At 38.0% G+C, this 461,373-nt stretch carries 461 protein-coding genes, 30 tRNA genes, 3 rRNA genes, 1 other RNA gene, 2 pseudogenes, 2 riboswitches and 3 other annotated features (2 of these 502 cut by a window edge); of the genes and pseudogenes, 83 read left to right on the top strand and 414 right to left on the bottom strand.

The features are described from left to right. From thmT to dnaG, 6 genes are all read right to left on the bottom strand, one after another. On the bottom strand, positions 1–80 hold the beginning of the coding sequence (thmT, locus tag AC3B6Y_RS08550; protein ID WP_489757638.1) for a 2-hydroxymuconate tautomerase. It extends 109 nt beyond the left edge of the window; 80 of the gene's 189 nt are visible here — the first part of the coding sequence; its start codon is at positions 78–80; its stop codon lies beyond the left edge, outside the window. 2 nt (positions 81–82) lie between these two features. Next, on the bottom strand, positions 83–1,321 hold the full coding sequence (gene pepT, locus AC3B6Y_RS08545; protein ID WP_489757637.1) for a peptidase T: 1,239 nt from the start codon (positions 1,319–1,321) through the stop codon (positions 83–85). 14 nt (positions 1,322–1,335) lie between these two features. Next, positions 1,336–2,133 (bottom strand): Nif3-like dinuclear metal center hexameric protein, encoded by a 798-nt coding sequence (locus tag AC3B6Y_RS08540; protein WP_489757636.1) that lies wholly within the window; start codon positions 2,131–2,133, stop codon positions 1,336–1,338. Beyond that, positions 2,130–2,816: a tRNA (adenine(22)-N(1))-methyltransferase gene (locus tag AC3B6Y_RS08535; RefSeq protein ID WP_489757635.1), complete on the bottom strand. Its 687-nt coding sequence runs from the start codon at positions 2,814–2,816 to the stop codon at positions 2,130–2,132. Before AC3B6Y_RS08535 ends, AC3B6Y_RS08540 begins: the two co-directional genes overlap by 4 nt. 165 nt (positions 2,817–2,981) lie before the next feature. Beyond that, a complete protein-coding gene (rpoD, locus tag AC3B6Y_RS08530) occupies positions 2,982–4,109 on the bottom strand; it encodes an RNA polymerase sigma factor RpoD (RefSeq protein WP_489757634.1) in 1,128 nt (375 codons plus the stop codon). Positions 4,110–4,132: 23 nt separating this feature from the next. Further along, the gene (dnaG, locus tag AC3B6Y_RS08525) at positions 4,133–5,977 is read right to left on the bottom strand and encodes a DNA primase (RefSeq protein WP_489790992.1); all 1,845 of its coding nucleotides are present in this window, start codon (positions 5,975–5,977) and stop codon (positions 4,133–4,135) included. Positions 5,978–6,179: 202 nt separating this feature from the next. Between dnaG and AC3B6Y_RS08520 the strand changes: the two genes are divergently transcribed. Together AC3B6Y_RS08520 and AC3B6Y_RS08515 are read left to right on the top strand one after the other, a co-directional pair. After that, entirely contained in the window at positions 6,180–6,743 is a 564-nt protein-coding gene (locus AC3B6Y_RS08520; RefSeq protein ID WP_489774978.1) for a cadmium resistance transporter, read from the top strand. 5 nt (positions 6,744–6,748) lie between these two features. Beyond that, the gene (locus AC3B6Y_RS08515; protein WP_489790991.1) at positions 6,749–7,084 is read left to right on the top strand and encodes an ArsR/SmtB family transcription factor; all 336 of its coding nucleotides are present in this window, start codon (positions 6,749–6,751) and stop codon (positions 7,082–7,084) included. A 28-nt stretch (positions 7,085–7,112) separates the two neighbouring features. Here AC3B6Y_RS08515 and AC3B6Y_RS08510 read toward each other — a convergent pair whose 3' ends face one another. The 11 genes from AC3B6Y_RS08510 to rpsU form a co-directional block, all read right to left on the bottom strand. Then, positions 7,113–8,498 (bottom strand): hypothetical protein, encoded by a 1,386-nt coding sequence (locus AC3B6Y_RS08510; RefSeq protein WP_489790990.1) that lies wholly within the window; start codon positions 8,496–8,498, stop codon positions 7,113–7,115. A 269-nt stretch (positions 8,499–8,767) separates the two neighbouring features. Then, positions 8,768–10,840 carry a glycine--tRNA ligase subunit beta gene (gene glyS, locus AC3B6Y_RS08505; RefSeq protein ID WP_489790989.1) on the bottom strand — a complete coding sequence of 691 codons (2,073 nt, stop codon included), beginning with the start codon at positions 10,838–10,840 and terminating at the stop codon, positions 8,768–8,770. Continuing rightward, complete coding sequence (gene glyQ, locus AC3B6Y_RS08500; RefSeq protein WP_489791520.1) at positions 10,833–11,726, bottom strand: glycine--tRNA ligase subunit alpha; 894 nt, start codon at positions 11,724–11,726, stop codon at positions 10,833–10,835. The genes glyS and glyQ overlap by 8 nt, the downstream gene beginning before the upstream one ends. 252 nt (positions 11,727–11,978) lie before the next feature. After that, positions 11,979–12,713 carry an NADPH-dependent oxidoreductase gene (locus AC3B6Y_RS08495; RefSeq protein WP_489790988.1) on the bottom strand — a complete coding sequence of 245 codons (735 nt, stop codon included), beginning with the start codon at positions 12,711–12,713 and terminating at the stop codon, positions 11,979–11,981. A 34-nt stretch (positions 12,714–12,747) separates the two neighbouring features. Continuing rightward, on the bottom strand, positions 12,748–13,509 hold the full coding sequence (recO, locus tag AC3B6Y_RS08490; protein WP_489790987.1) for a DNA repair protein RecO: 762 nt from the start codon (positions 13,507–13,509) through the stop codon (positions 12,748–12,750). Further along, entirely contained in the window at positions 13,509–14,414 is a 906-nt protein-coding gene (gene era, locus AC3B6Y_RS08485; RefSeq protein WP_489790986.1) for a GTPase Era, read from the bottom strand. Before era ends, recO begins: the two co-directional genes overlap by 1 nt. Continuing rightward, entirely contained in the window at positions 14,404–14,808 is a 405-nt protein-coding gene (locus tag AC3B6Y_RS08480) for a cytidine deaminase (protein WP_489757625.1), read from the bottom strand. Before AC3B6Y_RS08480 ends, era begins: the two co-directional genes overlap by 11 nt. 28 nt (positions 14,809–14,836) lie before the next feature. After that, positions 14,837–15,313, bottom strand: a complete 477-nt coding sequence (gene ybeY, locus AC3B6Y_RS08475) for an rRNA maturation RNase YbeY (protein ID WP_489757624.1) — start codon at positions 15,311–15,313, stop codon at positions 14,837–14,839. Further along, entirely contained in the window at positions 15,310–16,275 is a 966-nt protein-coding gene (locus AC3B6Y_RS08470; protein ID WP_489757623.1) for a PhoH family protein, read from the bottom strand. Before AC3B6Y_RS08470 ends, ybeY begins: the two co-directional genes overlap by 4 nt. Positions 16,276–16,529: 254 nt before the next feature. Beyond that, positions 16,530–16,973: a GatB/YqeY domain-containing protein gene (locus AC3B6Y_RS08465; RefSeq protein WP_489757622.1), complete on the bottom strand. Its 444-nt coding sequence runs from the start codon at positions 16,971–16,973 to the stop codon at positions 16,530–16,532. A gap of 21 nt (positions 16,974–16,994) precedes the next feature. Continuing rightward, the gene (rpsU, locus tag AC3B6Y_RS08460) at positions 16,995–17,183 is read right to left on the bottom strand and encodes a 30S ribosomal protein S21 (protein ID WP_249512765.1); all 189 of its coding nucleotides are present in this window, start codon (positions 17,181–17,183) and stop codon (positions 16,995–16,997) included. Between the two features lie 157 nt (positions 17,184–17,340). Here rpsU and AC3B6Y_RS08455 point away from each other — a divergent pair, with 157 nt between their 5' ends. Next, entirely contained in the window at positions 17,341–18,159 is an 819-nt protein-coding gene (locus tag AC3B6Y_RS08455) for a pyruvate, water dikinase regulatory protein (protein WP_489757621.1), read from the top strand. Between the two features lie 76 nt (positions 18,160–18,235). Here the strand turns inward: AC3B6Y_RS08455 and AC3B6Y_RS08450 are convergent, their stop codons facing one another. The 4 genes from AC3B6Y_RS08450 to hisS form a co-directional block, all read right to left on the bottom strand. After that, positions 18,236–19,114, bottom strand: coding sequence for a YitT family protein (locus AC3B6Y_RS08450; protein WP_489757620.1), 879 nt, complete (start codon positions 19,112–19,114; stop codon positions 18,236–18,238). A gap of 69 nt (positions 19,115–19,183) precedes the next feature. Continuing rightward, on the bottom strand, positions 19,184–19,615 hold the full coding sequence (msrB, locus tag AC3B6Y_RS08445; RefSeq protein WP_489757619.1) for a peptide-methionine (R)-S-oxide reductase MsrB: 432 nt from the start codon (positions 19,613–19,615) through the stop codon (positions 19,184–19,186). A gap of 60 nt (positions 19,616–19,675) precedes the next feature. Further along, positions 19,676–21,433 (bottom strand): aspartate--tRNA ligase, encoded by a 1,758-nt coding sequence (gene aspS, locus AC3B6Y_RS08440; RefSeq protein WP_489790985.1) that lies wholly within the window; start codon positions 21,431–21,433, stop codon positions 19,676–19,678. A 4-nt stretch (positions 21,434–21,437) separates the two neighbouring features. Next, complete coding sequence (gene hisS / locus AC3B6Y_RS08435) at positions 21,438–22,718, bottom strand: histidine--tRNA ligase (RefSeq protein WP_489790984.1); 1,281 nt, start codon at positions 22,716–22,718, stop codon at positions 21,438–21,440. A 590-nt stretch (positions 22,719–23,308) separates the two neighbouring features. Here hisS and AC3B6Y_RS08430 point away from each other — a divergent pair. After that, entirely contained in the window at positions 23,309–24,640 is a 1,332-nt protein-coding gene (locus AC3B6Y_RS08430; protein WP_489774973.1) for an N-acetylmuramoyl-L-alanine amidase family protein, read from the top strand. 39 nt (positions 24,641–24,679) lie between these two features. On the opposite strand, the gene AC3B6Y_RS08425 is transcribed toward AC3B6Y_RS08430, so the two are convergent. The 7 genes from AC3B6Y_RS08425 to AC3B6Y_RS08395 all read right to left on the bottom strand — a co-directional run bounded on the left by AC3B6Y_RS08425 (position 24,680) and on the right by AC3B6Y_RS08395 (position 30,246). Then, positions 24,680–25,312 (bottom strand): HAD-IA family hydrolase, encoded by a 633-nt coding sequence (locus tag AC3B6Y_RS08425; protein WP_489774972.1) that lies wholly within the window; start codon positions 25,310–25,312, stop codon positions 24,680–24,682. Between the two features lie 7 nt (positions 25,313–25,319). Continuing rightward, entirely contained in the window at positions 25,320–25,757 is a 438-nt protein-coding gene (dtd, locus tag AC3B6Y_RS08420; protein ID WP_489790983.1) for a D-aminoacyl-tRNA deacylase, read from the bottom strand. A 12-nt stretch (positions 25,758–25,769) separates the two neighbouring features. Beyond that, positions 25,770–27,989, bottom strand: a complete 2,220-nt coding sequence (locus AC3B6Y_RS08415; RefSeq protein ID WP_489790982.1) for a RelA/SpoT family protein — start codon at positions 27,987–27,989, stop codon at positions 25,770–25,772. Positions 27,990–28,116: 127 nt separating this feature from the next. Then, positions 28,117–28,458 (bottom strand): hypothetical protein, encoded by a 342-nt coding sequence (locus AC3B6Y_RS08410; RefSeq protein WP_489757612.1) that lies wholly within the window; start codon positions 28,456–28,458, stop codon positions 28,117–28,119. Position 28,459: 1 nt separating this feature from the next. Continuing rightward, on the bottom strand, positions 28,460–29,215 hold the full coding sequence (locus tag AC3B6Y_RS08405; protein ID WP_489757611.1) for an RsmE family RNA methyltransferase: 756 nt from the start codon (positions 29,213–29,215) through the stop codon (positions 28,460–28,462). After that, the gene (gene prmA / locus AC3B6Y_RS08400) at positions 29,215–30,078 is read right to left on the bottom strand and encodes a 50S ribosomal protein L11 methyltransferase (RefSeq protein WP_489757610.1); all 864 of its coding nucleotides are present in this window, start codon (positions 30,076–30,078) and stop codon (positions 29,215–29,217) included. Before prmA ends, AC3B6Y_RS08405 begins: the two co-directional genes overlap by 1 nt. Next, positions 30,079–30,246 carry a hypothetical protein gene (locus AC3B6Y_RS08395; RefSeq protein WP_489757609.1) on the bottom strand — a complete coding sequence of 56 codons (168 nt, stop codon included), beginning with the start codon at positions 30,244–30,246 and terminating at the stop codon, positions 30,079–30,081. Between the two features lie 78 nt (positions 30,247–30,324). Between AC3B6Y_RS08395 and AC3B6Y_RS08390 the strand changes: the two genes are divergently transcribed. Then, positions 30,325–30,828, top strand: coding sequence for a YbaK/EbsC family protein (locus tag AC3B6Y_RS08390; protein ID WP_489757608.1), 504 nt, complete (start codon positions 30,325–30,327; stop codon positions 30,826–30,828). Positions 30,829–30,833: 5 nt separating this feature from the next. Here the strand turns inward: AC3B6Y_RS08390 and AC3B6Y_RS08385 are convergent, their stop codons facing one another. Beyond that, entirely contained in the window at positions 30,834–32,324 is a 1,491-nt protein-coding gene (locus AC3B6Y_RS08385) for a glycosyltransferase family 39 protein (protein WP_489757607.1), read from the bottom strand. A 296-nt stretch (positions 32,325–32,620) separates the two neighbouring features. Between AC3B6Y_RS08385 and AC3B6Y_RS08380 the strand changes: the two genes are divergently transcribed. After that, positions 32,621–32,797, top strand: coding sequence for a PspC domain-containing protein (locus tag AC3B6Y_RS08380; protein WP_489757606.1), 177 nt, complete (start codon positions 32,621–32,623; stop codon positions 32,795–32,797). Positions 32,798–33,046: 249 nt separating this feature from the next. Here the strand turns inward: AC3B6Y_RS08380 and AC3B6Y_RS08375 are convergent, their stop codons facing one another. Beyond that, positions 33,047–33,301 carry a helix-turn-helix transcriptional regulator gene (locus AC3B6Y_RS08375; protein WP_489757605.1) on the bottom strand — a complete coding sequence of 85 codons (255 nt, stop codon included), beginning with the start codon at positions 33,299–33,301 and terminating at the stop codon, positions 33,047–33,049. Positions 33,302–33,425: 124 nt separating this feature from the next. Here AC3B6Y_RS08375 and AC3B6Y_RS08370 point away from each other — a divergent pair, with 124 nt between their 5' ends. Next, complete coding sequence (locus tag AC3B6Y_RS08370) at positions 33,426–34,085, top strand: LexA family protein (protein ID WP_489789906.1); 660 nt, start codon at positions 33,426–33,428, stop codon at positions 34,083–34,085. 51 nt (positions 34,086–34,136) lie between these two features. Here AC3B6Y_RS08370 and AC3B6Y_RS08365 read toward each other — a convergent pair whose 3' ends face one another. Further along, on the bottom strand, positions 34,137–34,610 hold the full coding sequence (locus tag AC3B6Y_RS08365; protein WP_489757603.1) for an S-ribosylhomocysteine lyase: 474 nt from the start codon (positions 34,608–34,610) through the stop codon (positions 34,137–34,139). Positions 34,611–35,064: 454 nt separating this feature from the next. On the opposite strand from AC3B6Y_RS08365, the gene AC3B6Y_RS08360 reads away from it, so the two are divergent. After that, positions 35,065–35,568 (top strand): hypothetical protein, encoded by a 504-nt coding sequence (locus AC3B6Y_RS08360; RefSeq protein WP_489774966.1) that lies wholly within the window; start codon positions 35,065–35,067, stop codon positions 35,566–35,568. 22 nt (positions 35,569–35,590) lie between these two features. On the opposite strand, the gene rbsK is transcribed toward AC3B6Y_RS08360, so the two are convergent. The 4 genes from rbsK to AC3B6Y_RS08340 form a co-directional block, all read right to left on the bottom strand. Continuing rightward, positions 35,591–36,532, bottom strand: coding sequence for a ribokinase (gene rbsK / locus AC3B6Y_RS08355; protein WP_489790981.1), 942 nt, complete (start codon positions 36,530–36,532; stop codon positions 35,591–35,593). 979 nt (positions 36,533–37,511) lie between these two features. Then, positions 37,512–37,892 (bottom strand): type II toxin-antitoxin system HicB family antitoxin, encoded by a 381-nt coding sequence (locus AC3B6Y_RS08350; RefSeq protein ID WP_489789909.1) that lies wholly within the window; start codon positions 37,890–37,892, stop codon positions 37,512–37,514. Positions 37,893–38,087: 195 nt separating this feature from the next. Then, positions 38,088–38,519, bottom strand: coding sequence for a hypothetical protein (locus AC3B6Y_RS08345; RefSeq protein WP_489789910.1), 432 nt, complete (start codon positions 38,517–38,519; stop codon positions 38,088–38,090). Next, entirely contained in the window at positions 38,510–39,064 is a 555-nt protein-coding gene (locus AC3B6Y_RS08340; RefSeq protein WP_489790980.1) for a Panacea domain-containing protein, read from the bottom strand. Before AC3B6Y_RS08340 ends, AC3B6Y_RS08345 begins: the two co-directional genes overlap by 10 nt. Before the next feature lie 572 nt (positions 39,065–39,636). Here AC3B6Y_RS08340 and AC3B6Y_RS08335 point away from each other — a divergent pair. The 4 genes from AC3B6Y_RS08335 to AC3B6Y_RS08320 all read left to right on the top strand — a co-directional run bounded on the left by AC3B6Y_RS08335 (position 39,637) and on the right by AC3B6Y_RS08320 (position 42,123). Beyond that, positions 39,637–40,125, top strand: coding sequence for a hypothetical protein (locus AC3B6Y_RS08335; protein WP_489790979.1), 489 nt, complete (start codon positions 39,637–39,639; stop codon positions 40,123–40,125). A 523-nt stretch (positions 40,126–40,648) separates the two neighbouring features. Further along, on the top strand, positions 40,649–41,290 hold the full coding sequence (locus AC3B6Y_RS08330; protein ID WP_489790978.1) for a hypothetical protein: 642 nt from the start codon (positions 40,649–40,651) through the stop codon (positions 41,288–41,290). A 245-nt stretch (positions 41,291–41,535) separates the two neighbouring features. Then, entirely contained in the window at positions 41,536–41,688 is a 153-nt protein-coding gene (locus AC3B6Y_RS08325) for a hypothetical protein (RefSeq protein ID WP_489790977.1), read from the top strand. Between the two features lie 264 nt (positions 41,689–41,952). Beyond that, on the top strand, positions 41,953–42,123 hold the full coding sequence (locus AC3B6Y_RS08320) for a hypothetical protein (RefSeq protein ID WP_489790976.1): 171 nt from the start codon (positions 41,953–41,955) through the stop codon (positions 42,121–42,123). Positions 42,124–42,809: 686 nt separating this feature from the next. Here AC3B6Y_RS08320 and AC3B6Y_RS08315 read toward each other — a convergent pair. The 5 genes from AC3B6Y_RS08315 to AC3B6Y_RS08295 all read right to left on the bottom strand — a co-directional run bounded on the left by AC3B6Y_RS08315 (position 42,810) and on the right by AC3B6Y_RS08295 (position 46,613). After that, entirely contained in the window at positions 42,810–43,847 is a 1,038-nt protein-coding gene (locus AC3B6Y_RS08315) for a PBSX family phage terminase large subunit (RefSeq protein ID WP_489790975.1), read from the bottom strand. After that, positions 43,840–44,322: a phBC6A51 family helix-turn-helix protein gene (locus tag AC3B6Y_RS08310; RefSeq protein WP_489790974.1), complete on the bottom strand. Its 483-nt coding sequence runs from the start codon at positions 44,320–44,322 to the stop codon at positions 43,840–43,842. Before AC3B6Y_RS08310 ends, AC3B6Y_RS08315 begins: the two co-directional genes overlap by 8 nt. A gap of 65 nt (positions 44,323–44,387) precedes the next feature. After that, positions 44,388–45,380 carry a hypothetical protein gene (locus AC3B6Y_RS08305; RefSeq protein ID WP_489790973.1) on the bottom strand — a complete coding sequence of 331 codons (993 nt, stop codon included), beginning with the start codon at positions 45,378–45,380 and terminating at the stop codon, positions 44,388–44,390. Positions 45,381–45,402: 22 nt separating this feature from the next. After that, on the bottom strand, positions 45,403–46,080 hold the full coding sequence (locus tag AC3B6Y_RS08300; protein WP_489790972.1) for a hypothetical protein: 678 nt from the start codon (positions 46,078–46,080) through the stop codon (positions 45,403–45,405). Beyond that, a complete protein-coding gene (locus tag AC3B6Y_RS08295) occupies positions 46,077–46,613 on the bottom strand; it encodes a hypothetical protein (protein WP_489790971.1) in 537 nt (178 codons plus the stop codon). The genes AC3B6Y_RS08300 and AC3B6Y_RS08295 overlap by 4 nt, the downstream gene beginning before the upstream one ends. A gap of 266 nt (positions 46,614–46,879) precedes the next feature. Between AC3B6Y_RS08295 and AC3B6Y_RS08290 the strand changes: the two genes are divergently transcribed. Next, complete coding sequence (locus tag AC3B6Y_RS08290) at positions 46,880–46,984, top strand: type I toxin-antitoxin system Fst family toxin (protein ID WP_489755844.1); 105 nt, start codon at positions 46,880–46,882, stop codon at positions 46,982–46,984. Between the two features lie 110 nt (positions 46,985–47,094). On the opposite strand, the gene AC3B6Y_RS08285 is transcribed toward AC3B6Y_RS08290, so the two are convergent. Then, entirely contained in the window at positions 47,095–47,457 is a 363-nt protein-coding gene (locus AC3B6Y_RS08285; RefSeq protein WP_489790970.1) for a hypothetical protein, read from the bottom strand. Positions 47,458–48,198: 741 nt separating this feature from the next. Between AC3B6Y_RS08285 and AC3B6Y_RS08280 the strand changes: the two genes are divergently transcribed. The 7 genes from AC3B6Y_RS08280 (at position 48,199) to AC3B6Y_RS08250 (ending at position 53,379) form a co-directional block, all read left to right on the top strand. Beyond that, the gene (locus tag AC3B6Y_RS08280) at positions 48,199–48,828 is read left to right on the top strand and encodes an Ltp family lipoprotein (protein WP_489790969.1); all 630 of its coding nucleotides are present in this window, start codon (positions 48,199–48,201) and stop codon (positions 48,826–48,828) included. Positions 48,829–49,725: 897 nt separating this feature from the next. Beyond that, entirely contained in the window at positions 49,726–50,124 is a 399-nt protein-coding gene (locus AC3B6Y_RS08275) for a helix-turn-helix domain-containing protein (protein ID WP_489790968.1), read from the top strand. Positions 50,125–50,177: 53 nt separating this feature from the next. Continuing rightward, the gene (locus AC3B6Y_RS08270; RefSeq protein WP_489790967.1) at positions 50,178–50,612 is read left to right on the top strand and encodes an ImmA/IrrE family metallo-endopeptidase; all 435 of its coding nucleotides are present in this window, start codon (positions 50,178–50,180) and stop codon (positions 50,610–50,612) included. A gap of 128 nt (positions 50,613–50,740) precedes the next feature. Beyond that, positions 50,741–51,547 (top strand): type I restriction endonuclease, encoded by an 807-nt coding sequence (locus AC3B6Y_RS08265; protein ID WP_489790966.1) that lies wholly within the window; start codon positions 50,741–50,743, stop codon positions 51,545–51,547. 266 nt (positions 51,548–51,813) lie between these two features. Continuing rightward, positions 51,814–52,599, top strand: a complete 786-nt coding sequence (locus AC3B6Y_RS08260) for a hypothetical protein (protein ID WP_489790965.1) — start codon at positions 51,814–51,816, stop codon at positions 52,597–52,599. Positions 52,600–52,709: 110 nt separating this feature from the next. After that, positions 52,710–53,126: a tyrosine-type recombinase/integrase gene (locus AC3B6Y_RS08255; protein ID WP_489790964.1), complete on the top strand. Its 417-nt coding sequence runs from the start codon at positions 52,710–52,712 to the stop codon at positions 53,124–53,126. Next, the gene (locus tag AC3B6Y_RS08250) at positions 53,044–53,379 is read left to right on the top strand and encodes a tyrosine-type recombinase/integrase (protein ID WP_489790963.1); all 336 of its coding nucleotides are present in this window, start codon (positions 53,044–53,046) and stop codon (positions 53,377–53,379) included. The genes AC3B6Y_RS08255 and AC3B6Y_RS08250 overlap by 83 nt, the downstream gene beginning before the upstream one ends. A 302-nt stretch (positions 53,380–53,681) precedes the next feature. Here AC3B6Y_RS08250 and AC3B6Y_RS08245 read toward each other — a convergent pair whose 3' ends face one another. Beyond that, the gene (locus AC3B6Y_RS08245; RefSeq protein ID WP_489790962.1) at positions 53,682–54,245 is read right to left on the bottom strand and encodes a PBECR4 domain-containing protein; all 564 of its coding nucleotides are present in this window, start codon (positions 54,243–54,245) and stop codon (positions 53,682–53,684) included. A 331-nt stretch (positions 54,246–54,576) separates the two neighbouring features. On the opposite strand from AC3B6Y_RS08245, the gene AC3B6Y_RS08240 reads away from it, so the two are divergent. Continuing rightward, entirely contained in the window at positions 54,577–55,125 is a 549-nt protein-coding gene (locus AC3B6Y_RS08240; RefSeq protein ID WP_489790961.1) for a hypothetical protein, read from the top strand. Positions 55,126–55,234: 109 nt separating this feature from the next. Here the strand turns inward: AC3B6Y_RS08240 and AC3B6Y_RS08235 are convergent, their stop codons facing one another. From AC3B6Y_RS08235 to AC3B6Y_RS08005, 47 genes are all read right to left on the bottom strand, one after another. Next, positions 55,235–56,344 (bottom strand): GH25 family lysozyme, encoded by a 1,110-nt coding sequence (locus tag AC3B6Y_RS08235; protein WP_489790960.1) that lies wholly within the window; start codon positions 56,342–56,344, stop codon positions 55,235–55,237. A gap of 1 nt (position 56,345) precedes the next feature. Then, positions 56,346–56,564 carry a phage holin gene (locus AC3B6Y_RS08230; protein WP_489790959.1) on the bottom strand — a complete coding sequence of 73 codons (219 nt, stop codon included), beginning with the start codon at positions 56,562–56,564 and terminating at the stop codon, positions 56,346–56,348. After that, a complete protein-coding gene (locus tag AC3B6Y_RS08225) occupies positions 56,564–56,902 on the bottom strand; it encodes a hypothetical protein (RefSeq protein WP_489789926.1) in 339 nt (112 codons plus the stop codon). Before AC3B6Y_RS08225 ends, AC3B6Y_RS08230 begins: the two co-directional genes overlap by 1 nt. A gap of 58 nt (positions 56,903–56,960) precedes the next feature. Further along, on the bottom strand, positions 56,961–57,215 hold the full coding sequence (locus AC3B6Y_RS08220; RefSeq protein WP_489790958.1) for a hypothetical protein: 255 nt from the start codon (positions 57,213–57,215) through the stop codon (positions 56,961–56,963). After that, entirely contained in the window at positions 57,216–57,575 is a 360-nt protein-coding gene (locus tag AC3B6Y_RS08215) for a hypothetical protein (RefSeq protein ID WP_489790957.1), read from the bottom strand. Between the two features lie 15 nt (positions 57,576–57,590). Continuing rightward, positions 57,591–59,588 (bottom strand): hypothetical protein, encoded by a 1,998-nt coding sequence (locus tag AC3B6Y_RS08210; protein WP_489790956.1) that lies wholly within the window; start codon positions 59,586–59,588, stop codon positions 57,591–57,593. Then, complete coding sequence (locus AC3B6Y_RS08205; protein ID WP_489790955.1) at positions 59,585–60,202, bottom strand: putative phage tail protein; 618 nt, start codon at positions 60,200–60,202, stop codon at positions 59,585–59,587. Before AC3B6Y_RS08205 ends, AC3B6Y_RS08210 begins: the two co-directional genes overlap by 4 nt. Beyond that, entirely contained in the window at positions 60,199–61,374 is a 1,176-nt protein-coding gene (locus tag AC3B6Y_RS08200) for a baseplate J/gp47 family protein (protein ID WP_489790954.1), read from the bottom strand. The genes AC3B6Y_RS08205 and AC3B6Y_RS08200 overlap by 4 nt, the downstream gene beginning before the upstream one ends. Next, complete coding sequence (locus AC3B6Y_RS08195; protein ID WP_489790953.1) at positions 61,361–61,717, bottom strand: DUF2634 domain-containing protein; 357 nt, start codon at positions 61,715–61,717, stop codon at positions 61,361–61,363. Before AC3B6Y_RS08195 ends, AC3B6Y_RS08200 begins: the two co-directional genes overlap by 14 nt. After that, positions 61,717–62,034, bottom strand: a complete 318-nt coding sequence (locus AC3B6Y_RS08190; RefSeq protein WP_489790952.1) for a DUF2577 domain-containing protein — start codon at positions 62,032–62,034, stop codon at positions 61,717–61,719. The genes AC3B6Y_RS08195 and AC3B6Y_RS08190 overlap by 1 nt, the downstream gene beginning before the upstream one ends. Next, positions 62,007–63,071, bottom strand: coding sequence for an XkdQ/YqbQ family protein (locus AC3B6Y_RS08185; RefSeq protein ID WP_489790951.1), 1,065 nt, complete (start codon positions 63,069–63,071; stop codon positions 62,007–62,009). Before AC3B6Y_RS08185 ends, AC3B6Y_RS08190 begins: the two co-directional genes overlap by 28 nt. Further along, a complete protein-coding gene (locus AC3B6Y_RS08180; RefSeq protein ID WP_489790950.1) occupies positions 63,068–63,754 on the bottom strand; it encodes a hypothetical protein in 687 nt (228 codons plus the stop codon). The genes AC3B6Y_RS08185 and AC3B6Y_RS08180 overlap by 4 nt, the downstream gene beginning before the upstream one ends. Position 63,755: 1 nt before the next feature. Next, the gene (locus AC3B6Y_RS08175; protein ID WP_489790949.1) at positions 63,756–66,812 is read right to left on the bottom strand and encodes a tape measure protein; all 3,057 of its coding nucleotides are present in this window, start codon (positions 66,810–66,812) and stop codon (positions 63,756–63,758) included. Between the two features lie 14 nt (positions 66,813–66,826). Further along, positions 66,827–66,979: a hypothetical protein gene (locus AC3B6Y_RS08170; protein WP_489789937.1), complete on the bottom strand. Its 153-nt coding sequence runs from the start codon at positions 66,977–66,979 to the stop codon at positions 66,827–66,829. A gap of 38 nt (positions 66,980–67,017) precedes the next feature. After that, the gene (locus AC3B6Y_RS08165; RefSeq protein WP_489789938.1) at positions 67,018–67,434 is read right to left on the bottom strand and encodes a phage tail assembly chaperone; all 417 of its coding nucleotides are present in this window, start codon (positions 67,432–67,434) and stop codon (positions 67,018–67,020) included. Positions 67,435–67,446: 12 nt separating this feature from the next. Continuing rightward, on the bottom strand, positions 67,447–67,935 hold the full coding sequence (locus AC3B6Y_RS08160) for a phage tail tube protein (RefSeq protein WP_489789939.1): 489 nt from the start codon (positions 67,933–67,935) through the stop codon (positions 67,447–67,449). Between the two features lie 10 nt (positions 67,936–67,945). Further along, positions 67,946–69,346 carry a phage tail sheath family protein gene (locus AC3B6Y_RS08155; protein WP_489789940.1) on the bottom strand — a complete coding sequence of 467 codons (1,401 nt, stop codon included), beginning with the start codon at positions 69,344–69,346 and terminating at the stop codon, positions 67,946–67,948. Then, the gene (locus AC3B6Y_RS08150; protein ID WP_489789941.1) at positions 69,343–69,747 is read right to left on the bottom strand and encodes a phage tail terminator family protein; all 405 of its coding nucleotides are present in this window, start codon (positions 69,745–69,747) and stop codon (positions 69,343–69,345) included. The genes AC3B6Y_RS08155 and AC3B6Y_RS08150 overlap by 4 nt, the downstream gene beginning before the upstream one ends. Next, entirely contained in the window at positions 69,744–70,205 is a 462-nt protein-coding gene (locus AC3B6Y_RS08145) for an HK97 gp10 family phage protein (RefSeq protein WP_489790948.1), read from the bottom strand. Before AC3B6Y_RS08145 ends, AC3B6Y_RS08150 begins: the two co-directional genes overlap by 4 nt. After that, positions 70,177–70,557, bottom strand: coding sequence for a hypothetical protein (locus AC3B6Y_RS08140; protein ID WP_489790412.1), 381 nt, complete (start codon positions 70,555–70,557; stop codon positions 70,177–70,179). Before AC3B6Y_RS08140 ends, AC3B6Y_RS08145 begins: the two co-directional genes overlap by 29 nt. A gap of 2 nt (positions 70,558–70,559) precedes the next feature. After that, a complete protein-coding gene (locus tag AC3B6Y_RS08135; RefSeq protein WP_489790947.1) occupies positions 70,560–70,928 on the bottom strand; it encodes a head-tail connector protein in 369 nt (122 codons plus the stop codon). Then, entirely contained in the window at positions 70,928–71,878 is a 951-nt protein-coding gene (locus AC3B6Y_RS08130; protein ID WP_489790946.1) for a capsid protein, read from the bottom strand. Before AC3B6Y_RS08130 ends, AC3B6Y_RS08135 begins: the two co-directional genes overlap by 1 nt. After that, the gene (locus AC3B6Y_RS08125; RefSeq protein WP_489789945.1) at positions 71,878–72,429 is read right to left on the bottom strand and encodes a phage scaffolding protein; all 552 of its coding nucleotides are present in this window, start codon (positions 72,427–72,429) and stop codon (positions 71,878–71,880) included. Before AC3B6Y_RS08125 ends, AC3B6Y_RS08130 begins: the two co-directional genes overlap by 1 nt. A 139-nt stretch (positions 72,430–72,568) precedes the next feature. Beyond that, positions 72,569–72,802 (bottom strand): hypothetical protein, encoded by a 234-nt coding sequence (locus AC3B6Y_RS08120; protein ID WP_489789946.1) that lies wholly within the window; start codon positions 72,800–72,802, stop codon positions 72,569–72,571. Further along, a complete protein-coding gene (locus AC3B6Y_RS08115; RefSeq protein ID WP_489790945.1) occupies positions 72,795–74,276 on the bottom strand; it encodes a minor capsid protein in 1,482 nt (493 codons plus the stop codon). Before AC3B6Y_RS08115 ends, AC3B6Y_RS08120 begins: the two co-directional genes overlap by 8 nt. Then, entirely contained in the window at positions 74,266–75,693 is a 1,428-nt protein-coding gene (locus tag AC3B6Y_RS08110) for a phage portal protein (protein ID WP_489790944.1), read from the bottom strand. The genes AC3B6Y_RS08115 and AC3B6Y_RS08110 overlap by 11 nt, the downstream gene beginning before the upstream one ends. Further along, positions 75,684–76,937: a PBSX family phage terminase large subunit gene (locus tag AC3B6Y_RS08105; protein ID WP_489790943.1), complete on the bottom strand. Its 1,254-nt coding sequence runs from the start codon at positions 76,935–76,937 to the stop codon at positions 75,684–75,686. Before AC3B6Y_RS08105 ends, AC3B6Y_RS08110 begins: the two co-directional genes overlap by 10 nt. Continuing rightward, complete coding sequence (locus AC3B6Y_RS08100) at positions 76,930–77,430, bottom strand: terminase small subunit (RefSeq protein ID WP_489790942.1); 501 nt, start codon at positions 77,428–77,430, stop codon at positions 76,930–76,932. The genes AC3B6Y_RS08105 and AC3B6Y_RS08100 overlap by 8 nt, the downstream gene beginning before the upstream one ends. A 69-nt stretch (positions 77,431–77,499) precedes the next feature. Beyond that, complete coding sequence (locus tag AC3B6Y_RS08095; protein WP_489790941.1) at positions 77,500–78,291, bottom strand: hypothetical protein; 792 nt, start codon at positions 78,289–78,291, stop codon at positions 77,500–77,502. A gap of 555 nt (positions 78,292–78,846) precedes the next feature. Beyond that, complete coding sequence (locus AC3B6Y_RS08090) at positions 78,847–79,986, bottom strand: helix-turn-helix domain-containing protein (protein ID WP_489790940.1); 1,140 nt, start codon at positions 79,984–79,986, stop codon at positions 78,847–78,849. A gap of 29 nt (positions 79,987–80,015) precedes the next feature. After that, positions 80,016–80,750, bottom strand: a complete 735-nt coding sequence (locus tag AC3B6Y_RS08085; RefSeq protein WP_489790939.1) for a DUF5986 family protein — start codon at positions 80,748–80,750, stop codon at positions 80,016–80,018. Between the two features lie 107 nt (positions 80,751–80,857). Beyond that, complete coding sequence (locus AC3B6Y_RS08080; RefSeq protein WP_489791519.1) at positions 80,858–81,277, bottom strand: ArpU family phage packaging/lysis transcriptional regulator; 420 nt, start codon at positions 81,275–81,277, stop codon at positions 80,858–80,860. 90 nt (positions 81,278–81,367) lie between these two features. After that, a complete protein-coding gene (locus AC3B6Y_RS08075; protein ID WP_489790938.1) occupies positions 81,368–81,556 on the bottom strand; it encodes a hypothetical protein in 189 nt (62 codons plus the stop codon). A 4-nt stretch (positions 81,557–81,560) separates the two neighbouring features. Beyond that, on the bottom strand, positions 81,561–81,770 hold the full coding sequence (locus tag AC3B6Y_RS08070) for a hypothetical protein (protein ID WP_489790937.1): 210 nt from the start codon (positions 81,768–81,770) through the stop codon (positions 81,561–81,563). Position 81,771: 1 nt separating this feature from the next. Next, positions 81,772–82,344, bottom strand: coding sequence for a DUF1642 domain-containing protein (locus AC3B6Y_RS08065; protein WP_489790936.1), 573 nt, complete (start codon positions 82,342–82,344; stop codon positions 81,772–81,774). Positions 82,345–82,364: 20 nt separating this feature from the next. Beyond that, a complete protein-coding gene (locus AC3B6Y_RS08060) occupies positions 82,365–82,694 on the bottom strand; it encodes a hypothetical protein (RefSeq protein WP_489757585.1) in 330 nt (109 codons plus the stop codon). Positions 82,695–82,706: 12 nt separating this feature from the next. After that, the gene (locus AC3B6Y_RS08055) at positions 82,707–82,907 is read right to left on the bottom strand and encodes a hypothetical protein (protein ID WP_489790935.1); all 201 of its coding nucleotides are present in this window, start codon (positions 82,905–82,907) and stop codon (positions 82,707–82,709) included. Between the two features lie 183 nt (positions 82,908–83,090). Beyond that, on the bottom strand, positions 83,091–83,585 hold the full coding sequence (locus AC3B6Y_RS08050; protein WP_489757583.1) for a hypothetical protein: 495 nt from the start codon (positions 83,583–83,585) through the stop codon (positions 83,091–83,093). Further along, positions 83,536–83,808 carry a hypothetical protein gene (locus AC3B6Y_RS08045; protein ID WP_489789955.1) on the bottom strand — a complete coding sequence of 91 codons (273 nt, stop codon included), beginning with the start codon at positions 83,806–83,808 and terminating at the stop codon, positions 83,536–83,538. The genes AC3B6Y_RS08050 and AC3B6Y_RS08045 overlap by 50 nt, the downstream gene beginning before the upstream one ends. Continuing rightward, positions 83,809–84,201, bottom strand: a complete 393-nt coding sequence (locus tag AC3B6Y_RS08040) for a RusA family crossover junction endodeoxyribonuclease (protein ID WP_489789956.1) — start codon at positions 84,199–84,201, stop codon at positions 83,809–83,811. A gap of 238 nt (positions 84,202–84,439) precedes the next feature. Then, positions 84,440–86,728, bottom strand: coding sequence for an AAA family ATPase (locus tag AC3B6Y_RS08035; RefSeq protein WP_489790934.1), 2,289 nt, complete (start codon positions 86,726–86,728; stop codon positions 84,440–84,442). 3 nt (positions 86,729–86,731) lie between these two features. After that, complete coding sequence (locus tag AC3B6Y_RS08030; RefSeq protein WP_489790933.1) at positions 86,732–88,321, bottom strand: DEAD/DEAH box helicase; 1,590 nt, start codon at positions 88,319–88,321, stop codon at positions 86,732–86,734. A gap of 13 nt (positions 88,322–88,334) precedes the next feature. Then, a complete protein-coding gene (locus AC3B6Y_RS08025; RefSeq protein WP_489790932.1) occupies positions 88,335–88,841 on the bottom strand; it encodes a hypothetical protein in 507 nt (168 codons plus the stop codon). Positions 88,842–88,851: 10 nt separating this feature from the next. Next, complete coding sequence (locus AC3B6Y_RS08020; protein WP_489790931.1) at positions 88,852–89,892, bottom strand: ATP-binding protein; 1,041 nt, start codon at positions 89,890–89,892, stop codon at positions 88,852–88,854. After that, on the bottom strand, positions 89,892–91,172 hold the full coding sequence (locus tag AC3B6Y_RS08015) for an AAA family ATPase (RefSeq protein ID WP_489790930.1): 1,281 nt from the start codon (positions 91,170–91,172) through the stop codon (positions 89,892–89,894). The genes AC3B6Y_RS08020 and AC3B6Y_RS08015 overlap by 1 nt, the downstream gene beginning before the upstream one ends. A gap of 206 nt (positions 91,173–91,378) precedes the next feature. After that, positions 91,379–91,699, bottom strand: a complete 321-nt coding sequence (locus AC3B6Y_RS08010; protein ID WP_489768986.1) for a DUF771 domain-containing protein — start codon at positions 91,697–91,699, stop codon at positions 91,379–91,381. 5 nt (positions 91,700–91,704) lie between these two features. After that, positions 91,705–91,908, bottom strand: a complete 204-nt coding sequence (locus AC3B6Y_RS08005) for an XRE family transcriptional regulator (RefSeq protein ID WP_489755862.1) — start codon at positions 91,906–91,908, stop codon at positions 91,705–91,707. Between the two features lie 54 nt (positions 91,909–91,962). Between AC3B6Y_RS08005 and AC3B6Y_RS08000 the strand changes: the two genes are divergently transcribed. From AC3B6Y_RS08000 to AC3B6Y_RS07970, 7 genes are all read left to right on the top strand, one after another. Next, positions 91,963–92,280 (top strand): hypothetical protein, encoded by a 318-nt coding sequence (locus AC3B6Y_RS08000; protein WP_489790929.1) that lies wholly within the window; start codon positions 91,963–91,965, stop codon positions 92,278–92,280. 575 nt (positions 92,281–92,855) lie between these two features. Further along, positions 92,856–93,254 (top strand): helix-turn-helix domain-containing protein, encoded by a 399-nt coding sequence (locus tag AC3B6Y_RS07995; protein WP_489790928.1) that lies wholly within the window; start codon positions 92,856–92,858, stop codon positions 93,252–93,254. Positions 93,255–93,274: 20 nt separating this feature from the next. After that, positions 93,275–93,709: an ImmA/IrrE family metallo-endopeptidase gene (locus tag AC3B6Y_RS07990; protein WP_489790927.1), complete on the top strand. Its 435-nt coding sequence runs from the start codon at positions 93,275–93,277 to the stop codon at positions 93,707–93,709. A 126-nt stretch (positions 93,710–93,835) separates the two neighbouring features. Continuing rightward, on the top strand, positions 93,836–94,453 hold the full coding sequence (locus AC3B6Y_RS07985; protein ID WP_489790926.1) for a DUF3862 domain-containing protein: 618 nt from the start codon (positions 93,836–93,838) through the stop codon (positions 94,451–94,453). A 91-nt stretch (positions 94,454–94,544) separates the two neighbouring features. Continuing rightward, the gene (locus AC3B6Y_RS07980) at positions 94,545–94,982 is read left to right on the top strand and encodes a hypothetical protein (protein WP_489768993.1); all 438 of its coding nucleotides are present in this window, start codon (positions 94,545–94,547) and stop codon (positions 94,980–94,982) included. 118 nt (positions 94,983–95,100) lie between these two features. Next, positions 95,101–96,072, top strand: a complete 972-nt coding sequence (locus AC3B6Y_RS07975) for an Abi family protein (protein ID WP_489768994.1) — start codon at positions 95,101–95,103, stop codon at positions 96,070–96,072. 111 nt (positions 96,073–96,183) lie between these two features. Further along, complete coding sequence (locus tag AC3B6Y_RS07970) at positions 96,184–97,314, top strand: site-specific integrase (protein ID WP_489768995.1); 1,131 nt, start codon at positions 96,184–96,186, stop codon at positions 97,312–97,314. A 141-nt stretch (positions 97,315–97,455) separates the two neighbouring features. Here the strand turns inward: AC3B6Y_RS07970 and AC3B6Y_RS07965 are convergent. From AC3B6Y_RS07965 to AC3B6Y_RS07825, 29 genes and pseudogenes are all read right to left on the bottom strand, one after another. Then, positions 97,456–97,544, bottom strand: a tRNA-Ser gene (locus tag AC3B6Y_RS07965). Between the two features lie 21 nt (positions 97,545–97,565). Beyond that, positions 97,566–98,078: an adenine phosphoribosyltransferase gene (locus tag AC3B6Y_RS07960; RefSeq protein WP_489757563.1), complete on the bottom strand. Its 513-nt coding sequence runs from the start codon at positions 98,076–98,078 to the stop codon at positions 97,566–97,568. Between the two features lie 20 nt (positions 98,079–98,098). Next, positions 98,099–100,411 carry a single-stranded-DNA-specific exonuclease RecJ gene (gene recJ / locus AC3B6Y_RS07955; protein WP_489790925.1) on the bottom strand — a complete coding sequence of 771 codons (2,313 nt, stop codon included), beginning with the start codon at positions 100,409–100,411 and terminating at the stop codon, positions 98,099–98,101. A gap of 12 nt (positions 100,412–100,423) precedes the next feature. Further along, positions 100,424–101,083, bottom strand: coding sequence for a class A sortase (locus tag AC3B6Y_RS07950; RefSeq protein ID WP_489757561.1), 660 nt, complete (start codon positions 101,081–101,083; stop codon positions 100,424–100,426). Between the two features lie 57 nt (positions 101,084–101,140). Continuing rightward, positions 101,141–102,976 carry a translation elongation factor 4 gene (lepA, locus tag AC3B6Y_RS07945; protein ID WP_489757560.1) on the bottom strand — a complete coding sequence of 612 codons (1,836 nt, stop codon included), beginning with the start codon at positions 102,974–102,976 and terminating at the stop codon, positions 101,141–101,143. 394 nt (positions 102,977–103,370) lie between these two features. After that, complete coding sequence (dnaJ, locus tag AC3B6Y_RS07940) at positions 103,371–104,507, bottom strand: molecular chaperone DnaJ (protein WP_489789960.1); 1,137 nt, start codon at positions 104,505–104,507, stop codon at positions 103,371–103,373. 207 nt (positions 104,508–104,714) lie between these two features. Continuing rightward, complete coding sequence (gene dnaK, locus AC3B6Y_RS07935) at positions 104,715–106,562, bottom strand: molecular chaperone DnaK (RefSeq protein WP_489757558.1); 1,848 nt, start codon at positions 106,560–106,562, stop codon at positions 104,715–104,717. Between the two features lie 27 nt (positions 106,563–106,589). After that, positions 106,590–107,198 carry a nucleotide exchange factor GrpE gene (gene grpE / locus AC3B6Y_RS07930; RefSeq protein WP_489790924.1) on the bottom strand — a complete coding sequence of 203 codons (609 nt, stop codon included), beginning with the start codon at positions 107,196–107,198 and terminating at the stop codon, positions 106,590–106,592. An 11-nt stretch (positions 107,199–107,209) separates the two neighbouring features. Then, complete coding sequence (hrcA, locus tag AC3B6Y_RS07925) at positions 107,210–108,286, bottom strand: heat-inducible transcriptional repressor HrcA (RefSeq protein WP_489768999.1); 1,077 nt, start codon at positions 108,284–108,286, stop codon at positions 107,210–107,212. A gap of 92 nt (positions 108,287–108,378) precedes the next feature. Further along, positions 108,379–109,323 (bottom strand): riboflavin biosynthesis protein RibF, encoded by a 945-nt coding sequence (gene ribF, locus AC3B6Y_RS07920; RefSeq protein ID WP_489757555.1) that lies wholly within the window; start codon positions 109,321–109,323, stop codon positions 108,379–108,381. Between the two features lie 7 nt (positions 109,324–109,330). Beyond that, positions 109,331–110,230: a tRNA pseudouridine(55) synthase TruB gene (gene truB, locus AC3B6Y_RS07915; protein WP_489790923.1), complete on the bottom strand. Its 900-nt coding sequence runs from the start codon at positions 110,228–110,230 to the stop codon at positions 109,331–109,333. 107 nt (positions 110,231–110,337) lie between these two features. Then, positions 110,338–110,688, bottom strand: coding sequence for a 30S ribosome-binding factor RbfA (gene rbfA / locus AC3B6Y_RS07910; RefSeq protein ID WP_489757553.1), 351 nt, complete (start codon positions 110,686–110,688; stop codon positions 110,338–110,340). A gap of 11 nt (positions 110,689–110,699) precedes the next feature. Next, on the bottom strand, positions 110,700–113,414 hold the full coding sequence (infB, locus tag AC3B6Y_RS07905) for a translation initiation factor IF-2 (protein ID WP_489790922.1): 2,715 nt from the start codon (positions 113,412–113,414) through the stop codon (positions 110,700–110,702). A gap of 13 nt (positions 113,415–113,427) precedes the next feature. Beyond that, a complete protein-coding gene (locus AC3B6Y_RS07900) occupies positions 113,428–113,733 on the bottom strand; it encodes a L7Ae/L30e/S12e/Gadd45 family ribosomal protein (protein WP_489790921.1) in 306 nt (101 codons plus the stop codon). Then, the gene (rnpM, locus tag AC3B6Y_RS07895; RefSeq protein ID WP_489757550.1) at positions 113,730–114,038 is read right to left on the bottom strand and encodes an RNase P modulator RnpM; all 309 of its coding nucleotides are present in this window, start codon (positions 114,036–114,038) and stop codon (positions 113,730–113,732) included. The genes AC3B6Y_RS07900 and rnpM overlap by 4 nt, the downstream gene beginning before the upstream one ends. A gap of 24 nt (positions 114,039–114,062) precedes the next feature. Further along, positions 114,063–115,145 (bottom strand): annotated as a pseudogene (gene nusA, locus AC3B6Y_RS07890) (transcription termination factor NusA); the annotation flags it as partial. Positions 115,146–115,163: 18 nt separating this feature from the next. Next, on the bottom strand, positions 115,164–115,637 hold the full coding sequence (rimP, locus tag AC3B6Y_RS07885) for a ribosome maturation factor RimP (RefSeq protein ID WP_489790920.1): 474 nt from the start codon (positions 115,635–115,637) through the stop codon (positions 115,164–115,166). A gap of 150 nt (positions 115,638–115,787) precedes the next feature. Further along, a complete protein-coding gene (locus AC3B6Y_RS07880) occupies positions 115,788–120,083 on the bottom strand; it encodes a PolC-type DNA polymerase III (protein WP_489790919.1) in 4,296 nt (1,431 codons plus the stop codon). 18 nt (positions 120,084–120,101) lie between these two features. Beyond that, positions 120,102–121,808 (bottom strand): proline--tRNA ligase, encoded by a 1,707-nt coding sequence (locus tag AC3B6Y_RS07875; protein ID WP_489790918.1) that lies wholly within the window; start codon positions 121,806–121,808, stop codon positions 120,102–120,104. Positions 121,809–121,836: 28 nt separating this feature from the next. Beyond that, positions 121,837–123,108, bottom strand: a complete 1,272-nt coding sequence (gene rseP / locus AC3B6Y_RS07870; protein ID WP_489790917.1) for an RIP metalloprotease RseP — start codon at positions 123,106–123,108, stop codon at positions 121,837–121,839. Positions 123,109–123,123: 15 nt separating this feature from the next. After that, positions 123,124–123,939 (bottom strand): phosphatidate cytidylyltransferase, encoded by an 816-nt coding sequence (locus tag AC3B6Y_RS07865; RefSeq protein WP_489757545.1) that lies wholly within the window; start codon positions 123,937–123,939, stop codon positions 123,124–123,126. 14 nt (positions 123,940–123,953) lie between these two features. Further along, positions 123,954–124,676 (bottom strand): undecaprenyl pyrophosphate synthase, encoded by a 723-nt coding sequence (gene uppS / locus AC3B6Y_RS07860; RefSeq protein ID WP_489790916.1) that lies wholly within the window; start codon positions 124,674–124,676, stop codon positions 123,954–123,956. A 338-nt stretch (positions 124,677–125,014) separates the two neighbouring features. After that, complete coding sequence (gene frr / locus AC3B6Y_RS07855; RefSeq protein ID WP_489757543.1) at positions 125,015–125,572, bottom strand: ribosome recycling factor; 558 nt, start codon at positions 125,570–125,572, stop codon at positions 125,015–125,017. Then, a complete protein-coding gene (gene pyrH, locus AC3B6Y_RS07850) occupies positions 125,572–126,297 on the bottom strand; it encodes a UMP kinase (RefSeq protein WP_489757542.1) in 726 nt (241 codons plus the stop codon). Before pyrH ends, frr begins: the two co-directional genes overlap by 1 nt. A 102-nt stretch (positions 126,298–126,399) precedes the next feature. Then, positions 126,400–127,278 (bottom strand): translation elongation factor Ts, encoded by an 879-nt coding sequence (tsf, locus tag AC3B6Y_RS07845; RefSeq protein ID WP_489790915.1) that lies wholly within the window; start codon positions 127,276–127,278, stop codon positions 126,400–126,402. Between the two features lie 156 nt (positions 127,279–127,434). After that, the gene (gene rpsB, locus AC3B6Y_RS07840; RefSeq protein WP_489757540.1) at positions 127,435–128,223 is read right to left on the bottom strand and encodes a 30S ribosomal protein S2; all 789 of its coding nucleotides are present in this window, start codon (positions 128,221–128,223) and stop codon (positions 127,435–127,437) included. Between the two features lie 169 nt (positions 128,224–128,392). Further along, the gene (locus AC3B6Y_RS07835) at positions 128,393–132,157 is read right to left on the bottom strand and encodes a BspA family leucine-rich repeat surface protein (RefSeq protein WP_489790914.1); all 3,765 of its coding nucleotides are present in this window, start codon (positions 132,155–132,157) and stop codon (positions 128,393–128,395) included. A gap of 360 nt (positions 132,158–132,517) precedes the next feature. Next, positions 132,518–132,790, bottom strand: coding sequence for a GIY-YIG nuclease family protein (locus AC3B6Y_RS07830; protein ID WP_489769007.1), 273 nt, complete (start codon positions 132,788–132,790; stop codon positions 132,518–132,520). After that, complete coding sequence (locus AC3B6Y_RS07825; protein WP_489790913.1) at positions 132,783–133,508, bottom strand: tRNA1(Val) (adenine(37)-N6)-methyltransferase; 726 nt, start codon at positions 133,506–133,508, stop codon at positions 132,783–132,785. The genes AC3B6Y_RS07830 and AC3B6Y_RS07825 overlap by 8 nt, the downstream gene beginning before the upstream one ends. Before the next feature lie 54 nt (positions 133,509–133,562). Here AC3B6Y_RS07825 and AC3B6Y_RS07820 point away from each other — a divergent pair, with 54 nt between their 5' ends. After that, positions 133,563–134,192: a lysophospholipid acyltransferase family protein gene (locus AC3B6Y_RS07820; RefSeq protein WP_489757536.1), complete on the top strand. Its 630-nt coding sequence runs from the start codon at positions 133,563–133,565 to the stop codon at positions 134,190–134,192. A gap of 50 nt (positions 134,193–134,242) precedes the next feature. Here the strand turns inward: AC3B6Y_RS07820 and AC3B6Y_RS07815 are convergent, their stop codons facing one another. The 4 genes from AC3B6Y_RS07815 to AC3B6Y_RS07800 form a co-directional block, all read right to left on the bottom strand. Continuing rightward, on the bottom strand, positions 134,243–136,024 hold the full coding sequence (locus AC3B6Y_RS07815) for an ABC transporter ATP-binding protein (protein ID WP_489790912.1): 1,782 nt from the start codon (positions 136,022–136,024) through the stop codon (positions 134,243–134,245). Positions 136,025–136,036: 12 nt separating this feature from the next. Beyond that, positions 136,037–137,770 (bottom strand): ABC transporter ATP-binding protein, encoded by a 1,734-nt coding sequence (locus AC3B6Y_RS07810; RefSeq protein ID WP_489790911.1) that lies wholly within the window; start codon positions 137,768–137,770, stop codon positions 136,037–136,039. Positions 137,771–137,947: 177 nt separating this feature from the next. Beyond that, a complete protein-coding gene (locus tag AC3B6Y_RS07805; protein ID WP_489757533.1) occupies positions 137,948–138,166 on the bottom strand; it encodes a YneF family protein in 219 nt (72 codons plus the stop codon). A gap of 216 nt (positions 138,167–138,382) precedes the next feature. After that, on the bottom strand, positions 138,383–138,643 hold the full coding sequence (locus AC3B6Y_RS07800) for a DUF896 domain-containing protein (RefSeq protein WP_489757532.1): 261 nt from the start codon (positions 138,641–138,643) through the stop codon (positions 138,383–138,385). A gap of 83 nt (positions 138,644–138,726) precedes the next feature. Between AC3B6Y_RS07800 and lexA the strand changes: the two genes are divergently transcribed. Further along, positions 138,727–139,353 (top strand): transcriptional repressor LexA, encoded by a 627-nt coding sequence (lexA, locus tag AC3B6Y_RS07795; RefSeq protein ID WP_489774929.1) that lies wholly within the window; start codon positions 138,727–138,729, stop codon positions 139,351–139,353. A 114-nt stretch (positions 139,354–139,467) separates the two neighbouring features. Here the strand turns inward: lexA and rplS are convergent, their stop codons facing one another. The 15 genes from rplS to AC3B6Y_RS07720 form a co-directional block, all read right to left on the bottom strand. Then, on the bottom strand, positions 139,468–139,818 hold the full coding sequence (gene rplS / locus AC3B6Y_RS07790; RefSeq protein WP_489757714.1) for a 50S ribosomal protein L19: 351 nt from the start codon (positions 139,816–139,818) through the stop codon (positions 139,468–139,470). Positions 139,819–139,937: 119 nt separating this feature from the next. Next, on the bottom strand, positions 139,938–140,669 hold the full coding sequence (gene trmD / locus AC3B6Y_RS07785; protein WP_489790910.1) for a tRNA (guanosine(37)-N1)-methyltransferase TrmD: 732 nt from the start codon (positions 140,667–140,669) through the stop codon (positions 139,938–139,940). Further along, on the bottom strand, positions 140,659–141,186 hold the full coding sequence (rimM, locus tag AC3B6Y_RS07780) for a ribosome maturation factor RimM (protein ID WP_489757529.1): 528 nt from the start codon (positions 141,184–141,186) through the stop codon (positions 140,659–140,661). The genes trmD and rimM overlap by 11 nt, the downstream gene beginning before the upstream one ends. A gap of 99 nt (positions 141,187–141,285) precedes the next feature. Next, complete coding sequence (locus AC3B6Y_RS07775; RefSeq protein WP_489757528.1) at positions 141,286–141,540, bottom strand: KH domain-containing protein; 255 nt, start codon at positions 141,538–141,540, stop codon at positions 141,286–141,288. A gap of 11 nt (positions 141,541–141,551) precedes the next feature. Then, positions 141,552–141,833, bottom strand: a complete 282-nt coding sequence (gene rpsP / locus AC3B6Y_RS07770; protein WP_489757527.1) for a 30S ribosomal protein S16 — start codon at positions 141,831–141,833, stop codon at positions 141,552–141,554. Between the two features lie 101 nt (positions 141,834–141,934). Beyond that, positions 141,935–143,371, bottom strand: coding sequence for a signal recognition particle protein (gene ffh / locus AC3B6Y_RS07765; RefSeq protein WP_489790909.1), 1,437 nt, complete (start codon positions 143,369–143,371; stop codon positions 141,935–141,937). A 33-nt stretch (positions 143,372–143,404) separates the two neighbouring features. Beyond that, positions 143,405–143,749, bottom strand: coding sequence for a putative DNA-binding protein (locus AC3B6Y_RS07760; protein WP_489790908.1), 345 nt, complete (start codon positions 143,747–143,749; stop codon positions 143,405–143,407). Then, positions 143,742–145,127 (bottom strand): signal recognition particle-docking protein FtsY, encoded by a 1,386-nt coding sequence (gene ftsY / locus AC3B6Y_RS07755; protein WP_489790907.1) that lies wholly within the window; start codon positions 145,125–145,127, stop codon positions 143,742–143,744. The genes AC3B6Y_RS07760 and ftsY overlap by 8 nt, the downstream gene beginning before the upstream one ends. Next, positions 145,114–148,674 carry a chromosome segregation protein SMC gene (gene smc, locus AC3B6Y_RS07750; RefSeq protein ID WP_489790906.1) on the bottom strand — a complete coding sequence of 1,187 codons (3,561 nt, stop codon included), beginning with the start codon at positions 148,672–148,674 and terminating at the stop codon, positions 145,114–145,116. The genes ftsY and smc overlap by 14 nt, the downstream gene beginning before the upstream one ends. Positions 148,675–148,686: 12 nt before the next feature. Next, on the bottom strand, positions 148,687–149,385 hold the full coding sequence (gene rnc, locus AC3B6Y_RS07745) for a ribonuclease III (RefSeq protein WP_489757713.1): 699 nt from the start codon (positions 149,383–149,385) through the stop codon (positions 148,687–148,689). Positions 149,386–149,424: 39 nt separating this feature from the next. Further along, positions 149,425–149,664, bottom strand: a complete 240-nt coding sequence (gene acpP, locus AC3B6Y_RS07740; RefSeq protein ID WP_489757522.1) for an acyl carrier protein — start codon at positions 149,662–149,664, stop codon at positions 149,425–149,427. Positions 149,665–149,678: 14 nt separating this feature from the next. Continuing rightward, positions 149,679–150,686, bottom strand: coding sequence for a phosphate acyltransferase PlsX (plsX, locus tag AC3B6Y_RS07735; RefSeq protein ID WP_489769016.1), 1,008 nt, complete (start codon positions 150,684–150,686; stop codon positions 149,679–149,681). Between the two features lie 13 nt (positions 150,687–150,699). Then, the gene (recG, locus tag AC3B6Y_RS07730) at positions 150,700–152,724 is read right to left on the bottom strand and encodes an ATP-dependent DNA helicase RecG (protein WP_489790905.1); all 2,025 of its coding nucleotides are present in this window, start codon (positions 152,722–152,724) and stop codon (positions 150,700–150,702) included. A gap of 45 nt (positions 152,725–152,769) precedes the next feature. After that, on the bottom strand, positions 152,770–154,443 hold the full coding sequence (locus AC3B6Y_RS07725) for a DAK2 domain-containing protein (protein WP_489790904.1): 1,674 nt from the start codon (positions 154,441–154,443) through the stop codon (positions 152,770–152,772). Positions 154,444–154,459: 16 nt separating this feature from the next. Next, positions 154,460–154,825, bottom strand: coding sequence for an Asp23/Gls24 family envelope stress response protein (locus AC3B6Y_RS07720; RefSeq protein WP_489769018.1), 366 nt, complete (start codon positions 154,823–154,825; stop codon positions 154,460–154,462). A gap of 189 nt (positions 154,826–155,014) precedes the next feature. Between AC3B6Y_RS07720 and rpmB the strand changes: the two genes are divergently transcribed. Continuing rightward, on the top strand, positions 155,015–155,200 hold the full coding sequence (rpmB, locus tag AC3B6Y_RS07715; protein WP_489757517.1) for a 50S ribosomal protein L28: 186 nt from the start codon (positions 155,015–155,017) through the stop codon (positions 155,198–155,200). A gap of 101 nt (positions 155,201–155,301) precedes the next feature. Here rpmB and AC3B6Y_RS07710 read toward each other — a convergent pair whose 3' ends face one another. From AC3B6Y_RS07710 to AC3B6Y_RS07570, 29 genes are all read right to left on the bottom strand, one after another. Continuing rightward, positions 155,302–155,937 carry a thiamine diphosphokinase gene (locus AC3B6Y_RS07710; RefSeq protein ID WP_489790903.1) on the bottom strand — a complete coding sequence of 212 codons (636 nt, stop codon included), beginning with the start codon at positions 155,935–155,937 and terminating at the stop codon, positions 155,302–155,304. Continuing rightward, a complete protein-coding gene (gene rpe / locus AC3B6Y_RS07705) occupies positions 155,934–156,596 on the bottom strand; it encodes a ribulose-phosphate 3-epimerase (RefSeq protein ID WP_489790902.1) in 663 nt (220 codons plus the stop codon). Before rpe ends, AC3B6Y_RS07710 begins: the two co-directional genes overlap by 4 nt. Positions 156,597–156,600: 4 nt before the next feature. Then, on the bottom strand, positions 156,601–157,479 hold the full coding sequence (rsgA, locus tag AC3B6Y_RS07700) for a ribosome small subunit-dependent GTPase A (protein ID WP_489757514.1): 879 nt from the start codon (positions 157,477–157,479) through the stop codon (positions 156,601–156,603). A 1-nt stretch (position 157,480) separates the two neighbouring features. Next, entirely contained in the window at positions 157,481–159,454 is a 1,974-nt protein-coding gene (pknB, locus tag AC3B6Y_RS07695; RefSeq protein WP_489790901.1) for a Stk1 family PASTA domain-containing Ser/Thr kinase, read from the bottom strand. Then, positions 159,447–160,205, bottom strand: coding sequence for a Stp1/IreP family PP2C-type Ser/Thr phosphatase (locus AC3B6Y_RS07690; RefSeq protein WP_489769023.1), 759 nt, complete (start codon positions 160,203–160,205; stop codon positions 159,447–159,449). The genes pknB and AC3B6Y_RS07690 overlap by 8 nt, the downstream gene beginning before the upstream one ends. A gap of 3 nt (positions 160,206–160,208) precedes the next feature. Beyond that, positions 160,209–161,543, bottom strand: coding sequence for a 16S rRNA (cytosine(967)-C(5))-methyltransferase RsmB (gene rsmB, locus AC3B6Y_RS07685; RefSeq protein ID WP_489790900.1), 1,335 nt, complete (start codon positions 161,541–161,543; stop codon positions 160,209–160,211). Continuing rightward, entirely contained in the window at positions 161,527–162,468 is a 942-nt protein-coding gene (gene fmt, locus AC3B6Y_RS07680; RefSeq protein ID WP_489757510.1) for a methionyl-tRNA formyltransferase, read from the bottom strand. The genes rsmB and fmt overlap by 17 nt, the downstream gene beginning before the upstream one ends. A gap of 3 nt (positions 162,469–162,471) precedes the next feature. Continuing rightward, positions 162,472–164,856, bottom strand: coding sequence for a primosomal protein N' (gene priA / locus AC3B6Y_RS07675; RefSeq protein WP_489790899.1), 2,385 nt, complete (start codon positions 164,854–164,856; stop codon positions 162,472–162,474). 56 nt (positions 164,857–164,912) lie between these two features. After that, the gene (rpoZ, locus tag AC3B6Y_RS07670) at positions 164,913–165,197 is read right to left on the bottom strand and encodes a DNA-directed RNA polymerase subunit omega (protein WP_489757508.1); all 285 of its coding nucleotides are present in this window, start codon (positions 165,195–165,197) and stop codon (positions 164,913–164,915) included. A 1-nt stretch (position 165,198) separates the two neighbouring features. Further along, on the bottom strand, positions 165,199–165,816 hold the full coding sequence (gene gmk / locus AC3B6Y_RS07665; protein ID WP_489757507.1) for a guanylate kinase: 618 nt from the start codon (positions 165,814–165,816) through the stop codon (positions 165,199–165,201). Between the two features lie 59 nt (positions 165,817–165,875). Beyond that, positions 165,876–167,588, bottom strand: a complete 1,713-nt coding sequence (gene recN, locus AC3B6Y_RS07660) for a DNA repair protein RecN (RefSeq protein ID WP_489757506.1) — start codon at positions 167,586–167,588, stop codon at positions 165,876–165,878. A 12-nt stretch (positions 167,589–167,600) separates the two neighbouring features. After that, positions 167,601–168,428: a TlyA family RNA methyltransferase gene (locus tag AC3B6Y_RS07655; RefSeq protein ID WP_489774913.1), complete on the bottom strand. Its 828-nt coding sequence runs from the start codon at positions 168,426–168,428 to the stop codon at positions 167,601–167,603. Beyond that, entirely contained in the window at positions 168,428–169,318 is an 891-nt protein-coding gene (locus AC3B6Y_RS07650; RefSeq protein WP_489757504.1) for a polyprenyl synthetase family protein, read from the bottom strand. Before AC3B6Y_RS07650 ends, AC3B6Y_RS07655 begins: the two co-directional genes overlap by 1 nt. Beyond that, positions 169,311–169,565: an exodeoxyribonuclease VII small subunit gene (locus AC3B6Y_RS07645; RefSeq protein ID WP_489757503.1), complete on the bottom strand. Its 255-nt coding sequence runs from the start codon at positions 169,563–169,565 to the stop codon at positions 169,311–169,313. Before AC3B6Y_RS07645 ends, AC3B6Y_RS07650 begins: the two co-directional genes overlap by 8 nt. After that, complete coding sequence (gene xseA / locus AC3B6Y_RS07640) at positions 169,540–170,898, bottom strand: exodeoxyribonuclease VII large subunit (RefSeq protein ID WP_489790898.1); 1,359 nt, start codon at positions 170,896–170,898, stop codon at positions 169,540–169,542. The genes AC3B6Y_RS07645 and xseA overlap by 26 nt, the downstream gene beginning before the upstream one ends. Further along, positions 170,895–171,746, bottom strand: a complete 852-nt coding sequence (locus AC3B6Y_RS07635) for a bifunctional 5,10-methylenetetrahydrofolate dehydrogenase/5,10-methenyltetrahydrofolate cyclohydrolase (RefSeq protein WP_489790897.1) — start codon at positions 171,744–171,746, stop codon at positions 170,895–170,897. Before AC3B6Y_RS07635 ends, xseA begins: the two co-directional genes overlap by 4 nt. 115 nt (positions 171,747–171,861) lie before the next feature. Further along, complete coding sequence (gene nusB / locus AC3B6Y_RS07630) at positions 171,862–172,284, bottom strand: transcription antitermination factor NusB (RefSeq protein ID WP_489790896.1); 423 nt, start codon at positions 172,282–172,284, stop codon at positions 171,862–171,864. A 19-nt stretch (positions 172,285–172,303) separates the two neighbouring features. Beyond that, complete coding sequence (locus AC3B6Y_RS07625; RefSeq protein ID WP_489757499.1) at positions 172,304–172,717, bottom strand: Asp23/Gls24 family envelope stress response protein; 414 nt, start codon at positions 172,715–172,717, stop codon at positions 172,304–172,306. 28 nt (positions 172,718–172,745) lie between these two features. Beyond that, on the bottom strand, positions 172,746–173,309 hold the full coding sequence (gene efp / locus AC3B6Y_RS07620) for an elongation factor P (protein ID WP_489757498.1): 564 nt from the start codon (positions 173,307–173,309) through the stop codon (positions 172,746–172,748). Positions 173,310–173,468: 159 nt separating this feature from the next. Next, entirely contained in the window at positions 173,469–173,750 is a 282-nt protein-coding gene (gene rpmA / locus AC3B6Y_RS07615) for a 50S ribosomal protein L27 (RefSeq protein ID WP_489755942.1), read from the bottom strand. Positions 173,751–173,755: 5 nt separating this feature from the next. Continuing rightward, on the bottom strand, positions 173,756–174,115 hold the full coding sequence (locus AC3B6Y_RS07610; RefSeq protein WP_489757497.1) for a ribosomal-processing cysteine protease Prp: 360 nt from the start codon (positions 174,113–174,115) through the stop codon (positions 173,756–173,758). Positions 174,116–174,117: 2 nt separating this feature from the next. Then, on the bottom strand, positions 174,118–174,426 hold the full coding sequence (gene rplU, locus AC3B6Y_RS07605) for a 50S ribosomal protein L21 (protein ID WP_489757496.1): 309 nt from the start codon (positions 174,424–174,426) through the stop codon (positions 174,118–174,120). A gap of 8 nt (positions 174,427–174,434) precedes the next feature. Next, positions 174,435–174,504 (bottom strand) — a sequence feature (ribosomal protein L21 leader region). Positions 174,505–174,564: 60 nt separating this feature from the next. Next, the gene (locus AC3B6Y_RS07600) at positions 174,565–174,804 is read right to left on the bottom strand and encodes a hypothetical protein (protein WP_489757495.1); all 240 of its coding nucleotides are present in this window, start codon (positions 174,802–174,804) and stop codon (positions 174,565–174,567) included. A 142-nt stretch (positions 174,805–174,946) separates the two neighbouring features. Next, positions 174,947–175,126 carry a hypothetical protein gene (locus AC3B6Y_RS07595; protein ID WP_489757494.1) on the bottom strand — a complete coding sequence of 60 codons (180 nt, stop codon included), beginning with the start codon at positions 175,124–175,126 and terminating at the stop codon, positions 174,947–174,949. Continuing rightward, positions 175,119–175,799, bottom strand: a complete 681-nt coding sequence (locus AC3B6Y_RS07590; protein ID WP_489757493.1) for an NAD(P)H-dependent oxidoreductase — start codon at positions 175,797–175,799, stop codon at positions 175,119–175,121. The genes AC3B6Y_RS07595 and AC3B6Y_RS07590 overlap by 8 nt, the downstream gene beginning before the upstream one ends. 92 nt (positions 175,800–175,891) lie before the next feature. Beyond that, complete coding sequence (locus AC3B6Y_RS07585; protein ID WP_489757492.1) at positions 175,892–176,089, bottom strand: CsbD family protein; 198 nt, start codon at positions 176,087–176,089, stop codon at positions 175,892–175,894. An 81-nt stretch (positions 176,090–176,170) separates the two neighbouring features. Then, a complete protein-coding gene (locus AC3B6Y_RS07580; protein ID WP_489769031.1) occupies positions 176,171–176,761 on the bottom strand; it encodes an NAD(P)H-dependent oxidoreductase in 591 nt (196 codons plus the stop codon). After that, on the bottom strand, positions 176,761–177,318 hold the full coding sequence (locus AC3B6Y_RS07575) for a TetR/AcrR family transcriptional regulator (protein ID WP_489790895.1): 558 nt from the start codon (positions 177,316–177,318) through the stop codon (positions 176,761–176,763). The genes AC3B6Y_RS07580 and AC3B6Y_RS07575 overlap by 1 nt, the downstream gene beginning before the upstream one ends. Before the next feature lie 60 nt (positions 177,319–177,378). After that, positions 177,379–178,344 carry a quinone oxidoreductase family protein gene (locus AC3B6Y_RS07570; protein ID WP_489790894.1) on the bottom strand — a complete coding sequence of 322 codons (966 nt, stop codon included), beginning with the start codon at positions 178,342–178,344 and terminating at the stop codon, positions 177,379–177,381. Positions 178,345–178,435: 91 nt separating this feature from the next. Between AC3B6Y_RS07570 and AC3B6Y_RS07565 the strand changes: the two genes are divergently transcribed. Continuing rightward, positions 178,436–178,897 carry a MarR family winged helix-turn-helix transcriptional regulator gene (locus tag AC3B6Y_RS07565; RefSeq protein WP_489790893.1) on the top strand — a complete coding sequence of 154 codons (462 nt, stop codon included), beginning with the start codon at positions 178,436–178,438 and terminating at the stop codon, positions 178,895–178,897. Positions 178,898–178,991: 94 nt separating this feature from the next. Here AC3B6Y_RS07565 and AC3B6Y_RS07560 read toward each other — a convergent pair whose 3' ends face one another. The 10 genes from AC3B6Y_RS07560 to AC3B6Y_RS07515 all read right to left on the bottom strand — a co-directional run bounded on the left by AC3B6Y_RS07560 (position 178,992) and on the right by AC3B6Y_RS07515 (position 186,109). Then, complete coding sequence (locus AC3B6Y_RS07560; protein WP_489789979.1) at positions 178,992–179,753, bottom strand: ChbG/HpnK family deacetylase; 762 nt, start codon at positions 179,751–179,753, stop codon at positions 178,992–178,994. 3 nt (positions 179,754–179,756) lie between these two features. Continuing rightward, entirely contained in the window at positions 179,757–181,217 is a 1,461-nt protein-coding gene (locus tag AC3B6Y_RS07555; protein ID WP_489790892.1) for a PTS transporter subunit EIIC, read from the bottom strand. A 4-nt stretch (positions 181,218–181,221) separates the two neighbouring features. Further along, complete coding sequence (locus AC3B6Y_RS07550) at positions 181,222–182,058, bottom strand: PRD domain-containing protein (RefSeq protein WP_489769037.1); 837 nt, start codon at positions 182,056–182,058, stop codon at positions 181,222–181,224. Between the two features lie 15 nt (positions 182,059–182,073). Further along, positions 182,074–182,565 carry a PTS sugar transporter subunit IIA gene (locus AC3B6Y_RS07545; RefSeq protein WP_489757484.1) on the bottom strand — a complete coding sequence of 164 codons (492 nt, stop codon included), beginning with the start codon at positions 182,563–182,565 and terminating at the stop codon, positions 182,074–182,076. 195 nt (positions 182,566–182,760) lie between these two features. Next, positions 182,761–183,603 (bottom strand): SDR family oxidoreductase, encoded by an 843-nt coding sequence (locus AC3B6Y_RS07540; RefSeq protein ID WP_489769039.1) that lies wholly within the window; start codon positions 183,601–183,603, stop codon positions 182,761–182,763. A gap of 109 nt (positions 183,604–183,712) precedes the next feature. Then, a complete protein-coding gene (locus AC3B6Y_RS07535; RefSeq protein WP_489769040.1) occupies positions 183,713–184,129 on the bottom strand; it encodes a MerR family transcriptional regulator in 417 nt (138 codons plus the stop codon). 153 nt (positions 184,130–184,282) lie between these two features. After that, positions 184,283–184,693, bottom strand: coding sequence for a MerR family transcriptional regulator (locus tag AC3B6Y_RS07530; RefSeq protein WP_489757481.1), 411 nt, complete (start codon positions 184,691–184,693; stop codon positions 184,283–184,285). 11 nt (positions 184,694–184,704) lie between these two features. Then, positions 184,705–185,355 (bottom strand): NAD(P)H-binding protein, encoded by a 651-nt coding sequence (locus AC3B6Y_RS07525; protein ID WP_489790891.1) that lies wholly within the window; start codon positions 185,353–185,355, stop codon positions 184,705–184,707. Then, positions 185,355–185,780 carry a cupin domain-containing protein gene (locus AC3B6Y_RS07520; protein WP_489757479.1) on the bottom strand — a complete coding sequence of 142 codons (426 nt, stop codon included), beginning with the start codon at positions 185,778–185,780 and terminating at the stop codon, positions 185,355–185,357. The genes AC3B6Y_RS07525 and AC3B6Y_RS07520 overlap by 1 nt, the downstream gene beginning before the upstream one ends. Positions 185,781–185,782: 2 nt before the next feature. Then, on the bottom strand, positions 185,783–186,109 hold the full coding sequence (locus AC3B6Y_RS07515; protein ID WP_489757478.1) for a carboxymuconolactone decarboxylase family protein: 327 nt from the start codon (positions 186,107–186,109) through the stop codon (positions 185,783–185,785). Positions 186,110–186,376: 267 nt separating this feature from the next. On the opposite strand from AC3B6Y_RS07515, the gene AC3B6Y_RS07510 reads away from it, so the two are divergent. Continuing rightward, a complete protein-coding gene (locus AC3B6Y_RS07510; RefSeq protein WP_489757477.1) occupies positions 186,377–186,481 on the top strand; it encodes a type I toxin-antitoxin system Fst family toxin in 105 nt (34 codons plus the stop codon). Positions 186,482–187,428: 947 nt separating this feature from the next. On the opposite strand, the gene AC3B6Y_RS07505 is transcribed toward AC3B6Y_RS07510, so the two are convergent. From AC3B6Y_RS07505 to AC3B6Y_RS07470, 8 genes are all read right to left on the bottom strand, one after another. Continuing rightward, positions 187,429–187,502: transfer RNA gene (locus AC3B6Y_RS07505), tRNA-Arg, on the bottom strand. Between the two features lie 530 nt (positions 187,503–188,032). Next, positions 188,033–188,170, bottom strand: coding sequence for a hypothetical protein (locus tag AC3B6Y_RS07500; protein ID WP_489790890.1), 138 nt, complete (start codon positions 188,168–188,170; stop codon positions 188,033–188,035). Positions 188,171–188,288: 118 nt separating this feature from the next. Beyond that, the gene (locus tag AC3B6Y_RS07495) at positions 188,289–188,684 is read right to left on the bottom strand and encodes a type II toxin-antitoxin system death-on-curing family toxin (RefSeq protein ID WP_489790889.1); all 396 of its coding nucleotides are present in this window, start codon (positions 188,682–188,684) and stop codon (positions 188,289–188,291) included. Between the two features lies 1 nt (position 188,685). Beyond that, positions 188,686–188,925: an AbrB family transcriptional regulator gene (locus AC3B6Y_RS07490; RefSeq protein WP_489790888.1), complete on the bottom strand. Its 240-nt coding sequence runs from the start codon at positions 188,923–188,925 to the stop codon at positions 188,686–188,688. Between the two features lie 761 nt (positions 188,926–189,686). Continuing rightward, the gene (gene tnpA / locus AC3B6Y_RS07485; RefSeq protein ID WP_489790540.1) at positions 189,687–190,142 is read right to left on the bottom strand and encodes an IS200/IS605 family transposase; all 456 of its coding nucleotides are present in this window, start codon (positions 190,140–190,142) and stop codon (positions 189,687–189,689) included. Positions 190,143–190,929: 787 nt separating this feature from the next. Continuing rightward, the gene (locus AC3B6Y_RS07480) at positions 190,930–192,738 is read right to left on the bottom strand and encodes an SEC10/PgrA surface exclusion domain-containing protein (protein ID WP_489790887.1); all 1,809 of its coding nucleotides are present in this window, start codon (positions 192,736–192,738) and stop codon (positions 190,930–190,932) included. Positions 192,739–192,850: 112 nt separating this feature from the next. Then, positions 192,851–193,819, bottom strand: coding sequence for a hypothetical protein (locus tag AC3B6Y_RS07475; RefSeq protein WP_489790886.1), 969 nt, complete (start codon positions 193,817–193,819; stop codon positions 192,851–192,853). Between the two features lie 143 nt (positions 193,820–193,962). After that, entirely contained in the window at positions 193,963–194,193 is a 231-nt protein-coding gene (locus AC3B6Y_RS07470; RefSeq protein WP_489769045.1) for a helix-turn-helix transcriptional regulator, read from the bottom strand. 146 nt (positions 194,194–194,339) lie between these two features. On the opposite strand from AC3B6Y_RS07470, the gene AC3B6Y_RS07465 reads away from it, so the two are divergent. The 3 genes from AC3B6Y_RS07465 (at position 194,340) to AC3B6Y_RS07455 (ending at position 195,612) form a co-directional block, all read left to right on the top strand. Beyond that, complete coding sequence (locus AC3B6Y_RS07465) at positions 194,340–194,672, top strand: helix-turn-helix domain-containing protein (protein ID WP_489790884.1); 333 nt, start codon at positions 194,340–194,342, stop codon at positions 194,670–194,672. Positions 194,673–194,829: 157 nt separating this feature from the next. Further along, positions 194,830–195,162: a helix-turn-helix domain-containing protein gene (locus tag AC3B6Y_RS07460; RefSeq protein ID WP_489790882.1), complete on the top strand. Its 333-nt coding sequence runs from the start codon at positions 194,830–194,832 to the stop codon at positions 195,160–195,162. A 72-nt stretch (positions 195,163–195,234) separates the two neighbouring features. Next, positions 195,235–195,612 (top strand): ImmA/IrrE family metallo-endopeptidase, encoded by a 378-nt coding sequence (locus tag AC3B6Y_RS07455; RefSeq protein ID WP_489790880.1) that lies wholly within the window; start codon positions 195,235–195,237, stop codon positions 195,610–195,612. A 44-nt stretch (positions 195,613–195,656) separates the two neighbouring features. Here AC3B6Y_RS07455 and AC3B6Y_RS07450 read toward each other — a convergent pair whose 3' ends face one another. Next, positions 195,657–197,654, bottom strand: coding sequence for a glucose PTS transporter subunit IIA (locus AC3B6Y_RS07450; RefSeq protein WP_489790878.1), 1,998 nt, complete (start codon positions 197,652–197,654; stop codon positions 195,657–195,659). Between the two features lie 19 nt (positions 197,655–197,673). After that, the gene (locus AC3B6Y_RS07445) at positions 197,674–198,726 is read right to left on the bottom strand and encodes a MupG family TIM beta-alpha barrel fold protein (RefSeq protein WP_489790876.1); all 1,053 of its coding nucleotides are present in this window, start codon (positions 198,724–198,726) and stop codon (positions 197,674–197,676) included. 209 nt (positions 198,727–198,935) lie between these two features. Between AC3B6Y_RS07445 and murQ the strand changes: the two genes are divergently transcribed. Then, a complete protein-coding gene (gene murQ / locus AC3B6Y_RS07440; RefSeq protein ID WP_489769049.1) occupies positions 198,936–199,832 on the top strand; it encodes an N-acetylmuramic acid 6-phosphate etherase in 897 nt (298 codons plus the stop codon). 10 nt (positions 199,833–199,842) lie between these two features. After that, positions 199,843–200,721, top strand: coding sequence for a MurR/RpiR family transcriptional regulator (locus AC3B6Y_RS07435; protein ID WP_489757463.1), 879 nt, complete (start codon positions 199,843–199,845; stop codon positions 200,719–200,721). A 73-nt stretch (positions 200,722–200,794) separates the two neighbouring features. Here AC3B6Y_RS07435 and AC3B6Y_RS07430 read toward each other — a convergent pair whose 3' ends face one another. From AC3B6Y_RS07430 to miaA, 5 genes are all read right to left on the bottom strand, one after another. Then, complete coding sequence (locus AC3B6Y_RS07430; RefSeq protein ID WP_489757462.1) at positions 200,795–201,835, bottom strand: zinc-dependent alcohol dehydrogenase family protein; 1,041 nt, start codon at positions 201,833–201,835, stop codon at positions 200,795–200,797. A gap of 148 nt (positions 201,836–201,983) precedes the next feature. Continuing rightward, positions 201,984–203,324 (bottom strand): glutamine synthetase family protein, encoded by a 1,341-nt coding sequence (locus AC3B6Y_RS07425; RefSeq protein WP_489757461.1) that lies wholly within the window; start codon positions 203,322–203,324, stop codon positions 201,984–201,986. A gap of 20 nt (positions 203,325–203,344) precedes the next feature. Continuing rightward, complete coding sequence (locus AC3B6Y_RS07420; protein ID WP_489790874.1) at positions 203,345–203,713, bottom strand: MerR family transcriptional regulator; 369 nt, start codon at positions 203,711–203,713, stop codon at positions 203,345–203,347. A 91-nt stretch (positions 203,714–203,804) separates the two neighbouring features. Further along, on the bottom strand, positions 203,805–205,055 hold the full coding sequence (locus AC3B6Y_RS07415; protein ID WP_489774898.1) for a methionine gamma-lyase family protein: 1,251 nt from the start codon (positions 205,053–205,055) through the stop codon (positions 203,805–203,807). 2 nt (positions 205,056–205,057) lie between these two features. Further along, positions 205,058–205,984, bottom strand: coding sequence for a tRNA (adenosine(37)-N6)-dimethylallyltransferase MiaA (miaA, locus tag AC3B6Y_RS07410; protein WP_489790872.1), 927 nt, complete (start codon positions 205,982–205,984; stop codon positions 205,058–205,060). A 96-nt stretch (positions 205,985–206,080) separates the two neighbouring features. Here miaA and AC3B6Y_RS07405 point away from each other — a divergent pair, with 96 nt between their 5' ends. Next, positions 206,081–206,263, top strand: coding sequence for a DUF3042 family protein (locus AC3B6Y_RS07405; protein WP_489757457.1), 183 nt, complete (start codon positions 206,081–206,083; stop codon positions 206,261–206,263). A gap of 124 nt (positions 206,264–206,387) precedes the next feature. Here the strand turns inward: AC3B6Y_RS07405 and AC3B6Y_RS07400 are convergent, their stop codons facing one another. From AC3B6Y_RS07400 to AC3B6Y_RS07335, 14 genes are all read right to left on the bottom strand, one after another. Beyond that, complete coding sequence (locus AC3B6Y_RS07400; protein WP_489757456.1) at positions 206,388–206,789, bottom strand: rhodanese-like domain-containing protein; 402 nt, start codon at positions 206,787–206,789, stop codon at positions 206,388–206,390. A gap of 67 nt (positions 206,790–206,856) precedes the next feature. Further along, the gene (locus tag AC3B6Y_RS07395; RefSeq protein ID WP_489791517.1) at positions 206,857–207,819 is read right to left on the bottom strand and encodes an ROK family glucokinase; all 963 of its coding nucleotides are present in this window, start codon (positions 207,817–207,819) and stop codon (positions 206,857–206,859) included. A gap of 4 nt (positions 207,820–207,823) precedes the next feature. Continuing rightward, entirely contained in the window at positions 207,824–208,024 is a 201-nt protein-coding gene (locus tag AC3B6Y_RS07390; protein ID WP_489769839.1) for a YqgQ family protein, read from the bottom strand. An 11-nt stretch (positions 208,025–208,035) separates the two neighbouring features. Beyond that, positions 208,036–208,710 carry a rhomboid family intramembrane serine protease gene (locus tag AC3B6Y_RS07385; RefSeq protein ID WP_489769055.1) on the bottom strand — a complete coding sequence of 225 codons (675 nt, stop codon included), beginning with the start codon at positions 208,708–208,710 and terminating at the stop codon, positions 208,036–208,038. Positions 208,711–208,844: 134 nt separating this feature from the next. Continuing rightward, positions 208,845–208,994, bottom strand: coding sequence for a 50S ribosomal protein L33 (gene rpmG / locus AC3B6Y_RS07380; RefSeq protein WP_249514839.1), 150 nt, complete (start codon positions 208,992–208,994; stop codon positions 208,845–208,847). A 78-nt stretch (positions 208,995–209,072) separates the two neighbouring features. Then, entirely contained in the window at positions 209,073–211,175 is a 2,103-nt protein-coding gene (locus AC3B6Y_RS07375; RefSeq protein WP_489774895.1) for a peptidoglycan D,D-transpeptidase FtsI family protein, read from the bottom strand. Positions 211,176–211,263: 88 nt separating this feature from the next. Beyond that, entirely contained in the window at positions 211,264–211,566 is a 303-nt protein-coding gene (locus tag AC3B6Y_RS07370; protein WP_489790870.1) for a HesB/YadR/YfhF family protein, read from the bottom strand. A 43-nt stretch (positions 211,567–211,609) separates the two neighbouring features. After that, on the bottom strand, positions 211,610–212,083 hold the full coding sequence (gene greA, locus AC3B6Y_RS07365; RefSeq protein ID WP_489774893.1) for a transcription elongation factor GreA: 474 nt from the start codon (positions 212,081–212,083) through the stop codon (positions 211,610–211,612). A 38-nt stretch (positions 212,084–212,121) separates the two neighbouring features. After that, complete coding sequence (gene udk / locus AC3B6Y_RS07360; protein WP_489757451.1) at positions 212,122–212,763, bottom strand: uridine kinase; 642 nt, start codon at positions 212,761–212,763, stop codon at positions 212,122–212,124. A 47-nt stretch (positions 212,764–212,810) separates the two neighbouring features. Then, positions 212,811–213,968 carry an endolytic transglycosylase MltG gene (mltG, locus tag AC3B6Y_RS07355; RefSeq protein WP_489790868.1) on the bottom strand — a complete coding sequence of 386 codons (1,158 nt, stop codon included), beginning with the start codon at positions 213,966–213,968 and terminating at the stop codon, positions 212,811–212,813. A gap of 68 nt (positions 213,969–214,036) precedes the next feature. After that, a complete protein-coding gene (gene pheT, locus AC3B6Y_RS07350) occupies positions 214,037–216,457 on the bottom strand; it encodes a phenylalanine--tRNA ligase subunit beta (RefSeq protein ID WP_489790866.1) in 2,421 nt (806 codons plus the stop codon). A gap of 4 nt (positions 216,458–216,461) precedes the next feature. Then, entirely contained in the window at positions 216,462–217,505 is a 1,044-nt protein-coding gene (gene pheS / locus AC3B6Y_RS07345) for a phenylalanine--tRNA ligase subunit alpha (protein WP_489769059.1), read from the bottom strand. A 54-nt stretch (positions 217,506–217,559) separates the two neighbouring features. Further along, positions 217,560–217,770 (bottom strand) — a binding site (T-box leader). Between the two features lie 40 nt (positions 217,771–217,810). After that, positions 217,811–218,308, bottom strand: a complete 498-nt coding sequence (locus AC3B6Y_RS07340) for an HD domain-containing protein (RefSeq protein WP_489757447.1) — start codon at positions 218,306–218,308, stop codon at positions 217,811–217,813. Between the two features lie 12 nt (positions 218,309–218,320). Next, entirely contained in the window at positions 218,321–219,088 is a 768-nt protein-coding gene (locus AC3B6Y_RS07335; RefSeq protein WP_489757446.1) for a TrmH family RNA methyltransferase, read from the bottom strand. Between the two features lie 151 nt (positions 219,089–219,239). On the opposite strand from AC3B6Y_RS07335, the gene AC3B6Y_RS07330 reads away from it, so the two are divergent. Beyond that, the gene (locus AC3B6Y_RS07330) at positions 219,240–219,515 is read left to right on the top strand and encodes an acylphosphatase (protein ID WP_489769060.1); all 276 of its coding nucleotides are present in this window, start codon (positions 219,240–219,242) and stop codon (positions 219,513–219,515) included. 16 nt (positions 219,516–219,531) lie between these two features. After that, positions 219,532–220,500 (top strand): membrane protein insertase YidC, encoded by a 969-nt coding sequence (gene yidC / locus AC3B6Y_RS07325; protein ID WP_489769061.1) that lies wholly within the window; start codon positions 219,532–219,534, stop codon positions 220,498–220,500. A gap of 137 nt (positions 220,501–220,637) precedes the next feature. Here yidC and AC3B6Y_RS07320 read toward each other — a convergent pair whose 3' ends face one another. The 19 genes from AC3B6Y_RS07320 to AC3B6Y_RS07230 all read right to left on the bottom strand — a co-directional run bounded on the left by AC3B6Y_RS07320 (position 220,638) and on the right by AC3B6Y_RS07230 (position 239,030). Next, a complete protein-coding gene (locus tag AC3B6Y_RS07320) occupies positions 220,638–224,081 on the bottom strand; it encodes a BspA family leucine-rich repeat surface protein (RefSeq protein ID WP_489790864.1) in 3,444 nt (1,147 codons plus the stop codon). Positions 224,082–224,460: 379 nt separating this feature from the next. After that, entirely contained in the window at positions 224,461–225,960 is a 1,500-nt protein-coding gene (locus AC3B6Y_RS07315) for a HAMP domain-containing sensor histidine kinase (protein WP_489757442.1), read from the bottom strand. After that, positions 225,957–226,646, bottom strand: coding sequence for a response regulator transcription factor (locus AC3B6Y_RS07310; RefSeq protein ID WP_489757441.1), 690 nt, complete (start codon positions 226,644–226,646; stop codon positions 225,957–225,959). Before AC3B6Y_RS07310 ends, AC3B6Y_RS07315 begins: the two co-directional genes overlap by 4 nt. Positions 226,647–227,021: 375 nt before the next feature. Then, positions 227,022–228,437, bottom strand: coding sequence for an NADP-dependent phosphogluconate dehydrogenase (gene gndA / locus AC3B6Y_RS07305; protein ID WP_489769064.1), 1,416 nt, complete (start codon positions 228,435–228,437; stop codon positions 227,022–227,024). A 76-nt stretch (positions 228,438–228,513) separates the two neighbouring features. Beyond that, complete coding sequence (locus AC3B6Y_RS07300) at positions 228,514–229,071, bottom strand: DUF177 domain-containing protein (protein ID WP_489757439.1); 558 nt, start codon at positions 229,069–229,071, stop codon at positions 228,514–228,516. A gap of 9 nt (positions 229,072–229,080) precedes the next feature. Then, positions 229,081–230,220 (bottom strand): nucleotidyltransferase, encoded by a 1,140-nt coding sequence (locus AC3B6Y_RS07295; protein WP_489790862.1) that lies wholly within the window; start codon positions 230,218–230,220, stop codon positions 229,081–229,083. Continuing rightward, positions 230,220–230,576, bottom strand: coding sequence for a ribosome silencing factor (gene rsfS, locus AC3B6Y_RS07290; RefSeq protein ID WP_489757437.1), 357 nt, complete (start codon positions 230,574–230,576; stop codon positions 230,220–230,222). The genes AC3B6Y_RS07295 and rsfS overlap by 1 nt, the downstream gene beginning before the upstream one ends. 9 nt (positions 230,577–230,585) lie before the next feature. Further along, entirely contained in the window at positions 230,586–231,170 is a 585-nt protein-coding gene (yqeK, locus tag AC3B6Y_RS07285) for a bis(5'-nucleosyl)-tetraphosphatase (symmetrical) YqeK (protein WP_489757436.1), read from the bottom strand. After that, positions 231,154–231,804: a nicotinate-nucleotide adenylyltransferase gene (locus tag AC3B6Y_RS07280; RefSeq protein ID WP_489790860.1), complete on the bottom strand. Its 651-nt coding sequence runs from the start codon at positions 231,802–231,804 to the stop codon at positions 231,154–231,156. Before AC3B6Y_RS07280 ends, yqeK begins: the two co-directional genes overlap by 17 nt. A 9-nt stretch (positions 231,805–231,813) precedes the next feature. Beyond that, complete coding sequence (locus AC3B6Y_RS07275) at positions 231,814–232,131, bottom strand: YhbY family RNA-binding protein (RefSeq protein WP_489774888.1); 318 nt, start codon at positions 232,129–232,131, stop codon at positions 231,814–231,816. Positions 232,132–232,143: 12 nt separating this feature from the next. Further along, positions 232,144–233,262 (bottom strand): ribosome biogenesis GTPase YqeH, encoded by a 1,119-nt coding sequence (gene yqeH, locus AC3B6Y_RS07270; protein WP_489757433.1) that lies wholly within the window; start codon positions 233,260–233,262, stop codon positions 232,144–232,146. Continuing rightward, on the bottom strand, positions 233,255–233,794 hold the full coding sequence (locus AC3B6Y_RS07265) for a YqeG family HAD IIIA-type phosphatase (RefSeq protein ID WP_489757432.1): 540 nt from the start codon (positions 233,792–233,794) through the stop codon (positions 233,255–233,257). The genes yqeH and AC3B6Y_RS07265 overlap by 8 nt, the downstream gene beginning before the upstream one ends. 151 nt (positions 233,795–233,945) lie before the next feature. After that, complete coding sequence (gene rplT / locus AC3B6Y_RS07260) at positions 233,946–234,302, bottom strand: 50S ribosomal protein L20 (RefSeq protein WP_489757431.1); 357 nt, start codon at positions 234,300–234,302, stop codon at positions 233,946–233,948. A gap of 36 nt (positions 234,303–234,338) precedes the next feature. Then, complete coding sequence (rpmI, locus tag AC3B6Y_RS07255; protein WP_489757430.1) at positions 234,339–234,539, bottom strand: 50S ribosomal protein L35; 201 nt, start codon at positions 234,537–234,539, stop codon at positions 234,339–234,341. Positions 234,540–234,559: 20 nt separating this feature from the next. Then, positions 234,560–235,072: a translation initiation factor IF-3 gene (infC, locus tag AC3B6Y_RS07250; protein ID WP_489757429.1), complete on the bottom strand. Its 513-nt coding sequence runs from the start codon at positions 235,070–235,072 to the stop codon at positions 234,560–234,562. 48 nt (positions 235,073–235,120) lie between these two features. Continuing rightward, positions 235,121–235,230 (bottom strand) — a sequence feature (ribosomal protein L20 leader region). Positions 235,231–235,272: 42 nt separating this feature from the next. Next, on the bottom strand, positions 235,273–235,917 hold the full coding sequence (locus AC3B6Y_RS07245) for a TetR/AcrR family transcriptional regulator (protein ID WP_489790858.1): 645 nt from the start codon (positions 235,915–235,917) through the stop codon (positions 235,273–235,275). Between the two features lie 6 nt (positions 235,918–235,923). Then, complete coding sequence (locus tag AC3B6Y_RS07240; RefSeq protein ID WP_489790856.1) at positions 235,924–237,033, bottom strand: ABC transporter permease; 1,110 nt, start codon at positions 237,031–237,033, stop codon at positions 235,924–235,926. After that, positions 237,030–237,755: an ABC transporter ATP-binding protein gene (locus AC3B6Y_RS07235; RefSeq protein WP_489774885.1), complete on the bottom strand. Its 726-nt coding sequence runs from the start codon at positions 237,753–237,755 to the stop codon at positions 237,030–237,032. The genes AC3B6Y_RS07240 and AC3B6Y_RS07235 overlap by 4 nt, the downstream gene beginning before the upstream one ends. 153 nt (positions 237,756–237,908) lie before the next feature. Beyond that, positions 237,909–239,030: a uroporphyrinogen decarboxylase/cobalamine-independent methonine synthase family protein gene (locus AC3B6Y_RS07230; protein ID WP_489790854.1), complete on the bottom strand. Its 1,122-nt coding sequence runs from the start codon at positions 239,028–239,030 to the stop codon at positions 237,909–237,911. Positions 239,031–239,168: 138 nt separating this feature from the next. Between AC3B6Y_RS07230 and AC3B6Y_RS07225 the strand changes: the two genes are divergently transcribed. Beyond that, on the top strand, positions 239,169–239,915 hold the full coding sequence (locus AC3B6Y_RS07225; RefSeq protein WP_489790852.1) for a tyrosine-protein phosphatase: 747 nt from the start codon (positions 239,169–239,171) through the stop codon (positions 239,913–239,915). 87 nt (positions 239,916–240,002) lie between these two features. Here AC3B6Y_RS07225 and AC3B6Y_RS07220 read toward each other — a convergent pair whose 3' ends face one another. Both AC3B6Y_RS07220 and AC3B6Y_RS07215 read right to left on the bottom strand, forming a co-directional pair. Continuing rightward, complete coding sequence (locus tag AC3B6Y_RS07220) at positions 240,003–240,809, bottom strand: Cof-type HAD-IIB family hydrolase (protein WP_489757423.1); 807 nt, start codon at positions 240,807–240,809, stop codon at positions 240,003–240,005. Beyond that, positions 240,802–241,458, bottom strand: coding sequence for a sugar O-acetyltransferase (locus AC3B6Y_RS07215; protein ID WP_489769073.1), 657 nt, complete (start codon positions 241,456–241,458; stop codon positions 240,802–240,804). Before AC3B6Y_RS07215 ends, AC3B6Y_RS07220 begins: the two co-directional genes overlap by 8 nt. Before the next feature lie 160 nt (positions 241,459–241,618). Between AC3B6Y_RS07215 and glyA the strand changes: the two genes are divergently transcribed. Further along, complete coding sequence (gene glyA / locus AC3B6Y_RS07210) at positions 241,619–242,854, top strand: serine hydroxymethyltransferase (protein ID WP_489774882.1); 1,236 nt, start codon at positions 241,619–241,621, stop codon at positions 242,852–242,854. Between the two features lie 112 nt (positions 242,855–242,966). Here glyA and AC3B6Y_RS07205 read toward each other — a convergent pair whose 3' ends face one another. The 7 genes from AC3B6Y_RS07205 to AC3B6Y_RS07175 form a co-directional block, all read right to left on the bottom strand. Next, on the bottom strand, positions 242,967–243,692 hold the full coding sequence (locus AC3B6Y_RS07205) for a GntR family transcriptional regulator (RefSeq protein ID WP_489790850.1): 726 nt from the start codon (positions 243,690–243,692) through the stop codon (positions 242,967–242,969). A 90-nt stretch (positions 243,693–243,782) separates the two neighbouring features. Continuing rightward, complete coding sequence (locus tag AC3B6Y_RS07200; protein WP_489757419.1) at positions 243,783–244,622, bottom strand: PTS system mannose/fructose/sorbose family transporter subunit IID; 840 nt, start codon at positions 244,620–244,622, stop codon at positions 243,783–243,785. Beyond that, positions 244,615–245,364 carry a PTS mannose/fructose/sorbose/N-acetylgalactosamine transporter subunit IIC gene (locus tag AC3B6Y_RS07195; RefSeq protein ID WP_489757418.1) on the bottom strand — a complete coding sequence of 250 codons (750 nt, stop codon included), beginning with the start codon at positions 245,362–245,364 and terminating at the stop codon, positions 244,615–244,617. Before AC3B6Y_RS07195 ends, AC3B6Y_RS07200 begins: the two co-directional genes overlap by 8 nt. Before the next feature lie 12 nt (positions 245,365–245,376). Continuing rightward, complete coding sequence (locus AC3B6Y_RS07190; RefSeq protein ID WP_489757417.1) at positions 245,377–245,841, bottom strand: PTS sugar transporter subunit IIB; 465 nt, start codon at positions 245,839–245,841, stop codon at positions 245,377–245,379. Positions 245,842–245,861: 20 nt separating this feature from the next. Continuing rightward, complete coding sequence (locus tag AC3B6Y_RS07185) at positions 245,862–246,278, bottom strand: PTS sugar transporter subunit IIA (RefSeq protein WP_489757416.1); 417 nt, start codon at positions 246,276–246,278, stop codon at positions 245,862–245,864. Positions 246,279–246,294: 16 nt separating this feature from the next. Then, the gene (locus tag AC3B6Y_RS07180; protein WP_489757415.1) at positions 246,295–247,269 is read right to left on the bottom strand and encodes an SIS domain-containing protein; all 975 of its coding nucleotides are present in this window, start codon (positions 247,267–247,269) and stop codon (positions 246,295–246,297) included. A 244-nt stretch (positions 247,270–247,513) separates the two neighbouring features. Then, positions 247,514–248,932 (bottom strand): C69 family dipeptidase, encoded by a 1,419-nt coding sequence (locus tag AC3B6Y_RS07175; RefSeq protein WP_489790848.1) that lies wholly within the window; start codon positions 248,930–248,932, stop codon positions 247,514–247,516. Between the two features lie 154 nt (positions 248,933–249,086). On the opposite strand from AC3B6Y_RS07175, the gene AC3B6Y_RS07170 reads away from it, so the two are divergent. Beyond that, positions 249,087–249,159: transfer RNA gene (locus tag AC3B6Y_RS07170), tRNA-Gln, on the top strand. Positions 249,160–249,859: 700 nt separating this feature from the next. Here AC3B6Y_RS07170 and AC3B6Y_RS07165 read toward each other — a convergent pair. Then, a complete protein-coding gene (locus AC3B6Y_RS07165) occupies positions 249,860–251,242 on the bottom strand; it encodes an NAD(P)/FAD-dependent oxidoreductase (RefSeq protein WP_489769078.1) in 1,383 nt (460 codons plus the stop codon). A 283-nt stretch (positions 251,243–251,525) separates the two neighbouring features. On the opposite strand from AC3B6Y_RS07165, the gene AC3B6Y_RS07160 reads away from it, so the two are divergent. Both AC3B6Y_RS07160 and AC3B6Y_RS07155 read left to right on the top strand, forming a co-directional pair. After that, a complete protein-coding gene (locus tag AC3B6Y_RS07160) occupies positions 251,526–253,937 on the top strand; it encodes a Xaa-Pro dipeptidyl-peptidase (RefSeq protein ID WP_489769079.1) in 2,412 nt (803 codons plus the stop codon). A 34-nt stretch (positions 253,938–253,971) separates the two neighbouring features. Next, positions 253,972–255,027 (top strand): YdcF family protein, encoded by a 1,056-nt coding sequence (locus AC3B6Y_RS07155; RefSeq protein WP_489757411.1) that lies wholly within the window; start codon positions 253,972–253,974, stop codon positions 255,025–255,027. A 113-nt stretch (positions 255,028–255,140) separates the two neighbouring features. Here the strand turns inward: AC3B6Y_RS07155 and AC3B6Y_RS07150 are convergent, their stop codons facing one another. Genes AC3B6Y_RS07150 through lysA form a run of 7 tightly spaced genes read right to left on the bottom strand, consistent with a single transcriptional unit; the run spans position 255,141 to position 262,272 of the window. After that, a complete protein-coding gene (locus AC3B6Y_RS07150) occupies positions 255,141–256,190 on the bottom strand; it encodes an aspartate-semialdehyde dehydrogenase (RefSeq protein ID WP_489790846.1) in 1,050 nt (349 codons plus the stop codon). A gap of 23 nt (positions 256,191–256,213) precedes the next feature. Next, a complete protein-coding gene (locus AC3B6Y_RS07145) occupies positions 256,214–257,395 on the bottom strand; it encodes an aminotransferase class I/II-fold pyridoxal phosphate-dependent enzyme (RefSeq protein WP_489790844.1) in 1,182 nt (393 codons plus the stop codon). 14 nt (positions 257,396–257,409) lie between these two features. Then, positions 257,410–258,168 carry a 4-hydroxy-tetrahydrodipicolinate reductase gene (gene dapB / locus AC3B6Y_RS07140; RefSeq protein ID WP_489790842.1) on the bottom strand — a complete coding sequence of 253 codons (759 nt, stop codon included), beginning with the start codon at positions 258,166–258,168 and terminating at the stop codon, positions 257,410–257,412. Beyond that, entirely contained in the window at positions 258,168–259,082 is a 915-nt protein-coding gene (gene dapA, locus AC3B6Y_RS07135) for a 4-hydroxy-tetrahydrodipicolinate synthase (RefSeq protein ID WP_489790840.1), read from the bottom strand. Before dapA ends, dapB begins: the two co-directional genes overlap by 1 nt. A gap of 11 nt (positions 259,083–259,093) precedes the next feature. Next, positions 259,094–260,239, bottom strand: coding sequence for an N-acetyldiaminopimelate deacetylase (locus tag AC3B6Y_RS07130; RefSeq protein WP_489791516.1), 1,146 nt, complete (start codon positions 260,237–260,239; stop codon positions 259,094–259,096). Positions 260,240–260,244: 5 nt separating this feature from the next. Further along, positions 260,245–260,946 carry a 2,3,4,5-tetrahydropyridine-2,6-dicarboxylate N-acetyltransferase gene (gene dapD / locus AC3B6Y_RS07125; protein ID WP_489790838.1) on the bottom strand — a complete coding sequence of 234 codons (702 nt, stop codon included), beginning with the start codon at positions 260,944–260,946 and terminating at the stop codon, positions 260,245–260,247. 6 nt (positions 260,947–260,952) lie between these two features. Further along, the gene (gene lysA / locus AC3B6Y_RS07120; RefSeq protein WP_489790836.1) at positions 260,953–262,272 is read right to left on the bottom strand and encodes a diaminopimelate decarboxylase; all 1,320 of its coding nucleotides are present in this window, start codon (positions 262,270–262,272) and stop codon (positions 260,953–260,955) included. Positions 262,273–262,374: 102 nt separating this feature from the next. After that, positions 262,375–262,554, bottom strand: a riboswitch (Lysine riboswitch). A gap of 171 nt (positions 262,555–262,725) precedes the next feature. Here lysA and AC3B6Y_RS07115 point away from each other — a divergent pair. Together AC3B6Y_RS07115 and dapF are read left to right on the top strand one after the other, a co-directional pair. Continuing rightward, complete coding sequence (locus AC3B6Y_RS07115) at positions 262,726–264,078, top strand: aspartate kinase (RefSeq protein WP_489790834.1); 1,353 nt, start codon at positions 262,726–262,728, stop codon at positions 264,076–264,078. A gap of 11 nt (positions 264,079–264,089) precedes the next feature. Next, on the top strand, positions 264,090–265,058 hold the full coding sequence (gene dapF / locus AC3B6Y_RS07110) for a diaminopimelate epimerase (protein ID WP_489757402.1): 969 nt from the start codon (positions 264,090–264,092) through the stop codon (positions 265,056–265,058). Between the two features lie 87 nt (positions 265,059–265,145). Here the strand turns inward: dapF and AC3B6Y_RS07105 are convergent, their stop codons facing one another. The 3 genes from AC3B6Y_RS07105 to AC3B6Y_RS07095 form a co-directional block, all read right to left on the bottom strand. Beyond that, complete coding sequence (locus tag AC3B6Y_RS07105; RefSeq protein ID WP_489757401.1) at positions 265,146–266,585, bottom strand: APC family permease; 1,440 nt, start codon at positions 266,583–266,585, stop codon at positions 265,146–265,148. A gap of 206 nt (positions 266,586–266,791) precedes the next feature. Further along, a complete protein-coding gene (locus AC3B6Y_RS07100; protein WP_489790832.1) occupies positions 266,792–268,240 on the bottom strand; it encodes a multicopper oxidase family protein in 1,449 nt (482 codons plus the stop codon). A gap of 54 nt (positions 268,241–268,294) precedes the next feature. Continuing rightward, entirely contained in the window at positions 268,295–268,774 is a 480-nt protein-coding gene (locus AC3B6Y_RS07095) for a GNAT family N-acetyltransferase (RefSeq protein WP_489769088.1), read from the bottom strand. Between the two features lie 93 nt (positions 268,775–268,867). Here AC3B6Y_RS07095 and AC3B6Y_RS07090 point away from each other — a divergent pair, with 93 nt between their 5' ends. Beyond that, on the top strand, positions 268,868–269,800 hold the full coding sequence (locus AC3B6Y_RS07090; protein ID WP_489757398.1) for a glycosyltransferase family 2 protein: 933 nt from the start codon (positions 268,868–268,870) through the stop codon (positions 269,798–269,800). Positions 269,801–269,886: 86 nt separating this feature from the next. Here the strand turns inward: AC3B6Y_RS07090 and AC3B6Y_RS07085 are convergent, their stop codons facing one another. Next, positions 269,887–271,227 carry a glucose-6-phosphate isomerase gene (locus tag AC3B6Y_RS07085; RefSeq protein WP_489757397.1) on the bottom strand — a complete coding sequence of 447 codons (1,341 nt, stop codon included), beginning with the start codon at positions 271,225–271,227 and terminating at the stop codon, positions 269,887–269,889. Between the two features lie 88 nt (positions 271,228–271,315). After that, a complete protein-coding gene (locus AC3B6Y_RS07080; protein ID WP_489757396.1) occupies positions 271,316–271,921 on the bottom strand; it encodes a VanZ family protein in 606 nt (201 codons plus the stop codon). Positions 271,922–271,992: 71 nt separating this feature from the next. Here AC3B6Y_RS07080 and AC3B6Y_RS07075 point away from each other — a divergent pair, with 71 nt between their 5' ends. Further along, a complete protein-coding gene (locus tag AC3B6Y_RS07075; RefSeq protein ID WP_489790830.1) occupies positions 271,993–274,113 on the top strand; it encodes an LTA synthase family protein in 2,121 nt (706 codons plus the stop codon). A gap of 91 nt (positions 274,114–274,204) precedes the next feature. On the opposite strand, the gene AC3B6Y_RS07070 is transcribed toward AC3B6Y_RS07075, so the two are convergent. The 5 genes from AC3B6Y_RS07070 to AC3B6Y_RS07050 all read right to left on the bottom strand — a co-directional run bounded on the left by AC3B6Y_RS07070 (position 274,205) and on the right by AC3B6Y_RS07050 (position 281,553). Continuing rightward, positions 274,205–275,491: an NCS2 family permease gene (locus tag AC3B6Y_RS07070; protein ID WP_489757394.1), complete on the bottom strand. Its 1,287-nt coding sequence runs from the start codon at positions 275,489–275,491 to the stop codon at positions 274,205–274,207. A 150-nt stretch (positions 275,492–275,641) separates the two neighbouring features. Continuing rightward, positions 275,642–278,185, bottom strand: a complete 2,544-nt coding sequence (locus tag AC3B6Y_RS07065) for a M1 family metallopeptidase (protein WP_489790829.1) — start codon at positions 278,183–278,185, stop codon at positions 275,642–275,644. 106 nt (positions 278,186–278,291) lie between these two features. Further along, positions 278,292–279,776, bottom strand: coding sequence for an ATP-binding protein (locus tag AC3B6Y_RS07060; RefSeq protein WP_489790828.1), 1,485 nt, complete (start codon positions 279,774–279,776; stop codon positions 278,292–278,294). Continuing rightward, positions 279,773–280,489, bottom strand: a complete 717-nt coding sequence (locus AC3B6Y_RS07055) for a winged helix-turn-helix domain-containing protein (protein ID WP_489757391.1) — start codon at positions 280,487–280,489, stop codon at positions 279,773–279,775. Before AC3B6Y_RS07055 ends, AC3B6Y_RS07060 begins: the two co-directional genes overlap by 4 nt. Before the next feature lie 47 nt (positions 280,490–280,536). After that, complete coding sequence (locus AC3B6Y_RS07050) at positions 280,537–281,553, bottom strand: zinc-binding alcohol dehydrogenase family protein (RefSeq protein ID WP_489790826.1); 1,017 nt, start codon at positions 281,551–281,553, stop codon at positions 280,537–280,539. A gap of 160 nt (positions 281,554–281,713) precedes the next feature. Between AC3B6Y_RS07050 and AC3B6Y_RS07045 the strand changes: the two genes are divergently transcribed. After that, positions 281,714–282,187: a nucleoside 2-deoxyribosyltransferase gene (locus AC3B6Y_RS07045; protein WP_489757389.1), complete on the top strand. Its 474-nt coding sequence runs from the start codon at positions 281,714–281,716 to the stop codon at positions 282,185–282,187. Between the two features lie 88 nt (positions 282,188–282,275). Here AC3B6Y_RS07045 and AC3B6Y_RS07040 read toward each other — a convergent pair whose 3' ends face one another. From AC3B6Y_RS07040 to AC3B6Y_RS07030, 3 genes and pseudogenes are all read right to left on the bottom strand, one after another. Beyond that, positions 282,276–282,464 (bottom strand): hypothetical protein, encoded by a 189-nt coding sequence (locus AC3B6Y_RS07040; RefSeq protein ID WP_489757388.1) that lies wholly within the window; start codon positions 282,462–282,464, stop codon positions 282,276–282,278. Positions 282,465–282,471: 7 nt separating this feature from the next. Beyond that, positions 282,472–282,801: pseudogene (locus AC3B6Y_RS07035) on the bottom strand (C40 family peptidase); the annotation flags it as partial. Between the two features lie 479 nt (positions 282,802–283,280). Continuing rightward, positions 283,281–284,228, bottom strand: coding sequence for a nucleoside hydrolase (locus AC3B6Y_RS07030; protein WP_489790824.1), 948 nt, complete (start codon positions 284,226–284,228; stop codon positions 283,281–283,283). 335 nt (positions 284,229–284,563) lie between these two features. Here AC3B6Y_RS07030 and AC3B6Y_RS07025 point away from each other — a divergent pair, with 335 nt between their 5' ends. From AC3B6Y_RS07025 to AC3B6Y_RS07010, 4 genes are all read left to right on the top strand, one after another. Beyond that, a complete protein-coding gene (locus tag AC3B6Y_RS07025; protein ID WP_489790822.1) occupies positions 284,564–284,860 on the top strand; it encodes a hypothetical protein in 297 nt (98 codons plus the stop codon). Continuing rightward, positions 284,826–285,503, top strand: a complete 678-nt coding sequence (locus AC3B6Y_RS07020) for a DUF5067 domain-containing protein (protein WP_489790820.1) — start codon at positions 284,826–284,828, stop codon at positions 285,501–285,503. Before AC3B6Y_RS07025 ends, AC3B6Y_RS07020 begins: the two co-directional genes overlap by 35 nt. A gap of 48 nt (positions 285,504–285,551) precedes the next feature. After that, entirely contained in the window at positions 285,552–286,124 is a 573-nt protein-coding gene (locus AC3B6Y_RS07015; protein WP_489790001.1) for a hypothetical protein, read from the top strand. Positions 286,125–286,230: 106 nt separating this feature from the next. Then, a complete protein-coding gene (locus AC3B6Y_RS07010) occupies positions 286,231–287,148 on the top strand; it encodes a hypothetical protein (protein ID WP_489790818.1) in 918 nt (305 codons plus the stop codon). Positions 287,149–287,723: 575 nt separating this feature from the next. Here the strand turns inward: AC3B6Y_RS07010 and ssrA are convergent. The 12 genes from ssrA to glmS form a co-directional block, all read right to left on the bottom strand. Further along, positions 287,724–288,092, bottom strand: a transfer-messenger RNA (tmRNA) gene (gene ssrA, locus AC3B6Y_RS07005). A gap of 116 nt (positions 288,093–288,208) precedes the next feature. Next, complete coding sequence (locus AC3B6Y_RS07000) at positions 288,209–289,396, bottom strand: acetate/propionate family kinase (RefSeq protein ID WP_489757377.1); 1,188 nt, start codon at positions 289,394–289,396, stop codon at positions 288,209–288,211. Between the two features lie 4 nt (positions 289,397–289,400). Further along, on the bottom strand, positions 289,401–290,429 hold the full coding sequence (locus AC3B6Y_RS06995; RefSeq protein WP_489790816.1) for a class I SAM-dependent methyltransferase: 1,029 nt from the start codon (positions 290,427–290,429) through the stop codon (positions 289,401–289,403). 220 nt (positions 290,430–290,649) lie between these two features. Beyond that, positions 290,650–291,087: a hypothetical protein gene (locus AC3B6Y_RS06990; RefSeq protein WP_489790814.1), complete on the bottom strand. Its 438-nt coding sequence runs from the start codon at positions 291,085–291,087 to the stop codon at positions 290,650–290,652. Further along, positions 291,047–291,358 carry a hypothetical protein gene (locus AC3B6Y_RS06985; protein WP_489769095.1) on the bottom strand — a complete coding sequence of 104 codons (312 nt, stop codon included), beginning with the start codon at positions 291,356–291,358 and terminating at the stop codon, positions 291,047–291,049. The genes AC3B6Y_RS06990 and AC3B6Y_RS06985 overlap by 41 nt, the downstream gene beginning before the upstream one ends. Next, positions 291,348–291,809, bottom strand: a complete 462-nt coding sequence (locus AC3B6Y_RS06980) for a hypothetical protein (RefSeq protein WP_489790812.1) — start codon at positions 291,807–291,809, stop codon at positions 291,348–291,350. Before AC3B6Y_RS06980 ends, AC3B6Y_RS06985 begins: the two co-directional genes overlap by 11 nt. Next, positions 291,781–292,092: a competence type IV pilus major pilin ComGC gene (gene comGC, locus AC3B6Y_RS06975; protein ID WP_489757372.1), complete on the bottom strand. Its 312-nt coding sequence runs from the start codon at positions 292,090–292,092 to the stop codon at positions 291,781–291,783. The genes AC3B6Y_RS06980 and comGC overlap by 29 nt, the downstream gene beginning before the upstream one ends. A 3-nt stretch (positions 292,093–292,095) precedes the next feature. Further along, positions 292,096–293,094, bottom strand: a complete 999-nt coding sequence (locus tag AC3B6Y_RS06970) for a type II secretion system F family protein (protein ID WP_489790810.1) — start codon at positions 293,092–293,094, stop codon at positions 292,096–292,098. Beyond that, positions 293,063–294,034, bottom strand: coding sequence for a competence type IV pilus ATPase ComGA (gene comGA, locus AC3B6Y_RS06965; RefSeq protein WP_489757370.1), 972 nt, complete (start codon positions 294,032–294,034; stop codon positions 293,063–293,065). Before comGA ends, AC3B6Y_RS06970 begins: the two co-directional genes overlap by 32 nt. A 107-nt stretch (positions 294,035–294,141) precedes the next feature. Beyond that, complete coding sequence (locus AC3B6Y_RS06960; protein WP_489757369.1) at positions 294,142–294,870, bottom strand: YebC/PmpR family DNA-binding transcriptional regulator; 729 nt, start codon at positions 294,868–294,870, stop codon at positions 294,142–294,144. Positions 294,871–294,943: 73 nt separating this feature from the next. Next, complete coding sequence (locus AC3B6Y_RS06955; protein ID WP_489790808.1) at positions 294,944–295,453, bottom strand: VanZ family protein; 510 nt, start codon at positions 295,451–295,453, stop codon at positions 294,944–294,946. Positions 295,454–295,504: 51 nt separating this feature from the next. Beyond that, positions 295,505–297,316, bottom strand: a complete 1,812-nt coding sequence (gene glmS / locus AC3B6Y_RS06950; RefSeq protein ID WP_489774851.1) for a glutamine--fructose-6-phosphate transaminase (isomerizing) — start codon at positions 297,314–297,316, stop codon at positions 295,505–295,507. Positions 297,317–297,540: 224 nt separating this feature from the next. Here glmS and AC3B6Y_RS06945 point away from each other — a divergent pair, with 224 nt between their 5' ends. Further along, entirely contained in the window at positions 297,541–298,383 is an 843-nt protein-coding gene (locus AC3B6Y_RS06945) for an SPFH domain-containing protein (protein WP_489774850.1), read from the top strand. 86 nt (positions 298,384–298,469) lie between these two features. Here AC3B6Y_RS06945 and AC3B6Y_RS06940 read toward each other — a convergent pair whose 3' ends face one another. From AC3B6Y_RS06940 to AC3B6Y_RS06910, 7 genes are all read right to left on the bottom strand, one after another. Next, a complete protein-coding gene (locus AC3B6Y_RS06940; protein ID WP_489790806.1) occupies positions 298,470–300,149 on the bottom strand; it encodes a sensor histidine kinase in 1,680 nt (559 codons plus the stop codon). Positions 300,150–300,265: 116 nt separating this feature from the next. Then, entirely contained in the window at positions 300,266–300,934 is a 669-nt protein-coding gene (locus tag AC3B6Y_RS06935) for a response regulator transcription factor (protein WP_489774849.1), read from the bottom strand. A 7-nt stretch (positions 300,935–300,941) separates the two neighbouring features. Continuing rightward, positions 300,942–302,070 (bottom strand): peptide chain release factor 2 gene (prfB, locus tag AC3B6Y_RS06930; protein WP_489769098.1). Its coding sequence is split into 2 segments (ribosomal slippage): positions 300,942–301,997 and positions 301,999–302,070, totalling 1,128 coding nucleotides; the frame shifts between segments, so codons are not numbered across the junction. 50 nt (positions 302,071–302,120) lie between these two features. Further along, entirely contained in the window at positions 302,121–304,481 is a 2,361-nt protein-coding gene (gene secA / locus AC3B6Y_RS06925; RefSeq protein ID WP_489757362.1) for a preprotein translocase subunit SecA, read from the bottom strand. Between the two features lie 154 nt (positions 304,482–304,635). Beyond that, entirely contained in the window at positions 304,636–305,184 is a 549-nt protein-coding gene (gene hpf / locus AC3B6Y_RS06920) for a ribosome hibernation-promoting factor, HPF/YfiA family (RefSeq protein WP_489757361.1), read from the bottom strand. Positions 305,185–305,264: 80 nt separating this feature from the next. Then, positions 305,265–305,948 carry a ComF family protein gene (locus tag AC3B6Y_RS06915; RefSeq protein WP_489769099.1) on the bottom strand — a complete coding sequence of 228 codons (684 nt, stop codon included), beginning with the start codon at positions 305,946–305,948 and terminating at the stop codon, positions 305,265–305,267. Then, on the bottom strand, positions 305,941–307,221 hold the full coding sequence (locus AC3B6Y_RS06910) for a DEAD/DEAH box helicase family protein (protein ID WP_489790804.1): 1,281 nt from the start codon (positions 307,219–307,221) through the stop codon (positions 305,941–305,943). Before AC3B6Y_RS06910 ends, AC3B6Y_RS06915 begins: the two co-directional genes overlap by 8 nt. A gap of 44 nt (positions 307,222–307,265) precedes the next feature. Here AC3B6Y_RS06910 and AC3B6Y_RS06905 point away from each other — a divergent pair, with 44 nt between their 5' ends. After that, positions 307,266–307,892: a YigZ family protein gene (locus tag AC3B6Y_RS06905; protein WP_489790802.1), complete on the top strand. Its 627-nt coding sequence runs from the start codon at positions 307,266–307,268 to the stop codon at positions 307,890–307,892. On the opposite strand, the gene AC3B6Y_RS06900 is transcribed toward AC3B6Y_RS06905, so the two are convergent. The 24 genes from AC3B6Y_RS06900 to AC3B6Y_RS06785 all read right to left on the bottom strand — a co-directional run bounded on the left by AC3B6Y_RS06900 (position 307,861) and on the right by AC3B6Y_RS06785 (position 335,533). Then, a complete protein-coding gene (locus AC3B6Y_RS06900; protein WP_489790800.1) occupies positions 307,861–308,979 on the bottom strand; it encodes a glycosyltransferase family 4 protein in 1,119 nt (372 codons plus the stop codon). The two genes, AC3B6Y_RS06905 and AC3B6Y_RS06900, sit on opposite strands and share 32 nt — an antisense overlap. 98 nt (positions 308,980–309,077) lie before the next feature. Next, the gene (rny, locus tag AC3B6Y_RS06895) at positions 309,078–310,640 is read right to left on the bottom strand and encodes a ribonuclease Y (RefSeq protein WP_489757356.1); all 1,563 of its coding nucleotides are present in this window, start codon (positions 310,638–310,640) and stop codon (positions 309,078–309,080) included. A gap of 331 nt (positions 310,641–310,971) precedes the next feature. Continuing rightward, positions 310,972–312,075, bottom strand: a complete 1,104-nt coding sequence (recA, locus tag AC3B6Y_RS06890) for a recombinase RecA (protein ID WP_489774844.1) — start codon at positions 312,073–312,075, stop codon at positions 310,972–310,974. A 41-nt stretch (positions 312,076–312,116) separates the two neighbouring features. After that, complete coding sequence (locus AC3B6Y_RS06885) at positions 312,117–312,647, bottom strand: CinA family protein (RefSeq protein WP_489790798.1); 531 nt, start codon at positions 312,645–312,647, stop codon at positions 312,117–312,119. A gap of 88 nt (positions 312,648–312,735) precedes the next feature. Further along, complete coding sequence (pgsA, locus tag AC3B6Y_RS06880; protein ID WP_489790796.1) at positions 312,736–313,317, bottom strand: CDP-diacylglycerol--glycerol-3-phosphate 3-phosphatidyltransferase; 582 nt, start codon at positions 313,315–313,317, stop codon at positions 312,736–312,738. A 5-nt stretch (positions 313,318–313,322) separates the two neighbouring features. Continuing rightward, on the bottom strand, positions 313,323–314,156 hold the full coding sequence (locus AC3B6Y_RS06875; protein WP_489790794.1) for a helix-turn-helix domain-containing protein: 834 nt from the start codon (positions 314,154–314,156) through the stop codon (positions 313,323–313,325). Positions 314,157–314,193: 37 nt separating this feature from the next. Beyond that, complete coding sequence (gene ymfI, locus AC3B6Y_RS06870; RefSeq protein ID WP_489790792.1) at positions 314,194–314,919, bottom strand: elongation factor P 5-aminopentanone reductase; 726 nt, start codon at positions 314,917–314,919, stop codon at positions 314,194–314,196. Next, complete coding sequence (yfmH, locus tag AC3B6Y_RS06865) at positions 314,920–316,185, bottom strand: EF-P 5-aminopentanol modification-associated protein YfmH (protein WP_489790790.1); 1,266 nt, start codon at positions 316,183–316,185, stop codon at positions 314,920–314,922. Continuing rightward, a complete protein-coding gene (locus tag AC3B6Y_RS06860) occupies positions 316,182–317,444 on the bottom strand; it encodes a M16 family metallopeptidase (protein ID WP_489790789.1) in 1,263 nt (420 codons plus the stop codon). Before AC3B6Y_RS06860 ends, yfmH begins: the two co-directional genes overlap by 4 nt. Further along, the gene (locus AC3B6Y_RS06855; protein WP_489790787.1) at positions 317,437–319,710 is read right to left on the bottom strand and encodes a DNA translocase FtsK; all 2,274 of its coding nucleotides are present in this window, start codon (positions 319,708–319,710) and stop codon (positions 317,437–317,439) included. Before AC3B6Y_RS06855 ends, AC3B6Y_RS06860 begins: the two co-directional genes overlap by 8 nt. Before the next feature lie 210 nt (positions 319,711–319,920). Continuing rightward, positions 319,921–321,336, bottom strand: coding sequence for an oligosaccharide flippase family protein (locus AC3B6Y_RS06850; RefSeq protein ID WP_489790785.1), 1,416 nt, complete (start codon positions 321,334–321,336; stop codon positions 319,921–319,923). Between the two features lie 20 nt (positions 321,337–321,356). Continuing rightward, positions 321,357–322,355: a Stealth CR1 domain-containing protein gene (locus AC3B6Y_RS06845; protein WP_489769105.1), complete on the bottom strand. Its 999-nt coding sequence runs from the start codon at positions 322,353–322,355 to the stop codon at positions 321,357–321,359. Next, positions 322,355–323,428 (bottom strand): hypothetical protein, encoded by a 1,074-nt coding sequence (locus AC3B6Y_RS06840; protein ID WP_489790783.1) that lies wholly within the window; start codon positions 323,426–323,428, stop codon positions 322,355–322,357. The genes AC3B6Y_RS06845 and AC3B6Y_RS06840 overlap by 1 nt, the downstream gene beginning before the upstream one ends. 111 nt (positions 323,429–323,539) lie before the next feature. After that, positions 323,540–324,583 carry a glycosyltransferase gene (locus tag AC3B6Y_RS06835; RefSeq protein WP_489790781.1) on the bottom strand — a complete coding sequence of 348 codons (1,044 nt, stop codon included), beginning with the start codon at positions 324,581–324,583 and terminating at the stop codon, positions 323,540–323,542. Positions 324,584–324,593: 10 nt separating this feature from the next. Then, the gene (locus AC3B6Y_RS06830; protein WP_489790779.1) at positions 324,594–325,646 is read right to left on the bottom strand and encodes a glycosyltransferase; all 1,053 of its coding nucleotides are present in this window, start codon (positions 325,644–325,646) and stop codon (positions 324,594–324,596) included. Between the two features lies 1 nt (position 325,647). Next, positions 325,648–326,256: a sugar transferase gene (locus AC3B6Y_RS06825; protein ID WP_489791514.1), complete on the bottom strand. Its 609-nt coding sequence runs from the start codon at positions 326,254–326,256 to the stop codon at positions 325,648–325,650. A 121-nt stretch (positions 326,257–326,377) separates the two neighbouring features. Continuing rightward, positions 326,378–327,223, bottom strand: a complete 846-nt coding sequence (locus AC3B6Y_RS06820; protein ID WP_489757341.1) for an LCP family glycopolymer transferase — start codon at positions 327,221–327,223, stop codon at positions 326,378–326,380. Positions 327,224–327,270: 47 nt separating this feature from the next. Further along, a complete protein-coding gene (locus tag AC3B6Y_RS06815; protein WP_489769110.1) occupies positions 327,271–327,975 on the bottom strand; it encodes a CpsD/CapB family tyrosine-protein kinase in 705 nt (234 codons plus the stop codon). A gap of 27 nt (positions 327,976–328,002) precedes the next feature. After that, positions 328,003–328,725 (bottom strand): YveK family protein, encoded by a 723-nt coding sequence (locus tag AC3B6Y_RS06810; RefSeq protein WP_489790008.1) that lies wholly within the window; start codon positions 328,723–328,725, stop codon positions 328,003–328,005. Positions 328,726–329,141: 416 nt separating this feature from the next. Then, a complete protein-coding gene (locus AC3B6Y_RS06805) occupies positions 329,142–329,543 on the bottom strand; it encodes a DUF1149 family protein (RefSeq protein ID WP_489790777.1) in 402 nt (133 codons plus the stop codon). An 11-nt stretch (positions 329,544–329,554) separates the two neighbouring features. After that, complete coding sequence (trmL, locus tag AC3B6Y_RS06800; RefSeq protein WP_489757337.1) at positions 329,555–330,064, bottom strand: tRNA (uridine(34)/cytosine(34)/5-carboxymethylaminomethyluridine(34)-2'-O)-methyltransferase TrmL; 510 nt, start codon at positions 330,062–330,064, stop codon at positions 329,555–329,557. Between the two features lie 302 nt (positions 330,065–330,366). Beyond that, the gene (locus tag AC3B6Y_RS06795) at positions 330,367–333,645 is read right to left on the bottom strand and encodes a pectate lyase-like adhesive domain-containing protein (protein WP_489790775.1); all 3,279 of its coding nucleotides are present in this window, start codon (positions 333,643–333,645) and stop codon (positions 330,367–330,369) included. Between the two features lie 354 nt (positions 333,646–333,999). Beyond that, positions 334,000–335,163, bottom strand: a complete 1,164-nt coding sequence (locus AC3B6Y_RS06790; RefSeq protein ID WP_489757335.1) for an AI-2E family transporter — start codon at positions 335,161–335,163, stop codon at positions 334,000–334,002. A 10-nt stretch (positions 335,164–335,173) separates the two neighbouring features. Further along, positions 335,174–335,533: a PTS glucitol/sorbitol transporter subunit IIA gene (locus tag AC3B6Y_RS06785; protein WP_489757334.1), complete on the bottom strand. Its 360-nt coding sequence runs from the start codon at positions 335,531–335,533 to the stop codon at positions 335,174–335,176. A 93-nt stretch (positions 335,534–335,626) separates the two neighbouring features. Between AC3B6Y_RS06785 and AC3B6Y_RS06780 the strand changes: the two genes are divergently transcribed. After that, a complete protein-coding gene (locus tag AC3B6Y_RS06780) occupies positions 335,627–336,646 on the top strand; it encodes a lactonase family protein (protein ID WP_489790773.1) in 1,020 nt (339 codons plus the stop codon). Positions 336,647–336,671: 25 nt separating this feature from the next. Further along, the gene (locus AC3B6Y_RS06775) at positions 336,672–337,499 is read left to right on the top strand and encodes an undecaprenyl-diphosphate phosphatase (RefSeq protein WP_489769113.1); all 828 of its coding nucleotides are present in this window, start codon (positions 336,672–336,674) and stop codon (positions 337,497–337,499) included. A 61-nt stretch (positions 337,500–337,560) separates the two neighbouring features. On the opposite strand, the gene AC3B6Y_RS06770 is transcribed toward AC3B6Y_RS06775, so the two are convergent. The 3 genes from AC3B6Y_RS06770 to yjbM are packed head-to-tail and all read right to left on the bottom strand — an operon-like array spanning position 337,561 to position 339,897. Continuing rightward, positions 337,561–338,445 carry an RluA family pseudouridine synthase gene (locus tag AC3B6Y_RS06770; protein WP_489790771.1) on the bottom strand — a complete coding sequence of 295 codons (885 nt, stop codon included), beginning with the start codon at positions 338,443–338,445 and terminating at the stop codon, positions 337,561–337,563. Next, complete coding sequence (locus tag AC3B6Y_RS06765; protein WP_489757330.1) at positions 338,445–339,242, bottom strand: NAD kinase; 798 nt, start codon at positions 339,240–339,242, stop codon at positions 338,445–338,447. The genes AC3B6Y_RS06770 and AC3B6Y_RS06765 overlap by 1 nt, the downstream gene beginning before the upstream one ends. After that, positions 339,220–339,897, bottom strand: coding sequence for a GTP diphosphokinase (yjbM, locus tag AC3B6Y_RS06760; protein WP_489791513.1), 678 nt, complete (start codon positions 339,895–339,897; stop codon positions 339,220–339,222). The genes AC3B6Y_RS06765 and yjbM overlap by 23 nt, the downstream gene beginning before the upstream one ends. 297 nt (positions 339,898–340,194) lie before the next feature. Between yjbM and AC3B6Y_RS06755 the strand changes: the two genes are divergently transcribed. Further along, complete coding sequence (locus tag AC3B6Y_RS06755; RefSeq protein ID WP_489757328.1) at positions 340,195–340,821, top strand: DsbA family protein; 627 nt, start codon at positions 340,195–340,197, stop codon at positions 340,819–340,821. Here the strand turns inward: AC3B6Y_RS06755 and AC3B6Y_RS06750 are convergent. The 4 genes from AC3B6Y_RS06750 to AC3B6Y_RS06735 all read right to left on the bottom strand — a co-directional run bounded on the left by AC3B6Y_RS06750 (position 340,772) and on the right by AC3B6Y_RS06735 (position 343,765). After that, positions 340,772–341,680 (bottom strand): competence protein CoiA, encoded by a 909-nt coding sequence (locus AC3B6Y_RS06750; RefSeq protein ID WP_489757327.1) that lies wholly within the window; start codon positions 341,678–341,680, stop codon positions 340,772–340,774. The genes AC3B6Y_RS06755 and AC3B6Y_RS06750 overlap by 50 nt on opposite strands. An 88-nt stretch (positions 341,681–341,768) precedes the next feature. Continuing rightward, positions 341,769–342,410, bottom strand: a complete 642-nt coding sequence (locus tag AC3B6Y_RS06745; RefSeq protein ID WP_489769118.1) for an adaptor protein MecA — start codon at positions 342,408–342,410, stop codon at positions 341,769–341,771. A 74-nt stretch (positions 342,411–342,484) separates the two neighbouring features. After that, positions 342,485–342,886: a transcriptional regulator SpxA gene (spxA, locus tag AC3B6Y_RS06740; RefSeq protein ID WP_489757325.1), complete on the bottom strand. Its 402-nt coding sequence runs from the start codon at positions 342,884–342,886 to the stop codon at positions 342,485–342,487. Between the two features lie 141 nt (positions 342,887–343,027). Next, positions 343,028–343,765, bottom strand: a complete 738-nt coding sequence (locus AC3B6Y_RS06735) for an MBL fold metallo-hydrolase (protein WP_489774833.1) — start codon at positions 343,763–343,765, stop codon at positions 343,028–343,030. 27 nt (positions 343,766–343,792) lie between these two features. On the opposite strand from AC3B6Y_RS06735, the gene AC3B6Y_RS06730 reads away from it, so the two are divergent. Continuing rightward, positions 343,793–344,206 carry a hypothetical protein gene (locus AC3B6Y_RS06730; RefSeq protein WP_489757323.1) on the top strand — a complete coding sequence of 138 codons (414 nt, stop codon included), beginning with the start codon at positions 343,793–343,795 and terminating at the stop codon, positions 344,204–344,206. Positions 344,207–344,274: 68 nt separating this feature from the next. Here AC3B6Y_RS06730 and AC3B6Y_RS06725 read toward each other — a convergent pair whose 3' ends face one another. Then, positions 344,275–344,688: a CopY/TcrY family copper transport repressor gene (locus AC3B6Y_RS06725; RefSeq protein ID WP_489790769.1), complete on the bottom strand. Its 414-nt coding sequence runs from the start codon at positions 344,686–344,688 to the stop codon at positions 344,275–344,277. Between the two features lie 119 nt (positions 344,689–344,807). Here AC3B6Y_RS06725 and AC3B6Y_RS06720 point away from each other — a divergent pair, with 119 nt between their 5' ends. Beyond that, positions 344,808–345,338 carry a DapH/DapD/GlmU-related protein gene (locus AC3B6Y_RS06720; protein WP_489790767.1) on the top strand — a complete coding sequence of 177 codons (531 nt, stop codon included), beginning with the start codon at positions 344,808–344,810 and terminating at the stop codon, positions 345,336–345,338. A 126-nt stretch (positions 345,339–345,464) separates the two neighbouring features. On the opposite strand, the gene ptsP is transcribed toward AC3B6Y_RS06720, so the two are convergent. The 3 genes from ptsP to AC3B6Y_RS06705 form a co-directional block, all read right to left on the bottom strand. Continuing rightward, a complete protein-coding gene (gene ptsP / locus AC3B6Y_RS06715) occupies positions 345,465–347,198 on the bottom strand; it encodes a phosphoenolpyruvate--protein phosphotransferase (RefSeq protein ID WP_489757320.1) in 1,734 nt (577 codons plus the stop codon). Then, positions 347,198–347,464, bottom strand: coding sequence for a phosphocarrier protein HPr (locus AC3B6Y_RS06710; RefSeq protein ID WP_489757319.1), 267 nt, complete (start codon positions 347,462–347,464; stop codon positions 347,198–347,200). Before AC3B6Y_RS06710 ends, ptsP begins: the two co-directional genes overlap by 1 nt. Positions 347,465–347,600: 136 nt before the next feature. After that, positions 347,601–347,786 (bottom strand): hypothetical protein, encoded by a 186-nt coding sequence (locus tag AC3B6Y_RS06705; RefSeq protein ID WP_489757318.1) that lies wholly within the window; start codon positions 347,784–347,786, stop codon positions 347,601–347,603. 483 nt (positions 347,787–348,269) lie between these two features. Between AC3B6Y_RS06705 and AC3B6Y_RS06700 the strand changes: the two genes are divergently transcribed. After that, on the top strand, positions 348,270–350,510 hold the full coding sequence (locus tag AC3B6Y_RS06700) for an ATP-dependent Clp protease ATP-binding subunit (protein WP_489757317.1): 2,241 nt from the start codon (positions 348,270–348,272) through the stop codon (positions 350,508–350,510). An 80-nt stretch (positions 350,511–350,590) separates the two neighbouring features. Here AC3B6Y_RS06700 and AC3B6Y_RS06695 read toward each other — a convergent pair whose 3' ends face one another. The 8 genes from AC3B6Y_RS06695 to AC3B6Y_RS06660 form a co-directional block, all read right to left on the bottom strand. Then, positions 350,591–351,454: an aldo/keto reductase gene (locus AC3B6Y_RS06695; RefSeq protein ID WP_489774829.1), complete on the bottom strand. Its 864-nt coding sequence runs from the start codon at positions 351,452–351,454 to the stop codon at positions 350,591–350,593. A gap of 29 nt (positions 351,455–351,483) precedes the next feature. Beyond that, the gene (locus tag AC3B6Y_RS06690; RefSeq protein ID WP_489790765.1) at positions 351,484–352,488 is read right to left on the bottom strand and encodes an aldo/keto reductase; all 1,005 of its coding nucleotides are present in this window, start codon (positions 352,486–352,488) and stop codon (positions 351,484–351,486) included. A gap of 23 nt (positions 352,489–352,511) precedes the next feature. Further along, positions 352,512–353,042 carry an NAD(P)H-dependent oxidoreductase gene (locus AC3B6Y_RS06685; protein WP_489757314.1) on the bottom strand — a complete coding sequence of 177 codons (531 nt, stop codon included), beginning with the start codon at positions 353,040–353,042 and terminating at the stop codon, positions 352,512–352,514. After that, a complete protein-coding gene (locus AC3B6Y_RS06680) occupies positions 353,039–353,434 on the bottom strand; it encodes a MerR family transcriptional regulator (RefSeq protein WP_489757313.1) in 396 nt (131 codons plus the stop codon). The genes AC3B6Y_RS06685 and AC3B6Y_RS06680 overlap by 4 nt, the downstream gene beginning before the upstream one ends. A gap of 102 nt (positions 353,435–353,536) precedes the next feature. Next, positions 353,537–354,418, bottom strand: coding sequence for a DUF4097 family beta strand repeat-containing protein (locus AC3B6Y_RS06675; RefSeq protein WP_489757312.1), 882 nt, complete (start codon positions 354,416–354,418; stop codon positions 353,537–353,539). Next, complete coding sequence (locus tag AC3B6Y_RS06670) at positions 354,415–355,086, bottom strand: DUF1700 domain-containing protein (protein WP_489790763.1); 672 nt, start codon at positions 355,084–355,086, stop codon at positions 354,415–354,417. Before AC3B6Y_RS06670 ends, AC3B6Y_RS06675 begins: the two co-directional genes overlap by 4 nt. After that, on the bottom strand, positions 355,058–355,393 hold the full coding sequence (locus AC3B6Y_RS06665; RefSeq protein ID WP_489769125.1) for a PadR family transcriptional regulator: 336 nt from the start codon (positions 355,391–355,393) through the stop codon (positions 355,058–355,060). Before AC3B6Y_RS06665 ends, AC3B6Y_RS06670 begins: the two co-directional genes overlap by 29 nt. A gap of 109 nt (positions 355,394–355,502) precedes the next feature. Further along, positions 355,503–357,080 carry a peptide chain release factor 3 gene (locus AC3B6Y_RS06660; RefSeq protein ID WP_489790761.1) on the bottom strand — a complete coding sequence of 526 codons (1,578 nt, stop codon included), beginning with the start codon at positions 357,078–357,080 and terminating at the stop codon, positions 355,503–355,505. Positions 357,081–357,496: 416 nt separating this feature from the next. Here AC3B6Y_RS06660 and AC3B6Y_RS06655 point away from each other — a divergent pair, with 416 nt between their 5' ends. Beyond that, a complete protein-coding gene (locus AC3B6Y_RS06655) occupies positions 357,497–357,958 on the top strand; it encodes a hypothetical protein (protein WP_489757308.1) in 462 nt (153 codons plus the stop codon). Positions 357,959–358,009: 51 nt separating this feature from the next. Here the strand turns inward: AC3B6Y_RS06655 and AC3B6Y_RS06650 are convergent, their stop codons facing one another. Both AC3B6Y_RS06650 and recX read right to left on the bottom strand, forming a co-directional pair. Further along, the gene (locus tag AC3B6Y_RS06650) at positions 358,010–358,546 is read right to left on the bottom strand and encodes a DUF402 domain-containing protein (protein ID WP_489757307.1); all 537 of its coding nucleotides are present in this window, start codon (positions 358,544–358,546) and stop codon (positions 358,010–358,012) included. A 66-nt stretch (positions 358,547–358,612) separates the two neighbouring features. Beyond that, on the bottom strand, positions 358,613–359,392 hold the full coding sequence (gene recX, locus AC3B6Y_RS06645) for a recombination regulator RecX (RefSeq protein ID WP_489790759.1): 780 nt from the start codon (positions 359,390–359,392) through the stop codon (positions 358,613–358,615). An 83-nt stretch (positions 359,393–359,475) separates the two neighbouring features. On the opposite strand from recX, the gene rlmD reads away from it, so the two are divergent. Genes rlmD through AC3B6Y_RS06630 form a run of 3 tightly spaced genes read left to right on the top strand, consistent with a single transcriptional unit; the run spans position 359,476 to position 361,495 of the window. Continuing rightward, on the top strand, positions 359,476–360,852 hold the full coding sequence (gene rlmD, locus AC3B6Y_RS06640; protein ID WP_489774822.1) for a 23S rRNA (uracil(1939)-C(5))-methyltransferase RlmD: 1,377 nt from the start codon (positions 359,476–359,478) through the stop codon (positions 360,850–360,852). Between the two features lie 23 nt (positions 360,853–360,875). After that, positions 360,876–361,223, top strand: coding sequence for a hypothetical protein (locus AC3B6Y_RS06635; RefSeq protein ID WP_489774821.1), 348 nt, complete (start codon positions 360,876–360,878; stop codon positions 361,221–361,223). Beyond that, on the top strand, positions 361,220–361,495 hold the full coding sequence (locus AC3B6Y_RS06630) for a hypothetical protein (protein ID WP_489774819.1): 276 nt from the start codon (positions 361,220–361,222) through the stop codon (positions 361,493–361,495). Before AC3B6Y_RS06635 ends, AC3B6Y_RS06630 begins: the two co-directional genes overlap by 4 nt. A gap of 8 nt (positions 361,496–361,503) precedes the next feature. Here AC3B6Y_RS06630 and AC3B6Y_RS06625 read toward each other — a convergent pair whose 3' ends face one another. The 4 genes from AC3B6Y_RS06625 to AC3B6Y_RS06610 form a co-directional block, all read right to left on the bottom strand. Beyond that, a complete protein-coding gene (locus tag AC3B6Y_RS06625; RefSeq protein WP_489769130.1) occupies positions 361,504–361,926 on the bottom strand; it encodes an OsmC family protein in 423 nt (140 codons plus the stop codon). Positions 361,927–362,309: 383 nt separating this feature from the next. Further along, on the bottom strand, positions 362,310–363,470 hold the full coding sequence (locus AC3B6Y_RS06620; protein WP_489790757.1) for a hydroxymethylglutaryl-CoA synthase: 1,161 nt from the start codon (positions 363,468–363,470) through the stop codon (positions 362,310–362,312). Beyond that, positions 363,454–364,719 carry a hydroxymethylglutaryl-CoA reductase, degradative gene (locus AC3B6Y_RS06615; protein WP_489790755.1) on the bottom strand — a complete coding sequence of 422 codons (1,266 nt, stop codon included), beginning with the start codon at positions 364,717–364,719 and terminating at the stop codon, positions 363,454–363,456. Before AC3B6Y_RS06615 ends, AC3B6Y_RS06620 begins: the two co-directional genes overlap by 17 nt. Beyond that, positions 364,698–365,876, bottom strand: a complete 1,179-nt coding sequence (locus AC3B6Y_RS06610) for a thiolase family protein (RefSeq protein ID WP_489757296.1) — start codon at positions 365,874–365,876, stop codon at positions 364,698–364,700. Before AC3B6Y_RS06610 ends, AC3B6Y_RS06615 begins: the two co-directional genes overlap by 22 nt. 47 nt (positions 365,877–365,923) lie before the next feature. On the opposite strand from AC3B6Y_RS06610, the gene AC3B6Y_RS06605 reads away from it, so the two are divergent. Continuing rightward, positions 365,924–366,220 (top strand): hypothetical protein, encoded by a 297-nt coding sequence (locus AC3B6Y_RS06605; RefSeq protein ID WP_489769134.1) that lies wholly within the window; start codon positions 365,924–365,926, stop codon positions 366,218–366,220. Positions 366,221–366,351: 131 nt separating this feature from the next. On the opposite strand, the gene galU is transcribed toward AC3B6Y_RS06605, so the two are convergent. From galU to map, 3 genes are read right to left on the bottom strand one after another with little or no spacing between them, the layout of a single operon-like run. After that, positions 366,352–367,245, bottom strand: coding sequence for a UTP--glucose-1-phosphate uridylyltransferase GalU (gene galU / locus AC3B6Y_RS06600; protein WP_489757294.1), 894 nt, complete (start codon positions 367,243–367,245; stop codon positions 366,352–366,354). A gap of 52 nt (positions 367,246–367,297) precedes the next feature. Further along, positions 367,298–368,251, bottom strand: coding sequence for a YihY/virulence factor BrkB family protein (locus tag AC3B6Y_RS06595; protein ID WP_489757293.1), 954 nt, complete (start codon positions 368,249–368,251; stop codon positions 367,298–367,300). Positions 368,252–368,263: 12 nt separating this feature from the next. Further along, complete coding sequence (gene map, locus AC3B6Y_RS06590; RefSeq protein WP_489790753.1) at positions 368,264–369,052, bottom strand: type I methionyl aminopeptidase; 789 nt, start codon at positions 369,050–369,052, stop codon at positions 368,264–368,266. Positions 369,053–369,251: 199 nt separating this feature from the next. Here map and AC3B6Y_RS06585 point away from each other — a divergent pair, with 199 nt between their 5' ends. Next, a complete protein-coding gene (locus tag AC3B6Y_RS06585; protein ID WP_489790751.1) occupies positions 369,252–369,701 on the top strand; it encodes a flavodoxin in 450 nt (149 codons plus the stop codon). A 22-nt stretch (positions 369,702–369,723) separates the two neighbouring features. Further along, entirely contained in the window at positions 369,724–370,170 is a 447-nt protein-coding gene (locus tag AC3B6Y_RS06580) for a GtrA family protein (protein ID WP_489757290.1), read from the top strand. A 57-nt stretch (positions 370,171–370,227) separates the two neighbouring features. Here the strand turns inward: AC3B6Y_RS06580 and AC3B6Y_RS06575 are convergent, their stop codons facing one another. Next, positions 370,228–371,583, bottom strand: coding sequence for a serine hydrolase domain-containing protein (locus tag AC3B6Y_RS06575; RefSeq protein WP_489790750.1), 1,356 nt, complete (start codon positions 371,581–371,583; stop codon positions 370,228–370,230). A 120-nt stretch (positions 371,584–371,703) separates the two neighbouring features. On the opposite strand from AC3B6Y_RS06575, the gene AC3B6Y_RS06570 reads away from it, so the two are divergent. After that, positions 371,704–372,624, top strand: coding sequence for an aldo/keto reductase (locus AC3B6Y_RS06570; protein WP_489790748.1), 921 nt, complete (start codon positions 371,704–371,706; stop codon positions 372,622–372,624). A gap of 99 nt (positions 372,625–372,723) precedes the next feature. Here AC3B6Y_RS06570 and wecB read toward each other — a convergent pair whose 3' ends face one another. From wecB to AC3B6Y_RS06545, 5 genes are all read right to left on the bottom strand, one after another. Further along, positions 372,724–373,875 carry a non-hydrolyzing UDP-N-acetylglucosamine 2-epimerase gene (gene wecB / locus AC3B6Y_RS06565; RefSeq protein WP_489790746.1) on the bottom strand — a complete coding sequence of 384 codons (1,152 nt, stop codon included), beginning with the start codon at positions 373,873–373,875 and terminating at the stop codon, positions 372,724–372,726. A gap of 255 nt (positions 373,876–374,130) precedes the next feature. Next, positions 374,131–374,204: transfer RNA gene (locus tag AC3B6Y_RS06560), tRNA-Arg, on the bottom strand. A 39-nt stretch (positions 374,205–374,243) separates the two neighbouring features. Beyond that, positions 374,244–375,440, bottom strand: coding sequence for a DEAD/DEAH box helicase (locus AC3B6Y_RS06555; protein ID WP_489790744.1), 1,197 nt, complete (start codon positions 375,438–375,440; stop codon positions 374,244–374,246). Positions 375,441–375,447: 7 nt separating this feature from the next. Continuing rightward, entirely contained in the window at positions 375,448–376,431 is a 984-nt protein-coding gene (locus AC3B6Y_RS06550) for a Gfo/Idh/MocA family protein (protein WP_489790742.1), read from the bottom strand. 1 nt (position 376,432) lies between these two features. Further along, entirely contained in the window at positions 376,433–377,182 is a 750-nt protein-coding gene (locus AC3B6Y_RS06545) for a GH25 family lysozyme (protein ID WP_489790740.1), read from the bottom strand. Positions 377,183–377,256: 74 nt separating this feature from the next. Here AC3B6Y_RS06545 and AC3B6Y_RS06540 point away from each other — a divergent pair, with 74 nt between their 5' ends. Further along, positions 377,257–378,564, top strand: coding sequence for an APC family permease (locus AC3B6Y_RS06540; RefSeq protein WP_489757283.1), 1,308 nt, complete (start codon positions 377,257–377,259; stop codon positions 378,562–378,564). A gap of 98 nt (positions 378,565–378,662) precedes the next feature. On the opposite strand, the gene adhP is transcribed toward AC3B6Y_RS06540, so the two are convergent. The 3 genes from adhP to AC3B6Y_RS06525 form a co-directional block, all read right to left on the bottom strand. Continuing rightward, complete coding sequence (gene adhP, locus AC3B6Y_RS06535) at positions 378,663–379,682, bottom strand: alcohol dehydrogenase AdhP (RefSeq protein WP_489790738.1); 1,020 nt, start codon at positions 379,680–379,682, stop codon at positions 378,663–378,665. Between the two features lie 179 nt (positions 379,683–379,861). Further along, positions 379,862–380,893, bottom strand: coding sequence for a branched-chain amino acid aminotransferase (locus AC3B6Y_RS06530; RefSeq protein ID WP_489757281.1), 1,032 nt, complete (start codon positions 380,891–380,893; stop codon positions 379,862–379,864). Positions 380,894–381,058: 165 nt separating this feature from the next. Beyond that, positions 381,059–381,790, bottom strand: coding sequence for a GntR family transcriptional regulator (locus tag AC3B6Y_RS06525; protein ID WP_489757280.1), 732 nt, complete (start codon positions 381,788–381,790; stop codon positions 381,059–381,061). A 153-nt stretch (positions 381,791–381,943) separates the two neighbouring features. On the opposite strand from AC3B6Y_RS06525, the gene AC3B6Y_RS06520 reads away from it, so the two are divergent. Both AC3B6Y_RS06520 and AC3B6Y_RS06515 read left to right on the top strand, forming a co-directional pair. After that, positions 381,944–383,317, top strand: coding sequence for a glycoside hydrolase family 1 protein (locus AC3B6Y_RS06520; RefSeq protein ID WP_489790736.1), 1,374 nt, complete (start codon positions 381,944–381,946; stop codon positions 383,315–383,317). Positions 383,318–383,389: 72 nt separating this feature from the next. Then, positions 383,390–384,712, top strand: a complete 1,323-nt coding sequence (locus AC3B6Y_RS06515) for a PTS sugar transporter subunit IIC (RefSeq protein WP_489790734.1) — start codon at positions 383,390–383,392, stop codon at positions 384,710–384,712. A gap of 186 nt (positions 384,713–384,898) precedes the next feature. Here AC3B6Y_RS06515 and AC3B6Y_RS06510 read toward each other — a convergent pair. The 30 genes from AC3B6Y_RS06510 to AC3B6Y_RS06365 all read right to left on the bottom strand — a co-directional run bounded on the left by AC3B6Y_RS06510 (position 384,899) and on the right by AC3B6Y_RS06365 (position 392,691). Then, a tRNA-Leu gene (locus AC3B6Y_RS06510) sits at positions 384,899–384,983 on the bottom strand. Between the two features lie 33 nt (positions 384,984–385,016). Next, positions 385,017–385,087: transfer RNA gene (locus tag AC3B6Y_RS06505), tRNA-Cys, on the bottom strand. Positions 385,088–385,096: 9 nt separating this feature from the next. Beyond that, positions 385,097–385,168: transfer RNA gene (locus AC3B6Y_RS06500), tRNA-Gln, on the bottom strand. Positions 385,169–385,179: 11 nt separating this feature from the next. After that, positions 385,180–385,253, bottom strand: a tRNA-His gene (locus tag AC3B6Y_RS06495). Positions 385,254–385,263: 10 nt separating this feature from the next. Next, positions 385,264–385,334: transfer RNA gene (locus AC3B6Y_RS06490), tRNA-Trp, on the bottom strand. A gap of 7 nt (positions 385,335–385,341) precedes the next feature. Next, positions 385,342–385,424, bottom strand: a tRNA-Tyr gene (locus AC3B6Y_RS06485). 5 nt (positions 385,425–385,429) lie between these two features. Beyond that, positions 385,430–385,502, bottom strand: a tRNA-Phe gene (locus AC3B6Y_RS06480). A gap of 6 nt (positions 385,503–385,508) precedes the next feature. Further along, positions 385,509–385,582 (bottom strand) — tRNA-Asp (locus AC3B6Y_RS06475). 3 nt (positions 385,583–385,585) lie between these two features. After that, a tRNA-Met gene (locus AC3B6Y_RS06470) sits at positions 385,586–385,659 on the bottom strand. 10 nt (positions 385,660–385,669) lie between these two features. After that, a tRNA-Ser gene (locus AC3B6Y_RS06465) sits at positions 385,670–385,757 on the bottom strand. A gap of 30 nt (positions 385,758–385,787) precedes the next feature. After that, positions 385,788–385,875: transfer RNA gene (locus AC3B6Y_RS06460), tRNA-Ser, on the bottom strand. Between the two features lie 2 nt (positions 385,876–385,877). Further along, positions 385,878–385,951 (bottom strand) — tRNA-Ile (locus AC3B6Y_RS06455). 3 nt (positions 385,952–385,954) lie between these two features. Beyond that, positions 385,955–386,025 (bottom strand) — tRNA-Gly (locus tag AC3B6Y_RS06450). 15 nt (positions 386,026–386,040) lie between these two features. After that, positions 386,041–386,113 (bottom strand) — tRNA-Phe (locus AC3B6Y_RS06445). A gap of 6 nt (positions 386,114–386,119) precedes the next feature. Further along, positions 386,120–386,193 (bottom strand) — tRNA-Asp (locus AC3B6Y_RS06440). A 3-nt stretch (positions 386,194–386,196) separates the two neighbouring features. Next, positions 386,197–386,270: transfer RNA gene (locus AC3B6Y_RS06435), tRNA-Met, on the bottom strand. Between the two features lie 37 nt (positions 386,271–386,307). Continuing rightward, a tRNA-Ile gene (locus AC3B6Y_RS06430) sits at positions 386,308–386,381 on the bottom strand. Positions 386,382–386,387: 6 nt separating this feature from the next. Next, positions 386,388–386,461: transfer RNA gene (locus tag AC3B6Y_RS06425), tRNA-Met, on the bottom strand. Between the two features lie 19 nt (positions 386,462–386,480). Then, positions 386,481–386,554 (bottom strand) — tRNA-Pro (locus AC3B6Y_RS06420). Between the two features lie 9 nt (positions 386,555–386,563). After that, positions 386,564–386,637: transfer RNA gene (locus AC3B6Y_RS06415), tRNA-Arg, on the bottom strand. A 9-nt stretch (positions 386,638–386,646) separates the two neighbouring features. Further along, positions 386,647–386,732, bottom strand: a tRNA-Leu gene (locus tag AC3B6Y_RS06410). A 14-nt stretch (positions 386,733–386,746) separates the two neighbouring features. Continuing rightward, a tRNA-Gly gene (locus tag AC3B6Y_RS06405) sits at positions 386,747–386,818 on the bottom strand. A gap of 4 nt (positions 386,819–386,822) precedes the next feature. After that, positions 386,823–386,895, bottom strand: a tRNA-Thr gene (locus AC3B6Y_RS06400). A 43-nt stretch (positions 386,896–386,938) separates the two neighbouring features. Further along, positions 386,939–387,021: transfer RNA gene (locus tag AC3B6Y_RS06395), tRNA-Leu, on the bottom strand. A gap of 4 nt (positions 387,022–387,025) precedes the next feature. Then, positions 387,026–387,098 (bottom strand) — tRNA-Lys (locus AC3B6Y_RS06390). Positions 387,099–387,100: 2 nt separating this feature from the next. Continuing rightward, positions 387,101–387,173, bottom strand: a tRNA-Val gene (locus AC3B6Y_RS06385). Between the two features lie 15 nt (positions 387,174–387,188). Further along, a 5S ribosomal RNA gene (gene rrf, locus AC3B6Y_RS06380) occupies positions 387,189–387,305 on the bottom strand. Positions 387,306–387,378: 73 nt separating this feature from the next. Beyond that, a 23S ribosomal RNA gene (locus AC3B6Y_RS06375) occupies positions 387,379–390,294 on the bottom strand. A 149-nt stretch (positions 390,295–390,443) separates the two neighbouring features. Further along, positions 390,444–392,010: ribosomal RNA gene (locus AC3B6Y_RS06370) — 16S ribosomal RNA — on the bottom strand. Together the 16S, 23S and 5S rRNA genes with 26 tRNA genes alongside form the textbook arrangement of a ribosomal RNA operon. A gap of 273 nt (positions 392,011–392,283) precedes the next feature. Further along, positions 392,284–392,691: a CvfD/Ygs/GSP13 family RNA-binding post-transcriptional regulator gene (locus tag AC3B6Y_RS06365; RefSeq protein WP_489757277.1), complete on the bottom strand. Its 408-nt coding sequence runs from the start codon at positions 392,689–392,691 to the stop codon at positions 392,284–392,286. A 70-nt stretch (positions 392,692–392,761) separates the two neighbouring features. Between AC3B6Y_RS06365 and AC3B6Y_RS06360 the strand changes: the two genes are divergently transcribed. Both AC3B6Y_RS06360 and AC3B6Y_RS06355 read left to right on the top strand, forming a co-directional pair. Beyond that, entirely contained in the window at positions 392,762–393,745 is a 984-nt protein-coding gene (locus AC3B6Y_RS06360; protein ID WP_489769144.1) for an NAD(P)/FAD-dependent oxidoreductase, read from the top strand. 67 nt (positions 393,746–393,812) lie between these two features. Beyond that, complete coding sequence (locus AC3B6Y_RS06355; protein WP_489757275.1) at positions 393,813–394,448, top strand: VTT domain-containing protein; 636 nt, start codon at positions 393,813–393,815, stop codon at positions 394,446–394,448. A 53-nt stretch (positions 394,449–394,501) separates the two neighbouring features. Here AC3B6Y_RS06355 and AC3B6Y_RS06350 read toward each other — a convergent pair whose 3' ends face one another. The 5 genes from AC3B6Y_RS06350 to AC3B6Y_RS06330 form a co-directional block, all read right to left on the bottom strand. Then, a complete protein-coding gene (locus AC3B6Y_RS06350; protein WP_489757709.1) occupies positions 394,502–395,137 on the bottom strand; it encodes a TIGR01906 family membrane protein in 636 nt (211 codons plus the stop codon). Continuing rightward, on the bottom strand, positions 395,137–395,910 hold the full coding sequence (locus AC3B6Y_RS06345) for a TIGR01457 family HAD-type hydrolase (RefSeq protein WP_489790732.1): 774 nt from the start codon (positions 395,908–395,910) through the stop codon (positions 395,137–395,139). The genes AC3B6Y_RS06350 and AC3B6Y_RS06345 overlap by 1 nt, the downstream gene beginning before the upstream one ends. A 7-nt stretch (positions 395,911–395,917) precedes the next feature. Then, the gene (locus AC3B6Y_RS06340; RefSeq protein WP_489757273.1) at positions 395,918–396,529 is read right to left on the bottom strand and encodes a YutD family protein; all 612 of its coding nucleotides are present in this window, start codon (positions 396,527–396,529) and stop codon (positions 395,918–395,920) included. Between the two features lies 1 nt (position 396,530). Beyond that, complete coding sequence (locus AC3B6Y_RS06335; protein ID WP_489790730.1) at positions 396,531–397,922, bottom strand: bifunctional metallophosphatase/5'-nucleotidase; 1,392 nt, start codon at positions 397,920–397,922, stop codon at positions 396,531–396,533. A gap of 63 nt (positions 397,923–397,985) precedes the next feature. After that, entirely contained in the window at positions 397,986–398,297 is a 312-nt protein-coding gene (locus AC3B6Y_RS06330) for a hypothetical protein (protein ID WP_489757271.1), read from the bottom strand. A 30-nt stretch (positions 398,298–398,327) separates the two neighbouring features. On the opposite strand from AC3B6Y_RS06330, the gene AC3B6Y_RS06325 reads away from it, so the two are divergent. After that, a complete protein-coding gene (locus AC3B6Y_RS06325) occupies positions 398,328–399,746 on the top strand; it encodes a glycerophosphodiester phosphodiesterase (protein WP_489790728.1) in 1,419 nt (472 codons plus the stop codon). Positions 399,747–399,805: 59 nt separating this feature from the next. Continuing rightward, positions 399,806–401,203, top strand: coding sequence for a dipeptidase PepV (gene pepV, locus AC3B6Y_RS06320; protein ID WP_489790726.1), 1,398 nt, complete (start codon positions 399,806–399,808; stop codon positions 401,201–401,203). Between the two features lie 137 nt (positions 401,204–401,340). Here the strand turns inward: pepV and AC3B6Y_RS06315 are convergent, their stop codons facing one another. Continuing rightward, positions 401,341–402,507, bottom strand: coding sequence for an MFS transporter (locus AC3B6Y_RS06315; protein ID WP_489790724.1), 1,167 nt, complete (start codon positions 402,505–402,507; stop codon positions 401,341–401,343). Between the two features lie 246 nt (positions 402,508–402,753). Between AC3B6Y_RS06315 and AC3B6Y_RS06310 the strand changes: the two genes are divergently transcribed. Then, positions 402,754–405,582, top strand: coding sequence for a transglycosylase domain-containing protein (locus tag AC3B6Y_RS06310; protein WP_489774805.1), 2,829 nt, complete (start codon positions 402,754–402,756; stop codon positions 405,580–405,582). A 96-nt stretch (positions 405,583–405,678) separates the two neighbouring features. Here AC3B6Y_RS06310 and ccpA read toward each other — a convergent pair whose 3' ends face one another. Continuing rightward, on the bottom strand, positions 405,679–406,686 hold the full coding sequence (gene ccpA, locus AC3B6Y_RS06305; RefSeq protein ID WP_489757266.1) for a catabolite control protein A: 1,008 nt from the start codon (positions 406,684–406,686) through the stop codon (positions 405,679–405,681). A gap of 149 nt (positions 406,687–406,835) precedes the next feature. Between ccpA and AC3B6Y_RS06300 the strand changes: the two genes are divergently transcribed. After that, positions 406,836–407,939 (top strand): M24 family metallopeptidase, encoded by a 1,104-nt coding sequence (locus AC3B6Y_RS06300; RefSeq protein WP_489757265.1) that lies wholly within the window; start codon positions 406,836–406,838, stop codon positions 407,937–407,939. Between the two features lie 82 nt (positions 407,940–408,021). Here the strand turns inward: AC3B6Y_RS06300 and AC3B6Y_RS06295 are convergent, their stop codons facing one another. Together AC3B6Y_RS06295 and AC3B6Y_RS06290 are read right to left on the bottom strand one after the other, a co-directional pair. After that, the gene (locus AC3B6Y_RS06295) at positions 408,022–408,300 is read right to left on the bottom strand and encodes a hypothetical protein (RefSeq protein ID WP_489757264.1); all 279 of its coding nucleotides are present in this window, start codon (positions 408,298–408,300) and stop codon (positions 408,022–408,024) included. A 14-nt stretch (positions 408,301–408,314) separates the two neighbouring features. Next, positions 408,315–408,716, bottom strand: a complete 402-nt coding sequence (locus AC3B6Y_RS06290) for a DUF948 domain-containing protein (RefSeq protein WP_489790722.1) — start codon at positions 408,714–408,716, stop codon at positions 408,315–408,317. 110 nt (positions 408,717–408,826) lie between these two features. Here AC3B6Y_RS06290 and AC3B6Y_RS06285 point away from each other — a divergent pair, with 110 nt between their 5' ends. Then, the gene (locus AC3B6Y_RS06285) at positions 408,827–409,735 is read left to right on the top strand and encodes a mechanosensitive ion channel family protein (RefSeq protein WP_489757262.1); all 909 of its coding nucleotides are present in this window, start codon (positions 408,827–408,829) and stop codon (positions 409,733–409,735) included. Positions 409,736–409,869: 134 nt separating this feature from the next. On the opposite strand, the gene AC3B6Y_RS06280 is transcribed toward AC3B6Y_RS06285, so the two are convergent. The 36 genes from AC3B6Y_RS06280 to AC3B6Y_RS06105 all read right to left on the bottom strand — a co-directional run bounded on the left by AC3B6Y_RS06280 (position 409,870) and on the right by AC3B6Y_RS06105 (position 451,923). Next, positions 409,870–410,463 (bottom strand): XTP/dITP diphosphatase, encoded by a 594-nt coding sequence (locus tag AC3B6Y_RS06280; RefSeq protein WP_489790027.1) that lies wholly within the window; start codon positions 410,461–410,463, stop codon positions 409,870–409,872. 3 nt (positions 410,464–410,466) lie between these two features. After that, positions 410,467–411,261, bottom strand: coding sequence for a glutamate racemase (gene murI / locus AC3B6Y_RS06275; RefSeq protein WP_489790028.1), 795 nt, complete (start codon positions 411,259–411,261; stop codon positions 410,467–410,469). 140 nt (positions 411,262–411,401) lie between these two features. Then, a complete protein-coding gene (gene dltD / locus AC3B6Y_RS06270; RefSeq protein ID WP_489790721.1) occupies positions 411,402–412,682 on the bottom strand; it encodes a D-alanyl-lipoteichoic acid biosynthesis protein DltD in 1,281 nt (426 codons plus the stop codon). Next, on the bottom strand, positions 412,675–412,917 hold the full coding sequence (dltC, locus tag AC3B6Y_RS06265; RefSeq protein WP_489757258.1) for a D-alanine--poly(phosphoribitol) ligase subunit DltC: 243 nt from the start codon (positions 412,915–412,917) through the stop codon (positions 412,675–412,677). Before dltC ends, dltD begins: the two co-directional genes overlap by 8 nt. Positions 412,918–413,000: 83 nt before the next feature. Further along, positions 413,001–414,221 (bottom strand): D-alanyl-lipoteichoic acid biosynthesis protein DltB, encoded by a 1,221-nt coding sequence (dltB, locus tag AC3B6Y_RS06260; RefSeq protein ID WP_489790719.1) that lies wholly within the window; start codon positions 414,219–414,221, stop codon positions 413,001–413,003. After that, positions 414,214–415,725 (bottom strand): D-alanine--poly(phosphoribitol) ligase subunit DltA, encoded by a 1,512-nt coding sequence (gene dltA / locus AC3B6Y_RS06255; RefSeq protein ID WP_489790718.1) that lies wholly within the window; start codon positions 415,723–415,725, stop codon positions 414,214–414,216. The genes dltB and dltA overlap by 8 nt, the downstream gene beginning before the upstream one ends. 11 nt (positions 415,726–415,736) lie before the next feature. Continuing rightward, positions 415,737–415,877 carry a teichoic acid D-Ala incorporation-associated protein DltX gene (locus AC3B6Y_RS06250; RefSeq protein WP_489757255.1) on the bottom strand — a complete coding sequence of 47 codons (141 nt, stop codon included), beginning with the start codon at positions 415,875–415,877 and terminating at the stop codon, positions 415,737–415,739. A gap of 172 nt (positions 415,878–416,049) precedes the next feature. Next, positions 416,050–416,358 (bottom strand): thioredoxin, encoded by a 309-nt coding sequence (trxA, locus tag AC3B6Y_RS06245; protein WP_489757254.1) that lies wholly within the window; start codon positions 416,356–416,358, stop codon positions 416,050–416,052. A 77-nt stretch (positions 416,359–416,435) separates the two neighbouring features. Beyond that, positions 416,436–418,790 (bottom strand): endonuclease MutS2, encoded by a 2,355-nt coding sequence (locus AC3B6Y_RS06240; RefSeq protein ID WP_489790716.1) that lies wholly within the window; start codon positions 418,788–418,790, stop codon positions 416,436–416,438. Positions 418,791–419,041: 251 nt separating this feature from the next. Continuing rightward, entirely contained in the window at positions 419,042–419,584 is a 543-nt protein-coding gene (locus AC3B6Y_RS06235) for a CvpA family protein (RefSeq protein ID WP_489757252.1), read from the bottom strand. Positions 419,585–419,608: 24 nt separating this feature from the next. After that, a complete protein-coding gene (locus AC3B6Y_RS06230; protein ID WP_489757251.1) occupies positions 419,609–419,914 on the bottom strand; it encodes a DUF1292 domain-containing protein in 306 nt (101 codons plus the stop codon). A gap of 12 nt (positions 419,915–419,926) precedes the next feature. Further along, complete coding sequence (gene ruvX, locus AC3B6Y_RS06225) at positions 419,927–420,367, bottom strand: Holliday junction resolvase RuvX (RefSeq protein ID WP_489757250.1); 441 nt, start codon at positions 420,365–420,367, stop codon at positions 419,927–419,929. Further along, positions 420,364–420,627: an IreB family regulatory phosphoprotein gene (locus AC3B6Y_RS06220; protein ID WP_489757249.1), complete on the bottom strand. Its 264-nt coding sequence runs from the start codon at positions 420,625–420,627 to the stop codon at positions 420,364–420,366. The genes ruvX and AC3B6Y_RS06220 overlap by 4 nt, the downstream gene beginning before the upstream one ends. 111 nt (positions 420,628–420,738) lie before the next feature. Continuing rightward, on the bottom strand, positions 420,739–423,381 hold the full coding sequence (alaS, locus tag AC3B6Y_RS06215; RefSeq protein ID WP_489790714.1) for an alanine--tRNA ligase: 2,643 nt from the start codon (positions 423,379–423,381) through the stop codon (positions 420,739–420,741). 327 nt (positions 423,382–423,708) lie between these two features. Beyond that, on the bottom strand, positions 423,709–425,052 hold the full coding sequence (locus tag AC3B6Y_RS06210) for a DEAD/DEAH box helicase (RefSeq protein ID WP_489757247.1): 1,344 nt from the start codon (positions 425,050–425,052) through the stop codon (positions 423,709–423,711). A 32-nt stretch (positions 425,053–425,084) separates the two neighbouring features. Continuing rightward, the gene (locus tag AC3B6Y_RS06205; RefSeq protein WP_489757246.1) at positions 425,085–426,026 is read right to left on the bottom strand and encodes a DHH family phosphoesterase; all 942 of its coding nucleotides are present in this window, start codon (positions 426,024–426,026) and stop codon (positions 425,085–425,087) included. A 9-nt stretch (positions 426,027–426,035) separates the two neighbouring features. Beyond that, on the bottom strand, positions 426,036–427,181 hold the full coding sequence (gene dinB / locus AC3B6Y_RS06200) for a DNA polymerase IV (protein ID WP_489757245.1): 1,146 nt from the start codon (positions 427,179–427,181) through the stop codon (positions 426,036–426,038). Then, positions 427,138–428,625, bottom strand: coding sequence for a glucose-6-phosphate dehydrogenase (zwf, locus tag AC3B6Y_RS06195; protein WP_489790712.1), 1,488 nt, complete (start codon positions 428,623–428,625; stop codon positions 427,138–427,140). Before zwf ends, dinB begins: the two co-directional genes overlap by 44 nt. A 273-nt stretch (positions 428,626–428,898) precedes the next feature. Continuing rightward, positions 428,899–429,330: a preprotein translocase subunit YajC gene (gene yajC / locus AC3B6Y_RS06190; RefSeq protein ID WP_489769159.1), complete on the bottom strand. Its 432-nt coding sequence runs from the start codon at positions 429,328–429,330 to the stop codon at positions 428,899–428,901. Positions 429,331–429,396: 66 nt separating this feature from the next. Further along, positions 429,397–430,539 carry a tRNA guanosine(34) transglycosylase Tgt gene (gene tgt, locus AC3B6Y_RS06185; RefSeq protein ID WP_489757242.1) on the bottom strand — a complete coding sequence of 381 codons (1,143 nt, stop codon included), beginning with the start codon at positions 430,537–430,539 and terminating at the stop codon, positions 429,397–429,399. Positions 430,540–430,726: 187 nt separating this feature from the next. Beyond that, complete coding sequence (queA, locus tag AC3B6Y_RS06180) at positions 430,727–431,758, bottom strand: tRNA preQ1(34) S-adenosylmethionine ribosyltransferase-isomerase QueA (protein WP_489790710.1); 1,032 nt, start codon at positions 431,756–431,758, stop codon at positions 430,727–430,729. A gap of 1 nt (position 431,759) precedes the next feature. Continuing rightward, positions 431,760–432,776 (bottom strand): Holliday junction branch migration DNA helicase RuvB, encoded by a 1,017-nt coding sequence (gene ruvB / locus AC3B6Y_RS06175; protein WP_489774797.1) that lies wholly within the window; start codon positions 432,774–432,776, stop codon positions 431,760–431,762. 16 nt (positions 432,777–432,792) lie between these two features. Next, the gene (gene ruvA / locus AC3B6Y_RS06170) at positions 432,793–433,389 is read right to left on the bottom strand and encodes a Holliday junction branch migration protein RuvA (protein ID WP_489790709.1); all 597 of its coding nucleotides are present in this window, start codon (positions 433,387–433,389) and stop codon (positions 432,793–432,795) included. A gap of 9 nt (positions 433,390–433,398) precedes the next feature. Continuing rightward, positions 433,399–435,309, bottom strand: a complete 1,911-nt coding sequence (gene mutL / locus AC3B6Y_RS06165) for a DNA mismatch repair endonuclease MutL (RefSeq protein WP_489790708.1) — start codon at positions 435,307–435,309, stop codon at positions 433,399–433,401. 119 nt (positions 435,310–435,428) lie between these two features. Next, positions 435,429–438,020 carry a DNA mismatch repair protein MutS gene (mutS, locus tag AC3B6Y_RS06160; protein ID WP_489769163.1) on the bottom strand — a complete coding sequence of 864 codons (2,592 nt, stop codon included), beginning with the start codon at positions 438,018–438,020 and terminating at the stop codon, positions 435,429–435,431. A gap of 58 nt (positions 438,021–438,078) precedes the next feature. Further along, complete coding sequence (locus tag AC3B6Y_RS06155) at positions 438,079–438,861, bottom strand: TIGR00282 family metallophosphoesterase (protein ID WP_489769164.1); 783 nt, start codon at positions 438,859–438,861, stop codon at positions 438,079–438,081. A 177-nt stretch (positions 438,862–439,038) separates the two neighbouring features. Further along, positions 439,039–440,670 carry a chaperonin GroEL gene (gene groL / locus AC3B6Y_RS06150; RefSeq protein ID WP_489757235.1) on the bottom strand — a complete coding sequence of 544 codons (1,632 nt, stop codon included), beginning with the start codon at positions 440,668–440,670 and terminating at the stop codon, positions 439,039–439,041. A gap of 63 nt (positions 440,671–440,733) precedes the next feature. Continuing rightward, on the bottom strand, positions 440,734–441,018 hold the full coding sequence (gene groES, locus AC3B6Y_RS06145) for a co-chaperone GroES (protein WP_489757708.1): 285 nt from the start codon (positions 441,016–441,018) through the stop codon (positions 440,734–440,736). A 349-nt stretch (positions 441,019–441,367) separates the two neighbouring features. Further along, on the bottom strand, positions 441,368–443,299 hold the full coding sequence (locus AC3B6Y_RS06140) for an LTA synthase family protein (RefSeq protein ID WP_489790707.1): 1,932 nt from the start codon (positions 443,297–443,299) through the stop codon (positions 441,368–441,370). Positions 443,300–443,622: 323 nt separating this feature from the next. After that, entirely contained in the window at positions 443,623–444,600 is a 978-nt protein-coding gene (gene manA, locus AC3B6Y_RS06135; RefSeq protein WP_489769166.1) for a mannose-6-phosphate isomerase, class I, read from the bottom strand. A 108-nt stretch (positions 444,601–444,708) separates the two neighbouring features. Then, positions 444,709–445,338, bottom strand: a complete 630-nt coding sequence (locus AC3B6Y_RS06130) for a redox-sensing transcriptional repressor Rex (protein ID WP_489757232.1) — start codon at positions 445,336–445,338, stop codon at positions 444,709–444,711. A gap of 103 nt (positions 445,339–445,441) precedes the next feature. Next, on the bottom strand, positions 445,442–448,066 hold the full coding sequence (locus AC3B6Y_RS06125; RefSeq protein WP_489790706.1) for a glycoside hydrolase family 38 N-terminal domain-containing protein: 2,625 nt from the start codon (positions 448,064–448,066) through the stop codon (positions 445,442–445,444). A gap of 21 nt (positions 448,067–448,087) precedes the next feature. Then, positions 448,088–449,185, bottom strand: coding sequence for a PTS fructose transporter subunit IIC (locus tag AC3B6Y_RS06120; protein WP_489790705.1), 1,098 nt, complete (start codon positions 449,183–449,185; stop codon positions 448,088–448,090). A gap of 22 nt (positions 449,186–449,207) precedes the next feature. Continuing rightward, complete coding sequence (locus tag AC3B6Y_RS06115; protein WP_489757229.1) at positions 449,208–449,528, bottom strand: PTS fructose transporter subunit IIB; 321 nt, start codon at positions 449,526–449,528, stop codon at positions 449,208–449,210. Between the two features lie 20 nt (positions 449,529–449,548). Beyond that, positions 449,549–449,995 (bottom strand): PTS sugar transporter subunit IIA, encoded by a 447-nt coding sequence (locus AC3B6Y_RS06110; RefSeq protein ID WP_489790703.1) that lies wholly within the window; start codon positions 449,993–449,995, stop codon positions 449,549–449,551. A gap of 2 nt (positions 449,996–449,997) precedes the next feature. Beyond that, positions 449,998–451,923 (bottom strand): BglG family transcription antiterminator, encoded by a 1,926-nt coding sequence (locus tag AC3B6Y_RS06105; protein ID WP_489790701.1) that lies wholly within the window; start codon positions 451,921–451,923, stop codon positions 449,998–450,000. 362 nt (positions 451,924–452,285) lie between these two features. Here AC3B6Y_RS06105 and AC3B6Y_RS06100 point away from each other — a divergent pair, with 362 nt between their 5' ends. After that, positions 452,286–454,208 carry an ABC-F family ATP-binding cassette domain-containing protein gene (locus AC3B6Y_RS06100; protein WP_489757226.1) on the top strand — a complete coding sequence of 641 codons (1,923 nt, stop codon included), beginning with the start codon at positions 452,286–452,288 and terminating at the stop codon, positions 454,206–454,208. A 159-nt stretch (positions 454,209–454,367) separates the two neighbouring features. Here AC3B6Y_RS06100 and AC3B6Y_RS06095 read toward each other — a convergent pair whose 3' ends face one another. The 4 genes from AC3B6Y_RS06095 to AC3B6Y_RS06080 all read right to left on the bottom strand — a co-directional run bounded on the left by AC3B6Y_RS06095 (position 454,368) and on the right by AC3B6Y_RS06080 (position 458,542). Continuing rightward, on the bottom strand, positions 454,368–455,708 hold the full coding sequence (locus tag AC3B6Y_RS06095) for an aspartate aminotransferase family protein (protein ID WP_489769171.1): 1,341 nt from the start codon (positions 455,706–455,708) through the stop codon (positions 454,368–454,370). Between the two features lie 177 nt (positions 455,709–455,885). After that, entirely contained in the window at positions 455,886–456,905 is a 1,020-nt protein-coding gene (gene tsaD / locus AC3B6Y_RS06090; RefSeq protein WP_489790699.1) for a tRNA (adenosine(37)-N6)-threonylcarbamoyltransferase complex transferase subunit TsaD, read from the bottom strand. Between the two features lie 341 nt (positions 456,906–457,246). Then, positions 457,247–457,969: a tRNA (adenosine(37)-N6)-threonylcarbamoyltransferase complex dimerization subunit type 1 TsaB gene (gene tsaB / locus AC3B6Y_RS06085; RefSeq protein ID WP_489774787.1), complete on the bottom strand. Its 723-nt coding sequence runs from the start codon at positions 457,967–457,969 to the stop codon at positions 457,247–457,249. 54 nt (positions 457,970–458,023) lie between these two features. Then, positions 458,024–458,542, bottom strand: a complete 519-nt coding sequence (locus AC3B6Y_RS06080) for a folate family ECF transporter S component (RefSeq protein ID WP_489790036.1) — start codon at positions 458,540–458,542, stop codon at positions 458,024–458,026. 34 nt (positions 458,543–458,576) lie between these two features. Then, positions 458,577–458,673: riboswitch (THF riboswitch) on the bottom strand. 81 nt (positions 458,674–458,754) lie between these two features. Between AC3B6Y_RS06080 and AC3B6Y_RS06075 the strand changes: the two genes are divergently transcribed. Continuing rightward, entirely contained in the window at positions 458,755–459,723 is a 969-nt protein-coding gene (locus AC3B6Y_RS06075) for an asparaginase (protein ID WP_489757221.1), read from the top strand. Between the two features lie 237 nt (positions 459,724–459,960). Here AC3B6Y_RS06075 and AC3B6Y_RS06070 read toward each other — a convergent pair whose 3' ends face one another. Then, positions 459,961–461,373 carry the 3' portion of a PTS sugar transporter subunit IIABC gene (locus AC3B6Y_RS06070; RefSeq protein ID WP_489790698.1) on the bottom strand. The gene runs 534 nt beyond the window's last position, so 1,413 of the gene's 1,947 nt are visible here — the last part of the coding sequence; its start codon lies off the right edge, out of view; it ends in the stop codon at positions 459,961–459,963.

Raw genomic sequence — 461,373 nt, 5'->3', positions numbered from 1 at the left:
GCGGCAGTAACATCTTGACATAATTGTTTTAATTGTTCTGGTGTACGACCAGCGACTAACTCAATATGAACTAATGGCATAACTATTCTCCTTGACTATTTAAACGAATAATTTCTAAAATGACGTCTACTGCTTGGCTCATCACTTGTTGTGACACATACTCAAAGCGACCATGCATGTTTTCCGGACCCGCAAAGATATTGGGGGTCGGTAATCCCATAAATGAAATAATAGAGCCATCAGTTCCCCCACGAACGGCGGTTTCATCCGGTTCAATCTGTAAATTATGCATCGCCTGCTCGGCCAAATGTACCACTTCCAGATGGTCTTGCATAACTTCAATCATATTATAATACTGATCATAGATTTTTGCTTCCACCGTCTGCGCACCGTACTGGTCATTTAACTGATCCACAATTGTTTGCAGTAATTGCTTCCGTTGTTCTAATTGGGTGCGATCAAAATCTCGAATAATATAAGATAATTGTGCTTGATCAATCGTTCCTTGAATATCCGTTAATAAAAAGAACCCTGCGCGTCCGGAAGTTTTTTCTGGTACTTGTTCACTAGGTAAAGCAGCCTGCAGTTGTAAGGCAATCAGATTAGCATTAACCATAACATCTTTAGCAACACTTGGATGTACATTTTTACCATGAATCGTAATTTGTGCAGCGGCAGCATTGAAAGTTTCGTATTCCAATTGACCTAACGATCCGCCATCAATTGTATACGCAAAATCAGCGGCAAAGTCTTGAAAATCAAAGTGGTGCGCACCCTTACCAGTTTCTTCATCGGGACTAAAACCTAACCGAATCTTCCCATGAGCGATCTCAGGATGCTCCAGCAAATATTCCATTGCCGTCACAATTTCACTGACACCAGCTTTATCATCAGCTCCTAATAAAGTCGTTCCATCTGTCGTAATTAAATCATGCCCTGCATACTGCTTCAAATTAGGAAAAACCTTTGGATCTAATTGATATTGTCCTTGCGCATCCAAGTTCACTACACTGTGTCCATCATAATTAGCCACGACTTGAGGGTTAACGTGCTCTGAATTAAAGTCAGCCGTATCAACATGTGCTAGTAAACCCATCGTGGGTACTTCATAGTCCAAATTACTGGGTAACGTGGCCGTTAAATACGAATTGTCTACGTGATAAACAACTTCACTTAAACCTAAATCTTGTAACTCTTGTTTTAATTTTAACAAAAAATCAACTTGCCGCTTAGTTGTGGGGATCGTATCGGCCGATTCATCTGAGCGTGTATTTTGTTTGACATATCGTAAAAATCGGGGTATCAAGCTAGTATATTGCATCTTTTAGACCTCTCTTATAAAAATTGAAATGGTTCCGTATTAGTCGTCGAAGCTAAAATTTCTAATTGCCAGCAAGAATACTGTTGATTCCAATGCTGTAACAACTTCTGGGCCATCTGACTAAAAATAACTTCAATATGGTGCCCCGGATCTAAAACGGGTAAATGCGCCGCCAATAAATCGTGTCCGGTATGATAACTAACATCACCAGTAATCAATAAATCCACCGGTACAGTTAACGCTGCTTGATAAAACGAACTACCACTGCCGCCAATAATGCCAATTGTTTGCACGCTTTGCTGTAAGTCACTAGCAATCGCCCGTAAACCAGTTAACTGCCATTTTTCTTTTAACAATTGCCCTAATTCGGCAATAGATAGTGGTTGTTTTAATTTGCCATAGCGCCCTAAAGCAATATGTTGTTCATCATAATTAAATGGCTGGATGTCCGTTAAACCTAAAGATTCCGCTAACCAATCATTCATTCCACGAGGCGCCCGATCCAAATTAGTATGTGCCGCATAAACTGTAATTTGATTGCTTAACAAATCAGCATACATCCGGTTTTGTGGTAAAGAAGTATCCAAATTAGTCGCTGGATGAAACATTACGGGATGATGCGCAAAGATAAAATCAACTTGTTTTTCTAGCGCTTCTTGAACCACTGCTGGTCGAACGTCTAATGTTGTTAAAACGCGATGCACTGGCTGCTGTAAACTACCAATCTGCAAACCAGTCGGATCATTACCCATCTTTAACGCTAATGGTGCAAATTCTTCAATTTTTTGTACTAATTGCTCTCCTGTAATCATCTCAAGATTTCCTCAATTCGTTGAATTCTTTGCTGTGCCCATACCAATTTCTGTTCTTGGGGCTGTTTTGCATTTTTGAGATTACAATACATCATTTTACTCCGCTTTAATTGCTGTTGCCATTTATTTTTAAAAGTGCCACTTTTTTCCTGTAGTAAAATGGGGCCAAACATCAGTTGCTCTGGCGTTAACTGCGGTTGACTGCCACTAAATTGAGCTTTCATAATCTCATAAGTATGGCGCCCTTCTTGCACGATTGTTTCGGCAGTAATGGCAAATTGATGCTGATCTAACCATTGACGTACTTGAAATTCATAATTATTAGGTTCTAACACAAGATACTTAATCGTTGCCAACTGCGATTGACCTTGCTCTAAAATCTGCCGAATTAATTGCCCCCCCATGCCGGCAATCACTGCAGTTTGGACTAAATCAGTATCTTTAAGTGCCTGCAAACCATTACCAAAACGCGGCTTAATTTTGGTAGTTAGTGCAGCTTGTTGAATATCTTTTTTGGAAATTGCTAATGGCCCAGGTGCTACTTCAGTAGCAAACGCAGTTTGGACAATTTGTTGCTGTACCAAATAAATCGGTAAATAAGCATGATCAGAACCAATATCGGCCATTGCTGCAGTCACGGGCACCAAATCAGCAATGGCTTGTAAACGACGTGATAACTTCAAAGATGACTCCTCCTACTTTCCTACATTAAAATTAAACTCTCAAATTACTGAGCAGCTAAACATCAGCACCACTTCCACCCAGAAGATTTTAATAATTGCTTTTTTTATCTCAACTTCTTAAAAGAAAAAGGCCGCTTAAGCGGTCTTTTTTTAATCTTTAATAATCTAGTCCAAAAAATCTTTTAACTGATTTGATCTTGAGGGATGTCTCAGTTTGCGCAAGGCTTTCGCTTCAATTTGTCGAATCCGCTCACGAGTTACGCCAAACACTTTACCCACTTCTTCCAAAGTTCTCGTGCGGCCATCATCTAACCCAAAGCGTAAACGCAAAACATTTTCCTCGCGATCGGTCAACGTATCTAACACATTTTCCAATTGTTCTTTGAGTAATTCATAAGAAGCATGATCTTCAGGACTCGTTGCTTCGTCATCTTCAATAAAATCACCCAAATGCGAATCATCTTCTTCACCAATGGGCGTTTCTAAGGACACCGGTTCTTGGGCAATTTTGAGAATATCACGCACCTTTTGCGTAGGAATATCCATTTCTGCACCAATTTCCTCCGGTGTTGGTTCCCGTCCTAGATCCTGTAGTAATTGTCGTTGAATCCGAATGAGTTTGTTAATAGTTTCCACCATATGAACCGGAATCCGAATCGTCCGCGCTTGATCTGCAATGGCACGGGTAATTGCCTGGCGAATCCACCAAGTAGCATAAGTCGAAAACTTAAAGCCTTTACGGTAATCGAATTTTTCCACGGCCTTCATTAACCCCATATTACCTTCTTGGATTAAATCTAAGAAGTGCATGCCTCGGCCCACATAACGTTTAGCAATCGAAACAACCAAACGTAAATTAGCTTCTGCCAACTGTTGTTTAGCTTCATTATCACCTTTTTCGATACGTTGAGCTAATTCGACTTCTTCCTGTGCATTTAATAGCGGAACCCGCCCAATTTCTTTGAGGTACATCCGCACTGGATCGTTCATTTTGACCCCTGTTGGCGCCGACATATCACTTAATTCATGATGATTGACTTCTTTTTGACTCTTGAGAGCTAACTGACTAGGATCACCGTGGTCATCCACAATGCTGACCCCTTTATCAGTAAAATGATTAACCAATTCACCGATCGAATCGCCTTTTAAGGCAAAAGGCTTGATTAATTGTTCATTTAATATTTGTTCAGAGATTTTTCCGTCTTTTTTATATTTTTTGATCAAATCATTCGTTGCACGTTCTAATTCTTTGCTTGATTTGATGACACTTTTTTTCTTCTTACTTTCAGCCACGAAAAATCCTCCTCTATTACACTTTACTTCTCAGCCGCTACCTTAAGTTGTTCTAATTCCTGACGCAAAGTAACTAATTGAACCGTTAATTGCAATTCTTGCTGTGCATCGCCAATTTGGGCCGCTTGCTTAATTTGCATTTGATACTCTGATAATTGCTGCTGTTTATGATCATACATAATATTATTAATATAATCATCAACTTCCTCTGTTGAATAATCAGCAGGACGGGGCAGCATTTCAATCGTACTGACCAAATTCCGCAAATTATCTGGAATCTGATCCATAAATTGTGCGATTAACGGTTGAGAAACCGTCAGACAATATCGTACCCAATAATCAAAAATATCTTGATATTGGACGTGAACAAAACTAAAATCCACATGCTTATCCAGTATACCAATTACTTGTGGAAAATGGAAAACAATATTTAATAAATTTCGTTCGGATTTTTCCGTTTTACTTAAGGTACTAGGAGTTACTTCTTTCACCGCCATGGCGGCATCTTGTTGTTGATTTTGCCCGTAATCAGCAGCGGGTTTTAATAAGTCCTGTGCTCGTTGTTTATCCAACAATTCTTGTTGAATAGCTTGTTTTGAAACACCTAACCTTTGCGCCAATTGTTGCACATATAATTCTTGTTCAACTGGTGAATTATCACCGACAACATAATCTAAGGCCGCGTTTAAATAATCTACTTTAGCACTATCGTTGGTCAAATCATATTGCTGACTTAAATATTCCAACATAAAAGCACTCGGTGTTAACGCTTTTTTGCGCACTAGCGTTTGAAAAGCAGTAGCACCTTGACTTTTAATAAATTCATCTGGATCTTGCCGATTAGGAATGACTACTACGCTAATCTCAAAGTTTGAGTCCTTCAATAAACTTAAAGCGCGGTGTGCTGCTTTAATTCCCGGTGCATCGCCATCATAACAAATCACTAATTTGTTAGTAATTCGATGTAACATATATAGCTGTTGTTGCGTTAGACTAGTTCCCATCGAAGCAACACCATTTTCGACACCGGCTTGATAAGCACTAATCACATCCATAAAGCCTTCAAACAAGATGGCAGCTCCAAACTGACGGATGGAACTTTTAGCAGCTGCCAAATTAAATAAAGTTTGACTCTTATTAAAAATCGGTGTTTCAGGACTATTTAAATATTTGGCAGTCGGCTGTTGCTCATTTTTTTCATGCCAAACACGTCCGGAAAAAGCAATCGTAGAACCGCTTTGATCAGTAATAGGAAACATAACCCGATCTCGAAAACGATCATATAACTGACCTTGTTGCGACTGTACAAACAAACCTGAATTTTGTAATTGTTCTGGTTTGTGATCTTGCAAAAGTTCTGTCAAAGTATTATCAGCTGTTGGGGCATAACCAATTTGAAAGTGCTCAATCGTCTCGTCTTGCAATTGCCGTTGGTGGAGATAATTCAGCGCCGGCTCACCTAATTCTGTCTTACATAAAATATAATGATATAGTTCCTGAACTGTCTGATAATCTTTCTTTAAAGTCGTTTGGGGGGAATTAACTTCTTTATTAGCTGTTGAACTATATTGTTCTGGTAAAGTAATACCACTAAACTTTGCCACTTTCACTACAGCTTCTGGAAAAGTCAAACTTTCAATTTCCATCAAAAACTTAAAAACATTGCCACCACGACCACAACTAAAGCAGTGAAAAATCTGCTTCTCTTCTGAAACTGAAAACGAAGGAGTTCGCTCTTCGTGAAACGGACAGAGACCAAATAAATTGCGACCCGATTTCTTTAGTTGAACATAGGGTTCAATAACGTCAACAATATTCGTTTTTTGCCGGACTTCTTCAATAAAAGCTTCCGGAATTTTCGTTACCATCTGCTTTCACTCCATTTTAAAAAATCAGCCTTTTTTAGAAAAATAAGTAGTCATATAAAAATATGACTACTTGACCTAATGTTAATTTTATTGTAATTGTTTAACTGGTAAAATGCAAAGTTTTAGTTTTTCAGTAATTTGTCTATATACCAAAAAAGATATATAATTAATATATCTTTTTTGGTATATAGGAGGTTAATTAATGAATTGGTGGATAATTGGTTTAACTTTTGTCGGCATTAATTTAGATTTCTTTGTTATTTTATTACTGTTGCTGCAACGCTTTCGCTTGCTACCCGTCATTAGTGGTTATTGCTTAGGATTAATTGTTTTATTAGGATTAAGTTTTGGCTTAGGTAAAATTTTACAAACTTTTTTGCCCGAATGGTTACTCGGTATTTTAGGAATTTTTCCCATCTACTTAGCTTTTCACGATGATGATGACGTTAACCAAAATAATACCCAAACTCATCCCATAAAGACCACTTTTTTGACCTATCTTAGTGTTTGTTCCGGTTGTAACCTGTCTTTGTTCTTGCCAATTTTGACTAATTTGAATAGCAAACAATTTATAGAAGCTACCTTATTTATTTTACTGCTTTCTATAATATTTACTGTTATGATTAAAATAATTGGTGATTTCAAAACTATCCAAAAATTCATTCATCAATATAGTGAACCCTTAACCAAGATCATCTACGTGGCAGTTGGTTGTTATGTTTTTTGGGATAGTGGACTAATTACGCATTTAATTCAATTATTTTAAAGGTAGTGTTGATTATTAATCCCCTTGATGAACAAGTTTTAACTGAAGTAGCTAAAATTTATAAAATATTAGGTAACCAAACGCGCTTAAAAATTCTTTATTTTTTAAAACAGCAAACACACCCCGTTACGGTCACCAAGATTGTCCAAAATTTGCAGCTCGAACAACCGATTATTTCCAAACAGCTAGGCATTTTATATCGTTATCAATTAGTTCGTAAACAACGCCAGGGGATCAAGATTTTTTATCAAGTCGATGATCCCCACATTGTCGAATTATTAGACGATATGTTTCAACACGTGCAGCACGAAATCAAAGGTCAACCACATCCTTATCACTAGTAAATTAAAATGCCGGATATTTTTTTAATTAGGGCGTTGCTTTTAAATCGATCTGTAGTCGTTTTAAAAGCTTTTTCTGATCAACCACCTGTTTTAAATTTAAGCCTTGACTTAACTTCTTCCAGACTGGATAAGCTACAGGAATTACTTGACTTTTAGGCTTAACAAAAAACACTTGAAAATTGTGATCTTGACTATTATTATTGGTCCAAATAAAATCCACATCAGCATAATCTAATACATAAGTTTGGGCTGAATTTTGTTTTCTTTGATAAAGGGCTAAATCTCGAGCCGCCACAAACGTCTGGTGATAATTCTCAGCAAAAAAGACTCCCGTTAAGCCGGCAATGAGCAAACCACAACTCAGTAAGCCAATTGTGAAATGCGCGGTGTCATTCAGCCAAGGCACAATATTGATAATTACTGCCAACCAACTGAACAATACCCAACTAAAAGCACATCGTGGACCATAAGGTGAAATAACTAGAAAGGGTAATTGACTAATGATTGCTTCCACAATTAACAAAGCTGTCACCGTCAGCAACTGCTGATTATGTAACTGATGATAATTATCAGCACATAGTAAACCAAAAACTATTATCCCAACTAAATATAGCAACACTCGGTGCGGATGTTGCTCAAACATCAATTTATAATAATTAATTAACGTATTAGACTGTTGATGATTAATACTGCGATAAGAATCCCGTCCTAGTAAAATCCGCAGATATGCACCATTGACAAACATTAAAATTGCACCTAAAAAAGTTCCTCCTGCAATCGGGCGGATATAATTATGCATAAAAGCTGTCGTTAGAACTTTGCGCATTAATAAATAAATTAAAAGAACATTACAACAATTGAGTAATGTTATATGTTCTGCTAAGAATTGGCTCAGCAGTGCTCCGAAAAATAATAAAATTTGATTTTTTTTAGCTAAAGTTAAAGGTAAATGTCGTCGATTTAAAATTAAAGTGAGCTCAAACAAGGGAAAAATCATGGACGGAACGTAATTGGCAAAACCAGCCCGCCACCCCCAAATTTGTTGCCACACCGTTGGCGGTAAGAACAAGAGCGCTAAAGAACATAATAACATTATTAAAGTACTATCCACCGCCGGCCACACAACCTGCGTAATAGTTTTCAATAAAATAACCAAACTAACCGCGCATATTCCGTAAAGTAAGAAGCTGATTATCGGCAGATGACTCATCAAAATAATAAATAAATCGCCCAAATAACGACCATCATACGTTAAAAATGTACCACTAGTAAAGTAATGAGTGCCCCAACTACTCCACCAATTAAGATCATCCCCCACTAAGGGGATTAAATAACCTATTATGCCAAAAACAAGAAAATCAATTACTACAATGGTTGTTTGTAATTTAGTTAAGGATAATTTTTTTTGCATTTCACACACCATTTCAATTTTTTAGATCAGCTGTTTATTATTAAGTCCGAACAGCTTTGGTTTCCAATATTTAACTAGTAAAAAATAATTTAAGTTCATTTAATCTTCATTATTTTATTATATTTTATCAATAAACACCAGCTCTCAAGTTAAAAAAACTTCATATACAGTAATTACTCCCCTTATTCTTTCAAAAATTATAATAAAAAAGATTGGAACTATTAATCAACCATTACTAGTTGCTTTGTTCCAATCTTTTAAAAACTACACTATTTAATTACTAATTGATTCAAGTCACCCAACTGCCAAATTAATTGGGCCAATTGGTGCAGCTGATTTAAACGATTTTGCTGCACAGCTGCATTTTTATCCATAATCAAGTTCTCTTCGAAATATTGACTAATGAGCGGCTGTAATTTTTGTAAAGCTTGATAGCTTGCTTGCGTCGTTAACGATGCAAAGCGCTCCTTCAAGTCATTAACTGCTTGAAATAACTGTTGCTCAGATGGATTTTGGAATAAAGTTGTGTCAATTTCTTGTTCAGCAATTGCTTGCTTAGCCACAATCCGTAATACTCGCGTCAGAGCTTCCATGTTCTCCTTATAATCAGAGTCTGCTTGATGCTGATTTAATACTTGAGCAGTGGCTATCATCTGAGTTGGATCAATTTTTGTCATTGCTGTCACCGCCATGACGACGTCATGTGGCACTTGTGCTTGCGTTAATAATTGCTGAACTCGTTCTACAATAAATTCTTCTAATTCCGCTTGATGCTTCAGATAATCAAACTTAACTGAACCTAACTTTTGGTTATAACACTGAACAATCTGAGGTAATAATTGAGCAAAATCAAGATGCCATTGTTGCTGCTGTAAAATCCGCACAATTCCAATGGCTTGCCGTCTTAAACCATACGGATCATTAGAACCATTAGGAATTAAATCTACCGCAAAAAAGCTGAGTAAACTTTCAATTTTGTCAGCTAAAGATAAGACTTGCCCGACTTTAGATTGCGGCAACTGGCCTTCTGAAGAAGTAGGTTGATAGTGTTCGCGAATCGCCTGCGCAACTGCTGGTCGTTCGCCAAAAATCAGCGCATACTTTTCACCCATCACTCCCTGCAATTCCGAAAATTCACCGACCATTTCCGTTACCAAATCAAATTTATAAATGGCACTCGCCCGTAAAACATCTTGGTGTTCCTGCGGGGACAAATTAAATTTTTGCGCTAATAAATCGGCAATAATCTGTGTACGTTGCATTTTTTCAGACATGGAACCAATTTTATCATGAAACGTAACTTGTTGAAGACGCGAAACGTACTCTGACAAAGTATGCTTTTGATCTTCCGCAAAGAAGAAGGCGGCATCTTCCAGCCGTGCGACCAGCACTTTTTCGTTTCCAGCAATCACGTTACCTAAATGTGTTTGGTTCCCATTACGCACCCCAATAAAGTAAGGTGCTAATTGGCCTTGTTCATCGCGCACATAAAAATAACGTTGATTATCTTTCATTGAAGTAATGAGCACTTCTTCTGGTATTTTTAAATACTTGGCGGCAAATTTGCCAGCAAATGCTGTGGGGTACTCAACTAAGTTAGTAACTTCCTCTAACAAGTCTTCGTCTAAATCAACGACCCAATGATTCTGCTTCGCCAAAGCTTGAATCTGTTCTTGAATTAAAGCTTTACGCTGGGCTGCATCAACAATGACAAAGTCATCAGCCAGAGCTTGTTGGTAATCACTGGCTTTTTCTAAAGTAATCGTCGTTCCTAAAAAGCGATGGCCCTGAGTTTGATTACCAGCATGAATATTTAATAATTGCATGGGAATAACTTCTTGATCCAACAACGCAACTAACCAATGGATCGGCCGAATATATTCAAAATCAAATTTATTCCAGCGCATGCGTGTCGGAAAAGTTAATTCGGATAAAGGCTTAATTAAACCAGCCAAAATTTCCGCGGCCGGTTTGCCGAAAATTTGCTTTTTGACGTAAACATAGGGCGTACCTTTTAATTCTTTAAAATAAATATCGTCGGTGCTTAATTGTTGACCGCGAACAAAACCTTGGGCCGCTTTACTCCAATTACCTTGTTCATCTTGTGCAATCTTTTTAGCAGGACCTTTGACCTCAAGTTCTTGATCGGGTTGCTGTTCGGCCACATCATGAATTAAAAGTGCTAAGCGCCGTGGTGTGGAAAATTGTTCAATTGACCCGTGAGCCAGATTGGCCTCCTGTAAATAAGCGGCCACCTTTTGGGCTAATTGCTGCTCTGTACTAGTTACCACATGGGCAGGCATTTCTTCTAAACCTAATTCTAATAAAAAATCTTTAGTCATTAGTTTGCTCCTTTAATAATTTTTGACGTGTGGCTTCATCTAATAATGGAAAACCTAATTTTTTCCGTTCGGCCACAAAAGCTTTGGCAACTCGGTGGGCCATCGACCGAATACGGTGCATAAAGCCAGCCCGTTCAGTGACAGAAACCGCACCGCGTGCATCTAACAAATTAAACGTATGACTACACTTTAGAATATAGTCGTATGCTGGATGTACTAAGCCCAAATCAATTAAACGTTGCGCTTCTTTTTCATAGTCATTGAAGAATTGTAAGAGCATGGTCTGATCACTTTCTTCAAAGGCATATTTGGAATGTTCATATTCCGGTTCTTTAAAGATATCACCATACCGGACGCCATTGCCCCATTCCAAATCGAACACCGAATCAACATCTTGAATATAAGAAGCCAAGCGCTCAACGCCATAAGTAATTTCACTCGTCACTGGATCAGCGCTTAATCCACCCACTTGCTGGAAATAGGTAAACTGGGAAACTTCCATCCCGTCAAGCCAAACTTCCCAACCAACACCAGCACAACCCATTGATGGGTTCTCCCAGTTATCTTCCACAAAACGGATATCATGTTCTAAGGGATCAATCCCTAAGGCCTTTAAACTGTCTAAATAGTATTCTTGAATATTTAACGGTGATGGTTTCATAACCACTTGAAATTGGTGATGTTGATATAGGCGGTTGGGATTATCGCCATAACGACCATCAGCTGGGCGCCGGGATGGCTCAACATAAGCGGCATTCCACGGCTCAGGACCAATAGCCCGCAAAAAAGTATACGGACTCATAGTCCCCGCGCCTTTTTCTGTATCATAAGCTTGCATCAACATACAGCCTTTTTCACTCCAAAATTGCTGTAAGGTTAAAATCATGTTTTGTACATTCAATTTTTTTTCCAATTTTCTACCTCATTTCACAAAAAAAGCCCTATGCAATCTCAAAAAATTGCATAGGGACGAATAACTTCGCGGTTCCACCCTATTTCAGGCCTCACAGCCTGCTCTTCATTATTAATTAAATCAATTCGCCATTTTAATCTACATGTGCTCTCACTAACCACACTCGCTGTACAAACATCTTAATTTTAGCAGTCTTTAGAAGACTGTCAACTCTTCTTTATCCAATTACAACACAAAGCCTTGCTGGCGCACAAATTTCGCCACTTCCGGCCGCCGGATTTCTTTGAAAAAAGCTCGATTTTTTTGTAGCCAATCACTTTGCTGAGCATTTTGCGCACGCTTTTGATAATAAGCTGCAGTTTGCGCTTGATATGCTGTTAAATCCGCAAACTGTTGGCGCGGATAAGTATCAACGTTCACCTGATTAGCCACTGGTAAGCGCGGTTTGACTTGATTTTTAGTCTGTGGATAACCAATAGTTAGACCAAATAATGGCACGGTCAATGACGGCAAATTTAACCACTCGGCCACTTTGAAAAGATCATTGCGAATCCCACCAATGTAACAAATGCCTAACCCCAACTGTTCAGCAGCGATAACCATACTCTGGGCACTAATAGTTGTATCGACGACACTGACCAACAACGATTCTAAATTAGTTAAACTCGCAATATTTTGCTGATTTTGCTCCAATAAAACTTTTTGCCGATACAAATCCGCAATAAACACATAAAAGACACCACTGTGTACGACGTAAGGTTCACAATTCGCCAATTGTCCCAAATTGCGGCGCAATGTTGCATCATGAATTTCTAAAATAGAAAATGCTTGCACAAAATTAGACGAGGCATTACTTCGTGCCGCCGTAATTAATTTTTGTTTCGTTACTTCATCAAGAGCCCGATCTTTAAAATCGCGCACTGAAGTATGTTGTTGCATAACTTGTAAAAAATCTTCCATTTAACTTGCTCAACCTCTAATTAATTCAAAGTTTTTATAATTGCCAGCGAAACATTTGTTCCAAAAATTTTTTACTTTTGGGATAAACGCCCACATTATCTTGATAAATTAAGTCCAAAGTTTTTCGCAACTGGGCCTTAATCGAATCAGAAACTTGTATCTTACCCACTTTTTGTAAATCTAGCTGCGCCAAAAAACGCAAATAAGCCACTACTTTGGGGGCTAAATGCAAACGATGTTGATCTCTCGTCCAATGGCGACTACATAAAATACCACCGAAACTTAAAGAATAATCAAAAGTTCCTTGGCGTTCGCCACCAACCACACAACTAGTCAAATTAGGAGCTACACCAAACGGCTTGAGCAGTTGTAGTTCCAAAACATTAGTAATAATTTCTGGATCCAATTGCTGATCAATTAATTTTTGGGCTGCTAAAATTTGTCGGTACCAGGCCAAAGAAACTTTTTGACCACTAAAAGCGCGTAAAATCAAATCATTTTGATAAGTGACATAAGCATTCAGCTCAATGTCCTGCGCCACAGTTTGCAACTGGTGCAAATTTAAAGCATCACTTAAATAAGAAAAGCCCGACGTATTAATCGTCCCTTGATACTGACCATACGTAAAAGGCAAAACTAAGCCGCGTTGTTTCGATTGCGCTTTTTTAACCCCCCGGACCAAAAAAGTCACAATGCCAAATTGATCAGTTAATAACCACACCAGTTGATCGTTTTCATGATAATCCTGATTGCGTAAGACCAAACCTTGAAAATTTTGATTACGCTGAACCATCATTACTGAAAATCTTTCAGTGAGTAACCAATTCGTGCTAAAAATAACGGATCTTCGCGCCAATTTTTTTGAACTTTGATCCATAATTTCAAATTGATTTTCTCACCCAGTAAGTCTTCCAATTTTCGACGCGAACGAATCCCAATTTGTTTGAGTAAAGACCCCTTACTACCAATGATAATCTTCTTTTGACTATCGCGTTCCACATAAATAGTAGCATCAATTTGCAATTTATTATTTAAATGTTGATTCATTTGTTCCACCACGACTGCTACTGAATGTGGAACCTCTTGCCGCGTTAATTCTAGAATTTTCTCCCGAATAATTTCTGCAACGATAAAATATTCGGGATGATCGCTAATTTGATCAGCCGGATAATATTGCGGTCCAACAGGCAATTGCTGCCCAATAGCAGTCAATAACTCCGCCACATTATTGCCTTGAGTCGCCGAGACGGGAAACACTTCTTGAAAATGTAATAAGTTACTATATTGTTCAATCAAAGGCAACAAGCTGTCTGGATGAACCAAATCAATTTTATTAATTACCAAAAAAACTGGTACTTGGACTGTCTGTAATTTGGCAATAATATTTTGTAAAGTTTTCGTGACAGATTTTTGAGCGCTAACCATTAATAAAATTAAATCGACTTCAGTTAAAGCTGAAAAAGCTGCTTTATCCATATACTGATCCAGATTATTCTTCGGTGTATGGACGCCAGGGGTATCTACAAAAATGATTTGCTGTTGCTCATCTGTATAAATACCTTGAATTTTATTACGTGTGGTTTGTGCTTTGGGAGAAATAATCGAAATTTCACTCCCCAAAATACGATTCATTAAAGTGGACTTCCCGACATTCGGTTCACCAATAATTGCCACAAAACCCGAACGAAAATTATCTACCATGTTCTAAATCTCCTGTTGTAAAAGCTCCTGGCAACAATTGTTCCACACTGACTTGTTGGATTGCTCCTGTTTGATTTGTCAAAAAAACGGGCATTTGCGGATCACAAAATTCACTAATCACTTGCCGACAAGCACCACATGGGGCAATCGGACCGGGAGTATTGCCAGTAATTAATAAAGCTTGAAATTGCCGTTGACCATGCGCAACTGCCTGAAAAATAGCGGTTCTTTCAGCACAATTAGTCAAACCATAAGAAGCATTTTCAATATTACAACCACCAAATAATTGACCATCCTGGGTTAAAAGTGCAGCACCAACTTGAAAATGCGAATACGGTGTATAAGCTTTATCCAACATTTTTGTTGCTAAATCCATTAACTGCTTAGTTTCCATTATTCTGCCAACCCCTTTTTCAATTGAATTACCGCTTCAAACCAAAATCTGCTAAAATTTCCCGCTGCAAACTGAACATTTGCTCAGCTTCCTTTGGTTTAATATGATCCCAACCAGATAGATGCAACAAGCCATGAACGACAGTATAACCTAGTTCTCGCTCAAAAGAATGTCCATATTCTTGTGCTTGTTTAGTGACCACTTCCGGACAAATAAACAAGTCACCAATGTTGCGGGGAATACCAAATTCTGCTGCTAAAGCTTGCGAACTAATGCCATCGTCATCACCATCCTCTAAAGCAAAACTAATGACATCCGTTGGCCGATCTGTTTGTCGATATTTGAGATTAATTTGATGAATTTGCTCGGAAGTACAAAAAGTAATTGAGGCTTCTGTGTTTTCAGGTAAGGCAATTTTTTTTGCCCCTGCCTCAAATAAGCGCTGGACCAAATCTAAATGTTTGTTATCAAGTAAGTGTTGTTCGTCATAAATTTCTAAGTTCATTCTTTACTCCTATTAACTTTAGCATAAGCTTCGATCACTTCCGCTACCACTGGATGACGAACTACGTCGCCGGACTGGAAATCTACAAAACCAATATGTGCTAAGTTACGTAAAATTTGTTGTGCTTGTAACAACCCACTGGGTGACCGCCGAGGCAAATCAATCTGCGTGGGATCACCATTGACTACCATTTTGGAATCAAATCCTAAGCGCGTCAAAAACATCTTCATTTGTTCATGCGTCGTATTTTGTGCTTCATCTAACAACACAAAGGCTTCATCTAGTGTCCGACCACGCATGTACGCTAAAGGAGCTACTTCAATGATTTCTCGTTCTAAATAACGATTAGTTTGTTCGGTTCCTAAAATTGAATACAACGCATCATAAATGGGACGTAAATATGGATCCACTTTTTCTTTTAAATCTCCTGGCAAAAAGCCTAAATTTTCGCCGGCTTCCACTGCTGGTCGGGTCAAAATCAATTTTTTAACGCGACCTTTTTTTAACGCTGCTACAGCCATCACCACTGCTAAATAAGTTTTACCAGTTCCCGCGGGCCCAATGCCAAAAGTAATATCATTTTTTTGAATAGTTTTAATATAATTACGTTGTCCGAGGTTACGTACACGAATTGGTTTTCCCTTCGCATCCCGCAATAAAATTTCATTATAAAGATCTTCAAAGTATTCTAAGGTGCCGGCTTGTGCCATTTGTACAGCACTAACTACATCTGCTTGACCAATCTGAATACCCGAGTGTTGCAAACGACTGAGAACTTTGAGAATTTGTAAAGCTAGATTAACGGCATCATTTGCTCCACTTAAGTCGACACGATTACCAAAAGGATGAATTTTCAGTAACAATTTTTCTGCCAAAATAGTCAAATTAGCATCATTACTGCCAAATAGCACCGCATCATCATTACTTTGTAAATAAAACGATTTAGTTATTTCAACTGTCAAATAAAATTTCTCCTGTCCTTCGTTCAGAACTTATTTTATAAAATTAAATTAATCCCAATTATGAACCAATTTCTGAGCACAATTTTATTTCTAAAATTAGTAGCTAGACCTAAAAAATTAAATCTTTAAAATCCCATTTAGATTGGAACTTTTATATTTGTGCTCATAGCCTCTAACTTGGATCTATCTCTTATTTTATTACAAATTGAAGCTAAAGAAAAAGGCTAAAGCAAAATCACTTTAACCTTAGTACGTTATTGCAGTACTTCTTTGACAATTTTATTAACCAATGAACCATCTGCCTGTCCCTTAACTTGGGCCATCACAGCTTTCATTAATTTACCAAAATCAGCTTTTGATTCTGCGCCTATGTCAGTGGCAGTTTGTTGAATCAGTTGACGAACTTCAGCTTCTGATAGTTGTTGCGGCATGTAATTTTGTAAAATAGCCATTTGAGACTTAGTTTCTGCAACCAAATCGTCCCGATGACCTTTTTCAAATTCTGCTAAAGAATCTTTTTGTTGCTTCATTTGCGAAACAACTACTTGATTTTCTTCATCCGCAGTCAAATCATGACCGACTTCGATCTTCTTGTTCATCAAAGCTGATTTAAGCATTCTGATAACTGACAAACCGGTCTTGTCATGACTTTTCATGGCAACTTTCATGTCAGTCATTAATTGATCAGTGAGGGACATTCCCTATCACACCCCGAATTCTTAACGTCTTCTTCTCTTCTTATTACGCTTACGTGCAGCTTCAGATTTCAGCTTACGTTTTACACTAGGTTTCTCGTAAAACTCACGTTTACGGTATTCTTGAAGAGTACCACTCTTAGAAACAGAACGTTTAAACCGACGAAGAGCATCATCAAGAGACTCGTTCTCACGAACAACGGTCTTAGCCATATGATATCCCTCCTTCCGCTTCATTACGTAACCGTTTATTACAACAGTTCTTAACTAGTATAACAAACAATTCGATAAGTTGAAACCATAATTTACCGACTTTGACTAGCTTTTTTAAAATAAAAATGCTAATTTGAAAGAAAAACAGTAGGTGATTATGTTGAAACAAATAGTTTATACGATTTCCGATTCTTCTGGTGAAACCACAACTAATTTTTCTCGCTCCATGTTAGCCCAATTTCCTCAAATTCAAATGACGCAAAAAAGATACTCATTTGTTAATGACGTCCCTAAATTAACCGCAATCTTAAAACGTGCTCAAGCAGAACAAGCGATTGTTTTTTACACACTGAGTAGTCCGCAATTAGATCAGATCGTGAAAGATTTTAAACATGATCAAAACATGTTGTGTTTTGATATTTTGAACCCTTACTTGTCAACCATTGAAGCTTTTACCGGCAAAACGGCTTCGCATGAAATCGGTGCCGCCCGAAAACTAAGTTCCCAATATTTTAAGCGCATTGAAGCTATTGACTTTGCCGCGGAAAATGATGATGGAAAAAATCCGCACAGCATGTTAGAAGCTGATGTTGTTTTACTCGGTATTTCTCGAACTTCTAAAACACCATTAACTTTTTATTTGGCTAATCAGCAAATCAAAGCGATGAATTTGCCCTTAGTACCGCAGGTTCAATTACCGCCTGAACTGTGGCAAGTTGATCCTCATAAAATCATTGGTTTAACCAATGATGAGGAAGTACTTCAAAAGATTCGTGAACAGCGAATGCTCTCATACGGTTTACCTGCTCAAAATAATTATTCCAGTAGTGATAAAATCAAACAAGAATTAAACTATGCTACACAACTTTATGAAAAGTTAGGTTGCCTAGTTATTAACGTGGCTAACAAATCTATCGAAGAAGTAGCAGCCATTATTGAAGATAATTTACATTTGAACAGCTTTACTACTAATTAAAAAAAGGCAAATAAAAAAGACCTAACTAATCAGATGGTCACGATGACCAAAATCTTGATGTTAGGTCTTTTATATGTTAATAAATGTGTTCTTGATAAAACCGCCCCATAATCATTTTGGCTTCAGTGATGCTCACAAAAGCATAGGGATCGGATTGATGCATAGCTTGACGAAACAAGGGTAATTCATACTGTGAAATAACCGTAAACAACATCGTCTTTTTAGTATGCCGATAAGCGCCTTCCACATCGTTCACAATCGTAATGCCCCGTCGCATTTCGTCTTGAATTTGGTGAATCACTTGCTGCGCGTGTGATGTCACAATAATGACTTGTAATTTTTGATCACGAGTATATAAAGCATCAATTAAACGACTATTGATAAATATACTCAAAATTGTGTATAACGCATGAACCCAACCAAAAAGAAAACCAGAGCCAATGACAATAATCAAGTTAAAGGACAAATTAATTGTGCCGACACTTTTACCGACTTTTTTGCGTAACACAATCCCGATAATATCTAAGCCACCAGTCGACAACTCATTTTTGAGCGCGAGCCCCGTGCCAAAGCCATTAAACACTCCCCCAAAAATTGCACAAATAATAGGATCAAATTGTACCTTAACTGGTGGTAATAACCGCATGAGAATCGTAGATAAAGCAACCGCGATGACCGTAAAGATCGTAAAATTGTGTCCGATTTTTTTCCAGGATAAAACTAACAAAGGTAAATTGAACAAAGCATATAAAAATGCCACGGGTACTGATATTGCCAACCAACGATTCAGTAAAGTGGCAATCAATTGGGCAAAACCAGTAATACCGGAACCATAGATATGACCTGGCGTCCAAAAGATATTCACCGCAATTGAGACACAGACAGCATAAACCACTGCGACTGATAATTTAGTCAAAGTACGATATCGTTTTAAAACTTGTTCTATTTCCTTCATCAATGTGTAAAGTCCTTTATAGATTTACTTGCATTAAATACTTTAACACATTATTTCTAGAAAAAAAGTTTATTTAGAGGTCGTTTTTACTAGATCAATATATTTACCATAACCAGCAGCTTCCATTTGTGCTAAAGGGATAAACTTCAAAGCCGCCGAATTAATACAGTAACGTAACCCCCCATCTTCCTGTGGTCCGTCGGTAAAGACATGGCCCAAATGGGAATTGGCTTGTTTACTGCGAACTTCCACACGCTCCATATGGTGACTAGAATCTCTTCTTTGCGTCAACGGAGCAATTGGTTGACTGAATGCGGGCCAACCACAACCCGATTGATATTTTTTAGCTGAAGAAAATAGTGGTTCTCCACTCACAATATCCACATAAATCCCCGGTTCAAAAAAGTCATCATATTGATTATCAAATGCGCGCTCTGTACCTTGCTCTTGTGTTACTTGATATTGTAAAGGTGTTAATTGTTGTTTTTGTTTTTCATACATAAAAAATTACCTCCTAAGCCATTATTTTAAAGGATTAGGAGGTAATCTTCATTAGATATGCTACTTTTTAATTTCTAAATCTAAATCTGTTAACTGGGTTGTCGCTACGGGTGCTGGTGCTTGCATCATAGGTTCAGACGCTTTCGAATTCTTTGGAAAGGCAATGACATCGCGAATATTATCCCGGTGCGCTAAGAGCATGGCGAAACGATCCAGGCCAATTGCTAGGCCGCCATGTGGTGGAAAACCATAATCTAAGGCATCTAGCAAAAAGCCAAATTGTTCTTGTGCTCGTTCTTTCGTGAAGTCTAACGCTTTAAACATTTTTTCTTGAATATCACGTGTATGAATCCGAATCGAGCCCCCGCCCAACTCATAACCATTCAAGACAATATCGTAACTTTGTGCGTGAGCTTTATGCGGATCTGTCTCCAATAAAGCCACATCTTCTTCGTTAGGCATCGTGAATGGATGATGTGCCGCCGTCCAGCGCTCAATGCCTTCATCATATTCAAACAACGGCCAATCAACGACCCATAGGAAATTAAATTGATCTTCATCATAGAGTTTTAATTCTTTCGCAAAGTGTTTCCGTAAATAACCTAAGGAATCAGCACAGACTTTGCGACTATCTGCAACAAATAAAACTAAATCATTATTAGCTAAAGCTAAACGTGCTTTTAAAGCTGCAGCTTGATCTTGTACAAATTTTGCGACAGGACCCGTTAATTGGTCATCATTAACTTTGATCCAGGCCAAGCCTTTGGCACCAAAGCGTTTAATATATTCTTGTTGGGCTTCAATTTTTTTACGTGAGTATTGATCAGCAGCATTTTTAACAACAATCGCTTTGACTTGTCCTTGATTAGCTAGTGCACTTTGAAAGACTTTAAAAGTTGAGTCCTTAAATAAGTCACTGAGATCTTGTAACTCCATGCCAAACCGGGTGTCAGGTTTATCTGACCCAAACCGAGCCATGGCTTCATTCCAAGTCAACCGCGGAAATGGTAACTGGACATCAATCCCCTTGACATCATACATGACTTGAGCAATTAAGCCCTCAGTCAAATCTTGGATTTGTTGCGCACTCAAGAAACTAGTTTCCATATCAATTTGCGTAAATTCCGGTTGGCGATCGCCGCGCAAATCTTCATCCCGAAAACAACGTGCCACTTGATAATAGCGATCAAACCCAGCGCCCATCAATAATTGCTTAAACAGTTGCGGTGATTGTGGTAAAGCATAAAAGCTGCCTGGATAAACTCGTGAGGGTACCAAATAATCACGCGCACCTTCAGGCGTCGACTTGGCCAAATCGGGCGTTTCAATGTTGATAAAACCGTGCTGGTCAAAGTATTGGTGCACCGTGGCCATAATTTGGGAACGAATGCGTAATCCCGCTTGCATCTCAGGCCGCCGTAAGTCTAAATACCGATATTTTAATTTAGTTTCTTCACTCGCATCAACATCATCTTCAATATTAAACGGTACCGTCTTGGCACGATTCAAAATTTCTAAGGTGCTGACTTTAACTTCGACTTTACCAGTCTTCATCTCAGCATTAATAGCCTCTTGGGAGCGAGCCACAACTGTCCCTTGAACACTAATTACGTATTCCGAATGCAGTTGATCCGCTTGCTTTAAAATTTCTGAGCCATTTTCTTGATTAAATACTAACTGAACAATCCCCTCACGGTCACGTAAATCCACAAAAATTAAATTACCTAAATTTCTTTTCTTTTGAACCCAACCAGCTAAGGTTACTTCTTGATTCAGATATTTTTCATCAATCAAGCCGCAATAATTTGTTCGTTCCATCGTTTTACCCCTTTTTAATTTTAGCCAATAAATCAGCTTGATCATCTAAGTTAACAGCAATTTCTTGACCATCAGCTAATCGTTTTAACTTAGCTTGGCGCGTCTGCAATTCGCTATCACCAATGGTCAAAGTAAATTTCGCCTGCAGGCGGTCCGCTTGCTTAAACTGGCCTTTAACTTTTTTATCCAAATAATCTCGTTCAGCACTGATGCCGGCTTGGCGTAATTGAGCTAATAACTGTGACACGGCTAAAGAATCCGCACTATCAACGCTCACTAAATAAACATCAGGTCCCACCATTTTCGGTAAATGCTGGTTTTCAGCTTCTAATAATAACATTAAGCGCTCAATACCGAGGCCAAAGCCAACTCCTGACACGTCTGGCCCACCTAATTGCTGCACCAAACCGTTGTAACGTCCTCCAGCAATCACCGTCATTTCTTGGTTATTAAAGGCGGCACTTTGAACCATGATTTCATAAATTGTATGATTATAATAATCCAAACCGCGCACCATATTGGAATCAATCGTATATGGAACTTTCAACGCATCCAATAGCGCCGTTACTTGTTGAAAATGTTCTTGGGCTGCAGGAGTTAAATAATCTAAAATCGACGGTGCACCTGCGACAATCTCTTGATCATGAGCATCTTTACTGTCCAAAATTCGTAATGGATTCTTCTGCAAACGAACTTGCGAGTCAGCACTCAATTGCTCTGCCAACGGCGTCAAATAAGCTAATAATGCTTGATGATAAGCTTGCCGAGTTTCTTGATCACCTAAAGTATTGAGCGCAACCGTATAATTATTAATTCCTAATTCATCTAAGAAACTGACCGCCATGAGAATTGTTTCAACATCTAGTTGTGGACTATCACTGCCTAATGCTTCTACGCCAATTTGGTGAAACTGACGTTGACGACCGGATTGTGGTCGCTCATAACGAAACATCGGACCTTTATACCAAACTTTATAAGGGCGCACATACTCGGGCGCAAATAACTTATTTTCTACATAAGCACGTACCACACCAGCTGTGCCTTCAGGCCGTAAAGCTAAGTGCCGGCCACCTTTATCTTCAAAATCATACATTTCCTTGGAAACAATATCAGAAGTATCACCAGACGAACGCGCAAATACATCATATTGTTCAAACATTGGGGTTCTGATTTCATGATATTGATAATTTTTAAAAATTTGTTGGGCTGTGGCTTCAATAAATTGCCATTTTTCAGATTCTCCAGGTAATATATCAACTGTACCTTTAGGTTTTTGATACCGCATCTTTAATCCTCCTTCATCTTCAGACAAGATCGCAATAATTCATTGAGCATTGTTCCAAACTGTGATACTGCCAGCACCAAGTATAAAATTCAACTATAATTTTCATAACCGCACTGGACAACAATCTTTTCAAGTCGCAGGTCTTAATTTGCCAATGATGTGACCGCTTCACTAAAAAACACCCTTGCTCAAGAACAAGGGTGTAAATTAATTACACGGTACCACCTTAATTATCGCTACAGTTAACGCCTGCCAGACGAATTAATTTATTCTCGTCACTGTTACTTTAAGTGAATACTCTCACCGTCATATTCTCTCTGTTAATTTAAAGTAATACTACATTACTACTCTCTTACTAAATTACCATCATCAAAGAGAAAGTCAAGTCTGAACCAGCCAGTTTTTCAATTTGGTGATTTATTTTCAAGCAACCTTAATTTTCAAGAGGATTGCTCTCAAAAACCATTAGATCATTCAAACTTTAAGTTCGACTAAGTCGTAAAATTTCCAAACTCCAGTTCAAATATAATGGCTATTTGCTTTTTAATATTATAATATAGTATTAATCAATATTACAGGATGTCAAATTCATGTTTAAACGCGTAAAACAAATTTTTTCAAAAAATAATTATCATTTGATGAGCTTCTTTTTAATTATTGGATTATTATGCTTAGCCAGTTATTCAACTTTAACTTTGGCTCAATCTAATCAAATTACGGTACAGGCTAATTTCTTAAACGTCCGGTTGGGACCTAGTCTGTCTTACGACACAATTACTCAAGTTAAACGTGGCGAACATTTAACAATCCTCAGTGAAAAAAATGATTGGTATCAAGTGCGGATTGATAGTGACAAGATTGGCTGGGTTGCCAGTTGGCTAATTGCTAATAATGACGCTAACACTTCCAGTAATACCTTTGGTGTGATCAAAGCCCCTAATACTAATGTGCAAAAATATCCGCAAAAATCATCACCTGTTTTAGGAACTTTAATGCAGTCCGATAAAGTCAATATTGTTTACTCTCAAAATAATTGGAGTCAAATCCTATTCGACAAGACAGTAGGCTGGATTCCTAATTCTGAACTGATCATTACTGATAAAGTTCCGGAAAAAATTCAACAAGGATCCCAAAATTCCGGAACTTCCAAAACTGCTAACATCCAATCAGTAACTACCTTACAAAACAATACCCAAATTTATCAACAACCTAACCTGAATTCAAAAATTGTCGCACATATCACCGATCAAACGACTCTACCTTATCTTGGTCGTAGTGGTAAATTTTATAAAATTCGGCTCAATTCGGGAGAAGAAGGCTATATTGCTAGTGGATTAGTGTCAATTTCGGACACTCGCCATGCACTACCTACTGCAGCCACCAAATTACCTGAAGCGACAATCGTTTTAGATCCGGGACACGGTGGTAGCGATCCAGGAGCCTTATCGGCTAATCAAAAGCACTATGAAAAAACATATACTTTAAAAATTATGCAAATGTTACAAGCCAAATTAGAACAAACAGGAGCGAATGTTATTTTGACGCGACATTCTGATACTAATATTGCTCTCGCCGACCGGGCCCGAACTGCAAACAAACTCAACGCAGACGTTTTTATTAGTCTACACTTCGATGCCAGTGACAATGGTCATGCTAGTGGTATTACTACTTACTACTATTCTGCCAAAAAAGATCGGCGATTAGCACAGCATATTAACCAAAATCTAAAACACACAGCTTTACCAAATCGCGGACTAAAATTTGGCAATTTTGAAGTTTTACGAGAAAACGAACAACCTGCCATCTTAATCGAAGGCGGTTATATCAATAATAAAAAGGATTACCGAAAAATCAGTAATCCTACTTATCAAAAACAATTAGCCGATGCCATTTATCAAGGACTGGTGCAAAATTTCCAGTGAATTAATAATTGATAGCTACTTTTGAAACATATTAACTAATTAATGCACAAACAGTGGCTGCATATCGTTCAACTGTTGGACACTATATTCGGCTGTGGCACGATCATGAAAACCATCGACATCAAAATAAATACTGGCAATCTCAGCATTATGTCCGGCTAACACATCTAACGAACGATCGCCGATCATCACCGTTTGCTCTTTGGATAGTTGATATTTTTTTATCAAGTAATTCAAAGCTTGGGGATTAGGTTTCCGGGCAAAGGTTAAACTAGATGTAATAACTTCTGTAAATAACTGTGCAATTCCTTGCTGCTGCAACAAATCTCTCACTTGATTATCGCGATGCGTCAATAAAAAGTTTTGACCACCAGCTGCTATAACAGTTCGTAAAATTTCTTGTGCTTGTGGATAAAGCTGAACTTTCAGTTGTGCCTGATGATCCAAATTTTGATAATATTTTTGCATAGTCACAAAATCCAGCTGTAGCCTTTGTGCAGCCATTTGTAATTCCTTCGTGACTGAACCCAGCTTGATTTTTCGGTACAACTGCTGATCTGAGATTGCTACATCGTCATTAAAATGTTGCAACGTTTGCTTGAGACTTTTTAAAATTCCCGGATACGTATCTGCTAAAGTACCATCATAATCCCAAATTGCATATTTAAACATTGATCAATTACCTCTCATAAATGATTGTCATTGGACCATCATTAGTTAATTGCACTTTCATGTCGGCGCCAAACCGTCCTGTTTGCACTACCAAATTGCTACTCCGCAATTGCTGATTGAATTGCTCGTATAAATCTTTGGCCAAAGCTGGTGCCAGTGCTTCTGTAAAACTCGGACGGTTACCCTTTTTAGTATTAGCGTACAGAGTAAATTGTGAAATTGATAAAATGGCTCCTTGTACATCCAAAATAGATAAATTGGTTTTACCTGCCTGATCAGCAAAAATCCGACTATGCAAAATTTTAGGTACTAAATAATTGACTTGCTCAATTGTGTCGTCGTGCCCAAATCCGACCAATAACATTAAACCGGGCCCAATTTGACCAACCACTGCTTGATTAATACTAACTTGTGCTTGTAAAACTCGCTGTGCTACTACCTTCATTCAAATCAATCCTTAATTAATCACTCGTTGCACGTCGTAAACATCCTGAACATTATTGATCTTATTCATAATATCTTTTAAGTGTTCCAAATTTCTAACTTTTACTGACAAAGTGATATGCGCCATCCGATCTTGATCAACATGACCATTGACACCAGACAACAAATCACTCCGTTTATTGACAACTTGCAATACATCAGTCAATAAACCATTGCGATTATAACCAAACACCTCTAATTTGACATTATAATGATGGTCATGAACATTCCCCCAACTTGCCTCAATCAAGCGGTTATTAGTGCTCTCTAAATCAATATTGGGACAAGCTGCGCGGTGAATAGTTACGCCTCGACCTTTAGTAATATAACCCACAATTTGATCGCCTGGAATCGGGGTACAACATTTGCCCATGTGAATCAATAAGTTATCTGCACCTTGAATATTTACTTCTCGATCCTGAGTTTCATTGGCCACAATTTTTTCTTCTGGCGGCACTTCCGTTTCGGGCGGGGTGTCCTGTAAAATCTTTTGTTCTAATTCAGCTTGCTTTTGTTGTTCCAACTTTTTACGATCCGCTTCTGTCAAACGGTTAACAACCCCAATAGCAGAAATTTCACCATAACCCACGGCTGCCAATAATTCTTCAATAGTTTCAAAATTATAACGTTGACAGACATTACTTAACATTTTTTTACTCAAGTAAGTTTTAGGAGCAAAATTGCGGTCCAGTAATTCACGTTCTAGCTTATTACGACCTTCTTCGATATTATCTTGCCGATCAACACTTTTAAAGTAGCGTTTAATCTTATTCCGCGCTCTTGAAGTATAGACTAGATTTTCCCAATCGCGACTGGGTGCGGCATTACTTTGGGTTAATAATTCTACAATATCGCCGTTACGCAGCTTATAATTAAGCGGAACCATTTTTCCATTCACTTTGACACCCGTCGTATGATTACCAACTTCAGTGTGCACTTGATAAGCAAAATCTAAGGGAATAGAGCCCTTCGGCAATTCTAAGACTTCGCCTTTAGGGGTAAATACATAAACCCGATCACTAAAAATGTCGCCCTTCACACTTTGCATAAAATCTGCATCATTGGTCGTTTCTTCTTGGATCTCCATAATTTCACGAAAGACATCAATCTGATGGTCGTTTTGATCCAAAGTAATGGCGGACTTTTTGCCTTCTTTATAAGCCCAATGGGCAGCCACCCCAAATTCCGCTACTTCATGCATTTGATAGGTACGAATTTGCACTTCTAAAGGTCGCCCTTGGGGACCAATGACGGTCGTGTGTAAAGATTGATACCCGTTAACTTTCGGCACTGCAATATAATCTTTAAAGCGTCCAGGCATCGGCTTCCACTTCGCATGAATATTACCTAAAACACTATAACAATCTCGCACTGAATTAACCATAATGCGAATTGCTAACAAATCATATAATTCTTCAAAACGTTTGTGTTTTTCTTGCATCTTTTTATAGATAGAGTAAATATGCTTTGCCCGACCACTAATGTCATAATGAATGTTTAATTGATCAATATTTGCCTGAACTTCCTGAACTGCTTGTTTAATATAAGCTTCACGCTGTGTGCGTTTGGAATTCATGAGATGAACAATCCGATAATACTGTTGTGGATTAAGGTAACGCAAGGATAAATCTTCCAATTCCCATTTAATTGTACTGATTCCCAAACGATCCGCCAACGGCGCATAAATTTCTAAAGTTTCATTGGCAATCCGCCGCTGCTTATCCGGCCGCAAATAATTTAACGTCCGCATATTATGCAAACGATCCGCTAATTTCACCATGATAACGCGCATATCCTTAGCCGTTGCAAGTAACATTTTGCGATGATTAGCAGCTAATAATTCTTGATGAGATTTGTACTTATATTTGGAAATTTTAGTTACGCCTTCCACAATATTAGCTACGTCATCACCAAATAATTCTCGAATATCATCAGAAACAATCTTGGTATCTTCCACTACATCGTGTAAAAAACCTGCCGAAACAGTATCCGGATCCATTTTTAAATTAGCTAAGATAGCCGCCACTTGAACGGGATGAACAATATAAAGCTCCCCCGAAGCTCGCCTTTGATCTTGATGCACATAAGCCGCCATCTGATAAGCTTTTTTAATATAACTAACATGACGTTCGTTCATATAAGTAGCACATAACGCAAAAACTTCATCAGCCGTATAAACTTTTTCTTTCGACAAAACCGACTGCACCTACCTTTCAGTATAATCTTTCATTAGAGCTTGCTGGAACCACCAGTTCTCTGGTACAGTTCTACAATGCATTACTTAGACATGAGACTAACTGCAGATTGATCATTAATAGTAATTATTTAGAAGTACTCAACAAAAAGGCTAAATACTCCACTAACAAATATAAAATCACCAACAAATATGCATAGATACTCGTCAAATAATGCAATAAAACTAGAAGCAAAAAGAAACCTGGAAAAATTCCAAACGTCCATTTAGGTTGGCGTGTTCTTTTAATCCACCGACCATACAAAACCGCTAAAATTAAATTTAATACTAAAAAGATCAAACCAACTCGCCAAGATTTACCGAGTTTAAAGGTCCCCGCAATTAAAGGGAGAGTAATCGTTAAAACAATTGTTAATAAACAGATTTGACAATAATTTGATTGCCAACATTTTAAAATAAATTTTTTCACGTTAATATTCCTTGTTCAATTCAATTTGGTAAGACAAAGTACTCAAGAAGTACAGCGGTGCCGTTTCTGCCCGCAAAATACGCGGACCTAGGCCACAACTAATATAGTTATTGTGCAACAATTGGGTAATTTCTTCAATATGAAAACCACCCTCGGGGCCAAATAAACAAATAATTGACTGCTGAGCTTGCAATGTCTGCAAGGTTTGTACCAATTGGGCCGTTTCACCTTGTTTAGCAGCTTCTTCGTAAGCAATCAAGCGATGATCTGCTGGAAAATCTAATAATTCGGTCACATTATTTAAATAGCTAATTTTAGGAATGACCAAACGTTGTGACTGGGCCGCTGCTGCTTGGGCAATTTCTTGTAAGCGGGCCATTTTTTTAATTCTAACCGCCGGTTTCCATTTCATAATTGAATAACGGGCTTCAAAAAAAATCAACTGGTGTACACCTAATTCAGTTGCTTTTTGAGTAATTAATTCCAGCTTGTCTTTTTTCGATAAGGCACAGGCTAAAGTGACTTGCACCGGCAGTTCCGTTATCTGACGTGCTTGGGGTTTGAGAGTCACTTCAAAACTAGTTGCTAAAATATTACTGATTGTTGCCACAAAAGTCGCCTGGCTCTGATCAACCAGCCAAAATTGTTTACCTACTGGATAGTGCAACACCTTAATTAAATGTTGGTAATGTGGATTGCCCAACTCTAAACTTGAGGTGTTGGGGGCAAGCGTTTCTGACCAAAAAACTTGTTGCATTAACTTTGCTCCTTTTGAGCTACCAAACAAGACCAGCCCGAACTAATCAATTCTTGTTGAATAACTAAATGTTGCTGTTGTAATAATTTTTTCATAGTTTCTGCTTGTTCCACCAAAAATCCGGACACAATCACTAAGCCTGAAGTATTAAGACGGTCATTGATTTGTGGCATTAAGGCAGTTAGTGGGTCTAATAGCATATTCGCCACAACCATGTCGGCTGTCTGTTGAACACCCGTTAATAGTGAATTTTGACAGACTTGAAACTGACTAGTGAGCTGATTGAGTGCAAAATTTTCTTGAGCAACAGTCACAGCTTCTGCCGATAAATCATAACCATAGAGCTGATTAACACCAAGCTTGGCCGCAGCAATAGCTAAAATCCCCGTGCCCGTTCCGACATCAATTAACGACTCCTGTCCATGAATAAACAGTTCCAATGCTTGCAAACAAAGCTTAGTCGTGGGATGTTCACCCGTACCAAAAGCTTCCTGTGGTCGCAGCATAATTTCTGTGGTGGCTGGTTGAGCATCTTTTTGCCAAGCGGGAACAATCTTTAAAAAATGACTAACAGTTACTGGTTGATAGTATTTTTGCCAATACTTACCCCAATGCACATCAACATTTTCATGTAGGTGTAATTCATACTGATCTGCAGCAATGCCCCATTGCTTTAACTCTTGTTGTAATTGTTGGCACCACTGTTGATTCAATGTCTTTGCCGGCAAATAAATTGCCAATCCTTGATCATCTGGCAAGGTTTCAATCCCTTGAATTTGTTGTTGAATTAATACTGCACTAATTAAATCTAAATTCTGAGTAGCAGTTGTAATGATTAGTTGATTAAAAACTGGTTGACTCATTTAATTATTTTCCTTTACTTTTTTTGAAGTGACATACTTTTTAGTCAAATGTTCAAACTGCTGTTGAACAGTGACCAAGCGTTCATCATCTTGACGGACTTGCTTCAAGATTTGCTCAAAGTCTTGTTTTTGTAAATTAACTTTGGTAGTTTTACGACGTTTAAACATGAAATTCTCACCTATTAGCTCTAAAAATCTAAATCATGTTAATATTATAAATGAAATTCAAAAAGGAGACACGATTTTATGTCCAAAAAAAAGCGTTTATCGAAAACCTTGGTGGAGAAAATTTTAGACAAGCAAAAAATCACTTACCAACCCGTGGATTTTGCCACCCAGCAAGTTGGTGATGTTCAGCAAATTAAAGATGATCCAACCAACGAATTACACGTTTATAAAACATTAGTACTCAATGGTTCTCAAAGCGGTCCTTTAGTGGGTGTTATTCCATTAAATCAACATTTAAGCTATAAATTATTAGCCAAAGCCTCCCACAATAAAAAAGTAGCCATGGTTCCCTTAAAAATGCTCAAACAAACTTCTGGCTTTGAACACGGCGCTAACAGTCCCGTCGGTATTCGTGAACAGCATAATTATCCTATTTATTTTGACCAACAAGCACTTACTGATCAAAAAATCACTTTTTCAGCTGGTAAAATTGGTCGCTCCGTAACCGTGAATATTCAAGATGTTTTGCCTTTAGTTGACGGACAGATCGCTAACATTGCCGTTGCTAAGCCAGAACAATAATTCTCTTACTTATTGGACAGTAGCTCATGTTGACCCAGGGCGCCAATGAACACATAAAATGGTAGGAACTGAATCAAATAACGACTCATTCCTGATTCAAAAAGCATTAAATAGAGTAAGCCACCGATAATCGTCAAATATAAGCAAACTTGTAAAAAGTGTGGTTGTTGCCGCCGCTGTTGCCATAAAGTAATGACTGCTCCCACTAGAATCGCAATCCACCAAACCTGTGCCAACACATAATAAATTGACACATAATGGCCTAAAGGATAAAACAAACTGCGTAAGAAGCCACCCAAAGTGGTTGTTTGGGGGCGATTTTGAATCAGAAAACCCCGCGGTGTGGAATTTTCACCCCAGCCAAATGATCCGTCGCGCACAGTATAGTAAAATTTTTTCATTAAAAATAGCGGATAGCGCCAGCCCATTTTTAAAACCCGCTGTTGATACGTTTGCCAGCCTAATTGTGTTTTATTTTTTTCACCTTTAGTAGCTACAATGCGATTGAAATCTGTCACGTTCCAAGCACCATGTCCCTTAGAACCTAACATCATATAGTACGTAGCTGGGTGCTTTAACTCAGACTTAATCGGATATAGTTGTTGATGTTGATTAATTGTACTGATTGTCACGAAAGTTAAACCAAAACCAACCAAACTAGTAATTAATAAGAAGCAGCTACTTTTTTTCCAAGGTGTTTTTAAAATTACAAGTACTAATATCAATGCCAGCGCAAAAATGATACTGGAAGCTTTCATATACCAACCTAAGGCAAGCATAATCCCCGCCACAGCACTCCACCCGTAACGCTTCATGGAAGTCTGTGTCATTTTAATATTGACCAAACTATAAATCGCTAATGCGGTGGTTAATAACGATAAGGTATCAGTATAAGTAATAATAACCCACGGACTAAATACTAAAGTAATTGTTAATACTACTAATGCAGTGTGCGCTACCTTTTTAGCAGTAATTTTTTTCAAAGTTAGATAAAACAAGACTACTGCTAAATCAATAGCTACGGCATTAAAACAATTAATGAAGGTCCAAGTTAAACTTAAATGTAACAATTGACTCAGCATTAGTAAACCAGCATAACAATAAAACAGTAACAAATTATTTGAACAATAAGATAAGTAGTTATATAGTACATAATTATTTTTATACATGGTGCGCTGAGTTAACGACATCAATACTTTCTGTGGATCCCAGTCATTACTCGTACTTAAAGCCATAATTAAAATAATTTGCCAAATTAGTCCTGCCGCAAATAAACACCAACTAATTATTTTCTGTTGCTGATTTGTCAGCTGTCGCCAGAGATAAATTCCAAGCGCTAATAAGGCCACAGACCCGATGGTTAAACTTCCTAGCCAGAGGCGATGGTTGCTTAAGCGTTGTGGCCCATAAAAGATTGCTGAAACTAACATCCCTAGCATTAACAACCATGTTAGCCACTGCAATAATTTAGCTAATTTTTGTCGCACAAGTGCCATAATCTTCTCCTTTAAGATATTTGAATGTCTGATTTAGCAGCAAGCAACTGTAAAAAAGGATTCAAAACCCCATTGTGAGTTTTGAATCCTTGAGTAATGCCCCTGCCAAGGAACTATATTATACACCTAATTATTGTCTTCCGGATAGTCGGAGTCATTAACTTGGAAAATTATCCTATCTCATTAATGCTGGGACCTTTATAATAAAGCTAGAACTTGAAAAAAGTTCTCTATAACTACTAATCACAGCAAGAAAAACTTTTATGATTCAGTTTAAGAACAAAGGAGGATTTACCATGCATTTACCAATTTATCGTTCCCGCTCTAATAAAGTTTTGACTGGTGTTTTGGGCGGAATAGCAGAATATTTCGACTGGAATGCTAATGTCCTGAGGATTTGTTGGGTTGTACTGACCGTTACACCTTTTCCCGGAGTGATACTGTATTTATTATTGTGGTTATTAATGAAATAACAATTAACACCCTATTCTTAGGCTCTCTGAATTAGTATTTTATAGCCAATTAGAGTCGTTCATCGCAGTTGGAACAAAAGTTGCTTAAAAGTGAGTACTATAAAAGGCCGATGTTCATTTAAATTACGAATTTTTTGTCCCCCCACCTCAATATTTTAAGATAAGAAGGAAAGCTTTGACTCAATTTGCATAATTTTTAGACATTTTCCTTTTGTGTGATCTACTTCTAATTATATGTAACACCAGAATTTAATCTTCATAAAATAATTGTTCAATGGTCATTTCAAAATACTGAGCAATGATTAACATTTCATAATCATGAAAGGGCGCCTTACCGCGCTCTTTTTGCTCATATTGGCGGCGGTTTTTTAAACCAATTAATTGTGCCATTTGCGTGGTAGTTAATCCCCGATTTTGCCGTGCGGTTCTTAAATGAAATTTAGGTTTTAAATAAGCTGCTTTCAAGACTTTCTTATCCAAAGTTTTTTGATCTAATTTCTTCATGATAATTTTACTCCTCTTTGCTAATATCTCATATTGCAATATTTACGTCAAGCTTTTCAGATTTAAATTCAAAAGTTGCTTAATATTTATTGGCTGTGATATATTTATCGCAAGGAGTGATTTTATGCCCAAAAATATCTTAGGACCTATTATTAAACAATTACGTTTAAAACAACATTTAACTCAAAAGGAACTGAGTCAACTAACCGGCTTCAATCAAAATACTATTTCCAATCATGAAAATCAAAAGCGCTCACTACGCGAAGAAGAGATTCTGATCTATGCTAAAGCATTAAATGTAACACCACAAGAATTATTTGATAATTATCGTCAAGCTACAAAAACTCCAGAACTAGTGCGTAAGTATAATTATTTTCCCGAAGGAATTTCTGCTGGTTTACCCCAAGAAGTTGATCCTTTTACTGATCAGCAAATGCAAACCATTAGTTTACCCAGCCAAATTTTAGGTAAATATTCAGATGTCAGAGATATTATATTTCTCCCAGTTAATGGGGAATCCATGAACCGCGTGCTACCTGATGGCTCCTTAATCGGCTTACAAAAAATCAATCAACTCTCCGAATTACACAATGACGATTTAGTTGTCTTTCAAGTTAATCAGGCAGTAGCCGTTAAACGTTTTTACTATGATGCCCAAAGACAATTTGTACAATTCATTCCAGATTCTAATAATCCTGATTTTCCAACTTTAACCTATCAGATTGATGATTTTAATGAAACTTGTATTATCGGTAAAGTCATCATTTGTATCACTAATTTTTAGACAAAAAAGCTTCGAAAAACCTGCACAAGCGGTTTTCGAAGCTTCTTTAAATTAAATAACGTGTCGTTCAAAAGGTTGATCACTGATACCTTCACTTAAGATTTGCTTACACCATTCTTTAGCAGAAAATAAGGAATGATCGCGATAATTACCACAACTATAAATATCAGTTCCTTGCACGTCATCCCAAGTAATTGTTTCAGCAATTTCCGTTAAGGATGATTTTAAAGCTTGAGCAACTTCCGTCGTGGAATGTTGACCCCAAACAATTAAATGAAAACCCGTCCGACAGCCAAACGGTGAGCAATCAATCACGCCGTCCAAGCGATCACGTAACAGTCCTGCTAGTAAATGCTCAATCGTGTGTAAGCCTGCTGTTGGAATTGCATTTTGGTTAGGTTGCACTAAGCGCAAATCATAATTACTAATTAGATCACCCTTAGGTCCGTGCTCTTCACTAATCAACCGCACATAAGGTGCCTTCACTTTCGTATGATCTAAAGTAAAACTTTCAACTTTTGCCATATTAACGCCTCTTTCATTCAGTTCTAAAGTTATTTTACTACTGAAAGGCTTTTTTGGCGAAACGTAACTTGCTTTTAAAATATAACTTGCATATAATTCTTGCAATTAGATAATTAATTTATAAGGAGAGCCAATAATGTTTACAATCTTATTCTTATTAATCTTATTTTTGATTGGTGGTCTCAGTTGGAAATTACTCAAATTTTCTGTCAAATTATTTTTTCTACCATTACTTTTAATTAGCGCAATTATTATTTTGTTTTTCCACTTAATTTGGCTGATCATTCCAATTTTAATAATCTGGGCCATTTTAAATTTAGTCCAACATTAACTTTTGCCAAAAGATTTCCATAAAAGTAAAAATCAACTCATACGTTGACTTTTACTTTATTTTTTTGTCAAGCTACTATTTTGATATAATAGATCTAGTTTTAATTGAAAGGATCAAATTCAGATGAAAAAGTTAATTATTTTAATCAGCACATTATTTATGACAACCCTTGTTTTTAGTGGCTGTGCTTCTAAGACCACTGCTCCTAAAAGTGTCCCCACTACCCTGAGTAACCAAAAATTAACAACCATTTATAACAGCACCAATAATCAGTACGCTAATGTTATTAATAGCTACGCTGACAGTATTCGGGATAATAAACTTGAAACTAAAGCAACTACTCAAACGGCACAACAAGAGTTTCAGCATAGCCAAAGAACATTGCAAAAAAAAGCTTTCAATCAAGCTGCTAAAGACAATCTTTTGCAAATGATTCAAAGCCTTCAAAAAATGAATACTTGTTATCAACAGAATAATTTCACTAAAATTAAAACCTATCAAGCTCAATATCAAGCAGCCGATCATAAGGTGCGCCAAGCACTAAATATCTCTACTGAAAATACTAAGTTAACCAAAGCTCAACAACACTTACAAACAGTTGCTAAATTGCACCAACAGACCAACTAAGTCCAATTAATATTTTGCTAATTTAATCAGCAAAATCAGTTATGCATTTTGAAGAAGATTGCAAAATTTCAGTTCGATAAGGAATTGAGGGTTGTGCCCCATAACGTTGGACGGTTAAAGCCGATGCCTGGTTACCAAACAAGACTGCGGCTGATAAATTGGAAAAGTCCGGCTTCAAGACACTGCTGAAGGCGCCAATAAAAGTATCACCAGCTGCTGTAGTATCTACTGCATGAACTTTAAATGCCGGAATTAATTTCGCAGATTGGCCATCATCCAAAAAAGCTCCTTGACTACCTAAAGTAATAATGACAATAGGCACACCTAATTGGTGTAGCTTCTTTGCAGCAGCACGCGCTGAAGTTAAGTCAGTTACTGGAATTTGGGTTAAGGTTTGCGCCTCGGTTTCGTTAGGAATGATGACGTCGCACAACTGCAACAATTCCGGAGCTAAGTTATCAATGGCTGGCGCTGGATTTAAAATCGTTTTGATGTGATGATCATGAGCCAATTGAAATGCCGCTTGAGTAGCACTTAAGGGTGTTTCTAATTGTGCAATCACAAAATCACTATTTATAATTAATTGTTGATTAGTCTTTACCTCCGCAGTGTCAAAAGAAAAATTGGCGCCGGAATAAATAGTAATACTATTCTCACCATTATCATCGACAGTGACAAAGGCTTGTCCTGTTGATTCGTTGGCAATCGTCTTCACGCCCGCTATATTAATTCCTTCTGTTTGCAACTGTTTTAATAAGGATTCCCCCATCGAATCAGCGCCCACTGCGCCAATAAAAGAAGTTGCACTGCCGGCGCGTTGGGCGGCTACTGCCTGATTGGCTCCTTTACCACCACCGACACTATAATGCTCTTTGGCATGAATTGTTTCGCCAGGGCGAACCAAATGTGGTACTCGTAAATTAGTGTCCCAATTAATACTACCAACGATCGTTATTTTATTCATTTTCTCATCTCGCCATCACAATTAATTAGATTCTTCTCCCTGTTAAAGTAACACGTACTATTAATCTTTGCAATATAGTAATTAAGTAGCCACTTTCAGTCTTAAACATCAAAGAATATATGATCTTTTTAATATAAATTATTATTTATCAAGAAATGTGATAAAGATATTTTTTAATAATTATGATATAATACTGATATTCTAAAAAAGAAGGTGAAACTTATGTCATGGATGGATATTGTTCAAAGTGCATTACAAATGAGCTCTGGAATTTTGCAAGATGTTAGTGGTTTCTTTGACATTTTTAGATAAAGTTTATCATAACTAGCAATTTTCTTTTTTAACTGTCATTAATTCAGTTAATGGTGACTAAATAATTTAATCAAATTATTTAGTCACCATTTTTTGATTTAAAATATTTAATTATCAGAATACTTCTTAGCTTGAAAATAACTGTCAATTGGTTAATTTTTAGTAGTTAGAGTTTATTATTTTCTCTTCCAAACTTATATTATATGTAAAAGAAAAGAAATTATAATGGAGTGCTAAACTTTATTTACGCGAATACTTAATGCCAGTAGTAGCCTTCCATATCTTCAGTAATAACTACCCGCGCTTTTCCAAACTTTCTAATAGATCCAGGTGAAAACTTCCCCGGATTCTGCTTATACGTTATGCAAACATAAGATTCATTTTTTCCCACAAAAAGAAGCAGTTTTTGCATTCATAATATCATCATTATTCAAGTCAATATTCATCCTTAACATCTCCGTCTTAAAATTAAACTTGAAACAACAACTGAAGTGCAACACCTAAAACCAAAGCAATAACCGCAGAAGCTGTATATCTATGCATTTTTTCTTCATAAGTTCTGTCTTTACGCTTTCTTTTTTTCATCATATGCTAAACCTCCTACTCTAAATTAGATTTTAGGGGTATAGAAACAGGCACTTGGTTGAGTGCAAATCCAATATATTGACTAAACTTCTAGCTTAGCTCGCAATGCTTCAGTTAAAACAGCAGAGAAATTAATATTCTTTTCTTTACCTAATTTAACTAAATACTCAGGTACCGAAACATTCTTACATACTGTTTTAAGATTATTACGACGATACTCATCCATATCCACTGATACAATTGTTTTAATTTCATTATCTTTTGTATCAATGTTTTCAAGTACTGAAGCTTTAGGATAATCAATTACATCTTCTAGAGCCAAGCCAATCAAGTCTTGTGCCATTACTAAAGCATCTTTGAGATCTTCGCCTTGAGTCCAACCACCTTCAATATCAGGAACTTCAACTGTATAGCCAACTTCTTCAGGGTGAAGAATAACCGGATAAACAACAGTGTTTTTCATGTTCTAAACCTCCATAAAATTTTAGGGGTATAGAAACAAGGACTCATTTGAGTCCTGCTTCTTTCAAGATTGCTTGTTCCATACCTCTTTCCTGATTACAAGCGCCATTATGCACAACGATGTGTATAACAGTAAGTGAATTATTATTTTTTATGTACAAAAAAGCACTTGACTGAGTGCTAAATTATTATTGGATTATCCATTATACAATTCATGATTAGAATCAATCCAAAATACATAAAAGGTATTATCTATTCTTTTACCGATAATCCTAGAACTACCAGAAAAACGTATAGAAAACAATTTATTTGTTGCTATATCCTCTCTAAGCTTTCCAAAATTAGGTGGGCACTCCATGTGTGACAGTTTTCCTTTTAACTCATTGGGATCTATAAACTCAACACCGCTTGATTTAGGTAAATTCATAAACGCAACCAAACTATGTTTGCTAACTTCTACTAATTTTGACATTAATTGCTTATGATTTATATTAGAATTGTCTAAGTTATATTTTTTATTTGAAGATATAAAAGATAAGTTCCACGTTACCCTAAGATCAGAACTTTTTCTTAACTTATCAATCCAAGAATCATCAGAACTTTTATTCTTTTTAAATTTTACTGACATTCAACAACATAATCCTTAAAGTATTGTTTTATATCTTCATCATCCATAGTTATCCACATTTGATGTTCATCAAATACTTTTTTCCAAGGTCCTTTATCATCATGAGTTAAATTTCTTAAATAAACAGCAGTATATTTACTATATTCATTCCAAGTTGCATCTAAAACTTCTGCCGCATTTTTATCGGATAATATTTTGTCGTAATTTTCTGACAGTTCAGTTGCTCTTTCATCAGAAATATCATCATTAAGTTCCGGCAAATTTTTTCCTTTATACTTCTCACGAATTTGATTAACAACAGGACCATGTTCAAAAGCATAAAATTTATCATCAAACAAGCGACTATCATATAAAGCGAGGTAAATCCCTTGCGCAAAATACATTAGCTTATGGAGTTTCATATTAGTAATCGGCTCTGCACCATCATCTAAGCACACCTCTGCTCTACTACGAGCAATAAACCAATCTGCGATTTCTTGGCTGCTATACATAACAACACCTCCTAATATAAACTTTTTTAATGTATGCAAAAAAGCAATAGCCACGCTGCCATTTAAAAAGTGTAACACTTCTATTAATTACATCTTACCAAGTAAGTTTAACACCAAATGTATTAAAAATGGCAGATTTTTGTTTAATCCTTTCAAAAAATATCAAAAGTGTCAAAAAGCGTCTCGCATACTGTTTGATACAGCAATTTAAATTCAAAGCACGTCTTAATAACTTTATATTCAACACGACTAAAATGGCTGTGTGAGCCGTTATTGGCTATTTGAAGCATTCAATGAGAATTTGACTTCTCAATTTCTCTCCCTATCGAAATTCCAACAGAAAGTATGGATATTCTGCTGATGCTGAAATTATTATTACAAACATTTTGGTTGTCTTTCATTAAAGGTGCTTATTAATCAATTTATAAATAATAATTGATTCAACAATAATTTCGATTATTGATCCTGCGATTAATACAAATTCAATTTCTAAAAACAAAATCCAATTGGTAATCAATATATTTAATATTTTCAAGCAAAGAACGATAATCGCCAAAAGAAAATATATCATATTTTAATACCCTAAAGTTATAATAATATTATCTAATAGAAAGGAAGCCTTAACTATGAACCTACTTGAAGCAAAACAATTTGAATACGCAATTCAACGTATTAAAGAAGAAGGATCTAGAAACAAAGAATTGCCTAATTACAAAATACTTTGGAAAGTAAACTATCATTTATTGTTTTGCAATACCTATCAAACAGGCAACGGTGACAGAGTCATTCTATCCAGCAAAATAAATTTTGAATTTGGTAAAGAAGATATTAATTTAGCATATCTTTCTGGAAATAAGAAAAATGTTTTTCAAAATGTCAGCAATGACATTATAACTCCAATATCACAACCGTATATAAGCATTGCAGAGCTTTATTTATCTAAAGAACACCTGTTTAATTACGTCATGAGCAATTTAAATCCTACAAAGGAGTTAAATAGTTCATACGAAAAAATGGAACACAATACTATTTACAATGTTGAGTTCCTTAATTTCGATAATAAAATAGATTTTATGAAAGTTGACGATGATTTTAAACTAACACCTATCTCCTAAGTTAAATCCTAATAAACCTAGTTTCCATCCTTAATTTGTTATAAGCATATTGTAGGCTCATGTATGCTTCCTCCATATATGAGCTCTTTTTGTTACTTCAATAAATCAACAATCTTGTCGCCAATTTCTTGACCTTGAATAAAATTAAATGCATCTAAATCATTCCTTTCACCAAAATCTCTTAAATACAGCTGGCGCTGTTCTTCAATTGATCTACTTGGTTGATTTTCATAAGCATTACCTCCAATTTAATTATCATTTAGCAAGGAGTTGAACTCCTAATTTGAAAACCACTCACTATTTTCAAGTTCCGTTGCTGGCTACAGATAAGTTTAACTATTGAATTTTGCCCGTTGGGCAATGGCAGCTGTCGGAGTCGAACCGACATGTGGGAATATTTCATTTAATCACTATTGAGGTTATAAATTTCGAAAAAGGAATTGTAAATCATGACTCAACCGTTCCTGCCATAATATAGCCTTTCGGCTATAATATATAAAACACGTAAAACAAGGAGATCAAAATGATAATTTCATTTTTAAATAAACAACAAATAAAAAATTTATCACAAATAATCTGGAAAAATTATGGAATCAAGCAATTAAGAAACATATTCGTCACAAACTGTATTGCTGATATTATTGTAATAACAATAATATGGTTATGTGCCTTTTCAATGGTAAAAATAATAATTATTGCAGCCATAATTATTAACACACTTCAATTCTTCGCAATCAAATATAAGTGTCAAAAAGACTATATATTAAAGTCTCAAGATAAATATATATTTTACTTTGCTGCTAATGACAAAAAATCACAGCTACAATATATCAAAATGTATTCAAAATCTGACATTTTAAAAAAAGCTTACCAAGAAAATCATATTCTGTCTCCTGAGTCTCCTAATTACCAAATAAATGAAGACCCATTATTCAAAATTTTATATAAGAAATTGAACCTTGAATACACTAGTAAGCAAAAATTTACATTTATAGAAACCAAGAAATATATATTACTTCTATTAGACAACACTAAATCTTCTAAAAAACAAATTCCGGTACAGACAATTTATAAAAGTAAAGACAATTTGAATACGTTGAATAATAATCAATTATCAGTTGATAACTTAAAGAAAAAAGCAAGCAATTATTTATTCGTAAATTAATTGATTAAACAGATATGGATGTAAACAATAACTCAATGAAACTTGCTAACGATTCAAAGCCACCTAAACCTAATACAGCCCAAACTGCTATGCCAACAACGACCAATACCGTCTCAGGATCAATATTAGGGAAATCATTGATTTTAACTTTTTCTTCAAACTAAATGGATAAAGTATTTTCCAAATATCCTAAATCTGTTTTCATAACATCCAAAGCAATTGAAACGGAATAACTCTTGTCGCTATTGACAGAAGACTTAATTGTTAAATTACCCTCTTTAATTTTGGTAAATGCGGATGCTAAACCTGATTTATTAATCAAAACGTCAACTAAACTCTTTGGCAAATCTGTATTAGCACTAATCCAACCACCTAAATCAGCTGAAGAAATACCATAATTGCACCTGATCCGCCAGCAATTTGTGTCCCTGAGGAAGCAGTTGCTGTTAATTCCAAAACAGACGAGTCATAAATTGTCACTGTATGATCTAAGGTTAAATTGAAAATTGTAAGATTATTGATTACACTTAAGTAAATCTGATAATTTAGTTTTTTAAATCAAGGCAGATATGCAAAATGCGAATTAAGTAAAATTTTTATTTCAATTATCTTTTACCGCTTTTTGAATAATAACAAATATATTTATGGAAGTGATTTTTCAAATGAAAGAATCAACATTTTACTTACTTAATAAATACCAAAGTATATTTGGAGAAAGTTTTCTCACATTCAATATTGGAAATAACGAAAATAGAATTATTGAAATAATCAATAATTGCTTGAAAGAAAATAAACCATATAGAGATAATTTACCTGATGATGTATGGATTTGATTTACAAATAATTATTTGTAATGCGCTTTTCTTTGATGCCACGTTATGATAAACGAAATGTTGCTCAATAAATTTAAAATTCATATTTTTTATTCTCGATTTTACATTGCTTTTAAAGTGACTCAATGCTTGCACTCTCCATAGCTTTTAAAGACTTCAATGCTTGGTCATTAAATTATTCATTAATTGCATATCCAGCTATTTGATGTAAATTAAAGTGAACTTTGCTGTTTTATCATTCAGAAACCAAATTATTAAAACATTAATTTCCTTAGTTGTAATTTCTATCATTTTATTTTCTACGCCGCTTTTACGCATAATAAAAGCGCCTTAATTTTTGTTTTAAGACGTTTTTAGCTAATTTAATTAATTCTCGTACCAATTATTAAAATTGAGTATACCCATCAGAAATACATTTTATGAGCAAATTATTTATTATTGTGCTTGGTCATAAACTCTCTAGCCTTTTTAATAAACTCATCAAGTTCGTTTTGCTCTTCTAGAGTTAATTTTTTAGGCTTACCAATCGGATAAATTTCATTTTGGTCATTACACTTCCTCCACAACTAAAACTGGACGACAATTGTCATCAAAATAACGTTTAATAAATCTAAACTTAGTATTACGTTTAAATAATACTTATTTTTCATTATAATTATAACCTTTTAAATCTCTTCCACTAATGGTCACGTGAGCCTTGACCCCTTACGTGCACCGTAAATATTCAATCCTAAATCACGATATTCGGCGATTGTACCAGGAGAAGCCGAATCGGCAGTCACGGGCTCATTTAATAGATTAAGTTGTTTAATCAACTGAACCGCTTCACGATTTTTCAGACCCACTTGATAGACTTCGTTGTAAATAAAAATCCGCCGTCTGGCGGAATCCCAATAAATATTTACATATGCGGTTGGATCGTGTGCAAAACCAAAGTCCAGTCCATGATAAACCTTGTCAAAACTATTGATTTCTTCATCACTGATTTCACGAGTCGTAACGTTGTTAAACACTTCCGCACCAGTACCCGTAACTTCGCCAAGATACTCATGACGGTAAGCTTTCTCATTGTCTTTTTTCAATTGCTCAGCATCGGCCAAGAACTCAATACCTAACCAAGATTTAGGAACTGAGCGATAATCAGATAAGTTAACCAACGTATCATCACGCATCTGTTCGGTGTCGACTGCTTGATTGACCCAATTAGATTGCCTTGCCGGTGGGTTATAAGAATAGAACGTAATAATTCCTGAACCACCACGACCTAATGATTGATTAATCGACCGAATTTCTTTCATTCCCTTAAACTCAGTTACTTCTTCAAAATGCTTAAACTTAGTATAACCTTGTCTGAAAGTCTGTGACTTAATCTTGCGTGGGTCATCAGCACCTTTAAACCTAATCTGTTGACCAGTCGGACGAAAGGTTAACTGCATTGGACTAACCGACGATTGCCAGTAATCATTAACTTGCAGCAGGTCAATCGCCCACAAATATTGCTCAAAAACCGAATCACGCAACGTATTGGCACCTTTCCGAAGCACGATCGCATTAGCGTCTTTATCTTGCATAATTCCGAGCACAATCATGATACTAATAAAGGAGGACTTGGTTGAACCCCGTCCTCCTTTGAGCCAGTAATTTGAATGTTTACGATTGTGAATGTCCCAGAACATGCTGTAAAACGCTGGTGAAACATTATCTTTTAGACTTACTTCAACCATCCGTTCTCTCCTTTGATGGAATATTAAAATTAATATCAATTGCAGCATCATTTGAATCGTCTGATTCTAACTGGTCAGCTTGGTGCTCAGAAATACGTGCTTCAGCAAGTGCTTTGCGAACCTTTGCTTTATCTAAATCAGGAGAACCATTGTCCGAAAACAATCCTGCTCGCTTAAAGACAGTTTGAATTGCTTGTAGTTTAACCATCTCGGATTTACCATGCTTAATTAACTTAATTAACTCTTTAACGGAATCTGGCAAAGCCTCGTCTAATTGCGAAATACTATATTCACGTTGAGCTTCAATGAACAATGGATCGTTCTTCCACTTAGCCAAAGTCCTACGACTACGATTCACTTGTTTAGCAATTTCTTCATCGGTCAAAGTATCTTCAAACAGCAGCTTAACCGCCTTTTTACGCTCACTGTTCAAGCTATGAAAAGCATTATTTTGTGAATTTTTGTGTACTGTCACATCATCTCACCACACCTCCTAATTTTGAATACAAAAAAAGCACTCTCGTGGAGTGCTTAAAAATACTAAGTATCTAAAGGATATAGTTTGGTTAGTTTGTCTATCAAATATTTAGCTAAAGTTTGTTTAAAACCTCCAAACTCTTTTAAGAAAACTTGACTGTCTTTGTTGAATTTATCAAAAATATCAGGAATGATTATTGAACATAAATATACAATTACTTGACAGCTGTGCAATGCTGCTTGACCATTCTTATATTCACAAACTTGACTATCAATATTTGATCTTCTAGCATCAATTATTACATTGCCGTTAGTAGAATAAAAGAAAGTAATATCCAACTCATAATAATTAAGTTCTATTTTAGCAGATGTTAGTTCAGAATTAAAGCACAGAGCTGCTTTAGTTACATCAAGGTTAGAAACCTGCGGAGAACGTCCCGTTAATGTATTATCAGCATCATTTTTTAAAACACTTCCTTCAAAACCAAATATACCTTGCAATTTGATATCTGGATTGCCATCAGTACTTGATAAAACATTCTTATTAGTCATTTTCCTCCAAAATAACCAATCAATAACATTTTCAGTCGTTGTCAAAGGATTTATCGTAAGATCTATATTAGAATTATTAATCAGAAGTTTAATTTTATCAAGACATATATCATTACTTGTAACAATAATACAGTACACAATATTAGACTTACAATAAAATATAACAGGAATAGGTCCGTAAATCCCTGTTCTGTCTGCTTTTGCTAATAAACTTTTTTTATCAGAATCGGAATATATATTATTTTTTCGATGTTCTATATTAGCACTCCAAACTTCAAATTCCACATTTTTATTTAATTTAAATCGTTCCAAGTCCTTATTCCAAGTATATATATTGCGATACTCCTCTTTACTATAATCAATTTTATTTGAAATATCCTGTCTTACTTTTATTGGTTCTGAGTAATCTTCAGGAATTTTATCTAAATTATCTAAACATTTAAACTTTGAAGATAATTTAAGAATAGTAGCCAATTGATTACTCTTAATAGGTTCTTCTAACATTTTCAAAATCCTTTTCATAGTTTCATTTTAATTTAAAAACAAATTCTGAACCAGATACATCAAAAATTTTATTAATATCAATAGAGAAAACTCTATTAATCTTCGGAATATAGAAACCGATATTACAAAATAACTTTATATCTTTGCAATCTCCGTTGGTAATTAAAGTATTAAAACAAAATTCATATTTATGCGATGTATCTGTATTACTTTGAGGACGATAAAAACAATCACAAAAAATATTATTACCAATGACTTTCAGTTTTTTAAACGTATTATTCTGATTAGAAGGCAGCTTACCAAAATTTACAACATCCTCGGGACTAGAATAAACTATTAATTTAGCTCTCAAAAAATGCAATAATCTAAAAAGAAATATTTTTTGAATTTTAATACTAATCTTAACTGATATATTATATTGATTAGAGTTTGTGGGATCAAAACCTTCTACAAGAAGGGATTTTTTTTCACCATTATATAAAAAATTAACATCTATTTCAGCAATTTTACTGCCAAAAGCATAGCTCGCCATCTCTCGCAGCAACGTATCAAATAGAGCAAGCAAGGCAGTAGTTGCCAAAGAAATAGCTCCATTACTAATATTAAATTTACACTTCATAAAATTATAAATACGTTCATAAAAGCATATAATAACAATGATATAAATAAATTTAAAAAACATCTTCCAAAAAATTTTCATGAATCATAGTCCTGAGATTTGAAATAAGCTACTCTTATTTTTTCCAAGTAAAATTTGAAACTATTAGAAGACTTTTTAAGATCAACTCCTATTGTTCCGTTTTTATATACAGTTATTTTTTCATTTTTTAAATTAGAAAATAAAACATCATTCACTACCATCTCGCAGTTGTAAAAAAACTCGTCAAAATCATCTATTTCATCGAAATTGAGGTCATCATATCTCTCTATATTTTTTTTATGACCAAATGAGTCTATAAAGTTAACGTCTTTAACATTAAAACCAATATTTTTAAGTTCTCTAGAAATATATGCAAACTGTAAATTAGAGATCACAAAAAAGGAACCTTTACTACGTTTTAGTTTATTTATTAAACCATTTTCAACACGAGCTTTATAACCTTCAGGTTCATAATCTATGGCTACCATATTTTTAGATACCTCAGATATACAATTATCGTTTTTTTCTTTAGCTAAAAAACGTCTTTTATTAAAATAATTAGTAAATACTATAGGTTTAACCACAGCTTGCATATAAATCTCACCACCTTTCTATTACTAGCAATACCAGTAGACTTAGCTTTAATGTACACTACTTATAATATAACATTGTTAAAAAAAATTGAAAGTAGCAAAATTTACTCATACTTTATCAAGAGTTTCCTAAATTATCTATACTACCATAATACCTCTGAAATCCGCCTTTTTGCCCATAACATTTCCTTTTGATTTCCCCCAGATTGCGAAATTTTTTATGATATAATTTTAGACGGCAACTCGCCCCGAGAGGGGGTGGCTCCATGTTTAGAGATTTCCTAACATTGATCGTTGCACCAATTATTGTTGGCGCAGTGAATCAAATGATTGCTGAATGGTTGCACAGCAAACATAACAAACGAAAATGAGTTGTCACTTGCAACCACACAAAAAAAAGCCATTCCTACCGCAAATAGGAGTGGCTTTTGTGTTTCCATGCTAAGATTTCCTAACATCTCGCAAAGTCATTATAACACGATTATTTAAAAACTAACAACCTACCGTTTTGGTAAACTTCACAAAATCCAATTAACGCACGATCACGCCGATTTTGCATCATCCGCACCGAAATTAGATTGTGATAAATCCGTTCGAAAATGACTAAATCTTTTAGTTTTTCAGGTACTAAATACGTGTAATACAAACTCAAACATTCTTCCCGGTCTAGCTTCAAAATAGCCGTAGTCATCTCATCAATATCCAGCTGTGCTTCACGTTTGCGGTCCAATTTAGTGAGCAGCGGTATCATCTGCCCATCATGGTCGCCACTGGTAGCTTTGGGCATACCATCAATAATTGGCGACTTGAGGGTATCAAGTGATAATCTGCTATTCGTGCCCACATTCTAAATTTACTTAAAACATTCCGCGCGTTTGCTCTACTTTGCTTGTTGTACAGTTTACATAATTTTTAATAAATCAATTAAATATGTTATGGTTAAGACTTTTTTAACAGTTATCAATATTAATTTTATAATCATTTGAATATTTTGCTTAATTGACTAAATTTTGCATAAAATTGAAAATAAACTATTTTTTATATATTTAATTTCAATTTTTAGGATATAATTAAATTGTTAAACAATTGTCAATAAGGTAGTCGAAGAGGATAAAAAATAAGTTAATAATGAGACTGTTGGTTTCAGGGATGTTGCTTTTATATCATTCCCAGTATTTGAATGTGTACTCTCAAACATTAACTCAATTTTAGAAGATGTTTCTAAACAAGGCTCTAGTTCCTTGATAGGATCTTATAGAATAATATCTGAACTTTTTATTGAGCTAGTAAATAGGTAGAAGTAATGGTAGAAATATTATTAATAACATTGATGTTATTAATAGATGGATACAACATTTCAAGTAATTACATTTATGTTACTGATTATTGATTTACTTTTTAAATCAAAAGATATTAAATCATCAAAGAATAGTAATAATTAAGAAAAGTAAAAATTTATTTGATGATGGTGCAATGCTTCAAGAAAAATTTAATCAAAAGAAAAACAAATTTATATTTGTAACTCAATATGTCCAATAAACTGATTGACTCTAAAAGCTGAAAAATTAAGGAGGAGATTTTAACAATGGCTAGAAAGGAAATACAAGATAAGGATGGGAATATTTACGTTCAAAAGAAACCGTTTTACAAAAAATGGTGGTTCTGGATTATTATTGTTGTGGTTGCATTTTTATTAATCGCAATGTTTACTGGCGGAAATGATGATTCATCTGATTCATCTGATTCATCAAATTCAGATAATAATAAAACTGCAGAAAGCATCCATCATAAAGCTAAAAGTAATAAATCATCAAATAAGGCTACAAACACTAATAACAGCGAACAAGCTTCTGACAGTAAAGATGACAATCAAAGTAGTACCTCTCAAAAATCAAATAATAGCGTACCCAGAGAGTATCAAAATGCTCTGAAAACTGCTCAAGATTATCAGGAAACTGAAGGTGACATGAGTTATAAGGGATTATATGAACAACTAACAAGTAGTTCTGGTGAAGGATTCACTCCTGAAGCAGCTAATTATGCTATGCAAAATATCAAAATTGACTATAATCAAAATGCTTTAAAGTGTGCCAAAAATTATGAAGACACCGAACATATGAGTACCGCTGAATTACAAGATCAATTAACCAGTGATGCAGGTGAAGGATTTACTCCTGAACAAGCCCAATACGCTATTAATCATTTAGACAATTAGCACAACTGGACGTCCGTCAACACATCAAGCTTTCTAGTCTTTTAGAAAGCTTTTTTGTAACCTGAATTATACAATACATCTCATTTCATCAAATTGAAAATCGATTTATACAAAACCACTATATCAAATGATACGCCCTGATTGGAGTGATAAAAATCAAATGCTAAAAATAAAATGCGAACAACTTAACTAGTGATTATTCCCAAAATAAAGTTAATAGTTTGATTGATCAACAAAATCATGTGACCATGGATAAAGATAGTAATAATAATCAAAACAACATCAAACAGAAAAATCAAATATAAAAGGTTCAACACTATATCCTAGTCATCCTTATTGTTACAATAATTCTTATTGCTGGAGTAAATAGCTTTGAAGAATATGCAGAACAAAGCCATAACAACAATTTGATAATGAAAGCAAAAATTTTAGATACTATTAAGGAAATTGTTGAATTTTACCTTTAACCATTAAACATTAACATTGGCTAAATTTCATACAGCCATTCTGAAATACTAATCAGGTAGGTTGTATTCAATTCACCTCCTTTCCGTTTTTCTATTACTTAATCTTTAAGGGTACATCTCCCCTTTTCAAGGGGTAGTAAATATTCAGTTTTAAAAGGACGACACGCAGTCCGTTTTGGACTTATGTAGTGCTAATTAGATAGCAACTTTTTCTAAAAATCATTGACAAGTGTATACAAATATTCCACAATCAAAGCATAGTTAAATAAGGCTTGCAAAACTATTATTACGTTGGGGAACGGTAAATAGTTATCCTTTTTTGTATGACTTACTAGCTATCAAATTAGCTTATAAAACACATTTTCTACAAAGCCAACTATTTTTATAGAATATTTGTATAAATATGTTGTACGCTCAAAGGTGGTATATGATGCTTTTTGAAAGAATTAAACAATTAGCTGATCAAAAGAAGTTATCAATTAGACAGTTAGAAGAAAACTTAGGATATGGAAACGGCACAATCAATCGATGGAAAAAAACAAAGCCTGGGATTGACAAGCTAGAAAAAGTAGCGGATTACTTCAACGTCTCAACTGACTACCTTTTAGGTAGAACTGATGACAAATACGCCTTATCTAATGCTGAAAAGATTGATGTGGGTAAAAAAGTTGAAGAACTTTTAAATGGTATGGACACTGATGATTCTATTAATTTCTTTGGAGAACCAATGGATGGCGAAGATAAGCTATCCATCAAAGCAGCTTTAGAAGTGGCAGTAGAGATGAATAAAAAACGTGCTAAGCAGCGTAAAGCTGGAGATATTAAATAATAACTAATGTAGATTGTTAAAATAGAAAAACTAAATATAAAGGTGTGAAGACTTTGAACAAAGTCGATGAACTTATTAAAACATTTAAAACTAATAATCCATTTGAATTGATTACTGATTTAGGCTTTCAAGTAAAAGAACAATTTCTTGGTAAAACAACTTTGGGTATGACGATATCCACTGATGGTGAAAAATCCGTGATCATTAATAATGCTATTATAAATAATCAAAAATTATTTGTAGCAGCACATGAATTAGGTCATGCAGTTAATGATGAAATTTATTCCACTACATTTTTAAGAAAACAAAGATTCGGTTTTCATATTCCTGAGATGGAGGCTAATGCAAACCGCTTTGCTTTTCAGTTACTTACGTACGATATGGAACCAAATGAATGTATTACTACTTACGGTATTTTAGATTATTTCCATTTGCCATATGGAATGGAACGTTTTATTAATCCTAAGAATATTCATTTTATTTCATAGCTTTTTTGTAAACGTTATATGAATAATATCCAATAGTTTAATTCAATTGCAATTTATAGGATACATTTTTAATTAAATAGTCCAAATACTGACGACTTTAAAAGCTGATACTTAGGGGGAGTCCTACCATGGATAGATCCGAATTTTCCAATAAAATAAAAAATTTATCTAATCAGATTGGTCAATTCTCTGACCAGTTAAATAACGAAGAAGCAACTAAAAATGCATTAATTATGCCTTTCTTTTCTTCATTAGGTTATAACGTTTTTGATCCTACTGAATTTGTCCCAGAATTTACTGCGGATTTTGGAAGTAAAAAAGGTGAACGTGTTGATTATGCCATAATAATTAACGACGAAGTTCAAATATTAATCGAAGCTAAAGAATTTTCCAATGACTTATCCAAAGATGATTCTCAACTTTTTAGATACTTTACTGCTACTAATGCAAAATTTGGCATCCTTACCAATGGAAATAAGTTTAAATTTTACACTGATTTAGAAGAACCCAATGTGATGGATAACACGCCGTTTTTAACAATAGAGTTAAATCACATCAAGGACTCACAGATTACTGAACTATTTAAATTTACTAAAGATAATTTTGATGTCAATAGAATTATGAATAGTGCATCAGATTTAAAATATGTTGGATTAGCAAAAGAATATTTACAGCAACAAATTAACGAACCACAGGATGATTTTGTCAAACTAGCTTTAGCACACATTTACGATGGCGTTAGAACGCAATCTGTTATTCAACAGTTTAAAGATGTAATTTCAAAAGGCTTTTCTCAAATCATATCAGAGTCTGTAAATTCAAAATTAAGCAACGCTTTAAATCAAACCGTTACCGATACAGAGCCAATTACTGAAGACTCGTCTGATAAGAAAAATAATACAATGACGGAATCATCACTACTCCTGAAGAAATAGAATGTTATACAGTTTCCAAAGTAATTTTGAAAAATCTTGTTGACCCAAATAGAATATTTTATCGTGACAATAAATCATACTTTAATGTCTTATTAGATAATAATATCAGAAAATGGATTATTAGAATCTACTTTAAAACCAATAGAAATTTCATAGTTTTAAATAACGATGAAAATACGGAATTGAATTTTGAGCATCCTCTGGACTTGATGAATTATTCTAATGAAATTATTCAAGCTGCTAAAAAATGGTCTGAGGAGTAATTTATGAAAATATTAATTGCAACAGCAACATTTATACTATCAGGAATAACTTTATATTTGTGTTATTCACTAAAATGGAGTAAGAAAATACTCTATGCATCGGCAATATTGATTTTCATGTCTCTAATATATTTAATTTATGATGTATTCCAGATCCAAAATAATTGGATATTTACATTGATTTTAATCCTAATTGCAGTGGTATCTTTATTTGGAATATACTATTGGTTTAAAAATAGAACTACTTCAGCTTATAAGAATACAGTTAAACTTTCATCTGTTGCAGCTATAATTTCAATTTGGATTCTTATAATCCCTTTTTTAAACTATAAAGCTCCTAGACAATCAAATAATGGATTAACTGATGAAGAAGTTGAGGAAAATAACAAAGCAGATCGTAAAGAAGCTGCCCAAAAAGCTAAACAGAAAAAAGTAGAAAAAGCAGCCAACACTAATATCAATCAAATATTGGCGGACGATAAAAAAGATTTTGCTGATGGTAATTCAAGGTATCAGTATTCTAATTATATTCAAAAAATAAAATACACAACTGACAGTACAGAGGTTTATGTAAATGTTGATTTCAATAGTTTAGATGATAATTTCAAAAATCAAGTAGCAGAAAAAGTTCAGGGTGCAATTGGTGCAGGTGTTGCAATGTCAGACGCCCATTACAAACCTGCTAATGATCAAAAAGGGTACTCATTGTATTTTTGGTTAGATAAACATGCAATTGGTCATTCTAAAATGACGGATAATCATCAATACAAATGGTACTCTAACAATTAAAAATAGCCATATCCCCCACCTACCGAGTTCAGGATATGACTAACATGAAAAACATACATAGGTATGCGCTTTTCGTGTACCATTTTAACAAATAATTGGAGGTAAATTCAATGGCAAGCTTTCAAAAACGTGGTAATTTTTGGCGATATCGTATCTCTTATTTTGATGATGATCATAACCGTAAATATTGTTTTAAAACCAAGGCTGAAGCCAAAGTAGCAGCAACTGAAGAAGAATACAAAATTCATGTTCGCAGTGGTTCATTATCTAAACGGAACATCACTTTCCATGAATATTATATGAATTGGGTTGATGTTTTTAAAAAGCCTAATGTTGGCAAAAGTTCAATGAACCGTTTTAACAATATTGGTAATGTCATCAACAACTACTTCCCTAACACTAAGCTCAAAGACGTCACTCCAATTGAATATCAAAGCTTCATGAATGACTATTCTAAGACTCGTTCTACTCTCAAGATTTCTAAAACCAATTCTATTATTAGTTCTTGTATCTATCCCTACCAATGAGGGCTGCTCTAAAAGCTTGTTTTACATTCAGGATCAAATAGACATTCTGCGTTCTAAGCAAATCAGAATGCACGGATTACGGCACACGTTTGCCAGTTATCTTCTATCACAAAATTTACAAATCAAATATGTATCTGAAATTCTTGGTCACAAGAATTCCAACATTACTATGAAAGCATACGAACACCTGCTCAAGGAACAAAATGAGCAGGAGAATGAACGGGCTAATGACATCTTAAAAAATTTATCTTAAATCCTTTGGGTCACATGAGCTAGCACCACTTCATGTGACCATTTTTAGCTAAAATAAGCCAATGGTCACACAAATGGTCACCAACTTTTTAAATTTAAAATATTTTAAACACTTTGTTGTTTTTAAAAAATATCTTATAAGCGTTGATTTAACAGCATTCGTACCACTTTTGAACAAAATAAAAAAGGATTAAAAGCCTTTAAAAAACGCGTCTAAAAGGAGAGTACAGGATTAATATATGCTATAAAGTGTTATTAAATCAGCATTTGTAATACATATGGTGCCAAATTAGTGCCAAATAATTATTCCCAAACAATTTTATTTATTTTAGAGCGTCTTCTAAAATGGTATGGATTATTCAATTTTTCTGTGTGTAATGTTGTAGGAATAAAAACTTGCATTCGCTTATTTCTCCTTAACCCAAATACGACTGCTTCCAATTTTAAATCTTGATAAAATACAATGTCCAATCTTAAAGGGTTAGGTTTCATATCAGAAGTCATTACACAAATATCAACTTTTTGTTCAATAAAAATGTCGTGTAAAAAATTATAGTGCAACATTCGTTTTTTGATACTATTGAAGTTATGGTGATTCCTAGTATTCTGTAAAGTAAATGAACCGTCATCAATAGCATTAATAATATCAGTTGCTGATTTTTTACCATTAGAAGCTACTTTTTCCCAGCCCATTAAATGCGGCAGATCTCTTTGATTAAACACAACTTTAAATTCTTTTAGTAAATTGTAATTAGTTTCCACAATGACAGCTTTACCATGGAAAGTACTACGGTAATCTTCTAAAATTTTTGAATAGTCTATATCCGTAAACTGATTAATTTTAAGATAATCATTACTAAAATTCATAATTTGTCCGCTTTCAAGTCAATGAAAAAGCCACTAGCACAACACTAGTGGCTAATATGTAAGTCAGGTCGGACAGATAGACGTCATCTGCCGAGACTAGTGGTCAGATACAAAGCCTCTGCCGGGCAACATGGCGACCCACTACCATATCTCTTACGAAGCAATTATAGTATATATACTGTAATTAGTCCAGCATATTCAAATTGTTTTTTTAAGTTTACAGAAATTATATTCATTAAGTTTGACTACTCTTTTAACTCACTTTTATTCATATTGTATTTCATTAATGAAATATATCTGATAGAATTTTTAATTATAGGAGACGATTGTTATGAACATTTCTGAACTCGTCAGTATATTTTCAACAATATTTAAACAAAAGTTGAAAAAGTCAATAGATAAGTACTATACATCAGTAAATAGTTTATTGATGTTAACATGGATATTTGTATCCTTAGAAAAAGAAAAGCCTATAGAAGTAAATAAGCAAACTTTCATTTTTTTAACTTTTATTTTTAAAGTTCCATCGCTTATATTTATGATTTTTTCTTTAGTACTTCTAACAACTTCAGTAACTTATTCTATAAGAAATAAGTTCAACATATTATTATACAAAGGAGTATGGTTTGATTATAATAATAAATTTGATGAAATAATTTCAATAATAATCAATCTCGTAAAGTATGGAACACTGCTTATAAATGTGCTTTTACTTATAGATGTAAATCTCAAACAAATAATTTTTCAGCTATATAACAAAATGATAAGTTCAAATATTTTTATGCTTGCTATTTCATATGGAATGCTATCATATTATATACTTGTTTTATTATATTCTTTATATTCTTTATTTAAGTTGTTTTTTTCTGGTGATATGTGAAAATTATTTTTGAATACATTCTTAAAATAATTTTTATGTTATATAACCTTTTTTGGTTATCATCTTTTTATATTTTATATGTATTAGCTCCCAAAGTGGGAGCTTTTTGTTACCCTTTAAACCCAGAACCAATCTGGTATTTGATTGAAACATATTCATCCGCTGCTACTTTATAGCACCAGCCAATGCAGTTAATGCTGTACAGCCGGTCATTGGTCTTCCATTGAGTACCACCCTTAAAAGTAGCGTTTGAGCCTTTAATCTGTTGACCTTTAGAATCAACAGCATTTGGCCCGCAGCCATTAGTATAGTTGATTGTTAGCAACTTGTTCAAACTCGTATTCCGCTGTGGCAAATATTCATTATTGCCAACCAAAAACATCGGTCTGCCTTGCTTATCAGATGCAATACCACCAGACGCCCACTCGCTACCATTAACCAGTGGTGAAGTGTCATAGGAATCTCCGCTTAAGTTGAGCATCACTGACGGATTATTGTTAAACGTCTGAACTTTGACCACATTACTAATCGTATTAACCACAGATTGACCGCCAGTGTAATAGTCGTCGTAAAGTTGACTCACGTCGAATGAACCATAACTACCATTAAACTGTTGATCAGAACGGTGTTGCCAGCCGTGAGCGGTGCTGTACCAATTCTTATTAGTTGAATCAAATGGATAACTCGCAATCCACCCTTGGTTAACATCTAACTTAACACCCAGCCAACTTGCCATGGTGTAAACATCCGGACGATAGCCATACTTCTGTACCACGTCGCAGAACGCTTGAACGTTAGCGTTATTTTGTGATTTAGAAAGTATCTGCTGTTGATCGGCTTCGACGTCCGCAACCATAACGGCGCCAACTGGTAGACCCTCTGTTTTAGCGGTCTGGCAAGCAAAATCAGCTTCATCTTTAGCTTGTTGTACCGTCTGAAATCTGCAGAAATGGTAGCCGTTGATATACAAGCCCGCTTGTTGGGCAGTTTGGATGTTGTTAGCTGCTGTCCAGTCTTGGTAGTTAGTCCCCTCACTAATCTTGGTCACTACTGCTTTAACACCATTGTGGTCTCTCATATCAGTGAAGTTAGCCACTGTCATTAATCCATTGTAATTCGAAACGTCAACCATGTCAGTACGTGCCGCTTGGGCATTTGTTGTACAAAAAAAGAGTAGCCCACCAAGGACTACTCCAACAATTGCTTTAAATTTGTTCATGTTAATCACCCTTCTTATTCGGATCATCAACATCTTGAGTCAAAATGCCTAACGCACTTAGCAGTGATACCAGAGCTGTAATTAAGCCCGTGATAGTGCTGCTTAGGTTGGCTGGCACTGTTACACCAAGTGCCGTTAAAACTCCCAAAACACCAGCCAGAATTGAGCCCAGTAAAGTAACCCAAGCCTTGGCCGACTTGTAATTAAAATTAATCTTCATTATTCTTCCTCCTTGTCTACTGGCAACGCAAGAACCTTGTTGTATAGCGCTTCTCCCGTACCATTGCCTCCTACTCCTTTGTAACCGCTAAATAAATGCTCAATGTTATCCAGTTCACTCACGGTCACAGCACCCTTTTTAATACAATACATACATTGCTTATATAAAGAGTCATGTAACACCGCCTGAATTGCGTGCTCAGTGTTTGAAATTCTGGCGTCCATCTTAACCAGCTTAGTATTGTCTCGAAAGAAATTGACTGCTTTATAAGCTGTTAACAAAGTAGCTGGCAAGCCTATTAAAATTACTGCGAAATTAATCCATCCTAAAAAATGCAAATTACCACCTCCTATTTTGGGGCAAACAAATAGCCCAACTAATTAACTAGTTGAGCCTCTAAGCTGTGGTAGTTGCTGTTTGATTGTCAGCTAAATCAGTTGGTGGCTGTTCTTCTATTACGTCGGTAGTTGTCGCCGTTTCTGAATTAGTTGACACATCAGCTGTAGAAGCCGGTTCAATTGCTTCTTGATAGTCTTGACCAGTCACTTGTTTAAATTGGCTAGCCGTCATAATTCCTGCTTGCACATTTTGAATAAAATCTTTGATTAATAATGTTCCCCATGCAAATTCCATTTTCCACAAAAAAATCATTTATTTATCCTCCTTGGTTGAATTATCAGCTGCATTTTGAGCAGCCACTAATTGAGTTAGTTGTGTTATGGCCCCTTGAGTTTGTCCCATTAATTGAGTTAATTGAGTCATTCCCTGCATTGTTTGACCAGCCACTTGGGTCAGATTAGTAATTGCTTCTTGATTTTCTTCAATTGGCGTTAACCCGCTAGTCGTTTTTACTAATTGACCATTTTCGACTGACCACTCTGAATAGTTAGTCAAAGTAAAATATGGATCGGAGGTAACTTCTATCCAACCATCCGACAAATCACCGTAAACGCTTGAAACTCCAGTCACTTGATTATCTTTGTTAACCTGAACTGCAATTATATTATCCACTTTACAATGCCTCCCCTAATAATAAGCATCAACTTCATTTAAAATTGATTTAAAATGCAATTTAACATTTTTACCATTTGAATCGGTATAGGACCAAATTAATTCCAAAGGATAATACATCCAAACACCATTTTGTAAACAAATTCCTCCATTAGAAACTGTTGGTTCAATAGCAGGCCAAGTAGCATCTGTAGCATTATTATGAAAATAAAAATGTTTCTTAGGAAGAGAATAATTTGTTGAGCTTAAATAAATATTCTTTTGACCAGTCTGAATGTACGTTTTTGCTAAAATTATTGGGTTCCGAAATTTTATAAAATCATTATTTAGACCATTATCTGTATTTATCATATAAATTTCAGAAATTGTATTTGCCCAGTTAACCGTCGAATCGGAACATAATGACCAAGTCTGATCAAAATTTAAAGAAAAACCATTAATTATGTTCGACAAATCATCTTTGACATACTTCAAGGGAATAGTGCCACCACTACTATTTCCGGACCATAAAACAGTTCCGTTGGCCAAAAAATCATTATTCGGTTTAGATTCATCATTCGAAGGATTAGATGGAATACTAGTTATAGTGATATTAGAATTAAAATTTCTAACAGCCATAATTTCAGGATTGTACCATTGACCGCTACCTTTATCAGCTAATTGATTGTCAAGATCATAACCACCTCCAGTATCAACATCAAGTGAGCCATCATCTTTCAAAGTTAGCTTCAAAGTTGGTGAACTTTTCTTACCATTGGGATTAAGATTTTCTCCAATACCTTTTAAATCAATAGTTTTTGTAACGCCTACTTTTAAATCTGATTTTTTGATCACAATTGGTAAATCAATGCTTACGGCATAGTAGCCTTGAATGGCAACATCCGATTTAATTACCGGAATATCATCTTTGGGACTCGACATATATCCGCCTTTGACTGCTCGCTTGTGCATCATTGGCATAATTTGAAAAGTATCGGCTAAAGGTATTATTGGCTTAACATTTACAACTGTTTTAGATTCACCATCTGTTAACCCAACCCAAGTAGTTTTAGCACCGTATGCATCTTCGAACCAACTTAACATATCAGTAATTGGTAATTCTAATTTATTTCCTTTTGCGTTTGCAGCATAGTCTTTTAATAAATTGCCTGAACTATCCATTAGATTTAAGTCTGTTGTAGCGTTAATGGCTCCACTTTGAATTCTGGTATTCACCATATTTGTTAATTTTGAAGCCAAATCATTAGCTGCTTGTTGTTGTGCTTCACCTTCAACTGTATTAATAACTGGTGCTAAGTCAATTTGTCTATCAGTACCAATTGTTGCTGTAGAAGTCTTATATTTAGCACCCTTAACCATCGTTTTATTAATAGTAGTATTTAAATCAGTTTTAGCAGTCTTTAATTTTTGATCAACACTAATATTAGTAGCCATGTCTTTAGTAGTATCTGTAATTTTCTGATTAACAGCCGTCATAGTAGCCATATCTTCAACAGCTGCATCCACTACTGTTTCAATTCTTTGGTTAACATATTCTTTGGATGCCAAACTTACAGAATCAACAGAAACTGTTACTTTAGCAGCACTACCAACAACTACATAAATACTCATTTTAAATTGGAAAATAATCCCATCATTAAAATCCGGTAGAGTTTCGGGGTCTTCAGCTCTAACAATACAATACAAAATTTCATCACTAGAATTAGCTTTTTGAGCATATAAACCAATCGCGTTAATGACATACGATTGAGTTAGGCCTTGATTATTAAATGTCACATCAGTACCTAAAATATTATCTGACGTTGTACGATCGTCATCGAAGGTGTTTAGATCCCCATTTTGTACTTCATGTGGCACAGCTGTCAGTGCTTTTAAATCATCTTCAGATAACTTAGATAAATCATCAGCCGTACTAGCAGCTCTAGTAATCGTGAAATTAGTTTTACCATTTGCGGCTTGCGTAGCTAGTTTCATACCTTGATTGGTTAATAATGAATTACTATATTTACTCATTTATGACCTCCTTGTTTATAATTAACTTCTACATATTGATAGCCAACACCGATATATTTATTGATATTAGTTTGCACTTGCAAATTTAATTCTGGCGGAGCACTAGCTCCAACAAATAAACGGTGGGTTACACCGATATATTCTTGTTGGTTAATTGTGCTTTCACTATGAACAGTGACATTAAAAGTTAAATTAGCTGGTAAATAGACATTCAAAAGATACGCCAACCGTTTAATCTGCGGTTTAGAGATCTCCGAACGCTTAGCTTTAACTACCACATTTCTCACAGCATATTCAATATTAACGGTAGCTGGAATATTCAGTGTAGCTAATAAATGGCGAAAGTAGTTAATCGTAATGGGACTAGGCGGTAAAAGATACATTAAGACGTTATATCGACGGGTTTCCAATCTATCATTTTCCCCTGGAATAATTCCTAATTGATTTTCAAAAACAGAAATCCCTGTACTATCTGCAACTTGCACAAATTCATTTAGTAAAGTGCGATTAATTAAGCTATCAAAACTTTCTAATTCACCTTGCTCTGCTTTAATCAATTCTGTCATTTCGTAAACATCTTGATAATAATCGGGTACAAAATCTTTTAAACTCATTGAGCGATCACCCCTGATTTATTGCGGTTAATCAAATTTAATTGACCTAATATCGGTAATTGTGATTCTTGATTATTCTCTATTAGAACTAAATCATCATCTTGACCATTCAAAGTGGGCGTTTGAGAATCGATGACTCCATCCACGTTTAAAATTGCCTTCAAAATCTGTGAACGGTATACAGTCAACGAATAACCACGCCCTGTTTTATGATTAAACTGACTCCAGGCTTGACGCTCACTTACAAAATAATCTTCAATTGCTGCACTAATTTGTGGCTTGAGTGTTTCAATCTCAGTATTACTGTTAACTTGCAAAATAACATCAATATCAATGGTTACAGCTGTCGGTGCAACTACTGTTACATTGTGGTCAATTGGCGCTAAACCATAACCTTGACCTGAGCTATCAGTGGGATCAATTTGTTCCTTAACATCAGCCAACAATTTAGAACTAGCTGGCATTAAACCATTATCCAAAATCACTAATTTTACAGTGCCACCACCATTCCACACCGGATAAACTTGTACCGCTCCGACAGTGTCAATTTTAGAAACCATATCTAAATAATCGGCAATATTACCACCATAACTTAAATAATTATCAGCACTTAACAAACGTTGACGTAAGTGGTCATCCGTTTCTGCATCACGTGCAGGTGTGGTAATTTCAACAATTTCTGCCCAATATAACGTGTCATTTGGCGTAACTGGCAAGATTTGCCCCAAATAAGAATTAGGTTTTGAACCAGTCAACTCAGCTTCCAAAATGGCGGTTAAATCCGTATTTAGCTGCTTAACGGTATAAAAAATCGGCTTGTCTCCAATACTGGCAAACCGATCACCGACATCAACACCGGACATTAATTGATTATCCTTATCTAAAAATTTAGCTGTTACTTGCGCTTTGGTAGCCGGATATCGCTGTGTCCCATGTTCTACCGCTCGATAATCTAAGAACTCATCACTCGCGGTTTTAATATAAGTTTCTTGAATTATGTTAGCCAGTAACGTATTTTGATAAGCCATATAAATAGCAGCTGGCGCCACAGCGTCAAAAATAACTGAACCTTCACGTTTATCAATATCTTCTGGAATCTTGTCTAATAATTTGTTCAAATAAAAATCATAATTTTGACTTTGTAACTGTTCCACTAAATCATTGGGACTCACTGATTCTCACCTCACTTTTAATTGGTACATTGCCATACACCGTAGTACACGAACCACTTAACATTAGCGTTTCAGTATTAATTTTTTCAACTTGATCAAAGCTAACGGATGTTACGCGATCATCAGCTAATAAAGCCTCTTTAACCATGCGCTGTGCTTCAACTTCCGCATATTGAAATGGCTTACCAAACAAATCATCTAAGTCATTCCCATACTGATCTGAATAAATCGGATACACAACTCGTGGTGTTCTTAAAATCTTATCAATTGCTTGAATCATGGCTGCTTGTTGGTCAATTTTGCCACCAATGTGTCCGTTAATCACTTGAAATGTTAAATCCATTAAGTCACCCGCTCCAATACATAAAATCGTTGACCGCCATCACAACGTACCATCGTTACTTTATCGCCAATTCTTAATGAATTATCAATTGTCAAAGTCGCTTGACCTGAGTATTCACTAGTATTTAAGCTCCCACTTAGTTTTATTTTTTCTAGGCTGGGACTAACTTCTAAAAAATTGTTATCTAAGATCATTTGGTTAGAATATTGAATCTTTAACGGATTAATACTAATAACCCGCCCATAAACGATATTTGCATACTCGCTATCTTTGCCACCACGCGAATTAATCATGCTGAAGAGTCGTTCGCCAGCCATGCTGCATTCACCTTCATTTCCAATTCACACGTATAATCAACACCAAAATTATGTGTTGCCTTTAAAATAGCAGCCTTATGTTGCTTATAAAATCCTACTTGATCTAAAGCAGCAATCTGAAAATTAACAGAGTTACCAGCCACTAAATCAATATTTCCAACGGTATCTAATTTTAAAGTTTTATCTTCAAAATTCTTTTCCGATAAAGTATCTAATGCTTGTTGTCGTAATTGAGCAGAATTAGCTTTATCCTTAGCATTAACCACATCTTGCAACCAACCCCAATACGGTGCAGTTTCTTGACTATAAGCATCAATATACGTATAGCTAGTTTTATCAGGATCTTTGCCACCATTTTCTGAAATATCCGTACTAGAAGATACTTGCTGGGAATCTTGCTGATTTTCTTGAACCACACGGACAGCATTAACAGCATCATCAATACTTTGTTTTAGCTCAAAACCTGTTAATAATGATTTATCGCCAATAATCAGTGGCAACTCTTGGAACGGTGCTTTGCGCAATTCCACATAATTGTAATTAGCGAAAATATAATACATTTGGCCAGTAGCTTTTTGCGTTTGATCGATTGAGTCTTTCAACATATCAAAGTACGTCTTACTATCCTCAACTTGTGCTGGCAACTTGTAATCACACCATTCAACAATGGCATGGTCGATTAACGCTCGACCACAGACAGTATTAAAACGATCAGAAATACTGGAAATTGGCCACACTAGTGAATCTTTATTTTTTAGATAGCGCGTTTTATCGTAAGCTTTGACACTAAATTTATGGTCCTGATTATAAGTCACACTAAACACATAACCATAAAAAACTTTATTATCATCCCACCAAAAATCTACAACATTACCATTCACTGGATAAAAATCGTTTACTGGACTTTTTAAAACATCAAATTCCAAAGTACCAGCTGAAAAATTTAAGTCTGTGGTCCATTTGACACTGGTTACCACTTTACTAACATCCCAAACGTTGGTTCCGTTTCGGGAAGATATTTCAAATTTAGTAATCAAGCTAATCTCACATCACTTTCACGGACCCAGCCACGCCAGCCCCCATTTTCTAACGTCACATGGTAAGGATAAGGGCGACCACTGGCTATGATGGAAATTTTTCGGCGGGCATTTTGTTCATAGTCCCCTGGTCCTGAACCATAACTATCACGGTGTAACTGCCCATTAACAATTACGATAGAACCAATGCCAATCTTTTTCGGTGGCGCTGCTCGTTGTTGAGTAGCAGGTTTGGCAAAATTATAATTAGCTTTCTTACTAATCTGTAATGGCTTATATTCTTTTAAATCTAAAGTGTATGAATATTCTTCACAATAACTATTTTTAAAACCATATTCTAAGCTGGAAATCGTCATATCTGCACTAAAATTAGCCAATGAAGGAATAATAACCCTTGTTGGCTTCTTTGATTGATAAATTTTTTGTAAATAATCAATATAAGCTTTGGGATTATCCAAAAAGTAAGGATTATTTAAATAAGTTACATCATTTTCTGGAATCACACTTTCAATACTAATCGTACGTAACTTAAGCTCACCGACCCGATTGTATTCGCCAGCGTCAATAATTGTTTCACTTTTATCATCAGTTTCACCTTTTAATAAAACTTCAGTGGGATTAACAGGTAATGGCAAACAAAAGTTTTGATCATTTGTAATATAAATAACAAATTGATTTTCCATATTAACCTCCTAAATGAGCATTGGCTAGTGATAACATTTTCTGTTCTAATAAATCTAAAATCCGATCAGCATCAATCGTCGCATCACCACTACTATTCAATTGAATCGCACCCTTTTCAATGGTCACGTGAGCACTATTATCATTGTGAGTAGAACCAGATTGACCACCAAAATGTGCACTAGCTAAATTCAAAGGGTCACGACTAGAGTCGGTACTTGTTTGCTCATCAATACCAATATCTGCACTCGAACCATTTAATCCGTCTAATGCCCCGGTAACCTGGTTAATTGCTCCATAAGCACGATTAAATCCATTCGCTAATAAATCGCCAGCTCCTAAATTTGTAGTATTAAAAGAACCCAAGGTTGGTTGTATCCCTGAAGCTGCATTAACCACACCTTGAGCCATATTTGCGGAAGCATTTGCTGCTGCACTCGCATCACGATTTAAACCATTGATTAATCCTTGGTCAACCCAACGTCCATATTGCTTAAAAAGTTTGGATGGTGAACCAATATGCAAAATACTTTTAGCCTTATTGACCACTGCACTGGCTACTTTACCAACTGCGGAAATTGCACCACCAATCATTGAACTAATCCCGTTAATTAAGCCTTGAATTAATTGCTTACCAGTGCTAACTAACGAATGTGAAAAACTTTTAGCCGCATTAACTGCGCTTTGAACGCCATTACGAACCCCATTAACAACACCACGCATTGCATTCACAATTGCATTAACCATCATTGTGCCAGCAGTGATAAAGGCCATTACTAACATAATAACCGCCACTGACACCATCATTAAACCAGCCGATACAAGCATTAAAGCAGCAGCGACAATTAACAACCCAGCACCAAGAATTATTGCAGCAACGCCAAGTAATAAAGCACCAACTGCAGCAATCATCATCATCGGCGCAGCTAACATTAAAGCGACCGCTAATAACATTAATCCAACGGCAGCAATCATAGCAACCGCCGCAATTAAGATTAAGCCAACGCCCATTAATAAAATGCCAACCGATGCTACAATTGCAAAAACTGCAATTAACATAATAGCAACTGCTAATAACATGACGCCAACTGCCGCTACGATCGCACCAATACCAACAATTAATAATGCCGCCCCAAACAAAATAGCGCCAACTGCAGCAATGATTAAACCGGCTGCTAACAATACTAAGCCGATGGCTAACGCCGCTAAACCAACCATAGCAATTAAAGCTGCTACACCAAAGACAGCAATGGCAACTGATAATAACAAAATATTTAATGCAGCCATTGCTCCATATTGAGCAATATTAGGTAATTGAGTTGCTAATAAAGTTAATCCTAAAGAAGCTAGTAACAAACCGGCACCTAAAAGTAAAGCTGCTATTCCTAAAGCTAAAACACCTGCTGCAGCCGTATCCAAGGGACCAGCTAAAGCCGCCACTACCCCTAAGACAACAATAATAGCAATTCCAATGCCCAACAAAATACCTGTAGCGCTAGAGCCACTATCAGCAATTAATTTAATTCCAACGCCTAATAAAGCAAAACCGGCACCAGCCATCATTGCAGCAGCACCAATTTTAACTAAAGCACCACCCATTTGTAATAAGCCACCGTTTGCTTTACCCGTTTCTGGAACTTCCGGTGTCTTGGGAGCTGCCGGTGTTGGAGTTTTTTTACCTAAAGCACCTTTCAGACTGCCAAAAACTTTACCAATTCCTTTTACTGCTTTAAAAGCCATAAATGCCCCTGCTAAAATATTTAATGCAATTGCTAAAGCTTTAATTTGACCAGGATCTAATTTGCCAATTTGTTGTAATCCCCAAACAATGGCCGTTAAAACTAATCCTTTAGTACCAGCTTTTAATGCTATGAATGCAGCGCCTAATAGTTTTATTGTTCCCGGATTCATCTGCGATACTGCCTGAGCTAAATTACCCAAGCCTTTAGCAACATTGCCAATAATGTCACTAGTACCTTTTCCTAAACCTTGGAACGCCTTGCTTAAATTATTACCCGATAAAGATTTCATTAAATTTCCAGCACTAGTTTGTAATGATTGAAACATACTAGATAATCCTGAGCCCGCACTACCTTTGGAAAATCCACTAGTAAAATCTGACCAAGCTTTTTGAACATTTTTGATAGTTCCTAATAAATTATTAGCAAAACCGCTAAAATCCATACTACCTAACTTATCTGATAAACCACTAAGTGCTTGAATACCAACTTGACTCAACTTGGCAAATTGTGGCTGCACTTTATTGGCTAACGTTTCTTTTAAACCGTCCATGGCTTGACCAACAGTCTTATATTGTGTTGCCATTTTAGTAAAGTTAGCATTAGTTCCTGTTTTGGCAATTGCATTTAAGAAATCTTCGGTTTTAATCTTGCCATCTTGAACATTTTGTACTAACTGTTTTGTACTCATACCCATTGTTTTCGCGACAGCAGCCATACCAGCTGGTGTTTGTTCAAGCATTAACTTAAAGTCTTGCCATTGCACCATTGGCTTCGAAGCCATTTGGGTAGCTTGCTCACTCAAAGTTTTCATCGCCTGCTTTGGATCAGTTGCAGCTGCAGCTAAGCCACCAAAACCTTTAACCAACTGACCAGTATTCTTAGTGCCGACCGCTGCTAACTGACTATAAGTCGAAGCCATATCAGAAGCCGAATAAATAGTTTGTTGAGCATATTTTTGCATAGATTTTTTAGCCACGGCAATTTGAGCAGGACTTTTACCCAGTTGGCGCATATTACCTTCAAATGTTGACCAAGCTACTGTAGCTTCGTTTAATTCACCAGCAAATGAGCGAATACCATTAGCTGCTAGACTAGTAGCTGAGCTAATCATCCCACCAAAAGCAGAACCAGCTATCAAACCTTTTAGTCCCAAAGTGGCAGAATGTGCCCCCTGATTCATGGAGTTAAAGCCACCATTATTCAACGCACCTTTTAAGCGACCCATCATTGATACACTGCGTTGCACACCAGAATTAAATTTGCTCAAAGTATTACTAAAAGCGTCATTAATTCGCAAAGTATTGCTAATAGTTGTCATATTAACCTCCTTTCTTAAATGTGTTTAGACCGTGCTTTGCGTTTAGCCTCACGTTCTTGTTTCTGTTCTTCTTTTTGGCGTACTTCAATAGAAGCAACAACTAATGCCTTAGCTTTCATCGACAAATCAGTAAACTGTTTAGGAGTCCAGTGATATTCATTTAACACATAATGGTAAATACCAAAATCACCATCAGACTCTTCAATTAGTTTTTTGCTTGTTCAACATAATTCTTCATATCTTCAACATCAAAGCCAGAAAGTTCTTGAATTTCTTGCCCCAAATCGGTATATTGACCAGCATTTAACATTTTCTTCAAAACTCCTGCTGGGTCTGCAACACAGCCCCAAGATTTTTGTAATTTTTCATTATTTAAATCGGGCTGCACAACTGCACTAGCCATCATTAAATCAACTAATTTCTCTTGATCCGTATCTTGAACACGTTGGTGTGTTTTCTTATTAATATAAGAATGTGTTGCCTGCTTCTGCAATTCATTAAATTCATCAGCAGCTAAAGAACGAATAATAAAAGGGCTCTTAAAGCCCTTAATTTTTACATTTTTTGTTTCTACTTCTTTTTTAACATTTTCTGCCAAAAAATCATCTACATTATAAGCCATCTATTCTTCCTCCTATAAATCAAAGCCAGTAAATGGCGTAACTAAATTAACTTGCTCAAAAGTAAAATCAGATTCCCAATCCATGACGCCATCATCAGCTTCAAAATCAGCAAATGGTACATCATCTAAATTAACTTCGCCAAAGTGTAAGGTTTGAGTTCCCGCACGACTGGTTGGATCATTAATTGTCATGGTGATTTCAAAATAAAGGTCCTTACCGCCTTGAATATAAGGCAATGCGTACTTAGTCCAATTAGAACTAATTAAATAACCACCTAAAGTACCAGTTCCTTCAACTGAAGTAACTTTCTTGTGCTTCCAGCGACTGCCCAAGGTTTGAACATCTTCCTTATTCTTTTCCAACTTGGCACTGAATTTTTTACATTCAATTAATGGAATAACTTGATTATTAATTGTTACATAAACTTTGGCATCCTTGGTCGAAATCGTATCACGACCGTTTAAAAAGTTACCTACTGTACTTACTGTCTCATCAGCCATCTTCTTCCTCCTATCCGACAACCATTGTCATATAAAGTTTTTCCATTGAGTCTAATGGTTTAATCGCTAAATTAACCAAAATCGAATCAATTTCGTTTCCCGGTTCTACTGAAATGTCAGCGGCGTCAAAGCCATCAATTACTTGTGAATCAGCTAATCCTTGTAAATAACTAACTCGATTGGCTTTGAACAAATCACGTCCTTCACCACTGTTAGATACTTTGCCGATGAACATTTGTTCAAAGACTTGTTCAGTATTAGTAACAATAGTGTCCATAGTTCGAACTACTCGATTTTTAGTAAAAGCTTGTGGCTTTTCATCACTAATAGCAGTAAGCGAATTAATATCTTGTTCAATTACTACTGAGTCATTCCGTTTGGTGGTAAAGACGATTTGACCAGTTTCCAGAGCTTGAATAGTTTTATCATTATTTAATTTTGGGTAAGCACTAATCGCATCTGGATATTCTACATAAGTTAACGATTTTGCAGCATCAGCTGAACTAGAAGCTCCAGCAAAATAACCAGCTGCTACAGTTGCCGGTAATTGAGTACCATCACCCAAAACTACGCCATTGGCTACCTGGGAAATACCTTCATAATTGATTTTAGTATTAGTAACCGGAACTACACCACGAACCTTGATGCCGTCATCTTCACGTAAATGCTTAATTTCTTCAACTAACTGTTGATGAATTGCATCATCAACCGCGAAACCGGCAGTAGTTGCCACATCGTACTCTTCAGTTTCTAACGCATCATTTAATAAATCAGTCATTGCGACTGGTGTAGAACTTCCACCAGTTAAATCTGCTGTAACGTCGTGGTCCAAGTTTGCTAATAATCCACCAGTTTTAACTAATGGCTCAGTTTCTGGTTCTTGTGTTAAGTCCTGTACTTCAGGTTGTGGTGTAGTGGTCAGCTGAACTTGTATATAATCATTAGCCACCAATTGTTCTGGTTGGTCTACATTAATTACTTGCTGATCGACAATCTTAGTACCAAAGATTGTTGAAACTGTTACCTGCTTACCATCTGAAGATTTTTCCACTGAAACATGTAAATCATTACCCTTAGTTCCTGGATACTGTGCGGTAAACTTCCATGGCAAGGCTGCATCACTGCTCGTTGCTTTTTGACCATCATTATTGTTTAATAGCAAGACGGTATCAGCACCTTTGAATACTTCATGCAAGACCTGTAATTCTGGTTCATCTAGCTCATGTCCCAGTAATGCTTTAAAATCTGAATCCTGAGTTAACTTAATGACACCTTTTTTGCCCCAATTTAATTGATTACTGATTGGTAAGAAAGTTCGACCTAAATCAGTATTAACGGTCCCATTACCTTTGCCAACAACATTAATATAAGCACCTGGACGGCGTTTATTTTGTGTTTTCCAAACTGTCATTTGAGACTTCCTTTCACTTGTTCGTTATTCATCATGGTTTCTTGATTCTCTGGATAAAATCGACCCCAAACTTCAAACTTATAAATCAAAGTATTATCGGCTTGTTGCGTTAATTCTTTGTTACGTAATGGTGCATAATCCTTTAACTCTAATAAATTACTCAACAAAATATCTTCTACTCGTTCCATATCAGTCTTGGGACTTTCTGAATTAGGAAAATAAATCACCTGATAAATATAGTGGCGCATTTGTCGCTCAAATACTTCTGAAGCTGCTGTGGTCGTAATTTTTTCAATAAAAAAAGATGGTTCCTTAAAACCACCCGTTTGGTTCTCAGTATAAATTGGTGTTTGTGGAAAAATCCGTGCTAGTTCATCAGCAATTCGTTCAATAATTGTCATTCCATCAACTCCTTTAACACGCCATAAAAGACGGGTGTAATTAGTTGCGGAATTTGACCACTTACTTGTTGAGTAGCTTTTTCTAGCATATGTTGTCCTGCTACCCAACTAGCTTTTAGTCGTTTACCAATAGCTGGCACATAACGTCCTGGTGTTTGGCGGTGACCATTTTCCACAAATGACGCATATTCAGTATTATTAACAAGTTCAATAGCAATCATTGTTCCTGTAATTGTTGGTCCTTTCAAATACCAATTACGGCGTAAAGTACCACTTTTTACTGGTGTTAAATTTTTAGCAGCCCGTTGATATTGCACTCCGACTTGCTTGACACTTTGATTTAACTCACGCTTTAATCGCTCACCATTGACAAAACTCTGCACATGTTGGGCAAACTCTTGAAATTGGGCATCATCAACATCGCCAAAATTACTCAACTGATTCACTCGCTTTCTCATCACGCACCATTGCAATTTCTTGATGGCTAATATAACCAGTATAGCCTTTGCTAGCACGTTTATACTTAGTTGTTTGACCATTGACATCTGTGACTGTAATAGTAGCCCCCGCAGGAATTTTAATGCCATTACGAATTAGTAATTCAGCATCGTATTCATCCGTGCCAAAGAACGATTGTTCACTAGTCTTTTGACCTTTCAAGATCACCTTAGCTGTTTCATTTTCAACAATTAAAGCTGGCACATTGTTAGTAATATGGTGTTCATTAGTTACTGACTTGACGCCGTAAATCGTAACTTTATCAGTCCACAACATTGGCGCTATTGTTTTCAAGCGATTAAAACTACTAATCATTATCTTAACCTCCGAAACTGATTTAATTGACCAACAAAATCATCAGTCACTGCGTTCAATTGTTGAATTTTTGCATACAAATCAGCTGGCGACGTAAAACTAACTGATACATCGCCCTCAGAAATCGAATTAACATCACTATTTTGCGGATTGTTTACCCAATTATGGGATTGAATTAACTGAATACACATGGCTATCAGCGTCGGATCTAGTTCAATCGGTAAATCTTCAATTGGAATGTTGCAATAATTAGCTACATCTTGAATAACCTTGGTTAAACTAAATTCTAAAGTGGGATCTTCAGTTGGCGACTGTAATAATTTGTTAATTTGCTCCTTTAAAATATCAAACCTTTTAAATTCACTCATTATTTAGAACTCTTTGCTGTTTTAGACTCTAGCGCCGGAGTAGCTGGTGTTTTATCGGCAACTACAAATTGAATACCAGCAGTTTTCGTATTGAGCAATAACACATCATCGTAAGATTGTTCATAGTACAAATAATTCCCACTCGTGGCAGCGGTTGGTGAATCAAAACCAGCAAACGTGTATTTCTCTGGTGCAACTTGCACGCCGTTGTAAATTAACATCATTTCAATCTGCTGTGCATCATCTAAAGGCTTGGCACCGATAGTAAAGTCGTACTTCGTCTGCATTAAATCAGATGGAATAATCACAATTGTCACGTCATCTAAACTATAAACTGTCCGTTGAATCGTGTTAGCATCTTTCAAAACTAACGCCCGATTCATAGCCTCAGCACGTTTTAAAATCGCATTTACTTTTGGAGTTACATATAAAATTCGATTTTGATTAGGAATCCGTGCTTCATCAAAATCAACCATAATATTATCAAAAGCTTCTAAGATATTCTTTTCATCTAAAGTGTCTGTTGTAATGCCCTGACCACCATCTTTAGTTTGTTTTTCCTGGAACAGTTTGCTAAACATATAACGGTCTTTTTCGGGCATCTTTTCATCTAAGTTAAACTGTTTAGTAATATTAGCCATGGAGACGACTTGGTTAGTTTCATCAACATCTGATGGATCGACCAATGTTGACCAATACCGTTCATTCTTAATTTCGTAAGTGTCCCAATCATTACTATAGTTCGGTGTAATTGGTGTAATCGTCCGCCGAGAACGGTCTTTTCGTCCTTCTAAAATACCTAATTTAGGCAATTTGATATGCTTAGCACCATCAAATTTAATTAAACTATTCGATGGTGACTGCCATAAAGCACTGGAATATAAATGTCCATCATAGAAACTTTCTTGCACCGCCTGTTGGTAGGCTTCTGCATAATTAATTGTTGCCATTATTTACCTTCTCCTTTAAAAATATTTGTCATTTCTGCCACTGGATCAGAGTCACCACCCGGAGCACCGCCTTTCGGGTCGTATGGCTCCTTTGTACCCTGGTCAAATAAATAACCATCAGACTTTTGTAATGAAGCAAGTTGACCGTCTAAGCCTTCAAGCTCACCTTTGTCATTTAACTTAACTTGGTCCATATCTAACAATGCTTTGGCTGCTTTAGTATTACGAACTTTAGCTCCTGTTAATGCAGTGTCAATAGCGCTGTTTAGTTTGGTCTGAGTTAATTCTTTAGTTAAATTATCAGTGTCTTGTTTGTACTTATCTTGTAAGTCCTTGTACCGATTGGATAACTCTTCATTATCGCCAGCTTGCTTTTTTAAAGATTTCAAATCTTTATCGCGCTCTTGAATTTGTGCTTTTAAAGACTCATTAGTTTGCTGCAATTCAGTATTGTCTGCCTTAGATTTCTCTACATCAGCACCATGCAACGCCATAACCTTATCAACTTGTTCATCATTCAAACCTAATTTTTGTAATTCTTCGCGTTTCATTAATACTCATCCTCTCTCGCAATATTTTACGTGGGGCGACCACAATCAAGGGTATAAAAAATAAGCCTTTTTACGCCATGCTCAGGGCAAAATAAAAAGCAGTTGTTAGCTGCTTAAATTCCAAGAATAATCCTTTTTATCAATACCAAGCTATCGTATAATTTTTTGGAAATGATTGTTCTTCAGAAAAATCATTTAATTTAGTAATGAGATGATTCAAATAGCTTTCAGGGTACTTGGTAATTGTATTTTTTTCTAGTCTAAACTGTTGAGATTTAGAATCGTATTGAATTTCGCCCTTTTGCTTTGACTCAATGTTGAATTCGTATGTTACTAAATTTTTATCTTTATTTAATAGATTTAATTCAATCATTTTTATCAACCTCCAAAGCTTTTCTATAATCATAAATTAACTGTGTTCGATCGTGAGCTTCTTTATACGTAGTAGTTCCGTCAGACATTAATATCGACTCATACAACTCGTGTTCTAGCATTAGTATATCATGTTTTTGAATATCATGCTTATTATGAGAAGCCAATCTATTCCAAGATTGGGCCATATCATAATCAGGGTCAAACTTATGAATTTGTCCGTAACTAAATAAATGCTCATTTATAAAGATATGTTCATAAACTTTTTGAATTTGCTTTGGTGAAAAACCAGTATTCTTAGCAACTAATTTTATTTGAAAATCTTTATTACGATTAACAAACTCAGAATACAGTTTCTTAGCAATATTATCTTGTTTAATAATTTCCTGATTATTGTACCAATCATCAAATTTGGCGCCAGATTCTTTAGTTCTTTTGAAGATTTTATCTACAAATAATTTTTTCCATTCACTAAATTTCATATCTTCTATATTAACACTTTTACCTGTTTCAGGGTCACGCATCCAGCGTTGTTCTAAGCCAGGCAAATCTTTCATATACGGCATGGTCGTACACCGACAATAAGGGTGAATTAATGGATAATTGATACCGTCTTTTTCATCCTTAACGTCAAATATCTTACCATCTAAGTGTGCACATTCTTCACACGTATGTGATTCTAGGGTGGCTAAATACTCGTATTGGTCAATACCCGATTCTTGATAGGCCTTAGCAGTGGCCTGTTCTGCTACGTGCCCCATTTCAGTAATTACTAATCGGTGAATCTGATTATCTTCAACATTCTTAAAACGTTGACGAAACATCTTAAAAATTCGTGGTTCCGAATATCCTAAAACCGTCCCACGTAACAGTGCATCAACTAACTGATTAGGCAATAATTCTGTATAGTTTTTCCAAATCCGTTTTGAAAAATTAGACCCTTGCCATGGCTTACTCACTACTTGTTTCAATTGATTTTCGTTAAACCTAGCAAAATTATTACTTAATTTAGCTTGCTGCACTTGTGTGTTAAAAATTGTATGCATGTAGGTATCTTGAAACTGTTTTTTTAAACCAGCTTCAAAATGATTAGCTTCACTTGGCTCAGATTGTTTCAGTAAATTTGTTAATTGGTCATTGATATTTTGTAAACGAGACAACCGACTTTTAAAATACTCAGCATCTAATTCTTTATCATAAAAACCAGTCTTTGCTTTAGCTTCAAATTCATCTAGTGTCATATGCCAATCAGTGGTACCAATCGTATTGAGAATTTTACTAGCATCTTCAACACTAGTATTCTGATTATTTGCATAACGCTGTAACCAATAATTAACTTCCTTTTCCAAATCATGTTCAACTAGCTGCAGTCTTGCTTGCATCACCGCTTCATACTCAGACGAATTGGTTAACTGTCGGTCTTTTTCCTGCAAGTAACGTTTTTGCCAATAATTACTCTGATTCTTAGTCATCATCGTCACCACCAGTGTCGTTCAAAGCACCAGGATTACCGAAGCTATCATTTCGATTTTTTAAATCTTCCTGCTGGTCTTCTAATTCCTGCTGCCAATCTTCAACTAGTGGATTAGCTTTAGCAATAGCTTCCTTACTGGTCCAGTTAGCCAGCTGACTAACAATTTGTGCTCGTTCAACGTCATTTTGAATCGCTGTTCTAGTCCACGTCTGATTGATTGAACGTTTATCAGAGTCTGTAACATGCAGCCAATTCATGATTGCTCTTACTAATTCAGTAATTGCATCCCTAAAATAAGCTTCAGTCTTGGCCGCTTTTAATTCCAGGTGTGAATACAGCATCTTAATTGCCGTACCCGTTGCATTATTAGTTTCAAAATCAGTCGGGTCTATACCCTGTGCATGAACAAAGATATTGGTCTTAGTTGTTTCTAGCATCGAATTACGTGCTTCAGTGGGAATTTCAATCGTCAATTGATCCATTCCTGATTCATCACCAGGTCCTAAAGTATTAAACTTAACGGCTTTGTCTTTGCGTAGCGACTCCATAAACTCATTTAAATCTTGGCCACCATAATTCTTTAAAATAAAAATGACCTGTTGGATATCATCCAGGTCATTTACATAGCCGTTATAAACTTTATCGTAAACATCAATCAAGCCTTTATATTTAAACAAATCTGGTTGCTGCTCTTTATTTTTAGGAAAGGCGATAAATGGTATTCGACCAAGTCCATGTTCAAATACATTCGACTGCCCGGTTTCTTCGCCAGTTGCCACATCGTAAATTGTAAAGCGGTCATTGATTGGCGCTAAATCAAAGTAACTATTACTTGCTGATTTAAACACTGTCAACGTGGTATCAGTCCAATACTCATGAATATAATAGTTCTTAGCAGTATCAGGATCTAGACTTCGATAGGTTCGGCGCAAAGCAATTAACTTACGATTCAAGTCTGTCGAATAAATTGGTGTGATTTGGCCAGGTGGAACAATCGCATATCGAAATTGGCCACTATCATCAATCCAATAATGTAGCCAAGCTACACCAGCATTAGCCGCATCAACCACTAATTCATTTAAACGCAAGGCAAAATTATCACCCAAAGTATCAATGATTTGTTCATTTAATCTGTCGTCATCAACATCAATTGTTGGTGGTTTAGTTGCTAAATAGCCTGCTTCTTGATCCACTAACAATTGATGAAAGTTAGAACTCACACGATTATCTGCACTTCGAAGCGGATTCTTGCTACTGGTTTCTTCATCTTTGTCTTTAGTAATAGATTTACCTTGATTTTTCAAAGTAATATCATTTTTATTCAAATAATAGCGTTTAGAAATATCATACTTATTCAAAAAGTTATTTCGTCGTTGATCGGTGTTGCGTAGAAGTTCCTGCATCTGCTTTACTTCCATGGTTGCCATCCTCCTTTCCGCATTAAGTTTTCTAGCGCATATCTTGTGGCATCCATTGTATGGTCATTACCATCTGGATAGCCTGATTTGTAATTACCATTTAAATCCAAATCAAACTCATAACTGGTAAATTCCCGCCAAGCATTCGGACAACGGACTGGGTCAATCACGATTTCACGTAAGTCTTCCAGCCATTTATAACCGTGGTCACGTGAACCTTGACCCTTGCGCGCACCGTAAATATTCAATCCTAAATCACGATATTCGGCGATTGTCCCTGGAGAAGCCGAATCAGCAGTCACAGGCTCATTTAATGGATTAAGTTGTTTAATCAGCTGAACCGTTTTACGATTCTTGAGACCGACTTGGTAGATTTCGTTGTAAATAAAAATCCGCCGTCTGGCGGAATCCCAATAAATATTTACATAAGACGTTGGATCGTGTGCAAAACCAAAGTCCAGTCCATGATAAACCTTGTCAAAACTATTGATTTCTTCATCAGTAATCTCACGGGTGGTAATGTTATTGAACACTTCCGCCCCCGTCCCCGTCACTTCACCAAGATATTCATGACGGTAAGCTTTCTCATTGTCCTTTTTCAGCTGCTCAGCATCGGCCAAGAATTCAACACCCAGCCATGACTTAGGCACTGAACGATAATCTGACAAATTAACCAACGTATCATCACGCATCTGTTCAGTATCGACCGCTTGATTGACCCAATTAGATTGCCTAGCTGGTGGATTATATGAATAAAAAGTAATAATGCCTGAGCCACCACGACCAAGTGACTGATTAATGGACCGAATTTCTTCCATACCTTTGAACTCGGTAACTTCTTCAAAGTGTTTGAACTTGGTATAGCCTTGCCGAAAAGTCTGCGATTTAATTTTGCGTGGATCATCAGCGCCTTTAAATCTAATCTGTTGGCCCGTGGGACGAAAAGTTAACTGCATTGGGCTAACTGATGATTGCCAGTAATCATTAACTTTCAGGAGGTCAATTGCCCACAAATATTGCTCAAAGACCGAATCACGCAATGTGTTGGCGATCTTCCGTAAGACAATCGCATTCGCATCTTTGTCCTGCATAATGCCAAGCACAATCATGATACTAATAAAGGAGGACTTGGTTGAACCACGACCTCCTTTTAGCCAGTAATTTGAATGCTTACGATTGTGAATATCCCAGAACATGCTGTAAAACGCTGGTGAAACATTATCTTTTAGGCTTACTTCAATCATCAGTTACCTCCTTTGGTGGAATATTAAAGTTAATGTCAATTGCAGCATCATTTGAATCGTTCGATTCCAATTGGTCAGCTTGATGCTCGGAAATACGTGCTTCGGCTTCAATCTTGCGTAATTGTGCTTTAGAGATAGGATCAATTGGATGACGTTTTAAAATTTCTTTAGCAGCCGTAATCCTATCTTTAGCAGAAACTGGTACATTATCAAACACGCCCTTAGCAGTAGTTACAGATTCGGTTTGTTCACCACGGGCAACTGAACTCAAATATTCCAAAACTTCTTTTGCACTCATTATTTTTTGCGATTCAAGTTGTTGTAACTTATCTTCAATGTACTTTTGAAGTTCAGGTTTTTTCAAGTTTTCATTGCCAATAGAATAAGCGGTCCGTTTGCTGTAACCAGCTTTTAATGCAGCATCTGCCGCATTACCTGATTTAATATACTCATCACAAAATTTCTGTTGTTTAACTGTTAATTTATGCTTCACGTCATCTCACCACACCTCCTAATTTTGGGTACGAAAAAAGCAGTCGGCTGAGTGCTTTTTTAATTATTTTTATAATCCAAATGCATTTTTAATATTATTTGGAGTAACATTAAGTAACACTTTATCAATTTTGTTATACAATTCTTTTTCATCTATATTTTTTAAAGTTTCACTATAAACTATATGCATATCATTATCTAAAGATAATATAACACTATAAAAAACATAATTATCATTATTTCTAGCAACTTTTGAGTGTGAAATTAATAAGATTATTTTTGAATTATAGTTATAATAATTATTGCCTGTTGATTTTCCTGCTTCATTTTTAAGTAAATAATCTTTATTCACATCTGTTACTTTACCCATTCCATTAATTATTACAGGATTATATTTAATTCTCAGTTTATCATCACTAAATTTTTTAATACAAAACTGTTTTATTTCATTATAATTAGTGTCTTTAAAAAAACAAGATCCTTTTTCATTCCAAAGATAAAAATAAATTACTTTCATATCAATATCAGGTAAATAAACTATTTCTGTATTATTAGTAAAGTTTTGTATATTAAGCTTCAGATAATTTCGCGATTGTACTAACTTTTTATTTTCCTTTTCCTCTTCCTCTTCCTCTAATTGAAAAAGCAACTGACTCGGCTTCCATTTTTCAATATTCGGCCATAATGCAACTATAACTGCAGCAATCGTACCAATTGCACTAAACCAATCGGCACAGCTACCAAATTCAATATTTCCTAAACGAGTTACCATCACACCAATAAACGTTCCGATGATAATGCATAAAACACCAATAACTATGGATACACTATTGTTTTTACACCAATTAACGAATTTTTTCATAATCTGCACCTCAGCACAATCATATCGCCGAGGTAATAAAAAAGCCAGACTATTAGTCCAGCTCCCTAAATTATTTACACTACCATAATACCTCTGAAATCCAGCTTTTCGCCCATAACATTTCCTCCTAATTTCCCCCAGATTACGAAATTTTTTTATGATATAATTTTAACCGGCAACTCGCCCCGAGAGGGGGTGTTACTGTGTTAAAAATAATCTTCACGACGGTTGTTGCACCTTTTTTAGTTAGTGCATTCAGCCAAATGTTTTCCGATTGGTTGCACAGAAAACATAAAAAATAGTGAGTTGCTAATTGCAACTACACAGTAAAAAAGCCATTCCTATCTCTAGTAGGAATGGCTTTTGTGTTACTGCATTTTAACAATCTTCACGTTTTCCAAAGCAAGTATAACATATCTTTAGTATTTATTCAAAAAAGACCAGCCCACTCTAAATAGGTTGGTCTTTTTGCTAAAAGCTAAACAGCTTATCTCATCTCACAACAGTATAATAGCATAAATTAAATCACATTTCTAACAATAAATCACATAAATACTAGTTAGATTCCTTTATATTTATAATATTATCTTTACTTCTTGTAAATAATTCTTCAACAGGAACTCCTATTAACTCTGAAAGAATATTTGAGGGTAAATTAATGTTATAATCTTGGTCTAACACCCTTGAAATAGAATTATCTTGTATAATTCCAGAATCAAGTAACAAATGAAAAGCTTGTGACATAGCTTGTGGCACAGAAACTGGTGTCAAATCATCGTATGGTTCTTTGACGCGCCATTTTTTATAACTAATTTGCTTTTGTAAATTTACAAAATCTTTAGAAGATAATAGATCTAAATCTTTAGCTCTATATACCATACTTGCAATAGATACGTTCCACCTAGTTTTTAAAGCCATATAATTAATAAGGTTTTTTTGATTTCCTATTATATCATCTGAAAATGCAGCAGAAGGTAGCAAGAAATTTGAAGCAAAAATATCAGCTTCTTTTTCCATTTCACGATACTCTACAGCATCCAATTCCTGTGGATCCAAACATTGTGAATGAAGTGCCCAATGTCCTAATTCATGAGCCAAACTAAACTGCTGCCTATAAAATGAACTATTGTCATGATCTATTAAGATACAATAATAGTTTTTATCATTCACGGTAATCATACTACTAAAAGCATCTACTTTTTCAGAATTAGAACTTATACTAGCTAATATGAATCCATGAGTTTCTAATAAGTTTAACATATCATTAATAGGATGTTCTTTTAATTCCCATTTATCTCTTAACTGAACTGCGGCCTCTCTAGGATCATCAGACAAGTCATAATTTTTAAGAACGGGAAAATTTACATATTCTTCGAAACAATTAACTAATACAGCAAGATATTTTTTTAAAAGTTCACTAGGCTTTTTCTCTGATTGAGTAGATGATAATCTACTTCTATAAAATGTTCCTAAATCACTATAAGAAAAATTATCTTTCTGTTGAAAAAACTTTAATGGAAAACCTAAAAATATCACTATTTTTTGATAATTTTTAGCACTAGGTTGTGCATCATTGCGCTCATACTTAGAAATCATTTGCTTTGATACACCTATACTTTCTGCAAGTTGTGAGATAGAAAGTTGTCTAAATCGTCTAGCTTCCCTCAATCGTTCCCCATTAAAAGGTAAGTTCATTTAAATCACGCACTTTCTAAATTAGATATTCATTTATCTTTTCCAGAATCTTTATTTTTAATTTTTTGTACTGCTTCTTTATTTAATGAAACTAATAGCTCGGAAGAATTATCATGTTTCTTATTATTTGGACTAGGATCTGGATCTGGATTATTGCCAATGGATAATGTAACATCCAATAAATCGGTCACATCTTCAAAATCAATCATTTGAAAATTAGGAGCATATAATTCTAATTTGGCAGAAAAAGCATTGTCTTTAACGTAAGATACATCTATGATAATCACTTTTTCTACTAACTTCAAATCTGAATCAAGCATTTTCTGAGCATCTTTTTCTCTTCTACTTTTTTCATCATCATCTAAGGGAATAAGTTCCAATTGCTCATGATAAGGTAATATTCCTTCATTTTTAAATAAAAAACTAACAGAATAATGACTACTAGTTCCCTTATTCAAATAATTTCTTCTCACCCTTTTTAAATTATTGTAGGTAAACAATAGATATAAAGTGCCAGTTGAAATATCCAGTACGGGATTGATTTGGAATAGGGCACACCTTTGAATATGAAGGACTTTAACATTATCATCATTTTGAAATTCTTTTTCCAGAATATCTGATCTTCTAGCCCATACTGCCATTGAGATACCATTTTCACTTGTTTCAGATATACTTTTTTTATAATCTTCTTTAAGATCCTTTAGGGTAAAAGACATTGCTTTAAGAATTGATTTTACACATTTTCTATCGGTAGCGAAATTCATAATAGAACATCTCCTTATTTATATCAATTACATGATCATCATAACACTATAGTTGACTTTTTCAACCATAATTCCGAAAATAATTGACTAATAAAGATAATTGTTTTTTATTTAAAAACTAACAACCTGCCGTTCTGGTAAACTTCACAAAATCCAATTAACGCCCGATCACGCCGATTTTGCATCATCCGTACCGAAATTAGATTGTGGTAAATTCTCTCTGAAATGACTAAATCTTTTAGTTTTTCAGGTACTAAATACGTGTAATACAAACTCAAACATTCTTCACGGTCCAATTTCAAAATAGCCGTGGTCATCTCATCGATGTCCAGCTGAGCTTCACGTTTGCGGTCCAATTTAGTGAGCAACGGTATCATCTGCCCGTCATGGTCACCACTGGTTGCCTTAGGCATACCGTCAATAATTGGCGACTTGAGGGTGTCGATATGATAATCTGCTATTCGTGCCCACATTCTAAATTTACTTAAAACATTCCGCGCGTTTGCTCTACTTTGCTTGTTGTCCAACTCATCGAATAATCCCAAGCCGCCAGCTCCTTTATGATATAATTTAATTACGATGTTAGAAGCTGCGGTTTAACGACCGGAGTTTTTTTATTACTCATTTTGAGGGATTAATTCTGTCTGTGCCGATTCTAAATTGACACTGATCGTATCCTTGGTAAATTCATTCAAACGGTCCAATGAAATATCGGCGGTATTCGCTTTAAACTGAATTGTCACTTCATCATCCTTAGTCTTAAAACTGTCAATTTGTCCTTTAAATTGCAATACTTTACCATTCATTATCTTAATCCTCCTTTGGATCATACATAGCCAAATTCAAGTTAATTGAATAAATTTGACCATTGATCTCTTGAGCAATTTTATTAGCTGCCTCAATACTTTTAAAAACACAAGCCTCATTAAATGATTTGGCAAACATGATATTTCCTTCTTTAGCAAATACTGGGTCTTTTTGCCCTTGATAAAAATAATTACCAGTTTTTACGACGTACATATTAGTTATCTCCTTCCTCCTTAACTAGTTCAGCAAACGGTTTAAATTGCGGAAAATGTTCCTCTATTTCAGCCATAGTGAATTGATTTTGATACGTATCATCTATTTGTTCATTGGTTCCGAGTTCCCATTCAGCAGCATTACTAAGAGTATCTGGATCAGTCTGCAAATAAGCACATCCCGACTCTTGTTTGAAGTGAATATAGTATTTCGACTTTTTTACTTTCCAACCAATTTGATAAGCATTTAATAATGCTAATGGTCCATTATCTTTGCACCATAAAATGGTGTCTAATTCATCTTCACCATTAGCCACATAAGACGTGGACATTGTTTTTTTAATCAACTCTTCTAACGTCACATTTCCGTTCTCAACTTCATTTAGCGTATTAGCTACATACTGTGGTACATTAACTTCGGGAATATCAAACGATAGCTTTGGATTATAGCCATTCTTAACAGCATAATTAATTTGCCCGTTAATACTATTTATTAAACTAGTTTTGTGTGAAGAATCATTCTTCATATCATTCAATTGTTCTTGAACGTCACTTAAATTAATCTCAATTTTCATTTATATTCCTCCAAAAATAATTATTCTAAATCATCAACAACAACTGTTCCTGAACCAATATAGATATTGTGTTTCTTATTATGTGAATCTACATACTGTAAATCGTGATCATGATATTCAATATCGAATTTACCTTTTTGAGTGAATAAAACTTTGCCGTCAACATTGTAAACCGTAATTTTACGCTTCAGTCCATTATGTGTTTCAGACTTAAAATTTTTCGCCATTCTCACGCCTGAACCTGTATCATGAAAATACCAATTGGTACAGCCAGCTATTCCTAAAATAATAATTACTATACCTACGAGACAACCCATTTTAATTGAATGCTTACTAATTGATTTCTTCACTTCAATACTCTCCTATAACTTAATCTTCAATTTCAAATCAGAACTCGGTCTCTGTAAAATATCTTGATAAAATGACTGAAATATTTTTAAAAATATTTCGTACATAATTGCATCATCACCACTAGATTTATTAATGGTAATCTTCGTGCTATCAATCAAAAATTTTAATGAAGCTAGTAAGTGATTTTTATTTAGCCTAACTGTTCGTTTCATGTTTTCCTCATTGCTTTTTTTCTTTAAAAACCAAATCAACAAAATCAGAAATTTTTAGCATTACATTAATATCTGTTTCCGTTATAGGTCGATTCATGTGCCACAAAGCGTCTGTTCTGAGTCCGCATTTTTTTAAATATTTGTTCAGCTTCAGCTATCGTATAAACTTTCATCTATTGCCTCTCAATGAACTAAGAAATCCAACCGCTCATACAACGGCACATTAACTGACGACACCCGACAGCTTTCAATCTGATAGCCATTTACACGTTCGTGTTCTCGTTTAGCATTAACCAACTGCGTTTTAGAACAATCCAAAAACTTAGTAATATTTTTCAAATTGTCCGTGTAATAAACTCGGTGGTCATTACATATCTTTTCTGAATAAATAATTGGCAACTGCACATGATTATTATTAAATGCTTGATTAAGTCGGCAATAATCAATCTGCAACATTTGCGCAGTTTCAACCATACCGGCGTTATGATTAGCCATATAAATTAAAGCTTTGTTGACTAACTTTTTATCTTCTACGGCTCTTTGTGGATCAATCTTCACGACTTTCATGGTCCGACGAATTTGCTTCAATTCTAAATTGTCATCCGGTACGTGCATCAAGTCGCCATATTCATCTTCCAGCTTTTGAATCTGCGGCATTACCTTTAACATTGGGTTCATGTTCTGCCCCCTTAGCTTGTAAACTCTCATCTTGGTATTCAAAAATAGCCACTAAAAACTTCACTACTAACGGATGATGATTGTACTTCAACTCAATTTGACTCAAGCGGTCACTTAGCCATTCCCAATATTCCACTGAACCAAAATCTAACTGTTGTAATTTTTTGTTTGATTGCCACATCACTCGTAGCAAATCAGTGAAGACATTCTTCCAAAAATCCAATCACACCGCCTCAATTCGAATATAAATACCGGGTACTTCCGCCCAAAATTTTTCAGTTATCAGGCTAACCACAAAACGATCATCTTGCCAAAATCCTAACTTCGTCATGCAATCTTGCAACAGCTTAACCGAATTATCCAAATCAGGCTTGGTATCTTTGAACTCACCATCAACGTGTTTACCCCTAATTGGAAAACACCACTTAATCATCAACTGCACACTGCCGTAAAACTTTTCTTTAGGTACATGTTGAGCTAAGGTATCCAAATATTTTTGCCGCGCAACTTTTAATTCTGCTGGTTCATAAAATATCGGCTTACCTTTAACCACATGTACTTGTTTTTCTTGATGCGTCACAGTTGGAATTTTCATTGGCATAAAAAACTCATACATTTTAATCTTCCTTTAATTTTTTATTTTTAAAAATCTGTCACAGCACCACTTGCTCCTCGTCTTGTTACCCTTCATAGCTATCTCTCCTGAGAGGAGAGCTATGAAGTAACTGACGGACAAGCAATTTGCAGGGTTGTAAGAGCTAGGTAAAAACTATTAATTCCTAGATTAGCAATTACGAATGCTATCTTTTTTAGATATGACTAGATGTTAATAGCCATGAATAGAAAACATTAAATTAATTTTTAATTAATCTTCCGTCCTCAGCGTGAAAATTTTTATGTTTTCTAACCCTGTTGTAAACAGCTTGTCTTTTTATTCCCAAATAAGCAGCTATATCACTAATGTTTGCAATTTTTCCATCTTCACTAATAATATTGAATGCTTCTTCTAACTCCTGCTGAGCTTTTTGACTACGTTCTTGATTGGACCTTTGAGTTCCTTCTAACCATTTATCATTAGCGCTACCTTTAGTAGCCTTGCGCTTATGATTTTCTTTTGGATCTTCTTCCAATTGAATATCAGCTAGTGAATCGTCTAAAACGTGTACTGGATATCTGAACCAAGCATTAATTGGTGCAAATCTCGGAAATTCGCGCAACGTACCTTCTAATCGCCAAGCCGTTTCTTGACGAACAACTGATATTGCTTGGTCTTTGACCGCTTCGACTGTCTTTAAAATCACTTGAGAGTTTGGCAAGCTAGCAACTGCACTCATTAAATGATGACTCATCTGTGATTTGCTTGACTGATCATCCAAACTGACAGCATCGTAACTAGGTGCGTACTTTTTTATGGCTTGTTGATAAACACGACAAATCTCTTCATTTTCCAATTGCGCATAGCGGTCTTCACTAACTGGTAATTCAATTAAATCTAAAATGGCATCTGGGTCACGGGCAAACACTCCTGAACCACTAGAACGGTCCATTGAATTTTTACCACCTTGATTACCTTTTGAATGATGGTGACAATAAATCACAGCACAATTCAATTCCGTGGCAATCTTGTCAAATTGATTAGTAAAGTTGGCCATCTCATGCGCTGAGTTTTCGTCACCAGTCAAAACTTTATAAATCGGATCAATGATCACGGCAATATAATTTTCTTTCATGGCACGGCGAATCAACTTCGGGGCCAATTTATCCATTGGACTCGTCTTACCCCGCAAATTCCATACATCAATATTGCTGACATCAGGGTGTCCTTTACCAATCGTGTTATAGATTTCAACAAAACGTTTTTTAGCAGAACGTTCGTCTAACTCAAGATTGACATATAGCACGCGACCTTGGGTGCATTTGAATCCTAGCCAGTCCCACCCCTCGGCAATGGCAATCGCTAATTCCATTAAGGCAAAGGACTTACCAGCTTTCGACGGTCCCGCAATTAACATCTTGTGTCCTTGCCGCAACATCCCGTGGATTAATTCTGGCGCTAACACAATTTCTTGATCAAACAAGGTATCTAAGCTTTCAATATCAGGCAGATTATCGTTTAAATCTTCAATATATTCTTCCCATTCTTCCCAGCTAGCTTTACCAATGTTCTTATCAATTAAAAATTGTTTTTGATCACCGCGCTGAAAGCCAGGCAAACGTGTTAAACGTGATGGATTTTTATTCTGCTTATCAACTTGCAGACCATTTTTCTCAACAATTTTAAAAAGATAATCGACTCGTTCTTGATACTGCGGGTAATTAATCGCATCAACTTTCACAATGGCATGTAAGCTACGATGACCAGAATAGGAAAGAGCCGCAATTGGTAATTCAAGTTTATGCAAGATTTCATTTTGTTTTTCAATTTCCGTGGTATCAGATTCAATTAAGGCATACCGGTAATCAACTACATTCGTATTTTTAACACCTTGTCCGTCTAACGGATTAAGTCGTACCCAAGCACCAGCTTCAGGATTGGGGTCGCCCATTACCGCTCCAATATCACCATGGCTGCGTTGTAATTCTTCAATTAATTCGCCGGCTGTCCGCGTATAGATACCTTTTGACGGTAACCACTTTTCGACTGCTCCACTCTCATTACTCGTTTTCGGGTAGGCATTATTGACATACCCAACAATATCTCCCGGTCGAAACAAAGCATTAAGATAATCAATAATCTGTTGGGCGGGGTTCCAATTCTTAGGTTCCACAACTTGTTCGCCCATAATCCAATCGGTATTAAATAGCTTATATCCTTTATCAATTCTGGACTCGGTCGCCATAAAGCTATCGTCCCAGCCAAAAGCTGTGTCATCGCCACTACCTGGTTGCCACCCATTATCTTTTGCCATTTGCGTAATCGTCGCCCCAGTGATTGGTGAATCAGCACCATCAAAGCTATCCCACTTACTTTCACACTCGCCTTCATGGTAACGACTACTGTCACTTTGAGACCAATTAGCCCAATCTTGAGCAGTGTAGCCTTCGTGCTTTAACCCCATTCCAACATCGACCCATTCTTGATAGCTCAAAGAAGCGGGGTTGATATATTCTAACAGGGGTAATAAATCAAATTTCTCTTCCATAAACTATCCTTTCTGTGGTTGATATTCTGCTGGCTTAATATTTTTGGGAATACGCCAACCACTGGCAGCAATTCGATTAATCATCTTTTTAGCCGCTTCAAAGTCCCAAGTGCCAACGTGTTTGAAATTGCGTTTTTCTAAAAATCTAATCTGCTTTGGAGTGGCTAGCCCTGCATCACGACGCTTGCTCAAATGATTGAGTAAGACTTCGGCTTTACCAGCATTCTCAATTTCATCAGGAAAAATACCCATTTTTTCTAAAGCACTTTTTTGCTTCTTCGTTGCTGGTCCCATTTGGTAACCAAATTGCGGTACATAATTAGCTAAATCTGCTGATTGAATGGACATTTCAAATTGCAATGGATCGACTAACTTGCGTTTACGTTTGCGCATTACCGCTAATTGATCCGCCAAAGAATCCTCACGTTCCTCAACCACCTCATCGCTAGCTTTTTGCTCCGCTTCTTGTAAATCGACTGCTTCGCCATTAGCTTCTTCAATATTCTCAGTCATCTTTTGAGCAACTTTAGCATCGGTGGCAATAACACTTGCCGGATGACATAGCTCATGGCGCTCGGTATGCCACAAAAAATCAAGCAATAATAAATCTTTCTTATTAGGTGCAATTCTGGTACCACGGCCCACCATCTGGCTATAAAGGGCGCGTACTTTAGTTGGTCTTAGGACAACAACACAATCAACGTCTGGACAGTCCCAACCTTCAGTTAGTAACATGGAATTACATAATACTTGGTATTTACCATTGGCAAAGTCCTGTAATATTTGCTTCCGATTGACTGATTCACCATTTACTTCAGCAGCGGTTAAGCCATGCTGTTGGAGCATATGACAAAACTTTTGAGAAGTTTTAACTAGCGGTAAGAACACAACGGTCTTGCGTTCAGCGCAATACTTTGTCATTTCGACAGCAATTTGTTCCAAATACGGATCCAAAGCCGTGCCTAAATCTTTCGTGGAAAAATCTCCTGATTGTTGATTGACACCAGAAATATCTAGTTTTAATGGGATGGTAATAGCTTTAATCGGTGACAAATAACCATCTTTGATAGCTGCCGGCAAACTATACTCATAGGCTAAACTGTCAAAGTATTCACCAAGATTGCGCATATCACCCCGATCCGCTGTCGCAGTAACGCCCAAAACTTGAGCACTTTTGAAATAATCCATCACTCGTTGATAGCCATTAGATAAAATGTGATGTGCTTCATCGACAATAATTGTGTCGAATTTATCAGGTTGAAATTGCTTTAAGCGCTTGTCTCGTTGCAAAGTTTGCACAGAACCAACTGTAATGCGATAGAAGGAATTAATGCTTGTTTGTTCGCCTTTTTCTACTGCTGCTCTTAACCCAGTTGCTTGATATAATTTATCGGCTGCTTGTTCCAATAATTCGCCCCGATGAGCCATAATTAATACTTGCTGCCCTTGGCGCACTAGCTCTTCAGCTAGTTTAGTAAACACAATGGTCTTGCCGGTTCCGGTCGGAAGTACCAGTAAGGTTCTTTGATGACCCTTTTGCCATTCAGCTTGCACTTTCTCAATTGACATTTGTTGATACGGTCGTAATTCCATAATTTACACCCCATTAAAATGCTCCGGTTCCTGGTTGATAACCGTTTTGAACTGGTGGTGTCTGTGGTTGTGCATTAACAACTGCGGCATTGGCATCCGGTTTCAAAAAAGTTTTAACTCGGTTGTTCGTTCGGTCTTGCCCATCTTTTTGATAATGATTAATCTCTACTTCAGCTTGTCCTTTACTACCCACGACCTGATTCCAATTAGGTTTAAACTGTTGCCCATCAACAACTGGTTGCCCGATTGCCTTAAAGAATTGAGTTAACTTCCAAGAGAATTTCTTCAATAAATAAAGACGTTCTCTAATTAACGTTGACTGACCATCTTGCGACGTAATCTTAACGGTAACTTCAGCAAATGGTGCGCCGTTGGGAATTTTATCGGAATTACCCTCGTAATTTTTCCGTTCCATATCGGTAACTTCAAATGGATATTTTCCTTCTGGTAAAGTTACAAATTGAGTTTCTTCAGCTTCAAACGCACCGTCCCAGCTGATAAATTCATTTTCGTTGTTCATATTATTTTTCCTACTTTCTCACTTTTGTATTTAATAGACCCATAGCCGCATCCCACTTAGAAGCTAAATGTTGCCATAAATCAGTTGGTACATTTTCTAACGGCGTATCAGCCGGCATAAAACCACCGACATAAATAATTTGGCGCATCTCATCCACCGAAACATGATTTAATTGCATTAAATCGACAACAGACTTTGGAATAACAGCCGGGATTGTTTCTGTCGCTGTTTGTTCTTCTCGTGGATCAGCTTGCGGTGCTTCTTGTTCCATTGCTGGTTCAGGAGGTAAAGGTGGCTGTTCAGGCACGGTCGATTGTACAATTGGTGCTGGTTTGGGTGTCACTTTATTAAACGCATCAGCGATTTGGTTATAATCAAAGTCCAATTCATCAGCCAGACCTAACCGATTCTTAGCGTCCCATGTTGGACGGTGGGTTGTGTACATTACCCGTTGCCCGCCTTGGGCTTTTTTAGAATTGGTTTTACTGTCGGTGACCACAATGGTTTTGTAATTCGCAAACAAAACCATATCCGCCCATTCTTTGACCATGGGAGCGGTTTTCTTTTCTAACTTCAACTCATAGCGGTCATAAGCCCCCATCTCATCGGGTTCTTCTTTCTTCCGTAACCACGCATGAGCGGTAACCACAACGTTTATTCCACAATCAATGACTTCACTTAATTTGTTGAGTAAATTACCCATTTCGGTCGCTAATGCAACATAACGTTTCCCGTAATCAGTTGAATCAATCATTTTCCAACCATTTTGTGAACAAAGGTGTTTCTTACACAAATCTTCAGCCCAATCAATTGTGTCTAAAACTAGAGTTTGACAAGGTCGATTTAAGATTGTTTCTTCAACTTCTTGCATTAACATTTCCCAACTCGTGGGCCTGGGATACCGGTTAACATCTAAATAATTAGATGAATCCTCAGTATCAATAAAGACCGGTTTAGGAAAATGACTAGCAAAAGTTGTCTTACCAATTCCCTCAACCCCATACAACACAACTTTTTGTGCCTTAGGGACAATCCCACTTGTGATTTCCATTAAAATGCTCCCTTTCCTTGCCAATTAGTAGTGGCAGTTTTTGTTTCACCATAGCCATCTTCGATAATGATTGAGCATTCATCACCCGTCGAAACACGGGTGGCGATAGCTTGTAAGCCTTCATCTTTGAGCCAGTCACCAAACTCTTTTAGAGTGTCCAAATCCATTTGTTCTAACTTATCTAGTAATACGAAGCCACATTCTGGTTTGAGCTTGCGAACAATGGCGGTAGAAACTTTAAGCTGATCAGAACTCGACATGTTATCCCACTTTTGGCCTTGATAAACCAGCTCACCATCTTCAACTGATAATCCTGGTAATGGTAGTTGTGCTTTCTTTAATAAGTCGGCTTTTTGTTGTCGAACATTATCCAATTGAGCACTTAATTGCACATATTGGTTGGTATAATCCTTAGCATCCTCTTCTGCTTTGTCTTTATCCAAATTAGCTCGCACTTTACGATTGATTTCATCCACATCAGCAATGTTCTGTTCCAACTCTGTGGTAGATTGATCTTGCAGTTGTTCAGTCGTTTGTTTTGCAACCTGAACATCATTGAGCGTTTGTTCATGTTGCTGCTGAAGTCGAGCTAATTGTTCGCGTAACTGATTAATTTGGTCATCTTCACGTTTATATTGATCAGTCAATTGCTGAAGCTGTTGGCGTTTGCGTTCATTCTCACCATTTTGTGCCAGTATCGTTTGTTGCTGTTGAATTAAATCCGAGACAGCTACTAAATCTTTGGGTACACCAGGATAATATTGTTGCTCTTCAGCATACTTTTTCTTTTGATCGGCAATCTGTCCAAGCTCATGACGATGGTTATAAATTTGGGTTTCTTGTTGCTCTAAATTAACTAATTGATCTTGGACGCCGATAATTTGTAACAAGATATTAGCCTTTTCTTTATTACTGGCATTCATAAACTTCGGAAGATTAATGGCTAATTCTTCAACAAAGCTATTGAGCAATTGTTGCCCCGCTTTTTCACCATTGGGGTCAATCACTTTCAAATTTGATTTTGGGCCACTACGTTCAACAATTAAGCCATTGTTCAATACCACATGCAATTTGGGTGGTGTTACTGAACCTTCACGCTGTGCTTGCGACGGTTTGTATTTGTTACCACCTAATGCCCAAGCAATCGCATCTAACACGCTAGTCTTACCTTGGTTATTTTTGCCACCAACAATAGTTAAACCGTTATCTGATGGTACAATTTCGACAGCTTTAACCCGTTTAACATTTTCAATTTCTAACTTGTCAATTTTGACTGGCATGTTCATCTTCCTTTCGTGTTATACTTAAATCTGTAATGAATATTGCATTTGACGCCAACCAGAGTGCCTGCTCTGTGGCGTCTTTTTTGTTTACAGTCCCCATAAATTTTTCCAACCTCCTTTAGCATCAACTAGATCTTTGAGTCCGTAGCCAAACAAAACACCAATAACTACACTAATGACATCAATTGGTACAACCATGCTTTTCACCTCCTCTCATTACATATCTCGCCAAAGTAATCTTGCATAAATTGGCTAAAACCATGTGGTTCAAATTGCCAACCATTCTTACCTGAAGCTTTAGGATATTTGACACACTTACTTAGTTGCCGTTTAAATCGAGAAACGTATAAAACATGCTCACGAAACCACTGTAAGTCGTGTCCATAGCGTTCTTTTAAATCTTTAGAGTTCCACCAGCAGTCATAGTCTGAACGTTCCTGTAACTGTTCAAGCTCTGATTTTTTAACTAGTACATATTCTGATGGAATGGTAATTTCTACCGTGCTCGTTATTTTTTGAACCATGATTATCACTCCTTCTTAGGTCGAATTTTAAAAGTTTCAATAATTCTTAGGATTAACTCATTAGCAGCTGTGGTTGCCCGTTCACCACTTAAAACTTGGCCCATGTAGACTTTGCCGACACCAAATGTTGCAGCCAAACTAGAGATGGTAATGTGGTTCTCTTTTAAATACTGCTTAATTAACTCTCTTCCAGCTAATGTTGCTGGCATGTGAATCACCTCCTTTAATTGCTATAATCATCACCAGAAAGGTGGTGATTAAAAATGACTACAAATAATGAAGAACTATCTGATTTTGCTAAAAAAGTATCAAAGATTAAAAGTAATCCAAATTTATCTGTTGGAGATCATGAAATTGTTGTTGAAAAGTTATATCCTAAAAAATTTATGATTCAGTACACAAACTTCAACACGATAAATAATTTTTTTGATAAGCTTAATATCCACAAAAATTCAGAGCTTGAAGCATTTCCAGAAAAAGAATTAGATAAATTTGTATCTGCAAATACAAAATTTAATTCTTGGAAAGATATGCAAGAAACAGCTACCACTGAGTATCTTGAAAATGAGCTAGATTTTTAGCTTTCAGCTTAAACTTATCAATTTTTTCTAAAGTGTCATTCAATTCATTAGTTAATTGAGTGGCACTTTTTATTAGTTCATGTAATTCTTTTTCATTAACTATTTGAACTTTTGTTGAAATATTAGCCAATTTTTCACCTACTTTCAGTTTTTCTATTGCTAAATCTTTAAGGGTACAAAAATATAAAGTATTGCTGCCCCTTTACAGTGACCGTTTTTCTATTGCCAAATCCTTAAAGATACACCCCCCACTTTGAAGGGGGGTATGTAAATATTCAGTTTTCAAAGGACGACACACAGTCCGTTTTGGACTTATGTAGTAAGCTAATTAGATAGCCGATAGTTTAAAAAACATTGACATTTTTACGCAAATGTTTTAACATCAAGACATAGTTAAATAAAGCCTATTAAGCTACTAAACCGTCGGGAAACGTTCAAAATAGCTGCCTTTTTAATATGGCTTGCTAGCTATCAAATTTGCTTACAAACAGTATATTAAAACATATTGATAAAATAGTCAACAAAAATTATGCAAAAGTTTTAAAAATACTGTTTTCAAAAAGAGGAAACTTTAAATGACAGTGTTTGACAGAATTAAAATTCTAGCAGACGATAGAAAAAAATCTATCAACGATGTAGAAGAAGATATGGGATATTCGAAGAATACTCTGTATCGTTTAAAAAGAACTAATCCGAGTTCTAAAAAGTTGGAAGAGATTGCCGACTACTTCAATGTCTCAACTGATTATCTTTTAGGAAGAACTGATGACAAATACGCCCTGTCTAATGCTGAAAAAATTGATGTGGGTAAACGCGTTGATGATTTAATTAATGGTGTTTCAACTACTGGTAAAGTTAATTTTTATGGCGAGCCAATGACTGATGAAGATAAAATAGCCGTTAAATCAGCGTTGGAAGTAGCCGTAGAATTAGCAAAAAAACGTTCTAAACTTAGAAAAGATGGAAAAATTTAATTACGGAGTTGAAACATTGGATGGACAAAGTTGAAAAGCTATTTAAAACATATAAAACTAACAATCCTTTTACCTTAATTGATCAACTAGGATGTGGATATTGTGAAGCAAATATTGGTTCGAATACTTTAGGAATGTTTATTAACGAATATGAAGAGGATGTTATAGAATTAAATAATAGAATTGATGATCGCCAAAAATTGTTTGTCGCCTCTCATGAGCTAGGCCACCTTGTTGCAGGCACGGAAGAATCAACTCCCTTTTTGCGAACCCACTTATATGGATTAGGAATTTCAGATATTGAAGCTGAGGCAAACCGATTTGCTTTTCAGTTACTTATGTACGACATGGAACCAAATGAATGTATTACTACTTACGGTATTTTAGATTATTTCCATTTGCCATATGGAATGGAACGTTTTATTAATCCTAAGAATATTCATTTTATTTCATAGCTTTTTGTAAACGTTATATGAATAATATCCAATAGTTTAATTCAATTGCAATTTATAGGATACATTTTTAATTAAATAGTCCAAACACTGACGACTTTAAAAGCTGATACTTAGGGGGAATATGTAATGAAAAGTACAACTAAATTATCTATTGTGGGGTTATTAGCAGTGGGACTTTTAGCAGGATGTGGAAGTAACTCTAGTTCTAATAAATCTAATAGTACAGGTAATAAAACTGAAAAGCAGGCAAAAGCCGATCCTAAAAAGAATGGTCCAACACTGAATGATTTTAATGCTATTCAATTAGGTACAGATAATGGTACTTCAGATACTGACATTGTTAATAAATACGGTCAACCTAATACAACTTCAAGTCAAGCCGTGGGACCCATTCAAGCTGATGACAAAATTTGGAATAAAGTTAATGGTGGTGGATTAGGTTCTACTTTTACAGTCGGATTTTCTAATGGTAAAGCTGTCTTAAAAGCTATTACTGGATTAAAAGTTAAACGTGATAAAAAAATCACTCTTGAAGATTTTAATAATATCCAAAACGGACAATCGGTTGATGATATAACTAAGAAGTTCGGTCAACCTAATGGCTATTCAGAAACTAACGCCGCTGGCCAAGAAGCCAAAGATTTAACTTATACTTCTGATATTCAAGGAAATATCGGCGCTAATATGGTAATTACGATAGTTAATAATGCTGTTACAGGTAAGACTCAAACACAGATGAAATAATATTAACTCTTCCCCACTCTGGGGAATTACATAGGTCCAACAAAGCTGATGACGGTAAAAGCTGAAAAATAAATAATAGAAAGACAATTTTATGCAAAAAAAAGAATTCAAAATAGCCAGAATTTTAAGCGAGCAACAAGTAGTGATTAATGGCGGTAAAAACGATGATATTCATATAGGTCAAAAGTTTGAGATATTAGATACAAAAGCCAATATTGTAAAAGATCCTGTTACTCATGAAATTTTGGGTTCTTTAGGTACAGCAGTTAAAGCTACAGTTGTTGCAGTTAAAGTACAGAACAAATTAACTATATGTAAAAGTGATATGACGTCCATGACACAATTGGAAATTGATAGACATGTTCAAGACACTTTTGATAGAGCAATTAGAAATATGAGTGCATTTACCATTGCCACTTCAAAAACAAATGCCAATTTGAACGTTAAAAAAGATCAAATTGATCCAATAAAAAAATCCGAACATTCTAGTAATCCTATTGAAATTGGTGATTTGGTCATGAAAGTTTAAGCTTTACAATTTAATAAATACTTGATATCATGGAATCAATTAAAAGCGTCCGCGTTTACAAAACGGGCATATACCTCATTGATTCTAATAATCAATGAGGTTTTTTGTAGGAGTTAATATGCCGGAATTTAAAACATACAGTTCATTATATAAGGATTTAAAAAGAGACCATCCAGAATTAAATCTACATGATTTTGATGAATTTAAATATAGTATCGAACATTACTCATACTATGACTTGATAAAAAATTTAGGCAGTAAAATAACTGTAGGGATAGAATTTGACGAATTAACAAAATTATTTATTATCCAAAGAAATTTCAAAGATATTCTTTTGAAATATATTTTAAGATTTGAAGTAAACTTCGAAGAAACTCTGGGACATGAATTGGGAATGCATTATGGAAATGATTCACTAGACATTTTTACAATGCAAAATCTGAAATCAAACAACAAATCTTATAAGCAAAAAGAAATAAAATTTTATACGAATAAGATCAATACCCCTAAAAAGGGTAGCCTGATTGAGCATTATTTACAAAATAAGGGTATAGTTCCACCATGGATACTTACTAAAGATTTAACATTAAACCAACTTAACACATTGTTCAGAATAACTTATGTACAAAAAAATGTTGTTTCTAAAATCATATATAACATAGATGATGGTAGCTACCTTAACGATTATTTTATAGATTTTTTCAACTTTTCCATTGAAATTATCTGCCAGTATAGAAACATATTTGCGCATGGTAATGTTATAGTGAATCCTTCAAGAATAAACAATTATGTTATAAATAGAGAAACATTTAGATTATTTTCAAACAATAGAGCAGTAAAAAAGTTATATGATCCCAAAGGGAATTTTCCCATGTTTTTGATCTCTATTTATATAATTTTGCCTTTAACAGAAAGATTAAATTTACACACTGAATTGCAAGGCATTGTAGATAAAGCGCTAAAGGATCACCCAATTAATGGTCAATACCTATTAGATAGTATACAAATAAATAATGAAACGCTTGACACCATAATAGACATAGAAGGTATGGATCGATTAAACAGCCCGTATCACCTACCTTTATATTAAAAATAGCCATATCCCTCACCTTCCAAGTCCAGGATATGACTAACGTGAAAAACATACATATGGTATGCGCTTTTCGTGTACCATTTTAACAAATAACTGGAGGTAAATTCAATGGCAACATTCACTAAAAAAGGCAAAAAATGGATGGCTCGTATTAGCTACAAAGATTCAAATGGTAATTACCAACGTAAAAATAAGGGCGGCTTCGATACAAAGAAAGAAGCTCAATTATATGCTAATGAATTTGAGTTAAGAGCAGCCGATGGCCCAATTTCAACTTCTGGTAAATTAACTTTGCCTGAATACTTTTGGAACTGGTACAAGACGTACAAAAAGCCTAACGTCACTGATCGTACTCAAAAAACATATACTCATTCCTACCATGTTTTACAAAAATATTTTAATGAGTATCCAATTGAAGAAATTACCCGCCAGCAGTACCAAGAATTCCTGTCTGATTTCGGTTCTAATCATTCCAAGTCAACTATCAGTAAAATTAATTCTCTTGTTCATGCGTGCGTAAAATCAGCCTTATACGACGGTGCTGTTAAGAAAGATTTTATTCAAAATGTTACTGTTGTTTACGATAAAAACCGAACACGAAAAATTGAATACTTAAATATGAATGATTTAAAACAATTAGTTGACTATTTAACCAATTCTCTTAACCCACACTTTACATCTAAGTACATGATTTTATTGGCAATCTATACCGGTATGCGTCTGGGAGAAATTCAAGGGTTGAAATGGTCAGATATTAACTTTCAGTTCAAAACTATTACAGTTAAACGGTCATGGCATGAAGGGTTAAAGCAATTCAAGGAAACCAAAAACGAGTCATCTAAACGAGTTATTAGAGTGAACAATACAATCTTGGATATTTTAAAGCAATTAGATCACAGTGATAAAACTAAACAAGTTTTTATTGATCAGTACCAAACGGTGCCAACTTCTGCTGCCGCTAACAAAACATTACATCAATCATTACAAGAAGCTGGTATTAATCGCCAAGGTTTTCATTTTCATTCATTAAGGCATACGCACGTTGCTTTTCTACTATATAAGAAAATTAATTTATACATTATCTCTAAGCGCTTAGGCCATAAAGACATGACCACAACTATCAGAGTGTACTCATATTTGATTGACGAGTACAAAACTCAAGCTGATCAAGAAATCGAAAATGTCCTCAATAGCCTAGAATCAAGCGGAAATAATCAAGAAGTTTTGGTGCCAAATTAGTGCCAAAACTTTTTAAATTTAAAATATTTTAAACACTTTGTTGTTTTTGAATAACATCTTACAAACGTTGATTTAACAACATCCACATCACTTTTGAGCAAAATAAAAAAGGCTTAAAAGCCTTTAAAAAACGTGTCTAAAAGGAGAGTACAGGATTTGAACCTGCGCGCCGATATCGAATCGGTTCGCCGGATTTCGAGTCCGGTGCATTACCACTCTGCCAACTCTCCATAAAAAGCAGTTAACCTGCTTTAATATTGCATTAAAGTAAACATATCATAGTTCTTAATTTTATCACGACCATGAAGCTCTGTCAATTCGATCAAGAATGCAGTTCCAACCACAATTCCCCCTAATTCTTCAACCAATTTAATGGTTGCAGCTAAGGTACCACCAGTGGCCATCAAATCATCAACCACTAAAACTCGTTGTCCTGGTTGTACGGCATCTTTTTGCATATACAACGATGCCTGACCGTATTCCAAATCATAAGAAACAGAAACTGTCTCACGAGGAAGTTTTCCCTTTTTACGTGCTGGCGCAAAACCTACCCCTAATTTATAAGCTACTGGGCAACCCACAATGAATCCCCGCGCTTCCGGACCAACAATCATTTCTGTTTGCTGCTTTTTAGCATATGCGGCAATTTCATCAGTTGCCTGCGCATAAACGGCACCATTATGCATTAATGGCGAAATATCACGGAATAAGATTCCTGGTTCAGGAAAATTAGGAACATCTGCTACATACTTCTTAAAATCCATATAACTCTCCTTCGATAGTTCTAACTTTGTAATTTAATAACATATTGCACTAATTGTTGAAAATCCGAATCAATTAAAGTCTGAACAATATTTAGCTGGGCTTGATTTTGCTGATACAACGGTGATTCGTTCAGTTGTCGTGCCGGTATCGTAGCCGGCCATTTTAACAAGCCACTGTCTATTGTAACAAACTTCAACTCAGAAAACACTTTAATTATTAATTTAATTTGTGAATTATTTAGTTTCAAGTACCGCGCTACTACTGGTAAATCTTGCACTTGTAACTGCTGATGCGTCACTAAATATTTTAAAGCTAAATGCCATTGCTGTGGCGTAATCATCAATGGTTGCAAGCGATTTTTAAAAATAAAAATCAATTTTGATAATTGTGGCAACTTAACAATTAAATTTTCAAAATCCTGAATATGTTGTGGGCAATCCATTAAAACTGCCGTTTTTAATTGTTGTACTTCTGCTGAAGCTAAATAAGTCAAATAACCGGGCATTTGCTGTACAAAATGCTGGCGATTTTTTTCCTGGAAAAAAAGCAGCGGCGTGGCATTAGTTATTTGGCTTAACGAACTCATCCCGCGCGCATCAATAAATTGCTGTTGTTGTACCACCAGCTGCTCCAATTCATTGGCTAGTTTGACATCGACTACTTTTAATTGCACTGTGGGTTGGCGATGCCAATTGTTAATCATGACCGTGCCATATAAAACTTGAATGGAACTCGCAGCTAATTGTTCCTTATACTGACCCCAATTGAACGCTAAACATTCGAGTTGTTGATCTACCAAAAATTTCAAATGCGTTTGCGTTTTTTTACCCAAAAATTCTACTTGAGCATGCTGAAAATTAATAATCTTGAACATGGGCTGGGAATTGCCCTGACCAAAAGGCGCTAACCGCCGCAGTTGTTTGTAAAAATCTAATGACAAATCCGTCGCTGCTACTGTTAAATCATACGTTTGTTGGGGCTTTTGCGTTAAATCTAATTGTAAAGCTTGCGGTAATTGATTTAACCGTTGCTTGAGTTGCTCTAACAAAGCTGCATCTAACGTTAAACCACAAGCCTGCGCATGACCACCAAATTTTTGATATAAATCGGCTTGACTTGCTAGCGCCGTATATAAATCAAACTGCTCATTACTGCGCCCAGAACCAGTTGCCACCTGGTGTTCATCAATGTGAAACACTAAGGTGGGACAACCACTTTGTTGTAAAACTTTACCAGCTACAACTCCTAAAATTCCCTGATGCCAATCTTCAGCAGCCAAAACTAAGACGTGTTGTCCCGCCGCCAATTGCTCCTGCGCTTGTTGCCAGGCGGCTGTAAACACTTCCTGTGTTAAATCTTTACGTTGCTGATTAAACTGATCAATGGTTTTCGCCAAACTTTGCGCTTGCTCTTCATCGAAAGTTAACAATAAGTCGACTCCTTTTTGAGCCTGGTCCAGCCGGCCTAACGCATTTAACCGCGGAGCAATTTGAAAAGCGACATCATCTTCATTTAAAGTAGACCAGTTCAAATGGGCCACTTTCGCTAATGCCGCTAAGCCGCTGCGTTCTTGAGTCTGCATTTGTTGTAACCCAAAAGTAACAATAACGCGATTCTCACCTACTAGTTCCATCACATCAGCTATCGTCCCGATTGCCGCCAAGTCTAATAAATCAACGGGGACTTCGTCTAACAAAGCACTCGCGACTTTAAAAGCTACTCCGGCACCCGACAAGTATGGACAAGGATATGCCGCCTGTTGATTGGTAGCTAAGGCTGGGTGCACAATCGCTAACGCTGCTGGCAATTGTTTCGGCAGTGTATGATGGTCCGTAATAATGACATCAACGCCGTGCGCGTTCGCATATGCCACCTCTTGCACACCAGTAATGCCATTATCGACAGTAATGATTAATTGGACTCCTTGAGCAATAAACTGTTGGTAACGTTCAAGGTTTGGACCATAACCATCTTGAAAGCGATCCGGAATAAAGTAATCCACTTGACCACCCAAATTAGTAATGGCTTCTGTCAAAATGGTCGTACTAGTAATTCCGTCAGCATCATAATCCCCATAAATTAAAATTTGCTCTCCAGCAACAATTGCTTGAGTAATCCTATCTATTGCTGGCTGCATATCATGCAAAAGGTATGGGTCTGCTAACTGTTTCAGATCTGGTTGTAAAAATTGTTGAATTTCTTGACTAGTTTTGATCCCACGTTGATTCAGTAGTTGCACCACAAATAACGGCAACTGCAGTTTTTGAGCCAATTGCTTTAATTGAGCTGTTTGGTTCAAATCGGCTTTTTGCCATTGATATAGTAAACTCAAATTTTTTAACCTCTAATCAAAAATTGCTAAAGTTGCGCGATTAGCCACGCGGGCTTTAACCAAATTGCCTTGAACAATCCACCGATTCGCACCGCCATCGGCACAGGTAATCAAACTAATCATTTTCTGCTTACCTTGGTCATCAATCCGCCAAGTGGCTTTGGGTGAAATAACTTGCTTTAAAGTAATTTTATACGTATAAACACTGGATAAGTCAGTTATATAAATTAAATCCCCAATTTGCGTATTAGAAATTGGCGAAAACAAGGCGCCCTTTTGGGTCATATAATGGCCAGCTAAAGCATAATTACCCTGCCCCATTTTTTCATCAGGTTTCATAGTGCCCGCTCCGGTCGCTAAAGCATTATCGTCAATTCCTTTAACAATCGGCAACTGTAAATTAACGGACGGAATAGCAATTTTGCCAATCATGGGGGCATTTTTTTGTACACTGGCTTTCGCCACTTGTTGCACACTAATAGATTTAACTTTAGAAAAATCAAAGGAAGCTGATTTTAAATTATTCTGATGAACCTGTTTAGCTGTCAAAGATGACAAACTTTGCTGTGATAATTGACGAACCATAAAAGACTTAATTTGTCCATTAAAAATTAATGCTAATGCTACTACCAAAATAATGAATGTTCCGCAATATTTTACAATTTTTTTCATGGCTTACCCCTGGACCTGCCTTTGAAGAATCAAATTAACTTTGCCAAAACAACTGAACTATTTTTGTAAATCATCATCATCCATTTGTAAAACTGCCATAAAGGCTGCTTGGGGAACAGTCACACTCCCCACTTCTTTCATGCGTTTCTTACCCCGCTTTTGTTTATCCAATAGTTTATTTTTCCGGGTTTGATCCCCACCATATAGTGGTCCGGTCACATCTTTACGATAAGCTTTCACAGTAGAACGCGCCACAATCTTATTACCAATCGCCGCTTGAATAGCCACTTCAAATTGCTGCCGGGGAATAATTCCCTTTAACTTTTGGACAATTTGCCGTCCCCGCCGATAAGCAAAATCTTCATGGACGATAAAACTTAACGCATCAACGGGTTGTGAATTCAATAAAATATCCATCTTAACCATTTTCGAAGGTTGATAGCCAATAATTTGATAATCTAAGGAAGCAAAACCACGCGTATTAGACTTTAAAGTATCAAAGAAATCATAGATAATTTCGGCTAATGGTAAACGATAAACTACATTAACGTGGTAATCATCCAAATAATCCATCGTATCAAATTGGCCCCGCTTGCGTTGAGCCAATTCCATCACTGCGCCGACATAATCTTTCGGAACCATAATTTCAGCTTTAACCATCGGCTCTTGAATCTCCTGAATTTCCGAAGGATCCGGCATTTGTGATGGGTTATCAATAATCTTCGTCGTTTGGTCCGTCAAAATTACTTTATAGTTAACGGACGGAGCTGTCATGATCAAGTCCAAGTTAAATTCCCGTTCAAGCCGTTCTTGAATGACATCCATATGCAATAAACCTAAAAAACCGACCCGAAAACCAAACCCTAAGGCTTGGGAAGTTTCAGGTACAAATTCCAGGGAAGCATCATTCAATTGTAATTTCTCTAATGACTCACGTAAATCGCCGTATTTGGCATTATCTACCGGATACATACCAGAATAGACCATTGGGGTAATTTGCCGATAGCCGGCCAAAGCTTGGGCGGTCGGCTGCTCAGCTAGAGTAATCGTATCACCCACTCGCGTATCTTGAACACTTTTAATACTAGCAGTAATATAACCGACATCACCAACACTCAAGAATTCCCGTGGAACAGCTTTGGGAGACATGACACCCACTTCTGTGACTTCAAAAACTTTGCCATTACTCATTAATTTAATGTGATCACCAACTTTGACTTGGCCATCGAAAATTCGCACGCTTAATACCACACCACGATAACTATCGTAAACAGAGTCAAAAATTAAGGCCTTTAACGGAGCCGTCAAATCGCCTGTCGGTGCTGGCACATCTTGCACGATCCGTTCCAATAAATCAGCAATGCCTAAGCCACTTTTGGCACTTGTTAATACAGCATTCTCGGCATCAATGCCAATCATATCTGTAATTTCTAATTTAACACGTTCCGCATCCGCCGATGGTAAATCAATTTTATTAATCACTGGCACAATCTCTAAATCATTATCAACCGCTAAATACGCATTCGCCATTGTTTGTGCTTGCACACCCTGCGCAGCATCCACTACTAATAAGGCACCTTCGCAAGCCGCTAAACTCCGCGATACTTCATAAGAAAAATCGACATGTCCGGGGGTATCGATTAAATGAAACGTGTAAGTATGCCCATCTTTAGCTTGATACTTCAATTCAACTGCGTTTAACTTAATCGTTATCCCCCGTTCACGTTCAATATCCATGTCATCCAAAACTTGATTTTCCATATCTCGTTGTGAGACAGTATCTGTTAATTCTAAGATTCGGTCGGCAATCGTCGATTTACCATGGTCAATATGAGCAACAATGGAAAAATTACGAATATATTTTTGTTTATTTTCTAAATCAGATTGTGGCATATTATTAATCCTCATTCCAAATTCACATTTATAGCTCTCTTGGTTTACTATATCAAAAATTTCCCGCTGACAAAAGACCATTCCCCGGCTAATCTCCAGCTCGTGAACACGATAATTGTAAACTAATTTTTTCTGCAACGCACTGACGTCTTAATTACAAACAAGGACCTAAAACCATCAACAGCTTTAAGTCCTGCAATTAATTTGCAACTGGTTACTTGAGTAATCAATTTAATTTTTGATAAATTGTCATTAAAAATTGAGACGACAGTCGCACAACTCGCTTGAATGAACTAGTCTGCGCCTCAATTAAACAATTTACTTTTTGAAACAAAATAATTAATTTTCTGAGCAAAATCGTTAACCTGATTGACTAATCGTGTAAACAGGTCACTTATTTAAACTTATCTTTCATATTGTCACGCATCCGCTCAAAGAAATTCCTGTCCTGTTCTTTGACCTTAGCACCACCTAATTGTGCAAAAGTCTGTAAGGCTTCTTTTTGTTTTTCATTTAAGTGCTTGGGGGTCACGATTTCTACGCGAACCTGTTGATCACCGACACCACCATGCAAACCGGGTACTCCTTGCCCTTTAAGTTTAAAGACCGTTCCTGACTGTGTACCAGCCGGAATTCGCAATTCCACTTGTCCACGCACCGTTTTGACTTTAATCTCATCACCTAAAGCGGCTTGTGGGAACGAAATTGTTTCATGCGAGTAAATAGTCGTATCATGCCGTTCAAAATGCTTGCTGGCTTCAACTTCAAACGTAACAAACAAATCACCATAAGGACCTTTATTATCACCAGCAGCCCCCTGACCATCTAAGCGCATCCGCTGCAAATTATCAATTCCTGCAGGAATATCAATTTCGACTGCATGACTTTTGGTAATCTTACCCCGTCCATGGCAAGTAGGACACTTTTCTTCAATTTCTTGACCAGTTCCACCACAGACATCACAGACTTGTTGACTCTGCATCATTCCTAATGGAGTACGCTGGTTAACGGTAATATGTCCACTTCCCTGACATTTATGACAAGTTTTGGGGCTTGTCCCAGCCTTGGCCCCCGAGCCTTGACAATCTGGACATTGTTCACTGCGATTATAGCGAATCGTCTTTTTACCACCGAAAATAGCTTCTTCAAAAGTAATTTTCATCCGGTATTCCAAGTCTTGGCCCTTCCGTGGAGCGGTAGGATCAGCTTGGCGCCGACTGCCACCACCAAAAAACGAGTCAAAAATATCGCCAAAATCGCCGAAGCCATTCGTATCAAAACCACCGAAGCCTTGACCGCCGAAACCTTGGCCGCCAGCTTGCTGATCGGTGGAACCGTATTGATCAAACTGGGCTTTTCTTTGCGGATCTTTCAAGATTTCGTAGGCTTCATTAACTTCTTTAAACTTTTGTTCCGCATCAGGTGCTTTATTCAGGTCGGGATGATACTTTTTAGATAATTTACGGTAAGCCCGCTTAATCTCGTCTTCTGAAGCATTGCGGTCCAGACCTAAAGTTTCATAAGGATCCATATCTGACTTAACCTTTCTTTCAATAACTAAAATTTTCCCAAAATCACAAACTAGCACTTTTAAACACTAAAAGAGTCAAATTCTAACGTCCAAACCTGGATTTAGTAATTTGACTTTTTTAGATACAAACTTTGAACTTTTAATCTAGGCCGTTAATTCTAACAAGTAGCTACACCCCAAATAATGGTTCCAAGTTAATTCGCGCTCTTATTTGTTTTTATCAGGGTCAACTTCCTTAAAATCGCCATCTACGGTACTATCGCCATCATTCTTAGCATCAGAATTATTAGCGTTCGCATCACCTTGGGCTTGTTGCGCATCTTGAGCTTGTTGATACAATTTCACTGATAAATCTTGAACAATTTTATTCAAATCGTCCTTCTTGGCTTTCATTTCTTCCAAATTATTGTCAGCTTGGGCTTTCTTCAAAGCTTCTTTTGCATCCGTAGCCTTCTTAATTTCATCTTCAGAAACTTTACCTTCTAAGTCTTTCAAAGTCTTATCAGTTGTAAAGATCAATTGATCAACTTCGTTACGCAAATCGGCTTCCTCTTTGCGCTTCTTATCAGACTCTTCATTTTCTTGAGCTTCTTTTTTCATCCGCTCAATTTCTTCATCGGATAAACCAGATGAACTCTTAATTGTAATCTTCTGTGATTTACCAGTGCCTAAATCTTTTGCAGAAACATTAACAATTCCGTTTTTATCAATATCAAACTTAACTTCAATTTGTGGGACGCCTCGCGGAGCAGCAGGAATATCTGTTAACTGGAACCGACCTAAAGTCTTGTTATCAGCGGCCATCGAACGTTCACCTTGTAAAACATGAATGTCTACTGCTGGTTGGTTGTCCGCAGCTGTTGAGAAGACTTGTGACTTGCTGGTTGGAATCGTCGTATTCCGATCAATTAACTTAGTGGAAACACCACCCATTGTTTCAATTCCTAAAGATAGTGGCGTAACATCTAACAAGACCACATCTTTCACATCGCCAGTAATCACACCGCCTTGAATGGCTGCTCCTAAAGCAACAGCTTCATCAGGGTTAATCGAATGATCGGGTTCTTTACCAGTCCATTGTTTAACTGCTTCTTGTACCGCAGGAATACGCGTTGAACCACCGTTTAAAATAACTTTATCAATATCAGAACTGCTTAAATCGGCATCTTTTAAAGCATTTTGTACCGGAATCTTTGTCCGGTCAACTAAATCAGCTGTTAATTCATTAAATTTAGCGCGCGATAAAGTAGTCTGTAAATGCAACGGGCCAGCAGGGCCAGCAGAAATAAATGGCAAACTGATTTCCGTTTCACTCACACCAGATAAATCTTTTTTCGCTTTTTCAGCAGCATCTTTCAACCGTTGCAAAGCCATCTTATCTTGTGATAAGTCAATTTGATTTTGCGCTTTAAAGTCAGCGACTAACCAATCCATAATAGCATTATCAAAGTCATCGCCACCTAAATGGGTATCACCATTAGTTGACAATACTTGGAAAACGCCATCGCCTAATTCCAAAACGGAAACATCAAAAGTCCCACCACCTAAATCGTAAACTAAGACTTTTTCATCGGCATCACTTTTATCTAAACCATAAGCTAAAGCAGAAGCTGTTGGTTCATTAATAATCCGTTTAACATCTAAACCAGCAATTTTACCAGCATCTTTGGTAGCTTGCCGTTGTGAGTCATTGAAGTAAGCTGGCACGGTAATTACCGCTTCAGTCACTTCTTCACCCAAATATTTTTCTGCAAAGTTTTTAATGTATTGCAAAATCATGGCCGAAATTTCTTGTGGTGTATATTCTTTGCCATCAACATTGACTTTATAGCCAGCTTCACCAATGTGGCGTTTGATAGAAGAAATCGTATTCGGGTTGGTAATTGCTTGCCGCTTAGCCACTTCACCAACTTGTGTTTCACCATCTTTAAAAGCAACTACTGATGGTGTAGTCCGGCCGCCTTCTGGATTAGCAATAATCTTCGGGTCGCCACCTTCTAAAACAGCAACTGCTGAATTAGTTGTTCCTAAATCAATTCCGATAATTTTTGACATTAATTAAACCTTCTCCATTAAATTAATTTATTGTGCCACAACAACCATACTTGGCCGCAAAACGCGATCTTTTAATTGATAACCGGCCTGTAATACTTGCACCACCGTGTCTGCTGGATGCTCATCATCACTTGCTACTGTTTGCACCGCCTGATGAATCGTCGGATCAAATTTTTCATTCAAAGCTTTAATTTCAGTAATATCATTTTCCGCTAATGCTTGCTTCAAATGTTTTAAAACCATCTGCACACCAGTAATTAGGCCGTCATTGGTCTGATCGGCACTACTTGCTTGTAGTGCACGTTCTAAATTGTCAATTGATGGTAAAATAGCTGTCGCTAACTTTTGTCCATCATACTTAATTAAACTAGCCTGTTCTTGTTGATTATGCTTTTTAATATTTTGAATTTCCGCTTGTAAGCGTAACTCCTGATCTTGACTTGCTTTTAAATCTTTTTCTAATTTTTGATTAGCATCTAATAGTTTGTCTACCACTTCATCAGCAGCTGGCTTGGCTGTGGCTGGTTCATCCTGATCTTTGCTGGATGCCACTTTTTTTTGATCATTAGCAGCTGCTTTCTTTGCTGAAGCTTTTTCTGAAGGAAACTCTTCCGGATCTATTTCGGGTTTCGTCATAAACACGCCTCCTAACTTGAATTACCATTTAGTTCTTGAAAATAATCAATTAACCGCTTTGCCAATTCATAACGTAAAGAGGTAATTAAACCAATCACTTGTGAATAAGGCATATTAGTGGGACCTAAGAGGGCAATTAAGCCATCACCGTGAACGCCCACACTATATTTGGCGGTAATCAAACTATAATTATTCAATATTTGCGGCGCTAATTCAGCACCCAAATGGACCTTAATTCCTTGATTATTAGAATCATCATCACTGAGATTCTGATCCATTCCCAAAAGCTTGGCTAAATTATGGTCACTGTCAAACAATGAATACAAACTCTTTAAACTGTCACTATTACGGGTATCAACGTAGTTAAATAAATTAGATTTACCGTCCACAAAGAAATGATCGGCGGCAACTTTATCTAAGATATCATCAAAAATTGACAAAAAACCATCTGGAGTCTGTAAATATTGTGCCACCAGTTTAGGAAAATCAGTCTTTAATCGCTTGGAAACCTCATTCAAAGTCTGACCTACTAATTGATCATTGATAATGCGCACGACCGCTTCCAAACGATCAGCCGCAATATCTGCTTCTAAGCGATACACTTGATTATAAACAGCTCCATCACTAGTTACCATAATAGCCATGACTTGACTGTTACCCAAGTCTACAATTCGAAAACCAGTTAAAACAGTATTATCACTCTCAGGTCCTAAAGCAATGGCCGTATAACTTGTCAAAGTTGAGAGAATTTTAGCGGACTGCGCAACAATCTCATCAATTTTGGTAAAGCGTTGTTTGGCAAAATCAGAATGAATGATTTCTGAAGTTTGCTCCGAAACATCTATCGGCGTTAACAGGTGATCCAAATAGTACCGATAACCACTATCTGAAGGCACCCGTCCTGATGACAAATGAATCTTTTCAATCAGACCCAAACTCTCTAAATTTGCCATGTCATTGCGAATAGTTGCCGAACTCACATGAATTGGTAACCGATCCATTAAAGCCTTCGAGCCAATAGGTTGCCCCGTTTCAATATATTGTTGAACAATTGCCTTTAAAATTGCAGCTTGACGATCAGTTATCAAACCAAATCACCTCGCTTTTAGCACTCTTGATATATTAGTGCTAACAATGTTAAATATAGCAAGCTATTAGCACTATGTCAAGTTAGTTGCTATTATTTTCTGAAATAATTTTCGGTAGCTTGCTGATCTTGTCGTAATTGCTGCACCAATGCCGGGGCGTCAGCAAATTTAATTTCGGGACGTAAATATTTTAACCATTGAATTTGGACTTCTTGACCATAGAGATCTTGATCAAAGTCTAAGAGATTAGCCTCTACTGTGACCGGATTATTGCCCCTTTTAAAAGTCACATTCCGGCCAACGGAAGTCATCGCTGGGAACCAGTCATCACCAACTTTGACTCGTGTGACGTAAACACCCAAGCTAGGAACTAATTGCTCTGCGCTTAAAGCTAAATTAGCTGTGGGAAAACCCAACTGCCGCCCCATTTGATAACCGTGAACCACTGGACCTTGGTTTTGGTAATTATAACCCAATAATAAATTAGCGTGTTGAATCTGATCCGTCTGTAACGCTGTGCGAATATTAGTAGAAGAAATTTTTTCATGATCGAAATTTAAAGAAGGAATCTCTACAATTTCAAAGCGTTGTTGGACTAACTGGCGTAAATACGTCATGGTCGCAATCTCTTTGGGGCCAAAGGTCCAATCAAAGCCGGCCACTAAAGTTGTAATATGCAAGCGCAACAAAAAATCTTCGACAAATTTTTGAGGTGCTAAATGCGCCAAAATGGGATTAAACTCTACTACATAGACAATATCTACTTGTAATTCTTGAAACAATTCTAGTTTGCGTTGAAATGGCGTCAGATACTGGAACGTTCCCGTCACTTTTTGCGGTTGATAAACTTCAATAGGATGGCGGTCAAACGTCAAAACTGCCGCTGGTTGTTGCCGCGTATGCGCCAGCCGTACTGCCGTTTTAATCACATTTTGATGACCGAGGTGCACGCCATCAAAAAAACCCGCCGCCAAAACTTGCCGTGCCGGAATTTTCAACTGCTGCTGAAAGGGATATTTTAAAATTTGAACTTCCACGATTTACTCACCTATCATTTTTTAAAAGCATAATTTGCGGAACATAGTTCTGATTTTGTAAATGATACAATGCTTTGACTTGATGCTGCCAAGTCAGTAAGACCTGTTCCTCAGTTGAAGGCAACTGAATGGCACCGCCGTTTTGCACCACTTGCCATTGCGCAGCAGTCAATTCATACAGTGGCATTTGGTCTGTAAAAGCTACATTCAACGGCAAACAAAAATCCATTTGGCCTTGAGCCAACTGCAGTTTGATTTGTTCTAAAGTCCAAGTCTCCTGTAGTTTAAAACCACCACCATAAGTTCTCGTTAAACGACTCATATGCGCCGGCAAATGAAGATACTGCCCTAATTGCACGGCTAAAGTCCGAATATAGGTGCCTTTACTGCACCGCACTAAAAATTCACAAGTTTGTTGTTGTTGCACTTCATCAAATTGACTGGCCGCTAATAAATCAAATTGTTTAATCGTTACTTGCCGAATTGGACGCTCCACTTCCTGATGAGCTCGGGCATATTCATACAGCCGTTTACCGTTAACTTTCACCGCCGAATACATTGGCGGTTGTTGCTGGATTAAACCCGTTAAACTATGCATTCCTAATTTAATCTTCTCATTGGCAATTGGTGCTCGTAATTTTGTCTGCGCAATAACTTCACCACTGGCATCTTCGGTAGTCGTCGCACTGCCAAAAGTGATTTGACCTTGATAAACTTTATCCGAATTTAAGAGCCAATTAACCAACTTCGTGGCTTGACCAACACAAACGACCAAGACACCATCGACATCCGGATCCAAGGTACCAGTATGGCCAATCTTTTTTTCATGTAATAACTTCCGCAATTGGTACACGCAATCCGCACTAGTCACACCGCGTGGTTTATACAGGGGAATAATACCATTCATTATCATAACCTCATTAATAATTTAATTAACTAATTTAGTATAGCATTGCCTTAACTAGAAAGATTTCCCGCAATACAATTATATGTAACAAAAAAGCCGCTAAGCGACTATTTGTCTGATTCATTTAAATGGCGTAACAATTCATCAATATGCTCACCATACCGAATGGAATCATCTTGTTTAAAGATTAAATCTGGAGTTTTATAAATTGATAAACGGTGTCCTAATTCGCGCCGAATCAAGCCTTTGGCCTTATTCAAACCAGCAGTAGCTTTTTGCGCCGCACTAGCGGTCTCTGCCAAAACACTGAAGTAAATTGTAGCTTGCTGTAAATCGCCAGTTACCTCGACTCCCGTAATAGTTACTTCCTTGACACGCGGATCACGCACCCGTTTTAACAAAATATCATTAACTTCTCGTTGGATTTCTTGTTCAACTCGACCAACACGATATTTCATTACAACACCTCCTACTTGACAGGAACTTCTTGCATGACATAAGTTTCAATCTGATCATCAATCTTAATATCATTATAATTTTCGATCATCAAACCACATTCAAAGCCTTGCTTAACTTCCTTAACATCATCTTTAAAGCGTTTCAAAGAGGCCAGTTTTCCTTCATAAACAACAATTCCGTTACGGATTAAACGAACTCCGCTATCACGTTGAATCAAGCCGGTATCCACAATGCACCCAGCAATCGTTCCTAATTTAGAAACTTTATAAGTTTCCCGTACAGTCAAATTACCAGTTACCTTTTCTTCATAAACAGGCTCTAGCATACCCTTCATAGCTGACTCAATTTCATCAATTGCGTTATAAATAACATTATGCAACCGGATATCAACACTTTCACTATCAGCTTGAATTTTAGCTTGCACGGTTGGCCGTACATTAAAACCGATAATAATGGCATTACTTGCTGAAGCTAAAGTAACATCACTTTCATTAATTGCCCCTACGGCAGCATGGATAATATTGACCCGCACACCTTCGACTTCAATTTTTTCCAAACTATTGCGCAAAGCTTCCACAGAGCCTTGGACATCAGCTTTAATCACGACGTCGACTTTCTTCATATCATTTTGTTTCATGGTATCAAACAAGTTATCCAAGGTGACCGCGTTAGTCCGCTTGCGTTCTTCCATTTGTGCTCGTTCAGCACGTTCTTCACCAGCAGCCCGGGCTGTCTTTTCATCTTCAAAGACCACAAACTTATCGGCTGACTGTGGTACGTCATTTAAGCCAGTAATCATCACTGGTTGTGATGGTAAAGCAGACTCAATTTGCCGACCACGATCATCCGTCATCACCCGAACGCGACCAAAGGTATTCCCCACGACAATTGGATCACCCTTGTGTAAGGTTCCTTGTTGCACTAATAAACTAGCAACTGGACCGCGGCCTTTATCTAAGCGGGCTTCAATTACGGTACCCACGGCTTTTTGTTGTGCGTTAGCTTTTAACTCTAACACGTCAGCTTCTAATAAGACCATTTGTAATAATTCATCAATGCCCGTGCCTTGTTTAGCGGAAATATTAGCAAAGATGGTATCACCACCATAGCTTTCAGGAATCAAACCATAATTCATTAATTCTTCCGTCACATGTTGGGGATTAGCGTCTGGCTTATCAATCTTATTAATGGCGACAATAATTGGGTCATTAGCTGCCTTGGCATGATTAATCGCCTCAATTGTCTGGGGCATTACACCATCATCGGCCGCTACTACTAAAATAACAATATCGGTAATATCAGCACCACGCGCCCGCATGTTAGAGAAGGCTGCGTGTCCTGGGGTATCTAAGAAGGTAATTAGGCGACCATCTAATTGAACTTGATAAGCACCAATATGCTGGGTAATACCGCCCGCTTCACCTGCCGTGACATGACTATGCCGTAAATTATCTAATAAAGTAGTTTTACCATGATCAACGTGACCCATGATCGTAACTACTGGTGGCCGATTAGTCAAATTATCAGTATTATTGACTTCATCTTCAAAGAAGGTATCCAAATCAGTAATATCTTCTTCAACCTTTTCTTGCGCATCAATGCCATAATCGGCGGCCAAAATTTCAATTGTATCTTTATCTAAGGATTGGTTTTGATTAACCATCACACCCAACATAAATAACTTTTTAACAATTTCAGCTGGTTCCCGATGTAAAATTTTACCTAAGTCTTGCGCATTCATGCCGACTGAGTATTCCAAAACTTCTGGTAACGGCCGTTCTTTCCGTTGTGGCATTGGCTTTTTCGGTTGACTAGCTTGTTGCTTGCGTAATTTACGCTTGTTTTTATGCTTGGGCCGATTGCGATAATCAATATGCTCATTTTTGCGACGATTGTTCGTAAACTCATGTTGTCGCTTATTATTATTATCCGAAGTAGTTTTTTCAGCAGTCGGTTGCGTTGTTGGGCGATTAACCGTTGGCTTTTGCGTCGTAGTTGGCTTACGCGTAACTTGTTGATTACTACTATTATTCCGATTACGGTTAGCACTTTGACTGGAATGATTAGTAGTTGGTCTTTGTGAGCGTTGTTGAGTTGCACGCTCATTAGCACGCTTTGCTCTTTGCTCTTTTTGTCGCTGTTCATGATTCCGTGCTTGTTCGATTGATTCCACGGAAGCTTGCGCATTTTGTTTATATTGCGCTAAATGTTTCCGCCCCGCACTAGCCCGATTCATCATGGATGAACGCCGGTCATTATTTAAATTACGATTGCGATTATTAGTGCGCGAATTATTTGGTCGCGCATTCGTGTTATTACGATTTTGATTAGTACGACCTTGATTATTATTAGTCGTCACTGGACCACGACTGTGTTCATTATTTTGATGTGTACGGTGCTCATTACCATTATTATTGTGGTTATTATTAGAATGCTGGTGGTTCTTCTTAGCATCATTAGGTTTAGGCGCATGCCGGATAGCTGTAACTTTAATTTTTGTTTTTCCTTTACTTTTAGCATTAGTCGTATCTTTCGATACTGGTGATTGAGTTTTTGGAGACTGATTAGTTGAACGTACAATCTTAGTTAAATCATTTAATTGTGCATCATCTAAAACTGCCATATGGGACGAGATTTCCATATGATGCTTGCGGGCTATATCCACCAAATCTTTACTTGGAACATGGAGCTCTTTTGCTAATTCATAAACTCGTTTCTTTCCCATAAATTCACGCTCCTTAATTATTTGTTATTAATTCTTGAAATCGTTGAGCAAATCCCCGATCGGTAATGGCAATGGCTTTAGTTGCCTGACCAATTGCCTGACTGAGTTGAATTTGATTAAAGGTCTGATCAAACGGGATTTGCTGTCGCTTGAGGATTGTTTGAAATGATTTTTGAGCCACAGCCCCAGTATCTGTTGCCAAAAAGACAAAATAGACCTGACCATTTTTCATGGCTTTTAAAACTAATTCTTGGCCAGTAACAATTTTACGGGCTCGTTTCGCCAGACCCAAGAAATTCAAAATACGTTGTTGTGTCAATGTTTTTTACCTAGTTCACCAAACAAATCTAACCGCGCTTTTTGATGATCGACATAATTATATAGCTCTTCATAAAACTCAGCTGTCAACTTCGTTTTTAAAATTTCGTCTAACTTATGATCTTTTTGTGCCTGCTTAACTGCCGCTGGATCTAACCCCACATAAGCTCCGCGTCCTGGCTTTTTGCCCGTTTCGTCAACGCTAACTTCACCGTCTTTGTTCCGAACAATCCGGACTAACAAACGTTTGGGGGCCATTTCATTAGTTAAGACATCTTTACGCATCGGTACTTTTCTCGTTTTCAAACAACCACCACCTTAATTCATTTAATCAAGATCCTCTTCATCGACTTCATCGCCTGCTTCATCAACAAATTCCACTTCTGATTCAGGCTTAATATCAATCTTAAAACCAGTTAATTTCGCAGCCAAACGTGCATTTTGACCGCGTTTACCAATGGCTAAAGAAAGATGATAGTCGGGGACAATGACAATACAAGACTTGGGATTCGTCTCATCATCAAATTGAACGGCAATCACTTCCGCAGGGTTTAAAGCATTGGCAATAAAATCAGAGGGATTGGGCTCCCATTTAACAACATCAATATTCTCGCCGTTTAATTCATCAACAATTGCTTGTACTCGCTGACCTCGTGGTCCCACAGTCGTACCGACAGGATCAATATTTTCATCAGTTGACCGTACCGCAATTTTGGTACGATCGCCCGCTTCACGTGCAATCGAAACAATTTCCACGGTTCCATCATAGATTTCCGGAACTTCTTGTTCAAACAAGCGTTTCACTAGGCCGGGGTGCGACCGAGAAACGAAAATTTGTGGTCCCTTAGTAGTATTGTCAACTTTAGAAACATAAACTTTAATCCGATCTTGAGGTTGGTATGATTCATTCGGAATTTGATCTTTTCGTTCCATCACCGCCTCAACGCGGCCAAAGTTAATGTAGACAAAGCGATTATCGCGCCGCTGAATCACACCTTGAATAATTTCATCTTGATACTGACTATATTCATTATAAATGTTATTCCGTTCTGCTTCACGAACGCGTTGCATCACCACTTGTTTGGCCGTTTGGGCGGCAATACGGCCAAAGTTTTTTGGAGTGACTTCTTCATTAAGGTGATCGCCTAATTCATAGCCACGATTCACCTGTTGAGCATCAGTTAAGCTAATTTCCAAACGCTGATCTGCTACTTGCTCCACCACTTCTTTGACTGTGTAAATATGAAAATCGCCTTTTTTATCGTCAAATATTACTTCGACATTTTGGGCTTGACCATAATTTCTTTTATAAGCTGATTTTAAAGCATCTTCCATTGCATCAATAATTAATTCTTTAGAAATGCCTTTTTCTTTTTCTAAAGCATCTAGTGCTCCCACTAATTCTTTACTCATAACGTGATCTCCTTACAGTTAAAACTCAATTGCTAAACGCATTGACGCTATTTGTTGACGTGGGATAGCTATTACTTTGCGTTGCGCTTTAATCTTAACTTCCAACTTTAATTGTTGCTCGTCAAATTCTTTTAAAGTACCTTCAAAAACTTTTTGACCATTGAACTTTTGATATAAACTAACATGAATGTATTGGTCCAGTGCATTTGTTAAATCTTGCTGCGTCTTAATGGGACGTTCAGCACCAGGTGAAGATACTTCCAAAAAGTAAGCATTAGGAATCAGTTCTGGGTCTTGAGCATCTAATTGTTCGCTTAATTCTTGATTAACCACAGCGCATTCTTCAATATCAATGCCCCCGTCTTTATCAATATACAGCCGTAAATACCAGCTACCTGCTTCTTTGACATACTCTAAATCAACTAAATAAAAATCATGATCAGCTAAAATTGGTTGAACTAAACTTTTAACTTGGTCAATAACAGAATTCAAATCAACACCCCTTTCTATCGTGCTTATTCAGCTAGTTTCATGCAGCCTGCAATAAAAAGAGTGAGCATTCCTGCTCACTCGTCATGTGAAATCAACTTAGTTAAAGTATATAACTACCAGCTGGTTTTTTCAAGTTTTAGACTGGAACTCTTAGAACAACGACAACTGATTCTCATCAGGCATACCGTCTAAAACGTGGTTCTGGGTTAAATAATCAATAATTGATTGGGAAACATGGCCCCGTTTCGATAAATCTTCTTTCGATAAAAAGGGCTGTTCTTCACGGGCGGCCACAATTTGTTTAGCCACATTTAAGCCTAAACTGGGGACTGCCACAAACGGGGCTAACAATGTATGATCATCCAAAATTTTAAAATTCATCGCATCCGAATGGTCTAAATCAACCATTTTAATCTGAATACCGCGTTCCAAACATTCATTGACAATTTCTAAAACCGTCAACAAGCTCTTATCTTTAGCGCTCGCATCATTGCCCTGCTCATTAATAGACTTCATCTCCGCCTTCACGGCTTGTTTACCACTGGCCATCGCAACCAAGTCGAAGACATCTGCACGGACAGACAAATAAGCGCAGTAATAAATAAGCGGCATATGCACTTTAAAGTAGGCAATTCGTAACGCCATCATAATATATGCTGTCGCATGCGCCTTCGGGAACATATACTTGATTTTCAAACAAGATTCAATATACCAATCAGGAACATTTTTGTTGGCGCGCATCACTTCTTGCCATTCATCCGGGATTCCTTTACCTTTACGAACATGTTCCATAATTTGAAAAGACATGCCCGGCTCTAAGCCCCAATGAATTAAGTCCATCATAATATTATCACGACAACCAATCACATCTTTTAACGTGACGATGCCTTGCTGAATATATTCTTCCGCGTTACCTAACCACACATCTGTACCGTGGGATAACCCTGAAATCTGTAATAATTCAGAAAAAGTGGTCGGATGCGTTTCTTCCAGCATACCCCGGACAAATTTAGTTCCAAATTCCGGTACCCCTAATGTTCCCATTTTGGAATCAATCTGCTCCGGCGTCACGCCTAATGATTCAGTTCCGGAAAATAACGCCATAACCCCAGGATCATCAGTGGGAATTGTCTGCGGGTCAATGCCTGACAAGTCTTGCAACATCCGAATCATCGTGGGATCATCATGGCCCAAGATATCCAGTTTCAAAATATTATCGTGAATGGAATGAAAATCAAAATGCGTCGTTTTCCAAGCAGCACTTTGATCATCAGCTGGATACTGAATGGGCGTAAAATCATAAATATCCATATAATCTGGCACAACAATAATGCCCGCCGGATGTTGACCGGTAGTTCGCTTAACCCCAGTTGCTCCCGCTGCTAAACGATCCTTTTCCGCACCACGAAATTTTTGATCCGTTAATTCTTCATAGTTGCTCACATAACCATAAGCTGTCCGGTCAGCCACCGTACCAATCGTTCCCGCCCGAAAAACATGGTCTTCACCAAATAAGACCTTTGTATAATTATGAGCGATTGGTTGGTAATCACCTGAAAAGTTCAAATCAATATCCGGAACTTTGTCACCATTAAAACCTAAAAAGGTTTCAAACGGGATATCATGGCCATCTTTCGCCAACTCTTGACCACATTGTGGGCAGACTTTATCGGGCAAATCAAAACCAGAGCCCACTTCACCCTTCGTGAAGAACTCACTATATTGACAATGAGGACACCGATAATGGGGCGGTAATGGATTAACTTCGGTAATTCCGGTCATCGTAGCCACTAAACTAGAGCCGACGGAACCTCTTGAACCAACTAAATAACCATCTTTATTACTCTTATAAACTAAACGCTGTGAAATTAAATAAATGACCGAAAAGCCGTTACCAATAATACTCTTCAACTCCCGGTCCAAGCGTTTTTGCACAATTTCTGGCAACGGATCACCATACAACTCATGCGCTTTATTATAGGTTAAATCTTGAATCTCTTGTTCCGCCCCCGGCATCTTAGGCGTATACAATTTATTTTTTACAGGTGTAATCGCACCATCTACCCAATCAGCAACAATCTGTGGATTATCAATGACCACTTGGTGCGCAGTTTGCTCACCCAAGAATTGAAATTCTTGCAACATTTCCGTGGTTGTTTTAAAGTCCGCTAGCGGTAATTTTTGTCGTGCCAGTGGATTACTCTTTACTGCCTTGACAATAATATCACGATAAATCGCATCTTTCGGATCTAAATAATGCACGTCCCCACTTGCCACGACTGGCTTATCTAACGTTTGACCCAACTTCACAATATTACCCAAGATTTCTTCTAACGCACTTTGATCTTGAATCAAACCAGAATCAAGTAAGGGCTGGTAAATCGCATGGGGCATGACTTCTAGATAATCATAAAACTGCGCTTTTTGATAAGCTTCATCGTAGCCCTTTTGCATCATCGCTGTAAACACTTCACCGGAACTGCAAGCGGAACCGACCACTATTCCGGAACGATACTCATTCAAAATTCGGCGCGGTACCCGTGGTGTGCGGAAATAATATTCCGTCATCGAACTGGAAATAATCTTAAATAGATTTTTAAGTCCGGCCTGGGTGGTGGCTAATAAAATTGCATGATACGGCCGCGCTTGTTTGTATGCTTCGCGTCCACCTAAATGATCATTTAATTGCAAAATGTTCGTCGTCTCAAATTGCTCTAACATTTCTTTAAACAAAGCATACAATAAATAACCCGTGGTAGCGGCATCCGAATTAGCTCGATGGTGGTGCTCCAACTTGATATCATACCGTTTAGCTAAGCTGTCTAACTTATGATTACGATATTCTGAATGTAAAGTCCGCGACATTTCTAGGGTATCAATGATCGGTACCGTGACGGGTTGATAGCCGCAACGCCTGCGCGCTGCATTTAAAAAGCCAATATCAAACGTAACATTATGACCAGCTAAGACGGCATCACCCACAAAATCATTAAACTTATCCATCACTTCTTGTTCAGAATTACTGTTATGCACCATTTCATCAGTAATTGAAGTTAAATTAATTGTCGTTTGTGATAAAGGATGTCCCGGATCAATAAATTCATCAAATTCCGCAACAATTTTGCCAGCTTGCATTTTGACAGCTGCCAATTCAATGATGGAATCATAAACAGCCGACAAACCAGTCGTTTCTACATCAAAGACTACATATTCTGCAGTTGCCAAAGCTTCATCACGTAAGTTGTAGGCAATGGGTTCTCCTTCATCGACTAAATTAATTTCCACTCCATAAATAATTTTGACACCGTATTTTTGACCAGCACTATAAGCATCCGGAAATGATTGGGCTGTCGAGTGATCTGTAATCGCAATTGCTGGTTGCTTCCAGTCCGCTGCCCGTTTTACCAAGTCAGTTGTCGAACTGACCGCATCCATTTGGCTCATATTAGTATGCACATGAAGTTCAATCCGTTTTTCTTCAGCTTGATCCTGCCGCCCAATTTTTTTAATTACATTTAAGTCATAAGCATTAATCGTTAATTCCCGGGAATAGTTATCTTCTTGTACCGAGCCGCGCGCTTTCAGCCAAGTCCCTTTCGTAAAATCAGCGAACACAGCGTCACTATCACCATTTTTGGAAAACTTTTTAATAACAAAGGAAGACGTATAATCAGTGGCTTCTAAAATCAACAATTGCCGTCCTGAACGTAATTGGCGTACTTCGGAACTAAAAATGTAACCTTCCACTACGACTGATTGCTGTTCTTCCACAATATCTTTCATTGCTACCACGGGGGTGTCACTAGCAATTTTTTTGCCAATAATGGAACTGGCTTTCCCCGAACTAGTCGGGTTAGCCTGGGCCTTTTTGACATTTGCCACCAATTGTTGCTGCTGCTGTTGTTGCTGTTGTTTTAATTGTTCAATTCGAGCCTGCGTTTGCGATTGATCAACTGAGACTTTGATCCGCATTTTTGGAAAACCCATCTGTTGCAATGTAGTTTCCATCTCTTGCAAATACTTACTTGTTAAATAATCTTTTAAAACTTCATTATTAACTGTTAGTAACAACTCTTGCTCCAGCAACTGAGGCGGGGCTTGTTGTTGTAATTCTCGATAAATGGCCGCATTTAATTGTTGGCGTTCCACCACTATTGGCCAATAGGCATTGAGCAATTGTTGATCGAACTGTTGATTGCTTGTTTGAATAACTAAGTCCACCAGCTTCACGCCCTCAAAAGCGGTCTGTAAATGTTGGTAAAAAATTTGGTACGTTTTGGCAGGTAAAATTTGTTCAAATTCTAAAACAAAAGTCCATTGCTGAGATTCAGTATGGACTTTAACTTTTTGAATTTGAGCTGATTGAAAAATCGCAGTCTGTCGAATATCTTCCGGTAACTGCATTTGATCCAAGAGATTCTGAAACATTGCTCGTGAATCAGTCATATCATCACCTCAAATTATTTAATTATTGTGTAATAAGATCTTAATGGTCTCTTTAATATCGCCCACGGCAACTTCCACGGATTCTTGTTGCTGCCGCAATTTAACTTCTACGATTTGATCGCTGGCTTTCTTACCAACGGTAATCCGTACGGGCAAACCGATTAAATCAGCTTCCGCAAATTTAACCCCTGGCCGTTCCTTACGATCATCGACTAAAACACTTAAACCACTAGCGGTCAAATCAGTTTCAATCTGCTCAGCGAGTAACATTTGTTCTTCTTTTTTAGCATTCATGACAACTACATGAACCTGATAAGGTGCTAGTTCCCAGGGCCAAATCATCCCCGCATCATCATGATGTTGTTCTACAATGGCAGACAATAAACGACTAATACCAATGCCATAGCAGCCCATAATGATGGGTTGTTGTTTACCATTTTCATCCAAGAAGTTCGCATTTAAACTTTCAGAGTATTTCGTACCCAACTTGAAGATATGGCCAATTTCAATGCCCCGTGTAAAATGTAAAACTCCCTTATTGTCTGGTGAGAGCTCGCCTTCTTTGACAGTCCGAATATCGGCATATTGTTCAACCTGATAATCTCGAGGGGCATTCACGTTTTGATAATGTAATCCTTTTTGATTAGCACCGGTTACAGCATTAGTCAAATCCTGAATGGACAAATCACCAATCACTTGAATTTCCGACGCTAAATTCATGGGACCAATAAAACCGGGCACACTATGAAAAATTTCGGCTACTTGTTGATCTGAAGCGGGAGTTAATTCGTTCACCCCTAATAAGTTCTTTAACTTCGTTTCATTCACCGCAAAATCACCACGGATCAAAGCCAATACCGGCTTCTTATCAGCCAAATAGGCCACACACTTAATAATTTGCGCAGCAGTGACATCAATATCCTGTGCTAAATCGGCCACCGACTTCACTTGCGGATTAACTTTGATTTCTGATAATGGCAACATTTCAGCTTGCGGGTTAGGAGTTAAAACGCTCGTAGCCATTTCTAAGTTGGCAGCATAATCACTCACATCCGAATACACAATCGTATCTTCGCCAATCGGGGCCACAGCGTGAAATTCTTTCGAACCACTACCGCCCATATCACCAGAATCCGCCAAAATTTCCCGAAAATCTAAACCACTACGTTCAAAGATTTTGCGATAAGCTTGTTCAATTTGATCAAAAATTGTATCCAAATCATCTGTATTAGCAGTAAAAGAATAAGCATCCATCATCAAAAATTCACGACCCCGCAATAAACCGTAACGCGGACGATCTTCATCACGAAACTTCGTTTGAATTTGATATAACACTTGCGGCATTTTCTTGTAAGAGTTCAAAACGTTGCTAACTAACGAAGTCATCGTCTCTTCATGCGTAGGCCCTAAAATAAAGTCACGTTGGTGGCGATCCTTAAACTTAAATAAGTTATCACCATAGGTGTCATAACGTCCACTTTGTTGCCATAATTCAGCCGGCAAAACGGCCGGAGCCAACATTTCTACACAGCCAACTTGTTCCAATTCTTCACGAACAATTCGTTCAATGTTCCTTAAAACCCGATAGGCCAAAGGCAAATAAGCATAGACTCCAGCTGATATTTGACGAATAAAACCTGCTCTCAACATCAATTGATGACTAACTGCCTCAGCATCACTAGGGGTTTCCTTTAATGTTGGTATAAATACCCGTGATTGTTTCATAAATTATTTTCTCCCTTACTCCTAAAGATTATTTCACAAAGAAGCGCGTAATATCATTCCAAGTCACTGCGACCATTAAGATCAGTAACAAGCCCACACCAATCAAATTAACCACAACTTCTGTCTTTTGAGAAACGGGCTTACGGCGAATGGCTTCAATAATATTTAACAATAACTTTCCACCGTCTAAAGCCGGAATGGGTAGTAGATTCATAATACCTAAATTAATTGACAGCCAACCAATAAACAGTAACACTTGTTGCCAACCCATGGCTGCTACCTGACTAGTTTCGGAATAGATTGCTACGGGACCACCCAGTTGGTTAATGTTAAAACCACCAGTAACCATTTTCTTGAGCGCATTCACAATTGTTGCCACCGCACCAACGGCTGATTGAACGCCATATTTTAAGGTGGGACCTAGGCGGTGATCACGTGCTTGCATAATCCCGATTTGACCAATGGTTTGCTTACCTTCTTTAACAGCCCGCGGTTTAATAGTCACATGCTTAATGCGCTTTTGCGGCGTTTTAACCGTTAATTGAGTCATTTGCTTAGGCCTTTGACTAATCGCTTGGACTAATTGAGTCCAATTATGAATGGGTTTGCTAGCAACTTTAACTATCTGATCGCCCGTCTGTAATTGTGCTTGCGCAGCTGGCGAATGGGATTGAATTGTCCCCAACTGAGCTGAATTGCTCGGTGCTCCGCCCAAAATAAACGCACATAAAATGTAGACTAACATACCAAAAATAATGTTATTCAACGGACCAGCTAAGTTCGTTAAAAACCGGTGCCACAAACTAGCTGAATTAAATTGCACATCCAGTGGTGCAATCTGCATAGCATTATTACTTTGATCAATTAAAACCGCATCATGATCAACTGAAAACCGTTTTAAATGTTCATCATCACCAGCTTCATAACCCTCAATAAACAACTCCCGTTCCAAATCACTTTGGACAACTTGAAAAGGGATTAAAGTGGAATTATTAGTATTTTGTGAATTATCAATTCCCACAACTTGCTCTTGCTCATTGAGTTTCAGACCGACTAAAGTACCGGGTTTCAGCTGTTCGTCATCATCTTCAGCCCCCGCTAACATCACATACCCGCCCAACGGCAAGAGTCGAATGACGTATAAGGTATGGTTGCGTGTATAAGAAATCAATTTTGGCCCCATCCCAATGGAAAATTGGCGCACCAAAATGCCGGATTTTTTAGCAAAATAATAATGTCCAAATTCGTGAACAAACACAATAAGTCCAAAAACAATGATAAAAGTTAATATTGCAACCAAATAACTTCCTCCTGATTACATGAAGCCCAACGAATGAATTAACGGTAAGACAAATAACATACTGTCAAAGCGGTCTAAAATGCCACCATGACCAGGTAAAATTTTGCCCGAATCCTTAACGCCATAATACCGCTTATAAGCTGATTCGACCAAGTCGCCCACTTGCCCAATAATTGATAGAAAAATCGTAATTAAAATTAATAACCAGATATTATGTGGAACATTGTCCATATAATTCCATTGGTTAAAACCTAACATATAAATCAAAGCAAAAATCACGGCACAGATGACCCCACCGATCGAACCTTCCCAGGTTTTATTAGGACTGATGGCTGGATACAACTTATGTTTACCAATAGCGCGACCAATAAAATAAGCACCACTATCTGTTACCCATACAATAATCATTCCAAATAAGAGCAATGACAAACCACCAGCATCCGAATTACGAATCGCAGCTAGATAGTGAAAACCATTTCCAATATAAAACATGGATAAAATTGTTGTCCCAGCATCTTCAAAATTATAACTATTTTTGGTGAAAACCGTCAAAATTAATAACAAGGCGACAAACACGTATGCCAAATCAAATCGTGAAAAGGCATCGGGTAACCAAGTTAACGCTTTTTCGGGCAAAGATAGTAGTAACACGCCGATGGCCCCAATTAAAAAGTCAGGGGACACAATAATGCGTTTACGCATAATGTAAACTTCAGATAAACCAATCACTGCCAGGACAGAAGCCGCTACATCAATCCAAACTCCACCTGCTACTAAAATTGGAATAAAAATAAGTAAAGCAATTACTGCTGTAATAATTCTTGTTTTCAAAATAAACTCCTAATCTATTGTTTTATGCCGCCATACCGCCGATCTCTTTGCCCAAAACTTAAGACATCACGCCGCAGATTTTGGGCACTATAATCAGGCCAATATTCATCCACGAAAACCAGTTCCGAATATGCTAATTCCCATAAGTAGAAATTAGATAACCGCTGTTCTCCACTGGTGCGAATCAACAGATCAGGTTCTTGCAAATCGGCTAATTGCGCAGTCATCAAATACTGACCAAACATTTTTTCATCTAGTTGATCTAACAACTCAGGATGTTCTTGAGCTTGGCGGCCAAATAATTTAACAGCATTAACAATATCACTTCTAGCGCCATAGTTAAATGCAAAATTCAAAATCATGCCCGTATTATTTTTGGTTTGGTCAATGGCTTTTAAGCAAACTTCGCGCGTTTTGGCAGGTAACTGTTCCACAAAACCTGTGATAAGCACCTTAACATTATTCCTCATCAAATCTGGCATGAATTTTCCAAAAAAATCAATTGGTAAATTCATTAAAAAGCGCACTTCCTTGGAAGGACGTTTCCAATTTTCAGTCGAAAAAGCGTAAACTGTCAAAGCAGAAATGCCCATTTGACTAGCAGCACTCGCTACTACTTGTAAATTATTCATTCCGGCGCGATGTCCCGCAATTCTTGGCAAGCCGCGTTTTTGTGCCCAACGCCCATTGCCATCCATAATAATTGCTACATGACGTGGTAGAACTTGATTAACCATTTTGAAAACTCCTAATAAAGTTTAAAGAGACTGGGGTAAAAGATCATTATACAGCTAATTCAACTAGGTTAAGATAGTTCAATGAAAAACCACTTAACCTATTGTATACTTCAAAGTCAATCCGGTTACTTTACTGACCAACCTTGGTTTCAGCCACCTAAGATCATTAATACCTTAAATAGTTAACAACTCCAACAAGAAGCGAGAACACAATAAGTTTTCGTCATTCAAGACGAAGTTTTACTTATTATAATGCGCCAAAACTCATGCAACTGCTAACCAATTCTTCCAGTCTCTTAATGTTCTAAACGAAGATATCTGATATCTTCCTCTATCGGTTAAAGAACTACTAATTCTTTGGATTTGTCATCAGTAATCTGCTCAATTTTTTTGATATTTTGATCAGTTACCTTTTGCACTTGATTTTCTAAATCATGCATTTCGTCATCAGTAATCTCATGATTTTTTTGTTGCTTTTTCAAAGAATCCATGGCTTCACGGCGAATATTGCGAACAGCCACTTTCGCATTTTCGGAAATTTTGCCAACTTCTTTGACTAATTCCTTGCGCCGTTCACCAGTTAATTGTGGAATTACCAAGCGAATCACATTGCCATCATTGGCTGGATTAATGCCAATATCAGAAGCTAACAAAGACTTTTCAATATCTTTTAACGCAGACTTATCAAACGGCGTAATCAAAATCACCCGAGCCTCCGGAATACTGATGGAAGCCACTTGGTTAATTGGCACTTCAGCGCCATAATATTCCACATTAATACCATTTAAAATACTAGCATTCGCCCGACCTGCGCGAATCTGACCGAGTTCGCGTTGCAAGGCATCGGCACTTTTTTGCATATGAGCTTGTGTTTGTTCAATAATTGTTTGGGTCATTAATTTTTGCCTCCTTGAATAGTCGTTCCAATACTTTCGCCTTGAACAACTCGTAAAATATTATCCGGTTCATTTAAGTTAAAGACCACTAACGGAATATCATTATCCATGGATAATGAGCTAGCCGTCGAATCCATCACACCAAGTTTTTTATTAATTACATCAAGTTGAGTCAATTCATTATATTTAACTGCTGAAGGATCTTTTTGCGGATCAGCGGAATAAACACCATCCACCCCGTTTTTCGCCATTAAAATCACATCGGCACCAATTTCGGCTGCCCGTAAAACTGAAGTCGTATCAGTCGAGAAATAAGGACTACCAGTTCCTGCTGAAAAGATGACCACGCGTTGCTTTTCTAAATGGCGAATGGCTTTGCGCCGGATATACGGCTCAGCAATTTGCCGCATTTCAATGGAAGTTTGAACCCGTGTGGGAACGCCGACTTTTTCTAAGCCATCTTGCAAAGCCAAACCATTCATCACGGTGGCTAACATTCCCATATAATCAGCTTGGGCGCGTTCCATTCCTAATTCAGCACCAGTTTCTCCACGCCAAATATTACCGCCACCACACACAATAGCAATTTGCACTCCGAGTGCATGAACTTTTTTAATTTGTTGAGCAATATTTGCAATTACCGGCGGATTAATGCCAAAACCATTTTGACCTGCTAAAGCTTCACCGCTTAATTTCAATACAATTCGTTGATATTTAACAGTCATCGTTAACTCCTTACAATTTTCTTCTAGGATTCATTTTACCATAACCAGTAATCAATACTGAATTTTACCTAAAATTAGCCAAAAAAAAAGCGCTGCGCGCTTTTATTTAATCTGACCCATAACTTCATCAACAAAATTATTCTCTTGCTTTTCAATTCCTTCGCCAACTTCATAACGAACAAATGAAACTAACTTGCCGCCCTTAGAAGCAACAAACTTAGCAACAGTTTGGTCAGGATCTTTGACAAAATCTTGATCGGCTAAACTAATTTCTGACAAGTACTTGTTCAAGCGACCTTCAACGATCTTTGGCACAATCTTTTCTGGCTTGCCTTCATTGATCGTTTCTTCAGTGTAAACTTGGCGTTCATGGTCAATGACATCAGCTGGTACTTGCGAACGATCCAAATATTCTGGATTAATCGCTGCTACGTGCATAGCAACATCATGTGTTGTTGCTTCATCAGCATCAGCAATCACTGTCAAAGCAGCTACTTGACCACCATTGTGTAAATAGGAGCCAAAACTTTCATTATCCTTTTTGGTAACTACTGTGAAGCGCCGCAGAGTGATTTTTTCACCAATCACGGCTGTTAAATTCGTAATGGCATCAGCAATACTGTTACCATCAGCCAACTTAATTTGGGAAGCGGCTGCTAAATCAGCAGGCTTTTGTTCCGCAATTGCACTCGCAATTTGGGAAACTAGGCCGGTAAATTTGTCATTGGAAGCCACAAAATCAGTTTCGGAATTAACTTCAATAATGGCGGCAGTATTACCTTGAATTTCAATCGCTGCTAAACCTTCGGCAGCAATCCGGTCACTCTTCTTGGCAGCCTTGGCAACACCTTTTTCACGTAATTCGTCAATCGCCTTTTGCATATCGCCATCAGCGGCAACTAAGGCTTTCTTAGCGTCCATCATACCAACACTTGTTCTATCACGTAATTCTTTAACTTGCGCAGCTGTAATTTTAGCCATCGTTATCCTCCTAACATTATACACACCAAAAGAAGCTGAATCGCAAAGCTTCATTATCTAAACACTTTCGCGGTTATCTTACCAAAGTCTCCCCATTTTCAAACGGCTAAACTTCAGTTACAGCTTCTTAAAATTACTTTATTCAATAAAATTTACTTATTTATCAGAATCTTCGACAACTTCTTCAATGGATTGTTCGCCATCATTGTCTTCACTTGCAGCGGCTTGCGCCATTTGTTCTTCTGGTAAATCAACGTTTTCTTCACCTTGACGACCTTCAATAATCGCATCAGCCATCTTGGAAGTAATCAAGCGAACGGCCCGAATAGCATCATCGTTAGATGGAATAATCACATCAATGTCATCTGGATCCGTGTTCGTATCAACCATCGCAACAACTGGAATGTTCAACTTTTGAGCTTCCCGAACGGCAATGATTTCTTTATGAGGATCAACCACAAACATTACATCAGGAATCCGTGGCATATCTTCAATACCGCCCAAGAATTTTTCTAATTTTTGTTCTTGTTTAACTAATAAAGCAGCTTCTTTTTTAGGTAAACGTTCGAATGTGCCGTCTTCAGACATCTTCTTGATTTCTTTCAAACGCTTAATCCGACTTTGGATCGTATCCCAGTTAGTTAAAGTTCCACCTAACCAACGATGGTTCACATAAAATTGACCAGCGCGGGTTGCTTCTTCAGCAATAGAGTCTTGAGCTTGCTTCTTAGTACCAACAAACAAGAAGACGCCATCATCAGCAGCAACATCTTTCATAAAGTTGTAAGCATCATCAATCATATGCACGGTCTTTTGTAGATCAATAATGTAGATACCGTTTCTTTGTGTAAAGATATACGGCTTCATCTTGGGGTTCCAACGCCGTGTTTGGTGTCCAAAATGAACACCGGCTTCTAATAATTGTTTCATTGATAAAACAGACATAATTCCATAACCTCCATGGTTTTTCCGCCGTCAACTTTAACTGATTTGTCACACCTTCGTGCACCAACAAATCAAAAATCAACGTGAGTATTTAATACAATCACTTATTATACTAAAGAACTAATTCACACGCAACTAATAAATTGGACACTAGCAATTACAAAGCAAATCACTGTAAAGAATTCTCTAATGACCACGTAACTGTGGCACTATAATTAGCAGCATGCACAGGATTAGCAGGATTGCGCAAGTCTAATTGAGGACCAGCAATTTGTTGTTGACTATTATTCCACCAATTATCTGAAATATTCGTCACAGCGTTGCCCGAACTATCAACGGGTGTGTTGTAATGAGCATAGCTATCAATCAGTGTTGGCACTTTGGTAATAGCTAAGCTACTATGATCAGGAGCTAAATACTGCAAAATATTCGTCAATGCCGTCGTGGAAGAACCGCCAGAATAATTGAAGTCGTCCTTCATTGCCAATGATAGTTGCCAACTCGGAGCCCCAGTATCATCATTGACCGCCAATTTTTGATCCAAAGCACTAGCTTTCAAAGCATAAACTTGTCGAGAAGTCTGGACAATTTTCTTACCAAAATCTAAATCATTAGGAACCTTCATGGTCATCGTCCCCGAACGATATTGCAAATTCATTTGATACGGCTGGAGTAACGGATTATCAGAGGTTACAATGGAAGGAAAAGTTGTGATCGGTGTCGACTGCAAAGTATAACGGTGATACTTAGTCTTAATTACTGGTGGGACATCAGCCGTAGGAATATCTGAGCCAACGGTTCCAACAACCGTTTGCGCTGGTTTAGAATGCCCTGCTTCATTAGTATCCAGAACGGGCGTCCCCGTACTTTGGTCTAAATAATTGATTTGCACCAAACTATTCTCCGCTACCTTCACGGTTGCTACGGAAGAAACTTGCGGATTTTCTGTCGTAAACTGCGCCCCACTATCAACTGCATAGAACTGGATTTGGTGACCGCCAGCTTTCGGGGTAGCTAACGTTTTTAAATCTGTCGGGTCAGTCAACGCTAGTTGCCAAGCAGCCCCAGAAGCTAAATCATCACCCGTTGCAGTTAGAGCCGAACCCACCGGTTGACAATTATTAGTGACCTCAGCAATGTTGGTAATTGGTGTCGTTGGATCAATTGCATAATATAATTGCACATTGTTACTGTCAGTATCCGCAACGGTTCCAGAAATATCCAATTCAGGTAGCATTGTTGTTTGTCGATAATCATGACAATAGTTCATGCTTAACGAAGTAGTCGCACTAGCACCCAATTTAATTAAAGGTTGTTGGTTAGTTAACTTGCTACGCCAAACTAGAGTCGTCTTAGCAGGACGCGCAGTACCTAAAAAGTCATTTAAATCATCAACGTTATCGTAAATGGCGCCATTAGGATGAAAGTCATCACTGCCAGTACCCACTTCTTGCCAACCATCTAAAGTCTGATAAGTCTTACCTGTTATAGCGTCAGTAAATTTAGAATTATTGCTAGGACAACTTAGATATGTGCTATAAGTGTCATGGCTATTGGTAACAGTTTTCCAAACGGCATCTGGGCCTAAAACTAATTTACGTAGTGAAGGAGTTTCAATAAAAATATCATTAAGCGACAAATAGTCTGTTAAATTTTGAGTTTGAAAATTACCCAAGTCCAAACTTGTTAAATTCAGACAATACTCAAACATATCAGACATATTTTTAACAGCGCCAGTATCAAAATTTGTTAAATTTAGATTCGTTAAGCCACTGCAATTAGCAAACATCGAAGACATATTAGTTACTTGTTTTGTATCAAAGTTGGTAATATCTAAATCTTTTAAGCCACTACAATAAGAAAACATCGAATACATATTTTTAACGGCGCCAGTATCAAAATTTGTTACATCCAAATTCGTTAAGCCACTACAATAAGAAAACATCGAATACATGTCGGTCACTTTAGCTGTCACAAAGTTCGTCACATCTAAATTCTTTAAACCTCTACAACCAGAAAACATCGAAGACATGTCGGTCACTTTAGCTGTCACAAAGTTCGTCACATCTAAATCTTTTAAGCCACTGCAACTAGAAAACATCGAAGACATACGTGTTACTTGTTTTGTATCAAAGTCGGTCACGTCTAAATCCGTTAAGCCACTGCAGCCAGAAAACATCGAAGACATATTAGTTACTTGTTTTGTATCAAAGTCGGTCACGTCTAAATCCTTTAAGCCGCTGCAACCAAAAAACATCGAAAACATATTAATTACTTGTTTTGTATCAAAGTTGGTCACGTCTAAATCCGTTAAGCCACTGCAATTTCTAAACATTGCAGACATATCGGTCACTTTAGCTGTCACAAAATGCGTCACATCTAAATCCGTTAAGCCACTGCAGCCAGAAAACATCGAAGACATATTAGTTACTTGTTTTGTATCAAAGTTGGTCACATCTAAATCCTTTAAGTCTCTACAACCAGCAAACATCCCAGACATACCACATAGCGAATCAGAATGAACATAAACTATATTATTCACTTGACTAGTGTCAAATTTGGTTACATCTAAATTTGTTAAGCTGATACATCTATCAAACATCTCAGACATATTATGAACATTCGCTGTATCAAAGGTGGTCACATTCAAACTTGTTAACCCCTCGCAATCTTCAAACATTTCCGACATATCTAACACATTGGCAGTACTAAAATTAGGATCTTGCGTAAAATCTAGTTTAGTCAAACTACTGCAAAAACTAAACATATTATTCATCGTTGTTACCTTTGTAGTATTCAGCTTAGTTATATTTAAATTTTTTAGTTGGGAACAGTGATAAAACATGGAAGACATATTTTGTACATTAGACGTATCAAAGGCCGTCAGATCAAGGCTAGTTAAATTTGAACAATAATCAAACATTTGACTCATATCAATAACATGACTTGTATCCCAACCAGTTAGGTTTAAATCAGTTAAACTTTCACAAAACAAAAACATAGAACTCATATCAGTTATGGAAGATGTATTAAAGTGACTTACATCTAAAACAGTAACATTTGCCGCGTATTCAAACATTCGACTCATATTAATAACCGAATCAGTATTAAAACTACTTACATCAATAGTCTTAGCACGACACTGGTAAAACATTAGAGACATATCAGTAACCTTATTCGTTACAAAATTTCTCAAATCTAAATCCGTCAACCGACTAGTATCATAAAACATTTTCGACATGTCCTTGACATTAGCAGTATCAAAGCGGGTCAAATTTAAACTTGTTAAATTTCTGCACTCCCGAAACATCGCAGGCATATTAATTACCTGACTCGTATTAAAGCTGGTCAAATCTAAATCTGTTAAAGAATAGTCATTATAAAACAATTCACTCATATCTGTCGCATTACTGGTATCCAAATTATTCAAGCCGGTAATTATCTTACAAGCAGTTAAATTGGCAAACACATAACCACTGTCTGTCGGCAGCTCTACGCCTGGTTCAATATCCACTTTTTGAATGTAAGCATGATAAGGTATCCAGTTCTCACCTGCATACATACTCCAAGAATAATCCACATCAGTGTACTCAGCACGAACTGCTAAGATTCCTGAATTAATCGTTAAAGTCCCATCTGTAGCTAAGGTCCATGAACAAGTACCTGCCATACCTGTCACTGGAGCAGTTAAGGTCATAAAATTACTAATGGACGGCTCGGCTTTTTTGATCGGTGCCGCTGACTTTTCATCTTTTTTCGGCTCTGTTTGCGTTAATGAACTAAAATTTTGCGGGTTAACCAAGAGATCATCACTTTTATGTATGACCGCAATCGGCTTCGTCGTCGATTGAACAGAATGAACTGTGTGTCGAGCGCCTCCGCCCGCAAATAACAAAGCAATTAATAACATTAGCAATTTAAATTGTTTATTCATCATAATCTCCATTGCTTAAACTCTCTACACAGATTTTGCCGTGAGCCTCCAACCACTCTGAACTACTTCCGATAACAGCGAATAATTAATAGCGCTTTCATTGAAGCTAGCAACAAGATCTACTGAACATCTTAATCAGTTAATTTCGAATAAATTATAGCATGCTCATTAAATGATAACTAGAATGATTTTTTTGTCATTAATTTAATGTTTAATTAATTTAAAAGATAGTTTTTCTTTTTTGTCAATTAATTTGGCCCTACTCCGCTTTTTAGCGAACAAAGAACTTTTTCGAGTAAATTACTATTTGCTTTTTAAATTAAAATTTCTCCATCAAAAATAAAAGCCAGCCGCTTGGTTTTATTTACCACTCAACTGACTATTTACACCTATTTTAATTAATTGCCATTTTTGTTGGCGCGTCAACTGTTTAATTTGCCATTCGCGCTTGGAAGCTTGGGAGCGATTGCCCACAACTTCTTGATACTTTAACTGAACAGGTCGGCGCGTTTTGGTATACTTCGCCCCTTTACCCGCATTATGCATTTGAATGCGGTGAGTGACATCATTCGAGATGCCCGTGTATAATGTACCATCAGCACATTGAACAATGTAGACACTATATTCATTCATTAACAAACTCCCGTAATTGTTGGGTGTAACTCCCATCTGAATTATACAAAACTAATCCCGGCCAAACTTTCAAGCCGTTCGTCCGCCGCGTTTTACGACATTTGATTAACACTAAGTTAGCCAAATCCCCTTGGTGCGGATAAACAAACAGTAATTCTTTCACAGGCAAGTGGTATTGCTGTAAGACTTGCTGCAATTCTAATAACCGATCTGGTCGATAAACAATATACAAACTGCCGTTATCTTTTAAAAGTTGACTGGCAACTTGTGCCAATAACTCTTGCGAAAAGAATAATTCGTGCCGCGCAATATTGTGCGAGCGCGATTTACCTAAAGTTGGCGTATCCTTCTTAGCAAAATACGGCGGATTGCAACTAATAACATCACAACTATCATGTTCCACATAATCTAAAGCGGCAGCAATATCTGTGTTAAATAAGTGTACGTTTTCTTGCAACTGATTTTTTTGAATCGACTGTTGCGCCAACTGCGCCAATGCTGTTTGCAATTCTAATAAATAAGTCGTTACTTGGTATTTCTTAGCTAGACACAAGCCAATAATGCCACTGCCACTACATAAATCCGCAACTACAACATGGGCATTGCGTATAGTAATCCAATTAGCTAATAAAACCGAGTCAATGGAACTGCGGTATAATTGGGTGTCTTGGATTAAATCTAAGTCAAATCCGGGAATTCGTTCGAAGGTTTTTGTCATCACATGTTTCCTTTTGCTATAATAAATTTGAAAATTAATATTTGAGGTAAAATTATGTTTTATAAATTTATGGTTCCAATTGTTCGCTTTATTGTCTGGTTGCTGAATGGTCACGTACGCTATGAAGGCCGGGAAAATTTACCGACCAATGAATCTTACATTATGGTGGCCCCACATCGTACCTGGTGGGAACCGCTCCTGTTTGCCTTAGCTGTTAGCCCTACTCCCTGTGCTTTTATGGCCAAAAAAGAATTATTTAAAAACTCGTTTTTAGCCTTTATTCTCAAGCACGCCAATGCGTTTCCGGTTGACCGCAAGCACCCGGGACCATCAACTATTAAAACACCTGTCAAAGATCTGAACAAGCGCAATCTCAGTTTGATTATGTTTCCCTCTGGCACCCGTTACTCCAGCCAATTAAAAGGCGGTGCGGTCTTAATTGCCAAATTGTCTAAGAAGCCACTAGTGCCAGTTGTCTACCAAGGTCCAGTCAAATTCACGGGCTTTTTAAAACGACAACGTTGTGTTATCAAATTTGGGGAACCTATCGCTATCCCACGGACTCTCAAAGTTAACGAAGAAAATACTGAACTCGTTAACCAACAAATGAGTCAAGCGTGGCAACAAATTGATCATTCTATCGATCCTCATTTTCAATACGTGCCCCCAGTTAAAAAGCAATAATTCTTGCAAAAAAATCTGTCAGCCTAATCAACCTGCTGGCAGATTTTTTATTATGACAAACTTTCACTCTCTTGTAATTGATACAACTCATAATAAGAACCGTGTTGTTTTAATAATTGCTCATGATTACCTCGTTCGACAATCCGCCCATGATCCAACACAATAATTTGCGTCGACTCTTTAATCGTTGACAGGCGGTGAGCAATCGCAATACTCGTGCGCCCCGCACGCAAATTCTTTAAGCCAGCTTGAATCTGCTCTTCCGTTTCCGTATCAATATTAGCAGTTGCTTCATCTAAAACTAAAATTGTCGGATCCGTCACTAATGTTCTGGCAAAGGACAATAATTGCCGCTGCCCAGCCGAGAGACTACTGGTCCCCGGCGTCACTTGAGTTTGATACTTTTGGGGCAATTGTTCAATAAATTCATCAGCATGAACTAATTGAGCGGCTTGTTTAATTTGTTGATCCGTAATTGCTTGATCAAATAAGCGAATATTCGAATTAATCGTCCCATAAAATAAATACGAGTCTTGTAAGACTAAGCCTATCTGGCGCCGAATTTGCTTTAGCGGTAAATGCCTCAGATCATAACCATCAATCAAGATTTGTCCCGAACCATATTCATAAAAGCGTAATAAAATATTGATCATCGTACTTTTACCGCTACCTGTTTGGCCTACAATTCCCAAACTCTCACCCGGCTGTAGTTTAAACGATACATCATGCAGAACTTCTGGCCCATTGGGATAAGCAAAACTCACGTGACGAAATTCCACCGCTCCTTGCGTAATAGTGCCACGATGAGGTAATAACTGTTGGGGACCATATTCTTGACTATCTAAGATTTTGAAGGCGCGCTTACCAGCAACTACTCCATCTTGGAAAAAGGATAAATTATCCATAAAATTAGTAATAGGATTGAAAAACTGACTCACATAAGTGGTAAACGCATATACTACACCAGCCTGCAAAATCCCAATATGATCTTTGAAACCTAGAAGCCCTAAAGCTGCAACTAATGCCAGTGTGTAGAGTAAATTGACAATTGGTGACAATAATAAGGAATTAATGCGGATCATGGATTGGCGCGCTTTCAAATATTGACTATTTGTCGTTTCAAATTCTTGTTGCGTCCGCTTTTGTTGGCGAAAATTTTGAATAATTTGAATGCCCTGAATAGTTTCACTGATTCGCGTATTAATTTCACTTAGTTTATTACGCATATACCGATAAGCCGCCAAACTATACTTATTATAAAGTTTAATCGTCAATAACAATAGCGGTACAAACGCTAAGACGACTAATGCGGTTACCCAATCAGTGACCCACATGGCAATAAAGGCCGCAATAATGGAGAAAACTCCGATCATCCCTGATAAAAAGACCTGCATAAAATCCGAAATGGACATTGTATCATTATTAACGCGTGACACAATCGCCCCGGGAACCACCCGATCAAAATAACTCATCCCTAGTTGGTGTAATTTAGCAAACAACGCCCGCCGCAAGTCTTCTAGCATATACTCACTGCCCATATTAAAGGCAAACGTCGTAACTAATTGCCCAATGGAGCGCAGAATTACCCCTAACAGGTAAAGTAAAGCACAACCAATAATGATAGTTTGCGTCAGAGTAGCCCGAGTCAAATAATGATCCATATAATATTGTAAGAATTTGGGCAACAAAATATTCATCGTTGATTGTAATGTCACTGCTAAGGCCGCAATGATAAACGACCAATAATGCTTGCCAGCAAATTTTAATAATCGCCATACAATCTGATGTTGTTCTTTGGCAGATATGACTTGTTTTTGTTTCACTTCAGACATTAATCTTAGCTCCTAATAATTCATTTGCTGCCGTCGCCACATGACTTGATACCAACCCGGTTGGTGTATGAGTTGTTGGTGCGTACCGCGTTGTTGGATTTGCCCCTGTTGTAAAACTAAAATTTCATCAGCGTCCATCACGCTCCGCAGACGCTGGGAAATAATAATTAACGATTGCTGCTGTGTCCGTAACTGTCGTAAATTGTGATTAATTTGCACCTCAGTTTTAGCATCCAGTGCGGAAGTAGCATCATCAAACACCAGAATCCGTGGCTGTCCTATCACCGCCCGAGCAATCGCTAAACGTTGTTGTTGACCACCAGACAGGTTAACACCCTTTTCACCAATTAAAGTTTGATAACCCGCACTTAGTTCTTGGATATCCGCATCAATCGCGCCGGCCAGTGCCGCTTTTTTGACTGCAGTTTGAGGACTGCGATCATTGCCAAAACGAATATTATCTTGCACTGTAGCCGAAAATAAAAAGCTCGTCTGGGGCACATAACCGATATTTTTTAATAAAGTATCTAAACTGTACTGGCGAATATCCACACCGCCCAAAGTAATTTGCCCTCGGTACTGATCAAACCGGCGTAACAAAAGTTTAATCAAAGTACTTTTACCGGAGCCAACCCGCCCCACAATGCCTAACGTCTGTCCAGGTAACAAGTCAAACTTAATTTTTTGTAATGAAGGAACGGCTCCGTCGGGATAAGTAAAACTCTGTAAATCAACTTGCAGTTGACCACCAGTTACTTGAGTCTGGCCTACATTGGAATCAATAATGGCTGATTTTTCGTTTAAGATCGCTTGAATGCGATCAAAACTCGCATTACCGCGTTCCAAAATATTGAACAAGCGCCCAATCGCAAACATCGGCCACACTAACGCATTGATATAACCCACAAAAGTGATTAATTGACCAATTGTAATCACCTGATTAAGGACTAAGTGTGAACCATAAATAATCGTAATCACATACGTCAAGCCCATGATTAAACCTGTTAAGGGATCAAACAAAGCATCAATAAAGTTCACCCGTCGATTAATCTGAATCGTCTGCTCAACCTTTTGGTCAAAATCGGCAATATCTTCGTGTTCTTGACCAAAAGTTTTAATGACTTTAATTCCGGTCATACTTTCCTGTGTTTTATTACTCAATTGTGAAAAAGCTGCTTGCGACTGAGCAAAGTGATAATGTAACTTGCTTCCTAAAACGCGCGCCATCATGGCTAACAACGGTAACGGCAAAACGGCAATTAACGTCAAACGCCAATCAACCAACCAAACCATCGCTACAATCGTTAAACCACCAGTAATGATCGAATCAGCTAAAGTTAAAATCCCTGAACCAGCAACATTTTGTACAGCCGAAATATCATTAGTCGCATGTGCCATCAGATCGCCAATGCGATGCCGCTTAAAAAAAGGGTCATCCATGTTCAAATAATGCCAGAATAAACGACTACGTAATTGGCGCTCTAATTGTGCCGCACCACCCCAAATTTCGCGGCGCCAACCAAACCGAAACAGATATTGCAAAAGCCCCGCACCTGCTACAATGAGTAACAACCAAATGGTTTTGGTCCAAGTCAACTGGTGTTGATTCACCCAATCTGAAAAGCGTCCAATCGCTTGGGGAATAATTAGATTCGTAATGGCTGTTAAAATCAGAAACATAATACCAATTAAATAATGCTTTTTTTGTTCTTTAAAAAACCAATTCAATTTTTTGAATATTGTCACAATAAAACCTCACGTTTGCACTTTATTAATTTATTTTAACTTTAACAAATATTTTTAATATTTCAACACAAAGAAAGCACTCATTCTAACTAGTAATAGTTAAAATCAGCGCTTTAGCTGTAATCATTGCTGTGATTATTTAGCAGAGCATTTGAAGTTTTAAATTAGTTGACTTCATTATGCTTTTTTGGATTGGTTTTTCATCATTTGCATCATTTGGTTTAATTTCTTTTGTGATGGTTTTTGACCCATTTGTGCCATCATTTGCCGCATCATATCTGGTGAAATAGGTGGGTTGTCTTGCAGATACTTCTTCATATAAGCACGTGCTCCGAAAAAGCCACCAACTAATCCGACAATCAACATTACTATTCCCACTAGAACTGTCACTAACATTATTCATCCACCCTTGACTTATCTTTTAAGATTTAACTAGCAATACTACAATAACAATAAATTTTTTAATATTTTGGAGCCGAGATCAAAATAAGTTTTCGTCAATTTAGACGAATATTTTATTCTGATCATGCTCTCTTAACTTCTTTATTAATACTGTAGCCACTTTTTTAATTATAGCATAGTCATTCCCACTAATTGTGGTTAAATTACAATTTAATCTTCACGCCAGCCTTGTTCGCGCTGAATCTGACGCACTTTTTTCGACGTAACTTCTTTACCAGCCTTATCGTATAACTTCGTATGCTCAATCCGATCTCTTAAGCCGGAACGAAAATTAGCCAAATATTCTTGTCTCAAAGCTGCTTGTTCCCGTTTTTCCTCTGGATCTAAACCCTCATTTTTTTGTTTGTGTGCTAAAGTGTTAATCCGTTGAATTAATTCCGTTTGTTTTTTATTCTCATTAATTTCAGCCATCAAATTCTCCTTTCAACCAATGTCAATTTGAAACTACTACAAACTTATGCTAATCTTAGTTTAAACTTACTAGGAGTGGCGTTATGAGTCAACCAATCAGTGCTAAACAACTGGAAATTTTACAATTTATCTATGATCAACAACAAGAACACGGGTATCCGCCCACTGTTCGCGAAATCGGTCAAGCTGTGAACCTATCCTCAACTTCTACCGTTCACGGTCACTTAGAACGCTTAGAGACTCGGGGCTTTTTAGAACGCGACCCCACTAAGCCCCGCGCCTTGATGTTAACGACTGCTGGTTTAGACAAACTAGATATTCCTAACACGCGCATTCCTATTTTAGGAACCGTTACTGCGGGCCAACCAGCGCTGGCAATCCAAGAAGCTGATGCTGAATACTTTCCGTTACCACCTGATCTGGCGAACGAAAATCAACCACTCTTTATGTTAACCATCCACGGCAGTAGCATGCAAGATGCTGGTATTTTAGATGGTGATCAAGTTATTGTTCGTCAACAAAACACCGCGCAAAATGGTGAAATTGTCATTGCCATGAATGATGATAATGAGGCCACTTGCAAGAGATTTTATAAAGAAACCCATCAATTCCGTTTACAACCGGAAAACGAAGATTTTGCTCCTATTTATTTGACTAATGTTACTATTTTAGGCAAGGTAGTCGGTTTATACCGGTCAGATATTTTTTAAGATTAAACTTAAGAAACTAGTACTGAAAAATTATTTTTTCGATACTAGTTTTTTTATGGTTATCAAAAAGCACAATCAAGAGAGATTGTGCTTTGATAGTTAATCTTTAATTTATTAACGACGCTTTTCAGCAATTCTAGCAGCCTTACCACGACGGTTACGTAGGTAATACAACTTAGCACGCCGAACGCGACCTTGGCGAATTACTTCAATTTTAGCAACTCGTGGTGAGTGTAATGGGAATGTCCGTTCAACACCAACACCACTACTCATTTTACGAACAGTATAAGTTGCGCTAATGCCACTACCGCGACGCTTGATTACAACACCTTCAAATAACTGAATCCGTTCCCGAGAACCTTCGACAACTTTAACAGAAACCCGCACAGTATCTCCTGCGCGAAAATCAGGAATATCATCACGTAATTGGGACTTCGTTACAACATCAATTAAGGGACTCTTCATACCCATATAAATCTCTCCTTTATACTAATACTCTTAAACTTAATAACAGTTCAGCGGAATATTGTTGTCGTGTAATCACACAAATTAGATTATAACACAAAATTTTATTTTTGAAACTTTTAATCATCAGCTGCTTTTAATTGTTGCAAAAAAGCCTGATCTTCCGGACTCAATTGTGCTTTGGCTAATAAATCTGGTCGCATTTGATAAGTCTTCTTTAAGGCTTGTTGATGCCGCCAAGTGGCAATCTTTTGATGATTACCACTTAACAAAATGTCAGGAACTTTCATCCCGCGGTACTCTGCTGGCCGTGTATACTGGGGATATTCCAACAATTCATCGGTAAACGAATCACTATATGCCGACTGGCCATTCCCCAAAACTCCTGGTACAAAGCGCGCAGTAGCATCAATCATTAACATGGCTGCCATTTCACCACCAGTAATGACAAAATCACCAATCGAAAATTTATCCGTCGCCAGCTTTTCAATGCGATGGTCAAAGCCTTCATAATGACCGCACAAAAAAACCAAATGCTGTTCTTGGGCCAACTCTTGGGCCGCCGTTTGATCAAACTTGCGCCCCGCGGGATCTAATAAAATGACCCGTTTGGGAGCAGGATCTACTTGATTAATTTCATCCATGGCCCGATAAAAAGGCTGAGGCTGCAGTAACATTCCGGCACCACCACCATAGGGGGTATCATCAACATGATGGTGTTTATCTTCAGAGTATTGCCGAAAGTCGCAAATATTTATGTCAATTAATCCCTTTTCTTGAGCCTTACCTAAAAGTGACTCATCCAGTGCCGCAAACATTTTAGGAAACAACGTTAAAATATCAATCTTCATCAATTAATCCTTCTGGTAAATTGACTTGCACTTGTTGCGCTGACAAATCAACCGTCACCAACACATCTTTGAGAATGGGTAACAAAATTTCGCCGTATTTCGCACCTTGAATAACCCAGATATCATTCGGACCTAAATCCCAAATATCCACTACTGATCCCAGTAACCCCCGCTTTTGATCATAAACTGTAATGCCCATAATATCTTTATAATAATATTGACCATCGGGTAATGGTTGCAATTGTTGCGCATCAATCCACAATTCATGCGTTTGAACTTTTTGTGCACTCTCAATGTCCTTAATTTCCGCAAATTGAATGAGCCAAAAGTTCTTCTGAATCCGCGCACTAGTCACCTGAACCGATTGATAATGATCAGGTGCAGTTTCAATGAATAAAGTTTGACCAGGTTGGAAGCGTTCGTCCGCAAAGTCCGTTAAAGCTTGCACTTTAACTTCGCCTTTTAAACCGTGGGTATTTATGATTTTACCAACACGTAAATAGTCTGTTTGGGTCATTAATAACTCCTTTACTTCATGACAAGTACTAAATTGCCGGCACTTTTAAACCTTAATTTGAAAAATGGCTGCAACTTTTAGCTGCAGCCACCCACCATATTAATCAGTAGTAATTGGTACAATATTTAGTTTAACTCGTTTTGAATTCTGATCATTTTCTAAATAAACAATCGTTCTAATTGCTTGTGCTACGCGACCTTGTTTACCAATGACCCGTCCAGCATCTGCTGTACTTAAAGATAATTCATAAACCAAACAATCTGCTTCATCTTCAACGCGAACTTGAACTTGATCCTTATCATTCGCTAGTGGTAAAACAATTGCTTTAATTAAGGTTACAATGTCAGTTTCCATCTTTGTTAAAACTACTTAGCTTTCTTATTAGCTAATTTCAACTCATGATATTGCTTCATAATGCCTTGTTTTTGTAACAAGTTACGTACTGTATCTGAAGGTTGGGCACCCTTTTGTAACCAATCCAAAATCAAATCAGCATCTAATTTTAAATCTTCTTTGTGTAATGGATTATAATGACCAACTTGTTGAATAAAACGACCATCACGTGGTGCTCTTGAGTCAGCTACCACAATTCGATAGAAAGGACGACGTTTACTTCCCATACGATGCATCCGAATTTTAACTGCCATAATTAAATTCCTCCATAAATTTAGCTTCTTAACTTAACGTTCAATAGTATACTCGTTTTCCATAATAGTGTAAAGCTTTTTTTCTTTACAAGTAGCAACTTTTAAGATTTGAATCGTTTAACTTTTTTTAGACGCTTTTTCTTACGTTTTTTATTATGGCGCACCATGGAACCCATGGCCATTTTGCCCAGCTTACCTTGTAAACCGCCGCCCATTAGTTGATCCATGCCGGCAAAATTACCCTTGGACATTTTTTGCATCATGGTTTGCATCTGTTTAAATTGCTTAATCATGCGGTTAACTTCAACAATTGGTCGCCCAGAGCCTGCTGCTAAGCGGCGGCGGCGTGATGGATTTAATAATTCGGGATCTTGGCGTTCAGCCGGCGTCATAGAATAAACAATTGCTTTTAAATGATCCATATCTTTCGGGTCAAGATTCACATTTTGTAAAGCCGGATTGTTCGCCATGCCAGGAATCATCTTCATCAATTCATCCATTGGACCCATTTTTTGCACTTGATCCATTTGATCAATAAAATCATTAAAGTCAAACGAATTCTCCTGCATTTTGCGTGTTAACTCAACCGCTTGTTTATCATCGTATTCTTGTTGGGCTTTCTCGATTAACGTCATCATATCGCCCATGCCCAAGATACGATCAGCCATTCGATCCGGATGGAAAACCTCTAGTGCATCTAATTTTTCACCAGAACCAATAAATTTAATAGGCTTACCGGTGACTGAACGAATGGACAAAGCTGCCCCACCACGAGTATCACCATCTAACTTAGTCAAAATCACACCGGTAATATCGAGCTGTTCATTAAATCCTTCGGCCACATGCGTTGCCGCCTGTCCAGTCATGGAGTCCACAACTAACAATATTTCATTGGGTTGCGCAATTGCCTTAATCTGACTCAATTCATCCATTAATTGGTCATCAATTTCTAAGCGCCCAGCAGTATCAATTAAGACATAATCATTCTTTTGTTCACGAGCTTGTTGGAGACCGTGTTCCACAATTGACACCGGATTTTGGTCTGTACCTTCATCATAAACCGGAACTGTCAATTGTTGACCGATAGTTTTCAACTGTTCAATCGCAGCAGGGCGATAGACATCAGCGGCAATTAACAAGGGGCGGGCATGATTATTTTCTTGTAGATACTTAACCAATTTACCAGCCGAAGTCGTTTTACCAGCGCCTTGCAGCCCAACCATCATAATTACTGTCGGAATTTTGGCTGCTTTATTTAAAGCAACCGCTTCGGTACCCATAATTTTAGTTAACTCTTCATTAACAATTTTAATGATTTGTTGTGCAGGAGTTAAGCTCTCCAAGACTTCACTACCGATGGCTCGTTGGCGCACCGTTTGAATAAAAGTCTTTGTGACATCAAAATTAACATCGGCTTCTAACAATGCCAAACGCACTTCACGCATCATTTCTTTGACATCATTTTCAGTTATTTTACCTTTGCCGCGTAATTTGGCAAACGTCTTTTGGAGCCGCTCACTTAATCCTTCAAAAGCCATATTTATCTCCTCTACCAGTTCCTTGTTTTTTTATCAAACATCTAACTGCTGCAATTTATGAAAAATTGTTTTTAAAGCTTGATCCTGTGGATAATCAGTTTGAATAATTTGCCCTAATTGTGCTAATAAGGTTTCCCGTTTTTGAAATTCTTGACACAAGTGTAACTTCTGCTCATATTTTTCTAAAATTTTAACTGTTCGTTTTAAATTATCATAAACAGCCTGTCGACTGACATGATAATTCTGAGCAATTTCACCTAACGAAAAATCATCACCATAATATAGCTGCATATACTGATCTTGTTTAGCCGTTAGCAATGGTTGGTAAAAACTATACAAGACATTAACATAATTTTTTTGCGCTAAATTATCATTCATCAGCTTCATCCAATAAGCGGCTAAACAAACCTTGTGCGAATTGCTCTGGGTCAAAGTCCCGCAAATCACTCACTTTTTCACCTAAGCCCACTAATTTAACCGGTATCTGTAACTCATCATTAATTGCCAGAACAATGCCACCTTGCGATGAACCATCTAATTTGGTTAAGACCAAACCGCTTACTTGCGTCACCTTTTGAAACTGCTTGGCCTGGCTCAGCGCATTTTGCCCTGTGGTTGCATCAACGACTAATAAAACTTCATGTGGTGCATCTGGCAATTCACGCGTAATAATCCGTTTGATTTTTTCTAGTTCTTTCATCAAGTTAGCATTATTCTGTAACCGACCGGCGGTATCTACCAGTAGCACATCATAGTTTTCCGTTTGTGCTTTTTGCAAAGCTTCATAAACTACCGCGGCAGGATCACTGCCCGCTTTTTTAGCAACGGTAGTAACCCCTGTCGCTTGGCCCCAGGCTTGTAATTGTTCAATCGCCCCGGCGCGAAAAGTGTCACCGGCAGCTAATAATACCTTGTGTCCTTGCTGTTTCAACCGTGCAGCTAACTTACCAATCGTCGTTGTTTTACCAGCACCATTAACTCCCACAAATAAGATAACATTTAATGGGCGCTGAAAGTCCAAATTCAGTTGATAATCATATTTATGATTATCTGCCCGATATAATTCAACCATTTTTTGAATAATAACGCGCGAAACTTCCGCTTTCGATTTAGCATTCTGTAATTTAACTTCTTCGCGTAAGGCATCAGAAATCTTTAACGACATTTCATAACCAACGTCGGATTGAATTAACAAATCTTCTAAATCATCAAAAAAGTCTTCATCAACTGACCGGAAATTGGCCATAAATGCATTAAATTTATCCCGAAAAGTATGCCGAGTTTTTTGCAGACCTTGACTATATTCTTCTTCCTGAGAATCTGGCTCCTCATCAGTTGCGGGCGCTAACTCTGCATTAGAAGACGCTGCGGTTGTCTCTGAAGTAATGGAATCAGCAGTTTCAGAAACAGCAGAAGTAGCAGCAACTTCGGGCTGCTCGCTATCAGACTCTGCAGTATCGTTTTCAATCTGAGCTTCATTGTCCTCTGGTTCAGCATTTTCCGTTGTTGAATTTTCTACAGTTTGACTTGTTACTTCTGGTGCATCACTAACGTCAGTTACAGCTGATTGCTCTGCAGCAGCTGGTTTTAGATTGTCAGCAGTTGGCGCCACTTCTTTGGCATCATCTAATGGTTGTTCAGCTTCGGCTTTTTCGGCTTTTTCGGCTTTTTCGGCTTTTTCGGCTTTTTCGGCTTTTTCGGCTTTTTCATCATCTACAGTTTTTTTATTTCTCTTAAATAAATCAAACAATCCCATGAATGTTTTCAACTCCATTCTGTTCTAATTTAACGGTTAATATCGTAGAAACTCCGGATTCTTGCATCGTTACTCCGTATAAGCGATCTACCTTGAGCATTGTTCCTTTACGGTGTGTAATCACGATAAACTGTGTTGCTTGATCATATTGCTGTAAAAAATTAGCAAAGCGCAACACGTTAGCATCATCCAAGGATGCTTCCACTTCGTCCAAAACACAAAACGGCACGGGCTTAACCTGCAAAATAGCAAATAGCAAAGTGATGGCAGTTAATGCTCGTTCACCACCAGACAGCAAACTCATTCGTTGCAACTTTTTTCCCGGCGGTTGTGCAATAATTTCAATACCACTAGATAAATAATCATCTGGCTCAGTTAACACTAGTTTGGCATGTCCACCACCAAACATCCGCGGAAAAATTTGTTCAAAAGCCGCCGCAACTTGCTGAAACATGGCTGCAAAGCGTTGACTGACTTCGTGATCCATCTCACCCATTGTGGTTGTTAACTGCTGACGTGCGGCCATTAAGTCTGCACGTTGCTGTGTTAAAAATTCGTACCGGTCTTTAACCTGATCGTATTCGGCAATGGCTGCTAAATTAACTGTCCCTAAATCCGTTAATCCTTGTTGTAAGAGTCGCATTTGATCTTGTGCTTGAGTTAAATCAAAGTTGGCTGGCACTTTTGCCATGGCTGCCTCAAAACTGAGGTTGTAATCTTGCTCCAAATGTTTCAAACGCTGCTGTAATTGTTGTTTTATTTCAGCTTGTTGCACCGACAACTGACTTTGCTCATCCATTGCCTGCTGTTGCAAGCCAACTAAGCGCTGATTCAAGGGATTTAACTCTTGAGAAGTTTGTTGAAGCTGTTCGCGTTGCTGCTGGCATTGCGTAATTTGTTGTTGTAATTGCTGCACTTTTTGCGTTAACTGCGTAACTTGCTGATGTAAATCTTGCTTGGTCTGAGCAAAATCATCCTGTGTAACTTGTAGTTGCTGCTGTTCTTGTTGCAGTTGCTGAAGTTTTGTTTGTAAGTCTGCTTGCAACTGCTGTTTTTGCTGCAATTCTTTCTGCTGATTCTGCAAATCATTTTTTGTGACAATGATTTGTGTTTTCGTCGTTTGCAATGTTTGCGCTAAAGAACTCTTTTGTTGGTCCAAATTTTGAATTAAAGCTTGCTGGTGTTGACTGTTTTGCTCAATTTGTTGCAACATTTGCGCTAAGTCCTGTAATTGTTGACGACTAGCAGCTACTTGTTGTTGAAACTGCTGAATTTGCTGTGCTAAAGCTTGTTGTTGTTGCTTAAAGTCCGCTAATTGGCCTTGGTGTTGTTGGAATTGCTGCTGGTGTAATCGGTAATCACTTTCTAATCGTTGTTGTTTAGGCAACAACTGCTGTAACTGTTGTTCTTGTGTCTTTTTTTGATCACTGACCAATTGCACTTCTTGCTGCAAAGTTTGCACTTGCTGTTGTCTTTTATCTAATTGTTTTTGTGAACTTTGAACAGATTGTGCGAGATGTTTGATTTGCTCTTTTTGCCCCAAAATAGCTAAATTGGCGCGGACTTGCCCGCCAGTCATTGATCCGCCTGGATTAATCAAATCACCTTTTAACGTCACTACCCGGTAACGATGTTGCAATAGGTTACTAACTTTCGTTGCTGTATTAAGCTGATCTACAATAATTAAATTACCAAAAAGGTAATCCACGATATTTTGTAAATCAGGATTAATCTGTACCACATCACTCGCTAGCTGCCAATTAGTTAACGCTTGTAAAGCTGACAACTGTTCAGGCCAGATCTTCCGACTTTTCATCACCGTCTGCGGTAAAAAAGTAGCCCGTCCTTGCCGATGTTGCCGTAAATAGTCAATCGCAGCCCTCGCACTAGCTTGATTGGTCGTAACAATCGACTGCAAAGCTGAACTAGCAGCACTTTGAATGGCCACTTGATAAGTTTCTGGAACATTGATTAACTCTGCTACAACTCCAATGACACCACTTAATTGGGCTGCCAAAATTGCCCGTACACCTTGATAAAAACCTTGGTGTTGTTGTTGAATTTTTTGTAGCGATTTTAACTCAGCTTGAACTTGTTGCACCGTTCGTAATTGTTGATAATACTGATTTTGAGCTGCTTGTAATTGCTGCTGCGTTTGCTGGTACTTTAACGTCACTTGCTGAACACTTTGCTGTTGTGTTTTTAACTGTTGGTGCTGTTGTTGAACTTGCGCATTTAATTGCGTTAAGTGTTGTTGTTGGGTTTGACCAGCAGCTTGTTGTTCAGCTACTGTTTTAGTGACAACCTGGAGCTGTTGTTGACTTTTCTGCAATTGTTCTGTTTGAAACTGCAACTGCTTAGTCAATGCTGCTTGCTGTTGCAAGTTCGTAACACGTTGCTGTTGTAAGTCGGTCACAGTTTGTTGAATTTGTTGGGGATCCGTTTTTAAATCGGACTGTTTTTGTTGCAAAGTAGCTTGCAAAGCAGCCAATTTAGTTTGCAGGTTTTGCTCAGCAGTGGTTAAATTGGCGATTTGGGTTTGCGTAAGCTGTTGTTGTTGCTGTAAATCTTCTTGTTGCTGCTGCAGTGTTTGATACTGAGCATCACTATTATTCCAGCGCTCAGCGTGGAGGGTAGCTTGGCCTTTAGTTTCCGTCAGTTTTTGACTTAATTGCGTCAATTGCACCTGTTTTTGGTCCAATTTCAAAGCTAATTGTTCTTGAGCTTGATTATTTTCACTAACTTGTTGATTAGTGGTCGTCAAGCGTTGACCAATTTCCGTTAAGCGTTGTTTGATAGATCGTCTTTTTTGTAATAATGTGGTTTGCTTTTGATTCAAATCGGCAATCTCAATTGCTAAGACCTGTTGTTCCAGGTGACTAAACTTGGCTTGCTGCTCTTGATAATCACGAGCCAGACTGGCTTGTTCTTTGAGTGGTTCCACCTGTCTTGCTAACTCAGTAACAATGTCATTAACTCGCTGTAAATTGTCATCAGTCTGCTCTAATTGTTGCTGCGCCTGCTTTTTCTTTAGTTTAAAACTAGCGACACCAGCTGCTTCTTCAATAATAAACCGACGATCTTGTGGCTTATTATTAAAAATAGCTTCGACATTACCTTGCGACATGATAGCCATAGAGTGTTTACCCAAGCCGGAACTTAAGAATAAATTCGTAATTTCTTTGAGTCGAACTTTACGGTTATTGATCAAAAAATCACTCTCACCATTGCGAAATAGTCGCCGAGTAACTTGTACTTCATCATGGTCAAATTGCAATTGCCGATCACGATTATCAAACTTGAGCACCACTTCTGCCCGATTTAACGGCGCTCGTGTGGCGCTGCCCGCAAAAATAACATCTTGCATATTATCGCCACGTAAACTTTTGGATGATTGTTCACCCATTACCCAACGAATAGCTTCGGTGAGATTGCTCTTACCACTACCATTGGGACCGATAATTCCCGTAATGCCTTCATCAAAATGAAGCGTTGTTTTGTCTGCAAAAGACTTAAAACCCATCATTTGTAGTGCCTTTAAGACCAAACAAAACTCCTCCTATTTTTGATGCAATTTCTGTAATTGCCGGTGAGCTGCCTGTTGTTCTGCATCTTTTTTACTGTGACCCACGCCCATTGTTAAGGGTTGTTGATTAACTACCAACTGAACTGTAAAGACCGTCTGATCATCAGAGCCTTCCGTCTTCAAAACTTGATAATCAATTTGCACATCACCGTTTTGTTGCAATTCTTCTTGTAACTCTGTTTTAAAGTCATTATCATCACTAAATTCGCCCGCATCAATATGCCGATAAACCACTGCTTGCAAAAAAGTGACCACTTTGTCATTGCCTTGGTCTAAATACAAAGCTCCCACAAAAGCTTCAAAGACGTCTTCTAGTAACGTATCACGGTTACGTGAGCCAGCTTTTTCTTCACCATTACCCAAGCGAATAAACTGTGGCAAGCCTACTTCGCGACAAAAGCGCGAAAAACTGGCTGTACAAACAATATCTGCTCGTAATTTGGTTAGTTGTCCTTCAGGTAATTGTGGAAATTTTTTAAAAATATATTCTGACACATTTAACTCTAAAACCGCATCACCTAAAAATTCTAAGCGTTCATAATCTTTAACCGCTAACTCGCGGTGTTCATTTGCAAACGAAGAATGTGTCAAAGCTGAATGCAATAAATCCATATTGTGAAATTTAATTTGATAATGATCAGCTAATAGCTGTACTAATTGGTGATCATCCATTGTTTTATTTTTAGTCAAAGGTCAAATAACCTCCATTTATTATTGTTGTGAAACAATATAATCAACTGCCGCCCCAACAGTTTGGATTTTAGCAGCTTCCTCATCAGGAATTTCGGCACCAAAATCATCTTCTAGTTCCAACTCAAATTCCACCATATCAATGGAATCAGCTTTTAAATCTTCTTGGAAATTAGTTGCATCCGTAATTTTATCGACTGCAACACCAAAGCGTTCGCTTAACATTTGAGCAATTTTTTGAAAAATATCTTCTCTATTCATAATTAACTGATCTCCTAATTATTAGTTTTTTGTTCTTGATTAAAGTAAGCCATTACTTTATCAAGCATTCCCTTATTATACATCATTCTCAATTGCGCTAAGGCATAATAGACCGTACGTGCATCTGAAGACCCGTGTGATTTAACAATTGGGGCTTTAGCACCCATCAAAACTGCACCACCGTATGTGGAAACGTCAAATAAAGATTTAATCGACTTGAGCGCTGGTTTAGCTAACAGTGCTCCCGTTTTCGCCCGCAAACCATTATTGAGTAATGCCGCTTTTAATTCTTTAATGACTAATGAAGCGGTCCCTTCAATCGCTTTTAAGACCGCGTTACCAGTAAAACCATCAGTCACTACTACATCGGCAGCACCAACTAATAAATTATCAGCTTCCACATTACCAACAAAATTAATTCCTGGTAACTCTTTTAATGCTTGATAAGCTTGCTGGTGTAACTTATCACCCTTATCATATTCACTACCATTGTTCAATAAACCAACTCGTGGCTGAGCAGTATTTAAAACTTCACTGGCATAAAACGAGCCCATCACCGCCCATTGTGTCAAATAAGGAACTTTAACCTCAGCATTGGCCCCCGCATCCAAAAAGACAAAAGCATTGTTTTGACCAATCATGGGCATCGTGGGCATTAAGGCCGGGCGAGAAATATTTTTCAAACGTCCCACAATAAAAATTCCCGCAGCTAACAATGCACCGGAATTTCCTAACGAAATCATTGCATCGGCTTGACCAGCTTTCACTGCTTGCGCAGCTAGGACCATTGATGAATCCTTTTTTTGCCGAATAGCTTTCATGGGCTCATCCGTGCCTAAGATTTGGGTCGTAGTATGCACAATTTCAATTCTCTTAGAATCTTGTAAATATTGTTTAATTGCCGTTTGATCGCCAAATAGACTAAATTCTAAATCTGCAAATTCATTCCGGGCTCGCTCTACTCCTTGTACGACCACTTCTGGTGCGTGATCGCCACCCATGACATCAACTGCAATTTTCATTCAAATAACCTCACTAATCTAAATTATCATGTATTACTGTTTGTAAATATTGCTTTAATTGGGGAAATTGAGTCAAATTAGGATCCGTTTGCATCAATTTTCGTGCTTCTTGGTAAGCAATATCAAGCATTTTAACATCACTCACTGGATCTGCCAATTCAAACTGTGGCAAACCCGATTGTTGATCACCAAAGAAGTCCCCGCTACCACGTAATTCTAAATCTTTTTGTGCTAACTTAAAACCATCATTGGTTTGTGTCATAATTTTTAAACGTTGAATTGCCGTTTGGTTCGCAGGGTCTCCCACTAAAATACAGTAGGCCGCTTGTTGACCACGACCAACCCGCCCCCGTAATTGATGTAACTGCGATAAACCAAAGCGTTCAGCATTTAAAATAATCATAACCGTTGCATCTGGCACATCCACGCCAACTTCAATGACCGTCGTAGCGATTAAAATATCCAATTGGTGTTGTTTAAACTGTTCCATTGTCTGCGCTTTATCGGCCGCTGTTAATTGTCCGTGCACCAGCCCAATTCGTGCTTGGGGAAACTGTTGTTGCAATTCTTGATAGAGAGTTTTGGCACTAGTTAAAGTCATCTTGTCAGAGTCCTCGACCAGTGCGGTGACGATAAAAATTTGAGCTTGTTGCTGAAGCTGCACCGTCATAAAATGACGGACTTGCTCTAACTTATTGGAGCGCAACCAGTAAGTTTTGACTGCTTGGCGCCCCGCGGGTAATTCATCAATAATCGATAAATCCATTTCACCATAATAAGTAATTGCTAAGGTCCGCGGAATCGGCGTGGCTGTCATTAACAAGACATCGGGATTGCCTCCCTTTTGGCGTAAGGCCTTCCGCTGGCGAACACCAAAACGATGTTGCTCATCAATTACTACTAATCCCAAACGTTGATACTGGACCGCCGTTTGAAAAACTGCTTGCGTTCCAATAATAATGTTCGTATGACCTTGTTGAATATTATTTAAGATCAACTTTTTTTGTGGCGCCTTTAGCGAGCTAGTTAGCAAGCTCGTTGTCATTTGAAACTGCTCAAATAACGGCGCCAGTTTTTGATAATGCTGTTGCGCCAAAATTTCAGTGGGAGCCATTAAAACCGTCTGATAACCCGCCGTTACTGAGGCAAACATCGCCGTAGCCGCGACGGCAGTTTTACCACTACCTACATCACCTTGTAATAGACGATTCATCGGTTGAGGTGCTTTTAAATCGGTTAAAATTTCCGTTAAAACTTTTGTTTGTGCTGCTGTTAATTGGAACGAAAAATCACTCACAAATTGCTGCACATATTGTTCGTCATAATGTTGTGCCAAACCTGCTGTCTGCTTTTGCGTAGTTACTTTTAAATCACATAGCCGTAAACTGTACAAAAATAATTCCCGAAATTTAGCACTTCGGCGAGCCAAATGGGCTTGTTGCTTGGACTTCGGAAAATGCATTCCCACAATAATTTGTTGATCAGTTAATAAGTGATAGGCTTGCCGCAGAGCAAGCGGAACAAGATTGGGAACTTGGGACAAATATTGATCAACGGCTTGGTGAATTAGCTTAATTAAACTTTTTTGCGAGATTTGCCGATTAGTGGGATAAATGGCCGCCAGTTGATTAGTTGCTTGATCATCACTGAGAACTTTCATCCCCGTCAAAGATCGTTTAGCCGCATCAAAACGCCCATAAATCAAAACTTCCTGACCAACTGTGAACTGGCGCTTTAACCACGGTTGATTAAAAAAAGTCACTGGGATCGTTTCATTGTCAACCAATAAACGAACAATGACTAAATTTCTTTTACCACCTAAACGTTTAAGTAAAGCAGGACTACCCACAACTCCTTTTAAAACTACTTTTTCCTGATCACTAATTTCAGCAAGTGTCTTAACAATAAGATCGTTATAGCGTTTAGGAAAAAAATAAAGTAGGTCACGTACCGTAGTAATTCCTAAAGTTCCTAATGCAGCTTGAACTTTAGGACCAACACCCTTTAAATAACTAACCGATTGTAATAATTCTTGCATACTGGCTCCTTAGTGCACCAATTATTCACAGCCTCAATGATCTCTTTATTCAACAGCAATCAAATACGGATACACGGGTTGATCGCCCTCATGGATTTCAACTTCTAATTCACTAAAATCATTCGTAATAGCTTCCGCAATTTGTTGGGCACTGTCATTATTTCCTTGTGCGCCCACTAAAATAGTCACTACTTCACTATCTTCATCCACCATTTTAGCCACCATCTGGCGGGCTACTGTAAGTGAATCAGTGCCACTAACGACAATATCGCCATCAACCAGTCCGATCAAATCTGCTTTTTTAATTGTTAAGTCACCAATGACACTATCGCGCACAGCTGTTGTAATCTGACCACTCTTAACTGTGGTTAACACTTCAGTCATGTTAGCTTCGTTGTCTGTTAAATCTGCAGTTGGATCAAAAGCTAACATGGCCGTCATTCCTTGAGCAATTGATTTACTGGCCACAATTGCCGTTGGTAAATTAACTTCTTGACAAGCTTGTTGGGCAGCCATGACGATATTACCATTATTTGGTAAAACAATAACTTGTTTGGCATTACTATTCTCAATAGCGTGAATAATATCTTGCGTTGAAGGATTCATCGTTTGACCACCGCTAATAACAGTAGTCACGCCTAAACTGCGAAACAGTTTTTGTAGACCATTACCGGAAGCCACGGCAATAACTGCATAATCGACTGGCTCGGTCGCTACTGGAGCTTGTGCGGTGTCATTTTCAATAATGGTTTCGTGTTGAATCCGCATATTGTCGATTTTAACTTTAGCTAACGCGCCAAATTGCCGACCATAGGTAAAGACTTTTTGAGGATGCTGTGTGTGCACATGAACTTTCACCACTTCATCATCAGCAACCACCAATAGTGAATCGCCAATTTCACTTAATGTATTGCGAAATTGTTCGTAATCAAACTGTTGGTCAGTAGTTGGTTGAACCCCTAATTGAACCATCATTTCGGTACAAAAACCGTTCACAATATCTTCATTATTAAACTGCGTTTGCACTGATTGATGATGGGCTGCATTTAACATTTCATCCATTTCAGTAGCATCAGGTTGGTGAATATTACTATCATTAACTTCGCCACCTAAAGCTTGTAAAAAGCCTTCATAGATAAAGACCAAGCCTTGGCCTCCCGAATCGACTACGCCAACTTCTTTTAATACTGGCAATAAATCCGGTGTTTGGGCCAGCGCCTGTTTAGCTCCTTGTAAGGCTGCAGCCATCACTGTTTCTACATCGCTTGCTGTTGCACTCACCTGTTGGGCCTGTTCACTAGCTCCTCTAGCAACTGTCAAAATCGTGCCTTCGACTGGTTTCATCACGGCTTTATAAGCCGTCTGCACACCATCAGCGAACGCTTGGGCTAAATCTTGGGGCGTTAAAACTGGCTTCGCCTCAATGCTTTTACTAAAACCACGGAAAATTTGGGATGTAATCACTCCCGAATTGCCCCGTGCGCCCATCAACAATCCTTTGGCTAAGACTTGACCTAATTCACCAACGTGCTTCGTATCGGCTTCATTAACTGCTTTATAGCCCGATTTAAATGTTAAGTCCATATTGGTTCCGGTATCGCCATCAGGTACCGGAAAAACATTTAAAGAATTCACAAATTGAGCATTCTGACCTAAACGGTGTGCTCCCATGCGAATCATATCGACAAATTCTTGTGCCGTAATTCTTTCAACAGACAATGAATTTTTCCTCCAATTAATCCTCTTCTAAAATCTTAATTCCTTGCACGTAAACATTAACTTGCGCTGTCGGTGCACCTAACATTGTTTCTAAATTGTATTTAACTTTGCTCTGGACATTACGACAAACTTCAGAAATTTTCACGCCGTAACCAACAATTATATATACATCAACTACGGTTTGACTTTCCTGTTGGCGCACAACTACTCCACGTGTGTAATTTTCGCGATTTAAAATCTCATTGACGCCATCACGTAACTGATTTTTACTAGCCATCCCGACGATACCGTAAATATCAGTCGCAGCACAGCCGACAATCGAAGCAATGACTTCATTAGAGACATCTACTTGTCCATATTTTGTTTGAATAGTTACTGCCAAAGTCTAACACCCCGCTTTATAATCTCTTTTAACAATTAAATTTTATCATAGCAAAGCTATAAAAAACAGCTATCTACAAAACTGTCAAGTATTTTTCCTTGAATTAGAACTTGCTTTCTCAATAGGTAAATGATAACATGTTTAAAGTATTCTGTTATAGAAAGTATATAGGACAAGGAGGTTTGTCCCATGGCTAAAGATATTATTACTGGACGCAAGACCAGTTTTGGCAACAAACGTTCTCATGCTTTGAATTCATCACGACGTGCATGGAAAGCTAATTTGCAAAAAGTCCGGATTTTAGTTGATGGTAAACCCAAACGTGTTTGGGTTTCAACTCGCGCTTTGAAGTCTGGTAAAGTGACTCGTGTCTAATAATTAAAATAAAAAAGCTGTCCAACTTGGGCAGTTTTTTTATTTTAGTTTTATTCGGACAATTCTAATCCAGCACGTGAGCACCAATCAGCAACTATCAATTAATCGTGGCACTGGATCACAGCCATCAAACCACTGGTAAAGCCAAATTCCACCACCGCACCCACAAATTCATTACTGGATAACGAAACGGGGCGCGTTAAATCAGTTGGTTTTAAGGGATACTTGGCATCTTTAATCCAAAAATGTTTGACGGGTACTAAATTATAGAAACCTAGATACTTATCTTGTGTCCAATTTTGAATTTGATAAGTTCCGGGAGCAAAATAGGTGATAACATTTTGGTTATCAATCAGCCGTAACTTTTGGGCATCTTGTGGTTGAAAATCTAACGGTAAACAAAGATTAACCAGCTCATGATCGATGCGCCCACCAGTCGCACCGTAAATATCTACTTGACGCGCATGTAAATCTCGCAAAGCGATTTTCACCGCTGCTTGAGAATCCGTAAAATCTTTTTCGGGTTTAGCATATCTTAAATCAGCAACTTGCGCTTCTAGCCAATTTTTTTCCACGCTCGTTAAAGAGTCATAATCACCCACGCCAATTTGGGGAACAATATTATTGGCTAATAACGTAATATTTCCATGATCGGCGCCCACCCAAGGACCAGTAATCTCTGACAAATTCAGTGGTAAATTATAGGAACTGCCTAACATTACATTAACTTTATTCATTTAACTAATGCCTGTCGTAGATTTTGCATTTGTTGCTCAATATTGTGATCAAACACGTATGAGCCGGCTACGAACGTATCGGCTCCTGCTTGCTGACACAATTGAATAGTGTGATCATTAATTCCACCATCCACTTCAAGTGTATAAGTATAATCCGCATTTTGGTGCCGTAATGTCTGTAATTGCTGTAACTTATTAGTCATGGCAGTCAAAAATTTTTGACCACCAAATCCTGGATTAACAGTCATCACTAAGACATTATCTACTAAAGGAAGTAATGGCGTCACACTTGCCACAGCAGTACCAGGATTGAACACAATGCCCGCCTTTAAACCTGCTGCTTTGACCTGCTGCACTAAACTATAAATATGAACCGTACTCTCCACGTGAATATTTAACAAACAATTAGGAATTTGGAGTAACTGGTCAAAATAATTACCAGGGTGCTGCACCATCAAATGCACATCTAATGGTAAATCAGTCATGGTCCGAATAGCTTGCACCATATCGGGACCAAACGTCAAATGTGGAACAAAGGCACCATCCATTAAATCAATATGAAACATATCTGCTCCAGCCGCAATTGCCTGGTTTAAATCCGTTTGTAAAGCTAACAAATTGGCACTTAAAATAGAAGGTGCAATTACATAATTAGTCATTGGACTACCTCTTTTTTTTAGGAGTTTTTTGATAAACTGGTCGGCGTTGTGCTAACTCTGCTTGAAATTGACAATAATTTTGATACCGACTGTGCAAAATTTCACCTGTCGCCACGGCTTGTTGTACAGCGCAACCAGGCTCTTTTAGATGCAGACAACTGCGGTATTTGCAATTACCTTGAAAATGTTGAAAATCAACAAACAATTGGGGAAGTTGTTCTTTAGTCAAGTCTTGAAATTGTAGTGCAGAAAAACCGGGTGTATCGGCAACTAATCCTCCCGCAAATGGATATAAAGTTACTAAGCGGGTTGTATGTTTCCCCCGATTCAAACTATTAGAAATTGCGGCCGTTTTTAATTTTAATTGCGGCAGCATTTGATTCAATAACGTAGATTTTCCCACACCCGTTTGGCCCGTTAAGACCGTTTCACAATTGGTTAACGCGGTATTTAACTGCGGCAAAGTGTCGTGCGTAAAGATTGGATAATGCCAACTTTGATAATAATCAATAATCGGTTGTAAAGCAATTAATTGCTTTTTAGTCGCCAAATCGGTCTTACTGAGATAAATTAAAGGTTTAATTTTTTGTAACTGCAAGTTAACTAAGAAGCGATCTAATAAATTAGTCGAAAAATCTGGCTGAACAACCGACATGACAATCAAAGCTTGATCAATATTGGCAATGAGTGGCCGCACGATTTCATTTTTTCGCGGATGAATTTTTAGTAAATACTGTTCTTCAAAATCAACAACATCACCCACAATCGGTTTGATCTTTTGTTGGCGAAAATTACCGCGAGCACGGGTGGTAACTACTTGACCGGTTGGTAATTGTACTTCATAAAAGCCGCTATTAGATTTAATAATTTTTCCTGTTTGCATATTAATTGCCTGTTACTGTCTGTGAATCAATCGTTTGACCGTCACGTTCAATACTATATTGTCCACTTTGTCCTTTATTCAGTTGTAAATTGATTGTTACGGGAGTATCAGCAGTAATATTCAATGTTTGATAAACATCATTAATATTATGATTGAGATCTTGAACATGAATTTTTACCACATTAGTACCATTATTAGTTTGTGCATTAAACGGCACCGTCACGGTCCGGGAAACATTTTGAACATTATCCGTTGGTGTCGCATCATCATTGGCAGTCGCACGAGCTTGTGGCGGATTATTGACGACATTATTACCACCACTAGACACACTGATAATTAAATCACTCCCCCGCATCACTCGCGTACCCGCGACGGGACTTTGCGAAATAACTAAGCCCTTGTCCACGCTCTCTGAAGCAACTGTCTTCACCACTAAGTGTAACCCGGACTCATTAGCGTAATCTTGCGCTCCCCGCAAATTATAACCTGTCAAATCTTTCACAGTAACCCCAGTATTTTTAATTCCTAAAGAAATTGTTAAGTGAACGACCCGATTTTGCGCGGTTTTGCGTTTAGTAGCTCTGGGCGTTTGCTTAATGACCTTACCCGCAGGCACTGTCTTGGAATAACGATTTTTCCGCTGAACTTTAAATCCTGCTTGGTGTAATCTTTTTTTAGCCGCATAATAATTCCAGCCTTGCACATTTGGTAAGCTTTTTTTGACGGGACCGGTACTTTGAATTAGTTTAACTTTCGTTCCGGTTTTGAGATGGCTGCCCTGCGGAGGAATGGAGCTAATGACATTTTGAGTACGAATCGTGTTACTCGTTTTCTTAGTGATCGTCCCAACTTTTAAGCTAGAGTTATTCAGCACTGCCCGTGCTTGATTAAGACTCAAATCACGAACATCCGGCACCGTCACTTCTTTGCGATTATACCAAAAAACAAAACCGATGATAATAATTAGTATTACCAGTAGCACTATTAACCACCGCCGGTGATGCTTTTTTTTAACTACTGGCTTTTTCTGGTCAGACGTTAAATCAGATTGCGGATTAACACTAGGAGCAGTAGTTTGTTCATGAACATTCGATAAAACCTTCGTCTCTTCAGTATTGATCGGTTCAGGAATAAAAGGCTGTTCATTTTTTCGATCAGCATTTAAGCTTGTCTCTAAATCTTGGGCCATTTCACTAACGGTTGCATACCGCTGGCTGGGAACCTTGGCAGTCGCTTTTAAAACTACATTAGCCAACGGCTGGGGAATAGCGGCATCAATTTGACATAAATTCGGCATCGGTTCATTAAAATGTTTAGCCGCTACGGCCATCGAGGTTTCAGCGTCAAACGGCAAGCGCCCTGTTAACATTTCAAATAAAATAATCCCTAACGAATAGATATCGGACTGAACCGTTGCCTGAGCCCCGCGCACTCGTTCGGGAGCCATGTAATGAACCGAACCGATGGTGGCATCCGATTGTGTAATCGACTGCTCGCCTAAAGATAAAGCAATACCAAAGTCGCCCACTTTCGCATGACCTTGCGAAGTAATAAAAACGTTTTGTGGCTTTAAATCGCGATGAATAATTCCGTGTTGATGCGCAACGGCAACGCCTTGCAAAATCTCCGCCATAAAACTTAAAATTTGTGGCTGACTAATGGGAAAGTTTTGCCGCAGATATTTTTTTAGACTTGGACCCTTGACATACTCCATCACAATATAGGGGAAACTTTCATCACCAATATCTAAAATGTTGACAATATAAGGACTAGATAATTCACTCATGGCTCGTGATTCACGTTGAAATCGTTGTCGAAATTGTTGATTATCCGTCAAGTCCAAACGTAAACTTTTTAATGCTACGCGGCGATGTAAAAAAGTATCTTCTGCCAGATAAACATTGGACATCCCGCCTTCACCTAAGGTGTCCAAAATTAGATAGCGGTCAGCAATTAAGTCCCCTTTATTAATCATTGGAGTTCACCTCAGCATGACCAGCAGCCATATCAATTACTAAAGCGGTAATATTATCTAAACCTCCTGCTTGATTAGCACGCTGAATCAATAAGTCACACTTGGCTTGAGGTGATAGATTTTGTTCCAAAATTTGTTGAATTTGCTGATCAGACAACATATTGGTTAAGCCATCACTGCATAACAAAATCTGCGCGTCAGTTGGCAAATCAAAAAAACCAAAGGTGGGTTTGACATCGGTGGAGACACCCAAACTTTGGGTAATAATATTTTTATTAGGTGAATTGCGGGCCTGTTCTGGGGTTATTTCGCCAGCTACCAGCAATTCATTGACCAATGAATGATCAAAACTGACTTGTCGCAGCTGTTTTTGCATTAATAAATAACAACGACTATCGCCAACATTAAAAACCGCCAATTGTTGAGGTAAAACAAATGCCCCCACAATCGTCGTGCCCATACCATTTAATTCGACGTGTTCGCTAGCCGTTGTGACCACGCGCTGATTTTCCTGAATCAAAAAACTTTCCGTCCATTGCGCCAGCTGGCGAATATCCCGCATTTGGTTTTTTTCAAATGCCGTCTTAAAATGTCGAATAACCATATTAGAAGCCACGTCACCACCCCGATGACCGCCCATGCCATCAGCCACCAAAGCCAAAACGACACCTTGTTGATTTTGATAAACCTGCACATCATCTTGATTAGTTTTGCGTTGTTGACCAATATCCGTTGTAAATGCAATTTGCATACTTTACTTCACCCTTTTTAAACAAGCAATAAAAAAGCCGTCAGTTTGATAATCGTCTGGATAAATTTTTAACATTTGATTGCTTAAAGCTAACTTCTTTTGTGTGGTAACTGGTACTAATTCAAACTGCGGTTGATCCGCTAAAAATTGTTCAATTACTTGTTGATTTTCCTGATCAAAAATCGTACATGTACTATAAACTAAATAACCATTAACTTTCAATAATGGCGCTACTGCCGTTAAAATATCGCGCTGGATTTGTGCTAAATGTAAAACATCACTTAATTGGCGACCATAGCGAATTTCTGGTTTGCGGCGCATCAATCCAAATCCTGAACACGGTGCATCAACTAAAATCCGGTCAAAACTAGCTGCCGCAAATTCTTGGCCAGCTTTGCGCGCATCCAAGGCTTGGGTTTGAATTAATTGTTGCACCCCTAAGCGTTGCGCATTATTTTGGATTAACCGTAATTTTTTTTGATGAATGTCTAAGGCTACAATCTGTCCTCTTTGCCCTAATAAGCTCGCCAAATGTGTGGTTTTACCACCGGGAGCGGCGCAGGCATCAAGAATTCGATTATCCGGTGCAACTTTTAAAGCTGGTGCAACTAACATTGAGCTTTCATCTTGAATCGTACAAAAACCTTGTTGAAACCATTTTGTGCCAGCACCAAATCCATGTTCTGCCACTAAAGCATCTTCACTGACGGGACTCGGTTTGACTGACAAACCTTCAGTTTGTAATTGCTGTTGCAATTTTGCTCGCGAAATTTTAGCTGAATTAACCCGCAACGATAGCTTCGGTGGTTGGTTCAAACTGGCTAGCAATGTCCGGGTTTTATCCAACCCAACTTGCTGTTGCAACTGTTCAATAATCCATTGGGGCACACTATATTGAATAGCTAATTGTGCTAATGGCGCTAAATCTGCTAGAGAACGCCAGCCATTGCGTAACAAATTCCGTAATACTGCTGTGACCAATTTGGATAAACCTAAGTTGCCTTGAACCTTAGCCAGTTGCGTTGCCTCAAATAAAATAGCGTGATTAGGAATTCGATCTAAATATTTTAATTGATAAACCGCCACCCGCAAATCATTTTTGACCCACGGAACTAATTTTTTTCCACGTAAATATGGTGCTAATTCATAATCTAACGTGAGTTTATGCTGCAAAACGCCATACACTAACTGACTCAATAAGCGTTGATCAGCATCATTGAACTGTTGTTGCTTTAGTGCTTGATTAATTAGTTGGTTGGAATAACCCGCATTATCAAAGACTTTAGTTAGAATTTGTATCGCTATCGCGCGAACACTGTGCTTAATTGATTGCGTCACCTACTTGAAGATCCTTTCCTTGACCATTTAAATATGAACTAATAGTCATCAATTTCTTACCTGCGGGTTGCACTTGTTCCAAATAAATAATGGAATTATTGCCTGCCGCCAAACCCAGTTGATGCTTATTGCGGACAACAATGGTTCCTGGCACCGCAGTAGTAGTTTGATCACTCAAAGCTGTTTGGTAAACTTTAACACGCTGCCCGTGGACCAAGAGATAAGCTACTGGATCAGGATTTAATCCCCGCACTTGGCGATCAATCTCTAATGCTGAATGTTGCAAATCAATTTGTTCTTCAGCTGGCTTTAAATTAGGCGTAATTGTCACTTGAGATTCATCTTGTGGCACACGCGAATTCGTGTGATTAATAACTTGTGGAAGTGTTTTTAATAATAAATCTCGACCAATGACGGCTAATTTAGCGAATAACGAACCCGCTGTATCTTGGTTCGTAATGGGCAACTGTTCTTGGCTAATAATATCACCTGCGTCCATCTTCGCAACCATATACATAATCGTAATTCCGGTTATCTGATCACCATTCATAATCGCCCGCTGAATTGGCGCACCACCACGATTATGTGGTAAGAGTGATCCGTGAACATTAATCGCAGCAATTTTCGCTGCTTGTAATAACTTAGTAGGTAAAAATTGGCCAAAAGCAGCGGTAATAATCAAGTCTGGTTGCAAAGCAATCAATTGATCCAATTCTGCACTGTGACTAAGTTTTTGAGGTTGCACGATCGGTAAATCATGCTGCAAAGCATATTGTTTCACTGGCGAAAATTCCAATTTTTTCTTGCGACCCACCTGGCGGTCTGGTTGCGTCACAACAGCACTAATTTCATAATTTTCTTTTAGCAAACCGGCCAAAATCGTCACTGCAAAGTCGGGGGTTCCCATAAAAATAATTTTTGTCATATTCTACTCCAATTGCTGAGGTTCATGATCAATAGCTACTAAAAAGCCTTGGCGATGATCAATTTGAACACTATTCATAATTTGATTTAATTTTTTAAATAAAGCGTCATTTTTACGATATTTAATGACAATCTGATAATAGTAATGGTTATCAATCCGGCCAACTGCTGGCTGCGTAGGTCCTAATAACTGTTCACGCTGCAGCAGTAGCGGTTTTAACTGCTTAGCTATATTATAAGCCATCTTTAAAGCGACTGCTTGAGATTTATGTGAAATACTAATCTTGATTAAATAAAAATACGGTGGATAACCAGCCTGATGTCGAAAAACCATTTCCCGCTGGTAAAACTGCTCATAATTTTGTTGCGCAGCTAATTGAATGGCATAATGATCCGGATTATAACTCTGAATCAGTACTCGGCCTGCTTTGTGAGCACGACCGGCGCGACCACTAACTTGCGTTAATAATTGAAAAGTCCGTTCACTAGCACGAAAATCACTCGTCGCTAGACCCGTATCCGCATTAATCACTCCTACCAAAGTTACATTAGGAAAATCCAAACCTTTAGCAATCATTTGTGTCCCGAGTAAAATATCACCATGGTGTTCAAATTCACTTAACAAACGCTGATGAGCACCCTTTTTATTAGTTGTATCATTATCCATGCGAATAATTCGGGCCTGCGGCCACAATTCTGCTAATTCTTGTTCCACCTTTTGGGTTCCAGTTCCATCAAATTTTAATTTTTTGCTACCACATTGCGGACAACTTTGATAAATTGGTTCCTGATAACCACAATAATGGCACAATAACCGGTGTTCTTTTAAATGAACTGTCAATGAAATATCACAATTAGGACAACTAGGTACGAAACCACATTGACGACAAAGTAAATAAGCAGCAAACCCACGCCGATTTAACAGTAAAATGGTTTGTTGATGCTGTAATAAATTAGTTTGCACTGCTTGCAGTAACGGTTTTGATAAGTCTAAATACTTGGATAATTGCTGTGAGTCTCTTAAATCAACAATTTGCACAGGTGGTAACGGTTGATCATGGACTCGCTTAGTTAAGCGTACCAAATTATAAACTTTTTTTTGCCCCCGAGCTCGCGACTCTAAACTGGGAGTTGCACTGCCCAAAACCACGGGACAATGATGATACTCCCCACGCCAGAGCGCCACATCCCGTGCATGATAGCGGGGATTATCTGACTGCTTATAACTAGCTTCATGCTCTTCATCAATAATAATAATGCCAATGTTTGTTAGAGGTGCAAACACTGCTGAACGAGCTCCGACAACTACTTGAGCAGTTCCATCTTGAATTCTTTGCCATTCATCATACCGTTCGCCTTGTGACAAACCACTATGCAAAACTGCGGTTTGCTGACCAAAACGCTCTTGTACTCGTTGCACCATTTGTGGAGTCAGTGCAATTTCTGGGACTAACATTAATGCGGTTTTACCTTGTTGTAAATAATATTGAATTAGTTGCAGATAAACTTCAGTTTTACCGCTACCAGTAACTCCCTCCAGCAAGGTAGGTTTAATTGGACCTTGAATAATCTGTTCTACAGCTTGTTTTTGTTCAGGGGTTAATTGTTTCGGAGTAGTTCTTTGAACTGCTAAAGTTTGCGGCTGCCGCCGTAAAAGTACCTGATCTTTATCAAACCAACCTTCTTTTAAGGCCGCATTAATCGTTGCATTACTTATTTGGTAATCATGTTGCAGCTGACGATAACTAAAAAATTGCTGCTCACTATCTACAAATAGTTGTAATAATTTGCGCTGTTGGGTTGCTCTCGGTGTTAATTGTTTCAGCAAAGCTGCATAATCAAGCGGGCGCCGTTTTAAAACTAATTGAGTTAAATGATGTGCTTGATTCTTTAAACGATATTGTATTTGAATTAAGCCTTGCTGTTGCCAAAGAATTAATTGTTTTTGGTTGGCCGGTGTTAAATGTGTATTTAAAGCTAATACTGGTTTTTGGTTAAACAAATCTGAGTTAGTCACAATAGGGTCTAACGAAACGGCCAATTTTTGTGTTTTAGAGCGCATAACGTTAGGTAACATTGTCTGTAAACAAGAAATCCGAAAAGCAAACGTATTTTGCGCCAACCATTCGGACAATTGTAATAATTCTGTATTTAAAACTGGTTTTAAATCAAAAACTGCCACAATCTGCTTAACTTTACCCGTAAACGCACTTTCTGCTTGAACTGCCAGAACAAAGCCCTGCACTAATCGTCCTGAACGTCCAAACGGAACACTTACACGCATTCCGGGCAAAACTAACCCTTGCCAAGCAGGTGGTATTAAATAGTCAAATGTATGGTCAGTTTGCTTAGTGGGTACATCGACAATTACTTGAGCATACAAGCACACTTCACTCCCATCAACTATTAAAAAACTCCATCAGAGTTCATCTGAATGGAGTAGCATTACATTCCCTTTTTAAAATCTTCTAAACGTTCATGTTCAGCTTCTTCCAGATAATCAATCCGCTCTGCACTACGTTCACTAAGAATTGATTGCGGATCAACTTTAATTTTATTATCCGCAATTTCTTCCAAAGCTTTACCAACTGAACGTGGAGACTCATAACTACTTAACATCTCCACATCACCATCATCAATTTCATGCGCCCGCTTGGCCGACAAAACAGCCAAAGAATAACGCGAATTAACCTGCTCTAATAATTTATCAATTGAGGGATAAGAAATCATTTTAGTTAGCTCCAATCATTTTTTTATAACTACCAATCACTCGAGGCACTCGTAAGTGCTCACTACGAACAATCTGTTCAATCCGCTGGACAGCTTTGGGAACTTCGTCATTAACTACTGCATAATCATAGTTTGACATCATTTTAATTTCCTGTCTAGCTTTTTCCATTCTCTTATCAATCGTTGTCTGATCTTCAGAACCACGATTGATAATCCGACTCCGTAAACTAGCTAAGTCGGGCGGCGTCAAAAAAATAAATACCCCATCCGGCATCTTTTGGCGAACCTGCATGGCACCATTGACTTCAATTTCCAAAAAAACATCAATTCCAGCATCTAAAGTTTGTTGAACATAACTTAATGGTGTTCCGTAATAATGATCAACGTACTTCGCGTACTCTAGCATACCGCCGTTAGCGATTTCTGCTTCAAACTCCTCATTGGTTCGAAAAAAGTAATCAACGCCTTCCTGTTCACCGGCACGCTTTTCGCGAGTAGTCATCGAAACTGAATACTTAAATTGAATTGCCGAATCTTGTAAAATTGCCTTACGCACAGTCCCTTTACCTACTCCTGACGGACCGGACAGCACAATTAACATACCTTTTCCTGAAGCCATATAAACATCCTTTTACTTTAATAATCACGAATTATTTTACTTAACATAATGCACCATTTTCAGTTCTTTTTCAAGGGGGTGCTAGTTCTCGTTAAATTTTTTTGTGCTAAGGTCAATAACTCGGCCGCATGTTGACGCGTAATTGCCGTGACTTTGGTTCCCTCTAACATTTGTGCAATGATTTCAATGCGTTGATTGTACGTTAATGACTCAACCGTCGTGGTTGTTTGATCAGCTTGCACTTGTTTTTGTACCAAATATTGGTGAACACTATTGGCAGCCACCTGCGGTAAATGCGTAATACATAAGACTTGCAACGTTTGTGATAACTGGCGCATTTGATCACCAATCGCTTGCGCCACACGCCCACTAACTCCAGTATCTATTTCATCAAAGACCAATGTTTCTACATGTTGATAGCGCGCTAAAATTGTTTTAAGTGCTAACATAATTCGCGCCAATTCCCCACCGGAAGCAATTTTAGCCAATGGTTTTAGACCTTCTCCAGGATTAGTTTGCAAATAAAATTCAACTAATTGATTCCCCTGAAGCGTAAAATCCTGTGGTGTAAATTGAACTTTAAACAGCGTATTTTCCATATACATGGCCTGTAATTGTTTCATCACTTGTTTAGTTAACTGATGAGCTGCTTGTTGGCGATTTTGATTTAAAACCGCCGCTTGTTGCTGAAGAGTCTGCCGCAATGATTGCAGCTGTGTTTGCAACTTTTGTGGATCAACCAGCTGGGCTTGTAACTGCGTTAACTGTTGTTGTGCGTGTTCACCAAATTGCAAAATATCCGAAATATTAGTTCCATATTTTTGTTCTAAGTTATGAATTAATTGCAAGCGTTCTTCGGTCGCTTGTAATTTTTGTGGATCAAAATCCTGTTCATCTAGCTGTCGAGCTAACTGTTCTTGACTATCTTGTAAATCATAGTAAGCACCGGACAATTCTTGCTCTATTTCGGAAAAATTGGTACTTAAGTCGCTAATAGTTTGCATCTCTTGCACGGCTTGATTCAACTGATCAAGCAAATTACGTTCACCGCCGGCTAATAACTGATAAGTATTATTCAAAGCCGTATTAATTTTCTCAAAATTAGCCAATTGCTGCTCTTGAGCTAATAACTCTTCTTCTTCACCAGGCTGTAGCTGTGCAGCGGTAATTTCTTTAATTTGGAACTGGAGCATATCTATTTGTTGGGCACGTTGTTGTTGATTTTGCTGTAAATCTTGATACTGCTGTTGTAATTGTTGATACTTTTGATAAGTATGTTGGTATTGTTTTAAACTCGTTAGTGTTGCAGAACCACCGAATTGATCTAACAAATGTACATGACTATGGGGATTCAATAGTTGCTGACTTTGATTTTGACCACTAATATCTACTAAATATTGCCCCAATTGTTTTAAGGTAGTTACTGGCACTAACTGATCATTAATACGACAAACATTGCGCCCGTTTTGGTGCAACTCGCGTTTCACAATTAAACTATGCTCACTAAAATCCAAACCAAGGTTTTGACAAAAATTGGCGATAACTGCCTGGTTATCCGGTTCAATTGTAAACATACCTTGAACTAACGCCTTATCAGCACCGTGACGCACATATTCGCTCAAACCACGTTGCCCAATTAATAATCCTAATGCATCAATAATAATGGACTTGCCGGCTCCTGTTTCACCAGTTAATGCCGTCAATCCTTGATGAAAATGAACATCTATCCGCTTAATAATCGCAAAATCTTGAATAATTAACTCTTGCAACATTTGGATCCCTCACTAATGTGACTTCAATTGTTGATATGCTTGCGTTAAAACTTGCTCAATTTGTACTGTTGGTGCAATAGTCCCTGTCGTTTGGCGTAATTGCAAATGAACTAGAAATTCAATATTCCCACCACTACCAGTAATCGGTGAATAATCCAAACCTAAAACATCAAAATTGTGGGCCGTGGCAAAGCTTAAGATATCTTGTAATACTTGGCGATGAACTTGTGGATCACGAACAATTCCGTGCTTGCCAACATTTTCTTTGCCTGCTTCAAATTGTGGTTTAATCAAACAAACGACATCATGATCTGGTAATAGAATTTTGGTCAAGGGTGGCAAAATTAATTTCAATGAGATAAAAGAAACATCCGTCATTGCAAATTCTGGCAATCCTTGGGCAAAATCCTGTGGTTGACTATAACGAAAGTTCACCCGTTCCATAACTTCTACCCGTGGATCAGTCCGTAATTTCCAAGCTAACTGATTGTAGCCAACATCTAACGCATAGACTCGCCGCGCTCCATTTTGTAAAGCTACATCTGTAAAACCACCAGTCGAAGCACCAATATCCAGACACAATAAATCCTTTAAGTCGATCTTAAACACTTTAATGGCTTTCGCCAATTTTAAAGCCCCGCGACCGACATATTGTTGATGTTTTAAGGTCTTTAAATGGAGTTGGGTATCACTCGCAATTTTTTCTCCGGGTTTATCTAAACGCAAATTATCTGCGTTATAAACTTCACCAGCCATAATTGAGCGTTTTGCTTGTTCTCTTGAAGCAGTTAAACCTTGGTTAACGACTAAAACATCCACCCGTTCTTTATTAGCAGCCATTATTGATCCTCCAATTGGAAATAAGCTAAAGAATCAGCTAAACAACTATCTGCTAAAGCAATGGCCGCTAATTCCTGTTGAGCCGTTGTTATAACTTGTTGCAGTTTGGTTTGGGCCTTTTGAACACCAAAAATTGCTGGATAAGTATTTTTACCTACTAATTGATCTTTGCCAACTGCTTTACCTAAAGTAGTTTGATCACCAACTATATCTAGTAAATCATCATAAATTTGAAAAGCCAAGCCAAAATTTTGGGCAAACGCAATCAAATGTTGTTTAACGTCTACTGGTAGCTCTAAGCAAATTGCTCCCATTTCCACACTAGCTTGAATTAAAGCCCCCGTTTTTTGCCGATCCAATTGGGTGATTTGCTCTACGGTCAAGCTATGACCTGTTTGTACTACATCCGTCATTTGCCCAGCAACCATGCCTTGGACACCAGCCGCTTTAGCCAACGTATAAACTAATTGTGCTTGAATAGCTGTGGGTAAACCATTGTCTGTCAGCCAAACAAAAGCATGAGTTAACAAACCATCACCCGCTAAAACCGCGCGTCCCGTTGTAAAACGCTTATGATTAGTTAATTGTCCACGCCGATAGTCATCATTGTCCATTTCTGGTAAATCATCATGGATTAACGAATAGGTATGCACCAACTCTAAAGCGCCCGCAATTTTAAAATAGTTCGTTAACTCAATGTCTTGGTTAATCTGCACCGCTTGTAAGGTTGCCAAAAACAAAAGAGGGCGCAACCGTTTACCACCAGCTTGTAAAGAATATAACATCCCTGCTCGTAATTGCGGTTGTTGTATTTCTTTAGTTAACTGCTGCTCTAAAAATTCATTAAATGGAACTAATAACTGCTTTTGCAAAATTTCAAATTTATTCATCAGTTGTCTTATCCTGCTTTGTTTGTGCATTTAATTGAAAATCAGTCTCTTGACCATCTTCACTCATTACTTTAGTTAATTTTTCCTGCGCTTGTGTTAAAGTTTGCTCCAATTTTTTACTTAAAGCGACACCTGTTTGAAATTGATCCATGGCTTCTTCTAAAGGTACGTCACCACTTTGTAAATGTTCAACAATCTGCTGCAGGCTGGCTAAACTTTCTTCAAAACTTTGCTTTTTTTCCGTCATGTTGACCTTCCTTCACTTCTGTGACAGTGGCTGTCAAGCTACCGTCTTGGAGTTGAATTTGCACTTGTTCTTGAGCTTGAATTTGTTGCACACTAGTCACGACTTGGGTTTGCTTTTGCACCACAGCATAACCGCGAGTTAACGTTTTTAACGGACTTAAATCCTCTAACAAATTAATTAAGCTCATGACTTGTTGGGATCGTTGCTCCAGATAATTATGATAATTTTGCTTTAAATTACGTTTTAAGTTCGCTACTTGTTGTACTGAAACTACTAATTGGGGTTTTTGATATCGTAAGCTCTGCTGCAACAACTTTAAGCGATGCTGTTGTTCTTTTAATAATTGCAACATTGCGTCTTTTAAAGCTGTGATTAATTGATCCACGCGTTGTAAATACTCTTGATACAAGGTTTGTGGATTTTGAAATAAATAGCTATTTTGATAACGAACTAGTTCTTGGTGTTTACGCACTAAAATTTGCTTAACTGCTTGATACATTTGCACCTTGCTTTGACGCAAATCAGCCAATACTTCACTCAAAACCGGCGTGGCTAATTCAGCGGCGGCGGTCGGCGTTGGTGCTCGTAAATCAGCTACATAATCTGTAATCGTCGTATCTGTCTCATGACCAACTGACGAAATCACGGGAATTTTGGAAGCTACAACCGCCCGCGCGACTACTTCTTCATTAAAAGGCCAGAGATCTTCAATTGAACCACCACCACGGCCCATAATAATCGTATCAAAATTTCCTAGTTGATTAACTTGCTCTAAGCGCTGGACTAAACTCGCCGCGGCACTATCACCTTGAACTTGGGCGGGAAATAAAACTAATTGGGCAATCGGATAACGGCGGTGAACAGTCGTTATAATATCACGAATCACGGCCCCTGAAGGACTCGTAATGACAGCAATTCTTTGTGGAAAAGGAGCAATCTTTTGTTTCGGTAAAGCAAAAATGCCTTCTTTTTGTAATTTTTGCTTTAACTGTTCAAAAGCCTGATACAAGGCACCAACACCATCGGGTTGCATTTGTTCTACATAAATTTGATATTGCCCTGTTGCTTCATAAATGGAAATACGACCGCAAACTAAGACTTTCATGCCTTCTTCAGGAGTAAATTTTAATTTTTGAAAAGCATTCTGAAACATAATGGCAGAAATCTTAGCATGCGCATCTTTGAGTGAAAAATATTGATGGCGCGGACGCAGTCGAAAATTAGAAATTTCGCCGGTTAAATAAACCCGACGATTTAAATAGGGATCCAAATCAAATTTACGTTTTAAATACTGTGTTAGCGCGCTAACTGTCAAATATTCTGGTGTACTCAAACTACTACCCTCTGTTGTGCTAAAGTAATCACTTGCTCTAACAAACCAGTAATGGTCATCGGCCCTACGCCACCGGGTACTGGCGTCAAATAGCCGGCTACTTCTTGCACTGTAGCAAAGTCAACATCGCCGACTAATTTACCAGCAGCATTATGATCCATCCCCACATCAATGACTACCGCTCCGGGTTTAACAAAATCAGCCGTAATATACTCCGCCTGGCCAATGGCCACGATTAAAATATCCGCAGTTTTGGTCAATGCTTGTAAATTTTGTGTATGGGAATGAGCCACCGTAACGGTAGCATTTTCGCGCAATAACAAACCAGCCATTGGTTTACCAACAATATTACTGCGTCCTACTACCACAGCATGTTGACCCGCAATGGGGATCTGATAATCATGTAATAACCGCAAAATGCCACGCGGTGTTGCGGGAAAATTGCCCGCCTCTCCGGACCACAAACGCCCGATATTTAATAAGCCAAAACCATCAACATCTTTTTGTACCGCAATAGTATTCATTACCAAATCAGCATCTATTTGTGCGGGCAAAGGCATTTGTACTAAAATTCCATCAATGTCTGCGGCTTGGTTAAGGCGTTTAATTAAAGCTAACACTTCACTTTGACTAACATCATCCGGCAAATGATATAGCTGATAATTAATGCCGATTTTTTCAGCTCGTCGTTTTTTATTACGGACATAAATTTGACTCGCTGAATTATCTCCTACTAAAACAACAGCTAACCCTGGGATAACATTGTGTTGCTTCAAATCCTGAACTTGCTGGGCAAACTGTTGATCAGCTTGTTGGGCAGCTTGTTTACCATCCATTATGACAACCATTGCTGTTCCTCCTTTAAGTCTTTAAATCCGTTAGTTTTAAATTTTGAGTACTAAAAGCTGGCTTGTTTAAGCAGCTTTAACATAATTTCAAAAAAGGTGCTGTTTTACCAGCACCTTACTTTGGTTCAGTCGGTGACTGATCCAGGAAATGAGAGAGCACTCCATTAATAAATTTTTTTGATTGCGGTTCGCTGAACTGCTCTGTCAATTCTAGTGTTTCATTCATTGCTACTTTTGCAGGAACTGCCGGACTATACAAAATTTCGAATAATCCTAAGCGCATCAAGTTCACGTCACTACGACTGATCCGCTTTAAAGACCAGCCCTTTTTGAGATGTTGACTTAACTGTTCGTCTAGTTCACTAATATGTTCAACAACACCACGTACTAAAAAATCTAAATAAGCCGGCGTTTCTGTTATATTCTGTAAATTCAAAACTTCCTGTAAAGCCGCATCAATATCTTGATCGGGTAAAGAATCTATCAAAAACAAAGTTTGAAAAGCAATTTCCCGTACATTATGTCTATTTAAAGTCACTTCCACGCCACTTTCTGGATTAAATTTTAGCTAATTTTTCTGAACTATCATTCTTCTTAGCCATTAAACCAACCACATGCACATTTACTTGGGCCATTGTTAGATCCGTCATAAATTGTAATTGTTGACTAAGAGATTTCTGTAAATCATTGGCTACTTTAGGAACTGATACACCATATTCTAAATAGACATAAACATCGGCAATTAACTGCTGCGTTTGTTCATCATAAGAAACCCGGACACCTTGCGCACGATTTTGCCGACCTAACAACGAATTGATATTATTCGCTAACGTACCGCGCATTTCATAAACACCGGCAACTTGTGTAGCTGCAATACCCAACAAAACTTCCAAGACATCTGTTGCCACATGAATTTGTCCTAATTCATTGGCTTGTGTTGGTGCTATTTGTAAATATTTACCATCAGTCATCCCAAAGCCTCCTTAATCCAAATTACAATTATTTATTGGCCCGTGAACTGTAACTACCATCAACTGTATTGATAGTCAAAACATCGCCTTCATTAACGAAAAATGGCACTTGCACAACCAAACCAGTTTCCATCGTAGCTGGCTTACTACCACCAGAAGCAGTGTCACCTTTAATGCCCGGCTCCGTAGCGGCCACTTTCAGGTCCACAACGTTTGGAATATCAATTCCTAATGTCTCACCATCATGCATAATGACATTAACTTCCATATTTTCCACTAAATAATTTAAAGCATCACCCATATTTTCCCGGGGTAGTGATAATTGTTCATAGGTATTAGTGTCCATAAAGACATAATTATCACCGTCGGCATAGAGATACTGCATCTTTTTATTGTCAATTTGAGCTTGTTCAACTTTTTCAGTGGAACGGAAAGTCTTTTCTTGAACGGCCCCGGAACGCAAATTTTTTAATTTGGAACGAACAAAAGCACTACCTTTACCAGGCTTAACATGCTGAAATTCAACAATCCGCCATAATTCACCATTAACTTGAATTGTTAAACCATTTTTAAATTCATTAACTGAAATCATCATAAACTCCTGTGTTATAAAATTGTGCATAAAACAAAAAAACATTTTTGAAAATTTTTATAATTATTTTCAGTAGTCTTTACTATACTAATTTATTATATCATAAACCCGATTAAAACTTGATAGTTTAAAAAAAGCCGCTCACGCGGCTTCTTTAATTTAATCTTCAGTAATCACTGAAACTTGCTTCTTATCACGACCAAGACGTTCAAACTTAACCACGCCTGGCTTTAAAGCAAATAATGTATCATCGCTACCGCGACCAACATTAGCACCAGGATGAATCTTGGTTCCACGTTGCCGATAAATAATAGTTCCAGCATTAATTCTTTGGCCATCAGCACTCTTAGCACCTAAACGCCGACCAGCAGAATCACGACCATTGGCAGTTGAACCGCCCCCCTTATGGTGAGCGAAGAACTGTAAATTCATTTCTAACATAATTGTTACCTCCCAACTGTTTCTTGTTTTAAATCAACCCGGATAAAATCTCCGTAATTGTCAACTAACGAGTGTAATATCTGATAACAATTAGCCATTAAAGTTTGTGTTTGAACCAATTGATCATGCGCAGTAATTTGAGAATAATCAACCTGACATTCTAAATAACCACCACTTTGTGCTTCACTATTAACCTGTGGCTTAACTTGAGCCACAGTTTGAAGCGAATTAATCGTTCCCAGTCCAATCACTGAGACGGCTGCACAAACAATATCTTGACCATAAGGGCCAGAATCGGCATGACCTTCAATCACAAACTTTGTTAATTGCTTAGCTGAATTACAAACAAAAGTTGCTTGAATCATCTTTAAGCTTCAATCTTTTTAATTACAACTTTAGTATAAGGTTGACGATGACCCTTTTTAGTATGGGAATGTTTCTTAGGCTTATACTTGTAAGTAATAACTTTCTTTTCCCGGCCTTGCTTTTCAACAGTACCAGTAACCTTAGCACCTTCAATTGTAGGAGTTCCAATAGTAATCGAACGACTACCAATCAAAAGAACTTGATCAAAAGTTACTTCTTGACCTTCTTGGACATCAAGCTTTTCTACAAAGATGGCTTTGTTTTCTTCAACCTTGTATTGCTTGCCGCCAGTTTTAATAATTGCGTACATTTGTACACCTCCATTCTTAGACTCGCCACACTAGGCGCTGTTAAGCTTTAACCTAGTCATGTGCGGTTGCAGCTGTGGTAGCACAATTACAACTGTTTAATTGTACAAAAAAAATATTGGTTCGTCAACTAAATTTAATTAATCTAAAAATTCATAGTGTACTAAACTGCGTAGGTCATAATCTCGACCTTGGACATCCGTAAAGTTGCCATCTTTATCACGCAATTGCTGCTTCAAATGATCAATTGCTGCCTGATCATCAGCATATACCGGCACATTAAGTATCCGACCATTAGAAAAAGTTAACTGCGCCGTAATTTGGGGACGCGTAACAGATTTAGATTTTTTAAGCATTGCTTTCATTGTTTTTTTCTTCATAATCATAATCACCAAGCAATTAAAATTTATTTATTTTTAATCTTACCACATTTAACGTGTGGGAACAAAAATTTCCCCGAATTGTGTAACCACCTTTTTCTTTTGGTGATAGCTTCATGTCTAAAAACTGTTTAACAGATTATTACCATTGATCATGATTCCATAAACGACCATCGATCTCTGATTGTAGTTGCTGCAATCTCCGATCTTGCTCTTTGATTAAAGTAGTTAAGCCGCGCCAAAAAGCTCGTTTTTCATATTGTGGCTCCTGCTGAATTAATTGCTCTAATTGCGCAACGGCCCATTGATTATTATCATTCAAGATTATCTGTTTCACCTGCTTTAATTAATTTTAAGGTATCGTTACTGGTTTCTAGTTGTAACAAATTTTGACTCAATTGTTCCTGTAGTAAATCAATCAGCGGATTAGTTGCAGTTGCGTTCAATTGGGTTAGTTGTTGTAAATACCATTGACTACGCTTAATTAAAGAATCTGGTTGGTCTTGGCTTAAATAACGCTGATAATCCATCAATAATTGCTGTTGTTCGGCTTCATTTAAGTAAGCAAATTGATAAATTGGAAACACTGACAGCCAAATCATTTGCGCTTGGCGCGCCAAGGCTTGTAGGGGCGTTAGTAATTGATCTAAGCTAAAGCCTACGCGCCCTCCAGCTTGAAACGCTGTTTGTGGTAAACCCGTTGAGACCACTACTCCTAATTGTTTACCGATTAGTTTTTGTTCAATAAATTTCGTCGTCAAGTAGTGATCCTGCCATTGTTTCAATTGCGCCGGCATTGTGTACCAATAGAGTGGAAACTGAAAAATAATTCGGTCAGCTTGTTGTAGTAACTGCTGTTCTTGCACACTGGAAGTTGATTGTGTTGCACTTACTTCATGCCAAGTTGCCTGAGCGATAGCAGCTCCTTGTTTTAAAAATTGTTGCGTTGCGGAATTGTCAAGCTGGGGATGAGCAACAATAATTAACGTCTTCAAAAATTCGGCCCCCTTAATTAAAAAGAAACTGTGACCTCCAAACAGTTAGACCGTTTTGCCACAGTTCATAATCTCAGTATTAGTATAAAGCACTAATCCTGTTTATGCTTATCAATTTTTTCATTGATTTTTTTAGAAACGTCGTCTTTCGCATCTTCCAGCTGATCTTTAGCTTTACCCAAAGCTTGTTCGGCCTTACCTTTGAGTTCTTTGGAATCATCGCCGACGACTTTACCAACACTTTCATTGATTTTACCTTTAGCTTGATTCATTTTACCATCATTACTCATCTTCATGCCCCCTATTATATCTAAACTTATTGTAAAAGGTGAGTAATCTTTTCGTAAAGTAAAGTGCTTGCCAAGCTGCTTTTAAAACTTAAATGTTGTCTGAACCAACTGCTGTAAATATCGCCGCCGGCGTTCTAAAGTCGAATTAGAGATTCTCCCAAAGTTTTGCCAATGACCATGTTTAACGCCAACTTGTTTCAAAGTTTTTTTAACAAAAACCTTTTGAATATCATCGCCACAAAACCATTTCAAATAAAAAGTCGGTGATGTGGAAGTCGTTAAAACATACGCTTGCCGTAAATTTTTGAGTTCCCCATGAATGCCATACTTGGTCACGGTATGTGATAAACCAGGGCCTTCTTTCATGACCTTGTCAATAAAACCTTTTAACATTCCGGGCAGTGTGTTCCACCAAACTGGCGTAATAAAGATTAATCCTTGCGCTGCTTGTAATAAGTGTAAATATTTTTGCGTTAACGGATCATGACTGGCACCAGTATGATATAAACGTAACTCTTCTTGATCATAATATGGTTGAAATTGATCTTGGTACAAATCAATCACTTCAAAGGGCTGGTGATGTTGCTGCAGATTAGTTTGAACAGCTTCTAATTCCGCATGATTGAAACTATTGGGATAGGGATGACAATAAATAACGATTACGGGGGCCATTAATTTTCTCCTTGCATAAATGCACATAAAGTCTGGCGAATCAACGTTAAATCTAAACTAACTACCTGCTTTTGTACTAACAAAGCGTATCCTTGAATAAATGACCACGTCTGCACAAATAAAGCATCATCAGAAATATCTGAATTAACATTGATTTGATGAATTAACTGTCTAGTCAAATTTAATAACGCGAATTGACCGTTAGTTTGCTGTAACGCTGCTTTACCTATCTCACTAAAAAGTAAGGCATTAACTAACTGGGGGTGCTGGACAAAATATTCTACAAAAAACTTTCCTAATTGAACTAACTTTTCTTGGGCATCAAGCTCTGCCAACGAGCCAATTTGTTGCTCAAATTGTTGTGTAATCTGTTGTGACAGTCTTTGCATTGCCAAAGTCAATAATTCAGTTTTATTTTTAAAATGTTTGTAAAAAGCTCCTGTCGTTAAACCTAGTTTTTGTGACAATTTACGTAAGGATAGTGCCTCCAAGTTATCTTCTTGAAGTAATTGCACCGCACAATCTAACAATTGTGCTTTCGTTTGATTATCTTTCATATCAAGCCTCCTAGAAAAAAGATAACACTGTTATCTTCAAACTACAAGCCTTTTTTAAATTCAATCTGCAATTTTAATCACAGCTCGTGGAGCATTAGGTGCTTGCCAAGCTTGCGCCAGTTCCGGCAATGAATATTGCTTGATTGGAACCGTCCATTGCTTCTGAGACGCTAAAGTAAAAACTTTTTGAATGGAAGTAAAAAGTTCTTTTGGGGCCAAAGAACCAATTCCCGAACCTATGAGTTGAATATTGGAGGAGCGTAAAAGCGGCGCTGGTAAATTAATTTGTTGACCCGCAGTGGAACCAATTTCTACATATCTAATTGCTTGGGATGATTTGCTGTGAGATAAGGTTGTTAACAGTAGCTCAGCACTGGCTCCCCACAAATAATCCAAGACAATCGTTGCTTGGGCAATGATTGCTTGCAATGCCAATTGACATTGATCAAATTGTTGAGCATCCGTTAAATCATAATCTCCAAAGGAAAAGTACTCATCAGCACCAACTTGGGCTAATTTCTCTGCATTACGTCCTAAAGCAATAACTCTCATTGCCCCTAAAGCATACGCCATTTGTACCGCTAACGCTCCAGCAGTACCGGTTGCTCCATTAATAAGGACCACATCACCTGTTTGGATTTGGGCACGATAGACTAACGCTGCATAGGAACTCATACCGGGGTTAGCAATTGCTGCCGCCATGATCGGATTCAATTTAGCAGGCACCGGAATCAGCGAGTGTTTTGAAACCACTGTTTTTTCTGCCAAGGAACCATATGGCCAGCGTGGTTTAGCAAAATAAACACTTTGCCCATTAGCTAAACGTCCGACGCCTTCAGTACCAGCAATCCGCGGAAACTGGGCACTACTAGAATAATGTTGGCCCATCGACTGAGCTTTACTAACTGTACTTAAAGCACTCGCTTGCGGCATAACAATCACTTCTTGCTGAGAATTAACCGTTGGTTCAGCAACTTCCTGCAGTACCGGAACCATTCCTGGTTGTTGAACTATCGCTGCTTGCATAATTAACGCCCTCCTTTTAGGTGCATTTTGCACACAAAAAGAATAGCATACTTACGTGCATTTTGCACGTTAATTTAGTATAATTGATATTATGAATAATCAACAAATCCAAACTTTTTACGAACAATTAATTGAACTAGCTTATTTTTTTAATCAACCCCAAAATGACCAAGCTTTGATTAAAGCGGCGCACGTGCAACTTGATTATAAATTATTTCCTTTGTTTGCTACCATTGCCCGCCAACAGCCGACCAATGTCCAAAACTTAGCACATTTTTTGGGAGCTTCTCATTCCACCATCAGCCGTCAACTTGACCGCTTAGAACGTGCCGAGTTGATTACAACACAGATTAATACGCACGATTCACGCAAACGTGAGGTTCAACTAAGCCAGCTCGGTCAAACTTTAAATCACAGTTTGACGCAAACACGTTTACGAATGATCAAGCAAATACTCAACTCTGTTCCCTCAAGCAAGCAGTTACAAATTTTAGATGACATAACTTTACTCAATCAGGCCTTTGAAAATATTGATTTGAGCAATCAAAAGTAACAACAATTCTATTAAAAATGGGCCTATGCCTAGGCCCATTTTAAGGTTATTCACTTTTTGTAATCAACAGCCAGTCAGTCAATTTAATGATTGGTTAAATTTGGCTATAGCGCATTAACTCCACCTCATGGTCCCATAACCAAATCTTAGTCTGAGGAGCACACAGCATCGCAACTTCTTGTGTTCGCGGAATCGTCAAACTAGAGTGCGTCAAAATAAAGTCATCCAAATATCCTGGGTGGCAAACCATCACTTCATAGCCATCATTATGCTGCGTTAGTGCCGCTGCTTGTAAGGTTTGCCAAGGATTATAATTTGGTTGCATGCTTTTCATTTCTAGATATAATTTTTGATGATTTAATAGCGTCGGACTGTCGTCAAAATGATATTCTAAAAAACGTAATTGATGTCGTTGCGCTACAATTTTTAACGCTTTAACAAAGTTGTCACTAACCACAGCATGACCTTCAAAATAATCCGGTTTACGCCCTACTAATTCGACAAAACGGGCATATTGCGCTTCAATTTCGATAACGGCTTGGTCTAAATCAACAAAATCTTTTACGGAATTGCGATAAACTTTGGATGGCTTAAATTCACCGGTAGCAGTGGTCAAACTAGGCACTTGATCGGCGCTAATAACGGGACGGCCAGTACAAATTACTACGTGTAAGCCCAAGTCTAACGTTTTATGCGTCAGCTTCAGCAATGATTGGACTGCAGCTTTAGAAGTGGGCATATTAACCATGATACCAATGTTATTGATTATGCCGTCGCGCACGGTTTTCAAAATTCCGAGATTAACGGCTTCGCTGTAACCCAAATCATCCGCTCTTACAATAATTTTAGTTTTCATCGCTTATTCCTCCACTGGTTTTAATTCTGAAATTTTAGTGTCTGAATTATCTTTCCTCTGGAAACCGATGAAGTAAGTTGCAACAGCTGCCACCACGATTGCAATCACCCCACTCAAAATTCCATTAATCAAATTAGTGGGATCATTATGAACATAAGCCGTCAAAGACATAAAATTAGCTACAGGCACCAAAACATAACCTTTAATATGACAAATGGCAGCATATAGTCCCCCACAAAAACCGCCAATCATCATCCCTAAGAAGCTACGTTTATAGCGAACCGCAATTCCGTACAAAGCGGGTTCTGTTACGCCACCAATAAAACTAGCAACAAAATAGCTCCAAGCTAAAGCTTTTTGATCCTTATTTTTCAAGCGTAGCGCTGCGCCAATACACATGCCTGCTACTGACATACTAGCGGCTAAAGATCCTAATAACGTAAAGTTATCAAAACCATTTTGGGCAATAACCATCATCATTGCTGAAATTAAGACTAAGTGCATTCCCGTCATTACTAATAACTCCCAAACAGCACCAATAATGGCAATCGCTAAAATGCTCCAAATACCACCTAATTTACCAAAACCAATGATTGTGTCACAAATATACTTGCCAATGAAGCCACCAGCTGGGCCAACAATACATAAAGTAATCGGTAACATGATAATGATCATTAATGTGGGGACAAAAATCGTACTTAACGAAGCGGGAATAAATTTTTTCAAGAAACGTTCCACATAAGACATCAACCATACTGACAAAATTATCGGTATGATCGTCGCACTATAGTTGACCAATGGCATATGCAAGCCAAAAACAGAAAAATGTTTACCGGTAGTGACCATTTTAATTAATGTTGGATGTAACATAATCGCACCTAAGAACATGGATACTAACGGTTGCGTATGAAATTGTTTGGAGGCTGTATAACCAATTAAAATTGGGAAAAAATAAAAGCCAGCGTCACCAACAAACGTGAACAAACGATAAGTATCACTATTAACACTTAAAACATTTAACATACTCGGACCTAAAACGGCCGCAAACATTTTAAACATGGAAGCCGCAACTAATACTGGAATCAAGGGTGTTAAACATCCAGCTAATTTGTTCATGATAATTGTGCCAATACTTTTCCAAGTTAACTTAGACTGCGTTTTTTCAGTATCAAGATTTTCTGTAATGGGCGGTGTCGTCTGTAAATGAGCGATTTGGCACAATTGGTCGTACACTAAGTCCACCGTTTGCCCAATAATTACTTGATATTGGCCCGCTGAACGCCGGACGCCAATGACCCCAGCAATTTGGTTCACAGCTTGGTCATCTGGCAAACTGTTGTCTTTTAAAATAAAACGTAAGCGTGTCATACAATGTGTTACTGACTCAACATTAGTACTACCGCCCACTGCTTGTAAGACTTTCTGGGCAATAATACGGTTGGTTTGTTCTTGACTCTTCACCATCAAATTACTCCTTTGCTTGAGTATTATCCACCATTCGCTGAATATAGAGCATTAAATAAAACTTTTCTGATTGATTGCTAACCGTCTGATAGGCTTGATCAATCACGGTACTAATTTCACAGGCGCATTGATAAATTTCAGGAAATTGCTTTTGAAAAGCTTGATATAATCCTTCAGTCTGGCTACTAGCCATTTGTTGTGCTTGCTGTAACCTACGTAAATAATAATTCAGATGCACCACAAATCGATTATAAGTAAAGCTTTGGTGATTAATCTTTATATTAAAGTGTCGTTCCACAATATCTAATGCCTGTTCAATCACTTTTTGTTCTTGTTGAATCGTGCCATCACTAACGACTTCTTGACTATTTAAAAAGTGTGTAGCAATCGCCGTGATTTCTGCTGGTGGTAGTTTGACATGCAATTGTTGTTCAATCAATTGAAGTGCGTATTGACCTACTGCCGTTTCTTGCGGATAGAATTGTGCAATATCATAGGAATACAACAAAGATGCGTTTTGCTGCTTTTGTGATCGAATAATAGCAAAATTAATATGATCAGCTAAACTGAACACAATATTAGGATTTAGCGGACGGGTAATTAAACTACGGGCTTGTTGCACGATCTGTAAACTAACAGCCACTACATCTTCTGGCAATTCTGTTAACAACTGTAAATATTGTGAATTTAATTTGTAAAAAGTCATCGTTACTTGGCTTAAATCTGTGATTTCATACGGCATGGTTGGAAAACCGATTCCTTTACCAAAGGCAATTAATTCGTGGTCATCATTATCACGACATAATGCAACATTATTATTAATTTTTTTAATTGCTAGCATACTTTACCCTCAAAATTATTCTGTTCGCAACAAGATTTGACCGCGTTTGACCAAAGAATGCGCTAATTTTCCCAAATGTAACTGCTGATCATAACCCTTAGTAAAAATTAAGATTGTAGTCATGTCTAAATGATGCTGTGCCATTAATTGGGGATCAAAGCGAATCAAGGGGAAGCCCTGCGTAACATAATCATTGACTTGAACTAAGGCTTTAAACCCTTCTCCATTTAACATCACCGTGTTTAAACCAATGTGGATTAAAATTTCCAGCTTAAATTTTGCGACCTTAATTCCTATTGCATGTTTCGATGGCGGCAAAGCAACAATTTGACCATTGACAGGAGCCACGATGGTATCAGCCCTTACTGCCGGTTGAATTGCCAAACCTTCACCCATCATTTTATGAGCAAAAACTTCATCGTCCACTTCTGATAATGGGATAATTTTGCCAGCAATTGGTGCGGCAATTTCTAAAATTGAGGCTTGTTGAACTTTCCAAAATGGCAAAAAGACACATCCTTTCCTTGAAACTAAAAAACGCTTTTTGAGGTATAACTTACCTTTCCATCAAAATAGAAAAGGTAATGCCTCAAAAAGCGAGTAACAATCCTTATAATGAACTTCTTTAGTATAGCATATCAAAAAAACGTTTGCAAAACAGATTTAGCTATGTCAATTTAACGCCCAGCCGCATTTCAATTCCTACTTATTTTCTGGTTGTAAAGGCCCATAGTAATAAGAGGCAGTTGCTCCACCATCAATCAAAAATGTGGAACCCGTGATAAATTGACCAGCAGGACTCATTAATAATTCTGCTACATTGGCTACTTCATCGGCCGTTCCTGGGCGACCAGCAGGACTTTTTGCAAACATATTCTTATAAAAATCACCACGTTGCCCATTAAACTCATCAATTGCTAAAGGTGTGACAATAATCCCCGGGGCAATATCATTAATCCGTGCTCCTTTTTTACCCCATTCAACGGCCTGGGCCATCACGCGCTTTTCATTACACCGTTTGGCCAATTGGTAAGCTTTTAAGGAATCTTCAATTTGATCAGGTTGCAAAAAGTCTAGATCTAACAATTCTTCAGTCGCGGTCATGGCTAATTGGCGATCCTGTTGTGGCGTTAAGGCTGGCATTCGGTGGCCCGATTGACTAGAAATTACTACGCCGACACCATTGGGTGCAATCACTTTGCCCGCTTCTTCTAACAAAACAGCCGTGCCGTATAAATCAACATTGAGAATCGTTTCAATGGATGCTTGACTTGGTGAAACCCCCGCCGCATTCACAACCATCGTAATCTCGCCACTAGCTTGTGCTTGTGTTAATAAATTTTGAATGGATGTCCGACTAGCTAAATCCATCTCCACTGGTGTCACATCAAAACCTGCATCAGTCATTGTCTTCGCAATTGCCTGAGCATTCGCCAAATTTTTGTCACCTAAGAAAATCTTTTTGCCAAAACCTACGCGCCGTGCAATGGCCATTCCAATTTGGCCAGCACCCGTGACTACCATTACTTCTGTCATTATCAACATCCTCCTCAAGAGCATCTAAGATTAGCGTCAATCCATAAGATCTTTGCCTTATTACGAATGACTATCATTAAGATACAACTTGGAGTTGACTCCAAGACAAGCAATAATTTTATTTTTTAATAATTTCAGACAAACGTTCATTTTCTAAGCGATGCAATTGATCCTCCGCTGGTAAAACATGATCACTAAAATGTTGAATTTTAAAATCTAAGTGATCAATTGCCACCTGAAGAGCTTGCTTTTTATTTTCCATAATTTGTCGTTGTTCTTTTAATAGTTGATATTGTTCTTGTGTTGTATCCTCAGCCGATTGATATAAATTAATATATTTTTGTAAACTATCTAGTGACATTCCTGCTTGTCGCATCTTTTTGATAAATGCTAAACGACTCAAAACGGCCGCATCGAATTGACGAATGCCTGTACTGGAACGACGGACTTCGGGTAATAAGCCCAGCTTTTCATAATAACGAATCGTGTCGGCTGAGAGTCCAGTTTGTGTTGCTGCGTCTTTGATACTAATCATCACTGCCCACTCCTTTATTCATTTATTTTTAAAACTATCTTAACTAGTTAGACTAATTCAAGCAATGACCTTTACCAAATGCGAACATTTACATTGAAAACTCAAAAAACGTTTGTATAAATTTTGCCAATTTACCAAACGTTTTCCTTTATTTTAATTTACATGCCGCTGTTGCCGAAAAGTTTCAAAGTCATCGGTAATAGCATGTTGTTTTAACGCTGCATAAAAATCAATTTTATCTTGAACAACTTGTAAATGCTCTTGTTCTTGTTGAATTTTGGCTTCCAGCTCACGCTTTTTAGTTTGCAATAACTCTTGGCGTTTGCCAATCGTGGCATCACCTTGAGCACGCCAAGTCACGTACTGCTTCATTTCAAACAAACTAAAACCCGCGCCTTTGAGATGTTGCAGAAATTGATACCACAAAACATCTTGGTCCGTATACAAACGTTGACCATGAACTTTTTGCACAGTCAGCAAACCTTCCTTTTCATAAAAGCGCAAGGTATAAGGCGTGGTTTGGACAACTTTCGCAAATTCACCAATCCGATAAGTTTTCGTCATTTAATTGACTCCTATTTGTAAACCGGTGTCGCACCATCAGTTCCTGCTTGGGCAATTCCCAAACTATCATTGACAAACAGTGTGGGATCATCAATCATTCGTTCAATTAAATCGGCGATACTGGCTCGTGAAATGGTCGTTCCCTTAAAAGGTTCATGACGATGAGTTAATTCATAATCAACTACCGGCGCATTCGACATGTAACCAGCCCGAATAATCGTATAGTCTAACTGACCATTCTCTTCAATTAGCTTGGCTGCATCTCTGGTATCTTCCATGACCGCATGACCACAAGATTCTTCAACCCAGGTGCCAAAGGGATCTGGTACCTCATGATACAAGCCTAAACCAGTCACATGAATTAACCGCCGTACTTGTTGCTCATTCATCGCTTGAACAATATTTTGGACCATCGGCGTAAAGACGCCGCCCAAATTAGCGTAAACTAAATCGCTACCAGCTACCGCTTTGAAAACATCGTTATAATTACGGGCGTCGCCTTCAATAATTTGAACATTATTGGCCGCTGCAAATTCTTGTGGTAGACGCTGCACATTACGCGCAAATAATTTTAAATTAACTTGATCATGGTTGAGATAATGCTGCTCAACCAACCGCGCAATTTGTCCATTAGCGCCAATTACAGTAATATTTTGTGACATTATTTAGCTTCCTTCGTATCCAAAGCATCATAAATTTCATCAGACACTGGTTCTAACCACTCAGGAGTACCAGCTGTAATTGCCAGATGTTCAAACCAGCTATCGGCAGTAGCACCGTGCCAATGCTTCACACCATCGTGCGTTACAACCACATCACCAGGGGTTAAATGTTGCGCTGGTTTGCCCTCTTCTTGATACCAACCTTCGCCACCAGTAACTAATAAAATTTGGAAGCCATCATGATGAATATGCCAATTATTACGGCAACCTGGTTCAAAAGTTACGTTGCCAACACCAACGTTCACGTCAGGATCTGAGACTAAATTCTTTAAATAACTTTGTCCGACAAAATATTGGGCAAAGGCATCATTTTTGTCACCACTACCAAAAATTACTCCATTTTTAACATCTTCATTTTTAGCCATTATTATTCTCCCTGTTCTTCATAGAATTTTTTAGCAATATTAAATGCTGACCAAGCTTTCGGCCAACCAACATAAAAAGCAATATGCGTGATAATTTCACTGATTTCATCTTTAGTTAAGCCATTTTGTTTTCCCATCTTTAAATGAGCTGGTAATTGTTCAAAATTACCGGCCGTAATGATGGCAACAATGGTGGCTAAACTACGATCACGTGGTGATAATTCTTTTTCACGTGACCAAACTTCTCCAAATAAAACGTCATCATTTAATTCTGCAAATTTGGGCGCAAAATCACCTAAGTTCTCACGTCCGGCTGTTTGTTTCTTCATAGTAAAGCACCTCCGACTTAGAATAAGTTAACTTTACAACTTAGAGCTAACTCTAAGTCAAGCGAAAATTATTTTCCAATTAATTAGAAGCAAAATTAAAGAAAGACAAAGCACATATCCTAGTACGCCTGATAATAATTATCGAAGTTTTTAGCTTTATAGACAATGACAAAATGTCCATTTGGCTTTATTTGCCAGATTACACTATTACTTAATTGTTCATGATATAATTTTGAATGGCAACTCGCCCCGAAAGGGAGTGATTGTATGTTCAAAGAATTACTAACATTGATCATTGCACCAATTATTGTCGGTGCAGTGAATCAAATGATTGCCGACTGGTTGCACGGCAAACATAATGATAAAAAATGAGTTGTCATGGACAACCACACAAAAAAAAGTCATTCCTACCAGCATAGGAATGGCTTTTGTGTTTGTATGCAAAGAATTACTAACATCTTGCAAGACAAGTATAACATAACTATCTCAAAGTGACACTATAATTGAAAAATGTGTCGCAATGAAACAATATCTATTTTTTCATAAAGCTTTTTAATTACTAACAAAAACAACTTTTGGCATTGCGATATTTAAATACCAGAAAAAACTTTTTAGTTGTAATTGCTCAAAAAATATGAATAAAAAGTCTAATGTTCACCATAGTGAAACAATGTTTAATTAAAAATAAATACTTTCATTATAATATAATATTTAAGTTGCAGTCCCGACGCAGCAACATGAGGGGGTGAAACCTAGTGCTAATAACACTTTTTTACAGATTGTTTCGGCAGTTATTTCTGGTTGTTTAGTAACCATGTTTAAAAAATAGTTAGATAATCACAAATAATTTTTGAAACAAAAAATGCGATCTTAAACTTCCACCAAAGTTTTGAGCGCCTTCTTTTGTTGTTACATAAACCTAATGCTAACATCATTTTTACGTATTCATAGTAGCACAATCGTTCCCAAAATCCCACAATTTAATTATGTATTAGCTCTCACATTGGGAGTTTTTTTATTTACTTACCACTGCCAGCTGTATACAAAGCTGGTAGATATTCATTAACCACTACTTGATAACACCAGCTAACATTGATTTTGACTTATAAATCTCACCGTTAGTCACAGTCCGTACATAGTTGCCCTTTTTATCAATTAAAGGTGACCTGCTTGATAAATAAGAACGCACAGTTCCACCAAAATGTTCACCAAATTTCGACTGTGGATGTGATTGTGAATGAATCCAACAGCAAAACACTTACAAAATAACATTTATGTGCTATCAGATTGTGAATTGCAGCATATTAAGGTACAAAAAATGTCGCAGGTGGGATTCGAACCCACGACCTACGGTTTAGAAGACCGTTGCTCTATCCAGCTGAGCCACTGCGACAAACAATTAATATTATATTGAACATTAAGTACCTTTGTCAATATTATTTTTTAAAAGTTACTTATTCTAAACCTAATAAGTTCCAGGTTGCAAAGTAATACAAGACGAGTAAAAAATTCATGTACAAATCAAAATTAGATAAAAATACTATAATACGCGTGGTGCTAGTTAAAAATTAGTTGAAGTAAAAATTCTGACTAGGCTACATTTCGGTTATCCCTAGCCAAAGAAAGTGAATCCCATGTCAGACCTAATTAAGGGTAACCGAGAATCTTCTAGCTTGCAATCTTTAATTCAAGATTGGATTAATATCTTAACACCATCTTATTGACACACCCACTAAAAAGGAAATGAATGAGCACTATAGTTTCATAAATAGTTTATTCATAATAATAGAAAAGAAACGTCATCTATAAAATTCCACGATTCTTAACATTCGAGAATCTCTCAAGATAGATTGTGTTGAAAAAAGCTGGATTACTAATAATTACTTTTTGACAATCATTGGAGTTTAGCAAAGCTTCATCTAGTTATTCACGTTGTGCTTCAATGAACAATGGATCGTTCTTCAACTTTGCCAGAGTCCTACAACTACGATTAACTTGTTTGGCAATTTCTTCATCGATCAAAGTATCTTCAAACAGCAACTTAACTTTTTTTACGGTCACTGTTCAAGCTATGAAAAGCATTATTTTGTGAATTTTTGTGTACTGTCACGTCATCTCACCGCACCTCCTAATTTTTAGTACAAAAATAGCACTCCTACTGAGTGCTTAAAAATAAAATCTATTTTTTAGAACTATGATTTTTCAACCAATTGGCAGTTGCAAGCATAACTTGTTCATCATCCGGTTCATTGGTTACCGTTAAAATGAATAGCTTCCCAGATTCTAAGTCAAATTCTAAATGATAACCATTCATATCCAAAAAAAATGCAGTTGCTATCAAGGTGGTCCTTTTATTACCATCTTGAAAAATATGCTTCTTGATTATTTTCTGTACAATGAACGCCGCTTTCAGCCAAATAGTCGGATATAATTCCCGACCGAACAAAACCTGTTGTGGCTGTTGAACGATTATATCTAGTCCTTCACTGTACTGAATCCCAAAATCTCCGTTGATGGAACGCTCAATGACAGATTGATTAACCTCCACCAGCAGCTCTTTGCTTAAATATTCCATATCATAAATTCTCTAACTCAGTCATTAATTCACCATTCTTTTGATAAAAATCATCAATAAATTGATCTAATTCTTTTGGAACAGCTTCTTTCTTTTTAAAAGTGATAGACTTTCCATCTGGTGATACCATTTTTTCAAACATGGTATCTTCAGTTAATCCCAGTAACTCACTATCCTTCTTAGTTATTCTAAACGCAAGCGAATTACCTGATTTGAATGGTTTAACACTACTATTTGTCATCATCAAGCCTCCTCGATTTAGTATATACACTATACTATATAGTCATCACAAAATAAAAGAGATAATCTTTATTAAAGTATTCGATGCCAAATTATTTACACTACCATAATGTCCCTGAAATCTGGCTTTTCGTCCATAATATTTCCCCCAGATTACGAAATTTTTTATGATATAATTTTAGACGGCAACTCGCCCCGAGAGGGGGTGCCGTTTTTGTTTTATATTATCTTCACGTCAGTTATTGCTCCATTGTTTGTGAGCATATTTGGTCAAATGATTATTGATTGGTTACGCAAAAATCATAAAAAGTAAATTCGAGTTGTCTTGTAACCACACAAAAAAAGCCATTCCTATCGCAATTAGGAATGGCTTTTTTTTGTGTCGTTTTGTTTAAATCATCTTCACGTTTCGATGTAATTGTAGCATACCTTTAGTATATATTCAAAAGATCAAACTACTCGAGATAGGTTGGTATTTGTGTAAACGAAGTAGAAAAATTAACTAGTACCACGCGTTATACATAGTAAAAAGCCTCCAATTATGGAATTGTCTACAAATTAAATTGTTAGGATATCAAGAATAATTGTGTTACTATAAATGCGAAATTGGTTGAGCATTTTACTCAAAGCAGTAAAGATCCACCAGCTGAGCTGGTGGCTTTTTATTTAGCCCTAAAAGGGCTCTCCCCCGACGCAAAAAGCCCCTTTAAGGGGCCCAACAAAACACTACCAACCGCTACTGCTCATGATTTTTATTTGTTCTTACTTCTTAAACGGATCAATGTATTCTTTTTTACTAATACTATCTTTGATTCGATCTTCCAGTTCTTGATCGCGTATATATTTGGCTATTGTCTTTTGGTTGAGTCCTACTGTACTCACATAAAATCCTCGCGCCCAAAAACTACGGTTGCCATAATTATATTTTAAATTGGCATGTCGCTCATGAATTATAACTGCACTTCTTCCCTTTAAATAACCCATAAAACTAGAAACACTAATTTTAGGTGGTATTTTCACCAACATGTGGATATGATCTGGCATCGCATGGGCTTCAATAATTTCCACTTCTTTTAATTCGCACAACCTTCTTAAGATTCGTCCAATGTCTTGCCGTAATTCTCCATAAATTACTTTTCGACGATATTTAGGTGTAAAAATAATGTGATACTTACAATTCCATCTTGTATGTGCTAGGCTATTAGTATCTTGTTTCAAGATTAGAAAAACTCCCTTTCGATAACAGTGTTGGTTGGTAGCCAAAAACTATTATATCGAAAGGGAGTTTTTAACGCTAAAGCTATTTCTGACCCCCACAAGTAAAACTTGTGGTTTATTTTCACCTTATATAAATACAAAAAGACATCTAGTTGACCACGGTAAGTTACTAGATGCCTTTTTACTTGCGCTAAAATTAGCGTTTATTAATCCGCCACATGTATATGGAAATGATAATACCAGATATTACTGATATTAAAAATTGGTTGAACATAATTACTCACCTCCGAGTGTTGCATATTATGGAGGTTGCAACCAAAGTATTATATCTAATGCTAGTAATTCTCTCCAAGCGTCTAAAAGCAAATATTAATTAAATATTGTAAGCTAAGAGATCTTGATGACGCTTAAAAGTCTGACATAGGATTAACTTTCTTAGACTAAAGATAGTAAAGTTTAGCTTAATCAGGCTTTTTATTTTAAACATTTTTTAAATAGTACCACACGTAAAATGATACAATGTATTTAGTACCGATAGTTACTTTAGGAGGACAATAATTATGAAAAACTTATTTCAGAAACTTCCATTGGATGACGAAAACTTTAAACGTAAACTAGTTACTACCATAGCCGCTGTCAATTTAATTGCCTCAGTCCTCAATTTGATCCATAGTCTAAAAATTTTAAAACAATCTGAATAGATCTGCTGTGACATTAATATCCAATAAAAGCCATTCCTTGCCCTGAAGGAGTGGCTTTTACTATACATACATTTTAGATACTAACTTTAAAGATTGGCAGAAGTATTAAATAATGAATGATCTACAATCAACTTTTCAGGTACTAAGATAAAATGAATAATCATCTCACCGCTACTTAGGCGATACAATGAAAGACCAAAGTAATCATTGGCAGTATTATTGTCACTCCAATCACCAGTACTTAACAACGGACTATCATTAATTTCATCATCGGCAATGTTTTTGATTGCTCGATCAATATCTTGTTTCAAATCTGGCATACTAATTTGTTTAGGCGTATCAGCAAAACTTTCCACTTCTTCATAATACTGACCGCTGTTATCCAAGCCATATTGTGGAGCTAATTGCATGAAGGCAGAATTGAAAGAACCATGATTATTAGAGTTCAACCCTTGATTTTCTTGTAAATTTTGTTGAGCAATCGCATTGGCATAACTCATCGCTGAGCGATTCAAAAGTAAGGATTGACTGCCAACCGACTTGCGCAATTTATTTAAGGCTGCGACCGCGTATTGATTCAATTCTAATAATTGATCCTGTGGTAAGTTGTTCACATCGTACTTTTGAACGTGAGCTTGACCGGGAATATGAAAGAGATCAGAATCTTGGATATAATTCTCAGGTACTGAGATAAAATGCGTTATCCGTTCGCCACTAGGTAATTGATTATAAGCCATCCCAAAATAGGTATTCTTTTGCGCTTGACTAGCAAATCCACCAGAACTCAGCAAACTATCACGATGGCCCCAGTTAGAAGTCGCATCATCATAAATCATATCGTGAATAGCCGCGGCAATGTCTTGCTTGAAGCCAGCCATTGTCGTTGGATTTTGATAAGGTGATGTTTCGGCATTTTCATAAAATTGTCCACCATCATTTAAGCCGTACTTGGCAGCCATCTTAGTAATAGCGCTGATATCATGTGCTTCTGTTGTAGGACCAACGTGCTGAATATGTTCAAATATCGACCAATTATCAGCTTGATATTGCTTTGCCACATCACTAGCAAAACTCATCGCAGAATTATTTAAGATCCAAGGTTTTACACCCGCTTTTTGACGGTAACCATTAATTACATCCAGTGCGTACTGATTCAATTCGAGCAATTGGGCCTGAGTCAAATTATTAGGATCTAACGTTTGACTGTCATTATTGTTAGGACTCGTATTACTGCTATTTATTGGATTATCATTGCCCGTCGAAGTTGTCGGATTAGAATTATTCGTGGAATTACTACTACCACTAGCACTACCAGTAATTGTATTAACATTGTTGCCTGGCTGACTATTAGCAGCTCCAGAATTATTAGTTACTGTTTGCCCCACTTGCTTCGGAGCAGTAAAGTTAGCTACCCCATCATTAGAACTCAACCACTCCTTACCATCAATTTGATAGTAAGTGACATTGCCAACGGTTTTGACTTTACCAACGCGCCAATCCGAAAAATCTAGCACTACACGTGCCTCAATTAATTTTTGTTGATTATCATATAACGGTGCATAGCCGCTCTTGGGGGCAATGGCGCGCACCACATGGCATTTATAATGTTGTGGCGTAAAATTATTCGAACTCTCCGAACTAGGGAGCCACATGTTTTGAGCCACTTCATACATTGATTGGCCATTAACCGTTTGAATATCTAAGATCCGCCAAGCCGTATTAGCAGCCAATGATTGCTTAATTGGTTGACCGTTAATATTATATAATTGTGCTGAATTTTTTACTGTTGCTACTGGATAATGATAGTCAGCGGCTTGCAATTTCGAAGTCTGATACTGACTTCCGATACCCATTGCTAAAAAAGCTGCTATACATAATGAAGTTTTGAGTTTCATTTCAAGTTCTCGCCTTTCTAAAATATATAACTCAAAAACTGCATACTAAAAACGCCAAGAACCAGTGTCTTGACATTTTAGTGTTAAGTTATTTTCCAATCATTTCATTTTTTTACTGAATCACTGAAACATTATTATCTAGTTTTAACCATTCATTTGGACTAACTTTGACATAGCTGTAATCTATTTGACCAGCTACTGCAGCATAACTATCACTGTCAAGAGTTATCTTTTTATCATACTTCCATTGCGTATTAGCGGCTAAAGTTCGATTTTGTTTTAACATATGACCATTGTTAAAGCCATAGACATTAACGGAATTTTTTAATACGCAAACACCTTTATTCTTGTTAATCGCATTATTACCAGCTTTCACCCATTCATTGGCCCCAACATTAAAGTAAACATCATCACCGACTTTAGCTTCTTTATTAGCAGACCATTGCGTGTTAGCAGCTAAAGTCCGACCAGTCGCAGTGAAAGTATCACCCACTAATTTATAGACTGGACTATTCTTCGTCAAACTAACCGTTGTCTTGTTCTTTGAAATGTTTGGTTTGGTAGTGGTACTATTAGTCGATGAATCACTATCTAAATATCTCGTACCATTAGAATTCATACCATGAGCGGCCCAAGTATCACCATTTTTAAGATAAACCACGTTACCAACAGCATTTTTATTAACACTACCATCAGGATTGTTGTAATAATCTAATTGCGTAATATAACCATATTCCGAACCCTTATTAGCAAAAGTAACCGTTGAATAGTTAGGAGTATATCCCGGAATACTAGGCACCGAAATTGTCTTCGTTTCATAATCACCTAATGTTATTTTAGGTATTTTCCAGTAGTAACCATTATTAGCCATTTGACCATGTGAATTATAAGCTTCAGCATACTCAAATTCAACTACACTCGTCCAATTGCTACCTGAATATTGATCTCTATTGTCTAAATACTCAGATACCGGTATTTCTTCTGCATTAACACTGGTCAATGCCCCAAATGTGCCAACCCCGACGCTGGCTAATGCTAGCGCCGTCATTGACGTTAACAATAATTTTTTACTTTTTCTCATGAAACTGATCTCCTTTTAAATATTATCGCTTTCATTTATTAAAACCAATTACTATTTAAATTTGATAGTCTATTCGAGATGTTGTTATGTATTTGTCACATCTTTCAGGCCATAGATTAAAAATTTTATCTTAATCCTTTTTGCTAGTAATTGTTTTCACTAACCTTTAAATCACCTTTATAATTAAACGCCGAACTAAAAATTTGTTCTTTAGGTACTTGGCTAAGATCTTCTAACTGCTGCATTTTTGCGGCTGGAGGAATACGAAAGTCCCGCTCCCAAGCACTAATCGTTTTTTGCGAAACATGCAATTGTTCGGCTAAATAACTTTGAGTCCAACCACGCTCCTTTCGAATATCTTTTAATTTATTCATTTAGCATCACCACCTTAAAACTACACCTAGTAGTTACAAGAACAATCTTATGCTACAAAAAGTAGCTTGTCAATGCGTAATACTACGTTCTGTGCGTTTAATTTTACTACTTATTGTAGTAATTTCTTAATACGAGGTTAATTATTATGTTTGGTGAAAGATTAAGAACTTTACGCAAAGAAAAGAACTATACACAAGAAGAATTGGGCGCTCAGCTAGATGTTTCTGGCAAAACGATTGGTACTTGGGAACGTGAAACGCGCGAACCTTCAATCAAAAAAATCAATCAAATTGCTGGCTTCTTTAATGTTTCTACCGATTACTTATTGGGTAAATCCAATCTTAAACAAGTCGTCCCTTGTAAACAAGATATTGATATTACCGACGATAATGTTGTGATGACCTATGAAGGTAAGGTCATTCCCCAAGAAGATTTAGACGTCATGTTTCGCTTTTTAAAAGGTGGACAAAATGAGTAACAATCAATAACCTTACTTACATATTGTTGATTTTCTTAATCTAAAATCATTATACTAACGCATTTTGTTATTGTAAATACTTTTTTCAATATTTACGTTAGTATAATAACAATAACCGTTACTTTTGATATATTACAATCAATAAGGAGTATACATTTTGGCAACTATTGGTGAAAATATCAGAAAGTATCGCAAACAAAAGAATTTAACCCAAGGTCAATTGGGAAGTTTAGTAGTACAATCAGCCCAAGTAATTTCTAACTATGAGCGTGACTATACCACACCTGATTTAAATACATTACAACTAATTTCTAGGGTTTTAGGTGTTTCTATAGACACTCTCACACTTTCATCTAAGAAAGATACAATCATTCAATCAGTAGATTTAGCAGACAATAATCTAACATTTACTTATAAGGGAAAAGCCATAAGTTCAGAAGATATGAGAGTTTTACGAAGATTCTTGCAAGGAATTACATCTAAACAATAATCATTAATAATCTAAAGGCGATGGTTTTCTCTGCATGATCAAATCTTTGACTATTTATTGAACATTGCGACTATGAATCAAATCGTAGTTCATTCTTTTTCATTAGCTCCCCAAACAGCCCCCTGCTCTTATCCCGCAACAAAGAGAATTGCCTTAAACGCTAATTGGCCAAATCAACGTGAAATTCCCTTTCAACTAGCTCATGAAATGGGGCATATTTTCTGTCATCACAATAATTATGCAGCACTCTACCATTCTTGCTATAAAAAGGTCATGGAATTAGAGGCAGACACCACTGCTGTGCAATTAATTCTCCCAATTTATGATCAGCTATTAACTGCTGACCAACTGAACGCCACCGCCTTTATCGCTTGTTTTGGCATTCCCAAGTATTTAAAAAGTATGATTCAACAAGAATTCAAGTCTTATTTAAACAAAAAAACGGACTAACTTGATGCAGTCCGCTTTTTTATTGTTCAATTGTATCTATTATTTTACTTATTTTTAACTTGTAATACGGCCTGACCGGCAGTAACTTGATTAAAAGATAGTTCACTTAATTCTTGCACCGCAGCCATATTGGTAATTACGGTCATCACTGTTGCTTCTTTGTTAGCCGCTTTGATTTGTGCTAAGTCCATTGTTCCTAATTCTTGTCCTGCTTGCACTTGTTGCCCGGCTTTAACCGTGAATTCGAAGGGTTGACCACCTAATTCTACGGTATCAATGCCTAAATGGACCAAAATTTCTAGTCCCGTTTCGGATTTTAAAGTAAATGCATGTTTAGTTTCCGTCAAACTAACTAAAGTTCCTGTCGCCGGTGCCACAATCTGTGCTTGCGTCGGTTCTAAAGCAAAGCCATCACCTAATAATTTTTGTGAAAAGACATCATCATGGACATCACTTAAAGCTAATAATTCACCAGCCACTGGTGCGACCAGTTGACTAACTGCGCCTACTTGAGGTTGCAGCGCCAAAGCTTGTTCTACTGCTGTGGGTGCACTCGATTGCTCTTTGGCTTCTGCAGTGTCTGCCTCAGTAACTAAACTACCATCAACATTGGTAGCGGCCATCGCTGTCTTAGGAACACCAAAGAAATAGGTCATCACAAAACCACCGAGATATGCTGCCAATAATCCAAGAATATATTGTAACCATTTGCCATGCGCAATTAACGGAATTAAAGCCACACCAGAAGGACCGATGGACGTTGCACCCACATGAAACGCCCCAATCACTGCGCCACCAATTCCACCACCGATACAGGCAGTAATAAACGGTCGCCCTAATGGTAATGACACACCATAAATCAGCGGTTCGCCCACACCAAGAATTCCCACAGGCAAAGCACCTTTAATCATTCCTGTTAACTGTTTGTTTTTTCGGCATTTGATCCATAATGCAATGGCACTACCGACTTGCCCGGCACCGGCCATGGCTAAAATCGGCAATAGCGGCGTGGAACCAGTATTTTTAATCATTTCCAAATGAATCGGCGTCAAAATTTGGTGCAAGCCTAACATCACCATCGGCAAGAAGACGGCACCGAGAATAAAGCCAGCAAAAGCACCGCCGACTTTCAAGATCCAATTAATACCCCCGACAAGCGATGCTGATAACCAGCCGGCTGCAGGCATAATTAAAAAGATCGTGAAACAGCCCATCACCAATAAGGTTAAAAACGGCGTAAAGATAATATCTACGGCATCCGGAATCCATTTATGCAACCATTTTTCTAAATAAGCCATTACCCAAACAGCAAATAACACACCAAGTACCCCGCCGGAACCAGCTACTAAGGCTTTACCGGTAAAAATATTCGGTAAGGTAATCGGTGCGACAACTCCTGGTAAATAAATTAGACCGCCCAAGATCCCACCTAAACCCGGAGTGGCACCAAACTCTTGCGCTGCATTAATGCCAATATAAATATTTAGATAAGTAAATAAACCACTATTAATTACTTTTAGAACTGTAATAAACGGCGTCCATTGCTGATTCAAAGTGCCTGCAACTTGCAGATTACCTAAAATCCCCGCAATGCCCGAGATTAACCCCGCACCAACAAAGGCTGGAATCAATGGAATAAAAATGGCACTAATATGTTTTAGGGCTTTACGCCACCAAGTCTGCTTTTGTTGCGCCTTATGCTCAGCATGTACCTGCGCAGCCTTGGCTTCAACTGCACTTTTACCATCAAACTTAGCCGCTGTTTGCGGAAAAGGATCTCCTAATTTGCCCCCTACTTGATCAACCATAGCTTGCGCCACTTTATTAACAGTACCGGGACCAACAATTACTTGCAGCGTATCTTCTTGAACAACTCCCAACACTCCTGGAACTTTCTTTAGTCCTTCTAAATCTACTTGAGCTTCATCACGAATTGTTAAACGGACTCTTGTCATACAATGAATTAATTTAACAACATTATTTGGACCGCCAACGTGGTCATAAATACCTTGACCAATTGCTTGATAGTTATCTTTCGCCATGGGTTTCTCCTCCTAAAGTTTAGTTCACAGTTGCAGCTAGCAACTGTAGTTTTTGGTTTGCGCCAATGTATGGCAACAAGTCTAATTGCGCTGGTATCAAATGGGCAATCACATTTACCGCTGGATTTTCGGGCAAATCACATTTCGCAATTTGTAATTCGCCAGCATACCGCTGATACCGCTCATTATCACAGGTCAATGTTCCGCGCGGACGCTGAGCGACTTGTTGTACAGCACAATTAAGTAATTGCCGTTGTCGACTTTCTTGCAGACGAACTACCTGTTGAGCAACATCTGGACGATTATGCCAAGATGTTTTTTGCAAAACAGGTGGTAAATCGGCAAAATATAATTCAACGACTTGCTCTTTTAAATACGCCGCAAACATTGCCTGACTCAAAGCACTCAACGAGTTATCACTAATATAAACATGATCAGTCGCTAATTGCCGTAATTGTAAAAAGCTAGCTAACGGTAATTGTTCACGCTGCGCTTCAATCGTCGGTAAATGTTGATACAAAGGGCCACGTAAACTACCGTCTCCGGCAATAAAGCCCATTGTCTTTAAACCTAAGTTCTGCAAAAATTGGTTCTGGTGCTGATACCATGCACTGTCCAAGCCAGTTTCAGGACGCGGATAATAATTATGCCACGCCTCAATATTCGCCAAATCAGCATTATTTGCACACAAGGCCTGATAATCGGCCTCATTAAAGGTACTAGCATTCACAGCCACAGTGAAATAATGACTCAGCCAAGCGACTTGGCGCCAAGTTAATCCCGCGTCAACACGAATTCCCGTTAAACCCAGTTTTTGTAAACTGTGCGGATCTGCTAGCGACCAACCTAAGCGTTTTAATGCAAAATCAGATAAGTCTACCATTAAAGCCAGATTATTTTGCTGACACCAACTAGCTAATTGTTGTAAGCGCTGGGCCAAAACGGCAGCATCATCCTCCGGTAAATTTAATGAAGTAAATACACCTTGAAAACCAATTTGAGCCATCGTTTGCAGATAATGTTGCACTCGGGCATCCAATGGCTGGGACAAATAAACTGAAAAACCTAACATTTGGAATGTTCTCCTTCATTATAATTCAAAATACTATAAAATTATTACAAAATTATAAAATAATCTAAAAACTTTTTGTTCTGGCTATTTGTATTTGACTTAGTTAACGATTTCAGTTAAATTATAACTGAATGAAATATAATTTCAATCTGATGAAATAATATTTGATATCCATTTTCATTATTTCTGTGAAAGGGCAAAAATTTTAATTGAAACCAACTGAACAACGTAATCAAAAAACAACTAATATTGACCAACTTTCAACCTATGAAATCTTACAGTTAATTAACCAAGAAGACCAAACGGTTCCCAGCATCATCGGTCAACCGGAAACTCTCCAACAAATAGTCCAAGTAGTCACTGCTATCAAAACAAGCCTTACCCAAGGCGGGCACGTCTTTTATGCGGGGGCCGGTACTAGTGGACGCTTAGGCGTTTTAGATGCAGCCGAAACTGTCCCGACTTATGGAGTAGCACCGACTGTTTTTCAGGCGATGATCGCTGGCGGACAAAAAGCTATGTTAACAGCGGTTGAAGGTGCCGAAGACAATCCCGAACTGGGGCGACAAGATTTAATTGAGCGAAACTTTGGACCGAAAGACTTTTATTTAGGAATCGCTGCTTCAGGTCGCACGCCGTATGTCATTGGCGGATTGGATTATGCCCGGCAAATCGGTGCTCAAACTGGATCTCTATCCTGTAATCCCGATGCAGTCATTAGTCAACATGCCGACTTTCCCATTGAAGTGGTCACCGGACCAGAAGTCATCACCGGCTCCACCAGAATGAAAGCGGGCACTGCCCAAAAGTTGGTTTTAAATATGATTTCAACCACGGCCATGATTGAAGCGGGCAAAGTTTATGGCAACTTAATGGTTGACGTGCAACCAACCAATGAAAAGTTAGTCGATCGCGCTCAAAGAATTATCTGCGAAGCCACCGATTGTGACCAAAAAACCGCCATCCAGACCTTTGAACAGGCGCACCATCGCCCCAAAGTGGCTATTGTCATGATCTTAACTGGCTTAGATGAAATGGCTGCCTTAAAAGCGCTCAAAGCTAACGAGGGGCGGATTGCCAAAACAGTGCAAGCAATTTTAAATTAGGGGGAACATTATGAGTGTCCAAAGAAATATTGATGGAATTTATTCTAAACTGTCTAAATCTGAACGCCGATTAGCTGATTATTTAAAACAATTTCCCCAAGAAGTCATCACGATGAATGTGCACGATTTTGCGCAGGTTGCGCAAACTAGTCCCGCTACTGTCAGCCGCTTTGCTCGGAATCTAAGTTTCGACAATTATAATCAGTTAAAATTACAATTAGCCTATGATCTCTCACAAGATGTTGACGCTGACCAAATTATTCAGGCTGATATTCAAGAAAACGAAAGTATTCTTTCCATTAAAAATAAGCTCTTACACGATACACAGCGTTCTTTGAAAGAAACCGTTGAGCAAATTCGCAGTAAAGTAGTCTTAAACTTAGTTGAAGAATTAAGTAAAACTCAAAAAATTATGGTTTTTGGTGTCGGCGCTTCTAATTTAGTGGCTCAAGATATTGCCCAGAAATGGGCGCGCCTTGGCATCGCCACCAGTTATAACGATGATATTAACCAATTTTTACCACTGGTCGTTAACTCTAACGAGCAAAATAGTTTACTCTGGCTAGTTTCCAATTCAGGCGAATCACCAGAAGCCATTGCCATGGCGCAGTATGCCCGCAAATCGCACATTCCTGTCGTCACGATGACGGCTTTTGGCAAAAACACTTTGACTAAATATGCCGATATTGGGCTGCAAACTTCGCATCCGATTGAAAGTAGTATGCGGATTGCTGCCACCGATTCACTGCAAACTCAGTTGTTTTTGGTCAATATCATTTATTACGCTTATGTCAGTCAAAATTATACCCCAGCTAAATTAAGTGTGGAGCGTTCACGGACAGCTATTGATACATATAAGGCTGCCGTCAAATATACTTTAAAAAGATAAATTCTGCTTGACTAATTGACTAAAAAAGCAACTTTCAAACTTGAAAGTTGCCTTTTTTATTAGCTGACTTTAATTAATCAACAATCACTAATGATTTAATAGCTTGGCGTTGATCCATTGCCTGATAAGCTGCATCAATTTGATCCAAATCAAACCGCTTGGTAAACACTTTTCCTGGATGAATATCCCCATCTAAGACTGCTTTTAATAAGAATTGTTTATCATAAGTGGTTACGGATGCCGGACCACCAGCCACATTAACATTACTAAAGAAATAATCAGAAAATTGTAAATCACCGTCATGTGGTACCCCAACGCGGCCGACAGTTGCCCCGGGACGCGCAACTTGCATGGCTGTCGTCATGGATAATTTAGTCCCCACACATTCTAAAACAGCATCAGCTCCCGTTTGGTGGGTTAATTCCAGCACTTTCGCCACAGCTTGCTCACCACGTTCAGCCACAATATCCGTGGCGCCAAATTCTAGAGCTAATTTTTGCCGATCTTCATGTCGACTCATAGCAATAATCTGCTTAGCACCCCGCATTTTGGCCGCAATCACACCGCATAAACCGACCGCACCATCACCAACAACCACAGCGCTATCACCCGGTTTAACCCGCGCACTCTTGGCAGCATGATAACCGGTCGCCATGACATCAGCCAACGCTAACAAGGAATTCAACATTCCATCACTGTAATCTTCATATTTACCTGGAACTTTAATCAAATTCCATTCACTGTGCTGACTTAAAATATATTGCCCCTGCATTCCGTTTCTTAATTGCCCGTGATTAACTTGACAACTAGCATCATAACCTGCTAAACAAGCCGCGCAATGGCCACAACCATGTGTAAACGGCACAATAACAAAATCACCAGGTTTCACAGTCGTAATAGCATTACCCGTAGCTTCCACCACGCCTAAAGCTTCATGACCAGTATTATCAGAATTGGCTGGCCGAGGATCTAAACCGCGATATTTCCACAAGTCCGAACCGCAAACACAAGCTCGTTTAACTTTGATTAAAACATCATCATCCGCTTGAACTTGAGGTGTGGGTACCTCTTGCACTTCCACGTGTCCTGGTTTCACAAAAATTGTTGTTTTCATAAACGCCATTCTCCTTTAATTATAATTAATGATAGTTTAAACCTTAGAGCTGGCTCCAAGTCAACTATTATTCTGCTTTGGACTTCATTTTAAAGGCAAAAAATGCCCGCAACACTTTTGCGGACATTTTCGAGATTTAATATTAAATTTAAAAGCGTTTCAGGTATTGATCACGTTCCCATTGCGAAACTGTTTGGCGATAAGCGCCCCATTCTAACTCACGGGAATCAATAAAGCTCTTATATAAATGATCACCCATTGATTGCTTAACCACTGGGTCTTTTTTCAATGCCTTCACTGCATTATGCAAAGTTGATGGCAAATCAAAAATTTGATTATCCTGCCGCTCGGCTTCCGTCATTTTGTAGATATTACGGTTCACTGGCGGAACTGGTGTCGTTTGCTTTTGAATACCTGATAAACCACTATACAAAATAGCAGCAATCGCTAAATACGGATTAGCTGTTGGATCAACACTCCGCATTTCTAAGCGAGTTCCATTACCACGAGCCATTGGTACCCGGATTAATGGTGAACGATTCTTTCCAGACCAAGCAATATAAACTGGGGCCTCAAAACCAGGAACCAAGCGTTTGTAGGAATTAACTGTTGGATTATTAATCGCTGTTAGTGCTTGGGCATGTTGCAACAAGCCACCTAAGAAATACATTGCAGTTTGTGACAATTGATTTTGCGTACTTGGATCGTAAAAGGCATTACCATCTTGATTAAACAAAGACATATTAATATGCATACCGGAACCATTAATGCCTTCAAGTGGTTTTGGCATGAAGGTGGCATGTAAGCCATGTTTCCGGGCAACGGTACGCACAACTAATTTAAAAGTTTGAATGTTATCTGCTGCTTCAATAGCATCAGCATATTTAAAATCAATTTCGTGTTGACCAGGAGCAACTTCATGGTGACTAGCCTCAACTTCAAAGCCCATCTTTTCTAATTCCAGCACAATTTCGCGCCGACAATTTTCACCTAAATCTACCGGTTCAAAATCAAAATAGCCGCCGTTATCATTTAAGTTCAACGTCGGTTGGCCCTGATCATCTAATTTGAATAAGAAGAACTCTGGTTCTGGTCCAATATTAAAACTTGTGAAGCCCATATCATGCATTTTTTGGACAATGCGGCGTAAGTTATTGCGTGGATCACCAGCAAACTCTTCGCCATCAGCCGTATGAACGTCACAAATTAAGCGTGCTACTTTACCATGTTCTGATCCCCAGGGGAAAACTAACCAAGTGTCCAAATCAGGATATAGTAACATATCACTCTCTTCAATGCGCACAAAGCCATCAATTGAAGAACCATCTAAAGTGGCCTTATTATCTAAAATCATATCCAATTGATCAACTGGCATTTCCACATTTTTTAAAATACCGTTAATATCCGTAAACATTAATCGTAAAAATTCGACATGTTCTTCTTTTGCCATTTGGCGAATATCTTGAGCAGTATACTTCTTTGACACCATAAAACCAATCGTCTCCTTAATTAAAATGAATTATTCGAGTCTTGGTTATTCAAGCGACCCACTTGTAACATTTCCTGTGACAAGATTTTGCGGACAGCTGAATCACTCATTGTCTCAGTAGCAGATAAGCAATAATTTTCCGGTTCCTTTTTGGTTAGGACACGAACCACCTCGTGCATATTCATCCCCGAAGCCAAATAATCCTTGACCTCTAGCAAGCGATCAACATCATTAAGCGAATACTGTCTTTGATTTCCCGCACTTCGCTGTGGTTTAACCAATTGAAAATCTTCATAGTATCGTAACTGTCGTGGTGTTAATCCTGTTAACTTAGTGACTGTGCCTACCGTTAATACTGCTAAGTTGCGCCGAATACTTTTCTCACTCATGCTTTACAACCTCGAACATATAGTTACCTTATCAATTAAAAAAAGCCTTGTCAACATTTCATGTTAGCAAAGCTTACATCTATTAAAAATATTACAAAATTTCAGCACAAGCATGCGCAATGGCAATCTTCGCATGCGCATAAGTCAAACCACCTTGTAAATAAATCGCATACGGTGGCCGTAGCGGGCCATCAGCTGATAGTTCAATCGTTGATCCTTGCACAAAAGTTCCTGCGGCCATCACAATTTGGTCTTCATAGCCATCCATGGCACTCGGTACTGGATCAACAAAGGAATCAATCGGTGAATATTTTTGAATCGCTTTCGCAAATTGGACCATTTTCTCAGGGCTACCTAAGATAATCGTTTGAATCAAATCCGTGCGCGGTTCATCAAAGCGCGGAGTCACTTGAAAACCTAATTCTTCTAGCAAAGCCGCCGCAAAAATCGCCCCTTTAATCGCATTACCAGTTGCTTGTGGTGCTAAGAAAAAGCCTTCAATCATCCAACGTAAATTACTCCCCGTGGCGCCCTCGTGGCGCCCAATGCCCGGAGCAGTTAAGCGAATGGCACTGCGTTCAATTAAATCTTCACGTCCCGCTAAATAACCACCTGTCGTTGCTAAGCCTGCACCAGCATTTTTAAATAAAGAGCCTGCCATTAAATCGGCTCCGACTTGTGTAGGTTCAATTTCTTCCGAAAATTCACCATAACAATTATCCACAAAAACAATTACTTCTGGAAGTCGTTGTTTGACAAAGGCAATCATTTCCTTAATTTCCGCAACTAAAAAACTCGGCCGCGGATCGTAACCCCGTGAGCGTTGAATCGCAACCACATCTGGTTGAAATGTTGTTAACTTTTGCGCCAACTTTTGATAATCAACTTTTCCCTCGGCAGTTAAGGCCACATAATCAAATTGCACACCGTACTCTTTTAAACTGCCGACGCCACTGCCCGTTAAACCAACTACTTCTTGCAACGTATCATAGGGTTTACCTGTGATATACAACAACTTTTGCCCTGGCTTTAAGCAGCCAAAGAGCCCCACTGCTAACGTATGCGTACCCGAAACAAATTGCGGACGCACCAAAGCTGCTGGCGCCTGAAAAACTTGTGCATAAACAGCATCCAAGACTTCGCGCCCTTCATCATTATTGCCGTACCCTGTGGAACCGAATAAATGACTCTCAGCAACTTGTTGGTCTTGAAAAGCCTGCAAAACTTTGGCTTGGTTATTTTCCATGCGTTGATCAATGACTTGTAAATATGGTTGAATTTTTTGATCAACTTGTTGTATTGCGCTTTGAACTTTTTGTGGTAATTCTTCTGTCCAATTCATTCTCATTCCTCCAAAAAATGTTGTATTACTTGTTGTACCACCGATACTTGTTGTGGATTTTGCAACAAATCGTACCACTGTAGCGTTAATTGATGTCGAAAATAGGTTAATTGGCGTTTGGCAAAGCGCCGTGAATTACGCTTAATTAACTCAATCGCCGTTGGTCGGGAAATTTCACCTTGAAAATAAGCAAACCATTCTTTATAACCGATAGCGGCCTGCGCCTGTGGCACCTGTTCTTTTTGTTGATACAACCAGTCAGCTTCTTGTTCTAAACCTTGCTCAACCATCAAATCAACCCGATGATTAATTCGTTGATACAAAACCGGACGGGCCGTCGTCAAGCCAATAATTAAAAAGCGTTGTGGCACAGCTGCTTGCTGTTGCTGACTAAACTGATGCCCAGTTAAATCATAAACCTCCAAAGCGCGGATGACTCTGCGAGTATTAGCCGGAGCAATTTGTTGAGCAGCCAGTTGATCTCGTTGTGCCAACAAGTCCCACAAATATGTAGCTCCAAAACGTGCTAGTAGTTGCTCATAATGCTGTCTAATCTTCAAAGACTGCTCCCGACTCGCTGCTCCTCCCAATTGTAAGTTCTGTGTCAAGGCTTTAATATAAAAACCAGTTCCGCCTACCACCACTGGAACATGCTGCCGTTGATTTATTTCAGTAATTAACTGTTGAGCAGCTTGTTGAAACTCGTAAACCGTGTAACTTTGTTGCACATCACGAATATTCAATAAATGATGCGGAATTCCCTGCTGTTGCTCTGGTAAAATTTTAGCGGTACCGATATCCAAATGCCGATAAATTTGCATCGAATCACCAGAAATAATCTCACCATGAACTTGGTGGGCTAACTGTAAACTCAGATCAGTTTTCCCCACCGCAGTAGGACCGACAATGACGATTGCTTTTTGAACCATTATTACTCCTTGGTCTCCAAAATTAATCAGGAATTTTAGTTGAAATTGCAACAGAGTTTGTTAATAATTAAGAGTAGATAAAAGGAGGTCAAGCTGATGAAAAGAAAAGGTATCGTTCCAGGTATTATAATTGGTTCCTTAGCCACTGCAGGAGCCGTGGTGGGTTCAGCATTAACTTATCATCATAAAGTTATCCAACCGATCGATCAAGCAGAAGATCGAATTGATGAAAACCGGCGTAAAGCCAACCGCAAAGCACATTCTGCCCATATTAGTTAAAAAGGAACTATTATAAAGAAAAAATGTTCGTAGCAATACGAGCATTTTTTTGTACCAGCTTTATTTTTTTATCCTAGACAAAAGCTAATCTGAACCTCCTGGCTTAAGTATCAACCTAAAACTATTACAACTTCGTAGTCTTTTTGGTTTTGCCATTCCATTCATTAAAACCATGTTTCAACCATTTAACATTACTGAAACCTTGTTTCTTAAGTTTAATAGCCGCCCGAATGCTTAACGTGTTTCCTTGTTCATAAAGATAAACTGGTAAATCGGGACGTAATTCTGAAATTAACATTTTTAACTGTGTATAAGGTAGATTGCGCGCTCCCAAGATATGTCCTGAATCAAAATATTTTTTTTCACGCAAATCAATCAGCTGTGCTTTACGCATAGTGGCTTCAAACTCTTCTTCTTCCAAGGCACCACCTAATTGTCGGGCGCGCAACCAATAATACAACCATGAGATTCCATAATATAGAGCAATAACAACAATAACTAACAGTAATGAATTTAAAAACGACACATCTACACCTCACACAATAATTATGATTAAATACTAATAATGTTGTTACAAGCACACATTAATTAAACTAATGTGGTTGCACAACTAACGATGCCGCACCAATAACCCCAGCTTCATTACCTAAAGTAGCTAACCGTAATGAAGTAGTCCTTTTAACAGCCGGAAAAACAAACCGTTCATAAGCAGCTTGCACTTGTTCTAATAAATAATTACCGGCATTAGAAACACCACCGCCAATAATAATATACTTGGGATTTAACGTCATTGCAACATTGGCCAAAGCTAATCCCAGTTGTTCACACACTTGGTGGACAACCATTTGTGCCAAGGGGTCCGCTTTCTGGGCTAAATCAAAAACATCTTTAGAAGAAATCATTTGCCCATCATCAATTAAAGCTTTTAACTTCGCAGGCCCCGCATACTCTTGTGATAACTTTTGCGCCGTGCGCACAATTCCCGTGGCGGAAGCCACAGTTTCCAAGCAACCTTTTTTACCACAAGTACATAAAAAGCCGTTCGGATCAATTGTTAGGTGACCAATTTCACCAGCGGCGCCACCAACACCATGCACGATTTGGTTATTAACGATCATGCCGCCGCCAACACCAGTTCCTAAAGTAACAAACGCCACGTCAGCTGCATTATCGCCTGCTCCTTGCCACCGTTCGCCTAAAGCTGCCACATTAGCATCATTTTCAACAACGACTTTTAAGTCCGTTTCCCGTTCCAGCTGTTCCTTTAACGGCATGGGACGGTCCCAATTTAAGTTAAACGCACTATCAACTTGACCAGTCTCATAATTGACACTACCCGGCGTACCAATGCCAATTCCTAAAAATTGGTCAGCAGACATTTGATATAACTGCAAATGCTCATTAATGGAAGCACTAATACTCGGAATAATATTATTACCATCATTCAAAATATCGGTCTGAATACTCCAACGTTGTTGAATCTCACCTTGTGGCGTTAAGATAGCAAACTTGATAGTCGTACCACCTAAATCCACGCCAATTACCTTTTGATCAATCATATTAGCCTTTCCCTTCTTCAATTCGATGTTCCCGATGTAAAACTGCTTTACAAGTAATGAAAGTTGGTTGATCAATTACTTGTTCATGGTATAAACGATCCAATTCAATTGCCATTAACTCAATATCCCAAATCCGTTTACCAACATAAACATAGATGCCAAAACGTTTTAACACTTGTTGCACATCGTACAGTGTTTGAATATTCGTTTCCTTCATCCGCGTTGCACTCCTAAATAGCTCAAACCAAGGGCCAAAATAACTAACAATCCACCACAAAATAATCTTTTACTGAGTGCTAAACCACTGGTCTGATGAGGCACGGGGATCAATCCAGCTAATAAAATACCACTAATCACGCCGCCGATATGACCCCAGAGATCAATTTGCCCCATGAACAGATCCGTAATTAAATTCAAAACAATTAAAACGATAAATTGTTTAGACCACGATTTCACAGCCGGATTATTGGCAAAAATAAAGCCCAAGGCTGCAAAAATTCCAAACAAACCAAATAAACTCGTACTAGCACCTGCAGCTAGAGCATTAGCATTACCAAAGGCCCAACCAAATAAATTGCCACCAATTCCACTCACTAAGTACATTATTAAAAAACGTCCTGAACCATAGAGGCGTTCTAACTGAACCCCTACAAAATAGAGTGTTAACGAATTAATAATTAAATGTGACCAGCCGATATGGACAAAAATGGGCGTTAGCAAACGCCACCATTGGCCTTGGGCAATGAGACCGTTAAACCGTGCTCCCGCACTGATCAGAGTTTGCGTATTAAAGCTTCCACCATTGAATGTTTCCCATAAAAAAACACCAATCTGCACAGTCAGTAGACCATAAGTTGCCCATGTAAGCTGCCGCCAATTTGGTTTCAAGATAGTTACCTCATTTATTATTTCCAGACTATCAATAGTTTAGCATAGAATGAGCACAATAATTTAATTATTCTAATTAGATAGCGATTACAATTCTCAAAAAGAAAAAACAACAGGTTAAACCTGCTGTTGTTTTACTTAGTTTCCCGATGTAAAGTTGTTTTACGTTCACGAGGGCAATATTTCTTTAATTCCAAGCGATCAGGATTGTTCCGCTTATTCTTGCTAGTTAAATAATTGCGTTCGTGACATTCAGTACATTCAAGTGTAATATTTACGCGCATAATTCATGAACTCCTTTTGTCTACATTTGCTAAACGACTCTCTCATGATACCACTTAGTTACTAATTTGACCAGGGTTTTACTGGGAATCTTTCGCGTTCGTCCCGAAATAACTCGTCACCATACTGCGCACTAAATCTAAGTTATAGTCGCCTTTTTCACTACTCAAATTAGGGAAAACAACGGCAAAGGCGATTTGTGGATTATTAGATGGCGCATAGCCAACCATACTTAACGTAATAGTTTGTGGCGGATTAGGATTATTCGGATGCTCGGCATCATAATAAAAGGACTGTGCGGTTCCCGTTTTAGCAGAAATCGACGGTGTTACATTCCCTAATGGCTTCGCTGTCGTCCAACCACCGGAGCCATGAACAACATTATAGAAACCAGTTTGCACAACATTTAATTGACTGCTGGTAAAACCAACGCGATTTAACGCTTGTGGTTGCGTTGTGTGCACGACCGCACCTTTAGAGCCATCCCGATTGGTTTTTTGGATCGAACCGACCACATAAGGACGCATCCGATAACCGCCATTAGCAATCGTGGAAACGTATTGGGCCATCTGCATTAACGTATAAGCATCGTAGTTACCGTATGATTCATCTAAAGCTGAACCAACTTTCACTAAACCGCCCGACTTACTTGGACCTTCAATCCCACTAGCTTCACCAGGCAAATCAATTCCAGTTTTCACACCTAAGCCAAATTGGTTAAAGTTAGCTCGCATTTTTTGAAAAATATCTTGATCAATATGAATGTAACTATTGGGCACATACTTGGCATGACCTTCACGCATCGTTAAGCGCATCATATAAATGTTCGAAGACACTTCGAGCGCTTGTTCAGCGCCAAGGGCACCAAAGGTTCCTACTGGATACACGGATTTTTTAACTGGTGTACTTGGTAAATAAATGGGATCGTCTGATAAAACATTATTATCAGGCGTAATCGCATTACTCATCAAGCCGCCCAAAACCGTCGCACCCTTGACTGCTGACCCCATAACAAAAGTCCGATTAATCACACCCAACGAATCGTCCGACAATTTGTCCGTTTTAGGATTATAGTGTACTCCTGACATGGCCAAAATAGCCCCCGTTTTGGGATTCATTGCCACCGCATAAGCCCCATCGGAATACTGTGCAACACCATTTGCTTGGGCGGATGCAAAGGTACTACGTAAAGCAGCATCGACCTTCTTTTGATAATCAGCATCAATTGTCAAATTAAGATTATCGCCCTTGGCTCCCGCATACTTTTGGACCGAATCCGTTAATTTATTATTTGGACTCACTGCAATCTGCGTTTGTGACTTACTACCCTTTAAGATGGGTTCATATTCTTGCTCTAAATAACTAGTTCCCACACGATCATTGCGGGAATAGCCCTGTGCCAACAATTCATTAACCTGGCTATCCGGCAAACCTTGTTTTTCCGTGGAAACTTGACCAATGATACTCGTCATCGAATCGCCCATTGGATAGGAACGTTGCGAATCAATACCGACTTGCACTCCGGGTAATTCAATTTGGTGCTCACTAACTTCCGCCACTTCTTTAGGTGTCGCGTTATAACTCTTAATATACACCGTTGAATATTGATAGGCCGAACTCATTCGTTGAAAGATGCTGGCTGCTTGTTGTTGAGCCCAAGTTAAATTAAGATGCATTTTTTTGACATAATTCACAGCCTTATTATATTGCTGGCTTTGACTTTGTTCTTGAACTTTTTCATCACTTAGTCCCTTATTAACTACTTTTAAGACGCGATTATAGTTTTTCGTATTAGCCAAATAATAATCAGCTTTGTCCCGTGACGTCAACTTGGCATCATCAATAGTGATAAATTTTTGCAAACGATTGGCAATTTGTAACATATCAGCAGTCTTAACCGAAGAACTTCTTGTATAAGTAATCGCACTGCTGGCTTGATTATCAACAATCAAGCGTCCCTTAGAATCATAGATCAAGCCCCGTGGGACGTCACCGTTAATAATGGTCTTATCCGAACGGTCAACTTCCGCTTGAAATTTATTGCCATTTAATAATTGTAGATAAGCTAATTGCCCGATTAATAAAGCAAATAAGGCAAAGACAATCAATAACAGCACATTCAACCGAAAAGGCAAAATTGATTGTGTTGATTTTGATCGATTTAATCGTTGAAAAAGTTTCAAAATAATAGTTCTCCTCAATTTGACGTTACTGAATTATTATATCAAAAAAAGCAGCTTACCTGACAACAATTTATCAGTAAACTACTTTTTAATCCGCAGCCACAAAAGTATAAACTGGACTATCGGTTTGTGGGTCATAATCAATTTGCAAGTCTAAATCTTTAAAAAACCAAACATCATTATCCGTGAAGAAATATGTGATCTCTTGATTTGTTAAAGAGTAATATTCATCATGTGGTTTTTCTTTAATAAAAGCTAGCGAAAAACCCTGATGCACATTGGTCTTACCGTAAACTTTGCCATAAAAATGTAACCCATCACCTGGTTTTAAGTCCAAGTTATCTTGATACCATTGATGTGCCTGGGGCGTTATCATAAATTTCATCTTCATCACCATTATTATGATAACCTATGCTCCTCTTTAACGCTAGCAATTAGTTTTCGACAGCTGTAATTTTCACAGTGAAAGAGCCACCTGGTGTTTCAATAACCACATCATCACCAACTTTTTTGCCTAATAAAGACTTGGCAATTGGTGAGTCATTACTAATCTTACCCTGCATTGGGTCAGATTCAGCGGCACCAACAATTTGATAGGTTTCCGGATCATCATCATCTTCTTGAAAAGTCACCGTTTTGCCGACCGAAACTTCATTCGCATCAACTTGACTAACATCTACTACATCGGCGTACTGCAACATGGTATTAATTTCCGAGATACGTGATTCCACAACACTTTGTTCATCTTTAGCAGAAGAATACTCTGAGTTTTCAGATAAGTCCCCAAAACCACGAGCAATTTTAATACGTTCAATAATTTCCGGACGCTTTTTTAATTTTAAATCTTCCAGTTCTTGTTCTAATTTCTTTTTACCTTCAGCTGTCATTGGATATCTTTGTTCAGCCACAACTAACACCTCATTTAAGATTGATTAGACAACAAAGTTCACTGCTGTTGTCGTTTTTGATGCAAAAGATACTTAATCTTGGAAGTTAATAAATCAATTGCCACTTCATTGGCGCCACCTTCAGGAATAATCACATTAGCAAAACGCTTGGTGGGTTCGATAAATTGTTGATACATTGGACGCACGTGATCCAAGTACTGGGTAAACACCGTATCTAAAGTATAGCCCCGTTCTTCAACATCCCGTTTAATCCGCCGAATTAAGCGAATATCATCATCAGTATCAACAAAAACCTTAATGTCCATCAGATCACGTAAATCTTTTTCATATAAAGTCAAGATTCCTTCTAGAACAATGACATCGGCAGGTTCTTGGTGCCGCGTGCGATTCGTTCGATTACTATCGACAAAATCATAAATTGGCACCTCAATACTTTGAAAAGCCCGCAATTTCTTTAAATCAGCAACTAATAAGTCCGTATCAAATGATAACGGATGATCAAAATTTTGTTGTTTACGCTGTTCATAAGGTAAGTCTAGTTGTTTATAATAAGAATCCATTTGTAATAAAGCAATTGATTCTTGTGGTAATTCTGTGATTAAGCGTTGGGCAATAGTGGTTTTACCACTTCCAGAGCCTCCACTAACTCCAATAATTAACGGCTTGTTACCTGCAGTCATTTATTTCTCCTTATCAAAAGGGACTGACTTTGCGTCAGTCCACTAAATTATTGACCAATTTTTGAATTGGTATCCAAATGTTGCGAGTAATTTGTTGAATAGTAAACTTTACCAGTCTTCAAATTAGCTACAAAATAGAGATACCCTTTATCACGATCAGCAGGATTCAAAACTGCTTGGATCGAGCCTAAACTAGGTGAGTTAAATGGACCAGGCCCAAAACCTTTATTCTTGTAAAGGTTATAAGGCGATTTTACACTCGTATCTTTATTTGTCAAACTGTGTTTATGCTTGTTTAAAGCGTACATAACGGAAATATCCGATTGTAGTGGCATATTTGCATCTAAACGATTAAAGAACACGCCCGAAATCTTGCGGCGATCAATATTTGTTACCCCTTCGCGTTCTGTTAGAGAAGCTAAAGTTAACAGTTGTTGCACGGTCAGATTTTTAGCCTTAATTTGCTCATAATAAGGGGCAAGTTCTTGATTAGTTTTACCAACCATTTCGCTCACTAGTCGTTTCAAAGATGTCCCGGAATAATAAGGATAAGTTGCTGGGAACAAATAGCCTTCTAAGTGATAACGAACATGCTTAGACTGTAACGAAGAAGCCAACAATTTCGGATACTTTTGCTCTAATTGCTTCATAAAGGCTTGATCTTTCATTAAATGCAGAAAATCAGCCTTTGAGTACGGCGTCTTTTTCGCAATCACACTACCAATTTGATCAATGGTCACCCCTTCGCGCACTAGCACTGTATTGCCAGGTTGACCAACTTGATCTAAACTGCCACCCTTTTGCAAACGAGCAACAATTTGAGTCAACGTCATTGACGGTTTAAACGTATAGTAACCGGCTTGAAAGTCGGTATAATTATGGGATTTAACATAATAATTAAAAATTGTCGCGCTACGAATAATATGTTTATTCTGCAACTTTGAAGCAATTTCTTTATTAGAAGATCCAATCGGAATTTTCACTTCTACAGCCTGATGATCCTTGTGGTTATAAGGCTGCAGTGATTCTTGCACATAATTATAGCCTAAAACACCAAACGTTAAAATCAGAATTGCCAAAATACCAACAATCCAATAAACAATATGGTTAACTACTCTTTGTTCAGACTCGCGCACTTGCTTTTTGTGACGAATAGATTCCTGATCATCACGATACTGACTACGATTTTTATCTGACTTAGTCAAGAATGGTTCCTCCAACATTTAATCTCAACTGTTAATTATACACAACTTTTTCTTAAATGCTGGATTTTTTATCGAATTTGTGCGTTAAACAAATCAATTAAAGCTTGTTGTACATTAGCAAAATCCTGGTTAACTTCATCGTCTGTTAATGTAGCTTGCGGATTTTGGAAAGTTAAATTATAAGCCAATGACTTATGACCCGCAGCAATGCCTTTGCCTGCATAAACATCAAATAGTTTAATATCCGCCAAATATTTACCGGCCGCTTTTTGAATGGCTAATTCTAACGCTTCATTAGTAATAACTTCTGGAACAATTACCGCAATATCACGACTAATTGCAGGATACTTACCAGCTGGAACATAAATTTCGGAAGCTTTAGGATAGGCCATGACTTTTTCCAAATCAATTTGGAAAACTACCGTTGGCGCTAAGCGTAATTTTTTGGCTAAAGTTGGATGCAGCGTACCGATAAATCCAACCGGCTGCTGATCCATTAAAATAACTGCAGTTTGTCCAGGATGCAGTTGCTTAATTGCGCTCGTGGCTTGGTAAACAATCGTGGCTTTTCTTTGGAAACTTTGTAATAAGCGCTCCACATCACCCTTAATGTCATAAAAAGTAACATCGCGGGCCGTTTGATCCCAACTATCCTGGATTACTTGCCCACTATAAGCCCCAGCGATCATTTCAACTTCCTTAGGCCGCACTACGTTTGCGTCATTCTTCAAGAACACACGTCCTTGCTCAAACAAGGCCACGTTCGTTTGCTTGCGCGCAGCATTATAAGCCAAATCATCTAACAAACCACTAACTAAGTTGGCCCGTAAATACTCATGATCTTGGGTCATCGGCCAATCAACTTTGGTTAACACTGCGGGCTTCAAGCAGAAGGCTGCCGCTTTTTCTTGAGTAGTCAAAGAATAACTGATGGCTTCATCATAACCCAATGACCGCAAGGTTTGTCGACTTTGGCGAATGAATTTTTGTCTAGGGGTATAGCCACCAATCGTTTGGGTAACTGCTGGTAAAGTGCTCGGAATTTTATCGAAACCATAAATTCGAGCCACTTCTTCAATTAAATCTGAATCAATAAAAATATCCCACCGACGTAATGGTACCGTGACAATTAACTCTGAATCTTTAACCTCTACCTCAAAGCCTAACCGTTCAAAAATCGCAATAATTTCCGCTTGTGAAATTTCCGTCCCCAAAGCATGATTAATCCGATCCGTGGTTATTTTGACTACCGTTGGCTTCAAAACTGATTGACTACCAACTACTTGGTCTTTTAATACTGTTCCGTCAGCTAATTGTTGCACTAATTGCGCTGCCATATCTAATGCTTCAGCAATGGCGGATAGATCCACCCCTTTTTCAAAGCGAGCCGAAGCATCCGTTCGTAAATTATGACGCTGCGCAGTTTTGCGGATTTTCGTAGGGTTAAACACGGCTGATTCTAAAACTACTGTGTGGGTTTGCTCAGTAACCGAAGTAGCCAAACCACCCATAACTCCAGCTAAACCAACGGCTTGTTCGTCATTAGAAATCACAATATCTTGATCCGTTAAATCATATTGTTTTTCATTTAACGCTGTAAAAGATTCTCCCGCAGCCGCTAGGCGCACGGTTAATTTTTTGGAGCCCAATTTGTCGTAATCATAAGCATGTAATGGTTGACCATAATATAACATAATGTAATTAGTAATATCGACAATATTATTAATTGGTTTGATACCGTTATTCCACAAATGAACTTGCAACCAGAGCGGGCTTGGTTTAATGTGAATATCCTTAATCACCCGTGTCCGATAAGTCGGGGCCAATTGTTCATCAGTCACGTCAATACTTAATTGTTGTTCTGCTGAAGCTGCATCCTCACTAACACTGGGCTGTTCAAAATGGGGCTGTTCATCATACATTGAAGCCACTTCCCAAGCGGCACCATGCATTCCAAGTGTATCCGCCCGATTAGGCGTAATATCAAAATCTAAAACAGTGTCATCCAAGCCTAAATAAGAATAAACCGGTTGACCTAAGGGAATATTTTCGGTTTCTGGAAAAACATAAATTCCATTTTTAAAAGCATCAGGCACAACGGAATCATCGAAGCCAATTTCTTGCAAGGCACACAGCATACCATTGGAGGCCACACCACGGAATTTACCTTTTTTAATTTTTTCGTTGTTAGCAATTCTGGCACCGGGTAAAGCCACAATAACCGTTTCACCCACAGCCACATTCGGCGCACCACAGACAATCTGGGCCAATTCTTCGGCACCCACATCCACTTGACAAATGTTTAAGTGGTCCGCATCGGGGTGCTTGGTGACCGTCTTAATTTGACCAGTGACTAAATTCTTTAACCCAGCGCCTGGTTTAATTATTTCATCAACTTCAATGCCAGTAACCGTCTCCCGATCAGCTAATTGTTCTGGTGTTTCTGGTAGATCAACATATTCTGCTAACCAATTAGTAGAAATCTTCATTAATTTATTCCCCCTGAAATTGTTCTAAAACCCGAACATCATCTTGATAAAAATCGCGGATATCATTAATGCCGTATTTTAACATGGCAAACCGATCTGGTCCTAGACCAAAGGCAAAGCCACCATAAACAGTCGAGTCAACGCCAGCATTTTCTAAAACGTTCGGATGCACCATGCCCGCACCTAACACTTCTACCCAACCGGTATATTTGCAAACTTTGCAGCCTTCACCACCGCAGGCAAAGCAGGAAACGTCAACTTCCACTGATGGTTCCGTAAATGGAAAATAACTCGGACGTAAGCGAATCTCACGTTCCTTACCAAAAATATGACGCGCTGTTAATTCCAAAGTACCTTTCAAATCTGCCATCGTAATATGCTTATCAATGACTAAGCCTTCAATTTGATTGAATTGGTGTGAATGTGTGGCATCGTCAGTATCGCGACGATAAACTTTACCCGGACTAATCATCTTCAAAGGACCCTTCGAAAAATCATGTTTTTCCAAAGTCCGCGCTTGCACAGGTGAAGTCTGCGTCCGCATCAAAATTTCATCCGTAATATAGAAGGTATCTTGCATATCACGCGCAGGATGATCTTTGGGAAGGTTCATCATTTCAAAATTGTAGTGGTCTTCTTCGACTTCGGGACCATTGACCACTTCATAACCTAAACCAATAAACAAGGCTTCAATATCATCCATGACCTGATAAATCACATGCTTGGTTCCAATGTGGCGTTGGTGTCCAGGTAAAGTGACATCAATTTTTTCATTGGCTAATTTGGCTGCAGTCGCTTGACTTTCTAATTGTTCCTTGGCTTGATCCAAAGCTGTTTGTAAATCATCGCGGACACTGTTGGCTAAAGCACCAACCTTAGGGCGTTGTTCCGCGCTTAAATCCTTCATTCCCCGTAAAGCTTGGTTCAACGGACCTTTTTTACCCAAAAAATGAATTCTAATTTCATTTAAATGTTCGATTTTTTGTGCATCATGAATCTGTTGTAGACCTTTTTGCCGCAAATCGTTTAATAAATCTTTTAAATCCATCACTACCTGCTCCTCTAAATAAATAATTTCAACAATAAAAAAAGCCCCATCCCTAAAAGGGACGAAGCTTCGCGGTACCACCCTGCTTGAGTTCAGTCCAGCTTGATAGCTGCACCTAAACTCCACTTATCTGTCATATAACGCTGACTAATGACGTTTAGACTCCAGAGTGAATTCACATCATCTGGCTTCAATTGTTCTCACTTACCCAATTGTCCCTGTGAATCCAGACCTTGATGCTACTACTTTCTTTCATCGTCGTTAAAACCAGTTTAAAACTTTCATGCATAAATTTCAATTAAATTTTAATTCGATTGCTTCAAATGTAATTTTTGGCGCCACAATGCCAACTTGGGCAAGCAAGCTTCCTGCACGGCACACTGATCATCAACTAAGTTAACAATTAAGCTTTCGAGATATTTCGGTGGCGTGGACGTCGCACCAAACATATGCTTGACAATAATGTCAGCTTCAATTGGTCTTAAATCGGTTAATTGTTGCGCATTATTTAGCGCAACATGTGCGTGAATATCGGCGTGCGCCCGAAAACTCAATTGCTTGCGATCCCAAGTGTAATAAAACAAGTCATGCAACAAACCGCCACGTGCCAAAGCGCGGGTATCTAAATGCAACTTCTTGCCAATTAAATAACTGCGATAAGAAACGCTAATTGAATGATCCAAACGATTAGAATAATGATGTTGTGGAATTTGACTTAACTTTTGCACCTCGGGTTTAGCTAATAAATCAGAAACTTGAGCTAAATAAGCTGCATCAGTCTGCCAATTTAATTCTCGAGCCAAAAAGTATCCTCCTTAAAGACTGAGTCTATACATAATAATACCAGCTGCTACTGCCACGTTCAATGATTCTGCGGATCCTAAAATGGGAATATATAAATTTGTATCCGTTAAAGCTGCTAATTCAGGCGCCAAGCCGTGCGCCTCATTGCCCATAATTAAAGCAAAATCTTTTGGCTTGGCTACAGTTTGATACTCTTGGGCCTGATCATTCACCAAAGTTCCGTATACTGGAATTTGTTGTGCTTTGAACTCACTGACTGCTGACTGTAAATCCAATGACTGAACGGGTAAATGAAATTGACTACCTTGCATAGCACGTTGCACTTTTGGTGCATAAAAGTCGACCGAATCTTCGCTGAGTAAGACGCCACTGAACCCAGCAGCATCAGCTGTGCGAATCATGGTTCCCACGTTACCCGGGTCCTGAATTTGTGATAATAATAACCACTTTCCATGGCTTAAGTCAATAGTTTCCGGTTGCGGTATTGGTAATTCCGCAACAATGCCTTGGGGTGACACGGTGTCGGTAATCGCCTGCGCAATTTCCGGAGTGATTTCCACTACTTGGTCCATGTGATCACGCACTAAATGTTTGGGATCACGATTGAGATAATCCGTCGTTGCATAAATAGCATTTAGCTTAACTTGATGGGCCAACGCCTCAAAAATCAAGTGCTCGCCTTCTAACAAGTAACGTTGTTGCTTTTTACGTCCTCGATGACTTTGTAACTTCTTCAAATCTTTAATTTTACTATTTTGTCCTGAACTAATATATTCCATAGCTAACCTCTCTAAATCTAATCTTCTTACTTATCATATCATTTTTTGAACATTTTCTTGGCAAAATTAATAGAATGCTTTTGGCTTCAACTATATTTTCCGCTATACTAGAGAAGTATCATTTAGAACAAGGACGAAGGAGGTTTTGATTTTGACTCAAAAACATGTTGCAGCAGATATTTATGGTCATGTACAAGGTGTGGGCTTTCGTTATGCAACCTACTCCGTCGCACAAACTTACCAAATTACTGGCTTTGTCAAAAATTGTGACGATGGTAGCGTCCATTTAGAAGCTCAAGGCGACACTTTAGACTTGGAACATTTTATGAAAGTAATGCAACAAAGTCCGAGTAAATTTGCTAAGATTGATCATATTAATTGGCAAGACAAACCTCTCGCTAATTATTCTAAATTTTCAATGATGTAACGAGATGGAGAAATTTATGAAAAAGACAACTAAACGTTTACTTTTATGGGGTGGTTGTTTAAGTCTATTACTCTTAGTCACCGCCTGCTCCCGCAGTGGTATCAATGCAAATCTTAAGCCACCAACTCATGGCCCTTACGGCTGGATTTACCAATATATTGGTGTACCTTTCCAAAACTTAATGCTCTATGTTTCCAAGACCATTGGTGGCAAAAGCGGTTATGCTTGGGGTATTATCCTGATTTCCTTTGTGGTTCGCTTAGTTTTATTACCATTAAGCTTAATCCAACAAAAGAAATCAATCGTGCAACAAGAAAAAATGAAGGGCATTCAACCCCAACTGCAATTAATTCAACAACAGCAAAAAAAGGCAACTACGCAAGAAGAACAAACGCAAGTTAGCCAGTTAATGATGCAAGTCTATTCCAAAAACGATATCAAATTAACTGGCGGGCTGGGTTGCTTACCTTTGTTATTACAATTTCCAATTTTTATTGCCATTTATCAAGCTGTGCAATATTCACCGGAAATTTCAAAAGCTAACTTTTTAGGAGCACCATTATCAAAACCTAGCATTCTGATCTCAGTCGTGGCGACAATTTTTTACGTGGTTCAAAGCTGGATGACTTTAAAGAGTGTGCCACCAGAACAAAAGAAGCAAATGCAAACTATGATGTGGCTCAGTCCAGCCATGACTTTCTTCATTAGTATTGCATCCTCGGCTGCTTTAGGTCTGTACTTCTTAATTGGCGGAATCATCGTCGTCTTACAGCAATTGATTAGCGATTATATCATCACGCCGAAGGTGCGTAAGCAAGTCGACCAAGAATTAAAAGACAAGCCGATTGTGCAAGTAGTAACCGAAAAAACTTTTGCCCAACAAGCAGCAACAACAAAGGACAACGCCAAACAAGTTGGTCAGACTAAGCAACAACATCAAAAAAATCGCCAACGTAATGCTGGTAAGCAACAGCATCATAAGTAAATTTTTGCAATAGTATCTTATTAAAAATGCTCCCATCGTTAGATTTAGCATCTAATGGTGAGGAGCATTTTTGATTGACTATTTGATGATTATTCTAAGCTATACTCAAATCTTAAGCGACTTTACTCGCCGCATTTTTATTGTAGTGAATTGACTAACGCCCATTTTGCTGTAGCATGATAATCTGCTTTATGGACTGGAACTTGTAATTGCCGCAAATCGAGCTTTGGACCCGCGATTTGGTGATGACTAGTATCCCACCAACCTGTTGAAATATCGGTAACTGCCTTACCAGAACCATCAACAAACGTATGATGCTTGTTATACTGATCAATTAGCGCCGGCGTTTGCGAAATGGCAGTTGGCGTACTACTATCAGCAGGTAAATATTGGAAAATGTTTGTTAATGGCGTTGTCGTTTGATCACTAGTGAAATCTGCAATTGCTAAACTAAGTTGCCAACTTGGTGCTCCCGTCGTGTCCGTTACTTTTAATGCTGTTCGTGCGGCATCATATGGTAAATCGTAAGCTTGCTTAGCCGTTTGTACAATCTTGGTGCCAAAGTCTAGCGTATCCGGAACGCTCAAGCTCATCGTCCCTGAATTATATTTCAAATCTAATTGATAAGGTGTTAATGGTAACAAGGGATCTGTAGTAATAACTGGGAAAACTTGTGGTATTTCTGCAGCATTAGTTAAGGTATAACGATAATGCTTTGTTTTAATCGCAGTTGGAAAATTAGCTTGATCTGTCGTAACTATCGGCTTGCCAACCACACCGACAAGCGTCTGGGCAACTTTGTGTCCATCTTCATCAGTATTAAAAACCGGTTGATTCGTATTATTATCCAAATAATTAAGCTGAACCACACTATTCTCTGCTACGTTAACTGTCGCTGCTGTTGAAGCCTGCGGATTTTCACTAGTAAATTGTCCACCACTATCCACAGCATAAATTTTAATTTGATGACCGCCAGCTTTAGGAGTTGCCAAGGTCTTTAAGTCAGCTTGAACATCAATATCTGCTGTCCAAGGTTGGGCCAATGATGAATCTTGAATAGTCAAAGGTGTGAGCTGTAATCTTTGATAATTTTGTTGAATTTCAGCCAAAGTTGGTGTCGTATCCACTGGATCAATGGCATAATACAACTGGACTTGGGAACTATCATTATCGCTAACACTACCATTCAACGTCAAAGTTGGGAAAGTAGAGTCTTGATAATTATGGCAATAATCTAAATCCATGGTCGACAAATTTGTGGTTGAATCCTTCGTCAATGTCATTTGTGGCACTTGATTAGCTAGAACGTGCTTCAACACCAACGTCTGTGTCTGCTTACCTGCACTAGCGTCGGGATCTTGATCTATCCCCGGACGACTGGCATTACTTAGGAAATCAGTGTTCAACGAATCTTGCGTCGCGTACACCGTACCACTGGGGAGATGATCACTTCCCGCACCCACTGCTTGCCAAGCGCCAGTCTTTTGCCCAGCTTGACCTAGAACTTCATATTGATAAGTGCCATCTTGGAAAGTAGCCCCTGCTGTTGGCATCTGAATATCCGTATCATATTGAAATCTACCAACATCCCACTTACTATTACATTTAGTAGGAGCAAGCATTAACTTAGAACTCACTTTAATCTTCCACAAAGCGGGATCATTCGCAATAAAATTATAAGCATCTTCTTTGTATTGAACTTTAGTAGTATTAAAGTTACTTATATCTAAGGTTGATAATTTTCTACAACTATTGAACATATAGTTCACAGCAGTAACATTACTTGTGTCAAAACCACTAACATTTAAACTAGGTAAACTACTGCAGCCAGAGAACATAGCATTCATATTAGTAACATTACTTGTGTCAAAACCACTAACATCTAAACTAGGTAAACTACTGCAGCCAGAAAACATTCCCGTCATATTAGTAACTTGTCTAGTATCAAAACCACTAACATCTAAACTTGATAAACTACTGCAGCCAGAGAACATAGTATTCATATTAGTAACATTTCTTGTATCAAAACCACTAACATCTAAACTTGATAAACTGCTACAACCATAAAACATGTTAGACATATCAGTAACTTTACTAGTATTAAACAATTCCTTATCCCAAGTAACAGATTGCAAAGCAGAACATCCTTGAAACCAACTTTTCATATTAATCATGTTTTTTGTTCGCCACGTGGTTAGGTCTAAGTTGTCTAACTTAGGACAATTTGAAAATAAACCATAGTAATAAGTAGTATTTACCGGATGACTACTGCTAAATATCCCAAACTTTCCACCAACATTTAACTCCGTCAATTGACTGCAATTATTAAACATTGAGCTCAAATCAAATACCTGACTGGTATCCCAATTATTTAAATATAAATTTTGAAATTCCGATGAGTCAAACATTTGATTCATATTATTCACTTTACTAGTATCAAAGTGCGATAAACAAGCAGTACTGATCTTGGATCTATAAAACATTTGGTACATACTAATAACATTAGAAGTATCAAAAGAACTAAGATCTAATGGTCCAGTACATTTACTATGTTCAAACATATAACTCATATCAGTGACATTAGAAGTATCAAGATTTTTAAAATCAAAATCAGTCAAATCAACATTGTAAAACATGTTAGAAACATTTTTTAATTGACTAGTGTGCCAGCCACTTAAGTTAACATCTAATACATTGCCCCCAGCCGTACCATAGAACATCAGACTCATGTCAGTCACGTGACTGACATCAAAGCTACTCAAATCGAGTTTACTGATACCTAGCTTATAACACGTACCAAACATCATAGACATATTTTTTACTTGGCTAGTTTTAAAGCTACTGACATCTAAATTTGCTAAATCGTAACATCCATAGAACATTTCAGACATATCAGTAACCTGACTCGTGTCAAAACTACTTAAATTTAAACTTGGTAAATCACTACAACCATAAAACATACGATGCATATCAATGACTTGGCTAGTATTAAAGTGACTGACATCTAAATTTATTAGTTTTGGACAATAATAGAACATACTCTGCATATCAGTAACATGACTAGTATCCAAATTTTCTAAGCCATCAATTTCAGTACAGTTATATAAGTACTCAAAAACATAACTACAGTTAGTTGGTAATTTGACTCCTTGTTTCAAAACCACTTTGTTGATATGATTTGCATACTCCAGCCAATTTTCGCCATAGATATAGTAGTTTCCACCTTCAACGTCATTATATTGTCTATAATAATCTAAAGTACCCGGACCCACTGTTAGTGTACCATCAACATCAAGGGTCCACGGACAACTCCCCGCTACCCCACTGACTGGCGCTGTTAAAGTTGTAAAGTTACTAATGGTCGGTTGTTTTTTTAAGAGATTATTACTCTGCTTTGCTGGGTTCTGAGTTAGCAAATCCAAACTCTTCGGATTGGTCAAGAGGTCATTATTTTGATTAAGCGTTTGGCTAAAATCGTTACGCGACTGCATAGTAGTGGCTTGAGCTATCTGACTTAATCCTAACCACAAACTAAAAAGTTCCATTACCAAGATCACAGCTTGCGAGTATTTAACCTTCATCACCAAAAGACCCTTCTTTAGTACTCCACGCCCAAATCAACAAGCGCTTACATTACACTTTAAACCGCCGTTTTAATTGTTAAATATTCTAGAACATTTGTATGATTATTATAGTGCTTTAATTAATTATTAATCAAGAAGCAGTTAGTTTTGATTTATCCATTTAATTAAAACAAAAAAAGAATAATTTGTTTGATATTTTATGCTTATTAACATTGTTTTTTGTGCAAAGATAATATTTTTTAAAATTAAATCAATTTAATAAAAATTAACATCTTATTTTTTATAACCAGTTAATGTCGCTTTTGATTTTTGAAATCAACATAAAAAAGCCTTGCAAACAACCAACGTCATTTACAAGGCTTTCAGTCTTCTAAAACTACTTTAATTTTTTTGATTCAACCAGTGGCAGATTGATTCGGAAAATGGTTCCTGAACCCACCGCACTTTCGGCCGTAATAGTTCCTTTATACATTTCCACAATCTTTTTGGCAATTGACAAGCCCAAACCATTGCCACCGCTTTCGCGTGAGCGAGCTTTATCAACACGGTAAAAGCGATTAAAAATGCGTTGTAAATCTGTTTGGGTAATGCCCACGCCAAAATCTTGTACCGCAATATTTAACATGCCATCTTCGGTCGAAGCCGACAAGTTAATCTCTTTACGATCTTTAGAATATTTGACGGCATTATCTAATAAAATGACCAAGATTTGCATCAAATGGTTGCGGTAGATTTGTACCATAGTATGATCTGGTACCGTATCATCAAAATCAATTTCAAAGTCAGGGTGTAACATCACAAAATCGCCATAGGCTTGCTTAATCGTTTCATTAGCTTCTGTGACTTCATTGGTGTAATTGACTTCAATTTGTTCTGCCCGCGTTAAATCCAACATTTCTTGAATCAATTTTTTCATCCGCGAAATTTCACTCACAGATGCTTCAATGGATTCATCAAGCACTTTGGGGTCATCTTTGCCCCAGCGTTGGAGCATCTTGAGATGGCCTTCAATGACCGCCACGGGCGTCCGTAATTCGTGTGAAACATCCTCCACAAACTCTTTTTGCTGATTGGTATACTCTTGCAGGCGGTCTAACATATGGTTGAAACGGTCGACCAAGTCCGTAATTTCGTCATTAGACGACTGCTTGGGAATCCGCGATTGCGAATCAGGATCTTCGTTGATCTCATCAATCGTACGGTTAACTTGGTTAATGCGCCGCACTAATGGTTGGGTTAAAACATAGCCCAAAAAGACACTTAACAATAATGCGAAAATAATGACCACAATCATCCAGCGATTAAGTTCTCGAAAAGCACGGTGATAACCGCGCAGACCGTCGTTAATTTTGACGTAGCCAATCACTTTATGATTACGACTTGAGTGAATCGGCACCGTCGTTTCTAAAAAGCTCAATTTTCTGGGAACTTTTTTGACAGTAATCTTCGTGGTGCCAGTAAAGTTGGGATCAATTGCCCCATCTTTAAACAAAACCATCCCGTGCAAATCATATAACACAATGGCTAAATCACCACGCGCCAATTGCTTGGATAAACTGTCATGGTAAAATTTTTCTGGATTTTCAGCCACTAAATTCCCATTGGCATCCCGTTCCACCGTTTTTTGATTTAAGCGCGGTGCTAAACGATTTTGCACTTGCTGCTTATTCAAAGGACCTTGGTAAACATTAAAGCGACTATCCACTGCGGAAATAGTATCCCGTACATTATTTTCTTCACTACGTAATAAAGCTTGATTGACTGAAGTATAGATTAAAGTTGAAAAAAGACCAAACACTAAAAAAATAGCTAAACTCAAAAAACACGTCCACTTAAATTGAATAGTAATTCGTAAATTAGCTAATTTTTGCTTCATGGGCGAACAACGTAACCAGTACCACGAACCGTCTGGATATAACTTTCTTTATCAGGTACATCAATTTTATTACGTAGATAACGCACATAAACATCAACAATATTGGTCTCACTTTGCGTGGATTCACTGCCCCAAACACTCTTCAATAATTGTTCCCGACTTAAAACTTTTCCCATGTTATTCAATAAAGTTAAGAATAAATCGTATTCGCGCCGAGTTAATTCAATGACTTGACCGTTGCGACTCAAAGTATGTGCTTCTTTATCCATAATTAAATCCCGGTATTCAATCTTGGTTGAATGTGGCGCCATCTTCTGGTCTTCGATATCAATCCGCCGCAACAATGCTCGTAAACGTGCCAATAATTCTTCAATCGCAAACGGTTTGACGATATAATCATCAGCACCATGATCTAAACCAGATACGCGATCAATAATAGAATCCCGTGCCGTCATCATAATAATGGGGGTACTCTTTTCTTGACGAATGCGGCGGCAAACTTCTAGACCATTTAAAGTTGGTAACATTAAGTCTAACAAAATAGCGTCCCAATCTTCACCTAAAGCGGCGTCTAAACCCTTGCGCCCGTCTAGTTCCACGCGGGTATCATAACCTTCGTGTTGTAACTCTAATTCTACAAAGCGGGCTAAATTTTTTTCATCTTCAATGATTAATATTTTTGACATTTATAAGACTCCAGTTCTTAATTAGATTAATTTTTTCTAAATCTCGCTATCATTAGTGTATCACGTTTATTTAACCTTTGGCTAATAATACAGAAACTTAAAATCTATGATTAACATTTTAACGATACCACTAATTTTAAAACGCTCTGAGTACCTGTTCCCCCAATTCCAACAAGCCTCATTTTTCTAATAAGCATGATTAATTTTATTGCTTTCAAGTATTAACTATTGGGGACAGGACTACTATAATAATACATTTATACAATCTGCGCTATTTTAATGCTCAAAAAGAAGCTAAACAGTAGGAAAACTCGGCAATAAAATTACCGAGTTTTCTAACTTATCTCTATATTAATTACATTTTAATACTACAGATTATTGCTCTTCATACCATGGATAATGGAAGATACCAGCGCGGTCAACGCGTTGATAAGTATGAGCACCAAAGTAATCTCTTTGTGCTTGAATCAGACTAGCTGGTAAAACAGCTGCGCGATAAGAATCATAATAAGCAATGGCCGCAGATAAAGCTGGAACCGGAATTCCCGCTTGCACGGCCCAAGCTACAACTTGGCGCGCAGAATCTTGATATTTAGCACAAATATCTTTAAAGTAATCGTCTAACAATAAGTTATCTAAATCAGGTTGGTTCTGATAAGCCGCCGTTATCTTTTGCAAAAATTGCGCTCTAATAATGCAACCTTCACGCCAAATATTAGCAATCTTACCGTATTGCAAATTCCAATCATAATGATCAGAAGCTGCTTTTAACTGCGCAAAGCCTTGCGCGTAACTCATGATCTTGCTAAAGTACAAAGCTTCCCGAATTTTTTCAGTAAAGTCATCTGGAACTTTCATTTCTAACTTGGACGCTGGTAGCTGTTCACTGGCTTTAACCCGTTCATCCTTAAAGGTTGAGATATAACGGCCATAAACAGCTTCAGTAATCAATGATTGCGGCACACCTAATTCAAGAGCACTTTGTGAACTCCATTTACCCGTACCTTTATTACCTGCAGCATCTAAAATTACATCAATAATCGGTTGATCACTACCTAAATCATCTTTACGCGTCAAAATATCAGCAGTAATCTCAATCAAGTAACTGGAAAGTTCGCCTTCGTTCCATTGACTAAAAATTTCTGCTAATTGTTCTGGTGTTAATTGACCTAAATTACGCATCAAGTTATAACTTTCAGCAATCAACTCCATATCGCCATATTCAATGCCGTTATGCACCATTTTGACGTAATGTCCCGCACCATTTGGACCAATATAGGTAACACATGGCTGACCATCATCGGTTTTAGCCGCAATTTGTTCCAAAACTGGCGCTACCAAATCGTAAGCTTCTTTTTGGCCACCAGGCATTAAAGAAGGACCCTTCAAAGCACCTAATTCACCACCAGAAGTGCCCATGCCAATAAAGTTAATGCCAGACTTATCAAGTCGCTTATTACGTGCCATAGTGTCTTCAAAGAATGTATTACCACCATCAATTAAGACATCACCTTGATCAAGTAATGGTAATAATTCATCAATCACAGCATCCGTCGCCTTACCAGCCTTCACCATCATCACAATCCGGCGTGGTTTTTCCAGAGAATTGACGAAATCTTCAATCGTAAAGCTAGGAACTAAACTTTTGTCCGGATGATCTTCAATTACTTGCTTGGTTTTCGCCGTGGTCCGATTATAAATAGCAACCGTATATCCCCGACTTTCAATATTTAAAGCTAAATTCTTACCCATGACAGCCATACCAATGACACCAATGGTTGGTTTATTCATCTTCATGTGCCTCCTGTTGATCATTTGTCTAACAATACCCTATCACAACTCGCAACGATTGATAATCCTTAATTATTTAATCTTGCTTATCATCAGCAAAAAAATCTTTTAACTTGGATAATTCTTCACTAGCTTCTAGATTGGGTGTGGCTTTTTTTTCATAATCATCTTCTGAAATAACCGTCCACTCATTGCCCTGTGGCATAGCCCCGGTCGCTTGTTCTTGGGGCGTTAAAACCTGAGTTGGAATATTCAATAATAGATTATCTTCAATCGCTTGTTGTAAGTCTAAAGTTTGGTCCGTCAATGAAATAATTAAATCGTATTGCTCTTTTTGTTCTGGGGTAATTTGATCATCTGTTAAATTCGTATATGTTTCATGAAAAGTAAAATCAATTGGTAAAACAACCGGCTCTAAACTCCGTGTTGACGGATAAGTCATAGAACCTGTCAGGTGAAGATCTCCGAAAATAAATTGCCCATCTAAACTAATCGCGCCTTGAACCTGAATTGGGCTCACTTCCATGATTTGTGGGTCACGTTGCTTTAGATCGGCACTAACATCCAGCGTTTGTTTTAAAATTAATGGTTCTTGGCGATACTTTTCTAATTCTCGAGTTTTAAAAACTAACATTATAATCACCTACTTTCGTAATGGTTGTCGTCCAAAGTTTTGCTCCGGTAAATCAAATAACGTTAACAAACGATCTATTTGCACAGCATCAGCCATAATTCCCGGCTTGTTACCCAATTTTTGCGTAACTTTCGTAATTAACGGCCAACTCACTTGCTTGCGTAAATAATGCAAATGTTGTTGACCACTGACATTAAAGCCCAAAACCTGCAAATACGGTTGCGCCAACATTTGCTGCATTTGACTAGTAGAAATATTCAATAATACATACAGGCATAGCCGACGCAAGCGCGCAAACGTATACCTTTTACTCTTAATACGATACAAAAAATCCGAAAAATTCGTACTGGTAACTACTGCTTGTTTGAGCTTATACTGCAAGCCCTCATTCATCTGGTAAATTTGCCCTAATTCTTCCAAACTACTCGTCAACAACCGATATTTTAAATACGGAAAAAGCTGCTGCCAACTGAGAAATGGTGGCTTTAACAAGTCAGTCACAAAGTCTGGAATTGCTAATTGATAAGACTGGTCTTGTAATATAGCTTGGCGAATGGCACTAGCACTAGAAAACTTCCCCGACAAATCACTTTGATCATGTTGCCCTAAGCCTTGCCTCGGCAGAGCAACCAGTTGCAACGCATAATTTAACTCAAACGCCGCCTGGGCGTAAGCAACACCTAGTAGCTCATTGGGATTAGTTAATGTTAAACCCAATTGTGATTGTAAGACTTGATTAAATTGTGTGGCATAGGTCTGACGATAATCTGTAAACGTCTCTTTGGATGGATTTATTTGAGCAATTCTTTGACCTAATGTTTGATAATCTAATTGTGCATTCTCTGTACTAAAAACTAAGTGCGAAACTGCTAATTGTTGACACAGTTTCAGAGCTTCTCGGGCAAAAATATCCGCTGGTTGAACGGCACCGTAAAACGGCAATTCAACCACCAAATCTACCCCCGCTGCCAACGCCATTTGCGCCCGCTGCCATTTATCAACCAGTGCAATCGCGCCACGTTGAACAAAATTACCTGACATAATCACTATTAACACATCAGGCTGTAATTGCTGGCGAATTTGTTGCAGCTGCCATAAATGACCATTATGAAACGGATTATACTCAGCGATTACTCCACAAACGCGCATTATTTTTTCAGTAAGGGAGCAACTTCAACAACTGGTGCTTGTGACCATAGCTTTTCCAATTGATAAAATTCACGCGTTTCTTGAGTAAAGACGTGCACAATGACATCACCTAAATCCAACAAAATCCACGGTGAATTTTTTGAGCCCTCAATTTGTTTAATCGTTAAACCGTGATTTTCTTCGGCTTCAACCACCGCATCCACAATAGCATCAACTTGGCGCTGACTATTAGCATCCACGATGACAAAATAATCCGCAACCAAACTAACTTGCTGCATGTTTAAAACAGTAATCGCATGCCCGTGTTTGGAATCTGCTGCTTGAACTGCAATTTGCATTATTTGTTGACTATTCAATCGTAAACCTCACTTTTTGGCTGCTACAACCCATTGATTATAGCTATCAATTGTTTTCGGATAAATTTGCTGTTTCTGACTCAATAACAGTTGCAAGGTATGTTCAATCTGATAACTAACCCCGGCATCTAAATCTTGATCGGTAATTTGCCGAGCTTCTTCGACTCCCGGAAAATCCCGCCCTGCTTCTGTATAATCAGCCATAAAAACAATCTTATCTAAAGTCGTCATTTTCACGGCTGCCGTAGTATGATTACGCACCGCGTTTAGAATTTCTTCATCATAAATGCCCAGTTCTTTTTGAATAAAATAAGCACCTACAACGCCATGCCAAATCGCGTTCCCATAATTTAACAAATCAGGATCCAAATTTTCTTGTTTAATCACTTGAATAAATTCATCGGCACTACGTTCTTTGGCATAATCATGAACTAGTCCCGCCACTTTAGCTTTGGTTACATCACTGTGATTTAACTGGGCCAGCTCTACACTGCGTTGACTCGTGCGCACACAATGTTCAAAACGATAAGGTGACAATTTAGCTTGAACTTGCTGTTTTAAAGCAACAAAATCATAATCAGTTTGAACGATCATTACTATAAAGCCCCTTTTCTTCAATATATTGACGTACTAAATCAGGAACAAAATACCGAATTGAGCCTTGGGTCTGCACTGTTTGGCGAATCCACGTGGAACTAACATCAATTTCGGGCATATTAATCCAAATCAGCGGATATGGTGAACTTTTTTCATAACCTTTGCGACAAACACCGACAAATTGCACCATTTTCGTTAATTCATCAATTTTATGCCATTTCGGTAAATATTCGACCATATCGCCGCCAATAATAAAATAATATTCATTTTCTGGGTGCATTAATTTTAATTGACGCATCGTATCATAGGTATAACTAATACCACCCCGTTTTGCTTCAATCAAACACAAATCAAAATTTTGATGATCAATGATGGCTCGTCGCACCATCTCAACACGATGTTCAATCGAAATAGCGGTTTTCACATCAACATGTGGTGGTTTAGCATCCGGAATAAACAAAATCTTATCTAAACCCAATTGGGCAAAAACTTGATCCGCAATCATCAGATGCCCAATATGTGGTGGATTGAAAGTTCCACCTAAAATACCAATGCGCTTTTTTTTCGTTGTGGAAGCCATTTGAGTTTGTGGCTTGGTAACTACTTGCTTAGTAGTTAAGGTCTGCGCCATTTTGATCACCTATCCTTTGATTTTTGCCACCTCAAGACTTAATTGTTGGTGTTCTTTTTGTGTAGCAGGTCGATAAAAAACCGCAGTATGACCGATTTGTTGCACTAAAATAATTTGACTATCCGCTTGGGTAATTGTGGCAACGACTTCGGTCCGATTAACCGGTGCCATTTGTAACCAATTAATTTTAATTAATTCTTGTAATTCTATTTGGTCTTGCAGTTGTTTCAGAAAATTAGCACTGAGACCATTCTTGCCGATTTGAAGACTAGGTGTCAAGGATTGCGCTTGACCTTTCAAAAATTTTAATTGCTTTTTATTTAACATAATTTACTCCACTTAATTAATCAAAGCGGGCCGCACATTAACTTTAATCCCAGCGGGCAAATAAGCTTTAACGACCACATGAGCTGGGACACAAACCCAGCCCAAGCCAGAAAACACAATATCACTTTTTTCGGTAGTTTGAATTGTGTGAGCTACTAATTGTTCAATTGGCTCCTTCGTTTGGGGATGCGCCAACAAGTCGCTTCGGTGAGCTTGATAAAATTCATCTGCATGGCTTAACTTAGTGCGGTGAACATACAATTGATTATTCACAAAAGCCGCAAAGGAACCCGCAGCACCTTCTAAAAAATCTAACCGGCCTAACCCCGCTAAAAACAAGGTTTGCTGGGGCTTTAATTGAAAAACTTTCGGATGCAATTCACTTTGTGGTGCTAGATATTTGAGATCTTTGGCCGTTAACAAATTAGCAATTTGACCAGGATGGATAATTCCTGGTGTATCAATCAAATCACCACCACCAGCTAACGGAATTCGAATTTCATTTAAAGTAGTTCCCGGATAACTAGAGGTCGTAATTAAATTTTTCAGTTCACTGTTAGCTTGTAAAATGGCATTAATCAGTGTTGATTTGCCGACATTAGTAGAACCGACGACATAGACATCTTGACCATGACGCAATTGATCAATTTGGTGCATCAATTGGTCAACATGCGTTAATTTTTGGGCACTAACCAGTTGCGTACCAACGGGATGCAAGCCCATTTGTTTGACCTGTTGTTGCAGCCAATTAACTAATTTATTTTGATTATAGGAATTAGGAATTAAGTCCAGCTTATTGCCAACAATTAACACAGGATTATTTTTAATATACGATTTTAGGTTGCTGACAATGCTTCCCGAGAAATTAAAAATATCCATCACGTAAACAACTAGCGCCGCTTTTTGACCAATGCGTTTTAACAGTTTTTGAAAGGAACGATTATCTAACGGAACTTCCGCTACTTCATTATAGTGTCGCAAACGAAAACAACGTTGACAATAAAGTTCTTGGTCATCCAAAGCTGATTCGGCCTTTTTCAGGGCACTACTAGGAACAAAACCGGCTAACTGGGCATTAGTACTCTGTAATTGTGCCCCACAACCTACACAAGATAATACTTCATCAGTCACGTAAATGCCGCCTCCAATCTAGTTGTGGATACAGAAAATGATTAATCTTTAAAATGGGACGTTCAATCATCCGATTAATCCGGGTTTTTTTAGAATCCGTCGCCACTAACGGTTTGACTAAGATTGTTTGCACTCCGGCCAAATTACCTGCCAAAACATCAGTCATTAACTGGTCACCAACCATTACTACTTCTTGTTTACGATAAGAGTTAGATTTGAGATATTTGCGTAAAGCAAACGGTAATGGTTTCAAGGCTCGTGCAACTATTTTAATTGGTAATCCCGCCACGGCCCGACTAACCCGCTCTTCATTATTATTCGACACAATAACTAATTGAATCCCATGAGCGGTCAACGCCTTTAACCAATTGGCTAACTGCGCATTTTGGCGATCCTTTTGATTCCAAGGAATCAAAGTATTATCTAAATCCGATAAAATCACTTTAATCCCTGCCGCCATAAATTCTTCAGGGGGGATTTGTGTGATTTGTTCAATCATCATGTTTGGCTTGAAGATTCCCAGAGTGTTCACTTCCTCTATATTATCCGTAAAAAAGTTGAGATTTAACGTAGATATCAATTATCTATCATAATAAACTCTACATAACACTCAACTTTTAGTAACTTTTTATTTTTAAACTCATTCGATGAAAAACACGTAACTAGCTAAGCTAGTTACGTGTTTATTTTAACGCATCTTTAGCTAAATCAACTAACTTCTTAAAAGCACGTTGGTCATTAACTGCTAAATCTGCTAACATCTTCCGATTGATATCAACTTGAGCTAACTTCAAACCATGCATTAATTTGCTATAACTCAGATCATACATCCGAGCACCAGCATTAATCCGGGCAATCCACAATTTGCGGTAATCACGCTTAACTTGCTTACGATCCCGAAAAGCATAATGATAAGAATTAAATAACTGTGTTGATGCTGCTTTAAATTGAATATGTTTAGAACCGCGGTAACCCTTGGCTAACTTAAGAACTTTCTTCCGACGTTTGCGAGTTACTGTTCCACCTTTAACACGTGGCATAAAGATTCCTCCTAAAAATTATTAAATAAAATAATGTTATTTGTAAGTAGTCAACATTTGTTTGATACGTTTCATATCACTGGAGCTGACCATTGCTGATTTAGCTAATTGACGACGTTGTTTCTTAGTCTTACCGTGGAAACGGTGACTAGTATAACCATGATCACGCTTCAAACCACCATTAGCAGTAAATTTAAAACGTTTTGCTGATGCACGATGTGTTTTTTGCTTAGGCATAATAAAATCCTCCTGCGTTGTTATTTTTTCTTATTGTCATTAATTGGAGCAAGCATTAAGAACATACTACGACCATCCATCTTTGGCCGCGTAATTACGGTTGCAACATCTTTCGTTGCATCTGCCATACGTTCCAAAACATCCCGACCGATTTCTTTGTGAGTGATAGCACGACCACGGAAGCGAATCGAGATTTTAACTTTTGAACCCTTTTCGAGAAATTTACGAGCATTCTTGAGTTTGGTATCAAAATCATTTTGCTCAATAGTTGGACTCAAGCGAATCTCTTTGATGCTAACAGTCTTCTGTTTTTTACGAGATTCGCGGTCCTTTTTTTGTAACTCAAACCGATATTTTCCATAATCCATAATTCTAGCTACTGGAGGTTTGGCATTAGGCGAAACCAATACCAAATCCAAGTCTGCTTGTTCGGCCAAGCGTAATGCTTCCTGCTTAGTCTTAACACCTAATTGTTCTCCATTAACTGAAATTACACGCAATTCACGTGAACGAATGCGATCATTCACGATCATATTGTTTTTGCTATTATTAGCTATGGGTATCCACCTCCGAAAAATTATCACTCACAAAAAATGCGGGTGCCGAAGCACCCGCAATCAATTATCGATTATTATTATCTAACCCAGTGGCTTTAAGCTTGGGTGAGAAGCGGGAGCTTCTGCTTGTTTCAACACTTAAACAGTATAGTTTTCATTGAAGCAGAAGTCAAGAATTATTTTTTAACTGCTTGTTGAATCCAAAAAATCATCTTTTCCATTGTTTGTTCTTCTTGACGAGCATCAATGCCATTAGGATCTTGCAATTTGTAATTTTGAATAAAAGTAACTAACAATTGGCCAACGATTAAACGGGTTAAATCAGTAGCCGTCACTTCTGAACTGACCTGCTGATCCGTTTTTAACAATTGTGTTAAGATCTCTAACGCTTTGTTTAACTTAGGCTGCACTATGTCTAACACCTGCGTGCGAAAGTTCTGATTGACTAAAATTTGATCCAACACAATCAAAATAATTTGCCAGTTATTAGCCATAAACTGATAACGATCACGCATAATATATGCTATCAAATCTCTAACATTAGTGGCCTGCTGCTGAATTTGTTGCAAAAACTGATCACTGATCTTGGGAACCATTTGTTGCATCAACGGCGTAATAATTGCCTGCAACAAGTCAGATTTATTTTTAAAATGTTTAAACATCGTTGCATCACTTAGACCGGCTTCTCGTGCAATAGCCGCAGTCGTGGTTGCTTGATAACCTTTTTGTGCAAATAGCTTAACTGCTGCTTGAAAGATTTTCTTTTTACCAGCCGGAATCTTTTCATCAGCTAACCAAGAATCAACAATTTTTTGAGTCATATGACTTTAAACCTTTCTGTAACGTTTTAATCCTATTATATTACCAACAGTTAGTGCTAAAAGAAAGACAACGAGAACTAAAAGATCACCACTAATCTGATTCAAAGTAAATCCTTTCATAATCACATTCGTCAAAGCTTCAGAAGCATACTTTAATGGTAAAATATCAGACAACCATTGCGCCCATTTAGCCATGGAAGTTAATGGTACAATTCCGGAAAAGAAAATTTGGGGAATGACGATTACTGGAATGAACTGCATCATTTGAAATTCGGATTTGGCAAAAGTGGACATAAAAATTCCGGATGACAAAGCCACTAAAGCCAAAAGTAGAGTGATTAATAAAACTAACCATAAAGAACCAACGACTTGCACTTTCAAAATACCTACCGTAAACAAAACAATTAAAATAGTTTGTAAAATAGCGATTAGTCCATAACTCAACATATAACCCCAAACAATTTCGGAACGCTTCACTGGAGTGGCTAACAAGCGATTCAACGTTCCTGAGGTCCGTTCACTTAACAACGCCATTCCGGAAATCAAGAAAACAAAGAAAAAGACAAAGGCCGCCATCAGAATCGGCATTAATTTGTCAAAAAATGTCGAATCTTTCGTACCATAGTTATAAGCATTATAAATTTTTATTTTTTTAGCTTGACCTAGCACTGTTGATTGTTGCAATGTGGGCGGCAAAACTTTTTGAAGAGTTTGAAATGATGATTTTAATTGATTTATATTTTTTTGATTCAAGGCCACTTGTAAAGCTGATTTAGCTAATTTGGTTTTGCCCGCATCAACATTCGCGTAAGTGACCACCAACTTATTTTTACGTTGAACAATGATATTATCCACCTGTTCTTTTTTCAAAGCAGCCTTAGCTGATTGAGGGGACTGATAAGTTTTAACATGAACATGCTGGACCTGATTTAAATTATGTTTTAAACTTTGCGAAACTTCTACGGTGCCAATTGTAACATTAGTTGTGGTATTAACATTAAAAATATAATTCATTAAAGCTAAGACAATTAACGGCGCAATAAACATGAGCGCCAAAGTCTTCTTATCACGAAATAATTCCTTTAATACACGTTTGGTAATAGCCCATGTTCTCATTTCAAGTCACCTTCTGCTTTCAAAAAGACTTCTTCTACTGTTTGAACATTGTATTGTTTTTCTAAATTCCTGGGATGATCATTAGCAATAATTTGCCCATCGGATAATAAAGCTACTCGATCCGTCAATTCCGCTTCATCCATGACATGAGTGGTAATTAAAATGGTCCGGCCACTATCGCGCAAGCGCATCAATTCTTGCCAAATTTGCTGGCGCAATGCTGGATCAATCCCCACTGTCGGTTCATCTAAAACTAATAATGGCGGATTACCTAATAAAGAAATCGCTAAAGATAACCGCCGTTTCATTCCACCCGAATAACCACTAACTCGTTTTTTGAGGTCTGATGTCAAATCAACTACCGCCGCCGCATGTTGAATTTGTTCATCAATTTGTTGTTTCGCAATGCCTTTCATCTGTGCAAAAAATTGTAGATTCTCATAAGCGGTTAAAGAATCATATAACGCATCCGTCTGAGCCATGTAACCAATATCTTTTAGTAAAACGCGATTGGGCATAACAGTATCAAACACCGTGGCTTGGCCGGCATCGGCTTTTTCCATACCTAAAGTAATTTTAATGATCGTGGATTTACCAGCACCAGAGGGACCGATCAAGCCCACTATTTCACCAGCTTGTACTTGAAAACTCACATCATCCAAAACTGTTTGTGGGCCAAACTTTTTTTGAATATCAATTAATTGAATAACTTCTTGAGTCATGGCAACCTCCATAATTTTAGTAAGTTAGTAATTACTTACTTACAAAATTTATTGTAGCATTGTCACTGGAATTTACAAGTTAACTCACTAAAAAAGGCTGAAACAACGATGATTGTTCCAACCTCTCTTTTAATTGCTACTATTAATTTGACTTTATTCGGACCATACTTGACTAGCCACGTGATTCATCAAATCAATTTTGGCCCATTGCTGTTCTCCAGTTAAATCATTGCCTTCTTTAGTTGAAGCAAAGCCACATTGTGGTGACAACGCCAAATTATTTAATGGCACAAAATGGGCCGCGGTTTGAATTTGCGCAATAAGTTCTGCCGCTGTTTCCATTTGCCCAGTTTTTGTCGTAATTAATCCCAAAACAAAAACGGCTTGCGGTTGTTCTTGATGAATTTGCGCTAAGGGAGCAAAATCCCCATCAGCTTGCTGATCATCATATTCTAAGAAAAAGGCATCATAGGGTAATTGTGTCAAAATATCAACAATATCTTGATAAGTTCCCCCACCTAACGGTGCTGAATGAAAATTACCGCGACAAATATGAGTTGTTACGATTAAATCGGCCGGTAAACTGGCTAGTAAATCTTGCAGCAGTTGCACGATTTCTTGTGTTAATTTTTGTGCTGCTTCTGGTTGCTCTTGTAACCCAGCAAACGGCAATGTAATTCCCAATAACCAAGGATCATCTAATTGTAAATACCGTAAACCTAAATCATAGAAGTGCTGAATTGTGCGTTGATACGTAATCAAAATATCGTGCAAATATTCTGCGCGCGTCGCATAAAATTGTTCTACATTATTAATTACTGCAAAATTACCTGTAAATAAGAGTGGCGTTGGTGCTGGAATGGTCACCTTAGCTTGTTCATCATCGTGTAAGAGGCTATTTAAATACAAATAATCCGCAAAAAAAGGATGTTGCGCGTTGTACTGAATTCTACCAGCCAATTGTAAACCATCATCAACTAACTGTTGCCCACTAAAGTTCAATTGAAAACCTTGTGGCACAACTGCAATTCCGGTTAACCCCGCCAAAAAATCCAAGAAAAAATTTTCACGGTTAAATTCACCATCATTCAGCACCGCCAAATGATGCTGGCGTTGCTTGGTTACTAACTGTTTGACTGCTTGTTGTTGCAGTGCTTGAAATTTTTCTGGTGTTAAACTGTGATCTTTTGCTTGTTGGTAAGCCGCTTTTAAAGTTGCTGGTCGTAAAAAGCTCCCCACAACATCAGCATGATAAGGATACTTATTGATTTTCATAATTGCTTCAGACCTCTTTTGCTTAATTTAATTCTAGTCTACACCCGTTGCATTAAAATTCTAGAAATGTTGTTGACAAATATGAGTTTTATTTTATATTAAGACTATTAATGTAACTTTGAAGGGAAACAATTAAGTATGCAAATTGAACCAGTTAATTTTCGTGACATCGGCGGTATTGCAACAGTAACCGGTCATTTAAAAAAGAATACTTTTTTTCGTAGTGGCCAATTAATTAATTTAACACCAGCAACAAGTGCTTTTTTAGCCAATACTTGTCAAATCAAAACAATTTACGATTTTCGCAGCACTAAAGAAACAGAACAAATGCCGGATACTCCAATTAAAGCTATTACTTGGAAACATTTGGACATCTTGGCTGACGCCACGGCCAATTACGCTTCTATGAATAAGATGGTAGAAAACTCTGGTGATACCCACCAACATATGCTCGAAACTTACGAGCAATTGGTTACCAGTCATTCTGCTCAAGTTGGTTATCACGCTTTTATGATGGATTTAATTGAACAGCCACAACCAATTATTTTTCATTGTTTTGCTGGCAAAGATCGCACTGGTTTTGCAGCTGCTTTAATTTTAAAAGCGGCTGGTGCTAGTGACGAAGCCATTATGGATGACTATTTAAAAACCAACGAATTACGAAAAGAAGCCAACCAAGAAATTGTGGAGCAGCATCGCGATGAAATTACTGATTACCAAGTACAACAATTATTGATTGCTCTGCAAGTGGCACCAGAATATTTACAACATGCCCAAACGGTTTTGATTGCCAAATATGGTAATTTTGATAACTATCTTCAAGCAGGTTTGAATTTACCTGCGGATTATATCGCTCAATTTCGGAAACTATATGTAGAATCCTAAAATATTTTAAAAGACACTGAGCTCACAATTAAGCAATTAAAAAAGCCAACTTTTAACCAAAAGTTGGCTTTTTTAATCACTAAAATATTATAGAACAAACTTTTCAAAGGCTTGCGCAATGCCATCTTGATCATTAGATTGGGTAACATAAGTAGCGTGTTGTTTAGCTAAGTCCGAACCATTCCCCATCGCCACTGCTGTTTGCGCAAAATCGAACATCGGTATATCATTCTGTTCATCACCCATTGCCATTACTTCTTGCGGAGTAAAACCTAATTTTTGACTCAAAGTTTTTAAAGCAATCCCTTTATTAACATCAGCGTGCATAATTTCTAAAAAGTTAGCTGCAGCCCGTACTACATAATTATCCTGACCAAAAGTTTGCTTAACTTCAGCTTCCTGGCGATCTAATTCAGATTTGTCACCCACAAACACTGCTTTAATCATTGTAGTATCATCCGAAACCGCTTGCGGTTGACGAATTAAAATTCCCGCCTGATTTTCCCAAGCTTGAATGACAGTTACCCAATTTACATCTTGGTTACTAGTGTAAATCTGACTATCAGCATCCAGGACATTATAGGCCAAGTGATGTTCTTGGGAATAAGTATCGACCAGTTGATAAGTAGCTTTCGTCAAACCTTTTTGACTAAGTTTTTCACCAGTTACCGATTCAATCACCGCACCATTAAATGTAATAACATATTGATCTGGTTGTTGAATCTTTAATTGATTTAAAAATCCTTGCACACCAGCTAAGGGGCGGCCCGAGCATAAGACAACTTTCACACCGTTATTAACTGCTTGACCAATCACTTGAATCGTTGACGCCAATAACTCACCTTTACTATTTAATAACGTATCATCAACATCAATTGCGACTAATTTAATCATTGCTTTCTCCTTGAATTGTATTTTGCATCTGCTTTTGTGCTTGCCAATAGTCACTGCGCTGTTGGTGCCAATACTGATAGTCTTGCGCATTGATCGTTCGCAGAACGCGAGCGGGATTACCAACCGCGACACTATTTTCTGGAATATCTTTCGTAACTACTGAACCCGCACCAATCACGGAATTCTTGCCAATGGTTACTCCAGGTAAAACACTAACACTCCCACCCAACCAAACATTGTCTTGAATAACGATTGGTTGACCAAACTCCAGTCCTTCTTTACGTACTGCCGGATCCACTGGATGCCCTGCAGTGTACAAGCTGGTATTTGGTCCGATTAGCACATCATTACCAATTGTAATCGAATTAACATCTAAAAAAGTACAATTTTGATTAGCATAAAAATTATCACCAATGAAGACATGGCGCCCATAATCAACATAAACTGGCGGATTAACATATAGATTCTGTCCGGCTTTGCCAAACAACTGATGTTCTAAGGCCACAATTTGTTCAGTTTGATTTAAAGGAACTTGATTAATTTTTTGAGCAATCAATTTGCCCGCCATGGATTGATGTTCTGGTAAAATTTGATCAGAACGATAAAGTTTACCTTGCTGTAATTGTTCATAATCAAAATCAGATTGCATTTTTACACCTCCTGTGGCTAATTATGGCATAGATTGAGGCATTATGAAAACGTCATTATAGTAGTATTAATACTTTCTTAATCTTTTTTTCTTAAAAAACCGTTTTGCGTTTTAATATATAATATAATGATATTAATCATAAATAGTAAGGAGGATTATGATGACAACTTATCAAGAACAAGATCCCCAGTTATGGCAGCTCATTGCTCAAGAACAAGATCGTCAAGAACACAATATTGAACTGATTGCTTCGGAAAATATTGTTTCAAAAGGAGTTTTAGCCGCACAAGGATCCGTTTTAACCAACAAATACGCCGAAGGTTATCCAGGTAAACGCTACTATGGTGGCAATGAATACATTGACCAAATTGAACAATTGGCCATTGACCGCGTGAAAAAGCTTTATCACGCTGATTACGCTAACGTCCAACCACATTCCGGTTCCCAGGCTAATGAAGCTGCTTATCGTGCCCTAATTAAACCTGGTGATCGCGTCCTAGGCATGGACTTAGATGCGGGCGGTCACTTAACTCATGGTTCGAAAGTTAATTTTTCTGGTAAAACTTATGACTTCTATAGTTACGGTGTCGATGACAACGGCTTTCTAGATTATGACCAAGTCCTAAAAGTTGCACAAGAAGTTCAGCCCAAATTAATTGTTGCTGGCGCTTCCGCCTATAGTCGCGTAATTGATTTTCAAAAATTCCGCGATATTGCCGATCAAGTCGGCGCCTTATTAATGGTCGATATGGCTCACATTGCTGGCTTAGTAGCGGTGGGGTTACATCCTAGCCCGGTTGGCGTAGCCGACATTGTAACTTCAACTACACATAAAACGTTACGTGGTCCACGAGGCGGCTTTATTTTAGCCAAGGAACAGTACGCTAAAAAAGTTAAAAGCGCGGTTTTCCCAGGAACCCAGGGTGGTCCTTTAGAACACGTCATTGCTGCTAAAGCAGTAGCCTTTGGTGAAGCCAGTCAACCGAGTTTTAAAACTTACCAGCAACAAATTCTCAATAATGCCCAAGCTATGGCAGCTGTTTTTAATGCTGATGAGCAAGTCAAAGTCTTAACCGGCGGTACCGATAATCACCTAATGACCTTAGATTTAAGTCAAACCAAGTTAAACGGTGCCCAAGTTCAAGATTTATTGGATCAAGTACGCATTACTACTAATAAAGAAGCAATTCCTAATGATCCGCTGCCACCTTCTAAAACATCTGGTCTACGTTTAGGGACACCAGCGATTACTAGTCGCGGTTTTGATGAACAAGATAGCCAATTAACCGCCAAATTAATCTTGCAAGTCATTCACAACGCTGATGATTCCGCGCAATTAGACCAAGTTAAACAACAGGTGCAAGCATTGACTGCCAAGCATCCAATTCAACGTTAAACTAAATTTAAATTACAGACAATGAAGCCCCCGAAGTTCGAATAACTCCGAGGGTCTTTTTACATTGGACTACGATAGTAAGCATATCAATTTTAAAAATCAAATAATAATCTTATATCGTAAAAGTATATTCCACTCGATCACAACGAACAATTGAACTAGAAAAATGAATCACCTTTTTATCAGCTGAATAGCCTAATTTATCAACCACAAACAAGGGATCGCCAATCAAGCAATCTAATTTTTTAGACAAATATTCATTTGCCGAGATCCCACTAATATTAAGCTTTGATTTAGCTATTTTTACCCCATATTTTAAGTCAAAGACCTTATATAGATCATTTAGCGATATCATATTTTCAATGAATTTTGGAAAAATATTGGCTGATACATAAATATTATCAATGCCTACTGGTAAGTCATTTTCACTTATTAAGCGTTGTACATAGTACAGAGGAAAAGAAATATTCTTCACTACTGCTGAAGGTAGACTATCACTCTTATCATTAATGATTTTGGTTTGTAAAAAGTCATTCTTGACTCGATGCCCCTTTGAAGAATAAAAATCATAAAAACCCATCGGCGTTTTTCCAATTTCTTTAACTTCTTTGACGTATTGTACAAAAGTTCCTTTTCCCTGAATCTTTTTGACTAATCCTTGTTTTTCCAACATTTGTATCGCTTTGCGTACAGTTATTTTACTCACAGAAAATCTGTCACATAATTCATTTTCAGTAGGCAACTTTTCACCAAAAACGTATTTTTCAGAATAAATTTCACTTCGCATCAATGAAGCTATTTGTACATATAATGCTTGGTTCTTTTGTAACTCCGTCATTAATTGATTCCTTTCAAAATTTAGATATAAAAAGCCCACGCATCCCTACGAGGATTTCCCGTCGAAATGGTGAGCATTTCAGGACTGAAATTAAAGAATTCCAAGCGCTCCAATAATTATTCCAAAAACAATAATGCCTATTAGTAGGGTATTAGTATTTACTTTTTTCTTTATTAGGTAGTATATCACAAGAGTAAAAATTATTGGCAACAATTTCGGAAAGATCTGATTGATCATGCTCTGTAATTTTAATTTGGTACCACCCGCTGCAAATTTCAGAGGAGTTGTAATATCAATCATACTAGCAACCATGCCACCAACAACTGATAAACCAATGATAGAAGCAAACTCCATTATCCGATCCATCAAACCTTCTTCATACAGTTTGGTTAGATATTTATTACCAGAATTATAGCCTAAAAATGTGCCATAATACGAGGCCAACAATGATGGAATTGCAAATAAACCAACGGCAAGAATTGGGCCCAACAAACTACCTTGCTTAGCAAAAGACAATCCTATACCAAAAGTAATTATTCTAATTGTTCCTTGAAAAAAAGAATCTCCAATACCAGCAAATGGCCCCATTAAACTAGTTTTAATCATCGAAATAGAGTCGGCATCATAATTATCAGGATCCTTAGCATTTTGTTCTTCCATTGAAGCAGAAATTCCCATAATAAATGACGTCATCTGCGGAGTACAGTTATAAAACTGCATATGCCGTTTATAAGCTTTTTTCTTGCCATCTAAATCATCAGCATATAGCTTATCTAAAATAGGCGCCATACCATACATAAAGCCCATATTCATCTGACGTTCATAGTTCCAAGAACACATAATCGCCATTGATCTCAGAAAAACTTTGCGCAAATCTTTTTTAGTAATTAAACTGCCAGATTTATCTGTAACGTCAGTTTTATCAGTCATTTTGCTTCCTCCCTTTACCATAGTTAACTTTGTCCATAATAAACGCTAGTAATACTGAGAAACATGTTAACCCGATAAGACTCAAATGAGAGTACGCCACAACTAAAAAACCAAACAAGAAATAAGGAAATAGCTTCTTGCTAAGCATCGTACTCAACAACATCGCAAAACCTAAAGCAGAAAGTAAATTACCAGCAACAGTTAAACCATGTGTAATTGCGTTAGGAATACTATCAACTATTGGCTTAATAGATGATGCACCAAAGTAAATAGTCACGAATATTAATGTAAAGTATAGAATACAATTTAATGCTAGCGACCACCATATATGAACATGTTGTGCGCGTTTAAAATCGCCCCGATCAATTGACTTATCAGCAGAATGGCTGAATTGCGAAATTAACATCCGCATTAAAATATCAATAAATTCTGCTGCTACGGCTACTGGTAAAGCAATAGCTAGCGCTGATTCAGTACTGGAACCTGATAAAATCGAAAATGCCGTAGCAATAACGCTTCCAATTTGCATATTAGGTGGAGCTGCTGCACCGATTGCAACAAAGCCCATTGAAATCAATTCCATGGAAGCACCTAAAATAATTCCCTGTTTTAAATCACCTAACACCAAACCTGTTAATGTACTTAAGATTAATGGTCGCCCAAGATTTTGACGTCCAAATATTCTTGAATCAAACACACCAAAGATAGAAACCAAGCCTAAGAGAACCGATTTTAAAAGCATTTAATTTTCCTCCTAAACAAAGCTAACTTTTTCAGGTGATACCGATGGGACTTGCTGTACAACAATCTTGATACCACTCTGAATAATGTTTTGTGTTGCTGCTAATTCATCACTATTCAAAAAAATTGTTTTAGCGTACTGTTTAGAACCATCTTTTTTAGCTACACCACCATAATTGATTTCTTTTACTTCATCTGGAATAATTTTAGCAACTTCATACGCTTCTTCAGGTCCTTTTACTAGAATCATAATTTGATCATTACTATTTTTTTCAATCGTATCTTTTATTTTAGCGATGGGAATAATATCTAGTTCACAATCAGTTGGTTTGGCCATTGATAAGGCCATCTTACTCATTTGATTATTGATAACTTTGTTATCAGCCACAATAATACGATTAATTGAATATTGTTTTACCCAAGAAAAAACAACTTGGCCGTGAATCAAGCGATGATCCACTCTGAATAGTTTAATCATTAAGCTTAACCTTCCTTCTCCTACATTGACTCAATTTTTTTGTTAACTGATAATATCCCTTCTCGACTTTCCTTTATCATCTTAGCAATATCCACATTAGATAATAAAGTGCCATTATTTCTTGCAATAATAACTTCAATTAATAGTTGTAAATTTAAACCTGAAATAATCTCAATTTTTTTATTTGAAGTTAATGCTTTAATAGCTTCATTGGCAGGCGTTCCTCCAAAGATATCAGTTAAAATTAAAATATCTTTTTTTTGACACTTGTTCATAATCAAATCTTTTAATAAATCTTCATAACTGTCAACGGACATATTTTCGACAAATGATGCAGTATAAAGTTTTAAATCAGTATTACCTAAAATTAAAGAAGCAGCTTGTATAAAACCATCACATAAACTACTATGAGTTGCTAAAATAATATCAAAATTCATTAAATCACCTGATTATTTAGTATTTCAAATGCCACATGTAACGTCGTACATCTAAGGAATGACCTCTTTCATAGGCTAAAGATTCCACAAGTTGTCTGATCAATACTCCAGATAAAATAGCAGCAATATATTCTTTAGCAGTATCATCTACAGAGTCTAATGGTAGTTCAGCTTGGTCAATAACTGTTAAGCAATCAGTATGTTGTTGAGCAAATTTTTCAACACGTTCATCCAAGAAACGTGTATTACCAATACTTTTCACTAATAAAAATGGCATATCGTAATCCGTTACTTCAAATGGGCCGTGGAAGTATTCACCTGAATGAATAACACCAGAGTTAATCCACTGCATTTCCATAAACCAGCACAGCGCTGTTGAATAAACTTCGCCATAATTAATACCGCTACCAATGGTATATATAGTAGAACTTCTTTTATATTTTTGTCCCCAAGCCGTAGCTGACTTAGAATGCTCCGCTTTGACTTTCACAGTTAAATCTTGTAATTTATTTAATTCATTAAAGCAAATATCCCATTTACCATCTCCAGTAAAATGTTTCAATAACTTAAAAATTAATCCATAAAAGACTGGCTTATTTAAATCGCTAGCATCTGCTTCAGTACCCCAATCATAATGAATCGGATACTCACTTGTTTCCCATAAAGGTGAACTATCATCATGTGAAAAGCTAATAGTTAAAGCTCCACTTTCTCTAGCCATTTTTGTAGCTTGAACAGTTTCCGGCGTAGTTCCAGAGTGTGACATGGAAACTACAATCGAATTTTCACCTAACATTTTAGGCTTATCATAAATAAATTCATTAGCAGTATAAACCTGATTAATTAAGGTAGATTGCTTGTCAAAAAGATACTGTCCCGGCATAAGAACTGCTTGTGATCCTCCGCATGCTACAAAGAAAATACTATTAAATGATCTCTTCGAAACAGCTGCTACTGCATTTTCAATTTGTGATACGTGCTCTTTTCTCATCTGCAAAACTTCCTTTATCTAGTTTAAAGATTATATAACATTATATAACCTTGTATTAAGTATACAATGATAGCGTTTTATAAAGCAAGTATATTTATTAAATAATTCAAATTAATTTAAATTTTACAAACAAAAAAGAAGCTAGGACCAAAAATATCGCTAATCTAAACGACATTTTTGATAATCCTAGCTTCAAAGCAAATTTGTCTCAACGTATTAAAACCTATAAACTTTTAAAATTTTATCATAAATTCAAATCGGTTTGGTAATTTAACGGCGACAAAGCGGTAGACCGCGTCACTAATTCGGCAATCAATTGTCGATACTGTTGCGCCGCATACTGCGCATTTTCTTGTGAACACTTGGTTAAATAATTTGCTAACATGGACTGATCACTAAACTCCTGCGCCGTACGGTCACTTTGGTGCAAAGTATAATTCAAGTGGGCTGTAATCTTTGTTTGATAATCTTTTAAAAGTGAACCAAATTCATGATAGTGACTATCAACCAAGACACCTGCCAATTTATAAAGCCAATAAGCAGACACATTATCATACTTCAGATCGCCTACTTGATAAAAATCTGGTGTTTCATTCATTCCTAAATAAAATGGCACATAAACACTTTGAGCACTAACCCCCATAGCCAACCACTGAACACAAGCAATGGCTGGACGCCAATTAGGGCGAATTTGCAGTAAATGGGATTCTTGAGTTTTCGCCAAACTAATTGGACGGAATGGATGTTCCTGCTGATTTAAAATGTCATACGGTGTTTTTTCATAGTGCGAAGAGAGATACATTTTTGCGTCATCAATACTCAATTTATGTTGCGGCTGATGTAAGAAGGACAATTTTTCACTCGTAGGCTGTTCATCAGTAACTCCGGAAAATTGTTGCTGTCCCCACCAAACACGGGGTGTATTATAATGTTCATCAAAAGCGGTCTGTGTTCCAAAAATTTGTCGAAAATTAAATCCAGATGTTGCAGGATTCAACTGATGCTCAATCACAAACTCTTTGAGATCATCTTTAAACATAAAATTATAATTATCTTCAAAATCAATTTCTTGAATGGCAACTTGATTGGCGACAACAGCATAACTATCATCAGGAATTCGTTGGGCGGCCCATTGATGACCGCAAACAATTTCCATATACCAAGCTTCTTGTTGGTCAGCAAATAAAACGCCATTGGATTCACAAGTGCCATATTTTTCCACAATACTGCCTAGACGTTCCACTCCTGCCCGGGCGGTTTTGACGTATGGCAAGACACAAGTTACCATTGCTTCTTCACCAATACCATCAGTCACCAAGGGATCGGCTCCTAAAGCGGTCGCATTGGTATAAGTACTTTCGGTGGCGCTCATAGCGACCCCAAATTCATTAAAACCATCCTCTTCAAATAGACCGTTCTTTGAGGTACATTCTGGAGTCGCTGTATATTTAAAGCGTTCTTTAGGCAACGGCATTTGAAAATGATTGGCTTGTGAAACAAATTGTTGTGCAGTCGTAAACTGTTGATGCTGATGTACTAGAAAATGTTTCGGTAACGCGGTATTAGCATCTTCATTGCGTCCAATAATAATTGAACCATCCAGGCTAGCATTTTTACCAATTAAAATACTAGTACAAGCACTGGTTCTATGTGGGGTTTCCATTGTTTGACCTTCTATCTAACATTATTTAATCAACTTATTTTAATTGTAGGCATGTTTATGCAGCAGTGCAACTAATCCCCCAATTAATCTTTAATTTTTCAAATTGCTATTGACACAAACGCCATATTTCGATAGTATATTAATGTTGATTCATTGGGTATTCGCCAAATCGGTAAGGCAACGGACTCTGAATCCGTAATTTGTAGGTTCGAGCCCTACATACCCAATCAGTTCTAAAACGTCAAAATACCAACCAAAAGGTTGGTATTTTTTTATGTTATTAAATTTTTAAAATAAAATGAGCATTAGGTATCATAAAATTGGTTAGTACGCACGATGCTAGTTAAAAAATAATTGAAATAAAAAGCCCGATCTCTAAACTATTTATATTATCATAATACCTCTTCTTTTTGTCCATAACATTTCCTTCAGATTTCCCCCAGATCACGAAATATAATTTTTAACGGCAACTCGGGTGCCATCATGTTTAAAGACGTCTTTATCACAATTATTGCACCAATAATTGTGAGTATAACCAGCCAGTTGTTTGCTGAACTATTGCACAGCAAACACAATAAAAAGTGAGTTGCTAATTACAACAGCACAAAAAAAGCCATTCCTACCAGCATAGGAATGGCTTTTTTGTCATCATGCAGACGTCTTTATCTACATGCCAATTATAACACGACTATTTAAAAACTAACAACCTGCCGTTTTGGTAAACTTCAAAGAATTCAATTTATGCCTGATCAAACTGATTTTGCATCATTCGCACCAAAATTAAATTGTGGTAAATCCATTCAGCAATTAAAACCAAAAAATGATATGTTTTGCAAACAGCAGCTTCCTTTGCAAAGCATATCATTTTTTAATTAAGAAAATATTCTATGGCTCAATACTTAATCATGCTTTTTATTACAGCCATTATTATTTAGTAAATTCTGGTTCATTTAAAGCATGTTGGGCAGCTAGATTGAGTAAGCTCCATTGCCGATCGAATCCGGGCTGGAAGAAGAAGTCCGCTTCCGCTAAGTCTTCGACTGTCAATTGGTGTTGAATGGCTAAGGCTAAGACGTTAGCTTGTGCTGTAATATCATAAGTTGACAAGACTGCCCCTCCTAATAGCACATGACTTTGCGGATCAAAGAATAATTGCACGTAGACAGCTGGATTGTCGACACCACTAGGGACATAACTTGGCCGCAAAGTATCTTGGTAAAATGAACTAGCTAGCTGAACTCCTGCACGCTCGGCCGTGCTACTATTCAAACCACTTTGGGCAAAATGATAGTCAAACACACTCAAAGCTGACGAACCCACTACGCCCTTGAACGGCTGTGCCGGTTGTTCTTCAAATAAGTGTTGCACCACATAACGAGCTTCGCGCCGGGCTACCGTCGCTAAGGCAATGGGCATTTTTTGTCTAGCAGCTACCGAGTAAGCTAAGGTTGCATCCCCGATTGCATAAACATCTGGCAAATTAGTCCGCAAATATTCATCCGTTTGAATAAAACCGCGTTCATCTAAAGCAACCGTATCTTGTAACCAGTCAGTTACAGGTTTGACGCCTGCTGCTTGAATGACTAAATCACTGGGATAAGTAGCTTGCTTACTTTTGACGGCCTGAACTTGACCCGCTTGACCACTAAATTCCGTAATCTGGACATTAGTTTGAACATTAACACCTTGATCAGCTAAATGTTGACTTAAGATATCTGTTAACGGGGCATCTAAATACATTCCCAAAGGGCGCGCAATCACGTCTAATAAAGTAACTTTTTTACCAGCTTTCGTGGCGGCTTCCGCAGCTTCAATCCCAATATAACCGGCACCAATGACCGTTACATTTTTAACCATTGGATCTGCTAATTTAGCCTTGATTTTGGTAGCCCAATCTAAGCCCCGCATCAAATAAACATTATCTAAATCAGTTCCTGGAACTGGCAGTGATTTGGGTTGGACACCGGAACTCAAGATTAGTTTATCATAAGCAACCGTTTGACTTTGCCCCGTTGTTACATCTGTTACTGCTACTGTTTTTTGATCACTATTAATCTGAGTCACCTGGTGATTACTTAAAATGTGCACGTTATCTTGCGGGAAACTCTCCGCGCTAAAGTTGCGGACATCATGAACATCAGTCACGCTGTCTTCCAAATACAATTCCATACCGCAAGACATAAACGAAATAAAATCGCCGGCCTCAAATAACGTAATCTCGACCTGATCATGATAACGATTGAGTAATTCCAAGATGGACTGATGACCACCATGAGAAGCACCAACAATTACAACTCTCTTCTTTTCCATAAAAAATCTTCCTTTGAAAAATCAAATTAGTGATCCCATCAAATTGCTATTATTGTAGCAATAATTATTCAATTTAATAACAATTTGAACACCACCATTAAAGTTAGCACATTGAATTATAGTTTTCAAAGTTAAATTGGCCTAACAATTTAAATAGGACCATTTAAAAGCTAAATTAACCAGTAAAAACAATAGCTTGATTTTTATTTTTAAAAATTCATTTAGCTTATTTCACTGTTACTCTATAATAAGAAGCATAACTAACTTGAAAGGAATTTTGGCAATGAAACTTAATCAATTTGGTATTCAACCTACTACTACTGAACAAGAAATTAAAGAACTGCAACAAATCAAATTTCTGTCCAACAGTCAACTACAAAAACCAGCAGCTACACTTTTTGCAGAATTAATCGGTAACTGCTTTCCCGAATTAACTAATCCTAAATTAAAAGTGCAACAATTAGAGAACCTCATGGCCACCCCTAACTTGACTGTTGCCCAATATCTTCAGCAGTACGATTTTGTCTCACCCAATGTTTTTTATAACGTCTACTTTCAATTACTAGGCTTAGAAATTGACCAAGATTTCACCTTAGCGACACCGCAAAAAACGACAGTCAAATTAAATTACCCTGCTTTTGCGCACAATCATTTAACCACTGCGGAAGTTATTCATGGCTTTTACCAACTGTTAATTACACATACCGTCAACGGGCAAACGTATCTCGATGAATTAGCTAGTCGGGGGTACTTTGTTGAATTAATGAAGGAGCAGCAAGTGCCCCAACCGTTATTTTTTAACGGCAAAGCCCAGCCTGTATTTGACACAACACAATTAATTAACGAAGTCGTTTATGTCGAATCCAGTCAAGACACCGACCACGATGGCCAGCGCGATTTACTCAAAGTCGAAATTACGCGCCCTGCAGAAACCAATCACGGACTTAAAGTCCCTGTTTTGTACACGGCTTCACCTTACAACCAAGGTACTAATGATGCCGCCGGTCAAAAATTAACGCACGAAAATATGGGCTATCAAGAACCCAAACAGCCACAAAAATCTACGCTTTCAAATACTCTACCCCAAAATCCGCCCATTCCTGCCCCCCGTAAAATCCTGGGCCACACTACTCAAGCGGAACAGAGTTTCGGTAACCATTTTACGTACAGTTTAAATGATTATTTTCTGGCACGCGGCTTTGCGGTTGTTTATGCTGCTGGTATTGGCACCAAAGATTCCGATGGTTTTCGCACCTGCGGTGATCAACAAGAAACCATCTCGACCACTGCTGTAATTGAGTGGCTTACCGAAACACGTACTGCTTTCACCAATAAAACAGACCAAATTCAAATTAAAGCTTGGTGGTCCAACCATAAGATTGCCATGACGGGCCGGTCATATTTAGGAACCTTAGCGACTGCTGCGGCCACCACTGGCGTTAAAGGCCTAAAAACCATTATTAGTGAAGCTGCAATTTCCAGCTGGTATGACTATTACCGTGAACACGGTCTGGTCGTGGCTCCTGGCGGTTTTCAAGGCGAAGATTGTGACGTTTTAGCTGAGGAAACTTTTTCTCGGCAAAAACAAGCGGGTGATTATCACAAAGTTCAACAGCGCTGGCAACAACATTTACAACAAATCACCCAGGGTCAAGAACGCGAAACTGGTAATTATACTGATTTTTGGGAACAACGCAATTACCGCCATCAAGCCCAAAATATTAAAGCTGACGTTATTTTAGTGCACGGCTTAAATGATTGGAATGTCAAACCTAAAAATGTACAAAAATTGTGGGCCAAATTACGTGATTTGCCAATTACCAAGAAGTTGATTTTACATCAGGGACCCCACATTTATATCAATAATAATCGTTCGCTAGATTTTAACGATATGATGAATCTCTGGTTATCCTACAAACTTTATGATGTGGATAATCAAGCTGACCAGATTTTACCAACTGTGCTCATTCAAGATAATACAGTTCCAGAAACGTGGCACACCTATGAAGACTGGTGCAGTCCAGCTAATCCTGTACAAACTTACTATTTATTAGATCATTATTTAACCAAGCACCAACCACAAGCCATTGAAAAAGCAAGCTTTACTGATCGTTCACATTGTTTTTTGACCTATTACAATAATGCCAAACAATGGCATGACAACTTAATGAATCTCAACTATTCGACCTTAGCCAACAACCGACTAATCTTTTTGAGCGATAACCCTAATGATCAACTAATTATTGATGGTCGTCCCACAGTTCACTTACGGGTTGCTAGTTCTGATAAGCAAGGCTTCTTAAGTTTGCGCTTAGTCGATTTTGGCACCGCACAACGGCTCAAACCACTCCCCACTACTTTGGCTGCCCAAGCCTATGATCAGGGTTATCATTATCATTCAGAAGATTTAAAAGAATACGAATTAGATTCCCAACGAAGCGACTATCAATTAATTTCTTTAGCACATATTAATTTACAAAACCGCCACAGCCCGAGCCAAGTCGAAAGAGTAACTCCCAATCATTTTTATGATATTGACGTGCAGTTGCAACCTACTCATTATAAATTAAGCAAATTTCATCAACTGGGATTAATAATTTATTCCAGTGATTTTGAAATGACCAATCGTCCTAATAGTATTATTGACTATACCTTTGAGTTAAGTCATTGCTCTTTAGATATTCCCCACTTATAATAATGATAATTATATTTTAAAGGGGTCATTTAGTATGCCAACTCATTACTTGCTTTGGGGTCTCTGGTTGATTGTTGTCGGCAGTCTAGTCGGCTTAAGTATTAGTCTGGCTCAAAATAAGTTTCGCTTATTAAACGGTGCCTTGGCTAATATTCTCGTTTTTACGCTCGGAATTGCTTTAATCTTAACCGTTGAAACCATGCATAACCCTTTGCTGTACCAAATCGTCTACTGGATTGTCGCTGCTATCACTACTGCAATTCTGATCTTTTACGCTTCTTTAGGATTGTTACTCCTTTGGAATGCGGTTATTGTCTGGCAACACGAAAGTCATTCATTGGCTAATAATTTGACATTAATTTTAGGACTAGTACTTGTTAGCATTCCTATTATTAAATTATGTACGCGCCATTTTCTATCGCCGACTTTCTTTAATTTATATAAGCACATTGTTATACCCATCGTTGGCTATGTTGTTTTTTGGTTTTTAGCCTTTGTAACTTCTTTTTTAATCACAAGGCTCTATCGACCACGCTTCAATCAAGATTACATTATTATTTTAGGTGCGGGATTATTACACGGTGATCAAGTTTCGCCCCTGTTAGCAGCGCGAATCAATGTAGCTTTAAATTTTGCGCAGAAACAATTTCAAAAAACAGGCTACTTTCCGTTAATCATTTGTTCCGGCGGCCAAGGAACAGACGAAACGATCCCTGAAGGTCGTGCTATGAAAAATTATGTTTTACACCAAGGTATTGCGCCGCAAAATGTGCTGAGTGAGGAACAATCACGTACTACGTATGAGAATATGCTTTTTTCGAAAAAAATTTTACAAGCCAAACACATCAATTTACAAAATGGTATTTTTGCCACCAGTGACTATCATACCTTTCGTGCAGCCGGTTACGCTCGTTATGTTGGCTTAAATATCACTGGTATTGGTGCGAAAACGAGTCACTTTTTTGTGCCAAATGCTTTTTTACGGGAATATTTGGCCCTGTTAAATAATCATAAAAAATTTCATATTATTTGTTTGAGTTTGATTTTAGTAGGTTCACTTTTTGATGTTTGGGCAGTCCTAACCAATTAACCATTAACCCAAATATTTGCTTCAAAGCTGAACATTTAATCATATGTAATAAAAAAGTAGCTAGTAACAATCATCATCCTGTGACTGTTACTAGCTACTTTTTATCGCTTAACTTACAACAATTGATCTTCAATCAAACATTGCGCAATTTGGACAGCATTCCAAGCAGCACCCTTTAATAGATTGTCGGCAACCACCCACAAGTTAAAGGCTCCCGGATTTTCTGAATCTGCACGCAAACGTCCAACAAACGTTTCTCGCTTACCAGCAGCCGTAAGTGGTTGCGGATAAAGTTGCTGTTGAGGATCATCTTGGACAACCACACCAGGCGCTTGTACTAACAGTTCACGTAATTGGTTCGCAGTAGCACTTGTATCTTTGACAGTGAAATAGACTGATTCACCATGACCAATCGCTACCGGTACCCGAACACAAGTTGCTGTGACTTTGAGTTGAGGATCGTCCATATCTTCTCGTAAAATCTTTTTAGTTTCATGAATCATTTTCCATTCTTCATGGGTATAACCAGAGTCCTCAAATACATCAATCTGTGGTAATAAATTAAACGCTTGCGGATAATGTTTACGATCACCTTTGGTTGGTAAAATTTCCGCGGTTAAAGGTTCATTATTTAAATACTGTCGAGTTTGGGTTAATAACTCATTTAAAGCGGATTGTCCCGCACCCGAAACTGCCTGATAAGTGGAAACAATCACTTGTTGCAAACCGAATTTTCGATCAATGGGAGCTAAAGCCATTAACATTTGAATCGTGGAGCAATTAGGATTAGCAATAATGCCATGGTGATGCGCCAAGGCAGTTCGATTAACTTCTGGAATCACCAGAGGTACCTCGGGATCCATCCGAAAGGCACTGGTATTATCTACACAAATCGCTCCAGCAGCTATCGCATGCGGCAGTAAACGTTTGGAGACTGCGCCACCAGCTGAAGATAAAACCAAATCTACGTTTTTAAACGAATCTTCGGTCGCTTCTTGAACGGAACATGTGGTCTCACGAAAATGTAATTTTTTACCAACTGAGCGTTTAGAAGCTAATAATTTTAAATTTTTTACTGGAATTTGTGTTTGTGCTAATTGTTCAATCATTCTGGTACCCACGGCACCAGTAGCTCCTAAAATTGCTACATTGTACTCTTTCATCTTTTCAATCTCCTAATTACTTTTTACTTCAGTAACCAATCACGCATTTGCTGGACCGCTTGCTGTAATTTCTCTTGACTAGCCGCAAAGGAAAAGCGAATGTAGCCTTGACCTGCTTGGCCAAATGCTCGCCCGGGCGTACAGCCAACTTTGGCTTTTTGCGCTAACAACCGCGCAAATGCTAAATCATCATCACCAAAGCGGGCCGGTATTTTGGCAAACATATAAAATGCTCCTTGCGGTTTGACTGGGGTAAAGCCCAAATTAGTTAACTCTTGGAACAAGTAATCGCGCCGCTGTTGGTACAAGTTTACTGCTTGCTGGGGATCTGCATCGCCTTGAATTTGCAGTGCTTCAGTCGCCGCCGCTTGTGACGGATTGGGCGGACAAGTTACTAAAAAGCCGTGCATTTTGGCAATTAATTGAATCCAAGGTGCTGGTGCTACCACATATCCAGCCCGGTAACCGGTCATCGCATGTGATTTTGATAAACCATTAACTAACACGGTGCGTTCACTAGCAAATTGGGCAATCGACTCGTGTTGACAGTGGTCATACGTCAATTCACTATAAATTTCATCAGCAATAATCCCTAGATGATAGTTGCGGCTAAGCTGCGCCAATTGCTGCAATTGTTGACGTGAATATTCTTGACCAGTAGGATTTCCCGGGTAATTTAAAATTAAAAATTTAGCATTCGGATGTTTATTTAGAGTAGCTGCTAATTGCTCCATTGCCAAAGTAAAATTAGTGGGCGCAGTGTTAATTTCTATCATCTTGGCCCCTGCCAATTTTAATAGTGGAAAATACAATGCGTATGTGGGTGTTGGGATTAAGACTTCATCACCTGGATTAACTAAAGCAAAAATCGTTGCTGTCAATGCCTCGGTTGCCCCAACTGTGGCAATGATTTCCGTTTCTGGGTCGTACTCTAATTCGTATTTGCGTTTTAAATATGCACTAATAGCTTGCCGCAATGCAACTGTCCCTTTTTGTGGCGAATAATGTGATTCATTTCGTTGAATACTAGCAATTGCCGCTTGTTGAACATGCAATGGTGTATCCAAATCTGGTTCGCCTAACGTTAATTTCAAAATTCCTGGGATATCCGAAATTTCTTGATCAAATTGCCGAATTGCTGAAGGTTCAATGGCCGCTAAGGTTTGATTACCTGCTGATTGTAAATCATCTGCTAATTGTGGCATGCTATTAACTTCCTCTATAAAATATTCTCTAAGCCCCAAACTAGTTGAGTCAATTGTGGCACCTTGTCTAAGGCCACATCAACGCCACGCATAAATGAGCTGCGATCAAACGAATCTTGACGAATACTCAAAGCTTCACCTGGTCCGCCAAATAAAACTTCCTCGTGAGCTACATAACCTGGTAAGCGAACTGCATGAATGGCTACGCCCTCATGATCTAACCCCCGAGCTGCTTGGTCAAAAGTTGAATTAGAACGTGCTACTTTACGACCAGCTTGAATCTTGCGTGCCGTATTCAAAGCGGTGGCTGAAGGAGCATCTTTTTTATCTGCATGATGCAGTTCAATCACTTCTGCGTCTGGGAAATATTCAGCCGCCATTTGGGCAAAACGTAACAACAACACCGCCGATAAACCAAAATTAGGGGCAATCAAACCGCCTAAACTTTGTTGTTGTGCTAAATTTGTGAGTTCTTGAACTTGTTGTTCATCTAAACCACTAGTTCCAATAATTGGTCGCATTTGGTGATTTAATGCAAATTGCGTATTTTCAAAGACGGCTTGCGGCGTTGTAAAATCCAGCCATAAATCATAAGTTTGGTCAATTTGTTCCAATTTAGTAAAGCGTTGCGTCGTGGAACTGAGTTCTAAATCAGTTGTGTCAGCTTGGGGCGCCAAAATGGCCGCCACTTCATAATTGGACTTATTTTGAACTAATTGAACTGCTTGTTGACCCATTTTGCCCGTCGCACCAGCTACTAAAACTTTATACATTATTTATCCTCTTCCAAGTCAAAACTTAAATTATCACTTAATTGCTGAACTCCTAACGCTTGGGCCACCTGCACTTCTTGATCAGACGTTAAAGTTGCAATTGGTAACCGACAACTCCCCGTTGTAAAACCTTGAGCATTTAAACTAGCTTTAACAGCAGACGGTGATGGATACATAAATAACGCATGCATCTTAGGGGTTAACAACCGTTGCCAAGCTCCAGCTTGCGCCACATCACCCGCAGCTAAAGCCGCATACATTTTTGTCATTTCTCTTCCATATAAATGGCTGGCTACTGAAATAACCCCTCTAGCACCTAATACTTTTGCTGTTAAAGCTTGTTCATCTTCGCCAGTGTAAACGGCAAAGTCTTGGGGTACTGCTTGAATAATGGCTTGTAAATCCGTTAAGTTTTCACATTCCTTAACGCCAATAATATTCTTATTATGTGCTAAATGAATAACGGTCTCTGGTCGCATGCTAACACCAGTCCGCCCTGGAATATTGTAAATTACAATTGGTAGAGGACTTTGGGCCGCTATGGCTTCATAATGGGCAATCATGCCGCGTTGGTCAGGCTTATTATAATAAGGAACTACTACTAAAACGGCATCAATTCCAGGAATTTGCCCGACTTGCTTGGTAAAATCAATCGTCGCTTGTGTGTCATTAGAACCACTACCAGCCACAATCGGTACGCGGCCATTAATGGTCTGACTAAAATGTCGATACAAAGCTAATTTTTCTTCATTAGACATCGTAGCTACTTCGCCCGTAGTTCCGCCAACAATAAAACCTTGACTACCAGTCTGTAGTAAATGTTCAATCAATTGATCCAAACCATCAAAATCAATTTGATTATCTTCAGTAAAAGGTGTCACAATCGCTGTCATTAATTCTACTTGTTCAAACATTATTCTTCCTCCTATTGTCCCATTCTCTGTTCCAAAAACTTCCGGCCCACGCGTACACCTACTGCCAAAGCCGCTTCATTCGGCTGCAATTGGGCAGTATGTAAACTCGCAGAACTCTGCACTCCCAACCAAAACATTACACCAGGAAAATGATGCAACAAATACCCAAAATCTTCACCAGTCATAGCCGGTTTGGTTTCTACCAATTCAATCTGTGAATCGCTTTGGCAAGAATCCATAAACAATTTGGTTAACTGCGGATCATTGACTACTGGCAAATAGCCCCCTTGATTAAGTTTTAACTGAACTTGCACATCAAAACTTCGCGCAATGCCATGAGCTATATCATCTAGCCGTTGCCCAATTTTTACAATCATGGGTTGATCCAACCCCCGAATTGTCCCAGCTAAATGGGCACGACCAGCAATAATATTCCGAATTGTTCCAGCGTTCAGCTGACCAAAAGTAACTACCCCACTGGCTAGGGGATCAATATTGCGAGCTACTATTGTTTGAGCTTGGTTAACAAACTCTGCGGCCGCCACAATCGCATCATGAGCTTTTTGGGGAGCAGCTGCATGCCCACCTTCGCCAATAAAATCAACATCAACCTCGGTAGTTCCAGCAAATAATGTGCCCTGGCGACAACCGATTTGGCCGACTTTCAAATCGGGATTAACATGCAAGGCATAAAATTCGTCTGGCCGAAATTGCCCGGTAAATACACCTGATTTTTCTGCTATAACTGCACCACTATCACTTTCTTCCGCTGGTTGAAAGAAGAATACTAAATTATCTTGTGGTTGGTGCTCCGCAAAATATGCTAAAATCCCCAAAGCAATCGTTAAATGAAAATCATGCCCACAAGCGTGCATGACACCAGCATGCTTAGATTGATAGCTTAAGTTAGTTGCTTCGGTCAATGGTAAGCCATCCATATCTGCCCGATAACCCAAAGTTCTTTTCGGATCCGTACCTTGAACATGAACCAAAATGGCCGTTGGTAATTGACTAATCGTTTGTACTGTTAGATATTGCTGTGGTAATTGTGCAATAATTTGTCTTAAGTAGGCAGACGTTTGTGTTTCTTTTAAAGCTAGTTCGGGGATTTGGTGCAAGTGGCGCCGAATTTGAATTAAATCTTCATTTAATAGCATTAATTTCACAACTTTCGTAAGTCAGATTCTAAACCGGTTTTTTGCTGTGTTTGAGTATCAACTTGTTTAATCACTTTCGCCGGTACCCCCGCCACCACACTATTGGCAGCCACATCCTGAGTCACTATTGCTCCGGCTGCTACAACTGCATGCGATCCAATTTTCACCCCCTCTAAAACTACAGCATTAGCACCAATTAAAACATCATCACCGATAACAACGGGCTGGGCAGAAGCCGGTTCAATCACACCAGCAATCACGGCGTTAGCTCCGACATGAACCCGTTGACCGATCTGAGCGCGACCACCGATGACTGTGCCCATATCAATCATGGTTTCGGCACCAATTTGAGCACCAATATTGATCACGGCCCCCATCATCACCACGGCCTGATCACCAATTTGTACGTGATCACGAATCAAAGCTCCAGGTTCAATCCGCGCATTAACATTCTGAATATCTAACAAAGGCACCGCTGAGTTACGCGCTGTTACTGTTAAATGTTGAGCTGTAATGACGCTTTGGTTAACTTGTAAGAACTCTTGTATCTGAGCATAATCGCCATAAACAACTCCGACTTGCTCACCGACAAAGCTTTCAATTCCAGCTACCGCTTGTAACTTAGATAAATCGCCCTTAATTACTACTTGAACCGGCGTTTTCTTAGGTGCTTGACTAATAAAATTAATAATTTCTTGTGTATTCATCAAAAATCACTCTTCTCCAGTTACTTGATAATCTTGATCTAAACGAAGTAAATCCATCGGTGTTTCTCGTTTGACAACTACTTGGCTATGCCCACGTTCGGCAAAAACCACTGCCGGACGTGCTACGCGGTTATAGTTGGAAGCCATTGAATAACCATAAGCACCCGTATCTAAGATTGCTAAAATATCGCCCGGCTGCGTTGGCGGTAAAGGTTGATTCTTAACTAAGATATCACCAGATTCACAATAACGTCCTGCAATAGTTACCGTTTGTGTTGGTTTAGCTTGTGGTGCTTTCGCTAACACAGCAGTATAATCCGCTTGGTATAAAGCGGGGCGAATATTATCACCCATGCCCCCATCTACCGTGACAAAATTACAAATCCCAGCCACTTTTTTATGGGTTCCAATTGAATAAAGACTGACTCCGGCGGCCCCGACTAAAGAACGTCCCGGTTCAATCCAAATTTCCGGTAAGGGTTGTGAGGCTAATGGCCAAGCTTGCTGTAATGTTTGAACAATGGCTTGGACAAATTGTTTAGGCGCCAAATCCTCGTCACTTGCGACATACTGAATACCAAAGCCGCCGCCGAGATTTAAGACTTGTGGTACAAATTGAAATTTTTGGTACCAACTGGCGACTAACTGACATAATTTTTTAACTAACAATTCAAAACCTTCAACAGCCATGATTTGGGAACCGATATGGGCATGTAAACCAATAACTTGTAATTGTGGTTCCGCCAAAGCCTGTTGTAAGGCAGCTTGTGCTTGCTGTGATTGCACATCAAAGCCAAACTTGCTGTCAATTTGCCCAGTTTGATCATATTCATGGGTATGTGCTGAAATACCAGGCGTAATGCGTAGCATAATCGCCACTTTTCGCTGAGGATAACTTTCGTGTAGCAATTGTGTCAACATGTTTAATTCATCAAAATTGTCAACAATGATGACTCCAATCTGATTTTGCACGGCGTAATTTAATTCTGCTAATGATTTATTATTACCATGAAAACTAATCTGCGCGGCGGGAAATCCGGCTTGTAATGCCGTCATCATTTCTCCTAAAGAAACTACATCAACATGTACTTGTTCTTGTTGCATCACTTGATAAATAGCTTTCACAGCAAAAGCTTTGCTGGCATAACTAATCGTGGCGTTAACGCCGGCTTGTTGAAAAGCTTGCTGAAATTGATGAACTTGTTGCCGAATTTTGGCGACATCATACACAACCAATGGTGTTTGATATTTATGTGCTAAATCCAGGGCATCGCAGCCCCCGATTGTCAAATGTCCTTGCGCGTTTAATGCCATTGCTGACTGCATGATTGCGACCTCCAGTAAAAATAAAAATTAATAATAAAAAAGGTCCTTTTGCTCGCTTTCGAACAAAAGAACCCATCATTCATTGCTAAAATTATGGCATTAGTTTGTCGTAAGCGCTCCGTAGAGATATTTTTCTACGACAGTCCATAATTTATTCAATTATGTCCCAGAATTTAAGCCCCGGCCTTTGGACTTAATCCTTCGGCAATCGCCCCTTTCACTATATTCTCAGCTGACCAGCTCCTATAGTTACTCTTGTTGATTGCGACCTCTTCGATATGTAAAATATTATAATTAATTAAAATATTTGTCAAGCTATTTTAATTTATTTCGGCAGATAGTTAAAAAATAAGTAGTTGCAGATTAAAAAATAAATGTTAGAATGCAAATTAATCCCCTAATAATTTTAATAATTGGGTAATAATTGATCAAGCAGAGAGGAATTCGTTAGTTATGAAAGTTATTAAATTTGGTGGTAGTTCGCTAGCCACTGGTTCACAATTTCAAAAAATTATTGCCATTATTCGAGCTGATCCTCAGCGCCGCATTATCGTCACTTCCGCTCCCGGTAAAAGATTTTCCCAAGATACCAAAGTAACCGATTTGCTAATCAAATACAGTCAATTAGTTATTAACCATCAGGATTTTACCCCCATTGTGACCGAAATTTGGCAACGTTACGTCGAAATTGCCCAAACTTTTGGTTTATCGAGTCTGCAAATTGCTGACTTAAAGCACCAATTAGACATTTTACCCATTACCACTTTCGCCAATAATGATTATTTAACCGCCGCGTTTAAAGCCCATGGTGAAAAGTTAACCGCCCAATTATTAGCCCTGATCTTGCAACATCAAAATCTTGATGCCCAATACATATCACCGCAAGATCTCGGTTTATTAGTTAGTGATCAACCTCATGATGCTGAAGTTTTACCGCAAACTTATCTTAACCTCAAAAAAATTAAGCTCCAACACCAATATTATATTGTGCCCGGTTTTTATGGCCTCACGGAAAAGCAACAAATTGCGACCTTTTCCCGCGGCGGTTCTGATATTACTGGGGCCATTTTAGCTAAGGGATTTCAAGCTGATCTTTATGAAAATTTCACAGATGTCGACGCTATCTATGCGGCTAATCCCCAAATCGTTGAGCATCCTCAAGCTATCAAAACTATGACTTACCGGGAATTACGTGAATTATCCTATGCTGGTTTTTCTGTTTTTCATGATGAAGCGCTCATTCCGGCCATTCAAGCCCAAATTCCGATTAATGTCAAAAATACTAATCATCCCGATTTACCAGGAACTTTAATTGTACCTGAAAAAGACTTTCACCCTCAACAATTAATGACGGGGGTGGCCACGTCCAACCATTTTGTGGCTCTCTATTTGCACCGTTATTTACTCAACAAAGAAGTGGGCTTCACACTCAAATTACTACAAATTTTTTATAAATATCATATCTCTTACGAACATATGCCTTCTGGAATTGATGATGTTACAATCATCTTTGATCAACGCCAATTTACACCTCAAATCGCCAAACAAATGTGTCAAGAAATTCAAGACACGCTTCATCCCGATCAATTAGAATGGATCGATGATTACGCCATTACAATGATTGTTGGCGAAGGTTTCCGCCAAAAAATTGGGGTCTTAAAAAAGATTATTGATCCGTTAGCACACGCCCATATTGGTTTACACATGATTAATCAGGGGGCTTCCCGTATTTCCATTATGATCGGTACCAAACAATCAGACGCTGATAAGGCCGTGCGGGCCATTTATCATAGTTTTTTCGAATAGGAGACTTTAATATGGTGCAATTACTCAAAGTTCATGGTTCACTCAATCAATTCTTATTGCTGGACCAAACCCTTTTACAACAACCATTAACTACTCAAGAATTACAATTATTAGTCCAAACTTTGACCCAGATTCCCGCTTTGCAGCCGGTTGACGGTTTACTTGTCGTGGATCAAGCAACGGAGCCAACAGCCTTAGGTCAAATGCAAATTTTTAATGCGGACGGTTCAATAGCCTTAATGTGCGGCAATGGTTTACGAACAGTGGCCCGCTATTTAGCAGATAAATTTCAGCAAGATGATTTCACTGTGGAAACTTCACAAAAAAGTTTACACGTCAAACGTTACCCCAATTTGGCACCCAACGTGCCAGCCTTTGGCGTGGAAATCTCCCCCGTCAGTTTTGAACCACAGACTGTCGGTTTAACTACTCCAACAGAGCCAGTCATCAATCAGGTCATTCCCACGATTGATCCTGACTTAAAATTTACCGCTTTAGCCGTTCCCAATCCGCACTTGATTACTTTTGTACCAGAAATTGATACAACTCGTTTGCAACAGCTCGGCCAACAATTAAATGACCACAATCCTGAATTACCTGACGGAGTTAATCTAAGCTTTGTTAAAATTTTGGGACCGCAAACAATTTTTGTGCAAACTTTTGAACGCGGTGTCGGTTTAACCAACGCGTGTGGGACCGCAATGTCTGCGGCCAGCTTAGCTTTAGTCTTAAATTATCCGCAAAAAGCCCAGTTAGAACAACTACTTCAAGTTTACAATCCGGGCGGTATGGTTCAAACCAAAGTTCATCACCAAGCCGATCAATACTGGATGGAATTAATTGGTAATGCGACCATCATGGGCCAAACGCAGTTGTCAGAAGCTTGGTTACATCAGCCCCAAGCTACGGACAAGATTAGTTTGCAAAATGACAGTGAAGCCATTGCATACCGTAATTGGACTCAACAGCTAAAACTTTAAAATAACAATAAAATGAGGCTAGAACAATAAGATTACGCTCTTATTATTCCAGCCTTATTTTTGTTTTAATTTAAAATAATTGAGTTTTTAAGATTTGGCTTTTTGGTTCAAATACGAATGCCGAATACCATAACAGAAATAAACAATTAAGCCAATGATAAACCAACCTAAGGCATACCACTTAGCTTCTTTACTCAAGCCCCAAAAGACTAAGAGTGAACCTAAAAAGCCTAGTAATGGCATAACTGGGTAAAAGGGCATCTTAAATCCAGGTTCCGGCAAATCTTTGCCTTCGCGCTTCCGTAAGCCGTAAATTCCTAATGTAACAAACATAAATGCAATTAAAGTTCCGGCCGAAACTAATTGTGACAAAATACCAAATGGGAAAATAGCGCCCACGATTACATCAACAATCGTCAAGACTAAAACAGCATGATTAGGCCGATTTTTTTGATCCAAATGACCAATCCACTTAGGTAACAAACCATCACGGCCAAAAGAATACAATAACCGTGAACCGGCCATCATCATTCCAATTAAAGCGGTAAACATACCAATAACCGCCACGGCTTGCACAATAGCTGCCACTAAACTATGACCGCTATGCCGTAACGCCCAACCAACCGGTTCAGCATTATTAGCATATGCAGTATACTTAAACATCCCCACCAAAACTAACGAAACACAAACAAACAAAAACACCGCAATTAATAACGAGCCTAAAATGCCCCGCGGCATAGTTTTTTGTGGATCCTTAGCTTCGGCTGAATTAGCTGCAATTGAATCAAAACCAATATAAGCTAAGAAGATCATCGAAACACCCGCATAAATACCACGCCAACCGCCAAAGGCACTACCATCAGGGTTTAAGTGATACTTAGGAATAAACGGTACATAATTGTGCGGATGAATTGCAGTTAAACCAACGACAATAAATAACAAGATTGCTAAAACCTTGCACACGACTAACACATTTTCTACTCTAGAAGCTTGAGATGCACCTAACGATAACAAAAGAGCAACCGCAATAATTACCACAGCAGCAATTAAGTCAATGCCGCCACCGGCGGTTCCAATCGGATTCGCCAAAAATTTGGGCAATTGCAAACCTAAAGGTTCAATCAATCCCCGAAAATTGGCCGAAAGACCAGAACCAACAAAGGCCACCGCAATGAAATACTCTGCTAATAATGCCCAACCGGCAACCCAACCAAAAAATTCACCAAAAATCACATTAATCCACGAATAAGCGGAACCCGCAAAGGGCATGGCTGAAGCCATTTCTGAATAAGCAAAGGCCACTAATCCAGCAACAATCGCCGCTGCTAGGAACGATAACACGACCGCCGGTCCAGCATGTAAAGCTGCCACATCACCAGGTAAAGTAAAAATGGCCGTCGATACAATGGTTCCCACTCCTAGAGCCAAAAAGTCCTTTGTTGTTAAAGATTTAACTAAGTGTGAATCCTTTGATTCATAAACACTCGGATCTTCTTTTCGAAAAATCCGCTCCTTAATACTCGCCATAAAAATGCCTCCCATAACTTTGTTGCTTTAATGAAACTTCATTAGAGTATGGTTAACATTTTCTAACAAAAATATAAATTTGTCAATCTTTCATTTCCACTTTTAGCTATTTATTCAAAAATAGTATTTTACGGATAATTTAATGTGCCTGAAGCATAGAGAAAGGCCTAATTATTAGGCCTTTCTGAGATTAATTCTTAACTTCTTTACATTTCGTGCATTGCGTGTAAATGATAAGTTCGTGGTTGTTTAGGATCGTAAACTTCAATTTGCGCCATCATGCCGGTATCTTCATGCTCCAAAATATGACAGTGGTACATAAAAACACCTAAAACATCAAAGCGAACGCGAATGCGCACCGTTTCGCCAGCATTAACACCCACTGTATCCTTAAAACCGGTTTCGTTAGGATACGGGGCTTGACCATTACGACTAATTACTTGAAAATGACAACCATGCATGTGAAATGGGTGAATCATCCCCCCACAAGTATCATTTGTATTCGTAATTTCCCAATCAACGGTTTGTCCTAATAATTGTTTGCGATCAATTCGCGTCATATCAAAGCGCCGACCATCAAGTAAGACCTCATCATCCATTCCCGACATTACAACCTTTTGAACCGGAGCTTGTTCATCAGCTTGCCACTGCGGAACATCGAATAACTGATCAGGAATAGTTTGTTTTGCTTTAGTCATGGCACCAATTTCAAAAGTACATAAAACCGTATCATCAGACAGCAACTGTACTTGATCGCCAACTTGACAATCACTAAAATCAACCACAATTTCAGCTCGTTCAGGAACAGTTAACATTAAACGATCTAAATCAATAGTTTGTTTTAAGAAACCACAGTCTCCCGCAATTTGCGTAAAACGGCGCCCATCATTAAAGTGCAACCGAAATTCACGTCGATTAGCAGCATTTAATAAGCGTAACCGCACTTGCGGAGTCGTCACCTTAAACACACCATTGATCGTACCGTTCACTAACGGATACTCACCTAAAGTCCCATCCACATCATAATCGGCTTGATAATCCAATTGATTATCATGATAGGAGCGATCTTGCAGAATTAGTGGTAAATCATCGACACCGTATTCTTGAGGCAGTGGTAAGGTTTTAGCATGTTCATCAGTAACAATTACCATGGCTGCTAAACCATTCCAGACTTGGCGGGCTGTATTGGGACACGGATGTGGATGCATCCAATCTGTTTGCGCCCCTTCTTGATGCAATGTAAATTCAATATCACGTGCTTGACCAGGCAAAATAGGAGCATGGGGACCACCATCAGTAATGGGACCCGGAATGTTTAACCCATGCCAATGTAACGTCGTGGTTTCGGGTAAGTGATTTTCAATATGCACATGATAATGCCAACCATCATGCAAGACAACCGTTTGTCCCAAAATCTCAGCATTATAGCCCCAGGTCTTGGTTAATTCACCTGGTAAAATCGCAGCTTGTGACTCCTGAGCCACTATGGTATACCATACCTCATGATCTTGAACTTTATCTGGCTTTAAAATTGGCGGAATCCTGAGCGCCTTACTAGGCACCTGCGGCAACGTCAGTTTTTTATAACCACCATCATGTAGGTCATAGACGTTTTCATCATAAAAATATTCTTGATAAAATGGTCGTTGACTCAAATTAATCACTCCTTTTCACAATTTGATCATAACACACTCTGCATTTAGGAGAAATCAAACTGAACGCTTCATCGTGACATCGGTTACCTGAAAGCCCAACTTTTGATAGAGATGCTGTGCCTTATGATTAATTCCAAATACGTGCAAGCCGAGCTCTTGATAACCCAAATCATGTGCCTGATGAATCACCAAGTTTAAAGCTTCTTGCCCCAAACCTTGGTCTTGAAAAGTATCCAAGATGGCAAAATCATATAAAAACAAATACGGTTGTGCTGAGTAATCACTATCCATGACTTCCGCTAGCCAAACGTAACCCACTGTTTGCTCAATATTTTGCACCACATACAAAAAATTGTGGTAAGTATGTTGTTGATCCGGTAGCAATAATTTAAACTCTTCCTCCGCTCGAAATAATGCTTCCTGCTTCGTCCAAGCGTGATTTAACATCTTTTGCTGTGCATATTCTTTTGTTTGCGAACTAAAAAAGCTTTGAAATTGTTGATCATCCATTGTCTTTAATACTAAATCTGTCATATTCATTGACCTTCCTTGCCAAATTCTAAATAAATAGTAGCTTTTATATTTTTTTAAAGTTAAAATATTACTGATATTCAAGGGGGTTCTTTGATGGCGACAAAAATTAGCATTATTGTACCATGCTTTAACGAAGAAGAAACGGTGGAGCTATTTTATCAAGCTATCGTTCATACTTTTCAAAAATTACCAGCATATGAGCCGGATATTTTATTTATTAACGATGGCTCAACCGATCACACCTTACAAAAATTACGCCAATTACACGAAGAGCCAACCATTGAAAGCCACTATTTATCTTTTTCCCGGCAATTTGGGAAAGAAGCCGGCATTTATGCAGGGCTGAAAAACGTTGACGGCGAATTAGTGACAATTATGGATGCTGATCTACAAGATCCCCCCAGCATGTTGATTCAGATGGTCCACCTCTTAGAAACCACGGATTACGATTGTATTGGTACTATGCGCCAAGATCGTAGTGGTGAACCACCGATTCGTTCCTTCTTTTCCAACCTTTTTTACCGCATCATCAATAAAATTTCCGATACGCAAATCATTCCGGGTGCCCGCGATTTTCGCCTAATGCGCCGCGATATGGTCAATGCCATATTAGAGATGACTGAATACAATCGCTTTTCGAAAGGAATTTTTTCTTGGGTTGGCTTTAAAACTAAATATTTACCATATAAAAATGTCGAACGAGTTGCTGGCAAAACTAGTTGGAATTTTTGGAGTTTATTTAAATATTCTGTCGAAGGCATTACTGATTTTTCCACAGTGCCCTTAATTGTAGCGGTTTGGCTCGGCTTAATTGTCATGTTCTTAGCTTTTGTAGCTCTATTATTTATCGTCGTGCGTTCTTCGATTTTTGGCAACCCGACCAAAGGTTGGTCTTCTTTAATTTCCATCATCCTCTTTTTAGGCGGTATGCAATTATTTTTCCTAGGGATTATTGGTAATTATATTGGCAAAATCTTCTTGGAAGTGAAACGCCGTCCGCTATATATTGTGAAAGAAAAAAAGTAGATTGCAAATAAAACCACTTTTTTATGCAATAAAAAAAGCCTAGAAAATTCTAGACTTTTTTTGTTGACGCAAAAACATTAAAAATTTTATAACCGTTGATTCAATTCTTGGCCTAATTCTTCAAAACCAGGTTTACCTAACAAAGCAAACATGTTCTTCTTATAAGCTTCAACACCTGGTTGATTAAACGGATTGATACCGTTCAAATAACCTGAAATAGCGATCGCAATTTCAAAGAAGTAAATTAAATAACCTAAAGTATAAGCATCTTGTTCTGGAATATGCACACTCATTACAGGCACACCACCATCAGTATGCGCTAAGACGACCCCTTCATAGGCCTTCTTGTTAACGTAATCCATGGTCTTACCTTCCAAGTATTGTAAACCATCTAAATTATCGCTTTCTTGTGGAATAGCAACGTCTTGACGTGGCTTGTCAATCATAATCACTGTTTCCATCAAGTTACGCTTACCTTCTTGGATATATTGGCCTAAAGAATGTAAATCCGTGGAGAAATTAGCAGAAGCAGGGAAAATACCTTTTTGGTCTTTACCTTCAGACTCACCAGCTAATTGCTTCCACCATTCACCAAAGTACTGTAAGTTGGGTTCATAATTTTCCAATAATTCAACCGTATAGCCTTTACGATATAAAATATTGCGCAAAGCAGCATATTTATAAGCTTCATTTTGTTGCACATCAGGATTTTGATAGTCATTACGTGCACTAGCTGCACCTTGCATTAATTGATCTAAATCAATGCCAGCCACTGCAATTGGTAACAAGCCGACCGCTGTTAAGACTGAGAAACGACCACCGATATCATCAGGAACAACAAATTCTTCATAGCCTTGAGCATCAGATTCTGTCTTTAAAGCACCCTTTTGCCGATCAGTCGTTGCATAAATCCGCTTCTTAGCTTCGGCTTCACCATATTTAGCAATTAATTTTGCTTTCAAAACTCGAAAAGCAATTGAAGGTTCGGTCGTAGTACCTGATTTGGAAATAACATTAATACTAAAGTCCCGATCGCCAATAACCGCTAACAAGTCACTTAAATAATTAGGGCTAATAGAATTACCACAGAAGTAAATTTCTGGTACTGCTTTTTCATTTTTGATATTGTAAAAGCTGCTACTCAAAAAATCAATCGCGGCCCGCGCTCCTAAATAAGAACCGCCAATCCCAATAGCTACGAAAACTTCGGAATCTTTTTGAATCTTTGCTGCGGCGGCTTTAATCCGGGCAAATTCTTCTTTATCATAATCAACTGGCAAATCTAAAAAACCCCGAAAGTCATTGCCAGCACCAGTTCCTTGCCGCAATTCTTGATCTGCAGCAGTCACTAACGGTTGCATTTCAGATAGTTCATTTTCATGAACAAATTTGCCCAATTTTGAGTCATCAAATTTGATATGTGTCAATGTACATTCCTCCAAATTTTGCTTAATTTTCTTAATAAGTACTACGAACAAATTATAGCATATTCAATTGCGAACAAGCCTTGCGATTTCAGAAAATTTTCTGACCCAACCAGTAAATCATATAACCACAAATCACCCCCAAAGTGTTAAAAATAACATCATCAACATCACTCACACCCGTCAACAAAACAAATTGTAAACTTTCAATTCCAATCGATAATAAACTGCCTTCAATAATTGTTTTCAAAGCTGCAGATTGTCCCCGACTAATTAAAGGACGCAATAATCCAAACGGAACAAACCACAAAATATTGCCTAATGAATTATATAAAAAATCAATCATTGATTTACCGGCAGTTAATTTCCATGTTTCCACTAAGGGCACCCAATTGATGGCCGTTAAGGAACGATGCCAATAAAAATGAAAATCCCACGGAAAATAACCCTGCCGAAAAACCGTCAAAAAGAGCAGTAACAAAAAATAAATCACAAACAGATTAACTAATAATTCGTGCCCCAAACTGGTCGCCTGCCGAAAAATAGCTAACCACAGTATTCGACAAAGTAAGAATACTAAAAAATAAAAAATAGTTTTATCAAGGCTTAAAAAAATCAGCCGAATTAACGGAAAATGATTAATACGTCCTGCCAAATGCTGATAAACTTGTTGATATATTGAATTTAAGAAAATCATGTCTAACCTCACTGTTACCATAATTAAATGGTAAAATTATGAATGATACTATTATGGAGAGAAATTAATTCATGAAAATGCACAACCAAATGAACAATCGGCGCAGTGGCTGGTTATTAATCTTAACCGGAGGTCTCTGGTTAAAAACCGTCATTGCTTATTACTTAGATTTTAATATGGGCGCCGCTGATCCTTTTCAACATTTTTTACTCATTATGAATCCCATTGCTACAAGTTTACTCTTATTGAGTTTGCCACTTTATTTCAAAAAAGCGAAACCATATTATTGGACCACTCTAGCCATTTATGTTTTAGAAACAATATTACTATATAGCAATATTTTATATTACCGCGAATTTAGTGATTTTATTAGTATTAACACCATTTTAAGTGTGGGCAAAGTTGCTAAAGGCCTTGGCAGCAGTGCCATTGCTATGATTAAAGTACACGATTGGATTTATTTTATTGATTTTCCAATTTTTGCTTTATTATGGATTACTAAAAAAGTTACTGCCGACCCCAAGCCCACTAGTAAGTTACAAGCTTTTTTAATTACCAGTCTGAGTTTAACCATGTTAGCCGCTAACGTTTTTTTAGCCGAATTAAGTCGACCACAATTATTAATGCGGACCTTTGATCGCACCTATATTGTTAAATATTTGGGACTGAATTCTTTTTTAGCATATGATAGTTTTAAAACCGCCCAAAGTAACAATCTCCGCTCCGGTGCGCAAGGAGCTAATATGGATCCGGTCTTATCTTATGTCAAACAACATTACGCCACACCTAATCCAAAGTATCAAGGCATTGCCAAAGGCAAAAATGTTATCATCATTCATCTCGAAAGTTTTCAACAATTCCTGATCGATAGTAAAGTGAAGGGTCAAGAAGTGACTCCCTTTTTAAATAGTCTTTATCATTCTGATAATACCCTAGCTTTTTCCAATTTCTTCCACGAAGTTGGTCAAGGCAAGACAAGTGACGCAGAAACTATGTTAGAAACGGGGCTTTTCGGCTTACCTGAAGGATCTTTTTTTACTAGTTTAGGATCTAACAATACCTTCCAAGCCGCACCGGCCATTTTAAATCAACAACAAGGTTACACCTCGGCGGCGTTTCATGGTAATATTGGTTCTTTTTGGAGTCGCGACACTGTTTACAAAAATATGGGCTACAATTATTTCTTTGATCAAAAGTATTTTCAACAAACTGCCGATAGTAACACTTATTGGGGCAGCAAAGATAAACTCTTATTTGCGGAAAGTACCAAATATTTAGAACAGCTGCAACAGCCATTTTACGCTAAATTTTTGACAGTCACTAATCACAACCCCTTTGAATTAGCCAATGATGACCTCGGTGGCTTTCAAAAGCCCGATACTAATAATACAATGGTCAATAATTATTTTGGCACTGCACATTATCTTGATGAAGCTGTTCACGAATTCTTCGACTATTTAAAGGCTAGTGGTTTGTATGACAATTCGATTATCATTCTTTATGGTGATCACTTTGGCCTAAGTGAAGGTGATGAAAAAGACGTTGCGCCGGTCATTGGTCATGATCCGAAAACTTGGAGTCAATTCGATCATATTCAACTGCAACGTGTTCCCTTTATGATTCATATGCCCGGATTAAAGGGAGGAATTCAAAAACAATACGGTGGAGAAATTGATGTTTTGCCCACTTTATTAAATCTCTTGGGCGTCAATACTAAGCCTTACATCTTTATGGGCAATGACCTCTTATCCAAGCAACATGACCAAAATGTCATTTTCCGTAACCATACGTTCGTGACACCTAAGTATACCGTGATTAATAATAGTAATAACAAAATGACCATTTATCAAAACAGTAATGGTCAATTAATCACTGATCCAACACCCGAATTGAAAAGTAAACTGCGCCAAATTGCCCAAAAGAAGGATACTGAACTGAGTTTATCAGATTCCGTCAATAAAACTAATCTCTTGCGTTTTTATACTCCCAAGGGCTTTACCCCTGTCAATCCTAAGGACTATAACTATCAAGACGAATTTCAACACTTAATGAAAACACGCGATGCTTTGGGGGATAAATCAACTAGTCTTTATTCCAAAAATAATAATAAAACGACTACTGATTTATATAAGAGCAATGCCCCTGAACTAGATGGTAATGATAATTTTCTCTATGAAGTTCCCCAAAAATAAGCTAAACAAACTAACTAAAAAAGCATTAGTTCAACATTCTAGTAACGAATTCACAGTTGAACCAATGCTTTTTGTTTTATTCTCAACTTAACTATAAAATAGCATTCACAATTAAATCTAATAAAAATAAACCACTTAAAACTAGCAATGTGGCATTTAATTGCTGACCTTGCTTAGTGGCCCATTTAACCACAGGATAACTCACAAAACCAAAAGCTAATCCCGTGGCAATACTGCCAGTTAGCGGAATCAACGTAATAATCAAAAACGCCGGAAACCATTCACTAAAATCTTGTAAATTTAAAGTTTGCAATTGTTGCATCATCATAGCCCCTGTCAGGATCAAAGCCGGTGCAATCGCGGCTTGAGGGATATATTTTAAACCACCGACTACAAACAACGAAGCACTAAATAAAATAGCTGCTACTAAAGATACAATCCCACTGCGACCCCCACTTTCAATTCCCGCAGCACTTTCCGCCGCGGCAACAGTCGGACTACTGCCTAGAATTCCAGATAATACAGCTGTAATGGAACTACTTTGAAAGGCTCGCGGAAATTTTTTCTGGTCAGGTAAAATGCCAGTCAATAGCCCCATGGATTCAAATACTAAAATCATGGTCAAAGAAAAGACCGCCAACCAAAATTTCAAATTTCCAATTTGACTAAAATTAGCTTGATTAATTAACTGTGACATTTGGGTTAATTGACTTAATTTGACTGGGGGAGCAGCTGCTTGTAAATGAAAAATAACCGCTAAGATACTGCTCGTAATAATACCGATAATAAAATAACCTGGAACTTTTTTTAAATATAAAACTAACGTTAATACTAAGCCAAATAAGGCCAGTAACGTCATTGGCGCAGCTAAGTTGCCTCCTGCTACTAAGGAACCATTATGACCTGCTACAATGAGTCCCGCCTTTTTTAACCCCAGCTCGACCAAGAACAAGCCGATCCCAACGCTAATCCCTGTTTTTAAACTAGCTGGAATTGTTTTAGCTAACAAGTGTACTAGTGGTGTAAAAGCAATCACTAAATACGCCAAACTGCTTAAGATAGAAACTGCTAAGGCCTCTCGCCAACTAAATTTGAGGTTAACTACTAAGGTATACGTAAAAAAGGCATTGACGCCCATTCCTGGGGTCAAGATCACCGGTGCATCTGCCCAAAAAGCCATAATTAAACAGCCGATTGCCGAGATAATAATCGTCGCAAACACACTCAGATTAACCGGCATGCCGGCATCCTTTAAAATTAGCGGGTTAACAATAATAATATAAGAAATGGCGAAAAAACTGGTAACCCCCGCTAACAGTTCAGTCTTTAATTGCTGTGGTTGTTTGAATATTTTAAACAAAATGATCTTACTCCTCATTAATTTCTTTCGGAATGCCATCAAAACAGCAAAGAAGCCAAGAAAAAAATCGCTGAGTATGATTATAACTTTCTTAAGTGTTAGTAACACCAAAATTGAATCGCAATAATCAGCTTTGAGCGACTTTGATCTCAGCCTCTAACTTCAGCTTTAGAATGATGCCAAAATTAATTTCTTGATTGCTGTTTGCACTCCTTGTTGTTGCTCTTGAACTAAAGCGACGCGACCAGCAATGGCTTTTTCATCCATAGTAATTTCTCGACCTAAACCGGGCACAGCCACTTTGGGCTCAAAAAATTGTTGAAATTCTGCTAAACGCTCTGGTGTATGAAAGGCATTCGCGGTCACCGTAATAAACGCAGTAAATTCCATGTCGCCACCTAAGCTTTGTTCCAGCCAACTCCAATCGCTGCGTAACCAATCCCAAGCTAGTTGTTGACCCTGAGGATTAAGCAACACACCCCGATACCAAGCCCGTAAGTCTTGCGGTTTAATTGTTTGACTATCTTCAAATAAAGCGATCATCTGGTGTAATAATGATGGATCTGCTATTTTGGGCATCGCAGCAGCGATATCACTCTTTAAATCAGCCACACTAGTTTGCCGATATAAAGTCATTAATTGCTCAAACAACGCCGCATTGCCATAGTTTTGCACTTCATTAACTAACAAACTTGCTCGCGTGGCAGCTGGAAAACTAGCCAAATTAGCTTGATACTGACCGAATAATTGATGCCCTTGCTGAATGAGAGCTGGATTTTCACCATAAAGACCCGCTTGTATCAAAATTGGGCGACTTAACTGATCATCTAGACTTTCTTGTTCTTGAGGTAGCCACCCTAAACGATTGATTTCCGCCGCACTAAATTGGCGATAAACTTGTTTTAATGCAGTTTCGGCAGCTGTTTGTGGTTGGACAAATTTTTGCAATTGACGCAAAATTTGGTAAAATTCGGCATTCACAATATTAGAAGTACTATGACTAAACTGCGGTAAAATCTGAATAACTGCAGCATAAGGTTTTTGTTGCCCTTCGGCTAATAACGCTGCATCTTGTAAAATTTGTAATTGAGTCACCGCATCTAATTCACTAACGTTTTGAACCAAATCGGTCAAGAGTTGATCATCATAAGCTACAATAAAGTGTGATTCATTTTCCACGTTCAACTGTAATGGTTGCTGAGCTGCTTGACGTAACTTAGTATAATGCGGAATTTCTACAGTGGCTGTCGTCATCAACTGAGGTAAGGCCGTAAAATTACTCTTTAACGGAATTTGCCACTGCCGCTGTTGGTCTTGACTTTCGCCAATAAAAAATTGTTGTTGGTGCAAGATTAATGTATCAGCCTGCAGTTTGACTGTCACGACTGGATAACCTGGTTGTTCCAACCAAGTATCCATAATCTTTTTTAAATCCATGTGGGCAGCATTACCCAAAGCTTGCCACAAATCATCGCCAGTCGCATTAGCATACTGGTGCTGGTCAAAATAGGCTTTGAGACCTTGCCGTAACGCTTGATCACCAATCAAAGCGCGCACCATCACTAACATGCGTGCCCCCTTGGCATAAACAATCGCACTATCAAAGATCGCGTCAATTTCGGCGGGCTGTTCAACTTGCACGTGAACTGACTGGACCCCAGCAGTGGCATCTCGCTTTAGTGCTGCCGGCACTTCGGCTGTTTGAAACAATTCCCAGATATGCCAATCCGGTTGCAAGGCATCTATCGCCACGTATTCCATCATATTAGCAAAACTTTCATTTAACCAGAGATCATCCCACCACTGCATGGTTACTAAATCGCCAAACCATTGGTGAGCCAATTCGTGGGCAATCACTGTCGCTACATATTGCTGATTTTCTAAAGCGGCGTTTTGCGGATCAACTAGTAAACAGGTTTCCCGATAAGTGATTAAGCCCCAGTTTTCCATGGCACCTGCTGAAAAATCTGGCAAGGCCAAATGCCAAGAATGTGGCAAGGGATACGGTGTTTGATAATAATCCTCATAAAATTCAATTGAACGTTTGGCGATGTCTAAAGCAAAAGTTAATTCCTGAGCTGAATGGGCTTTGGTAGCAAAGACGCCTACCTCTACCCCACTTTTCGTCGTGGTCGTCACTTTTTGTAACTCACCAAAAGCAAAGGCTACTAAATAAGTCGACATTTTAACTGTCGTTTCAAAATAGTGCACCCCTTGCTGCACTTGTTTTTCAGGCATATTGCTAATAATTGTTTCACCGGGGTGTTCATCAAATTTAATAGCTAAATTAAAAGTTGCCTTGGCCGCTGGTTCATCGACACAAGGAAAAGCTTGCCGAGCAGCTGTCGTTTCAAACTGAGTTCCAATTAATTGCTTGGTTTGGCCGGCCACTTGATAATAAGAGGGGTAAATGCCCATCATTGAATCAGTTAAAGGTGCCTCATAAGCAATTGTTACCGTCGTAGCTCCTGCTTGCGGCAATTCAATCGTCACAGTTTCTTTTTGTTCATCAACACTAAAAGTTAAGTTTTGATCGGCTGCGGTCACGTTTTGAATAGTTAAATATTTTTGATGCAATTTAATAGTTGAAGTCACAGCCCAACCGCGCACTGTCGTTTGCCCATGAATCATTTTAGTTTCTCGATTAATGTCTAAATACAAATCATAATGCTCGGGTTGAAATTGTGCGTATAATCTAGTCTTATCTGTCATTATTAATCCACCTAACATGAGAATAATTTCATTATAATTTATCTATTCTGCAGAAACTAGTAAAAATTTTTTCAGGTATTCATCCAAGTTGTTATCTAGTCGGCTACTAAGCGCCTTGGGGACCACTTTTTTTGGCTGCAGACAACTTATCTTCATCATAAAACGTCAACGTAAACGTCGTGCCTTTTTCTAACCGGCTATGGACTTGGATTTTACCTTGATGTTGTTGCATTAACTGGTGCACAATGGCTAACCCTAACCCTGATTCGCCATATTTGGTATTTTTGCGGGATGGGTCAGCTTTATAATAGCGTTCCCAAATGTTTTTCACTTGATCTTCACTCATGCCAATGCCATTATCACTAATCGTAATCATGACGGCCTGTTGTTGGTCATCATGCCAAGCTGTCATTTTGATCCAACCCTGTTGGGTAAATTGAATAGCATTTTGGGTAATATTAAAAACTACTTGAATAAACCGATCATAATCCGCATAAACATCTAACTTCTCCGGTGCCTGCAAAATTAATTGATCCTGTGCCGATTCCGCCTTTTCTTTTAATTGCGCAATAATATTATTTAGACAATCAGTGGCATTAAAAGTTCGTTGATGTAACGGAATTTGGTTAGTCCGAATTTTTTCATAATCCAAATTCTCATTAACTAAGCGAATCAAACGTTTAGTTTCATTGCGCATTAATTGGATACTATGCTCACGCTGATCCTCGGGAATAGCATCATAAGCCAAGCCCTCTAATAACCCATTAATTGTCGTTAACGGTGTGCGCATCTCGTGCGAAGCATCGGCCATAAACTCTTTGCGACGTTGTTCTTGGCGTTTAATTTCTTGATCAGACTCTTGTAATGATAAAGTCATCGCATTAAAATCATTGGCCAAATCATCCAGTTCGTCTTGACCATCCGCAGCAATTTGGACATCAAAATCGCCACCCGCGACTTGTTTAGTCGCACGCCGTAATTTATCAATCCGTTTGACTTGCCAATTAGCCAAATACCAACTCATAACCAAAGCAATTAACACCGAAATTAATAATGCTATTAATAAGTTATGTTTAATCGTATTAATACTGGTTTGAATCGCTGATACTTCCGAACCAGCCAATAACACCGCCACTAATTTATTATTATGATCAAACCAAGGCTTCATAATATAAGTCATCGGCTGCTTATTATAAACTCGCGGCCTTTCGTTTTCATGACTATTGCGCTCGCGAATAACGTTTCCCGCTTTTAATAATTTTAACGTGTGGTGATCAATTACCGGCCGTTGCGTTCGATTCGGATAAATCTCACTACCCGTTTTATCAAACATGACAAAATTAACCTTTTGGTCTGCCAAAACTTCTTGCATTGATTCTAAAGTGTCTGCGGTAATGTTATCAATATTGCCCGTGCGGGGATTCACTTTGAGCGCCATTTTTTGTAAGTTATCTGAATAGCCCTCCAATTGCACCCAGGTTTGACGATAAGCCATATTTTCACTATAGCTATAAACCGCAATGGAGATAACTCCTAGACAAGTTCCCACGACGATCAAAAAACCTAACATATATTGATAGATTAATTTCATGATGCACCTAAATCCGAATCGTCAAACTTATAACCTACTCCCCAAACAGTTTGAATCACTTGGGGACCGACTTGTTCAATTTTTTGGCGTAATTTTTTAATATGGGCATCAACCGTCCGCTCATCACCAAAATAATCATAGCCCCAAACTTGTTGTAACAATTGTTCCCGCGAAAAAACTTGGCGAGGCTTATTGGCCAAAGTTTTCAACAAATCAAACTCTTTAGGAGTTAAATTAGGAATTTCTTGTTGCATTAAATAAGCTTCACGAGTATTACTATTCAGTTTGAAATATTTAGTTTGAATATCAAAATTTTTATCACTAGCCGTGGTGGTTTCGGTATCAGTTAATTCACTGCGCCGATGCAAGGCTTTAATCCGAGCAATTAAGGTAATCGGGCTAAACGGTTTCGTGACATATTCATCCGCATATTCCAAACCTAAAACTTGATCACTTTCAGAATCACGGGCCGTCAACATAATAATCGGCACACTGGCCGATTTTTGGCGAATCTCTTTAGCCACTTCTAAGCCATCTTTACCGGGTAAATTCAGATCCAAAGTAATCAAATCCCAGGAATTTGGCTCTTGATTAAACATCTCTACCGCTTCATTACCATCATAAGCAAAATGAACGTCCCAATTTTCTTTTTGAAAAAACATCGACATCATTTCGGAAACAGATTTATTATCCTCAATCATTAATAATTTCATAAATTATCTCCACATCAATTATTCAAATCTTACTTATAGAATACAGTTTAAGGCTTACCATACGTCAACACAACCTTTCCCGTGGTATGTTGACTTTCTACCAGCTGGGTTGCGTGTTGCAAACTCGCAACTTCAAATCCAGTGATTTCTTTGGTTAACGTGGAGTGCAGTAAGCCTTGATCCAGCCAGGCTGCAATTTGGCGCAAATACTGACCTTGTGAAGCCAAATTTGGAGTTTGATAATAACTTTTCGCAAACATCCACTCCCAGCAAAAGCTAACACTTAACCGTTTTAAATCGTTAATCTGGTGCTGACTCATATTAGTAATTGTGCCAATCATGCCAGTTGCTGGTTGAATGAGTTGAATAATCTCTTGCCAATGCGCATCGACATCACTCAAAACTAAAATATAGTCAAACTGTTGCTGGTGTGCTTGCGACACTAAATCTTGATGATGATCTAAAACATGATCTGCTCCTAACTTTTGGACCCAAGCGACAGCTTCTGGGCGTGAAGCCGTCGCCCAAACCTGCAAGCCACACAACTTAGCTAATTGAATCGCACTTGAACCAACACCACCAGCACCGTTAATAATAAGAATAGATTTAGCTTGATTAGCTAAGGTATTCAACGTTAAATGTAATTTTTCAAAAAGTAATTCATAGGCTGTCAGAGCAGTTAAAGGCATAGCAGCACTTTGAGCCACGGACAATTTTTGGGGAGCTAACGCTACTAAGCGCTGATCGACCACTTGTAATTGGGCATTACTACCCGGTCGCTTCAGATCGCCGGCGTAAAAGACCCGCTCTCCAGGATGAAAATCTCGAACGGCGGAACCAACTTGTTGAATAATACCAACAGCATCAAATCCCAAAACGCGAGGTTGCTTTAAAGCGTGTAATGTTTTACGCGTCGCAATATCAATCGGATTGACAGCAGTCGCTAAGACTTCCACCAACAAATCATTCGCTTTTATCGTTGGCAAAGTCAACTCCGTCTTTTGAAAACACCGGTCATCTGTAACTGGGTAATAATTATCTGAACCCATTGCTAAACTTAACATCGCAATTCCTCCTTAAAATACTACTTAAAATTTTAATAACTAACGTTGATTAAACAATTGCTACTCCAAATTTTTCTTTTAGCACAACCGCATGGTTTTTTGACTAAAATACGCTATAATTAATTCATTATACTTAATTTATCTTGATAGGAGTTTTCTCATGACCCAAAAAAAATCACTCTACTTGGCTTGTTCTTGGTTTAGTCCGGAAGAAGAACAATATATGCAGCAAGGTCAAGCCGCTTTAGCACAAAACCCAACGGTTGATTGGGAAAATAGTTTTCGACCACTGGAACACCAATTTAATGATGTCGACGTGACCAAACAACCAGAAATGTTGGCTGATCCTTTATGGCAAATTGGCACTTTTCGTGGTGATCTCGCAGGAATTGATCGTTCTGACGTAGTCTGTGGCATGTTTTTACCAACACATGCAGACACTGGGATGGCTTTTGAATACGGTTATGCCTATGCTAATCACAAACCTATTGTCGCCGTCATTCCCGACGATAATCAAGAAGCCATCAACTTAATGCTGATTCCTAGTGCCACTTGTTATATTACGTTGAGTCAATTAGCAACCTTTGACTTTAATAACATCACTTATCAAGTTTATCCTGGAACTTGTTATTAACTTTTAAAAATTCATAACATTAAAAGAGCCCCTTGGTAATTAGATTACAACAAATCTAATAATTAAGGGACTTTTTTTACTTTGTAAATTAAGTTATGAACAAAATTCGACCACCCAGTATCAATAACAGAATGGCCAACACTAAGTTACCAATTTGTGCCACTCGCCAAATCATTTGAAATTGTTTACCTATAGGCCGCTTAGCATTTTGATAAATCCGGTAGAATTGCCAAATGCTTAAACTAATAATAAAAATTGCACTTAATATTTTTAACATCTGTGCCTCAATTACTTAATCGGCGACCAAAATCTGGTTTAAACCATTTAAATTGGCCTACCCGAACCTTTTCTCCTGGCTGAGGAGCATGAATATACTCACCATTACCGGCATAAATTCCCACATGTTCAGCACTCCCGGGTGCGCCCCAAAAGATGAGGTCACCAACCTGTAATTGATCTAATGGCACATACTGTCCCACTAAACTCTGTTCTTGCGAAGTTCGTGGCAAAGCTAGACCCAACTGGCGCCCCACATATTGAACTAATCCAGAACAATCAAATCCTGCAGGTGTAGTACCCCCATAAACATATGGCACTCCAATATAGCGATTAGCTAATTGAACAAACTCGTTATTTTGCGCCATCGGTGGCAATTGTAAATTAGGAATATCGGTAATCTCGCCCCGCATTTGCTTTTCGTGAATTTGATAATCAGTCGAATTAACATTAATTTCCGGAACTGGTAAAGTTTGCGTTTGTGCTAACGTATTTTCAACTTTAATAATTGGTGTTGTGCCTGTCTCTGCATGAACAACAGAACCACTGACACCAGCAACTCCTAAAATTGTGATTAAAACTGACCGTCTAATAAATTTTTTTAATATCATTAAATCATAAACCCCTTAATGATTTATTTAAGTTCAGTTTATAATTTAACAAGCATCGGTGCAAGCTTTTTCACAAATAATTTGCAGCTAATTTTTGTTTATATCCACGCTAGCTGTATTAAAAATAACCACAGATCCTTTAACAGCAAAATAGCGTGTTCAGCGCCTACAAACGACGCAGCAATACGCTATTAAATGATTGAACTTTATTTCTGAGCTGAATAATTAATTTTAGCTAATTCATCAATCTTGTCGTAGAAAGCTTCGGCATCAACATTCGTTACGAACGTTACTTCGCGACCTTGGTCCGTTTGATAAGTTCGACCTTGGGAAGCTCCAGTGGTGGAAACGTCTGACTTAACCACTTTAGAATCCGCCAATTCAGGATAATTGCTTAACAACGTGGTCAGCACATCCCATAAGTAATAGATTGAATTAGCTTCAAACGAATGCACCAAAGAATAGCCCTGACCAATTAAATCTAAAATTGGATACTGGCGCTGTTTTGCCCAACGTAACCGCAACTCTTTTGTCAAAGGAACTTGATCCGTACTGTCTAAACCAACCATCGTGATTTTTAAACCGGAATCCCATACTTTTTTGACAGCAATCGGGTCCCAATAGGCATTCCATTCCATCGTATCATCAGCGCCCGGTTCAAAAACGTTACCTTGACTATTCAAAGCTCCGCCCATCCAATATAACCGGTCAATCTTATTAACAATGCTGGGATCTTCATCAAGGGCCCGCGCTAAATCGGATAAGGGACCAGTCATGACCAACGTAATTGGTGCACTAGCAGCTTGAATCTTATCAATCATATCCAAATGCGCTGGCTTAGCAGCAATGGGCGTTTTGGGTGCGCCATGTTCATTTAAAATTGGAAAATCATCAAACGAAAAAGCACTCAAGCGCCACTCTTTAGGAAATTGATGAGCCGCCCGGGAGTCTGATTTAGCAACTGATGCTGGTCGGCGTCCAGCTTGCCCAAACGTATCAATAATTTTCTGTGAAGCACTAGCAGCGGGATCCACATAACCATCGGCATCAGTGACACCAACGCCAATGACGTTAACATCGGGCATCTGTAAGAGCAGTAACAATGAAACTAAATCGTCAACATTACCATCGTGATTTAAATAAACATTACGCATGAATGAAAGCCTCCTAATTATTTAAGATAAGAATGACACAGGTCTCATAAAATCGTCAAGTAAAATCTTTTTGAGGTTAAACTTTAGATCATTAAGGTGCTTTAAGAAAGTTGTTTGGAATTAAATGTAAATATCATGATATATTAGTAATTAGCAAAAACATTTGTATTATTCGTGAATTAATTGAATTAAGGTAAATAAATAGAGTTTTATTTAAATTTATATGTAAGCGTTATTTTAGATTATATTAATGATAAGCTAAAAATCATTAGAATTAATAACTATGATAGTCCAAAACTGATTGACTTTAAAAGCTGTATTGAGGGGGAATTTAAATGAAGAATGGATTAAAAGCATCAGTCATAGGTTTAATGGCTGCTAGCATATTAGCTGGTTGTGGCAGTAATAACAGCCAACAGCAAGAAACAAAAATCAGCAAGAGCGAATTGAAAGAAATAGTTTACAAGGACACCAATTTAACTGGTGCTGTTTATGAAAAATACGCCGATAGCATGCAAACAAACCAAAATTTAACTAAGCCATCCGCAGAGAAAGCAAAAAAATTCACTAGCATAACGATTAAAAAACTTAAGAATAGTGAACAAACAAAAACAGAAAAAAAATGTACTTAAATTAAATAAATATCTCCATAATTCATCTGTTGCATTTGAAGAGTCTGATTTTAAGGAAGCAAACGCTGAGATTAATGCAATGGCACCTTACTTAGGCAAATCTCGTAAAGCGCTAGGAATTAATATTAAAGATAAAAAGTTATCTCCTTATAGAAAGTCTATGGCACATTTTGATAAAGTTGCTGATGAAATTAAAAAAACTATGCCAATGATTGATAAGAAAAACATGACTGTACGAACTTCTGATGAGAAAATTCAGTTTACTAGTGCTCAAATAGTACCGGGATACGAAGGTAAATCCACTATTTTAGTTTATTACAATGCCACTAATTTATCAGATGAACCTCAAGATGCTTATTCATTGATGCTTGATGCTGGCGATTGGCAACAAGATGATGGAGATTCGTATAAAGACTTGGATATGGGTATAGTGGATAGTGATTGGGAAGATGCACACCCAGATTATGAACAATTAGATAAGGATAGCTCTGAATCAAAATTAAAACCGAAAACCCAAGCACAAGGTGTTGCAGTTTTAGAACTAGCAAACAACGAAAGTCCTTTATTATTTAATGCCAAAGATGAAGAAAGCGACACCAAATTAGGCACAATCAAAATCCCTCTGAATTATAACAATCAATAATGTATCGTTATTTTTTTGTAATTTAGTAAATGTTACGGAGGCAACCACATGAAGAAAATATGTACAGTATTAACTGCTACCTTAATCACACTAGGTTTAGTAGGCTGCTCTTCAACTAAATCTAGCACCAAGACGAACCAATCAAAAACTGAACACGTTAAAAAATCAAAAAGTAGTAATAGAATACACAAAGAGAAAACTAAAACAGTCAGAAAAAAAGCTAAGAAAACCAATAAACAAGCTCAACAGTCGGCTGATAATCAAACTGCACAAAATCAGCAAGCTAATGATAATAGTCAAGCTCAGACTCAACAGCCACAGCAAGACCAACAACAGAATAGTGGTCAGCAAAGCCAGCAACAGCAACCGTTAACTCAAAGTCAAATAAATATGCAACGCGGTTACGATCCAAACGGCAATCCACTATTACCCGGTCAAGACCATGCGGCTGGTTCCAATCCCGATGGTAGTCCCGACGCTTGGGTTCAAGGACAGATTGACTGGGAGAAACAGAATGGTTATTTGAATGCTGACGGTACACCAACAGATAAAGGACAGCAAGCTATTGATGAAGTGAATGCTAACGCTAGTTATGACTATGACGATACTAACGGATATTAAAGGATAACTCCCCCTTTCGGGGATTACATACGTCCAAAACTAACTAATTAATTACGAGGTAAGGTTAATGCACATAGGCGAACAGACAGTTGACAAGCACGATATTTTGACACAAATGAAAGAAAAATACTCAGAACAATTACAATATATCGGAATATCTGACGATGATTTAACGCGCTTTAGCTGGTCGCAAAATAAAAAGCTTAGATTTTATATAACCAAAGTTCACGACTCATTGGACGACGTGAATAGCAACGCTTATCTTATATTTGCAGCGGATAATAAAGAAGATGACTTTATTTATATTGATTTATTGAAAGAAACAAAAAATTTTGAATTTGAAAATCTAACAGTGTTCAAAGAAAGACTTATGTATATATTGGAAAATAGCGTAAATCTAGAAGCTAATCCTGAAGATATTATACAAAATAGCATTGATTACAGATTTTGGAGTATGAATAACTATACAAGCAAAGAAACATTTCAAGAGCATTTACTTGAGTTTTTAAAACAATATATTAAAAGATTTGTAACTATGGAATATAATAATTCTAAAAAGAATCTAGAAAAAAGAAACAGTATTGAAAGCTTTTCTTTTTCAAATAAACAAATATTTGTAGATAAATATCATTTTAATGACATGCTTAAATCTATAAATGATGATCAATTTACAGATGAATTTAATCAATGTCTTTTTGCTTATGAACATGAAAAATGGTTTATTTGTGCTACAGGTATAGGCAGCTGTTTGGAACATCTGATGTTACTTACTATTTATAATTATAACTTAGAGAAAAAATTAAACAGTAGAAATCCAACCGCATCGGATTATCTTAAAGTATTTACTCAACCACCTATTAATATTGATTCACGTCAACAAACATTCTTCGATGCTCTTTTTCACTTAAGAAATTCTGTCGATCACCATAACTCTGGCTATACATCTAAGGGGATCTGTGATCAACTATTAAATGGAATAACTGATGTTTTTAATGAATATTACTTGCCATCAGTTAATAAATGAGATTAAACGTGATAATTGGTTAGCCATATTAACTTCTGGCATGTCATAAACCATATTTTCATCATCATCTAAGTAATAATACTCCAAGTCTTCATCCAGCCACACAAAAGTTAAGACTCTATTCTAGTAGAACAATAGTTTTGGACTCTGTAACCGTCAATTTGTTAAATTAATGGTGCAAAAAACTCAAAAATAACTCAATTTAGATATTATGCAAGTCAATCAATTAACCATTTCCTAAAACATGATCCCATATTCGCTAAGTAAAGTTTAAAAAATTATTGCTTTGTAAAAGGTGACACAAATGAAATCTGTAACACTCACGCCAACCTGTTATATAATAAGAATCCGTGCATTACCCCTAATTCTAATAATGTTTGAGACACTCTAACACATAAATAATCATGAATATTTATAAACACGCAACTGATCATTCAAACCAGAAAATAAGCAATAGCCAACTAAAGTAACCCAAAATTCGAAATAAAATTAAACCGATTGACATTTATAAATGTAACAAAAAAACACCCTCAAATATTGAATTTGAAGGTGTTTTTATAAAATTGAAAAAGTTGCAATGGAGATGAGGAGAATCGAACTCCTGTCCATACATACTGCCACATTAGTCTCTACATCCATAGCTACACTATTTAAAGTTCACCGTTAAGCGCGCCGTGTAACCAGGCTAACCTTAACGGCTAACCTACTAATCTCTTTTTAATTGCTCAGGTAGCACAATCAAACGTAGCCTAATTATTTGAGACCCAGGATCAACCCTTAGGCAAAATTGACTGGATCACACTTTAAACTGTGATTAAGCAGCTAAAGCGTAAGAATTGTTATTATTTTTTGCAGTTATAATTTAACTGTAACGTTTTTACGTAGCCGTAACCTACGAGATGCAACCAATGCTCAACTACATATGTCGAATCCATAACATCCCCTTAATTTTAATAATCAAATTTTATCATGTTTTAGAACCAATTTCAATTTTCAAACATCAAAAAAGATGAGACCCCACTTAAGATCTCATCTTTCATCAAGTTCAATGTTTAAATAACTATTTAACTAACCGCGCAAACTCCCGCGCAATCATTAACTCTTCATCAGTTGGAACGACTAGCGCTTTAATCTTTGAATCAGGAGCAGAAATTACTCGGGCCCCATGACCATCGTAATTAGCATCATGATCAGCTTTGACACCCATAAAGCTAAAAGCATTCATAACTTTTTCACGAATATGGGGATTATTTTCGCCCATCCCAGCGGTAAAGACTAAGACATCAACACCCTGCATTTCTGCAATATAACTACCAACATATTTCACAATGCGGTTAATAAAGACATCAATCGCTAATTGGGCATCTGGGTTAGTCTTGCGCGCCGCAATCAAATCCCGCATATCGGGTGAAATTCCAGAAATCCCCTTTAAGCCAGATTCATTATTTAACAGGTTAATCATTTCTTGCATATCAGTAATTTGCAATTTTTCCATTAAGAACGCCACCAATGATACATCAATATCACCAGCACGCGAACTCATTGTCACTCCAGCGATTGGTGTAAAGCCCATTGATGTATCAAAGGCTTGCCCATCTTTAATGGCTGTGACTGAAACACCGCTCCCCATATGCAAAGTAATCATCTTTAATTTATCATAATCAACATTTAACAGTTTGGCTGTTTCGTGTGAGACGTAATTATGGCTAGTTCCGTGAGCACCATAACGATGAGCACCATACTTTTTATCTAATTCACGGGGAATTGAGTAAATCTTATTCATTTCAGGTAAGTTATGATAGAACGTTGTATCAAACACTGCCACCTGTGGTACCCCTGGTAGGATTTGGTTAAAAGCTTCCACACCTTTACGTTCCGCTGGATTATGCAATGGCGCGTATTCATCAATTGTGGCTAATTTTGCCAAGTTATCTTCTGACAAAACAACTGAATCACTGAACACCGGACCACCAGAAACCACACGGTGACCAACTCCTGAAATATCTTGGATACTATCAATTACCTTCAATGCTAACAATTGTTTGATTAGTAAATCAACTGCTGCACTGTGCGACTTAATTGGTAATTGTTGCGTATGCTTTTGACCATCATAAGTAATTTCAAATGTTGATTGATCACTACCTAACCGGTCAACCATTCCTTTCGCAACAACTTGTTCATCTGGCATATTAAACAACTTAAACTTCAAAGTTGAACTACCAGAATTAACTACTAAGACTTTACGCATAACACTACTCTCCCCACTGAAAAGTTTTCTGACTCCAAGTTTGCAATTGTTGTTTAAATTGTGTTAAATCTTGCGCATCATCTAAATTAGGAATTTGCCCCATCAAAACTTCGGGAGATTGTTGTGCCAAAGCACCGTGCCGTTGTAACACTACCAATGATTTGGCAGCTTCTGCGCTCGCAAACAATTTCGTAGGTAAGCTTAAAACTGCTTGTAAGTATACATCTTGAACCATCCACTCTGCCAAGTGTTTGGCTTGTTCTGTTTGAAAAATTTGCGACGGCACAACAAAGATACCGATTCCACCAGGCTGCACATTTTTCATTGCCTGCTCCATCAAAAGATGATGAGCATACGAATGTCCTTTTTGGGCCTTAGTTTGAAAATTAACAACATTATCATCAACCGGATAATAGCCTACCGGTAAATCCGACAAGATCAAGTCAAAATCGCTCAATAACCAATCAGCAACCGCATCTTGATGATATAAGTCAACAGAAACTTTAATTGCTTGACTAACCGCATCAGCCAGCATCAACATTTGATCATCATTGTCCAAGCCATACATTTGTAAACTCAGCTCTGTGCTGTGCTGTAATTCATGATTAGTTTGGTACAGCAAATTACCCGTGCCAATCGCTGGATCCATGGTCTGCAAAACTTTTTTCGGATACTGCTGAAACACTTCTGTAATTACTAAGGAACAAAGAGTGGCAATAATATTAGGTGTCATTAAATGATTGACATCGACTTGATCCAACCGCTGTGCCTTAATAATTGCTAAGTCTAGTGCTTCCTTGACTTCCTTAGTACTAAAAGTCGTTAAATCAAAATTTTGATATTGTTGATTTAAACTCTTAGCCTGCTCTTCATTCGGAAAACCATCCTCAATAAAAGTTGCTTGACTCAAAATATTTAAAATATTTTCGGATAAGGCATCTTGATAAGTCACCCGTAAATCTTGTTTTAATTCTTGCGTCGTTTGATCCACAAATTGATAAATTTGTTGAATCCGAGCTTGAGTTTGACTCATAGTCGTCTTCCTTTCACTTCACACTTCCATAATATCTTAGCGGAAGTTACTTCAATTAGCAAAGTTTATAATTTTTTCCGTATAAAGCTGATCTAATTGACGTTGTGTGTGTAATTCCGACTGGTAAAAATTCAAATAGACTATCAAGAATAAACATTCAACATTCAATAAAAAAATTGCACTAATTGATACCATAGCCTGCTGTTTTAAATGATGTTGCTTATTGGAAGTCAACATAATATTCCCACTTTCGACGATACTGGTCAATGGCTTTTATTTGTAAAATTTGATTTTTAACTTCTAAATGCAAATTTTTTTGCTTAATTAATAATGGCATGTGACCCTGGCTCACACCGGTGAGTCGTAACATATCATGATAAATCTGTAATTGATAGATTTTGTGCGGCAATTTAGCCTGCTCATCCGTTTTTATCACTACTTTGGTAGGTGTTGCTTGTTGAATACTAGCATGCTGGCTAATTTCCTCCAGTTCCAGAATCGCTACCACCCAATCACTACTCGCCCGAAACAAACTGAGTTTTTGTTCATGATAAGTTGTTAGAAAATAAGCAATGCAAGAAAAAGTCAACATTGAAATAAATAAGGAGACTAATACTTCACTGAGTAAAAAAGCGGAATGTCTTTGTTTGAGTATCATAAGTTAGACCTACATTTTGACAAGATACTTTAATTAAATCCGTTTGTTGATTAAACGTATACTGTCGATTATCAAGTGTAATTTGTTGTAAATTTGGTTGTTGTAATTTTTGATACAGCGCGATTTTCAGACCCGTCTGGCGCTGCGTTTCATGCAATTTCGTTTGCGTTGGTAAAATGCACAAGGGTATAATACTAATCGCTTGCAAAACTAAGAAGAACCCCAGCATACTATCAAGTAATAAAAAAGCCGCCTGCCGTTTATGTGGCAATTAATTGCCCCCATCCCATTTGAATTTTATAAATATACTTTTTATTTTTGGTAAAAAAAACAATCGTTGCTGGTGAAACTATCGCATCACCAGCGATTTCTAACTTTAATGCTCGTCCATGATTCGTATCAAACTCAAAGGTCATACTCTGCGGAAAATCTTGAACGATTGTTTGACCATTGGGCAGACCAAGGCTGCGAAAATAAATTCGATGAGCTTGATTATCTAACAAAATGGTACATGAATGCTTCGTTATAAAGACCGTTTTTAAGGCAGTGTGCCAATTATATTCAAACTTAACTAAGGCTAGCTGTTCTTGTTGGTCGACTAATTGTTCATGGTAGTCATTAGTCGGAATTAACAAAATAGTACACACTAAACCTAACGTGATGACTGCTTCTAACAAAGTGAAAGCTGCTTGACTATTTCTTAGGTCCTTGAACGGTGCCATTTTCAATGGTATAGCCATCTCCCTTGGCTTTTTTAGCTTGTGCTGCTGATAAATAATGATCTTGTTCTAATTGATCCCAACTAACATTATTACCATCGTCGTACATATCAACCTGGGTTTGTAAAGTTGATTTAAAGGCATTATCAGTTTTGGACTGCGCCGAGTGTTTTTGCGTATTAATATTTGGAATAATGATTAATAATAATAGCGAAATAATAAACAAGACGATCACCATTTCGATCAAGGTAAAGGCAGACTGCTTTTTCGTCAATTTTTTCTTCATGATCTACAATCCTTTCATCATGGCATAAATTGGTAAGAGAATGCTTAAATATGTTCCTAGGATCATGACCGCAACTATTATGAAAAAGAAGGGCTGGATTTGATTAATTAACCGTTGAATTTGTTGTTGAACTTGTTGATACTTTAATTCAGCAATAGTTTGTAATTCAATCGCTAATTGTAATGTCGCATGCCCCAAATTCACGGCAATATTAATCTCTTTCGGTAATAGCGGACTCGTTTTAACAATTTCTTTCAAAGAAAGACCGTGAATGATTTGCTGTTGAATCTGCTGGGCCAAATCATATTGAATCGATCCGGGTGTTAACTTTTGGGCTGCTTGCAAAATTTCTTGCAAGGACAAACCACTTTTTAAAAAAGTCGCTAAAGACGTCAACAAAACATACTGATAATAATTTTGATAAATACGTCCTACAATTGGCCAGTGTAATTTATGCAAAGCTTGCTTTAATTCTGGCAATCGCCGTAAATAAAACAATTCTGTTAATAAACCACCAACAATTATTAAACCTAAAATTCCGAGAATTACCTTACTCCAGATAGATAAATGAATTTTAGGTAATTGTTGGGCCAATTCAACTTTTAAAAAAACTAATAATGTTGCTAAACTAATCAACAAAAATATTGGATAAGCTAATAAATTCAAAATTGTCCGAGTATTTTTTTGCCGCGTCTTTAAGGTTGCGGCATTTTCTTCTAAGCAGCGCACCAAATTACCGTGAATATCCGCAATCGTTATTTGACTAATAATTGTTTTGGATAGTCCTGTCACAATTAAAGCTTGATCTAACAGCATTCCCGCGTTTAACCTTTGCAAAACTTGGTTCAAAACCTGCTTTTGTTGCGGATAAATTATTTTTAACGATAGTAGTGCAATTTCTATCGAAAAGCCATTTTTAACTAATTTAGCCAATGTGGATAAAAATTGTGCTTGTTGGGCTACCGTCAATTTAACCGGTCTGTAATTGTTCAAAAACTTCATCACTAATCAATCCCTTTTGATAATCATGGTGTAATAATTGCTGCCAATCTTCAAAATTACTTTGCGGAATTTTAATGGCTTGCACCAAGTCATCATCTAACAAAACATCTTGATAAACTTTGACCGTTTGACTAACTAGGGGCACTAACCGCTGGTAAACCACGCAGTTTAAGACGGAATACATTTCACTTTGACTAATTCCGAGTTCCATCATCCGCCCAATGACGGCATACTTATTGCGTGCATGTACCGTTGATAAAACCAAATGTCCACTCAAAGCAGCCCTTAAAGCCATGCGTGCTGTGGTTTCATCTCTAATTTCTCCTAGTATTAAAACATCTGGTCGGTGTCGCAATGAAGTTTTGATTAAGTCTGCGTAACTCATTTGTGCTTGATTATTGACTTGAATTTGTAAAAAACTCGGTTCGATGATTTCAATGGGATCTTCAATCGTCAATACAATTTTCTGAGCGGCATATTGCTTCGTTAATTGATACATTGACGTTGTCTTCCCCGAACCAGTTGGACCACTAAATAAGATCAGACCCCGGCGATTCATTACTTTAGCCCATTGCTTACGTAAAAGTGTTGGACTAGTATCAGACTTTAAAGGATACAGTAAGCGAATCACTAAAGATTCCTGATTGGAAAAATTGCCGACCGTTGACAATCGTAAATTTAATTGTTGCTTTCGATAAGAGAAACTTCGCGCTCCTACTTGGGGCCGGCGGTGTTCACTGATATCCATATCCGAACTAAATTTTAAATAATTAATCACACCTTGAGCAAACGCCGCATCCAAAATTTGATAATCATGTAAACCATCGAGTTCACGCATTTTCACTGCAAACTTGGAACCATGGGGCAGGAAAAAAATATCCGAAACTTCGCGTTGACAAGCAAATTCTAACAACTGTTGGGTATAAACTTCTGGTTGCATCTTTAACCTCCTTTCAGTTTAAAAATACCCGGAAAAACAAAAAAACTTTTCTTAAAATTAAGAAAAGTTTTTTATCAGAAATTTGTAATTTTTAGTTAATTAATAATTTAATCTTCTTCAGCAGCCGCCGTAAAGACTTCTGAAACATCATCATCATCTTCTAATTGATCAATCATGTGTTCAAATTGTTCTTGCTTATCTGCGGGAACTGGTACCGTGTTCTTAGGAATCATCGTTAAAGTAGCATTAGCTAATTGGTAACCCATTTTTTCCAAAGCATCCCGGACCTGCGTAAACTCTTTGGCTTCCGTATAGATTTCAAAAGCGTCATCACTAACTTCCAAGTCGTCAGCGCCAGCTTCCATCAAATCTTCTAGCATCTTATCTTCATCAGCATCCGTTGTTGAACGATCAATGACGATGTAACCTTTACGATCAAATAAATAAGACACTGAGCCAGCAGAACCCATACTACCACCATTGCGGGTAATGGCTACTCGCACAGAAGTGGCAGTCCGATTCTTATTATCAGTCAATGTATTAACTAAGACTGCCACACCACCCGGAGCATAGCCTTCATAAGTGATTTCTTCATAGTTAGCGCCACCAGCACCGGAAGCTTTATCGATCGCCCGTTTAATATTATCTTTCGGCATATTAGCTGCACGAGCTTTATCCATCACCAAACGTAAGGAAGCATTGTTCGCTGGGTCAGGATCACCACCCTTTGCTGCCATGTAGATTTCACGTGACAGCTTTTGAAAAATTTTACCACGCTTTGCATCTTGAGCGTTTTTCCGCCCTTGAATGTTATGCCATTTAGAATGTCCTGACATTCGCTTACTCCTTCTTTCCGATTAGTATAATTAATAGACAAAACCTTTATAATCATACCAAATTTAACGTCTATCAGCAACGTTTTCTCCATAATTGCCAAAGCCATAAGAAAATATAGGTTAATCCGGCGCCAATAAAAGCTCCCAAACTATCCAACATGACATCTTGAATTAAGGGACTGCGGCCACTCGTCAACAATTGATGAAATTCATCTAACCCCGCTAAACCAGTAGTACTTAACCAACTCAGCCACGGAGCTAGGTGCCAATGCTTAACTTCATTTTTTAAAAATAAAGTTCCCACTATGCCTAACATTCCAAAGACACTCAAATGTGCTAATTTGCGAATGCCAAATTCAATTAATTTGTAATAACCAACCGTTGCCACTGCTTGGCGCTTATGACCATAAACAAAATCAATGTTTTGTAAAAACCGCTTGCCCGGGCGATTAGGTAAATAGTACTTTAAGAAAGGTACTAGTGACTGCTGATGATAAGTCATGGATGAACTAATAAAAATTCCAATAATCAATACTATAATTAAAATTAACCACCAAATTTGTCGTGAGTGTACTTTTTTCATCTTAACCTCAACTAACGATTTGCTGCATTAATTTTAATATATTCTAAAGATTTATTCCACCGTCACACTTTTGGCCAAATTACGAGGTTGATCAACATCATTGCCCCGATTTTTGGCAGTATAGTAAGCCAACAATTGAGCAGGAACAATCGCTACCAACACATTTAACAGCTCGCTTAACTCACTAAAAACAATTTGATCTGTAGCTAAGGCCAAATTACTTTGACTAATCACTAACGGCTTTGCGCCCCGACTGACAACTTCTTGAATATTACTTCTCGTATGACTAGCCGTCTCTTTTTCCGTGATAAAAGCAATAACGGGGGTCTCTTGTTCAATTAAAGCGATGGTTCCATGTTTCAATTCACCAGCGGCAAAACCTTCCGCGTGTAAGTAAGAAACTTCCTTTAATTTTAAAGCGGCTTCCAAAGAAACATAATAACCGTTACCACGGCCAATAAAGAAAGCGGCTGCTTGGTGATCAAAATACTGTTGCGCCAATTGGGCAATCTGATCTTTTTCATCGACAATGGTTTGCATGCCATTAGCTGCTAGAGCTAATTGTTGTTGTACATCAAAGGTTTGCGCTGCACTAAGTTGCTTACTTTCACCTACTGCTTGCGCTAAAATGGCTTGAACGGCAATTTGGGCTGTATAAGCTTTGGTTGATGCTACTGCAATTTCAGGGCCCGCATGTAACAATAAAGTAAAGTCTGCTTCACGTGATAATGTAGAATTGGCAACATTAGTCATTGTTAACGTCGGATAACCTAGGGCTTTAATCTTAACCAAAACTTGTCGACTGTCAGCTGTTTCGCCACTTTGACTTAAAAATAAGAAAAAGGGTTTGGCAGATAATTTGGGAATATGATAACCGAACTCACTGGCTAAAGCTACTTCCACTGGGATATCAGCCAAAGTTTCAAATAATTGCTTTCCAATTAACCCAGCATGATAACTTGTTCCGGCCGCCACAATATAAAGGCGATCGCTTTGTTTGAGCGCTGTCAATAACTGCGGGTCCATTTGAATTTGTTTTTGCTCAAAATAATGAGCCACAATTCGGCGCAAAACAGCGGGTTGTTCATCAATTTCTTTTAACATATAACTATCATACGTACCCTTAGACAAGTCATCGGCCGCTATCTGAACTTGATAAGTTGCTCGCTCAATAGGTTGATTGTCAATATCAAATAACTGCACTTGATCTTGTGTAATAATCCCCGTTTCGCCATCGTTAATTTCCATAAAATTACTCGTTTGCTTCAACATTGCCAAGGCATCCGAGCATAAATAGTTGGCAGTAGTTCCGACGCCGATTAATAATGGACTTTTATTTTTAGCAAAGAAGATCTGTTGGGGATTTTGGCGGTCCATTAAAGCAATCGCATAAGAACCCGACAATAATTGCACTGTCTGTTGTAACGCTTGTAAAGTTGTTAATTGTTTGGTCTGGACAAAGTAAGCAACTAATTGCACAATCACCTCGGTGTCCGTTTCACTATGAAACACCACATCAGCTAAGTATTTTTGCTTCAAGTCTGCACTATTGTTAATGACCCCATTGTGCACTAAATAAAAGCGTTCATCATTAGAAAATTGTGGATGGGCATTTGCTTGCGACGGCTGGCCATGTGTGGCCCAACGTGTATGTCCAATCCCCGTAGTTCCCTGAGGATAACTGGCAACTGCTTGTTTCAGATTATTAATTTTTCCCGAGCGTTTACATAAAAAGTCTTGCTGATCCGTGGTTGTTAAATAAATTCCGGCAGAATCATAACCCCGATATTCTAATTTTTCCAAACCTTCTAATAAGATTGTTTTTGCTTGTTCAGCTCCGGCAACGCCGACAATTCCACACATAAATGTTACTCCTTAAAAATTGGTATAGTCCTAAATCCGTTTTTTGATTGATTAGAACAGCTGAAATAATAGCTTTTTTTAAAGATTATGTCAACTTATTGAAAAATTGGTATACACCGATTGCTGATAAAATTAAGTTGCTTTTCTAAAATTAAATGTTTATCATTTAAATGTAAGCTTTAATACCTAAAAATAACTAATTAATTGCGTGAGGTGAAGGATTTATGCCCTTAGGAATCAAAATTATCGCCCAAAATTGTCAAGGCTTAGTGACCACCTTTGGCAAATATAAACGTAGCGTAACCCCTGGTTTACATTTTTATGTACCTTTAGCTCAAAAAATAACTTCGGTCAGTTTGGCCATGCGTCCCATCGAACTGCCCCACTACTCCATCATCACTAGTGATAACGCCGAGGTTTCAACTTCGGTAACTTTAAATTTCCACGTCACAGATGCAATCAAGTTTGAATACAACAATACTGATTCAGTTGAATCGATGGCCCAATTAGTACGCGGGCACCTCCGGGATATTATCGGGCGGATGGATTTAAACGCCGCTTTAGGTTCTACTGCACGTATTAATTCTGACCTCTCCAAAGCCATCGGTGACTTAACCAATATTTACGGCATTACAGTCGATCGTATTAACATTGACGAATTGTTGCCTTCCCAAGAAATTCAAAAGGCTATGGATAAACAATTAACCGCTGATCGGGAACGGATTGCCGCAATTGCTAAAGCGCAAGGTGAAGCAGAATCCATTCGTTTAACTAATGAAGCCGAAAATAACGCGTTAATTGCCACTGCTAAAGCCAAAGCACAAGCAACCAGAACACGGGCCGACGCTGAACAATATCGCATTGATACTATTCAAAAGGGATTAGATCATGTTGACGATAAATTCTTTCAAAACCAATCGATCGCTGCCTATCAAGCATTAGCCACATCAGATACTAACTTAGTCGTCGTGCCTAACGACAGTAGCAACGATTTTGGTCAAACTGCTTTGTTAGCGCAAGCCATTCAAAAAAAGCAACCTTCGGCATCGGAACAAACTGAGAGTTGATTTTCATTAAATAATATCCAAACTAAAAAGACGAGGTGGGAGAATAAGCTGCACAAGCTTATCGTAATTGCCACCTCGTCTTTTTATCATAATGGTAATAATACGGTCACTGTCGTTCCTTGATTTAACCGACTAGTAAGGGTGATTTGCCCCTGTAATGCTTCGACGGCTTGTTGTGTAATAGCTAAACCTAAGCCCGTCCCACTAATCTGGTGGTTGCGTGATTTATCAGCACGGTAAAAGCGTTCAAAAACATGTTGTTGATCCTGCTTTGCAATACCGCTGCCAGTATCGCCAATTTTTATTCGTAACTGCTTGTTAATTGCATCATGTTGTATTTGAACATGAATCTGACCATTGAGGCGGTTATATTTCACTGCATTAGTAATTAAATTTTCCAAAATTTGCCGTAACTCCGCCCCAGCCAGCTTCACCCAAACATCCCCTTGAAATTTGGTCGTCACTTGTAACTGTAATTGCGCAATTTGGGGCTGTTGTTGCCGCAAAATTTGTTCGACTAGTGCTTGAACATTTACACGTTGACTATTTAACTGCGAAGTTTGTTCTAAACGAACTAGTGTCAGAGCATCTTCAATCAAATCCACTAAGCGCTGAGCTTCTTCTTGAATAATTTGAATAAATTGGGTATTTTTGACTGGATCATCTTGGGCGCCATTCAATAGCGTCTCGGCAAAACCTAAGATCGCTGTAATCGGCGTTTTCAATTCATGGCTAATATTCGCAATGAAATTTTTTTGCTGTTGTTCCAGTTGATGCACATGCGTTAAATCATACAAAATAACTATGACTTGGCGTTCTGTTAATGCTTGATCGCGGGCAATTTCAATAACATTGGCATCAACAAAACAATTGGAATCACCGATTAATTGAATTTCTTGATGATGATTTTGATTTTTGCGCAGCGTGTGTTCAATCATCCGACTTAAGGCGTAGGTTTTAATATCTTCAACAAAAGGATGTGGCTGATCAGCAATCTCTTTGCCTAAAATATCCACCAGCGCTTGATTATGCAAAATAACGTCTCCTTGTGCATCTAGCAACATAATTCCTAATGGCAAATGGCGTAATAAACTAAAAAAGCTTTGCTCCAACAGTTGATTAGTTGCTTCTAATTGGGTAGTGTATTGTGTCACGGCATTGACAGTTTTAATTAAATCTGTATATGGCGTATTATCTAAGGCAATTAAAGCCGGTGTGTGGCGCTTTTGGTTTAAGCGTTTTAACTTATCAATCGCGGCCTGCAGATATATTTTTTGATTGCGATCAGCTCGGAGTTGACTCGCCAACAAAATCAATAATAAAAACAAATAGCCACCGGAAAAAAGCCCAACTAAATTTGATCTAGCCCACACAGAAAGATATTTTTTGACAATCACTTTTCGCTTGGTTACCGCTGATGGTGTTAATAAATAAAAAATATATTTTTGTCCGTGAACTTTTTGAATCCGGTAAAGATGATTACTATCCAAGACATCTTGGTTCAATAACGTCAGCGCTTGCTTTTGTAAATCATTCTGCGGTCGTCCTTTTTTAATCGTCAACACCCGTAACTGATGATCGTCAGCCCAAGTAGCCAGCAATTGTGGTTTATTATCCTGATTTAAAACTTGATAATCTGCTTTTAAAGCCGTGATATGGTTGATTTGTTCTTGCTTATTGAATTGAATTAATATAAATAAACAAAAACCATAAATTAAGCCACCAAAAAACATTGTTCCTAAGATCAACTGCCGCTGTCGTTTCATATTATTCTCCTGAATTAATCATGGATTAAACGAAAAATTATCAGCTATTTTACTTATTAATCATTAGACATTAATTGAAGATTTCACGAAATCATAGCAATACTTCTTGAATAATTTTAAATTGTTAAACGATAACCAAATCCGCGGATGGTTTGTAAATATTGTGGCTCTTTGGGATTTTGTTCAATTTTATCACGCAAATGACTTACTTGGATATCAATTGCTCGAGAATCTCGATCAAGCTCAGCAGCCGTTCCCCAAAGATGTTCTCTTAACTGCTCTCGAGTTAAAGTGTGATTGGCATTGCTATAGAAATAGTCAAATAATTTATACTCCGTTTTAGTTAACGCAATAGCTTGTTGGTTGACAATTACTTGAAAATTAGCCCGATCTAACTTTAACTTGTCAGACGTTACCGTTGTCGATTGCCGCCGCAAAATAGCATTAATCCGAGCGATTAATTCTGATAAGTTGAACGGCTTCGTAATATAATCATCTGCCCCCAGATTCAGACCTTGTACTTTGGTTTGTGCATCATCACGCGCTGTAATCAAGATGACTGGAATTTGATTATGTTGTGCTCGCAATTGCTCTAACACCTGTAAGCCATTAAATTGGGGCAGCATTAAATCTAGTAGCACTAAATCAAACGCTTGTTCTGCAATTTTTTGTAACGCATGTTGGCCATCAGTAGCTGTTTGCACCAGAAAATCATTTTGTTCCAAATTATATTTCACTAATTCTACAATTGCACGTTCGTCATCAACTACCAAGATTCTCTTCATGAGTTAATTACCCTTTTTCATTTAAATCCTGCTGACTTAACTTCCATTGCAAGTAAGCATTCATAAATTCATCTAAGTCACCATCTAAAACCGCTTGACCATTACCCGTTTCCATATTAGTACGGTGATCTTTGACCATCGTATACGGATGAAAAACATACGACCGAATTTGTGAACCCCAACCAATATCTAATTGTTCACCTTTGAGTGCCGCTTGCTGTTGGGCCTGCTGTTCCTGTTCACGTTGATACAATTTGGCACGTAACATATTCATAGCCGTCTCCCGGTTTTGTAATTGGGAGCGCTGAGCTTGCGAGCTCGTAACGATGCCTGTTGGCAAATGGGTGATGCGCACTGCCGAGGATGTTTTATTAATATGCTGGCCACCAGCTCCACTTGATCGGAAAACATCTACCCGTAAATCATCCGGATTAATCTCAATATTAATCGTTTGGTCTAACTCAGGCATAACTTCTACCGAAGCAAAAGACGTATGGCGCCTTCCAGCGGCATCAAACGGTGAAATCCGAACTAAGCGATGCACTCCATGCTCAGAACGTAAAAGGCCATAGGCATTATGACCTTTAATAATTAACGTCACACTTTTCAGACCGGCTTCATCACCAGCTTGGTAATCCGCCAATTCTACGGCAAAACTATGTTTTTTAGCCCATCGTTCATACATGCGCAATAGCATCGCTCCCCAATCTTGGGATTCTGTCCCACCCGCACCCGGATGAATTTCCAAAATCGCATTATGACTATCATAAGGTTCACTTAACAGTAAGGCAGTTTCATATTGTTGCAGTTGCTGCTGTAAATCCGTTAAATCTGTAACAGTGGTAGTCAATAATTCCTGATCGGTCGGATCTGCTTGCAGTAATTCGAGTGCAATCTGTAGATCCGCCAATTTCGTTTGCATCTGGCGAAAATTATCATACTTTTCTTTTAAGACATTATTTTGAGCAATAATGGTCTGCGCGTGAACGCGATCTTGCCAAAAATCTGCTTGAGCCATGGCGTGTTCATTTAAAGCAATACTCTCTTGTAACTCGTCTAAGTCAAAGAGACCTCCCGAATTGCTCAATTTTTGTAGCTGCTTGACTTAGTTGTTCTTTAATATCCGCAAGTTCCATCTTTAAACTCCTATATTTCATTTCTAAAAAAACAGGCCGCAGCCTGTTTTTTATCTTTGTGCATTTTGGCGAATTTCCGCCTTCATAAATAATCGTGTCACATCATATTCAATATCAGCAACCATGCTTTCGAACATCCGAAAACCTTCTTCTTGATATTCAACTAACGGGTTCATCTGACCATAGCCACGTAAACCAATTGATTGCCGTAACTGATCCATTTCATCAATATGATTAGTCCAGTGTTCATCAACAACCCGCAAAATAACTACTTTTTGAAATTCTAACATTTGTTGCGGATCTTGGAGCTGCTGTTGTTTTTGTTCATAATTTTCTTGAACAAATTGTTTAAACAACTCTTTTAATTGATCCACCGTTTTGCCATCCAAATCGGAACGTTGTAATTGTTTTGGACTAACTAAAACGTTAATCGCAAAGTCGTAAATACCATCTAAATCCCAATCTTTGGCATCCCCGTACGTGCGTGAATCAATCGCACTGGCAATGGTACGTTGCATCATTGGTACCAAAACATCTTGTAAACTATTTTCTTCAGTAATTACTTGCATGCGTTGCTTATAAATAACTTCACGTTGTTCCCGCATCACATCATCGTATTGCAAGGTATTTTTCCGCGTATCGTAGTTATTACCTTCAACCCGCTTTTGTGCAGATTCAACCTGACGAGTAATCATGCGACTTTGAATAATAGCATCATCATCATCAATTTTCATCGACTGCAAGAAGTTCTTGATACGCTCTGAACCAAAACGCTTCATTAAGTCATCTTCTAAAGACATATAGAAGATCGTCTCACCGGGATCACCTTGTCGTCCGGACCGGCCCCGTAACTGGTTATCAATCCGCCGCGATTCATGCCGCTCGGTACCAATCACACATAAACCGCCTACTTCACGGACACCAGGTCCCAATTTAATATCAGTTCCCCGACCAGCCATGTTCGTTGCAATTGTCACAGCGCCTTTTTGACCAGCACGTGAAATAATATCAGCTTCTTTAGCATGATTCTTCGCATTCAAAACAGCATGAGGAATGTGAGCCTTATTTAATTGCTGCGATAAATATTCAGACGTTTCCACCGCAACTGTCCCGACTAATAATGGCTGCCCTTTTTTATGGCGCTCAATAATATCTTCAATAACCGCTTTGAATTTATTCTTGAGTGTTGGATACAACACATCGGGATAATCAATCCGGGCAATTGGTTTATTGGTCGGAATTGTAATAACTTCCATGTTATAAATTTCCCGAAATTCTTCTTCTTCAGTTTTCGCTGTTCCGGTCATACCCGACAACTTGTCGTACATTCTAAAGAAGTTTTGGTAAGTGATATTGGCCATGGTCTTGGTTTCATCTTGAATGGGGACACCTTCCTTGGCTTCAATAGCCTGGTGCAAACCATCTGAGAACCGACGTCCTTCCATTACCCGACCAGTAAAGGAATCAACAATCATAACCTTTTTATCACTAACCACATAATCTTTATCTAATTCCATAATATAATTAGCTCGTAAAGCTTGATCAATATGGTGATTCAATAAAGTGTTATCAATATCATAAAGATTTTTTAACGCAAAAGTTTGTTCACCTTTTTTAATACCACTTTCAGTTAAACCAATGGTCTTAGTCGGCCAGTCAATCTTATAATCAGCTTCATTCAAAGATTTGACAAACCGATCAGCTCGCAGATAAAGTGCTGTCGATTGCTCAGCTTGTCCAGAAATAATCAATGGAGTTCTCGCTTCATCAATTAAAATGGAGTCCACTTCATCGACAATGGCGTAATTTAACGGCCGTTGCACCATTTGCTCTTTATAAACAACCATATTATCCCGCAAATAGTCAAAACCTAATTCACTATTCGTCGAGTACGTAATATCACAGTTATAAGCAGCCCGTTTTTCTTCTGCACTTTTAGAATTTAAGTTTAAACCAACGCTCAGTCCCAGCCAATTATATAATTGCCCCATTTCTGTAGCATCACGTTGTGATAAATATTCGTTAACCGTCACAACGTGCACACCCTTACCAGTCAAAGCATTGAGGTAAACCGGTAATGTCGCGGTTAAAGTCTTTCCTTCACCAGTTTTCATTTCAGCAATATTACCTTCATGTAAGGTAATACCACCAATAATTTGTACACGAAATGGATACAATCCTAAAACGCGTTTAGCAGCTTCTCGTGCAGTAGCAAAAGCTTCTGGCAACAGATCATCTAAAGTTTCACCTTTGGTTAATCGCTCTTGAAAAGCCGGAGTTTTAGCCTGTAAATCTTCATCCGAAAGTTTCGCGTATTCATCAGCGTAGGCTTCTACCTTATCCGCGATCTTGCCCATACGCTTAACTTCACGTTTGTCACTTTCTACCCATTTTTTAATTGGATTCGTCATTTATTAAATCTCTCCTGTACTTTCAATCTGGTACATCTATAATATCTTATCATTTTAGTAGCAATAATTAAACTCTAACTTAATTAACGAAAAAGGTGCTCGGAAGTTCAGATTCCGACCACCAATCAAAACGATTATTAAAATTCAATCAAACTCATTCATCAGTTTCAATTAAACCATAGCGTCCATCATTTCGCTTATAGACAATACTTGTTCCATTAGTTTGAGCATCTTCAAAAACAAAAAAGTTATGTCCTAACATATCCATTTGCAAAACTGCTTCTTGAGCATCCATCGGCTTTAAAGCAACGCGCTTTGTCCGGACAATCGGCAAATCCTGTGAATCATTAGCTGATTCATCGCTCGGACCAGTTAAATCAAAATCTTTAATCCCCTTTTCGCGCGACTTCCGATTGATTCTAGTTTTATATTTTCTAATTTGTCGTTCCAATTTTTCAAAAACATCATCAATACTTTTATACATATCCTTATCCGTTTTTTCGGCTCGTAAAATCAAATAAGGCAATGGGATAGTAACTTCGACCTTAGCATTTTTATTACTATAAACTTTTAAATTAACATGAGCAATCGGATGATCAGTATCTTTAAAATACTTATTTAAATTATTTAAACGTTTCTCAATATAGCTTCTAATTGCCTCTGTTACTTCGATATTTTCTCCACGAACATTAATTGTCAACATGAAGAGCACCCCTTTTCATTTGCCAATTAGACTTCTATTGGTCTACTTACATTATAATGATTTTATTAATAAAAAGCCAATCATCTGGCCAAAGAAAACGAAGAAATTTCTCCCTGATAACCCGCTTGTCGTAAACAATCATAGGCGTGCAAAATGGTGCGCCCTGTTGTATAAATATCATCCACCACTAAGATTTGTTTGACTGATAAGATAGAATCATATTGATGATTAAATTGCAAAAACTGAGTCGTTTGCAATCTTTCTCGGCGATTTTTTTGCGCTTGTGCTTGCTGGGTGGGTAACTTAATCAATGCTGGTGTTAAATCGACTACTTCCTTGAAAAGACCGACAACTGGATCAAAATGTCGTTGCTGCAAATGCTCCGTTGAACTAGGAATATAAACTACTGTGCCTTGAAAAGACCGTAATTTTTGGTGGATTAGGCTTTGAAAACAAGCCCTTAAGGCATAATCGCCATAGCGCTTATATCGTTTAAAATAATCATGCATGGCATTATTATATTTAAACAAAGCACGATGGCGCACATTTAGATAACCTTGTTTTTGCCATAATTGACAATCTGAACACAGTTTACTGGAACCCATTTTATAACATTGCGGACAATGTGGTGACGTAATTGGCGCAAATTCTTGTAAACAACGCTGACAAATCGCGGGTGGATCAATTAGCTGAATTCCTAAAACTTGCATCGGTGTCAGCTCAAAAACAATCGCTTCTTGGCATAATAAACATTGCTTAAGCACAATTCAACCGCCGAATTTGGTGAATTGCCTGGGCAATATTAGTTGTATAATGTGTTCCAAAAAACCAAACTTGATTATCCGGATGACTACTACTGCGCCCGGCTCTCCCAGCAATCTGAACCAATGCTTGTTGGGTAAAACGCTTGGAATCGGCCTGCCAAACTAAGACATCAATATTATCAAACGTTACTCCTCGTTCCAAAACGGTGGTTGTCACCAGTGCTTGCCACTGACCAGCGCGAAATTTTTGCACTTTGATTTGTCGCATTGCATCTTTGGCGTGCACATAAGTTTGTTGTAAGTCAGGATAGGTTTGCTGCAACAACTGTGATAATTGTTCAGCTTGCCGAATACTATCCACAAATAATAAAAAACGTTGTTGTTTGTCCAAAAGTTCACGAATTTGCCGTTTTAGGCGCCAATGAAGTTGCTGCATCGAAATATGATTGACCCAACAATATTTAGGTTCTGGTAAATCATGTCCATGAAATCGGCGGCTTAGTAAGCTATAGGATAATTTTTGCTTCTTGATCAATTGTAAATATTCTAAACTAGGCGTGGCAGACAAAGAAATTAGTGAATGCTTTGGCTTCAAAGCGTTTTTAACGGCATTATGCAACATTAAATTATTAACATATGGATACGAATCACATTCATCCAGAACTATCAAATCAAACGCTTGGTAAAATTTTAATAGCTGATGGACTGTACAAACTAAGATTTGTGAATAATAATATTGGCTAGCACCTTGTCCATGTAATAGTGCCAAACTAACTGGTTGAAAAGCTGCTTGCAATCGTGGATAAATTTCATTACAAACATCCACTCGCGGAGCAACCCAAGCAATTCGTTCTCTTTGAATAACCGCTTGCTGTAAAACTTTAAATAACATTTCAGTTTTACCACTACCAGTTACTGCCCACACCAAATGATCCTGTTTGGCTCGCTCTATTTGACAAAGTTTGTGCGAAATGATTGTTTGAGCAGCTGTTAATTGCCCAGTCCACGTCAACGGTTGCTGAATTACTGGAAATTGATTCTGCTCAGCAATCGCAATTAGATAATTATGATTAGTTAAACGTCCTAAGCTTAGACAGGCTGGACAATAAAAATTATCACCTGGCAAACTATAAACTCGCCAATCATTAACCGTCTGGCACCGACGACAACAAAATTGATTTCCATCAAGTTTATATAGTGCAGGAATAGCTTTAGTATAAGTTGTCGGTGAATCTAGAACTAATAGTCGTCCAGATAATTGTTTTACATCCATCAATTACTCACCTTAAATTAATTACGATAAAAAGGAGAATTTTTTTGCCTAAAATTACAATCGCGCAAGATTTTACGAATGAACTAGTTATTAAAAAATCTCGGTTCATTACTTCACTTAAACGCGTGCAAAGCGTTAATGAAGCGCAAGATTTTTTAACAGACATCAAAAAAAAGACTAGCAAAGCTAGTCATCATTGTAGTGCTTATATTATTGATAATTTACAGCAACACGCCAGTGACGATGGTGAGCCCCGAGGCACTGCCGGAATACCTATGTTAGAAACTTTACAAGCTATGCAAGTTCAAAATACACTAGCCGTAGTCACCCGTTTTTTTGGCGGAATTAAACTCGGTGGCGGTGGTTTAATTCGCGCTTACCGTCAAAGTGTTGCAGATGCTATTAATCAAGCAGGACGTGTGCAAATTGTGTTGCAACAACAGCTGCTTGTTACCTTAACTTATAAACAGCTAGACCTGATCAATTACTGGCTCAAACAGCAACCTGTTAATCTAGTTAATACCAATTATGCCGCTCAAGTCCAACTAACATTACTACTTGATCAACAACAGACTCCGAATTTTCTCACCGATCTTAATAACCAACTACACGCACAAATCCCCGTGCAAATGGGACCTACTACTTTTCATGAGATTCCTTATTTAAAGTAACTTCATCATCTTTTTCCAAACGTTTAACTAATTTTTGAATTGCATGTAACAGAGGTTGGCGATTCTCTCCAACTAAACCAATTGATTCCACAAAGAGCTCCAAGCCAATTAACACAGCAATAGTTAGTAAAATACTACCCCAAAAAGAGGAAACCGGATATAGTAAGGCAATAAAAGAAAAGACTAATGATAAACCATAAATGACTAACACCGTTTGGCGATGGCTCAAACCCAATTGCATCAAACGATGATGTAAGTGATGTCTGTCCGCCTGAGAAATGGGCTTGTTATTCAAAAACCGTCTTAACATGGCATAGACCGTATCACTAATTGGCACTCCTAAAATCACAATCGGAATGACTAAAGAAATAAAAGTGACGTTCTTTAATCCTTTTAAAGAAAAGACAGCAATCATAAAGCCCACAAACAGTGCACCAGTATCTCCCAAAAAAATTTTTGCCGGATGAAAATTATGTGGCAAAAAGCCCACTAAGGAAGCCACCATCGCAAAAATCCAGATCGTCACATAAGTATTACCCACAGATGAAAAAAAGTAACCAATTACGCCCATGGTAAACAGTGCAATGATCGAAACGCCAGTGGCCAACCCATCCAATCCATCAATCAAGTTAACCGCATTCGTAATTGCCAAAATCCAAAATACTGTCACTGGCAAACCGAGCCAACCTAATTGAAAGGAACCTACAAAAGGCAAGACAACATAAGTCATTTTAATTCCAGCCAAAAAATAAACTACTAATGCTGCAATTAAAATCCCAAACATTTTTTGCATCGGCTTTAATTCTCGAATATCGTCAATCAAACCCGTCAATAAAATAATACATTCTGCTAAAAAAACACTAAACAATTCATGTGTGGGAAATTGGGCACGTAATAAGACAAAAGTCGAAAAATTAAACGCTAAAAAAATAGCTAAACCGCCCAGTGTGGGCATTGGCTTTTTATTAACTCGCCGCGCATTAGGATTATCAACAGCTCCCAATACCAGGGCCAATTTACGAACAAAAGGAGTTATTACTGCTGCAATAATCATTGTTAAAACCAATTTTACAATCACACTTAACATCGTTGGTAGCGACTCCTTTCACATACAAAGGAAATTATAATATTTGCTCTACTTGAATACAACTTTTATTAATTTTTTACTTAAAAAAAGCTTATGCCTTATTTAGCATAAGCAATTTTTCGAGTTTCACGAATCACTGTTACTTTGATATGACCCGGATATTCTAATTCTTTTTCAATTTGATTGCGAATTTTCCGCGACAAAATTGTTGCTTGATTATCGGAAATTTGTTCTGGCTTTACCATAATCCGAATCTCACGTCCTGCTTGAATTGCATAACTATGATCAACGCCATCATAACTATTAGCAATATTTTCCAGCTTTTCCAATCGATGAATATAATTTTCCATTGATTCAGAACGAGCTCCAGGACGAGCAGCAGAAATCGCATCTGCCGCAGCCACCAATACTGCAATCATCGATTGTGGTTCAACATCACCATGATGCGAAGCAATCGTATTAACTACCACTTTGGGTTCTTTGTACTTACTTGTAATATCGACACCAATTTCAACATGTGATCCTTCAATTTCGTGATCTAATGCTTTGCCAATATCATGTAGCAATCCTGCACGCCGCGCCAAAGTCTCATCTTCACCTAATTCAGCAGCCATAGTTCCTGCTAATTTTGCAACTTCAATTGAATGGCTCAAGACATTTTGACCATAACTAGTCCGGAAATTCAATCGTCCGATAATCTTAATTAAATCGGGATTAATACTATGAATTCCCAAATCGTAAACAGTCTGCTCACCTAATTCACGAATACGTGTATCCATTTCTTTACGTGACTTATCAACCATCTCTTCAATACGAGCTGGATGAATTCGTCCGTCGGAAATTAATTTTTCCAATGACAACCGCGCAATTTCACGCCGAATGGGATCAAAGCCACTCAAAGCCACCGCCTGTGGTGTGTCATCAATAATTACATCAATTCCTGTTAAAGATTCTAAAGTACGAATATTGCGACCTTCACGCCCAATGATTCGACCCTTCATTTCTTCATTAGGTAAAGAAACAGTTGTAACTGTGGATTCAGAAACAGTATCCGCTGCACTTTGCTGAATAGCATCAACAATAATTTGTTTAGCACACTTATCAGCATCTTGCTTGGCTGCTTCTTCACTATTACGAATCAAACGGGCTTTTTCTTGAACTAAATGTTCATCAATTTGTTTTAAAAGATAGTTACGGGCCTGTTCATGTGTCATGGCCGCAACTTCTTCTAATTTATTTTGTTGCTGAGTTAAGGTAGAAGAAATTTGCTTTGTCTGTTGTTCTAATTGTTGTTCTGTAGTATCAATCTTTTGTTCACGTTTCTCTAAAGAATGTTCACGTTGATCCAGCGAGTTATCTTTGCGATCTAAAGTTTCTTCTCGCTGCAACATTCGATTTTCCTGCCGTTGTAATTCCTTACGGCGATCACGCAGATCATCTTCTTGTTCCTGACGATACTTGTGACTTTCCTCACGTGCTTCGATCAATGCCTCTTTTTTGGCAGATGCAGCAGCTTTTTTAGCATCCACAATAATTTGTGCTGCCGATTGTCCTGCCTGCTCTAAACTTTTTTCGTAGACATTTTTTCTAATCAAAAAACCAACTACAGTACCAATAACTAATAACCCCAGCGCGACTATTAGGGCGATTAAAACTGCCATTTAAATCCCTCCAGCCACACTAATGACTTCAGAGACTGAAATAAAACGGCTTACCATCAAGCAAGTTAATTTTTTAGAAAGTAACTAAAAAATTTCAACCTGACTATTAAACTTAAAACATTCAAATAAGCACATTCGTTTCAGTTTCTTTTTCTATTTTATTGGCACCTAGATAAAGCACTTAATTAAATTACTGCTTTAAAACTCGGTACATATTAATATTATTGTTTATTGGGCAAACTGTCAACGAATGTTTATTTGAATCAGAACTTTAACGTTAAAAAGTTTCGATAATAGGCAAATCTTTCCAAACAGCAAATTTTAACCAAAATTATTGATCTGTTAAATTAAGATCAGTTTTATTGTTTTTAGAATCGGCAGCAGTTTTTTCTACTGCTTGATCTTCAGTAGTTGATTGTTTAATATCATCCATTTGATAAGCATCACGAACCTGCTGTTTAATATCGGCTTTCATCTCTGGATGATCATCTAGATATGCTTTCGCATTTTCGCGGCCTTGACCGATACGTTCATTTTGATAAGAGTACCAAGAACCACTCTTGTTAATAATTTCTTGATCAGCAGCCATATCTAAAATCTCACCTGTTTGTGAAATTCCGTGACCATACATAATATCTACTAAAGCTAATTTAAAGGGCGGTGCTACCTTATTTTTAACCACTTTAATTTTCACTTTATTACCAATAACATCAGAGCCCTCTTTGATTTGTTCAGAACGGCGAACCTCTAAGCGCACTGTCGCGTAAAACTTTAAAGCACGACCACCGGGAGTAGTTTCCGGATTACCAAACATAACGCCCACTTTTTCACGAATTTGATTAATGAATAAAGCAATCGTTTTGGTTTTATTAATATTACCAGACAGCTTCCGTAAAGCTTGCGACATCATCCGCGCCTGCAAACCGACATGTGAGTCGCCCATTTCACCATCAATTTCTGCCTTAGGAACCAAGGCAGCTACTGAATCAATGACCAAGATATCAATCGCACCACTTTTAATTAAAGCATCAGCAATTTCCAGTCCTTGTTCTCCAGTATCTGGCTGTGACAATAACAAATTGTCAATATCAACTCCCAAAGCCTTAGCATAATCTGGATCCATCGCATTTTCAGCATCAATATAAGCTGCGGTTCCCCCATTCTTTTGCACTTCTGCCACAGCATGTAAGGCCACAGTTGTTTTACCAGAACTTTCTGGACCATATATTTCCACAATTCTGCCGCGCGGATAACCACCAATGCCCAACGCATTATCCAAAGCCAAAGAACCACTTGAAATAGAAGAAACTTTAGTTTTAGGACTTTCTCCCAAACGCATAATAGCTCCTTTACCAAAATCTTTTTCAATTTTCTTTAGAGCTTTATTCAGCGCTTCCTCGCGACCAGCTTCATCTTCTTTATTATCTTTAGCCACTTTAATACCTCCATACCAAACGTTTGTTCTCTCAATCAAGATTATAACTGATTTAAAATCATAATAAAAGCAGCAATTACACTTTTTTGGCGAATGACTTGTCTTGTTCCTTGAAACGCAAACCGCCGAACTTGCACATCTTTGGGTGACTTAACTCCTAGATAGACGGTCCCTGGTTGTTGTTGCTCCAATAAACCTGGTCCAGCCACACCTGTTAAGCCGACCCCCCAATCACTACCAATAATCTGAGCACTGTTTTGCGCCATTTGTTCGGCCGTCCAAGCACTTACCACTCCATAATGTTCTAATAAATCTGCATCAATAGCTAATAATTGAGCTTTCATGGCTAGCGAGTAAGTCACAAAACCACCCGCAAAAACTTGTGAAGCACCAGGTACGGTCGCTAAGGTTGCTTGAAATAAACCAGCGCTTAAACTTTCTGCTGCAGTAATGTTTTGCTTATTGTGCTGCAATCCGCGTACCACTTGTGCTATTAAAGGTTGATAATCAGCCCAATTAAATTGGGGCGGATTCCCTTGACACATCCAAAATTGTTTTATTTCTTCTGACATCCAATCACCCTTTTATTAATTACAAAATTATCTTACTAAATAACTTAAAAAAGCAAAAAACGTCCTATTAACTAACAGGACGTTTCAATTATTTAAAATCAGAATAAAACTGACGATTCTGCCATAAATAATCATATGCCGAATAAACGGTAAAGATTAAACAAATATATAACATAATTAAACCAAACGGAATATTCCAATAAGCAAAAATCGGATCTTTTAACATTAAGAAAACAATTGCCAACATTTGGGTTGCAGTTTTAATTTTACCGGGCATCTGTGCTGCCATGACGGAACCACCCTGTTCCACAATCAATAATCTTAATGTCGTAATCAGTAACTCGCGACAAGCAATAATTGCCACAATCCAAGCCGGAGCTTGGTGCCGAGCTGCCAAATACACGAACGCTGTTAAAACCAACATTTTATCAGCTAACGGATCCATATATTTTCCAAAATTGGTTACCAAATGACGTCCACGCGCAATTTTACCATCAATAAAATCTGTAATAGAAGCTACTACAAAGATAATTGTAGCGATTAATGATTGCCACGTAATGGTCGTTGCTAAAAAACTCACCTGGCCTAAATGAAAATCAATCGACATAAAAATCATAAAGATGGGAATTAAAATAATCCGTAATAAAGTTAATTTATTGGGTAAATTCATTCAGATTACTCCTTAATTTGCATTGTATAGGTATGAACCGTACCAGTTTGATTATCTGGAACTGGCAAGTTTTGATTATTAATCAAAACTTTAGTTACCGCGGCATTACCAGTTTGTACTTGAAATTGTTTTAAATTACTACTCAATTGAACCGTTTGTTCAGAATTAGGCTGTAAAGCTCCCTGCCAAACAGTTTGTCCATTAGCCCGTACCGCAATCCACGCCTGGGCAGAAGTAGCTTGTAATTTAACTTCGTGCTGCGGTTGTTGTGACCAATTTTGAATGGTAAAATGATCAGCCACATCAGCATCTGCCTTTAAAACTAGATTTTTATTGGCAGTTGTTTTTTTAGTTGACTGCTTAGCTACTGGCTTTTTAGTATGCTTTTTCGGCTTTTTAGTCGTTGTTTGTTCCACTTTTTGATGCGAAGTTGGAATTGGATTAGCATTTTGCTTGTGAACTTTCGCTGCCACTAAACAAATTAAAATCACAATAATTAGCACTACTGCTAAAATTACAATCTGTGGCCAATGCCGCTTTAAATTAGGAGCCAAAGCTTCTTTTTTAACCGTTGGTGACTGGACGGGTGTCTCTTCTGGTTGTACTTTAGGAATTTCCGACTGATAGTCCTCAATTAAAGTTTGGCTATCTAACCCAACACTATCCGCATACTGTTTGACAAAAGCACGCACATAAAAATCACCGGGTAATTGATCTAATCGTCCTTCTTCAATTGCCGTTAAATAACGTTTTTGAATTTTAGTTATTTTTTGTAGATCATCAATTGTATAACCCTTTTCCAGCCGTGCATCACGTAATTTATCGCCTAATTCACTCATTGCTCAACCACCATTATATTGAAATTTAAATAACTAATTAATTTAACCAACCACCAGTTACGTACAAAGTTTGACCTGTCAAGTATTGGGCTTTAGGATCCAAAATCGTTCTAATCCAATAACTTAAATCTTGTGGAGTCGCCATTCTTCCTAGCGGAATCTGTTCCACTAGTTGCTGTTTAGCCGGTGGAGTTAGCATTTGATTCATAGTAGTATCCACTGCCCCAGGAGCCAAAACATTGACTGTGATGCCTAAACTAGCCACTTCTTTTGCATAAGCTTTCGCAAAAGCGGTCAAAGCACCTTTAGTGGTACTATACATCACTTCCATTGCACTACCTTGAGCGCCATATACTGAACCTAATAAAACAATTCTGCCACAATGACTGACCGCCAACTTATCTTGCAATTGTTGGATCAAGTGCAATGGAAAAACCACATTAACACGCAAAATTTCCTGCATTTGTGTCAAACTCAACTGATCAAATAACTGATAATTAGTAATTCCTTGTGCCGCAATCAGGGCATCTAAACTAAAGATATTATCAACTATTTGGGCAGTATTTTCAAGCTTCTTGAAATCGGATTTTAAAACCAAAAAATCTTGTTGGGGATATTGCTGCTGTAATTGTTGTTGATCCTGTTGTAATTGCGCAATATGTTCGTTACCTTGAAGATACAATGACCAGCCTGCTTGTGCTAAATCAGCAGCGATAGCTCGGCCCATTCCTCCACTTGCTCCTAAAATTAACGCCCACTTCATTTAATTCGTCTCCGGCTGTAAATAAGTAATGGTCATATTATCTGCTTGAAAAATTGTGGTCGCTAAAGTTTGCAACTTTTCCAAAGAAATCTGATTAATTAATGATGGCATTTGTTCATAACTCAAATCATAAAAGGCCAACTCTGCTGATTCTGTAGCCAAATTTTCCATATAGTCACTCGCAAACAAATAGCTCCCAATACTATCAGCTTTAATCATCTCTAAAGCTGCCGCTGTTAATTCTGCCATAAACTTCTGCTTGAGTAAATACGTGCGTAAAACTTCTCCTAAATGATGGGGCTGGTCAGTTTCTGCACTAATCAAAATAAAGGCATATTGCCGTTCTACAATGACACTATAACCAAAACTATCATCAATCAAGTGCTGTTCTAATAAAGATTGTCTGAATAAGGAGGTTTCGCCTAAAATCAATTCGAATAACAATTCCAATTGATTTTGTAAAATTATCATCTCAGATAAACTAGCTTGGACCATAATTCGTAAACCAATCATCATATGCGGCCGCTGTGCTTTAAAGACAATCTCTTGTGCACTTTTGACAGGATAATCCACTGGCCGATACCGCAAAATAGGTTGCTTAGTTCGTTGCGCAAACTGTTGAATAGCCTGATTATGAGCAATAATTTCGGCCAACTGAGATTCTAACTTTTGTTGATCAATAGCACCAGCTAAATAAATCTGAAAATTACTAGGCACATAATATTGCTGGTAAATCGCTAATAAATTAGCGGCGGTGATTTCTTGAATGGAGCTTAAAGTACCCGCAATATCTTGTGTAATGGGATCATGGGGAAACAAGTTATTTAAAGTGGTTTGCTCCAAAACCCAATCCGGGTTATCGGCATACATCTGAATTTCCTGGGCAATAATCTTTTGTTCTTTTAAAACATTCGCTGCCGTAAAATACGGTCGACTGATCAAATCTAGCAATACTCCCAAATTATTGGCTACTTGTCCTACAGTTTGAAATAAATAAGCTGTTTTGGTATAACTCGTAAAAGCATTGGAATTAGCACCAAATTTAGCAAAAGCTTCGGCACTATCAAAATTAGGTTTGGCAAATAACTTATGTTCAAGAAAATGAGCCGAACCCGGGATAATATTTGATTGATTAGTTATCGTCGAATCTAAGGAACCAAAATCAACCATGGCTAAAGCATAAGTTTGATGAAAATCAGGCTTAATGATTGCTTTAATTGGTAAATTGGCGGAATTATGAATTGTAGTAATTTCTAAAGAACTCATTTATTATCACCTATTAATTGATATTGGGCACTTAACTGTAATTGTGCCGCTAAAGCTTGAACCTCAGCTAATTGCACCGCTTGAATTTGGTGAGCATAGTCACTATCAGGCCAAATAAAGTGGGAGTTAAGTGCCTTTAACAGTAACCGCTCACTTTGGTGAGCAATATTATCAGAATCAATCAGTCGTTGATTAACTAACGCTAATTTTGCATGCTGTAACAACTGCTCATGATCTTGTTCGGCCAATTGCGTGATTTGTTGTTGAATTAGCTCTTGAGCAGTTGCAATTTGCGCGGCTGAAACGCCCGCTTGAATTGTTACCAGTCCTTCAAAAGCATTCACTGTACTATAAATTGAGTAAGCTAAGCCCTTTTGCTCTCGAACATTAATGAACAATAGCGATTGGTCATCACCACCCAACATCATATTGAAGACTTGCCAAACAGCCGCTGCATGCTTGGTAGAACCATGATAAGCCATCACTAATTGGCTCTGCTGAATTGGTTCATGTTGTTGGATACAGACAGGATGTTTTGGTAAAGTTAATAACTGCTGCGCCTTCAAGTTAATTGGTTGCGCGCGGGCCGTTAAAAAATCAAGTTGCTGTAAAAAGGTAGTAGTTGCCTGATCGTGCGGATCACCCACCAACGTCATAATTAATCGATCTTGTTTCATTAAATCATGATATTGTTGACTAACTTGCTCATTAGTCAATTGGTGTAACTGCGTCGAAGAACCAAATGCTGGCACTTGATAATCGGCACTGGCTAATATTTGCTTTAACCCTAAGCTAGCTTTCAACGCATAATCATCTTGCAGTGATTGATAAAAATTAGCTAAATTAGTTTGTTCAAGCTGAAACGCGGATTCCATAAAAAGTTGCTGGTTCGCTTGCAAATTAGGAGCCGCAATTAATTCTGACAATAATTTCAATCCTGGTTGTATTAAACTAGTTGTTTGAAAAGCTGCTGGGGCTGTCACAGCTAACGATAATATATTTAAATTTCGTAAAATACTCGTTTTTCCTGTAATCTCTGCCCCATATAATAAAGATAACTGCCGGGCCAACTGTGCTTGTGTCGTATATCGTTTACTAGAGCGTTGTAATAAGTTGACCAACAATTTACGTTGCGTAGTTTGTGCTTTTTTTTGCGAAGTAACAAAATTAAATTCCCAACGAAACACTTGAAATTTATCAGTCGGTAACCACCACAACTCCACCCCCGGGCGTAATTGTATAATTTTAGGTTCATTCATCTTTTCTAATATCCTCAATTTCTGGGCGATCAATCAATACTTTACGTGACTTAGATCCTTGGGCGGGTCCCACAATTCCACGTTCTTCCATCGCATCAACTAAGCGGGCGGCGCGATTATAACCAATTTGAAACCGCCGTTGTAACATTGATACACTCGCTTTTTGTTCCCGAGCAACTAATTCGACCGCTTCTTGCCAATACTCATCATCAACTTGCTGACTATTAGTCGCTTCTGCTTGGTCACTTGGTAATAGCTGTTCATCATATGCTGCGGCCTGCTGCTGCTTAACAAAATCAACGACGCGTTCCACTTCTTCTGTCGAAATGTATGCTCCTTGAATTCGGCTAGGCTTATTTTGCCCAATGGGTTCAAATAACATATCTCCCCGTCCTAGCAATTTTTCCGCGCCAGGTGAATCTAAAATTGTGCGTGAATCAATATTGCTAGAAACAGCAAACGCCATTCGGGAAGGAATGTTGGCCTTAATTAAACCGGTAATCACATCAACTGATGGTCTTTGTGTTGCTAAAATCAGGTGCATTCCAGCTGCGCGCGCTTTTTGGGCTAGCCGCACAATTGAATTTTCTACATCACGGCCAGCAACCATCATCAAATCGGACAATTCATCAACTACAATAATAATATAAGGTAATTTTTCCTTGACGGGTTTAGTTTTATCTTGATTATTTTGTTCAACAGCTTGATTATACTCCTCAATCTTGCGATAACCGGTTTGTTCAAATAATTGGTACCGGCGTTCCATTTCTTGGACCGCTTTTTGAAGAGCACTATTAGCTTTTTTAGCATCGGTCACTACCGGGATTAATAAATGCGGAATGCCATTATACATACTTAACTCAACCATTTTGGGATCAATTAGAATCATTTTCACTACCTGCGGACTAGCTTGCATTAATAGACCCGTAATAATCGTATTAATCGCCACTGATTTACCACTACCGGTGGAACCCGCAATTAGTAAATGCGGTAATTGCGCCAAATCACACATTGCAATTTGTCCATAGACATCTTTGCCCAAGGGAACAGTCAAAACCTGTTGCGCATGCTCTGGTTGATTTTCAATAATTTCGCGAAAGGAAACCATAGAAGGCGTTTGGTTCGGGACCTCAATGCCAATATAAGGCTTGCCAGGAATAGGGGCTTCAATACGCAAGTCTTTGGCGGCCAAGGCCAGAGCTAAATCGTCCGCTAAATTAACAATACGACTGACTTTAACACCAACTGCCGGCTGAATTTCGTACTTCGTAACTGTGGGCCCCAGCGTAGCTTTTTTAACTTCCACTTCAACTCCAAAACTAGCTAAGGTTTCTTTTAATTTTTTCCGATTTTGATCAATTAATGCATACTCCTGCGATTGATCTGCTGGCGGAACTTGTTTGAGCAACGAAAGATCTGGCAATTGATAATCTTCATTGGATACGCTACTAGTGACTGGTTGTAAATTGGGGGTTACCGGTTTTAAAGTTGGGGGCGTTTCAATTTTAAAATCATCATCCCCTTGAGTTGCTGGCTCAGTTTTAGGAACAGCTGGCTGATTGTGATCTGAACTTTCAGTTGCAGAACGTTGCGGTTTTAATTTTCGATTCGTTAAATGTGGCTCATGAACTGGCTGTTCTTGATAAGCTGTTTTTAAATAATTACCTAACCATTGACAACCACTAATCATTTTTTGAAACACCATTACTACTTGCTTAATCTGCACATTTAAAATCATTAGTATCCCACAGATTAGTAATAAACCACATAATAAGTAAGTTCCGGGCATCGAAAATAATTCTTGGAACAGTGTCAGTAACCAAGCACCCAGCATTCCACCACCAACATTTGAAGCCACTTGATTAATAGCTATATCTCCCGCTAACATGCGCCACGTGATATGAACTAAATCATGACTTAATTGTAATTGTTTAAACAAAGCCGCATGCATTAACGTTAATAAACTGCTAGTAACAAAGATGATTCCCCATAATTGTTTACCAGCTAAGCGCGGTATCCGCCCCAAAACAAACATACTAAGTCCAACAATAGTTACTACAACCGCTAACACTTGAAATCCGTTACCAACTAAAATGCGGTATAAATTAGCACAAAAGCGCCCAACTAGACCTAATTTAAAATCCGCCAAAATTGAAAGCAATACTAGTGCTAAGCCCACCAAATTGATAACATAATCCGCTTCTTTTACTTGTGCATGTTTTTTACGCTTCTTCTTACTAGTTTGTACCGCTTTTTTACGAACCATTTTCTTCTCCCATTAACATTACTTGACTAATCGTTGAACAAGCACAGTCATTAAAATAATGTTTTTTAACCAGTCTCTAGAATTTAAATGATCTCTCGTTACTTACTACCGGTTTGTATTATCCACTATTTTTAGTGTCTCATAATATAGTATTAAAAAAGCCGACCAAGTACCAGCCCGCTTACCTTTTTTTACCAATCTTTATCAAAATTAATGTTGCTTGAGTAAATTTAACACAACTGTTTTAACTTGCGGACGCAGAATCCACAACAAACTAAAATAAATTACTACGCCTAAAATCACTTCTAATAATAGCGTAACAATGTTAAAGCTTAACCACAAGTTCAGTGGATAAACCACTAAGAACATGATACTACCAGCTAAAAAGGCTTTCCAGCAATCTCCAAACAATTCTTTCCAAGAAACTACTTTTCTGAGTGCAAATAATTCATAAAGTAAGATACTACTTTCCACTATTACCATGGCAAAGGTGGCACCTATTTGTCCAAAAAATTTGGCTAATGGTGGATTCAACAATAAACTCACCAGCGCTCCTACTAAAATTGCTTTCGTATAAGTTGCTGTTTGATTAGTAGGAATTAAATATTGATTACCCAACACATTTTCCCAGGCAATAATGACAATCACCACTGCTTCTAGCATCGTTAATACACTCACAACTTGATAATGTTGACCTAGAAAAAACGGAATAAATTTGGGTGCAATGGCAGCCAAACCAAACATAATTGGTACAGCCAAATAACTAATTCCGTTAAATAACAAACATAGATAACGTTTGACTTTAGTCAAATTGCCTTGAGCAAACATTTGCGCCATTCGTGGTAACATGACGGTTCCTACCGCCGTGACCACCGCTAATGCTAAGCGGACAATTCGATCAGCGTAGTCAAACATCCCTGCAGCAGTAACTGAAACTAACCAACCCAGAATAGTTTTGTTAAACGAAGTATATAAGGATACTGAAATTTGGGGTATAAAAAACAGTAAGGCTTGACGGAAATGCTTAGAAAAATGCAATGGCCATTGCGGCCAAACCACATAGTTTTTGAGATAAGTAAACATAGATAAATTACCTAACAATTGGGCTACAGAAGTAATAAGAATATAGATGACTGTATCTGCTTTCGACTTAACCAAAATAAAAATTAAAACCAAGGAAATGAGTTTGACCACAAAGTTACGCATCACCGTCACTTTAAAATTTTCTAAGCCCATAAAAAACCACGAAATATCAAATGCCGTGGCAATAATTAAAACAGATTGTGCCATGTAAGCCATGACATATTGCTTCTGTCCTATTAATAAGAGCGCAAATAACCCCAGGGTTACAAACATCATAATAAGTCGTAAACTAAATAATTCCCAAAAAATTTGTGATAATGTGCGTCGATCTTGGCGATGATAAGCCACCTCTCGGTTGCCGTAAACTGATATTCCTAACGAAGCCAGTAATACAAAATATTGCGTATTGGAAGCCGTAAAGGCCACAATACCAGAATTTTTTGCTCCCAAAATGCGGGCAATATATGGCATCGTGACTAACGGAATTAGTAATACAAAAATTTGGTAAACTGCGTTATATAAATAGTTCTTAATTAACTGCACTACTAAAATCTCCCATTGTTTTAATTTTTTTCAAACGATGATTTATGGGGTAATCTTTGCTCCAAAATTCCCGCCAAATTATTCTGCACATCCAGTAATTGTGTCGTTGTCATTGGAACATCATTCACACAAATAGTTTTACAATGCCGATCAGTTAAAGCTGTTTGAATAGCAGGCAAGTCAGTTAATGGTAAATATTTACCAAAACGATAGCTGCGCGGTTGAAATTGTCCCGTGCACAGCTGCCAGTAACGAACCAACCAAATGGTCAGATCACCATTTGAGCGCAAGCGGTGTTTGTTAGTTTGTAAAAATTGTTGAGGAAATTGTTCTGCCAAAGCTTGTAACACACTTTTTTTGAGTGATAGTGGAATATGAAAGTCCATAAAACCACTAAACTTGGTATAAGGCAACAAAAACAAAGTCCGTAAATTATAGGGGCCGTTACGCCAATTAAAAAATTTTGACCAATAGTTTTTTACCACTGCTTTTTGGGTAAATTGCGAGTTAATCAACTTGACATCATTAGCCATCGAGCTTTCAATTCCATCAATCTCTGGGCAAATGGGGGATAAAGCGGCGGTATCTTTAGGTAAATCATGCACAAAAAAATCTGTAGGTTGCACTGGTCGGGTTAACAACGTATCGTCATTAAATAAAATAAAATTTTCGGACAATTCAGCTATTTGGTATAGATTCATTTCAATCACATTGGAATTAAAAGTCGGAAGAAATTCCGTTGGAATAAAGTCGCGATGATCAACGACTTGTAACTTTGCATGATGCTCAACTAGCCACTGTGGCACTTGTTGATCCGTTATTAAAAAAATTTTGTGAATCCATGGCGCAAAATCAGCTAAAGAACGCAAGACATACTTTAAGGTATCAAAATCTCGGTACCGTGCTGCTCCATTTAAAAACTGATCTGCTTGGGGTTGATAATGATTTTTTTTAGCTAACCACTTAGGATCATTGTCATTAACCCAAGTAATTACAGCATCAATATTTGCCTCGGACATCATTTACTCTCCTTTTGGGCCGAATCGTTCATAAACCAAATTAATAAACCAATATTGTACTGAAAATAATTTAAACGCGATTCCATTAAACTAACGAGACAAACAACGACGACTAAGGCAAATAGTTGAAAATTATGTCGTTGAATTAAGCGTTTGATGACAGCGCTGAGATAGCCTAGAAAAATAATAATGGAAATCAGACCCGTCCGCATTAAAATGGAAAAATAAGAATTATCGATGACGTTGCGGTTTAAATCTTGATAAAAACCACTTCCAGTGGGGATAAATTGTCCCCAAATAGTCACCGGATAATAATTCCAAACGTTATTCATGTAAGCTAAACGATTGGATAATAATTCATTCAAACGCCAATAAAAATTACTGCCCGAAAAGTTAGTAATCAAACCAACTGAAATCCCAGTCAAAACCCAAGGTAACACCATCCACATTAAGGTCCATGTTTTAGATAGACCGGCCGATTGCTGCCAATTAAAATACAAATTAAACAGCAATAACACCACTAATCCTAATTCGGTGGAGCGTGAATCAACCATAACCATATTCCATATAAAAACTGCAAGAATGGTGAAATTAACCAGGTAAGGATGCTTGCGCCCGTAAAGAAACGCTAAATCACCCATCAAAGCCAGCAACATTTGTCCCGTCGTATTCGGATGATCAAATCCTAACGAAGAACGTAAGCCACTACCATTACGATTCAATAAGAGATTGGGAATGAGGTGCATAATTGACAAAAGTATAACTAAACTGACCGCCACAAGCCGCATTAACCAATCTTTTTTAACAAAAGCTCTAACGGGCACATTTTGTGCACTAAAAATAAAGACAATTAACACAATAAAGACGGTTGTATGTGACGTCACGGAAACCATGATCGCCATGATCATGCTCCCCACCAAAACTAAAAATTCAGTTAAAGAATAAGTGCGCCAAAGTAAAAAGGGACCAAACCCCAGCATGGAAACAATCAAAAAAGGAAATTGCAGTGTCGTGGTTAGCCCTAAATTACTCGTCATTAATACAATATAACCAAATAAGTAAATACCGTACATATTCAGCCAAATTTTAGACCTCAATTCCCATTGCACTAATTATAATCTCCTTTGAGTTACTTACAGTTTCCATTACACTCACATTACCTAGCTGCTGACTGCAGCAAAATTTTATTGATAAATCTGACTAAACTGCTGTTGAAACCGATCCAAACGGTTAATTTGCTGAGCTTTTTGCTGGGCCGCTACAGCTTTAGAATGATACAAAGTTGGCGATTGTAAGAGTTGCATAATGGACGTTACAAATTCTGTCTTTGTCTGCACTAAAGCTCCACAAGTGGAATCAACAATTTCAACAAGCCCCCCAACCGGTGGAGCAATCACTGGTTTGGCCAGTAACAAACTTTCCAACGCCACTAAACCGAAACCTTCATAATCAGAAGTGATGACTAATAACTTAGTAGCATTAAGATATACATACTGCTCTTTTTGAAAGCCCAATAAAGTAATATTATTTTGCAATCCTTCTTGCCTAATCATTTTTTGTAATTGCGTCATTAAAGGCCCTGAGCCTAACATTGCTGCTTGTAAATCAGGCTTTCTTTTAACTAGTTCTGCCATAACGGCGACAAATTTCAAAGGTTGCTTAGCCGCCACTAATCGTCCAACAAATAAGCAATCCCACTGCTTCTTCAGTGTTTGAGAGGACTGTAATTGTTGCTTAATGCTTTGTGGATTAATCACATTTTCAATAGCTGTAAATTTATCAGCAATCAGTTTCTTGAATAAAAATTCATCTAAAACAGCTTTTGACACTCCAATCACTCGGTCGTAACTCAAGCTACTGACTGCATATAATAATGACCGCCACGTCAAATGTGTCATTTGGGGATCATTACTATGCAATTGGGAAATAATTTGAATTTGGCTTTGATGACAATAATGAGCATTAGCTGCTAAACACAAACTGGCGACCACATCATGACCTTGAACAATATCTGGCTGATATTGTTCAATCACTTGTCGGACAATCCTAGGAGTTAATTGCTGAACAATAATATGTTGAACATGAGCTGCACTTAAATAGTCATCAATTACTCCTGATGGTGAAACATAAGCTTGCTGATAGCCAGGAACTAAGGTGCAAATATTTAAAACCGTACTTTCCAAGCCACTAAAAATATTTGTACGCACAAAATGTAGAATCTTTTTCACAATAGTTTCCTCATGAATTATATAATTGGTAATATTTTTTAACCATCCGTCGTACATCATAATTCTGCAGCACGCTTTTTTTGGCAGCTGTACTATATAAATCAGGTTGCTTTAATAACTCGTTTAATGCCGCCACAGCTTGCGGTAAATCGGCAACCACCAAGCCTGTTTGCTGATCCTGAATCACTGCTTGATTACTAGCAATGTTACTGACTATGCAGCTATTCTGGCAATACATCGCTTCTAATAATGCCAATGATAATCCTTCCCATTTAGACAATAAAATGAAAATTGACGTTTGTTTGAGAATAGCCAATACTTGCTCGTGCGCTAACCAACCTAAAACTTGAATATTTGGCGCCGTTAATTGTGACCTTAAGGGTCCATCACCCAACCACAAAAACTGTTGTTGCGGAAACTTTTGCGCTAACTGATTAAAAAACTGCGGATTTTTTTGTTCACTAATGCGCCCTACCGTTACAATCGCATGCTGATATGGCAAATCAGTTGGCTGAATTGGATCAATTGCTTGGACGTCAATACCATTATTGATACATTGTACATTTTTAGTAACTTTTTGAGCTTGCTGGTACTCACTGAAACTCACCGTGACTGTTTGCACACGTTTGCGGTATCCTAATAATTTTTCAGCCCAAAAATATAAATTTAATTGGGGCTTTGACTGCGGTGCGTTTAAAAAACTATAACCATGTGGTGTGTAAAAAATTTTGGTTTGTGCATTAAATGGTAACAAGCGACCTAAAAAGCCCGCCTTAGAAGAATTCAAATGTACAATATCGGGCTGTAAAGTTTTAAGTAGTTGATACAAGTGACAATATGCGCGACTATCGGCTATCAAATTTAAACTGCGTTGAAAGTCTTTAATTTCAATTAATTTGATCTGACTTGAAAACAGGTCAGCCACATTCTCGGGTGTTTGCGCGCGGCGACCATACAGAATGATAATTTCAAAATCTCCAATTAATCCTTGCGTTAACTCCCGTAAAAAAGTTAACACCCCGCCACCAAAGGATTCCACAATATAAACTAATCGTCGTTTCAACTTAATAAGCTCCTACGTGTTTAATGACACTGATAATACTTTTCCAAAAAATCCAAAAATCAAAGCTAAAAGAGGCATTTTTAACATAATATAACTCCAAGGAGCAGCGTCTGGGATAAGGAATATTACTGCGACCACAAGCCTGCCAATATCCTACAATCCCGGGGCGCATCGACAGTAATTGTTTAATTCTTTGGGGCGTTCGATAATTCCGCAATTCTGATGGAACTAACGGTCGCGGACCAATCAAACTCATTTCACCTTTTAAAATATTCCAAAATTGTGGTAGTTCGTCTAATGACCACTTACGCAAGAAAATTCCCACTTTAGTCACGCGTGGATCTTGCTCAATCGGAATTTTATAGTCATTAGCAACATACAATTGATTTAATTGCGGATCATTTTTTAATAATACATCGGCACCAACAACCATTGTTCTTAATTTATAAATCGTAAATAATTGGCCATTTTTACCCACACGCTGTTGCCGATAAAAAATGGACTGGTAGTCACCATGCATTACATAAATTAATTTGATAATTAGCGCTGCTATTACCAGGACTAGTAGACCAATAATTGCAAATATAATATCGCATAATCGTTTACTAATTAGATAAAATTTAATGTTTAATCCTTTGTCAGAAGTATTCCATGTTTTTGTAGTCAGTTTAAATTGTGGCTTAACTTTACGTTCCTCCACTATTTTCTTATTCCCCTTTCATCAGGTTATACTATTTTAATTGTTGTTTTAATGCTTGTTGCACCTGTAATTTGACCGTCTTAGAACTAGTAGGCAGTAATTGATACTTTTTGACGTGTTGCGTAACACCACGATAATGCAGTGTCAAATGTTGAAAGTCGGCAAATGTCAAATTAGTTTGGACATTATCTTCCAAACTATTGAGCAGGTCTGAATAACTAGTTAAAGTTTGGGGCTGATAAATTTTCCGAATCAAAGCTTGAACAACTTGATCTTGACGTTGTTGACGTACAGTGGCACCAACGGCCACATAACGGATTACTTTTTGACCATCAAAAGGCGTTTTTTGTGGAGCCGATTGCCCCGTTAAGGATAAGTAATTCATTTGAATGCCCCCAACGTTATCTACCAAGCGACCTAAGCCCGGTAAATTTAAAGCAAAGTAATAATCTACTGGAATTTTTAGGTAATTTTGAACTAAATTAATGACCAAGTTAATATCTTTTTGATTGTAGGCTTGTCCTAACAAAACTTTTTGCTTTTGCGAAGAAACAGCAATTTTTTCACTTAAACTAGTCAAGGTCACGGTTTTAGTTTGCGGATTCAAAGTTGCTACAGTTAGCGAAGGCAGAGAACTGTGGCTCACCTTGCGCGAATTATTAATTCCCAATAGCAAAATAGAAATTGGTCGCTGTTGTTTGATGGTTGACTGAGTCGTATGTCGTAAATTGTGCGCAGCTTTAGGATGATAAATATTTTTACTAGCAGAATAAACATCATAATATAATTGTGCGGCGTAAGTGACACTACCAACAACCACTAAACTAATCACTATGACAATAAAACTTTTCAACCAATGTTTGACTTGTTTACCCATTATTTTACCTTCCAATCAATTTAACAATTGTGAAGCTATTGTAGATTTTAACCGTAGTAATACCCAGATTGTGCTTGCATAGCATAGTCATTACAAATTACGCCAAAGATTGTGGAGTGTACTAAATTCAAGGTTTCTTGCGCTTGCATCAATGATTTTTTAGTAGTCATTCCCGGACGAACCACTAACAACGAGCCTGTAACTTGCCGCGACAAGATTTGTGCATCTGTTACCGCCAAAACAGGTGGAGCATCAAAAATTACCAAATCAAACTTAGTTTCCATTTGCTGCACGAGATGCTGCAAATTATTGGAATTAAGCAATTCTGCTGGATTAGGTGGCCGAAAACCACTAGTAATTAATGATAAGTTGGGAATTTTAGTTTCTTGAATACAGTCAGTTAGGCTAACTTGATCAACTAACAAATTGCTGAGTCCGCTTTGATTATTGATGTTAAAAGTCCGATGTACCGTTGAACGGCGCATATCCGCGTCCACTAATAAAACGCGTTGTGCTGCTTGCGCAAAGACCACTGCTAAATTAGCAGCCACTGTGGACTTACCTTCACCTAAACTTGGAGAAGTTAACATCATGGAATATAAAGGGTGATCTTTAGTCGCAACAAATTGTAAATTAGTTCGAATCGTACGAAATTGTTCCGTGATTGGCGATTGCGGTTTAAAAAAGCTAATCAAACTCACTCCATTTAATTGCTCTCGATCATGAGTATGTGATCTGTACTTCTTAAACATCAATTCACTCTCCTATTGTGAAATAACTTAACTATTTTTGAGTAAAGATTCTTGATTTTCAGACAATCGTAATTGCTTTTTGGAAATTTTCGCAACCCGCCCCATAATTGGTAATGCTAATTCTTGTTTGATAAATTGTTCGTCCTTCACCGTTTGATCGGTTAATTCCAAAAGAATACTTAAAAAGAGCCCTGACAATAATCCCAGGAAGCTGCCTAAGCCTAGAAATAACATTTTAGGAGGAAAAGTCGGCTTCTGGGGTAATTTAGCTTGTGAAATAATTGCAATCTTATCTACATTTAAGTATCGTTGAACATTTTTTTGAAACATCTGTGCTAATAAATTAGCTGTTTCCGTTGCTGCAAAACGATCTTTATCTGTTACTACAATGCTAAACATCAGTGAATTAGGTGCTTGTTTAATCTTAACTTCTTTTTTCACCTGCGCACTACTGCGATGTACGCCTAATTGATCAAGGTGGGTTACCGTTTGTTCAAGTACCACATCCCCCGTCACAAACTCCTTATACGTATTAACTAATTGCAAATTATTATTGACATCATTATCTGTTTGCTGTGACTGATGAGGTAAAGTTGCCACCACTTGTGTTTGCGCTTGGTACTGCGGTTTTAAAATTACAAACGTTAAAATAGCCGCCACGCCCAATCCGACAATGACACAATTAATCAACATTTGCCAATGTTTTTTAATAATTAAGTCTAAACGAAGTAGATTAATTGTTGGATTCAAATTCCTACCTCCCTTATTAAGAATGAGACCAAAAGAAATTTTTAATGATTGATCCAAGTAATAATTTCTAAAAGTCTAAAGTCGATGTCTTGCTAAATTCAAGCATTTAATTACAGTTAATAATTTTGTGTCGATACCGGTATTGTCGACTGCTGAGCGATTTTTATCTCTAACTATTGTAGAGTTAACACTAAATTAATACCTAAATTATACTATAATTTATATTAACAATCACTAAAACTGCTTATTTCTGTTAATTATTTTATTTAAAATCTTTTTTACTTTTTTCAAATCAATATTGTTAAAATAACTCTCAAAAACCACAAAAAAAGACCGATTATCACGCTTAATTTTAAAAGTTTTACCGCTTTTAAAGTTAAGCATGCCTCAGTCTTATCAACTTATTATCAACTTAATTAATTATCCTGAACTTCTCCTGAACCAAAATCCGCCTGAAAGTCCAAATGATAACCATGTTCTAAAGTCAAAGCCGTCACTTGATAAGTAATGGTTTGAATTTGTTCAATCATCGGTTGCGATAATTGTGCAACCATTTCCGGTGTAATTTCTGATAGCTCACCTGTAAAATCAGGCAATTGAAAAACTTGTCCAATTAATCCAGAAACGGCAAATTCCGCTTGAGCTGGATGAACATTAAACGGTGTTAAAATTTGCACCATTTTCCCTGATAATTCTTCACCATCGGCTACCGGATAATCTTGAACTTGAACTTGAATGTCCGTTTGTGGCTCAGATTGGGGATCAACTAAATCATAATGAAACGATTGCACAACAACGGGTCCTGTGTTAACTTTCATACTCACATCTCCTAATGTAACTTATCATGTTCATAACGATGTGTTAATTCTAACCCAGCAAAATGCTGTTGTCGAACTGCTTCATAAATTACCAAAGCACAACTATTGGACAAATTTAAAGCCCGAATGTTTTGAGTCATTGGTATTCGCAGGCACTTTTCAGGATTATCGCGCATAAATTTTTCCGGCAAACCAGTAGTTTCTTTACCAAACAAAAAATAATGATCCACATCCGTATTGGAATAATCAACATCACTGTAAACTCGATCGGAAAACTTGCTAATCAAATACAAATAACGTTGATCAGGTATACTAGCTAAAAAGTCGGTTAAATCATCATGCATCACCAATTTAACCTTATCCCAATAATCCAAACCGGCACGCTTCATATGCTTATCATCTAAACTAAATCCTAATGGTCGAATCAAATGCAAGACAGTATCAGTCCCCGCACAAGTTCGGGCAATGTTACCAGTATTAGCTGGCATTAACGGTTCAAAAAGTGCAATATGATTAGTCATGTATCAAAGCTTCCTTTATATCAGTTTTCTACAAAAAAACGCATCCCCTCGGCAAATGCAGCAAGAAGATACGTTAAATTACTTCTGATTAAGCTCTTTTATCAAACCAGGTCTGATAAAAGAGTTTAAGTTAAGTCCACGTTTAATAATATACAACTTATTTAATAGACTGACAAGTCAAAATGAGTACTTAACTAACTAAATTCCGATAGAATTCAACTTGTTTTCAAAAAATATACTTTAACGTGGCCATAACTTTCCAGTATTATGAATGAATAATTAGCCTGAACAGAGCAGTAACCTTAATTAACGCTGTTGGTCAAAGACCAAGCTAAACATCCTGTATGATTTTTGGTGGGCATCGTTGTGGCAGCACTAACATTTTTTAAATATGGCCCTTGAGGAATATTTTCCATCGTTTGCGGATCAATCGTCCATGAATGAGAAATATCTAAAATATTATCGACAATTGGTGGCTGATCATTTTGGAAAATTGCTAATGGCGTCGTTGTAATTTGTGCACTAGCTAGGCCTTCACCATAGTATAGGGGCAAATTAGCCGTCCCCAAATCATCCCCAACTTGATTGTCCAGCTTAACGTTAACTGCCCAATTTGCTGCTTGATGATCCGTATCGGTTACCGCTAAATTACCATCTAATGCAGTAATAGGAATATTATGATGATCATTAGCACGCTGCTGACCAAAATCTAATTTGGTAGGCACTTGCAGCGTCAATTCTCCCTTCACCGCTAAGGTCGTTGCTCCGGGCAAGACGGTATCGTGATAAGTCAGTGTCGTCTGCGGATTAGTATTATTGGCTGCATCAGTTAACAGAACTTGCAGTTGATCACCTGAATTCAAACCGTGCAATCGCTCTAAACGCCACTGACCCGCGCTATCAACTTGCGTATTCTCTGAAGGCGTCGACGAATATTTAAGACTACCATCAGCGTTTAAAATTCGCCACGAAACGATTGCATTAGCAGCCGCTGTTCCCGTCAATTCAGTCGTGGAGGGTACAATTTTCGTCAGATTAGTGGCGGTTTGATTGTTCGTTAAGGTCGACTTGGCGGATAAAACTTTGGCTGGTAGTGGTGGTGTTTTATCAACGACAGTTTTTTCACTATCATCAAAATCTTTTTGTGGTTCGGACACAATGGCACTTGAACTATAATGTCCATTGTCATAAGTACCATTTCGCCAAACTCGTAAAATCTTAATTTTCGTTCCCGCCGGCAGCAGTTGTAAATCAGGCGCAGCAATTTTCATCACGCCCTTAATTGTTGTTTGATCATAATAAGTGTCTTGTAGCGCAGAAGTTCCCCGTAAAATTTTGACGGTACCATCAGGTAAAGTAACCTGTAATTCTGCTTGCACTTCATTATCTAAGCCCGGTCTTAAAGCATCGTTCTCGGCGGGAACTTGAGCTTTGAGCCAAATATATTTATCAGTATTGGCTGGATCAATAAACTGATTATTCGTATCTTGTAACCAACTCACTTTAGCGGGCGTGACGTTAGCTGTCATCCGCGTAATTTTATTCAATCCTTTAGCACCACTTTTAGTCAATGGAGTTTCTAAATATTGTTTAAAATCAGCGGCTTCTGTCGCATCGCTGTCAGAAGTTGGAACTACAACTTCAAATAATTTGGCAAACAAACCAGATGTCGATTGATAACTAGCACCAACGTGTTGCCAATTTCCCGAAGGATTGCCATTGATGTCACTATTACTGTCCCAAACTTGTAAAGGTAAAGCATTATGTTGAAAAGTACTGTTCTTAGAACCATCAAACAAGTAACTATTACTACCACTTGGAGCTTGATTTTGAAAATCAAAGTAGCGCGGATACGGCATATTAAATGTTAATTTTTGCCCACTAGGCGCAGAAAAAATTCCTCCCTTCGGATAATTACCGCGTGCTACGAAGGAAATCTTATCGTTAGCAGTATCCCCTGCATCAATTTTTAACGGTGTCGAATTCGTCATAATGGCAGCACCACTTTGAGCAGCAACCAAAACTTGCGAATTAGGATCTTTTAAAACAAAAGAATTATACGGATCAACGGTGCCATCAGCTCGAGCATCGCGATACAAAATACCTTGTCCACCAGATTCACCTGCACTAGGCGTTCCTACCGCATTATTATTATGCAGATTAAACTCGGCTCCTTGGGAAACAGAAATTTTATTGCCCATTCCGTACATCCGAATACCGGGCGGATTGTCCCCTTTACTATTCACATTTTGATAATTTTGATTAACATTGACTTTCGCATTGCCCTGAATATCAAAGAACATGCCGCCAGTCCAAATAAAACGCACCGCCGGATTGGTCGAATCACCACCACCGCCTTCGCCGCGGGTAGCATTCAATGTCGTCGTTTGATCATTGGCAGCACCAGTAACTTTAAACTGACTATTATTGCCTGAGATACTGATCGCAGAACCATTAATATTTTTAATCGTTAAATTGGAACCACTGGCTAATGTAAAGAGTGAATTAGCTCCATAGATTCGAATGACTCCAGATTGATCCAAATTTCCTGCATTGTTATAAAGAACATTAATTTTAGAATGATCATTAATATTCAGATTTAGACCAAAATAATTGCGTTGCGTGGTATTATCATTGGCACTATTTAAGAATAAATTATAATTTTTAGTATATAAATCACTTGCTTGAACAGCGGCAATGGTCGAGTTCTTGATATTAACTGTTTTATCAACACTTAAATTACTATTCATATTCGGGAACATGATATAATTATTAGCTTGAATTTGTAACTTACTATCATTGATAGTTAATTGACTACCACTAGAACTATTCATCACAATCGCATAATCGTTAGTATTACCAATACTAGTTTGAACCAGATCGGCACTCACTTGTTGTGACACATTAGCATGATCAAAAGTTAGTTGAACTGGCGCTTGGGCTTTTTCAGCTGTGTAAAAGCCGCCATTAATAATGGTACTGTTCGTATTAGTATTATCCATATCCGCCGGTGAAGCATTAGTTGTCAGATTAGTATCTTGGACCACCAGGTTTCCTTGAGTGGCAGTAAAACAATAATAAGTAGCAGCACTAGTATGATCAGAAACCACATTAGCATCTTGCACCGTGGTCGTCCCCTGAGTTAATGAGATGGTTTGCTTGGCAGTATTGATTTGATAATTGTTAAAATTAATGGTTTTATCAGTCGTAATGCTCGGCGAAGAAGTAGCTGTTAAATTGTTAGTTAAAATAATGGTAGCTACTTGTGGGTTTTGAACCTGTTCACAAAATTCTGCCCAAGTACTAACACTCACAGTAGTGGCATCTGAAATTGGTGTTTGATGTTGTGTTTTATAACTTAATTTATTAGTTAAGTCAGTTGTGAAGTTCGTTTGCATTTGCAATAAATCACTGTAATCACTACGCAGTAAATTCTGACTCCAATCACCTGTGACTTGATTACTACGACTTAAGCCAACTGGTAAACCCTGATTTTGAATTAACTGCTCTAATGCAATACCTTTAAGCGTCTCCGCTCGTAACGTGGTTGTGTAAAAGACACTTTCAACCATAACTATCATTAAAATCAAAAACTTGATATGACGTCGATCAGCGCATTTTGTGATAAAGAAACCTCCCAATGATTCATCTACAAAAACATCACGCTAAATATAACTTTCAACTAATATTTTATCAATTTCTTATTATAAATAATAAATTCCTAACAAATCTGTAAAAAACATTTAACTCATACTAACCAATCAGTTTTTTTAGTTTAGTTTAAAATTTTAATTAAAATTTAGCTTTTTTAAGGCTAAATTTTCGAATTAGCCTCAATAAAAAAACTAATTTGGAAAATTTTATCCAAATTAGTTAAATTCATTAACCTTTTTTACATAGCTGTGCTTAGTTATAAGCATAAGTTTGTTCTTGCATTAATGGGAATCTTTTGGCTGTTGTGTTTCTAATAAATTTTCATCTTGGTACCAATTAGAATTAGTTTCAAACCAATTAAATGTTTTAGTGAATAGAATTTTTAAAATAGCATACATTGGAATGCCTCCAATAACTCCTAATAAACCAAACATTCCGCCTGAAACCAATAATACAAAGATCGTCGTTACTGGATGCATATTCATTTTATTGCCCACAACTAGCGGTGAAACCACGCGCGTTTCAATAGTTTGTTCAATAGCAAAAATAATAATTACACTAAAAATCATTCGGTGTCCGGATAATAAAGCCAGAATCACCGCGGGCAATAAGCCAATTGCCGAGCCGACATAAGGAATCAGATTGCAAATTCCCGCAAAAATCCCTAACAGAATACCATAAGGCATGCCCACTATTAAATAACCAACACTAAACATCACTGCGACCCAGAAAGCGACCGTTAATTGTCCACGAATATAAGAACTAAGTGCCGCATTGATTTCGCTTAAAGTCTGTGCTGTCGCTGCTTTTAAGCGATTAGGGATAAACTTTAAAATTGCTGGTTTAATTTTTTGATCATCCTTCAGTAAAAAGAAGAGGACAAACGGTGCCGTTAAAAAGATCATGATTACATTGGAAATAACTCCTAAAGCCGAAGTAAAATTATTCCAAGCCGTATCAAAAGTCCCGCCCAAACTGTTCATAAAAGTATCCGAAAATTTACTCCAAGATAAATTATCTTGCAGATGCAAATTTTGTAAATGCGGCTCATGGCTAATTGCATTAATCGTATGTTGAATTAAATGCCAGTAGGCCGGCAAGTTTTTGATTAAAGATGTTGCCTGACTCTGTAAAATTGGGATCAATGTCAAAATTGCCCAGACTAAGATACATAAAATCACTAAAAAAACGACTGCAATAGCTACAATTCGATTCAAATGCAACCGCCGTTGCAAAAAATTGGTCAACGGCTTAATTAAATAATACAAGATCATGGCCACAATTAAAGGTGGACAAATAATTCCTAAAATTTGCCACAATGGGCGAAAAACATAACTAATTTTAGCAAAAACCGCAATGATCAAAAATAATAAGAGTACATTCAGTAAAACCACTGTAAACTTATTATTTAAAAACCATTTTGTAAACCAAGTTTTTTTTTTCATACTTACCTCATTATTGTTCATAACAAATGATAGAGCCAACTTGTAGCTTTGGCATTGTACCTGTTACATAAACACCGTTAATCTGGGGATTACTGGGAGCTTTTTGGAAATACAAGATCGTATGACCAATGGCTCGCAATTGATCGTTGACCTGTTGACCAACCGCTTGAATTGTAAAACTGTGGTGATCAATCATTATCTTTTGTCCTACTTGTAAATTTAACAATTGCTGCTGTCCCGCGGCAAACTCTTGAATCAGAGCAACTTTGCGCAAATCCAAGGTTGCACTGGAATTGAATAATATCAAAAAATCATCACTCGAATCAAGTGCTTGTGGACCAATTTCAGTTATTTTTGCTTTGATTTCCATATCTTTTACACTCACTTTTATGATAAATTACTATAATACTACCAGCATTTTAATGGAAGTTGTTATAAAATGTTGTTCAAGGAGGTTTTCTTCATGCAAGAAAAATTATTAATCGGTGGTTACACAAAACAAACCAGTCAAGGAATTTATCAATTAGAATTTGATACACAAAAAGCTAGCCTGTCTGCAGCTCATTTAGCTGTCAAACTACAAGGACCAACCTACTTTACAATTTCTAATAATAATATTTTATATTCCATTGTTCAAGATGGCGACCAGGGCGGGATTGCCGCGTATGATCTCAATAATAACTTTAACTATCTGGGCAGTGCCCTACAAACTGGAAGTTCACCGGCTTATGTGGAAGTAGCTGAACAAAAACAATTAGTTTTTTCCGCTAATTTTCATACTGGAATTGTGACAATCCATAAAATTAATTCCGACAAAACTCTCACCATTACTGATACCATTCAATTAGAAGGCAGTAGTGTTAAACCAGAACAAGAAGCAGCTCATCCGCACATGGCTCATCTCACACCTGATGAACAACTAGTTGTCTGCGATTATGGTACAGATCAAATTACTACTTACCAAATTGATGATCAAGCTCACGCTACATTAAATAGTACCTTTACTGCTCCTGCTGGTAGTGCGCCGAGACATTTGGTCTTTAACCCGCAACATCCTGATTTAGCTTATTGTATTTGTGAATTAAGTTCTGTGGTTTTAGTTTTACACTATGATCACGGCCAATTTAATTTATTAGATTCCTATCACTTACTACCGCAAGAATATTTAGGTGAAAATACTGCCGCTGCTATTCGCATCAGCGCTGACGGTCAATACCTATATACTTCCAATCGAGGTCACAATTCCCTAGTTTCATTTCGGATTAGTGCTGATGGTAAGAAACTGGAACATTTACAAACCATCAAAACACAGGGTGATTTTCCGCGTGATTTTTGCTTAGATCCTACGGGCCAGTTTGTTTTAGTGCCGCACCAAAAATCCAATGACGTTACGATTTTTAATCGTGATTTAGATTCCGGTCAATTAACTTTTAACAATCACGATTGTCAAGTTCCCGAAGGTACTTGCATCAAATTTTACTAATCACTAATCTGAAACGAGGAAACTGATGTTAAACATTTTTAAAGCCATTATTTTAGGCATTATTGAAGGAATTACAGAATTCCTCCCTATTAGCTCCACGGGGCATTTATATTTAGCTAATGAATTTGTTAAATTAAAGGAATCTACCGCCTTCATTAATATGTTTATGGTGGTGATTCAATTAGGCGCCATCTTGGCCGTGGTCGTAATTTACTTCCATAAATTAAATCCTTTTTCACCCACCAAAGATAATCAGCAAAAAAAATCAACTTGGGTTTTATGGTTGAAAGTATTACTAGCTTGTTTGCCGTCTGTCATCATTGGCTTACCATTAAATGATTATATGGACGAACATTTTAATAACTGGCAAGTTATTTCTGCCACTTTATTAATCTATGGGATTTTATTTATTATCATTGAAAATTGGAACAAAAAACGTCAGCCTCGGTTAACGAACTTGGATAAGTTACCTTATTCGATTGCTTTAGCCATTGGTGTCTTTCAAGTTTTATCATTAATTCCCGGAACCTCACGCTCCGGAGCAACTATCTTAGGCGCCATTTTAATCGGCACTTCCCGCTTTGTGGCCACAGAATTTTCATTTTTCTTAGCTATTCCAACAATGGTTGGTGCTAGTGGTTTAAAACTGGTTAAATATTTTTTGCATGGTAATACTTTTACTGTCATGCAAACTAGTGTCTTATTAGTCGGCACATTGGTTTCATTTATTGTAGCTTATCTATCAATTAAATTCTTACTCAACTACATTCAAAGAAACGATTTTAAAGCCTTTGGCTGGTACCGAATCATCTTAGCAATCATCGTTATTGGTTACTTTGGCTTTTTGAAATAATATTGTTGATATTAAAAAGGCTGCAGTTTTTTAACCTGCAACCTTTTTTCATACATAAAAATTAACTTTTGCTGACTAAACGAGTTAAATCTGAAGGTAATGGGGCCTGAATAACAAGCTGTTTTTGCCCAATTGCATCAAAGAAACTTAACTTTGAGCAATGTAGTGCCTGTCTTTTAATTAAAGGACTAGCTCCCCCGTAAGCTTGATCACCTAGTAGCGGATGCCCAATTGCTGCAAAATGAACACGGATTTGATGTGTTCGCCCCGTAATCAGTTGCACTTTAACCTCCGTGAAATCCGACATACGATGCAATACTTGATATTTGGTTAAAGCCCATTTTCCCTGTTGGTCGACACAACGCAAATTATGATTTTTAGGATCTACACCAATTGGTAGATCAATTTCGCCTTGATTAGCAGATAAGTGTCCTTTTATTAGGGCTATATACTCTTTGGTAATATTTTGTGTGCGAAACTGTTGATCAATTAAGTGATGTGCATAAGCATTCTTAGCAAATGTCAAAACGCCTGAAGTATCACGATCTAATCGGGATACCAAGTGAATCACATCATTGACTTGGTGCGTTCTTTGTAAATAAGCCTTCACCAAATTAGCCATTGTTACAGTCGTTAACCCCTTTGCAGGTAACGAAGCAATCCCGGCTGGTTTATTAACTAATAAATAGTTATCATCTTCATATAAAACTGCCAGTGCCCCTGAAATGGGTTGAATTTGCTCGGAGCCTTGTTCAGTTGGTAAAGTGACAATAATTTCATCACCCACTTTGACTTTAAAGCTCCAATAACGTCGTTTGTGGTTAACGTAAACATGTCCTTGATGATATTGAATTTGTTTGAGTTGCGTTTTAGAAAAGCCTTGTTGCTGTAAAAATTGTCGTAAATTTTGTTCATTAGAACTGGTCTTGAGCCACCGATAATTCATTAACTACCATCCGTTAAAAATGCATTCCGTACTCGTTGCCAAAAATTCTTGGTACGATAAGATGCAATTTGAATTTTTTCATCTGCAATTTGGTATTGAGTTTTTTCAACTAAATTTTTATCATAAGCCAAATTATCTACGGTCAAAACATAATCAGCTGCCATCTGTGGTACCACGGTAATCACTTGACCTTTAGGCAAAATTAAAGGTGAATTAACGGTCCGATAAACACGATTATTAATCGGTGCTACTTCATTAAACTGCATCACTTCTAAATTAGGATTAATAATGGCGCCACCAATAGACTTTGCATAAGCTGTCGAGCCTGTAGGAGTAGAGACCGTGATGCCATCTCCGCGAAAACGTTCAAATAATTGACCGTCAATTAAAATGTCAGCGCGCATTGTTTGGGAAACCCGTTTCAACTGCGATTCGTTTAACGCCAAAAACTGTCGACGACAACCATTCGTATACTGTATCTGAACTTTTAGCAATGGATAAGTAACCACTTGTTGGGGTCCTTGTAAAATTTGTTCCACTAGTTCATCTACTTCAGAATCTTTCCAATCAGTATAAAAACCTAAGTGTCCCGTATGAATGCCAACAAATTGCACTTGATCTAATTGCTGGGCGAATTTATGAAAAGTACTCAAAAAAGTACCATCGCCACCAATTGTAATGACTAGGTTTGGGTCTTTTTGAGTAATTACTACTCCAGCTGCTAATAACTTAGCATTTAATTGCTGGGCCAATTTTCGCGATAAATCTTTAAAATTATTTTGAATCCACACCTTCATGTGGTTGTTTCTCCTTTGATTGCTTCGAATTATTAAACTTTTGATTAGTAAAATATTTAGGGGCATCCTGAATTTCTTCACGGATTTTAGACATTTCTTCATCCAACATGAAAGATGCTTCCGCAGCCCTTTTTAAACGCGAATTAATATCTTCTGGAAAATCTCCTTGATATTTGTAATTTAAAGAATGCTCAATTGTTGACCAAAAGTTCATAGCCAATGTACGAATTTGAATTTCTGCTAAAATTTCCTTCACACCGGTGGCTAATTGGACTGGATACCGTAAAACCACGTGATAGGAACGATAACCACTAGGCTTACTGTTAGTTACATAATCACGTTCCTCAACCACCGACAAATCCGTACGATTATGCAAAATATCAACTACTTGATAAATATCTTCCACAAATTGGCATTGAATTCTTAAACCAGCAATGTCCTGCATATCCTGTTCCAATAATTCCAGTGTGATAAACCGCCGTTGCATTTTTTCTTTAATACTGGCTACAGTTTTTACCCGGCCCGTTACGTATTCAATTGGCGAATGTTCTCCTAAATTGATAAATTCTTTGCGCATACTACGTAATTTGATTTTTAATTCGTCAACTGCTTGTTCATATGGCAATAAAAAAGTATCCCAATTTTGATCATTCATTTTAATCACCTCGCCCGTTTAACTATAACATAATGCTTGTCATTTCTAGTTTAAATTTATTTTTTATTTGAAAAGACTGCAATCCGAACATTATTTTAATTCCTACTAAATAAGTCCCCTGGTTCTATCATCCTAAAACTCCAGCTTTTATGTTAAAGTTCGCTTTTTAAACATCCAAAGCTGTTCAAAATCGCGCTTCACTGAACTTTTGAAGGCTTATTATTTGAAAAATATTTCAGATCTGGTATCTTAATTTATATATGTTCTAATTATGGGGTTTTAGGAGGTATTAGCAATATGTGGGAAGTATTTGTTTTTGTTAATCCGATTGGTCAACGTTGTTTAAAAACGGAACAATTAATTATTGATTTTGCTAAAAAGCATCACATCAATGCACATTTTAAGTTTGTCGCTTTAAACAATTTTTTATCAATGGATCATTATTTAAAAAACAATAACTATAACTTACACGACATTAATCTGCGCAATAAGTTAACCGATGATGTTTATCAAGCAACACTTTATTATAAAGCAGCTACTTTTCAAGGCAACAAAAAAGGCCGCCAATTCTTAATTAATCTTCAACATGCCATCAACTTTCAATCGCAAAAGTTTACGATTCAGTTAATGCAAGAAATTGCTCAAAGCGTTAATTTAGATTGGCGTACGATGGTTAAAGATACTAAAAATGAATTAACCTTGAGCCAATGCATTGAAGATCAAAAAATTGCTTCTGAATTAGGAATCAATGAAACACCGACAACGGTAATTTATGATTATTCTCAAAATCAAGAAGCCCAAGCCTTTTGTTTGAAAAATTGTTCACCGATTGAATTGACGACAGTCTTAAAATCATTAATCTCTGATACTGAGCTTAATGATCAACAAATTGCTGCCAATCCTGTTTTGCATTTAGTAAAGTAATTTCTGAATTAATTAGGGGAAAATCAGAAAGAGCTTGAATGTTAAAATGATAAACTAATGGCAAATAACAACCTAAGTATTTATAAATGGGAAACACCGTCTGCGACGGTGTTTTTTTGATCCAATCAAGCAAGTTTTGCTGTTGTTGATAACACCAATTTTGAAATTGAATAAACTGCTGGTCAGGATAACGACAGTGTGTCAGATACCATTGTGACCAATCAATCGTAGCAATTTGATAATGACTAGATGGCCTTTGAAATTGTAACAGCTGCGTCCAGGTATAAATCTTTTTCATTTGCCAAAATAATTGTCTACTACTCGGATTCAAAGCAAAATGATAACACAACCGCAAAAAATCTTCTCGTGGTAATTTATATAAAATGTAATATCCCCACTGCTGATTAAAACTCAATAAGCCTTGACTGTGTGTTAATTTATTTTTCAACCGATAATGTTGCGGTCCAAAAATCCACAACGGATGTAACCCTTTTTGTAAATACTGCTGTTGGCGTGTTGCTAATTCTTGCGAACTAATGGGCGAACATTGATATTCCACTGCTAACCGAAATTGATGGTTATAAGCATAGACATCAATGCGCTGTTTGGGATCTATAACATATTCTAATTGAACGGTAAATTGTTTACGCAACCATTGCGCTAACCATTGTTTACCTTGCAGATGGATTGGCGTTTCATTATTTCCCGCATGTGAAACCACATGTCGAAAATAAGGTCGCTGCTGCTGGCGCACAACTAATTGTACTGGTTGATGACATTGCGGACAAAATACCGCTTGTGGTGCTTGATATTCGGACGCATATATTAATTCTCCGGCTTGATTCTTTGCTACTAACATATAATTAACACCTTATTTTAATTACAAAAAAGATACTAGTTTTAATTTGAATTAATCAAATTAAAACTAGTATCTTTAAGAGAATTATTTATGCAAAATAATAACGTGTTAATTCCAATGCAGATTGTTCCATCACTAAATGACCATACTCTGACAACATTGGCTCAGACACATTAGCCAATTGACCATATTCTTTAGCCAAGGCAATAATATCAGCAACACTAACGCTACGTAATTGATCAGTATAGATAATTAATTCTAAATAATATTGACCTTGAAGTTGGTACAAGTTACTAACAACCGAATTAACTCGTAAAGCTTTACTTAATTCCACGAAATCTTCGAACTCAGAAAAACTAAAAATAATTGTTTTTATTGGGTCATCAAGATTAACTAAATCATCATTGGAAGAATCTGTTTCTGTGGGATTAGCCACAACGTCTAATGCTTGCAAAAGATCATGGTCTTCTTCAGTATCTTCTTGTTTTTGATCAGGAACTTTAGTTATTAATAACTCTAAGCCCTTATGACTTGGAATAACCTGAAAGGTAACGGTCTGATCTTTAACAAATGTATGAGTTGTATCTACTTCTTCTAAAATATTATAAAAGAAACTCTCAATTTGCTTGCGATTACCTAATAAATCTAGAACCGTTACTCCACGTTCCTTTAAGTCATGACTTTCCAATGTTACTCGAATCATGTTTTCATTAACGTGTTCCACTTCCATGGCTGACCCACCTCACTTATTAATTTATTCTAACAGGCATCACCAGAAAGTAAAAGGTTAATCTGAAAAATTTACTAATTAAATGCTTGCGCACGTTGTAGTTCTCGTAATTCCATTACCCGAATTGCTCTTGGCAAAAAGCGGCGAATTTCGTCTTCATTGTAGCCCACTTGCAAACTTTTCTCATCCATCATAATTGGACGTCTTAATAAGCCTGGATTTTTTTCAATTAAACTGATTAATTGATCAACCGTTAAATCATTTAAGTTAACATTTAAAGCCTGATAAGCTTTAGAACGCTTGGAGATGATTTCTTCGGTACCATCTTCAGTTAATTGAAGAATTTTTTTAATTTCATCTTTTGAAAGTGGTTGTGCAAAAATATTTCGCTCTTTATAAGGAATATTATTGTCCTCAAACCATTTTTTGGCTTTCCGACAAGAAGTGCAACTTGGAGATGTGTATAAGGTTACCATATAGAATTTCTCCTTTTTTAAATAATTTAGCGATTATTTTTAATCACAATTCAATTATAGGTAAGTCAAAATTTAATGTCTAGCTTTCTGCTTAGCTGAGGGCTTAACTACAACGAATCAGCAATCTTTGTCGGAATAGCCCTAATCAATTACCTTGCGCCAGCCAGTATTGGCCCGAGCAACCGGAATCTCACCAGCGGCTTGTTGCGTCTCAGCAACTAATTTATCTAACGGATAATTTTGTGGTAAATGAGAAATTAATAAGGCATCTACTTGAGCATCATGGGCCAGCTGTCCTGATTGAGTAGAAGTCATGTGCCACAATTGCCCTGTCTTAGCTGTTCCAAAATTAGTATCGGTAATCAATAAATTAGATTTTTGAGCAAAAGTAGCTAGATCAGCAAAATAGGCCGTATCAGCAGTAAAAGTCAGCACTTTATTTTGCGAATCAGTAATACGAGTTGCAAAAGTTGGCACTGGATGAATAGTTTGTTTAAAATCAAGCGTAAAGGGACCCAAGTTTAACGATTGCAACGGCGAATAAGCCTTTGCTTGTGTAAAATTACCAAATGTTAAACTAGCAAAATTCAATGGGTCTTGAGTATGACCATAGATGGGCAAAACAGCTTGTTTTTTGGTTCCTTCATGTAATTGCCAATAATATTGTAAAACACCAATATCAGCAATATGATCATGATGATAATGAGTTAAAACTACCGCATCTAACTGCAACGGATCCAAAACATTTTGTAATGAATTTAAAACACCACTACCGCAATCCAACAGCAAGTTATAGCCCTGGTCTTGTAATAAGTAACCAGTCGTTGCTTGTTGACGGTATGGATAACCGCCATAATAACCTAAAACTGTGATCTTCATTATTTACACCTCATAAGGAGAATTAATATGTCCAACATTAAATTAATTTTTGGTACGCAATCCTTTTTAACCACATATTTGAATCAGAATAGTCTATTTGCACATAATGTGCAACACCCGCATGATTATTTATTAATTCAAAAAAATGTCGCGCCGACACAAAAAAATGTCTGGCAAACCGTATTTCCACAAGCTAAGCTCACCATTGCAACACACTTTTACTTGGCTTTTATGCAGTTAAATACAGACAATCGGGCACTTTTAATTAATCAAGCGGTCAAGTTACCTAGTCATAGTATCTTGTACCAACAACTTGAACAACCAGAACTGTTAATTATTACCTCACATCCTCAAATTTTACAAACAGTCAGTCAATTACTAAATATTTCCGTCAAGCAACTCAATGCTTCTTTAACTGGCTATCTCCAAGTTGGGCAATGACATCAACGTAAAAACAATTAGTTGTCAAATATGCCAGCTGTTCTGCTAATTAAATTCTATGTTAATTACTATTTACAATGTGCAGCCTTTAAACAATTACAAGCAATTGTCTGTGGCGCGGTCTTTTCTTTTTGTGACAATAATTGTTTTAGTGCTTGAAGATCTGCTTGGCTCAAATTAATTTGCTTCACCAAATTAATTAAGGCCGCTCCCTGCTTCATTGCGCAAAGATGCTGAAACAAATCAACAACCGCTTGATTCATCATTTGTTCTTCTTGAACTAACGGATAATAAATTTGCGGACGATGCGACTTATCAACCCCCACTACCCTCTTTTTAGTTAAGCGCGTAATCAAGGTTTTAATGGTATTAGGTTGCCACTTAGTTTGTTCCAAGTTAAGTACGATTTCATTAGCTGATGCCGATTTTAAAGTCCATAACACTCGCATGACTTCCCATTCTGAATTGGAAATACTCTCCATTAACTTTTCTCCTTCAAATTATCATTGTCAATTAACAAGCTGGCGCTCTCATAGTCTCATAATTAACTTGCAATAGTTCCTTAAACAATTATAATAGCCTGTAAAAAAAGGATATTGCGATGTCACTATTAGATTTTACCACTCCTGAATATCAAGCAACTTACCGGCCTGCAATTGACCGTAACATGCAACTAGTACAAGAATTAAATACCGGTTCAAGATCTCAACAAGAGATTCATAAATATTTATGTAAAATTACCGGCCACACAGTTGATCACAGTGTCTCCTTGAAATTGCCCTTTTATACGGACTTTGGAGGCAATATCCATTTTGGTAAAAATATTATTATTAATACCGGCGTAATGTTTACTGATTTGGGTGGTATTTTTTTAGAAGATCATGTCATGATTGGACCCCGAGTATCATTAATTACTGTAAACCACTTAACCGATCCTAGTCAAAGAAATATTTTAGATTTAAAACCTATTCATCTACAAAAAAATGTTTGGATTGGTGCCAATGCTACCATTTTACCGGGTGTGACCATTGGCGAAAATTCTATTGTTGCTGCTGGTGCAGTAGTTAATCATGATGTACCTGCCAATCAAATGGTTGCTGGCGTTCCGGCTAAAATCATCAAAACATTGTAAGGTTTCACATCTAATTGTTTTCCACTTGCTAATTCGATCAAATAAAAAAACTAGGCCAAAAGTTGTTCTCTACAATTAAGTAGTCTCAACTTGATCCTAGTTTTTTATTTGCTATTAATTAAATAATTACTTACGATGTGTCGCAACAAAATCGTTAACTAACTTTTCATTATCCGCATTACTTAAGGAAACATTCAAAGCTTGATCAACTAAGTCTGATAACTCTGTCGTATCCAGATGCTTCATCAATGAACGTACTCGTAAAATGGAAGTAGCACTCATTGAATATTCATCTAAGCCCATACCTAACAATAATGGTACCATGACAGAATCGCCAGCTGCTTCACCACACATACCAACCCATTTGCCTTCTTGATGAGCCGCTTTAATCACATGATTAATTAAGCGTAAAATAGACGGGTTGTATGGTTGATAAAGATAAGAAACATGTTCATTACCACGGTCAGCAGCCATAGTATATTGAATCAAATCATTCGTTCCAATACTAAAGAAATCAACTTCTTTAGCAAATTGATCTGCTAAAACGGCCGCTGCTGGAATTTCAATCATGATTCCAACTTCTAAATTGGCATCAAATGGAATCTGCTCAGCAGTTAATTTATCCATTTCTTCTTGTAAAATACCTTTAGCTTGACGGAACTCTTGAAGAGTAGCAATCATTGGGAACATAATCCGCAACTTGCCATAAGACGAAGCGCGTAGCAAAGCCCGTAATTGTGTCCGGAAAATATCTTGACGATCCAAACTAATTCGAATAGCCCGATAACCCAAGAACGGATTCATTTCTTCAGGCAATGGTAGATATGGTAAATGTTTATCACCACCAATATCCATTGTCCGTACAACAACTGGTTTACCATCCATACCTTCTAAAACTTCTTTATAAGCTTCAAACTGATCGTCTTCAGATGGTAATTCGGCAGAATCCATATACAAGAATTCAGTCCGATACAAGCCAATTGCTTCCGCACCATTGGCCTTGACACCAGCTAAATCTTTTGGTGTTCCAATATTAGCTGCAATTTCAAAATGCTTCCCATCAGCAGTCACGGTCTGAGCACTCTTGAGCTTAGCCCATTCTGCTTTTTCTTCAGCATACTGATCAGCTAAATCTTGGTAGTGTTTAACGTCATCAGCGCTAGGGTTGATGACAGCATCACCGTGAACACCATCAACAATTAATTCATCGCCTAACTTAACATCCGCAGTAATCGTATCTGTACCCACAATGGCCGGAATTTCCAACGAACGTGCCATAATAGCTGAGTGCGCAGTCCGTCCGCCGATATCAGTAATAAAAGCTTTAACATACTTTTTATTTAACTGTGCTGTATCACTTGGCGTTAAATCGTGTGCAACGATAATAACTTCGTGATCAATCAAGGCCGGATTAGGTAATTCAACCCCTAATAAATGACTCATAACGCGCTTCGAAACATCGCGTACATCAGCCGCCCGTTCTTGCATGTACTTATTATCAGTCATCGCTTCAAACATGGCGATAAATTTGTTAGAAACATCACTCAAAGCTTGTTCAGCATTAACTTTATCGTCTTTAATTTGTTGAGCAACTGCACCCGTAAATTCGGGATCAGCTAAAATCATTTTGTGGGCATCGAAAACTTGAGCTTCTTCTTCACCCAAAGCCTCTTTAGCAGCATCTCTAATTGTTGTCAATTCAGCATCAGATTGCTTGATCGCAGCTTGCAAGCGTTCTGCTTCAGCTGTTGTATCAGTCACTGTCTGCTTTTTAAAGGATAAATCAGGTTGCACCAATAAATAAGCTGGTGCATTCGCAAAACCATCACTGGCAGCAATTCCCTTTAAAGTCTTCGTCATTAGTCTGAAAGTCCTTCTTTAGTCATGGTTTCGGAAATAGCAGTAATTGCTTCAGCAGCATCATCACCATCAGCGGTAATTGTTACATCGGCACCTTGACCAACACCAAGAGACATCACACCCATAATAGATTTCAAATTAACTGTCTTACCATCATATTCTAAGTTAATGTCAGAGCTAAACTTGCTAGCTGCTTGTACTAACATTGTTGCAGGACGTGCATGAATTCCGGTTTCTGCAATTACGTGAAAATCTTTCTTTTCCATATTTAATAACCTCTCTTTAAGCCTAATTTTCATTTTGAGTGAAAAGGGTTAACTTAACATCAAAACTACATTACCATTATTCAAAATACAAGGCAAGTTTTTTCCAATAAAATTCCGAAGCCATCAGCCTTAATAACTAATTGCTTCCGTTTTCAGAAAATTTATATGTGACACGCCCATTTCGATGTGCAGAACCAATAATTTGTTTATGCTGAGGACAATTTAGCCACGCTTGATTAAATTCAAAAAAATGTTCACTATCAACTTCTATTTGATCAATTTTGCCAGCAATTAAATCTAAAATTTCTTGTTCGTAATCCATTTTCTACCTCACAATGCAAAATACTTTAATAACTAAATCATTCCTTATATACTGTGTTCAACATGTAAAGTCAAGTATTTTTAAACAAAAAATTCATTTTTTTGTTTTTAGCACTTGCATGTTGAGAGTGCTAATTGTATAATTCACATTGTACTAATAATTAGTACTCAATCGTCAAACACTCCTGAAGTAAAACTCAATAAGTACGGTTGGGACAAAGTCATTCAGAAATTGAGTACCAACTGCATCCAACATAAAGTATGAACTTTTACTTGATTGTTCGGTGTAGTTCAGCCCCAAATTCTGATTTTCAGAGCACCATAAAGAAAAAATATTTGTATTAAATATGAATATTTTCTTTATGTTTCAACTTCACTTAACAAGTGTTTTCTTTTGAAGACAGTTGTGGTTTGAACTTCACGATTCAATTCAACGGTTTGAAAATTGATCTAAATTCTTCTTCAGAAAGGTGGAATGTAGTTAATGCTTTGCCAAAACTGTCATAAGAATGAAGCAACTATCCATCTCTACACTAGTGTTAATGGACAACGCGCAGAAGTAAATTTATGCCAAAGTTGTTATCAAAAGTTGCGTGAGCAACAAGCGATGGGAGGTAATTCAAATATGAATAACGATCCATTTGGCTTTGGAGATCTTAGTTCTCTATTTGGCGCCATAGATCCACAACAAGAAATGCGTCGTCAGCAACAAATGTCCGCACAAAGCCAACGTAGTGGCGGTAACAATAATAATGGAAATAGTATTTTAGCCCAATTTGGGGTCGATCTTACTGCTCAAGCGAAGGACGGGAAAATTGATCCGGTGATTGGTCGTGATAAAGAAATTGAACGTGTCATTGAAATTCTCAATCGGCGTACTAAAAATAATCCCGTTTTAATCGGTGAAGCTGGGGTTGGTAAAACTGCCGTTGTAGAAGGATTAGCCCAAAAAATTGTCGATGGCGAAGTTCCGGAAAAATTACAAGATAAACGTGTCATTCGCTTGGATGTCGTTTCTTTAGTTCAAGGAACTGGCGTGCGGGGGCAATTTGAGCAACGCATGCAAGAATTGATTAAAGAATTGCAAAGTAACAAAAACATTATTCTCTTTATTGATGAAATTCACGAAATTGTCGGTGCTGGTAATGCTGAAGGTGGTATGGACGCTGGTAATGTCTTAAAACCCGCCTTAGCACGTGGCGAATTGCAATTAGTTGGTGCGACAACTTTTAATGAATATCGGCAAATTGAAAAAGACTCTGCTTTAGCCAGACGTTTACAACCAGTCGAAGTCAATGAACCTAGTGTTGAACAGACTCTGCAAATTTTAAAAGGCATTGAACCAAAGTACGAAGCTTATCATCATGTCAAATATACCCCAGAAGCGATTAAAGCGGCAGCGGTGTTATCAGATCGTTATATTCAAGATCGTTTTCTACCTGATAAAGCTATCGATTTATTAGATGAATCTGGTTCACGAAAAAATCTTACTTTAAATCCTGTTGATCCTAAAGAAATTGAGAAAAAAATCAAAGCGGCGGAGGCTAATAAGCAAGCAGCCTTAAAACAGGAAGATTATGAAAAAGCTGCTTTTTACCGCGATCAAACCAAAAAGCTCGAAAATGTTCGTGATAATAAAACCGATACTGAAAAAGAACCCAAGGTAACTGAAAAAGATATTGAAAGTATCGTGGAAGAAAAAACTAATATCCCCGTTGGTGAATTAAAGGCGCAAGAACAAGAACAATTGCGCAACTTAACACCTGAACTTGAAGCTCATGTCATTGGTCAGGATAAAGCCGTAGAACAAGTTAGTCGGGCAATTCGCCGTAATCGAGTTGGTTTTAACAAAACGGGACGGCCAATTGGATCCTTCCTCTTTGTAGGACCGACTGGCGTTGGTAAAACCGAATTGGCTAAACAATTAGCACGCCAACTCTTTGGTAGTGAAGATTCCATGATTCGCTTTGACATGTCGGAATACATGGAAAAGCACAGCGTTTCTAAATTAATTGGTTCCCCTCCAGGGTATGTCGGTTATGAAGAAGCGGGACAATTAACTGAACAAGTCCGGCGGCATCCGTACAGTTTAATTTTATTAGATGAAATTGAAAAAGCTCATCCGGATGTTATGCATATGTTTTTACAGATCTTAGATGACGGCCGTTTGACCGATTCTCAAGGACGTACTGTCAGCTTCAAAGATACCATCATTATTATGACGTCGAATGCTGGGCAAGGTGAAAGTGAAGCCAGCGTTGGCTTTGGTGCTGAGGCCAATGGCACCACTAATTCCGTATTAGACAAATTAGGCAATTACTTTAAACCTGAATTTTTAAATCGGTTCGACGGCATTATTGAGTTTGATCCGTTATCTAAGGACAGCTTATTAAAGATTGTCAACTTAATGATTCAAGACACTAACAAAATGATTGCTGATCAAGGTTTAGACATTGAAGTTACCCAACCTGCCAAAGAAAAGATTGTGGATTTAGGTTACGATCCAGCCTTGGGTGCTCGTCCTTTACGGCGGGTCATTCAAGAACAAATTGAAGATCGTGTGGCCGACCATTATCTTGATCATCCTAAGGAAAAGCATCTTAAAGCCGTGTTAGACAATGACAACATTAAAATTGAAACTAATAACGGTGAAACTAAAAAAACTGCTGAAAATAAGACAAAGACTTCTTCCGATGATGACAATCAAGAGCAGTCGAAAAAATAAGCAGCTTTAATTATAGTTACTAAAAAAGCGAATCAGTTGAAAGACTGGTTCGCTTTTTTACATATGCATATATTTCGTTTTTAGAGACTGGTCAAAACTGGATGATTTAAATAATCATAAACTCGACGTACTTCACTAATTTGGTTTAAATCTAACATTTGTGGATGTTTCAAGTCCATATTGGTAATCTCTTTCATTTCTGAATCAGTTAATGTAAAGTCCCAAATATCTAAATTTTCTTGCATTCGTTTTTCATGAACCGACTTAGGAATAATAACTACGCCTCGTTGAATATTCCATCTCAAGATCACTTGCGCTGTTGACTTGTGATGCCGTGAAGCAATTGTTTGCAAACATTGCTCGTGAAAAATATCTTGTCGACCTTCCGCAAAAGGTGCCCACGCTTCGGGTTGAATTCGTTGTTGCTTCATAAAATCAAGCTCTGCAGTTCTCTGAAATAGTGGATGCGTTTCAATCTGATTAATCATTGGTTGAATGTCAAAATTAAAACTTAAGTCCAATAAATTAGTTGTTGAAAAATTGCATACGCCAATTGCTCGGATACGGCCTTGTTGGTACAACTGCTCCATTGCTCGCCAAGAACCATAATAATCAGCTAGCGGCATATGAATTAAATATAAATCCAAATAATCTGTGCCTAATTTTTGACAAGACTTTTCAAATGCCGTTAGCGTGGCCTGATAACCCATCTCCGGAATATAGGCTTTAGTGGTCAAAAAGATCTCGTGGCGCGGAACGGAACTTTTTTGCAATGCTCGCCCCACTGCGGTTTCATTTTGATAACTACTAGCGGTGTCTAATAACCGGTAACCGGTATTCAAAGCTTTTAAAACAACTTGCTCACAGTCCTTATTAGCAACTTGAAATACACCAAAACCTTCCTGCGGCATTTGCACACCATTAGCTAGCTCAACTGTTTTCATCTGATCACAGCTTTCTTATTTAGATACAATTATTTCTTTTCATCTAATAACACAACGCCCTCAGGGGGATTTTGATCAATCGCGCCCACAATTGGGTGCGGAACATACGGTTCTTCTAAATATTGCACATCTTCTGGGGTCAATTGAACATCTAAAGCTTGGACGGCACTATCAAAATGCCGTGCTTTGGTAGCTCCAATAATTGGTGCTGTCACACCTTTAGCCCATTGCCAAGCAATTGCAATTTGTGCCATAGTAACCTGATATTTATCAGCTAACTCATGCACCCGTTGCACGATTTTGACATCTTCGGCTTCCATCCGATCATACTTCCCCACTGCTACCCGGTCTGTCTTGGCTCGTAAAGTATCACCTTGCCATGTGGGGCGTGCCAAATGTCCGGCGGCCAACGGACTATATGGCATTAAGGATACATCATATTGTTGACAAATTGGAATTAATTCGTGTTCGTCTTCACGATATAACAGATTATAGTGGTTTTCCATAGCTTGAAATTGTGCCCAACCATGTTGTTGCGCCACTAACTGCATATTATGAAATTGATAACCATACATGGCAGAAGCACCAATTGCTCGAACCTTACCCGCAGTCACTAACTCATTTAAAGCTTCCATAGTTTCTTCAATCGGAGTCTGATAATCAAACCGGTGTACCAAATATAAATCGACATAATCTGTGCCTAGACGTTTTAACGTCCCATCAATTTCATGTTGAATGGCTGTTTTGGATAACCGCCCGGGATTAAAATAAACCTTCGAGGCAATAACAACTTGATCCCGCGCAACATTCTTTTTGAGTGCTTGACCTAAATACTCCTCACTAGTTCCTTTTGAGTAGCCATTGGCTGTGTCAAAAAAATTGACTCCTAAATCTAAAGCATGTTTAACCACTTGTTCCGTCGCCGCAGCATCCAAAGTCCAATCATGCATGGTTCCTGCTTTGCCAAAACTCATGGCTCCTACACACAAGGGTGAAACTTGAATATCGGTCTTTCCAATTGTTTGATATTGCATTGTAATTAATCTCCTATTCTTATTTAACCAAAAGTGGCCAGTGGCGCTAACCGTTTGGTATGCAGATACTGATTATATTTTTGTGCTTGCTGTTGTAACTGTGCATCGCTCAAACTAGAAGCTCCTAACGTCACAAATGGTTGCATGAATTGCATTTTGATCAAATGACAAGTTGCTTGAAACGAACGCAATAATTCATTAACGGTATATTGCACAAATTGCTCACGGCCATAATTATTAGCTCCCGGAGAAACCGCAATCACCAATTCTTTGCCAGCCAAAGCGGTGCCTTGACCACCAAAGTCACCTTGCAATACGTCACATTCCCATTGTTTCAACAATGCAGGCGCACTATACCAATACATCGGAAATTGTAAAACAATACGCTGATTGGCGGTCAACAATTGTTGCTCAGTTTTAATATCAATGTGAAAATCAGGATATAATTGATACAGATCACGTACTACAATATCCGCAGTTAAAGCCTGACTTAATTGTCGGTTCACTCGTGAAGTTGTTAAATGCGGATGAAATAATAAAACTATTGTTTTCATGATTCCTCCTGACTAAAGATGGGATACTCTTTCACTTGTCCTGTTTCGTATAAATTAATTTTATGATCTAAACGTTGAATGGACTTGTGAAGACTGACTTGTTTTTGCTGCAGTATGGCACGCTGTTGTTCCAACAAAGTTTGACGTTGTTTTAAAGTCTTGGGTCCCTGTTGCATTAAACGAACATATTCAATTAATGGCTCTACCGCCACTCCTGAATTACGCAAGCAAATGATCATTTCAATTAAATCTTGAATTATTTCCGGATAATAGCGATTACCATTGGGCTTGCGAGGAATCGGCGGCAACAAACCAATTTGTTCATAATAACGCAACGTTGCCGGCGTAATATTGTACTTTTGACTAACCGCAGTTATCGACAAATCCTTCATACCATCACCTCTAAAACTAAAATTAACTTACTTAACAAAAAAGCTAGGATTATTTTTAATCCTAGTTTCATCATATTACTTAAAGTTAACTTTAAGTCAATATTAATTTAATGTTATGTGACTATCTTGTGCTTTTAAATTTAGTTGTTCTAAATTAACTGTACTATGGTGAACCCAGTAATTTTGGATTTGCCGACCAGCAATTTTTAAGACCGTGGCGTGTCCTTTGATGCGATAATTAATAGCTGGTTGGCGCAATTGAACATTTAGATGACTATCAGCCAACTGTAAGTGCGAACTATCTTGTAAAAGTAAATCCTGCATTTTAACTCGCGAGTCCTGTAATCGACCTTGTAAATTAGCTTGCACATGTTGGGCCTGCACGCTACTATCAGCTAGCTGCCAACGCCAACTTGGTAATTGACAATTTTGAACTCGCAAATTGGAGTCCCACAATTTTGTTTGTGCTTCTTGCTGAGCTTGAACGTTTTTTAGTGTTAAGTGACTATCATGTTGCTTCACTAATAACTGTTGCAGTTTTAACTGCTGCACTTGAACGTTGGAATCGGTTGTTTGCAAGCGCAACTGCCGAAGATCATGTTTCTTGGGCACTGTCAGCACTAATTTTGGGGCCTTGGTTCCGGCTATATTAACAAAGTTAAAATTCGGTTGCTTCGTAATGACTTGCAGCTGTTGACCATTTTGTTTGATTTTCACGGGCTGTTTATAAGCACCAATTAACTGCAATTGGTAAGCTTTACCTAATTTAATTTGTACATCAGTATCGGAACTATTGAGCGCAAGCTCTTGAAATGCTGGTAATTTTCGCTTAATTTGCACTTTCTTGTTATTACTAAGAACTGTTACTTTCGCAGTTAGTGAGTGGCTAATTAAGGACTGAAAACCATTATTAGAGGCCCCAATAATTAACAAAACCAATCCTAATAAAAAGATTGCCAGACTAGTCTGATACCATTTTTTCATGATTGATCTCCTCGGTGTAATGATTTTTTTTGAAAATAATTAGTTTTCAAAAATTTTTGTCCCAAATGACGAATCAAAACTACGCCCCGATTAGTCAAATAACGCATCAACTTGATTAACAGCGGTCCTAAGCCAACTAAAATTGCTAACATCATCAACGCAATTCCGAGATAAAAGCACCCCACTGCCCAATGAGCGGTCATTAGAAGTGGTGTAATTTTGACCATAAGGAAAACACTACTGAATAAACAAGCCAACATAACTGCAATAAAGATTACCACTAATGCAACGATTAACACTAATATTGCTAAAAAGGCGCCCACCACAAGTAAAATGGCAGGAATTCCAATGGGGGCAGCCAACATTCCTAAGACAATCCACCAAATCACATGCAAATTATGGCGCGAAGACTTTTTAGCTGCAATTGGCGCCGCTGGCTCAGTAACTGTTGGCAACAAAGGATCCGCTGCTAAGTAATAATCAGCTAAAATTTTATGGGCTAATTGTTTGGGCGTTCCCAATTCATCATCTAATTGCCAGCGTTCTTTAAAACCAGCATCTAAAATAAATTCTTGGTAAAACAAGATCACATCTTGAGCTTCATCAACTGGCAAAGCAGTTAAGTTGTTCTTCAGTTCCTCAAGATAACTTTTCACGATTGAATTCATGAGCTTCCCCCATCACCTGATTAATTTGTTGACTAAACTGTTGCCAATCAGCTTGAATCTGACCAAATAGCTCTTGCCCCGCCGCTGTTAAATGATAGTAGCGGCGGTTACGTCCCTGATAGGGCTGATCATATGTTTCCAAATAACCATTCTTTTTTAAACGTCGTAAGACGGGATAAATCGTCGATTCAGAAATATCTAAAATACCCTGTACTTGTTGTGTCAAAGCGTAGCCATACAAATCTTGGGTACGCAAAAATGATAAAACCGTACCATCTAATAATCGCGTGGGAACTTGAATTGCCATCACGCTATCTCCTTTAATGTTATATTTCATATAGTATTATATGATAAAAAAGCATCATTGACAAATGTGCCAATGATGCTTTTACAAATTTCATTCGAGAATGACTCAATTAGAGTTTCGCAGTTAATTGCACATCTGGATACTTATTTTCAAACCATTGTTCGGCAAAACGGTTTTCAAATAAGAATAAAGGTTGATCATCTAAGTCTTTGACTAAAATGTTTCGACTAGAAGACATAGCCGGATCAAGTTGGTCGGGATTAATCCAGCGAGCAATCCGGGAACCAATCGGTTTCATAATCACTTCTGTATTATATTCATTTTGCATTCGAAATTTAAAGACTTCGAATTGTAATTGCCCGACGGCACCTAAAATATAATCGCCCGTTTGGTAATTGCGATAAAGTTGCACCGCCCCTTCTTGTACCAACTGTTGCATTCCTTTATGAAAGGACTTTTGTTTCATCACATTTTTGGGAATAACGTCCATAAATAACTCTGGCGTAAATTGTGGTAATTCTGGGTATTGCACTGCTCGTTTACCGGCATAAATAGTGTCACCGATTTGAAAATTACCCGTATCATATAAACCAACAATGTCACCCGCAACTGCATTCTTCACTTGTTCACGCTGATCCGACATAAATTCAGTCGCATTATTTAAACGGAGTTGTTTCTGGGTTCTATTTAAAGTGACATCCATTCCCTTTTCAAATTCTCCGGAACCAATCCGGACAAACGCAATTCGATCACGATGCTTAGGATTCATATTGGCTTGAATCTTAAAGACAAAACCGGAAAATTCCGGATCATCGGCGGCAATTGTCGAATCATCAATTAATTGATGTTCACTAGGAGCTGGTGCTAATTGTAAGAATTGATCTAAAAAGGTTTGTACCCCAAAGTTGGTCAAGGCAGAACCAAAGAAAACGGGGGTTTGTTGACCTTGAGCAATCTTGCCGGGGTCAAAAGCATTACCAGCTTCCTTAATCAGTCCAATTTCCTCTAAAGTCTGTTGATAAATACTATCCGTCGTCAGCGGCTGCTCTGGACTTAAATGTCCTTGATCATCTAACGGTAAAAAGCGCTCATCAGCGTTTTTGGGATGATACAATTCAATCCGATTATTACTCAAATCATATAATCCTTGTAAGGTTTTACCGCTACCCATCGGCCAATTCATCGCACAACCTTCAATATCTAAAAGGTCTTCCAATTCGCCAATTAAATCCAAGGGTTCACGACCATCCCGATCTAATTTATTCATAAAAGTAAAAATGGGAATTCCCCGTTGTTTAACCACTTTAAATAATTTCTTGGTCTGTGCTTCGATCCCCTTAGCCGAATCAATCACCATCACCGCAGCATCAACGGCCATCAAAGTCCGATAAGTATCTTCGGAAAAATCCTCATGACCAGGCGTGTCCAAAATGTTAACATGCTTGCCCTGATAATCAAATTCCATCACCGAACTAGTGACTGAAATGCCCCGCTTCTTTTCAATTTCCATCCAATCTGATGTTGCATAATTACCAGTTTTTTTACCCTTAACCGTGCCGGCAGACCGAATTACTCCACCAAATAATAACATTTGTTCCGTAATTGTGGTCTTACCAGCATCCGGATGCGAAATAATCGCAAACGTCCGTCTTTGGTTAACCGCCTGTTTTAAATCCGATTGCTTCATTTGATTACTCTCCATTAATTAATATTTATATTTCACAGCAAAGAAAAATATACTCATTAAAAGAAACTACTTTCAAAAATCAAGCGTCTCCTTATTGGGTATTTAAATTGCACTTTCACACTATTATTAATGATTTTGACTACTAATTGCTGTAGTTTACATGTCATGTTCTCCTTTAAAAATAAGTTCTGACCAAAAATGCTGAACAGCTCAGTTACTAACGCCTAAAATTAGTTCTTAACTAAAAAATTTAGTCATTATTAAATCAAAGTATCTTCCTTTTAGCACGATATTCATCTAAATTTTAACCATCATTTTTTCTGCTCGCCAATTCTGACTTTGGAGTAGTTGACGTACCATTTTTTTACAACAAATGCTAAAATTAACTTTGAATCAAGAAACGAAAGGACCTCATTATGTCTAATAAAAAAGTTTTTGTAATTTACACTTTCTTATTCATTATACCTTATCTTTTGTGTCTCGCTTTAATCGGCACTGGTTATGATGCACTTGTTAATCATTATAACAGTTGGTGGCGGTTAATTATATGTGCAATTATTGGTGCCATTTTAATGGTCGCGGTTAAATCAATTGCTCATCGGCCCATCAAAATTATTACCCATCAAACAACTAATCGCTCACTACGCACCATTATTAATTTTTTCAATATTGATTACAGTTTAACCAATTTCTATCTCAACTTTATTATTGATTTTATTTTAACCATTACCGCAGCTAAGTTAATCCATGTATTCTTTCAACCTTATCGCATTCAAGGTACTTTGATGGGCTGGTTGATTGCCCTCTTAGTTCTCTCTTTAATTCTAGCTTCCAACCTAGAATACAGTACCTTAAGTATCGATTCTTCCCAAAAATAACGTATTAAAAAAGCAGGAAAACCTGCTTTTTTAATTTACATAGTCAATTCCTCAAGCACGATGCAATAATTCTTGATACCTTTGATACCATAAGGCAACATACCCGGGCGAAAATGGTCCTTTTTTAGTTTCAACCCAATCAATTAAAGTTTCCGTACTTTCCTTTAAGATCTGATCAATTTCTGAAGAATAACGCCACATTCGTTTATGAGCCGCATATTCATCCACATCCAATAGACGTTTTTCACCATCCGGAAATACTTTAACATCTAAATCATAATCCACATACTTCAAAGCCTCACGGTCTAACACAAAAGGCGTTGCCAAATTACAATAGTAAGATGGACCATTTTCTCGTAACATTGTGACAATATTAAACCAATAATGTTTGTGAAAATAAACTAAAGCTGGCTCACGGGTAAACCACCGCCGATGGTCACTTTCAGTTACTAAAGTTCGGTCATTACAACCAATCAATTCATTTTCACTAGTTTTCAAAACCATTGTATCACGCCAAGTACGATGCAAATGACCATTATGCTTATAGCTCTGGATTGCTATGTAATCTCCTTCTCTTGGAACTTGCATAGTTGAACCAGCTTTCCACTTTCTCACGCAATTAAATTATATCAAACTAGGCCGTTTATGCCACAACTATTTTAAGTTTTCGAGTTGAGGACGAATTTGATCACTTGTAAAGCCCCGCCGTAATAAAGCTGCATATAGTTTATTGCGCCCTTGATCTTTTGCTTGATAACGAGGCCACAATTTTTGCAGCGTCTTTTGGAGTAATTCTTGTTCTTGATCTTCATCTTTTATTTGGGGTAAATCTTGCAGAACTAATTGATTAATCTCACTACTAAATCCGGCAGCCATTAAACGCTGTAAGACCTTTTGTAAGCGCCTTTTATGCGGATGTTGTTGATTTTGATGCCAACATTTTTGTGCTAATTTCGTAGCATTAATTACTTGTTGTTCAGTGGTATACAGTTCTAACGCTTGCTGAATTAAAGTCGGATCAATGTGTTTTTGTTGCAATTTATGTTGTATTTTCTTTGGACCATCTAATGTCGTTTTAAATTCCGTTCGGACAAAACTTTCCGCATATTGTAAATCATCTAAGTATTGATTTTTTTCTAGTTTAGTAATAATCGCGGTAATCGTTGGAGTGTCAACATCTTGCCGTTTTAAGTAAATTTTAACTTCGGCAGTACTGCGTAATTGATAACTTAAATAATTTAAAGCTTGATTATACGCATAATCTTTTTGTTCCGATTGTTGTATTTGCTCAACCTGTTCAGGTGTTAGCATTTGATCCTTGATTAAATGAAACTTAATCAAGACATTTTCGCCTACAGCAAAAGCAAACTGGTCATCTAAAAAAATATTATAGCGTCCCGGACGTTTTTGTGCGGTAATTTTGGTAATTTTCACGAATTATTATCTCCTCTGCACCTATGCTATACTAGCTTTAATAACTTCATCATGGTCACAATTTAATTTAAAGGAAACTAATTTTGAAAGATCAAAAAGCAACTGTTCAAATAGGACAAACCATTTCAATTATTATCAAAAAAATGGGCATTAACGGCGAAGGTATCGGCTATTACCAACAAAAGTTAGTTTTTGTACCTCAAGCTTTACCCAATGAACTAATCCAATGTGAAATTACCCAAATCCAGCCTCATTTTTTACGCGGTAAATTGCTATCTTATCAAAAACCCAGCTCTTGGCGCAATTTACAGCCACCTGCTTTGTACAATCAGGTTGGCGGCTTAGAATTGGCCCATCTGAAATACTCAGCACAATTAAAATTCAAACGTTCCATCTTAAAGCAAGCCTTACAGCACTTCAAACCAGCCGGCTACCAACATTATTTCTTAGCGTCAACTATTGGCATGGCTAACCCGTGGCATTATCGTAACAAAGCCCAATTTCAATTACAAGTCCAGAACGGACACGTCACCTGTGGACTCTATCAAAACCACACACATCATGTAGTTGATTCACTTCAAATGCCGACGCAAAGTAAATTAACACTCAGTGTGTTGCAACGCTTGGTTCCTATTATTGAACAATTGAACTTACCGATTTATGATGAACAAAAACAAGCTGGAATTTTTAAAACGGTGGTCGTGCGGCAATCACACGTTCAACAAGAAGTCCAATTAACTTTAATTACACACTCCCGTAAGTTTCCAAAATTAAAACAATTTTTACAATTAGTTCAGCAAGATATTCCCGAAGTCCAAGGAATTTTTCAAAATTATAATCCGAAAACTACGAGTGAAATTTGGGGTGAGGAAACCAAACTTCTTTGGGGTCAAGAATATCTGCCTGAAGTGATTAATCAACAACAATTTTTGCTGTCTCCCCGTGCTTTTCTACAATTAAATTACGAACAAACACAAAAGTTGTACCAACTTGTCCTAAAAGCCCTTGACCCTCAAGCCCATGACATTATTGTCGACGCTTACGCCGGTGTTGGTACAATTGGCCTGAGCATCGCACCTTATGTTCAACAAGTTGTAGGTAGTGAAATAATCCCTGAAGCTGTCCACGACGCCAATTTAAATGCCCAAGTCAACCACTTAACCAATGCGCATTATCAATTAGGAACCACAGCAGAATTATATCCTCAATGGTTACAGCAAGGCATTCAGCCCACTGGACTGGTTGTTGATCCTCCCAGAACTGGTTTAGAACATAGTTTAGTACAATTGCTGGTAAAACAAGGACCTCAAAAACTGCTGTATGTTTCTTGTAATCCTTCTACCTTAGCGCGTGACTTACGTCTGTTAACTAAAAGTTACCATGTTAAAAAGATTCAACCTTTGGATATGTTTCCGCAAACCCCACATGTCGAAAGTTTAACCATTCTTCAACGCCATTAAGTTTTGTAGAAAGGACTGTTTCGATGCCACAAAATTCAGTAACTTCTCTTCAGATTACTTTTGATCGGCACGGCTGTAAACCATTCTTTAAAAAACATGCTGGTCAAAAACAAATCGTGTCACAAAAAATCGCCAACGTCCTGAGTCGCGAACTAAGTACAGGCATGACTAAGATTAAATTAGCCACAGAGCAAAAAATTGCTGGTCATCCTTGTTACGAATTGCGCCTCAATTTAGGGACCATTGGTTCAGCCCGCATCGCTTTTACAGTCTACAATAAACAAGTACAGGTGATTTTCATTACGAGTCAACTCCAAAAGGCCACCTTTACTCGCGACTTAAAGCAAATCTTAAAGGGAGTTAGTTTATGAAAAGTATTCCCATTAAACAAGCTGCAACCCTAATTAAAAAAATTACCAAAACTAAACAAGCGCAAACTTTAACACTCTTGACACGCAAAAAAGACCGCTTCTTAACTATCTTAATTGCTAATCAACAGCTTACCTTCACTGAGCACGGTTATCTCAACCAGACGGTGACTTATTCTTTAACTGACCGGCAATTAAAACACCAACTGCAAACGGCTTTTAAGCGCGAATTTCCGCGTAGCCATCAAATTTACATTTCTCAAAGTAGCAACTGAAGCTAAAGCTAATTCAGTAATTTGACAGAATAATTAGGACTGCCACTTAATAGCTTAGAAACTGGACAGCGTTTTTCGGCTTGGTCGACCATTGCTTGGGCATGAACTTGACTAACGCCCGGAATATTGACACGCGCTTGCACCAAAAATTCTAAGCCGGTATTTGCTTTAATCATTTTCACGTGCACATTCACACTGGCACGATGCTCTAATCCTTGTTCAGACTCAATAGCCTGTAAGGTTGCATTTAAACAAGTACTTAGTGCTAAGCCCAATAACTGTTCAGGATTAGTTCCCGGAACATCACCTTTTTGTGGATCACTAACCGCTACACTAATCTCATGCGGTACATAAGCATAGCCTTGAATTCCATCTTGATTATAAACATCTGTCTCGTATAATGTGTGTGCTTTGGCAATATCTGTCAACATTTTTACATCTTCTCTTTCTACTAAAAACTAGATAATTAAAAAGCCAAGGAAAGATTTCCCCGGCTTTTTTTAGATGAGACAAGCAACTGCTCCCAATCCATTTTGACACAAAAACTTTTAACTTGCCTATTAATTCATCCAAAAGACTACTTGTAATAAATAAGAAAGTTTGATGTCTGATAAACAGGAACATCCGCATTGACCAATTTTATCTTTAGAATGAATTTGTAAAGTTTTCGACTAATTGCCGAAACTCTTACCTGATCCATTTTAAAACTATCACCTTATCGAAAGATGCACATTGCATCCTGATAGCAGTTGCAGTAAGGTTTCATCTCACCACGTCTTTATTATAGTCTGTTTTGTAACCGATTTCTACTATTTTATTGATATTTTCGTTCATGATTAACAATTTTAGTTAAACGATGGGCCGCCTGCGGATCCGAATTGGCTAAAACTTGGGTCGAGCCATCAGTCACTAAACTGTGTTGAAATTGTTGTTCATATTGTTCTATCGTTAATTGTTGCCGCTGGCGCAACAATTGTTGATGCTTCTCTATGTTTAAACCAGCGCGAAAATGTGGCTGTAAAATACCAAAAAAGAGTTCTGCTTCTGAGCCCGAACCGTAACTATATAGACCAATCGCTTCCCCCGGATGTAAGCTGGTATCATTTTCCAATAAAGACAGTAAACTTAGATACAAAGAACCCGTATAAATATTGCCCACTTGTTGGCCATACATAATGCTTGCTTCAAAACGGCGAGTTAAGCGCTGATAATCCGGTTCTGCAATCTTAGAAGCGAGGCTTTTTAAAGCTTTGCGTCCCATTTTGGAAAAGGGAATATGAAATAACAAAGCTGCCAAGTCGGACACTGCCAATACATCACTAGTCACAAATTGTTGCCATAACTCTGTAAACATCGCGATGTAAACTTCTTCGGAGTATTTCCCCCGAGCAAAAGCTTCTGTCGAATAATTCGGGCGCCAAAAATCACCTGTACTTTGACTCATATAAAATGATTGCTCTTCTAAAGCTAAAATTTGTGGATCAGCCCCCACTAACATAGCCACCGCACCAGCACCCTGGGTGACTTCGCCAGCACTTTTTAAACCATACCGGGCAATATCACTAGCAATTACTAAGGCTTTTTTATGCGGATGTAAGCGCACAAAATCGGCTGCTAATTGCAGACCAGCAGTAGCTCCAAAACAAGCCTCTTTTATTTCTAAGGCACGTAAATTAGTTGGTAAAGCTAACACCTCTTGAACAAAGAGGGCTGAAGCTTTCGATTGATCAACGCCACTTTCCGTACCTACTATCACTAAGCCCAATTGCTGTTGGTCTTGAAGCGTCAATAACGGCTCAGCCGCATTAGCCGCCATAGAGACAATATCTTGATCTAATGGTGCTACAGCCATTTTTTGTTGGCCAATCCCAATCAAGTATTTATTGGGGTCCACTTTGCGGGCACTAGCCAAATCTTTTAAATCTAAATATTGGTTGGGTGTATAAAAATCAATCTTATCAATGCCGACTTTCATAATTTTCTCCTAAACGTAATTGTTGTAAAATCTGGCGAGCTGTTTGTAAGTTAGCCTTGGTGGGTGCTAACCGTAATTGTTTAACTACTGGTTCAACCTCTGTTGCTGTAGCCCCGGCCATCAACGCTAAACTTTTAAATTGTAAATTCATATGTCCGGCTTGAATGCCTTGTGTGACTAAAGCTCTGAGTGCCGCTAAATTTGAAGCCAACCCCACACTAGCAACAATACTCATTAACTGTCGTGCAGAAGGTTGTTGCAAAATTTTCATACTTAATTGGGCCATGGGTAAGGTCGAAATTGCACCGCCTAAACTACCTAAGGGCAACGAAATTGTAATTCGACCAACTAACAATTCATCTTGGATTTGCCAAGAAGTCCACGTTGGTTGCTGCTTGGATAATCCAGCATAACTCGCCGCATTAATACTGCGCGGATCATTACCGGTGGCTAACACTACAGCGTTAATGCCGTTCATAATGCCCTTATTATGCGTTGCAGCCCGTAAAGTAGATTCTTGGGCAAACTGGGTGGCAGCGACAATTTTTTGAGCTACGACTTTACCGGTATCGTGTTTCGTCGCCAAATCAGGTAAGGCAAAAGCGGCTGTTGCCGTAACTGATTGTTGGGGGGCCTGATTAGACAAGATGGCCATTAACAAACTTAACTGTGGCAGTTGTGTGGCTAAATATTGGGCCACTGCCTCAGCCAGAGTATTGACTATATTAGCGCCCATAGCTTCACCGGGATCAATTAATAACCGAAATTCCACAAAGTCGGCTGACACATGAACGCTAACTTGTTTTAATCCTCCACCATGTTGTTCTAGGCTTGGATGTGCGCTCAGGGCAACCTGGCGGATCATTGCTAAATGCTGATCCAAAAAAATCTGTGGGGTTTTTAATTGTCCTTCAAACACAATCTGACCAATTAAGCCCGCGCGTTGGACTGTTGTTTGAAAACCACCCTTTGCCAAACAACGCTTGGCGGCATTACTGGCAGCCGCAATCACTGATGGTTCTTCCGTGGCCATGGGAATCAGTAACGATTGTCCATCAATCACAAAATTTTCTGCCAAACCTAGCGGCACTCCAAAAACTCCAACTTGATTTTCAATTAAATTAGTCGCGATAGCCGTTGGCAAATTAGGATAAGAATGTAATAATTCTAAATCTGCTGTCGTTAAAATTCCCGTCTGATATAATTGCTGTAAACGCTGCTTAGTTGTTAATTCATAGAATTTGACCATTGCAAATTTTCCACCTCTAATGCTATTGCTTGACCACCACCAATACACAAGGCTGCGATCCCACGATGTTGATGAGTTCGCTGTAAATTGTGAATTAAAGTAGTTAAAATACGAGCGCCAGAAGAACCTAACGGATGTCCCAAAGCCAAAGCACCGCCAGTGATATTATATTGACTATCGGCAATTTGTAATTCTTGCTGTACTAATAAAGCTTGACTACTAAATGCTTCATTAACTTCAAACAAATCAATGTCGGCAACTGTTTGTTGTTTTTGCGCCAGTAATTTTTGAATAGCAATTACTGGGGCATAACCCATTAATTGCGGTTGGTACCCCACTTCTTGATAAGCGGTAATTTTAGCTAGTGGTTGCCATTGATTCCTACAGGCCACATTAGTAGTCGTTAAGACAAGTAAGCTAGCACCATCACTTAGCGGTGATGCATTCCCCGCTGTCACTAACCCCTCAGCCTGAAATGCGGGGGATAATTGTTGTAAAGCCGATAACGTAGTTTGCGGGCGCACGGTTTCATCGGCCGACAACCCCGTAATTGGCAAAATTTCTTCATCAAACCAACCAGCAGCTTGCGCTTGCACCGCTTTTTGTTGTGACTGTAGTGCAAATTGATCTAACTGCTGCCGCGTTAAATGATATTTTCGATTTAAATTTTCTGCTGTGATTCCCATCGGTTGCTGACTAAAAGCATCTGTCAAACCATCATTAAACAACGTATCCTGCCAATCATCGGTTGCAAAATCTTGTTTAGTCAAGCGCGCTGCCACTGCTGGTGCCTGCGACATACTTTCCACACCGCCAGCCAAAACAACTTGAGCATCATCTAACATTAATGCGCTTTGCGCTAGTCGAACTGCTTTCAGCCCTGAACCACAGACTTGATTAACAGTCATTGCCGTCCCCGTCAAATCTAACCCAGCATTTAACTGGACTTGACGCGCAATGTTTTGTCCGCTCCCCGCTGTTAAAACACTACCTAAAATCACCTGCTGAATCAGTTGGGGAGCGATCTTTTCTTTCACTAAAATCTGTTGACATAATTGGGTTGCCAATTGAACTGCTGTAAAATCTTTGAAACTACCTTGAAATTTACCGGTTGGCGTCCGATAGGCAGCAGTAATTACAATCTCATTCAAATTCAAACTTTTTACTCCTGTTAATTTATTGAATAATCATTAAGGAGGCCACAATGGACACTCAAACTTTAATAAAACTTTTGCTGGATGTGAAAACTAATTTACTAGTTTTTTATGAAGATAATCAGCATAAAACTTGGGGAATCTCTAGTATATCATCAGAATTTACTAATGAAAATCATTATTTAATATTAAATTTGCAATCTCACAATCATTCTTATCAAGTTTGGGAATTAATCACTCTGCTTAAAACAAAATCTGCTCAAGCCTTAGTTTACGTGAAATTTTCAAAAAAATATCACCAAATCTTTGGTTTAAGATTTGGTGATAAACATATTTATCTCAAGTAATACTACACTTAAAAGCCGCTTAGCAGTTGAGTAATAAACTTGCTTTTTAAACTGACCAAGTCAGCTGTCACTAGAAACCAACTACTAATAAGCACGCATAGCCAAATATTATGACCAAAAATCATAATATTTTATTTTTTATCTGCTGCTAATTGTTGGCCTAAATTAATAATATATTTGCGAAGTTCATCTTTCACTTCGGGGTGATTCAACCCATATTCAATGCTAGTTTTCATATAACCAAATTTATTACCAACATCAAACCGTTCGCCTGTAAATTCATGTGCAAACACCCGTTGGGTTTTATTTAAGCGATCAATCGCATCTGTTAGTTGAATTTCGTTGCCTGCACCGGGAGCCTGCGTATCCAGCATAGCAAAAATATCCGGCGTCAACAAATAACGCCCAATAATTGCTAAATTGCTTGGTGCATTTTCCACAGCGGGCTTTTCTACAAAATTATTAACCCGATATAATCCTGGCTTAACTTCGCCATCTGGATCAATCACTCCGTACTTAGAAACATCTTTTTGAGGAACCTGCATGACAGCTAAGGTCGAAGCATGCGTTTCATTATAATCATTAATCAATTGCTTGGTCAACGGTACTTGATCTTTCATTAAGTCATCACCAAGCATTACAACAAACGGTTCGTCACCTACAAAAGATTTGGCTAAGCTCACCGCATCCCCTAAACCATTAGGATATGACTGACGCGTAAAATACAAATTTACACCAATGTTGGTTGTATCTTGTACCACTTTCAATAGTTCATCTTTATGCTTAGATTTCAAATTTTGTTCTAATTCTGGTGCTGAATCAAAATGATCTTCAATGGGGCGTTTACCCTTGCCAGTAATAATTAAAATATCTTCAATTCCGGAAGCTTTGGCTTCTTCCACAATGAATTGAATCGTAGGTTTATCCACGATGGGCAACATCTCTTTTGCCATTGCCTTAGTAATGGGCAAGAATCGGGTGCCTAATCCTGCTGCTGGAATAACCGCTTTTCTAACTTTTTCCATAGATAATTGTTCCTCTCATGGTAAAATATGTTCTCATCATACAACAAAATAACTATTTATGGTGATTTTTTCGTTGTTGGTAAAACTGTTTTAAACCACCAGATTGTTCTAACTGACCTTGAAATGCTTGAAGCACAGCGGCATTAATGGCAGCCCCGATCAAAAAGATATACGCAAGAAAGTTAAGCCACAATACTAGAATAAAAAAAGTACCAATCGTGCCATAAGAATGCCAGCGACTACCAAAATATTTAATATATAACGAAAAGCCTTGTGATAATAAACTAAAACCTATTGTTGTAAACACCGTTCCTGGCCAAACATAACTAATCTTTTCGTGAGAATTCGGCAAAAAGATATAGGCGACTAGTAAGATGACGACTAAAACCAAACCGGTTACCGGCCATTTCCAATGAATAAATTCTTGTAGTAACTTCGGTCCCCATAAAACATAGGATTGCAACCAATTTAATAATTGTTGCCCAACTAAAACTGTCAGAAACAGTATTAACAAAATCACAATTAATGAAGTGGTTACCAAAATCGCTACACTTCTTAGAATAAGAAAATTTAACAATGATTTTTTTGTATAAATAGTTTGATTATCTAATCCATAAACTTGGTTAATACTCCGTTTCAAAATATTAACCACCCCTGAACTAGACCAGAGTGTTCCCAAAATACCAAATGACAGCAGCCCGTTACTTTTTTGAGTCAATAATTTAGTTAAGATTGGGTCAATAAATTTAATTAAACGCGTCGGCATTAAATTTTGGGCATATCCTAGTAACATTTGCGGATCCAAATGAAATAATGGTAACGCACTACCAACCAATGAAATTAGTGGAAAAAATGACAGTAAGCCGTAATAAACTACTGCTTTGGAAGAAAGACCAATATTGCCACTTTTAATCCGTTGCATCACTAATTGACAAAAATAAATCAATTTTTGAAACCACGTTAAATCAGAAGCAAATAAGGACTGTTTTTCTTTATCAGAAGCCAAATTATTATCCTTTTACAAATATTTTTGATCACCAATAGGGTCTTGCGAAGTTAAAATTTTAGGACCATCTTTGGTAATAGCCAAGGTGTGCTCATACTGAGCTGAAGGAGTTCCATCAGCTGACACAAAATATTCCCAATTATTATCTGTAAACTTGCTGGTAATTTCCCAAGTTCCTAAATTAACCATTGGTTCAATGGTAATAGTCATGCCTTCTTTGAGCCGTAAGCCCTTGCCTGGTTCACCATAATGGGGCACATTCGGTGCTTCGTGCATCGTCGGTTGAATCCCGTGACCAATTAAATCACGCACATCACCCATATGTTCTTGATCTTCGACATAATGTTGAATAGCGTAACCAATATCACCTAAGCGATTACCGACTTGAGCCTGATCAATTCCTAAATATAAAGCTTTTTTAGTGACTTCCATCAAATGCTTTTTTTCGGGCGAAATTTCCCCTACAGCATAACACCAGCAGGAATCACTTTGATAACCATCCAATTCAACTGTCATATCGACTTTCACAATATCGCCGTTTTTTAAAATCAAACTGTGGCGTGGTTCTGCATGCGCTACTTCATCATTCACACACACACAAGTTGCGTAACGATAGCCTTCAAAACCTTTTTCTGATGGATGCCCACCATGATCTGTAATAAATTTATCAGCAAACTTTTCAATTTCAAAACTAGAAATTCCCGGTTTGATAATGTTCCGTAAACCAATATGGGTTTGCGCTAACAAATCTCCTGACTTTCTCATACCTTCAATTTCTCTAGCTGATTTTAATGTAATCAAACAAGTTACCTCCACTCTTTCACGCTAATTTTATTATAGCTCAACGGACGAATAATTGACTAATAATTTCCTTTTTACTTTCAAACGCTCAAAAAATTTTAGAATTTTTAAACTTATTAATAAGTATCTAGCTAGTAATTTATCCAAATCAAAATTATGATATAATAGTTGCCGAGATTATGGGAATGGAGCAAGATTCGTGACAAAAGTAAAAATCGTTTATGCCAGTATGACTGGTAATGATGAAGATATGGCAGATATTTTAAGTGAAGATTTTGAAAACGCCAAGATGGAAGTGGACGTCTCAGAAATCTCCCAAACTGATGTCCAAGATTTTCAAACCGCCGATCTCTGTATTGTGGTTAGTTACACTTATTCTGATGGTTTAGAAGGCAACATTCCAGACGAAGGCCTCGACTTTTATCATGACTTACAAGAAGCCGACCTCACAGGCAAAATCTTTGGTGTTTGTGGTTCAGGCGATACTTTTTATCAAGATTTTGCCATTGCAGTTGATCATTTTGAACAAGCATTTGAACAAGCTGGAGCCATTAAAGGAGCCACTAGTGTCAAAGTAGAGCTCGCCCCGCAGAGCGCCGATATTGCTAAATTAGACCACTTTGCCCAAACATTGATTGACCTATTCTAAGTAAGAGAAAAGAAGTTGACTCATGGATATCTATAAAAAGCATCGCGATTTTATTGTTTACACATTTTATGGTTTCTTAGCTTCTGTTATTAATGTCTTTGCTTTTCATATTTTACACAATCACTGGCGCATTAATATGTTAGTTGCCAATACTGTCGCCTGGCTGATTGCGAATGTTTTTTCTTTCATTGTTAACAAAAAAATTGTCTTTCAAAGCAGCTATCAAAATTGGAAAACTTTCATCCAAGAAAGTGGGCTTTTCCTTTCGCAGCGGTTACTGTCATTAATTTTAGATAATATTTTGATGTGGATTGGCATCAGCCTGTTACAATGGAACAATTTAATTGCTAAAATGTTAGACCAAATCATCGTTGGTTTAGTCAATTATTTATCCACGCAAGCTATTTTTTTGCGAGAAAATAGCGCCATGATTCAACATCTACATCAGCGGATTCATCGTGAAAAATGAAAGCACGATCAAAAAAAAGGTGAGACAAAAGTCCCACCTTTTTCATTACCATCATTATTAATGCCGTGAAAAAATGATCGGTTCATTTAGTGCTGTTTCTGCAAACAAAGCAATTTGTTGTTGCGTAATGTTTAATTGTACGATTTTATTTAATGGGGCAATATCAATCCAAGCTTGTCCCTTTAAATCAGTGACAATGGCAAAATCAAATTGCGCAAATTTAATATGCAACTGCCCCTGCTCTGCACACAACTCTAAGCGACCATACCCCGGATTAACGTAGACACCTAACCACTCTGGACGACTCAAAGCAACTTGTTTAGTAGCTCCAAATTGTTGTTGTAGCTGCTGCTTTTTTTGGCTAGCTTTTTGATGGTCATCTTGTAAAATCTTGTGTGTCCAATCAACTGTTGGTAATTGGGCTGCTTGATCAATTACTTGATAAGCCAAACCAAACATTGCATTCGTTGAATCTAAATTGGTGACCATGCCAAAAGCTAAATCTAATTCCGGTACAAAACCTAAAATTGCACAATAGCCAATAAAAGAACCCGTATGATAAAAATATTTATACCCGCGATAGGTTTCCATCATCATTCCAAAGCCGTAAGCACTCAATTGTGGCTGGGCATAATTGCGACTAGGTTGCATAACAATTTGTGGTTGATACATTTGCGCCGCATTATTATGTGACTGTTGTTGATAATTCTGCAATTGAAATTGCGCCCAGGTCAATAAATCTTGTGGCTTTGCTAACATACTGCTGGCCCCACCTAAATGACCAGGAGACATGAATTGCATTGGACGATAATGATTACCTTCTGGCAAATAAGCTGGAGCAATTTGCTCTAACGCTACTGCTTCATCATGTACATAAGTATTAGTTAAGTTTAAATCTGTTAATAGATATTGTTGTAGATAAGAATAATAATCCGTTCCTAAAACCTGCTCTAACGCAAATGTTAATTCAGCAAACATTAAGTTACTGTATTGCATTTTATAGCGTAGATCAACGTTCGGTTTTAAATATGGCACTTTCGTGACTACTTGACTTAAACTCAGTGGACCATTGGTAAAGCGCATTAAATCATGTGCCGGCACTCCACTACGATGACATAACAAATCACGCCACGTTAAATGTTTAGTAGCATAATCATCATAAACTTTAAATTGCTGCCAACTATCAATAATCGGTTGATCCAAATCTAAAACGCCCTGATCAGCTAGTTGACAAATGGTGGTTGCCAGAAAACTTTTGGAAATGGAACACAGGGGAAAGACCCATTGATCATCATAATCACCGTATCCCTGAACCATCGTTTGATCATGACTCGCTATTCCGACTCCACAAGCGGGCAAGTTGAACTGTTGAATACTATTAGCTAAAGTTTCATTTAATTGTGCAAAATCCATTAAATTTTCTCCTTTTTAATCATATTATAAAGAGTTAATTTAAAAAAACAAGTTACCAAGTCAATTGGTACAAATCGAACTCGTTTCGTCGTATACTTATTTTCATCAGGAGGTTCTTCAATGAAATATTTGCAGATTAGTCCAAACTTACCACCAGTATCCACTGTAGCTTTAGGTCTTATGCGCTGGAAAGATTTATCCACGGCTCAAGCCACTGCTAATTTAATTGCTGCCCAACAATGTGGTATTAATTTCATTGATTCTGCCGATATTTATGGCAATGGTCAATATGAACAAGTTTTCGGTAATGCCTTCACTACAGGCAATTTTCAACGTGAAGATTGGATTATTCAATCTAAGGCTGGTATTGTCCCGGGGCAACGTTATGATTTTTCAGCGCGATATTTATTGCACAGCGTCGAGCAAATTTTACAACGCCTACAAATCGATTATTTAGATTTGTTCATTTTACATCGCCCCGATCCACTGATGGATTTAGCAGAAGTTAATTCAGCTTTTCAACAACTACAGCAAGCCGGTAAAGTCAAAAACTTTGGCGTTTCCAACTTTAATGCCGCCCAGATTCAACTTTTACAATCAGGCTTATCTACTCCAATAGTTGTAGACCAATTGCAATTTAGCTTAGCTCATACTCAACTGATTGACTTTGGCTTGCATGTTAATATGGCCAACGCTTTCGCTATTGATCGCACTGGCGGCACTTTAGAATATTGTCAACAACACCACTTGACCCTTCAAGCTTGGTCACCTTTTCAAGCTGATTTTTCGAAAGGAACTTTTATTAATAGCGCACAATTTCCGCATTTAAACCAAGTTTTAGCCCAATTGGCCCAGAAATATCAAACTAATAAAAATGCGATTGCCGCTGCTTGGATTCTACGCCATCCCGCCAAAATCCAAGTTCTCTTAGGAACTACGCAGCCCAAACATATTATCTCTAGCAGTGAATGTACTGATTTTTCATTGAGTCGTCAAGAATGGTACGATCTGTACTTGGCAGCTGGTCATGATTTACCTTAAATCAAATGCCTATTGTTAGGACTAATTTATGACTTTTAAAGTACCATGAAAAAAGATGTTCGTATTACTGCGAACATCTTTTTTAACAAATAATTCATTTTATTTATGGTAACTAAACTCCGCTGGACGCTGCGCTAATTGTTGAAAATGATAACGAATAGCCGCACAAATGCGTTCACTCGCTAAACCATCACCATAGGGATTTTTGGCTTGAGCCATCGCTTGATAAGCTGCGGAATCATCTAACAGTTGACTCATTGCCGCTTTGACCTTTTGGGGATCAGTACCTACTAATTTCAAAGTCCCGGCTTGAACTCCTTCAGGACGCTCCGTCGTGTCACGTAAAACCAATACTGGCTTACCTAAAGCTGGGGCTTCTTCTTGAACACCGCCAGAATCGCTCATGATAAAATAAGACCGCGCAGCCAGATTATGAAAATCTAACACATCTAACGGATCAATTAAATGAATGCGTTCATGATCACCTAAAACTTCATGAGCAGCTTGTTGAACCACTGGATTTAAATGAACGGGATAGATAATTTCTACATCAGAATGACTTTGGACGACTTCTAGCATCGCTTGAAATACCCGTTTCATCGGTGCACCTTGATTTTCTCTGCGGTGCATGGTCACCAAAATCATTCGCTTATTAGGGTCAACAAGATCTAAAGCGTGATGATGATAGTCACTTTGGACAGTTTGTTCCAGCGCATCAATGGCAGTATTCCCAGTGACGAAAATTTGTTCTGCTGGATGATTTTCAGTTAATAAATTAGCTTTGCTTTGCTCCGTCGGCGCAAAATACAAATCCGCCAGATCATCGGTCATTTGCCGATTCATTTCCTCAGGCCAAGGTGAATACTTATTCCAAGTACGCAACCCCGCTTCCACATGACCAATCGCCGTTTGGTGATAAAAAGCTGACATGGCAGCCGCTAACGTAGTGGTTGTATCACCATGTACTAACACAATATCCGGCTGTTCTTGTTCAAAAACATCATCCATGTCTAACAAGACTGAACTAGTAATTCCACTTAATGATTGCTTTCTCTTCATAATGTTCAAGTCATAATCTGGATGAATATGAAAAATATCCAAGACTGAATCTAACATTTCTCGATGTTGAGCAGTAACAACTGTAGTGGTTTGAAAGTATTGGGCTTGCTGCTGTAATTTCAAGACCAAAGGTGCCATTTTAATTGCTTCTGGACGCGTTCCAAAAACCGTCATAACCTTGATTTTTTGCAAAATTGTTCCTCCTCAATCACCTATTTTATTTACACTAGGAGTTTTTTATGATTTATTTAATAATTTGCGGCATATTATTATTAATTTGCGGCTTTAGTTTAGTTTTTACTTTTGATCAAATTTTACACCAACATTGGCGCTACAGCTTCTTTTTTATTTTAAGTTTAATTATTTGTGGTTTAATTTTTTATTTCTTTCAAACAAAATTTTTGAAATAAAAAAGCCGCAGATCACTAATGAACAGCGGCAACACGATGATCTCGATCGGATTCGAACCGATGACCTACTGCTTAGGAGGCAGTTGCTCTATCCAGCTGAGCCACGAGACCATGGTTTAATCTTGCCACGAAATAACTCAACTGTAAAGATTATTTTTTGACACCATGATAACCTTGGCGTTTTTGATCACGTTGTCGTTTTTTAGAACGATGCCGAATAACTTTTGCTTTAGCCCCACTTTTGGAGGGCTGGGCCGTTACCAACTGTTCATCAACTAACTGCACTTTCCGTAATTTAATATGTTGCGCTTGCAATAATTCTTGTAATTGTCGAAAATCATGTTCGTTACCTAAAGTAATTACCTCGCCGTTACGCCCCATCCGACCAGTCCGACCGCTACGATGAATATACTCTGTTAAATTTTGCGGATTGTTCCAATTAATGACTGTCGTTAAATCCGGCAAATCCATGCCCCGAGCTGCTACATCCGTCGTCAATAAAAGTGAAGTATCACGCTTTTTAAAATTAGCTAGTGCATCAGCCCGCCGTTTTTTCGGATCACTGGTATCTAATACTGTAAAATACGTTTTACGATACCGCATATCGGCAGCATATTGGTGTAATTCTTTACTAGATTGATAAAAAACTAAATTGCGTTTGTGTTTGCGATGTGCTAAACGTTGTAAAGTAGCTGCTTTTTGTGAATTACTCGTCAATAAAAAGTAATGCTTGATCCCTGCCCGAAACTGTTGGTCGGCACGCAAATCAATCTTGAGAAAATCTTGAGGAAACCACTTGGATAATTCTTGAAAAATCGGCGCCGCTGTTGCTGAAAACAAGGCTAATTGAAACTGACCTTGCAAGCGACCCAATAAATCCCGTACCGGCGTCAATTTATCCATCAACAAATCATCAGCTTCATCAATGACCACCGTCTGGATTTTATTTAATTTAAATTTGCGTTTAACAACTAGATCTTTAATGCGCCCAATTGTTCCGACAACGACCTCAGGTTTTTGTTTTAAATGTTCAATTTGCCGCTGAACATTAGCGCCTCCAATCACCTCTAACACCCGTAACTGGGGATTTAAAGAGCGTAACACATTGCGCGTTTGAATAGCCAACTCCTGGGAAGGTTCCAGTACTAGTAACTGAATCCCACCATTAAGCGTTAATTTAGACAATAACGGCATTCCAAATGCTAATGTTTTACCAGAACCAGTAGGAGCTAAAGCCAGTAAGGATTTTCCTTGTTGTAGCGGTTCATAGACTTGTTCTTGAATCGGTGTCAAACTTTGAAAATGATGTTGCTGATAATATTTTTGATAAATCTTTGGTATTTGCATATTTTCCTCATTTCTCATCGGCAGTAAAGTGAATTTTCGCTGCTAAGCGCACCGTTGTTAAAATTTGATTCACTTGATCAGCTAATTGCCAGAGCCGTAAGAATTCTTTGTGATCATGTTGTTGAATAATTTGACTAAAAACTTGCGCTTCCGCCAGCATCGGATTGTGATCCGCAAATTTTTGCACTTGCTGGTTTTGATCATCCCAAATTTTTCGAATGGTGCCACCATCATTAAATAAAAGCGTTTGGTGATTACTATAAATTTCCGATGGTAATAAAGAGTTACTAATTTTGCCTACTAATAGGGTTACGTCGAACTCGTGATAATGTAAGACTAAAGTCCCTTGACCATCAACTTTCGTCGCAATCATTTGCGGAAAATACTGAGCCGTTAGTGGTTGTCCAAATAAGCAAAGGGCATCATAAATTAAATAAACTCCCAAATCATATAAGGCGCCGCCCGAAAATTTGGGTGAAAACACATTCGGTTCTTGGCCCGCTAAGACTTGATCATAGCGACTAGAGTATTTGCGATAAATAATCGTGGCGCCCGTAATTACTGGTAATTCGGCCACTCGTTGTTGTAATTGGTGAAATTCAGTCTCATGAATATGCCGGGCAGCTTCAAAAATAAATAACTCCGGATGTTGTTTTAAAAAAGCTTTAATTTGTAAAAATTCAGAGCGCGTGGAGACCAACGGTTTCTCTACAATCACATGTTTGTGGCATTCTAAAGCGGCCATAATATCTTGAAAGTGACAACTATTAGGTGAAGCCACATAGATCACATCAACTTGGGAACTAGTAAAAAGTTGTTCACGTTGATCGACTAACTTAACGTCTTCTATTTTTAATTGCTGCGCCAATTTTTGAGCATGACTTAATGTGCGTGAATAAATTGTTGTCAATTGAAAACTAGCCGTAGCCTGAATTGCTTGCACAAATTGTTTAGTGATCCAATTGGTACCAATTACACCTAAACGTAACATTTTACCAACCTCCTGTTTGCAAAAAAGCCGCCCATTGCTGCTGATTGCCGTTAAATACTAATAAACTATACTGATTGGCAGTTGCCAAACTAGGAATGCGTCCAGCATCCGTATATTGCCAAAATTTCACTTGATCACCCTTAATGGGATGGGGTCTAGTCTGTAAAATACCGCCACATGAATTATGCTTGATCAAATAATTCAAGGCTGGATCTGTTTGAATTAAAACTGGGCGCTGATAATATTTTACCAGCAAACTTTGTAATCGTGAAACAGATTTATCAATTTGGTGCGCAGTTAACTGCGAAGCTGAGGGAGCTTTAACTTGCAGAACTAACGGTAACGTTCCTACTCGAGTACCAACACTAGCCTTAATATTAGTAAACTGGGCCTGTGGTGAAGTTTGCCAACTAAAATCATGCTCAATACCATACGGTAATTGCGCGCCTTGAATCCGCCAATAATTACTTAAGAATGCATCATCAAAATAATCTGCACCTTGAGTGGCCCTTAAATAAACAAAATCTATGCCATGTTTCTTCAGCAAATGAAAGTCCTGATAGCCATCCGTTTGACTCAAGCTAACTCCTAAAACTGGATAGTTGCTAGTACTGGGACGACCACTTTTTTGCCAATAATTGAAAATTTGTTTACTCACAAAAAGCCCTGCCAAAACCAATAATAAAAAGCCCACAAAGAGCAGTTGTTTTTTATGAAATTTTTGTTGACGGACCATTAATCGTGACTGCATTAAAAATCTTTGCCTCTCTCTTAAAATCAAGTACAATACTCAGTATTAAGAAAATTTAGTTAGGAATGAAGCAAATGAAACGTCAATTATCTCTTTTCTCGGCTCTGGCTACCGTCATGGGGACTGTCATCGGTGGCGGAGTCTTTTTTAAAGTTGCTAGTATTACGCAATTAACCAAAAGTTCCTGGCTTAGTATTTTAGTTTGGCCATTAGCCGGAATTATTACCCTCATGGCTGGTTTAACCGTTGCCGAATTAGCTGCTACTTATCCTGAAAACGGTGGTCCCGTTAAATACCTCAGCGAAATTTATGGACCCAAGATTGCTTTCTTGTTTGGTTGGTCCTTAATCATTGTATACTATCCCGCTAATATTGCAGCAATTTCCATCGTTTTTGGAACGCAAGCACAACAACTATTTAATTTACCACACATTTCGCCAACCATGTGGGCGCTAATGTGCCTTTTTTCATTAGTTATTGTCAACTGGTTAGGTAGTAAGCTCAGCAGTCAAGTACAAAAATTGACTTTAATTATTAAATTGATTCCAATTATCGCTATTATTATTGCTGCCTTGGGGTTTAATACCACTAACAATTTAAATTGGAGTCATTTAACATCAGCCTTAACCTTTCAACATCCGCAAGCTTTCGGGCAAGCTTTACTCGCTACTTTATTTGCCTACGATGGTTGGCTAAGCATTGGTAATTTAGCTGGTGAAATTAAACGTCCGGAAAAAAATTTAGCGCATGCTATTATTTGGGGATTAATCGCCGTAACCATTGTTTATACTTTACTAAACTGGAGCTTTATCAAAATTTTGCCCTTTACCCAAATTGCGGGCAATCAAAACGCTGCTATGCAAACGGCCCAAAAATTATTTGGGCCGCTGGGTGGCAAAATTTTAACCATCGGTATTTTAGTATCAGTTTATGGTGCAGTGAATGGTCACTTAATGGTTGGTTCTCGCATGCCGTATACTTTAGGTATTCAAAAACAATTACCAGCAGCCCATTTTTTTAGCCATTTAAATGCCAAAACAAAAATGCCCACCAACAGTTTATTATTCGAAAGTTTAATTGCCGTCATCATGATTTTTTCGGGAACTTTTGACACTTTAACCAATATGTTGGTTTATATCTCTTGGATCTTTTCAATTCTTCTGTTCATCGGAATTTTTATTCTCCGTAAAAACAAACCTAATTTGCAGCGACCGTATCAAATTATTTGGTACCCCATCCCTCCTATTTTAGCAATTTTAGGTGGTTTATTTATTGTGATCAATACTACGGTCAGTCAACCATTACTAGCCTTAGCCGGTTTGGGATTAACCTTAACTGGCTGGCCCGTTTATTACTGGCAGCACCGCCAATTGCAAAATTAAGTACTAATCATGAATAATCTAAAAAGTGATGCGACTAAGCACAATTAGTTCAAACCAACTGTGCTTTTGTCACATCACTTTTTGTTTTGGCTAAAATATTAATTATTAGTAAAATCAACTACCATTCGCCCAACAATTTGATTATTTTTCATTTCATCAATAATATCGTTAATTTCTGATAATTTACGCGTTTGGACAATCGGCTTTACTTTATGTTCAGCTCCAAAAGCAAAAGCTTCAGCCAAATCTTGCCGAGTACCAACTAATGAACCAGCAACTTTAATCCCATCTAAAACAGTTTTAGAGATATTTAAAGACATGTCTCCTTGAGGTAAAGCAATCGCTACTAACGTTCCATCTGGTCTTAATGAGTTAACTGCAGATGTAAATGCCGACGAGCTCACAGCCGTAATAATTGCACTATGAACACCACCAACTTTAGTTTGTAAAACATCAGCAGCATCTTCGGTTTGCGAATTAATTGTCAGATCAGCCCCTAACTTTTTAGTAGCTTGCAATTTTTCATCATTAATGTCGACTGCTGCTACATGCGCACCAAAAACATTCTTAGCATATTGTACTGCTAAATTGCCTAAGCCACCAGTGCCAACCACTTCAACCCATTGACCAGGACGAACATTTCCGGTCTTCAAGCCCTTATAAACTGTTACTCCCGCGCAAGTTAGAGAAGTAGCCTCAATCGGATCTAAATCAGCGGGAACTTTAACTGCATAGTCAGCAGGAACGATACATTCTTCAGCCATCGCACCGTCAACATTAAACCCAGAGTTTAAAACATTACGGCATAAAGTTTCACGGCCAGTCGTACAATATTCGCAATGCCCGCAGCCTTGATAAAACCACGCAATTGATACTCGATCACCAATTTTTAAAGTAGAAACTCCAGCGGCTACTTGAATCACTTTACCAACACCTTCATGCCCGATAATGCGGCCGGGAACTTTACCAAAGTCACCCGCGGCTACATGCAAATCCGTATGACACAAGCCACAGTATTCCATCTTAACTAAAGCTTCACCGGCTCGCAGATCACGTAACTTAACATCTTTAATATCAACATAACCATCGCAATTGTCCCGTACTACTGCTGCTTTCATATCAGTTAACCTCTTTTTGATTTTTTGAATCCTACAATTGAATTTTAAGTGAATATCTTCACATGGTCAAGAGATTTTTTAATTTTTACTTAAAAAACAAAAAAAGCATTTAATATAATTAGTTTATAACTATATTAAATGCTTTGAGATTTTAATTGAAGTTTATTAATAAATTGCTTTTATTCAACTGGTTCAACCCAGCCTTCAGGTCCTTTGCGATCACCAAATTGAATGCCAGTTAAGATGTCATACAACTTCTTGGTCACTGGTCCGACCTCAGTTTGACTATAAAAGACGTGCATCTTACCATTGTGCTCCAAACCACCAATTGGTGAAATAACTGCCGCTGTACCACAAGCCCCAGCTTCTGCGAAACGATCTAAATCATTGATATAAACATCACCTTGCTCAGTTGGCATGTTTAACTCATGCTCAGCTAAATACAAAAGTGAATATTTGGTAACACTCGGTAAAATAGATGGTGATTTTGGTGTCACAAACGTACCATCTTTCGTAATTCCAAAGAAATTGGCTGATCCAACTTCTTCAATCTTTTCATGATTAACCGGATCCAGATAAACACAATCGGAAAAACCATGCTTTTGCGCAGCGTCACCAGGCATTAAACTAGCAGCATAGTTACCACCAACTTTACTTTGTCCAGTTCCTTTATGCGCTGCCCGATCATATTGCGAAGTGGTGAAATTAGTTGGTGTTAAACCACCTTTAAAGTAATTACCAACTGGCATTGCAAAAATCCGAAAAATATATTCAGTTGCCGGATGTACACCAATCATGCCGCCAACACCCATCATAATTGGTCGTAAATATAACGTTGCTCCGTTACCATAAGGTGGCACAAAATCAATGTTCGCCTTCACCACTTGTTTCACAGCATCTACAAACATGTCAGTTGGTACTTGTGGCATCAACAGACGCTGACAACTGTTTTGCATTCGTTGCGCATTTTGATCGGGACGGAATAATTGCACATGACCATCTTTAGTACGATAAGCTTTTAAACCTTCAAAAACTGATTGTCCGTAGTGTAAGGCCGTTGAATCCTCATTAATTGTTACATCACTTTCGGTGACCAAACCTTCATCTTGCCATTGACCATCTTTGTAAGTTGCCTGGTAGCGATAAGGTAAGTCTAAGTAATTAAATCCTAAATTATTAAAATCAACCTCTGATGCTTTTACTTTAGCCATCTTACTTACCTCTCTTTTTAATTTTTATTTAATTTAAAGAATAGCATTAAATCCTATTTTGTCAAGAATGGTTTTATAGAAATAGCTTATCTTTTAATTTTTATTAATTTAAAAATAGCTATAATTAATTTTAATTAATGTTGCATTTTTAATAAATTAGTAGCGTCACTTAGTATGTCCTGGCAGATAAACTGTAATTTGCTCTTTATCATATCGATGATGTGTTTCAGACAATTCAAACGGAACATTATTTTCTAAAAAAACGACCTGACGCAAACGCAAAATGGGATCAGAATTCTGACAAGCTAAATACTGTTGGTCAGCTGCCGTGGCTTTGGCAGCACTAATCTTACGGTAAGCAGCACCAATTTTTTGATGCAACGTGGTTTCAATGTAACGATAGACTGAAGCCTTTAAAACCGTTTCGTCGATGCCGGGCACAATTTTGACTGGCATTTTTGTATACTCCAAAGCATAAGGTTCACGATCAACTAAACGTTGGCGTTGAATATCATAAACCATTTCGTGCGGTGTCAAATTTAGTAACTGACACTCTTCAGCATTAGGATAGCGAATTTGAAATTGAATAATTTGACTGGTCACACGACTTTGATCACCAACTAATTTAGTCGTACCAATATATTGATCCACTGCACGATCAAAGTGAGAAGTTTTTAACGCGGTAGTTCGAACAAAAGTCCCCGCTCCTCGCTGAGTATAGACCAAGCCAACCTTTATCAACTGTTCAATGGCTTTGCGAACTGTTACGCGACTAGTTTGAAATTCTTGAGCCAATTTACTTTGCTGTGGAAAAGGTGTTCCCGGTAAATACGTTCCGTTTTGAATCCGTTTTTTTAAAGTTGCAGCAATGATTAAATATTTAGGTTTTTGTGCCATCAACTGATCCCACCTTTTTATCACTTGAATTAAGTTTATCACTCTCCACTAGGCCATTGAAAGATTCAATAAAAAGTATTTACATTTAAAAATAAATGTCTATACTTAAAAGTGGTTTTAAATGTTAGCGATTACAAAAAAGGAGTATAAATTATGACACAGTTACCAGATAACTTTTTCTGGGGTAATTCTACCTCTAGTATGCAGACTGAAGGTGCAGCTAACGAAGGTGGCAAAGGCGCTTCTGTTTATGACCTACGCCCCAGTGGCCCCAACAATTCTGATTGGTCGGTAGCCATTGATGAATATCACCGCTATCCCGAAGATATTGCCTTAATGAAGGATTTAGGAATGAACTTCTATCGTTTTCAAATCTCTTGGAGTCGTGTGCAACCTGATGGCGAAGGCCAGTTTAATAAACAAGGTCTCAAATTTTATCATGACTTAATTGATGAATTACTTAAAAATGGTATTCAACCGATGATTTGCTTATATCATTTTGACATGCCTTTAAAGCAAGCACAAAAATATAATGGCTTTGTGAACAAACATGTGGTTGACAATTTTGTGACTTACGGTCAACAAATGGTGATTGAGTTTTCTTCACAAGTCAAATATTGGCTCACGTTTAACGAACAAAATTTATATAGTACCCAAGAAGCCTTTCATTGTAGTGGCTACTTAAAGGGGCAAAAAACTACTCGTGAACTGTTTCAAATTCAACATAATTTAGCTTTAGCTCATGCGCGTATCGCTAACTTTATTCATCAAAATTATCCTGATTTAAAAATTGGCGGAATGGAAGCTTTCCAAGAAATTTATCCCGCTACTGCTAATCCACAAGATGTGGCCGCAGTTAGAAAATTTAAAGAATTTACAGATTATAATCTTTTGCGCATTTTTACTGAAGGACAATATTCAGACGAAGTAGTGGCCTTTATGAAGCAACAACACTTAGAAGACATTTTACAAACTAGTGAGCTAGCTGAAATCAAACAAACCCGTAGTGATTTTATCAGTTTTAGCTATTATGCAACCTCTTGCCTAGACAGCTCTAAAATCCCCGTTGGGACTATTCCTAATGACTTTGGTTCCGTAGGTCATGCGCATAATCCTTATTTACAAACTAATGAATGGCAGTGGCAAATTGATCCCCAAGGTTTTTATGGTATTTTAATGGACTTAGCTAACCGCACTCACTTACCGATTTTCCCAATTGAAAATGGTCTTGGGGTCCGTGAAAGTTGGGATGGTCAACACGAAATTAATGACGATTACCGTATTAACTACCATCGCCAACATTTAGTGGCCTTAAAACAAGCAGTCCAAGATGGCGCTCACGTTATTGGTTATTTGGGTTGGGGGTTAATTGATATCCCAAGTTCCCAAGGCAATGTTGATAAACGTTATGGCGTTGTTTATGTCAATCGCACGAATCATGATCTCAAAGATTTAAAACGAGTACCCAAAAAAAGTTATCACTGGCTGCAAAAAGTAATCCAATCCAATGGTAATCAATTATTTTAATAGTAAATAGACCAACAGTGAAACACGAGCAAATATTCTTCAATCAGATTTAACCATAAGGAGGTTGTTTTAATGGCTCAAACTGCTTCAGCAAATAAAAGTCGTGGCAAACGCTTTTTTGATAAATTTACTGAAATTTCTGTCAAAATTGGTAATGAAGTTCACTTACGCTCTTTGCGAGATGCTTTTGCCACAATCATGCCCCTCTTCATTTTAGCTGGCTTAGGTGTCTTAATGAATAATGTAGTCTTTCCTCTATTTGCTCATGGCAAAACCTTAGCCAATTTACAAATTTGGGGCAGTGACATTAGCAACGGGACCTTAAACATTGCCGGATTAGTTTTAGCACCAGCAATTGGTTATACCTTATCAGTTAATAAAAAGTATAAGAACGGAATTCTTGCGGCTATTATTTCCTTAGCTAGCTTAATTGTTATGATGCCAGCTACAGTTAAGTTAACCATTGCCCACAGTACGAAAAATATTAACGTCACTGGTGGCTTATCTTATACTAACTTGGGCACCACAGGAATGTTCTCTGGCATTATTATTGGATTATTAGCAACCGAATTATTTATTGGTTTATCAAATATTAAACATTTAAAAATTCATCTCGGAGAAAATATTCCGCCAGCAGTAGCCGCTTCGTTTAACGACTTGATTCCCTCTATCTTAACTTTAAGTATTTTTGCACTCATTTCCGCCCTATTGATGGTTTTCGGTAAAACTAACTTGATTGACCTGATTACCAACTTAATTCAAGAACCATTACGCGGCTTTACGACTAGCTTACCGGGGATGCTTTTTATCTATAGTGTAGGAAACTTTCTCTTTACTTTAGGTATTCACCAAACAGTTATCAATGGGACTTTACTGGATCCATTATTATTAATCAATATGAATAAGAATATGGCAGCCTTTGAAGCACACAAACATATTCCCTATATTTTGACTTATACTTTTCGCGATGTGTTCGGAATGATTGGTGGTACGGGCTGTACCTTGTGTTTATTAATTGCTATTTTTATTTTTTCCAAAATGAAATCCAGCAAAGAAATTGCGGGATTAGCCATTGCGCCTAGTATCTTTAATATTAATGAACCCGTCATCTTTGGCTATCCTATCGTTTTTAATATTCCTATGATGATTCCTTTTGTTTTAATGCCCGTCATTGGTGATTTAATTGCTTACTTTTTCACAGCCATTGGTTGGATGAATCGTGTCGTGGTTTTAGTTCCGTGGACCACTCCGCCACTCCTAAATGCTTATTTATGTACTGCCGGTGATTGGCGTGCCGTCATTGTACAATTATTAATTATCATTATCGGCGTGCTATTTTATTTACCATTCATGTTTATTAGTGAACGTACAATGCAAAAAAGCGCCCAATTGTAAAATTAAAATAAACAAATTTTAAAAAACAAGTCTTGTTTGATTTTCTAACCAAGCAAGACTTGTTTTTTAAGGTTCTATAATATTGAGTGTTGATAAGTATTTCGTCGACACTCTTTTTTATGTAGACCAATTTATTTTGAAACACAAAAAAACAGCTAACATAATTAAGTTAACTGTTTCATCAGATACCGGTGATCGGGGTCGAACCGATACTCCTTTAACAGGAACTGGATTTTGAATCCAGCGCGTCTGCCAATTCCGCCACACCGGCAAAATATTAATAATAAACCATGGCTAAAGCCAAAGGCGGTAACCGGATTTGAACCGGTGGTCAAGGTTTTGCAGACCTCTGCCTTACCACTTGGCTATACCGCCAGGTAAAAATTGGGTTAGCTGGATTCGAACCAGCGCATAATGGAGTCAAAGTCCATTGCCTTACCACTTGGCTATAACCCAATAAAGAAAAGGGCGGTATATGAGACTCGAACTCATGTATGCCGGTGCCACAAACCGGTGTGTTAACCAACTTCACCAATACCGCCAGGATATAACAGGGATAGTAGGAGTTGAACCCACATCGACGGTTTTGGAGACCGTTGTTCTACCATTGAACTATATCCCTATTATGATGGAAGGGAGTGGATTCGAACCACCGAACCCGAAGGAGCGGATTTACAGTCCGCCGCGTTTAGCCAGACTTCGCTACCCTTCCATAAATGGCGCGGGACAGAATCGAACTGCCGACACATGGAGCTTCAATCCATTGCTCTACCGACTGAGCTACCGAGCCATCTAACGGTCCTAACCGGACTTGAACCGGTGATCTCCTGCGTGACAGGCAGGCGTGATAACCAACTACACCATAGGACCAAATTGCGGGAGTAGGGTTTGAACCTACGACCTTCGGGTTATGAGCCCGACGAGCTACCAGACTGCTCCATCCCGCGATAATTATAAAGGAGGATGTGGGATTTGAACCCACGCACGCTGTTACACGCCTGACGGTTTTCAAGACCGTTCCCTTAAGCCACTTGGGTAATCCTCCAAATCGCAATAAACATGGAAAAAATTCCAACGGAGAAGGAGGGATTTGAACCCTCGCGCCGCTTACGCGACCTACACCCTTAGCAGGGGCGCCTCTTCAGCCACTTGAGTACTTCTCCAATGGGCCTAAATGGACTTGAACCATCGACCTCACGCTTATCAGGCGTGCGCTCTAACCAGCTGAGCTATAGGCCCATAAGCGGGTGACGAGAATCGAACTCGCGACAACAGCTTGGAAGGCTGTGGTTTTACCACTAAACTACACCCGCAATCTTTAACAAAAATGGCGCGGGACAGAATCGAACTGCCGACACATGGAGCTTCAATCCATTGCTCTACCGACTGAGCTACCGAGCCATCTAACGGTCCTAACCGGACTTGAACCGGTGATCTCCTGCGTGACAGGCAGGCGTGATAACCAACTACACCATAGGACCAAATTGCGGGAGTAGGGTTTGAACCTACGACCTTCGGGTTATGAGCCCGACGAGCTACCAGACTGCTCCATCCCGCGATAATAAAATCTTACCACAAAGTCCATAAAAAATCTATGGACCTTGTAGGACTCGAACCTACGACCGAACGGTTATGAGCCGTTTGCTCTAACCAACTGAGCTAAAGGTCCGATTAATAGCGGCGAAGGGGATCGAACCCCCGACCTCCCGGGTATGAACCGGACGCTCTAGCCAGCTGAGCTACACCGCCATAGCTATTAAAAAGCTAATCGGGAAGACAGGATTCGAACCTGCGACCCCCTGGTCCCAAACCAGGTGCTCTACCAAACTGAGCCACTTCCCGAAAAAAACATGCACCCAGTAGGAGTCGAACCTACAACCTTCTGATTCGTAGTCAGACACTCTATCCAATTGCGCTATGGGTGCTCATTATAATGCCGAGGACCGGAATCGAACCGGTACGGTAATCACTTACCGCAGGATTTTAAGTCCTGTGCGTCTGCCAGTTCCGCCACCCCGGCGTGATTATAATGAAAGCGGAAGACGGGATTCGAACCCGCGACCCCCACCATGGCAAGGTGATGTTCTACCACTGAACTACTTCCGCAAAATGCCGACTAGAGGATTCGAACCTCCGACCCTCTGTTTACAAGACAGATGCTCTGCCAGCTGAGCTAAGTCGGCATAATAAAAATAAAACTATAACATATTTCAAAGAACATGCAAGTGCGGGAGAAGGGACTTGAACCCATACGTCCAAAGGACACTAGAACCTAAATCTAGCGCGTCTGCCAATTCCGCCACACCCGCAAAATGAGTCGCGTGGGGCTCGGACCCACGACCCACGGCTTAAAAGGCCGTTGCTCTACCAACTGAGCTAGCGACTCAATGGAAGATACAGGGCTCGAACCTGTGACCCTCTGCTTGTAAGGCAGACGCTCTCCCAACTGAGCTAATCTTCCAAGATAATAAGAGCAGCATGGCAACGACCTATCCTCGCAGGTAGTTTCCCACCAACTACTTTCGGCGCTGAGAAGCTTAACTTCTGTGTTCGGCATGATTCCAGGTGTTTCCTCCTCGCTATCGCCACCACACTTGCTCTCTTCTTACCTTCTGAAAGAACCTTAGTCCTCTCAAAACTGAATATTATGTTCTTACTCGACACCCTTGGTTAAGCCCTCGACCGATTAGTATTGCTCAGCTCCATGTATCACTACACTTCCACTCGCAACCTATCTACCTCATCTTCTTTGAGGGGTCTTACTTCATTACTGAATGGGAAATCTCATCTTGAGGTGGGTTTCACACTTAGATGCTTTCAGCGTTTATCCCTTCCATACTTAGCTACCCAGCTATGCCTTTGGCAAGACAACTGGTACACCAGTGGTATGTCCATCCCGGTCCTCTCGTACTAAGGACAGATCCTCTCAAATTTCCTACGCCCGCGACGGATAGGGACCGAACTGTCTCACGACGTTCTGAACCCAGCTCGCGTACCGCTTTAATGGGCGAACAGCCCAACCCTTGGGACCGACTACAGCCCCAGGATGCGATGAGCCGACATCGAGGTGCCAAACCTCCCCGTCGATGTGAACTCTTGGGGGAGATAAGCCTGTTATCCCCAGGGTAGCTTTTGTCCGTTGAGCGATGGCCCTTCCATACGGTGCCACCGGATCATTAAGCCCGACTTTCGTCCCTGCTCGACTTGTCTGTCTCGCAGTCAAGCTCCCTTCTACCTTTACACTCTACGAATGATTTCCAACCATTCTGAGGGAACCTTTGGGCGCCTCCGTTACTGTTTAGGAGGCGACCGCCCCAGTCAAACTGCCCACCTGACACTGTCTCCCGCCGTGCTTCAACGGCGCGGGTTAGAGCTTTCATATAACAAGGGTAGTATCCCACCAGCGCCTCCTTCGATACTAGCGTACCGATCTCTACGGCTCCTACCTATCCTGTACATGTTACACAAAAACTCAATATCAAGCTACAGTAAAGCTCCATGGGGTCTTTCCGTCCTGTCGCGGGTAACCTGCATCTTCACGGGTATTATAATTTCACCGAGTCTATCGTTGAGACAGTGCCCAAATCATTACGCCTTTCGTGCGGGTCGGAACTTACCCGACAAGGAATTTCGCTACCTTAGGACCGTTATAGTTACGGCCGCCGTTTACTGGGGCTTCAATTCTGGGCTTCGACCAAAGTCTAACTCATCCTCTTAACCTTCCAGCACCGGGCAGGCGTCAGCCCCTATACGTCATCTTACGATTTTGCAGAGACCTGTGTTTTTGATAAACAGTTGTTTGGGCCTTTTCACTGCGGCTGGCTCTTACACCAGCACCCCTTCTTCCAAAGTTACGGGGCTATTTTGCCGAGTTCCTTAACGATAGTTCTCTCGCTCACCTTAGGATTCTCTCCTTGACTACCTGTGTCGGTTTGCGGTACGGGTATTCAGTGTCTCACTAGAAGCTTTTCTCGGCAGTGTGACTATTGTGCTTCGCTACTTTAATTTCGCTCCCTATCACAACTCATCCTTCGCGGTTATAAGCATTTGACTCATATCCAGACTCGCTGCTTAGACATGCTTTTCCAGCTGCATGCTCACAATTCATCTCCTGCGTCCCTCCATCGTTCAAACAACACTGAACAGTACAGGAATCTCAACCTGTTTTCCATCGATTACGCCTCTCGGCCTCATCTTAGGTCCCGACTAACCCTGGGCGGACGAGCCTTCCCCAGGAAACCTTAGTCATCCGGTGGACCAGATTCTCACTGGTCTTTCGCTACTCATACCGGCATTCTCACTTCTAAGCTCTCCACCAGTCCTCTCGATCTGGCTTCTTCGTGCTTACAACGCTCTCCTACCACGTACATCTTTCGATGCACATCCACAGTTTCGGTACCATACTTAGCCCCGGTACATTTTCGGCGCAGAACCACTCGACTAGTGAGCTATTACGCACTCTTTAAATGAGTTGCTGCTTCTAAGCCAACATCCTAGTTGTCTGTGCAGTTCCACTTCCTTTTCCACTTAGTATGGATTTTGGGACCTTAACTGGTGATCTGGGCTGTTCCCCTTTCGACGATGGATCTTATCACTCACCGTCTGACTCCCGGAGAAAATTTTTGGCATTCGGAGTTTATCTGAATTCAGTAACCCATGTTGGGCCCCTAGTCCAAACAGTGCTCTACCTCCAAGATCCTCTTCTCCGAGGCTAGCCCTAAAGCTATTTCGGAGAGAACCAGCTATCTCCAAGTTCGTTTGGAATTTCACCGCTACCCACACCTCATCCCCGCAATTTTCAACTTACGTGGGTTCGGTCCTCCAGTGCGTTTTACCGCACCTTCAACCTGGACATGGGTAGGTCACTTGGTTTCGGGTCTACGACTACGTACTCTCTTTCGCCCTATTCAGACTCGCTTTCGCTGCGGCTCCGTCTTCTCAACTTAACCTCGCACGCAATCGTAACTCGCCGGTTCATTCTACAAAAGGCACGCCATCACTCTTTAACGAGCTCTGACTACTTGTAGGCACACGGTTTCAGGATCTATTTCACTCCCCTTCCGGGGTGCTTTTCACCTTTCCCTCACGGTACTTGTTCTCCATCGGTCACTAGGGAGTATTTAGCCTTGGGAGATGGTCCTCCCTGCTTCCGACGGGGTTTCACGTGCCCCGCCGTACTCAGGATACTGGTAGAGTGTCTCTGATTTCGCCTACTAGACTATCACTATCTCTGGTTCAGCTTCCCAACTGATTCAGCTATCTTCGACTATCTCACGTCCCAGTCCTACAACCCCAAAGAGCATGCTCTCTGGTTTGGGCTCTTTCCGTTTCGCTCGCCGCTACTCAGGAAATCGATTTTTCTTTCTCTTCCTATGGCTACTTAGATGTTTCAGTTCACCACGTCTTCCTCACTTACAACTTTCGTCGCAGTGTGACTAAGCTTTACCTTAGCCGGGTTCCCCCATTCGGATATCTCCGGATCTTCGTTTACTTACAACTCCCCGGAGCATTTCGCTGTTCGTTGCGTCCTTCTTCGGCTCCTAGTACCTAGGCATCCACCGTGCGCCCTTATTATCTTAACCTTACTTATTACTTCTTACTTTCGAATCTCTCGATTCTCGGTGTCTTTCTTCTCATAATATTCAGTTTTCAAAGTACTAATGTTTGAGAGTAGACCTCTCAAAACTAAACAAAGTTTCTTGCCAACTGCTTTCCGTTTATTTTTCCTTAGAAAGGAGGTGATCCAGCCGCAGGTTCTCCTACGGCTACCTTGTTACGACTTCACCCTAATCATTTGTCCTACCTTAGACGGCTAGCTCCCCGAAGGGTTACCCCACCGGCTTTGGGTATTACAAACTCTCATGGTGTGACGGGCGGTGTGTACAAGGCCCGAGAACGTATTCACCGTGGCATGCTGATCCACGATTACTAGCGATTCCAACTTCATACAGGCGAGTTGCAGCCTGCAATCCGAACTGAGAATGGTTTTTAGAGTTCTGCTTGCCCTCACGAGTTCGCTTCTCGTTGTACCATCCATTGTAGCACGTGTGTAGCCCAGGTCATAAGGGGCATGATGATTTGACGTCGTCCCCACCTTCCTCCGGTTTGTCACCGGCAGTCTCACTAGAGTGCCCAACTTAATGCTGGCAACTAGTAACAAGGGTTGCGCTCGTTGCGGGACTTAACCCAACATCTCACGACACGAGCTGACGACAACCATGCACCACCTGTCTTCCTGTCCCCGAAGGGAACCCTGTATCTCTACAGCTTTCAGGAGATGTCAAGACCTGGTAAGGTTCTTCGCGTTGCTTCGAATTAAACCACATGCTCCACCGCTTGTGCGGGCCCCCGTCAATTCCTTTGAGTTTCAACCTTGCGGTCGTACTCCCCAGGCGGAGTGCTTAATGCGTTAGCTGCAGCACTGAGAGGCGGAAACCTCCCAACACTTAGCACTCATCGTTTACGGCATGGACTACCAGGGTATCTAATCCTGTTCGCTACCCATGCTTTCGAGCCTCAGCGTCAGTTACAGACCAGAGAGCCGCCTTCGCCACTGGTGTTCTTCCATATATCTACGCATTTCACCGCTACACATGGAGTTCCACTCTCCTCTTCTGCACTCAAGTTTGACAGTTTCCGATGCACTTCCTCAGTTAAGCTGAGGGCTTTCACATTCAGACTTTTCAAACCGCCTGCGCTCCCTTTACGCCCAATAAATCCGGACAACGCTTGCCACCTACGTATTACCGCGGCTGCTGGCACGTAGTTAGCCGTGACTTTCTGGTTGAATACCGTCACTACTTGAGCAGTTACTCTCAAGCACGTTCTTCTTCAACAACAGGATTTTACGATCCGAAAACCTTCTTCATCCACGCGGCGTTGCTCCATCAGACTTTCGTCCATTGTGGAAGATTCCCTACTGCTGCCTCCCGTAGGAGTTTGGGCCGTGTCTCAGTCCCAATGTGGCCGATTACCCTCTCAGGTCGGCTACGTATCATCGCCTTGGTGGGCCTTTACCTCACCAACTAGCTAATACGCCGCAGGTCCATCCTTTAGTGACAGCCGAAACCGTCTTTCATTCCTTAATCATGTGATTAAGCACTTTATGCGGTATTAGCAACTGTTTCCAATTGTTATCCCCCGCTAAAGGGCAGGTTACCTACGTGTTACTCACCCATCCGCCGCTCGCGTCCATATCTTCCTACCCGAAGGTATTCCGTTACTTCTGCTCGCTCGACTTGCATGTATTAGGCACGCCGCCAGCGTTCGTCCTGAGCCAGGATCAAACTCTCATTTTTTGTTAGTTTGTTGACTCAGACTTAGAACTCTAACGTTCTTTGTCTTCTTTATTACTTTTAAATTGACAGGTTCTTTTTCAAGAACCCAGCACTTGGCTTTTAAAGAAACTTTGTTCAGTTTTCAAAGATCTACTTAACTTTTTGTTGATTACCACTTGATTAAGCGGCTCATTTAGTTTATCATCTTATCATGAGCTTGTCAACTGTTTTTTTTATTTGCTTAACAGTGACGCGCATGACTCATTGACAACAGAAAATATATTATCAACTTTTTTACCCTTTTGCAACCCCTTTTTGACATTTTTTTGATTTTTTTTCAATTTTCTGTAGTTCTTCCTTAATCCAAGCCTCTTTATGCCTGGCAATTGTATGATAACCAATGTTCTTTTGTTGATCGGTCCAGTAACTTTTTCGATTATAATGTTGACTATCATATAAAACTGGCTTTAATGCTCGTAATGATAAACTGATTTTTTCATCATATTCATCAATATTTAGGATACGCACTTGAATTACCTGTCCCAAATGTAAAAGCTCAGAAATATCATCAACATAACCATTCCGAAATTCCGAAATATGAATTAATCCTTGTCGATTACTATCCTTTATTTGGACAAATGCACCATAAGATCTAATTCCCGTAACGGTTCCTGAGACAACCTGGCCTATCGTTAAATCCATAAAATTATTACCTCTTTACTAAGATTAACATATAATATTAACCAATGTAATTATATTTGAGGTGCTACTTATGAAAGATAAAACGTTTGATGTCGCAATTATTGGTGGAGGGCCAATCGGGATTTTTACTGCTTATTACGCTGCTATGCGGGGCTTAGATGCAGTCTTAATTGAAGGAATGCCTAATCTAGGAGGCCAACCACGCAACTTATATGCGCAAAAAAAGATTTACGATGTTGCTGGCAAATTTGGCATTACTGGTCAAGGTTTGATTGATGATCTAATTCAAACTGGAACCCAAATTCAGTATACTAAGCGATTAAATACCATTGTCAATAATATAGTTAAACAAGATGATATTTATCAATTAGTAACTAATCGTCAAGATATTTTCGCTAAAGCCGTCATCATCACCGTCGGCAATGGTCCTTTCAAGCCGCGCAAATTAGCCTTTGACTATGATCAAAAACTCGAAGGCCATCAGTTAGACTACTTTGTTCAAGATATTAATTCTTATCAGAACAAAACAGTGTTGATAGCTGGAGGTGGTGATACTGCCGTAGATTGGGCCTTAACAATCAACAAAATTGCACATAAAACTTTTCTCTTACATCGCAGAGATCAATTTCGTGCGTTAGAATCTAGTGTCCAGGCTTTAAAAGAATCTACCATTCAACTATTAACGCCCAAAATAATCACTAACCTTGTGTTAGCTGACAATCAGCAACTAACTGTTAGCTATAAAGAAGTGGGACAAAATCAAGTAGAGACTATTAATGTTGACAAATTATTAGTTAACTATGGCATTATGAGTGATTCACGTCTTTTAAGAAATTGGGAGCTTAAACTTCAAGGCCCGTTTATTCAAGTTGATTCCAAAATGCGAACCAATCGTCCTAATATTTATGCTGCCGGCGATGTCGTTAGCTATCCGGGGAAGCAGCGCCTAATTACTTTAGGATTTAGTGAAGGCACCATTGCCGTTAATTCTGCTGTTGAGGCAATCAATCCGAAGAATAGTCGTTTAATGCACAGTTCTTCCATGTTCAATTAAGTTTTTATGGAACTTCTCACTAGCAACCAGTAAAATATACATCAAAAGCAAAAATTAAGGAGTCTTTATGCAACTAATTGATTTTGTAATGAATGTCGACAAACACCTTGCTGGGTTGGTTAACCAATTTGGTAACTGGTCTTACATTATTTTATTTTTGATTATTTTTATCGAAACTGGAGCAGTCATTCTTCCATTTTTACCCGGTGACTCACTTTTATTTGCTGCTGCCGCTTTAGCAGCCAACAAAGCTAGTGGGCTTAATGTTTGGTTATTATTTTTACTCTTTCTGCTGGCTGCCATGGGTGGTGATTCTTGTAATTATTCAATTAGTAAGTATCTCAATCATTGGCTGCAAGGAAAAGCTTGGTTTCATAAACTGGTTAAACCCGAATATATCAATCAAGCTCAAACATTTTTTGATAAACATGGTGGTAAAGCCATCGCTATGGGCCGATTTATTCCAATAGTTCGCACGTTTGTACCTTTTGTAGCCGGCAGTGGCGCATTAAAGTATCGACGTTTCTTGCACTATAACTTCATCGGTTCTTTTATCTGGGTTAGTATTTGTTTAATTTGTGGGCACTTTTTTGGCAACTTGCCCTTCGTTCAAGAGCATTTTTCCATGATTGTACTGGCAATTATCGTCATTTCGGTACTGCCTGCCGTCGTGGGCATGCTTCGGGCCAAATCAACTAAATAAAAACTATTAAAAAAGGCTGAATTCTTCTAATTGATAGAATTCAGCCTTTTTTATTATGATTTTAGTCTTTTTTGGGCATAACAATGTTGCCAATATAAGCTTATTAATACCAATAATTCAAAAACTAGAAATGCTAGTATAAAGCAATGTAAAAAGAAGGTATCTGGCAAAATATTAATAACCGGATCTTTTAACGGATCAAACAACCAATCATTATTGCGAAAAAGAAGCTGGTGAAATACTACAAAAAAGCCATCAAAATCTAAACCAGCCAATGCCCCTAAGATTAACGGCACTACTCCTAAAATTCGCAACCATTGCAAATTAATCGTCATTAAAGGTAATAATTGGTGGTGCTTTTGCCACCAAATAATGATTGCTCCACTGAACAGCCATACTAAGCCCACTAATAAAAACAGCTCCTTGACCTCTCGAAAATGTTCCAAGCCCTGAGCCGAACTAAAAAAGTTAGCCAATACCAAATGTTTTTTTAACGGATTAATTAAGTACAGCATAATTTGACCATAATTATGCCAAATTTGATGATTAGAAAGGTGCACTACCAAATTTAATTGTAAATAATGTAAGTCACACCAAAAAATCAAAAAACTGCCTAAAATCGTCACGATCACAGCCGACGTTAAAATAAAAACTAAACTAACTACCAAAAAATTGAGGTTTAATATCATCAATCCACACGCCACTCATCCAAACTAGCAATTTGATAAGTTGGTTTGCGCGCATATTGTGCCACTTGTGCTGGCGTACTGACCCCTGTGTAAACTAAGACTGTATCAATTCCGGAATTAAAACCACATTCAATATCTGTATGATAATTATCACCAATAATGGCCACTTGCTGGCGTTGCCAGCCTAATTGTTTCAAAGCAAAATCAGCAATCGTCCGTTCCGGTTTACCAATATAAATGGCTTTTTGTTGTGTCGAAGTTTCTACAAAAGAAACGATTGACCCTGCCCCGGGGACTAATCCACGTTCGTTGGGCAAATTTGTGTCCGCATTGGTTCCAATAAATTGCGCACCATTTTTGATCGCCAATGTAGCTACTTCTAATTTATGGTAAGTTAAATCTGTGTCTAACCCCACTACTACATAATCAGGATTGACCTCTGAATACTGAATACCAGCTTGAAAAAGTGCCGACTTTAAGCCCCATTCACCAATCACGAAACAAGTATTTGCTGCCGAAAGTTGATGGTGTTGAATATAATCAGCACTCGCCGCTGCTGGGGTAATAATTTGCTGCGGTGTCACCTTAATCTGATGATTAACACGTAAATTATCAGCCACCTGCTGTGGCGTTTTGGTAGTATTATTACTCAAAAAAGCAAACGGAATTTGTTGTTGCTGTAATCGCGTAATAAAGCGTGCGGCGGCAGCAATTTTTTGCCGCCCCCGATACATTGTTCCGTCCAAATCAATTAAATAGCCTTGATATTTCATACTTCATTTATCCTTGTTGTTTAAGATTTCGAATTTTAAAATTGGATTTTTTAGTAACTTTTCCCCGTGAATGAACCACAGGCGTTTTCTTTAGTGAACGGCGCTTAAACTGTTGCGCCGTTGTTTTAACTTTATGCTGATTCGCATACTTTTTTTGAATATTACGCTTTTTAATCAGCTGTTTATGAACTTCGGGGGCCTTTTGTTCCCGCTCTAAGACAAAATAAGCACAGCCAAAATTACAATATTCTAACAGATAATCCTGCAGTGTATTAATCTTTTGATCAATCTTGGCATGAATTCGATTATTATCATAGAACCCCCGTAAGCGTAATTGCCCGTAGCCCCAATCGCCGACAATATAATCGTACTTTTGTAAAACGGAATTATAACGTAGCGCCAGCCGATTTAAATCCAAACCATTCTGGTGGTTAGTGACAATCAAATACGGTTCTTGATTGATTTTAATCTGTTCAGGACTAATCTGTAAAACTTCAGCCGCTGATTGTTCCGCCTCGTCTGATAACTCATCATTTGTCACAGCAATGGCATGTTCAATACTGCGACTCAGAATCGATTTTTTTTTCGTCGCTACAGTAACGCTCTTTTTCTCTGGCATACTAATCACCTTCTTTTATTAATGGAAATTTTTGTTGCAAATACTTCCCTAACACTTCCCGTAAAAAATCAGGGTACAAAATCGTATTCTGACCAACAATTTGCAAAGTAGGGAAAAAAGGAATAAACAAATAATGATCCAGTAAAGCAATTTGATACTCTTTTTGTGGTTGAATTTCTTGACCGCAATAAAATACGCGGTTAGTTGTTGCATCAAATTCTACGCCTGAAAAGAAAATTTCACCAAAAATTTTGCCACGAAAGCCCATTCCTTTTTGATGAAAGTTCCGCAAAAAATTACGATTCTTTTCTACTTCCATGATAAAACGCCAAAAATCTCGTCCCTTTAATTTGGTAATCATTAAATGAATGGCATGCGGTAATTGGCGATGCAAATCGTCCGCTGTAATTACCCCCGCAGATAAATCTGTCAAAAACAAGCCACTATTTAGCATTGCCGCCGGCACCTGAGTTCGTTCCAACAAAGCCTGTAATGTGAGTTTTAAAGCTGACTGATTAGCAAAAGGATCTTGCGTTAAGGTAAAGGGTAAATTGGCGATTTTTTGTTGACGGAGTAACTGGTGTCCCTGATCTTCATACTTAGCAATCACAGATTGGTCGTCGTCTTGACTTGGCATTTGAGCTACCGTCACTGTTTGGGCTTGTTGTTTAATTAGTTGGTGATCAGCCAAAGTTAAAGTCACGGTCCCAACGTGTTGCCCATATTTGCCAGCAGCTGTTAATAATGTATGATCAATTAATTGACCTTGCGGTAACAAATGATGCGTATGCGAACCAATAATCAAATCTAATTGTGGATATTGCCGAGCCAAGCGTTGATCTGTTGGCAAACCTAAATGCGACAATAAGATTAAGACATCCACCTGTGGCCGCACGGTTTGAATCAAGTTTGGTAAAACTTCATCAACCATTTGAATTTGCCAACCAGCTAAGGGATACGTTAAGGTATAAGGTGCCGTCAAGCCTAAGACACCAATTTTCGTTTGCTTGGAAGTTTGTAGAATCTTATAATCTTGCACAAATGCTGGGGGCAGGCCATTTTTTTCTTTCAAATTACCTAAAATCACATCAAAATTAGCTTGATCATACATATGTTCTAAATCTTGATGGCGATAATATAGACCTTCACTATTACCAATCGTCACTCCATCATAATGTAATTGATTCATCCATTGAATATTAGCTTGCGCTTTAGTCGCTTCAGTTAAGGGATGCTGCCGATCCGAAGCATCACCCAAATCAAACAAAAGCATCGTTTGCCCCGCCTGCTTGGCTGACGTTCGTTGTTGTTGAATGAACCGCTCAATTTTGGGAAAATTTTCAAAATGTGAATGCAGGTCGTTAGTATGGATTATCTGAATTTCTTCTGACATACTTTTCCCCCTCTGGTTAATTTAGTTCCACCGATGACTTATTAAAAGTATTATCATATAATCTTAGTTAATGTTATTAGCATGTAAAATTTGTTCAAAGGCAGTTTTAATGGGGCCAGCGGGCTTTTCCCATTCTTGCCAATGATCAAAATCTTCTTTAGGAAAAGTATATGTTTTATTGATATAGTCTTCATAGACTTGAACAGCTGTCGAATGTGGAATATTTAGCTGCAAAATGCGGACTTCTTTAATCATTTTCCGTTCCGCAGCTAACTCCGCGCGCCCATTCATAAACATATTGGCAATTTCATAATAACGACTGCCATCATTTCGCGTAATCTGTTCAATTAAATCTAAAGTTTGATAATCGTGCAAAAAATCCGCTCCTTTAAGAGGTTACAGTCTGTGTTTAAAAAATCTTTCTTTTCTATTCTACTATTAATTAGTCTAATTTTTAATACCGGTTTTATTGTGGTTGGTCATCGCGGCGATCCGTTAAAGGCCCCCGAAGAAACTTTTGCTAGTATTGATGCGGCCTTTAGTGATGGTGCGCAATGGGTTGAATTAGACGTTCATGAATCTAGTGACAATCAATTGATCATTTCTCACGATCGTAATTTGCAGCGAGTAACTGGCGCCAATTTAATTGTCTCCCAACATCCGGCTAGCCAGCTGACACAACTCAAACAAAGTAACGGTCAAAATATTTATACAATTGAGCAGTTGTTTAGCCATTACCAAAATAACCCTAACGTTAAGTTTTTAATTGAAACTAAAAAAACTAAGCATAACAATCCCCAAAATATGGAACAACTCTTAGTTAATGCTATCAATAAGTATCACATGCAGTCCCGCATTATGGTTCACTCTTTTTCAATTGATAGTTTAAAGAATATGCAACAACTCGCGCCCCAAATCCCACGAATTTTTATTGCCGGAAGTCTGGGACGTTTAAATTTTGACGTTTTCACACATACCAATGCAGTTAACGTCTCTTCAGCTTTACTAACCCCGGAATTAATTAGTCAATTGCACGCCATTGGGCAACAGGTCTTTGTCTGGGATGAAATGACTGAAAATCCCAAGCAATGGAATTGGCTTGTTAATCTGCCCATTGATGGGGTAGTGACCAATTTTCCGGCACGGGCTAGTTATTATCAACAATTAAAACGCCAAGCTAATCAAAGTAACGTGAGTTTTGACGCCACTTTGATTAGTCAAAATCCACAAATAATCTGGGAAAATCCTTACCCACAGTCACCACAAAAAGGCATGTTACAGCCCAATGACATCGTTCATGTCCAAAAAATTGTGCGCTGGAATAACGACAATTACTTACAAATTGATAACAATCGTTTTATTACTGCTAATGGTTTAGTACAAAGTGACTTTGTTGCCAATCTTGCTCCCTTTTTAAATCAAACAGTTATCCCCGAAAATAACAAAGTTAATCGCAATTTATATTTACAGCCGGCTACTAAAGCTGCCCAAAAAGGCAGTTTAAACTGTAATCAAGCTTATCAAATCACTGCCTTGCAAAATATTGATGGCCATAATTGGGCCCAAATCAATAATCAAGGCTGGATCAAACTGAAAAATTTATTGGTCTTAGCAGCCAATCCAGATTTGAATCCACAACTAACTACAACGGATCCTTTAATTAATAATTTGAATCATCCGATTGATATTAATACTCAACAAGCTCTACGCTCCAATGCTAACCGCCCACCAAGCGCCCACCAAGTTTCTAACTTACCAGCGATCACTTATACCGATTTGGTCGCTAATAACCTCACTGCTTTAAAAAATAATATTTGGTGGTAAATACCACAGTTGAAATCTGCTATATTAGTAATGATTGATTGAACAACAGGAGGTTTATTATGAATTGGAAACAATTAGCAACCAATTATCAAACAGCAATTTTAAATGATTTACAAACGTTAGTGGCCATTAATAGTGCCAGCGATGAAGATCATCAAAGTTCTACTTTTCCTTTAGGACCTGGTCCGGCCAAAGCTTTACAGCAAATGCTAGCTCTGGGTGAACGGGATGGCTTTACAACTAAAAATGTCGATAACTTAGGGGGGCACATTGAATACGGTCAAGGCGAAAAAATTTTAGGTATCTTTGCCCATATGGATACCGTTCCTGCTGGTGAAGGCTGGGACAGCGATCCTTTTTTGTTAACCCAAGTAGACGATAAATTATTTGGTCGTGGTACTTTAGACGATAAAGGCCCCGCATTAGCAGCTTACTATGCCTTAAAAATTTTAAAAGACCAAAATTTTCAGCCTCAAAAGACTATTCGATTAATCTTCGGAACTGATGAAGAAAATCAGTGGCGAGGTGTTAACCGTTATTTAGAAGTTGAACCACTCCCGGATCTGGGATTTTCACCAGACGGTGAATTTCCTGTGATTAATGGCGAAAAAGGCATTGCTTCATATGAACTACACTTTGCCCCCCAAACCAGTGAAGGTGAACAAATTTTAATTAGTTTCAACAGTGGTTTACGGCCTAACATGGTTCCGCAAAGTGCAACTTGTCAAATTCAAACACTGGACAGTTCCAAAGTCGTTAATGCTTTTAATCAATACTTGAAACAAAACCCCAAATTACAAGGCAATGCTTTAATTCAAGATCAAATTGTCACACTCAAATTAATCGGTCAAGGTTCCCACGCGATGGAACCAGAAAATGGTTTAAATGCCGCCACTTTTCTAGCCAACTTGTTAATTAACTTGCCATTAGATCAGCCTGGACACGACTTTCTTCAAACTATTGTTGACAATTTTCATTTAGACTATCTAGGTAAAAAAGTAGGTATTAACCATCAAGACGTTACAATGGGCGCTTTAAGTCAAAGTCCCGATATTTTTGAATATCAACTGAACCAAGGTGGTCAAATTGTCGTTAATGTCCGTTATCCTAAAGGCATCACCGCTGATAAAATAGCCACACAATATCAAACAGCTATTCCTAAGGCTACCGTCAAATTGGCTGCCCATGCTCAAGAACCACATTTTGTGGAAGCCCATGACCCACTAGTCAAAGAATTATTAACTGCCTATCAAAATCAAACTGGTGATTATCAAAGTAAACCGATGACCGTCGGTGGTGGAACCTATGGCCGCTTACTAGAACGTGGCGTTGCCTTTGGCGCTTTAATGCCAGGAGCCGCTAATGTCATGCACCAAGCTAATGAATATATTACTTTAGACAACCTACTAACTGCCACCGCCATTTATGCAGATGCCTTGTGGCGCTTATGTAAATAAAGAACACAAAGAGATTGGGATTAAAGACACTTCAAAGTTAAATCTAATAAAATACGTTTAATTTTTGCAGTGATCTAAGAAAAAATTATTCATATTTCATTATGAAAATTTCTTCGATGCCCAATCTCTTTTTTGTTCTATTCTTTAGATTTTTGTAAAACAGCCACCCTTTGTACAATTAACGTTATCATAAAAGAAATGAATAAAATAATTGTCACCAATAGATACGGACTATTAGCTCGCCAATCCATCAACATCCCCGAAACTAACGGGCCAACGACGTTACCCACACTCGTCAAGGACGTATTAAGACCATTAATTAAACCTTGATTAGCATGACTCATCTTCGTCAGAACCGTCGTAATCGAGGGCCGCAACAAATCAAAAGCCGTAAAGACAATCAAAGTAGCAATAATCACTACTACATGATTATGTGTTTGTGTGATCCATAAAGTGGCTACTGAGCCTAACAAAAAGCAAATCGCAATTAGGCGAATTTCGCCAACAGAGCGAGTTAACCAATCAAACAAAACCACCTGAAAAAAGAGGGAAATAATTCCATTTAAAGTTAAGACTAAAGCAATTGAGCTCATGTTAAAATGAAAAACTTGATTAACATAAATACTATAAATACTTTCAAAGCCCTGCAAACCAAATGATGAGATAAAAATCATGACAAATAAAATCAATAAAATAGGAGTCATAAAAGTCCGCCAATTAATTTTGGCAACAGCTTTTTGCGTAGTGGTTTTGACATTAGGTAAACAAAAGAAGGTAAAAATACTACTGATTAACCCCAAGACTCCTGCGGCCCAAAAGGGTAATTTATAAGTAACATTAGCAAGCAAGCCCCCAATTCCGGGTCCTAAAATTAACCCCCCACTAAAAGCCGCGGAAATCCAACCAATGACTTTGGCACGTTGCTGTTGATTGGTCATATCAGCAGCCATGGCCATTGAAGTTGGGACAAACATGGCTGCTGAGATACCGCCAATAATACGTGAAACATTAAATAACCAAAAATAGTTCGACACCGCAAACAAAAATTCAGAAAACATATATAAGACTAAGCCTGTTAAAATCACTGGCTTACGTCCGACACGATCAGAAATCCGGCCCATAATCGGGGACACAATAAATTGCGCCAAAGCGTATAACGAACTCATAATTCCCACGTCAGTTGTCGTTAAATCATAAGCTTTCTTAATATAAGGCTGAACAGGAATCACCAAACTAATTCCCAAACAAATTAAAAAGTTTCCCACTACTAGAATATAAATGGCCCGTTTTGCTTCTTTATTCACGTTTTAACGCCTCCTAAACAAAAAGCTCAATAACAGGTTTAACTAAAAACCAATTATCAAGCTATTGACTGCTAGCTAGTAAATTAGATTAATGATAGCATATTATCTGCTGAAGATATACTTTAGATTTTAATCATTGTCATCAGATGAATTATCTTGTTGTATAATAATTAGAATAGATTTATTATTGCCCAAATAATTCTAGGACTATCAAGCACTAAATTATAGCCAAAGGTAGGTTTTTTTGTGAGAAATCAAGATTCATGGTGGGACCGGCTTTTTAATAAGCTCCGTAACCATTTTTTAGAAACTGATCAACCAATTGGAGTTCATTCCCAAAATCATTTTCGTTCGCAGCCTGCACCACAGCCAACACCAAGCGCCCCGACTCCAAATTCCAATCGGGTGGTAGACCCCGACGATTTACCAACTACTTGGACCGGACGGATTACCCTTGGCATCAGCGTTATTCGGAAACTATTTTTAGTACTTTTTGTCGCTGGTATTTTAGTCATTGGCTTAGGAGCAGGAATTGGTGGCGGCTATTTAACTGCTATTATTAGCCGTGAACCGATTCCTAGTTATACCAGTTTAAAAAATCAAATTGAAAAAGTCGATCAATCGACGACGCTTTATTTTGCCAATAATGTCAAGATGGAGCGGGTTCCTTCAGATACCAAACGCCAACCGGTCAAGTTCAATCAAATCTCTCCTTATCTTAAAAAGGCCGTCGTTGCCACGGAAGATGAAAACTTTTATCAACATCACGGCGTCGTTCCAAAATCAGTGATTCGCGCCATCTTGGGGCAAATTACGGGTTACGGAACGCAAACTGGAGGTTCCACTTTAACGCAGCAATTAGTAAAAATGCAAATCCTTTCATCAGAAACCACTTGGAAACGGAAAGCGACTGAAATTTTGCTAGCTACCCGTTTAGAAAAGCATTTTTCCAAATCGCAAATTTTAGAATCCTACTTAAATGTCATACCTTTAGGCCGCAATAACCGTGGCCAAAATATTGCCGGTGTAGAAGCTGCTGCAGAAGGCTTATTTAATACCTCCGCAGCCAATTTAAGCTTAGCTCAAGCTGCATTTATTGCTGGTTTACCACAAAGTCCTTCAGTTTATACTCCGTTTGATCAAAGTGGTCATTTAAAACAAAACTTAAAACTTGGTTTAAAACGTAAAGATATTGTTTTGTTTAGAATGTATCGCAGTGGCGATATTACGCATCAACAGTATTTAGCTGCCAAAAAAGTTGATCTCTCCAGTCAATTCATTGCCCATCAGGCTGCGCCAAAAAACAAAATTAAATATGGGTATCTGTATAATTTACTGACTGATAAATTACGGGTCAAGTTAATGCACCAATTGGCGACAGAAAATAATTTAAGTTATCACCAAATTACGCATGACAAAGATTTATATCAAGTCTATTATCAAAAAGCCAACCAAATGATGAGTGAACATGACTACCATATTCATTCAACCATTAATAAAGATTTATATGATAATATGCAAACTGCGTTTGCTCAAAATGCCGACTTATTGGGAACCACACATCAATCAACCGCCAAAGATCCGAATACTGGTGTCAATGTTAAGGTGCAAGAACCCGTGCAAAATGGTAGCATTTTGCTAGACAACAAGACTGGTGCGGTCTTAAGTTTCGTGGGTGGCCGTGATTTTAAAAAGAACCAACTCAACCACGCTTTTGATACGCTACGTTCACCTGGATCTTCCATTAAGCCAATGTTAGTTTACGCGCCCGCCATTGAAAATGGACTCATTGGTAGTAAGAGTCTAATTGCGGACTTTAAAGTTAAATTTGGCAAATATGCGCCAACCGATTTTGACGATACCATCGGTAATAAATTTGTCCCAGCTGACAAAGCTTTAGAGCAATCATTAAACATTCCGGCAGTCCAGTTGTACCAGAAATTACAGCAAAAAGTTAATCCCAAAACTTATATGGATAAAATGGGCTTAGCTTTAAGTAACCGAGAATATCACGAACTAGGTATTTCTTTAGGTGGGACCCGTAATGGTTTCAGTGTTGAACAAGAAGCCAGTGCGTTTTCTACTTTTGCCAATCAAGGTGTCCATGTTAATCCGTATTATATTTCCAAGATTACTGATGTTAATCACCATGTTATTTATCAACACAAAACCAAAAAACAGCGCGTCTTCCAAAAAGGGACCTCTTATATCATGCAACACATGATGCACGGAGTTATTGAACAAGGAACAGCTTCATCCTTAACTTACCAATTAAACTTTAATTACAAGAATGCCTTTGGTAAAACCGGAACTTCGAATAACTTCCGTGATAACTGGTTTGTTGGTAGTACACCAGGGGTCACATTAGCTTCGTGGATGGGTTATGATAATTTATACGGTCATAACTACAATTTAGCCGAAGATTCCACAGAGACGAACCAAACTACTTGGGCTAATTTAATGAATAGTGTCTACCAAACTAATCCCCAACTTCTCAAGGCCAATCAAACAATGCAACGTCCGACAAGTGTGCATGCTCAAAAAGTTCTTAGTGCTACTGGTACTTTGCCTGGTCATACCACTTATCAAGGCTATGACACTGATCTTAATTCGCCTTTGACAACCAGCTTATTTTATAAGCAAACAGCCCCATCACTTAGTCACCACTTTGCAATTGGTGGTACTAATAAAAATTATCGTTTATTCTGGAATCATTATTTTGGACGCGATAATGGCTACGGTGTAACCCAATACTTGGATGACGAAACGCCAAGCCATAAAACCAATCGTAAACGTAGCTCCAATGGTTTACCGGATTCTCTTTTAGGCGATTATGTCCCACCAACTCGCAGTACAGAAAATTCCAACAGTATTTCCAATAGTGAAAGTAACAATTCCTATAACAACTCGACGATTAGTGGTGCTGGAAGTAATACTAGTTCGACCAGTACTTCGCAATTACCAGCCACTAATAGTCCGACCAATAATTCAACTTCCTCAACAGTCGATACTCCTCCAGCAACTACTCCTGAAGACAGTACTACTACCAATCAATCTAATGATTTGGAACAATAGCAAACAAAAAGACGTCGTATCAGAAAAAATTCTGATAACGGCGCCTTTTTTATTTAAGTTGGAACCCAAATTCTAAGCGATTTTCATTCCAATTTTTTATTTAGTAGTATTACGTTTAATTAAGCTGTAAGGTAAGCTAACTTCCAATTGATCCACAGGTTCATTATTCATCAATTTAGTTAACATCCGCATTGCAACGGCACCAATATCATACAACGGCTGAGCAATGGACGTCATTTTGGGGCGTGTAACATCACACAAAATGGTATTACTGCTAGTAATCAATTCAAAATCTTCCGGAATCTTAACGCCCGTTGTCGCTGCTGCATTGACAATGCCGGCCGCCAATAAATCATTAGCCACATAAACTGCTGTGGCCCCACTTTCATGAATGGCATCCCAAACTGCAGCCCCTGCTTGTAAATTGTAAACTGTTTCGAAAACATTACTGGAAGAATAAGTTAAACCGGCTTGTTCTAAGGCATCACGATAACCTTGTAAACGATATTTGCCATTAATTGAGTTACTTAAATCATCAGCTACCATGGCAATTTGTTGGTTGCCATTATTGATTAATAATTGCACTACATCACGAACCGCTGTGCGATAATCAATATTCACACTAGCAATCTTGCCGCTATCATCAATCGCACCAGCGAAAACTACTGGCACGCGAGAATTAATCATTTCTTTATGCAATTCAGGTGAAACACTTTCTCCCATATAAATAATTCCATCGACTTGCTTAGCCAATAATTCATTAAATAATTGTTGTTCACTGACAATACCCTTATTCAAACTAGTCAACAAAATATTATATTTATACATTGAAGCAACGTCATCAATTCCTTTAGCTAGATTAGCGTATAACAAATCCGTCATACTAGGAATAATGACACCAATCGTGGTACTCTTTTTGCTTGCTAGACCACGTGCCACCGCATTGGGCCGATAATGTAATTTATCAATTACCGCCATTACTTTCTTACGCGTAGTTTCTTTAACATTATTATTCCCATTAACAACCCGAGACACAGTTGCCATGGATACGCCAGCTTGTCGGGCCACATCCGTAATTGTTATGTCTTTCTCTGGTTTATCCATTTTCAATACCTCAACTCAATTGAACTTATTTTCATTTATTTTCATAACTAATTTAACAAAAATCAAGCATATTTGCAAGCGCTTCGATGAAAATACATCATTTTTTCAAAAAGTGCTATACTTGATATAATTATGTTGGGAGGTATGACATGAATCATTTACAAAGTTTACAACAATGGGTTACTGATCAAAATTACGATGTTGTTTATATTAGTAATCCAACTGATATTTTATATTTCACAGGTTTTCATAGTGATCCTGAAGAGCGCGTGCTAGCATTATTTGCTTTTCCAGATGCTGAGCCGTTCTTATTCACACCGCAATTAGAAGTTGGTGCCGCCAAAAAAGCCGGCTGGAAACATGATGTGTTTGGTTATTTAGACCATGAAGATCCATTCCAATTAATCGCTGATCATATTAAAGAACGAACCAGTAAGACTACTAATTGGGCAATCGAAAAAGCCGATTTATCCTACATTCGTTATGAAGCAATTAAGAAACAATTTCCAGATGCGCAATTCCCTGGCAATGCTTCTGAATTCTTGGATCAATTAAAATTAATCAAATCACCAGCAGAAATTGAATTGATGAAAGAAGCTGGCAAACAAGCTGATTATGCCTTTAAATTAGGGTTTGAAGCTTTATCAACTAGCCGCACGGAACAACAAGTAGTAGCTGAAATTGAGTATGGTCTGATGAAGCAAGGTGTCATGCATACGAGTTTTGATACTATCGTTCAGTCCGGTGACAATGCTGCTAATCCACACGGTGTACCAGAAAAACGTAAAATTGAGGCCAATGCCTTGGCCCTCTTTGATTTAGGAACTGTCAACCAGGGTTACATGAGCGATGCGAGTCGGACAGTAGCTTTTGGTACTTTAAATGATCAACAAACAGATATCTATAATGTTTGTTTGGAAGCCCAATTAGCTGCCATGGATGCTGCTAAACCAGGAATTACCGCTGAACAATTAGATGCGATTGCGCGCAAAATTATTACAGACGCTGGTTATGGTCAATACTTCATCCACCGGCTTGGTCACGGCATTGGCACTTCTACGCATGAATTTCCATCCATTATGGAAGGCAACCAGATGGAATTAAAACCTGGTATGTGCTTCTCTATTGAACCTGGAATTTATGTTCCTGGTGTCGCAGGTGTGCGGATTGAAGACTGTGTTTACTTAACAGACAATGGCTGTGAAGCATTTACCCACACCACTAAAGAATTACAAACTATTCCGGTTCGTTAAGTTAAATCGTACTTGAATCTTCCAGAATAATATCATTTGCTTATCTTATGTAATAAAAAAATGAGGTTAACACCTCATTTTTTTAATCTTCAGTTTTGACAATTTGACTTTCATCTAATTTGATATCATCAAAATTGGTTTTAGTGTCATCATTGGCCGAGGTAACATTTTGATGTAATGTTTGAGTATTCTGATGATGCAAAATTTGCTGAACTTGACCAAAATCAAATTGCGCTAATTGACTTAAATGTTCAATCACGTAATCAGTAATTTCACTTTGATGCTCCTGCCATTTTTTAAAGGCCCAATAACTTAACCCTGTACCTAGTACTGTGCCTAAAATAAACTTACCTTTTGCCATTTTAGATTACCTCTTTATTTCTTACGATAGATCTTCCACGCTACTTTTGCTAATTTACCGGCAGTTTTGGGACTTAACTTGCCCAAATGTAGTTTAGAACTAGCTTCAGATTTATCAGTCATTTTTTCTAAACTCGTTCCTACATTTTCCAAAGTTCCAAACAATGGATTCAAACTTGCTATTTTTGAATTAACATCATCCATCAATACATTTACTTTGGCAGTTAAATCATTGCCCTGATTAGCGATTTTATCAACATCGATCGTTAACATCTTAACAGTTTTAGTAGTTTCTTCAACAGTAGCTTGTAAGTTCTTTAAAACCTTCGCTAATTGAACCAACATCATTCCTAAAAAGATTACTAAAACTACAAAGGCTAAAGCTGCAATTAAGCCTGCTACTTGTCCCAATGTCATATTAATTCCTCCAGTTTTTGTATTATCATTATAAATTCTATCATCAATTCATGACAACGGCAATTTTAGCGGTTATACTTTAAACTAGTTCTTAAAGGAGTGTACTTTCATTGAATAATATTTTAGGTAAATATAACCTCAATAATAATACGCAACAACAGCAACAAAACAATGCTAATCACAATCAATTATTCTGGCAACAGCTCAATAATCCCCAATACTGGATTAACCTATTGAATACAATTGTCAGTGACTTGATCAAGATTATTCTATTAACTATTGCCTTTTGGTTACTTTATAAATTAGGCCGCCGCTTTGTTTCGCGGATTGCCAACAATCTAAAAAGTAGTGAAACTAGCTCCAATCGTACGCGCACGATTGCGACTTTAACTCAAAATATTTATTTTTATTTTTTAGCCTTTATTTACATTTATATGGTTCTATCTATTTTGGGCGCTCCCGTCGGTACTTTAATTACCGGCGCCGGTATTTTCAGTTTGGCTTTAGGGCTCGGTGCTCAAGGCTTCGTCAGTGATGTGGTTACCGGTTTTTTCATTCTAGTGGAACAACAATTTGACGTTGGTGATTCGGTTACCGTGGGCGATATTTCTGGCACAGTCACTTATATTGGTTTACGAACTACGCAAATTCGCAGTGCTGACGGTACTTTGAATTATGTCCCCAATCGCAATATTACCATCGTTAAAAACTTATCCCGTGGTAACATGACGACAATTATTAACTTACAGTTATTTCCGCATACGGATATTAAAGCTGTCACCAAAGTTTTGAGTCAAGTCAATCAACAACTAACTCCCGAAGATCCTGATTTAGTGAATGCGCCGCATTTATTAGGACCAACGGATGTTGTGAACGGCATCTTAATTTATCAAATTCAAATTGATACTCGTAATGGCGCCCAACTAATTGTTAAACGTAAATTTTTGGAGGCTTATCTAGCCGCGTTACAAACTGCTAAGATTGCCCTACCCGAAAACAAACTTGATTTAACACAATAAAATGCCGCAATTAAAAGACAGAAATGGTTAGAAATTTAATAATTTCCTGCCACTTCTGTCTTTTTTTATGGCTTATTAAAATTAACGATTTGTGTAAAAGAGTATTGGCTTTAATCTAGTCAATTAACTAGCATCTAACCTAATTCTTGATAAGCTGTCACAAACTTTTTCAGAGCTTGTGCTCGATGACTGACTTGATTCTTTTCAGCGGTAGTTAACTCGGCCAAAGTTTTCTGTAGTTGTGGCACATAAAACAAGGGATCATAACCAAAGCCATCATTGCCTCGCGGAACTGTTAATATTAAGCCATCCAACTGTCCTTTAACCACTAATTGTTGCTCTTGAATGGGATCTTTATAAACTAAAGTCGTGACAAAGTGGGCGGTTCTTTGCTCCAGAGGAACTCCGCCTAATTCCGCTAACAGCCGCGCATTATTGGCAGCATCATCATGATCACCGGCATAACGCGCTGAACGTACCCCAGGTTGCCCATGTAACGCATCAACCATCAACCCTGAATCATCAGCAAGTGTTGGCAAATTTAATTCTTTGATGGCTGCATTAACTTTTAACCACGCATTTCCCTCAAATGTCGTAGCGGTTTCGGCAACGTCCGGCACTTGTGGATAATCTAATAATGTGGTAATTGTAATTGCTTGTTGTGCTAATAATTGCTGTAATTCTCGAACTTTATTTGCGTTCTTGGTTGCCACTAATAACTTTTTCATTGATCAAACCTCCACTTGTTGGGCTGTAATCGGTTGTTGTAACCATTGCGTTGCTAATTTTTTAAATTGTTGCGCAGAGCCAGTAGTATAGTACTGATGTTGAGCTAAATGATCTGGCGCAGCTGTCAAATTCTGTTGCTGTAAAAAATCTTTTAATTCAACGACCGCAGCACTACCCGCATCAATTAGCTGAACTTTAGGCCCCATTGCTGCTTGAATTAAAGGTGTCAGTAACGGAAAATGGGTACACCCTAAGATTAACGTATCTAACGACTGCGGCATTAATGGCGCTAACGTTTGTTGAACTAGCAATTGGGCAGCTGAACTTTTTAAATCACCTTGTTCAACCAACGTCACAAATTCCGGTGTTGGTAAACCGCAGATTTGTATCTGTGGCGCTAACTGCTGAATTTCTTTTTCATAAGCTTGAGAATTAATGGTGCCCTGGGTCGCAATTAATCCCAATTTATTTTGCTTAGTTTGGCGAACTGCTTGGCGACTGCCCGCATCAATCACGCCAAAAATGGGAATTGGAAATAATTGTTGCATTACTGGTAAGGCCGCAGCGGTTGCTGTATTACAAGCAATTAAAACTACTTTCACCTTTTTAGTGATTAAAAAAGCAATTAACTGTTTGGTAAATTGCTGGATTTCTTGCGGTGAACGAGGTCCATATGGCAACCGTGCCTGATCACCAATAAAAACAGAACTTTCAGCTGGTAATAATTTTAAAGCAGCTTTGACTGCCGTCAACCCACCCAATCCGGAATCTAAAAAACCAATTGGCCGATTATCCATCGACTCACACCCTTCAAATTTAAATTGTAATTAATACTTGAATTTCTAGTGTACTACAAATGAGCGGCTATATGTAAAAATGCAGTCCAATTAAGCTAGAGTTGATACAATCTCAATCTTACTGAACTACATTTTAAGCATTAGTGATATTTATTAGAGATGGTAGTAGGTTTACGCTGCTGCCAATCTTTGGTATAGAAATAATCTTTTAAATGGTAATTAGTCTGTTGTGGCTGTTTTTTGTGCACAAATTGATTAATACCTTGATCAACCTTAACCCAGCCGCGCCAGCCTAAATGAATCGTATCTTGCATAAAGTAAGGTATATTACCATCAGAATGCAAATCTAAAATATGCTGAAAACCTTGGGAACGTAACTGATAAGTGATTTTATGGTCAAAACGATTTAGCATGGACTCCTGTAAACCAGTATAGTCCATCCATTGCCGATTAATCGGTGGAATCACAAATAGAGGTGTCACGTGGTGTTTTTGAAATTGATTTAATAATAATTGAAAATCAGAAAATTCTGGGCCATATTCATAGGTATAGTGTTCTTGACTATTTTTTAATCCCCGCATAGAGTTCTTTAATTTCTGATTATAAAATTTATTTTCAATCCCCAAATTATTATCAGTGGAGTGTTCTTGACCTAAGTCTTTGGCCATCACATCTAATTGTTGGTAATTATAATGATCAGGCAAAGCGCGCGCATGTTCAGCAATCATTGCTCGACGATCTTTTATGAAAAAGCGTGTGAATAATTGATCCTGATGCTGCAAGTTTTTGCTAGCTAAACCAGTAATCATCAAGCGTTGCTCGGCATTAATTGGTTGGCCGGCGGCAATATTTTTTAATGCACTTTCCACATTTTCGTCGGCACTACCTGCCGGCATACTTAACAAGCGTCTAGCAGCGTAACGATCCGCTTCAGTCTGTGGTCGGGCATGATTAATAAAATATGTCGCCTGTTGCTTAGAATAATAGTAGTCAAACATATTTTTATCAACGCCTTTTTGCACGAACCATTGCGGCGAAATAATTACAACTACGCGGTGATGATCCAAATGCTTTCCCATGGCTTGTGCTGAAAAGAAATGCGTCAAAGACTGCGTTCCTGGAGCTCCCAATAAAAATGGTTGGTAGCCACGGTGGTACTTCTGCGTCAAGACAGATGGATGAAAAGAATCAAACCGTGATAATTCTGAAGACCCCATAATCATCAAATAATTCTCATCCAAAGCTCTATCTTTAATTTGATCACCACGCAAAACATTCGCTGATAATGAAGTGGCGGCCTTTTTAACCGTTGTAGCTCCTGGTGCGGGCACTTTCAACGGACCGTATAAAACTAATAAGGCTAAAAGTGCCGCGGTTAACATTGGAGCAATAATTTTGATTAACTTTTTAAAGTTACTCATTGGCCAGATCTTTTACCTTCGCAATAATTTTATTCGGTGTATCCCATTCGCTACGCTCTAATTCTGAAACCGGAACGTCAATACCTAATTGCTGCTGTAATTCGAGTAATAATTGCACTGTAGCCATCGAATCCAACAAACCACTATCAAATAATGATTCATCTAAATTTTCCTTCACAGAATCTGTCCCTGTTAAATCTGCCAAAATATCTAAAACTGTTGTTTGAATATCCATAATCATTGATCCCCTTTAATTTTACTTAAATTAGATAAAACTATATCCAATCTGATGAACTATTACCGCATTAACCAGTTTGTTTAATTAAACCATAATTGATTTAAAAAGCCTGAAAAGATTAAAAAACTAAAACAAACTGTATTAAAAGTTAAAAAGATGCCCAAATATTTGGTCCAGCGATTAGACAGAATTTGTTTACGATGCCGTTTCTTAAATCTTAACCAAGCATCAGTCCCGATAATTAAACAGGCGTGAAATAACCCATACACAATATAGTACCAAGTCTCGCCGTGCCAAATTCCCATTAAACCAAACAAGAGCAAATAACCAATATTCGCCATTGCGATCCGACTCTTTAAAACTTTATGCTTCATCGCCCAAAAAACAAAACGCATATAAATATAATCACGGAACCAGAAGGACAAACTCATATGCCATCGATTCCAAAATTCTTTAATATTCGGTGCCAAAAACGGTTTGTTAAAGTTAATCGGAGTTTGAATTCCCATTAAATAACTGGTCCCAATTGCAAACAAACTGTAACCGGCAAAATCAAAGAACAAATACATACTATAACAATACATAACTAAAATCACATAAACAGATAGTCCTAAAAAATGACTATTGCGTTGCAATAAGGCAATGTGCTCCAAACGTGGCAACATTACCGTTCCAAATAGGTAACCTAAAAGAAACTTATATAAAAATCCTAAAAAGATATTATGCAGCCCTTTACCAATGAGCTCAACATATTGAGCTTGCGTCGGCACATTATCGTAATCTTTAATAAAGCGCCGGTAACGGTCAATTGGTCCCGATGACAACGTTGGGAAAAATAATAGAAAATGTAAGAATTTTCCTAAATGAAATTCCTTAATAGCACCGTCGCGAATTTCCATTAACATTCCGACCGTTTTAAAAGTTAAATAACTAATTCCTAAAAACGCCACAATCGAATCCCGCCCGTGATCAAAGAGGGGCGTAAATTTAACAATTGCTACTTGAATAATGGATAAGAAGACTGCTAAGGCAAAAATTCCAAATTTATTAGGTGAGTCTTTCTTCGTCCGATAATGACTGTAGCTTGCCACGATAATGACTTGGATAATCGTATACCCAATTAAAGCTAAGCCTTGTTTCAGTTTATCATTGTCAAAAATTAAAACCAAAAAGATCAGCGAAATGATTGTTTCGTACCACCGCCAACGCTTACCATGATATAAACCAATCATTAATGGCAGTAAGGCAATGAGTAACAGAATAAAATACTGTGGATTTTGATAGGGTTGCACATTAGGCATGATGATTTACCTCAGCCATCAATTTTTTCCGATCAATTTTGCCATTAGCGGTTTTCGGTAAAGCTTGTCGTACCTCAATGCGCTGGGGCACCATATATGACATGACATTTTGTGCTAACTCTTGCTTTAAGGTGGTAGATGCTTGCTCTAGTTCTTGATTCAAGACTACAAAAGCCACCAATTGGCTCACCTTATGCTGCGCATCATAACGCGGAACAGTGACAGCTTGATCAACTTGTGGCAAAGCCGCTAAATTTTGATCAATATCTTCTAGCTCAATGCGATAACCATGTAACTTCACCTGAAAATCCGTGCGTCCACGATAAAACAATAAACCGTCCGAATCCATAGTTGCCAAATCGCCAGAACGGTAAGCCAAACGTCCAGCCTGTTTTTCAAAAGCTTGAGCCGTTTTATCAGGATTATTCAAATAGCCCTTCGAAACACTGGGACCACTAATAATTAATTCCCCGGCTTGGGCTGATTGTCCTGATTCATCAACCAAGGTAATATTCGTGTCAGCTTTAGCATAACCAATTGGTAAACGCTCATACTGTTCAATGATCTGTGGAGTGATTTCAATCGAAGTTACCGCAACACAAGCTTCAGTTGGTCCATAGGTATTAAAGACTTGGGCTTGTGGAAAACGTTGTAACAGTGTTTGGACTGTACTGCGCGTTAATTCTTCACCACAAAACAAAAAATGCTGTAATTGTGGATAGTGTTGTTGATCAAAATTTTTATCTAATAAGCACAATTCCACAAAAGATGGTGTTGAAACCCATTCCTGTAAGTCTAGTGTCGGTAAAACCTGAAATAATTGCGCAAAGTTATCAGTCGTTGCTTGATCTAAAGCCAATAATTTGCCGCCCAACACTAAAGTCGGATACAAGTCCATTACCGACAAATCAAACGAATACGGCGGCTGTGATAAACAACGAACTTGCTGTGGCAAATTAAAATCAGATAACATCCAATTAACATAACTTAGCAAATTATTATGACTAATTTGAACTCCCTTAGGTACCCCCGTAGTCCCCGAAGTAAAGATAATATAAAAATTATCATCACCTTGGACACTTAAATCAGAATCTAATGGTGGTTGTGAACTAACCAAAGCGGTCTGTAATTGCTGTGGTGTAACAGTTATCACATCCAGAGTAATTGGCAACTCTTGGACACCAATTACCGCTGCTGGGTGAGCAATCTCACTAATTTGTAGTAAGCGCTCATTGGGTGAATGAACATCAACTGGAATATAGGCATGACCGGCTTTGACACAAGCTAACATAACCACTACAGTTTGAAAACTTTGATCTCCATAAATCATGACCGGCTCACCAGTCGGCAAGTCCAAACTTTGCAAATAAGCTGCTAATTGTTGACTATCATGAAATAATTCTTGATAAGAATGCTGACCGGCAGTATCTTGATAGCAAATAGCCGGATTATCTTGCGCAATCTGATCGATTGTTGTCAAAAGATTAGTTATTTTTTCATTCAAAAGGCTTCCTCCTAAAATTCATTGTAGATGAATTTACTATTATTAATACCAGAATAACTATATAAATACACCAAAGCCATAATGATGAGAAAATACAGTAAAGTCAACGATACAAACCGCACTGTTGGATGCTGCCAAAATTTTTTGAACATAAAAACTCCCCAAACTAAAAAATTTAAACAAACACATTATAACGCAATATTCTAAAAAAAAAGAACTTTCCCTCTACTACTTACAAAAAAATATCTTTTTTGCACAGTGTAAACAAAAAGTTCCTCATAAATTATTTATTAATAACTATCAAATAACGCAGCACAGTCCTGTTTAGGAGTGTTTAGCAATTACTTGTTTTAATTGGTCTTCACTTTGATAACCTACCAAAGTTTCCACAACTTGACCATCTTTTTTCAAAATTAAAGTTGGGATTGCCCGAATACCAAATTGTTCTGGTGTCTTGGGATTAGCGTCAACATCCATTTTGGTAAATTTAACATCATCGTATTGCTCAGATAATTTTTCAACTACTGGTGATTGCATCCGACAAGGACCACACCAAGTTGCCCAAAAATCGGTCAACACCAAGCCTTCTTTAGTCTCATTTGCAAAATCCTGATCAGTTAAACTGTCAACCATGAGCTCATCTCCTTTAAATAATTACATAATTTATTATAACAACTATCTATTCAGAAACCAATTAATTGCCTGGCACTTTAGCCAAACTTCACAATGGTTGCACCCTGGCCACCAGAACTAGCTGGGGCATATTCGAAAGATTTAATACGAGAATTTTGTCGTAACATTTTCCAAACGCCTTTGCGAATCACTCCTGTACCAAAGCCATGCACAATTGTGACCTGTCCGTAGCCCGCCATCAAGGCTGAATCTAAATACTGCTCCAAATCATTCATAGCCTCTTCATAACGTTCGCCTCGTAAATCAAGCTTTAAGGGGACGTTAGTATGCGCCCGTTTTTGGGAAAAATGACTCTGTTGCGCAGCAGCTGCATTTTTGACCTTAGTTAACTGTTCTGGTTTTAATTTCATTTTGATAATTCCCAATTGCACTTCAAAATTACCTTTTTTATCCTGACCAACGACCACTCCATCTTGACCATATTCATCAACATGGACATCATCGCCCACTTTGATCTGTTGCTTGCGTTTTTCCCGTTGCAAGACCTTATTTTTTTTGAGCACGGGGTCTTGATGCAAGTTTTTCAAACCAGTTTTGGCCGCAATAATTCGATCTTCTTTGATTAAATTAGGGGCTTTTTTTTGTAAACGGTGCAAATCTTGAATAATTTGGTCTGATTGTTGTTGTGCTTGATCCACCAGCTGATTGGCTTGTTGACGAGCCTGATTTAAAATTTGATCTTGTTGTTGTTCTAAAGCTTGTTGCTCTTGTTTTAATTGTCGTTCTTGCGCTTGCAGTTGTTGGGATTGTTGTTGATAATGCTGATATTGTTTTTCAAATTGCTTCCGCTGACGCTCTAGATCTTGAATCATTTCATTCAAATCTTGATCAGCGCCACTCTGTAAATGGCGTGCCCGCTCAACAATCGTGGTTTGCATCCCTAGTCTTTGAGCAATATCAAAAGCATTACTACTTCCTGGAATCCCAATTAACAATCGATAAGTAGGCTTTAAAGTTTGCAAATCAAATTCCATGGAAGCATTGGTTGTTTGCGGATAGTTATAAGCAAATAATTTTAACTCAGGATAATGGGTGGTGACCATCAATAAGCAATGACTTTGACTCATCGCCTCAATTACAGCAATTGCCAAGGCTGCTCCTTGTTGTGGATCCGTGCCCGCACCTAATTCGTCTAATAAAACTAAACTAGAATCGCTTAATTGCGGTAACATTGTAATAATGTTGTCCATATGTGACGAGAACGTACTCAAATTTTGTTCGATTGATTGTTCGTCACCAATATCAGCAAAAATTTCAGTCATGACTGCTACTTTACTCCCCGTTTGTGCAGGAATAAATAACCCCGATTGCGCCATTAATTGCAATAAGCCGACCGTTTTTAACGTTATCGTCTTACCACCCGTATTTGGACCCGTAATAATTAAATTCTGAAAATCTTGCCCCAAATTAATCGTATTCGCTACGACCTGTTGCGCATCAATTAGCGGATGACGTGCTTGATTTAAAGCAATAACTTGATTAGCAGTGACTATTGGCTGAGTAGCTTGTTGTTGTTGCGCCAATTGTGCTTTAGCTTGAATTAAGTCCAATTGGCCAATTAAATCGCTGTCTTGTTGTAACTCGGTGACGTAAGGTCGCAATAAATCACTTAATTGCTGATAAATGCGTTGAATAATTTGTTTTTCTAAAGCTTGTTGCTCTTGAATCGTATTATTTAAATTAATGACACTCTGAGGTTCTACATAAACTGTTTGACCACTAGCACTTTGGTCATGAATAACTCCACCAAAGTGATTGCGTGCCTCTTGACGCACAGGTAAAACTAAGCGGCCATCGCGAATGGTAATTAAATTTTCTGTGAGATATTTGCGACTATTGCCTTGTAAATAATGATCCATTTGGGCCCGTACTTTTTGTTGCGAATGATTAATTGTCCGCCGAATTTGCTTTAATTGCGGATCAGCATCATCTAACAGATTCCCTTGTTCATCGACCGATTGCTGCAAACGTTCATTAATACTAGCTAGTGTAACGAGTTGCTCACCATAGCGGTATAACTGATTTAATGACACCCCATCAACACGTAATTGATCAAAGAAAGTCTTTAATTGATTGCTAACCCGTAATACACTACTAACTCGATATAGTTCATTACCATTGAGCACTGCGCCAATTTTAATGCGCTTTAATTCAGATTGTAATTCGTGAACCGGTTCTAACGGCAAATCTTGTGCTAAGCGATGTAATTCCACAATATCGGCAGTTTCATCCAGTAATTGCTGCACCAAAGACCGCTTGGTTTGCGGTTTTAATTGTTTCAGTTGTCGTTTTCCCGGCTCTGTTATTAAAAATGGCGTCATTAAGTTTAAAATTTTGTCGTACTCCAACGTTTCTAAAATCCGTTGATTCATCTTGTTCTTCCTTTATTGTTAAATTAATTTCACAACATTACATCAATATTGTTCGTCAGCTGGCGCTGTCTGTATAACTACCAGCATACTTTGAATAAATTTTCAGTAGTGGTTAATTTTCTAACCAAACAAAAAACTGAGTCCAAAGTTCTTAGAATTTGCGATAACCTAGACAAATCTTTTCAGTAAGCACACCTTTTGATTTGTTCCCATTATTTTGCATGTTCTAAATAACTTTATGCTCAGTTTCTTTATAAAACACCAATTAACAAATTAGTAAACAATTGTGTTAGTCCAGTTGAGTAACGGATCATTGTTGAAGCAATTGTCGAACGACTTAAAATATGCTGCAAGCCCGTAATTGGAATTAAGGCTAAAATATATAAGACCATAAAAATTCCCACATAATTGCATACTAAAGCCAAAATTGCACTCAAAGGGCGATTAAAATCACCGCCGAAAGAAAGATACGTCAAATCGTTAAAATACGCTCCAACTATTCGCGTTAAACACCAACCACCAAAAACCACAAATAAGAATGCAATTCCTAAATAAAAGGAACTATCTAAACTTAATCGTACACGTTGACTAAAAAAAGCAAAATAGCTTTGCGGCGAAGCGGATGGATAAGGAACAATTAAGTCTAATTTAGGACCTAACCAGCGATAAGTGCCCCACGCACAAACGAAACTAATTACATAACCGATTGTATAAACGCTTTGCAGCGCTAATCCTCTTCTAATCCCAGCATAAATTCCGTAAGCCAAAGTTAGAATTATTAATACACTTAACATTCTGACACCTGATCATTATAAAATTTATTGTTGTGAATTATCTTCATCACTAGAAAAGGTATTTAAAACTTCCTGTACCATTTCCCACTCATCGTCATCAGTAATTGGCATCAAGTCACCAGAAGTTACATCCCCATTTTCATCAGGAATAAAGCTAAAAGCTTGAATTTCAATTTCATCGTCATCTTCTTGAGCAGCGCGATACATTAGAACATATGATTTGCCATAATCATCCGAATCAAATGTAAATAAAATTTTATAAACTTCTTGGTTGCCTTGATCGTCACTTAAGACAATTTCTTGGTCAATATTTTCAGGTTTGCCGTCCATTAGTTAACCTCTCTACTGTGGATTAGCCTTTTGATAGGCCAGTTTATCTAAATAATTTTGCAGAATCATCATCGCTGCGACTTCATCAATTACTTGATGACGTTTATGCCGTGATACATCAGCCTCTTCGATCAACATCCGTTGAGCTTGCACTGTCGTTAAGCGTTCATCAATATAATCAACGGGTAAATTAAACTTTGTGGCAATCATTTTACCATATTCTTGGGATTTAGTAACACGTTCACCCTCAGAATTATCCATATTTTTAGGTAAGCCCACGACAAATTGCTCTACTTGATATTGCTGTACTAACTGTGCCAAGCGCTCCAAACCAAACTCTTGTTGGTCTTCATCAATGCGGATAATTTCGACACCTTGAGCAGTCCAGCCTAGTAGGTCACTCACCGCGACACCAACGGTCTTGGAGCCAACATCTAAGCCCATAATTCTCAATGATTGTCACCATTTTCTAAATAATAACGAACTAATTCTTCAATAATTTCATCCCGCTCATGCTTTAGAATCAAATTACGCGCATCATTATAACGGGGAATATAAGCTGGATCACCCGACAACAGATAACCTACAATTTGGTTGATAGGATTATACCCCTTATCTTCCAGTGCCTTATAAACCTTTTGCAAAGTATCGCGAACATCCTGTCTTCGACTCTCGTTGAAGTCAAAGCTCATTGTATTATCTAAAGAACTCACAAGCTACACCTCTTTTTATAATCCTTATCATACTCAAAAACTGATTCAATCACAAATCTATTTTCAAGTAATCATTATATCATAGTCTAAAAAGAGGTCCTTGACCATTGATTAAGCTTGAGCAATTAATTGACGGGCCAAAGTTAAAGCTGCATCTAATCCAGTAGCATCTTTTCCGCCCGCCTGGGCTAATTGATCGCGACCACCGCCGCCGCCATTGATTTTCGGAGCAATTTGCTTAATTAATTGTCCAGCTGTCAATCCTTGGGCAATCGCCTTAGAACTAGCAGCTACAATTAAATTAGCTTTACTTCCGTTTTTAGTTCCCAATACCAAGACATCTGATTGCGACTTTTGCTTCCAAGTATCTGCCATTTGCCGCAATTCATTCATTCCCGTATCGGGTACGGCTGTAATAATCGCTGTCATGGAACCAAGTTGTTCAACTTGATTTAATAAGTCACCGGCTTCTTGTTGGGCCACCTTGGCTTTTAAATCTCGTAATTTTTGCTTAGTACTCTTTAATTCGGCGGTCAATTGTGTGACTTTTTCAGGCAAAACTTTCATCTGCGGAACTTTTAATTCTTGCTGCATTTGTTGCAAATAATGCAACTGTTCTTGATCGGCCTCGTAAGCTTCTTGGCTCGTAACCGCCGTAATTCGTCTGACACCGGAACCAATAGCTGTTTCAGCAATAATCTTAAACATGCCAATTTCGGCCGTGTTTTTGACATGCGTACCACCACAAAATTCCATGGAAAAGTCAGCAATTTTCACAACTCGGACTTGATCCCCATACTTGTCATCAAATAGTGAAATGGCACCTAATTTCTTCGCCGATTGTAAATCTGTTTCAATCGTTTCTACAGGAATTTCTTGCCAAATTTGTTCATTAACGATTTGCTCAATTTGGCGCAACTGCGCGTCAGTCAAACGATCTAAACTAGTAAAATCAAAGCGCAGATAATCTGGCTCGACTAATGAACCAGCTTGATGGGTTTTATCGCCCAAAACATTCCGTAACGCCTGATCCAATAAATGCGTAGCTGTATGATTCCGCCGAACTTTTTTCCGGAAAGTTTGATCAATAGCTAAATGATAGGTTTGGCCTTGCACCAACGGTGCTTTGACATCAACTAAATGTAAATTTTGACCATTTGGTGCATGTTGAACGTCGATAACTTGGGCAACCGTGGTTCCGTTTTGGTCTTGAATCACCCCAATATCGGCCACTTGACCACCCATTTCAGCGTAAAAAGGCGTTCGATCAAAAATTAATTGTGCTTGACCAGCTTTGACCTCAGCAACTGTTTGATCAGCCACGATAATCGCTTGTAAAACACCATCATCAATGCTCATTTGGTCATAACCAACAAATTCGCTCTCAATGTTTAAGCCCATTAATAATTGATCTTGATTACCCATAGACTGTTGTTTACCACGTGCTTGCCGAGCACGTTGCTTTTGTTGCTCCATTTTGGCATCAAATCCAGCGCGATCGACACTTAAACCTTGCTCTTGTGCTGACTCAACCGTTAATTCATACGGAAAACCATAGGTATCAAACAATTTAAAAGCCGCACTACCACTAATTTGTTGGCTGCCGTTAGCTTTAACTTGAGCAATCGTTTCATTTAGCAAAGCTAAACCATCATTCAAGGTTTCGGCAAACCGTTTTTCTTCACTAGCAATCACCTTTTGAATATATTCTAATTGGGCCAATATTTCTGGATAATAACTGTCCATAATTTTTCCAACTACAGGAACTAATTGACTTAAAAATGGACCTTGAATTCCTAATTTATGACCATTTAAAACCGCGCGTCGAATTAAACGCCGCAAAACATAGCCCCGACCTTCATTCGAAGGCAAAGCGCCATCACCAATTGCAAAACTAACCGTCCGAACATGATCGGCAATAATCTTAAAAGCCACATCATCGCTAGCAACAACGCCGTAATGTTTATCAGCAGTAAAAGTTTCTGTAGCTCGAATGATTGGTAAGAACAAGTCAGTTTCAAAATTTGTTGGTGCATTTTGAATCACGGAAACAATCCGTTCTAAGCCCATACCAGTATCAATATTTTTATGTGGTTGATCCACATATTGACCGTCAGGCAAATGGTTTAACTGGGAGAACACGATGTTCCAAATTTCCAAGTAACGTGCATTTTCGCCCCCGGGATAATTCTCAGGATCGTTTTCCGCAACATCGTTATTTTCCTGTCCGCGATCATAAAAGATTTCAGAATCTGGACCGCAAGGACCCACCCCAATATCCCAAAAGTTATCTTCAACTTTATAGATATGATCAGGCTGCACACCTTGCTTAATCCAACAATCATAAGCCGCTTGGTCCTTAGGATAAACTGTGACAAATAATTTTTCCGGATCAAAATCAAACCACTCGGGACTAGTCAACAACTCCCATGCCCAAGCAACAGCCTGGTCTTTAAAATAATCACCGACTGAAAAATTACCTAACATTTCAAAAAAGGTTTGATGTCGAGCAGTATGTCCCACATTTTCAATATCATTAGTACGAATACTTTTTTGTGCCGAAACTAAACGCGGATTTTTCGGAATTACTTCACCGTCAAAGTATTTTTTCATCGTTGCTACACCAGAATTAATCCACAATAATGTTGGATCATCCTTGGGTACTAATGATGCACTTGGCTCAATCGTATGACCTTTTTGAGCAAAAAAATCTAAGAACATTTGGCGCACTTGCGCACTAGTCATTTGTTTCATAATTTCACTCCTCAATAAAAAAACAAAATCATTGCTTCACAAGGGCGCTTAAGCGTGGTACCACCTTGATTGCAACGATTTTGTCGTTTGCCACTTCATTTATTATTTTAATTTAAACGTTGGGAGCACTGCATTAAAACCAACAGGTAATTCCACCAACCTTACCCTCTCTCAAGAAAGTTTAAACACAGCATATCCAATTAATTTTAATAATAATTTTAAAATTCTAGAAAGTCAATTCTTTTTCAATAATCTGCTCATAAAAAATGCCTCCAAAAATTAAGATTATTGTCCTAATTCTCAGAGAGGCATATCATACTAAACATTTTAGTGCTGTTGTTTCCGCATTTTTTTGCGTTGGTTGCGCTGAGCACGTTGTTCTATTTTACGTTTTTGCCGTCGGTCTTGGTCAACCGCTTGTTTAATTTTCTTACGATAACCAGGCTTTTTCTTCTTTTTTTCTTTTTTAACTAAGCCGACTAAAGTTGGATCTAACTGATGCTGCGAAGCCGTGCGTTGTTGGCGGCGATCATGCTGATGGGTCGCAACTAATTCACCGTTTTTAATTTCTTTAGCTGCAAATTTGATTCCTAAATTTTCTAAATGTTGTAACTTTTCTTCCTCTTCCGGCGCATATAACGTAATAGCGCTCCCGGCCATTTGATTGCGCCCAGTCCGTCCCACGCGGTGAACAAAAAAGTCATCATCGTCCGGAATTTCATAATTAACTACATGAGAAACTCCCGGAATATCAATCCCCCGAGCAGCTAGATCAGACGCTACGACAAATTGATAATCCATATTTTCAATCGCCTTCATGGTGCGCTTACGTTCCCGTGGCGTTAATCCGCCATGAATGCGGGCAACATTTAACCCTTTAACTTTCAAAAAATTAAAAACTTCATCAACCGTTTTTTTCGTATTCGCAAAGATTAACGCTAAATACGGTTGACCTAAGGTTAAAACTTGATATAAAACAGTCTTCCGATCCCGCCCACGCGTAAAAATTGCCAAATTCGTAATATTAGGGGCAATAATTGTTGGAACTGCTAGTTTAATCACTTGTGGTTCATATAAATATTTTTTCAAAAATGGTTGTAACTTATCCGGGATTGTTGCTGAAAACACCATCGTTTGTAATTTGTCAGGCAAACTGCTGGCAATATGGTCGACCTCTTGCAAAAAACCTAAATCCAAAGTCATATCAGCTTCATCAATCACAAAATATTTAGTTTGGTAAACCAAGAGCGCCTGATTTTTGATCAAATCCCAAATTCGTCCTGGAGTACCAATAACAATTTGAGGTTGCTGCTGTTTCAAGTGTTGTACTTGTTTTAATTTATCGGTTCCTCCAACATATAAACCAATGTGCAAATCTAAAGTACTCGTTTGAATTAATTGCTGTGCTGCTTCGCGAATTTGATACGCTAATTCCCGACTGGGAGCAGTAATTAATAATTGTACTTGTTTAGTAGCCGTTAACTGATTAATTAACGGTAACAAATATGCGTGCGTTTTGCCACTACCCGTTTGTGCCTGGACAATCACATCATGACCTTTTTGGATCACTGGAATGACTTGCTGTTGAACGTTAGTAGGCTGCTGAAAATTAATTTTAGTCAGCGCTGTCTTCAAAAATTCTGCAAAATGATAATCTGCAAAATTAGCCATAATTTTAACCTCAAATTTCCTTAATCTCTATCTTAATCGTCTAATTTAGCTTGTAGTTGCTGATAAATTTGTTCCACCTCTGCCAAATCTTGCGCATTAGCACCACTAGCTAGTGGATGTCCGCCACCATCATGTTGTGCTGCCAAATCATTAATGGCTACTTGCTTAGAACGCAAATGAATACGGTAAGTGCCATCAGCTTTAGCTACCGCAATGACCCAAGATTGAACATTCTTTAACCGCCCGGGTGTCCCAACGACCACATGAGCATCTGCCTGCTGTAAACCTAATTTCGTTAACAATTCAGCTGGCAAAACCACTTTGGCTGCACCATTAGGAGCAATCACTAAATGTTCAAAGACATAACCTTGTAATTTGGCTTGTTCTAACGTCATTTGCCCCATATTGCGATTTAAAGCGGCGGCATCAAAACGATAACCAATTAATTGCGCAGCTAAAGCTAAAGTATGAGAAGTTGTACTTTGATACATGAAGCGTCCCGTATCACCGACTATTCCTGCATATAAAGCGCGGGCTGCTTGGTCCGTGAAAACCAAATCAGAACCAGCACTATTAATTAAATCACCGATAATTTCTGAACAACTCGAAGCACTCGTATTCACATACTGTAAATCACCATATGAATCCACATTGGGATGGTGATCAATTTTAATCAGTTTTTCACCTTCACTATAACGCTGATCACTAATGCGCGGTTGATTAGCTGTATCAACGACAATCACTAATGCTTGTTGATACTGCAGATCACTAACTTGATCCATCGTACTAATCCAGTCTAAATCACCGACTGACCCCCCCGCTAACAAAACCGTTTTATCCGGATAAGTTGCTTGAATGCTGGATGCTAAACCTAACTGTGACCCTAGAGCATCTGGATCAGGATTTTCATGTCGATGGATAATGATTCGCTCATATTGTTTAATTTGGGTAATAATTTCTCCAAAAGTATTCATAATCTTCTCCTAAAAAAGCTCAATTTCCTCAAAATTTTGTGGCACTAAGTTGGTTACCGTAATTCCTAATAAGCGCAGTGGTTGATTCTCTAACATTAAAGTGGCTAACAATTCTTGGCTAGTTTGGTAGATTAATTGTGCATTATTAGTCCAATTAGTCAAAGTCTTGCGCCGTGTATAAGTCACAAATGCCATCGTCCGAACTTTTAAAACAATCGTTTGCCCGTGCAGCTGCTTTTGTTGCAAAGTTTGTGCCACCGACTTTGCTTGTTCCTTTAAAACATCATTAATCTCTTGGTCATTAAAAATTGGTCGATCAAAGGAACGTTCATTACCAATCGATTTATGCTGGCGCTGTGAGCTCACTTGGCGATCATCAATTCCGTGAATTCGCTGATACAATAGAAAACCCGTTTTCCCCAACAATCGCGTTAAAAAAGTCACTGGACATTGTTGCAACTGTTGACCGGTAGTTAAGCCAGCTTGTGCTAGTTTAGCTTGTGTGGCTTTACCAATACCATGTAATTTAGCAATCGGCATCTGCGCCAAAAAATTCAACGCTTGGTTGCTACTAATTACCGTGCGCCCGAATGGTTTAGCATAATCAGATGCCATTTTAGCTAAAAATTTATTATAAGAAATTCCTACCGAACAAGTTAATTGTAATGAATTCTTGATAGTATGCTGAATTAACGCGGCAACCTCAATTGGATCTTCCATCTGCAAATGATTATGCGTAATATCTAAATAAGCTTCATCAAACGCTACAGGCTCCCAAACAGCCGTAATCTTCGCAAAAATCTGGTGAATTTGTTGTGAAACTTGCCGATATAACTTAAAATTCGGATCCGTAAATTGCAATTGCTCGGCAGGGATTAACTCCAATGCCTTAATCGCTGGCATTGCCGAATGTACCCCAAACTTCCGCGCCTGGTAATTAGCAGTAGTAATAACGCCATGACCATTGTGCAAGCGCGGATCGCGAGCAATGACTAGCGCTTTATGGCGATAAGCTGGATGCTCACGTTCTTCCACTGAAGCGTAAAAAGCATCCATATCAACATGCAGAATTTGACGTTGATCATTAATAACAATGGGTAATTCCCAAAAATCAGAGTTCAAGATTATCCGAATTCCAAATCCACTCGTTGCCATCTTTCGCTAATAAATCGTCACTAGCTTGAGGGCCAAAACTATTACTGTAGTAATTAGGGAACTCAGGCTGAATTTGATCAAAATATTGGCGAATCCGATCAATAAAGCGCCAAGTGTAATACTGTTCTTGCCAATTGGTAAAATTAGTTTGATTGCCCAACAAAATATCAATTAATAATTTTTCATAGGCTTCCTGTGAGTTAACCATGCTATCTAACAATTCATGAAAATCTAAAGTTTTCAAAGAATTGCGCAAACCCTCTCCTGGTGTCGTCAAGTTCAAACTCAATTTAATTCCCTGCGTTGGTTCTACTACAATTGTCAGTACTGGTCGACAAGGTCTGATTTGTTGCGGTAAAACTTGAGCAAAAATATTATCAGTTTGTTCATTAAAAACAATATCAATCCGCGTAGCTTTCTGACGTAATCTCTTACCAGAGCGAACATAAAATGGTACATTTTGCCAACGTTCATTATCAATCAAAATTTTTCCAGCAATAAAAGTTTCTACGACTGAATTATCGGCTACATCATCCGCTGCTCGATAAGAGCGATGATAACCTTTCTTATCAGTACCATATTGACCGCGCACAAAATAGCGCTCAACTTCTTGAGCTGAATATAACTGTAATTGCGAGAATAATTTGACTTTTTGTTGGTGCACTGCATCAGACGTAAAGACCGACGGCTGATCCATCGCCAATAACCCCAAAATTTGTAAGGCGTGATTTTGAATCATATCACGCAAAGCACCAGCTGTTTCATAATAACCCGCACGTTCACCCACACCCAAGGTCTCAGCCAAGGTAATTTGCACATTATTAATATACTGCTTATTCCAAACAGCTTCTAACATCGGATTCGTAAAGCGCAGAATCGGCAAAGCCTGAACCATTTCTTTTCCCAAATAATGATCAATACGATAGATCTGTTTTTCTTGGAAAGTGGCTGCAATACTATCGTTTAATTCCTGTGCGCTTTTTAAATCACGCCCAAATGGCTTCTCGATGACCAAACGGTTAAAACCCGTCGCTGTTAATAAATGTTCTGAATTAATATGTTGTGCCACCACTCCAAAAAACTTGGGCGCAATCGCCATATAAAAAATTTGATTAGCGCCAGTTTGATATTTTTGATCTAAACTAGATGCCAATTTTTTTAAGGCAACATAGTGTTCGGCATCATTAACATCATGTGATTGATAATAAAAATGTTGTAAAAATTGATCAATCTGGTCTTGATCGGCAGTTTCATCAACAATTGATTGTAAAATCGTTTGCCGAAAATATTCGTGGCTCCAAGCCCTTCGCGCTGTACCAATTACTGCAAAATGCTGTTTTAAATAACCTTTTAAATATAATTTGAAAAGCGCAGGATATAATTTACGGTGTGCTAAATCACCTGAGCCACCAAAAATAATAAAAATAACTTTTTGTTCCTGCATTATTCATACCTCACACATCGTAATTTTTGTTTTTGGATTGTAGTTATATAAAATTACTCCAGCATAATAATTACAACCAATTAAAAACCGTCTTCAAACCTAACTAATTGCAGCTAACAAAAAGAGGTTGGGGCAATAATTATCATGTTCTAAACTAACTAAACATTGATTAATTATTGTACTCCAAAAGTCTAAAATTTGTGGCAAACTTACTCAATTATCGTTAGTTTTCAAATTTCAGCGACTTTTGTCCCAACCTCTTCAAAACTCAAATTATTTATCTGCTGTTTCAGTAGTAGTGTCGTCATCCGCTTGACTAGCAGGAGCAGCATCGTCACTAGCCGCTTCATCTGACTTTGCTGGTGCTTTAGTTTCTGTCTCAGCCTTAGCTGTTGTCGCTGATTTAGTTGCGGCTGGTTTATTGACACTTCTAATCGCTGAACGATTAAACGTTAAATAAATTCCATCGCAGTCGATCACGATGGTTTTTTCCGCATCATTAATCGTATCAATCGTTCCGTAAAGGCCACCGATGGTGACGACCGGATCACCAACTTTTAGTTGACCCAACATTTTTTGACGTTGTTCTTGTTGCTTTTTTTGTGGGCGCCACATCGTAAAATACATAAATACAATTAAAATGACGAAAAAGAGTAATAACATCATGTTACCACTACCACTTGCTTTAGCTGCCAATAAGTTCAATTGCTCCACCTCTAGTTTGATTTTACTACTATTCTAACAAACAATCCTTGAAAACACAGTAACTCATTAAAAATTCTTTGCGTTTTTTTCATTAAAGCCGTACTGTTCGAAGACCTGTTGCTTCAAGTCTAATAAATTATCATCCCGAATTGCTTGGCGAATTTGCGCCATCAAATGCACTAAATAATATAAGTTATGATAACTTGTTAAGTGAATGCCAAAAGTTTCATCAACCTGCAATAAATGCCTGATATAAGCCCGAGAATAATTTCGACAAGCATAACAATCACAATTCGGATCTAATGGGCCAAAATCGTGGGCATATTGTGCATTTTTGACGACCAAACGCCCATTAGAAGTCATGCAAGTTCCATTACGCGCAATCCGTGTGGGCAAAACACAATCAAACATATCAATTCCGCGAATGACACCATCAATCAACGAATCAGCTGTGCCCACGCCCATCAAGTATCGTGGCTTATTTTCCGGCAAAAGTGGCGTCGTATAATCTAAAACTTGATTCATTTGCGTTTTCGATTCACCAACAGATAAACCGCCAATAGAGTAACCAGCAAAATCTAATGAAACTAAATCTTTAGCGCTTTGCTGTCGCAAATCTTTAAAGCCTGCGCCCTGCACAATTCCAAAAATCCCCTGCCGATTAGGATTGCGATGCGCTCTTAAACCACGTTCTGCCCACCGCGTTGTACGTGCAATTGATTTTTGCAAGTAATCATGTGATTCAAAGAAAGGCGGACATTCATCCAAGCTCATCATAATATCTGGGCCCAAATCATTTTCAATATGAATGGCCTTTTCTGGTGATAAAAACATCTTACGCCCATCTAAATGGCTCTTAAAAGTAATACCTTCTTCACTAATACCGCGCCTTTTGGCTAAAGAAAAAACCTGAAAGCCCCCAGAATCGGTTAGTATGCCACGATCCCAATTCATAAACTGGTGCAAACCACCTGCTTCACGCACCAACTTAGAACCAGGCCGTAACCATAAGTGATAGGTATTAGATAAAATGACCGTTGCTCCGATTTCCTTTAATTCCTCTGGTGACATAGTTTTGACACTGGCTTGTGTCCCAACAGGCATAAAAATCGGGGTCTCAAAAGTTCCATGCGGGGTAATTAATTCGCCTAACCGGGCGCCAGTATGTTTTTCTTTTTTGATTAAATGATATTTAATTGGTTGTTCCATATAAAACTCCAAATTTCTGTATATTATTGGACATCGTACTGCACCAAATAACAACTCATTGCTTCAACAATGTGATCCTAACTTGGGTAATGAAGTTGGGAAAAATTACTTAGCAATTGAGTGCATAAAAATGTTCGTTTCTATTCACGATAAATTCTGTTTGTCTCAACTGATTTTTACTGCAAATTTATTTAATAAACATTGCATCACCAAAACTGAAGAACCGATATTGCTCTTTAACTGCGTGTTCATAAGCATTTAAGATATTTTCGCGTCCGGTAAAAGAAGCTACTAACATCACTAAGGTGGACTTAGGCAAATGAAAATTAGTAATAAACTCATCCACCACCTGCCAACGATAACCGGGCTTAATAAAGATATCAGTCCAGCCACTGTCTGCCTTAATTTTTCCGTCAAACTTCGTTCCAATTGTTTCTAAAGTTCGAATAGAAGTGGTACCCGTTGCAACAATTTTGCCACCATTAGCCTTAACTTCATTTAAAGTTTGCGCCGCTGCTTCACTCAAACGATAAAACTCACTATGCATCTGATGATCATCAATATTTTCTTCAGAAACTGGCCGAAAAGTTCCCAACCCCACATGTAAGGTTAAATAAACTAACTTAACACCCTTAGCTTGGACTTTCTCTAATAAGTCTTTCGTCCAATGTAAGCCAGCTGTCGGGGCCGCTGCTGAACCTTCTTCTTTGGCATAGACCGTTTGGTAACGATCAGGATCAGCTAATTTTTCTTTGATATAGGGCGGTAAGGGCATTTCACCTAATTGTTCTAAGATTTCCATAAAAATCCCATCATAATCAAAGTGCACCATCCGACCACCGTGTTCCAATTCTTTCGTAACCGTACATTTTAACTTTCCATTACCAAATTCGACGACGGTCCCCACTGGTGCTCTGCGTGCTGGTTTCATCAAAACTTCCCAGTCATCGCCCTCGATATTATTCAATAATAAAACTTCTAAGTGTGCCTGCGTCTTTTCCTTAATGCCATACAAGCGAGCCGGTAAAACCTTAGTATTATTCATTACTAAAGCATCACCAGGATTTAAATAATCTAGAATATCAAAGAAGTGTCGATCTTGATATTCACCAGTTTGATGATCTAACACTAACATGCGTGATTGGTCGCGGTTTTTAATCGGAGTTTGTGCAATTAATTCCTGAGGTAAATGATAATCAAAATCTTCTAACGTTAACAATTTAATTCTCTCCTTTAGTTAATGGAATCCCTAAATGTTCATAGGCTTTGGGGGTCACCACCCGACCACGGGGGGTCCGCTTTAAGAAACCTTGCTGTAACAAATATGGTTCGTTCACGGTTTCAATTGTTTCTTGTTCTTCGCCTAAATTGACAGCCATCGTTTTAATTCCTAACGGCCCACCCTGATACAGATTGATCATCATCATCAATAATTTGCGATCTGTCTGATCAAGCCCTTGATCATCAACTTGTAATTGGTCTAAGGCCGAAGCTGCCAAAGTTTGATCAATTTCTGCTTGACCAGAAACCTGCATAAAATCGCGGACACGCTTTAATAAACGATTAGCTACGCGCGGTGTGCCGCGTGAACGCCGTGCTAGTTCATGCGCACCGGCGCTGGTTACAGACACATTTAAAACCTGGGCGGAGCGTTGGACAATTTGCGTCAATTCGGCTTCATCATAAAAAGCCATGTGTTCGACAATCCCAAAGCGACTCCGCAAAGGTGAAGATAATTGGCCTGCCCGAGTCGTCGCACCAATCAAGGTAAACGGCGGTAATGGGTAGTGAATTGCGTGGGCATCGGAGCCTTGACCGACGACGATATCAATATAAAAGTCCTCCATCGCCGAATACAAAATTTCTTCAATATTTTTTGGTAGACGATGAATTTCATCAATAAATAACACATCACCAGCTTGTAATTCACTCAAAATAGCAACCAAATCACCCGGTTTTTCAATTGATGGCCCCGTCGTCGTTCGCAGATTGACTTGTAACTCATGGGCAATCACCAAAGCTAGCGTTGTCTTACCTAATCCAGGCGGTCCGTACAACAAGACATGATCCAGTGCTTCCTGACGCTTTAGAGCTGCTTGAATATAGACATGCAATTCATGTTTGACTTTTTCTTGTCCCAAGTACTGGTCCAAAGTTTGAGGCCGTAAAGATTGTTCAACCGCAGCTTCTTGATCATCGAGAATTTGATCATCAGTTAAATGATCCTTGTCAGACATCTAATCACCTCAGTTCTTAATGTAATAATTTTAAACCTGCCCGGACGTAATCACCCGCGTTCTGGGCCGTCACTTGACTTAAAGCCGTTTCAATTTTTTGTAATTCTTTTTGAGAATAACCTAAAGCGGCTAACGCCGCCAAGCCATCAGCAAAGTCTTTATTAGCAGTTGCTGTTGATACATGACTAAATAAGTTAGAGGGATTGGTTGCCAGAGTTGTTTTGGGTAATTTATCTTTTAAATCCAAAACAATTTGTTGCGCCGTTTTTTTACCAACACCAGGAAACTTCGTCAGAAATTGCACATCGTCGCTCCCAATTGCTTCAATCAATCCCGAATGATCATCATCAGCCAAAATAGCTAACGCACTTTTGGGACCAATTCCAGAAACCGAAGTTAATTGTAAAAATAATTGTTTTTCTGCTAAGTCATAAAAACCATAGAGGGATTGATCATTATCACGAATAATTTGTTCAATATAAAGCTTGAGTGGTTCGTCTGTCTGGTAACGATAAGGGTTCGCCACCAAGATATGATAACCAATGTGTTGGACCTCTAATACCACATAAGTGGGATAAATCGCCGTAATAATTCCCTGAAAATATTCAAACACAATAAAACCTCACTTAAACCGTCTAGATTGATGGGGATCTTGAATTCTCTTAAACATCTTTTGGATTTCCGCATCACTAAAATGAATTAATGTCGGCCGCCCATGCGGACAATTATACGGATTTTGGGCTTGTGCTAATTGATCCAAAATTGCCTGGGCCTGAGGCCGGTCCAAATGATGATTAGCCTTAATAGATAATTTACAGCTCATAGTAATCGCTGTTTGTTCTCGAAAACGGGCTATATTAATTTTACCGTCTTGCAAAATATAATCAATCATTTCTCGAATCGTCTTTTCTTCTTGCTCAACGCCAATCCAAGTAGGATGGCTAGTTACCACAAAACTATTTTGTCCAAACGGAGCAATCTCCACCCCCACCTGACGTAATAAATCTAAGTGTGCACTTAAAGTAATCGCCTCTGAATTCGCGTAATCCAAAATTAACGGTACCAATAATTTTTGTTGATCGCTACTAACTTGACCAATTTCTTGACTAAATTGCTCATACTTCACCCGTTCTTGAGCAGCATGTTGGTCAACCAGATAAAAACCATCGCCACTTTGAGCTACTAAATAAGTTTCATGAATTTGTGTCAGGAATTGTAATTGGGGAAAAGCTGGTTGGGATAACGACTGTTGTGCCACTGACTTGACTTTGGGTGTAGCATCCGACGCTTTTGGTGGTAATTGCGTCAGAGTGGCATCTTGTTGAGCAATTTCCTGCATTTTTTGATCCCATTGTTGTAGATGCTGGGGATCTTGAAAGATTTCTTGTAAATGCACTGCTCCTGGTTGAATCCAATTAGTCGTTGGCGTGGTCTTGGTAACAGATGGTTCACGTAAAAAAGATGTTGCCGCATTAAATGACTCATCAGTTTGCACAAAAGACGGTCTTGGTTTGGAGGGAGTTGTTTTTAAAGCATCCGGAATTAAATTTAATTGACCCAACGCTTGTGCAACGCTTTGTTCAATTAAATTAGCTAATTGTTGTTCTTTACTCAAGCGAACTTCACGCTTGGTTGGATGAACATTAACATCAACTAATAACGGATCAGTCGTAATTTCTAGAACACCTATAGGATAGCGCCCAACCATTAACTTTGAACCATACCCCGCCAAAAAAGCTTTACTTAATTGATAATTATGAATGTAGCGTTGATTAATTAACAGTGCGATATAATTGCGGTTAGCTCTCGTTTGTTCTGGCAAAGATAAATAACCTTGAACTTGAAAATCAGCATCAATACCTTGACAAGAAATTAAGTCAGCTGCTACTTTGCGGCCATAGATTCCCGCAATAGTTTGTTTGAGATCGCCGTTACCCGAAGTTCGCACTAAGGTTTTCTTTTCATTATTTAATCTCAATGCAATCTGGGGGTGACCTAAGGCTAGATGATTCACAACCTCAACTACTTTTTTTAACTCAGTATTTAAAGTTTTGATATATTTTAACCGCACGGGTGTATTGTAAAATAAATCGGTCACCACCACTGTGGTCCCCTTTTTAGCCGCGGTCACCTGTGGCGTTTGGAATTGTCCACCCGCTACTTGCAACAGCGTGCCACTGGCTCCATCGGTACTAGTAGTAAGCACGACTTTGGCAACTGCAGCAATACTAGCCAAAGCCTCACCCCGAAACCCTAAAGTCTGTACATTAAATAAGTCCTGGGTTGAACTGATTTTACTAGTGGCATGCGGTTGAAACGCTAGCTGAACTTGATCTCTAGCAATACCATCACCGTTATCAACAACCTTAATTTGCGAAATACCCGCATCTTGCACTTGAATTTCAATTTGTGTTGCGTGTGCGTCAATTGCATTTTCTACTAATTCTTTGACCACGGATGCTGGCCGTTCTACCACTTCGCCTGCGGCAATTTGATTACTTAAAGTACTTGGTAATTCATGAATTTCTGCCATTGAATATCCCTACTCTAATCTAATTTACAGCTAATGTTTACTAACACAATTGGCTTGCAAAAATTCTCAGCAGTTAGTATTGCTACTACTTAATTTTTGAACAACTTTGATGCAGAAAATTAATGTAATTTGGCTTGTAATTGATACAAGAAATTTAACGCCTCTAATGGCGTCATATTCAACACATTAGCTTGTTGCAATTCTTGTAATAATTCTTGATGAGTAGCATCACTTTCTGAAAATAAAGATAATTGTTGCTCCACTGGGGCTTCTTGTACCTGATTAACGACGGGTTGGACTGCTTGGGAAACTGGTGGTTTTTGTAAATTAGTCGGTTTGTGTTCCAGATTATCTAAAATCTCTTGTGCCCGCTGTAATAGATCAGTCGGCAAACCTGCCAATTTTGCAACATGAATTCCGTACGACTTATCAGCGGGACCTGCTAAAACCTTATGCAAAAAGACTAATTGCCCATTTTCTTGAGTTGCATCCACGTGTACATTCGTTACTGTGGTTAAATCTTGAGCTAATTGGGTTAATTCATGATAGTGTGTGGAAAACAGCGTTTTGGCATGAACTGTTTGATCTAAATACTCAATAATTGCCTGTGCCAAAGCCATGCCATCATAAGTCGCCGTTCCCCGCCCAATTTCATCAAAAATAATCAAAGAATTACTCGTCGCGTGCTGTAAAGCATCATTGGCTTCCATCATTTCGACCATAAAGGTGGAATTGCCCGCAATTAAATCATCAGCGGCACCAATCCGCGTAAAAATCTGATCAAAAATCGGCAGCGTAGCCGCATCGGCGGGAACAAAACATCCAATCTGCGCCATAATGACAATTAACGCCGTTTGCCGCATATATGTGCTTTTACCAGACATATTAGGACCTGTAATTAATAGAATATCAGTTTGATCGTTCATCTTCACATCGTTAGGAATATAACTATCACTACCTAATACTTTTTCAACCACCGGATGACGACCATTAACAATTTTAATTTCATGATTGTGCGTAAATTGTGGGCGAACATAATGCTGATCCTCACTAATTACCGCAAAACTTTGTAAAACATCCAACCGGGCCAAAATTTGAGCTAACGCTTGAATTTGCTCAATTTGGTCTTTAATTTGTTGCCGAACTTGTTTGAATAATTGGTGTTCTAGTAACGTTGATTTTTCTTCTGCTTCCAAAATCAAACGTTCTTTGTCTTTTAATTCCGGCGTAATATAGCGTTCTGAATTAGTTAATGTTTGCTTACGTTCATAACGATCCGTGGGCACTTGGGCTTTATTCGCATTAGTTACTTCAATATAGTAACCAAACACTCGGTTAAAACCAATTTTTAAGTTCTTAATGCCTGTAGCTTGTTGTTCATCTGCTTGTAGTTGAGCAATCCAAGCCTTCCCATTCGTCATCGCACTACGGTATTGATCGAGTTGTTGATCGTAATGATCCCGAATTAAGTTACCTTCCGTCACAGAAATTGGCGGATCGTCAACAATCGCTTGTTGAATCAATTGCACAACTTCCTGACATTCTGGCATTTTGGTTAACAAATCATCTAGTAACGGATCATGTAAATCTAACAAAGTTTCCTTAATTAAAGGAACTTGCTGTAAAGAAGTTGCCAATTGAATCAAATCGCGCCCATTAACATTGCCAAACGCAATTCGCCCGGCTAAACGTTCCAGATCATAAACCTTCGTTAAATAATCTTGTAAATTGCCCCGTTGAAAAAAATTATCCAATAAAATTTGAACTAAATCTTGACGCTTTTGAAGAAGAGCTGCATCTAGTAATGGGCGTTGCAGCCATTGCTTTAACAAACGGCTACCCATCGCAGTCTTAGTTTTGTCTAATAGCCAAGCTAATGTCCCTGACTTTTCTCCGGTCCTTAGGGAACGAAATAATTCTAAGTTACTTTGAACATTGTGATCCATTTGTAAATATTTACTAGTTTGGTAAACTTGGGCGATCTGCAAGTGCGCCAAAGAACGTTTTTGAGTTTCAATTAAATAAGAAATTAAATAAGTAATCGCCTGACGTTGGAGCTCAGACTGGACTTTTTGCGTCACAAAAGCTACTTCGGCGTAAGCTTGCTGGGGTTGCTCACTGGATACCAAAATTCCCATCTTTTTTAGTTGGTCCTGTTGGTCTTGATCTAGAGTGGCCGCAATCACAACTTCCTTAGAGCGTAAATTTAATAATTCATTTTGAACTTGCTGCCAATTATGAAACGCAGTTACCCGCACTTCACCGGTGGACAAGTCCGTATAGGCAAAACCATATTCTTGATCTTGAAAAATTACGGCCGCCAAATAATTATTCTCTCGGCTTTGATTCGGCTTATCTTCCAAACTAGTTCCTGGCGTGACTAATTTGATAATCCCGCGCTTGACCATCCCCTTAGCTTCTTTGGGATCTTCTAATTGCTCACAAATAGCAACTTTATACCCTTTATCTACCAAAACATCAATATAACTTTGCACGGCATGGTGGGGCACCCCACACATGGGAATCGGATCAGCGGCATTTTTATTACGGGCTGTCAAGGTTAATTCTAGTATTTGTGCCCCTTTGATTGCATCATCGTAAAACATTTCATAGAAATCACCAATCCGATAAAACAAAAAAGCATCTGGATAATCCTTTTTAATTTTTAAATATTGTTGCATCATTGGTGTATCTTTAGTAGTTTGTGGCATACAAAACTCCTCTAGGCTAGGATCTTATTGATCAGATTAATTCAAAAAACAACAACTTTTATTCAACAAACGGACGATCCGGATTAATTTGATACGCATGAATTTTATTTTTCGTTTCTAGATCAATTACGCAATAATTAATTTGGGGACGACCATGTTCCGTTAATTCATAACGAGTTGGTCTCTGTGTTAAAAAGCGGCGAATACTACTCTGGGCTTGAACGCCAATAATTCCGTCATAATCCCCCGTCATGCCCACATCTGTCAAAAATGCTGTCCCTTTCGGCAGAACTCGGGCATCATTGGTTTGCACATGTGTATGTGTCCCGACAACTGCCGCCACTCGACCATCTAAATAGTAAGCCAATGCCGCTTTTTCACTAGTTGTTTCTGCATGAAAGTCAATAAAAATTTGCGCTTGATCCGGAATTTGCGCCAATAATTGATCAGCTATTTGAAAAGGGTCGTCAATTGCATTCATTAAAGCGCGCCCCTGTAAATTAATTACTGCTAATTGCTCCTGATTGACTTGTTTAATTGTCATTCCTGCTCCCGGAACTACCCCGGGGTAATTAGCAGGTCGCACCAAATTATCATTCTGTTCCAGTAAATCATTCACTTCTGACTGATCAAAAGCATGATTTCCCAGCGTAATCACATCTGCTCCCGCTTTTAAAATCTTTTTAAATTGTTGTTCCTTAATGCCTCGTCCTTTAGCAGCATTTTCACCGTTAACAATCGTCACTTGGGGGCGAAAATGTGCCTTGATTTGTGGAAGATATGTTTGCAAAGCTTGCAGTCCCAAATCTCCCATGACATCACCCACAAAAATAATTCGCATAAATACTTTCCTTATCTATTATTTAGCTACTTAAGACTTAATGATACCACTAAAACTTCTGCTAATTAATCTCATTAATGCCGAAGTGTTTTAGAATTAGTAATTGACGCAAAAATCCGTGCGATTAAAAAAAGACATTTCCGAAGAAATGTCTTTTTGATTAACAATCAATATTAATTACATCATACCGCCCATACCAGCATTAGGGTCAGCTGGTGCTGCAGGAGCAGCAGGTTCAGGCTTATCAGCAACAACAGCCTCTGTTGTTAAAATCAAAGCCGAAACGCTGGCTGCATTTTGTAAAGCAGAGCGAGTTACTTTAGTTGGGTCAATAATTCCGGCCTCAACCATATTTTCCCACTTGTCAGTTGCGGCATTATAACCAACTTCATTATCTTGTGCCTTCAAATGTTCAACAATGACAGAGCCTTCTTTGCCGGCATTTTCTGCAATTTGCCGAACTGGTGCTTCTAAAGCCCGCTTAACAATGTTAATACCAGTTTGCACATCGCCAGTTTCGCTTTCAGCTAATTTAGCAACAGCTGGAATGACATTCATCAAAGCTGTACCACCACCAGCAACGTAGCCTTCTTCAACAGCGGCCCGCGTAGCATTCAAAGCATCTTCAATCCGATATTTGCGTTCTTTTAATTCGGTTTCAGTAGCGGCACCAACTTTAATCACACCAACGCCACCAGCTAATTTAGCTAAACGTTCTTGTAACTTTTCACGGTCAAAGTCAGAAGTTGTTTCGCTAACTTGCTTCTTAATTAAATCAACCCGTTCATCAATCGCATCTTTAGAACCAGAACCTTGGACAATTGTTGTGTTGTCTTTAGTAACAGTTACACGACCTGCTTGACCTAATTGATCAATGGTTGTGTCTTTTAATTCTAAGCCTAAATCAGCTGTAATGACAGTACCACCAGTCAAGATCGCAATATCTTCTAACTGTTCCTTACGACGATCGCCAAAACCAGGTGCTTTAACAGCTACAACATTGAACGTGCCCCGAACCTTGTTCAAAACCAATGTTGGTAAAGCTTCACCATCAACATCATCAGCAATAATCAATAAAGCTTTGCCTTGTTGCACGATTGATTGTAATAATGGCAAAATATCTTGAATGTTGGAAATCTTCTTGTCAGTAATTAAAATGTATGGATTATCTAAATCGGCTTCCATTTTATCGTTATCAGTTACCATGTATTGTGATAAGTAACCACGATCAAATTGCATACCTTCAACAACATCAGAAGTTGTTTCAATACCCTTTGATTCTTCAATGGTAATTACACCATCATGGCCAACTTTTTCCATCGCATCGGCAATTAATTCACCAACTTGTTGATTGGAAGAAGAAACTGCGGCAACTTGAGCAATTTGATCACGGCCACTAACTTCGTGAGAAATCTTCCGCAATTCATCAACAGCAGTAGCAGTAGCCTTCTCAATTCCCGTCCGAATACCAACAGGGTTCGCACCAGCAGTTACGTTCTTCATGCCTTCTTGAATAATTGCTTGAGCTAAAACTGTCGCAGTGGTTGTACCGTCACCGGCAATATCATTAGTCTTTGAAGCAACTTCAGAAACTAATTTAGCACCCATATTTTCAAAATGATCTTCTAATTCAATATCTTTGGCGATAGTTACACCATCGTTGGTAATATTTGGAGAACCATAGGATTGTTCCAAAACAACGTTACGACCTTTAGGTCCAATTGTTGTTTTTACTGTATCTGCTAATTTATTAACGCCTTCAAGCATCTTAGCCCGTGCGTCTTCTGAAAATTTAATTTCTTTTGTCATTTTTCAGCCACCTCAATTATTATTTAATACTTTATGTTCTTAATTTCTAATTAATTACAAAAATTAGTCAACAATTGCCATGACATCTTTTTCATGCATTACGAGATATTTTTGGCCGTCATACTTAACTTCTGAACCAGCATATTTATCAAATAAGACTTTATCGCCTTTTTGAATGCTTAATTCAATTGTTTTACCTTCTGGTGTCCGTTCACCGGCGCCAACAGCAATAACTTCACCAACTTGTGGCTTTTCTTTAGCATTATTGGCTAGAACAATTCCACCAACTGTTTGTTCCTTTTCTTCATCAACTTGTACCAGAATACGATCACCTAATGGCTTTAACAAAGTAATCCCTCCAAATAAAAACATTTTTAGCACTCTTAGCACTCATCTTTATATAGTGCTAATACAAGTTCTATAATAACATGTTCCTTTCCAGATGCAAGTATTTCCGTTTAAAAATATTCGGAAAACTTACTTTTTTACAGTAGCACAGATCGCTTTGAAAGCACATTAATTGGCTCAAAATCTAGTAATCTTCCTTTACTTTTTTTAATCAAAAAGTCGCCCGTAATGGACGACTCACTTGATTTATCAAATTTGGAGCATAAATAGCTTTCAAGCCACGTATGCAATTATTAGATAATTAATTTTGCAAAATAGTTTTCAAATTGTTGACCCGATTCAGCTATGACTAGCGAGGAATTTGAAACATACCATCCTTTTTAGCGTAAGCTTTACCATAAGTCATATCATATTCTAATAACCGATAATCTTTATAAACTCGTGATTGATCCCACTTAGCATTTTTAGGGCCGTGAACATTTTTAGCAGTTAACGCATACGTATCGTTGCTTACTTTGGTTCGATTCTGTTGGCCCGTACCAGAAATTTGTAGTGGTTTGGTCAAAACTGGAACTTGCTGTTGTAATTGTTCCAATAATTGATAAAACGGGGTTTGCGGATAGTTAAGTTGTTGCAATAACTGTAAGGACATATAGTTGGGCGAGAAGTAATTATAATGATGCGTCTGTAAAGGAAAATTAGCCGCCATCACAAACGGCGTTGCATGAGAATACAAGGTATTCTGATTGAAGAGATCATCATAAATACCATCACCAGGATAATGATCGCCATACATGACAATTAACGTTTTTTGCTTAGCATGTTGATAATGTTGCACTAATTGCTTAAACGCTTGATCCGAATCGTGAACTTCTTGAAGATAAGCTTCTAATTTTTTAGTCTTATCAGCATCTCCGGCTACTTTATTCTGGAGTTGATAAGAACTTTTGGGACCTATTTCTGCTTGATAAGGCATATGGTTTTGCATCGTCAACATCAAACTAAATTGGCGACTAGACTTTTTTTGTTGTGCATAAAAGTTCGGATAAGCGGATGCATCTGTATCATACAAACCATGTGGTGACTTCTTTAAATGCTGTAATTTCGACTGATCTTGGAATTTATGGATACCGATCGCTGGATAAGCTTGATTTCTACGATACATAGTACCGGCATAAGGATGGTAGGCCTGTGAATTATAGCCAGCATCATTTAAATAATGCATGACACTCGGAAAATATTTTTTATTCGGTAAAATATCCTGATAGGGCGTATTGTTTAAAAAGTAATTGGAGAAACCCGTGTTGGCTTCAAATTCAATATTAGCCGTCCCCCCACCAAAACCAGGAGACACCATATAACCGCCAGCTTGTTGGACCGTTGGATTCGTAATCATCTTAGAAATATAAGGCATCGGATTTTTATTGCCAACAAGGGGATACCATTTCTGTGTCCGTAAAGGATTGGTTAAAGATTCATTTAAAATATAAATAATGTTAACTTTCCCAACTTTTTTCCCTTGATTGGCTTTAACCAAACCTTTTTGATAACGTTTAGTAATTTGCTTCATAGTCGCCGCGCTATAATTAGCAGGCTTAATCATTGGCGTAGAATGGGCATTAAAGACAAAACCAATTAAAGTACCCCGATTACGATAATTGGCCAATTGTGAACGATCAACATTAGTAATATTATGCTTCGCCAATTGTTTAGAAGCAAAAGAGCGCGTATTTCCTGCTTGTGAGAACAAGCTTAAAGCTATTATTGCTAACACCAAAAAGCCAATTCTCAACGGCCACAGCACCCGATGATTTTTTAACCACAAGCCTTTGGTAACTTTGTGTAACAGGTAGGCCGCTACAAGTAGTAATACAATGCCAATGGCTAAAAGTAATAATGATTGCCAACTGACCATTTTAATTAAACCACCAGCTTGACCAGCCATGTTTAAATCATTAGGTAACAATGGTTCAGAACGTGAAATAATTTTATTAAAGTCCACATATAAAATAATACTGAAAATAATGACGCTCAGGGATATTCCCCACCAATAATCACCTAACAGCGCAATTAGCATTGTTATAATGACTACTAGGAAAAACCAGTTGATTCGCGTGACGACAGGATTATTCTTAATTTCCCAGAACATTTCATGATAGCCGTGTGTCAAACTACCGGTTAAAGCTAGTTGAAATTCAAAATAAAATCCGTAAGCAATTAAACACACTAAAAGTACTTGCAGTAAAAAATACATAAAGCGTTTGACAGTTAGATTATGCACAATAAATCCTCTTTCGACTTAAATTAATACAGTTTTAAATTTTAGCACAATCTAATTTAGATAGGTATATTACTAGCATAATTTGCCGATAAGTCAAAAGCAGTTAAAATGCGGTATTACAAAAAATATTAAATTAAATATTTAAAAATGAGGTTGTAACTAGCAGCTAAATTGCTTTTGTCACAACCTCATATTAAGTATTAAAAAGTCGGAACAAAAAAATTTCGTAAATCAAACAAACCTTCTCCGCTGATAGTGACTTCAAAAGTCAAAAATCTGTGTTTAACTTCTCAAAACTTTTTGTCCCGACTCTTTTTTGAATATTAATCGACCTTGTCAATTGCTTCGGAAGCAATTATTTGGAGATTTTCCCCTTGAAATTGCCAAGCAGTAATTGGCGCCGGAATAATAAAGTGATCACCTAACTGTAACTCGTAGGTTTTCCCAGCAATCACTAGCTGTCCCGTTCCGGAAATCACGGAACATAAGGTGTAAGCACCCAACTGATGTTGCAAACTTAAAGCATCATTTTGCACTTGTAAGCCCCACACTGCAAAGTATGGCGAAACAGGTGGTTTCACATAAGTGGTGATGGAACTAGCACCAAATTGCTGGACCGCTTGATTAAGTTTTGGTGTTTGGAAAGGAACAGTAATCGTATCTAGAGCCTGTTTTAAATGCAGTTGGCGTTTTTGACCGGTAGCTTGTTCAATACGATCATAATCATACAAACGATAAGTAGTATCACTACTTTGTTGTGTTTCTAAGGCAATAATTCCTTGATTTAACGCATGAACACACCCACTAGGCACAAAAACAAAATCTCCTGTTTTGACTGGCATTTTTTTGAGCAAATGTTCCCAGTCCCCCGAGTCAATCAGTGCTTGTAATTCTGCCTTAGTTTGCGCATTATGTCCATAAATCAAATAGGCACCAGGCTGGGCATCAATAATATACCAACACTCCGTTTTGCCTAGCTCACCTTCATGTGCTTGGGCATAAGCATTATCTGGATGCACCTGAACTGATAAACTAGCTTCCGCATCTAAAATCTTAGTCAATAAAGGGAAAACTTTTCCTTGCGGGTAACCAAACAGCTCTGGTTGTTTTTGCCATAGTTGGGCTAAATCTTGCCCAGCAAAAGGTCCATTTTTAACAGTTGATAAACCATGAGGATGAGCAGAGATGGCCCAACATTCTCCCACTTGACCATCAGGTATGCGATAACCAAAACGTTCTTGTAGCTTACGCCCACCCCAAATTTTTTTTTGGAAAGCGGGTTGTAAAAACAATGGTTCCATCTAATACCTCCTAATAAAAGCAGCCGTAATCAACCAAAATTACTACTAACTTACCGCAAAATTCTCGCCTTACAAGCTAAAAGGTGAATCAAAAGTTAAACATTTAATTTAACTATAGTTATCTAAGAAATAAATTAATGTTTGTAATTCATTCGCTAAATCAACATTGTGCACGCGCACAGAATTAGGAGTTGCCAATCTTAACGGCGTAAAGTTCAAAATACCCTTGACGTTGGCTGCTACCAGTTCATCAGCGACCTTTTGTGCACTGATGACTGGTACTGACAAAATCACAACATCAATCTGTTCATCTGCTAAACGTTGTTCTAAAGAATCGACATCATAAACTTGCACACCATTGACAGTTTGGCCGATTAATTCCGGATTCTGATCAAAAGCGGCCGTAATCTTAATATTGTTCGTCTGTGAAAAGTTATAGTTTAATAATGCACTACCTAAGTTACCTACTCCGACCAACGCTACTTTCGTCGTTTGACTTTGGTTAAGTAACTTTTTAAAAAATTCCAGCATTGGTTCAACTTCGTAGCCGTAACCCCGCTTACCTAAAGAACCAAAGTAAGAAAAATCACGCCGAATCGTCGCACTATCCACTTGAACAGCTTTAGCTAATTCTGTTGAGGAAATCTTTTTAGTATTGGAATCATTTAAAAATTGAAAGTAACGATGATACAACGGTAAGCGCTTAATAGTAGCATTTGGTATTTTGTATTTTGTCATGGTTAATATCCCCTTGTGAACAAGTATAATTGATACTTTCAGTATCTACCTTTTAATATCACAATGTCAAGTAAATAAAATCACAAAGTTATTACCTTGAAAATTAACCATTAATTTTGATAAAAGTTGCCATCTCATACGGTGCTAGTTGTTGCGCGTCTGCTTGTAAAGACTGAACTTCTTCTAACGCATTGGTTCGTTGAAAACCAGCCGCTGAGAATTCCGTTAAAGCAACCGTTTTATTCGCTTGATTACTCAATCTAACCACAATCGCATTCTGAATTGTATAAGCACAGTAGAGAGCCGTAATCGTTACATCCGGATCCAACCGTAAGAAAGTCGCTTGGCGTGGTAACTGAGGTAATGATTTATCAAATTCAACATCCCAAATTTTATTGTCTAACCGATTGACAAATAAATTCAGTTTTTGTAACTGGTAATTAACATTGGGGGCCAACCAATTTTCAGCAGTCCGTGCTAACTGATTCTCGTCTAAGTCCGCAACTGCCACTAATCCAAACGCAAAATGATTTAAGCCGATTTCTTCAGCTAGTGGTGTTGGCGTCATCTGATGACCGACACTAGTAGTGTCGCCCGAAGCTCGCCCGGGACGCCACAATAAATTGGGTTTTCCTAATTGACCCGTAGTGGCTAGTAAAGTGACGGCAAAGCTTTGATTCAATAATTCGTATTCTTTCATGCCGCCACTTAACAAAAACAAACCTTGCTTGGGCTCATACATGCCCACAACTTTATCAAAGTTGTAAAGATTGACCGGTTTTTCAACAAACTCGTCTTGCCAATTATCCGCAATAGGCAAATTAGTAGTGGTTCGAAAACCGCCTTGAATTTGCGCCCACGCCTGTGAACTTTTGATACCCGTGTTAATCTTTAATCTCAAGCGATGATCTAAAGCTTGGTTGTCAATAATTAATTGACCATCTAACACCGAAGAACTTGTTGCTAAACTTAAAATAATTTTGAAGTTCACGTCAATTAATTGCGGATGGTCCTTTTGCCTTTCAGCTAAAGATTTAGGTAACTGCCAAGTACCTTGAACCGTCATAGTTTGTAAATTAGGAGCAGTCTGCACTTGACATTGTCCAGTTAACGGCAAGCTGACTTCTTGTTCCTGCGGTAAAGGCGAATAATCATACGTATCACCATCATTACCCGAATCTAAAATTTCTAACAGCTGTGGATAAACGTGACCTTGCGTTTGAGCAGTAAAGCCCGTTCCTGTGTATTGAACTTGCCACTTTTGATTGTTAATGGACACAGATGAACTATCTTCTAAAGTTGCTAGCTCCGTTGGAGCTACTTGATAAGAAACCACCTGATAGCCTAATCCCTCGTAGTACATCTTTAACCGAACTGTCAATCGATAATAGCCCGGTTCATCTTTAAATTCAAAACCTTTGGCGGTTTGTTGCATAATGTGCTCACGCTTAGGGACATAAGTTGCACGAACTAGAACAGCCTGATATTGCTCAGCAAATTTCACTTTTTTATTAGTCGTTAAAAATTCTACTTCTTGATAACCATCAAATACCCGTGGTGAAGTATTAAATAGTAACAATTGATTACTATCCAGATTTAAACGTTGTGCTAAGCGCTTCTTAATATAATTTTCAATTCCGGCAGCGATTTCGAAACCTTCTTTGAAACGTTGCTGAACATCAACAGCAACATTATCCGTGATACTACCGCCTAATGTATCATGCGGTTGACACTTTAATAACTTTTTCCAAAGTTTTAAAACTAATCCGTTGGACACTTTGATTCCACAAGCTTGGGCAATAACCAGCATCGGTTCAACTCGGCGTAAAATTTGTTGTTCTAACTTGAAATTTTGACGTTTAAGCTGCGAGCGCACTGACCCAATCGTCCGATGCACCCGTGAATAGGTAGGATAACGTAATTCGCCTTGATACTGAGGCAAATCTTGGTGGCGCAATTGTTGCATAAATTGGGGATAACTGCTCAACACTATTTGGTGTTTACTATATTGATTTAATTGTTGAATTACCTGGGAAATATTATGGATAATATTCATCTGATCAATCCCCGAAGGAATTAAAACGGGATCATTATGACCATGTTTAGCTTCTAGGTCAATTCCTGGGTCTAATCTTTGCTCGACAAACTCTTGTAAATGCTGCTTCGAATTTAAATCAATTTGCCCCGTATAATAACCTAAGGGAAAGTTAGCTGCATAAACTTGGTTATTTCCCAAGCCCTGCCACTTAAAGTAAACTGAATCGACTTGTCGAGCAAAATTAGTACCCCGCCAACATATAAAATCTTGAATGCCGACTTGATTTAATAGCATCGGTAATTGTGCATTAAAACCAAAGGTATCAGGTAAATAGCCAATCATCATGGCCTGCCCAAAGAGTTGGCGACTGCCGATAATGCCAATCACTAAATTACGAATAATGGATTCACTATCTGGTATTAATGCATCTGTTTGGGTATACCAAGGACCAATAAACAATTGCTTACGCAAAACCAGTTGCTTAATTCTCTGTCGATCTTCTGGATGAATGGTTAAATATTCCTCCACAATCGATAATTGCCCATCGAAAGTGAAGTTAGCCTCTGGACGTTGCTCTAACTCTGTTAAAACTTCACCGAATAATTGATCACTGAGAACCTGAGCATCTTGAGTTGTAAAATACCATTCGCGATCCCAATGAGTATGATTAACAAAATGTGCCGTTACCATATATTATTTACTCCCATATTTTTATTCAAATTCAATCTCAATATCTTCTTCGTCTGCTTCACCATCAACATCTGGCGTATCATTTTGGTTAAAATCAACGGCTAACGGCGCTAATATTCCAATAATCAAAGCGCAAGCAAAGAGTCCAATTAGATATGCCCACCAGTTAGTTACTGTTACTGCACCATAAATACCACCAACTGGTGGAATCTTGGCTTGAGCCCCTAATAAAATCGCAAGTGCGGGGCCCACTGCTCCAGCAAGCATATTAATGGGAATCAATTTTAACGGACTAACTAACGTAAACGGAATGGCCCCTTCAGTAATACCGATAAAACCCATGAACCAATCACTACGTCCGGCATCCAACAATTCATTAGAAAAACGTTTTTTATAAAATAAAGTAGCAAACGCATAGCCTAAAGGAATACCAGCAATCGCAATATTTACAATCATTGCCGGAGTATAAACTTTTTCTGCCAATAGCACATTACCAGCCATCCAAGCCGCTTTATTAATTGGACCGCCTAAATCAGATCCAATCATCGCTCCCATAATGATTGCTAGAGTCATCGCGCTGACCCCACTGTTACTCATTGCCTTAATCCAAGCGACTAAAGAACTATTAATCCAAGCCAATGGTTGCTTCAATAAGACACCCATTAATAACGCCACGACCATGGTCGATAAAAGTGGTACTACTACTAATGGCATAATGGATTCATATTTAGCACTGACACGGATTTTGTCATGGCACCATTTAGCAGTATAACCAGCTGCAAAACCAGCAACCAATGCTCCTAAAAACCCCATGTTGGAGCTAGAAGCTAAGGAACCACCAATAAAACCGGCGGCTAAAGCTGGCTTATCACCAATGGCATAAGCAATATAACCCGCCAAGACAAGATTAACTAAGCCGACACCAATCCAACCAACAGCCTCAATTTGACCCATGTAAAACCAAAAACCCGTTTTATAATGATCAAAACTTGTAATGCCAAATAATAAACCAATTAATTTAGGCACAGCTACGACTAGCGAACCACCAATAACTACGGGTAACATGTAAGAAATCCCCGACATTAAGTAGCCTTTCCACTGTGATAATAACTTTTTCATAATTTTCACCTCTGAAGCGTCACTAAGCTTTTTTCTGAGCCACTGCTTTCATCACTTTGTTAATTACTGCCTTCGGTTTTTTAATGCACATATTGATATCCACGCGAACGGTGGGAATCCCCTTAAAACGATCCATTTTTTCAATTTTTTGGTCAGAACCAATTAACAAGAACTTCGCACTTTGAGCTTCTTGTTCCGTGATTTCATTTTTGAGACCCATAGCTCCTTGTTGTTCAACCTTGGCTGAAAGCTGCAGTTCTTGGGCGGCTTTCTCTAATGCTTTAGCAGCCATAGGGGTATGGGCTAAACCTGCGGGGCAAGAGGTAATTGCTACAAAATCCATAATTTTACTTCCTTTTCGCTTTAATTATTAGTTAAAATTTGATAAACATCTTGTACACTTTGACTAGCAACCAGTGCTTGGCGCTTTGGGGCATCAATTAATGAAGTGGCCAGATTGGCTAATAATTGTAAATGCTCCTGCGCACCATCTGGAGGAGCTAACATCACAATGATTTGTTGAACTGGTTGATCATCAATCGTTTGCCACTCTGATAACGGACTTTGGGTCCGAATAAACAAAATTGCTGATTGCTTAATCGCCTGAGAAAGCGTGTGGGGGATCGCAATCCCATCCTGCAATCCTGTTGAAGCCTGTTGTTCACGCTCCTGTAGTGATTCATAAATTGCTTGTTCATCGTCACCAACGCCTAAACTAACTGCTTTTTGGGCAATAAAATGAAACACCTCAGTTTGCGAACGTAGCGGTTGATTTAAAAAGATTTGGTTCTTCGTCAAAATCTGATCCATCCTTATCCCTCCTTGATTGCAGTTGAATGTTGCAAACATTCAACGACCGTTTCGACATCTTGTGCATTTCTCAACTGCTTCATTTGCTTAGCATTTTGTGTTAAATCGTAGAAATAATCATAAATGTCATCTAAACTGTCCTTGACTGTATCGTTAAACGCCATAAAGAAAACTACATAAACCGTTTCCTTACCCCACAAAATTCCTTTTTGAGAAGTTAAAATACCAATGACCGGTTTTAAAACATGTTCGGCAGCCCCATGGGGAATAGCGTAAGTTCCTAAAGCCGTGGAAGCTAATTGTTCTCGCTTCCAAGCTGACTCTTGCATCGTATCTTTCACGTAATGATTAGCCACTAAAGCTTGCGTAATTTCTTGAATAGCAATTTGGGGGCTTGGTGCTGTTGAATCAACAATGATTGCTGGTTTAGCCACCAAATCCAAAAAAGTTGCTTTCAAATATTTATCGTGCCAAATCTTTTGGCTTAATTGGCGTAACAACTGCAGTTCTTGCTGATTTAACAGTGGACTAACTTGAATGACTACTTGTTGTGTCTGTAATTTAAGCGGAATCGTTGTTAAGATAATGTCAGCACTCACAGGTTTTCGTAATAGCTCAGTCACCGATAAAGTCCCAATTACATTGAGTTTCGGTAACTTATCCTGAATTTTTTGCCGAATTAATTCAGCAGTTCCATAACCGGTACTGCAAACGATCACGACACTAACTTCACGGAATTCTTTTTGCTGCCGCTCGCGAAATGATTCCAAATGTAAACACAAATAGGCCACTTCATCCTCGGGAAAGCGAACTTGATATTTTTGAAAAATAGCATCTGCTAAAGTCAGAGCTTGATCAAAGGCTTGGGGAAAATTAACTTTCACTTGATGACGATACGGATTGTCAATTTTGATGCCATTTTTGATGCGTACCAAAGCCGGTTGCAAATGCAAAGTCAAGTTTTGAATTAATAAGTCATCATAGTTAACCAAAACTTGCTGTAACCAAGTTACTAACTCTTGATTAGAATTTTCACTCGCTGGACTAGGCAGATAGCCTTCTTCAATCGCTACAATATGCACATTTAAATTATTAATTTCTACTGTTGATAACTGGCAGTGAAATTCTTGTTCCACTAACGCAACCAAACGTTGGGTATTAGTAGATATTGCAAATGAAGCTACTGTTTTGGTAGCTGGTGGTGCTTTTTGAGATTGAATTTTTTGAATCGCTAACGCTAAATGAATCAATAAAGATTCATACTGGTATTCACTAATATTACCGGGTAATTTTTGTAAAAATTGATTTAAAACCTTTTGCGTTCGATCCAAAATTTTCTTATCAACTAGCTGGCTCAAAGCTGGAGGGACTTGAAAATTGCGGGTGAGCCGACCAGTACTTTGATTTTGCTTAATCTCTTCGCCCCAATACATTTGAATAATTTGTGTCTGAAAATGGCGTAATTCAGCTTCAGAATTATTGAGCCTAATGCCTTGTTGAGAAGTACTAAACTGTAAATGATAATTTTGTTTCAGAGAACTCAAATCACGCTCTAAGGTACTGCGACTGACAAAAAAATGGGCGGCCAAGTCATCTAACAAAACTGGTTGCTGGGCTTTAACCAAGAACGAGACTAAATTAATTTGCCGTTCCACGGCATCATTGTTAGGATTCATTGGTGGAAATAAATTTAACAAGTCTTTGGTAGAACCTGTAAAGTAAATGCCATAGCCTTTTTTGCGAACTAATTTAACGCCGTATGGTTGGACAAATTGCTCAACTTGCTTCAAATATTTAGCTACCGTTTTGCGCGATAGGCCTGTGTATTCCATTAAATCTTGATAATGGACAACTGGTTTTGACAAAATAAATTGAATAATACTTTTTGTAATAGTTTTTGGTGAATGCTTTGGCGCCAAACGGATCACTCCTTAACTTTTACATTTTCATCATAATGTAACCGGCTTCAAAACTTAACTTCAAAAAAGTACACTTACCTTAGGTGTACTTTGTCGCTGATTGATTCAGAAGAAAATAACTTCAAATATTAATTAAGATGACAATTTAAGCTGGTTTCAACATTAGCTACCGTTTCAACGAACATTATTGACTAACGCCGTGTTAAAATAAGATTAACTAGAATTCGATTAGCCAAAATTATGTTTCCACAAACTTTTCACACAGTGATACTAATCTATAATATCAAGCAATAATTGGTGCATAATTTTAACAACGGATAACATCATCCGCCCCAAGATTCGAATGTAATTTAAACTTTAGGAGCTTAAAATTGTTAATTGTACAAGGACAAAATATTGAACGTCGTTTCGGCAGCGATGTTTTATTCAACCATTTAAATTTTCAAATTGCCGAGCAAGCCCGAATTGGTTTAGTCGGACCTAACGGAGCTGGTAAATCAACTTTATTAAAAATCATCAATCAAGAACAAGACGCTGACGCCGGACATATGATTTATCAAAATAATTTAAGTATCGGTTACTTAGCACAGAATCCCACCTTTCAATCCGGGAATACTATTTATGAAGAAATGGAACGGATATTTGAAAAAGTGCAGCAAGATGAACGTCAATTACGTTCTTTGGAACAGCAAATTGCACAACAGAGTAGCCAAGGAGCTACTCCTGCTTATCAAAAATTATTACAACAATACGACCAGTTACAAGTTAAATTTAAAGACGAAAATGGTTACGGCTTCCGGTCTGAAATTCGTTCGGTCCTAACCGGTTTTGGTTTTAGTGCTGAGCGCTTTGATGAACCAGCTTTACACTTATCTGGTGGTGAACAGTCCCGCCTAGCTTTTGCCAAAATGTTATTGGAACAACATGATTTATTAATTTTAGATGAACCCACTAATCATTTGGACATTGATACTTTAAATTGGCTCGAAAAATATTTACAAAGTTATCGCGGAGCACTGTTAATCGTGTCTCATGATCAATATTTTTTAGACCATACGGTCAAGGAAATTTATGCGCTAGAAAATGGTACTTTGAAACATTACACGGGTAATTATTCACGTTATTTAAAATTACGAGCTGACGATTTGGACTTAGCATGGAAAGCGTATAACAAACAACAAGAAGAAATTAAAAAAACGGAAGACTTTATTCAAAAGAACATCGTTCGGGCTTCCACCACCAAACGTGCCCAAAGTCGCCGCAAGCAATTAGAAAAATTAGAGCGGCTACCTCGCCCACAAGGAACACCAAACAATGTCCATTTTCAATTTACCGTGCATAAAGATAGCGGCAATGACGTCTTACAGGTCAAAGATTTACAAACCGGATATCCGGATAAACAATTAAATCAGGCAATTACCTTTAAGCTCAAAAAAGGCGAGCGCTTGGGAATTATTGGTCCTAACGGTGTCGGCAAATCAACCTTAATTAAAACGTTAATTAAGCAATTATCACCGCTTGCAGGTAGTATCGAATGGGGCACTAACGTCCAAGTTGGCTATTATGATCAGACTTTAAACCAATTAGATTCTACGAAAGATGTCTTGCATGAGATTTGGGATGCTAATCCGACTATGGATGAAAAAGATATTCGAACAGTTTTAGGATCATTTTTATTTCAGGCAGACAGTGTCTTTAGTACCGTTCAAGATCTATCTGGTGGTGAAAAAGCACGGTTAACTTTATGTAAATTGGCCTTGGAGCACAATAATTTATTAATTATGGATGAACCAACTAACCATTTAGACATCCAAAGTAAAGAGATCCTTGAAAAAGCCTTAAAAAATTTCGCTGGCACAGTCTTATTTGTTTCTCACGATCGCTACCTATTAAATGAAATTTCGACCAAATTACTCGAATTGCAACCAGCAGAAAGTACCATCTATCTAGGTAATTACGATTATTATTTAGCTAAAAAAGAAGAGAATTTAGCCCTTCAAGAACAGCAAACTGGCGCCCAGAATGCGGAACATTCAACAACCAGTCAAGGTCAACAGGATTATCAACAATCCAAGGCCCAGCAACGCGCCCAACGTAAAAAAGACCGAGAATTAGCAGCCTTGGAAACTCAAATTGATCAATTGGATCAACAAATTGACCAAATTAACCAGGAAATGTTACTCCCTGAAAATTTGAGTAGTTACACTAAATTACAAGATTTACAAGAACAATTAACTACATTGACTGACCAAAAAGAAACAGCCGAAAATCAATGGGAAGCACTACTAGATTAACGGCAAAGAGGTTAATGCCAAAATATTCAGTCTTGACTAAAAAAATCCTAGCTGATGTTCGTTTAAGAACAATCATCGCTAGGATTTTTTGTTAAAAATAACTTTTGGATGCACTAAAAAATGAGACTTAATTACCAACTGTTCGTAATTTGGAGCTGATTACCAGCCAATATGTTGATCACCACTAGGTAATTCCACTTTACCAGCAGCCACATCTTGACAAGCTTGGTCAATGATCTGAAAAGCCTGTTGTAATTGTTCTTCAGTAATTACTAGCGGTGGCTGAAAACGCAAAATATTTCCCCGTAAACTAATCATAACCGCTCCTAAATCAAAAATTCGCGTAATTAGCTTCGTTGTCAATTCAACATCAGGCTGCTTGGTTTGGGGATTAATAATATCAATCCCTCCATTTAAACCATACATCCGTACTTCTCCAATAAAGTCATATTTGGCTTGCTCCTCTTGGAAGAATTGCTCCGCAATTTTACCTAAATTGTGCGAACGTTCCACCAAATGTTCCTGTTCAATCACATCAATTGTTGCATTGGCCGCGGCAGTCACCACTGGATTACCAGCTGTTGTATAAACATTAGCCGGAGCCGCTAAGGATTCCATGATTTCTTTTCGACCTAAAACAGCACTTAACGGCATGCCTGAAGCCAACGACTTGCCCATGGACATTAAATCGGGTTCAATCCCAAAATGTTGAATTGACCACCACTTACCCGTTCTTCCCATGCCTTGGTTAACTTCATCAATTGCTAATAAAATTCCATTATCATGCGCAAATTGGGCCACTAATTCTAAATATTGCTGGGGGGCTTTTACAATCCCACCATCACCTTGAATTGGTTCAATCAAAATAGCGGCTACCTCTTCAGCCGGTAAATAAGTATTGAACGGTAATTGAAATTCGTGAAACATCCGTTGCACAAAATCTGCTTCACTTTCGCCAGCTAACTTTTCGTGGCTGTCAGGATAAGGTACTCGAATGATATCTGGCAATAATGGTCCCATTTTCCGGGCCATGTTTAAACTAACACTTGAAACACTCATTGAACCGTAAGTAGAGCCATGATAAGCACCCGTAAAGCAGACAATATATGGCCTTTTAGTATACGCGCGCGCAAACTTAATAATTGCATCGTTAGCATCTGAACCAGAGTTACCCCAAGCAACTTCTACTGGTCCACTCATCGGCGCTAATTTAACCAAGCGTTGGGCTAGTCGAGCGGTAGTGGGATTGGCAAAATAAGCTGGCGTATATTCAATAAGATTTTGGGCTTGTTCACAAATAGCTTGCACAACGTGCGGGTGCGCATGCCCCGTATTTGTAGCCGAAGCACTAGCTAATAGATCAATATACTGGTGGCCATTTTCATCTGTTAAAATAGCCCCTTCTCCTTTTTTAATTACTAAATTAAAATATTGAATTCGTGAAGCTGTGGCTAAGGCCTGACTTTCTGCTTGCAAAATTTGTTGATTACGATCAGTCATTTCTAATCATCTCTTCTTAATAATTAAATTTAAATTAGTTTATCATTAAAAATAAATTTTAGCAATCACTGATTTTCCCACAAAGTTTGCTCCAACTAAAATAACAGCTAACAGTTATGTCATCATAGCTGTTAACTGTTAAAAAACAATCATTTTAAATAAAATTTAAGCAATTAATTATTCGCCAACGTAACTAAAATCTAATCCTGGATCAGCATTCAGTGTTAAAGGACTAAAATCTTGCTTTCGATATTTAACATCCGCAAAGGCACCAATCATTGCCGCATTATCGCCACATAAGCGCAATGGTGGAAAAATTAACTCAATTTTGGGATCAATTTCAGTCTGCAAACGTTCGCGCAAACCGGAATTAGCTGCTACCCCGCCAGCAACAATTAATTGCTGCGTCGGATATTTTTGTAACGCGCGCTGAGTTTTAGTAACCAAAATATCCAAGACATCTGCTTGAAAACTAGCAGCAATATCTTTTTTATTAATCTGTTCACCGATTTGATCGGCATGATGAATCGTATTAATCACGGCACTCTTAATACCACTAAAACTAAAGTCTAGATTATCTTCACTCAGCATTGCCCGCGGAAATTGATAAGTAAGCTTGCCTTCGTGAGCCCATTGATCAATGGTTTTACCAGCTGGATAATTAACCCCCAACATTCGACCAACCTTATCATAAGCCTCACCAACGGCATCATCACGAGTGTCGCCCAAAATCTGAAAATCGCCTGGTGCAGTTAAATAAACTAATTCTGTGTGCCCGCCAGAAACCACTAAAGCCAACGCTGGATACTTAATTTCACTCACTAAATTGGCTGCATAGATATGTCCTGCCAAATGATTAACACCAATTAATGGTAAATTATGTGCCCAGCTAATCGTTTTAGCCGCCATCAAGCCCACTAATAAAGAGCCCACTAATCCTGGACCATAGGTCACAGCTACCGCCGACAAATCCTTATAATCTACTTTAGCTTGTGCTAAAGCCAACTTTGTACAATGAATAATTTGTTCAACATGATGGCGACTAGCAACCTCGGGAACCACGCCGCCAAAACGCTGATGACTTTTAATCTGTGTCGCAATCACATTTGATAAAATTTCCCGGCCATTTTTAATAACTGCAACACTCGTTTCGTCGCAACTACTTTCAAATGCCAAAATCAATACGTCTTGATCCATCATTAACCTCTTCTCAAATACTGCAACCAGTAGCGATAAGAAGTTGAGTATAGCCTAGAATAAGGCCATAAGTTTTGGTTTTTAAACTTGAGGACTTATTCGTAGCTAGACGCAGGCTTCTGCTGCTGGGTGCGCTATATCAAACACTGCAACAAAAGCCGGTTAAAAGCTGAGGATTAACCTAAACTAAGATCTTAAGTCGGTCTTTTGGCTTGAAGGCTTAGTTGTAGTTAAGCGCAAGCTTTTGGCTTTTGGTGCGCTATATCAAACACTGTAGCAAAAGCCGGTTTAGAATTGCCAACACTCCGGTCACTTGCTTACAGATATTTTTTATTATATTTTTAAACATCTTGTACATAATCTTGCTGATGCTGAGCCAAATCAGGATGATCTTTCCGCCAGACTAATTCGGCTTGCGTTTGACGCAGATAATTCGGAACAAAACTATCTAAATCTGAAACCGGTGATTGAGCCAATCCCAAATCAACTAATGATTGTGCTTGTGGAAAGCCATCATTTTTAATTTGTGCCTGTGGTAGTTGCTCATTAATTAACCCGACCATTTCATTAGTCAACTGGCCCACAATCATAATCGGTTGTTTTAATGTCTTTAAGTTACTTAACAAATCTATTAAGCGCATATGACTTTCCTGCACTAACGCTTGAAGTTTTCCAGATTGCTGCTGATAAACACCCGCAAAAACATTTAAATTACGTGCATCCATTAAAGCAACAATAACTCCTTGAAAATCAGACACATTTTGTGCTAAAACCTGCAGACCAGAAATGCCGACTAAATCCTTCTTTAAGGTCCAAGCTAACATCTTAGCAGTTGTTACAGCAATGCGAAGCCCTGTAAATGAGCCAGGCCCTTGTGCTACAACAATTCGATCTAAATCTTGAGGTTGCCAACCGGCTGTTTTCACTACTTGATCAATAGCTGGTAATAATTTAATACTATGTGACTTTAAATTCGTTTCACTGACCTGTGCTAAGACTTGATGATCTAAAGCACTGGCCACACTTAAAGGTTGATTAGAAGTATCAATGGCTAAAATCTTCATTACAAAATTACATCCTTATAATTATTCTAAATTCACTATACTTCAAATTTTGTCTTAATGAACAGTAAAATTACGGTTTTGTAACCATTTGAATAATAAAACTAAAATAATTGTTTGAATTGGAATAAAAACAAATTCTTTTATTCCTCGAATCCATAACATTTGACCAAAATTTAAATTTCCCAAAACGCAAACCCAAAGAGTATTTAACAGCCAATTAACAATGAGCGTCACTTCAATTGTGGTCATTAATAAGCGTTGACTAGTGGGCTGATTATGATACAAATTGATTCCATATAAAAAGCCAGTGACTACAGCTGACAACGTAAAGCCCCAAAAAAATCCACCTTGTGGTGGAAAGATAGTATTAGCGATAATATCGGCAATCAGGGCAGCTAACGTTGACTTAGCGGGACCAAAATAATAACCAATTAAGGCAGTAATCACAAAACCAAAACCGACTTTTAAAAAACTTGGCCCTAAGTGAATGCGACCGACAATGACTTGCAAAGCCGTTAACATCGCTAACCAAGTGATATTAAAGGTCCGATTGTTTAACTGTAATTTATTCATTTTAAGCATCTCCTAAAGGAGCTGCCACTGTGATCGTGGCGAATGCGAGAATAAAACCGCAAGCTATCGCTTTTCGTCCAGCGTTCACATTCCGTTCCGCCAGCACTTAACGCTTTATTCCCTACTCCAAGATTTTTAACTTCTTAACCATATCATAGATTCAAACAAACATGTTAAAATTACTATAATAATTGTAAAAAGAGGCTTAAACCGTGAATAAAAAAATTTTAGTTTTACACACTGGTGGGACTATTTCCATGTCAGAAGACGAGCAAGGTAATATTAAACCCAACGCCCAAAATCCGTTAGCTAATTTAGAACTACCTAATTCTGATCAACTACAAATTATTTCCGAGGAAATTTTTAATTTACCGTCGCCACATATGACACCCAAACAAATGCTAATGTTAACCAAGCGTTTACGCCAAGCGGCACAAGAAGGCTTTTTTGGTGCCGTCGTCACTCACGGTACCGATACTTTAGAAGAAACGGCCTTTTTCTTAGATTTAACTTTAGATAATGACATGCCGGTCGTGGTCACTGGTGCAATGCGTTCATCCAATGAAATTGGTAGTGACGGACTGTATAACTTTCGTTCGGCGATTCAAGTAGCCAGTTCAAAAGCATCAATTGGTCAAGGCGTTTTAGTCGTCATGAACGATGAAATACATTCAGCCCGTTACGTCACTAAAACTCACACTACTAACGTCGCCACTTTTCGGACTCCAACTTTTGGTCCCATTGGGATTATCTCTGAGGGTCACGTCAATTATTTTCAAGAAATTGTTCCACATCAACACTTGCCAATTACCAATATTGTCGATCATGTTTATTTAATCAAAGCTTATGCTGGCATGACTGGCGAACTTTTTGAGGCCCTAGATCAAGAACAAACACAAGGCGTCGTCATTGAAGCCCTAGGTGCTGGCAATTTACCTCCAGCTACTTTAACCGCAGTTCATAACTTGTTGGACCATCATATTCCAGTAATTCTAGTATCACGTTGCTTTAATGGTATCGCTGAACCGGTTTATGATTATGAAGGCGGTGGTGTCAATTTGGAAAAAATGGGCATTACTTTTTGTCGTGGTCTCAATGGTCAAAAAGCTCGCATCAAATTATTAGTGGGAGTTAGTGCGGGATTAAATAATCAAGAATTACATCATTATATTAATAATTAACACTGCAACAAAAGCCGCTTAAAAGCTGAGGATTAACCTAAACTAAGATCTTAAGTTGGTCTTTGGCTTGAGGGCTTAGTTGTAGTTAAACGCAAGCTTTTGGTGCGCTATATCATACTGCAACAAAAGTTGGTTAAAAACTTCAAGTTAAAAGGCAAGACAATCATGGAAAAAATTCCAGATTATCTTGCCCTTTTATTTAGTGGTTAACTTTTGCTGCAACCACTTTTATTTTCACTAAGCTTTGCCAGGACGCTTAGCTTTTTCAACTTTTTGACCCATGACCATTTCGTCATTGTAGCCCCAGAACCAAGTGACAAGAAAGGCAACTACAATCGTGACAGCGCTAGCTAATAAGAATGCGTAAAAACTATGCAAGTCACCAGGATTTTTCGGGTTGAAGAAACTAGAAAAGCCAATTAATCCGCCTGTAAAGCCAAACATTGTTCCGTGCATTAAACCAGTAACTAAGCCACCAAAAGCGGCACCAATAGATCCAGAAATAAAGACTTTCTTATAGCGTAAGTTAACACCATAAATTGCCGGTTCAGTGACCCCACAAAAGGCACTAATCATGGCTGCAAAACCTAATTCTTTAATATCTGACTTCTTAGATTTAATCGCTACTGCTAAAACTGCCGCTCCTTGAGCAATCATTGTTGAACAAACAATCGCATTGATGGCACTTTGTCCGGTACTAGCAATCTGTTGTGCCACCAGTGGGACCACGCCCCAGTGAAAGCCAAAGATAACCAGAACTTGATACAAGCCACCAATAATAAAGCCGCCGAGCCAGCCAGAAACAGAAACTAACCAGTTGATTAAGACTGCTAAACCATTCGCAATCGTTTGAATAATTGGTCCAGTAATTACTAAAGTAATCGTAGCGACTATTAAAATCGTAATTAACGGGACAAAAATCATTTGTAGATAGGTTGGCAAAACTCGTTTTAACCATTTTTCACATTTCATTGCCAGCCAAGCTGCTAGAATCATTGGAAAAATTGAGTAAGTATAATTTAGAAATTGAAATTTCAACCCACCCAAACTAAACATTACTTTACCAGCTTTACCCCATGTCACTAATTGTGGATATGCTAAGACTCCACCAATCACTGCGGCAATAATGGGATCACTCCCCAAACGTTTAGCTGCACTAAAACCAACTAAAACTGGTAGGAAGAAGAAAGCTGAATCTGCCATTGCACTGACCGTAACATAAATGGCACTCTTCGTACTTAATAAAGAGCCCAATTGCGGTAAAGTTAACAGCGCCAATAAACCTTTAATAATACCCGAGGCTGCAATAACACCAATGACGGGGCTCATAGATCCCGTAATAAAACCAATTAAATTACCAATTGCCCGGGAAAATGGATTACCACCCGTTTGTGGCGTTGTTGCTGTGGTGGCATCGTCATCATCAGTCTTCGCTAACTCTGGAAAACGCTTTAAGATGGCATCAAAAGCGTTCGCTACCCCGTCGCCAATGACTACTTGATACTGGCCAGAAGCATGCATGACGTTTAAAATGCCACGTTGATTTTTCAAGATATCATCATTAGCCTGAGATTCATCTTTTAAATAAAATCGTAAGCGGGTGATACAGTGAATGACACTTTTAATATTGTCCACGCCACCAACGTTTTT

It is taken from the genome of Bombilactobacillus sp. ESL1092, from assembly GCF_058107465.1.
The sequence above is the reverse complement of the archived record's forward strand: the minus strand, read 5'-3'. Positions and strand labels throughout refer to the sequence as shown.

What these genes read in the sequence shown, in the direction of transcription:
- pepT (WP_489757637.1), bottom strand. Translation starts at nt 1,321, where the DNA reads ATGCAATATACTAGCTTGATACCCCGATTTTTACGATATGTCAAACAA.
- AC3B6Y_RS08540 (WP_489757636.1), bottom strand. Translation starts at nt 2,133, where the DNA reads ATGATTACAGGAGAGCAATTAGTACAAAAAATTGAAGAATTTGCACCA.
- dnaG (WP_489790992.1), bottom strand. Translation starts at nt 5,977, where the DNA reads ATGGTAACGAAAATTCCGGAAGCTTTTATTGAAGAAGTCCGGCAAAAA.
- AC3B6Y_RS08520 (WP_489774978.1), top strand. Translation starts at nt 6,180, where the DNA reads ATGAATTGGTGGATAATTGGTTTAACTTTTGTCGGCATTAATTTAGAT.
- AC3B6Y_RS08510 (WP_489790990.1), bottom strand. Translation starts at nt 8,498, where the DNA reads ATGCAAAAAAAATTATCCTTAACTAAATTACAAACAACCATTGTAGTA.
- glyS (WP_489790989.1), bottom strand. Translation starts at nt 10,840, where the DNA reads ATGACTAAAGATTTTTTATTAGAATTAGGTTTAGAAGAAATGCCTGCC.
- glyQ (WP_489791520.1), bottom strand. Translation starts at nt 11,726, where the DNA reads ATGATTTTAACCTTACAGCAATTTTGGAGTGAAAAAGGCTGTATGTTG.
- AC3B6Y_RS08495 (WP_489790988.1), bottom strand. Translation starts at nt 12,713, where the DNA reads ATGGAAGATTTTTTACAAGTTATGCAACAACATACTTCAGTGCGCGAT.
- recO (WP_489790987.1), bottom strand. Translation starts at nt 13,509, where the DNA reads ATGATGGTTCAGCGTAATCAAAATTTTCAAGGTTTGGTCTTACGCAAT.
- era (WP_489790986.1), bottom strand. Translation starts at nt 14,414, where the DNA reads ATGGTAGATAATTTTCGTTCGGGTTTTGTGGCAATTATTGGTGAACCG.
- AC3B6Y_RS08480 (WP_489757625.1), bottom strand. Translation starts at nt 14,808, where the DNA reads ATGGAAACTAAGCAGTTAATGGATTTAGCAACAAAAATGTTGGATAAA.
- ybeY (WP_489757624.1), bottom strand. Translation starts at nt 15,313, where the DNA reads ATGAACTTAGAAATTTATGACGAACAACACTTACTTGATAACAAACAT.
- AC3B6Y_RS08465 (WP_489757622.1), bottom strand. Translation starts at nt 16,973, where the DNA reads ATGTCCCTCACTGATCAATTAATGACTGACATGAAAGTTGCCATGAAA.
- rpsU (WP_249512765.1), bottom strand. Translation starts at nt 17,183, where the DNA reads ATGGCTAAGACCGTTGTTCGTGAGAACGAGTCTCTTGATGATGCTCTT.
- AC3B6Y_RS08455 (WP_489757621.1), top strand. Translation starts at nt 17,341, where the DNA reads ATGTTGAAACAAATAGTTTATACGATTTCCGATTCTTCTGGTGAAACC.
- AC3B6Y_RS08450 (WP_489757620.1), bottom strand. Translation starts at nt 19,114, where the DNA reads ATGAAGGAAATAGAACAAGTTTTAAAACGATATCGTACTTTGACTAAA.
- msrB (WP_489757619.1), bottom strand. Translation starts at nt 19,615, where the DNA reads ATGTATGAAAAACAAAAACAACAATTAACACCTTTACAATATCAAGTA.
- aspS (WP_489790985.1), bottom strand. Translation starts at nt 21,433, where the DNA reads ATGGAACGAACAAATTATTGCGGCTTGATTGATGAAAAATATCTGAAT.
- hisS (WP_489790984.1), bottom strand. Translation starts at nt 22,718, where the DNA reads ATGCGGTATCAAAAACCTAAAGGTACAGTTGATATATTACCTGGAGAA.
- AC3B6Y_RS08430 (WP_489774973.1), top strand. Translation starts at nt 23,309, where the DNA reads ATGTTTAAACGCGTAAAACAAATTTTTTCAAAAAATAATTATCATTTG.
- AC3B6Y_RS08425 (WP_489774972.1), bottom strand. Translation starts at nt 25,312, where the DNA reads ATGTTTAAATATGCAATTTGGGATTATGATGGTACTTTAGCAGATACG.
- dtd (WP_489790983.1), bottom strand. Translation starts at nt 25,757, where the DNA reads ATGAAGGTAGTAGCACAGCGAGTTTTACAAGCACAAGTTAGTATTAAT.
- AC3B6Y_RS08405 (WP_489757611.1), bottom strand. Translation starts at nt 29,215, where the DNA reads ATGCAACAAGTTTTTTGGTCAGAAACGCTTGCCCCCAACACCTCAAGT.
- prmA (WP_489757610.1), bottom strand. Translation starts at nt 30,078, where the DNA reads ATGAGTCAACCAGTTTTTAATCAACTAATCATTACAACTGCTACTCAG.
- AC3B6Y_RS08395 (WP_489757609.1), bottom strand. Translation starts at nt 30,246, where the DNA reads ATGTTTAAACGTCGTAAAACTACCAAAGTTAATTTACAAAAACAAGAC.
- AC3B6Y_RS08390 (WP_489757608.1), top strand. Translation starts at nt 30,325, where the DNA reads ATGTCCAAAAAAAAGCGTTTATCGAAAACCTTGGTGGAGAAAATTTTA.
- AC3B6Y_RS08385 (WP_489757607.1), bottom strand. Translation starts at nt 32,324, where the DNA reads ATGGCACTTGTGCGACAAAAATTAGCTAAATTATTGCAGTGGCTAACA.
- AC3B6Y_RS08380 (WP_489757606.1), top strand. Translation starts at nt 32,621, where the DNA reads ATGCATTTACCAATTTATCGTTCCCGCTCTAATAAAGTTTTGACTGGT.
- AC3B6Y_RS08375 (WP_489757605.1), bottom strand. Translation starts at nt 33,301, where the DNA reads ATGAAGAAATTAGATCAAAAAACTTTGGATAAGAAAGTCTTGAAAGCA.
- AC3B6Y_RS08370 (WP_489789906.1), top strand. Translation starts at nt 33,426, where the DNA reads ATGCCCAAAAATATCTTAGGACCTATTATTAAACAATTACGTTTAAAA.
- AC3B6Y_RS08365 (WP_489757603.1), bottom strand. Translation starts at nt 34,610, where the DNA reads ATGGCAAAAGTTGAAAGTTTTACTTTAGATCATACGAAAGTGAAGGCA.
- AC3B6Y_RS08360 (WP_489774966.1), top strand. Translation starts at nt 35,065, where the DNA reads ATGAAAAAGTTAATTATTTTAATCAGCACATTATTTATGACAACCCTT.
- rbsK (WP_489790981.1), bottom strand. Translation starts at nt 36,532, where the DNA reads ATGAATAAAATAACGATCGTTGGTAGTATTAATTGGGACACTAATTTA.
- AC3B6Y_RS08350 (WP_489789909.1), bottom strand. Translation starts at nt 37,892, where the DNA reads ATGAAAAACACTGTTGTTTATCCGGTTATTCTTCACCCTGAAGAAGTT.
- AC3B6Y_RS08345 (WP_489789910.1), bottom strand. Translation starts at nt 38,519, where the DNA reads ATGTCAGTAAAATTTAAAAAGAATAAAAGTTCTGATGATTCTTGGATT.
- AC3B6Y_RS08335 (WP_489790979.1), top strand. Translation starts at nt 39,637, where the DNA reads ATGAACCTACTTGAAGCAAAACAATTTGAATACGCAATTCAACGTATT.
- AC3B6Y_RS08330 (WP_489790978.1), top strand. Translation starts at nt 40,649, where the DNA reads ATGATAATTTCATTTTTAAATAAACAACAAATAAAAAATTTATCACAA.
- AC3B6Y_RS08320 (WP_489790976.1), top strand. Translation starts at nt 41,953, where the DNA reads ATGAAAGAATCAACATTTTACTTACTTAATAAATACCAAAGTATATTT.
- AC3B6Y_RS08315 (WP_489790975.1), bottom strand. Translation starts at nt 43,847, where the DNA reads ATGGTTGAAGTAAGTCTAAAAGATAATGTTTCACCAGCGTTTTACAGC.
- AC3B6Y_RS08305 (WP_489790973.1), bottom strand. Translation starts at nt 45,380, where the DNA reads ATGTTAGAAGAACCTATTAAGAGTAATCAATTGGCTACTATTCTTAAA.
- AC3B6Y_RS08300 (WP_489790972.1), bottom strand. Translation starts at nt 46,080, where the DNA reads ATGAAAATTTTTTGGAAGATGTTTTTTAAATTTATTTATATCATTGTT.
- AC3B6Y_RS08295 (WP_489790971.1), bottom strand. Translation starts at nt 46,613, where the DNA reads ATGCAAGCTGTGGTTAAACCTATAGTATTTACTAATTATTTTAATAAA.
- AC3B6Y_RS08290 (WP_489755844.1), top strand. Translation starts at nt 46,880, where the DNA reads ATGTTTAGAGATTTCCTAACATTGATCGTTGCACCAATTATTGTTGGC.
- AC3B6Y_RS08280 (WP_489790969.1), top strand. Translation starts at nt 48,199, where the DNA reads ATGGCTAGAAAGGAAATACAAGATAAGGATGGGAATATTTACGTTCAA.
- AC3B6Y_RS08275 (WP_489790968.1), top strand. Translation starts at nt 49,726, where the DNA reads ATGCTTTTTGAAAGAATTAAACAATTAGCTGATCAAAAGAAGTTATCA.
- AC3B6Y_RS08265 (WP_489790966.1), top strand. Translation starts at nt 50,741, where the DNA reads ATGGATAGATCCGAATTTTCCAATAAAATAAAAAATTTATCTAATCAG.
- AC3B6Y_RS08260 (WP_489790965.1), top strand. Translation starts at nt 51,814, where the DNA reads ATGAAAATATTAATTGCAACAGCAACATTTATACTATCAGGAATAACT.
- AC3B6Y_RS08255 (WP_489790964.1), top strand. Translation starts at nt 52,710, where the DNA reads ATGGCAAGCTTTCAAAAACGTGGTAATTTTTGGCGATATCGTATCTCT.
- AC3B6Y_RS08250 (WP_489790963.1), top strand. Translation starts at nt 53,044, where the DNA reads ATGACTATTCTAAGACTCGTTCTACTCTCAAGATTTCTAAAACCAATT.
- AC3B6Y_RS08245 (WP_489790962.1), bottom strand. Translation starts at nt 54,245, where the DNA reads ATGAATTTTAGTAATGATTATCTTAAAATTAATCAGTTTACGGATATA.
- AC3B6Y_RS08240 (WP_489790961.1), top strand. Translation starts at nt 54,577, where the DNA reads ATGAACATTTCTGAACTCGTCAGTATATTTTCAACAATATTTAAACAA.
- AC3B6Y_RS08235 (WP_489790960.1), bottom strand. Translation starts at nt 56,344, where the DNA reads ATGAACAAATTTAAAGCAATTGTTGGAGTAGTCCTTGGTGGGCTACTC.
- AC3B6Y_RS08230 (WP_489790959.1), bottom strand. Translation starts at nt 56,564, where the DNA reads ATGAAGATTAATTTTAATTACAAGTCGGCCAAGGCTTGGGTTACTTTA.
- AC3B6Y_RS08220 (WP_489790958.1), bottom strand. Translation starts at nt 57,215, where the DNA reads ATGATTTTTTTGTGGAAAATGGAATTTGCATGGGGAACATTATTAATC.
- AC3B6Y_RS08210 (WP_489790956.1), bottom strand. Translation starts at nt 59,588, where the DNA reads ATGAGTAAATATAGTAATTCATTATTAACCAATCAAGGTATGAAACTA.
- AC3B6Y_RS08205 (WP_489790955.1), bottom strand. Translation starts at nt 60,202, where the DNA reads ATGAGTTTAAAAGATTTTGTACCCGATTATTATCAAGATGTTTACGAA.
- AC3B6Y_RS08195 (WP_489790953.1), bottom strand. Translation starts at nt 61,717, where the DNA reads ATGGATTTAACATTTCAAGTGATTAACGGACACATTGGTGGCAAAATT.
- AC3B6Y_RS08190 (WP_489790952.1), bottom strand. Translation starts at nt 62,034, where the DNA reads ATGGCTGGCGAACGACTCTTCAGCATGATTAATTCGCGTGGTGGCAAA.
- AC3B6Y_RS08180 (WP_489790950.1), bottom strand. Translation starts at nt 63,754, where the DNA reads ATGGAAAATCAATTTGTTATTTATATTACAAATGATCAAAACTTTTGT.
- AC3B6Y_RS08175 (WP_489790949.1), bottom strand. Translation starts at nt 66,812, where the DNA reads ATGACAACTATTAGCAATACTTTGCGAATTAATGACGCTTTTAGTAAT.
- AC3B6Y_RS08165 (WP_489789938.1), bottom strand. Translation starts at nt 67,434, where the DNA reads ATGGCTTATAATGTAGATGATTTTTTGGCAGAAAATGTTAAAAAAGAA.
- AC3B6Y_RS08160 (WP_489789939.1), bottom strand. Translation starts at nt 67,935, where the DNA reads ATGGCTGATGAGACAGTAAGTACAGTAGGTAACTTTTTAAACGGTCGT.
- AC3B6Y_RS08155 (WP_489789940.1), bottom strand. Translation starts at nt 69,346, where the DNA reads ATGACAGTTTGGAAAACACAAAATAAACGCCGTCCAGGTGCTTATATT.
- AC3B6Y_RS08150 (WP_489789941.1), bottom strand. Translation starts at nt 69,747, where the DNA reads ATGACAATTATTGAACGAATTGCTGATGAACTAGCACGGATTTTTCCA.
- AC3B6Y_RS08145 (WP_489790948.1), bottom strand. Translation starts at nt 70,205, where the DNA reads ATGAGAAAGCGAGTGAATCAGTTGAGTAATTTTGGCGATGTTGATGAT.
- AC3B6Y_RS08135 (WP_489790947.1), bottom strand. Translation starts at nt 70,928, where the DNA reads ATGAGTGAATTTAAAAGGTTTGATATTTTAAAGGAGCAAATTAACAAA.
- AC3B6Y_RS08130 (WP_489790946.1), bottom strand. Translation starts at nt 71,878, where the DNA reads ATGGCAACAATTAATTATGCAGAAGCCTACCAACAGGCGGTGCAAGAA.
- AC3B6Y_RS08125 (WP_489789945.1), bottom strand. Translation starts at nt 72,429, where the DNA reads ATGAAACGCGAAGAATTACAAAAATTAGGTTTGAATGATGAACAAGTT.
- AC3B6Y_RS08120 (WP_489789946.1), bottom strand. Translation starts at nt 72,802, where the DNA reads ATGATTGAATTAAATCTATTAAATAAAGATAAAAATTTAGTAACATAC.
- AC3B6Y_RS08115 (WP_489790945.1), bottom strand. Translation starts at nt 74,276, where the DNA reads ATGATGACTAAGAATCAGAGTAATTATTGGCAAAAACGTTACTTGCAG.
- AC3B6Y_RS08110 (WP_489790944.1), bottom strand. Translation starts at nt 75,693, where the DNA reads ATGGAAGTAAAGCAGATGCAGGAACTTCTACGCAACACCGATCAACGA.
- AC3B6Y_RS08105 (WP_489790943.1), bottom strand. Translation starts at nt 76,937, where the DNA reads ATGATTGAAGTAAGCCTAAAAGATAATGTTTCACCAGCGTTTTACAGC.
- AC3B6Y_RS08095 (WP_489790941.1), bottom strand. Translation starts at nt 78,291, where the DNA reads ATGAAAAAATTCGTTAATTGGTGTAAAAACAATAGTGTATCCATAGTT.
- AC3B6Y_RS08090 (WP_489790940.1), bottom strand. Translation starts at nt 79,986, where the DNA reads ATGAACTTACCTTTTAATGGGGAACGATTGAGGGAAGCTAGACGATTT.
- AC3B6Y_RS08085 (WP_489790939.1), bottom strand. Translation starts at nt 80,750, where the DNA reads ATGAATTTCGCTACCGATAGAAAATGTGTAAAATCAATTCTTAAAGCA.
- AC3B6Y_RS08075 (WP_489790938.1), bottom strand. Translation starts at nt 81,556, where the DNA reads ATGAATGGTAAAGTATTGCAATTTAAAGGACAAATTGACAGTTTTAAG.
- AC3B6Y_RS08070 (WP_489790937.1), bottom strand. Translation starts at nt 81,770, where the DNA reads ATGTACGTCGTAAAAACTGGTAATTATTTTTATCAAGGGCAAAAAGAC.
- AC3B6Y_RS08065 (WP_489790936.1), bottom strand. Translation starts at nt 82,344, where the DNA reads ATGAAAATTGAGATTAATTTAAGTGACGTTCAAGAACAATTGAATGAT.
- AC3B6Y_RS08055 (WP_489790935.1), bottom strand. Translation starts at nt 82,907, where the DNA reads ATGAAACGAACAGTTAGGCTAAATAAAAATCACTTACTAGCTTCATTA.
- AC3B6Y_RS08050 (WP_489757583.1), bottom strand. Translation starts at nt 83,585, where the DNA reads ATGAACCCAATGTTAAAGGTAATGCCGCAGATTCAAAAGCTGGAAGAT.
- AC3B6Y_RS08040 (WP_489789956.1), bottom strand. Translation starts at nt 84,201, where the DNA reads ATGTATGAGTTTTTTATGCCAATGAAAATTCCAACTGTGACGCATCAA.
- AC3B6Y_RS08035 (WP_489790934.1), bottom strand. Translation starts at nt 86,728, where the DNA reads ATGGAAGAGAAATTTGATTTATTACCCCTGTTAGAATATATCAACCCC.
- AC3B6Y_RS08030 (WP_489790933.1), bottom strand. Translation starts at nt 88,321, where the DNA reads ATGGAATTACGACCGTATCAACAAATGTCAATTGAGAAAGTGCAAGCT.
- AC3B6Y_RS08025 (WP_489790932.1), bottom strand. Translation starts at nt 88,841, where the DNA reads ATGAACAACGAAAATGAATTTATCAGCTGGGACGGTGCGTTTGAAGCT.
- AC3B6Y_RS08020 (WP_489790931.1), bottom strand. Translation starts at nt 89,892, where the DNA reads ATGGAAATCACAAGTGGGATTGTCCCTAAGGCACAAAAAGTTGTGTTG.
- AC3B6Y_RS08015 (WP_489790930.1), bottom strand. Translation starts at nt 91,172, where the DNA reads ATGCCAGTCAAAATTGACAAGTTAGAAATTGAAAATGTTAAACGGGTT.
- AC3B6Y_RS08010 (WP_489768986.1), bottom strand. Translation starts at nt 91,699, where the DNA reads ATGGTTCAAAAAATAACGAGCACGGTAGAAATTACCATTCCATCAGAA.
- AC3B6Y_RS08005 (WP_489755862.1), bottom strand. Translation starts at nt 91,908, where the DNA reads ATGCCAGCAACATTAGCTGGAAGAGAGTTAATTAAGCAGTATTTAAAA.
- AC3B6Y_RS08000 (WP_489790929.1), top strand. Translation starts at nt 91,963, where the DNA reads ATGACTACAAATAATGAAGAACTATCTGATTTTGCTAAAAAAGTATCA.
- AC3B6Y_RS07995 (WP_489790928.1), top strand. Translation starts at nt 92,856, where the DNA reads ATGACAGTGTTTGACAGAATTAAAATTCTAGCAGACGATAGAAAAAAA.
- AC3B6Y_RS07990 (WP_489790927.1), top strand. Translation starts at nt 93,275, where the DNA reads ATGGACAAAGTTGAAAAGCTATTTAAAACATATAAAACTAACAATCCT.
- AC3B6Y_RS07985 (WP_489790926.1), top strand. Translation starts at nt 93,836, where the DNA reads ATGAAAAGTACAACTAAATTATCTATTGTGGGGTTATTAGCAGTGGGA.
- AC3B6Y_RS07980 (WP_489768993.1), top strand. Translation starts at nt 94,545, where the DNA reads ATGCAAAAAAAAGAATTCAAAATAGCCAGAATTTTAAGCGAGCAACAA.
- AC3B6Y_RS07975 (WP_489768994.1), top strand. Translation starts at nt 95,101, where the DNA reads ATGCCGGAATTTAAAACATACAGTTCATTATATAAGGATTTAAAAAGA.
- AC3B6Y_RS07970 (WP_489768995.1), top strand. Translation starts at nt 96,184, where the DNA reads ATGGCAACATTCACTAAAAAAGGCAAAAAATGGATGGCTCGTATTAGC.
- AC3B6Y_RS07960 (WP_489757563.1), bottom strand. Translation starts at nt 98,078, where the DNA reads ATGGATTTTAAGAAGTATGTAGCAGATGTTCCTAATTTTCCTGAACCA.
- AC3B6Y_RS07950 (WP_489757561.1), bottom strand. Translation starts at nt 101,083, where the DNA reads ATGAAAAAAATTGTAAAATATTGCGGAACATTCATTATTTTGGTAGTA.
- lepA (WP_489757560.1), bottom strand. Translation starts at nt 102,976, where the DNA reads ATGCCACAATCTGATTTAGAAAATAAACAAAAATATATTCGTAATTTT.
- dnaJ (WP_489789960.1), bottom strand. Translation starts at nt 104,507, where the DNA reads ATGGATCCTTATGAAACTTTAGGTCTGGACCGCAATGCTTCAGAAGAC.
- dnaK (WP_489757558.1), bottom strand. Translation starts at nt 106,562, where the DNA reads ATGTCAAAAATTATCGGAATTGATTTAGGAACAACTAATTCAGCAGTT.
- grpE (WP_489790924.1), bottom strand. Translation starts at nt 107,198, where the DNA reads ATGACGAAACCCGAAATAGATCCGGAAGAGTTTCCTTCAGAAAAAGCT.
- truB (WP_489790923.1), bottom strand. Translation starts at nt 110,230, where the DNA reads ATGAATGGTATTATTCCCCTGTATAAACCACGCGGTGTGACTAGTGCG.
- rbfA (WP_489757553.1), bottom strand. Translation starts at nt 110,688, where the DNA reads ATGAAATATCGTGTTGGTCGAGTTGAACAAGAAATCCAACGAGAAGTT.
- infB (WP_489790922.1), bottom strand. Translation starts at nt 113,414, where the DNA reads ATGGGAAAGAAACGAGTTTATGAATTAGCAAAAGAGCTCCATGTTCCA.
- AC3B6Y_RS07880 (WP_489790919.1), bottom strand. Translation starts at nt 120,083, where the DNA reads ATGACTGATTCACGAGCAATGTTTCAGAATCTCTTGGATCAAATGCAG.
- AC3B6Y_RS07875 (WP_489790918.1), bottom strand. Translation starts at nt 121,808, where the DNA reads ATGAAACAATCACGGGTATTTATACCAACATTAAAGGAAACCCCTAGT.
- uppS (WP_489790916.1), bottom strand. Translation starts at nt 124,676, where the DNA reads ATGGTTAATCAAGTTCTACCACGTCATGTAGCAATTATTATGGATGGC.
- frr (WP_489757543.1), bottom strand. Translation starts at nt 125,572, where the DNA reads ATGACCCAAACAATTATTGAACAAACACAAGCTCATATGCAAAAAAGT.
- pyrH (WP_489757542.1), bottom strand. Translation starts at nt 126,297, where the DNA reads ATGACTGTTAAATATCAACGAATTGTATTGAAATTAAGCGGTGAAGCT.
- tsf (WP_489790915.1), bottom strand. Translation starts at nt 127,278, where the DNA reads ATGGCTAAAATTACAGCTGCGCAAGTTAAAGAATTACGTGATAGAACA.
- rpsB (WP_489757540.1), bottom strand. Translation starts at nt 128,223, where the DNA reads ATGTCTGTTTTATCAATGAAACAATTATTAGAAGCCGGTGTTCATTTT.
- AC3B6Y_RS07835 (WP_489790914.1), bottom strand. Translation starts at nt 132,157, where the DNA reads ATGAATAAACAATTTAAATTGCTAATGTTATTAATTGCTTTGTTATTT.
- AC3B6Y_RS07830 (WP_489769007.1), bottom strand. Translation starts at nt 132,790, where the DNA reads ATGAATGAATATAGTGTCTACATTGTTCAATGTGCTGATGGTACATTA.
- AC3B6Y_RS07825 (WP_489790913.1), bottom strand. Translation starts at nt 133,508, where the DNA reads ATGACAAAAACCTTCGAACGAATTCCCGGATTTGACTTAGATTTAATC.
- AC3B6Y_RS07820 (WP_489757536.1), top strand. Translation starts at nt 133,563, where the DNA reads ATGTTTTATAAATTTATGGTTCCAATTGTTCGCTTTATTGTCTGGTTG.
- AC3B6Y_RS07815 (WP_489790912.1), bottom strand. Translation starts at nt 136,024, where the DNA reads ATGTCTGAAGTGAAACAAAAACAAGTCATATCTGCCAAAGAACAACAT.
- AC3B6Y_RS07805 (WP_489757533.1), bottom strand. Translation starts at nt 138,166, where the DNA reads ATGTTAGTGACAGTTCTAGTGGGAATAGTAATGTTGATTGTCGGATTA.
- AC3B6Y_RS07800 (WP_489757532.1), bottom strand. Translation starts at nt 138,643, where the DNA reads ATGGCTGAAATTAATGAGAATAAAAAACAAACGGAATTAATTCAACGG.
- lexA (WP_489774929.1), top strand. Translation starts at nt 138,727, where the DNA reads ATGAGTCAACCAATCAGTGCTAAACAACTGGAAATTTTACAATTTATC.
- rplS (WP_489757714.1), bottom strand. Translation starts at nt 139,818, where the DNA reads ATGAAGAGTCCCTTAATTGATGTTGTAACGAAGTCCCAATTACGTGAT.
- trmD (WP_489790910.1), bottom strand. Translation starts at nt 140,669, where the DNA reads ATGAAGATTGATATTTTAACGTTGTTTCCTAAAATGTTTGCGGCACTG.
- rimM (WP_489757529.1), bottom strand. Translation starts at nt 141,186, where the DNA reads ATGACCCAAACAGACTATTTACGTGTTGGTAAAATCATAAATACCCAC.
- AC3B6Y_RS07775 (WP_489757528.1), bottom strand. Translation starts at nt 141,540, where the DNA reads ATGGAAACTGACATTGTAACCTTAATTAAAGCAATTGTTTTACCACTA.
- rpsP (WP_489757527.1), bottom strand. Translation starts at nt 141,833, where the DNA reads ATGGCAGTTAAAATTCGGATGCATCGTATGGGAAGTAAACGTCGTCCT.
- ffh (WP_489790909.1), bottom strand. Translation starts at nt 143,371, where the DNA reads ATGGCTTTTGAAGGATTAAGTGAGCGGCTCCAAAAGACGTTTGCCAAA.
- AC3B6Y_RS07760 (WP_489790908.1), bottom strand. Translation starts at nt 143,749, where the DNA reads ATGAATGATAATTTAGCGCAAAAAAATTATGTTAATGTCTTGTATAGT.
- ftsY (WP_489790907.1), bottom strand. Translation starts at nt 145,127, where the DNA reads ATGGGATTGTTTGATTTATTTAAGAGAAATAAAAAAACTGTAGATGAT.
- rnc (WP_489757713.1), bottom strand. Translation starts at nt 149,385, where the DNA reads ATGGATGATCACCAATTAGTACAGCTATTAGCTGATCATTATCAAATT.
- acpP (WP_489757522.1), bottom strand. Translation starts at nt 149,664, where the DNA reads ATGAATAGAGAAGATATTTTTCAAAAAATTGCTCAAATGTTAAGCGAA.
- plsX (WP_489769016.1), bottom strand. Translation starts at nt 150,686, where the DNA reads ATGAAAATTGCAGTTGATGTCATGGGTGGCGATCACGCACCAGAAGTG.
- recG (WP_489790905.1), bottom strand. Translation starts at nt 152,724, where the DNA reads ATGCAAGAATTATTACAATCGGTTAGTTATTTAAAGGGTGTTGGTCCT.
- rpmB (WP_489757517.1), top strand. Translation starts at nt 155,015, where the DNA reads ATGGCTAAAGATATTATTACTGGACGCAAGACCAGTTTTGGCAACAAA.
- AC3B6Y_RS07710 (WP_489790903.1), bottom strand. Translation starts at nt 155,937, where the DNA reads ATGAATAAAGTTAATGTAATGTTAGGCAGTTCCTATAATTTACCACTG.
- rpe (WP_489790902.1), bottom strand. Translation starts at nt 156,596, where the DNA reads ATGACTAATTATGTAATTGCACCTTCTATTTTAAGTGCCAATTTGTTA.
- rsgA (WP_489757514.1), bottom strand. Translation starts at nt 157,479, where the DNA reads ATGCAAACAGGAAAAATTATTAAATCTAATAGCGGCTTTTATGAAGTA.
- pknB (WP_489790901.1), bottom strand. Translation starts at nt 159,454, where the DNA reads ATGATTAATAAAGGGGACTTAATTGCTGACCGCTATCTAATTTTGGAC.
- AC3B6Y_RS07690 (WP_489769023.1), bottom strand. Translation starts at nt 160,205, where the DNA reads ATGCAAATTGCATTTACAACGGATATTGGTCAACAACGCAAAACTAAT.
- fmt (WP_489757510.1), bottom strand. Translation starts at nt 162,468, where the DNA reads ATGACAAAAATTATTTTTATGGGAACCCCCGACTTTGCAGTGACGATT.
- rpoZ (WP_489757508.1), bottom strand. Translation starts at nt 165,197, where the DNA reads ATGATTTCTTATCCCTCAATTGATAAATTATTAGAGCAGGTTAATTCG.
- gmk (WP_489757507.1), bottom strand. Translation starts at nt 165,816, where the DNA reads ATGGCTTCAGGAAAAGGTATGTTAATTGTGCTGTCCGGTCCGTCAGGA.
- recN (WP_489757506.1), bottom strand. Translation starts at nt 167,588, where the DNA reads ATGTTGCAAGAGTTAATTATTCAAGATTTTGCGATTATTAAGCGGATA.
- AC3B6Y_RS07655 (WP_489774913.1), bottom strand. Translation starts at nt 168,428, where the DNA reads ATGGCTGCTAATAAAGAACGGGTGGATGTTTTAGTCGTTAACCAAGGT.
- AC3B6Y_RS07650 (WP_489757504.1), bottom strand. Translation starts at nt 169,318, where the DNA reads ATGAATAAATTTGAAATTTTGCAAAAGCAGTTATTAGTTCCATTTAAT.
- AC3B6Y_RS07645 (WP_489757503.1), bottom strand. Translation starts at nt 169,565, where the DNA reads ATGACGGAAAAAAAGCAAAGTTTTGAAGAAAGTTTAGCCAGCCTGCAG.
- AC3B6Y_RS07635 (WP_489790897.1), bottom strand. Translation starts at nt 171,746, where the DNA reads ATGGTTGTCATAATGGATGGTAAACAAGCTGCCCAACAAGCTGATCAA.
- AC3B6Y_RS07625 (WP_489757499.1), bottom strand. Translation starts at nt 172,717, where the DNA reads ATGACTGATGGTAAATATTTACAAATAGCACCAACACAAGCCAATGAA.
- efp (WP_489757498.1), bottom strand. Translation starts at nt 173,309, where the DNA reads ATGATTTCAGTTAATGAATTTAAAAATGGTTTAACAATTCAAGTTAAT.
- rpmA (WP_489755942.1), bottom strand. Translation starts at nt 173,750, where the DNA reads ATGTTAGAAATGAATTTACAGTTCTTCGCTCACCATAAGGGGGGCGGT.
- AC3B6Y_RS07610 (WP_489757497.1), bottom strand. Translation starts at nt 174,115, where the DNA reads ATGATTCAAGCAACTTTTGTTTGTAATTCAGCTAAGCAATTAACAAAG.
- rplU (WP_489757496.1), bottom strand. Translation starts at nt 174,426, where the DNA reads ATGTACGCAATTATTAAAACTGGCGGCAAGCAATACAAGGTTGAAGAA.
- AC3B6Y_RS07600 (WP_489757495.1), bottom strand. Translation starts at nt 174,804, where the DNA reads ATGAAGAAAAAAACAATGAAAGCAATGCTTAAAAAATCTAAATCTGTT.
- AC3B6Y_RS07585 (WP_489757492.1), bottom strand. Translation starts at nt 176,089, where the DNA reads ATGAGTAATGATGGTAAAATGAATCAAGCTAAAGGTAAAATCAATGAA.
- AC3B6Y_RS07580 (WP_489769031.1), bottom strand. Translation starts at nt 176,761, where the DNA reads ATGGCCCCCGTAATCGTTATTTATTGTCATCCCTATCCCAATAGTTTC.
- AC3B6Y_RS07575 (WP_489790895.1), bottom strand. Translation starts at nt 177,318, where the DNA reads ATGAAAGATAATCAAACGAAAGCACAATTGTTAGATTGTGCGGTGCAA.
- AC3B6Y_RS07570 (WP_489790894.1), bottom strand. Translation starts at nt 178,344, where the DNA reads ATGCAAGCAGCGATAGTTCAACAACCAGGAATGGTTCCGGTACTGCAG.
- AC3B6Y_RS07565 (WP_489790893.1), top strand. Translation starts at nt 178,436, where the DNA reads ATGAATAATCAACAAATCCAAACTTTTTACGAACAATTAATTGAACTA.
- AC3B6Y_RS07560 (WP_489789979.1), bottom strand. Translation starts at nt 179,753, where the DNA reads ATGAAAACTAAAATTATTGTAAGAGCGGATGATTTGGGTTACAGCGAA.
- AC3B6Y_RS07555 (WP_489790892.1), bottom strand. Translation starts at nt 181,217, where the DNA reads ATGGTGAAGAGTCAAGAACAAACCAACCGTATTATTGCCCAGAAAGTC.
- AC3B6Y_RS07550 (WP_489769037.1), bottom strand. Translation starts at nt 182,058, where the DNA reads ATGCTAGCAATTAAAAAAATTAATAATAATGTTGCATTATGTCGTGAT.
- AC3B6Y_RS07540 (WP_489769039.1), bottom strand. Translation starts at nt 183,603, where the DNA reads ATGTTGATAATGACAGAAGTAATGGTAGTCACGGGTGCTGGCCAAATT.
- AC3B6Y_RS07535 (WP_489769040.1), bottom strand. Translation starts at nt 184,129, where the DNA reads ATGATTAGTATCAAAGACGCAGCAACACAAACTGGACTCTCAGCCGAC.
- AC3B6Y_RS07530 (WP_489757481.1), bottom strand. Translation starts at nt 184,693, where the DNA reads ATGACGAAAACTTATCGGATTGGTGAATTTGCGAAAGTTGTCCAAACC.
- AC3B6Y_RS07525 (WP_489790891.1), bottom strand. Translation starts at nt 185,355, where the DNA reads ATGTCACAAAATATTACTGTAATTGGCGCTAATGGACAAATTGCGCGG.
- AC3B6Y_RS07520 (WP_489757479.1), bottom strand. Translation starts at nt 185,780, where the DNA reads ATGGCTAAAAATGAAGATGTTAAAAATGGAGTAATTTTTGGTAGTGGT.
- AC3B6Y_RS07515 (WP_489757478.1), bottom strand. Translation starts at nt 186,109, where the DNA reads ATGAAGAAACAAACAGCCGGACGTGAGAACTTAGGTGATTTTGCGCCC.
- AC3B6Y_RS07510 (WP_489757477.1), top strand. Translation starts at nt 186,377, where the DNA reads ATGTTCAAAGAATTACTAACATTGATCATTGCACCAATTATTGTCGGT.
- AC3B6Y_RS07495 (WP_489790889.1), bottom strand. Translation starts at nt 188,684, where the DNA reads ATGGAATATTTAAGCAAAGAGCTGCTGGTGGAGGTTAATCAATCTGTC.
- AC3B6Y_RS07490 (WP_489790888.1), bottom strand. Translation starts at nt 188,925, where the DNA reads ATGACAAATAGTAGTGTTAAACCATTCAAATCAGGTAATTCGCTTGCG.
- AC3B6Y_RS07480 (WP_489790887.1), bottom strand. Translation starts at nt 192,738, where the DNA reads ATGAAACTCAAAACTTCATTATGTATAGCAGCTTTTTTAGCAATGGGT.
- AC3B6Y_RS07475 (WP_489790886.1), bottom strand. Translation starts at nt 193,819, where the DNA reads ATGAGAAAAAGTAAAAAATTATTGTTAACGTCAATGACGGCGCTAGCA.
- AC3B6Y_RS07470 (WP_489769045.1), bottom strand. Translation starts at nt 194,193, where the DNA reads ATGAATAAATTAAAAGATATTCGAAAGGAGCGTGGTTGGACTCAAAGT.
- AC3B6Y_RS07465 (WP_489790884.1), top strand. Translation starts at nt 194,340, where the DNA reads ATGTTTGGTGAAAGATTAAGAACTTTACGCAAAGAAAAGAACTATACA.
- AC3B6Y_RS07455 (WP_489790880.1), top strand. Translation starts at nt 195,235, where the DNA reads ATGAATCAAATCGTAGTTCATTCTTTTTCATTAGCTCCCCAAACAGCC.
- AC3B6Y_RS07450 (WP_489790878.1), bottom strand. Translation starts at nt 197,654, where the DNA reads ATGGCGAAAGATAACTATCAAGCAATTGGTCAAGGTATTTATGACCAC.
- AC3B6Y_RS07445 (WP_489790876.1), bottom strand. Translation starts at nt 198,726, where the DNA reads ATGTTAGGTTTTTCAGTTTATTTGTCCCAGCCATTGGATGCCCGAGTG.
- AC3B6Y_RS07435 (WP_489757463.1), top strand. Translation starts at nt 199,843, where the DNA reads ATGAGTGTCCAAAGAAATATTGATGGAATTTATTCTAAACTGTCTAAA.
- AC3B6Y_RS07430 (WP_489757462.1), bottom strand. Translation starts at nt 201,835, where the DNA reads ATGAAAACAACAATTTTTGTGAAACCAGGACACGTGGAAGTGCAAGAG.
- AC3B6Y_RS07425 (WP_489757461.1), bottom strand. Translation starts at nt 203,324, where the DNA reads ATGGTGTCAAAGAAGTATACTGCTCAAGATATTCGCCAAATGGCAAAA.
- AC3B6Y_RS07420 (WP_489790874.1), bottom strand. Translation starts at nt 203,713, where the DNA reads ATGAGTGAGAAAAGTATTCGGCGCAACTTAGCAGTATTAACGGTAGGC.
- AC3B6Y_RS07415 (WP_489774898.1), bottom strand. Translation starts at nt 205,055, where the DNA reads ATGAATTGGACAGAAGAATTACCACAAAAAGTTCAAAGCGCAATACAA.
- miaA (WP_489790872.1), bottom strand. Translation starts at nt 205,984, where the DNA reads ATGGTTCAAAAAGCAATCGTCATTGTCGGTCCTACTGCGGTGGGGAAA.
- AC3B6Y_RS07405 (WP_489757457.1), top strand. Translation starts at nt 206,081, where the DNA reads ATGAAAAGAAAAGGTATCGTTCCAGGTATTATAATTGGTTCCTTAGCC.
- rpmG (WP_249514839.1), bottom strand. Translation starts at nt 208,994, where the DNA reads ATGCGCGTAAATATTACACTTGAATGTACTGAATGTCACGAACGCAAT.
- AC3B6Y_RS07370 (WP_489790870.1), bottom strand. Translation starts at nt 211,566, where the DNA reads ATGAAGATGAAATTTATGATAACGCCCCAGGCACATCAATGGTATCAA.
- udk (WP_489757451.1), bottom strand. Translation starts at nt 212,763, where the DNA reads ATGACTGCAGGTAACAAGCCGTTAATTATTGGAGTTAGTGGAGGCTCT.
- pheT (WP_489790866.1), bottom strand. Translation starts at nt 216,457, where the DNA reads ATGAAGATTTCTACTAATTGGTTAGCAGAATATGTTGATCTACCAGAA.
- pheS (WP_489769059.1), bottom strand. Translation starts at nt 217,505, where the DNA reads ATGGATTTAAAAGATTTATTAAACGATTTGCGGCAAAAAGGTCTACAA.
- AC3B6Y_RS07335 (WP_489757446.1), bottom strand. Translation starts at nt 219,088, where the DNA reads ATGGAATATATTAGTTCAGGACAAAATAGTAAAATTAAAGATTTGAAG.
- yidC (WP_489769061.1), top strand. Translation starts at nt 219,532, where the DNA reads ATGAAAAAGACAACTAAACGTTTACTTTTATGGGGTGGTTGTTTAAGT.
- AC3B6Y_RS07320 (WP_489790864.1), bottom strand. Translation starts at nt 224,081, where the DNA reads ATGAAGGTTAAATACTCGCAAGCTGTGATCTTGGTAATGGAACTTTTT.
- AC3B6Y_RS07315 (WP_489757442.1), bottom strand. Translation starts at nt 225,960, where the DNA reads ATGAAGCAAAAATTAGCTAATTTACGAATTACTATTCAATTTAAGTGG.
- AC3B6Y_RS07310 (WP_489757441.1), bottom strand. Translation starts at nt 226,646, where the DNA reads ATGTCAAAAATATTAATCATTGAAGATGAAAAAAATTTAGCCCGCTTT.
- gndA (WP_489769064.1), bottom strand. Translation starts at nt 228,437, where the DNA reads ATGAATAAACCAACCATTGGTGTCATTGGTATGGCTGTCATGGGTAAG.
- AC3B6Y_RS07300 (WP_489757439.1), bottom strand. Translation starts at nt 229,071, where the DNA reads ATGTTAGTTTTTAAAACTCGAGAATTAGAAAAGTATCGCCAAGAACCA.
- AC3B6Y_RS07295 (WP_489790862.1), bottom strand. Translation starts at nt 230,220, where the DNA reads ATGCGCGTTTGTGGAGTAATCGCTGAGTATAATCCGTTTCATAATGGT.
- yqeK (WP_489757436.1), bottom strand. Translation starts at nt 231,170, where the DNA reads ATGATCGTTCAAACTGATTATGATTTTGTTGCTTTAAAACAGCAAGTT.
- AC3B6Y_RS07280 (WP_489790860.1), bottom strand. Translation starts at nt 231,804, where the DNA reads ATGGCGCAGACCTTAACTACTAAGCAAGTAGTTACCAAGCCACAAACT.
- AC3B6Y_RS07275 (WP_489774888.1), bottom strand. Translation starts at nt 232,131, where the DNA reads ATGTTAAATAAAAAGCAATTAAAATTTTTGAAAGGTCAAGCGCAATCC.
- rplT (WP_489757431.1), bottom strand. Translation starts at nt 234,302, where the DNA reads ATGCCACGTGTTAAAGGTGGAACAGTAACTCGCAAACGTCGGAAGAAA.
- rpmI (WP_489757430.1), bottom strand. Translation starts at nt 234,539, where the DNA reads ATGCCTAAGCAAAAAACACATCGTGCATCAGCAAAACGTTTTAAATTT.
- infC (WP_489757429.1), bottom strand. Translation starts at nt 235,072, where the DNA reads ATGATCGTGAATGATCGCATTCGTTCACGTGAATTGCGTGTAATTTCA.
- AC3B6Y_RS07245 (WP_489790858.1), bottom strand. Translation starts at nt 235,917, where the DNA reads ATGACTCAAAAAATTGTTGATTCTTGGTTAGCTGATGAAAAGATTCCG.
- AC3B6Y_RS07240 (WP_489790856.1), bottom strand. Translation starts at nt 237,033, where the DNA reads ATGAGAACATGGGCTATTACCAAACGTGTATTAAAGGAATTATTTCGT.
- AC3B6Y_RS07235 (WP_489774885.1), bottom strand. Translation starts at nt 237,755, where the DNA reads ATGACTCAAGAAGTTATTCAATTAATTGATATTCAAAAAAAGTTTGGC.
- AC3B6Y_RS07230 (WP_489790854.1), bottom strand. Translation starts at nt 239,030, where the DNA reads ATGAAAATCAATAAGTATCCTTATCATGCTGATGTTGTGGGGAGCTTT.
- AC3B6Y_RS07225 (WP_489790852.1), top strand. Translation starts at nt 239,169, where the DNA reads ATGCAAATTGAACCAGTTAATTTTCGTGACATCGGCGGTATTGCAACA.
- AC3B6Y_RS07220 (WP_489757423.1), bottom strand. Translation starts at nt 240,809, where the DNA reads ATGATTAAATTAGTCGCAATTGATGTTGATGATACGTTATTAAATAGT.
- AC3B6Y_RS07215 (WP_489769073.1), bottom strand. Translation starts at nt 241,458, where the DNA reads ATGCAATCTGATTTTGATTATGAACAATTACAGCAAGGTAAACTTTAT.
- glyA (WP_489774882.1), top strand. Translation starts at nt 241,619, where the DNA reads ATGACAACTTATCAAGAACAAGATCCCCAGTTATGGCAGCTCATTGCT.
- AC3B6Y_RS07205 (WP_489790850.1), bottom strand. Translation starts at nt 243,692, where the DNA reads ATGACGGAGTTACAAAAGAACCAAGCATTATATGTACAAATAGCTTCA.
- AC3B6Y_RS07200 (WP_489757419.1), bottom strand. Translation starts at nt 244,622, where the DNA reads ATGACTGATAAAACTGACGTTACAGATAAATCTGGCAGTTTAATTACT.
- AC3B6Y_RS07195 (WP_489757418.1), bottom strand. Translation starts at nt 245,364, where the DNA reads ATGCTTTTAAAATCGGTTCTCTTAGGCTTGGTTTCTATCTTTGGTGTG.
- AC3B6Y_RS07190 (WP_489757417.1), bottom strand. Translation starts at nt 245,841, where the DNA reads ATGATTAAACTATTCAGAGTGGATCATCGCTTGATTCACGGCCAAGTT.
- AC3B6Y_RS07185 (WP_489757416.1), bottom strand. Translation starts at nt 246,278, where the DNA reads ATGAATTTTGATATTATTTTAGCAACTCATAGTAGTTTATGTGATGGT.
- AC3B6Y_RS07180 (WP_489757415.1), bottom strand. Translation starts at nt 247,269, where the DNA reads ATGAGAAAAGAGCACGTATCACAAATTGAAAATGCAGTAGCAGCTGTT.
- AC3B6Y_RS07175 (WP_489790848.1), bottom strand. Translation starts at nt 248,932, where the DNA reads ATGGAAACCCCACATAGAACCAGTGCTTGTACTAGTATTTTAATTGGT.
- AC3B6Y_RS07165 (WP_489769078.1), bottom strand. Translation starts at nt 251,242, where the DNA reads ATGGAAAAGAAGAGAGTTGTAATTGTTGGTGCTTCTCATGGTGGTCAT.
- AC3B6Y_RS07160 (WP_489769079.1), top strand. Translation starts at nt 251,526, where the DNA reads ATGAAACTTAATCAATTTGGTATTCAACCTACTACTACTGAACAAGAA.
- AC3B6Y_RS07155 (WP_489757411.1), top strand. Translation starts at nt 253,972, where the DNA reads ATGCCAACTCATTACTTGCTTTGGGGTCTCTGGTTGATTGTTGTCGGC.
- AC3B6Y_RS07150 (WP_489790846.1), bottom strand. Translation starts at nt 256,190, where the DNA reads ATGAAAGAGTACAATGTAGCAATTTTAGGAGCTACTGGTGCCGTGGGT.
- AC3B6Y_RS07145 (WP_489790844.1), bottom strand. Translation starts at nt 257,395, where the DNA reads ATGCCACAATTAGCAGATGATTTACAATCAGCAGGTAATCAAACCTTA.
- dapB (WP_489790842.1), bottom strand. Translation starts at nt 258,168, where the DNA reads ATGTATAAAGTTTTAGTAGCTGGTGCGACGGGCAAAATGGGTCAACAA.
- dapA (WP_489790840.1), bottom strand. Translation starts at nt 259,082, where the DNA reads ATGTTTGAACAAGTAGAATTAATGACAGCGATTGTGACACCTTTTACT.
- AC3B6Y_RS07130 (WP_489791516.1), bottom strand. Translation starts at nt 260,239, where the DNA reads ATGCTATTAAATGAAGATTTAATTCAAATTCGGCGCCACTTGCACCAA.
- dapD (WP_489790838.1), bottom strand. Translation starts at nt 260,946, where the DNA reads ATGAATACACAAGAAATTATTAATTTTATTAGTCAAGCACCTAAGAAA.
- lysA (WP_489790836.1), bottom strand. Translation starts at nt 262,272, where the DNA reads ATGCAGTCAGCAATGGCATTAAACGCGCAAGGACATTTGACAATCGGG.
- AC3B6Y_RS07115 (WP_489790834.1), top strand. Translation starts at nt 262,726, where the DNA reads ATGAAAGTTATTAAATTTGGTGGTAGTTCGCTAGCCACTGGTTCACAA.
- dapF (WP_489757402.1), top strand. Translation starts at nt 264,090, where the DNA reads ATGGTGCAATTACTCAAAGTTCATGGTTCACTCAATCAATTCTTATTG.
- AC3B6Y_RS07105 (WP_489757401.1), bottom strand. Translation starts at nt 266,585, where the DNA reads ATGGCGAGTATTAAGGAGCGGATTTTTCGAAAAGAAGATCCGAGTGTT.
- AC3B6Y_RS07095 (WP_489769088.1), bottom strand. Translation starts at nt 268,774, where the DNA reads ATGACAGATTTAGTATTAAAGACAATGGATGATCAACAATTTCAAAGC.
- AC3B6Y_RS07090 (WP_489757398.1), top strand. Translation starts at nt 268,868, where the DNA reads ATGGCGACAAAAATTAGCATTATTGTACCATGCTTTAACGAAGAAGAA.
- AC3B6Y_RS07080 (WP_489757396.1), bottom strand. Translation starts at nt 271,921, where the DNA reads ATGATTTTCTTAAATTCAATATATCAACAAGTTTATCAGCATTTGGCA.
- AC3B6Y_RS07075 (WP_489790830.1), top strand. Translation starts at nt 271,993, where the DNA reads ATGAAAATGCACAACCAAATGAACAATCGGCGCAGTGGCTGGTTATTA.
- AC3B6Y_RS07070 (WP_489757394.1), bottom strand. Translation starts at nt 275,491, where the DNA reads ATGAGGAGTAAGATCATTTTGTTTAAAATATTCAAACAACCACAGCAA.
- AC3B6Y_RS07065 (WP_489790829.1), bottom strand. Translation starts at nt 278,185, where the DNA reads ATGACAGATAAGACTAGATTATACGCACAATTTCAACCCGAGCATTAT.
- AC3B6Y_RS07060 (WP_489790828.1), bottom strand. Translation starts at nt 279,776, where the DNA reads ATGAAATTAATCTATCAATATATGTTAGGTTTTTTGATCGTCGTGGGA.
- AC3B6Y_RS07055 (WP_489757391.1), bottom strand. Translation starts at nt 280,489, where the DNA reads ATGAAATTATTAATGATTGAGGATAATAAATCTGTTTCCGAAATGATG.
- AC3B6Y_RS07050 (WP_489790826.1), bottom strand. Translation starts at nt 281,553, where the DNA reads ATGTTAAGTTTAGCAATGGGTTCAGATAATTATTACCCAGTTACAGAT.
- AC3B6Y_RS07045 (WP_489757389.1), top strand. Translation starts at nt 281,714, where the DNA reads ATGACCCAAAAAAAATCACTCTACTTGGCTTGTTCTTGGTTTAGTCCG.
- AC3B6Y_RS07040 (WP_489757388.1), bottom strand. Translation starts at nt 282,464, where the DNA reads ATGTTAAAAATATTAAGTGCAATTTTTATTATTAGTTTAAGCATTTGG.
- AC3B6Y_RS07030 (WP_489790824.1), bottom strand. Translation starts at nt 284,228, where the DNA reads ATGCGTAATGTTTATTTAAATCACGATGGTAATGTTGACGATTTAGTT.
- AC3B6Y_RS07025 (WP_489790822.1), top strand. Translation starts at nt 284,564, where the DNA reads ATGAAGAATGGATTAAAAGCATCAGTCATAGGTTTAATGGCTGCTAGC.
- AC3B6Y_RS07015 (WP_489790001.1), top strand. Translation starts at nt 285,552, where the DNA reads ATGAAGAAAATATGTACAGTATTAACTGCTACCTTAATCACACTAGGT.
- AC3B6Y_RS07000 (WP_489757377.1), bottom strand. Translation starts at nt 289,396, where the DNA reads ATGCGTAAAGTCTTAGTAGTTAATTCTGGTAGTTCAACTTTGAAGTTT.
- AC3B6Y_RS06995 (WP_489790816.1), bottom strand. Translation starts at nt 290,429, where the DNA reads ATGAGTCAAACTCAAGCTCGGATTCAACAAATTTATCAATTTGTGGAT.
- AC3B6Y_RS06990 (WP_489790814.1), bottom strand. Translation starts at nt 291,087, where the DNA reads ATGATACTCAAACAAAGACATTCCGCTTTTTTACTCAGTGAAGTATTA.
- AC3B6Y_RS06980 (WP_489790812.1), bottom strand. Translation starts at nt 291,809, where the DNA reads ATGGCACCGTTCAAGGACCTAAGAAATAGTCAAGCAGCTTTCACTTTG.
- comGC (WP_489757372.1), bottom strand. Translation starts at nt 292,092, where the DNA reads ATGAAGAAAAAATTGACGAAAAAGCAGTCTGCCTTTACCTTGATCGAA.
- AC3B6Y_RS06970 (WP_489790810.1), bottom strand. Translation starts at nt 293,094, where the DNA reads ATGAAGTTTTTGAACAATTACAGACCGGTTAAATTGACGGTAGCCCAA.
- comGA (WP_489757370.1), bottom strand. Translation starts at nt 294,034, where the DNA reads ATGCAACCAGAAGTTTATACCCAACAGTTGTTAGAATTTGCTTGTCAA.
- AC3B6Y_RS06960 (WP_489757369.1), bottom strand. Translation starts at nt 294,870, where the DNA reads ATGTCAGGACATTCTAAATGGCATAACATTCAAGGGCGGAAAAACGCT.
- AC3B6Y_RS06955 (WP_489790808.1), bottom strand. Translation starts at nt 295,453, where the DNA reads ATGAAAAAAGTACACTCACGACAAATTTGGTGGTTAATTTTAATTATA.
- glmS (WP_489774851.1), bottom strand. Translation starts at nt 297,316, where the DNA reads ATGTGTGGAATTGTCGGCGTTGCCGGAGCTGAACAAGCAAAAACAATC.
- AC3B6Y_RS06945 (WP_489774850.1), top strand. Translation starts at nt 297,541, where the DNA reads ATGCCCTTAGGAATCAAAATTATCGCCCAAAATTGTCAAGGCTTAGTG.
- AC3B6Y_RS06940 (WP_489790806.1), bottom strand. Translation starts at nt 300,149, where the DNA reads ATGAAACGACAGCGGCAGTTGATCTTAGGAACAATGTTTTTTGGTGGC.
- AC3B6Y_RS06935 (WP_489774849.1), bottom strand. Translation starts at nt 300,934, where the DNA reads ATGAAGAGAATCTTGGTAGTTGATGACGAACGTGCAATTGTAGAATTA.
- secA (WP_489757362.1), bottom strand. Translation starts at nt 304,481, where the DNA reads ATGACGAATCCAATTAAAAAATGGGTAGAAAGTGACAAACGTGAAGTT.
- hpf (WP_489757361.1), bottom strand. Translation starts at nt 305,184, where the DNA reads ATGTTGACAATTAATGTTCGTGGAGAAAATATCGAAGTAACAGAGGCA.
- AC3B6Y_RS06910 (WP_489790804.1), bottom strand. Translation starts at nt 307,221, where the DNA reads ATGGATGTAAAACAATTATCTGGACGACTATTAGTTCTAGATTCACCG.
- AC3B6Y_RS06900 (WP_489790800.1), bottom strand. Translation starts at nt 308,979, where the DNA reads ATGTTAAGTGTGATTGTAAAATTGGTTTTAACAATGATTATTGCAGCA.
- rny (WP_489757356.1), bottom strand. Translation starts at nt 310,640, where the DNA reads ATGGCAGTTTTAATCGCCCTAATAGTCGCGCTGGGGTTATTAGTTATT.
- AC3B6Y_RS06885 (WP_489790798.1), bottom strand. Translation starts at nt 312,647, where the DNA reads ATGTCAGAAGAAATAAAACAATTTTGGATGTGTCAAGGGAATCCGCCC.
- pgsA (WP_489790796.1), bottom strand. Translation starts at nt 313,317, where the DNA reads ATGAATTTACCCAATAAATTAACTTTATTACGGATTATTTTAATTCCC.
- AC3B6Y_RS06875 (WP_489790794.1), bottom strand. Translation starts at nt 314,156, where the DNA reads ATGAGTGAATTAGGCGATAAATTACGTGATGCACGGCTGGAAAAGGGT.
- ymfI (WP_489790792.1), bottom strand. Translation starts at nt 314,919, where the DNA reads ATGAAGTGGGCGTTAATTTTAGGAGCAAGTGGAGGAATGGGCCGAGCT.
- yfmH (WP_489790790.1), bottom strand. Translation starts at nt 316,185, where the DNA reads ATGAGTTCTTTAGAAATTACTACAATTCATAATTCCGCCAATTTACCA.
- AC3B6Y_RS06860 (WP_489790789.1), bottom strand. Translation starts at nt 317,444, where the DNA reads ATGAATGAACCTAAAATTATACAATTACGCCCGGGGGTGGAGTTGTGG.
- AC3B6Y_RS06855 (WP_489790787.1), bottom strand. Translation starts at nt 319,710, where the DNA reads ATGGTTCGTAAAAAAGCGGTACAAACTAGTAAGAAGAAGCGTAAAAAA.
- AC3B6Y_RS06845 (WP_489769105.1), bottom strand. Translation starts at nt 322,355, where the DNA reads ATGTCCGAGGCAAATATTGATGCTGTAATTACTTGGGTTAATGACAAT.
- AC3B6Y_RS06840 (WP_489790783.1), bottom strand. Translation starts at nt 323,428, where the DNA reads ATGTACGGTATTTACTTATTTGGTTATATTGTATTAATGACGAGTAAT.
- AC3B6Y_RS06820 (WP_489757341.1), bottom strand. Translation starts at nt 327,223, where the DNA reads ATGGGTAAACAAGTCAAACATTGGTTGAAAAGTTTTATTGTCATAGTG.
- AC3B6Y_RS06815 (WP_489769110.1), bottom strand. Translation starts at nt 327,975, where the DNA reads ATGTTTAAGAAGTACAGATCACATACTCATGATCGAGAGCAATTAAAT.
- AC3B6Y_RS06805 (WP_489790777.1), bottom strand. Translation starts at nt 329,543, where the DNA reads ATGAAAGTTAACACAGGACCCGTTGTTGTGCAATCGTTTCATTATGAT.
- trmL (WP_489757337.1), bottom strand. Translation starts at nt 330,064, where the DNA reads ATGACTAATCATATTGCACTTTTTGAACCGTTAATGCCAGCTAATACT.
- AC3B6Y_RS06795 (WP_489790775.1), bottom strand. Translation starts at nt 333,645, where the DNA reads ATGATAGTTATGGTTGAAAGTGTCTTTTACACAACCACGTTACGAGCG.
- AC3B6Y_RS06790 (WP_489757335.1), bottom strand. Translation starts at nt 335,163, where the DNA reads ATGAAAAAAAAAACTTGGTTTACAAAATGGTTTTTAAATAATAAGTTT.
- AC3B6Y_RS06785 (WP_489757334.1), bottom strand. Translation starts at nt 335,533, where the DNA reads ATGGAAATCAAAGCAAAAATAACTGAAATTGGTCCACAAGCACTTGAT.
- AC3B6Y_RS06780 (WP_489790773.1), top strand. Translation starts at nt 335,627, where the DNA reads ATGCAAGAAAAATTATTAATCGGTGGTTACACAAAACAAACCAGTCAA.
- AC3B6Y_RS06775 (WP_489769113.1), top strand. Translation starts at nt 336,672, where the DNA reads ATGTTAAACATTTTTAAAGCCATTATTTTAGGCATTATTGAAGGAATT.
- AC3B6Y_RS06770 (WP_489790771.1), bottom strand. Translation starts at nt 338,445, where the DNA reads ATGAATTATCGGTGGCTCAAGACCAGTTCTAATGAACAAAATTTACGA.
- AC3B6Y_RS06765 (WP_489757330.1), bottom strand. Translation starts at nt 339,242, where the DNA reads ATGAAGGTGTGGATTCAAAATAATTTTAAAGATTTATCGCGAAAATTG.
- yjbM (WP_489791513.1), bottom strand. Translation starts at nt 339,897, where the DNA reads ATGAATGATCAAAATTGGGATACTTTTTTATTGCCATATGAACAAGCA.
- AC3B6Y_RS06755 (WP_489757328.1), top strand. Translation starts at nt 340,195, where the DNA reads ATGTGGGAAGTATTTGTTTTTGTTAATCCGATTGGTCAACGTTGTTTA.
- AC3B6Y_RS06750 (WP_489757327.1), bottom strand. Translation starts at nt 341,680, where the DNA reads ATGTTAGTAGCAAAGAATCAAGCCGGAGAATTAATATATGCGTCCGAA.
- AC3B6Y_RS06745 (WP_489769118.1), bottom strand. Translation starts at nt 342,410, where the DNA reads ATGGAAGTGGAACACGTTAATGAAAACATGATTCGAGTAACATTGGAA.
- spxA (WP_489757325.1), bottom strand. Translation starts at nt 342,886, where the DNA reads ATGGTAACCTTATACACATCTCCAAGTTGCACTTCTTGTCGGAAAGCC.
- AC3B6Y_RS06735 (WP_489774833.1), bottom strand. Translation starts at nt 343,765, where the DNA reads ATGAAGATCACAGTTTTAGGTTATTATGGCGGTTATCCATACCGTCAA.
- AC3B6Y_RS06730 (WP_489757323.1), top strand. Translation starts at nt 343,793, where the DNA reads ATGTCCAACATTAAATTAATTTTTGGTACGCAATCCTTTTTAACCACA.
- AC3B6Y_RS06725 (WP_489790769.1), bottom strand. Translation starts at nt 344,688, where the DNA reads ATGGAGAGTATTTCCAATTCAGAATGGGAAGTCATGCGAGTGTTATGG.
- AC3B6Y_RS06720 (WP_489790767.1), top strand. Translation starts at nt 344,808, where the DNA reads ATGTCACTATTAGATTTTACCACTCCTGAATATCAAGCAACTTACCGG.
- ptsP (WP_489757320.1), bottom strand. Translation starts at nt 347,198, where the DNA reads ATGACGAAGACTTTAAAGGGAATTGCTGCCAGTGATGGTTTTGCGAAT.
- AC3B6Y_RS06710 (WP_489757319.1), bottom strand. Translation starts at nt 347,464, where the DNA reads ATGGAAAAGAAAGATTTTCACGTAATTGCAGAAACCGGAATTCATGCA.
- AC3B6Y_RS06705 (WP_489757318.1), bottom strand. Translation starts at nt 347,786, where the DNA reads ATGGATTACGAACAAGAAATTTTAGATTTAATTGCTGGCAAAATTGAT.
- AC3B6Y_RS06700 (WP_489757317.1), top strand. Translation starts at nt 348,270, where the DNA reads ATGCTTTGCCAAAACTGTCATAAGAATGAAGCAACTATCCATCTCTAC.
- AC3B6Y_RS06695 (WP_489774829.1), bottom strand. Translation starts at nt 351,454, where the DNA reads ATGAAAACAGTTGAGCTAGCTAATGGTGTGCAAATGCCGCAGGAAGGT.
- AC3B6Y_RS06690 (WP_489790765.1), bottom strand. Translation starts at nt 352,488, where the DNA reads ATGCAATATCAAACAATTGGAAAGACCGATATTCAAGTTTCACCCTTG.
- AC3B6Y_RS06685 (WP_489757314.1), bottom strand. Translation starts at nt 353,042, where the DNA reads ATGAAAACAATAGTTTTATTATTTCATCCGCATTTAACAACTTCACGA.
- AC3B6Y_RS06680 (WP_489757313.1), bottom strand. Translation starts at nt 353,434, where the DNA reads ATGAAGGATTTGTCGATAACTGCGGTTAGTCAAAAGTACAATATTACG.
- AC3B6Y_RS06675 (WP_489757312.1), bottom strand. Translation starts at nt 354,418, where the DNA reads ATGAAAAAATGGTATCAGACTAGTCTGGCAATCTTTTTATTAGGATTG.
- AC3B6Y_RS06670 (WP_489790763.1), bottom strand. Translation starts at nt 355,086, where the DNA reads ATGAATTCAATCGTGAAAAGTTATCTTGAGGAACTGAAGAACAACTTA.
- AC3B6Y_RS06665 (WP_489769125.1), bottom strand. Translation starts at nt 355,393, where the DNA reads ATGGCAATTCAAGTTCCCACGCGATTATTAGATGGTACGGTTTTATCA.
- AC3B6Y_RS06660 (WP_489790761.1), bottom strand. Translation starts at nt 357,080, where the DNA reads ATGAAGCAATCGGATTTAAAACAGGCGGTTAACCAAAGACGGACGTTT.
- AC3B6Y_RS06655 (WP_489757308.1), top strand. Translation starts at nt 357,497, where the DNA reads ATGTCTAATAAAAAAGTTTTTGTAATTTACACTTTCTTATTCATTATA.
- AC3B6Y_RS06650 (WP_489757307.1), bottom strand. Translation starts at nt 358,546, where the DNA reads ATGCAAGTTCCAAGAGAAGGAGATTACATAGCAATCCAGAGCTATAAG.
- AC3B6Y_RS06635 (WP_489774821.1), top strand. Translation starts at nt 360,876, where the DNA reads ATGCCACAAAATTCAGTAACTTCTCTTCAGATTACTTTTGATCGGCAC.
- AC3B6Y_RS06630 (WP_489774819.1), top strand. Translation starts at nt 361,220, where the DNA reads ATGAAAAGTATTCCCATTAAACAAGCTGCAACCCTAATTAAAAAAATT.
- AC3B6Y_RS06625 (WP_489769130.1), bottom strand. Translation starts at nt 361,926, where the DNA reads ATGTTGACAGATATTGCCAAAGCACACACATTATACGAGACAGATGTT.
- AC3B6Y_RS06620 (WP_489790757.1), bottom strand. Translation starts at nt 363,470, where the DNA reads ATGAAAGTCGGCATTGATAAGATTGATTTTTATACACCCAACCAATAT.
- AC3B6Y_RS06615 (WP_489790755.1), bottom strand. Translation starts at nt 364,719, where the DNA reads ATGGTCAAATTCTATGAATTAACAACTAAGCAGCGTTTACAGCAATTA.
- AC3B6Y_RS06605 (WP_489769134.1), top strand. Translation starts at nt 365,924, where the DNA reads ATGGACACTCAAACTTTAATAAAACTTTTGCTGGATGTGAAAACTAAT.
- galU (WP_489757294.1), bottom strand. Translation starts at nt 367,245, where the DNA reads ATGGAAAAAGTTAGAAAAGCGGTTATTCCAGCAGCAGGATTAGGCACC.
- AC3B6Y_RS06580 (WP_489757290.1), top strand. Translation starts at nt 369,724, where the DNA reads ATGGATATCTATAAAAAGCATCGCGATTTTATTGTTTACACATTTTAT.
- AC3B6Y_RS06575 (WP_489790750.1), bottom strand. Translation starts at nt 371,583, where the DNA reads ATGGATTTTGCACAATTAAATGAAACTTTAGCTAATAGTATTCAACAG.
- AC3B6Y_RS06570 (WP_489790748.1), top strand. Translation starts at nt 371,704, where the DNA reads ATGAAATATTTGCAGATTAGTCCAAACTTACCACCAGTATCCACTGTA.
- AC3B6Y_RS06555 (WP_489790744.1), bottom strand. Translation starts at nt 375,440, where the DNA reads ATGCAAATACCAAAGATTTATCAAAAATATTATCAGCAACATCATTTT.
- AC3B6Y_RS06550 (WP_489790742.1), bottom strand. Translation starts at nt 376,431, where the DNA reads ATGTTACGTTTAGGTGTAATTGGTACCAATTGGATCACTAAACAATTT.
- AC3B6Y_RS06545 (WP_489790740.1), bottom strand. Translation starts at nt 377,182, where the DNA reads ATGCAGTCACGATTAATGGTCCGTCAACAAAAATTTCATAAAAAACAA.
- AC3B6Y_RS06540 (WP_489757283.1), top strand. Translation starts at nt 377,257, where the DNA reads ATGAAACGTCAATTATCTCTTTTCTCGGCTCTGGCTACCGTCATGGGG.
- adhP (WP_489790738.1), bottom strand. Translation starts at nt 379,682, where the DNA reads ATGAAAGCAGCAGTAGTACGGGACAATTGCGATGGTTATGTTGATATT.
- AC3B6Y_RS06530 (WP_489757281.1), bottom strand. Translation starts at nt 380,893, where the DNA reads ATGGCTAAAGTAAAAGCATCAGAGGTTGATTTTAATAATTTAGGATTT.
- AC3B6Y_RS06525 (WP_489757280.1), bottom strand. Translation starts at nt 381,790, where the DNA reads ATGGCACAAAAACCTAAATATTTAATCATTGCTGCAACTTTAAAAAAA.
- AC3B6Y_RS06520 (WP_489790736.1), top strand. Translation starts at nt 381,944, where the DNA reads ATGACACAGTTACCAGATAACTTTTTCTGGGGTAATTCTACCTCTAGT.
- AC3B6Y_RS06515 (WP_489790734.1), top strand. Translation starts at nt 383,390, where the DNA reads ATGGCTCAAACTGCTTCAGCAAATAAAAGTCGTGGCAAACGCTTTTTT.
- AC3B6Y_RS06365 (WP_489757277.1), bottom strand. Translation starts at nt 392,691, where the DNA reads ATGGATTTAACGATAGGCCAGGTTGTCTCAGGAACCGTTACGGGAATT.
- AC3B6Y_RS06360 (WP_489769144.1), top strand. Translation starts at nt 392,762, where the DNA reads ATGAAAGATAAAACGTTTGATGTCGCAATTATTGGTGGAGGGCCAATC.
- AC3B6Y_RS06355 (WP_489757275.1), top strand. Translation starts at nt 393,813, where the DNA reads ATGCAACTAATTGATTTTGTAATGAATGTCGACAAACACCTTGCTGGG.
- AC3B6Y_RS06350 (WP_489757709.1), bottom strand. Translation starts at nt 395,137, where the DNA reads ATGATATTAAACCTCAATTTTTTGGTAGTTAGTTTAGTTTTTATTTTA.
- AC3B6Y_RS06345 (WP_489790732.1), bottom strand. Translation starts at nt 395,910, where the DNA reads ATGAAATATCAAGGCTATTTAATTGATTTGGACGGAACAATGTATCGG.
- AC3B6Y_RS06340 (WP_489757273.1), bottom strand. Translation starts at nt 396,529, where the DNA reads ATGCCAGAGAAAAAGAGCGTTACTGTAGCGACGAAAAAAAAATCGATT.
- AC3B6Y_RS06335 (WP_489790730.1), bottom strand. Translation starts at nt 397,922, where the DNA reads ATGTCAGAAGAAATTCAGATAATCCATACTAACGACCTGCATTCACAT.
- pepV (WP_489790726.1), top strand. Translation starts at nt 399,806, where the DNA reads ATGAATTGGAAACAATTAGCAACCAATTATCAAACAGCAATTTTAAAT.
- ccpA (WP_489757266.1), bottom strand. Translation starts at nt 406,686, where the DNA reads ATGGATAAACCAGAGAAAGACATAACAATTACGGATGTGGCCCGACAA.
- AC3B6Y_RS06300 (WP_489757265.1), top strand. Translation starts at nt 406,836, where the DNA reads ATGAATCATTTACAAAGTTTACAACAATGGGTTACTGATCAAAATTAC.
- AC3B6Y_RS06295 (WP_489757264.1), bottom strand. Translation starts at nt 408,300, where the DNA reads ATGGCAAAAGGTAAGTTTATTTTAGGCACAGTACTAGGTACAGGGTTA.
- AC3B6Y_RS06290 (WP_489790722.1), bottom strand. Translation starts at nt 408,716, where the DNA reads ATGACATTGGGACAAGTAGCAGGCTTAATTGCAGCTTTAGCCTTTGTA.
- AC3B6Y_RS06280 (WP_489790027.1), bottom strand. Translation starts at nt 410,463, where the DNA reads ATGAAAAAGTTATTAGTGGCAACCAAGAACGCAAATAAAGTTCGAGAA.
- murI (WP_489790028.1), bottom strand. Translation starts at nt 411,261, where the DNA reads ATGGATAATCGGCCAATTGGTTTTTTAGATTCCGGATTGGGTGGGTTG.
- dltD (WP_489790721.1), bottom strand. Translation starts at nt 412,682, where the DNA reads ATGAGTAACTTTAAAAAGTTAATCAAAATTATTGCTCCAATGTTAACC.
- dltC (WP_489757258.1), bottom strand. Translation starts at nt 412,917, where the DNA reads ATGGATATTCAAACAACAGTTTTAGATATTTTGGCAGATTTAACAGGG.
- dltB (WP_489790719.1), bottom strand. Translation starts at nt 414,221, where the DNA reads ATGCCTAATGTGCAACCCTATCAAAATCCACAGTATTTTATTCTGTTA.
- AC3B6Y_RS06250 (WP_489757255.1), bottom strand. Translation starts at nt 415,877, where the DNA reads ATGTTCAAAAAATTTTGGCAGCATCCAACAGTGCGGTTTGTATCGTTG.
- trxA (WP_489757254.1), bottom strand. Translation starts at nt 416,358, where the DNA reads ATGGTTGACAGTTTAACTGATCAGGATTTTGCAAATGAGACTAAAGAA.
- AC3B6Y_RS06240 (WP_489790716.1), bottom strand. Translation starts at nt 418,790, where the DNA reads ATGAATCAACGGATTTTAGAAACGTTGGAGTACGACAAAATTTTAAAC.
- AC3B6Y_RS06235 (WP_489757252.1), bottom strand. Translation starts at nt 419,584, where the DNA reads ATGTTAAGTGTATTAATAATTCTAACTTTGGCTTACGGAATTTATGCT.
- AC3B6Y_RS06230 (WP_489757251.1), bottom strand. Translation starts at nt 419,914, where the DNA reads ATGGACGGCAAACCTGAAAATATTGACCAAGAAATTGTCTTAAGTGAC.
- alaS (WP_489790714.1), bottom strand. Translation starts at nt 423,381, where the DNA reads ATGAAACAAATGACTAGTGCGCAAGTGCGCCAAATGTTCTTAGATTTT.
- AC3B6Y_RS06210 (WP_489757247.1), bottom strand. Translation starts at nt 425,052, where the DNA reads ATGGCTAATTTTGCAGATTATCATTTTGCAGAATTTTTGAAGACAGCG.
- AC3B6Y_RS06205 (WP_489757246.1), bottom strand. Translation starts at nt 426,026, where the DNA reads ATGAATACTTTTGGAGAAATTATTACCCAAATTAAACAATATGAGCGA.
- dinB (WP_489757245.1), bottom strand. Translation starts at nt 427,181, where the DNA reads ATGGCAACGAGTGGATTTGGAATTCGGATAATCTTGAACTCTGATTTT.
- zwf (WP_489790712.1), bottom strand. Translation starts at nt 428,625, where the DNA reads ATGCAGGAACAAAAAGTTATTTTTATTATTTTTGGTGGCTCAGGTGAT.
- tgt (WP_489757242.1), bottom strand. Translation starts at nt 430,539, where the DNA reads ATGGAACAACCAATTAAATATCATTTAATCAAAAAAGAAAAACATACT.
- ruvB (WP_489774797.1), bottom strand. Translation starts at nt 432,776, where the DNA reads ATGTCTGACAAGGATCATTTAACTGATGATCAAATTCTCGATGATCAA.
- mutL (WP_489790708.1), bottom strand. Translation starts at nt 435,309, where the DNA reads ATGGCAGAAATTCATGAATTACCAAGTACTTTAAGTAATCAAATTGCC.
- mutS (WP_489769163.1), bottom strand. Translation starts at nt 438,020, where the DNA reads ATGCCACAAACTACTAAAGATACACCAATGATGCAACAATATTTAAAA.
- AC3B6Y_RS06155 (WP_489769164.1), bottom strand. Translation starts at nt 438,861, where the DNA reads ATGCGAATTATTTTTGTGGGTGATGTCATGGGAGATTTGGGACTGCAA.
- groL (WP_489757235.1), bottom strand. Translation starts at nt 440,670, where the DNA reads ATGACAAAAGAAATTAAATTTTCAGAAGACGCACGGGCTAAGATGCTT.
- manA (WP_489769166.1), bottom strand. Translation starts at nt 444,600, where the DNA reads ATGGAACCATTGTTTTTACAACCCGCTTTCCAAAAAAAAATTTGGGGT.
- AC3B6Y_RS06130 (WP_489757232.1), bottom strand. Translation starts at nt 445,338, where the DNA reads ATGACAAAATACAAAATACCAAATGCTACTATTAAGCGCTTACCGTTG.
- AC3B6Y_RS06125 (WP_489790706.1), bottom strand. Translation starts at nt 448,066, where the DNA reads ATGGTAACGGCACATTTTGTTAATCATACTCATTGGGATCGCGAATGG.
- AC3B6Y_RS06120 (WP_489790705.1), bottom strand. Translation starts at nt 449,185, where the DNA reads ATGAAAAAGTTATTATCACAGTGGAAAGGCTACTTAATGTCGGGGATT.
- AC3B6Y_RS06115 (WP_489757229.1), bottom strand. Translation starts at nt 449,528, where the DNA reads ATGGATTTTGTAGCAATTACCTCTTGCCCCGCAGGTTTAGCCCATACC.
- AC3B6Y_RS06110 (WP_489790703.1), bottom strand. Translation starts at nt 449,995, where the DNA reads ATGGATCAGATTTTGACGAAGAACCAAATCTTTTTAAATCAACCGCTA.
- AC3B6Y_RS06095 (WP_489769171.1), bottom strand. Translation starts at nt 455,708, where the DNA reads ATGACTGATCGTAATCAACAAATTTTGCAAGCAGAAAGTCAGGCCTTA.
- tsaD (WP_489790699.1), bottom strand. Translation starts at nt 456,905, where the DNA reads ATGGATCAAGACGTATTGATTTTGGCATTTGAAAGTAGTTGCGACGAA.
- tsaB (WP_489774787.1), bottom strand. Translation starts at nt 457,969, where the DNA reads ATGAAGATTTTAGCCATTGATACTTCTAATCAACCTTTAAGTGTGGCC.
- AC3B6Y_RS06080 (WP_489790036.1), bottom strand. Translation starts at nt 458,542, where the DNA reads ATGAATAAATTACAGTTAAACAATCGGACCTTTAATATCACTTGGTTA.